The organism is Achromobacter pestifer (assembly GCF_013267355.1).
Taxonomy (GTDB): Bacteria; Pseudomonadota; Gammaproteobacteria; order Burkholderiales; family Burkholderiaceae_B; genus Achromobacter; species Achromobacter pestifer_A.
Genome location: NZ_CP053985.1, coordinates 6,024,675 through 6,474,716, shown reverse-complemented (window position 1 = coordinate 6,474,716; position 450,042 = coordinate 6,024,675). Strand labels below are relative to the sequence as shown.

Below are 450,042 nucleotides of genomic sequence, written 5' to 3'. Positions count from 1 at the left end.
GCCCGCGCCACGCCCATACGCCGGGTGCTGCAGCCGGCGGAGATCGCCGACGCGGTGCTGTTCCTGGCGTCGCCGCGGGCGGGCGCCATCACCGGCGAATCGCTGGGGGTGGACGGCGGCATCACGCGCGGCATCTTTCTTTGAACCGCTGAACCTTATTCGGGGAGTCTGGATATGCAAGGCACGATACTGGTCGGCACGGCCGGCCAAGGAATACTGCGCAGCGTGGACGACGGCGCCACCTGGCACCGCCTGGGGCTGAAGGAAGCCATCGAGTTCGATGGCACGGTGCGCTGCCTGGCCGTGGACCCGGCCGATCCGCGCCGCGTGTTCGCCGGCGCCGACGCCGGCATGTGCGTCAGCACCGACGGCGGCGCGCATTTCACGCGGGTCGACAGCCCCATGAACGGCATGACCGTCTGGGCCATGGCGATCGACCCCACGGATCCGCGGCGCATGTACGCAGGTACCGGCGCGCCCTCGCGCGCGGCCATGTTCCGTTCGGTGGACGGCGGCGCCAGCTGGCAGCGCCTGTCGCCCGAACTGCCGGAATTCTGCCGCGGCGTGAACCGCCCGCGCATCCTGTCGGTCTGCGTGGATCCGGACGACGGCCGCGAGGTTTGGTTCGGGGTCGAGGAAGGGGGGCTGTGGCACAGCCGCGACGGCGGCGATACCTGGTCGCGCGAGGACGAGGAGGGCAATGCCGATGCCATCGCCAACCCCGACATCCATTGCGTCGCGGTGCTGCCAGCCACGGCCGCCGCGCCCAAGACCGCCATGGTGCTGACCGTGAACTCCGTCTATCTCAGCGAGAACGGCGGCCGGCGCTGGGAGGGCGTGGCCTCCAAGTCGCGCTTTGACGGCATGTACTACACCCGTACGGTGCAGGCGCTGCCGGACGAACCCGACACGCTGCTGCTGGCCATCGGCGACGGCACCCCGGGCACGCGCAGCAGGATCTACCGTTCATCCGACCGTGGCCGCAACTGGCAGCCGGCGCTGCTGCACACGCCGCCCAATTCCACCTTCTGGGCCTTCGGCGTGCACGCCGCCGACCCGCGGCTGGCGTTCGCCGGCACCAAGTACGGCCATCTGTTCCGTTCCACCGACGGCGGCCGCAGCTGGTTCAAGGAATGGCGCGACTTCAGCGAAATCACCGCCGTGGCCTGGACGCCGTATGCCGCGCCCGTGACCGCGCATCCCCAGTCCGTCAACTGACACCCCGCCCGAGACCGCCATGTCCACCACCACCACCACGCTAGCGCCGGCAGACCGCCGGCCGCGCATCGCGCGCACCCATCTGGCCCTGTTCGTGCGCGACCCGTTCGCGTCGGCGCCCTGGTACGAATCCGTGCTCGGCATGCAGGAGACCGCGCGCGGCGAGCAATGGGTGTTCCTGTCCTTCGGGCGCAAGCACCATGACATCGCTCTGATCCGCGCGGCCGAAGGCGAGCCCGCCCGCGGCCCCGTCAACATGCAGCACTACGGCCTGGAGATCGAAGGCGACGTGGACGAACTGCGCCGCCTCTACGGCATGCTGCTGGCCAAGGGCGTGGAGGTGGTGAAGATCACCGACCACAAGGTCGGTTACGGCCTGTACTTCACCGACCCGGACGGCCACCGCTTCGAGTTCTTCTGCGAAACCGTGCACGGCGACGAAGAGGGCAAGCGGGTCCTGCACGACCACAACGCGCCCAGCGTCCCCATGACGCTGGACCCTCTTTGACCGCCCGCGCGGCGCATCCCTGACTGATCCCACACTTTCTGGAGCATCCATGAGCAACACCAACTTCGGTCCCTACCGCATCCGCAAATGGTATTTGCAGATCGACGACACCCTGGCCACCGAAACCGGCGAACCGGCCGACGGCGAGCCGCTGCGCAAGATCGTCATTGCGGCCGCGCTGCACAACCCCTATGCGGGGCGCTTCGAGCGCGACCTGTCGGGCTACGTCGAACCTTCGGGCATGCTGGGTGAGGAATTCGGCCGGCGCATCATCGCCGCGGCCGGCGGCCAGCCGCTGGAAAGCTACGGCAAGGCCTGCGTGGTGGGCACGGACGGCGAGTACGAGCACGGCAACGCACTCCTGACCACCATCTTCGCCGAACCCGTGCGCGCAGCACTCGGCGGCGGCAAAGCCTGGGTGCCGTCCACCGGCAAGCGCGGCGGCCCTGGCACCGTCATCGATATTCCGCTGGCGCACAAGGACGCGCTCTATGTCCGTTCGCACTACGACAGCGTGACCGCGCTGTTCGGCGACGCGCCCAACCGCGACGAAGTGCTGATCGCCTTCGCCTTCGCCACCCGCGGCCGCCTGCATGCGCGCCTGGGCGGCATCCCTGCCAGCGAAATCCAGGGCAAAGACGGACTCTGCTGAAAGGAAGCCCACATGCAACGCCGCGACACCGACATCGCCGTCAACGGCATGACCCTGCATCTGACCGAATGGGGGCCGCAAGAAGGCCGGCCGCTGTTCATGCTGCACGGCATCCGGGGCTACGCCGAGACCTTCGCCGGCATCGCGCAGGCCTTGCAGCCGGACTTCCGCGTGCTGGCCTATGACCAGCGCGGGCGCGGCGCCAGCAGCTGGGATCCGCAGCGCAACTACTACACCGACGCCTACGTCGACGACCTGGCGGGCGTGGCCGACGCCCTGGGCCTGGACCGCTTCGACCTGCTGGGCCATTCGATGGGCGGCATCGCTGCCATCGTCTTCGCCGCGCGTTACCCGCAGCGCGTGCGGCGCCTGATCGTCGAGGACGCCGGTCCCGCTGCCTTCGAAGGCAGCGCGGGCGCGGCGCGCATCCAGCGCGAACTGCGCGAGACGCCCGAGTCCTTTGCCGACATCGTCGCGGCTCGTGAGTACCTGCGCGCGCTGCGGCCCAGCGTGACCGAGGCCGCCCGCGAGGAACGGCTGCGCCACATGCTGAAGGAAGACGGGGCGGGCGGCTGGACCTGGCGCCACGACCATGCCGGTATCGCCGCCACCCGGCTGGACCCCGATCCAGCGCGCGTGGTGGACCTGTGGCCGCAGGTCCAGGCGCTGGGCTGTCCGACCCTGGTCGTGCGCGGCGGGCGTTCGGACTATTTGCAGGCCGAGACCGCCCGCGGCATGGCGGCGCGCAACCCGAACGTGGAATGGGTCGAGATCGAAGGCGCCGGCCATTACATCCATGACGACCGGCCGGCCGCCTTCGAGCAGGCCGTCGGCGGGTTCCTGCGGCGCGCCTGAGGCGCGCCCGAGGCGCAACCCGCCAGGCACAAGACAAGAATCCAAGGGAGAGCCGAGATGGCGCATATCGTAGAAGTGCCGGTGCTGGTGGTGGGCGCCGGGCCGGTCGGCGTGACGCTGGCCAATCTGCTGGGCAGCTATGGCGTGGAAACGCTGGTGCTGGAACGCAACCAGGACGTGCTGGACTATCCGCGCGCGGTGGGCCTGGATGACGAGGCCATGCGCACCTTCCAGAGCGCGGGCCTGGCCGATGAGATGCTGCGCGACATGATCCAGAACGTGCCCATGCGCATGTACACGCGGACCAAGCGCTGCTTTGCCGAGATCCTGCCGGCCACGCGCGAGTTCGGCTGGTATCGCCGCAACCTGTTTTCGCAGCCGCTGGGCGAGCGGACGCTGCGCGCCGGGCTGCGGCGCTTTCCCCATGTGACGCTGGAACTCGGCGCGGAGCTGCTGTCGCTGACGCAGGACGAGCGCGGCGTCACGGTGCGGGTGCGCGATGCCGAGGGCGCCGAGCGCGAGATCCGCGCGCAATACCTGCTGGCCGCCGACGGCGGGCGCAGCACGGTACGCGAGCGCATCCTGCAATTGCCCTTCGACGGCAACACGCATCCGCGCAAATGGGTGGTCATCGAATGCGACCAGGATCCCCTGGACGCGCCTTACACCGCGCTGCATTGCGAGCCGCGCCGCCCCTACGTCTGCCTGCGCCTGCCTTATGGCCTGCGGCGCTGGGAGTTCATGCTGTTTCCCGGAGAGGACGGCGAGCAGATGCTGCAGCCGGACAAGGTGCAGGAACTGCTGCGCCACCATGTGGCCGATCCGGCCAGGCTCAATGTCATCCGCGCCCGCGTCTATACCCACAATTCGCGGGTGGCGCGCAGCTTCGTCTCGGGCCGGCTCTGCCTGGCGGGCGATGCCGCGCACCTGACTCCGCCCTGGATCGGCCAGGGCCTGAACGCCGGCCTGCGCGATGCCTTCAACCTGGCCTGGAAGGTGGCCTGGATCGTGCAGGGCCGCCTGGACCCGGCTGCCTTGCAGAGTTACCACGATGAACGCCACAGCCATGCCCGCGCCATGATCTCGCTGGCCGACATGTTCGGCGCCATGCTGTCGCAGACCAATCCCGTGCTGGCGGCGCTGCGCGACACGTTCTTCCTGTCGATCCGGAACATTCCGAAAATTCGCGACTATGTGCTGCAGATGAAGTTCAAGCCCATGCCGCGCTATAGCCGCGGCGTGGTGGGCGACAGCGCCGACAAGACGCAGCGCGAGTGCATCGGCCGCATGTTCATCCAGCCGCTGGTGGAATGCGAGAACGGCGCCACGCAGCGCCTGGACGAGGCGCTGGGGGCGGGTTTCGCCCTGATAGGGTGGCGACGAGATCCGCGCGCCGGGCTGCCGCCGGCCCTGCGCGCGCAGCTCGACAAGCTGGGCTGCCGCTACGTGGCGGCGCAGCGCGCGCGTAGCGGCTGCGATCCCGACGAGCTGCAAGCCGGGGCCTTGCCCGTGCTGCAGGACACGGAAAACGCGCTGCACTTCTGGTTCCAGCGCACCCGCGCGGACTGGGTGCTGGTGCGTCCGGACCGTTACGTCGCGGCGCTGGGCCGGCGCGAGGACGCGGCCGACGCCCTCGGCCGCTACGCCGCCCGCTTCGTGCCGGGCGCCGCCCAGGCCGCCGGCCAGCCGGTGGCGCAGGCAAGCAGTCCGGCGCACGCGCCCGGGGCCATCCTGAACGGAGCGCAGCCATGAACGCGCCTGCCCAAACCGGGAACGGCCCGGTCCGCAACGTGCTGTTCATCATGTGCGACCAGCTGCGCGCGGACCACCTGTCCTGTTATGGCGGGGCGGGCGCCTTGCGCACGCCCCACATCGACCGGCTGGCGCGCATGGGCGTCCAGTACGACCGGGCCTACGTGACTTCCGCCGTCTGCGGTCCGTCGCGCGCGTCCTACTACACCGGCCGCTATCCGCTGTCGCACCGAGTCACCTGGAACCGCGTGCCGCATCCGGTGGACGAATGGTGCCTGGGTGAATACCTGGCCCAGGCCGGACTGCCGCTGCACCTGTTGGGCAAGACGCACTTCGTGCCCGACCGCGCCGGATTGCGGGGCAAAGGCTATGCGTCCGAGGACGAACAACGTTTCCTGCAGGGCGGCTTCGTGCCCATCGAGCGCTACGACGGCCATTTCGAACTGGCCAAGGACAGCCCGTACCGCCGCTACCTGCGCGAACGGGGCTACGACAGCGAACGGCCCTGGGAAGACTACGTGGTGGGCAGCCAGGCCGCCGACGGCAGCATCGCCAGCGGCTGGCTGATGCGCAACGCGCCGCTGCCCGCCCGGGTGGACGCGGCCGACTCCGAGACGGCCTATCTCACGGACCGCGCCCTGGATTTCATGCAGAAGCAGGGCGACAAGCCCTGGGCGCTGCATCTTTCCTACATCAAGCCGCACTGGCCGTACAAGGCGCCGGCGCCTTACCACGCCATGTATGGCGCGGAAGACTGCGCGCCGCCGGTGCGCTCGCAGGCGGAACGGGAACGCCCGCATCCGGTGCATGGCGCCTACCAGCGGCTGGAAGAGTCGGAGTCCTTCGCCCGCGACGAAGTCTGGCGCGGCATACGGCCGGTCTACATGGGGCTGGTCAAGCAGATCGACGACCAGATCGGCCGGCTGCTGGACTACCTGGAGCGCAGCGGCAGGCTGAAGGACACGCTGATCCTCTTCACCTCGGACCACGGCGACCACCTGGGCGACCACTGGCTGGGCGAAAAGGAGTACTTCTACGAGAGCGCGATGCGCGTGCCTTGCCTGGTCCATGACCCGGCGTCCGCCGCCGACGCGACCCGCGGCACGCGCAGCGACGCTTTCGTTGAATGTATCGACATCGTCCCCACGGTGCTGGAGGCGCTGGCGCTGCCGGGGCAAGAACACCGCATCGAGGGCCGCTCGCTGCTGCCAGGCATCCGCGGAGAGTCCGACTCGGCGCCGCCCGCGCGCGAATACGTGGTGGGCAGCCTGGACTACGCCTACCGCGAGGCGCGCCTGTTCCTGGGACGCGGCGAGCGCGAGTGCACCGGTCTCATGGTGCGCGACGAGCGCTACAAGTATCTGCATTGGCAGGGCTATCCGGCGCAATTGTTCGACCTGCGCGACGACCCGGGCGAGCTGCATGACCTGGGCGCCGATCCGGGCATGGCGCCGGTGGCGGCGCGGATGCGCTCCGCGTTGCTGGATTGGCACGAGGGCCTGAAGCGCCGCGCCACCGAAACCGACGAGGAAGTACGCGAGCGCACGCATGCGCACGAACGGATGATGGGCATTCTGATCGGCCGCTGGTGAAGCGGACCGGTCCTGATCTGGATTTCCAGCCGCCCGGGTCCGTCCTGGCCCGTAGCGGCAACTCAGTCGCCGGACGCTTCCGGAACGACATATACAAGGGGAAGTACCATGGGATCGCCGTACCGTTGTTGTTTGCAACCCGTATTGTGGGCCGCGCTGGCGCTGTTGCCGGCCGCCCAGGCCGTGGCCCAGGCCTGGCCGTCGGACACCGTGAAGATCGTGGTGCCGTATCCGCCCGGCACCGAACCTGACGTGCTGGCGCGCGACCTGGGCAACCGCCTGTTCAAGGAGAGCGGCAAGACCGTGGTGGTGGAGAACCGCCCCGGCGCCAACGCCATCATCGGCAGCGACTACGTCGCCAAGGCGGCGGGCGACGGCCATACCCTGCTGATGGTGGACCGGCTGGCGCTGGAGACCAATCCCTTTCTGTACGCCAAGGTGCCGTATCGTTGGCAGGAAGATTTCAAGCCGGTCACCGACCTGGGCCAGGTGCAGCTGTACGTGGCGGTCAGCAATGCCTTTCCGGCCAAGACCTACAAGGAATTCATCGATTACGCCCGGGCCAATCCGCAGCGCATCAACGTCGGCACCGGCGGCCAGGGCCACGTGAACCATCTGGGCATGGCCATGTTGGCCAGCGCCGAAGGCGTGCAGTTCACCTATGTGCCGTTCAAGGGCGTGGCGCCGGCCATGACCGCGGCCATGGCGGGCGATGTGGACAGCGTCATGGCGGGCGGCCTGGCGGTGTCGGAACAATACAAGGCCGGCAAGATCCGCGTGCTGGTCGCCGGCGCCTCGCAGCGGGCCGCCATGATGCCCGACGTGCCGACGCTGCAGGAGGCGGGCGGCAAGGCCGGCAGCATCCCGTCCACGGTCTTTACCCTGTTCGCTCCGGGCAAGACGCCGGATGCGCTGGTGGCGCGGATCAACCAGGCGGTGACGGCGGTCACGGCGGATCCGGCCTTCCGCCAGACCTACGAAGCGCGCGGCCTGCTGGTGCGCGGCTCCACGCCCCAGGCCACGCTGGCGGCCATGAAGGAGGAGGCCGGCCGCTATGAAACGCTGATCAAGTCCGCTGGCATCAAGCCGGATTGAGCAAGGAGGCCGGGCGCCGCCGCGGGCGGCGTCCGGCTGCGTGGCAATCAATGCCGGGGCCGGCGTTACAGCGCCGCCAACAGCCGCTCCAGGAATGCATCGCACTCGGCGAGTTGCGCGCGCGAGATGAACTCGTCGGGCTTGTGGGCCTGCGTGATGGATCCCGGGCCGCACACCACCACCGGGACGTCCAGGCGCCGGGTGAACAGCCCGCCCTCGGTGCCGAAGGCCACCTTGGTCTTACCGGTGTCGGCGGGCAGCAGGGATTCCACGAAACGCACGGCCTCGCTGGCCGGGTGCGTGTCCAGGCCCGGGTAGGCATTGATCTGCTCTATCCGGACATCCGCGGCGGGCGCGCGCAGGCGGGCCTGAGCGCGGATGTCCTGGGCCGCCTGGCGCAAGGGCGCAAGCAGCGCGTCGGGATCGTCCTGCGCCAGATGCCGGATCTCGAAGTCGACCACGCACTCGTTGGGCACGATGTTCAAGGCCCGCCCGCCGTGGATGCAGCCCGCGTGGACGGTCGCGTAGGGCACCTCGTAGTCCGGGTCGCGCGCGCCATGGGCCTGCAGCTCGTCTTGCAGGGCGCGCATGGCGCCAACCATGTCGCACGCCAGATGGATGGCGTTCAGCGCCCGCGGCGCCAGCGCGGAATGGCCCTCGAGTCCCTGGCAGACGGCGCGCAAGGCCATCTTGCCCTTATGGCCGGTGGCGATCTGCATGGAGGTCGGTTCGCCCACGATGCACAGCGCGGGCCGGGTGGGCGCCATTTCCATGACGTCCAGCAGCCGGCGCACACCGACGCAGCCGATCTCCTCGTCGTAGGAGAGCGCCAGCTGCAGCGGCCGCCGCAACGGGCGCTTGCTGGCCAGCAGCATCGCGTTGACGGCACAGGCCACGAAGCCCTTCATGTCCGCCGCGCCGCGCCCGTACAACAGTCCGTCGCGCTCGGTCAGCGCGAAGGGCGGCACGGTCCAGGCCTGTCCGGCGGCGGGCACCACGTCGGTGTGTCCCGACAGCAGCACGCCCGGGACATCGGCGGGGCCGACGGATGCGTGCAGGTTGGCGCGGCTGCCGTCATCGCTGCGCACCAGCGTGCAGGCAATCCCGTGCGCCGACAGCAGTTCGCGCACGACCTCGATCAGCGCCAGGTTGGGCGTGAGGGTCACCGTGTCGAAGGCGATCAGGCGCGCCAGCAGCGCCTCGGAGGCGGTAGCCATGACGTCGCCGCCTCAGCCCGGAATCACGGCGGTAACGTCGATCTCCACCAGCCACTCGGGCCGGGCCAGCGCCGAAACCACGATGCCGGTGGAAACCGGAAAAACGCCCTTGAGCCAGCGGCCGACCACGGTGTAGACCTCTTCGCGATAGCGCACGTCGACCAGATAGACCGTGAGCTTGCAGATGTGCGAGAGTTCGCTGCCGCATTCCTGCAGCAGCATGGCGACGTTGGCCATGGCTTTTTCTGCCTGGGCGGCGACGTCGCCGACGCCCACCGATTCCCGGGTGTCCAGGTCCTGGCCGATCTGGCCGCGCAGGAACACCGTGTTGCCGGCGACCACGGCCTGGCACAGGTCGTTGTCCAGGCGTTGTTCGGGATAGGTTTCGCGGGTATTGAATTTGCGGATGCGGGTGTGGGCCATAGGAGTCCTGATGCAGCGGATGGATCTGGCGGCTATCCGGCCGTCAGTGGGGAAGGATCTTGGAAAGAAAACGGCGCGCCTGGGGGCTGGCCGCGTCGCGGAAGAAGCTGTCCGTGGGGCTGTCCTCGATGATGGCGCCGTCTTCCATGAAGACCACGCGATTGGCCACGCGGCGCGCGAAGCCCATTTCGTGGGTCACGACCATCATGGTCATGCCTTCCTCGGCCAGCTCCACCATCACGTCCAGCACTTCATTGACCATCTCGGGGTCCAGCGCGGAGGTCGGCTCGTCGAACAGCATGGCCATCGGATCCATCGAGAGCGCGCGGGCGATGGCCACGCGCTGCTGCTGGCCGCCCGATAACTGTCCCGGGTGCTTGCCGGCATGGGCGGACAGGCCCACGCGTTCCAGCAGCGCGCCGGCCTTGGCGCGGGCGGAGCCGATGTCTCGCCCCAGCACGATCTGCTGCGCCAGGGTCAGGTTGCGCATGATGTCCAGGTGGGGAAACAGCTCGAAGTGCTGGAACACCATGCCGACCTTGGTGCGCAGCTTGGGCAGGTCGGTGGCGCCCGTCACGGAGGCGCCGTCGATCAGGATGTCGCCGGCCTGGATCGGTTCGAGCGCGTTGACGGTCTTGATGAGGGTGGATTTGCCCGAGCCGGACGGCCCGCAGACCACCACGATCTCGCCCCGGTTCACGCGCGTCGAGCATTGCTTGAGCACCTGATGGCTGCCGTAGAACTTGTCCACGCCGCGGATTTCGATGATGGGGGCGGGCGCGTTCATTTGTCGTAATGCCCCGCGCGGATGGACGCGCCGATGAGGTTGAGGATCAGCCTGCCCGCCGTGATGCAGGAAATCTGGTTGAGGTCTTTTTCGGGCTGGATTTCGACGATGTCCATGCCCACCACGCGGCCCTTGCGCACCAGGCCGTGGATCAGCTTGCGGGCCTGGACGAAGGTGACGCCGCCCGGCGCGGGGCCGGCGACGGCTGGCATGGTGGCGGGGTCCATGCCGTCGGCGTCGATGGTCAGGTAGTAGTTGCCTCCGTCCGGAATGCGCTCGAGCACCGCGTCCATGCCGATGTCATGCAGTTCGTAGGCGGTGACCAGTTCGGCGCCATAGGCGCGCGCCGCGTCCAGTTCCTCCGGGCGGCCGCTGCCCTGGGCGCGCAGGCCGATCTGGATGATGCGGTCCACGTGCGCCATCTCGGAGGCGCGCCGGATGGGGCTGGACAGCCCGTCGCGCACGCCGTTGACGTCGTCGCGCCAGTCCAGGTGGGCGTCGATGTGCACCAGCGTGATCGGACCCTGCTGGTCCAGGCCGCGCAGGACGGGCGTGGTGATGCCGTGGTCGCCGCCCAGCACGATGGGCACGGCTCCCGCGGCGGCGATGCGGCGCACCGCGGCCTCGGCGCGTTCATAGTGTTCGCCGCGGGGCTTGGACAGGTCGGGGATGATGTCGCCGCAATCCACGAAGCGGATGTCGTCGCGGCCTTGCAGCAGCGGCCCGTCGATATCGAAATCGTAGTGGCCCGGGCGGCGCACCACGCGGTCGGTCGCCTGGCGGATGGCCGTGGGCGCATTGGTCTGGTCGTTGCTGAAGTCCGCGGCCGAATAGGGCGAGCCGTAGGGCATGCCCAGCACGGCGACATCGGCCTGCAGGTTGTCCAGGTCCAGCGCCAGCGTGGAGTACAGCAGGGTGGGGTGGCCGATGCGGGGAGGGACCGTATAGGTGCTCATGTTCTCGTTTCCTTGATGGTGGGAGGATCAGGCCTGGCGCGTCTTGCGGCGGACCAGGGTTTCCAGGCGGCGGCCCGTGCCGGCCATCAGCACGCTGCACACCCAATAGATGAGGGCGGTGGTGCCCAGCACTTCCAGGTAGGCGAAGGTGTTGGCCGTGAGCAGGTTGCTCTGGTAAGTCATTTCCGGCAGGCTCATCACCGAGAAGATCGCCGAGTCCTTGAACATCATGATGACCAGGCTGGTGGTGGGCGGGATGAGAAAGCCGAACAGCTGTGGCACGACGATGTGGCGCTGCGTCTGCCAGTAGGTCATGCCCAGCGACAGGGCCGCGCTGGATTGGCCGCGCGGCACGCTCTTCAACCCGGCGCGCAGCACCTCGCAGAAGTACCCGCCGGTGTAGAAGGCGGTGCAGCCGATGGCGACCGACATGGCGGAGGCCGGAACCCCCAGTTTGGGCAGACCGAAGAACGACAGGTACACGAGGATCAGGTACGGAATGTTGCGCACCAGTTCCACGTAGGCCAGCGCCACGGGCCGCAGCAAGCCGCGGGACTGCGCGGCATAGGCCGCGATCGTGCCGATCAGGATGCCCAGCGGAATGCCGATAAGGCTGACCAGAGCGGTGATCCGCAGGCCCTTGAGCAGGACGGGGACGGACTGCCCGACGATAGAGAGATCAATGGGCATTGGGCAGCATCCTCGACACGCGGCGCTCGCACAGGCGCGAGGCGGCCGACAGGCAGAAAAGAATGATGAAGTACACCGCGGCCGTCACGGTGAACACCTGCAACGGCAGATCGCTTTGCAGCGTGGCGTTGCGCGCGACCGTGGCCAGCTCCGGAACGGCGATGATGGACATCAGCGACGAGGCCTTCAAAAGTATGGTGAGTTCGCTGGTCAAGGGCGGGATGGCGCGGTAGAACACCTGCGGCAGCAGCACGTGCCGCCAGATCTGCCGGCTGCGCATGCCGAGCGCGCGCGCGGCCGCCACCTGGCCGGGCGACAGCGTGCCCAACGCCCCGCGCAGGATCTCGACGATATAGGCGCTGGTGTTACAGGCCAGCGCGCCGATCCCGGCCGCCAGCGGCGACACGGAGATGCCCAGCAGGGGCGGCACCACGTAGTAGGCGATCAGCATATGGATGAGCGCGGGCGTGCCCCGTATGGCGCTGACCCAGAGCATGACCAGCCCGCGCACGGGCGCGTAGGGCGACAAGCGCGCCAGCAGCAGCGCGACCCCCAGGCAGATGCCGATGGCGAACGCCGCCACCGATGCCGCCAGGGTGATCGCCGTGCCCGAGACGACACCGTGCAGGAACGGCGCCAGGGCGCCGTTCTGATTCAACCAATCCAGCATGGGAGGTCCGCCTAGATCGCGCCGTCAGGCAGGTAGTTGGCGCGCGGCGTGTCCATGGGGGCGCCGAACCACTTCTTCTGCAGCTCCAGCAGTTGGTTGCTGGCGCGCAGTTCGTCGAAGGTGTCGTTGATGAACTGGCGGATCTCCAGGTCCTTGGGGTTGGCGACCCATGCCAGCAGCTTGGCCTGGCCGATCTCGCCGGCAATGCGGAATGCGCCCGGCTGCTTGCGCATCTGCACGGCGGCGATGTTCGAGGGCATCAGCGCCACGTCCACGGTCTTGTTGGCCAGCGCGTTGGAGACGTCCGGGTAGGCCTGGAACAGCTTGGTGTCGGCGTAGCCCTTGCCGTTCTTTTCCTTCAGGCGCTTTTCGAATTCCTCGGCCACCGGCTGGGAAGACGAGCCCATCTGGGTCCCGATGATCTTGCCGGCGATATCCATGTCCTGCTTGATGGAGGCGTCGTCCACCCGCACCATCAGCACCGAGCGCACCACGCCCACGGGTTGGGTGAAGGCGAAGCGGCGGGCGCGTTCGGGGGTGATGCCCACGCTGGTCGCGACGAAATCGAACTTGCGCGACATCAGGCCCGGCAACAGGCCCTGGAACGGCAGGTTCATCTGTTCCAGCTGCACGCCGAGCTTGGCCGCCATGAGCTGCAGCACGTCGTGGCCATAGCCCACGACCTTGCCGTTTTCGACGAATTCGAATGGTTCGTAGGCGGCTTCGGTGCCCACGGTCAGCTTGCCGCGCTTCTTGATGTCGGCCAGCGATCCGCCCTCGGCGTAGGACAGCGAGGGCAGGGCCAGCGTGGCCCCGGCTGCGAGCGTGGTCGCGACAAAACGCCTTCTGGACAGGTTCTGCATGATTTTTCCCTTGTATGTCGTCATGGTTCCGGCACTGGGCCGGCGAATATTCCTTGCGGAATGTGCCGGGGTCTGCGCCCCTGGACGCCAGTGCTGGACCCACTGTATCTGCCGGGTTGGGTCGTGAAAAATGATTTTTTTAGTGGTATGGTTTCGAAAATCGATACCTTTTCAGAGCCGCTGCCTTGTCCCGTCCCGAGTTCACCGAACGCGACCTGCGTTCCCTGCGGATCTTCTGCGCCGTGGCCCAGGCCAACGGCTTCGCGGCGGCGGAAAAGCAGCTGCACATGTCCAAGGCGTCCATCAGCCGGCACGTGCGGGAGGTCGAGGAAACCCTGGGAGTGCGGCTGTGCGACCGCGGCCCCTCGGGCTTCGAACTCACGCAAGCGGGCAAGGTCGCCCTGGAACTGGCGCGCGATGCCCTGAAATCGCTGGAAAGGATCCGTCCCGAAATCGATGCGGTGCGCGGCGTGCTGTCAGGCACCTTGTCCATCGGCATGGTCGAGCACGTCATTACCGACGCCGACTGCCATATCCCCGAAGCCCTGGCGGCCATGCGCCTGGAGGCGCCCGACGTCAAGGTCGAACTCACCGTCATGACCTTCAACGAGCTGGACCAGGCGCTGCGCGAGCGGCGGGTGCAGATCGCCATCCGCGGCATGTACCGGCGGGAAAGCGGCTTCAACTACCAGCGGCTGTTCATCGAGCGGCACCAGATCTTCGTGGCGCGCGGCAGCGTGCGCCTGGCCCGCGACCTGCCGCTGGTCTACCGCTCGCATCCGTTCGTGCACGACGCGCTGGGCGCCTATGGCTTTGCCCGCGGGCCGGAGGCTACCGGGCTGGAGGCCATCGCCATGCTGGTGTCGTCCGGCCATTGCGTGGGCTTGCTGCCCGCCCACTACGCCGATTCGGTCTCGCGCCGCCACGCCCTGACCCGCCTGCCGGGCGGACCCACCTACGAGAACACCCTCTGCGCGATTACCGAGGTGTCGCGCCCCGGCTCGCGCGCCGTGGAGCTGTTCCTGCGCCTGCTGGAGCGTTTCCACCCGGCGCAATAGCGGACGTCACCCCGGGCCTGCGCCCGTAGTCGGCGGGGAGGCTAAAATACCGGCTCGCGGCTTTTTGACTGGCCATTCCGGCATTCTTCATTCCTGCGCCCGGCGCATCCATAACGATGAAAAAACTGACAGCTGTACTCCTCGCTTCCGCAACCGCGCTGCTCACGGCTTGCGGCCCCAGCGACAATGCGCCCGCCGCCGCCGGTGCGCAGGCGCCCGCCGCCGTCAAGAAGGTCGTGGTCGGCCTGGATGACAACTTCCCGCCCATGGGTTTCCGCGATTCGAACAACCAGATCGTCGGTTTCGACATCGACATGGCCAAGGAAGCCAGCAAGCGCCTGGGCCTGGAAGTGGAGTTCAAGCCCATCGACTGGAGCGCCAAGGAAGCCGAACTCAACGGCAAGCGCGTCGACGTGCTGTGGAACGGCCTGACCATCACCGAAGAGCGCAAGAAGAATATCAGTTTCACCGCGCCCTACATGGCCAACCACCAGATCATCATCGTCGGCAACGCGTCCCCGGTGAAGCTCAAGGCTGACCTGGCCGGCAAGGTCGTCGGCGCCCAGGACGGCAGCAGCGCCACCGACGCCATCGCCAAGGATCCGGTCGCGGCCCAGATCAAGGAAGTCAAGAAGTTCGGCGACAACGTCACCGCGCTGATGGACCTGGCCGCCGGCCGCCTGGACGCCATTGTGGTGGACGAAGTGGTGGGCCGCTACCTGATCAGCAAGCGCGCCGGCGAGTACCGCGTGCTGGACGAGAACTTCGGCACCGAGGACTACGGCGTCGGCGTGCGCAAGGACGACACCGAGCTGCTGGGCAAGCTGGACAAGACCCTGGATTCGATGAAGCAGGACGGCACCGCCGGCCGCATCGCCACCCAGTGGTTCGGCGCCAACATCATCAAGTAAGGGGCGGGCGGCGCCCGCGGCCCTCCGGCCCGGGCGCGCCGGCAGTATTTCGCAGCCCGCCGCGGCGCCGATGCGCCTGGCGGGCTTACTCATGAAACGATCTTGCCCTGGCGTCCACGGACGCTGACGGCGCGAACCCACGGCATGGACTACGTACTCTCCCTATTGGGGCCATTGGCGCAAGGCGCGAAAGTCACCTTGACGCTGTTTTTCATCACGCTGGCGCTGGCCGTCCCGCTGGGCCTGGTGCTGGCGCTGGTGCGGATCTCGAAGTGGCGGCTGGCCAGCAGCCTGGTCAATGGCTATATCTGGCTCATGCGCGGCACGCCGCTGATGCTGCAGATGCTGTTCATCTACTTCGCGCTGCCGTTCGTGCCGGTGATCGGCATCCGCCTGCCGGACTTTCCGGCCGCCGTGGTGGCCTTCGCGCTGAACTATGCGGCTTATTTCGCCGAGATCTTCCGCGCCGGCATCCAGTCGGTGGACCGCGGCCAGTACGAGGGCAGCAAGGTGCTGGGCATGACCTATCTGCAGACGCTGCGCCGCATCGTGCTGCCGCAGATGGTGCAGCGGGTGCTGCCGCCCATGAGCAACGAGACCATCACCCTGGTCAAGGACACCTCGCTCATCTACGTGCTGGCGCTCAACGACATCCTGCGCACGGCGCGCGGCATCGTGCAGCGTGACTTCACGACCACGCCGTTCCTGGTCGCCGCCGCCTTCTATCTCATCATGACGCTGATCCTGACGTGGTTCTTCCAGCACATGGAAAAGCGCTATGCCAAATATGACCAGTAATTCTCCGTCCGCGCGTCCCGTCATGATCGAGGCCCGCGAGATCATCAAATCCTTCGGCTCCAACCGCGTGCTGGACCGGGTGTCGCTGACCCTGGGCCAGGGCGAAGTGGTGGCGGTGATCGGGCCGTCCGGTTCCGGCAAGAGCACCTTCCTGCGTTGCCTGAACCACCTGGAAACCATAGACGAGGGCAGCATCGAGGTCGAAGGCGAGGCCATGGCCCGCGCTGTGCCCGGCGGGCACAGCCAGTACGCCAGCGACGCCGACGTGCGCCGCATCTGCCGCAAGATGGGCATGGTGTTCCAGTCGTTCAACCTGTTCCCGCACATGACGGTGCTGCAGAACATCATCGAGGCGCCCATCACCGTCAAGGGCATGGCCCGCGCCCAGATCGTGCCCAAGGCGGAAGAGCTGCTGCGCAAGGTCGGCCTGCTGAACAAGCGCGACAACTATCCGACGCGCCTGTCCGGCGGCCAGAAGCAGCGCGTGGCGATCGCCCGCGCGCTGGCCATGGAGCCGGACATCATGCTGTTTGACGAGCCCACCTCGGCGCTGGATCCGGAACTGACCGGCGAAGTGCTGCGCACCATGAAGCAGCTGGCCGACGAACGCATGACCATGCTGGTCGTCACCCACGAAATGGGCTTTGCGCGCGAAGTCGCGCACCGGGTCATCTTCATGGACGAAGGCCGCATCATCGAGGAAGCGCCTTCGGCCGATTTCTTCCGCGCGCCGCGCGAGGCTCGCAGCCGCGAGTTCCTGGCGCATATGCTCTGAAGCGCCTGCGTTGCAGGAAAAAGCCCGCTTAGGCGGGCTTTTTCATTTCACAAGGCTGCTTGTCACTGCGCGGCGATGCCCAAGGAAGAGCGGACCGTCTCTGCAATGAGGGCAAAGGGCAGCTTCTGGGCGCTGCGCGGGAGCTTGACGGAACTGAAGCCGTCGGCCAGCCAGCCCTGCACGGCCTGGTCCGGACGCTCTTGCGGGGAGGCCGCCGCCACTGCCTTGGGTACGGAGATGGCAAGCAACAAGGACTCTTTCTTCGCGTAGTACCTGGCGGTGGAGGAAAAGCCCTCTGGTCCGTAGTCGGTGATGCTGCCGCCGATCCACATCTCTACGTCAATGGTCCGCAGGCCGGCGACCGCCAGGTCGGCCAGCGCGGACTTCAGCCTGGGCCGGAGCAGGACGATTCCGGCGAGCCAGGACACGCCTGCCTCTGGGCCGCCCATTCTTCCACTCAAGGAAACTTCCATTGACACTCCTGAAAAGCTAGCGTGCGCGCCGGGGCACGACCATGGGGCTGCCGGTCTCGGGATCGGGCATGACGCGGCAATCCAGATCGTAGACCTGGCGCATCATGTCCTCGGTCAGGACTGAATCGGAATCTCCGTGCACCGCGATCCGCCCATCGCGCATCATCACGATCCTTTCGGCGTAGCGCAAGGCCAGGTTGAGGTCATGCAGGACCACTACCAGCGTGCGCCCGGCGCGGTGCAGCCGGGCGCACAGCTCCAGCAGGTCCAGCTGGTGGCGGATGTCCAGGAACGTGGTGGGTTCGTCGAGCAGCATGATGCCGGCTTCCTGGGCCAGCACCAGCGCCAGCCAGGCGCGCTGGCGTTGGCCGCCGGAGAGCGTGTGCACGGGCTGCGCGGCAAGTGCGTCCAGATCCGTGGCCGCGAGAGCGGCATCGACGGCGCTGGCGTCCGCAGCCGACCATTGCCGCAACAGGGACTGATGGGGATAGCGGCCACGGGCAACAAGGTCGCGCACGGTGACCATCTCGGGCGCAATCGGATTCTGCGGCAGGTAGGCCAGGCGGCGCGCCACCGATTTTCGGCGCAGGGTGGCGAGGTCGGCGCCGTCGAGCAGGGCCTGGCCACGGCCGGGAGGCAGGGCGCCGCCCAACACGCGCAAGAGCGTGGATTTGCCGCAGCCGTTGGGCCCCAGGATCACGGTGAACGAGGCCGGCGCAATGTCCAGCGTCAAACCGTCCAGCACGCGGCGGGCGCCGTAGGACAGGCTTACGTCCCGGAGCTGGAGGGCGGGTGGGGGCATCGCGGTAGTCACGTCGAAACCTTGCGCCATTCGAGCAGCAGCAGAAATGCGAGATAGAGGCCGCCGATGCCGGCGGTAAGAACGCCTACCGGCAAGCCGTTGGCGCCAGCCGAACGCGACAGCAGATCCGCGCCTGCCAGCAGCACGGCGCCGGTCAATGCGGCCAGCAGGGGCTGCGGGCCGCTGGCCGGGACGCAGCGCCGCGCGATCTGCGGGGCCGCAAGCGCGATGAAGGCGATGGGACCGGCCACGCTGACGGCCGCGGCGGCGGCCAGCACGGCCAGCAGCGTCGCCGCGAGCCGGCTCGGTCCAGGGGCGACGCCCAAGGCGTGCGCCACGTCGTCGCCCATTTCCAGCAGCCGCAGGCGCGCGCCCAGGGCGAGCGCCAAGGGCAGCAGGACCACGCAGGCCGCGGCGATCAACGCAACATCGTTCCAGGTCTTGCCGGCCAGATTGCCATTGAGCCAGGTTGCGGCCAGGTGCGCCTGTTCGCGGCGCAGATTGGAGAGGCCGTATTGCACGAAGGCGAAGGCGATGGCGGCCACCGCGATGCCCGCGACCACCATGCGATGGGGCGCGGAAAACCCCGCGCCGGAGCCGAACCAGACGCCCGCCGTCGCCAGCAGCGCGCCGCCCGCGGCGCCCCACGCCAGCGGCATCGCGCCCGGCCAGACCATCGTCACCGCCACCGCGCCTGCCGAGGCGCCCGCGGTGAGGCCGATGATGTCGGGACTGCCCAGCGGGTTGCGGGTAATGCTTTGGAACAATGCGCCCGACAGGGCCAGCGCGGCGCCGGCGCCCAGCGCGGCCAGGGCGCGCGGCAGCCTGACGGTGTAGACCAGCCAGTGCTCGATCGCCGTGCCGCCGCCCGCCAGGATGCGTCCAATCCGGGACCACGCGGGTCCTTGCTCTCCCGTCAACAGGGCGCCCGCGATCGACGCAATGGCCAGCGCCGCCAGCAGCAAGGCGTAGGCCAGCGCGCGTGGCGAGCAGGGAAGCGACAGCCAGGCGCCGACGCGCAGCGTTCGCCGCCGGCCGCTCACGGGCGGCTCCCAGGCTGGCGGCGCAACGCAGCCAACAGGAACGGTGCGCCGAGGAACGCGGCCACCACGCCGGTCAGCAGCTCTGCCGGCGCCCGCAGCAGGCGCGCCAGGATGTCGGCCGCGAGCATCAGGATGGGACCCAGCAGCAGGCAGTAGACGAGTTGCCAGCGCAGGTCGGGACCGCCGATACGGCGGGCGATATGCGGAACCGCCAGGCCAACGAAGGCAATAGGGCCCGCAGCCGCGGTGGCGGCGGCGGCCAGGACAGCCACGCTGAGCAGGCCCAGGGCGCGGTAAAGCCCGGCGCGCACCCCGAGCGCCCGGGCAAGCGCTTGCCCCAGCGCCAGGACGTTCAAGGGCCGGGCCAGTGCCAGCGCCAGCAGCAGGCCGGCGCCGATGTAGGGTGCGGCCCGGGCCACTTCGGCCATGGAGCGTCCCGCCAGCGAGCCGACGGCCCAGAAGCGATAGGCGTCGAAAATGTCCTCGCGCAGCAAGGCCACGGCCTGCACATAGGCGAACAGCACCGCGTTGACCGCCGCGCCGGCCAGGATCAGGCGCACCGGTTGCAGGCCCCGGCCGCCCGCGCCGATCAGGTAGACGGCCACTGCCGCGGCCAGTGCGCCGGGCAGGGCCGCCCAGAACGGATGGGCCGGCAGGCCGCCGAGCGCGAGGGCGGCGGTCACGATGGAGGCGGCGGCGCCGGCGTTGACGCCCAACAGCCCGGGCTCCGCCAGCGGATTGCGGGTCAGGGCCTGGATCAGCGCGCCGGCCACGGCCAGCGCCGCGCCGGTCAGCATGGCCAGCAAGGTGCGCGGCACGCGCGAGGCGACCACCAGGGCGGCGTAACCGTCATCGGGCCGGAGCAGGGCTTGCCAGACCGAGCCGGGCGACAGGTTGCGTGAACCGAGCCAGAGGCTGCCCAGGGTGGCGGCGGCCAGCAACAGACAGGCCGCGCCGAGGCCGGCTGCATGGGCCGACTTACTCATTCTGGGTTCCGGTTCTGGCTTTGGCCCGCTCGGCTGCCGCGGCCAATGCCGGCGCCAGCCTGCCCAGCATCCACGTCACGGCCAGCGGCGTGCCCGAGGACGAGGCCATGATCAGCGCCGGGTCGCTCAGCGCCACGTAGGCGCCGCGCTTCACGGCGGGTATGGAGGCGAACAGCGGCAGCGCCGCGGTCCGGTCGCGTTCCTGGGGGGTGTAGAACCAGGACACGAGCACGTCGACGTCGCCCAGCGCGTCCGCATGCTCGAAACCCAGGTAGTGGGCGAAATGGCCGGCGCTGGCGTGCAGGCCCTGCATGGACGGCGCCAGTGTCAGGCCCATGGCGGCAATCGTGTCCACGCGCGGATCACCCGCCACATAGGCCGCGAAATTGCCCGAGCCCAGGTCGGCGCGCACATAGGCGAAGGTCTTGCCGGCCAGCACGGGGTGGTCGCGCGTGGCCTGCGCCAGTGCGCCGCGGATCTGCGCCTTGAGCGCCGCAGCCTGTTCGCGCCGGCCCAGCGCGGCGGCGATCAGGTCGATCTGCGTATCCACCGGAGTCAGGAATGGCTGTTCCGGATAGGCCACCACCGGCACCAGCCGCGACAGCTGCGCATAGGCCTCGGCGCCGACGCCGGAAAAAGGCGCCAGCACCACGTCCGGGCGCAACGCGACGATGGCTTCGACGTCCAGCTCCGGAAACATGGCGATGGCCTGTGGCAGCGGCGCGCCGCGGGCCTCGATCGCCGCACGCACCCAGGGCCAGTAGTGGTCGGCGTCGCCGCCCCAGTCGGCGCGGCCCACGCCCACCGGCACCACGCCCAGCGACAGCGCCAGATCGTCGGCGCCCAGGCCCAGCGTGACCACGCGTTGCGGTGGCGCCGCGATGACGGCGCGGCCCAGGGCGCTGTCTAGCGTGACCGGAAAACCATCGGTTTGGGCGGCCGGTGGTGTTGGAGCGGCCGGTGCATCGGCAGCGCGGTCGCAGGCCGCCAGGGCGAGCGCGGCCAGGCAGGCCGCGCCGGCCCGCAGGATCGTATGCTTGAAGCGTGAGAGGCTCAGACGCATCGTGCCGGCAATTCCCCCGATCAATACTGGGCCCTGAGCGTCAGCATCACGTTGCGGGGCGCGCCCCACCAGCCCTGGCTGAAGAAGCCGATCTGGTCGTAATACTTCTTGTCGAACAGGTTGTTGACGTTGAGGGTGGCCGAGACCTGCTTGCTGAATTCGTAGCGCGCCATCAGGTTCACCAGCATGTAGCTGCCTTGCTCCACGTCGACGTTGCCGCGCGGGCTGGCGGCGGACTGGTACATGCGGCTTTGCCAGTCCACGCCGCCGCCCACCGTCAGCCGGTTCAGGTCGCCGGGCAGGCGGTAGGTGCTGTAGAGCTTGAACAGGCTGCGCGGATGGCTGGTGTTGATGGGCTTGCCGTCGGCGGCCTTGGCGGTGAAGTGCGTGTAGCTGGCGGCGATGTTCCAGTTGGGCATGATCTGCCCGGTGGTTTCCAGTTCGAAGCCCTCGACCTTGGCCCCGGATATGGCGCGGTAGGCCTGCGTGCCGGGCATGCCTATGACCGACTCGCCGGGTATGGCCTGGGCCAGGTTGTTCTGGCGGGTCTGATACAGCGACACGGCCGCGTCCAGCAGGCCATCCAGATAAGAAGCCTTCAGGCCGATCTCGTAGCTCTTGCCGTCGATGGGCGGCAGGATGGAGCCGCTGGGCGAACGCGCATTCTGCGGCTGGAAGATCTCGGTGTAGCTGGCGTAGGCCGTGTAGGTCTTGTTGATGTCGTAGATCAGGCCCGCGTACGGCGTGAACTGGTCGTTGATCTTGTATTGGCGCTTGCTGCCGAAGTAGGTCTGGTTCGTCTCCCAATTGCTCCAGCGTCCGCCCACGATCAGGTGCAGCGGATCGGCCAGCGAGAAGCGGCCCACGGCGTAGGTCCCGGTCTGCTTGACGCGCATGTCGTCGGCGGGCGTCTTGCGGCTGGACCAGCTGGGTTCGGCGATATGGTCCTGGCGCCAGTCGAAGAAGCTGCCGATGGCGGGCTTGGCGCCGACCATGAGGTACTGGCCGATGTCGCTGTGGTCGTCCACGCTCATCCAGCCCAGGGCCAGTTCGTGCTTGCGGCCGAATAACTGGAACGGGCCCGACAGCGTCAGGTTGATGTCGTCGCGCGAGCGGTCGCCATCGTAGTTGTTGAAGCTGCTGCTCATGCCCGTGCCGCTGGTCCGGTCCGGATAACCGCCGCGGTAGAGCTGCTTCATGCGGTACTCGCCCTCATTGTGGCTATAGGCGGCGCGCGCCTTCCAATCGTTGGCGAAGCGGTGGCTCAGGTCCACGAAGGTGGTGGTCGATTCGGTATCGATGCGTGCCCAGCGCGTGTTGTTGGCCACGGACCGGTTGAAGTCGGTGCGTGAGCCATCCGAATAGAACAGCGGAAAACCGCTGCCGAACCCGTTGCTCTGGTTGCGCTGATACTCCAAGCCGATGGTGAGCAGCGTGTCGGGAGTGAGGTCGGCGCTGATGACGCCGTACAGCGTGCGCTTGCGCGAATCCAGGAACGTAACGTAACTGTCGCCCTGGCTGTAGGCGGCGACGAAGCGCGAACGGATGCGTCCGTTCTCCGTCAGCGGCACGGACAGGTCGGCGTCGCCGCGCACGTAGTCCCAACTGCCGGCGCTGGCGCTGCCGGATAGTGCGAACTCGCGCAGCGGCTTCTTGCGGATGAAGTTCACCGCGGCGGACGGATTGCCCGAACCGGTCATCAGGCCGGTGGCGCCGCGCACGATTTCCACGCGGTCGTAGATGGCGGCGTCCATGTCGGTGGAACCGTAGTTCCATTGGCTCAGGATCGGGGCGTTCAGGCCGTCGAACTGGAAATTGTCTATCGCGAAGCCGCGCGCGGAGAACGACAGGCGGTTGCTGTCGCTGCGCGTGACGGAGATGCCTGGCGCGCTGGCCAGGATGGAACCCGTGTCCTGCAAACCCTGATCCTCGATCTGCTGGCGCGTCACCACGCTGACCGATTGCGGGGTTTCCCGCGGCGACAGCGTCAGGCCGGTTGCGGTGCTCATGGCCTCGGTGTTGTAGGCATGGGTGCCTTCGGTGGTGCCGGGCATGCCGGCGCCCCTGACCGTGACGGCGGGAAGTTCGACGGTCTTGTCGGGGGCAGATGAGGCGCTGGATTGCGCGTTGGCGGCGTGGTGGGGCAAGGCTGAGCACAGCAAGGCCGTGTGGACGGCCAGGGTAAGCAGATTCGCCCGGCGCGTAAGCGTGCGCGAGGGGGACAGTGCGGGGGACATGAACACAAGCTCCAGCTGAAAAATTTGGTAATGAGAATTATTGTTTTTGCAGGAGACTTGAACGTATGCCGGAAGATGCGATGCGTATGCCGAACGCCGCCGCATCAACCGGATCGGGCGTCCGCCAAAGGCGCGGACTGCCGTTGCAGCCAGGCCCAGCCTGCGGCGCTCGCGGCGACGCAGGCCAGCATCGCAAGAGCGAGGCCCAGGGGCCGGCCGTAGATCAGCGGCACGCCCCAGCCGCTGGCTACCGAGAAGGCCAGCATCTGGACGAAGCCGAGCACCGAGGCGGCGGTGCCGGACAGCCCTGGCGCACGGGCCAGGATGTGCAGGGTCATGGCCGGGACGCACATGGCCAGGCCGCAGGTGTAGAGGGCGGGCAGGATGACCGCCCAGGGCAAGGCCGGCTGCCCGGCGCCTGCGGCGTATATGACGCTTGCGAGGCAACTGCCGCCCATCAGCAGGTACGCCAGCCCGGTGATGCGGTGGTCTGTCCAGCGCCCGGCCTTGCGCGCCGCGAACAGCGCGCCCGCCATGGCGCCGATCACGAGCGGCACGAACAGATACGCGAAATCCGTTTCGGGCAGGCCCAGGACGTTGGCGATGAAGTCCGGCGCGGCGCCGATGAGGAAACCCTGGGCCGCGAAGATCAGGCTGAAAGCGGCGGCGAGTGCGGTGAATCGCCGGTCCGCAAGGAGCGCGCCGTAGCCGCAAGCCAGTGCGCGCCACGACAACGGCCTGCGCCGGCTGGCGGGTAGGGTCTCGGGGAGTCTCCAGGCGCACAGCGCCCAGGCCGTCGCGGCCAGGGCGGCGAGCATCAGGAAGACGGCGCGCCAGCCCAGCTGCGCCGCCAACTGGCCGCCGGCGATGGGCGCCAGGGCCGGCGACAGATTGAACACCAGGATGAGATAGGACATGACGCGCTGCGCCGCCGGCCCTTCGTAGCAGTCGCGCACGATGGCCTGGCCCACCACGATGCCGGCGCCGGCGGACAGGCCTTGCAGCGCCCGCGCCGCCAACAGCCAAGCGAAGCTCGGCGCGGCGGCGGCCAGCGCGCTGCCGCCGATGTAGCAGAGCAGCGTCGCCAGGATGACGCGGCGCCGGCCCAGCGAATCCGACAGCGTGCCATGCAGCAGCAGCATCGCCGCGTAGCAGAACATGTAGACGCCCAGGGTCAGTTGCACGGTTTCCTGCGGCACGCCGAATTCCCGCTCGAGCGCGGCGAAGGCGGGCAGATAGGCGTCGATGGTGGCGGGCGCCACGCAGGCCAGCAGGCCCAGCATCAGCACCATCATGGGAAAGGAAGTCGGTTTGTCGGGGCGGGGCACGGCAGCGTCCGGGGCAGGAGCTTCCCGGGGCGGGAAGCGTGGTCCCATGGTCGCCCGCCAGCCGCGGTCGGATGAATGGACAACGCCGCAAGAACAATGGGTGCTGCCGAAAGCCGCGGGCCGGGACGCTCACGGCAGCCCCGCTCAGTTCAGTTCGCTGGGCGCAACGCCATAGCGCTCGCGGAACGCCGTGGCGAAATTGGTGGCATGCCGATAGCCCACGCAGTGGGCGGCCTGCTGCACGCTGCAGCCGCGAGCCAGTTGCTCGCGGGCGACCTCCAGCCGGCGCTCGCGCAGCCAGCTGAACACGGAGCATTGATAGGCGGCGCGGAACTTGGCGCGCAGGGTGCTGGGACTCATGCAGGCCAGCTTCGCCAGATCATCCAGCGTGTGCTCTTCGCCAGGCGCGCTGTGCAGCCGTTCACGCACGCGCTCCAGCAACTGGCGGTCGCGCTGCGACAGCGTGCCGGGTTCGGGCTCCTGTTGGTCCAGCGCAGCCAGCGCATGCGCCAGAAGCTGCGCGCCGACGCCTTCGCGCAGCATGGCGCGCAGCGGGTCGTCCCAACGGCATTCCAAGAGGTGTTCGATGGATTGCATCAGATGCGTCTGCACCTGCCAGCGCCGCAGCCGGAAGGCGGGCGTGCGCAGGGCTTTGCGGATCCGATCGCTGATCGGGTCATCGTCCGCGGCGTCCGGCTCGGACAGCGACAGGTTGACGCTGCGTAGCCGCTGGCCGGCATGGTGGATGCCGGTCATGGCGACCGTATCGCCGTAGACCGCGCTGATGCCGCTCTGGGCGACCAGCGGCAGGTCGTCGTGGTGGCCGACGCGCGCCTGAGCCTGGCCTTGCAGCATGACGATGGCCGAAAAGCGGGGCGTCATGACGGAGGTCGATTCGTAGTGGTGATGCACCAGCACATCGGACATGACCAGCGTCAGGCCGGGGCGGATGGCGTGTTCCTCGACGCGGCCTTCGGCGATGCAGACAGTGTCAGAATCGGCGCTCGCGGCCTGGAATCCGGGCAACTGATAGTGGAAACCGTTATGGCCGCCCAGGCGGTTGAAATCGGCGACGGTGAATCGGACGGCGGGGAAGGAGGGATTCAATGGCGTCACTCGCGCTGCGGGTTGAGCCCCCCGGACGTCGGCCAGGGGAGGCGGCGGGGTTTAAATGAGAATAGCATATATTCGCATTAATTTAAGGGTCCGGCAGTGGCGCTCAGGGCGCGGCGCAATCGCCCAATTGTTCGCCCATGGTGCTGCGGTACCACTCGTGGAAGTGCAGCATGCCGTCCTCCATGGGAGACTGGTACGGACCGCTCTCGCTCACGCCGCGCCGCAGCAGCGCACGTCTGCCGGCATCCATGCGCTCGCCGATTTCGTCGTCCTCGACCGCCGTTTCCATGTAGGCCGCGCGTTGCGCTTCGACGAACTCGCGTTCAAACAGGGCGATTTCCTCGGGATAGTAGAACTCGGCGATGTTGACCGTCTCCTGCGGACTTTTGGGGTAGAGCGTGGACAGCACCAGGACGTGCGGGTAAAGCTCGATCATGTGGGTGGGAAAGTAGGTCACCCAGATCGCGCCGAAATCCGGAGGCGAGCCGTCCCGGTAGCGCATCAGGGTGCCGTGCCAGTCGCGGTATACGTCGGATCCGGGCTTCTCCAGGGAGTCGTGCACGCCCACGCGCTGCAGGCTGCGGCGCTTGCCGAATTCCCAGCTCAGGTCCTCGCAGGTGACGAAGCGCCCCAGGCCGGGGTGGAACGGCCCGACGTGATAGTCCTCCAGATAGACCTCGATGAAGGTCTTCCAGTTGTAGTTGCATTGGTGCACCTCGACGTGGTCGAGCACGTAGTCCGAGAAGTCGAACTCGGGCCGGGCGAACAGGTCGCCCAGGTCCGCCAGCGGGTCGCCCGGTCCCTCGAACAGCAGGCCGTGGCAGCGCTTCAGGGGAAACCGCGGCAGGTTCAGGCAAGGCGTGCTGGGGAATTGCGGCGCGCCCAGGATCTGGCCGCGATTGTCATAGGTCCAGCGATGCAGCGGGCAGACGATGTTGCCGCCCGTGGCCGACAGATTGCCTGCCGGCTTGCCCGGCCCGGCGACGGCGCCTGTCTCGCCTCCCAGGATCAGCGATTGGCGGTGACGGCACACATTGGATATCAGTTCCACGCCGCCGGCGCCGCGCACGAGGACGCGTCCGCCGTCCTCGTGCGGCAGTCTGCGCCAGTCGCCAGGCTCAGGCACGGTCTTCTCGTGTCCGACATAGAGTGGCGAGCGCTTGAATATCACTTCCTGTTCGCGGGCAAACAGGCCATCGTCGAAGTATGCCCGCACGTGCAGCGGACTGAGCGCCTGCTCCACGTGTGCGAGGAGGCCTATGTCGGTCATGTCGGATTCCTTGCGCCTTTCGCCTCCCGGCCGTCTGTCAGACGGGCTCGACGCTTTCGGCGTCGATCCGGGCGATGCGTTCGGCAATATCCAGTTTGGGGCAGGTGCTGCAGTAGTCGCCGTCGCTTCGGCGGAAGTGGTGACAGCAGACCTGCCGGTCGACGGCGATGGCCGGCAGCGACCGTCGCTGATAGCTCAGATAGCCGCTGCTGCCCGCGATGCCCAGGCGCGCGAGCCAATCGGCCGCGGCTGCCGTGGCCCAGGCGTTGTCGGCGGCGCTCACGCCCGCGCGAGCCGCCAACAGGGCGGACAGGACGCAATCGGCCTGCATGCAGGCGGCCGCCCGGGGATTGAGACGCAGCGCCGCGCCCAGCTCGCGGTGGAACAAGGCGGCGATCTCGCGCAGTTGCGTGGCGGCCGCGTCCAGCCGGTCTTCCAGCCCCCCGTGCAGGGGTTCATGGCGTTCCATGGTGTAGCCGGCAATGAAGCCGTTGGCGACTGGCTGGCTGAGCCGCGTCAGATCCGGGACAATGCCGCTGCGGTGCGCGGCGATCACGCAGAGGTACACGGGCTGCCAGATCAACAGGCCCCAGCAGCGCAGCGCCAGGTAATGCGGGCCGGCTTCCGGATGGCGCTCGCGCCACCAGTCGCGCAAGCTTGCAATGGCATCGGCGTTGCTCCCGCCGGGACGGATGCCGGGCGCGGCCGGGGGACCCACGCGGCCATCCAGGCCGGGCGTCAGGCGGCCCGCCAGCGCGAGCAGATCGTCCAGTTCGCGGGTCACGCAAGGGCCTGCGCGGCATCGGCGTCGGCGGTCCGGTCCAGCCATTGCGGCCGGTAAGGCGCCACGGGGTTGGGCAGCCTGGGCGCCATCTGGAAACTGCCGATGGGATCGGCCAGATTGACCATCTGCAGGTTGTTGGCGAGCTGCAGGCGGTTCAGGCACGAGTGGATCATGTCCGGCGCGTACAGGTCGTAGCGGCGGTATTTTTCCAGCCGTTGCGGATGCGCCTGCTGGTAGGCGGCAATGCGGCCTGCGACCAGCTCCCAGAAATCGTCTTCCTGCATGAGGCCGGTGTCGGCCAGGATCTGGGAAAGATGGCGGAAGTAGCCCTCGAACACGTCGACGAAGATCGTCAGCAGCTTGTATTCCTCGGGCACGTCCGCCGCCAGCCGGCGCGCGTTCTCGGGCAGCTCGGCCTGCGGGTCGAGGATGGAGGATTCCTCGGCGATGTCCTTCATGAAGGCGCGCACCGGCACATGATCCCGGATCACCAGGATGACGTTCTCGCCATGTGGCATGAACACCAGGTCGTGGGCGTAGAAGCAATGCACCAGCGGTGTCAGGTAGGCGTCCACATAGCGTTCCAGCCACGCGGCGGCGCTCAGCCCGGAAGCGCGGATCAGCGCGGGCAGCAGGGCTTGGCCCTGCGGGTCCACGTGCAGCAGAGCGGCCATGGTCATCAGCCGTTCGTCGGGACTGATCAGCGCCTGCGGATTCTCGCGCCATAGCGCGGAGAACATCTTCTTGTAGGGCGTGTCGACGGAAATCGCCGCTTCATAGTAGTAGTTCCGGAATCCCAGGCTGGCGGCCTCGCGCAGGATGGTGAAGCCGTTGGCGCTCAGCCAGGGGTCGGCCGCGATCAGGCCGTGGAGGTATTCGTTGATGGCGGGCGTGCCCGACATGTAATAGGGCGACAGCCCGCGCATGAAACCCATGTTCAGGATCGACAGCGAGGTCTTCACATAGTGCTTGCCCGGCTGGCTGATGTTGAAGAAGGTGCGTATCGATTGCTGCGCCAGATAGTCGTCTTCACCGTAACCGAGGCATACGATCTTGCGTTGCGCCACGTAGGGCGCGAACGCCAGCGACAGCTTATTGAACCACTGCCAGGGGTGCGCCGGCATCAGGTAGTAGTCGGCGGGATCCAGACCCTGGCCTTGCAGCGTGGCGGCATGGCGCGCCACGGCGTCCTCGCCCAGCTCGCCGCGCAACAGGCTGGCGTAGTCCATGGTGGACAGGCATGCGAAATGCGCGTTGTCCTTGTGCACCGCCAGCCACATCACGCGTATCGGGGTAGCCGCCTCCGGCGCATAGGCGTGGTAGTCCTCGGCGTCGAAACCCAGGCGGCCGTTGTTGGCGACGAAGCTGGGGTGGCCCTCGATCATCGAGGTTTCGATGGCCTGGTAGTCGGCCAGCGCGAGTTCGGCGGCGGGCAGGCAAGGGCGGGTGTGCTTGTAGGCGGCGCCGTGCAGCGTGCTGGCGATTTCATCCAGATAGATGGGCAGCCGGTCTTCCGGAATGCGCAGCTTGTCGCGGATCTCGATCACGAACTGCAGGGCATCCAGCGGCGCGGGCGCGCCGGCCGTGGTCCTGGCGATCGATTCCGCGCGGATGCGCCAGTGGCGCATCGCCATCAGTTGCGCATCGTAGCGGTACTCGACGCGCCCGTCCGCGAGCGCGAGGCGATAGCGGTCGAAACCCGGCGTGTCCGCAGGGCCCAGATGTTCGGGCTGCAGCAGTCCTTCGTGGGTGTATTCGGAGATGGCCTTGCGCACGAGCAGGCGGTTGACCTTGGCCCAGACTTCCGGCTCCAGATGGTTGGCGACCTGCGCGGGATGGGGGGTGGCATGAGGGTTCATGGGGTCGACTCCTGGTATTGGGCCTGTTCGAACTGTGTACGTGTGCAGAACGCCAGACTGGCGGTCTTGTCTCGGAAACGGGCCTGGCCTGAGTAGGTAAAGCCCATGGCCAGATTGAGCGTGTGGATCTTGGTGTTGTCCGCGTCGGGCTCGACCACGATGCGCGCGGCGTTCAGGCGGTCGAACATGAAGCGCATCACGAACGCGAACACCTGCCGGCTGAAGCCGGGAATCCGCAAGCGAGGCGGGCCGATGAAAAGATGCATGCCGAGGTCGCCGGGCCGCACCGCGTAGTGTTCGCCGATTTCGTCCCGGGCCGGGTCGTAGCACTCCACCAGAAAGGCCGGCTGTCCCTCATGGCTGCCGAGCCAGGCGCTGGCGTGCCCGCTACCGCAAAGGGCTTCATAGAAGTCGCGCACCTGATCTTCGCTGTGCTGCTGCATGGACCAGAAGCGTGCGTAATCCATGGAAAACCATTGCCGCAACAGCGTCGCGTCCGTTTCCGGAAGGAGGGGGCGTAGCGCGAGCCCGCGGCCCTCGTCGTAATGGTCGCGCGACTGGCGCACGACCTCGCCCAGAAAGGTGGCTGTCATCGTGAGCATGCTGGGTCCCCGCAAGATCAGATGGTGGCGGCGCGATGGCCGTCCATCATGGGCATCGGCTCTGGCATGCCGAGGCGGTGCGCCAGCACGCCGTTCGCCGGCGGGCGGAAATCCTGCAGTGCGGTGCGCGGCTCGATGGCGTAGTGCTCCACGCCGGTCAGGTCGCGCAGTATCTGCGAATTGCGGTAGCAGCAGAATCCCAGGTCGGGATTCGTGACGCCATGGCTGAGCAGCCCGGTGTTCTGCACGAAGATCTCCGTGCCGGTGCGGTCGATGGCGTAGTTGTGGGCGATGCGGTAGCCGCCCCCTTCATCCCAGGCGATCCGGTCGCTGATGGGGTTGACGCAGGCGGGGATGCGCGGGGCGTAGCCGGTGGCCAGCACCAGGCCGTCCGTTACGTGCTTGAACGGCTGGCCGGTGTCGGCGTGCATGAAGTCCAGATGGTAGCGGCCAGTGGCGCGCTCATGCCGGCTGGCGCGCAGTTCCGCGCTGGTGAGCAGCGTGTAGCGGCGATCGCCCGCGCGGATCTTTTCGTCCAGGAGGTCATATATCTGATTGATCAGCGAGGCGTTGATGCCCTTGTACAGGCTGCTTTGCTGGCGCAGCATCTCGCGCCGCCGGGCTTCGGGCAGGTTGTGGAAATAGTCGGTGTAGTCGGGAGAGATCAGTTCCAGCGTGAGCTTGGTGTTCTCCATCTGGAAGAAACGGGGCGACCGGGTGATCCAGGTCAGGCTGTAGGCATGCTTGGCGCTGTCGCGCAGCAGATCGTGGAAGACCTCGGCCGCGCTCTGTCCGCTGCCGACGATGGTGATGCCCTGCCTGCGCTGCAACTGGGGCTTGTGGCGCAAGTAGTCCGCGCTGTGGATATAAGGCGCGGTGCGCGGCTCGCAACATTCCGGCAGCTGGGGTTGGGTACCGAGTCCCAGCACCAGCTTGCGGCAGCGGACCATGAAGCGCTCGCCGCTGACGGCATGCTGGCCGGTCACGAGGTAGGCGCGGCTGTCCGGATCGTGCAGCACGCTCTGCACGTCGTGATTGAAGCGCAGGTTCGGCAGGCGGGCCGCCACCCATTTGCAATAGCGGTTGTACTCGGCCCGGTTCAGGTAGTGGTTTTCGCGCATGTAATAGGAATAGATGCGCCCGGTCTGCTTGCAGTAATTCAGGTAGCTGTACTCGCTGCGCGGATCGGCCAGGCTCACGAGATCCGCCAGGAAGGGGTTCTGCAAGGTGGAGTCCTCGATCAGCATGCCGGGGTGCCAATCGAAGCCTGCCTTCTTGTCCAGGAAAACTGCGCGCACGCCGGACAAGGGCGCGGCCAGGCAGGCCAGACTGAGGTTGAACGGGCCAAGACCGATGGCGGCGAAGTCATGGATTTCACGGTTCATATGGGATCTGCCTTTTGCCGGAGCCGGCATTGCGTGAACATGATTCTCTTCCGGGGATGATTATCATTTTCAATATGGTCACTCTAGCAAATGCCGATTTATTGCGGAGTCTTGCCTGTGTGTTGCAGGCGGCGGCCATATGCAGCGTGGCGTATCGCATAGGGACGACCATCGGATTTGGATTTATCAAATAAGTACAGCTATTTTCATGATTGAGTGGCTGAAGATTGATCGCATGTCTTATGATTGCTAACTATCTGCGGATGGGCATGATGTTGAAGATAGTTTTTCTAAATCAAGGATGTTTATGGGCGCCGTGATGCCGCTGCTCGCGCTGCGAGCGTTCACCGAAACCGGCCGCCTCGGCAGCCTCAAGGCCGCCGCCGAAGCGCTGGGCGTGACCCCTGGGGCAGTCAGCCAGCAGATACGCGTGCTGGAAGACCGGCTGGGGCTGGCTCTGTTCGTGCGCGAGCGCCACGGCGTGCGGCTGACGGAGGCGGGCGCCCGCGCGTACCCGGGGCTGATGCGCGCCTTCGACCAGATCGAAAAATCGCTGTCGCTGCTTGAGGCCCAAGCCACGCAGCGGACCTTGACTGTCAGCACGGTGCCGTCGTTCGCGTCGTCCTGGCTGGTGCCGCGCATGGGCCGGTTTTCGGCCTTGCATCCGGACATCGAGGTCCGGGTGGAAGCCTCGTCGCAATTGGTCGACTTCAAGCGCGACCGCATCGACGTGGCGTTGCGGCATGGCCTGGGGCATTACCCGGGGCTGTCGGCTTTCCGGCTGATGTCTCCGGTGCTGCTGCCCGTGGCCAGCCCGGCCACGCTGGCGCAAGGTCCCGCCATCGAGCGGCCCGAGGACTGCCTGAAGTACCCGTTGCTGCAGGATTCCGACCGCGCGGACTGGGCCTTGTGGCTGCAGGCGCACGGCGTGGACGCAGGGCGTGAAGCGCAGCGCGGCCCCAGTTACGAGGACGATCTGCTGCTGCTGCGGGCGGCTGCCGCGGGGCAGGGCATCGCGCTGGTGCAAGACACGCATGCGCGCGAGGACATCGAATCGGGCCGGCTGGCCATTGCCTTGGACCAGCCCTGGCCCGCGCGCTTCGCGTATTACGTGGTCAGCCGGCCGGATGCGCTGCAGCGGCCGGAAGTGCAGGCGTTCATCGATTGGGTGAAGGCGGAAGCGGCGGCGATGGAGCAGGCGCCGCAGGCGCTTGCGACAGGCTGAGGGGAGCGCCGGGCAGCGGCGTGTCCCAGCCGCCGCCCAAGGCCCGGATCAGCCTTACGGTAGTCCGCGCCTGATCGCCATCCAGCCTGGCCGAGGCCAATTGCTGCTGCAACAGGTTGCGGTCCGCATCGATGACGTCGAGTTGGGTGTGCGTGCCGGTTTCGTATTGCAGGCGCGACAGGTCGGCTGAACGCCTTGCGGCCAGCCGCGCACGGTCTTGTGCGGTTTGCTGGGCCGCCATGATGCGCAGATGCATCAGATTGTCCTCGACCTCCCTGAACGCGTTGAGCAGCGTTTCCCGGTAGCGCGCCGCTTCTTCTTCATGCGCGGCCCGGGCGGCATCGAGGTCCGCCTGGCGGCCGCCGCCGTCCAGGATGGGCAGCGATAGCGCGGTGCCCAGGACCGGGCCCAGAAGAAAGGTCCGGCTGGACCATTGGAATAGCTGGCTCAGGCTGGATGATTCGAATCCGGCCGCCCCGGTCAGTTCGAGCCGCGGAAAGAATGCGGCGCGGGCCGCGCCGATGCGGGCGTTGGCGGCGGCCATGGCGCGTTCGGCGGCGGCAATGTCCGGACGGCGCTCGAGCAGCTCCGAAGGCAGGCCGGGTGGAATGGCCAGCGCCATGCGCCGTAGCGGGTCAGGCGGCAGCGAGAAATCGGCCGGGGCCTTGCCCAGCAGGATTGCCAGGGCGTGTTCCGCGCTGGCGCGCAGGCGTTGCGCGCCCAAGGCGTCGGTGCGCGCCACTTCAAGTTCTGCGCGGGCGCGCTCGACCTCAAGCTCGGCGCCGCCGCCAGCCTCCAGGCGCATCAGGCTCAGTGCAAGACCGCGTTCCCGCAGGTCCAGCGTTTGCCGATAGATGCGGTGCTGGGCGTCCAACTCCCGGATCAGAAAGTAGGTGTCGGCGACGTCGGCCTGCAAGGCCAGCAGCGTTAGCCGGTACAACGCTCCGCTGCGAGCCTGCTCCGCCGATGCCGCGTTGATCGTCGAGGAAACGCGGCCGAACAGATCGGCCTCATACGCAACGCCGGCTTCGGCGCGCCACAGCGTCCTGGTCGAGGCCGGCCCGTCGTCGCGTTCGCTGTACGAGGCTGGAGATTCCCGCAGGCGGGTCGGTCCGAAGCCCGCGTCCAGCCGGGGAAACAGCGCGGATTGCGCTTGCCTGTGCTGGGCGCGCGACAGCTGCAATCGTGCGTAAGCGGCTTGCAGCGTCGGATTGGCGTCTTGCGCGGCGGTTTGCAATGCGTTGAGCGCGGGATCCTGGAACAGGGTCCACCAGGCGCCGCGCAGCGCGTCGTCGGCTGGCTGGGCGGTTGTCCAGGCTCCCGCCGATTCCGCGGGCGCATGCTTGTAGGCGGACGGGATCGGGCCGGTGTCGGGGGCATGCGCCGGGCGCAGCGAACACCCGGCCAGCGCCAGCGCCAACAGAGTCAGTCCGAAGCGCATGGCGCAATGAGTCAAGGCATAGGTCATGTTATGGATTTCCCGGCAAGGCGGAGGTCTGGTCGGCGTCGCGTTCCGGCCCGGCGTGCGAGCCGGCAGCGACAAGATTGCGCCCGAACCGCGCATAGACGGCAGGCAGTACGAATAGCGTGAACAGCGTGCCCATGAGCAAGCCCGCGACGAGCACCGTGGCGATCGCGCGCTGACTGCCCGCGCCGGCGCCGCGGGCGAACAGCAGCGGCATCAGGCCGCCGACCATCGCGGCCGTCGTCATCAGAATGGGGCGGATGCGCGTGGCTGCAGCGGTCCGCACCGCCTGAATGCGGTCCAGGCCCCTGAGCCGCTGCTCAACGTTGGCGAATTCCACGATCAGGATGCCGTGCTTCGTGATCAGGCCGATCAGCGTGACCAGTCCGATCTGGGTATAGATGTTGAGCGTGGCGTAGCCGAAGAACATGGCGGCCAACGCGCCGCAGGCGGCAAGCGGAACCGTGGTCAGGATCAGCAGCGGATCGCGGGCGCTTTCGAACTGAGCGGCCAGCACCAGGAAAATGAAGGCCAGGGCAAAGGCGAACGTCAAGGCAAAACCGCCTTGCTCCTGAAGGTACTGCCGCGATTCGCCCAGGAAGCCGGTCTGGAACCCCGCCGGCAGGCTGGCGGACTCGGCCTGCAGGAAGGCGACGGCCTGGCCCAGTGGAACGCCCGGCGCAGGGATCGCGACCAAGGTGGCGCTATTCAGTTGATTGAATTGCGTGAGCGCATTGGCCTCGACGCTTTTCTCCAGCGAGACCACGGTGGACAACGGTACCTGTCCGCCCGTGGCGGTCCTGACGTGGAACAGGTCCAGCGACTCGGCGTTCAGGCGCAGGTTGCGCGGCGCCTGGGGGATCACGTCATAGGAGCGGCCCTGGGCGCCGAAGCGATTGACGTAGGATTCACCGACCAGGCGCGCCAGGGTGTCGCCAATCTCTTTCATGCTCAAGCCCAGGTCGTGCGCCTTGGAGCGGTCGATCCGCACCAGCGTGGTCGGGTTGCTGAAGGTCAGGTCGGAATCCACGAAGGCGAACTGGCCGCTGGCGCGCGCCGCCGCCTTCAGTTTTTCCATCTCGTCATGGACCGCCCCGTGACCTTCCGGCGAAGACAGCACGAACTGCACCGGAAAGCCGCCGACGGAGCCGGGCAGGGGCGGCGGCAGGAAGGCGGATCCCGCAATGCCCTCGATGCCGGGCAAGGCGGTCTGCAGGTCACCCATGATGGCTTCGGCGCTGCGGCTCCGCGTTTCCCACGGGCTCAGCATGACGCCCGCCCAGCCCTTGTTGAGCGCGCCACCGGCGCCGGACACCATGTAGACGGTGGCGGCTTCCGGCAGGGCAAGCAGCGCGGCTTCGACCCGTTTGGCCTCGCCTTCCAGGAACTCCAGGCTGCTGGCCTGGGGACCTTTCATGTCTACGATGATTTCTCCCTGGTCTTCGGCGGGGGCGAGTTCCGACTGCACGCCGTTGAACAGAATAGGCAGGCTGAGCAGCACGCCAGCGCCGGCCAGCAGCACCGGCCGCGTGTCGCGCAGCACCCGCTCCAGCACGCGTTCATAGGCGCCCACCAGCCTGGCGGTTGCATGTTCCACCGCGACGGCATAGCGGCTGGGCGCCTGCCGGCGCATCAGCCGGGAGGCGACCATGGGAGATACGGTCAGCGCCACCACGGCCGATACCATCACCGCCGCGGCCAGCGTGAAGGCGAATTCACTGAACAGCGCGCCCGTCAGGCCGCCGATCAGGCCCAGCGGGGCGTAGACCGCAACCAGCACGGCGGCCATCGTCAGCACGGGGCCGACGATTTCGCGTGCGCCGTTCATGGCGGCATCCAGCGGCGATTCGCCTTCTTCCATGCGGCGATGGACGTTTTCCACCACGACGATCGCGTCGTCCACCACCAGGCCGATGGCCAGCACCATGGCCAGCAAGGTCAGCAGGTTCAGGCTGAAGCCGAGCGCCAGCATGGCCGCCGCCGCGCCCAGCAGGGACAGCGGGATGCTCAGCACCGGCACGGCCACCGCGCGCAGCGAGCCGAGGAAGATGAAGATCACGAGCACCACTTCCAGGCTGGCAATGCCGAACTTGCCGACCACGTTGCCGATCGCGGCATCGATGAAGACGGTGACGTCGTACGGAATCGCCATCTTGGCGCCGTCGGGGAGGTCCAGCCCGGCAAGAATCCGGCGCACTTCGCGCGAGATCTCCAGGGGATTGCCGCCAGGCGTCGCCATCACTTCCAGGTACGCGGCGGGTTCGCCATTCATGCCCGCCACCTGGTTGCGGCTTTGCGCGCCGATCTCGATGGTGGCGATGTCTTCCATGCGCACCAGGCTGGGGCCGCGCTTGACGACCAGTTCGCGAAAGCCCTTGACGCTATCCAGGCTGGTGTCGGCGCGCACATTGGTCACGACGAGCGCGTCGCGCAATTGGCCGGGCGCGGCCTGATAGTTGTTGTCCCGGATCGCGGACTCGACGTCAGCCGCCGTAATGCCGTGCGCGCCCATGCGCAGAGGGTCGAGCCAGATGCGCATCGAAAGCGCCTGTCCACCCAGCACGTTCACGGCAGCCACGCCGTCGACGGTGCTCAGCATGGGCTTGGCCACGCGCATCAGATAGTCCGTGATGCCGGTCAGGGGCTGGCCTGCAGGCGCGGTGAATCCTGCATACACCACGCCGATGGCGCCGGGAGACTGGCGAACGACCACCGGGTCGTAGGCGTCTTCCGGCAGCAGATAGCGCACTTCGTTGACCTTGGCCAGGACCTCGGTCAGGGCGGTGTCGGAGTTCGCGTTCAGGCGCAGGTAGGCGTTGATGGTGCTGCGTCCTTGCTCGGACGAGGAGGTCAGGTATTCCACGCCTTGCGTGGTGGCGACGGCCTGCGCTAGCGTGGCGGTGACAAAGCCCTGCATCAGGTCCGCGGAAGCGCCGGGATACTCGGTGGTGACGGTGACCACGGCGCTTTCGATGCGGGGATACTGGCGCAGCGGCAGGTCCAACAGCGCGCGCAGGCCGACCAGGACGATCAGCAGGGCAAACGCCGTGGTGAGGACAGGGCGGCGGATGAAGAAATCGGTGAATGACATGGCGTCTTACTCTCCCGCCAGGCGCGGACGGACGGCGGCGCCGTCGTGCAGATTGATCTGGCCGGCGATGACCACCAGATCGCCGTCGCGCAGATCCGCGCCCGATAGCGCGACCTTGCCGTCCTGGCTCGCTCCGGTCTGCACGGAAACGAGGCGGACGCGGGCCGGGTCGTCATTGCGCATGGCGTATACCGTTGCGCCGGACAAGGTGCTCTGAACGGCCTCGGCTGGCACGGTGAGCGTGGCGGGGCCGGCGGGCAGCGACACGCTGATCTGGGCGTAGGCGCCGGGCCATAGACGGCCTGCCGCGTCCGGCGCAAGCGTGGCGCGCACCCTCAGCGCGCGGTTGCCGGCGTCGACCTGGGGATCGATGGCGGAGAGCTTGCCCGTCAGTTGCGCCTGTCCGCCGCCCGCGCTGACGACGGAAACGTCCAGTCCGAGCCGCAACACGGCGGCATGCCGGTCCGGCACGGTGAAATCCACATGCAGCAGGCGGGTGTCGGTCAGGGTGGCGATGGGCGTGCCTGCCTCGACGTACTGCCCAAGGTTGACCAGCCGCAGCCCCAGCGTGCCCGCGAACGGCGCGCGCACCAGGCGCTGGGCCAGATCTTCCTCGCCCTGAGCGACCAGCGCTTTGGTTTCGGCGTGCCGCGCCGCGTGCTGTTCGTACTCGGCACGCGACATGGTTTGCCCTAGCAGCCGTTTGGCGCGGTCCAGGTTTGCCTGGGCCAGCGCGGCCGACGCGCGGTGCCGATCGAGTTCGCGGCGCACCGGCCCATCATTGATCTGTACCAACGGCAGTCCGGCCGCAACCTGTTGGCCGCTGGTGAAATGAATGGCGGTGACGCGCCCCGCGACCTCGGGCGCCACCAGCACTTGCTGTTCCGCGACCACGGTGCCGATGGCTTGCAGCGTGGCGGGCAGCGCTTCAGCCCGCGCGGGCGCCACCACGACAGGGACGGGCGCAGCTTCGCCGGCCGGCGCGGCTTGGGCTGTGGCCTTGCGCTGCGTGTCGTAGTGGTAGAGGCCGCCGATGGCGGCAAGCACGAGCGTGGCGGTCAAGGCCAGCTTGCGGCGGGCTGCGCGCCGCGGCGCAGGATTCGGGTTCTGATACATGAGGCCCATTCGAATAGTCAATGTAGCTACGCTAAATGCGCAGATGGCGGGATTCGCAATGGTAGGGAGCCGCTCCCCCTTGGGGAAACGATAAGTTCTCTGTCGTGAATTTAGTTTTTCTTATCTCTACGGGGTTGCGCGGACGGTGAGGCACGCTGCGCTCGCGCATTTGCGGTCTAAGATCCGTACCCATGCCGACCACGACCATCGACGCGCACCCGCTGTTCAGGCTGCGCGGCCTCTACAGCGAACGTCTCTCTCCCGTCAGCCTGGATCTCGCCGCGGGCGAGTGCGCAGCCGTCATGGGGCCTTCGGGCTCAGGCAAGTCGCTGTTGCTGCGCCAGGCGGCCGACCTGGATCCCGGGCATGGCGAGGCCTTGCTGGATGGCCGGCCGCGCTCGGGCATGCGGGGCTACGAATGGCGCCGGCAGGTCATCTATTGCCAGGCCGAGGCCGGCTGGTGGGACGACTTGGTCGCGCCGCATTTCGCGGACCGTGCCCGCGCCGAGGCCATCATGCAGCGCCTGGGGCTGTCTACGGACAAGCTGGACGCGCTGGTGCACGAATTGTCCACGGGCGAACGCCAGCGCCTGGGCCTGGTCCGCGCGCTGGCGCTGGCGCCGCGCGTCTTGCTACTAGACGAGCCGACCGCGGCGCTGGACCAGGCGGCCACGGACAAGGTCGAAGAGGAACTGCGGCGCTACCTGAATGGCGGGGCCGCGATCCTGATGGTGACCCACAGCCCGGCCCAGGCCGAGCGCCTGGCGCGCCGTTCCTGGCGCATGGAGCAGGGCAGGCTGGAGCCGCTATGGACGTGATCAAGCTGCAGGCCACGGATCTGGCGATCGCTTCCTTGCTGGTGCTGCTGAGTGCCGGCATTTCCTTTGCCTTGCGCTTGAATTTGCAGCGGCAGGTGTTGTGGGCGGCGCTGCGCACGGTGGTGCAGTTGCTGCTGGTCGGGCACATCCTGCGCGTCGTGTTCGCGCACGCGGCTCCCTGGCTGACCGCGCTGGTGGTGGCGGTGATGATGGCGTTGGCGGCCAGGGAGGTCGCGGCGCGGCCCAGGGCCAGGCTCACGCAACGCGGCAACGGCTGGGTCGGCGCGATGGCGGTGGCGGGAACCACGGTCATCACGGTGCTGTTCATCCTGAATACGGCGCTGCGCCCGGATCCCTGGTATGACCCGCGCTACACCATTGCGCTGATCGGCATCGTGCTGGGCAGCGTGCTCAACGCCGCCAGCCTGGCGTTGGACGGCGTATTGTCCGGCGCCAGGCGGGAGAAGCTGGCGATCGAGGCCCGGCTGGCGCTGGGCGCGACCGTGCACGAGGCGTTTTCCTCCCTGCTGCGCGAGTCGGTGCGGCGCGGCATCGTGCCCAGCATCAATCAGATGTCGGCCGCCGGCATCATCACGCTGCCGGGCATCATGACCGGGCAGATCATTGCCGGCATGGATCCCATAGAGGCCGCCAAGTACCAGATCCTGCTGATGTTCCTGCTGTGCGGCGCCAGCGGGATGGCGGCGATCGCCGCGGCTTATGGCGCCATGCGCCGGTTGACGGACGAGCGCGGGCGGCTCAGGCTGGATCGGCTGCATCCGGCCTAGGAAGCTGCTTTTTTCCGGAAATTTCATGAAAGCTTGACGCGCGCTTGGCGATACTGCGCGCAATCTTGCATTTTCCTGAACCTTTTCCGGATCCTCATGCCACTTGCGTCCAGTTCCGTAGTCCCCCCGCGGCACCGTGCTTTCTGCGCGTGCCGCCTCCCGGCGCGCGCCTTGCGGGGGCGCCGGGCATGAGCGTTCCCATGTCGACTTCCATGAGGCTGCCAGCGAGCCGCACTGCCTGGCCCGGCTGGCTGGTGCTGGCGTGCCTGGCGCTATGGCTGGGCGCGCTGGCCTGGGCGCGCTGGCTGACCTTGCCCGACGAGGGCCGTTACGCCGGGGTGGCCTGGGAGATGCTGCGCAGCAACTCGCCCATGGTGCCGCTGCTGGACGGCATGCCGTACTTCCACAAGCCGCCGCTGTACTACTGGCTGGCCCAGATCAGCTACGCGCTGTTCGGCGTGCATGAATTCAGCGCGCGGCTGCCGTCGGTGCTGGGCGCCTGGAGCGCGGGCGCCGGGCTATATGCTTTCGTGTCGCGCTACCGCGATGTCGCGCAAGCGCGCTGGGCGGTGGCGGTCCTGGGCATGACGCCGCTGTTTTTCGGCGCCGCCCAGTTCGCCAATATGGACATGCTGGTGGCCAGCATGATCACCTTGTGCGTGCTGGCCGCGGCCGATACCGCCTTGCGGCGCGCCGCGGGACGGCCGTTTCGCGCCATGTCGGTGGCAACGGGCGTGCTGGCCGCCTTGGCGGTGCTGGCCAAGGGGCTGATCGGGCTGGCGCTGCCCGGCGCCATCGTGCTGGCCTGGCTGCTGCTGCGCCGAGACTGGCCGGGCGTGCGCGCCTTGCTGTGGGCGCCGGCCTTGCTGGCCTTCGCGGTGGTGGCGGTGCCGTGGTTCTGGCTGATGGAACTGCGGTATCCCGGTTTCTTCCAGTATTTCTTCGTCTACCAGCAGGTCGAGCGCTTCGCGCAGAGCGGCTTCAACAACGCGCAGCCGCTCTGGTTCTACCTGCCCATCGTGGCCGGGCTGGCGCTGCCTTGGTCCATTTGGGGAGCGTCGATTTTCAAACCCTCGTACTGGCGCGAGTCCGACCCGCAGGGCCTGCGTCGTCTGGCTGCGATCTGGATGGCGGTCGTGATCGTGTTCTTTTCGATTCCGCATTCCAAACTGATCGGCTATGTGCTGCCGGTGTTCCCGCCGCTGGCGTTCCTGATCAGCGAACGGGTCGCACCCGCCTGGGCAGCGGGCAAGCGGCGGGGCGCGTGGATCGCCGTCGGCGTGTCGGCCGTGATATGCCTGGCCGCGGTCATCGTCGCGGCGTCGAATCCGCGCGGCAGCGCCGGGCCGTTGGCAAAGGAACTGCGCCAGGAAATGCGGCCCCAGGACATCCATATGGCGTTGCATACCGTGCCCTTCGACCTGGGTTTCTATACTCAGGCCCGCGAACCCGCCTGGATCGTCGACAACTGGCAAAACCCCGAGATCCCCAAGCGGGACAACTGGCGCAAGGAGCTGTACGACGCAGCGCAATTCGACCCGGCCACGGGCAAGCGCGTGCTGATCGGCGAGGAGGACATGCGCGTGCGCATGTGCGAGGCCGCTGACGGAGCGCGCTTCTGGATATGGGGCGAGAAGGAGGATGGCTTGCGTTACCGGGTGCTCGATGGCGTGGCTGCGCGACTTTCAACCGAAAAGCGGGCGATCTGGCGCATCGACGCGGACGCGGCGTTCCGCCAGCGCATGTGCGCCGGCATGCCGTCCGCGAATCCGTCCGCGAGCCCGCCGGCGCCGTTGCAGGCCAAACCCTGAACGCATGAAGAATGTCTGTTGTCAGGTTCTTTTCCATGATGGTGCGATAGAGAAAACTTAAGCAACACAATGGTTTAGGTCAGACTTTAACGATTGCACGCTCTAGGCGCCTGAAGAGTTAAGGGGGCCACATAAGTGCAATGCGAAGGCAAGTCTTGGGGCAATCCAGCGGGCGCCAAGCCGTGTTTGGCTAGTGCCGCGAGAGCCGGTGATTGAGGCGGGGATACGCGCTCAATCCTGGAAACGCCCGTGCGCTTTGAACAGCACTCGTGACAACGCCAGAATGTTAGCCTCGGGCCCATCCTTGCGCCAGATTAGGCGGGTTATGGCACGGTTGAATTTGGAAGGCAGCGGGTGGACGCTCAGGCGCGAGCGCTCGGCGTACGTGCCTAACACGCTGCGCGGCATCAGTGCGATTCCCATGCCCACCGCCACGCAGCCCAGGATCACATGGTACGACCCTACCTCGACGATACGCTGGGGCTTCGTGCGAGCACGCGCGAACCAGTCCTCCAGGCGCTGGCGGTGGGGGCAACCTGAATGAAAGGCCAGTAGGGCTCGGGATGGAACGTCCCTGGGTGAGGCAATGGGCGGATGCTTGGCCTCGGCCACGATGACCAGTTCCTCTTCGTAGATCGCCATTGAGTTCAGGCGCTTGTCCGACATGGGGTCGGCGATCAACGCCGTATCCAGTTCGCCTTGCAGCACCCGCTGGATGAGTTCGCGCGGATCATCGCAATACAGCTCCAACGTCACATCTGGGTACATCTCATGATAAAGGCCTAGCGGCTGCGGTAGGCGCACGGCAGCCGTGCTCTCCATCGCCCCCAGTCGCAACATGCCCGTGGGCCTATCGTTGCGCGTCGCCTCAGAGGCCTCCTGTGCAAGATCGAGCAGCCTCTCCGCATAGTCCATCAGCACCTTGCCGGCAGGGGATACCTGTAGCGAGCGACCCTCGCGGATGAACAGAGGAACGCCTAGCTTGTCCTCCAGTTGCTGGATGCGCACTGTAATGCTGGATTGGGCGCGGTGCAGCGTCTGCGCAGCCTTGTTGATGCCGCCCGCCTGAACGACCGCCCGAAACGTGTGCAGATCCGATAGCTCGAACATATCGGCGTATCCGAATTATTTGTTCTGAATTATTCATTTTACTCGATCATTTTCGATGCCTAAACTGATTCTTACGAAAAATCTCAGGTGCCAAAAGTGATGGTGAAAGTCAGTGTGATCGGAGTCGGTGTCATGGGAGACCCCATCGCCCGCAATCTGCATAAGGCGGGTATGGCCGTAACCGTGTATTGCCGTACGCCCGCTACGCGACAAGCGTTTCGAGGTAGCGGCATCGCGGTGTCGGATTCCGCGGTGAACGCAATCCAGGCTAGCGACACGACGATCCTGCTGGTACCCAGCGGTCAGGATGTCGATCAGGTGTTGGGGCGGGGCACCCATGGTCGAATCCCGTTCAGCTTGGACGGAAAGACCATCATTCTGATGGCGACAGTCGCCCCCTCGTACTCCCGCGACCTTGCTAGCGCCGTGGTGGAGGCTGGCGGGCGCTACATAGAAGCGCCACTGTCGGGTTCGCGCGCGCCTGCGGAATCTGCTCAGTTGGTCGTGCTTGCCTCGGCCCCGGAAGATGCCTGGATCGGCGACGCCATGCCGGTGTTCGATGCCATTGGAAAGAGAGTCCTGCGTTGCGGAACGGTACCTACGGCGATGCGCATGAAACTTGCAAACCAGCTCCTGTTGATCGCCACCTTCGAGGCGATCTCGGAGGCGACGCACTTCGCGCGCGAGTCCGGGCTCGCCGTCAACCTGTTTCTGGAGATGGCGATGGCCGGCCCCCTGGCCAATGACGTGCTTCGCATGAAGGCGCCGAAGCTGCTAGTGGACGACTTCGAGCAGCAGGCGCCGATCCGCCATGTTTTCAAGGACATCGGGCTGGTCTGCGATGAGGCCGAGCAGCGTGGCTTGTGGTTGCCCATCGCGCGCGCCAACCGTGACTTGTTCGAATTGGCGATGCGGCGAGGTCAAGCCAACGACGATGCCATCGGCATCGTCAAGGTGTTACGCAACCATGAGGCCGCATGACCAGCCCCAATACAACCGCTATCGCGTTGAGCAGAGGCGCTGTCGGCGTGCTGTGCGGCTTGGCCGTGGCCCTGATCTGGTCAGGTTGGTCGGTCGCTACGCGCCTGGCGATGACGACCACCCTGGCGCCGGCGGACGTGACCATGCTCCGCTTCGGCGTATCCGCGCTGTTCCTGTGGCCCATTCTGCTGCGGCAAGGCGCAGGGCTGCGCGCGCTCGGTGTGGTCAGGATAGGCGTCATGCTGATCGGCGCTGGAGTGCCCTTCATGATGGCCGCATCGGTGGGCATGAGGTATGCGCCAGCCTCTCACGTCGCCACACTGATGATAGGCTCCATGCCCATCTGGGTGGCACTGCTATCCGCAGCCCTATATGGAGAGCGCTTCAGCCGCGTGCAGATGTACGGCCTGCTTATCGTAATCGCCGGTATCGCCTGCATGGGAGGCTATGGGCTCATCGCCAATCGAGCTCAAGGGGAATGGCGCGGTGATTTGCTGTTTCTCTGCGGAGGATTGCTCTTCGCCAGCTACACAGTGACACAGCGACGCTCAGGCATTGGCCCGTGGCAGGCAACCGCTTTGGTCAACGTAGGTTCGGCGCTGTTTTTTGCGCCCATCTACTTTCTTTTCCTGAGTCCCGGCATCTTCACCGCACCGGTACAGGACGTGCTGTTCCAGGTGATTGCCCAAGGCGTCTTCGTGGCGATCCTCGCCATGTTCTTCTATGCCGAAGCCGTGCGTCGGCTGGGAGCGTCACGGGCGGCGATTTTCGGTTCGCTGGCCCCGGCGCTGGCGGTGCTGTTGGGCATTCCAGTGCTTGGCGAAATTCCAGGAGCAGTGCCGCTGGCTGGAATCGCGTCGGTAATGGTGGGTGTGGTACTGATGGTCACGGGAGCAAGGAGGCCGAAATCAGCCTGACCACGCGGCATGTCCGTGAAAGGGTCTCTCCATGCAATTGGATCGCGGCCTTGCAGCGGGCCCGCGGTGGTGCCCAGGCAGTTGCTGCGGGCTATGACGGCCAGTCATGCATTGCGCTGTCCGATGGCATCACGCCAGCGCAATCGGCAGGGCTCGCGGCGGGAGCCATCGTGAAATGAAAAAAGGCCGGCTGCCTTGGGGCTGCCGGCCTTTGTCGTAGCCGCTGCGCGCGGCAGGCGCTTAGCCGATCGAGGCCAGGGCCTGGTTCAGCGTGGCGCTGGGGCGCATGGCTTGGCTGGCGCGGGCTTCGTTGGGCTGGTAGTAGCCGCCGATATCGACGGGCTTGCCCTGGGCGGCCTTCAGTTCGGCCAGGATCTTGTCCTCGCCGTCAGCCAGCGCGCGGGCCGGGGCGGCGAACAGGGCAGCCAGTTCGCGGTCGTCGGTCTGCGCGGCCACGGCCTGGGCCCAGTACATGGCCAGGTAGTAGTGGCTGCCGCGGTTGTCCAGGCCGCCGACCTTGCGCTCGGGCGACTTGTTCTCGTCCAGGAACTTGGCGGTGGCCAGGTCCAGCGTCTTGGCCAGCACTTGGGCGCGGGCGTTGCCGTAGCTGCGGCCCAGGTGTTCCAGCGATGCCGCCAGGGCCATGAACTCGCCCAGCGAGTCCCAGCGCAGGAAGCCTTCTTCCAGGAACTGCTGCACGTGCTTGGGCGCGGAACCGCCGGCGCCCGTTTCAAACAGGCCGCCGCCGGCCACCAGCGGCACGATCGACAGCATCTTGGCGCTGGTGCCCAGTTCCATGATGGGGAACAGGTCGGTCAGGTAGTCGCGCAGCACGTTGCCGGTCACCGAGATGGTGTCCAGGCCTTCGCGGATGCGCTTGAGCGAGAACTTGGTGGCTTCGACCGGGCTCAGGATGCGCAGATCCAGGCCGCTGGTGTCGTGGTCCTGCAGGTAGTGCTTGACCTTGGCGATGATCTGCGCGTCGTGGGCGCGGTTCTCGTCCAGCCAGAACACGGCGGGCGTCTTGGTGGCGCGGGCGCGGGCCACGGCCAGCTTGACCCAGTCCTGCACCGCGGCGTCCTTGGTCTGGCACATGCGCCAGAGGTCGCCGGCTTCGACGGCTTGCTCCAGCAGCACCTTGCCCGAGGCGTCCGTGACGCGCACGGTGCCGGCGGCGGGGATGACGAAGGTCTTGTTGTGCGAACCGTATTCCTCGGCGGCCTGGGCCATCAGGCCGACGTTGGGCACGCTGCCCATCGTGACCGGGTTGAAGGCGCCATTGCGCTTGCAGTCTTCGATGACGGCCTGGTAGACACCGGCGTAGCTGCGGTCGGGGATCACGGCCTTGGTGTCTTGCAGGGCGCCTTCGGCGTTCCACATCTTGCCCGAGTCGCGGATCATGGCGGGCATGGACGCGTCGACGATGACGTCGCTGGGCACGTGCAGGTTGGTGATGCCGCGGTCGGAATTGACCATGGCCAGCTGCGGCAGGGTCTTGTAGGCGGCGTCGATGTCGGCGGTGATCTCGGCCTGTTTGTCGGCGGGCAGGGACGGGATCTTGGCGTACAGGTCGCCGATGCCGTTGTTGGGGTCGAAGCCGGCTTGCTTGAGCGCGTCGGCGTGCTTGGCCAGCACGTCCTTGTAGAAAACGGACACGACGTGGCCGAAGATGACGGGGTCGGAGACCTTCATCATCGTGGCCTTCAGGTGCACCGAGAACAGCACGCCGCGAGCCTTGGCGTCGTCGATCTGCGCTTGCAGGAAGGACTTCAGCTTGGCAGCCGACAGCACGGCGGCGTCGATGATCTCGCCGGCCTTGACCGGGGTCTTTTCCTTCAGGACGGTCTTGGAGCCGTCGGCGGCGGTCAGTTCGATCTTGACGTCGCCGGCATCGGCGATCAGCGCCGACTTTTCGGTGCCGTAGAAGTCGCCTTCGCTCATGTGGGCCACGTGCGACTTGGAGTCAGCCGACCAGGCGCCCATTTTGTGCGGATGCTTGCGGGCGTAGTTCTTGACCGACAGCGGGGCGCGGCGGTCCGAGTTGCCTTCGCGCAGGACCGGGTTCACGGCGCTGCCCTTGACCTTGTCGTAGCGGGCCTTGACGTCGCGCTCGGCGTCGTTGGCGGGAGCGTCCGGGTAGTCGGGCAGCTTGTAGCCCTGGTCCTGGAGTTCCTTGATGGCGGCCTTCAGCTGCGGCATCGAGGCGCTGATGTTGGGCAGCTTGATGATGTTGGCTTCGGGCTGGATGGCGAGGGCGCCGAGTTCCGACAGGGCATCGCCCAGTTTCTGGCTGTCTTCTAGGTAGTCGGGGAAGACCGAGATGATGCGGCCGGCCAGCGAGATGTCGCGGGTCTCGACCGTGATGCCTGCGGGCTTGGCGAAAGCCTGGACGATGGGCAGCAGCGAACGGGTTGCAAGCGCCGGAGCTTCATCGGTGAGGGTATAGATAATCTTCGGAGTAAGAGACATGATCCTTGAATCTGTTCGGCAGGCGCTAGGCGCAAACCCGAACATGCTATGCGGCCAGAAGCCGGTAGATGTTGTCGGAGAGTGGGTTCGTATGGGCAGGCGTGCGACCGGGACTGGACGCGTTCGCTTTGCCGTCCTAGGTCTGAGCAAACGACAAGGCGGGCGGCTAAGCGGACGCGCCCGGAGGAAATGGTCGGTAAGCGTCTGCCCAACATGGCTGGCGCCTGCCCCTTTTTATATGGCTGGCCTGGGTGCCCCTGCCGGCGCTGCCGGCAAAGATCCTGGGCCGCCTGGGGAAGTGCGACTGCCACGAACTTTCCATTGTAATACCGCGATACGCCTGCTGGGCAGCAAAAACCCGCGGATTCGGCCGGGATATGGCCATAATGGCGCCAAATTAAAAAGGGACGTATTGAATCGGGCGAGCCGGAGCCGATTGCCCGTTTGACAAAGCGCCGCGCAAGGAGGAAGCTGCGTACCCATGAATTCCCGCGCCGTCCGCATTTCGCTGATTATTACCATCATTCCTGGAATGGTGGGTTAGCGCGCGACCGCAACAGTCACAGCCACCCGCCCCACGAGGCGGGTTTTTTGTGGCCGCCTCTGCCGGGCCAGCACACCGAAGCAGAGAGCCAGATGCACCACACCCCGCAAGCCAGCCAGCAAACCGCCACGCCGACCGCATTCCAGGACGGCCGGGCCTCGCCGATGGAATACCTGAGGCAGATCCTGACCGCCCGCATCTACGACATCGCCCGCGAAACCGAACTGGATCGCGCCCGTGGCCTGTCCGCCCGGCAGGGCAACCCGGTCTACTTCAAGCGCGAGGACAACCAGGCGGTCTTCTCCTTCAAGGTCCGCGGCGCCTACAACAAGATGCGCAACACGCCGCAGGCGGCGCTGGAGCGGGGCGTGATCACGGCGTCCGCCGGCAACCACGCGCAAGGCGTCGCGATCTCGGCCGCCAGGATGGGCGTGCGCGCCATTATCGTGGTGCCGCAGACCACGCCGCAGGTAAAGGTGGATGCCGTCAAGGCGCATGGCGGCCCCACCGTGACGGTGGTGCAGGCGGGCGACTCCTATAGCGACGCCTACGGCCATGCGCAGAAGCTGGCGAGCGCGCAGGATCTGACCTTCATCCCGGCCTTCGACGATCCCTATGTGATCGCCGGCCAGGGCACGGTGGGCATGGAGATCCTGCGCCAGCATGCGGGCCCCTTGCATGCCGTCTTCGTGCCGATCGGCGGCGGCGGGCTGGCCGCGGGGGTGGCGACCTACATCAAGGCGGTGGATCCGGGCGTCAAGGTCATCGGCGTGCAGACCGAGGATTCTTGTGCCATGTCCCTGTCCATGCAGGTGGGCGAGCGGGTCAACCTGCCCGAGGTGGGCCTGTTCTCGGACGGCACGGCCGTCAAGCTGGTGGGCGAGGAGACCTTCCGCCTGTGCAGTGCATACCTGGACGAGATCATCCTGGTGGACACGGACGCGGTCTGCGCGGCGATCAAGGACGTGTTCCTGGATACCCGCAGCGTGCTGGAACCGGCGGGCGCGCTGGCGGTGGCCGGGCTGAAGAAGTACGTGGAACGCGAAGGCGTGCAAGGCCTGCCCATGGTGGCGGTGACCTCGGGCGCCAACATGAACTTCGACCGCCTGCGCTTCGTCGCGGACCGCGCCGAGGTCGGCGAGGCGCGCGAAGCGGTCTTCGCCGTGACGGTGCCGGAGGAGCGCGGCAGCTTCCGCCGCTTCTGCGGCGTGATCGGCCAGCGCAGCGTGACGGAATTCAACTACCGCATCGCCGACGCGCGCACTGCCCATATCTTCGTCAGCATGCAGATCACGCGGCGCGGCGATGCGGCGGAAATCATGGCGGCGCTGCAGGAACAGGGTTTTTCCGTCGGCGACCTGAGCAACAACGAAGTGTCGAAACAGCACATCCGCTACATGGTGGGAGGCCGTTCGCCGCTGGCGGCCGGCGAACGCCTGTTCCGCTTCGAGTTTCCGGAGCGTCCCGGCGCGCTGATGAGGTTCCTGTCCGAGATGGCGCCCAACTGGAACATCAGCCTGTTCCACTACCGCAACCAGGGCACGGAATTCAGCTCGGCGCTGGTCGGCATCCAGGCGCCGCTGGCCGACAGCGCCGCGCTGGACGCATTCCTGCGGCAGTTGGGTTACGCCCACACCGAGGAAACCGGCAACGAGGCCTACCGCCAGTTTCTGATCTGAGCCGGCAGCCTGGGCTCAACCGGGAGCGCCCCTCACTGCGGGCCGAGCTTGCGGATCAGTCCGTCGAGCATGTCGAGCTCGGCGGGCAGCAGGTCCGTCAAGGGCGCGCGCACGGGACCCGCGTCGTGGCCGACCAGTTTGGCGCCGGCCTTGACGATGCTGACGGCATATCCGGGTACGCGGTTGCGGATATCGAGATAAGGCAGGAAGAAATCGTCCAGCAGGCGGTTGCTGGTTTCGTGGTCGCCCGCGGCGACGGCGCGGTAGAACGCCATGGCCGTACGCGGCACGAAATTGAACACCGCCGACGAATAGACCGGCACGCCCAGCGCGCGGTAGGCGGCGGCATAGACCTCGGCCGTGGGCAGGCCGCCCAGGTAGGAAAAGCGGTCGCCCAGCTTGCGGCGGATGCGCACCATGGCTTCGATGTCGCCCACGCCGTCCTTGAAGCCGACCAGGTTGGGGCAGCGCTCGGCCAACTGCGCCAGGCTGTCGGCCGACAGGCGCGACTGCGCGCGGTTGTAGACGATGACGCCGATATTCACGGACTTGCAGACCTGTTCGACGTGCGCGGCGATGCCCGGCTGCGAGGCTTCGGTCAGGTAGTGGGGCAGCAGCAGTATGCCCTTGGCGCCCAGGCGCTCGGCCTCTTGCGCGTAGGCGATGGCCGTGCGGGTCGGGCCGCCCGCGCCGGCCAGGATGGGGACCTTGCCGGCGCAGGTCTGCACCGCGGTGCGGATCACGTCCGAGTACTCCTCTGGCGCCAGTGAAAAGAACTCACCGGTGCCGCCCGCGGCGAACAGGGCGGTCGCGCCGTAGGGCGCCAGCCATTCGAGGCGCTGGGCGTAGGTCCTGGCGTTGAAGTCGCCGTTCTGGTCGAAGTCGGTGACGGGGAAAGACAGCAAGCCGTCCGACACGATGTGCTTGAGTTCCTGCGGGGTGGTCATGTTGCGTTGATCCGTATGGGGGCGCCATCGAACGGCGGGAGTCGGCTGGTTGCCGAATTTAGAAGTAAGTCATCGTACAACATGAAATGCGCCGACTCAAGGTTGTTTCCACCTTGAAAAGAGCCGTTATAGGTGCATACCCGATATCAGAACATTATGCTTTTCAAGATTATTTTCATAGTTGTACGATGACATAGGCAAAACCAGGCGCGGTCGGCGCGGGCCTGCGCAGCGGCCGGCCTCAACAGGCGGCCGCGACTGTCCACAAGACAATTCCAGAGGAGACTTCATGAACCCGAGCAAGAGACAGTTCCTGGGCGGCGCCGCGGCGCTTTGCCTGTCGCCGTGGCTGCCGGCGTGGGCGCAGCCGGGCGACTGGCCGACGCGCGCGGTCCGCATCATCGTGCCTTACCCGCCCGGCGGCTCGTCGGACATCATCGCGCGCATCGTCGCGCCGCGCCTGGCCGACGCCTTGAAACAGACCGTGGTGGTCGAGAACAAGCCTGGGGCCAACGGCAACCTGGGCGCCGGCCTGGTCGTGCAGGCCGCGCAGGAAGGCCATACCGTGCTGCTGTGCGACGTGGGGGCGCTGGCGATCAGCCCCTCGGTGTACACCAAGCTGTCCTTCGATCCCTCCACGGATCTGCGGGCGGTCGGCATGCTGGCCTATTCGCCGCACGTGCTGGCCGTGCATCCCGACGTGCCGGCCAAGACCGTGCCCGAGCTGGTGGCCTTGTCGAAGAAACAGCGCCTGAATTTCGCCGTGACCGCCATCGGCAGCGCGCCGCACCTGGCCGCGGTCGCCGTGCAGCAGGCCACGGGCGCGCAATGGGAATACGTGCCTTACAAGGGCGGTTCGCAGGCCGTGACGGACACCATCGGCGGTCAGACCCAGGTCATCATGAATGGGTTGCTGGCTACGCTGCCCCACATCAAGGCTGGCAAGCTGCGGCCGATCGCGATCTCCAAGCGCGAACGCATGCAGCTGGTGCCCGACATCCCGACCATTTCCGAACAGGGCGTGGCCGGCTTCGAGTCCGGCACCTGGCAGGGGGTGATGGCGCCGGTGACGACGACCGATCCCGTCGCCATCCGCTTGTCGGAACTGATGGCGCAGATCGTCAACCAGCCGGACGTGAAGGCGCAGTTGAACGAACAGGGCGCGGAAATCGTCACCCGCAATCCCGCCGAACTGGCGCAGTTCTTCAACAGCGAACGGGCGCGCTGGGCCTCGGTGGTGAAAAGCGCCGACATCCGGCTGGATTGAGGCCGGGCCTGCCTGGACAGGCCGCCAGGCGCGGGAGCACACTGGAGCCGTCCCGCGCCCGCTCAGGCCCCGGCGCGACGCGGGTGCAGCCGCGGCGCCATGCTGCGCGCAACGGCGGTTCAGGGGCAGGGCATGCTGTCATGAAACCACTTTGGGCAGCCGCGCTGCTGGCGGCCTGCTGGGGACCCGCCGCCGCGCAAGGCGGCGCAGCCGCCGTTCCCCAGCCCCCGCCTTCGGCCCGCGTCATCCCGGATGCCTGCGTCGGCGCTTCATGCCCCAGGCTCGTCAATCCGGGCGCGGCCCAGGAACCCTGCCTGGGCACCGGATGCGCCACCGCCGGCCGGCCGCCCGGCCCGCCCGCGCCGCCGTCCAGCGGGCCCAGCCGGCAGCCGGGCTGGATGAGCCCGGCGCCATCCCGCCTGCCGCCGATGCCGGCGCAGCGTGGCGTGCCGACGGGGCCGCTGACGCCAGCGCCGCCGTTGCCGGTGCCAAGATGATCGGGTGTTGGATGGGAGGCGGCCAGCAAATCGGAAAATGGATCCCCGATCCGCAAGCTCATGGCGGCCCAGACCGCGCATCCGCCATCCGCATGTACGACCGATAAGGTTCCGCCCGAACCCTATCCTGCAGCAACTCCCGCAGGATGTCCTGCACGATCTTCACCGCCTGCGTCAGCGGCCGGTTCGATGCGGTGGCCAGCATCAGGCGCGTGGACAAGGCGGGGTTGACGATCCTGCGGGCGACCAGCTGGCCGCTGTTCAACTCGCCCACCACCGCGGGCAGGGCCAGGACCGTGTGGGCCAGTCCGTTCAGCACGATTTCCTTCATCAGTTCCAGCGCGTCCATTTCGAACACGACGTTCAAGGGCGCATCCGCGTGCGCCGCCGCCTGTTCCAGCGTGCGGCGCAGGCCGTGGCTGCGCGTGGGCAGCGCCAGCGGCAGGCCGCTAATCTGCGCGAAGTCGATGCAGGACTGGGCGCGCGCGGCGGGCGACAGATTCTGCGCCGGCGAAACCAGCGCCAGGTCCAGCTCGGCCAGGGGATCGACGATGACATGCTGTGACCGCCGCGCGTCGTGCAGCACGGCGATGTCGACGCGGGCGCTGGCCAGCCATTCATGCACATAGCCGCTGTAGCCGGTGATGACGTTCAACTGGATGCGCGGATGGCGTTTCCATATTTCCGCCACCAGCGGCATGCCGACCATATGGGACAGCGTGGGCGTGAGGCCCAGGGTGACCTGGCCCGAGGGCGATTTCTGCTCGTCGTGGAATTCGGTCACGACCCGCGCCATTTGCGCCAGCAAGGGGCGCAGGCTATCCAGCAGTTTCTCGCCTTCCGGCGTCAGGGATACGCCGCGGCCGTTGCGGTAAAGCAGGGCGCAACCGCATTCGTCTTCCAGCTTCCTGACCTGGCGGCCCAGCGCGGATTGCGCGATGCCCAGCACCGAAGCGGCCTTGGAGAAGCTGCCCGAATCGGCCACGTGGATCAGGTTCTCGATCTTGCGTAGGTCCATCGCGATGTCTTGCCGCCAGCGCTTGCGGGCAGCCCCTCCTTGTGTGCGTTTTTTGTATATCTGATAGGCACAGTATGCCTACATGGCCTGCCGCCAGCCATCCTAGAATTCCTGCGTATCAGACCCGCGCCTGCGCGCTTGCCCTAGGTTTACGGCCATCCATGACACCTGCTTCCGAACTGAACACGTCTTCCCACGCCTTGCTCGGGGTCTTTGCCGGCAACGGTATCGACCGCGTCTTCCTGGTCCCCGGCGAAAGCTATCTGGGCGTGCTCGACGCCTTGCATGATTTTCCGGGCATCGATGTGGTGACCTGCAGGCACGAAGGCGGCGCTAGCTTCATGGCGTGCGCCGACGGCCGGTTGACGGGCCGGCCGGGCGTGGTCATGGTGTCGAGGGGACCGGGGGCGGCGAACGCGGCCATAGGCGTGCATGCCGCGCAGCAGGACGGCGTGCCGCTGATCCTGCTGATCGGACAGGTGCCCCGCAAGGACTTGCGCAAGGAGGCCTTCCAGGAAATCGACTATCAGAAGATGTTCGGCTCCATCGCCAAATGGGTGCACGAGGTCGCCGCGCCCGAGGATCTGGCCTGGGCCGCCTGGAAGGCTCTGCGCGTGGCCGTCTCCGGGACGCCCGGGCCCGTCGTACTGGTGGTGCCCGAGGACGTGCAGCAGGCGATGGCGCCGCAACCGGGCTGGGTCGCGGAGCCGTCCAGTCCGGCGCGGCCGGCGCCCGCCACGCTGGATCGGCTGCAAGCCCTGCTGGACGCCGCCCGCAAGCCGCTCATCATCGCCGGCGGCGCATTCAATGCGCCGGGCGGCCGCGACGCCTTGCGTCTGTTGGCTGAACGGCACGGCATACCGGTGGCGGTATCGTTCCGCCAGCACGACATCTTCCCGAACACGCACCCGCTGTACGCGGGCGACCTGGACCTGGCGACGCCGGCCGCCCAGGTCGCGGCCTTCGATGCCAGCGACTTGATCCTGGCCCTGGGCACGCGCCTGGGCGACATCACCACGCAGGGCTACACCTTTCCGCGCTATCCCAGGCCGTCGCAGACCCTGGTGCATTGCCATGTCGACGCGCACATTCTGAATCAGCATTTTTCGGCCGACGTCGGCATTATCGGCGATCCGGTCGCCACCGCGCAGGCATTGGCGGCCTTGCCCGCGACGGGCGGCGCGGCGCGCGGCGATTGGTCGGCGTCCTTGCGCGCCATCCGCGAACGCGCTGCCGCCTGGCCCAGCCCCAAGGCGGATGACGGCGTGCCGTTCGTGTCCGTGGTCCGCGCCCTGGCCGAGCAGGCGCCGCCCGACCTCATGGTCTGCCTGGATGCGGGCACCTTCGCCGCGCCGGTGTACCGCCATTTTCCTTTCGTCTACCCGCAGCGGCTGATGGCCTCGCAGTCCGGAGCGATGGGTTATGGCACGCCGGCGGCGATCGCCTCGCAGCTGCGCAACCCACAAAGCAAGGTCGTGTGCATGGCGGGCGACGGCGGCTTCATGATGACGGGCAACGAGATGATGGCCGCGGCCGAGCGCGGACTGCCGGTGTTCTTCATCGTCTCCAACAATCATTGTTATGGCTCCATCCGTCTGCATCAGGCGCGCAGCTATCCCGGACGTTATGCGGGCACCAATCTCGCCAGCCCCGATTTCACGATGATGGCGCGCGCCTTCGGCATGCAGGCCGAGTACGTCACGCGTACCGACCAGGTGGCCGCCGCCATCGCCCGGGGGCTGGCCTCGGCCGCCCCGTACTTCCTGGAGGTCAAGACCAGCCTCGCGGCCATCCTGCCGGACGGCGCGGACAGCGCGGCCGGCATCGACCTCCTGGGGCGCGGCTAGCCAAGGGCTCAGTCGCGGTAGCCCGGATCCTTCCTGTCCATCAGGCGCAGCATGGCCGGCCATTCCAGTTCGCCGAAGGGGCGGCGGGTGGTCGGCTGATACAGGTGCCAGGTCTTCTCGACGACCTCTGGCGGCGGCATGCAGAGTTCGCGATTGGCGGCCAGGGCGTCGACCTGCGCCTTGCAGGCCATCTCCAGCCAATACAGCGTGTTGAACGCCTGCGCGATGCTCGGGCCCACGGCGAGCAAGCCGTGGTTGCGCAGGATCATCGCCTCGGATTGGCCCAGGTCCGCTACCAGCCGCGCGCGCTCGTCCAGGTCGATGGCCACGCTCTCATAGTCGTGGTAGGGGATCTTGGCGAAGCGCATGGCGGTCTGGGTCAGCGGCAGCAAGCCGCATTGCAGCGCCGACACCGCCATGCCGGCCCGCGTATGCGTATGGATGACGCACTGCACGTCGTGGCGCGCGCCGTGCACGGCGCTATGGATGACATAGCCGGCCGCGTTGATGCCGTACTCGCCCTGATTGCCGAGCACGTTCCCGTCCAGGTCTATCTTGACCAGGCTGGACGCGGTGATTTCGTCGTACATCATGCCGTAGGGGTTGATCAGCAGATGCCCCTCCGGCCCGGGGATGCGCGCAGTGATGTGGTTGTAGATAAGATCGCTCATGCCGAAGTGGGACACCAGCCGGTAGCAGGCGGCCAGTTGAATACGGGTGTCGCGTTCCGCGGGGCTCATGGCGCTATGCATGGTTCGGCTCTCCTGTTCAGTCGCTGGCTTTGACGTTGAAGTCGCGGACCACCTTGCCCCACGACTCGTATTCGGATTTCATCAGCGCGCCGAACTCGGCCGGCGTGGCGGTGGTGCGGACCTGGGCGCCCAGGTCCGCCAGCTTGTCGCGCACGGCCGGATCCGCCAACACGGTGTTGACCTCGGCGGCCAGCTTCTGCTGGATCTCGGGCGGAATGCCGGCGGGCGCGATCAGGCCCAGCCAGGCGCCCATGTCGAAGCCGGGGTAGCCCTGTTCGGCGACGGTGGGCACGTCGGGCAGGCTCGCGACCCGCTGCGGCGTGCTGACGGCGATCGCTTTCAGGCGGCCGGCCTTCACCAGCGCCAGCGAGGACACCATGGTGTCGAAGGTGGCATAGGTCCGCCCGCCCACGATGTCGGTCTGCGCCTGGCTGCTGCCCTTGTAGGGCACATGGATCATGCTGGCGCCGGCCTTGGCCAGCAGCACCGAGGTCACCAGGTGGCTGGTGGTGCCCACGCCGGTGGTGGCGTAGGTGTACTGGTTGGGCTTGGCCTTCACGGCCGCGAGGAAGTCCTTCAGGTTGTTGGCCGGGTTGTCCGGGCTGACGACGAACAGGTAGGGCAACCAGGTCAGCAGACCGATGGGCGCGAAATCCTTGCGCGCGTCGTAGTTCAGGTTGGGATAGACGTGCGGGTTGATGGCCTGCGGCGCGGATGCGCCGATCATGAGCGTATAGCCGTCGGGCTTGGCCCGCGCACCCAGGCCGGCGGCGATGGAGCCGCCCGCGCCGGGCTTGTTCTCGACGATGAACTGCTGGCCCAGGCGTTGCGCCAGGCGGTCGCCGACCATGCGGGCGACGGTGTCGGTGGCCGTGCCGGGCGGGAATCCTACCAGGATGGTGACCGGCTTGGCGGGATAGGGGGCTTGCGCCCAAGCCGGCCCGGCCGCGGCCCAGGCCGAAGCGGCCAGCATGGCCGCCAGCGCGGCTCGCCGCCACGATGGTGGAACTGCCCCGGGGGCGGATTGCCTTCCGCCTCGCCTTATCGCATTGCGCATGGTTGTCTCCCGTCATGGTTCTGATGGCGGGAGAGCGCCTGCGCTTGCCCGCAACGGCGCCCTGGTGGGCAGGCCGTCGCCGTTCAAGGTCGCACAAGGGCCGGCCGCCTTCAATGGCGCGGGCGGCCAAGCAGATAACGCGAAATGGCATGGATGGCGGACGTCGTGCAGGCGTCCGCCCCGGGGATCAAACCGTCAGGCTGATCCAGGTCGTCTTCAGGTCGCTGTACTTGTCCAGCGCGTGCAACGACTTGTCGCGGCCGAAACCGGACTGTTTGACGCCGCCGAAAGGCACGGTGATGTCGCCGTCGGCGTAGCAGTTGACCCACACCAGGCCCGCGCGCAGGCGGCGCGAGAGGCGGTGGGCGCGCGACAGGTTGGCGGTCCAGAGCCCGGCGCCCAGGCCGTAGATGGAGTCGTTGGCCAGCCGCACTGCGTCGTCCTCGGTGGCGAAGCGCTGCGCGGCCAGCACCGGGCCGAAGATCTCCTCGCGCACCAGGCTGTTGTCCTGGCCGGCGCAATCGAAGATGGTCGGCTCGATGTAGTAGCCGCCGGTGGCGCCACGGGCCTGGCGGCCGCCCATGCGCAGCTGGGCGCCTTCGGCGGCGCCTGCTTCGATGCGGGCCAGCACGCCGCGCATCTGGCGTTCGTCGACCATGGCGCCCATGGCGGTGGCGGGATCCAGCGGATCGCCCGGCTGCAGCGCGGCGGCATGGTCCGCGACCTTGGCCATGAAGGCGTCGTAGATGCCGTCCTGCACGTACAAGCGCGAGCCCGCGATGCAGACTTCACCTTGGTTGGAAAAGATGGCGAGCGCCGCGGCCTGGGCGGCACGGTCCAGGTCCGGGCAGTCCTCGAACACGATGTGCGGCGACTTGCCGCCGCACTCCAGCCACACGCGCTTCAGGTTCGATTGTCCCGAATATTCCATGAACCGCTTGCCGGTGGCCGTCGACCCGGTGAAGGCGATGCAGTCCACGTCGGGATGCAGGCCCAGCGCTTGGCCGGCCTGCGCGCCTAGTCCGGGCAGCACGCTGAAGACGCCGGCGGGAATCCCGGCTTCCTCGGCCAGCGCCGCCAGCCGGATGGCCGACAGCGAAGCCTGTTCGGCCGGCTTGAGGATGACGCTGTTGCCGGCGGCCAGCGCCGGCGCGACCTTCCAGGCGGCCATCATCAAGGGGTAGTTCCAAGGCACCACCGCCGCGACCACGCCCAGGGCCTCGCGCGTGATGGTGGCCAGCGCGTCCGGGCCGGTGGGGGCGATCTCGTCGTAGATCTTGTCGATGGCTTCGGCGTACCAGGCGTAGCAGCGCGCCGTCTCCGGCACGTCGAAGGCCAGCGCGTCGCGGATGGGCTTGCCCATGTCCAGCGTTTCCAGCAGCGCGAGCTCCTCGCGGTGCTCCTCGATCAGCGCGGCCAGGCGCAGCAGATGCTGCTTGCGCTGGCGCGGCGCCAGGCCGCTCCAGACGCCGGCCTCGAAGGCGCGGCGGGCGGCCTGCACGGCGCGGTCCACGTCGGCGGAGCCGCAGGCGGCCACGTCGGCCAGCTTGCGTCCGTCTATCGGACTGATGGCGGGGAAGGTGGCGCCGTCGGCCGCGCCGCAATAGGCGCCGTCGATATAGGCCTGGCCGTTGAAAGCGAGCGCGGCGGCGCGGGCGCGCCAGTAGGCGGCGTCCTGGCTCATGAGCGGGCCTCCTGGGCGTTGGCGCGCGCCACCATGGCGTCGAGCAGCACGTTGCAGCCCGCCTCCAGGTCGGCGGGCTTGGCGTCCTCGATCTCGTTGTGGCTGACGCCGTCCTTGCAGGGCACGAAGATCATGGCGGTGGGCGTGACGGCGGCCATGTAGACCGCGTCGTGGCCGGCGCCGGTGACGATGTCCATGGCGGCCAGGCCGCGGCTCGCGGCGCCGTCGCGCACCTTGCCCACCAGGTCCAGGTCGAACGGCGTGGGCGGGAAATACTGCACGTGCTTCACGTCCACGGCCACGTTGTGGCGCTGCGCGATTTCCGTGCAGATTTCGTGCCAGCGCTGGTCCATGCGGGTGAGCGTGGCTTCGTCCTCGTGGCGCAGGTCCACCGTGAAGCGCACCTGGCCCGGGATGACGTTGCGCGAACCGGGGTGCGCGTGGATCTCGCCCACGGTGCCGCGGCCATGCGGCTGGTTGCCGTTGGCGATGTCCACCACCGCCTGCAGCAGGAAGCTGGCGGCGTACAGCGCATCGCGGCGGATCGGCATGGGGGTGGGGCCGGCATGCATTTCCATGCCGGTCACGGTCACGTCATACCAGCGCAGGCCGAGCGACCCGGTCACCACGCCGACCACTTTTTCCTCGTGCTCCAGGATCGGGCCCTGCTCGATGTGGGCCTCGAAGTAGGCCCCCACCGGGCGGCCGCCCACGGGGTCCGTGCCGGCATAGCCGATGGCGGCCAACTCGCCGGCCACCGACTTGCCATCGCGGTCGGTCGCGGTCAGCGCCACTTCCAGCGGGAACTTGCCGGCGAACACGCCCGAACCCATCATCACGGGCACGAAGCGCGAGCCTTCCTCGTTGGTCCAGATGGCCACTTCCAGCGGTGCCTCCGTGACCACGCCGTGGTCGTTCAGCGTGCGCATGACCTCCAGGCCCGCCAGCACGCCGTAGCAGCCGTCGAACTTGCCGCCGGTGGGCTGGGTGTCGATGTGGCTGCCGGTCATGACCGGCGGCAGATCATTGTTGCGGCCGGCGCGGCGGGCGAAGATGTTGCCCACCTGGTCCACGCGCAGCGTCAGGCCGGCGTCGCGCATCCAGCCGGTGACCAGGTCGCGGCCCTGGCCGTCCAGCGCGGTCAGCGCCAGCCGGCAGTTGCCGCCCTTGGGCGTGGCGCCGATCTGCGCCAGGGCCATCAGCGACTGCCACAGCCGCTGTCCGTTGATGGAGAGTGTCGTCGTCATGGTGGAGTTCCTCGGTGTCAGTGGCTGGCGGCCGCGTTGCGGGCCAGCGCCGCCTCGCGGATGCCCATCAGGGTTTCGCCCGGCGAAATGCCGTTGGCGTCGTAGCGTATTTCCAGCAGGGCCGGCATGTTTTCGCGTTCGGCAAAGGCCAGCGCGCGCTCGAATGCGGGGCCGAAGCTGGCGGTGTCTTCCACGGCCTCGCCGTAGCCGCCGTAACCACGGATGATCTGGGTGAAGTCCGGATTCTCGAAGGACAGCGCGATGGTGCGGGCCGGGAACTCGCGTTCCTGGTGCGCGCGGATGGTGCCCCAGATGCCGTTGTTGAATACCAGCACGACCACGCCCAGGCGGTATTGCAGGGCCACGCCCAGTTCCTGCATGTTCATCTGGAAGCAGCCGTCGCCGGCATAGCAGACCACCGTGCGCTTGCGGTCTTCCAGCTTGGCCGAAATGGCTGCCGGCAGACCGTAGCCCATGGAGCCCACGGTGGGCGTGAGGCTGGTGCCCGGCCCGGCATAGCGGCGATAGCGATGCGGATACAGCGCGTAATTGCCCGCGCCCACGGTGATGCAGGCGTCGGCGGGGACATGCGCGTCGACGTAGGCGGCGGCCTGGTCCAGGCTCATCGGGCCCGGCGAGGACAGCGGCTTGAGACTGTCGACCAGTTCCTGGTGCGCGGCGCGCACCGCCTCGCCGCGCGCTGCCTTGTGGCCGGGAGCCAGGCCGGCCACGCTTGCGGCGAAGCTGGCCACGTCGGCCACGATGGCCTGGGTCGGCGAGAACACGCGGCCCAGTTCGGCGGCGTCCGGATACACATGGATGAGCTGCTGGCGCGGCAGCGGGCTCTCGATGACGGTATAGCCTTCGGTCGTGGCCTCGCCCATGCGCGTGCCCACGGCCAGCACCAGGTCGGCGTCGCGCAGGCGCTGGCGCAGCTCCGGCGTCATGGCCCAGCCGACATGGCCGGCGGCGTTGGGGTGGCGCTGGTCGAAGCACTCCAGGCGGCGCCAGGCGGTGCCCACCGGCAGCTCGAAGCGTTCGGCGAAACCGGCGATCTGGTCGATGGCGGTCTGGTGCCAGCCGTTGCCGCCCAGCAGCAGGAAGGGGCGTTCGGCGGCGTCCAGCAATTGGGTCAGGCGGGCCAGGTCGGCGGCGCCGGGATGGCTGTGCACGCGCGGGTAGCGCGGCAGGTCGGCCACGCGGGCGCGGCCCCACAGCGTGTCCTCGGGCAGGGCCAGCACCACGGGGCCGGGACGGCCGCTGGTCGCCACCGCGAAGGCGCGCGAGATGTACTCGGGGATGCGGTCGGTGCGGTCGATCTGCGCCACCCACTTGGCCATCTGGCCGAACATGCGGCGGTAGTCGATCTCCTGGAAGGCTTCGCGCTCCATGAAGTCGTTGCCCACCTGGCCCACGAACAGGATCATCGGCGTGGAGTCCTGGAAGGCGGTGTGCACGCCGATGCTGGCGTTGGTGGCGCCCGGGCCGCGCGTGACGAAGCAGATGCCGGGCTCGCCGGTCAGCTTGCCGTAGGCTTCCGCCATGTAGGCCGCGCCGCTTTCCTGGCGGCAGACGATGGCTTCGATGGCATCGGTGTGGTCGTTGAGCGCGTCGATGCAGGGCAGATAGCTTTCGCCGGGGATCATGAACACGCGGCGCGCGCCATGGATGCGCAGCTGCTGCATCAGGATCTGACCGCCATTGCGTTCGGGAATTGCGGCTGACGTCATGCGGAGTCTCCTTGTTGCGGGACGGCCTGCGCGCGGCGCTCGGCGGCCCATCGTTCGAATTGGTGATGGCGCGCCAACAGGCGGCGCGCGGTGTTGTAGACAGGCGGATCGATGCGCTCGGCGTCGTGGCGGCCGGCGCGCTGGGCTTCATAGCGGGCGACGCAATCATGCGCGGCCGCGACCTCGTCCGGGGCGGGCGTGAACACGGCGTGGATCAGCTTGACCTGGTCGGCCACGGTGGCGCACTTGGACTTCAGGCCCAGGCGGCGCGCCCAGCGCACGTCGGCTTCCAGCGCCGGCATGTCGCGATAGTTGAACGGGCAGTCGATGGGCAGGCAGCCTGCCGCCGTGCAGTCCAGCAGGAAGCGGGCGCGCAGGTGGTGCAGTTCGATTCCATCCTTGCCGCGCTCGGCGCCCAGGCTGGCGGTGAGGTCCTCGGCGGCCAGCAGGCAGGCGGACACGCGCGGGCTGGCGGTCAGGATGTCGTAGGCGCGGTGCAGGCCCAGCGCCGATTCCAGGGTGGGCACGATTTCGGTGCTGCCGGCGGGCAGGCCCAGCTCGGCTTCCAGCGCGCCGATCGCCTGGTCCAGCGCGGCGATCTGGGCCGCGCTTTCGGCGTGCGGCAGGAACACGGCGTCCGGCGCGCCCGGCATGACGCCGCGCAGGTCGGCCATGCCGTCGTCCTCGAGCTTGTTGATGCGCACCGCGGCCACCACGCCCTGGGCGCGGCAGCGGGCGAACAGTGCCGCGATGACGGGGCGCGCGGCCGGACGGTCCGCCGGGGCGGTGAATTCTTCCAGGTCCGCGACCAGCGCATCGGCGCCGCTGGCCAGGCCGTCGGCTTGGGCGGTCTGGTCCAGGCCGGGCACGAACATCCAGCTGCGGCGCAGGAAGGGGGGGCGGCGGGAGGGGGCGATAGGGGTCATTGCACGTGCCTCGGCAGGAACAGCACCAGTTCGGGTACGAAAGTCAGCAGCAGCATGACCGCGGTCATGGCCAGCATCATCCAGGACAGCGGGCGCAGGGTCTGCATCATGTTGATGCCGCCGATCTTGCACGCGGCCATCAGGTCGACCCCGACCGGCGGCGTGTTGGCGCCGATGGCCATATTGATCGACAGCAGGATGCCGAAGTGCACCGGATCGATGTTGTAGTGCGCCAGCACCGGCATCACGACCGGGGCCACGATGATGATGACCGGGATCGCTTCCATGAAGGTTCCCAGAAGCAGCAGCACCACGGTCAGCACCAGCAGCACGGCGGTCTTGCTGTCGGTCCAGTCCACCAGCAGCGTGGACAGCGCCTGCGGCACCTGTTCGGCCACCAGCACCCAGGCGAACAGGCCCGACGCGCCGATGATGAGCAGGATGGAGGCGCTGCTTTCGCCGGTGGACTTCAGGTTGTCCCACAGCGACTTCAGGCTCAGCGTGCGGTACCAGAAGAAGCCGATCAGCAAGGCGTAGATGATGGCGCTGGAGGCGGCCTCGGTGGCGGTGAAGATGCCGAAGCGGATGCCGCCGATGATCAGCACCGGCACCATCAGGGCGGGCAGCGCGTCGATGGCGGCGGCGCGCAACTCGGACCAGCTGAACGGCTGACCACCGGCCCAGTTGTGCTTGCGCGATTGCCAGATGGCCACGCCGATCAGCGACAGCCCCAGCAGGATGCCCGGGATGATGCCGGCCACGAACAGCTTGCCCACCGAGGTGTCGGTGATGGTGCCGTAGACGATCAGCACGATGCTGGGCGGGATGATGGTGGAGGTGGCGCCGGCGCTGCCGACCAGGGCGCAAGAAAAGCCCTTGTCATAGCCGCTGCGGGCCATGGCCGGCAGCAGCAGGCTGCCGATGGCGACCACGTCAGCCACGCCCGAGCCCGACAGCGCGCCGAACATCAGGCAGGCCAGCACGGCCACCACCGCCAGGCCGCCCTTGATGTCGCCGACGATGGCGGCGCACAGGCGCACGATGCGCTGGGTCAGGCCGGCGCCGTTCATCAGCTGCGCGGCCAGGATGAAGAGCGGAATCGCCAGCAGTGTGAAGCTGTCCAGCCCCACCACGTACTGCTGCGCCGCCACCATCATGGGCGCGGAGTCGAAGACCGCCAGATAGGCCAGGCAGGACAGCACCAGTCCGAAAGCGATGGGCATGTCGATCAGCACCGTGATCGTGAACACGCCCATCAGGAAGAGAGCACCCGTAGACATCTTGTTAATCCTTTGCAGCGGCGGGAGCGGCGGAGAACAGTTGCGCCAGGTGCACCACGATGGTGATGGCGCAGGCGACGGGCAGCGCCAGATAGACGGCGCCGGCCGACACGTCCAGCGCGGGCAGGGTCTGGTCCATGGTCAGTTCGGCCAGCTGCCAGCCGGCGTAGCCCAGCGCCGCCAGGCCGACGATGATGAGCGCCTGGTTGATGCGTTCGAAGGCGTTCAGGATGCGGGGGTTGCGCACCACGAAGGGCAGCAGCCCGGCCATCAGGTGCGAACGCTCGAAGCTGCAGGTGACGCCGCCGATGAAGGCGGACCACACCAGCACCAGGCGCGGCAGTTCCTCGGCCCAGTGCGGCGTGGTGTGGGTGACGAAGCGGGCGAACACCACGTAGGAGATCAGGATCGCCAGCAAGGCCACCGCCAGGGCGGCGAAGGCCTTGCTGATGCCCGACAGGATCGCGGACAGTCGGTTGAGCATTACTTGGCCTCGCGGTACTTCTGTACCAGCGCCATCAACTCGGGGCCGTAGGTGACCGAGTAGGTCTTCCACACCGGCGCCACCGCGGCGGCGAAGGCGGGCTTGTCGACTTCATTGACCTGCATGCCCTTGTCCTTCAGCTGGGCGATGAACTGCTGGTCGCCGTCGGTGATCATCTGGCGCTGGGCATCGCGCCACTTGTCGGCGGCCGCCTGCACGATCTTCTTGTCATCGGCCGAAATGCGGTTCCACACCGGCTTGGAGATGATCAGGTTGGCCGGGCCCCAGACGTGGCCGGTCAGCGACAGGTATTTCTGCACCTCGAAGAAGGACGAGGTGTAGATGATGGACAGCGGGTTTTCTTGCGCGTCGAACACCTTCTGCTGCAAGGCCGAATACAGCTCGCCGAAGGCCAGCGGCGCGGGGTTGGCGCCCAGGGCGGTGAAGGTGTCCAGCCGCATCTTGTCGGGCGTGACGCGGGTCTTCAGGCCGGCCAGGTCGGCGGGCTTGTTGACGGCCCCGCGGTTGTTGGTGACGTGGCGAAAGCCGTTTTCCCACCACGAGATGATGGTCAGGTTTTTCTTGTCGGCCAGCTTGGCCAGCGCTACGCCCAGCTCGCCGTCGAATGCCTTGTAGGCCTGTTGCGAGGTGGACCAGGTGTAGGGCAGTTCCACCACGCCGAACTTGGGTTCGATGGGCTGCAGCGAACCGGAGCCGATGATGGCCGCGCCCTGGCTGCCGATCTGCAGGCCTTCGAGCATGGTCTTTTCATTGCCCAGCTGGCCGCTGGGGAACAGCACGAAATTGACGCGGCCGGCGGTCTTTTCCTTCACTTCGGCGGCGAACCCTTCCGCGGCCTTGTTCCAGCTGTGGCTGGGGGCCAGCACGTGGCCGAGCTTGATGTCCAGGGCGTGGGCCGACAGCGGCGCCAGGCCGGCGAGGGCGAGCAGGGCGGCGGCCAGCAGGGTCTGTTTCTTTTGAGGAGCGGTGGTCATGGCGGAACTCCGGGAGCAGGGGGGATGGGTAGGGTCAGTAGGATTGGGCGCGCATCGAGGCGGGCCGTCCGGGCAGGGCGATGCGGGTGCCCGTATCGCTCAGGCCGTGGTCGCCCACGGCGAGGATTTGCATTTCGGCATCCAGGAAGTTGCCGACGTACAGGTAACGGCTGTCGGGGCTGAAGGCCACGCCTTCGGGCAGCGCGCCGACATCCATGGCGCCGGCGCGGGTCACGGATTGGCCGTCGATACGCAGCAATACGATCTGTCCGCGCGGGTGGTGGAACCAGGCGCTGGACGGGTTGTTGGAACCTTGCACGATGGCGACCGCCGCATAACGGCCGTCGGGGCTGATGGCGATGCCTTCCGGGCCGTCCTCGACCATGACGCGGTCGATCACGCGCGGCGGGTCGGCGCGCAGGTCCACCACGCTGACCGAATCCGCGTGGCCGTCCGAGGCGGTCGGGCTGCCCATGTCCACCACCAGCGCCAGCGCGCCGTCGGGCGACACCACCAGGTTGAACGGCACGAGACCCGTGGTCAGGTCTTCGGCGGGATCGTGCGTCACCAGGGGCTGCGCGCCGCTTTCGTCGATATGCAGCACGCCCAGGCGGTGTGTGTCGGTCTTGACCACGAAGGCGCGGCGGCCGTCGGCGGAAAAGGACACGGCCACGACCGGGGTGCCCAGGTCCACCTCGCCGCAGACCTCGGCGCGCTTGCCGGCGATGCGCAGCACCGACACCGAGCGGCCAGCCTTGTTGGCCACCAGCGCCAGCGTGCCGGCGCGATTGATGGAAAGGCCGGAAGGCTGCAGCCCGGTCTCCAGCCGCTGAACGATGGCGGGCGGGCTGGCCTCCAGGTCGATCACGTACAGGCCGCGGCCCGGCTCGGGCTGCCAGCCGTTGCCGTCGGCGCGCGCGCGCCAGTCCATGGAATCGGCGATCAGGCCCAGGCGTTGGTCCGGCGTGACCGCCAGATTGACCGGCGGGCCGAACAGCGAATTGGGCAGGGACAAGGTCGCGACGAGTTCGGGCGCGGCGGGGTTGGCCGCCGCGTCGTAGACGCACAGGCTGTCGTTGCCGGGCGCCAGGAAACGGATCTGGCCGTCGTCCCAGGTGACTTTCTGATCGTTGCCGACCAGCAGCAGGTGGCGTGCGCCTTGTGGGTTCATGCCGCGAGCTCCTGCGCCTGCGGCACCGCCAGGGTGGCGCCGATGAGCTGCCGGGTATACGGGTGGACCGGCTCGAAATACACCTGGCTGGCGGGGCCGCGCTCGACCACGCGGCCGCCTTGCAGCACCACGATCTCGTCGGCAATGTGCTGCACCACGGCCAGGTTGTGGCTGATGAACAGATAGCCCAGGCCGCGTTCGCGTTGCAGCTCCATCAAGAGGTTCAGGATCTGCGCCTGCACCGATACGTCCAAGGCGGAAGTGGGTTCGTCGCAGATCAGCAGTTGCGGCTCCAGCATCAGCGCGCGGGCGATCGCCACGCGCTGGCGCTGGCCGCCCGACAGCTCGCGCGGATAGCGCGCGGCGAAGGCCGGCACCAGGCCCACGGCGTCCATCATCCGCCGCACCGAGGCAGCCTGCGATGCTGCATTGCCGATGCCATGCGTGCGCAGCGGCGCGGTCAGGATTTCGTTGATGGTGCGGCGCGGATTGAGCGAAGAGTACGGATCCTGGAACACCATCTGGATGCGGCGGGCGCGGGCGCGCGCCGGCATCGCCGCCAGCGGCTTGCCGTCCAGCAGCGCCTGGCCTTGCGTGGGCGCCAACAGGCCCAGCATCAGCTTGGCGATGGTGGACTTGCCGCTGCCGGATTCGCCCACCAGGCCGATGGTCTGGCCGGCCGGCACGTGCAGGTCGATGTCATGCAGGATGCGCGGCGCGGGCCGGCGCGAGAACAGGCCCGCGCGGCCGTACTGGAAGCACAGCGCGTTCAGGCTGATGCTGGCGGAGGGCGTCGGTTGCAGGCTCATGCCACGGCTCCATGGCGCAGCGCGCCGGGTTTGATGCACAGGCAGCGGTGTCCGCCCTGCACGCGCGCGGGGAAGGGCTGGGCGCAGCGGGCCTCGGCCGCCGGGCAGCGCTCGCGGAAGGCGCAGCCGCGGATGGCGCTGTCCAGCGACGGCACGGCGCCCGCGATGGTGGGCAGGTCGGCGCGCGGCGCGGTGCGGCCAGGCTGGGGAATACAGTTCAGCAGCATCGCCGTATAGGGATGGCTGGGTCGCTCCAGCACTTCGCGCACGCTGCCGCCTTCGACGATGTCGCCCGCGTACATGACGATGACGTGGTCGGCGATGCGCGCCACCAGGCCCATGTCGTGCGAGATGAACACCATGCCCAGCCCGAACTCGGCCTGGATGTCGCGCAGCAGGTCCAGCAGCTCGGCCTGCACGGTCACGTCCAGGGCGGTGGTGGGTTCGTCGGCGATCAGCAATTCGGGGCCGCACATCAGCGCCATGGCGATCATGACGCGCTGGCGCAGGCCGCCCGACAGTTCAAAGGGATACTGCCGCATGCGCTCGTCGGGATTGGCGATGCCGACGCGGCGCAGCAGGTATTCGGCGCGTTCCTCGGCCTCGCGGCGGCTGACGCGCTTGTGCCGGCGCAGCACGTCCACCAACTGGGTGCCGATGGGGAACACCGGATTCAGCGAGGTCATCGGATCCTGGAAGATCATGGCGATGCGCGCGCCGCGCAGCTGCGCCAGCGCCTTGGGAGTCAGCGACGCCAGGTCCTGGCCGGCGAACTCCAGCTTGGCGACGCGGCGGCGCGCGGCTGCCGGCAGCAGGTCCAGCAGCGCCAGCGCGGTCAGCGACTTGCCGCAGCCCGATTCGCCGACGATGCACAGCGTCTTGCCGCGCTCCAGGCTGAAGTCCACCGCGCGCACCACGTGCTTGACGTGGGTGGGCGTCTGGATGTCGATGTGCAGGTCCTGGACCCGCAGCAGGGGATGGCTGGTGTCGGTCATGGGATCAGCCTTTCTTCATTTGCACGGCGCGCAGCGATTCGCCGGCGCGGTTCACGCACAGCACCAGCACGAACAGCACCACGCTGGGGATCACCACCAACGAAGGCTGGAACAGCATGTTTTCCTTGCCTTCGGCGATCATCAGACCCAGCGACGGCATCGGCGCCGGCACGCCCAGGCCCAGGAACGACAGCGATGCCTCCAGGGTGATCGCCATGGCGGCGTCCACGGTGCCGATGATGAGCAGGTTGCCCACCAGGTTGGGCAGAATGTCGCGCCAGATGATCTGCAGGTGGGTGCAGCCTTGCAGGCGCGACGCCGTGACGAACTCGGCATTGCGCAGGCCGGCCGCCATGGTGCGGGCCACCAGCGCATAGCGTTCCCACAGCAGCAGGCCCAGCACCAGCACCACCACGGTGAGCGATGCGCCGACCACCGACACCACCGCCAGCGCCACCAGGATGATGGGCAGCGCCAGGCGCGCGGTGATCAGGAAGGACACGACGCGGTCGATTGCGCCGCCGAAGTAGCCCGCGGCCACGCCCAGCGTGGTGCCGATCAGCCCGCCCATCAGCGCGACCGACAGGCCGATCAGCGCCGACACGCGCACGCCGTACAGCGCGCGCGCCAGCACGTCGCGGCCCAGCTGGTCGGTGCCCAGGATGTGGTTCCAGCTGCCGTCTTCGGCCCAGACGGGTTCCTGCAGCCGCGCCAGCAGGTCCTGCGTGTACGGGTCATGCGGGATCAGATAAGGACCGAGCAGGCCGGCCAGCACCAGCAGCGCCAGCATGGCCAGGCCGAAGCCGCGGCCCACGCGCGCCGCGCGTTCGCCGCGGGAGCGGACGGGAAAGGAGGAGGCGATGACGCTGCTCATGATGAAACTCGCACGCGGGGGTCGAGCCAACCGTTGATCAGGTCGGCGGCCAGGGTCAGGACGATGTAGATCAGGGCGAAGATCAGGATCAGCGCCTGCATCGTGGGAAAGTCGCCGCGCAGGATCGAAGTCCAGGCCAAGAGGCCCGCGCCGTTGATGGCGAACACGGTCTCGATGACGACGGAGCCGGCCAGCAGCGTGCCCATCTGGGCCGCGGCCAGCGACACCAGCGGCCGCAGCGCGTTGCGCAACGCGTACTTGAGCACGACGCTGGGACCGCCCAGGCCCATGGCGCGGGCGGTGCGGATGTAGTCGGTGGCCAGCACGGTTTCCATTTCGGACTTCATCAGGCGCAGCATCGCCGGCATGGCGAACAGGCCCAGCGCGGTCACGGGCATCACATAGTGCTTCCAGCTGTCAAAGCCCGAGGCCGGCAGCCATTGGTTGCGCACGCTGAAGACGATGATGAGCAGGAAGGCCAGGCAGAACGGCGGCATGGCCTGGGCGCAGGCCGACAACAGCATGGTGGCGCGGTCGATCAGCGAGCCCCGGCGCAAACCGGCCAGCACGCCCAGCGGAATCGCCAGCAGCAGCGCGAACAGCATGGCGGCCAGGCCCAGCTTGGCGGTGGCCGGGAAATGCTGGGTCAGCAGTTCGGCCACCGGGCGGCTGAAGTACAGGCTGTCGCCGAAATCGCCGCGGGCGACGCCGCCCAGCCAGCGGCCGTACTGCACCAGGATGGGATCGTTGAAGCCGTGCAGCTGGGCCAGCCGGGCGGCGTCGGCGGCGCTGCCTTCGCCGGCCAGGCGCGCAGCCGGATTGCCGGAAGCGAACACCAGCGAGAAGCTGATCAGCGAGACGAACACCACCAGCAGCGCGGACACCACCAGGCGGCGAAACAGGAATGCAATCATGGGGCTACCTATGACGGTATGCGCCGGATTGGCCGCCGCTCGCGCCCCTCAGGGCGTGGGAACGGGGCCATGCCGGCGGGGCCGGTCAGTTCCAGCGGGCCTTGTAGAAACGCGGGAACTCGTCGCCGTCGACCGAGAAATTCAGGTCCTTGGACTGCACGGCGTTGAGCGAGTGGTTCCACAGCGGCACCCAGTAGGCCTGGTCGGCCACGATCTTCTGGGCGGCGGCGTAGTTCTTGGCGCGCAGTTCGCGGTCCACGGAGGTGTCGGCGGTTTCCAGGAACTTGATCACTTCCGGATTGCGCGCCTGGTCGTCCGGGCCGCCGCGGAAGAAGTTGCTGGTCGACAGCGCCGCGTCGGCGATGCCGTAGGACCCCCAGTTGGACGACAGCATGGCGATCTTGCCTTCGCGCCAGTTGGTCATGGCGGTGCCGTACTGCTGCTCGACCAGGTTCAGCTTGATGCCGGCCTGCGCCATCTGCGCGGCGGCGGCGTCCAGGATGGCGCGCGGCGGCGCCGAGATCACCAGGTCCAGGGTCACGCCGTTGGGATAGCCGGCTTGGGCCAGCAGCTGCTTGGCGCGGGCGGGGTCGAATTTGTAGGTCTGCACATCGGCGGCGCAGCCGAACTGCGCCGGGTTGCAGGCTGCGTTGATCACCTTGGACGCGCCGCCGACCAATGCCTTGCGGATGGCTTCGCGGTCGATGGCGTAGTTGATGGCCTGGCGCACTTCCTGTTTGGCCAGCGGCGACTTGCCGTCGTCCGCGCGCGGGTTCAGCGAGATATAGCTGATGCGCATGATGCTGCTGCTCTTGACCGTGACGGCCGGCTGCTTTTCCATGCGCTTGGCCACGTCCGGCGGCACGCGCCAGATCCAGTCCAGGCCGCCGGACAGCATCTCGGCGTACTGGGTGTTGGCGTCCGGCAGCACGCGCACCACCAGCTTCTGCACGGCGGGCTTGGCGCCGAAATAGTCCTCGAAGCGTTCGTAGACGTAGCGGCTGCCGGGCTGGCTTTCGACCAGGCGGTAGGGGCCGGTGCCGATGGGCTTGGCGCCCATGTCGGACTGGTTGGCCTCGTAGTACTTGCGCGGATAGATCGGCAGGTTCTCCGACAGCATCTCCAGCGCCAGCGGGTAGGGCGTCTTCATCTTGATGCGGACCGTGTCGTCGGACGCTTTCTCGGCCTTGGCAATCCAGGCGACCTGGTTCTGGAAGCGCGCCTTGTAGCCTTCGGATGACACCAGGTTCAACGTGTACAGCACGTCGTCGATGGTCAGCAGCGAGCCGTCATGGAACTTCACGTCCTTGCGGATCGGCAGTTCGATGGTGGTGTCGTCCACGAACTTGTAGCCGGTGGCGATGGCCGGGCCGAATTCGCCCGTGTCCTGGTTTTTCTGCAGCAGCCCCGAGAACACCATGCGCGCCAGCGCCAGGCCCGGACGGTCCGATTCCTTGTAGGCGTCCAGCGTGGCGGGCGCTGCGTCGAAGGCGATGTTGAGGGAGTTGTCAGCCTTGTTGGCCTGGGCGGCATGGGCGCCAAGCGCCAATAGCGCCGCGCTCAAAAGCTTCACGGTACGGGTCAGCTGCATGTTTTCACCTTGATGTGTTTTAGGTATTGGACTTACGGGTACTGCGGGTGCTGCGGAACTGCTGTTTGCGTATCGGCGGGCAAGCCGCTCCCCTTGCCGCAGGCGGCGCGTCTTGCGCCGGCGGTGCTTGCACGGTCGGTCAGGGAGGGGGCCTGGGCGTCAGGCCAGGATTCAGGCGTTCATCAAATCATCGGATCCCAACGCTGCCGAAGTCTTCCCGCAGGCGCGCCAGGATGCCAACCAGGTGGTCGTGCATGGCGTGGCGCGCGCGGATGGGATCGCGGTCGGAAATGGCCGCGAGGATGCGTTCGTGTTCCTGCTGGGCTTCGCTCCACACCTTGGTGGTCACGAAGTGTTCTTCAAGGCGGTTGAATACCGGGCTGAGCGTGCTCAGGTGCCAGATATGGGAAATTGCCGCGGCCAGCGCCGCGTTGCCGCAGGCCGCGCCGATCGCGCTGTGGAAGGCGCGGTCGTGGACGCTGGGCGATTCGGTCAGGGACATGCCGTCGTGGGCCGCGCGGATCGCCGCGATCTGGGCCGGCGATGCCTTCTGCGCCGCCAGGGCCGCGCACTCGGGCTCCAGCAGCAAGCGGGTTTCCAGCAGGTCGAAGGGGCCGATATCGGTGGCTTCGACGCCGTTGGCGGCAAGCGGCGCCTGCTGCGGCGACTGGTACTGGCCGTCTTCGCGCGCCGGGTTCACGAACACGCCCGTGCCCACTCGGACCTCCACATAGCCTTCGATTTCCAGCGCGATCAGCGCTTCGCGCACCGAGGCGCGGCTGACCTGCAACTGTTCGGCCAGCTCGCGCTCGGCCGGCAGCCGCCCGCCCGCGGGGAAGTCGCCCGCCTTGATGCGCGCGGCGATCTGGTCGGCAATCATGCGGTAGAGGCGGGTGGAGGCGACGGCCTGGAGAGAGGTCATTGTTGCGGTCGGGTGGGTGATCGGGAGGTAGAGGGTAATGGGTCTGTCCGGGCTTGTCTTGCATGGCGCCCCGGAGAGCGCCAGGAGTGTCTGGATATCTGGTGGCCCAGTGGTCAGGCCACTGGACGAAATGTACCGGAGGCGATCCGGCTTGTGAACCGGGCTTTTCCATTTTTAGGGAAAACCACTAGCGCCGCGTTTCCCTGCGGCGGTGGCTTGCAGCCGGCGTCCGCGGCGGGACGCCGGCAGCGCATGGGGTCAGGCCGAAGCCAGTCCGCCGAAGAAGCGCGAGGCGTTCGATTCCAGGCCTTCGATGTAATAGCCGCCTTCCTGCACGATCAGGGTCGGCAGTTTCAGGCCGCCGACTTCCCGGCCCAGGCGTTCGAAGCCGTTCTCGCTGACGGCGACCATGGCCTGCGGGTCTTTCTCGAAGATGTCGAAACCCAGCGACAGGACCAGGGCGTCGGGCTGGAACAGTTCGATGGCGCGGCGCGCCTGGTCCAGCTTGTCGAAGAACACCGATTCCGGCGAACCATGCGGCATGGGCAGGTTGATGTTGTAGCCGTAGCCGGCGCCCGCGCCGCGTTCGTCTTCATGGCCGGCGACCACGGGGTAGAAGTTTTCGGGGTCGCCGTGGATGGATACGTACAGCACGTCGCTGCGCTCGTAGAAGATCTCCTGGATGCCCTGGCCGTGATGCATGTCGGTGTCCAGGATCGCCACGCGCGGAAAGCGCGAGCTCAGGCGCTGGGCGGCGATGGCGGCATTGTTCAAATAGCAGAAGCCGCCGGCCGCGTCGCGCCGCGCATGGTGGCCGGGCGGGCGGCAGATGGCATAGGCGTGGCGCTCGCCCGCCAACAACGTGTCGGCGCCGGCGATGGCGCATTGCGCCGACCAGTAGGCCGAGTGCCAGGTGTGCTGGCCGACCGGGCAACTGCCGTCGGCCAGGTAGCGCGCGGCCTGGGCCAGCACGCCGCGCAGGGCGTTGGGTTCGCGCACGAAGACATTGGAGACGACTTCGTCGCCCCAATCGTCGGGCAGCTGTTTCCAGGCAGCGTGCGCCCCTTGCAGGAAACGCAGGTAGTCCAGCGTGTGGACCGCCGAAATCGCGCCGGCGCCCTGGTCGGGCGGCGCCTGCACGTCAAAGCCCAGCTTGCGCGCGGCCTCTGCCAACGCGTCCAGGCGCGACGGCACTTCCTGGGGCGTGCGCATCTTGCCGCGCGAGAAATAGGTCTGCGGATGGTGCAGTTTCTGGTCGTCGTGGAAGTATGCCTTCATGCTGGATGACACCTGGTTGGGGGTTGACGCAGGGCCTGCCAGGCGGGTGGTCCTGGGCAGGCGGCCAAGACGACGTTATACGTGGCCGCGCGCCGGAGGACAATCGGCAACACCCAGGATTCAGCGCAGGGCCGCGCGCGCGGCGGTCTCCAGGTCCGGCAGCCGCTCATCGAGCTTGGCGCGGTCTTGGGCCACGGCGTGCTGTCCCATCTGCATGCAGAGTTCGGCCACGGCGGTCTTTCCTATCATGGCGAACGCTCCCCGGATCGAATGGCACTGTTCGCGCACGCCTTGAAAGTCCCCCCGCTCCAGTGCGTCGCGGATCGCCGCCAGCGAGGCGCTCAGACTGGAGTCCAGTGCGGCCAGCACCGCCGGATCCGGCGGCAGCGTCGCCGGATCGGTAAAGGCAAGGGGTTCATCGCCAAGCGGAGCCTGTGGAATGTGCTCGCGTATCGTGCGTTGCAGCGCCCGTAGCGACAGAGGCTTGAGCAATATTGCGTCAAAGTCCGCCGCACTGCTGTGCAGTTCGTCGGGTTCCACGTGCGCCGTGACCGCAACGACAGGGAGCGCAGGGCCGCGCGCTCTCAGGAACTGCGCCAGGGCGTAGCCATTGATCTCCGGCATGGAGATATCCGTCAGCACCATGTCGTAGCGGCGCATTCTTACCCAGCGCATCGCGGCGGCCGCGCCTTCGGCGGCGTCGGCGGCTATGCCCAGGGCGGCGAGCTGATCCAGGATCAGCTCGCGGTTGGCGGGGTGGTCGTCGACCACCAGCACGCGGATGTCCTGCGCCAGTCCGCGAGACGCGGGGGCTGCGCGCGGGCCGACCGGGCCGGCGGGCAGTGGCGCCGCGGCAGCCGTTTGTTGGCAGGCTTGCAGCGGCAACGCCACGCTGAAGACGCTGCCTCTACCGGTGGAACAAGCGACGGACAGCGTCCCGTCCATCATTTCGACCAGCTTCTTGCTGATCGGCAATCCCAGTCCGGTGCCGCCGTAGCGGCGGCTTATCGACCCGTCGGTTTGCGCGTACAGGGTGAACACGCGCGCCGCCTGCTCGGGCGTCATGCCGATTCCGGTGTCGCGCACGCGCAGCTGCACGCCGGTTCCGCCGGCCAGACCCCGGCCGGGCGTCGCGGTAATTTCCACTTCGCCGGCTTCGGTGAACTTGACGGCATTGCCCACCAGGTTGATCAGGACCTGGCGTATGCGGGTCGGGTCGCCGGCATAAAACTGCGCGAGTCCGCTGTGGGGCTTGAACGACAGCCGCAATCCCTTGGCGCGGGCGGCGGGCTCGAACATGGCGACGACCTGGGTGGCGACCTGCGCCAGATCGAACGGTATGCGCTCGATCGTCATCTGGCCGGACTCCATCCGCGACACGTCCAGGATGTCATTGATCAGATCGACCAGCGCGCGCGAGGCCTCGCGGACGGTGCGCAGGCGTCCGCCTTGGCCCACGGCGTTCGGATCCCGGTCCAGCAGTTCCAGATGGCCCAGCACCAGATTCAAGGGTGTGCGGATTTCGTGGCTCATGGTCGCCAGGAATACGGACTTGGCCCGGGCAGCGTCGATGGCGGCGATCCTGGCGTCTTCGCGCCGCTTCTCGATGTCCTTGCGCGCCGTCGCATCAGAGAAGCTGCACAGCAGCACGTCGTCGCCGTGGTAGCGCGTCTTGACGATATTGACCAGCAGCTCGCACTCGCGGCCGTCGTCCAGCTTCAAGGTGACTTCGCGGTCGCGCTGGACCCAGGCGTCGCGGTCGCCGCGGTCATGGCAGTCGCGCAGCAAGCCGTGCAGCGACACGCCGGCGGCGGCTCGGGCGGAGTAGCGCTGCATCATCGCGTTCTGTAGCAGCGCCTTGCCGCTCGCGCACGACACCAGGCCCACGCCGAACTGCGCCGATGCGATGATGGAGCGATTCATGTGCTCGCTTTCGAACACGTGCTGGGAGCGGCGATACACGGGGACCAGCGCCTTGCGGTTGAACCACAGCAACAGCGCCCAGAGCGTGCTGAGCAGCAGGATGGTCACGGTCAGATACAGCGCCAGGCTGGGCAGGAGCGCGGCGGCGACGGTGCGCCAGGGATAGGCGTACACCAGGGTCCAGCCGGTGTCCAGCAGCGGGCCGCTGACACTGAAGATGCCATGCTGGTAGTGCGTCTGCGGTTTTGGTCCGGTTTGCTTCCATGAGTGGGAGGTCAGGGCCGTGCGCACTGGCCCATCCGGGTGAGTGATGGACCGCGCGCGGTCGGCTTCAAGCAGAATGCGGCCGTCGCCATCCACCAGCGCCACGGCCGTGCCGGCGGGGATGCCGTCCAGGCGCGCGGCCAAGGCGCCGACGGGATAGTCGCTCACGAAGATGAAAAAAGGCTGAAGTCCGTCGAATGCGGGTTCGACGAGCTTGATTACGTTCTGGCCCGTCAAAGGATTGAGCGCGGGAGGTTGCCACAAGATGCGGCGGGTCGAGGCCCATAGCGCGGCCAGGTCTGGATCCTCCAAGGCGCCCAGATCATAGGACAGGCGGCTGATGAGGTCAGCGGTATCCGAGGCGCCGACGCGCTCCAGCAGTTGCGGAAAGTCCATGCGCGGTGCGGGCATCAGGGCCAGGAAGCGCAGGTTGGGGCTGTATCCGTATGCCATCAGCGGCGATCTTCTTTCCTGTTGGCTGGCGGTCGCCGTATACGCCTGCAGTTCCAGCATGCCCAGGTAGCGGGCGTGCTTGTCGGCCGCCGCGGCATCGGCCGCCGCGGCATCGGCCGCCGCGGCATCGGCCGCCGCGGCATCGGCTACCGCCAGAATGGGAGTGAGGCCGACGCTGGCTTGCAGCTGGACCCGGCCATGGCCGGCGCGGAACGCGGCCTCGGTTTCGCGCGTCGGGACGGGCCGCGCCTTCCAGAGCAGCTCGGCATTGATGACGCCACGCCGCATGGCGGTCTGCTTGCCTTCGAGATCCAGGTTCACCAGAGACTGGTGCGCCATGAGTTCCGTGTGCAGCCTGGCGATGGCGGCATGCGCCGCGTTGTATAGAACCAGGCAGGCTGCAAGCACGATCAGGACGGACAGCACCATGCCGCCGCCGAACAGCATCACGGAGTGATAGCGGGCGAGGAGGCTGAGTTCCCTGGCATGTTGCACGCCCGCGCTGAGCAGGTCTTGCAAATCGCCAAGTCCGGCCGTGGCGGTGGAGTTAGGCATATCGGTCTATCGGTATGGGTCGCGCGCGTGGAGGTGTGGCGCGCTTGATGCAGAAGCGAAGAATCCCATGAAAATCCGGCTTGTAATCCGTTTTCAGGGCTATATTTGCATTTGTTTTGCAGTATTCGGACTGGTCCTATATCAAAGTCGCATGAACTAGGACGAGGCTTATGAATTCGCCACAAGACAGGACTCCGGGCAGGCTGCGGATCGTTACGCGGATCCAGCGCCTGCATGTGCGGCCCGGTCCGATCATGCGGCGGCCGGCCGCCAGGCTGACTCAAATCTGCCCCGCTTCTTTGCGTCGCGTCAGGACAGGCGGCCGAGCCGTGATCCCACGAAGCCTTGCCCCGCGGGTTTGTCGCGGCGCAAGCGCAGGGCCTGTCAGTGGTGCGCCCGGCAGCGGCCGCTCTCAATCGTGGCGGCTGGCAGCCGTTATCAAGACATCACGGAAGTATTTGCGGCGCCCCTGCCGCATTTGTTGAGGAGTTGACATGAGGCATCCTGCGAGGGTTTCTATTCGTATGGTCATGGCAGGCTTGTTGGCGGCGGGTGTGATCCCCATGACGGCTCATTCCGCCTCGGGAACCATTACGTTCACAGGGGGAGTTTCGGCGGCTTCGTTCACGCACGATCTGCGGCTGGCGCCGGCCGGGGCGACGCTGCAGTTCCTGGGTGCGCGGGTCGAGCGCAGTAGCGCGACCGTCAGCCTGCGGAGCCTGGATGATGCGTCGTACGGCTTGGCGTGCTCGGGCGTGCGCATGCAGCCAGATGCGGCCTGCCATCTGCCAGCGGGTGGCGGCGCGCTGGCTTTGACGGCGAGCCGGACGCATCCTCTGGCGGGACCGGCCAAAGCCATCGTTACGCTGGCCTACGACTAGCCCTAGCCGCCAGCGCCCGCGCAAGCGTGCGCGGACGCCGGCCGCGTAAAGTCATGCATCGGGCCGGCAGAGGACCGCCGGCCCCAGGGGCCCGTGCAAGGGCTCCAATTCAGATGAACAGTCCCTAGAGACTCGGACATGGACGAATTCAAGATCAAGGTAATGCTGGCGGATGACCATCCCGGCATGCTCGCGGGCGTACAGCATGCGCTGGCCGAGGTCGCCACGATTTCACTGGTGGGCGCGGCGGCCAACTCCACTGAACTGGTCGCGCTGCTGGATCGCGTGCCTTGCGATGTGGTGGTGTCCGACTATTCCATGCCCGCCGGCGACTTCGGCGATGGCGCCTCGCTGTTCGGCTTGCTGCAGCGGCGCTATCCGCAGCTGAAGCTGGTGGTGCTGACCATGCTGGACAATGCGGCGGTCATGCATACGCTGGTCACGCTGGGCATAGGCGGCATCGTCAGCAAGTCCGACGCGCTGGCGCACCTGATCCCGGCCATCCACGCCGCTCACACTGGCGGGAAGTACTACTCGCCCAGCGCCAACAAGGTCATCCAGTCCATAGACTGGAACCGGCGCGGGCGCAATGCCGAAAGCGTGTTGAGCCAGCGCGAGTCCGAGGTCGTGCGGCTATACGCCTCGGGCTTCACCATCAATGAAATCGCCGAGCGCCTGCATCGCAGCAAGAAGACCATCAGCACCCAGAAGGCGAAGGCCATGGAAAAACTCGGCATCGAGCGCGAGGTCGACCTGTTCCGGTACGCGATGGAGAACGGCTTGACGGCCACGCTGGCCGAGGAGTCCGCGCCGGCGGGGCAGGAGCAGGCTTCAGGCACGCCAGGCTAAGGTCCATGCGCGCATGGGTTTACGTCGACCTCGGTTCTTGCGCTGCGGCGGCAGGGCCTGCGGATGGACTGGCGCTGATCAATCCTGATTCGATGCCGTAGCGCAGCAGTTCGATGTCGCGCTCCAATCCAAGTTTGAGCATGGCGGTGCCTTTCTGCGTGCTGATGGTCTTCTTGCTGCGATGCAGGCGCTCGGCGATTTCATTGATCGTCAGGCCGGACACGAACAGACGCACCACCTCCAGCTCGCGCCGGGTCAGCATGTGGATGCCGTAGTCGCCGCGATCCAGTGCGTTGGCCAGCTCGGAGATTCGCGGCGAAAGATAGCGGCCGTTGGCATGGGCGCCATGTATCGCCGGCAATAGATGGTTCAGCGAATCCGACTTGCTGAGGACGGCGGGGATGCCGAGGTTCAATAGCGAGTGCACGATGCCAGGGCTTTCCAGCATGGTGAGCACGACGATTTTCAGGGCGGGATAGCGTTGCCGGATCAGGCCGAACAGCGTGACGCCGTCGCCGAACCTGCCGCCAGGCATGGAATAGTCGGAAATCAGGACTTCGCACGGATGCTGGCTCAGCATCTCCATCAGTTCGGTGGAGTCGCGGGCCGCGCCGATCACGGATACGGTGCTGCTGGTAGCCAGCGTGTGCTGTATGCCGGCGCGCACGGCGGGATGGTCGTCGGCGACCACGACGCGTAGATTGAGTGGCTTCATCATGGAACTAGGTAGGAGCAAGGCTGGCGAGGCCGCCAGGCGCGGCTAGGCGGCGCAGCACAGACTGTATGGGCGCGGGCCCTGGCGGATAAGCAGCCAGGTCCGATTGCGGGCCCCATTCGAATAGGACTAAGCCTATTTTTCGCTGTCGCGGGGTTCGCGCCTTGTCAGCGCCGCCTCTGCCATGGGCTCGAAGGCATCCAGGGCGTCAGCCAGGGCTTCGGTACGCTGGCTGCGAACCAGGTCTTCCATGTGCGCGCACAGGTCCGCCAGCGCCGTCTCGTGAATCATGGCGTAGGCTCCGCGCAGGGAATGCAGATGCGCCCCGGCCTCGGTCTTCTGGGGGGCATTGCCGGCCCGGATCGAGGCGAGCTCCTTGCGCATGGCCGCGAGCGACTGCCGCAGCGACAGGACCAGGGCCTCATGAACGCGCGCGGGCAGGGGGCCTTGTGCGATCTCGTCCCGGGCGCGCGCGCCAGGGGCAGGCGCCGCGCCTGGACGCAGCAGGCGTCGGATCGCGGCGTCCAGCTTGCCCAGCAGCAGCGGCTTGACCAATACCGCGTCTATGCCGGCGTCGCGGCATTGCTGCTGTTCCTGGGCGCCGACGTGGGCGGTGTAGGCGATGATGGGTACCTGCGCGCCCTGTGCGCGCAGGCAGCGAGCCACGGCATAGCCGTCCATGCCAGGCATGTTCACGTCCGTGATCATCAGGTCATAGGCCTGCTCCATGAAGCGCCCCAGGGCGGCGCTGCCGTCCGCGGCCAAGTCCGCCTGGTAGCCCAGGGTTTCCAGCTGCATCTTCAGCAATTCGCGGTTGGCGGGGTTGTCGTCAGTCACCAGGATGCGCGCAGCGATGGGACGGTCCGGCTCTTGCGGCGCCATGCCCGCGTCCGCCGAAGCATCCGGGATCTCGGCGGGCGCAGGGCATAGGGGCAGGGTGACGAGGAAGGTGCTGCCTTCTTGCGGCTTGCTGGTGACAGCGATGCTGCCGTGCATCAGCGAGGCCAGCCGCCCGCACAGCGCCAGACCCAGCCCCGTGCCGCCATAGCGCCGGGCGATGGAGGAATCGGCCTGCGTGAACGGCCGGAACAGCGTGGCCTGCTGCGCCGGGGTCATGCCTATGCCCGTGTCGCTGACGCCGATCACCACAGGCGTGTCCGGATCGTCGTCGTCCTGGCGGTAGACCTCCAGCAGCACGTCGCCGCGCGAGGTGAACTTGATGGCGTTGCCCACCAGGTTGAACATGATCTGGCGGATGCGGGTGGGGTCGCCGAGGTAGCGGGGGGCAAGGCCGTCGTCGATGATGCAATCCAGCTCCAGCCCCTTGGACTGCGCGGCCGGCGTAAAGACGGCGATGACTTGGCGGGCCGCGTCGGCCAGGTCGAACGGAATCGACTCCACGCTCATCTGTCCGGATTCGACCTTGGAGAAATCCAGGATGTCGTTGATGATGTCCAGCAAGGTGGCCGACGACGACGTGACGGCGCGCAGGCGCTCGCTCTGGGGCGCCGACAGGCCGGAGCGCTCCAGCAGTTCAAGATTGCCCAGGATGGCGTTGAGCGGCGTGCGGATCTCGTGGCTCATGGTGGCCAGGAAGGCAGACTTTGCCTGGTTCGCCGTATCCGCGGCCACACGGGCCTCTTCCAGCTTTTGTTCGAGCTGCTTGCGGGCGGTGATGTCGGTAAAGTTGCAGAGCAATACCTCCACGCCCTGGTACTTGGTCCGCACCGCGCTTACCAGCAGATCGCTGCGGCTGCCGTCGGCGCGCGGGTAGGAGAGTTCCAGGTCGGCGTGCCCGCCGGCGGCTTCCGGAGCGCCGCCATGGCGGGCGAGCAGGCGCGCATGCAGGGGCGGGCCACCGGGCGCGCCGCTGGCGGCATAGCCCTGCATGACCTCATTCTGCAGCAGCACTTCGCCCGTGTTCAGCGACAGCAGGGCGAGGCCCGAGGGCGCGGTGGCGACCATGGTGCGGTTCAGGTTCTCGCTTTCGAATATGCGTTGCGACCGGGCATAGCCGGGCTTGAAGACCTTGCGGTCGAGCAGCAGCAGCACGGCCCAGACGAAGGCCACCATGAGCAGCGTCGCGGCCGCATAGCTGGCCAGCCGCGGCCATAGGTCGGCAACGATGGTGCGCCAAGAAAATGCATAGACCAGGTTCCAGCCGGACTCCGAGACCTGTTCACCCAGGATGAAAAGACCATCGCGGTAACGCAGATCCGACCGCATGGACGGATCTTGCCGCGCTGCGTCCAGGATCCGGGCGGCGAGCCGCGGGTCCTGCGCGTCCCTGTCCGTGGGCAGGAGCTGGCGTCCGTCCTTGTCGACGATCAGGGCGGCTTCTTCGTAGCGCGTTGTCGTCAGATAGGCGTTCAGGGCATCGGCTGGGTAGATCGCGACAAAGATGGCGAATATGCGGCCCTGGCTGCTTGCGGCCTGGTACAGCCGCAAGGACAGCTTGCGCGTCAGCGGGTCGACGGCCGGCGGCAGCCAGCGGGGTCCGCCTGCCGCCATCAGGCGTTGCTGGACCTCGGGCGAGTCCAGGTCGCCCAGGTCGGGGGCAATGGCCCGTATCAGTTCCGGGACGTTTTTCGCACCCACCAGCGTCAGCGGGTCCACGGTCTCGGACATGGGACCCACGCCGAGGAAGCTGCGGTCGGGGCTGTAGAAGAAGCCGCTGACCGAAAGCGCTTTGGCATAGGCCGCGGCGGAATAGCTGATCTCGTCGGTCAGGTGCAGATAGGGCAGATAGGCCGCGGCAGGCCGGCCCGGTTCGATGTCGGCCAGCGCCACCACCGGCGGGAAGTTGGGATTGCGCTGGAACTCCATGCGCCCTTGCTGCCGCGCGAAGGCCTGCACCAGATCGGGCGCGGCCGCCGACGAGCGCCCGGGCCAGGCGTATTCCTCGTGCGACAGGCCGATGCGAAACGCCCCCTCGCGCACGCCCAGCGCCGTCTGCAGCAGCGCCTTGCGCACCACAAAGCCGGCGTAGCGTTCCGCGACGTAATCCTTGGCCTGCGCGAACACCATGACGCCGGCGACGGCCAGCAGCACCAGGGTGGTCACGGCGCCGCCCACGTACAGCAGGGCGCGTTGGTAGCGGTTCAGGATGCTGATGGCGCTGCGCGATGGCCGGCCGGGGGCCTCGGGCTCACGTACGTCTTGGGGTTGCGCGGCCATGCTGGATTCGGCTCCGCCGGGATGGGTGACGCCATGATAGAACCAAACCGGCCGGAATCGGCAAAATAGGACTCGGCTGATTTCCGTTCCCGGCGCCGGGTGGAACAATGAATTCGTCGGCAGTTCGCTGCCTGGCCTCCCGCCTGCAGGCGCCTTGCCGCAGCGCCGTGGGCCCTGCGTTCATCGGGAACATCATGCTCAAATCCGCCCTGGTTGTCGATCAAGACGAATTCCAACGTTTCGCGCTGGCGCGGATGCTGGGCAAGATCGGCGTGCCCGAAGTCGAAATGGCCCACGACGGCGCGTCGGCCGTGGCAGCGATCCGGCAACGGCAGTGGGATCTGGTCATCGTCGACCTCGACATGGCGGACCGCACCGGGCTGCAGATGATAGACGCGCTGGCCGATGCCGGCGGTTGCGGCGGCATCGCGATTGCCAGCAGCCATCCTTCGCGCATCCTGCAGGCAGCGGCGACCTACGCCCGCAACCGTGGCGTGCCCATCATCGCCGCGCTGGGCAAACCCCTGGAAGCCGCTTGCCTGGTTTCGATGATCGAATCGCTGGCCCGTTCGGCGCTGGCGGACGGGGTTGCCACGTTGCGCACCGCGGCGGCGAGCAGCGGGGCGGTGCTCGCCGGCCTGGACCGCGAACGCCTGCTGCGCGCCCTGGCGCTGCGGGAGATCACCGCGCATTTCCAGCCGCAGCATTGCGCCGCGACGGGCGAACTGCGGGGCGCCGAAACGCTGGCCCGCTGGGCTGGGGAGGATGGCGCGATGGTGCCTCCGGCGGCGTTCCTGCCGGCCTTCGAGGACGCCGGCCTGCTCGAGCCCCTGACCGACTACATGCTGGCGCGCGCCTTCGAGGCGCAACGCGAACTGGGCGGCCGCCCGGACTGCGTCATCGGCATCAATGTGCCAGCGGTGGTCGCCAGCTCCATCCGCTGGGCCCAGGACGTCGCCGACCGCGCCGAGCGCGCGGGCGTGGATCCGGGCCGCATCGTCATCGAGATCACCGAGGACGGCGGCGCGCGCTCCAATGGCGCACTGGCCGGCGCCATCACGCAGTTGCGACTGCGCGGCTTCAGCTGCGCGATCGATGACTTCGGCACCGGCGACTCATCGCTGGACCGTCTGCTGTGCGCGCCCTTCGACGAACTGAAGATCGACCGCGAGCTGGTCGCCCGCGCCGCGCGGCAGGGCCACGCCCAACGCATCCTGGCCTGCACCATCGAGATGGCAAGGTCGCTGGACATGACGGTGGTGGCCGAGGGCATCGAAACCCATGAAGAGCACGAGATGGTGCGTGCATTGGGCGTGCAGGTGACCCAGGGCTATTACCATGGCCGGCCGATGCCGCTGGGCGCGTTTCGTCAATACGCGCTGAGCCAGGGCGTGATCGGGCACGGCATCCTGAGGATGTACGCCAACGCCTGAGGCCTGCAACCCGCGGCTGGCTTCAAGCCGGCGCGGCTCAGGATCCCGCCAGCACCACCAGGGCCGCCAGGCACAGCAGCGCGCCGAACGCCGCCAGCGCATAGGGCAGCAGTTGCGCGTACACGCCGCGCTCTTCGCCGCGGCCATGAGCCAGTCCGGCCGCGATCGACATCCGCACCGGCGAAAATATTCCCATCGACGTGCCCGACACATGCAGCAGCGCCGCCGCGGCCGGGACGCTCAGGCCGGCATTCAGCGCAAGCGACAATTGCGCGGGCATGAACAGGCTGTTGGGCGCGTTGCCGCTATTGGCCAGAATGCCGAAGACTCCGGCCAGCACCGGCGTGATCAGGATGGTCCAGTCCTTCAGGCTTGCGAACAGGCCGTCGGCGTAGGCTTGCGAGATGCCGGCGCCCGCCAGGACTTCGGCCATCATGGCGAACAGGAACACGGAGTACACGGCGTGGCGTCCGGTGGTCCAGGCCGCCCGCGCCTGGGTTGTGAGCAGGCCGCTCTGACGGCACCGCGCCGCCATCAGCAGCGCGCCGATGATCAGCCAGCTGCCGGCATGTAAGAGCGGCATCCAGCCGGGCAGGTCCGCAAACGGCCTGAATGCGGCCAGCCCCGCCAGGCCGCTGTTCAGGCCCGGCAACAGGCGCGTGGCCACCAGCCAGGCGATCATCAGGATGTAGGGCAGGGCCTTGCGCGCGGCCGCCATCAAGCGTGGCCGGTCCGGCCGGCGGTCCAGCAGGAAGCGCAGCACGATGAGCGGGCCATAGGCCGAGAGCAGCGCGGTTTCCGGCCCCAGCAGCGCCGTCGCGGCGCTCAGGGCGGCCAGGCTCGCGATCATCCAGATGGCCTCGCGCACCTGTTCGGCCGGATCGGCTCGTAGGCCCGCGCGCCTTGCGGTGCGCCAGTACAGCAACATCCACAGCACCGTCAGCAAGGCCACCGGCACCATCCCGTAGAGCGCCAGCTGCGTTGCAGGGACACGTGCGTAGGCCGATGCCAGCAGCGTGCCGCTGCCCATCGCCCCCCATGGAATCAGGGTCTGGCTCAGCAGCGCGAACACCATGATCTCGCGTGGCTTCAGGTTCAGCGGCCGGATCAGCAGCACCGTTCCCAGCATGCCCACGCCAAAGCCGGTGGCCGACTCGGCGAAGGGACCGACCAGGAAACAGGCGAAGAACAGCAGCCGGCGGCGCGCCAGGGGGCTGGTCAATGCGGCTTTGTCGCCGTCCGTCGCCTGGCGGGGCGCACGGCCTTGCGCCGCCATGTTCCAGAACAGCAGCCCGCCCAGGATGTACGGCGTAATGATCCAGCCTATCCAGAGCCCTCGTTCCAGCGCCAGCCACAGCTGGCCAGAGCCAAAGGGCACGGGCGCGCCAAACAGCGCGATGGGCGTCGCGGCGAGCAAGCCCAGCACGGCGGCGGCCGTGGTGTTCAAGCGCCCGCTGGCGATGGCGCCGATGACGGCCAGGGCGGGTAACGACCACAGAAGGTACATCATGGGTTGAACGTCTGCATGGCGGGGTCCGGGACGTGGCGTAGCGCGTAGCAGTGTATGCCGGGAGCCGGTCCGCGACGGTTCATGCCTGCCCGATTGCAGGGTCTTTTGGAAGGCGCGGCAACCGTACGCTGCGTCCTGCGTCTGGAACGCAGGACGATGATAAAAATGCCGCAACCCGCGGGGGCGGGATCAGAAGTCCAGCGTGGCGTGGGGCCAGCGCTTCTTCGCCACCAGCTCGCGCGCCACCTGGCGCAGGATCTCGACCGTCGCCTTGGTGGCGCGCGAGGCCGGCCTATCCGACGGGTGGGCCAGGATGCGGCGCAGGCTGAGACCATCGATCGGCTGGGCGCACAGGCGGCCTTCTTCGATGTCTTCCAGCACGGTTGCGGCGAAGTGCACGGTCACTCCGACCTTTTCCTTTATGAGGCGCTTGGCGACTTCCATGGTTTCGACTTCCACCACCGGATTCAGATGCACGCCGGCGTGCGCCGCCTGGGCTTCGAGTTCGAGCCTCACACCGGACTTGGCCAAGCCGGTCATCACCAGCGGCAGCTCGGCCAGGTCGCGTACGCCGATCCGCGCGGGCCGGGCCTTGCGATGCGCGGGCGGCCCGATGAGGCACATGCCTTCGGTCAGGAAGGGATAGGTGAGCAGGTTGGCGACGGGTACCGGGCCGTTGAGCACGGCCAGGTCCACCTGGCCCCTGAGGAGCATCTCGTGCAGCGTGGGAGAGAAGGCTTGAACGAAGCGCAGCCGGACTTCAGGGAGCTGTTCTTGCACGGCGCGCGTCAGGGGCACGGCCAGCGTCATGGCGAGTCCGGGAGATATGCCGATGACGACGGGGCCGCTGGGATGGCGTTGCAGGGCCGACATGTCCTGCTTGAGTTGTTCTGCGTAGCGCAGCAGGAAGGAGGCGCGCTCCAGCAGGAAGGCGGCTTCTTCGGTGGGAGACGCGCCGCGCGAGTGGCGCACGAAGAGCTGGACGCCGAGTTCTTCTTCCAGCAGCCGGATCTGGCGCGTGAGCGCGGGCTGCGCCACATGCAGGACGCTTGCGGCGCGGCCGAAGTGCCCCTGGTTGGCCAGGACGACAAAGTAGCGGAGTTGCCGCAGGTCCATTTCCGTATCTTCCCTATGGGGTGGATTGAGTCATAACAAAATTATATGAGAGCGGTAAGAAAATGGTAGTGGACGCTGTGTAGTGCGGAGCTTTAACTTGCATCAGCCGCGAGAAATACGCAGCAATTCTCCGTTTAAGGCTCATCAAAAAAAGGAATGACATGGATATCAACCGCCAGGAAATGGAAGCCACCCGCATCGCGCGCTGGGGCAAGGTCGAGCCCTATCGCGAGACCTTCATCGAGAGCCGCCTGCCGGGCATGAAGAAGAACATCTACAAGATTATGAACCGCGGCGTGCTGGAGAACAAAGGCGTGGAGCCCGCCATCCCCGGCAACCATCGCTTTGGCGTGACCTTCATCGAAATTCCCGTGGGACAGGGCGCCAGCCTGCATGCCCACAAGACCGAGGAAGTCTTCTGCCCGCTGAACGGCCAGATGGAAGTGATCTGGGGCGAGAAGGGCGAACACTCGGTCATGCTGAACCAGTGGGACGTGATTTCCTGCCCCATCGGCGTGATGCGTGGATTCCGCAATCCCAACCCGCATGCCCTGGTCGTCTATTCCGTGGTCGGCGGCACCGACGAGGAATGCGGCCGCATCGCCTGGCATCCGGACGTGGTGCGTGCTGCCGAAAACACCGGCTTGGTCTACGGCACAGACGGCTTCCTGAAGGAAAAAGCGGACAGCTGATGCCGGACGATGGCCTGCGCCAGCCTGCGCGCGGCGCCATCGACAAAAAAAATTATCGAGGAGACATGGAATGAGCGATGACGATGGCATATCCCGGCTGGCGGCAAGAAGACGCGTGCTTCGGGCCGCCGCCTGTACGGCCGCGCTTTGCGCGGTCCCCGCGATGGGCCAAGCCAAGCAGCTCGTTCCCTTCTTTGGCAGGAGTTCGCGCAAGCCCGTGCGCCTGGTGGTGCCGTTTGCTGCTGGGGGCACCACGGACATCATCGCGCGCCTGCTTGCCGCGCAGCTGCCGGCGTATCTGGGCCAGAGCGTGATCGTGGAGAACCGTCCGGGCGCCAGCGGCAACATCGGCGTGGCGTCGGTGGCGAAGGCCGAGGCCGACGGCGGCACGCTGCTGCTGGTGTCGTCCTCGTTCGTCACGAATCCCGCGATTGCCCGGGAACGGCCCGCCTATGACCCGGTGCGCGATTTCGCGCCGGTGAGCCTGGCGGTCAGTTCTCCCGACGTCATCGTGGTCCGCGCCGAAAGCGGCTTGGCCACGCTCAAGGATCTGCAGGACGCCGCCGGGCGTGATCCGGGAACGCTCACGTACGCCACGCCGGGCAATGGCAACAGCGTGCATTTGGCGGCCGAACTGCTGTGGCGGCGCGCGGGCGTCCAGGCATTGCACGTGCCGTACTCGGGCGCCGCGCCCGCGGTGTTGGCCGCGCTGGGCGGCCAGGTCGATTGCGCCTTGGCCGCGCTGCCCGCAGCCCAGTCGTTTCTTGCCGAAGGCAGGCTCAGGGCCCTGGCCGTGGGCGGCGACGAACGCTGGCCGGCGCTTTCCGGCGTGCCGACGATCGCGCAATCCGGCTTTGCGGATTTCCGCTCCGAAACCATCCAGGCGCTGTTCGCTCCGGCAGGCACGCCAGCCGCCACGGTTGAACGCGTCAACAAGGCCGTGGCCGAAGTGCTGGGCAAGGAGCCGGTCCGCAAGCAGCTGGACGGTCTCGGATTCCGAGTGGTCGCCAGTTCCTCCGAGGAATTGAAAGCCAGGGTGGCGCAGGAAGTCCCCAAATGGGCTGCCGTCGCGTCCCAGGCGGGCATATCGGCCGACTGAAGCGCGGCCGGCAAATTTCACTAGTCAGACTACAGGGTTGAATGTTTATGAGTCATGCCAATTGCTCCACGCAGGCGGGCGCCGCCGGCGCACGGCGCGCCATTCCCGCCACGCCCCAGGCGCTGCTGGAAGCTGTCCTCGCGGCCAACCAGGCCAAGGATCCTCGCACCCGTGAAATCCTTGATTCCCTGATCCGCCATCTGCACGCCTTCGCGGTGGACGTGAAACTGAGCTACGAGGAACTGCACCAGGGCCTGGACTTCATGGTGCAGGTCGGCCAGGCCAGCAATCCGCTGCGCCACGAGGGCATTTTGTTGGCCGACATCCTGGGCGTGGCCACGCTGGTGTTGCTGATGGACGCCGAGGGCGTGCTGGAAGCCGGCGGCACGGAGCCTGCGCTGATCGGCCCGTTCTGGCGTGCCAACCAGCCCATACTCGAAAACGGCGCGGCGATCGCCACCGAGGACACGGCCGGCGAGCGGCTGTTGGTGAGCGGGCGCATCTGCACGCTGGACGGCCGGCCGCTGGCGGGCGCTCGCCTGGAAACCTGGCAAGCCGCGCCCAGCGGCCTTTACGAGAACCAGGATCCCGAGCAGGAAGACATGAACCTGCGGGCCGTCTTCATGACCGACGCGGACGGCCGCTTCTGGTTCGACAGCGTCAAGCCCGCCGGCTATGGCGTGCCTATCGATGGTCCTTGCGGCGACCTGCTGGCGCTGCAGCAGCGCAATCACATGCGGCCCGCGCACCTGCACTTCATCGCGTCGGCGCCCGGGCACAAGGTGCTGACCACCCAGATCTTCGACGCCAACGACGCCTACGCCTACAGCGACGCGGCATTCGGCGCGGTGGGATCGCTGCTCAGGAAGTTCGAGCCGGCGGGCGACGGCACCTACCGCCTGGACGTGGAGCTCAAGCTCGAGCCCGGCGAAACCCGCATGCCCAAGCCGCCGCTTTCCTGATTCCGCCTTTCCCCCGTTCCCCGTTTCCGTTACGCCGTCAACCCGACGCGGCTCGCGGCGCCTCGGGGGAGCTTTGCCCGCAACAACCAGAATCCAGAGACAAACATGAGCAAGAAAACCCAAGCCCTGCGCGTGATCGAACGCGTTTCCGCCGTCGCCGATCTGCAGCCGGCCCTGGTCGACATCTCCGTGCCGCAGCCGCCCGAAGGCCACGCCGTGGTCGAAGTCAGCGCGGCCGGGATCAATCCCAGCGACGTCAAAGCAGCCATGGGCATGATGCCTTACGCGATCTGGCCGCGTACCCCCGGACGCGACTACGCGGGCAAGGTGATCGCCGGTCCGGGCGAATGGATAGGGCAGGAGGTCTGGGGCACGGGCGGCGACCTGGGTATTACGCGCGACGGCACCCACGCGCGCTACCTGCTGCTGCCTGTCGCCGCGCTGGTGCGCAGGCCCGCGCACATCGCCGCCGCCAGCGCGGCCATGGCGGGCGTGCCTTTCGTCACAGCGTATGAAGGCTTGCGCCGCGCCGGCCTGACGGGCGTGGGGCAGACGGTGGTGGTGTTCGGCTCGAACGGCAAGGTCGGGCAGGCCGCCATCCAGCTGGCCAGCCGTGTTGGCGCCCGGGTGATCGGCGTGGAGCGCGGCGGCGAAGGCTATGTGGGCCATGCGGTTTCGGGCGTGTCGGTCATCGACGGCAGCCGCGACGGGATTGCCCAGCGGGTCATGGAGCTGACCAGCCAAGCGGGCGCCGACATTGCCTACAACACGGTGGGCTCGCCGTATTTCGCCGCGGCGCTGGAATCGCTCAAGGTGGGCGGGAGGCAGATCGTCATTTCCACGCCTGACCGCAACGTCCCCTTCGACATCCAGGCCTTCTACCGCCGCGATCTCCAACTGATCGGCGTGGATAGCCTGAAACTGGACTCGGTCCGATGCGCTGCGGTGTTCCGCGAGCTGCTGCCCGGTTTCGAGGACGGCAGCCTGCAGTCCTTCCCGGTAAGTCCCGGCGCCGTGGTGCCGCTGGCGCAGGCCCGCGAGGCCTACATCAAGGTGCTGGAAGGCGCGCAGGACAGGCCGGTTCTCGCGCCCTGATCCGCTACACGCTTTATCCGGCCGATCGCCTGTCCGTCATGGGCGATCGGCTTTTTTTCGCGCAGCAGAAGCATAAAAGGAGACAAACCATGACACTGCACCGCAGGCATTTCCTTCAGTACGCGACGGCCCTGGCCGGCGCCGTGGGGCTTTCGTCCACCTTGCAGGCCCAGCCGGACTATCCGGCGCGCCCCATCAGGATGGTGGTGCCGTTCACGGCGGGATCGACCACCGACGTCATCGGCCGGACGGTGGCCGAACAGCTGGAGAAGAAACTCGGCCAGCCGGTGGTGGTGGAGAACCGGCCGGGCGCCGGCGGCGTGCTGGGCGCCACCCTGGTGGCAGGCGCGGCGGCCGATGGCTACACCTTGCTGGTGCACTCCGCCGCCCACGTGGCCAACCAGTCGCTATACGCCAACCTCAAGTACGACACCCTCAAGGACTTCACGCCCGTGACCATGCTGGCGTCGATGCCGAACGTGATCGTGGCGTCGAACTCGCGCAACTTCAAATCGCTGAAGGACCTGGTGGAGCGCGCCAAGGCTGAACCTGACCAGTACACCTACGGCTCCTCCGGCAGCGGCAGTGGCGCCCACATCGCGGGCGAAAAGTTCAGGGCGGCGACCGGCATCCAGGTGATCCACGTGCCATACCGCGGCACGCCGGAGGCGGTCAACGACGTGATCGCCGGCCGGGTGGACTGGTTCTTCCTGCCGCTGCCCTTGGCCTTGCCGATGGTCAAGGCCGGCAAGCTGACTGCGCTGGCGATCAGCGCCGACCGCCGCTCGCCCGCGCTGCCGGACGTGCCCACCACGGAAGAGGCCGGCTACCGCGGCGTGGACCAGCAGTTCTGGGTGGCCATGTTCGTGCCTGCCGCGACGCCGCCCGCGGTCCTGGCCAAGCTCCATGCCGGCACCGAACAGGCGCTGCGCTCGGACACCACGCGCGCGCGTTTCGAGAACCTGGGGGCCGAGCCCGCGCCCATGCCGCAGCCGCAATTCGCCGAGCTGATCGGCCGGGAAATGGAAAGCACCGGCAGCCTGATCCGCGGCGCCGGCATACGTGTTGGCAATTGAGCCCGGGGGGCTGGGGGGACTATGTCAATAATCAGAGGAATTGGGCTGTTCGGCGCCTGTGCGCTGGCGGGTCCGGCGCTTGCGCAATCGTCGTCGCTGACGCTGTTCGGCCATATCGACCTGAACGTGACCAGCGCCACGGCGGGCGGCTCGTCCAGGATCGGGATGGACCAGGGCGGCTACATGCTGCCCAGCCGCTTCGGCATGCGCGGCACCGAGAGCCTGGGCAACGGCAACTCGGTCGGGTTTTGGCTGGAGGCGCCGATCCTGCCGAACACTGGCGGGCCGCAGGGCCTGAACTGGACGCGGCGCTCGACCATCAGCCTGAGCAACGAGCGCTATGGCGAGCTGCGGCTGGGCCGGGACTACACGGCGGCCTTCTGGAACGTGTCGTCATTCTCGCCCTTCGGCACCGTGGGCGTGGGCGGCAGCAGCAACATCATCAAGGGCTGGCCCTTGGGGATGGAAGGCGCCACCACGCTCTCGCGCGCCAGCAACATGGTGGCCTACTTCCTGCCCAAGAAACTGGGCGGCGTGTACGGACATCTGAACTATGCGCGCGAGGAAGACCTGCGCGGCGCCGACTACGCGGGTGGACGGCTGGGCTACCAGTCCGGTCCGCTCAACGTCGCGGCCGCTTATGGCAGAACCTCGATGGGCGGCGGCGCGCACTACGAAACGGCGACCCTGGGCGCGAGCTATGACTTCCGCGTGGTGAAGCTGTTTGCCAACTACCTGCAGCAGAAGATCGGGCCGGACAAGCAGCACGTGGCCCTGGTGGGCGCTTCGGTGCCCGTGGGCGGCGGCCACGTGAAGCTGTCGTACTCGCGTTCCACCCAGAGCGGGCAGTACGAAGGCGACGACGCCCAGCAGTTTGCGCTGGGCTATACCTACGCGCTCAGCAAGCGCACCGTGCTGTACACGGCGGCATCGTTGATCAAGAACGAGGGCAACGCCGCTTTCGTGACCGGGGACGTCGCGCCGGAAGGCGTGCCGGGCGCGAACTCCAAGGGCTTCCAGGTGGGGATCAGCCACTCGTTCTGACCGCGGCGCTGTACGGCCCGGGTTTATGGCCCCGCTCCGTGTGCGGGGCCGCATTCATTTACCGGACCGCCTTGGCAGGCGCCGCCGGCAGCATGCCCGTGTCATGGACCGGCTTGCCACCCAACAGCGTGAGCACGGCGTTGATGGCGTGGATCTGGTCGGCCGGCATCGTCAGGTAGGGCAGGTCCAGCACCGCCAGGTCGGCCAGTTTGCCGGCGTTCAACTGGCCGCGGTTGTCTTCGTCGAACGCCAGCCAGGCGGCCTGGCGCGTGTAGAGCGCCAGCGCTTCTTCCCGCGTGAGCAAGGCCTCGGGCTGGCGCTGCGCCGTGGCGCCGATGGCCCGCCCTTGGACGTGATACTCGACCGCCTGCCAGACGCCGGCCACGCCGATGCGGGTGGAGTCGGTGCCGCCCGCGACCGGCAGGCCCAGGTCCAGCGCCGTGCGCAGCGGCGGCGAATCCAGCTCCGCCCCCTTGGGATGGGCCTCGCGTATCGCCTCGCCCTCGAAGTACGGACCCATCTGCACCGTATAGGCCAGCCCCAGGCGTGCCATGCGCTCCAGCGTGCGGCGCGAGCCAGTGTTCAGGTGCGCGATCGACCAGCGCAGCGGACGCAGGTCGTGGTCGCGGCCGACTTCCTCGAACACCTCGAGGATGGCGCTGGCCGCGTCGTCGGTGTAGGCGTGGATCTCCAGGGGGATGCGGCGTTCGGCGGCGTACCTGGCGATACGCGTGAGTTCCTGGCGCGCCGCCTGCGGCGGGTTGAATCCCGGTCCCATGCGCACGCCGTCGTTCATGGCGGACACCAGGTTCTCGCCCAAGCCCAGGAAGGCGAGCTTGCCATCGTCATGGCGCGGCGGGCGGAACGCCATGACCTCGCGGAACCATTGGGCCTCGCCGCCCGCGCGCATGGCCGAGATCCGGTAGCCCGCGCGCACGGTGAGTTCGCCGCGGTCGCGCAGCGCGTAGAGCGGCTCGTAGGCTTCAGCGGCGCCGGCCGAGGGATCGATGAAGCCGGTCAGTCCGCGCGCATTCATGGCGCGCAGAAAGGCTTGCAGCCCGGCGGCGCGGTCGGCGGTATGGCTCAGGCGCGCGAACAGCGCGTTGAACGGGCCGATGCCGCCCAGCAGCCTGCCAGTGGCGCGGCCCTGCGCGTCGCGCTCGACCGTGATGCCGTGCAGCTCCGGCGGCTGCGCGTCGTTCAGGCCCAGCGCTTCGATGCCGCGGCTGTTGAGCAAGGCATAGTCGTACAGGTACTGCACATAGGCGGGATGCGCGGGCGCCGCCCGGTCCAGGTCGGCCCGCGTGGGCGCGCGGCGCTCGCGGAACTGGCGCGGATGCCACGATCCGACCACCGCGACCCAATGGTCGCGCGGACGTCGCGCGGCGTCCCGCGTCAGCCGGTCCAGGGCGTCCGCCAGGCTGGGCGCGTCGTACCAATAGGTTTCGAACGCATAGGTCTGGCCGCCGCGGATGGCGTGGATGTGCGTGTCGATGAGGCCGGGTATCACCGTGCGGCCCTGCAGGTCCAGCTGGCGCGTGGCCGGGCCGACGTGCGGCTCCATATCGCCGTCCCCGCCTACCGCGACGATACGTTCGCCCTGGATCGCCAGCGCCGTGGCGCGCGGCGCCGCGGGGTCCATGGTGATGATCTGGGCGTTGCGCAGCACCAGGTCGGCGTCGCGGCTGTGCGCGGCGCAGGGCAGCGCCGCGGCCAACGCGAGGACGAGCGCAGTGGTTCTTTTCATGTGTAGTCTCCGGTCATCGAGGGTGTTCAGTAGCGCCATAGCGCTTCCAGGCCAAAAAAATGGACGGTCTCGGCGCGGCCCGTATCACGGATGAAGCTGCCAGGCCGGAACACCGAGTAGGCGGCTTCGAAACTCAGGTGGCGCGATACTTCCCAGCCCAGCACCACGTCGGCCTGCGTGCCGATGTGGCGCGAACGGCTGGCGCCGGCCGGGCGCAGCAGATTGCCGGCCACGCCGTAGACGCCGTCCTGCAGGCTTTGACGCCAATAGAAGACCGCCGCGGTTCCCAGCGTCCAGCCGGAACCCAGGTCCAGCGTGAGCGAGGGATGCAGGTTGATCAGGTTGGAGGGGCCAATGAGGCCCGCTTCGCCGAAGTACTTGCCCTTGGGGAAGAAGACGGCGAAGGTCTGGAGCTTGGGATCGTCCGGATTGCGGTCGCCGCTGATGATGTTGGCCTTCAGGCCCAAGCGCGGCTGCAACGGCGCGCCGCGGAAGGTGTAGCTCGCATCGCTGGCGAGCGACCAGGCCCGCGCAGTGGCGCCGACGAAGCTGCCGTATTGAAAGACCGCTTCCAGGTCCCAGCGCCAGCCCGCGCGCTTGCCGAAGTAGCGCGTGCCCAGCGCGTTGCGGGTTTCGGAACCGCTGCCTTGGTTGTAGCTGGCCGAGTCGCTGGACAGGGACAGCAGGTAGCCATCCAGGCCGGTGTCGGCCACGCCACCCGGCGCCGACCAAGTGCCATAGAGGCCGCCGAGCCTGCGCTGCGGGTCGGCGCGGTCGCTGAAATCGTCCGGATCGTTCCGTACCGGGCGCACCAGAAAGCCGTCCACGCGCAGATCGTCGCCCAGCCAGCCCAGGGCGCCGCCATCGAACGAGCGCAGCACGTTGGGACCGTAGCGCGCCGAGATCAACCGTTCGCTACCGTATGCCATGACCTGGCGGCCTGCGCGCGCGGTCCAGGTGCCTGCATTGCCCGGAAAGGACACGTCGACGAAAGCCTGCAGCACATCGCGGCCGGTGTCGTCGGGCGGTCCGATGGAGCCGGCGTCGCGCACGGCGTGGGTCAGGTTCAGCTGGCCAAAGGCGCGCACCTGCCGGCCCAGCCGCAGGTCGGCATAGGGCAGGAAGCGGTAGAGCTGGTAGCCCTCGTCGGGTACCGCCGCGTCGCCGAATTCGTTGTTGCGGTAACGCTCATAGCGCGCGCGCAGCTCGGCGCCCAGGGTCAGCGTAGAGGACTCGCCCAGCCGGATCCATTTCCCGGCTTCGCCCCACGCGCCGGTGCGCCGGGCGGGATCGTCCAGGTAGCTGTAGTCCTCGGAATAGCGCCAGGGATCGATGGACGGCAGCGCGGGTTCGGCGGCCTGCGCCGCCGAGAGCGCCAGCGCGGCGAGCGGGGGGATTGCGAGACGGATGAGGTTCAAGTTGCCTGGGCTGCGCCGGGTGTGTCCGGACGCGGAGCGTAATGACGGGGCCAGGCGGGGAAGATAGGGTAAGCGCGGGGGTGGCGGTAGTCGCCGTCAACCGCCCGATGCGTCCTATAAAAAGAACGCTGATCCAGATGCCATGGGGGGGCTGCGCTGAAGAAAATACGATCAATCGACGCGAAAATCGCGCTCGCCGCAGCTGCGGCGGCCCGATAGAGTGGCCTGGTGGCGAGATCCTTCGCCGCGTGTTTTCAACCCTTGCATAAGGCCGCCATCGTGTCTCAAGCGCAGCAAAACACTTCTTCATCCACAGGCGCCGCGCCGCGCTCAGGGCCCTTGGCAGGCGTAAGGGTGCTGGATATCGCGACATTCATCGCCGCGCCGTTCTGCGGCACGATCCTGGCGGATTTCGGCGCCGAGGTCATCAAGATAGAGCAGCCAGGCGAAGGCGATTCGCTGCGTCAGTTCGGCACCGTGACGGAATGCGGCGACAGCCTTATCTGGCTGAGCGAAGCCCGCAACAAACAGACCGCGACGCTGGACTTGCGCCAGCCGGAAGGCGCGGAATTGTTCCGGCAGCTGGTCGCGGAATCCGACGTGGTGCTGGAGAACTTCCGTCCCGGAACTCTGGAGAAGTGGGGTATTGGTTATGAAGACCTGATCAAGATCAATCCGCGGCTGGTGATGCTGCGGATTTCCGCCTATGGACAGACAGGGCCCAAGAACCAGGAACCGGGGTTCGCGCGGATCGCGCATGCGTTTTCGGGCCTGGCCAATCTTGCGGGCGAAGCGGATGGCCCGCCGGTGGTGCCGGGTTCCACTTCGATGGCGGATTACACCTCGGGCATGTGGGGCGCCATAGGCGTGCTGCTGGCCCTGCGCGTGGTGGAGGCGGGTGGAGCAGGGCAGTTCATCGATATCGGGTTGTACGAATCCGTGTTCCGGCTGCTGGACGAAATGGCGCCGGCCTATGCGCGCTATGGCGTGGTGCGCGAGCGGCTGGGCGCCGATGTCGTGAACGTGGTTCCGCACAGCCACTACCGCTGCGCGGGCGGCGAATGGGTGGCGCTGGCGTGTTCCAACCATCGCATGTTCGAGCGGCTGGCGGGGGCGATGGGCCAGCCTGACCTGGCGCTAGCCTATCCGAACGGCACGGTGCGCGTGGCCAACCGCGAGGCGATCAACCGGCGCGTGGCCGACTGGATTGCGGGATTGTCGCTTGTGGAAGTGTTGCGCCAGACCCAGGAAGCAGGAGTGCCCTGCGCCCAGATCTACACCATCGAAGACATATTCAAGGATCCGCAATACGCCGCGCGCGCCAACATGCTGACCGTGCAGGATGCGCGCGCCGGCGAACTGGTGTTGCCCGCGGCCGTGCCGCGCCTGTCGGCCACGCCGGCCAGCTTCCGTCACAGCGGGCGCGGCCTGGCGGCGGATAACGACGCGGTCTACCAGGGCCTGCTGGGCCTGTCGGCCGAGCGCATGCAGGCGCTGCGGCAAGCGCGCGTCATCTAGAGCCTGCCCATACCAAAAGGAGACATGCATGAGTGCAACCCTGATTGCGCCGGCCACGGCGCGCCTGCAACGGTCGCAGCTGGCCGTGCCGGCATCCAACACCGCCCTGTTCGAGAAGGCGGCCCGTTCGCAAGCGGACGTGATCTTCCTGGACTGTGAGGACGCGGTCGCGCCCAGCGAAAAGGCGGCCGCACGCCGCAACGTCATTGCCGCCCTCAACGAGATCGACTGGGGCGACAAGACGATGCAGGTGCGCATCAATGGCCTGGATACCGAATACATGTACCGCGACGTGGTCGATATCGTGGAGGCCTGCCCGCGCCTGGACATGCTGCTGATTCCCAAGGCGGGCGTGGCCGCTGACGTGTATGCGCTGGACATGCTGGTCAGCCAGATCGAGCTGGCGCATCCGCGGGGCAGGCGCATCGCGTTCGATGTGCTGATAGAGACCGCGCTGGGGCTGGCCAACGTGGACCAGATCGCGCAGAGCTCGCGCCGCATCGAGGCCCTGTCGTTCGGCGTGGGCGACTACGCAGCCTCGGTGCGGGCCCGGTCCACGATCATCGGCGGCGGCCATCCGGATTATGGCGTCCTGTCGGAGGGCGAGGCGCAGACGCGCGCCTTTCATCCCGCGGACCTCTGGCATTACGCGCAATCCCGCGTGCTGGTGGCCTGCCGCGCCCATGGCCTGCGGCCGATAGACGGTCCTTTCGGCGATTACTCCGACGCCCAGGGCTATGCCGCGGCGGCGCGCCGGGCGGCGGCGCTGGGCTACGAAGGCAAGTGGGCCATCCATCCGTCGCAGATCGCGCTGGCCAACGAAGCGTTCACGCCAACCGAGGCCGAGCTGGCCCAGGCGCGCAGGATCCTGGCCGCCATGGAGCAGGCGCAGGCGGAAGGCCGCGGCGCCGCCAGCCTGGACGGCCGCCTCATAGACATCGCCAGCATCAAGATGGCCGAGAACATGCTGCGGTTGGCGCCCAAGCCCGGCGGCCCGCAGGCCGCGGAGGGCGGGGCGCCTGGGCTCGGAGGGAGGAAATGAGCGCGGCGCACGAGCGGGTCGAGCGTCCTTTCCGCTCGGTGCTGTACATGCCGGGCGCCAATCCGCGCGCGCTGGCGCGCGCCAGGGAATTGGACGTGGACGCGTTGATCCTGGACCTGGAGGATGCCGTTGCGGTTTCCGCCAAGGATGAGGCGCGCGGATTGGTGGCGCAGGCGCTGCGGCAGGGCGGCTTCGGCCGCCGTGGCGTGGTGGTGCGGATCAATGCGCTGGACTCGCCCTGGGGCCAGGCCGACGTGCAGGCGCTGGCGCCGCTGCGGCCCGACGCCTTGCTGGTACCCAAGGTGGAACGGGCGCAACAGTTGGCCGACGTGTCGAAGCTGGCTGGCCAGTGGGGCGCCTCGGACCTGCCGCTGTGGGCCATGGTGGAGACGCCGCCAGCGATCCTGAACCTGGCTGCCATCGCCGCGGCCGGGCCGCCCTTGCGTGCGCTGGTGGCGGGCACCTCGGACCTGGTCAAGGACTTGCACGCCCGGCATACGCCGGCGCGCACGGAAGTGTCGGTCGCTTTGTCTTTGACGGTGCTGGCGGCGCGGGCGCATGGGCTGCTGGCGCTGGACGGCGTGCATCTGGACCTGGACGATGCCGCAGGCCTGCAGGCGGCGTGCCGCCAGGGCCGCGATCTGGGATTCGACGGCAAGACGCTGATCCATCCGCGTCAGATCGAGGCGGCCAATGCCGCTTTCGGCATGTCGGATGGCGAGATCGAACGGGCACAGGCGGTAATCGCGGCTTGGGGCGAGGCCCAGGCGCGCGGCAGCGGCGTCGCCGTGGTCGATGGCAGGCTGATCGAGGCCCTGCATGTGGACGAAGCGCACCGCGTGCTGGCGCTGGCGCGGGCGATCGCGGCCTAGGGCGTCAGGCCGCCCCGGCGATCATGCGTTGGGCCAGATCGGCCAGCCGCGCGGCCGCTGGCGACAGTTCGCTGCCGCGCAGGGTGCAGATGGCCAGTTGGCGGGTCAGCGATGGACGCGCGATGCGCAGCGCCGTCAGGCCCGCGGCACGCGTATCCGGCAGCGCGATCTTCGGCAGGATGGCGCAGCCCAGGCCGGCGCGCGCCATTTCTATCAGGGTCTGGACCTGGGTGAACTGGTAGCGGCATTGCCACTGCAGCCCGGCCGTGCGCAGCGCGTCCTCGATGATGGCGCGCAGGCCGGTGGCATGGTCCAGCAGCAGCAAGGGCATGCGCGCCACCGCTTGCAGCGAGATGGTGGCTGCCGACGTGGGCAGACTGAACTGCTTAGGCGTGACCGCGTACAGCGGGTCGTCGCAAATGTGGCGGAAGTCGAAATCCGCGCTGTCGGTCACCGGGCCGACGGCGAAGTCGACCAATTCGCCGCGCACGCTGTCAAACATGGCTTGCGCCGATTGCTCGAATACCTGGACATGCACGCCGGGATGGTCGCGCTCGAAGACGGCAAGTATGCCGGCCAGCTGCGAACCCGCCACGGTAGGCGCGCAGGCCAGCGCGACGCGGCCGCGCCTGACCTCGACGGATTCGCGCAGGCCCCGCAGCCCCTCGTCGATCTCCTGGACGGCGCGGCGCGCGTGCGCCAGCAGCTGTTCGCCTTCCTGGGTCAGACGCACGTTGCGGGTGGTGCGGCGGAACAGTTCCACGCCAAGCTGGGTTTCCAGCTGGCGCACCTGGGCGCTGACGGCGGATTGGGAACGGTTGGCGCGGCGGGCCGCTTCGCGGAAGCTGCCCACTTCGCCGACCAGCGCGAAGATCTGCAGCAGCTTCAAATTGATGTTCGGCGTCTGGGGAACGGAGCGATCGGTGGGCATGGCGCTGACCGGGGCCGGCATCAGGAACGGAAGATCGAGGCAGGCATGCTCTCGACCATTTCACAGGCGCGCTTGAGGTGAGCCTTGACCTCGGCAGCCGCCTTGCGGCCGTCGCCGTCGATGATGGCTTGCGCGATCCGGCGATGCTCATTGATCGACGCCTGGATGGATTGGGGACTGATGGCGCCGCCCAGCTGGAACATGATCAGCGGCAATTGCAGCTTCTTTATCAGGTCAGCCAACTGGGTGTTGCCGGACAGATCGGCGATGGCCTGGTGAAAGCGCCGGTTTTCGTCGAAGTAGGGCGTGGCGGCCAGGGGATGGCTCTCCCAGATGGGGCCGATGGCCGCCAGAAAGCTGGCCTTGGCGGCGGGATCCTGCATGCATTGCGCCGCGCGCCTGGCCGCGAGCGCTTCAAGTTCGGCGCGTATCTCGAAGAGTTCCAGCATTTCCGCCTTGGAATAGCGGCGCACCATGGTGGTCTGGTTGGGGATGCTCTCGACCAGGCCTTCGGCCGACAGCCGGCGGAAGGACTCGCGCACCGGGCCGCGGCTGACGCCCAATTGGCGGGTGAGGTCGGCTTCGACCAGGCGTTGGCCTGGCACCAGCCGGCCGCTGAGTATGCCTTGGCGCAGCGTGTCGACGACATACTCGAGCGTGCTTCCAGCGGTGGCGGTGGGCTTGTTGGTGTCAGTCATGGGGTCCGATCTGCTACGCGATTACCCTGATTGTACGGCACATGGCCGTACATTATTGTCCTACAAAAACGTAGATCAATAATTACGAGCCGGTAGGCGATACCACCTAGGAGACACAGTTACATGAACGCCGTAGAACGCATCGACAAGTTGCTGAACCCCCGTAGCATTGCCATCGTTGGCGCCTCCCAGGCGCCCAACAAGTTGGCGGGTCAGTTGATTCCGGCCCTGCGCGAAGGGGGCTACCAAGGCGTCATCTACCCGGTCAATCCGCGCTACCAGGAGGTCGCGGGGCTGGCGTGCTACGCATCGGTGGCGCAGATACCGGGCGAGGTCGACCATTGCGTGATCGTGGTCGGCAAGGAGCGCGTGCCGCAGGTGTTGGAAGAATGCCGGGCCAAGCGCGTGCCTGGGGCCAGCATCTATACCTCCGGCTACGCCGAGGCCAGCGCGGGCGGCCATGAGGCCCAGCAAACACTGGAAGACCTGGCCCGGGGCATGACCTTCATCGGCCCCAATTGCATGGGGTTCTCGAACCTGGCGGCGCGGGTGATGGCGGCGCCCTCGGCGGTGCTCAAGCGCGCGCAGGGAGCGGGCGACGTGGCCCTGGTGTCGCAAAGCGGAGGCCTGGCCTACGCCACCATCGCCTATTTCGCGCAACGCGCCGGCATGGGGTTCAGCCACATCGTCAATACCGGGAACTCGGCCGGCGTCTCATACGGCGATCTGCTGGAATACATGTTCCAGGATCCAACCACGCACGTCGTGCTTGCGGTCACCGAAGCCGAACGGGCCGCCTGCGAGGTCATAGACGCGGTGCGCAGGCTGGGCCTGCGCAAACCGGTGGTTTTGCTGAAGCTGGGGCGTGGCCAGACAGGCACGCGCATGGCGCTGTCTCACACGGGATCGCTGGCGGGCGATTACCGGCTGGTGCGGGACGTGGCGGAGCAGCATGGCATCGTGTGCGCCAGCGACGCCGACGATGCCCTGGGCCTGTGCGAACTGCTGCGGCATGGCTTTGACGCCGGGCATGCGCAGGGCATCGCTTCGCTGTGCATCTCGGGCGGCAACATCACTTTGTTCGCGGATCAGGCCGACGCGCACGGCCTGCGTTTCGCCGAGTTGGCGCCGGCCACCGAAGCCCGGCTGGCCGAGGTGCTGCCCGACTACATTTCCGTGCACAACCCGATCGACATCACCGCCCTGGGCTACGAAAACCCGGGTTTGCACGCCGATGTGCTGAACGTCCTGCTGACGGATCCCGCGGTGCGCACGGTGGTGCCGATCCTGACGACGCTGGACGATTACACGGAAGTCTGCGGAATCCTGGCAGGCGTGCGCGAGAGAACTGGGTGCGGCATGGCGGTGCTGTGGAGCGGCGGCTCCTACGAAACGCAGTCGCGCGAAATATTGCGCGAGGCTGGCATTCCCGTATTCCATTCGGCCACGCTGCTGGCGGGCTGCCTGGACCGCCTGCGCCGCGCCGCCGGCCGCCGGCCTGCCGGCGACGCGCCCGCGGCGGGCAAGCCCGGCGACGCCACGCAAGCGATGAGCGAGGGTGCTGCGCTGCAATGGCTGGGCCAGCGCGGCGTGGCGGTGCCTGCCATGCGCGCCTGCTCGCGCGACGGCCTGGCCATTGCCGCGCGGGAACTGGGTTACCCGCTGGTGATCAAGGCGGATTCGACCGAGACCCATATCTCCGACCAGGACAACGTCATCCTCAACATCCGCAATGACGAAGAACTGGCCCAGGCGCTGGCGCGCGTGGCGCAGTGGCAGAGCGACCAGGTGCTGGCGCTGCGCTACCTGCCGGGCCACGAGCTGGTCGCGGGCACATTTGCGCATCCGCAGCTGGGCCTGGTGCTGATGGTGGGATCGGGCGGACAGTGGGTGGAACTGTTGAAGGACGTGCGCTTCGTGGCCTTGCCGGCCAGCGCCGACGAACTGACCGACGCGTTGGCATCTACGCTGGTGGGGCGCGCCTTGCGGGAAGGCTACCGTGGCGCAAGCGGCTTCGAGCAGGCCGTTCAACTGCTGGGCGCCTTGGCGGATGCCGCGCTGCAAGCCGCGCCGTCGGTAGCGCAGATCGAACTGAACCCGGTCACGGTCGGAAAACATGGCGCCGCCGCAGTGGATGCGGCGATCTATCTGCAGGCGTAGGCCAACAGGCACAAGGAGATTGCGATGAGCAAATTCGCTGCAATATTGACCGCACTGGCCCTGGCCGGTTCCACGGCGCCGGTCTGGGCGCAGGCGGCCGGGTATCCGGAGAAGCCCGTGAAAGTCGTGGTGCCGTATTCCGCCGGTGGGCCCGCCGATGCGCTGATGCGCGCGGTTGGCCAGAAGCTGAGCGAAAAGTGGGGCCAGCCGGTCATCGTGGAAAACCGGCCCGGCGCCAATGAAATCATCGGCGCCGATCTGGTGGCCAAGTCCGCGCCCGACGGCTACACCTTGCTGCTCGGTTCCGAAGCCGCGTTCTCCCTGAATCCACAGCTGTACGCGAAGCTGCCTTACAAGGCCGAAACCGATCTGGCGCCGGTCTGCCGCGTCGTCACCGCGCAGCTGATGCTGGTGACGCGGCCGGACTTTCCCGCCAACGACGTGGCCGGGACGATTGCCTATCTGAAGGCGAACCCAGGCAAGCATACCTTCGCCATTACTGGCATAGGGGGGGTGCTGCACCTGGCGGCGGCGTGGTTCAACAAGCTCTACGGCGTGCAGACCAGCGAGGTGCCTTACAAGGGGCTGCCGCTGGCGCTGCAGGACGTCATGGCGGGACGCGTCGACATGTTGTTCGCCATCAGCGGCGGCCCCATGCCCTATGTCGCCACGGGGAAACTCAAGGCCATAGCGCTGGCCGGCCCCCATCGCGTGGCGATCGCCCCCGATGTGCCGACCTTCGCCCAGGCCGGCTATCCCGAATTCGATGCGTCGGTGTACTTCGCGCTGGCCGCTCCGGCGGGCACGCCGCAGGCCATACGCAGCAAGATCGCCGCCGACGTGGCCGAGATCGTGGGGGCAGCTGATTTCATCGACAAGAACTTGAAGGCGATCGGCTTCGAGCCTGTCAGCGAAACGCCTGAAGCGTTTGCCGGTTTCTTGACCAAGGATCGCGCCGTTGCGGCGCAACGCGTGCAGACCGCCGGCGTCAAGCTGGATTAGGCCGGGCACAGACTACATAGACGACACGGAGCACAACCATGACTACCCTGACTTCCGACATGGGCTGGAGCAATGCCACGAAGATCGTGGTGCGAGGCCACGATCTCAACCGCGACATCATTGGTCATTTGAATCTTGGCGATTTCGCCTTCCTGGAGATTACCGGCCGTACCCCCGACCCGCAGGAGTCGACACTGTTCAATGCGCTGCTGGCGGTGCTGGTGGAGCACGGCATGACGCCGACGGCGATGGTGGCGCGCCTGACGTATCTCGGCGCCCCCGAATCGATGCAGGCGGCCATCGCCGCCGGTCTCTGCGGCATGGGGACCAAGTTCGTGGGCACGGCGGAGGGGGCGGCGCGGCTGCTGCAGCAGGCCTTGCCGCTGGGCAGCGCGGAACCGCTGGACATCGAGACGGCCGCGCGCGCCATCGTCGTCGAGCATCGCGCCTCCAAGCAATTGGTGCCGGGCCTGGGGCATCCGGTGCATAAGCCAGTGGACCCGCGCGCGACGGCGCTGTTCGCCGTCGCCGAGCGCACGGGATTCAAGGGTCGATACGTGGCGTTGATGCAGGCCTTGTCGGCGGAGGCGGAACGGGCGTTGAACAAGCCAGGCGTGCTGCCGGTGAACGCGACCGGGGCGCTGGCGGCCCTGGCGAGCGAACTGGGCATACCCTGGCAACTGTGTCGCGGCATCGCCGTGATCGGGCGCGCGGTGGGGTTGGTCGGCCATATTGCGGAGGAATTGCGCAACCCCATCGCCGAACGTCTGTGGGTGCGCACGGATGCGGAGGTGTCGGCGCATCTGCACGCGGCGGCGCGGGAGGCTGAAGCATGAAGCTGCTCGAGCATGTCCGCGTTCTGGATCTGGGACGTTTCATCACCGCGCCGCTGGCGGGCCAATTGCTGGGCGAATTGGGCGCCGACGTGGTGAAGGTGGAAGCCGCGGGCGCGATGGATCCGTTCCGCGCCTTCGAGGGCGGGCTGTACGGCCCGCACTTCCAATCGCATAACCGCAACAAGCGCAGCCTGGCGCTGGAGTTCGGCGACGCCGAAGGGCTGGCGGTACTGCGCAGGCTGATTGCCGACGCGGACGTCATCCTGTTGAACATGCGGCCAGGTGCCGAAAGCAAGCTGGGACTGGACTACGAAAGCCTGCGCCAGCTCAATCCCGGACTGGTCTATTGTTCGATCACAGGCTTCGGCTCCAGCGGTCCGTATGCGCACCGTCCGGCATTCGACAATGTCGGACAGGCATTGTCAGGCTGGCTGTCGATGTTCCATCAAGGCGCCGACCCGCGCGTGCCGGGACCGCCCATATCCGACTCCCTGACGGGGTTGTACGCGGCTCTGGGCGTACTGGCGGCGCTGCTGGAACGGGCCCGCAGCGGCGTGGGACGCAAGGTGGAAGTGTCCATGCTGGAGTCGCTGATTGCGTTTTCGACGGAACCGCTGGGCCAATTGTCGGCCAAGGGCGAGCGGCCAGGCTTTTACAGCAGGGCGTCCATGTCGCAGTCGTACATCCTTACCTGCGCCGACGGCCTGCGCATCGGCCTGCATCTGTCCAGCCCCGAGAAGTTCTGGCGCGCGCTGGTTGCCGCCATCGAGCGTCCGGATCTATTGAGCAGGTTTCCGGACCGTGCCAGCCGGATAGCGCAATACGACGTCATCGCCAGCGAACTGGCCGGCGTGTTCGCGCGGCGCGCGCGCGCGGACTGGATGGCGGTACTGGAAGCGCACGACGTTCCCGCCGCGCCCGAGCGCCTGCTCGATGAACTGGCCAATGACGCGCAGGTACGTCATCTGGGGGTGTTCCACGAGCTGTTGCATCCGCGCCAGGGACGAGTGGCGGCGGCCAACCGCGCCGTCCGGTTCGACGGCGACAATCGCAGCGGTTTTCTGCCGCCGCCGGAGTTTGGCGAGCATACGCTGGAGGTGCTGGCCCAGGCGGGTTTTGGTCAGGAAGAAATACAAGGCTTGCGCCAGCGCGGCGTGATCGCCGCCTAGGCTCTGACCACGGAGACGGATCATGATCAGACACACGATGCGCTGGGCGCTGCAAGCCGCAATGTACGGCGCCGCTGCCGTGGCGCAGGCGCAGGACTACCCGAGCAAGTCGATACACTTGGTGGTGCCGTATCCGCCGGGTGGCGGCACCGACGTGGTGGCGCGGGCGGTGGCGCAGCGCCTGCAGTCCGAGCTGGGCCAGCCGGTCGTGGTGGAAAACAAGCCGGGCGCAAGCGAAATCATCGGCACAGGCAGCGTCGCGCGCGCCGCGCCGGACGGCTACACGATAGGTCTGGTGACCAGCACCTATTCGATCAACTGGGTGCTGGATAGCGGCCTGCCTTACCGGCCTGCCCAGTTCTCGGCGGTCGCGCCGCTGGTGGGCGTGCCCATGCTGGCGCTGGTGCCGGCGGGCTCGCCCCATGCCGATCTGGCCGCGCTGATAGCCGCCAGCAAGCGCAGTCCGGGCCGCATGAACTATGCCTCGCTCGGCCCCAACAGCCTGCAGGCCATGTCCAGCGAATGGCTCAAGCACCTGTCGGGCGCCGATCTGACCGCGGTGGCCTACAAGGGCGCGGCCCCTGCGCTAGTGGCCTTGTCCACCGGAGAAGTCGACTTTTCCTTCGCTGGGCTGGGAGCCAGCCGCGCCTTGCTTGATGCCGGCAAGCTGCGGCCCCTGGCGGTGTCCACCCGCCAGCCCTTTCCCGCGATGCCGGGCCTGGGGCCGGTGGCCGCGGACGTGCCCGGCTTCGATATCCAGATCTGGTATGGCGTGGTGGCGCCGGCCGGCGTTCCGAAAGCCATCCTGCAAAAGCTCAACACGGCCCTGTCCAACATGGCTGGCGATGCGCGGATGCAGCGTCAGTTCGCGGACCTGGGCAATGTGCCGATGGCGATGAGTCTGGACGAGTTCAGCGCTTTCCTGGCGCAGGATGCGCAGCTATGGCGCGACATCATCGCGACGGCTGGCATCAAGCCGCAATAGGCGCGGCGTGCGCGGCCTCAGCCGGTGTATGGCCGCGTCGAACTGCGGATGGTGAGCGTGGCCGGAAATCGCGAGGGCAGGGGATGGCCGGGGTCTGCCGGGGCGGGTTCGGTCTCGCCGTGTATGCGCGCCAACAGCAGATTGATGGCGTAGGCGCCCATGGGGTAGACGGGCGGCGCCACCGTGGTCAGCCCGTCGCCGACCAGCTCGAACCAGTCGGGATCGCCGTAGCCCACGACCGACACGTCGGCCGGGCAAGCCAGGCCCAGACCGCGCAAGGCCTTGAGCGCGCCGACGGTCAGGCGCGAACTGCCCACGATCAGCGCGGTCGGGGGCTGGGCGCCGCCCATCATGCCGTGTACGGCGCGATGGGCGAACTCGACCCGGGGCGGTCCAACCGCGGTCATGCTGGCGTCCAGTCCGGCGTGACGCATCGCGCCGTAAAAGCCGGCCAGCCTGTCCTCGCCGCAACTCAGGTCGGTGGTGGTGCCGACATAGGCGATGCGCCGGTGGCCGTAGTGGATCAGGTGTTCGGCGGCAGCGCGGGTCGCGGCCTGTTCGTCGATCACCACCGCTTCGGCCGCCATCGCGGCATGCTGGCGGATCAGCTGGATGGCGTGCACGCCCTTGAGCAAGGCCACGGTCTCGGGTTTGGGCGTGACGGTGGGCGTGATGATCACGCCAGCCGCGCGCGACACCACGAAGGCGCGCAGGTCGTTCAGTTCGCGCTCCGGATTGTCCTCGGTGATGCTCAGGGCCAGCTGGAAGCCGCGGGCCACGGCGGCATCGGCCACGATCTTGGCGACGGAGGCGTAGAAGTCGTTCTGGATGTCGGGGACGATCAGGCCGATCACCGGGCTGCGCGCGGAGCGCATGTTCTGGGCGGTGCCGTTGGGCACGTAGCCCATCTTGTTGGCGGCCTCGCGCACGTTGGCCTTGGTGGCGACGCTGATCTTGGGGTGGTCGGCCAGCGCGCGCGACACGGTCGCGTGCGACAAGTCCAGCGCGGTCGCGATGTCCTTGATCGTGACGCTGGTGCGGGCGGCTATGTCAGCCATGGCTGGGTCCGTTGCTGGTGTTGCTGAAACGCGTCGATCTCGGCCGCGCGCTGCAGCGCGAGGTCGATGTCGTCCGTGCCGTCGAGCAGCAATTGGCGCCGTCCCGCATCGATATCGAAGGCATGGGCCTGGCCGTCCGGCCCGGTGACGCGCTGGCTTACGAGATCGACGGTACAGCCGCTACCGGGGCGCTCCAAGGCTTGCTCCATCAGCGTGTCGATGACATCGGCGGGCAGGGTGACGGGCAGCAGGCCGTTCTTGAGGCAGTTTTCGTGGAAGATCGGCCCGTAGCTGGCGGCCACGATGGCGCGGATGCCATATTCCTGATGCGCCCACACGGCATGTTCGCGCGACGAGCCGCAGCCGTAATTTTCGCGCGCCAGCACGATGGCGGCGCCTTGATAGCCAGCCTGGTTCAGGACGCAGTCCGGGCGCGGCTGGCCGTGCTCGTCATAGCGCAAGCCTCCCATGAAGCCATCGGCCAGGCCGTTGCGTTCGATAGTCACCAGCCAGCGCTGGGGCACGATCGCGTCGGTGTCCAAGTGGTCTAGATTCATGGGCAGGATGATGCCGTGGGCTTGGATAAAGGGCTTCATATTAGACCAGATCCCTATGATCGATGATGGCGCCGGCAATGGCCGCGGCGGCTGCGCTGGCGGGGCTGGCGAGATGGGTGCGGGCGCCAGGCCCCTGGCGTCCTTCGAAGTTGCGGTTCGAGGTCGACACGCAGCGTTCGCCTGGGGGCACCTTGTCCGCGTTCATGCCGACGCACATGGAACAGCCGGGTTCGCGCCATTCGAATCCGGCCGCCAGGAAGATGCGGTCCAGGCCCAGTTGTTCGGCCGCCCGCTTGACCCGCTGCGACCCTGGCACCACCAGCGCGCGCACCCCTGCGCCGACCCGGCGGCCTTGCGCGACGCGCGCCGCGGCCAGCAGGTCGGACAGCCGTCCGTTGGTGCAGGATCCGATGAATACCCATTGCACCGGCACGCCGGCCAAGACCCCGCCCGGCGTCAGGCCCATGTAGCGATAAGCCTGACGCAGCGCAGCGCGTTCGCTGGCCTCGGCCGCATCATCGGGGTCAGGCAGGATTTCGTGCACTCCCGCGACCTGCGACGGACTGGTGCCCCAGGTCAGTTGCGGGCCATCCAGCGCCAGCGTCAGGTCCAGCTCGGTGTCGTAGCGCGCCCCGGCATCGCTGCGCAAGGCGCGGAAGGCCTGTTGCGCTGCGTCGTCCAGGCACGCGGCGGGCGCATGGCGGCGCAGATAGTCGATGGTGACCGCGTCGGGCGCGATCACGGCGGCGCGCGCGCCGGCCTCGATCGCCATATTGCAAAGCGTGAGGCGCTCTTCCATCGACAGTGCGGCCACCGGTGCGCCGGCCAGTTCCAGGAAACCGGCGGCCGCGCCGCGCACGCCTATGCGGCGCAGCACGTGCAGGGTCAGGTCCTTGGCGCTCAAGCCGGCGGGCAGGGCGCCGGCCAGCGTCAGGCGCATCGCGCGCGGGCGCCGCAGCGCGAGTGTCTGGGTGGCCAGCACATGCTCGGCTTCCGAGGTGCCTATGCCCCAGGCCCAGGCGCCGAGCGCGCCCAGGGTGGAGGTATGGCTGTCGCCGCAGGCCACGGTCATGCCCGGCAGCACCAGGCCCAACTCGGGCGCGATGACATGCACGATGCCTTGGTCGGGATCATCGACGCCATAGTGGCGTATGCCGGTCCGGGCGGCGTTGTTTTCCAGCGCGGCGATCATGGCCTCGCTGCCGGGCACATGCTCGGCGCGCCGGCCCGGCGCGGTGGACACGATGTGGTCGGCGATCGCCACATTCCGCTGCGGGCTATGCACACGGCGCCCCTGGGCCTGCAGCGACGCGAAGGCCTGTGGGCTGGAGAGGTCATGCAGCAGGTGGCGGTCGATGTGGATCAGGCTGCGCCCGTCGGCCAGGTCGGCGACGTGATGGGCATCCCACAGTTTGTCGAACAGGGTTTGCGGCGCGCCGTCAGAGGGCTGCGGCGGTGCGGCGGCGGGGCTCTGCATGGTTACTCCCTAGTGCACACGTATGAATTTCATGGAATCAGGATGAAACACGGGTAAACGAGCATCTGAAAGAATATTGACGCGGAAAATTGGCCTCATTATATTGCGATCAGTGCAAACGTGTGCATTATCAGAAGTCACTCCCAAAATAATAAAGAGGAGACATCCATGAAGTGCGTAGAGCAGGTTCGCAGTAGGGCGGCCGCCATGCTGGCCGCGTTGGGCATGTGCGCGGCGCTGGCGCCTGCCGCCGCCACGGCGGCCTATCCGGAGAAGCCCATCAGGCTGATCGTGCCATTCGGCGCGGGCGGCACCACCGACATCCTGGGCAGGGTGCTCGGGCAAAAGCTGGGCGATGCGCTAGGACAGAGCGTGATCGTCGAAAACCGGCCGGGCGCCAACGGCAACATCGGCAGCGACGCGGTGGCCAAGGCAGCGGCCGATGGCTACACGCTGTTGTTCGCCGCCGACGCCACCCTGGTCATCAATCCCTCGCTGTATCGCCAGTTGCCGTTCCAGCCTGAACGCGATTTCGCACCGATCTCGCGCATCGCCGTGGTGCCGCTGGTGCTGGTGGCCAATCCCGCCGTCAAGGCTGACACGCTGCCCGAACTGGTCAAGCTGGGGCGCAACGGCGACTCGCGGCTGGACTTCGGCAGCGCCGGCGCCGGCAGCATGGGCCATCTGGTCGGCGAACGCCTGAACCGCGCGACCAGCATGAAGATGACCCACATTCCGTACAAGAGCGGCGCGCAGGCGATCGCGGACGTGGTGTCAGGCCAGATTCCGCTACTGATCACCGGACTGGCGGTGGCGGATCCGTTCCTCAAGAATGGCAAGCTCAAGGCGATTGCGGTCACTTCCGGCCAGCGCTTCCCTGGCGCGCCGACAGTGCCCACGATTGCCGAAGGCGGGGTGAAGGACTTCGACTCTCCCAGCTGGTACGGCCTGTTGGCGCCGGCCGGCACACCCGCCCCGGTACTGGAGAAAATCCATAGCGCCCTGGCGGCCGCTTTGCAAACCGAGGAGATGAAGGCGCGCATGGTCGAACTGGGCGCGTGGCCGGTGGTCGACAGCCGCGCGGCGTTCGCCGAACTCATCAAGCAAGACACCGTCCGCTGGTCGCAGATCATCCAGGCCGCCGGCATCACCGTCCAATAACCTCACATTGACGACCCATCCATGCGCATTACCGCCATACGAGAAATCGCCGTTCCCCTGCAAGGCAACATATCGAATTCGCTGGTCAACTTCGCCGAACATACGGTGTCGCTGGTGGCGCTGGTAAGCGATGCGGTGCGCCATGGCCGTCCGGTCATCGGCTACGCCTTCGATTCCATCGGTCGCTACGCCCAGCCTGGGCTGCTGCGCGAACGCTTCATTCCGCGCCTGCTGGCGGCGCGGCCCGAAGCGCTGCTCAATGAGGAAGGCACGGCGTTCGATCCCGCGCGCGCCAGCGCCGTCATGATGCGCAATGAGAAACCCGGCGGCCACGGCGACAGGGCCGCGGCGGTCGGCGCGTTGGAACTGGCGTTTTGGGACTTGAACGCCAAGCTGGCGGACGAGCCGGCCTATCGCGGCATCGCGCGGCACGCGGGGCGCGCGGCCGGCAGCGGCTCGGCGCAGGTGTACGCGGCTGGTGGCTACTACTACGACAGCGGCGACCCGGTGCGGCGCCTGAAGGAGGAGTTCCTGGCCTATCGCGAGCAGGGATTCGTCAAGTTCAAGATGAAGATCGGGGGGGCGTCGCTGCACGAAGATCTGGCCCGCATCGAGGCCGCGCTGGCGGTGGCGGGCGAGGGCGCCAATCTGGCGGTGGACGCCAATGGGCGTTTCGACCTGCCTACCGCCCTGGCCTATGCGCGTGCCATGGAGCCTTACGGCTTGCGCTGGTACGAGGAAATCGGCGATCCGCTGGACTATGAGCTCAATAGCCAGGTCGCGCAGGTTTATGCCGGCCCGATCGCCACCGGTGAGAACCTGTTCTCGCTGCCGGACGTCAACAATCTGCTGCGCTTTGGCGGCATGCGCCCGGCCAGCGATATCCTGCAGATGGATGCGGGCCTGGCCTACGGCCTGACCGAGTATCTGCGCATGGTCGCGGCCGTGGAGCGGGCCGGCTTTTCGCGCCGCTGCCTGCACCCGCACGGCGGCCACTTGATCAATCTGCACATCGCCGCCGGTCTGGAGCTGGGCGGGTGCGAAGCCTATCCGGGCGTGTTCCAGCCGTTCGGCGGCTATCCCGCGCAGTGCGCATTGGGGGCTGGACAAGTCCGGCCGACCGACGCTCCAGGATTCGGGCTGGAACAGAAACAGGAATTGGCGCCGTATATTGCGGCCCTGGCTACAGGCAGTGCTTGAGGAAGCTGACATCATGAAGATTGCGATTATGGGGTGTGGGGCCATGGGCTCCGTGTACGCCGGTCTGCTGGCCGCTGGCGGGCACGATGTGCTGGCCATCGACCATTGGGCCGAGCACGTGGAGGCCATGGCCACCCGTGGCCTACGGGTGGAAGGCGCCAGCGGCGACCGCGTGGCGCGAGTGCGCGCATTCCGCCAGGCGCCGGCGGAAACGGTCGATCTGATCATCATTGCGGTCAAGGCGGCGCAAGCCGGCAGCGCGGCGGAGCAGGCGCGAGCGATGCTCGGGCCGCGGACGCGGGTGCTGACGATACAGAACGGCCTGGGCAGCGCGGACAGCGTGGCCGAAGCCATAGGCGCGGACCGATTGGCGGTCGGCATCGCCGCCGCGTTTGGCGCGTCGTTGCCCGCGGCGGGGCACGTCCACCACAACGGCATGTCCGCAGTGCGCATGGGCGCCTATGCGGGGATGCCACAGGCGGAGCTTGAGGGCATCGCCGCTGTGTGGAGCAGTGCCGGCTTCAACGCCCAGGCGGTGGACAACCTGGCTGCGATGCAATGGGAAAAGCTGATTTGCAACGTTGCCTATAGCGCGCCTTGCGCGCTCACCGGCCTGACCATCGGCGCGGTCATGGACGATCCGCACATAGGCGCGGTCAGCCAGGCGGCGGCTACCGAGGCATGGGCAGTGGCCCGCGCCCTGGGCGTGCCGATCCAGGTCGCCGACCCGGTCGCGCACGTCCGCGCCTTCGGCGAGCGCATCCGCGATGCCAAGCCCTCGGTGCTGTTGGACCATGAACGCAAGCGCACGAGCGAGATCGACTACATCAATGGCGCGATTCCCGTTCAGGCAAGGAAGGCCGGCGTATCCGCGCCCGTGAATGAAACCCTGACCAGGCTGGTCAAGCAGCGCGAGGCTGGCTTCAGCAGCGGACGCGCCAAGCATTGAGTAGCGGGTACGGGGCGTCAAGATATGCCAAATCGCGCGCTTTCCCGAAGGAAAGCGCGCGATTTGGCGGTTTGCTGTCAGTTCGAGGATGTGAGGGTGGCGTGCAGCCAGCGTCCGATCGCGACCGCCTTCGCATCCGCATGTGCCTGTCCCAGCACCTGAATTCCCAGGGGCATGTCCTCCGAGCTCAGGGCCGGCACGTTCACGGCCGGGGCGCCCAGCAAGGACGACACGCAACTGAATGAGTAGTCGCCCGTTGGCTGCTGTGTGTCCTGCACCGCGGCGATGCGCGGCGCGGGGCCGCAGGACGACAGGCTGATCAGCGCATCGCATTGGGTCGCCAGCGCGGCAAGGCGTTGGCGGGCGTGTTCGCGTTCCAGCAGCGCCTGGCGGTACAGCTCGAGAGTCATGCCAGCGCCCATATCGAGCTGCCGCACGAGGCTGGGGCCCAGGGTGCCGGGATGCTGTTCGGCCAGGTTCTTCAGGCTCCAGTGATGCTCCCACGAGATGATGCGCATGGATAGCGCGCCGGCATTCGCGATGGCGCGCTCGAACTCCTCCAGCAGGGGCAGGTCTGTTCGCCGGATGATATGCACGCCCTCGGCCGCCAGGCGCCGCAGCGCATCCTCGAAGGTCTGGCGCGATGCGGCGTCCAGGCGTTGCCAACCCTCGCTCTCGAAGACGGCCAAGCGTTCCGGCTTGAGCGGCAGGCGGGGCTTGGGCATTTCATACAGGCCCGGATGGCCGGGATCGCCGCCAACGCGCTTTACGATTTCGATGGATGTGCGCCACATGTCCGTCGCGCAGCCGGCGTGCACGCCGATGTGGGACTGGCTGAAGCCTTGGCGTTCGCCGCGGTTGATCGCGCCGTAGGTTGGCTTGAGCGCCCAGTTCGCGCTGAAGCTTGCGGGCCTGATGACCGATCCCACCAGCTGGGAGCCGATGGCGACTGGCACCATGTTTGCGCCAACCACGGCGCCGGACCCGCTGGAGGATCCGCCTGGCGTGCGCTGTTCGTCGAAAGGGTTGGTCGTCGGACCTGGGTCGAGGAAGCCCAGGGCCGTGGTGACGGTCTTGCCCAGTATGACCGCGCCGGCGTCGCGCAAGGCCCGCACCACCGCGCTGTCGCGTTTCGGAAAATTGCCGTCGTAGGCCGGGCTGCCCATCTGCGTGGGCATGTCGCGCGTCTCGATCAGATCCTTGATGCCTATCGGCATGCCGTCTATCGACGACAGGGGCCGGCCTTCTCGATAGCGCTTGGCGGACGCGTCGGCGGCCTGCCTGGCCGCGGCTTCATTGATGACCACCCATCCCCGCACGGCGGGTTCGCGCGCGGCTATCGTGGCCAGGCAGCGCTCCAGGTATTCGCGCGGCGTATCGCCGCCTTCGGAGAACCCGCTTCTGCGGTCGTGGAAGGTCAATGGATCATGGGTGCTGGGGTCGTAGTGCAATGTCTGCTCCTGTGCTTGGGTGTCGAGGGGGATGCGCGGGTTTCAGTCGGCCTGCAGGCCGGCGTCCTCGATGAGCGCCGTCCAGCGTTGGTGTTCCGTCATGAAGAATGTGTCGAACTGCGCGGGCGTTCCCGCCTGCGTCTGCATGCCCAGGGCCGTCAGGCGGGCCTCGATGTCGGGCATCGCGAGCACTGCGCCCAGATCCTGGTTCAGCTTGGCCACGAGGTCCGGCGGCAATCCTGCGGGGGCGAAGAGTCCGTACCAGGCTTCGAGGCGCAGCTGCGGCAAGCCGACTTCGGCCGTGGTGGGCACGTCCGGCAGGGCCGCCATCCGCGATTCGGATGCCACCGCATAGGCTTTGGCCCTGCCGCTGGTGACGTACGAGATCACGTTGCCATTGCCCAGCTGCATCAGCATGTCGACTTCTCCGCCCAGCAGGGCGCGCGAAGCCTCCAGCGCCCCGCGATAGGGCACATGCATCATGTCCACCCGCGCCTGGCGCTTGAACATCTCGGCGTACAGTTGCAGGGCGGAACCCGTGCCGTTAGACGCATAGGTGTACTTGCCCGGCGCGTCCTTCAGCTTCTGCACCGCCTCGGCCATCGTATCGGCTGGCATGGACGGATGGGCCAGAAGCAGGACGGGCAGGCTGCCGATCTTGCCGATGCGGGAGTAGTCGCGGACCACGTCGATGCGCGCATTCTTGTTCAGCGCGGGCAGCGTGACCAGTTCGGAGTACGTGAGCATCAGCGTGTAGCCGTCAGGTTGGGCGCGGGCGGCGTATTCCGAGCCTATGAGGGTGCCGGCGCCGGAGCGGTTCTCCACCACCACCGCCTGGCCCCAGCGTTGCGCCAGCTTGGGCCCGAGCAGACGCGCCAGGATGTCGGCGGTTCCGCCCGCCGTGGTCGGAACCACGATGGTCACAGGCCGGTTCGGGTAGGGATCGGCGGCGGTGGCCGTGGCGCTCAATTGCGCCATGCAAACAAGCAACAATGCGCCGCAGGCGCGTCTCAATCCATGTGTCATGCGTGGTCCCCTGGTGGTTCATATCCCAGGGAATTCGCCCCCGGATTTTCGACCATGGTGGCTTGGGCCAGCGTTGCGTTCAAACGACTTTATCGCTAGCATGATTTACATTTTCTCAAGCGAAAAGAGACGTCGCGCATGGACGCTTTGCCACCGCTCAATGCCGTACGTACCTTCGAAGCTGCGGGGCGCCTGGCAAGCATCTCCGAAGCAGCGGCTGAACTCTGCGTCACGCCCTCCGCGGTGAGCAGGCAGATACGGCTGCTCGAAGAGCATCTGGGGCGCAAACTGTTCTATCGGCAGCACCGCGCCATCGTGCTGACACCTACCGGCAAGCAGTATCTGTCGGATGTGGCGAAGTCGCTGGTGGCATTGCGCCGCGCCACCTCCGTCGCCATGAAGCCGCAACGCCAGGCGACGTTCACGATACGTGCCCCCCACAGCGTCGCGATGCGCTGGCTGTTGCCGGAGCTGGCGAAGTTCCGCTCGGCCCATCCGGACATCGACGTCAAGCTGCACACCTCCCTGACGCCGCCGGACTTCGAGTGCGAAGATCTGGACGCAGGGGTGGTGCTGGGGCGTGGCGACTGGAAGGGCGTGCTCAGCTACATGTTGCTGCGCAATGAACTGATCCCCGTGTGTTCGCCGGAGAAGGGCAGGACCCTGCGCACCCCGAAGGACCTGGCGGGCGAAACGCTGCTGCATGTGTTCGGCCGTCCCGATGATTGGACGGCGTGGCTGCGCGCCGCCAAGGTCAAAGGCATCGATATCGAGCGCGGCATGAAGTATGAGTCATCGGCGCTGGCCTACGAAGCGGCGCTGGAGGGATACGGGGTTGCCATCGCGCAGAAGGGCCTGATAGACCGGGATCTGCGCGAGGGCCGGCTGGTTGCCCCGTTCGACGTGACGGTGGATCTGGGCAACTACACCTACTACTTCGTCCTGCCGCCGGATGGCTACAAGCGTCGTTCGGCTGCCCTGGCCACCTTCCGACGCTGGGTGCGATCTGTCTCGCTGCAGGCGTAGGCCGCGCAGGGGCGTGCCCCTTTCAGCAGGCTGCTCCGCTGCGCTTCCTGTGTTCTATTTTTGGGTTGCAGAGAGCTGTTTTTGGTTCTAGGCGGCTGGCACTGCCTTGTCTATCGTTACACGCAGTGCGCGGCCGCGCCATGCGCGCCGCATTCCGAACCAAGCATGAAGGCGGTTGGCCATGGATGACAGAAACCCGGATATTGAGCAAACAAGGGATGAAGACCTGCAGGACTGGATGGATGCCTTGGCCTCCGTCACCCGGCACGAGGGCAGCCGGCGGGCGCACTATCTGCTGGAGCGTCTGATTGACCAAGGGCGCCGTTCGGGTGTGGCGGTGCCTCGCGCCGAGGTGACGACGCCATACCTGAACACCATCCCCGCAAGCGCCGAGCCCGCCTATCCTGGAAACGCCGTCCTTGAAAAGCGCATCCGCGCACTGGTTCGATGGAACGCGATGGCGATGGTGGTCAGAGCCAATCTCGAAAGTCCGGCTGACGGCGGCGACCTCGGCGGCCACCTGGCCTCGTTCGCATCGCTAGCGACGATGGTGGAATGCGGCCAGAACCATTTCTGGCATGGCGAGGGTGAAAACCGCGGCGGCGACCTGGTCTACTTCCAAGGCCACACCTCGCCCGGCATGTACGGCCGCGCCTACCTCGAAGGCCGCCTGACCGAAGACCAGCTGAACCACTTCCGCCAGGAAGTGGACGGCAAGGGCCTGTCCTCGTACCCGCATCCGAAGCTGATGCCGGACTTCTGGCAGTTCCCGACGGTGTCGATGGGCCTGGGCCCGCTGATGGCCATCTACCAGGCCCGCTTCCTGAAATACCTGCACGCCCGCGGCATCGCCGACACCAGCAAGCGCAAAGTCTGGGTGTTCTGCGGCGACGGCGAAATGGACGAGCCCGAATCGCTGGGCGCCATCGCCCTGGCCGCTCGCGAAAAGCTGGACAACCTGATCTTTGTCATCAACTGCAACCTGCAGCGCCTGGACGGCCCGGTGCGCGGTAACGGCAAGATCATCCAGGAACTCGAAGGCGACTTCCGCGGCTCGGGCTGGAACGTGATCAAGCTGATCTGGGGCGGCTACTGGGATCCGCTGCTGGCCGCCGACAACGAAGGCATCCTGCGCCAGGTCATGGAAGACACCGTCGACGGCGAGTACCAGGCGTACAAGGCCAACGACGGCAAGTTCGTGCGCGAACACTTCTTCGGCAAGCATCCGAAGCTGCTGGAAGCCGTGTCGCACATGACTGATGATGAGATCTGGAACCTGAACCGTGGCGGCCATGATCCGCACAAGGTGTACGCCGCGTTCAGCGCCGCCGCCGCGCATACGGGCCAGCCCACCGTCATCCTGGCCAAGACCATCAAGGGCTACGGCATGGGCCACGTCGGCCAGGCCAAGAACCCGACCCACCAAAAGAAAAAGTTGGACGTGGACGTGATACGGGATCTGCGGGACCGCTATGGCATTCCGGTGCCTGACGACAAGTTGGAGGCAGTGCCATTCTTCCTGCCACGCGCGGATTCGCCGGAGATGAAGTATCTGCAGGACCGCCGCAACGCGTTGGGCGGACACGTTCCGAAGCGCCGCAGGCGGGCGGATGAAAGCCTGCCTGCGCCTGCCTTGCAGGCCTTCGCATCGCTGCTGGAGCCGACGATACCCGGGCGCGAGATTTCCACCACGCACGCCTTCGTGCGCTTTCTCAACCTGCTGTTGCGCGACAAGGCGTTGGGGCCGCGCGTGGTGCCCATCCTGGCCGACGAGTCGCGGACGTTCGGGATGGAAGGATTGTTCCGTCAGATCGGCATCTATGCGCCGGAGGGCCAGAAATACACGCCGGTCGACAAGGACCAGGTCATGCACTACCGCGAAGCGGAGGACGGGCAGCTGTTGCAGGAGGGGATCAATGAAGCGGGAGCGATGAGTTCCTGGATCGCGGCGGCGACGTCGTACTCGTCCAGCAACCGCATCATGATTCCGTTCTACATCTACTACGCAATGTTCGGTTTCCAGCGCGTGGGCGATCTGGCTTGGGCGGCCGGCGACATGCAGGCGCGCGGTTTCCTGCTGGGGGGAACGGCTGGGCGCACGACCATGAATGGCGAAGGATTGCAGCATGAGGACGGCCATAGCCATATCCTGGCGTCCACCATCCCCAATTGCGTGGCGTACGATCCGACCTACGCGCACGAGCTCGCCGTGATCATGCAGCACGGCGTCAAGCGCATGGTCGAAAACCAGGAGAACGTCTACTACTACGTGACCGTGATGAATGAGAACTACCCGCAGCCTGGCCTGACCTCGGGCGATGAGGCGGGCATCATCAGGGGCATGTACAAGCTGCAGTCACGGGGCGATGGCGGCAGGCGGGTCCAGTTGATGGGGTCCGGCACGATCCTGCGGGAAGTGCTGGCGGCGCAAGTTCTGCTGCATGAGGATTGGGGCATCGGATCCGACGTCTGGAGCGTGACCAGCTTCACCGAGCTGCGCCGCGACGGTCTCGATGTCGAACGCCATAACCTGCTGCGCGGCGAACAGGAGGATCCGCGGGTTCCCTACGTGACGGAAAAGTTGACCGGCACGCAGGGGCCCGTCGTGGCCTCGACCGATTACGTGAAACTCTTCGCCGACCAGATACGCCCGTTCATTCCAAAGAATCGGGCCTACAAGGTGCTGGGCACGGACGGCTTTGGCCTGTCTGACTTCCGCCACCGACTGCGTGGGCACTTCGAAATCGACCGCCACTTCGTGGTGCTGGCCTCCTTGCAGGCGTTGGCCGAAGATGGCGAAATCGACCGCGGCGTGCTGGCGCAGGCGATTGCGCAATACGGCATCCAACCGGACAAGGCCAATCCTCAGAACACCTGAGAACAACAGGCGATATCGAGTCGATCAGCAAGACTGGAATCGTTGATGAGCGTAGATGCGAATGCGGGTACGGGAACGCCGCCTGGGTGGCGAAGCTGCTGGACTGGCCGCTGCTTGCCGCAGCGACCGTTGCGGTGCAGTTGCTGGGTTCGACCTTGGTCATCCTGCGATGCTGGTCGTGGCTGGGCGCCGACGCATTGATTGTATTTGTGCTGATGGCGATTCCCGTGGCCCACCCGTTCTGGCAAGTGGAGGGGGCGCAGCGTCACGCCCAGGCGCGCTTCCAAGGCTTGCAGGCTGAAGGCCAGGCAGGCAGTTGGCGTCTCCAATATTCCGGCGGCGTGTTCGAGGTCGCCAGTTTCCGCCATCGTCATGAACATCGCCATGTCCCGCATCCGGTCATCCATGCGTGGCTTCCTGAAAACCGCCGCCCAGCGCGCGATGCAAGGCGACATCGATTGCAAAACGCCGGCTGTCCAGCGCGGCCACCACTCGCTTCTGGGTCGCCAGCCGGTCTTCGACGATCAGCACCGACTGGAAATCCGCCGCGCCGCTGGTGTAGCGGGCGCGCGCCAGTTCCCACGCGCGTTCGGTCATCCGCAGCGATTCCCGCGCATAGTGGATCTGCTCGTCCAGCGAGCGGTTGTTCAGCGCGATGCCGGCGATCTCGTTGAGGGCCTGTGCCAGCGCGGCGTCGTAGTTGGCGACAGCGGCATCGTAGTCGGCGCGAGCCACGCCGTAGGCCGCCTTGCGGCGTCCGGCATCGAATATTGGCAGGCTGAATGCCGCGCCCACGGAGCCGAAGTCCGAGCCCGAGCGGAACAGATTACCGACCCCCAACGATTGCAGGCCCAGCATCGCGCTCAGGTTGATGTTGGGATAAAAGTCCGCTTCGCGCGCGTCGATCTGGCTGGACAACGCCTCTACCCGCCAGCGCGCGGCAGTCAGGTCGGGGCGGCGTCCCAACAGGTCGGCGGGCAAGCTCGGGGGCAAGCCGATCGCTTGCAGCGCCGGGCGAGCGGGGCGTTCGATCTCCAATGCGGCGTCTGGGCCCGCGCCCAGCAGTGCGGTCAAGCGAAAGTGCGCCAGCCCGATCTGCTCCTCGGATGCGGCCAGTTCGGCCCGTACCGCGGGCGGACCGGCCTGCGCCTGCCGCAGGTCGGCTTCAGAATCGTAGCCGGCGTCGAAACGCATCCGCACCAGGCGCTCGCTTTCCTCGCGTATGCGCAGCACCTCCTGCAGCATGTCGCGGTCGTTGTACAGACGCAGCAGATCGGCGTACACCGTAGCAATCGCGGTCGACAGACTCAAGCCAGCGGCGGCGCCGTCTGCCTGGGCTGCGGAAAGCTCCGATACGGCGGACGCCAGCAGAGCGCGGTTCTTTCCCCAGAAATCGAATTCGTAGGAAAAATCCAGCGCGGTGCGTGCGCTGTCGTTCCAGCCGCGCAGCGCATCGGAGACGGGCGCGCCGGTCTGCGTGCTGGGTTTGGCTTCGGTCATGCCGCCTGTCAGCGACGCATGCGGGTAGAGCGCCGCGCCCGCGCCTTGCACGCCAGCCTGGGCGCGCCGGATGCGTGCCTGGGCGACGGCCATCGTCGGGGATTGGGAGAGCGCCTGCGAGATCAGACGGTCGAGCTGCGGGTCCTGGTACCGTTTCCACCATTCCTTCGCGGGCCACGCCGCGTGTGGCGCGGCCAAGCTGCGCTCGCTTGGCAGGTTCTGACTGGATGCCGGCGCGGGCCTGGGGCCGAGGTCGGGCGGCGTGACGCAGGCCGACAACAGCAAAGCCATCGCCAGGCTCAGCGCGGGTGCATAGTGGCGCGCATTCATGATTGCTCCTTGGTGGCGCAGGTGAAGCCGGGATAGAACAGGCGCAGCGGATTCCAGGATGCCTGCGCGCCCGGACCGGAATCGATGGCAATGGTTGGTACCGCGGACATGCCGGTGCCCAGCCGGTCCAGGCCAGGCTGGTCCGGGTCCAGCACGATGCGGACAGTGAAGCGGCGCACGATCTTGGTGAAGTTGCCCGTGGCGTTGTCGGGCGGGATGACGGCGAACTCCGAGCCGCTGGCGCCTGCCACGCTCTCGACGGTCGCGCAGTAGCGGGCGTGCGGTACGGCGTCGACGCGCACGCTGACCCGGTCGCCTGGCCGGATGCGCGCCAACTGCGTCTCCTTGAGATTTGCCTCCACCCACAAGTCCCGGGTGGGCGCCACTGCCATCAGGCGGGTACCCACGGCGACGTATTCGCCTGGACGCACATTGCGTCCCGCGATGCGGCCCTCGCGCGGCGCGATCACCCTGGTAGCAGCCAGGTCGTTGCGGGTCTTTTCCAGCCTGGCCAGAGCGCTGTCGCGGCTGGCCTGCGCCGCTTCGCGCTGGGCCCGCAGTACGGTCAACTGCTGTTGGGCGTACTCCGCCTGCGCTTCGTTCTGGTTCAAGGTGGACGCCGCGCGTACCTGTTCGGCACTGGCCTGGTCGTAGAGCGCGCGGCTGACGCCGCCTTGTTGGACCAGCGATTGTGCGCGTCGGAAATCCGCGAGGGTGCGCGCGGCCTGCGCACGGGCTGAGGTGACGGTCGCCTGGGCGATGCGTATCTGCGTGGCCTGCAATGTCTGCTGCGCGCCAATCTGTTCCAGCGTCGCGTCGGCCAATGCCACGGCGGATTCCGCGTCGGCGACGGCGGCTTCATAGTCCTTGGGGTCGATGCTCACCAGCTGCTGGCCGGCCTCCACCTTGCGGTTGTTTTCCGTATCGACCGTCTGGATGTAGCCGCTGACCTTGGTGGCGACGTAGGTCAGATCGCCCTTGACGTACGCGTTCTCGGTGCGTTCGTAGGGCGTCGCGCCATGCCAAAGTGTGTAGGCGCCAAGGACCAGGCCGCCCAGGGCCAGGACGATGGCCGACGCGACCAGGACGCGGTGGCTGGTGTGCAGAATGACTTGCAGGGCGCTGGGAGCTGGCGGGAGAGTGGTTTCGGTGCTCATGGAATGGCCTCTGGACTTAGGCGGTCTTGCTGGGAAGAGAGGGAACTGGGAGGACGGGCGGGGCGAGCGGGCTGGGCAGCCTGGGCAGCGCCCACACCAGCACGGCGCCCAGCGTCAGCAGGGCGGCGGCCAGCAGGAACGCGTCGCTGTAGCTCAGGGTGTAGGCCTGTCCCGCGACGCTGCGCGCCAGGCGGCCGAGCGCGGCGCCTTGGGTGGCGCCCGGGTCGGAGACCCAATTGGCCATGCCGCCCGCGCTCTGGCTCAGCCGCGCGGTGGTTTCAGCGGCCAGCGAACTCACGCTTTCGTTCAACATGGCCGAGTGGTACTTCTCGCGCTCGTTGACCACGTGGCTGAACACGGCGATGCCGCTGACCAGGCCCAGGACCCGCGAGTAGTTGAAGATGATTCCGCAGGTTGCGCCGTCGGTCTTGCCGATGCCATAGACCGCAAAGCGCAAGGTCGCGACAGAGAACAGCCCCTGTCCCAGCCCGGCCACCAGCAGCGCTGGCGCGAAGTTCTGCGCGGTCCAGTCGGGGCTGAGATTGCCGCTGAGCAGGCAGGCCAGCGCGAACAAGGCCAGGCTGGCGCTGAGCACCAGCCGCTGGTCGACGCGCGGCGCCAGCCAGAAGGCGATCGGCAGGGAGACCATAGTGCCCAGCGACAGTGGTAGCAGCATCGCGGAAATCTGTTCCAGCCGGAAGCCGTGGATGCGCATCAGGTACTGGGGCGCGATCCAGACGGCGAACAGCGTCCCAAAACGGAAAATGATCTGCAGCACGATGGCCCAGCTGAAGGTGGATTTGCGGAAGATGTTCAGATGCAGCAGCGGGCGGTTCGCTTTGAGCAGGCTGGCCGCGCCCAATCCCATTCCAACCAGGCCCATCAGCAGGCAGGCGCTGATCCACCAGGTTTCGAACCAGAAATGGCGCTCGCCTTCCGAGATGGCGATCACCATGGCGCTGAGACTGGCCGAAAGCAGGGCGTAGCTGGGCCAGTCCTTTACTTTGAGGTAGTGGATGTCGCCCCGGTCCTGGCGCAGCGCGCGCCGGGCCAGCAGGTAGTACGCCGCGCCCAGGACGGTCTGGGCCCAGAAGAGCATGCGCCAGCCGCCCACGGCCGCCAGTTCCGCCGCCAGCCATCCCGCCAGTCCAACCCCGATGGACGTGGACGCGGCGAAGGCCGCAAGGCCACGCACCTGGCCCCGGCCCGGCGGCAAAGTGGTCATGACCAACAGGAACATGAGCACGGGCAGCATGCCGCCGAAGAATCCTTGGGCGAATCGCATGGTCAGCGCCCAGGCCAGGTTCGGCGACATTGCCACGGCGGCGGACGCCAGCGCGAAGCCCAGGCCGGCCCAGCGCATGCTGCGGCCGCGGCCGAAGGCGGCGGCCGAAGTCATCACGATGGGCAGACAGAAGATCTGGCCCACGTTGTAGATCGTGGTCAGCCATGCGGTCGCGTCGGCGCTGGCCGACAGGCCGCCGCCTATGTCTCCCAAGGCCAGGATGGCGGCCAGGGGAAAGGTGGAGCCGATCATCGCGCCCAGCGACGCCACTGCCAGGGCGTAGAGGCGGCCGGGCAAGGGCGGGGGGGCTGGAGGTAGAGCTGTTGACATGGATTGCCTATAAATACCGATGGTATCGTTAGGCAAAATATATACTCTTGGTATCGTTATAACAACCGCAATTCAGCGAGAATTGGCGACACTGGTGGAACGCTGCGGACCGCGTAAGCGATGAACGCCCGCGGCGGCGTCCGGAGAACGCAGGGATCAAGGAGCAGAGGTGGTGGAAACTAAGACTCAGAAGCGCTCGCGCGTGTCGCACGGCGCCGTGCGCAGCGAGGAAACCCATCGCGCCATCATCGAAGCGGCGGCGGCGATTCTCGACGAATCCGGCTATGCGGGCTTCACGCTGGACGCGGTCGTCAAGCGTGCGGGATCCAGCAAGCCTTCCATTTACCGCTGGTGGAAGAACAAGGCGGCACTGATCATCGAGGTGTATGAGCGTTCGGGGGAATCGAGCCTGGCCACGTCCCGCAAGGGCAATTTGCGCGATGAACTAGCCGATTTCCTGGCGGCGCTGTGGAACTGGTGGAGCAGCACGCGAGCCGGCGAAGCGCTGCGCAGCATCGTTGCCGAGGCCCAATCCGATCCGAAGACGCTGGCCCTGCTGCGCGACGAGTTCGTGGACCGGCGCAAGAACAACCTGCGGTCGATCTTCCAGCGCGCCTGCGACCGGGGGGAATTGCGCTGGGGACCGGATGTGGAGGCCGCCATCTCCCTGGCGATGGGGGCAAGCTGGCTGCACATGCTGACGGGCACGCTGGCCGACACGCGCCTGTGCAAAACGTATGCGGACATGCTGGTCCGAGCCCTGGGCGCGGCTTCGTCCAGCTAGTCCGCATCGTTGCGGTTATGCCAGGAAGGTCCTGTTGATGTCCTTGATCGTCGCTGTGCCAGCAAGCTTCATGCTGAGTTCGAGTTCGTACTTCAATGTGTTCAGAACGGAGGTGACGCCCGGGGCTCCGCCCAGGGCGAGGCCGTAGAGCACGGGGCGGCCGACCGCCACCGCGCTGGCTCCCATGGCCAGCGCCTTGAACACGTGCACGCCGCGGCGCACGCCGCCATCGAGGTACACGGGCACTTTATGGCCCACCGCATCAACCACGCCGGGCAGGGTGGTGAATGCCCCAGGAACGGAATCCAGTTGGCGCCCCCCATGGTTGGACACCTGAATGGCGGCCGCCCCTGCATCGACCGCTTCTTTTGCGTTGCTGGGGGATTGAATGCCCTTTACCACGACGGGCAGGCCCGACTCGCGCGCGATGAACTCCAGGTCCTTGAAATCCAGGTCGCGCTTGAAGATGGTGAACAGTTCGGCCAGCGTCGCTCCCGCGGGCGCATTGGGAACATTGGGGAATGGCAGGGAAGCTGGAAACTTGAAACCCGTGCGCCGGTCCGACTCGCGGTTGCCCGACCATTCCAGATCCACCGTGAAAACGATGGCCGTCGCGCCCATGGCCTTGGCGCGCGCGATCAGTTCGCGGTTCACGCCCATGTCCTTGGTGAAATACAGCTGAAACCACTTCGGGCCGTGGCTGACCTTGGCCATTTCCGACAGGGGGACGTTGGCCAGCGTTTGGGCGGTGAACAACGCGCCGGCGTCGGCCGCGCCTTTCGCGGTGCCCAGTTCGGCCGACGCATGGGCCAGGCCATGCGCGGCCATGGGCGGCACAAAGATCGGGATATCGACCTTGGATCCGAGCAACTCGGTCCGCGTGTCGGGTTGCTTAACCCCGGCCAGATAGCGCGGCATGATGGCGTGATCGTCGAACGAGCGCACGTTTTCGCGCAGCGTCCATTCGTCGCCGGAACCGCTGCTGATGTAGCTGAACTGCGGAACGGGGATGAGTTTCCTGGCCTCTTCCTCGAGGTCATACAGGTTGATGATGTCCAGCTTTTTCTGGGCGCTGCCAGCCTTGTAGGCGCCGTCTGTCGCGGTGGCGGCAAGCGGCGCTGCGGACGAGGACGAGGCCGAAGCCGACAGGAGGCCGCCTGCCATCATGCTCAGGCTGCCGATCATCATTTCACGTCTGGAAGTTTGCATTTTCTCTACTCCGCTGAGGTGGGGGAATACCATTCGCCCATCTCAGATCCACTGTCTTGGTTTCAACGCGCGGCGTTGGCGACGGCTTCGACGGTGATGCGCAGCTGCACCTGATCGCTCACGCCAGGCGCGAACGCATCCACGCCGAAGTCGCTGCGCTTGAGCACCGTCGTGGCATCAAAGCCGATGGCGGGCCGCTGCAGCATCGGGTGGACGCCTTGCTGGTTCTTGCGAGCTTGCAGCACCACGGGCTTTTCGATGCCCTTGATGCGCAAGACGCCGCTCACGCTCAAGTTTCCGTTGCCCTGATCGGCCACCGAGGTGCTTCGGAACTGAATGTCGGGATACTTGGCCGCCTGGAAAAAATCGGCGCCTTGAAGCATCTCGTCCAGCTTGGGCACGTGCGACGTGAAGCGCGGGACGGGCACGCTCAGGTTCACCGCGGATTTCGACGGCTGGGAGGCGTCATAGCTGATCACACCGGTCACGCCACCCGCATGGGCCGAAGGCTTGGAGTAGCCCAGGTGATCCCAGGTAACCACGATTTCAGTGTGTTCCGGATCGATTTGGTAATCCACGGGCGCGGCATGCGCCGTAAAGCTGCTCAGGGCCAGGAGCGCGCTGGTCAGAAATGCTGCATGAGTTTGCTTCATAAGGTCTCTCTTTGCGTATGGCGCCGCGGAATCGAGGCGCGCAGTCCGTCATGTCTATCGGGGCTTTCAGCTTGCGCTGTAGCGGTGCGATAAGAATAAAGAATGAGACATTGATGCGGTAGTTACCGATATTCGTCCTGACTGTCCTATTATTGAATCTAATTTTCTGCAGGGCAGGTAATTACCCAGGGCCTGCCTTACGTGCTTCCTGGCATTCGGCGGCGAGAAATTCTATTAGCGTGCGAACAGATGGGAGCAATCCGCGCCTGGAAGGAAAGACGGCATGCACGAGGCCGGCGCGCGGTCGCCACTCTGGCAGGATCTGAATGAGCTGACCGGCTTCGACATATGGCCAAACCATCATCGTGGGTAGCGAAACCACGCCGACGCCAGCCATGGCGGCATTGCACAGGGCAGCCATATCGTCACTGATGAGGCGTGGCACGTGGCGGACGTTTGCGGTTCGCCCATCGGCATGGTGAAGCTGCCATTGGTGTTCGCGTCGCGCCGGACCGAGGGTCACACTGCGCGCGCCTTCAAGATCCGTGGGGGACCGAAGCGTCCGTCCAGCCAGAAAAGAAGGAGAGGCAACCAGGCATTGCGTGCTTTCATCGAGCCAGCGCATGACCAGCTCAGTCGACTCTAGCGGCGGGAAACGCACGCGGATGGCGACGTCGAAGCCTTCGGAGATCACGTCGACCCGCCGATTGGAGCTTTCCAGATGGAGTTCGATATCCGGGTAGGTCGTGAGAAAGCGCGCGAACAGCGCGCCGAACTGGAAGTTGATCAGCGCCACAGGACAACTGACGCGGATGATACCGCGCGGTTCGGCTCGTACCTGTGCGATGACCTGTTCAGCCGCCTCCGCTTCCACCAGCATGGCGACACATCGGTCGTAGTACTCCCGACCCACTTCGGTGATTGAAAACCGCCGTGTTGAACGATTGATGAGGCGCACGCCCAAACGGTCCTCCAATTGTTGCATGCGACGGCTGAGCATGGATTTTTGGATGCCGGTGACACGGGCTGCGGCGGCAAAGCCGCCATGGTCTGCCACCTGCACAAAGTAATAGAGGTCATTGAGATCTTTCATTGTCTTATTTTTAGGATATTGCATCCGATTTTGCAATCTTTTGGGATTTTTGTTGCGGGAGTAACTTCAATAGCGTGCCAGGCGCGGTCGTTTTGGCGCTTAGGTAGGTGAGCAGGAGCGGCGGCGGCGCCCGAGTCGCTCCCGTTCGGCAAGAAGCAGTTCCGCGCTCAAGCCGCGGCAGGCGCATACCCACGCAATAAAGGACAGAATCATGACTAGTGAAGCCATTCGCGATCCCAAGGCGGATCAATTGTTAACGCCGCAGAACTCGGCCTTCATCATCATTGACTACCAGCCGGTACAAGTGAACTCGATCGCGTCGATGGATCGGCAATTGATGCTGAATAACATTGTTGGCTGCGCCAAAGGTGCGGTCGCTTACGGGCTGCCGATAGTGCATTCCACGGTCAATGTGAAGACGGGGCTCAACAAGCCGCCGGTCCCTCACGTGCAGAAGGTGCTGGGTAGCTATCCGACATACGACCGCACCAGCATCAACAGCTGGGAGGACGTGGAGTTCCGCACGGCGGTGCGGGAAACCGGCCGCAAAAAGCTCATCATGACGGCTCTGTGGACAGAGGCGTGCCTGACTTTCCCGGCACTCGATGCGCTGGCGGAAGGCTACGAGGTCTACGTTCCGGTGGATGCCGTGGGCGGCACGTCGGTGGCGGCGCACGAGGCTGCGCTGCGTCGTATTGAACAGGCAGGTGGCAAGCTTATCTCTACGGTGCAACTGTTCTGCGAACTGCAGCGGGATTGGAAGCGCAGCGAGACCGTGCCGGCCTTCATGAACCTCTTTATCGAAACGGGCGGAACGCCTGCGATCCAATTCTCCTACGACCGCGACGAGTAACGCGGATAGACAAGCGGTGGCCGACGGTCTGTCGGCCGCCGCCGCCTTGCCGGGCAAATTTTCCGAAGGAGCAGGCTATGGACGATATTCACGTCTTGGCAATGGTCTATGCAAAGGAAGGTCGAGAGGATGCCTTGCGCGCCGACCTGGTGAGCGTTGCCGAAAAGTCGGCGGCGGAGGAAGGAAACCTGCGGTACGAGCTTTATGGCGATGCCAACGACAGTCGCAGGTTTGTGCTTGTAGAGCACTGGCGTGATGCCGCGGCGCAGGACAAGCATCACAACCAATCTCCCCACATCGCTCATTTCCATTCCCATGGTGAAGCGAATGTGGAGAGACGCGAAGCGGTGCACTTTCTCACGCGTCTGGTTTGACCCTTCCAACGTTCGGCGCCTGCAATGACGCAGGCCTTGAACGGGCAAGCCTACGCGCAAAGCTTGCCATCCATTCATCCCCGAAGCAGAACAGGCCTTCTGGCAACGCGCCTCAAGCGTGGGGCGGATGGCTGGCCGTCGAAATCTATAAAATTAAAAAAATGGTTTTTATAGAAAAAAATATATAAATAAGTAAAATGACGCCGAAGGTCGCAGAGACGACCTCGAGCGGCCGCCGGCCGCACTAATGGAGACCAATTGTGAAAAGCTTTTCCGCGATCATCCTGGCGGCCGGCCTGGCGTGTGCCACGCCCGTGCTAGGAGCCAGCCCGCCACCTCCCAATGTGCTCATCATCCTGGCCGACGACCTGGGCTACAACGACATCCAGCCGTTCGGACAGGACGTGATCAAGACTCCCGCGCTCCAGCAATTGGCGCAGGAAGGCATGCGTTTCACCAATTTCCATGTCAATCCAACTTGTTCGCCGACCCGCGCGCAGTTGCTCACCGGTGTGGACAATCATCTGGCCGGCATGGGCGCCATGGGCGAATACCGCATTCCCGAGATGGACAAGCACCCGGGCAATTACATAGGTTCGCTTAACGATCGGGTCAACACGTTGGCGGAAGTGCTCAAGGAGCGCGGCTACGCGACCTTCATGGCGGGCAAGTGGCATCTGGGTGGCAAGCCAGAGCAGTTGCCAGGGGCGCGAGGCTTCGAGCGTTCGTTCGCCCTGATCAATCCAGGGGGCAGCCACTGGGACAATAAGGGCTTGCTGGCGGTACAGCCGCGTACGCGCTTCGTCGAGGATGACAAGACGGTGGCGCGCGACACGGGCGAGTTCTCGTCAAATCTCTACACCGACCGTTTCGTTGACTACATGCAGGCCGCCCAGCAAGCAGGCAAGCCATTCTTCGGCTATCTGGCGTTCCAGGCAGTGCATGACCCGCTGCATGCGCCCGCGGCCGACATCGCCCCATACCAGGGCAAGTTCGCGGACGGCTACGACGTGCATCGCAGACGGATGTTCGAGAACATGCAGCGCCTTGGGGTCATCCCCGCCGGCACGCGCATGTCCGAGCCGGCGCCCCTGTTCACGCCATGGAAGGATCTGGTTCCGGACGAGCGTGCCCGCCAGGAGCGCGTCATGGAAATCTACGCCGGCATGGTGAGCAACCTGGACACCAATGTCGGGCGGGTCATCGACCAGCTCAAGCGCAGCGGCCAGTACGACAACACGGTGATCTTCTTCTTTTCGGACAACGGCCCGTCGGCTGCGTATATGGATTTCTATCCGGGAAACGCGGACGGCAGCTGGATCGCCAAGGAGTTCGATACATCCTTCAAGAACATGGGCGCGCCCGGGTCGTTCGCGGGCGTGGGGCCAGGCTGGGCTTATGCCAGTTCCGCGCCCTTTAAGCTCTTCAAACTGGTCATGACCGAAGGCGGCACGATTTCTCCGCTTATCGTCAAAGGTCCCATGGTGGCCAAGCCCGGCGCGATGAATGACGGTTACCTGGGGGTAGAAGACATCTTCCCGACCGTAACGGCCATGGCGGGAGCAAGCCGCGGCGAAACGCGCAAGGGCGTGCCGCTGGAACCTTTGAAGGGCGGGTCGTTCCTGAAGGTACTGGACGGCAGCGCGGCATCCGCGCGCGCGCCGGACTTCGAGCGGGGCGCCGAGCTTTTCGGCAACAAGGAGTACCGGATGGGCAAGTGGAAGTTGAGCTGGCTGCCCGAACCCTTCGGCACCGCCGGCTGGCAGCTCTACGATACCGACGCGGATCGGGGGGAGACCGAAGACCTCGCCGCCCGGCACCCGGAGATCGTCAAGGAGATGGCGGGCAAGTATAAAGCCTGGAGCGACGCCAATCGCGTTATCGCGTGGGATAGTCAATATCTGGCAGCCCAGCTCTTCAACTACTTCGATTGGCGCCGCGGCGTACCGCGCCAGATCGTCGATCAGCATTAGCCATCCATGCTCACGATGAAACATGCATGGACCGCGGCCGCGCTTCTGTGCGGGATTGCGGCGGCGGGGATGTATCTCCTGCCAGGCGCGGGGCCGCAGGCGGGGCAGCTGGGCGATGGCCGCGGCGGACCCGCAGGCATGATGTGGATTCCGGCTGGCGATTTCCTGATGGGCAGCGACAGTCCGCGCTCGCAGGCCAATGAACGGCCTGCGCATCCGGTGCGCCTGGCCGGGTTTTGGATAGATCGCGACCACGTGACGAATCGGGATTTCGCCAGATTCGTGGCCGCGACCGGCTATGTGACCACGGCGGAGCGCACGCCCGACTGGGACACCATCCGTGTGCATCTGCCCGCGGGCACGCCGCGTCCCGCCCGACTGGTGCCAGGCGCGCTGGTGTTCGTGGGCAGCAGCAAGCCCGTCGACTTGAACGACTATGCGCGCTGGTGGCGTTTTGCACCGGGCGCCAGTTGGAGGCAGCCGCAGGGGCCGGGCTCGGACATCGCTGGCAAGGATGAGCATCCGGTGGTCCAGGTTTCGTACGAGGACGCCCAGACGTATGCGGCCTGGGCGGGCAAGCGTCTGCCGACCGAGGCCGAATGGGAGTACGCTGCCCGCGGCGGCCTGGAGCAGGTGGACTTTGCCTGGGGGACAAACCCGCGGCCCGATGGCAAGCCGATGGCGCGCACCTGGGACGCGAGCCGAGCTTTTCCCATGCAGTCGCCCAAGATCATGCCGGGTACCGAACCGGTGGGCAGCTATCCGGCGAACGGCTACGGCGTGCGCGATATGGCGGGCAACGCGTGGCAGTGGGTAGCGGACTGGTATCGCCCCGATGCGTTTCGCCAGCAGTCGCAGGAAAGGACGGTACGCAATCCTGCTGGACCCGCGGCGCCCTACGACCCCGCCATGGTCAGGCCCGAGGCGCCCAAGCGCGTCATCCGTGGCGGTTCGTTCCTATGCAGCGAAGATTACTGCGAAGGCTATAGGGTAAGCGCGAGGCAGGGGCAAGACCCATATAGCAGTGCGTCCAACGTCGGATTCCGCCTGGCGTTGAGCGCGGCGGACTGGAACGCGCAAGAGCGTTAGGGTGCTAGCGCGCATTCCCCAGACGCTCGGCATGTTCGAGCACCAGCGCGGTGGTCAGGCGCAGATGCTCGGACAGGAGGGCGCATGCCAGGTCGGCATTCTTGGCGAGGGCGGCTTTGGCGATGGCTTCGTGCTCGGTTTGCACGTCGCGGGCGCCGGCCTCTGCCGGCCCCATGACCGAAAGATTGCGATACCGCGCAGTCTGCTGGCGCAGGATCAGGGAAAAACGCATGCTCCAACGCGAGGGGCAGGCCGATAGCAAGGCCTCGTGAAAGGCGTCGTGCGCGATTTCCCAAGCGGGATTCAGGCCTTCGGGCTCAGTGAGCATCATCGGTTGCCGGTTCAGCCGGTGCAGGGCAGCCAGCACCCGGCCTTCCCATTCGATATCGCCGTGCGCTATGGAGGCGCGCAACGCGTCGGACTCGATGCGTTGGCGGGTTTGGGTGATGTCCAGCAGTTCTTCGCGGGATGTGCGGCTGACGCTGAATCCGCGCTGATCCTCGGCATTGACGAAGCCAGTGGTGGCCAAACGCGAGAGAGCCTCGCGCAGCGGATTCACACCCGTGCCGTAGCGCAACGCCAGTTCCTTCAGCTTGAGCTTGGCGCCGGGCAGCAGCCGGCCGGCAATGATGTCTTCCTGGATGGCGGCTGTGAGCACCGACGCCTGCGTGAGTTGCTGCGTGGCATGGCCTGGGGCGTGGTCGGCGGCGATCGGTTGAGGCATGGAAGAAACAGATCCGGGTTGGGCATGGGAATTTTACGCGTGGGCGTCAAAATCGACAAATCCATAAATATATATTTTCATTGATTTGTAGATAAAAATGCCTATACTGATTTGCAGGATGGACCGGCACGCCGCAGCGCCCATCCGGCCCGGCGCCTGCCGCGCGGGCGCGGCGCTACATCGCTCATCAAGGACGTCTAGCTCATCATGAAATTCATACGCTTTTCCCATGGCAACGGGCAGTATCTCGGAATCCTGGAAGGCGACCAGGTGATCAGCCTCGGCCAGCATGAACTGCTGGACCTGCTGCGTCAAAAAACGGACCTGCCTGCGTTTGCACGCGAACGTGCGCCGGCCGGAAAGCGTTTCGCCCTGAAGGAAATCCAGTACCTGCCGCCATTGGCGAATCCTGGAAAGATCATCTGTATCGGCTTGAACTATTCCGATCACACCGCGGAAAGCAAATTCGAACAGCCTGCGTACCCCACGGTGTTCAACCGCTTCAGTAGCAGCCTGATCGCGCATGAACAGCCCATGATCCGTCCCAAGTCGTCCGACTCCCTGGATTACGAAGGCGAGATGGCCGTGGTGCTGTCAGGAGGCGGCCGCTACATCAGCAAGGAGGATGCGCTCAAGCACGTGGCGGGCTATTCGATCTTCAATGACGGTTCGGTGCGCGAATACCAGTTCAAGTCGCCCCAATGGACCGTCGGCAAGAACTTCGACGGCACGGGCGGTTTCGGCCCGGCGCTGGTCACCGCGGACGAACTGCCGCCGGGCGGCGCGGGCCTGGCGCTGGAAACCAGGCTGAACGGCAAGGTGGTGCAGTCGGCCAATACGCGCGACATGGTTTTCGACGTGGCCACCTTGATTTCGCTATTGAGCGAAGCGTTCACGCTGGAAGCGGGCGATGTCATCGTTGCCGGCACCCCTTCGGGCGTGGGTTGGGCGCGCGAGCCGCGCCTGCTGATGCAGGACGGCGATGTTTGCGAAGTGTCGATCGAAGGCGTGGGCACGCTGCGCAACCCCATTTCCCTGGAGCGTTAGTGCCTGCCGCCGGGTAAGAACATTATTGGATACCGCTAGAGGCCGGCCATACCGGTCCTGGTAGGAATTTGGAGAGAGACATGAAAGAAATCGAGATCCCCGTCCTCGTGGTCGGGGCCGGGCCTGCAGGCTTGGCGGCGACGGCCTTGCTGGCCAAGTACGGCATCCAGACCCTGGCTATCACGCGTTACCCGGGCACCGCCAATTCGCCGCGAGCGCACATTACCAATCAGCGCACCATCGAAGTGATGCGCGACCTGGGTATCGAGGACCGGGTGCGGGCCCAGGCCACGCCCAACGCGCTGATGCTGAACAACGTCTGGGCCACGAGCTTTGCGGGCAAGGAGCTGGCGCGTCTGCAAACCTGGGGCGGCGGGGACCAGCGGCGCGGAGACTACGACAAGGCCAGCCCTTGTGGCATGTGCAATATTCCGCAGCACCTGCTGGAGCCCATCATCCTGACAGCGGCGCGCGAGCACGGCGCGCAATTCCTTTTCAATACCGAACTCAAGACCATCAGCCAGGATGCGGGCGGGGTGGTCGCCGAGATGGTGGACACGATCAGTGGCGAGGAAATCCGCGTCCGAGCGCAGTACGCCGTGGGCGCCGATGGCGGCAACAGCTTGGTGGCGAAACAGCTGGGCTTCGAATTCGACGGGGAAATGGGGCTGGGGGCGGCCATCAGCTGCTGGCTGGAAGTGGAGCTGGCGCCCTATGTGCAGCATCGCCCCGGCGTACTCTACTGGATGGCCGAGCCGGGCAACAGCTATTGGTTTGGCAGCGGCACTTTTGTCTGCGTGCGGCCCTGGAACGAATGGATCATGCTCTCCATGTACGACAAGTCCAAGGGCGAGCCGGATCTGAGCGAGGACGCCATCGTGGCCCGCGCCCGCGCGGTGATCGGGGTGCCGGACATTCCCGTGAAAGTGAAGTCGGCCAACAAATGGCAGATCAACCACATCGCCGCGCGCGAAATGGGCAAGGGCAGGGTGTTCCTGGCGGGCGATGCCGCGCACCGCCATCCGCCGGCCAACGGCCTTGGCACCAACACCTCGATCCAGGATGGTTTCAACCTGGCGTGGAAGCTTGCCTTGGTCCTGAAGGGCCAGGCCGGCCCGGGCTTGCTCGACACGTACACCCAGGAACGCCAGCCCGTCGCGCGCGGTGTGGTGGACCGGGCCATGAAGTCCGTGAATGACATGAAGGCCATCGCTGATGCCATCGGTTTCACGCCGGGGCAGTCGGCGCAGGAAGGCTGGGCCAATCTCGATGAGCTTTTCAGCGACAGCGACCGCGGCCGCGAGCGCCGCGGGCAGCTGGACGCAGCCGTGGCGTTGCAGAATTACCAATTCAACTGCCATGGCGTCGAACTCGGCCAGATGTATGCCTCTTCGGCCATCGTGCCTGATGGCAGCGCGAGCCGGCCGTCCGAGCGCGATAGTGAGCTCTATCATCAGGCCACGACCTTCCCGGGCGCGTCCTTGCCGCATGCCTGGGTGGAGCAGGGGCAACGCCGGATTTCCACGCTGGATCTGGCCGGGCACGGGTGCTTCGCCCTGCTGGTTGGGCGTACGGACCAGGTTTGGCGCACGGCTGCAGCGCAAGCCGCCAGCGTATTGGGCATCGACCTTCCGGTGTACAGCATAGGGGCGGGTTGCGAGGTGCTGGACATCTACGGCGACTGGGCGCGGCTGCGGGAAGTGTCGGAGTCGGGCTGCCTGCTGGTGCGCCCGGACCGCCATGTGGCCTGGCGCAAGCATGCCGTGCCTGAGGAGCGTCAGGCGGCGGCGGAGTTGTTGGACGCCTTGCAAGGCGTACTGGGCCGGCAGGCCCGCGCCAGCCTTGGCGCGCGCGCCGTGACTGAAGCCGCCTTGTCTTGAGCGGACACTGTTCCAAGGGAGAACGAGCCATGTCCTTCAACAAAGCCAACGCCGCGCGCTACGGGGTGCATTCCATCGATCATTTCGCCCTGATCGTGCCCGATCTGGCGGAAGCCGCGAAATTCCTGACGGCGTTCGGCCTGGACGTCCGGCCGAACGCCGGCGGGCTGGAATTGCGCTGCGCGGGCGACGAGCATTGCTGGGCGCGCATCGTGGGCGAAGGCTCCAAGCGCCTGGCGTACCTGAGCCTGAACTGTCACGGCGACGAGTTCGAGGCAATCAAGGCGCAGGCCTATGCCCAGGGCGCACGGCCGGCGGGGGCCCAGAGCCCCGCGGCAGCAGGCGAGGGTTTCTGGTGCCTGGACCCCGACGGAAATCTGCTGCAGATCAAGGCGGGGCCCAAGACCACGCCCCATACCAAGAGTCGCAATGCCTGCGTGCAAATCGCGCCTGGCCAGCGGGGTGCGCTGGGCCGGTCCGCAAGGGCCGCGGTCAGTCCGACGCGGCTGTCCCACGTGCTGCTCTTCACCACGGATCTGGAGCGCAGCCTGGCGTTCTACGCCCAGGCTTTGGGCTTGTACCTGTCGGATCGCTCGCGCGATATTGTCGCCTTCATGCACGGGAGGCACGGCTCGGACCATCATCTGCTGGCCTTTGTGCAGGACCGCGCGCCGGGCTGGCACCATAGCGCCTGGGACGTGCCGGGCATCGAAGAGGTCGGCAGCGGCTCCGAGCAGATGCGGGCCGCCGGCTATCCGGAGGGCTGGGGCGTGGCGCGCCACACGCTGGGTTCGAACTACTTCTACTACGTGCGCGATCCCTGGGGATCGTTCTGGGAATACTCTGCCCACATCGACTACGTGCCGGCGGGATACGATTGGCCGGCAGGGGACTATCCGCCAGAGGATGCGCTCTACATGTGGGGACCGGAGATGCCTGAGTACTTCATCAGCAACACCGGCTAGTCTTCATGCGGCTTGCCGAAGCGCTCCGCCAGATAATCCACCAGTGCCCGTACCGACGACAGCAGGCCGCGCCGCGACGGGAATACGGCATGGATCAGTTCGCGGCGCGGCGCCCAGTCCGGCAGCAGGCGGACCAGTTGTCTCGCTTGCAGCTGTTCCCGCACCATCATGGTGGGCAGCTGCACCACGCCCACGCCGGCCACTGCCGCGTTGCGCAGCGCGATCATGTCGGTGGTGATCATCCTGGGGGCGAGAGATACCGTGGCCTGCTGGCCGTCCTGCTTGTACAGCTCCAGGCGATAGGCCTGGTTGGGCGCGCCGAGCGCCAGGCTTGGCCAGGCGCCGAGGTCGTCCGGGCTTGCTGGTAGCCCGCATTCGGCCGCCAGTGCGGGGCTGGACACCAGGCTCTGCCCCCGGTCCGACAGCACGCGCATGACCAGCTCGCTGTCTTCCAGCGGAGGCGGGCGCACGCGGATCGCCACGTCCACGGCTTCTCCCAGCACGTCGACCCGGCGGTTGGTGGCTTCGAGCTGGATGACGACGCGCGGGTACTTCAGCATGAAGTCCGCGAGCATGCCGCCCACATGGGTGTGCAGCAGGGCGATGGGGCAGGTCAGCTTGATCACGCCGCGCGGTTCGACCTGGGCCGCGTCGATCACTTCCTGGGCGGCCTCGGCTTCGGCCAGCATCGCCTTGCAGCGCTCGTAGTAGGTCTGGCCGATGTCGGTGACCATGAAGTGGCGGGTAGAGCGCTGGATGAGCCGCACGCCCAGCCGTTCCTCCAGCAGCGCCAGCCTGCGGCTGAGGCGGGATTTCGGCATCCCCAGCGCGCGCCCGGCGGGTGCGAAACCCTGGTGCTCCACGGTCTGCACAAAATAGAAAAGGTCGTTGAGATCCTGCATGTCGCGCCTTTAGTTCAAAAAATAGAACTCTGATAGCAAAAAATCGGTCTTCCGCCAATTTTGTTCTATTTTTAATATTTGTGCAGCCATCAGGCTTGTGATTCGGCAACAGTGCCGTCGACTTTTCAAATTAGGAGTACTCCATGTCCGCACCCGCCAACTTCAACGGCCAGCGCCCCGTCATCGATGCCGACGACGCCGTCATGCTGCTGATCGACCACCAGAGCGGCCTGTTCCAGACCGTGGGCGACATGCCCATGCCTGAATTGCGCGCCCGCGCCGGCGCGCTGGCGTCGATGGCCACGTTGGCCAAGATGCCTGTCATCACCACGGCTTCCGTGCCGCAAGGCCCGAACGGTCCGCTGATTCCCGAGATCCACGCCAACGCGCCGCATGCGCAATACATTGCGCGCAAGGGCGAGATCAACGCCTGGGACAATCCCGAGTTCGTCGCGGCGGTAAAGGCCACCGGCCGCAAGACGCTCATCATCGCCGGCACCATCACCAGCGTGTGCATGGCGTTTCCGGCCATCAGCGCGGTCGCCGCCGGCTACAAGGTATTCGCGGTGATCGACGCCTCGGGCACCTATACCAAGATGGCGCAGGAAATCACGCTGGCGCGCGTGGTGCAGGCCGGGGTGGTGCCGATGGACACCGCCGCCGTGGCCTCCGAGCTGCAGAAGACCTGGAACCGCGAAGACGCCATGCAGTGGGCCGAGGTCTATACCAAGGTGTTCCCGGCCTACCAGCTGCTGATCGAGAGCTACTCCAAGGCGCAGGAAGTGGTGAAGAAAAACGAAGTGCTGGATTCGCAGCGCTGATCCGCTTTGATAAAAGTGGCGGTCCGGGCCTCGCGGTCCGGCTCAGGCTGCCACCCCATGCCGCTCGGCGATGCGCAGCAGCAAGGCTTCCAGTTCCTGGAGGATGGGCCGGTGGTCGTCCACCCGCCTGACCAGCGCCGAGGGCATGGCGGGCAGGTCTATTTCCACGAACGCGATCTCGGGCGTGGCGTAATAGCTGGCAGCGCGCTTGGTCAGCATCAACAGGCCCTCGCGCGTGTTCACGGCCGCGATGCCCTCGCGGATCGTGCGCACCACCGGGCCGTCGCCGATGGGCTTGCCCTTAGGGGTGTGGCGGGGAAAGTGGTAGTCCTGCCACTCCTGGTTGACCGATCCCGGCACCATGCGCACCAGCCGTTCCTCGGCCAGCAGTTCGGGGTCCAGCAGCGTCGCCCCGGCAAACGGGTGATCCAGCGGAACGCACAGCATGCGCTGGTCCCGCAGCACGATGGGCCCATGGCACAGGCCGTCCGCGCCCAGCGGCAAACGGCAGAACGCGATATCGACCGAACCGTCGGCCACCGCCGCGTAGTGGGTGACGTAGGTCAGTTCCACGAACTCCAGCTCCACGTTGGGATGCGCCGCCTTGAATTCCGAGACCAGCGGGCGGTATAGCTCGTAGAAGCCGCCGCCGAGAAAGCCGATGCGCAGATGGCGCGCCTTGCCCGCAGCTTGGCGCTTGCAGTCGTCCAGCGCGGCTTTCAGCATGATGACGGCCGGTCCGGCGCCCAGCTTCAGGGTTACCCCCAGCGGCGTCAGCGCGACCCGGCGGCTGCTGCGCTCGAACAAGGGGGCGCCCAGCGTTTTTTCCAGCGCCTTGACCGCCTCCGAGACAGAGGACTGGCTCATGTGCAGCGTTTCCGCCGCGCGGCCGAAATGCAGCTTGTCCGCGACAGCCAGAAAGCAATCGAATTGGCGTAGATCCATGGCTCCGGGGCACCGGCGGGGTGCGTAATCGTTGTTCTTAAAACAATCGGAATTGCCGATTAATAGTGTGAATAATAGCGCTTGTTCGCGCCTGGCCCGAAGGGCAGAATTCGACCTGTTCACAAAAGCTTAGCTCATTGATGAGCGATAAGGAGACAGGCATGAGTCCATCTATGCCAGAACGATCAGGCCCTAAAGGATCGGCAGAGCCGATTGAATTCCTGGTTGAAGGGGATTTGGTGCGCGGGACCTTCTACCGGCCGGAACACGCCAGTGGCCCGGTCGGCGCGGTCGCGCTCGCGCACGGCTGGTCCATGGTCGCCGGCGGCGACCTGGAAGAGTACGCCGCCGCAGTGGTGGCCCGGGGCCTGGCGGCGCTGACCTTTGACTTCCGCAATCTCGGCCGCAGCGCAGGCATGCCGCGCCAGGAGATCGATCCACAGCGGCAGATCCAGGATTTCCGCTCGGCCATTTCCTATCTGCGCCAGCGTCCTGAAGTGGACCGCGAGCGCATTGGCATCTGGGGCAGCAGCTATAGCGGCGGTCATGCGCTGACGGTTGCCGCCATCGACCGGCGCGTCAAGTGCGTGGTCAGCCAGGTTCCCACCACCAGCGGTTACTCGGCGGCGCAACGGCGCGTGCGCTACGACAAGGCGCAGGCGCTGCAGGCCGCCTTCGAATCCGACCGCGAGGCGCGCGACGCGGGCCAGCCGCCGGTAACGCTGCGCATGGTCGACGCCGATCCCGATGCGGCGGTCGCGTATCCGGGCCCGGATTCCTACAACTACATGACCGGGGAAGCGCGCCGTTGCCCGAGCTGGGTCAACGAAGTCACGCTGCGTTCGCTGGAACTGGCGCGCGCCTATGAGCCGGGCATGTACGTGCGCCGCATCGCGCCCACGCCGCTCCTGATGATCGTCGCCACGGGCGACGGCCTGACGCCCGCTGACCTGCAGCAGGACGCGTTCAACGCGGCGCACCAGCCCAAGGAATTGCTGCTGCTGCCTGGCGGCCATTACTCGGTCTATACGGAACATTTCGAACGCACCAGCAGCGCGGCGGCCAATTGGTTCGCGCAGCACCTCGGCCAAGACCAGCACGGATAAGAACATGACGACGACAATAATGATGGAGACACAGGACCGCCAACGCCGCCAGGCTTCGCTGCGCGCGGCGGCCGTGGGCAACGCCCTGGAATGGTTCGACTGGACCTTGTACGGCACGTTCTCGGCCTACCTGGCCATGAACCTGTTCGACCCGTCCGACCGCGGTTCTGCGCTGCTGGCCACGCTGGCCGTGTTCGCCGGCGGATTCCTGGCGAGGCCGATCGGCGGCTGGCTGTTCGGCCGCATCGGCGACCGCTACGGCCGCAAGTTCACGCTGGTCCTGACCATGTGCCTGCTGGCCCTGACCAGCCTGGCGATCGCGCTGCTGCCGACCTATGAGCAGGCCGGGGTGCTGGCCTCGGTGCTGTTGTTCGTCTGCCGCCTGATGCAGGGGCTGGCGCACGGCGGCGAGTCTGGCGTGGCCTATACCTATGTTGCCGAAATCGCGCCGCCGGCCAAACGCGGGCTGTGGTCCAGTTCGGTGTTCGTCAGCGTCACCATCGGCGTCATGGCCGCGACCGCGCTGGCGGCCTTGCTGACTTCCTGGCTGGGCAAGCCGGCGATGGAGGCCTGGGGCTGGCGCGTGGGCTTCGGCGTGGGCGCGCTGCTGGGCGTCTACGCGCTGTTCCTGCGCCGCAGCGCCAGCGAGAGCGAGGTGTTCGAGCACAGGACGGAGCAGGGCGGCGCGCAGAAAGTGTCGGCCATTCAGGCTTTGAAAATCGCCCGCAACATCGTGATGATCGCCGCGGCGTCCAACGCCACCTACTACACCTGGGTCACCTTCGCGCCGGCCACGGCCATCGCGACCAAGGGCATGGATCCGGCGGGCGCCTACACGGCCAGCCTGATCGCGCAGCTGGTGTGCCTGTTGTGGCTGCCGGTCTGCGGCTGGCTGGCGGACCGCTACGGCCGCAAGCCCATGGTGATGGCCTTTGGCCTGGGCGTGGCGCTGGCGGTGTTTCCGGTATCGCACATCGTGACCGACCAGCCCTGGACGCTGTTCGTGGGGCAATTGATCGGCTTGCTGGTCTGGGCGCTGCTGGCGGCGATCTTCCCGGCCGTGGTGGCCGAGCAGGTGCCCACCGGCGCGCGCGCCATGGGCGTGGGCTTCATTTCCTCGCTGTCGGTCGCGATCTTCGGCGGCACCGCGCCCTACATCAATGCGTGGCTGGGCGCCCAGGGGTTGGACTGGGTCTACACGGCCTATGTGGGGGCGCTGGGGCTGATGGCCTTTGCCGGCGCCTTCCTCATCAAGGAAACGGCGGGCATGGATCTGAACGACATCCGCCTGCCGGGCGAGGAAGCCGGCGACGCCGTGGGCAACAAGACCGCCAAGCGCGCGGCATTCAACTGAACTTCAATCTTTCGATCATCACATGAGCAAAATGAACTATCCGGATCTGGCAGGGAAAATCGCAGTTGTCACCGGCGCCGGGGGCGGCATCGGGCGCGCCATGGCGGCGGCGTTCCGCCAGCAGGGGGCGACCGTGGTCGCCACCGACCTGGAGCTGGCAGCGCTGTCCGGCGTGGACGCCGATTGCCGCCAGCTGGACGTCACGCAAGCGCAGGCGGTGCGCGAGCTGGCCGACGCCGTGGCCGCCCAATACGGCGCGCTGGACGTGTGGGTCAACAACGCCGGCTTCATGGCCCGCATGCCCGCCATGGACCTGGACGAGGCCGCGTGGCAGCGCACCATGGACATCAACTTGAAGGGCACGTTCTTCGGCGCCCAGGCGGCCGCGCGCCACATGATCGCGCAAGGCAGAGGCGCCATCATCAACCTGTCCAGCTATGCCGGCGTCAAGCCGCGCCCGAACTGCGCCGACTACGCGGCCGCCAAGGCCGGCGTGGCCCATCTGACCCAGTGCCTGGCGCTGGAATGGAGCCCCAAGGGGCTGCGCGTCAACGCCATCGCGCCCGGATTCATCGAAACGCCGATGAGCAGCTGGATGCACGCCGACGCCGCCACTTATGCCGAATACGTCGAACGCCTGCCTGCGCGGCGCGTCGGCCAGCCCTCGGAGATTGCCGACGCGGCGCTATACCTGGCCTCGCAGGCGTCAGCCTATGTCACCGGCCACGTGCTGATGGTCGACGGCGGAGTCTCCAAGACATGAGGACGGACAAGGACATGGCATCCTGGTGGAACGGCAAGGCGGCCGTCGTGACAGGCGCGGCCAGGGGGCAGGGCGCGGCCGAGGCGTTGCGCCTGCTGCAGGCGGGCGCAACCGTCTATGCGCTGGACGTCCTGCCCGAAGGCGACGCCACCTGGGCGGAGCTGCGCAACGCGGCGGGCGCCCACGCCGAACGGTTGCGCATCCGGGTGGCGGACGTGGCCCGCGAATCCGATTGGCTGGCGCTGGCCGAAGAGATTGCGCAGGGCGGCGTGCCGCTCTACGGCTTGGTCAACAACGCGGGCGTGACCCTGCGCAAGACGGTGACCGAAACCACGCATGCGGAATGGCGGCGCCTGCTGGACATCAATCTGGACGGGCCGTTCCTCGCGATCCGCAACCTCGCCGCGCTGATGCCCGAGGGCGCGGCCATCGTCAATACGTCTTCGACCGCCGGCCTTACCGGATACTTCAGCGCGGCCTACACCGCCAGCAAGTGGGCCTTGCGCGGCCTGACGCGGGCAGCTTCGCTGGAACTGGCTGGTCGCGGCATACGCGTCAACACGGTATGCCCGGGCTTGGTGGAAACGCCCATGATCATGCAGCCCAATGCCGTGCATGACGCCGGACGGGCGCGCCTGTTCTACGAAGGCAACCGCGACGCGACGCCCTTGTCGCGCGGCGCGGACGCCGACGAGATCGCGGCGGCGGTGATGTTCCTGCTGGGGCCGGAGGCGTCGTTCATTACGGGCGCGGACCTGCCGGTCGACGGCGGCATGACGGGCGGGGGCGTTTACTGGCGGATCGGCAAGTCCACCGGCAATCTGTAGCCGCAGTCCCGGGCCTGGGCCCGGGACTGGTCACTGCGCACAGGCAGGGGTTTAGTGCTTGTCGCCGTAGATATTGCCGGCAATGCCGCCAGCGGCGGCGCCGATGGCGGCCCCGGTCCAGCCGCTGCCGCCTGCGATGGCGGCAATGCCCGCGCCGGCCGCGGCGCCGATGGCTGCGCCCGACAGCGTGCCTTGCTGCTTGGAACTCATGTTGGTGCAGGCAACCAGCGACCCCATCATGAGGCCTATGGCGATTGATCGGATGACTTTCATGGTGGACTCCTAGCGGGCGCGCTTGGCGGGAGCGGCCGGCGTGGCCGGCGCCGCGGGCGCGACGATTTCGAACCAGAGCGTTTCGACCACGGGCCGGTCCATCCGGGTCGGATTGGCCGCGTACCAGCTATCCAGCCGTTCGCGCACGGAATCGAGCGTATGGCTTTGCAAGCCCTTGGCGAAACGCGGGATCAGCGTCTGATTGTCAGCCGGCGCGCGGCGCTGCTGATAGGCTTGCTCCACCTGGATGAGGTTCGCCATGCCCAGGAGGTAGGCCTTCTTCAGATTCGCGTCGGACTCCGTCCATTGCTTCCCGGTGATGATGGGCGCCGGATCGGTAGGCGCCGCCACCGCCGGCGCGGCGACCAGCAAAGACAGCGCGAGCGCTGCCGGGCCTAACAGGTGTTTCACTTTCATCGCATCGCTCCTTGGAGGAACAAAAGACAAAAAAACAACCCAGTGACGCCATACGCGCCGCGCGCTTGCAAGGGCCTGGCGGCGGGCGACAACAATCAATGTAGGCTCGAAAGCAGGCCGGCGCAAGAGGCGCCGCGGGCGTATTCAGATCCCGAGATAGGCCTGGCGCACCTTGGGATCGGACAGCAGCGATTGCGCCGGACCGGAAAGCGCGATGCGGCCGGTTTCCATCACATAGCCGCGGTCGGCGCCCGTCAGCGCCAGGTGGATGTCCTGCTCCACCAGCAGTACCGTGACGCCTTCCTGGCGGATACCGGCCAGCACCTCCATCAACTGCTCGACCACCACCGGCGCCAGGCCCAGGCTCATCTCGTCGATCATCATGAGCGCAGGCGCCGCCATCAGCGCGCGCGCCATGGCGCACATCTGCTGTTCGCCGCCGGACATGCTGCCGGCGAGCTGGCGGCGCCGTTCCGACAGCCGCGGAAAGTAGGCGTAGACGCGGTCCAGGTCGCGCGCGATGGCCGCCTTGCCGCTGCGGCGGTAAGCGCCCATGAGCAGGTTGTCCTGCACGGTCATGCGATCGAACAGCTGGCGTCCCTCCGGCACCTGCACCATGCCGCAGGCGAAGGCCTCGTCCGGCCTGGCGCGCGACAACTGGCGGCCGTCCATCACGATGCTGCCGGTGCAGGGCAGCACCCGCGACAGGGCCCGCAGCAGAGTGGTCTTGCCTGCGCCATTGCTGCCTACCAGCGCCACGATCTCGGCGCGGCGGACCTCGAGCGCAATGTCGCGCAGCACCGGCAGTTCGCCATAGCCGGCGTTCAGTCCTTCCACCTTCAAGAGCGGGGCGTCGGCGTCGTTCATGCGCGTCTCTTGCCCAGATAGGCCTGCACCACCTTGGGATCGGCCAGCACCTCGTCGGGCGCGCCGTCCGCGATCTTTTCGCCGTGATGCAGCACCAGCAGCCGGTCCGACAGGCTCTTGATCGCCTTGATGACGTGCTCGATCACCAGCACGCTGATGCCGCTGGCGCGGACCTTGCGGATGATCTCGATGACCTCGTCGATCTCGACCAGATTGAGCCCGGCCATGACCTCGTCGCATAGCAATACCTTGGGCTGCATGGCCAGGGCCTTGGCCAGTTCCAGCCGCTTGCGGCCGGGACCGCCCAGCTCGTCGGCGCGCTGGTCCGCGGCGTGGCCCAGGCCGACGAAGTCCAGGCAGGCACGGGCTTGCTCGCGCGCCAGCGCCAGCTTGGGCTGGCCGCCGCCGTGGCCGAACAAGGCGCCCACCGCCACATTGTCCAGCACCGACAGGCCGGGGAAGGGCCGCATGATCTGGAAGGTGCGCCCTATGCCCAGGCGCGCGCGGCGGTAGGCCGGCAATCCGCCTATCGGCCTGTCCTGGAACAGGATTTGACCCTCCGTCGGCGCGAGCGTGCCGCTGATCAGGCTGACCAACGTGGTCTTGCCGGCGCCGTTGGGGCCGATCAGACCAAGGATTTCACCTTCGGCCAGCGTGAAACTGACCTGATTCACGGCTACCAGCCCGGCGAAGCGCCGAGTCACGTTGCGCACGTCCAGGATCGCGCTCATAGCCGGTGAGCCCGTATGTTGTCGACGAAATAACGCCAGCCCGACTTGCGCGCGTGCCGCAGCAAGTCGGCCAGCCCGCGCGGCATCAGCACCACCGCCGCGACGATCACCGCGCCGAAGAACAGGCCCGCCACGCTGGTGATTTCACTGGACAGCAGCTCCGAAATGGCCGACAGCGAGAACGCGCCCACCACCGGGCCGAGCACGGTGCCGGCGCCGCCGAACACGGCCATGATGATCATCTTTACATTCAGGCTGATGTCGAAGGCGCTCTCCGGATCGAGAAAGGTGATCCAGTAGGCATGTATGCCGCCGGCCAAGGCGCTGAACACGCCCGAGATCGTGAACGCCGCCACCTTGTACAGCGTGGTGTTCACGCCCATCACGGCCGCGCCTTCTTCGTTCTCGCGGATCGCGATCAGGCCGAAGCCGAAGCGGCTGCGTGTGAGCCAGGCGATGGTAAGCGTGGCCAGCGTCAGCAGGCCCAAGGCCAGCTCGTAGAACAGCGTATCGTTGTTCAGGGGCGGGAGCACCAGGCCGATGTTCTGCCCGGCCAGCCCGATGTTGGAGACGATGGCCGTCATGACCTGCGCCAGCGCCAGGGTGGCGATGGCGAAGTAGTGGCCGCGCAGCCTCAACACGGGCAGTCCCAGCACCACGGCGAAAACCACGGCCAGCGCGGCGCCCAGCGCCAGCCCGGCGGCAAAGGGCAGTTCCCATTGCGCCATGGCGATGGCCACGCCGTAGCTGCCCAGGCCGTAGAAGACCGAATTGCCGAAGGACGCGTAGCCGGCGTATCCGCCGATGATGTTCCAACCCTGGGCCAGCACCGCCAGCAACAGCGTGTTGATGCCGAACTGCACCAGCACGTCCGAGCCATACCAGGGCACGCCTGCCATCACGGCCAGCGCCAGCAATGCCAGCAGCGCGCGCGGCGCGTTCATGCCGCTCTGCCCAACAGGCCGCTGGGCCTGATCAGCAGCACCAGCACCAGGATGCCGAAGCTCGCCACGTCGGCGTAGGTCGGCCCGACGTACAGCGTGGTCAGCGATTCCACGATGCCCAGGAACAGGCCGCCCACCATCACGCCCAGCGGATTGTCCAGGCCGCCGATGATGGAGATGGCGAAGCATTTCGCGGTCAGCGTGGCGCCGATGTAGGGGTTGATCTGCGAGACCGTGCCGTACAGGCCGCCCGCGGCGCCCGCCAGCGCCAGCCCCAGGCCGAACGTCACCGCGTACAGGTGGCGCGGCTCCACGCCATAGAGCCTGGCCGCCACCAGGTTCTGCGCGGTGGCGCGGATGGCGCGGCCCAGGCGGCTGTGCAACAGGAACAGCCACATGCCCAGCGTAATGGCCAGGGCCACGCCAAAGGCGGCCAGCCGCGCCACGGGCAGGGTGACGGGGCCCAGCGTGTAGCTGTCGCCGGCGTAGGGCGGATTGATGGTGCGGAAGTCGGCCGAAAACGCCAGCTGCGCCAGATAGGTCAGCACGACCTCCAGGCCGAAAGTAATGAGCAGCGTATTGAACATGGGCGCCCGCACCACCAGGTTGAGCAGGCCGCGCTGCAGGGCGTAGCCCAGCAGGAACATGGCGGCGGCCGTCAAGGGCAAACCCAGGAAGGGATCGATGCCCGCATCGTTGTACAGGTACCAGGACGCGTACGAACCCAGCATGATGAACGCGCCGTGCGCCAGGTTGACGATGTTCAGCACTCCCCAGACCAGCGCCAGGCCTTGCGCCATCACGGCATACAGTCCGCCCAGCAGGATGCCGTTGACGAGGATTTGCGCGAGCAGATCCATCGTGTCCTCCCCAAGCCCCTAGCGGGCGTTCCAGGCCGGCATGGGGTACTTGGGCTGGGTGATGTAGCCCTTGGCGCCGTAGATCTCGGCCAGGCCGCCATCCTGCACCTGGATCACCACTTGAGGCAGGTCGATCTGCCCTTGGGCGTTGAAGGCGACGGGGCCGTACAGGCTGTCGAACTTGATCTTGGCCAGGGCATCGCGCACCTTCTGCGGGTTGGCGCTGCCGGCGCTTTCCATGGCGTAGACCAGCGCTTCGACGTCGGCCACGCCGGATGCGGCGTGGTAGTCCGGGTCATAGCCGAACTTGGCCTTGTAGGCGCGGGCGAACTGCTCCGCGTCGCCGAACCAGCGGTCCTTCAACGCGGCCGAAGGCAGCCAGGCGGTCATGCCGAAGGCGTAGTCCGCGTCGCGTCCCAGCGCCTTGCGGAAATCCTCCGACGGCACGCCGACGGTGAAGGAATACATCTTGGGCGCGACGGCCAGGCTCTTGGCCTGGCGCACGAAATTCAGGATCTCGGTTTCGTGGCCCGCCACCAGCACCGCATCCACGTTCTTGCTCTTGATCTGCGACAGCAGCGAGTTGAAGTCGGTGGCATTGGTGCTGTAGCGCTCGTCCATCGCGATGGGCAGTCCTGCGGATTTCAGCAGCGGGCGGGTGCCCTGGGCCACCGAGACATCGAAGGCGTCATCCGCGTAAAGCAAGGCCACGCTGGCCGGCGCGGGCTTGAGCGTCTTCAGCATTTCCACGGTGCTGCCGAAGTAGTTGCTGGCTGGCGCCAGCGTGCCGAAGATGTACTTGAATTTGCGCGAGAAGATCTGATCCGAGGCGCCGCCGCCCTGGACCATGGGAACCTTGTATTTTTCCGAGACCGCCGAGTCGGCCAGCGCGAAATTGCTGGCGAAGGGCCCCAGCAGCAGATTGGCCTTGTCCTGCGTCACGAGCTGCGTGTACTGCCGCACGCTCAGATTGACGTCCGACTGGTTGTCGTAGATCTTGAGCGCCAGCTTGCGCGTTTCGGCGCCGATCTTCACGCCGCCAGCGGCGTTGATCTGGTCCACCGCCATCTGGTAGGCATCGCGGTAATAGCGCCCGGTATTGGCGACGGGGCCGGTGAGCTGCACGGACGCGCCCAGCAGGATGTCGGGCGCCGGCGCCGCTGCCGCGGCGGCGCTGTACAAGGCCAGCGCCAGGACGGGCAGGGCAAGCAATAGTCTCCGAGACATGATGTTGTCTCCTGCAAGTTCTTATGCAGTCCATTCTCTGCCCATGCGTTTACGTCTACCTGAACCTCGGCATGTCCCGGCGCTGGTTACATATTCTGACTAAGCTGATCAAATGAAACAGCGTTCCACGGCGGGCCGATTTGGTTGTACATATGGCGAGGGCCTGGAGCGGCCCTGACTGTCGCATTGGGCGGCATGACCCTCGATGCCCGGCAGCCAATTAGAAGACAAATAAACCCGAGGAGGAGTCAATGCGTACGTTCAATCGCAGGGCCGCGGCATTCCTGGCGAGCGGGCTCATGGCAGTGCTGGCAGGCTGCGCGTCGCCCGGAGGCAAGAAAGAAACCGTCGATATGAAGGGGCTGTCCCAGCCCGTGGAGATCGTGCGTGACCGCCACGGGGTGTCCCACATCTACGCGCAGAACCAGGACGATCTGTTCTTCGCCCAAGGCTTCAACGCGGCGCGCGACCGCCTCTGGCAGCTCGACCTCTGGCGCCGCCAGGGCGAGGGCAAGATGGCCGAACAGTTCGGCCCGCGCTTCGTCGAACAGGACCGCGCGGCCCGCTTGTTCCTCTACCGCGGCGACATGCAGGCCGAGTTCGCCAGCTACCATCCGCAGGGCAAGGCGATCCTGACGTCCTTCGCGGCGGGCATCAACGCCTATATCGATTGGGTCAAGGCAAATCCCGAGCAGATGCCGCCCGAATTCAAGCTGACCGGCACGCAGCCCGGCTACTGGAGTCCCGAGACCTCGCTCATCCGCATCTACGGCCTGACCCGCAATCTCAGCGAAGAGGTCCGCATGGCGCAACGCGTCGCGGCGCTGGGCCTGAACACCGTGCAGGGACTCAGCACCTTCGAGCCGCCCCTGGCGCTGCAGGTGCCTGCCGGACTGGACGTGCGCGATGTCGACAGCAAAGTCCTGGGGGACTACAACCTGGCGCGCAACGGGCAGAAATTCGTCGCCGCCGACTTCCCGCGCAGCCCGCTCGCGGCCGCCGACCGCGACAAACTGGCGCGCGAATTGTCGGCCAACCTGCTGGCGTCGCTGGACCCGGCGTTCGACCCCATGGCGACCCGCTACGAAAGCAACAACTGGACCATAGCCGGCCAGCACACGGCCACCGGCAAGCCCATCCTCGCCGGCGATCCGCACCGGTCCATCACCATGCCGTCGCTGCGCTACATGGTGCATCTGAACGCGCCGGGCTGGAACGTGATCGGCGCGGGCGAACCGGCGCTGCCCGGCGTGTCCATGGGACACAACGACCGCATCGCCTTCGGGCTGACGATCTTCGCCTTTGGCGACGAGGAAGACCTGTACGTCTACGACACCAACCCGGCCAAGCCCGACGAGTACCGCTACAACGGCCGCTGGGAGAAGATGCGGCAGGTCGATGAATCGATTCCGGTGCGCGGGCAGGCCGCGGCGGTGCGGCAGTTGAAGTTCACCCGGCACGGTCCGGTGATATACGTGGATCCGGTGCGGCGCAAGGCCTACGCCTTGCGCGCGGCCTACCTGGAATTCCCGGGGACCGCGGCCTATCTGGCCAGCCTGCGGCTGAACCAGGCGCAGAACTGGAACGAGTTCGTCGCCGGCATGGAGAAGCACTACACGCCCAGCGAGAACATGGTGTATGCCGACGTGGACGGCAACATCGGCTGGTTCGGCGGCAGCATCGCGCCGATACGTCCGCGCGCCGACTGGTCCGGCATGCTGCCCGTGCCCGGCAACGGCGAGTTCGAATGGCGCGGCATTCTGCCGGGCAGCGCGCTGCCCCGCGCCTACAACCCGCCCGAAGGCTACTTCGCCACCGCCAACGAGTACAACCTGCCGGCCGACTATCGCTACAAGGACATGTCCGCCCGCACCTGGGCCGAACCCTATCGCGTGCAGCGCATACGCGAAGTGCTGGCCAACAGCAAAGGCCAGACGGTGCAGAACTCGCAGGCGCTGCAGTACGACAACCTGTCCATCCCGGCGCGCACGCTGGTAGGCTACGCCAAGTCGCTGAACTCGGCCGATCCCGCGACGGCGCAGGCCCTGAGCATGCTCAAGGATTGGGATGCCCGCGTGGAAACGGAGTCGCGCACCGCTACCGTCTACGAGTTCTGGCTGCCCGAGGTGGTCAAACGCGTGTCCGAGCTCTATGTTCCCGCCAACGGCCGCGCTGTATTCGGCAATCTGTCCACCGCCAAAACGCTGGAGAAGCTGGCCTCGCCGGACAGCGCTTTCGGTCCGCAACCGCAGCAGGGCCGCGATGCGTTGCTGCTGCAGGCGCTGAACGACGGCCTGCAGAAGCTGCGCGCCAAGCTGGGGCCGGACTCCTCGCAGTGGCAGTGGGGCAAGCTGCATCACATCCAGTTCGAGCACAGCCTGGCCAGCCTGCTGCCCGAGGCCACCGCCAATGCCTATGGCACGCCGCGCTACCCGGTCAGCGGCGACAACGATACGGTCCATCGCGCCACCTTCCGCGCCAGCGATTTCCGCCAGACCAGCGGCGCGTCGTACCGCCAGGTGATAGACGTGGCCAACTGGGATAACTCGCGCATGCAGAACGTGCCAGGACAGTCCGCCGACCCGCGCAGCCCGTACTACCAGAACCTGCTCAAGGACTGGGCAACGGGCGAGTATTTCCCCATGGCGTTCAGCCGCGCCAAGGTGGATAGCGAGAAGGCCGGCACCTTGAATCTGCGTCCGGCGCCGCGCTGATTCAGGCCAGGCCGCCCGTGGAGCGCCGTTCGATCAGCGAGTCCCGCTGATCGAGCGGCGCAATGACGCAGCGCAGAGAGCGTTATGCAACGTAAACTCTCTGCGTGTGGTCGGGTGCGGACACGGCGGGCATGCCTTTAGAGACCGAATTGACAAGGGTGCTTACCGACGGTTGCGGGCGCGCACGGCCTGACGCAGTTATGGTTTCGAGGTCGCAAGGCATTCCCGATCCAGGAGACTGAGGCCCCATGCATTCCACGCAATCCTACAAAACCGCCATTCCACGCCAGCCTGCGAACCGCTCACCCATGGGCTGGCTGCAGGAACGCGCCCAGTTCGTCAAGGCGCTGCTGTCCAACCCCGCGGCCATAGGCGCGGTGGCGCCGTCCGGCCCGGCGCTGGCGGCGGCCATTACCGCCGGCATCCCGCTAGGCGCGGGCAAAGTCCTGGAGCTGGGCTGCGGCACGGGTGTCTTTACCCGCGAAATGCTGCGCCGGGGCGTGGATCCGGCCAGCCTGGTGCTGGTCGAGCAGGATTCGGCCATGAGTTCCAGCCTGCGCATGCAGTTCCCGGAAGCGGCGGTGTTGCAGGTGCCGGCGCAGGAGCTCTGCCGCAAGAGCCATCCGGAACTCGATGGGATCAGTGCCGCCATTTGCGGCTTGCCGCTGCGCAACATGAGCCCGGCGCATCATCATCAGTTGCTGGCCGCCGTGTTCGACGCGCTGCCGGCGGAGGGATCGATGGCGCTTTTCACCTATGGGGTACGGTGTCCCATCTCCGCGGGCGTGCTCGAGGCCTGCGGCCTGCGGGCGCGCAAAGTCGGGTTCGTGCCGCTGAATCTCCCGCCCGCCTCGGTGTACAGCCTGGTCCGGCAGGTCTAGGCCGGTCCGGCGGGCGCGGCTAGGGTTCGCCCTAGCCAAATGGGCTAGGGCAGGGTATTGCAAATAACTAATTGACACGAAAAGATCACTCAACCAACATCGCAGTCATAACTATTGGCGGCCTGGGACACGTGCGTGCGGGGTAGACAGCCACGTCGTAGCAGGCCGGCAGGGTTCTGGAACAACAACGATTCCGGCCCCCAACGAGGAGACTGCAATGCGTTCATCCCTGATCGAGAGCGCGGCGCGACGGCGCCTGTTGGCTGGCGGCGCCAGCGCCTTGGCCGCAGCCGGCCTGGGACGCGCGGCCTTGGCCGCGGAGCAGAAAGCCGCGCCAGCCGCGGCTGCGCCACCCGCCCCGGCATCCGCCGCCAAGCCGCTGCCGGCCTATGCGGCCTGGAAGCAGCCCGACGCGATGATCGTGCACAGCGCCAACACCATAGAAACGCGGCGCGAGGCATTTGGCAGCGGGGTGGTCACGCCGCTGCGCCAACTCTATGTGCGTAACAACCTGCCGCCACCCGACGAGTCCATCGTGGCCGACCGGGACGCGTGGGTCATCGAAATCGCCGGGGTGGCCAAGCCCATGTCCCTGAGCGTGGGGCAGCTCAAGAGCATGGGTTTGCAGACGCTGGCGATGGTCTTGCAATGCTCGGGCAACGGCCGCGGCTATTTTCCGAACAAGCCCAGCGGCACGCCCTGGCAGGTCGGCGCGGCCGGCTGCGTGATCTGGAGCGGCTTGCCGGTCAGCGTCCTGGTCGAGCATTGCGGCGGTTTGAGCGCCGCGGCCGTGTACATGACCGGCACCGGCGGCGAGAAACTGCCCGACGGCCTGGATCCGAACATGGTCATGGTCGAGCGCTCGGTGCCCAAGGAAGCGATGCGGGATGCGCTCTTGGCGTGGGAGCTGAATGGCGAGCCGATCCCGCTGGCTCACGGTGGCCCCTTGCGCCTGATCGTGCCGGGTTACACGGGCGTGAACAGCGTCAAATACATCAAGCGGCTGGCCTTCACCGAAAAGGAAAGCCCGGCCGCGATCCAGCAGACCGGCTACCGCCTGGCGCCGCCTGGGCAGAAGGGAGATCCCACCCAGCCCTCGGTGTGGGCCATGGGCGTGAAGTCGTGGATCAATACGCCCAATCCGGCCGCCTCCACCTTGAAGGCCGGGCGCGTGGTGGTGCAGGGGGTGGCGTTTGGCGGCACCAACGGCATCAAGCAGGTCGAGGTTTCGACCGACGGCGGCAAGAACTGGCGGAAAGCGGAACTGGTCGGCCCGGACCTCGGGCGCTATGCCTGGCGCCAGTTCGCATTGCCGGTGGAGTTGGCGGCGGGCGAACACCTGCTGGTCAGCCGGGCCACCGACACCGAAGGCCGGGTGCAGGACGAAGAGCGCCCGCAGAACTCCGGCGGCTACATCAACAGCAGTTGGCGCGACCACGGCGTGGCGGTGGTGGTCCAGGCATGAGGGAAGTCGTATTGGTGTTGCCTGGGAAGCGCGCATTTTTCGCCGGATTGTTGGTCGCCAGCCTGCCCGCCGGCACGCTGGCGGCCGAGCCCGACATGGAGGCGGGCCGCGCCTTGTTCGTTGGCGCAACGCCAGCCTGCGCGATCTGCCATACCCTGAACGACGCGCAATCCAGCGGCGCCATCGGTCCCAAGCTCGACGAAATCAAGCCCGATGCGGCGCGTGTGGAGACGGCCATCCGCAATGGCATCGGCCAGATGCCGGCTTACACGACCTTGTCGGACAAGGAAATCGAGACGCTGGCGGCCTATGTGGCCAAGGCTACCGGCGCGCAGCCCTGAGCGGACATCGGGCGTCGCACACGTCATTACCTATGCGCGCTGGCGAGCGCTGCGCGCGCGTCTGGCGCGGGCCAGCGTGGCCGCCGGCAATTCGCCGAACGCCGCCTGGTACTGCGCACTGAATCGCCCCAGGTGCAAGAATCCAAATTGAAGCGCGACATCGGTGACCGTGCCGCTTGTGCGCAGCAGCTGGTCTCGCGCCTGTTCCAGCCGGATCCGGCGCAGCCGCTTCATCGGCGATTCGGCCCCCGCTTCGCGAAAGCCCGCTTGGAGGCTGCGAATGCTGACGCCGGTAGCCGAGGCGATGTCGGCGACTGATAGCGCTTGATCGCTGTGCGCCTTGATGTATTCCTCGGCTCGGGCGACCACGGCGCGAGGCAGCGGCTGCGGCGGGCGGCTCAGCGCCGCGCTGAAATTGTGGGGATGGCCATGCAGGAGCAGCGAATTCAAGAATTGGCTCAGCGATTGGCGGGCCATGGGCGGCAGCGGCATGCCCGTCGCTGAACCGAGCAGTTGCAGCGCGTGTTGCCAGGCCGCCGAGAAATCGGCCGAAAACGGGATCAGCTCGAATCGCAATGGGCATTCCAAGGGGCGTCCGAGCAAATTGCTGCAGAGCGCGCTGAGGGCCGCGGCGTCGGGGCGGAACGAAATCTGCTCGAAATTTTCTTCGAAATGAAACCGCGTCGAGACATTGGCGGATACGGGCAGGGTGAGTCCGCTGTGCCATGCGGCGCGGCTATCGGCCTGCGTGACCGACCCATTGCCGTTGATGCAGGTCATGATCAGGAACAGGTCCGGAAAGTCCGCGGCATCCACATCGACATCCGCGCCGTATGCCAGCTTGACCATGCCCGAGCCGCGTTCCAGCCCGCAGGATTCCAGCCGCATATCGATCCGTCTTGCGCGTCGGCCCAGGCTCAACCCATGCGCGGAGTAAACCGCACTGACATGGGAGATGGCTTCTTCCATGTCTCTGGTTTGAACACGAGTCCCTTGCATGGTCATTCCCCTGGATTGTGCGGTAAGGCAGCGCTGCGGCAAGTCATCGTATTGCGCGGCGCAGGGCGCTTGGATGAGGGATATCCCCAGGGCGTGGCGTCTGCGCAATCTGGATGACCGTGCCCAAACTGGATAGCCCTTCAGCGGTCTCGCGTCCAACATGCATGCAACGTGGCAGGTGAGCGCCACGACAAAAGCGACAGGAGACCATGATGACCGAGCCGAGCATGCTAAAGATCCGGGCCGCGGTGACGCGTGAGAAGGGGGCCCCTTTTTCCATTGAAGACGCCTACTTGCGCCCGCCGAAGCAGGACGAGGTCAGAGTGCGCATCGTCGCGGCCGGCATATGCCATACGGACATGATCATCCGCGATCAATACTATCCCGTGCCGCTTCCCGCAGTGCTGGGGCATGAAGGAGCAGGGGTGGTGGAGTCGGTCGGACCGCTGGTCCGCGACCTGAAGCCCGGCGATCGCGTCGTGCTGACCTACGGCAGCTGCGGTCGCTGCCTTTCCTGCGCGAAAGGCCTCAGCTCCTACTGCAAGGACTTTTTCTCCCTGAACTTTGGCGGCAGCGGCCGCGATGGAGAACACGCGCTCTCGGATGCCCAGAATGCTGATCTCCATGATCATTTCTTCTCCCAATCCTCGTTCGCGACCTACTGCATCGCGCGCGAAAACAACGCGATCAAGGTCCCCCCGGAAGCGCCGCTGGAGTTGCTGGGGCCCTTGGGATGCGGCTTCCAGACTGGCGCGGGCGCCGTCATCAATACGCTGCGCGTTGCGCCAGGGGCTAGCTTTGTCTCCTTTGGCGCGGGGGCCGTCGGGCTGAGCGCGATCATGGCCGCCAAGGCCACGGGCGCCACCACGATAGTGGCCGTAGACGTCGTTGCCTCCCGGCTCCAGCTGGCGCTCGAAGTCGGAGCCACGCATGCCCTCCATGCCAAACAGCTTGATGCGGTGGAGGCAATCCGGGAGTTGACCGCTGGAGGGGCGGACTACGCCTTGGAGACTACCGGCGTTCCGGCCGTCGCCACGCAGGCGATAGCGAGCCTGGGCGAGCTTGGCGCGGTGGGAATCGTAGGCGCTTCGCATTTGGGAACCCAGGTCGGATTTGACGTCAATGATCTCTTGATCAAGGGCAAGACCATACGCGGCATATGCGAGGGAGACAGCGTTCCCCGGAAATTCATCCCTGATCTCATCGCGCTGCACATGCAACAGCGCTTTCCGATCGACAAGCTGATCAGGTTCTACGACTTTTCGCAGATCAATGAAGCCGCCGCCGATAGCGAATCCGGGAAGACGCTGAAGCCGGTCCTGCTCATGCCAGCCTGATAACTGCTTTGAAGACATGGAGTATTGCGATGCATGAAGATACTGTCGAACGCTATCCCGCCTACATAGGGGACCACACCCTCGCCACGGAACAGACGCTCCCAGCCTTGGAAGCCTCTACCGGCCGGTTGCTGGCCCGGATCTCGCGCTGCGGAGCCCGCGAAGTGGACCAGGCCGTCCAGGCGGCTGCCACGGCGCAAACGGCTTGGGGCAGGACCAGCTATGAACACCGGGCGCTGCTCCTGAACAGGCTGGCCGACGCGCTGGAGCAAGCGGCCCCCAGGCTGGCGCGATTGGATGCGCAGGACGTTGGGCGGCGAGTCGCCGAAACCGCCGTGGACTACCAGATCGCCGTGGCGCAGTACCGCTACTTTGCCGCCGCCATCATCACGCATGAAGACTTCGGGCGGCCGATAGACGACGGCTATCTGCTGGCCAAGCGAACGCCATTGGGAGTCGTGGGCCAGATCATTCCGTGGAACGTGCCCGCAATCATGGTCGCGCTGAAGGTTGCGCCCGCAGTGGCGGCCGGCAATGCCATCGTGCTCAAGCCCGACGAAAACGCAAGCCTGTCGACGCTGGAATTCGCGAAAATCGCGACGGGCATATTCCCGCCCGGCGTGATCAATGTGGTCACCGGCCTGGGTGAAGAGGCCGGCGCGGCGCTATGCGCCCATCCGCGCGTCGCCAAACTGGCATTCACCGGCAGCCCCGAAGTGGGCCGGCTGATCGGGCAGGCGGGCGCAAGGCGGCTGGTTCCGGTGTCTCTGGAACTGGGCGGCAAGAGCCCGAACATCGTGTATCCAGACATAGACGATATCGACGCGGTCGTGGACAACGCGTTGTTTGCCGCCCTCTATTGCAATGGGCAGTCATGCCTGGCCGGGACGCGCTTGTTCCTGCATGCCGATATCTACGGCGCTTTCATGGAAAAACTGGTGCAGGCCGCCCAGCGCCTGCGCATCGGCGATCCGCTGGACGAAACCGTGCATTTGAGTTGTCTGATCAACAAACAGCAGGGCGAAAGGGTGCTTGATTACATACGGATCGGCAGAGACGAGGGCGCCAAGCAGCTGGCCGGCGGGTCGCGGGTCAAGGTCGGCGGGCATGAGCACGGCTACTTCATCGAACCCACCATCCTGGAAGCGAGCAATGCCATGCGGGTCGCGCAGGAAGAAATCTTCGGGCCGGTGCTTTCCGTGATCCGTTGGAGCGACGTCGATACGATGATCGCCGAAGCCAACGATGTCCCGTACGGCCTGGCTTCAGGCATCTACACCTCGAATCTCAAGCATGCGCTGGAAACGGCGGACCGGCTACAGGCCGGGAACGTGTGGATCAACCGGTACTTCAACCTCAGCGGCGGTTCGCCGTTTGGAGGCATGAAGGAAAGCGGGATCGGCCGCGAGCATTGCCGCGAGACTTTGCATATGTACTCGCAGCTCAAGGCGATCACACTGCAGAACGCGGTGCCGGCGGCGTGGTTCGCGAGGTGACTTTGGGGGGGCCGGGATTAGCGTTTGCCTGCGCCATGGACGAGCCCCGGCATCACGGGCGGGCTCACCAAGGCGGCGGCCGCGACGGAATCCTTGGTGCGAAAAGCCACCGCTGCCGACAAGGCCTCGATCAGGCCCAGCGCGGCGGTTTCGGAATTGGGGATCAACTGGCGCGTGGACACCGCGTACAGCACTACCGACGCCGTCGGCGCGAGCGGCGACGTGGGCTTGTCAGTCAGCGCCAGCACCGGCACGCCGGCTCGCTGGGCGGAGCCCGCCAGGGTCACGGTGTCGGCCAGGTAGCGCGGAAAGCCGATGGCGATCACCAAGTCCTTGCTGGTCATGCGCGACATCTGGCGGGCGGCGTGCGACACGCCGCCGGGGCCGGCCAGCGACTCGACCGAATGCAGGTGCATGCATAGGCCCCGCTGCAGCATGCCTGCCAGGAAGCCGCTGGCGCCGAAGCCGATGATGAAGACGCGGTCGGCCGCCAGGATCGCCTCGACCGCCCGCTCGCAGGCGGAGGCATCCAGGCTTTGCAGGTTGCGCTGGGCGTTGCGGATGTCTTCGTCGAGCGTGGCGGCGAAGATCTGCACGGCGGTGCTGGAATGCGTCAGCTCGGCGCGCAGCTTTTCGACCGGTTCCAGCGCTGCTTCGAAGCCGCGCGCCAGTTCGGCCCGAAACTGGGGATAGCCCGGCAGGTCCAGCGCTCGCGCAAACCGGTTGGCGGTTGCCACCGACACATTCACCGCCGCCGCAAATTCATCGATGGTCATGGTGGCGACGCGGAACTGGTGCGCCAGGACATACTCGGCCATCTTGTGCTGCTTGGGGCTCAGCGCGGGCTGGATCCGGGCGATCCGATCAGCGATCGTGAATATGGCCTTTGTCATCGAATTCGTCGATTTTCATGGTTCAAGAGGGTAGGCAGACCAGGGCACCTGTGAACCGCATCCGCCCGTGATCGCGAAATTTACGGGAGTACGGAGGAGGGGACAATTCGCGTTGTTGTTCGCGTTTGCCCGAAGCGAGGCCTATCGAACAGATGCATGCGTATTGGAACTTTCGGCACTTTTTCACGGCATGTGATTTTCTCAAGGCTCCGAGCTATTCATGTTTGGCGTCAAGAGCGGCAGTAGTCTAGCCATGAGAGTCTGGCTCGGAAACTGTCGAAAACGCTGCTGTCACGTGCTAAAGTGTCTCTTCTCGCGCGGGCGTTCAGCCCTACGCGCCGTAAGCGTTCACGTCATCCAACGCGCCTAGAACCGCCTTCGTTGCGGTCAGGCGTGGCTGCGTGTACGCATGGGCCAAGTCGGATCGTGGCGTAAGCGTTTCCCATCGGAACCGCTATTCATGGCTCAAGATTCCACTCAAACTATTCCTGCCCCCGCGCTTGTGGCCGGCTACACAGGCAGACGCCGCAATACGCTTACCGCCTTGCTGGTGGCCACAGCGTTCTTCATGGAGAACCTGGACGGCACAGTGATAACGACGGCCATGCCTGCAATGGCCAGCGACTTTGGTGTCATCCCCACCGACCTTGGCCTCGGAATAAGTGCCTACCTTTTGACCCTAGGCGTGTTCATTCCCATCAGCGGATGGATGGGTGAACGCTTTGGCAGCCGCAGGGTGTTTTGCTCCGCGCTAATCCTCTTCACCTTGGCGTCCCTGGCCTGCGGCCTGGTGAACAACCTATGGGCGTTCATCGCTTTGCGCGTGGCGCAAGGCATCGGCGGCGCGATGATGGTACCCGTTGGCCGACTGGTCCTGCTGCGAAGCACACCCAAGCACGATCTGATGCGAATCATGTCCATCCTGATCTGGCCGGGGCTGTTCGCACCGGTTCTGGGGCCTCCTCTGGGCGGATTCATTACCGAGTACACGTCGTGGCGATGGATCTTTTATCTCAATATTCCCGTCGGCATCGCCGCGCTGGCCGCAGCTTGGCTGTTGATCCCCACTGAGCTCGGCGACACCAGGCGTCCTTTCGATTGGAAGGGTTTTTTCTGGATCGGCGCTGGGCTGGCCGGTGTGCTGTGGGCAGTAGAACTTTGCGGGCGCCCGGTGCCGCCCTGGAAAGAAATGATCCTTTGCTTGGGCGTGGGCACTGCATTTCTCTTCATTGGGGTTAGGCATTTGAACCGTCATCCTCATCCCATGCTATCGCTTGCACCGATCAAGCGGCACAGCTATGCGGTAAACATCCGGGGTGGTTCGCTGTTTCGCATGTCGGTGGGCGCCGTGCCGTTTCTGCTGCCGCTGATGTTCCAAGTCGGTTACGGCATGGATGCTTTTCATGCCGGCCAACTGGTGCTGGCCGTATTCGCGGGCAATCTTGCGATGAAGATGTTCACGACGCCCGTGATGAAGCGATTCGGCTTTCGGCGGATTTTGTTGTGCAATGGGGTGTTCAACACGCTGGCCCTGGCAGCTTGCGCTCTGATCGGACCGGAAATGAGCTTCTTGACGACCGCCGTGATTTTGTTCATTGGCGGGTTGTCGCGTTCCATGCAGTTCACCGCGCTGAACACTTTGGCGTTTGCGGAAATGCCGCAGGAGGACCTTAGCGCGGCCAGCTCGCTTTTTTCCACGATGTCGCAGTTGGCCTTGGGGATGGGTATTGCGCTCGGTGCGATTGCCATTCGGATTGGCGAGTGGGCGGCGCCCGTGGTGGGGTTGGACCACGCGCCGGGCGCCGCGTACCGTCTGGCATTCCTGGTGGTTGCCGTGGTCTCCTGCGCTGGCATGTTGGATTTGCTCGGTTTGAAGCGTGAGGCCGGCAGCGCCGTTACCGGCGTGCGCGTTGAGGGAAGGGCGAAGTGACCATGGCTACCCGACGCGTGCCCCAGCTAACCAGCCGCAGACAGCCGCAACAGGCCCGATCCGCGGATTTGGTGGCGGCTATCCTGCAAGCTGCGAGCCAGGTGCTGGCCAGTGCCGATGCGCCACGATTCACTACGGCCCGCGTTGCCGAGCGGGCGGGAGTCAGCGTCGGCTCCGTCTACCAGTACTTTCCGAACAAGGCCGCAATCCTCTTTCGGCTGCAAAGCGATGAGTGGGCGCGGACGGCCGAAACGCTGAGCTCTATCCTCACCGATTCAGCGCAATCGTCCGACGCGCGCCTGCAGGCTTGGGTGCATGCCTTCATTGCTTCGGAGTGCGACGAAGCGGCGGTTCGGGCAGCGCTGAGCACTGTCGCGCCCCGTTATCGCGAGACACCGGGGTTCGGGCAGTCGCGGGAATCCATAGGTCACGCCCTGGAAACGTTCATGGCCGACGTTCTGCCGCAGGCCGCCGCCGATACGCGTACTCGTACCGGCGAGCTGTTACGGTCAACCCTCAATGCTGCCGGCAAGCAGTTTTCGATGACTCCGCGTACGCCCGCCCAGATTCGAGACTATGCCGACTCCCTGTCCGAGATGTTCTGCGCCTATCTGCACGCCATGAGGGCGCGGGACGCCGGGGCATGGATGCAAGGGACGCTTGGCTGGGGGGCGCAGTAGGACAGAACGGCGAGGGAGTCTAGCCCTTCCTCGTACTTCAATCTGCTCGACATCCGTGGTCTACTGCCGCGCCACCGTCAGGATTTGCCGTGGCGGAACGCCCTTTGCAGCCGGTTGGCGGCTGCCTCCAGCAGCGGCAGGACCTCGGCGACCAGCCTGTCTCTCGTGTAGTCCTTGGTGTTGACCGACACCGCCAGCCCATAGCGCTGGGCGCCTGCTTGCACCAGGGTGCCGATGGCGGAATAGCCCATGCCCAGGTCTTCCTCGACCAGCGACCAGCCGCGCTTCCTGGATTCCTTGATTTCCTTCGTCAGCTTGCCGCGGTGAACCAGGGTCTTGGGCGTCATCTGCGTGATGTCCATGGCGGCGACGTGCGCATCGATGTCTTCGGATTGTGCGATCAGCATGCGGCCCATCGCGGTGCAGTGCGCGGGCAAGCGGCTGCCGACGTGGATGTTCATCGTGACCAGCTTGCGGGTTTCGAGGGACGCGATGGAACGGGCCACGACCACGACTTCGTCGCCATCCAGCAGCCCCAGATGCACCGAGCCGCCGACTGCGTCGGCCAGCACTTCCATTTCGCTTTCCGCCATGAGGGGCAGGGACAGGCTGGACAGCGCCGCATAGCCCAGCTCCAGCACCAGCGGCCGCAATTGGTAGCGCTTGGATTCCTCATCGTGGCCCACATAGCCTTCGTCCTGCAGGGTGCGCAGAAAGCGCAGGCAGGTCGCCTTGGTCAGATTCACACGCGTCGCGATCTCCGTAAGGGACGGCGATGGGATTTCATTGAATACGCGAACTATGGCGAGGCCTCGCGAAAGCGAGCGGTTTGAAACGGTCACGGTATCTCCGATTTTGCGGACTTATTGTTGCCGCAAAGACTATCGCACAAGCGTCTTGGTGTTGATGCTTCCCGCGCGTGGGCACCTAGTGTAAATGGGAGGCGCGCGTGGTCCTGCTCGGTCGCCCTCGCTGCAGAAATGCGAATGATTTCAAGGACGTCCGCGGGCACGCTTCGCTGCGGTGCAGAACAACTAGTTCTTGCATGTTCATTATTTGCCCACTAGCATGGGTTTAAAGAGCGATACAACGGTTCATTAAGTGAACCATGATGATAACTAAAGGAGGCATGCATGCATACCCTGTTTGGTTCCATCCGGCGCGCGATGATGGCCGCGCTGTTTGCAGTATCACTTGCCGCACCTCTGGCCCATGCGCAGGACCCCGTGAAGCTGACGCTTTGGTTCACCGACTCGCGGGCGCAGTACAAGACCTGGCTGGAGAAGTCGGCGGCGGAGTTCCGCAAGACCCATCCCAACGTCAGTTTCGAGATCGTCCAGATGTCGCCGAACGACGCCTACATCAAATGGCCGGCCTCGATCGCCGCAGGCAACCAGCCGGACATCACCTGGATGTTCTTCGCGTTTTCCGCCTGGGTGAATGACATTCCGGGCGGCGCCCTGGCGCCCATGGACGACGTGGTCAATGCGCTGGGCAAGGAAAAGTTCCATCCAGACGGTTTGTCCGCGTGGCGCTACAAGGACAAGTACCTGGGGGTCCCATACACGCGCCAGCCGTTCTACCTGTTCTGGCGCAAGGACAAGTTCGCCGCAGCGGGCCTGCCCGCGCCGAAGACCTGGGACGACATCGTCAACGCCGCCAAGGTGCTGCACAAGCCGGAGAAGGGCGAGTACGGCATCGCCATCGCTGGCAAGAACGATTGGACGGTGCGCCAGAACTTCGAACTGGTGCTTTATTCCAATGGCGGCCATCTGCTGACCAAGGACGGCAAGGCCGCGTTCGACAACGACGTGGGCCGCAAGGCCATCGATATCTACACGGAACTCTTCAAGTACACGCCGCCGGGCTCCCTGAACGCAGCCTACGCGGAAGTGAACCGCAGCTTCGCCACGGGCACCGCGGCGATGGCGATCTCGCTGCCCGTGGCGCTGAGCCAGTTCCACGACGCGAATCCGGGCAAGGCCGGACAGGTCGGGGCGCTGATTCCTTCGGACGCGGGACTGGCCCTGACCATGCAGAACAACAAGGGTTGGTCGGTCTTCGAGAAGTCCAAGCACCAGGCCGAGGCCAAGAAGTTCGTGCAGTTCCTCTATGAAACGGAGCAGTACGCCCGCGGGCTGGAGGCCAGCGCGCTGGGCGGACTGGCGCTGTACGACGACAAACAAGCCATCGAAATGTACTTCGACCGCGTCGGCTCGGTGAAGGCCTACCCCGATGTCGTGCAGACCTTGCTTTCCAACCATTCGGGCTATTACTCGGGCATCGATTGGTATGGACAGAATCCCAAGGGCGGCCTGGTGGGCTCCAAGGGCATCGTGGAGCGCAATCTGAACATGCACCTGGCCAAGAAGCAGGACACGGCCCAGACCGCCCAGGCCATACAGCGCGAACTGCGGGAAATTTTCGACTGACGCCGCGAAGAGGGCTGCCTCTTTCGCTTTTCCATCCATCGGAGAAACAGCATGCAGGATGACACCATCCTTGGCACGGGGTTGCGCGCGCTCGCGCAACGCTGGGAGCGCAACGGATACCAGTTGATGAGCCGCCGCCTGGAAGGGGCGTTGGGACGAGAATTCCGTTTCGAATGCGCGGGCGAACCCGCCATGAGCGTGAAGCTGACGGCCAGCACGGCCGAGATCAGTCCGGCCGACCCTGCGCAGCCCGCGTACGCCACCATCGCCATGGGCGCCGCGGACTGGAAGCAGGTCTTTTCCGGCAAGTGGTCGGTGATGACGGTCGTGCTGGGCGGCCGCAGCAACTTTCCCAAGCATGAACGCCGCTACATCATGCAGTTGTCCATGCTGATGCAGGCACTTTTGCTTCTGGAGGCATGAATGGGCGCGTCAGAATTGCAGCAAACACCGGGACTGGTGCGCGAACCGGTCACCATGGAATACGCCAGGTTCGTGGCGGGACTGAACTACGAGGCGCTGCCCGAGGCGGTGGCCACGGTAGCCAAGGATCAGATCCTCGCCACGATAGGATCGTGCCTTGCCGGCTCGCGCATGCCGGGCGCGGAGTCCTTGCGCAGGGGCAGCCGGATCCTGGGCAGCGGCGAGGTCGCCACGCTGTTCGGCCTGCCTGAGAAGGTGCCGGCGCCGGCTGCGGCGCTCTATAACGCGGGCACGGGCCAGATCATCGAGTGGGATGACTGGGTCCTGATCAGCCACACCGGCGCCTGTGTCGTGCCCATCGCGTTCGCCAGCGGCGAAGCGTGCCGCAGCAGCGGGCGCGACGTGGTGACGGCGGTCGTCATCGGCAACGAGATCGCGGGCCGCACCTCGCGGGCCATCCAACGCGGCGCCTATCTCGGCAACGGCATGCCCAACCATCAGGCCGAGGCGTCGCTGGTCGCCGGCCATCTGATGAAACTCGATCCCATCGCCTTGGCGCGTTCCGTCAGCCATTCGGCCTACCTGGCGATGGAGAACTGCTTCCTGGGCTGGGCCAGCGATTCCAAGGTGCTGGTCAATGGCCTGCCGGCCATGTGGGGCATCGTGTCGGCGAATCTCGCCAAGGAAGGGTTGATCGGCAATCTCGACATGATCGAGCATCCCGCGGGCTACCTGGCCACGGTATCCGAGGAGGTGGACCATGCCGAACTGCTCAAGGGCCTGGGACAGGACTGGTACACGCTGACCCTGAACACCAAGCGCTATCCGTCCTGCGCCTACAACCTGGCTGCGATCGAATCGGCCATCACGCTCAGCGCCCGGCTTGGGGCGCAGGCGACACGCCGGATCCGCAAGATCGTCATTCAATGCCCCGGCGTGACGATCTATGTCAGCGGGCGCTACCACGGCTTCGAACCGGACATCCGCGAACTGATCCGCGACGACAGGCTGAGCCACATGGGCCTGTGCTTTGACGCGGGCTATGCGGTGGCCGCCGCGCTGGTCGACGGCAAGCTCACGTACCAGCAGTTCCTGAAAGAACGCATTTTCGACCCCGAGATCGCCCGGCTGCACGGCATCGTCGAATACCGCACCGATCCCGACATGCAGAAGGCTTATTACAAGGACTACCAGTACGGCTCGCGGGTGGAGCTGCACCTGGAGGATGGCGAGGTCCTGCACGAGGAGCGCAAGCAGTTGCTGGGCGCGCGCGACAGGACCTTCGATCACGTCGAGAAATTCATGGAAGGCGCAGAGGACGTGCTGTCCTATTCGCAGGCCTGCGAGGCCGCGCAAGCGCTGCGCACGCTGGAAAAGATCCAGGACATCAATGAAGTCGGCGCCTTGCTGCGTCCCAGGAACGGCTAACTCCACGAGGAAACGCCAAATGAAGAACTTCTCCACCGTATGGCCGCGCGACATGATGTTCGGGCGCGGGGCGCTGAACCAGCTGGGCGCCCGCGCCAAGGCCATGAACGTGCGGCGCATGCTGATCGTCACCGATGCCGGGCTGGTCAAGTGCGGGCTGGCGGAAAGCGTCGCGCAGACGCTGGCCAAGGACGGCATCGAGTCGCGTGTCTTCGGCGAAGTGCTGCCCAACCCCACGATGACCGAGGTGCGGCGGGGCGTCGAACTCTGGCGCGCGGAAACCTTCGACGGCTTGCTGGCCCTGGGCGGGGGCAGCTCCATGGATGCCGCCAAGGCCATCGCCACGACCTTGCTGTCGGGCAAGGAGATCGTGGACCAGGTGACGCACGGCGTGGACCATCTGCCAGGGGAGCCTGTGCCGTTCTTCGCCGTGCCGACGACATCCGGTACTGGCAGCGAGGCGACCTCGGCGGCGATGGTCAAGGACGACGACGGCCGCAAGTACCTGATCCGCAGCTTGCGCTGCCGGCCCGTCCTGTCGGTGCTGGACCCCGAGATCACGGCGAGCGTCCCGGCGCGCATGACGGCCGCGACCGGGATGGATGCGCTGATCCACGCCATGGGCGCCTATACCAACAGCAGCCAGCATCCGATTGCGGACGTCCTGGCGCTGGAGGCGATGCGCCTGGTAATGGAGCACCTGCCGCGCGCCGTGCAGCGGGGCGACGACCTGGAGGCGCGCGAGAACATGATGCTGGCCAGCCACCTGGCGGGCATCGCGATTTCCTGCAAGGGCAACGATGCCGTGCATGGACTGTCCACGCCGGTCGAGTCCTTGCTGGACGTGACGCATGGCGAGAGCCTGTCGGCCATACTGCCGCACGTGATGGCGTTCAACATGGAGGCGCGGCCCGACCTCTACGCCACGATAGGGCGGGCGATAGGCGCGGCGGGCAAGGACGCGAGCGACCAGGCCGCCGCCCGGGCGCTGCTGGAGCGCGTGACGGCCTTGCGCGACGAGATCGGCGTTTCGCGTTCCCTGGCGCCGCTGGGCGTAAAACCCGAGATGATAGAGCGTCTGTCGGAACTGGCGGAGAACAGCCGTTCCACGCTGATCAACTGCCGCAAGATGTCGCGCGGCGAGATCCAGTCCATGTACCAGCGGATGCTGTGATGAACGCGCCCGCCATATCCCTGTGGCGGCCGGGTCCGAGGTTGGCCCGGCACAGCCTGCCTTATCTGCTGATGGCACCCGCGCTCATCCTGCTGACGGCGCTGACGCTGGTGCCGCTGCTGTATTCCATTTTCCTGAGCTTCTACGAAGCCCAGCTGGGATTGGGATTGGGGCGCTTCGTCGGCCTGGACAACTACGTCGCGGTCCTCCAGGAGGCGCGGTTCTGGACCTCGGCGTGGAATACCCTGATCTGGGTGGCGGGCTCGGTTTCCTCGCAGATCATCGTAGGGGTGGGGCTGGCCGTGATCCTGGACCGGCTCGTCATCGGCCGCAATTTCTTCCGCGCCGCGCTGTTCCTGCCCTGGGTGATGCCAGTGGCCGTGATCGCCTATCTGTGGCGCTGGATCCTCAATCCCCAATCGGGCATCGTCAACGTCTCGCTGAGGAACCTGGGGTTCGACTGGGGCGCGACCTTGCCCTGGCTGTCGGAGCCGGACACCGCCATGGCCAGCGCGCTGCTGATCAATCTGTGGCGGGGCGTGCCTTTCGTGCTGATCATGGTGGTCGCCGCCCTGCAGGGCATACCCAAGGACGAGTACGAGGCGGCGCGCATCTCGGGGGCCGGGGCGTTGCGCGAGTTCTGGTACGTGACGCTGCCCAACCTGAAGCTGATCATCGCGACCCTGGTGCTTCTGCGCACCATGCAGATCGCGAACAACTTCTCGCTCATGTGGCTGTTGACCGGCGGCGGGCCCGCCGACTCCACGGAAATCCTGCCGATCCTGGTGTACTTGAAAGCGTTCGGCGCGCATCAGTTCGGGCAGGCGTCCGCGTTGGCCGTGCTGCTGCTGATCGTCCTGATGGCAGTCGCGGTCGTGTACGCCAGGGCGCTGAGGGAGAACCGCCATGCTTAGGAAGCCGACCCCGGGCGTGCTCTTCGCCTATGCCACCGTGATCGCGACCACGTTCGCGGTGCTGTTTCCCATCGTGTGGATGGTGCTGACGGCGATCAAGCCCACCGCGGAAATCTACTCGCCGCAGGCGTCATGGATACCCGCCACGATCGACTGGTCGCATCTGCGCGGAGCCTGGCTGGAAAAGAACTTCAGCGTCTACTTCCTGAACAGCCTGATTGTCTCGACCGCCACGGCGGTCTTCAGCACCGTGGTGGCCATACTGGGCGGCTACGCCTTGTCGCGCTTCGAGTTCAAGGGCAAACAGGTGTTGGGCGCCTTCGTTCTGGTGATTTACCTGGTGCCGGTCATCCTGCTGGCCTTGCCGTTCTATCTGCTGCTCAGCAAGCTCAGCCTGCTGGACACGAGGCTGGGGCTGATCCTGGCCGTGGCGACCTACGCCGTGCCGTTCTCGGTCTGGGTCCTCAAAGGGTATTTCGCGCAAGTGCCTCCGGAAATCGAAGAGGCCGCCATCGTGGACGGCGCCAGCCGCATTGGCGCCTTGTGGCGGGTGGTCCTGCCGGTGGCCCTGCCAGGCATCGTGGCGACATTCCTGTTCTGTTTCATCCTGGCCTGGGACGACTATCTGTTCGGCTTGATCATCATCAACTCGGACAGCATGCGCACGCTGCCGCTGGCCGTCGGCCTGCTGGCGGCCGACTACTCGGTCACGGACGGCCAGATGATGGCCATGGGAACCATCACCACGATTCCCATCATTTTCCTGTACCTGTTCTTTCAACGCTATTTCATCAGCGGCCTGACCTCCGGATCGGTCAAGGGCTAGCAATAGGAGACAAAAATGGATCAGGCATTGCCGAAAACCTTGCGCCAGACGCCGTACCCCCTGCTGATCGGGGGCCAGGAAGTGCCCGCGGCGTCCGGAGCGACCTTCGCCAGCATCAATCCGGACAACGGAGAAATCCTGGCGCAGGTGGCGCAGGCCGGGGCCGAGGATGTGGATCGCGCGGTGCAGGCGGCGCGCCTGACCTTCGAGGGGCCGTGGGGCCGGATGACGCCCAAGGAGCGCAGCAAGGCGCTGTTGCGGCTAGCGGTGGCGCTGAACGACAGGGCCGAGATGCTCGCGCAGATCGAAATGCTGGACGTGGGCAAGCCCATCAAGCAATCGCGCGCCTCGATGGCGGGGCTGGCACCCACGCTGGAGTACTACGCCGGCGTGCTGCTGGGCATGGGCGGGGAGACGATCAATGTTTCCGACCCCACCATCATGGACTTCACCTTGCGCGAACCGCTGGGCGTATGCGGGCTGATCGTGCCCTGGAATTATCCCGTCAGCCTGGCGGTCCTGAAACTGGCGCCAGCGCTGGCGGCGGGCAACACGGTGGTGATCAAGCCCTCGGAAGTGACGCCGCTGTCCACCACGGAGCTGGGCCTGGCCGTCCTGGAGGCGGGCATTCCGCCGGGCGTCGTCAACATCGTGCACGGCACCGGAGAAGAGGCGGGCGACGCGCTGGCGCGCCATCCGGGCGTGGCGAAGATTTCGTTTACCGGCGGCACCGTGACGGGCCGCAAGATCTTCCGCGCGGCGGCGGATTCCATCAAGCGGCTGACGCTGGAACTGGGCGGCAAGTCGCCCTTGATCGTCTTTGCCGACAGCGACATCGACGCTGCCGTGACCACTGCCTACAACGACATGACGCGCAATACCGGGCAGGTGTGCGCGGCGTGCACGCGGCTGGTGGTCGAGCGGCGGGTGCACGACGAGTTCGTCGAGAAGCTGGGCAAGCGGATGGCCCAGGTGCGGATCGGCCGGCCCGCCGACGAGGCCACGGAAATGGGACCCATCGTCAACGCCACGCAGATCAAGCGCATCCAGGCCTATCTGCAGGTGGCGGGCGAGGAGGGCGTGCGGACGGTACGCGGCGTGGACCTCGCCAGCCGGCCAGAGCTGAGCAAGGGCTACTACATCGACCCCGTCCTGTTCCTGGACGCGGACAACTCGATGCGCGTGGCGCGCGAGGAAATCTTCGGCCCGGTGCAGACCGTCATGACCTTCGACACCGAGGACGACGCGGTGCGGATCGCCAACGACTCGCCGTTCGGCCTGGCGGCCGCCGTCTTCACGCGCGACGCGGCGCGTTCCATGCGCATGGTGCGCAAGATCCAGGCCGGCACGGTGTGCGTCAACCATGGCGCCAAGGCGGCCGTCGATGCGCCCTTTGGCGGGTACAAGGAAAGCGGCATCGGGAAGGAACGCGGAATGTTGGCAATGTTGGACGACACGCAGGTGAAAAATGTCCGTTATGCACTTGTCTAAGCCCAGCTCGCGGATCGAGATCGACGGGATCGCGAAGCGCTTCGGCGACAACGCCGTGCTGCACGACCTGAACCTGTCGATCGATCCCGGCGAATTCGTGGTGCTGTTGGGGCCTTCGGGCTGCGGGAAAAGCACCTTGCTGCGCCTGATCGCGGGCCTGGAGGAGCCCAGCGCCGGGCGCATCCGCATCGGGACGCGCGACGTGACGGATTTCCCGCCGCGCCGCCGCGACATCGCGATGGTGTTCCAGAGCTACGCGCTCTATGCGCACCTGAGCGTCGCCGACAACATCAGCTTTCCGCTGCGCATGCGCGATATGCCCTGGTATTACGAGATCCCGCTGCTGGGAAGACTGATTCCTGCGGCGCGCGAACGCAAGCGCAAGCACCGCGAACAGGCCGCCCACGCCGCCGAAGCGGTGGGCATGCAGCACCTGTTGCACCGCAAGCCGCGTGAACTCTCCGGGGGCCAGCGCCAGCGCGTGGCGCTGGCGCGGGCCATGATCCACGATCCGTCCGTATTCCTGATGGACGAACCGCTGTCCAACCTGGACGCGCAATTGCGTTCCCACACGCGGGCCGAAATCATCCGCCTGCACCAGCGGCTCAAGCGCACCTTCATCTACGTGACGCACGACCAGGTCGAGGCGATGACCATGGGCACCCGCGTCATCGTCATGAACCAGGGCAAGATCCAGCAGGACGGCACGCCCGACGACCTCTACGACGCCCCGGCCAACGCGTTCGTCGCGGGTTTCGTGGGCAGTCCCGCCATCAACCTGGTCACGGCGCAGCCTGCGGCGGAAGGGTTCGCCATCAACGGCCAGGTGCTGCCCGGATCGGTCAGGTACCGCGCCGCTTCAGGATTCGGCCAATTGCCGAACAGCCTGACGCTAGGTATGCGGCCCGAGTATCTCCGGATAGGGGAGGAGGGGTTGCCGGCGGCGATCGAACTGGTGGAGCGGCTGGGCACGGAACAGGTGGTCACGCTCCAGGCCTGTGGCGTCTCGTTGCGCGTCAAGCTCGACAGCGAGGTGCGCTACCGCGCCGGCGACCGCGTGAACGTGAGCCTGGACTGGAGCCGCGTGCATCTGTTCGACGCGGACAGCGGAAACCGTATTGAACCCGTGCGCGCCCAGGCGCGTTCCCTGAGGGAGAAATTCGCATGAACGCAAAGACTGTCAGGGAACCGGCGCGCGAGACTCCAGTGCTGGGAGAGCCCGACGTGCTGGTGGCGGGAGGCGGCGTGGCCGGCATCGCCGCCGCGGCCGCCGCGGCCCGGGCGGGGGCCAAAGTGCTGCTGCTGGAGCGCTGGGGCTTTCTCGGCGGCACGGTGTCGGCGGTCACGCTGGGAGGCTTTTGCGGCGTCTGGGCGGTCACCCCCGATGACCTGATTCCGGTCGTCGACGGCCTGTTCGGCCAACTGGTGGACCGGCTGAAGAAGCGCGACGCCGTGACGGATCCACGGCGCTGGTCCCAGGTCGCGTCGCTGCCCTACGATCCCACCAGCGTGCGCCTGGTGGCCGACGAGATGATGGCGGCCTACGGCGTGGAAGTCATGTTCCACTCCTGGGTGGCCGACGTCGCGGCCGAAGACGGCCGGGTCGCCACCGTCTTTGTGGAAAACAAGGGCGGACGCCATGCCGTGCGGCCGCGCATGGTGATCGACTGCACCGGAGACGGCGACATCGCCGCGCGCGCGGGCGCGCCGTTCGAGCTGGGCTCGGGCGGGATCACGCAGTTTGGCTCCAGCATGTTCCGCATGGCGCCCGTGGACGTGGAAACGTTCGGCAAGCTGAGCCGGGATGACGTCAGCGCACGCATGGCCGCGATCGTCGAGGCCGGAACGCCGTTGCCCCGTACCATGGTCGCGCTCTACCCGAACCCGATCGAAGGCGTGGTGCACCTGAATGCGACCCGCGTCGCGCGCAGCGACGGCGAGCCATTCGACCTGACCGATCCGATGCAGCTGTCCGAGGCGGAAAGAGAAGGGCGCCGCCAGGCCTATCTGTACGAATCCGTGCTGCGCGAGCACATGCCTGGCTTTGCGCGGGCGCGCATCATCGATATCGGCGCGCAGATCGGCATCCGGGAAACCCGGCTGATCGAAGGAGACCACGTGCTGACGGCGGAAGAAGTCCTGGGCGCCGCGAAGCCCGAGGACGGCATCGCCTGCAACGCCTGGCCCGTCGAAGTCCATGCCCAGGGGCTGAAAACCGTGTGGAAATTCCTGGAACCCGGCGAGTATTGCCGGATCCCATATCGCTGCCTGACGCCGGCAGGCCTACGCAACGTGCTGGTGGCCGGGCGCTGCGTATCGTCCACGCATGAGGCGCAAGCATCGATCCGGGTATCGGCGCCGTCCATGGCCATGGGCGAAGCGGCGGGAATCGCCGCGGCCATGGCGCTGGCTGCAGGGTGCGACAGCCGGTCGGTGGCGGTCCGGGGGCTGCAGGCTGCGTTGCGGGCGGAAGGGGCGATACTCGACCCGCTAGGCTGAGAGGCGCGCGCACACGAGCAGGCCGCGCAGCAGTTGGCGGCAGGCCCTGCTCGTGGGCTGGCAGACGTCCTAGAAATCGATCGATGCCGACAGCAGCACGGATCGCGGCGAACCCAGGCGCAGATATCCTTCGGAGGCCGACGACCAGTAGTCCTTGCCGAACACGTTGTTGACCGTTGCGCGCAGCGTGACGGGGTGGTCGAATGCCCGGGTGGCGTAGCGTACACCCAGGTCCCAGCGTGTCCACCCCGGGATACGGCGGCTGTTTTCCAGGTTCTGGTACTGCCAACTGGTCGATAGTGCGCGCGCGCTCAAGGTAAGCCCAGGCGCAAACGACGGGTCCCACTCCATGCCGATATTGGCCATCCAGCGCGGCACGCCGACGGCGCTATTGCCATCTGTGTCAGGTTTGGCGGTGCGGATCATCGTGGGCTGGATGTAGGTGATGCCGCCCAGCAGGCGCACGCCGCGCGCCAATTCGCCGTAGGCATTGAACTCCACGCCGCGGTTGCGCTGTTCGCCACTCATGTCGTAGCGGGTCACGCCGTCATTGACGGTCGTCAAGCCGGAAGGCTGCTTGATCTGGAACAGGCCGAGGGTGGTCGTAACCGAGCCGAAATCGACCTTTACTCCAGCCTCGATCTGCTTGGTCTTGATGGGCGCGAAGATCTCGCCCGCGTTCGAGGTGCCTGCCGGAGCGATGGGGCCTGCGGTCAGGCCTTCTATATAGTTGGCGTACAGCGAAACATCGGTCCATGGCTTGACGATCAGGCCGAAGGCCGGCGTGACGGCCGATTTGTCGTAACTGGAGGTCTCCCGGCCGGTGGTGTAGCTGTAATTCGTCGCCTTCACCGTCTGGTAGCGCAACCCCGCAGTGAATTGGATGCGGTCATCGGCAAATGAGAGTGTGTCAGCCAGCGCGACGGTGGGCAGCTTCAGAAGGGACGTGCGTGGCGGCGAGCTGGATAGTCCGTCGATCGACGGTTTGGGGATGTCGGCGGGATCGTACAGATTGGATGGCGACAGGCCGAAGATGTAGTAGTCGTAATAGCCGGCGCGCTGCTCGAAGGTGGAATAGCTCAGGCTGACTTCGTGCTTTACCGGACCGGTACTGAAGTTGCCGCGCGCGCCCCAGACCGTGGAGACGTTCTGTTCGTAGCTGGGCCAATAGTACGGCCGCATCAGGAGTTCGCCGTTCTGCCCGACCACTATCGGATCCGCGTACAGGTAGCGGTTGTTGCTGCGGCGGTAGCCTACGCCGCCGAACAAGGTCAGGTGCGGGGTGAGGTCATATTCGGCGCGCAGCACGCCGTAGTTGTCGCGCGACCTGGCATAGCCCCAGTCCGGGGAATAGCCCTTGGCGGCATCGGGCGCGCGCGGCACGGGCAGGCTGTCGCCGAAAATCAACACACCCGAATCGCCCGGCGCGTCGATGTTGTTGGTCTGGTGGCCGGCGTCCAGTGACACGCGCAGCCGCTCGCCACGATAGTCCAGGCCGACCACCGCCACGCCCAGCTGGTTGGATTGATTCTGCACAGCGGTATCGCCGTCGCGGTACGAACCATTGAAGCGGATGCCGAATTCCTTGCTCTCACCGAAGCGGCGTCCGATGTCCACCATGCCGCCAAACCGGGAGTCGGACTGATAGGTTGCCGTCAGCCGGGTCAACGGATCGTCGCCGGCGCGCTTGGGGACCACATTGATGCCGCCGCCCACACTTCCCCGGGGGCTCATGCCGTTCAGGAGGGCGGTGGGGCCCTTGAGCACTTCGACGCGCTCGACGCCGTCCATCGAGATGCTGCGCAATGGCAGCATGCCGTACAAACCGTTGAAGGACACATCCTGGTTGCGCACGGGAAAGCCGCGGATCTGGAATTCGTCACCGGTTCCAGCGACCGAGCCCTGGCCGTCGTTGACCGTGCGCACCGAAGCGTCGTTCGCCAGTACGTCGGCGATGGAGTTGGCCTGCTGGTTCTGGATCAGTTCCGAGGTGTAGCTGGCAATATTGAACGGCGTGTCCATGACGTCGCGCTCGCCCAGGATGCCGACGCGTCCGCCCCGGGCAAGCTGGCCGCCGGCGTAGGGCTCGGGCAACTGCGAATTCCCCGTCACCAGCACCGGCGCCAGCGTGGTCACCGCCGGGGCCTGCGCCGCGCCCATTACCGCGTATCCGCCGCCAGGAGTGGCCGTGCTGGACAATCCGGAGCCCTGCAGCAGCCGTGACAACGCTTCCCGCACTGTCATGCGGCCAGATACGGCGGGCGCCTGGTGTGCGGCAATGTGCGCGCCGCCGGCCATGATGGGCGTGCTGGTCTGACGCGACAGCGTGGTGAGCGCCGTGTTCAGCGGCTGCGCAGGCAGGTCTATGGCATAGAGCTGTTCCGACTGTGCCTGAGCCTGGGCCAGTGCGGGCATGGCGGCCAGCGGCAGGCCCAGAACGCCCGATAGCGCCAGGCTTAGCGCGGAACGGCCCAGGAAGGGCCGGCAAATACCGGATTGGTGCATTTCAACTCCGTCTGTCGAAAAAAACGCCGCCCAGTGGCAGCCCTATCGATACAGAAGACGGATGGGGCGCAAAAACGGAGACACTTGGTAGAAAGAAATCAGCGCAGCCGCAGTACGACATCGCCGTTCGGCTGCGATTCGGCGCGCACCGGGAGTATCGCTTCAAGCAGATTTGCCGCATTGTCGGCGTCGGCGCCGCGAAATCGTCCGGTCAAGCGCAGGGCGTCGACCTTCGGGTCGGACGTCCTGAGCGGCCGCGCGCGGAAGGCGTTGATGGCAGGCAGGGCTTCATCCAGGCGCTGGTTGTCGAACCACAGCCAACCCTTGCGCCAGGCGGCGATGCTGTCCGGATCGATGCGCCGGACGGGATCGACTTCGCCATTGCGCCAACTGACGGCGGTATTGGCGTGCAGATCCAGGGCAGGGCCGCCGCGCGCCAAGGTGTACCAACGGGCGTCGCGCGGAGCAGGGCGGAAGCGCACATGGCCTTCTTCCACGGCGACGGAGACCGCGCCGCCACGGTCGCTGACACTGAACACCGTGCCCACGACCTCCACTTCGCCGCCGCGGGTGCGGACACGGAATGGGCGGCTGGCGTCGCGGACCACCGTGAACAGCGCTTCGCCATGGGTGAGTTCCACCAGGCGTTCGTGCCGGTAGAGACTGACTGCCAGGCGTGTACTCGGACCCAGGTCTATCCGGGTCGCCAGGGCGCCACCCTCGGGCTGATCGGGCACTTGCGCCTGCGACAATTGGCGGGATCCGGTTTCGTAGGATGCCTGGTACAAGGGCTGCCGCCAATACCAGCCCGCGCCGAGCAAGGCCGTACAGGCGCCTGCGGCAGTCCAGCCCAGCAGCGCACGCCGCGAGAGCCTGCGATCCGCCGCAACAACAATGTCTTCCTGGTCGAACTGCGCGCGCATGTCCGGCGCCACGATGGCGAGCAGTTGCCAGCGCCGGAAGGCTTCGACATAAGCGGCTTCGTGTTGGGGCGTACGGGTGCGCCAGGCGGTCAGCCGCGACGCAGCCTGGCGCGCGGCGCGCTCGGTGGCGACTTCCGCGGTAGCAATCAGGCTCAAGGCCTGGTCGATGAGCGCCTCGTCGGGTATCTGCTGCATGATGTCAGTCACTGCCGCCCGTGACCAGGCCGTCGGGGCCGGCCTTAGAGTCCAGGTACAGATTGCGCAAAGCGTGCGAACAATCCAGGGTTGCGCGCACCAGATGCTTGGCAACCGCCGCTTCCGTGATCCCCAATTTTTGTGCGATTTCGGCGCGGCTGTGGCCGTAGGCGCGGAACAGCAGAAAGACCTGCATCCGCCGCGCGGGCAGGGACGCCAGCACCGCCGCCACGCGCTCGACCATCTGGCGTTGCGACACCACTTGCTCGGCGGACGGGGCCATCGCCTCGGCTTCCAGCGGCCCGTGCAGGGTCAGCCAGTTCTGCGCGACCTTGCGGCGGCGCGCCTCATCGATGCAGAGATTGTGCGCGACGCGGAACAGCAGGCCGCGCAATGACTCGATCCCAGGGCCGTTCTTGCGGGCCTGGTCCAAGCCATTGGCGTAAACGCGCTCGAAGCTCGCCTGGGCAATGTCGGCGGCGTCGTCCGGATTGCGCAATTGATAGTTGAGATGCCGCTGCAGGTCGCGGTAGTGGCCAAGCAACTCGTCGACGAATTCGCGTACCGTCGTGGTGGCGCCGGCCCGTTTGACGGAACGAATTGGGGAGGATGCGGACATCGGAATGGGGAAAAAACGGCGTCCGTGGTAGAGGCTTACTCACGGGCATATTCAATAATGATTCCCATTATTGTTATTTGGATCCAGTGATGCAAGCAATCGTTTACCCTGCGGCAATATACGCATAATGTATATTATGTAAAGTAACGTATGGGCGTAAAAATCATCCCGCGACATAGCCGTCCAATTGAGCAAACTTCCGGCTCCCGCAGACTCGTGCGTCAATGGGATGTTCCCTCCGCTTTCCGCGCCAGCGGCAGACCCGCTTCCCTCCAGGCATCGATTCCCCCGATCAGGAACCGTGCGGCAATGCCCCTGGCCCTGAGGGCCAACGCCACGCTCTGGCTGACTTCATGACCTTTGACGCAGTAAACCATCACCGTCCGGGCGTTTTCCAGCTCATGCTGCCAAGTCAGGGCCATGGCGGGATCCCGCCATGCCGATCCCGGAATCTGTTCACGCGCAAGGTCGAAAGCCGGGCGGCGTCGCACATCCAGGATGACTGCCCTACTTTCATTGGCCGCCTCGCGCGCTTGGATGCCCAATTCCGCGCTGGCCGCGCCCATTGCGCGGACATACGTCGAAGCGACGGCATCCCATCGGATCTGCGCCATGAAGGCATCAATGTAGGCGGATGCCTTCGCACCGAAGTCCATGTGGTATGCGTGCTCATACATATCAAGCGCGAGCAGCGTGGACGTCCCTGCCAGCAATTGACTGTGATCTCCCGCCCAGTGATTGAGCAGTCTGGCTTCCCGCGCGGACCACGCCAGAATCGCCCAGCCCGAGCCGCCGCCCATGGCCCGCGCCAGCGAAGTGAACTCGGCAAGCCAGTTTTCGAATGAACCGAAATCGCGTTCCACCGCTACCGACAGTCCTCCGGCCGGGAGCGATCCATCGCCGCCCAGCGCGTCAAAATAGGCTTCGTGGAGGAACACCGAGTTCGCCGCGAGCAACTCCTCTCGTTTGGCGCCGACCAGCGCAAATCCTGGCGTGCTCGCGCGATCCCTGCTCTCCAGGGTCTGTCTAATGGTGTTCAGGCGCGACAAAGCGCCGAGATAGTTGTTTTCGTAGTGACTGCTGATCAGCTTGCTGCCGAGCCCGGCAACCTGCTCGGGATCCACGGGCAGCGGTTTGGGCGTCAAATCCATGATTATTCTCCCTGTCGATGCCTGAAGCGACCGCTAGGCGATCAGCCTGCCTGGCGAGGGATAGTTCCACGCGTGCGTTTCGCCGCGAACGTCGTGGCACCAGGCGTAGAGCGCGTCATAGACCACCAAGCCATGCTTGAGCATTTCCTGGTCGTCCGGAAAGTTCCGCGACAAGCCCAGCGACACGGCCAGGAGTCCAGCGCATTGCGGCGCAAGATCCAGTCTGTTGGTGTCGGCGCCGCGCACAATCACCGCCAAACTTCTCAGGCTGGGATCCTGCAGCGCATACTGGTCAAGGAAAGTGTCGAAGCTGCATTTCTCCCCGACATGTGTCAGCGTTACGCCCGGCACGTCGTAGGGGATGGCTCCCGTCGCGTCGGCCTCGCTCAGGACGCGGTCGGCCTCGACAAACAGGAACTCGGGGTCTTTATCGATGTGCCGGCTGATCAGCCACGGACATGCGATACGGTCGATCTTTGGGTGTTCCCTTGTGATCCACTTCATGGCGCTACCTCATAGGGTGAGTTTCACGACAAGGCCAATGACGGCGCAGGCCGCAATGACCTCGATGACACCGCGCTTGAATCCGAACAATGCGATGGCGGCTCCCAGCGCGATCAGCGCCGAGCCCAGGTCGAACCGCCCTGCCAGGCCTGCCGGCCACAGGACGTGATAGCCAAAAAATACCGCCAGGTTGAGGATGACGCCGACCACCGCCGCGGTGATGGCGGTGAGCGGCGCGGTGAATTTCAGGTCTTCCTTGGTGGCTTCGACCAACGGGCCGCCCGCCAGGATGAACAGGAACGACGGCAGGAAGGTGAACCAGGTGACGATCGTCGCGGCCAGCGCGCCGGCCAGGAACAGCGTTTCGGGGCCCAGCAGCGCTTTGGCGTATCCGCCCACAAAGCCGACGAAGGCGACCACCATGATGAGCGGTCCTGGCGTGGTTTCGCCCAGCGCCAGGCCATCTATCATCTGGGTCGGCGTCAGCCACGCGTAGGTATCCACGGCGCCTTGATAGATGTACGGAAGCACCGCGTAGGCGCCGCCGAAGGTCAGGAAGGCAGCCTTGGTGAAGAACCAGCCCATTTGCGTGTACGCACCGTGCCAACCATGCATTGCCGTCAGGATTGCCATCGGCGCTGCCCATAGGAGCAGCCCCATCCCTATGATTGCCCCCAGGCGCGGCCAGCGGAATCGAGCGTGGGCCGGCGTGGGCGTGTCGTCGTCGATCAGCGCCGGGCCGTAGCTCTGGGCGCCGGAACCATGCCGCGCGCCAGTGCGGAAGTACTGCGGCCATTGCTTGCCGCCGGCGAAGCCGATCAATGCGGCGGCGGCCACGATCAGCGGAAAAGGCACGTTCATGGCGAAGATCGCCACGAAGGCCGCGCCCGCGATGCTCCACAGCACGGGATTCTTGAGCGCGCGCGATCCGATGCGGTGCGCGGCGTGCAGCACGATTGCGGTCACTGCCGGCTTGATGCCGTAAAACAGGCCGGCGACCAGGGGGACGTCGCCGTAGGCGACATACACCCAAGACAAGCCGATCAGGATGAACAATGACGGCAGCACGAATAGCGCTCCCGCGACGATTCCGCCCCGTGTCCGGTGCAGCAGCCACCCGATGTAGGTGGCCAACTGCTGGGCCTCCGGGCCCGGCAGCAGCATGCAGTAGTTCAGCGCATGCAGGAAGCGGCGCTCGCTGATCCAGCGCCGGCGCTCCACCAGCTCGGCGTGCATGATGGCGATCTGGCCAGCGGGGCCACCGAAGCTGATGAATCCCAGTTTCAACCAGAACCAGAACGCCAGGCGCAGGCTGACCTGCTGCGGCAGCTCCATGGCGGCCGGAGTCGAGTCAATCGGCGGCGCGCCGCTGTCCGGCACGGTGGATTTCATTTGCCGCCCTCCTTCGCGAAGCTGGCCGCCAAACCGTCGAACACCCCGCTGGCCAGCGCGAGCAACTGGTCGTCGGTGGCGATCGTGTCGCGCAAGCCAGCCAGGATCTGCTCCACGCCGGCCGCTTCTGACGGCTGCACGCCGCCTACATCCAGGTAGTGAACGATGGCCCCCAGACGATCCAATGCGGGGTGCTGCAAGCCAAACGCTGCCAACAGCGTTTCAAAAGTCACTTTGGCGCCCACATGCGAAAACGCGGCGCCATCAAAGTCGAAACCCAAGGCTTCAGCGGGACGATCCGTTGTGGATTGCAGCCAGAGAATGCGAGCCTCTGGATCGATGTATCGGCGGATCAGCCAGGCGCTGGCCAAGCGATCCACCCAGGGGCGCGCCCGTGTGGCCCAGCTGCGGCCTTGATAGTCCGCGATCGACAGGCGGGGAATGGCGCCTTCCGCCGCCGCGTGCGGTTCATCAGGCGATAGCGCACGGTTTGCGCCCTCTTCCAGTTCCCTTAACGCCCCGTCCGTTTGGCGCTGCGCCTCTCCGGCGAAAAAATCGATGTCCGATATCTGGGCGTACTTCTTGCGCAGCTTGCGGGTCTGCTTGAGTGTGTCCATGGCGTTGTCGGATGTCAGCGAAGTGCGAAAGCGCGCAACCTCCTGCAAAAGCTCGGCGTAGTCCGCCGAACGGTCGAACAGCGCCTGGAACTCGCCTTCCTCATCTGCGCTGGCGGCTGCTTGCAGGAGATAGGCAGTGCCCCCGTTTTCGCGCACGTCCCGCGCAATGCCAGCCAGGGTGTCGTTGCCATTCCCTGCGGGCAGCAGATAGACCCCATCGCGCAACACGGCGGCTCCGCAGGACTTCAGGGCGCGCCACGCGCGCATGCGGGCGGTGGCGTTTTCAGTGGGGAGCGAAAGGACAAGCGTCAGCCAGTTCATGGGGTGAACTCACTATGTTTAAGTAGACAATAGAACAAATAAGTAGAGATATCTACTTATTATTGTTTAGCTAAACTACTTTTTCCGCGGCCCTTTGGTTCATTGGACGGCTACCCTCATGTCGATCCGCTCAGCATCCCCGGCGCTGGCCGCAGCGTTACTGTTTGGCGCCAGCACACCGCTCGCCAAGACCTTGGTCGAAGGCGTCACGCCGCTGCTGCTGGCTGGGCTGCTCTATCTGGGCAGCGGCCTGGGCCTGGGCATCTTGCTGACGCTACGGCGTATCGGCCGTCTCGAAAGTCCGGAAGCCGGGCGTTCGTGGCGCATTCCGCGGACAGACCTGCCCTGGCTGGCGGGCGCGATTGTGGCAGGCGGGGTACTCGGTCCAGCGCTGCTGATGCTTGGGCTGACCCAGACGAGCGGCGCCTCGGCCTCGCTCTTGCTGAATATCGAGGGCGTGTTCACTGCCATCATTGCCTGGTGCGTGTTCAAGGAAAACGCCGACCGCCAGATCGTGCTGGGTATGATTGCGATCGTTCTGGGCGGGATCTTGCTGTCCTGGGAGCCCGGCGGCGCGGCATTGTCATCCGGGGCGCTGCTCATCGCGGGCGCTTGCCTTTGCTGGGCCGTGGACAACAACCTGACCCGTCGGGTCGCCACCCATGACGCCATGTTGATCGCGGGGCTGAAAGGCTTGGCTGCGGGAGCGGTCACTACCAGCCTGGCGCTGCTCGGCGGGGCCGAGTTTCCGCCGTTCGCCATGGTGGGCGCCAGCCTGGTCGTGGGATTCCTTGGGTATGGCTTGAGCCTGACACTGTTCGTTCTGGCGCTTCGGACGTTGGGAACCGCCAGGACGGGGGCCTACTTTTCGGTGGCGCCGCTGTTCGGAGTGGCGCTTTCCTTCATCTTGTTGCCTGAAAACCCTGGCCCGCTATTCTGGCCCGCCGCCGCCCTGATGGCGCTGGGCGTCTGGTTGCATCTGCGCGAACGGCATGCGCATGAGCATACCCATGAACCCATGGAACATAGCCACCGGCACGTGCACGACGAACACCACCAGCACGCGCATTCCTTTGCCTGGGATGGCGTCGAGCCGCATGCGCATCCACACCGGCATGAAGCCCTGACGCACACGCATCTCCACTATCCGGATATTCATCACCGGCATCGTCACGGGCCAGGCCATGGAATCCGCGCGAGGAAGGCATAGGCTTTCGCCACCGCCCTCCTCGCCAGCGTGTCTCGATGTTCGATCAACTGATATTTTCAACCTGATGAGCACCGCCTTCGGCCCGCGGGACGATGACGGCGTCAAGCGCGATGCAGCCGCTGCCCTGCGGAAGGACTGCGAGCGGGTTCACGTCGATGGAGGACAAGCCTTCCCGATTCGCGCTGGCAAACTCCGATAGCGCGGCGATGGCGCGGCAAAGCGCCTGAATGTCGGACGGCGCTGCTCCGCGCGCACCGGCCAACAGGGCCGCGCCCCGTATTTCAGCCACCATGCTGCGCGCCTCGTCCTCGTCTATCGGCGCCAGCCGGAAGCTGACATCCTTCAGGACCTCCACGAATACGCCTCCCAGGCCGAACATCACTACCGGGCCGAATACCGGATCGATATGGGCGCCCAGAATGCATTCGACACCGCCCTGCACCATCGGCGCAACCAGGACGCCGTCCAATGTCGACGCAGGCGCATTGGCGGCCACGGCGGCCACTATCTCGCTGAATGCTGATTCGACGCTCGCGTCGTCGGCGATGGCGAGGCGTACGCCACCTACATCGCTCTTGTGCACGATGTCCGCCGACGCGATTTTCATGGCGACCGGATAGCCCGCCCGCCGCGCGGCCGCGACGGCTTCCCCGGGATTCGCGCATACCGTCGCGCAGACCGTCGGTATGCCGGCGGTCTCAAGCAGCGCGAACGATGCCGCTTCGCCCAGGCGCTGCGGAAATGCGACGGCCCCGATGGCTGTCTTGCCAGGCAGGCCGCGCGGCGGTCTGACGTCGCGGCGGGAACATAAGGCGCGAACCATATGGATGGCCGTGCTGGGGTCGGAAAACACGAGACACCCCAAGGACTCCAGGTCCCGCTTGTTGGCCGGGGCGATCGCGCAACTGAGCACAAGCGGCGTGTCGGGATAGGCGCTGCGGATATCGCGGACGAACTCGCGTATATGCGGCCAAAGCGCCGGAGATGCGGCGACAGCACCCACGAAGACCACCAGGGACCCGTACCTCCCTTCGTCCAGCATCAGTCGAGCCGTATACGACAGAAGGTCCATCTCGGACGTGGCTTGCCCTGTGATGTCCACCGGATTGTTCACGCCGGCGAATGGCACCCTGCGCAAGATCGACTGCCTGGCTGCTTCGGGCAACGGCGACATGGTCAGGCCTGCGATCTGTGCATCGTCCGCCATCAGCGCGCCCACGCCGCCCGACATAGTCAGCAATCCGACGTCCCGGTTCGAAGGCAATGCGTCCGCCACGGAAAAGGCGTAGCCCAGATTGAAGAATTCCTCGACGGTGTAAGCACGGATAACCCCATATTGCTTGAACAAGGCGGAATAGACGGCGTCATCGCCCGCCATGGCGGCGGTATGCGACGCGGCCGCCTGGGCCCCCGACGCTGTCCGTCCAACTTTGCAGGCCATGACTGGCTTGCCGGCGGCGTATGCCTTGGCCAGAGCATTCTTGAGCTTTTCGCCGTCCGTGCAACCTTCCATATAGACCATGATGACGCGCGTTTGCGGGTCGCCCGCCAGCCAGGCGATGCAGTCGGCGACGTCGATGCTGCACTGGTTGCCGGTGGTGATCCAATGCGACAGGCCCAGGCCGCGCTCGCGAGCCAAGGTGTATGCGTAGCCGGCGAACGCCCCGCTTTGCGAAACGATGGCTACGTTGCCCGGCAGCACCAATCCTCCGGCCGGCCCGGTGCAGAATGTGGCGTAAACGCGCTCCCGTATGTTCATGTAGCCCAGGCAGTTCGGCCCAAGTATGTTGGCCCCGTGATCAAGCGCCAAATCGGCCAGCTGTTGTTGCTGAAGTCGCCCTGCTTCTCCGGCTTCGGCGAAACCTGATGAGAACAGCACGAAGTTCTTTGTGCCCAGTTCCAGCGCTTCATGCAGTACCGGCAACACCCGCGCCGCCGGCACCGAAACGATCGCCAGGTCCACCGGCGCCTTCACGGCAGTCAGCGATTCGTATGCAGGCATGCCCTGCACCGTCGCGGCGGCCGGATTAATGGGATAGAGCTTGCCGCCGTAGCCGTGTTGCGCAAGCAGCGATACGGGCACCGCGCCGATCTTGGTCGGCGACGAGGACGCGCCCACGATGGCGATGCTTCTGGGATAGAACAGGCGGGAGAGCAGATGCATATCGCTCACGGTGTCACTCCCCTGCCCTGGCGCCAAGCGCAAAGGTTTCTATCATCGTATTTATCCATTCAGGCTTTTCGTGCGCGATCCAGTGCGAGGCATCGTCGCGCGTATGCAGTTGCAGATCCGGTATGAATTGCTCCAATCCATCTAGGCAGCCGGCAAGCAGATAGCGGTCTCCCGTCCCCCAGAGCACGAGCGTGGGCATGCGCAGAATGAACGCATCGGCGTTGGCGTCGGCGACTTCGGCCAGCTGAGCATCGTTGCCGGGGTACAGCGCCGTCGCCTTGTAATAGTTGAGACCCGAAGCCACCGTGCCTGGACGCGACCACGCCGCGCGGTATTCCTGCAGCGCCGTGTCGTTCAGCCAATCCGGCCTGTTTCCATTCTCGGAGAGCATCGCCTTCAAGTAGGCGCAATCATCCTGTTGGACAGTTTCCGCGAAATTCTCGCGGCGAAAATCCAGCATGTACTGGCTGGCAGCCTGCTGCGCGGGATTGCGCAGCAGTTGGCGCGCGAACAGGACTGGATGCACCGCATTGATGAGAACCAGCCGGAGCAGCCGGTGCGGAGCCTCCAGCGCCACGGCGCAGGCGATTGCGCCGCCCCAATCGTGTCCCACCAGGATGCAGCGGTCGTGGCCCAGCGCCTCGATCAGGGCGACGATGTCTTTGACCAGAGGCTTGATGCGGTAGTCTTCGACCTCTCCGGGCTTGTCGGACTCGTTGATGCCGCGGGTGTCGACTGCAACGACATGATATCTGTCGCCGAAATGGCGCATCTGCTCGCGCCACGCGAACCATGCCTCGGGAAAGCCATGGATGAACAGCATCAGCGGATTCGCCGGGTCGCCGCATTCCGCGTAATGCAGGGATACCTCATGGGCGAGCACGCGCCCATGACGGATTTCGCGGTGGTCAAGTATCTTTTCCATCACCTAGTTCCAGGAAAATTCGAACGCGGGGTCGTCCGCCCGGCGCGTTCCGATAGGCAGACCAAGCACGTCCTCAGCGCTGCTGAGCAGTATGTTGCGCGATACGATGGACGGCATTTGCGCAGCGCGTTCCACGCACAGTTCCGCCTTCAGTTCGCGGGCTTGCAGGGTTTGCGGATCGTCGTCCTGGCTTGACGCCACCAGGTTGACCACATGCAAAGCCAGCTGCGTTTCTCCCTGTCGCTGCAAGGTCCGCGCGTGGTTCAGCACCGACTCGACGTCGCCCAATGCGGCACGCAACGCGGCGGCAACCGCCTGCGGATGCGCCGGATGCAGCGTGGTTGGGTTGCGGTCCCACCAGCCGTTCTCAGAACGCCAGATCTCCCGCACGATGTACTCCGGACAGCCGTAAATCGGCCGCAGGAACGGGTGACCGAAGATCTCGGCCGGATAGGACATGTCCGCCAGGATATCCCGCTCGTCCATGCCCTGGTTCATGCGCGCCACCACCTCCGCGCGCAGGTAGCGCAATGCCCGGACGGTGACCGAAAACGCTGCCTGTATCTCTTCGGGGCGCGTCACAGGATCACCGAATTCCGGCATCAGAATGGTGGCGCCGAGCGCCTGAAGGCGCTCCAGGGATTCCGCCCAACGCATCGGATCCCGGAAGGTGCGCAGCGGCGTCCCGGCGTTCGGGATGCTACGGATGAATGCGGGTCCCGCATACAGGAATCGATCCTGGGGCAGCCATACCGCAATGCTGTCATCGGTTTCCGAGGGCGCATGTATCAGTTCGACGCGGCGGTCGCCGCAGTCCAGCGAAAGAAAATCTTCGAACTGAACGTCGGGCGACGGGAACGCGTCGGCCGCGTACGCTTTGAATTCCCTGCGGAATTGCCGGCCGTTCAACCATTGCTGCAAACCAGCCGTCTCCACGTATCGGCCATAGCGTCGCGCAACGCCGCGGTGTCCAATCAAGACCGGTGCGGCTTCGCCGCGCGATTCCGCATGCTCGCGCCAGGCGGAAACGCCCGAGTTGTAGCCGTTGTGCCCGTGGCTGTAGACGATGGCATGGACGGGCGCTTGAGTGATGGCGCGCAGATTCGCGATCATCGCCGCCGTGATCTTGCCTCCCGGTCCGGCGTCCACCACTACGACGCCGCGGCCTGTCTCGATGGCAAGCGAATTCCCCTGCCCTCCGATCGTGTGGATGCCCTTGACGATGTCCCTGCGGACGGGGTTGTCGAACAGCACGACCCCTGCCGTCCCCTTCTTGACTGCATCAGCACCTTGCATCTCGTTCCTCCTCAATCCAGCTTGATGTTGTTTTCTTTCATGACCTCGCCCCACTTGCGGACCTCCTCGTTCACGAATTGCTTGAATTGTTCAGGCGTCTGGGGCGCAATTTCCACGCCGGTGGACAGCAGTCGTTCCGTAAAGGCCGCATCGGAAGCCAACTCATTGATTCGATGATTGACCAGTTGCACCACATCGGCTGGAGTCTCCTTCGGCGCAAGCAGGCCGAACCAGCCGAACCCGACCACATCGGGATATCCGGCTTCCTTGAACGTGGGGGCGTCCGGATAGATCCTGGAACGTTCGGGCGAGGCGACGGCCAGCACACGCAGGCGCCCCTCGCGGATGAATGGCAAGGCGCCGGTCAGCGAGGTCAACGTCGCATCCACGCGCCCTGCCAGAAGTTCGATGTAGGAGGCGGCATCGCCCTTCATCTGGATCGGCAGCAGCTTGAATCCCGCCTTCATCGAGAACAATTCCGCGGTCAGGTGCGGCGAGGCCCCGTAGCCGGAGTTCGCGAACGTCACGCCGTCCGGGCGGCTGCGCGCAGCGCTGACAAAGTCTGCGACGTTACGGTAGGGGCTGTCCGCCTTGACCACCAGAAACAGCGGCGTGACAACAACCGGGCCGATGAACGCGAAGTCCTTCCGGAGGTCGTAGGACGTCTTGACATTGGCAGCCGCGAAATTCGCGATGGGCGCCGCCGCATAGAGCCAGGTGTGCCCGTCAGGCTTGGCACGGGCCACGTACTGATTGGCGATGCGCGTCGTTGCCCCGGGCTTGTTTTCGACCACGTAGTCCCCGCCGAACCTGGCGGCCATCCCCTGGAGGATGAGACGCAGCGAGGTGTCGTTCGGTCCGCCGGCGGCGAAGGGGGAAACCGCCACCACGGCGTGTGTCGGAAAGGTGGCCTGGGCCCAAGCCGGCAGGCAATACATTGCCATCAAGCCCAGCCTGGCCAAGTGCTTTGCAAATATGAACATGCTTGTCTCCGTGGATTTTTGCCTATGTCGCTGTCTGCCCGGCGGCCATGCCAGGGTGTCCATGCGTGGACAAAATTCTAGGGACTTCGGCGCATGTCGAACACATTGTTCCAAAGAATGAAACGTTGATCGCCGATGGCAATACGACACCTAGAATTTGCCCGGATATGTGACCAATGACGCCTATCCCAAAGGAGACAAAAACCATGACACCCGCCGACGTTCTGATGCGCAGCCACGGGCTTATCCAACATGCCCCCCATGTGTATACGCTGGGCGGCCAGGGAAATTCCCTGGTCGTCGACCTGGGCGCTAGCCTGTTGCTGGTGGATAGCGGACCGGGCGGCGACATCACCCGCCGCATGATTCAAGAAATTCGTCAGCGCCTGGGCAAGCCTGTCGCCTTCATCGTCTATAGCCACGGCCACATGGGCTACAACAACGGCGTCGACGCCTGGCGACAGGCGGCCCGGGAAGACGGCCATTTGCCGCCTCAGCTCATCGCCCATGAAAATGTCGCACGCCGGTTCCGCCGCTATCGGGAAACCGCCGGCCTGCAAAGCCATACCAATACCCGTCAGTTCCGCACGGCCTACCCGGAAGATCCGCCCTCGAACTGGTTCACGCCGGCCGATACGACGTACCGGCACACAATGTTCGTCCATGGCTCGGAGCGTTGCGTGCAATTGCTGCACGCGCCGGGCGAAACCGACGATGGAACCGCCATTTGGATTCCGGAATCCAAGGTGCTCTATGGCTCGAACGCATTCATCAAGACCTGCCCCAACAGCGGCTCCCCTTACCGCATCTTGCGCGACCCCTGCGTGTGGGCCGATACGCTGGAACGATTTCTCGAGCTGGATCCTGAGGTATTGATCCCCGAGTTCGGCAAGCCCTTGACGGCGAAGGAGGAAATCGCCGAGGCCCTTTCCGTTCCGGCGCGAGCCCTCCGATACCTGCGGCAGGAGGTGGTGCGCCATATGAATGCCGGCATGGCGGTCGAAGAAATCATCCATGCCGTGGAGCTGCCCGCCGAACTGTTCGGGAACGCGTATATGAAACCTTCCTATGGTTGCGCGGAATTCGTGATCCGCGATGTCTGGCGTTCCGAGAACGGCTGGTGGAACCGCAATCCCACGGACCTGCATCCCAGTCCGGTTCGGGCGGCGGCTGGTGCGGTGCTGGGCGCCGTGAAACGTCCAGAGCAAGTGCTGCAGCATGCCCTCTCCTTGCAGAAGGCAGGAGAAACCCAGCTTGCCCTGCATGTCGTCGACCTGCTGGCGTTGGCGGATTCAGATATGCCCGCCGTCATGCAGGCCCGCCGCCTGAAGGCGGAACTGTGTGAGCAACGCGCGCAGGAGCTGCCCTCTTTCGTTTCGCGCAGCTTGCTACTCAGTGCGGCAGACACCCTGCGCGGGCAAGCCATCGGGCAGACGCCAGGCCAGAAGGTCGGGTTTGACTGGGTATGACTGCAACAGGCGACACTGACAGGACGAAATTGATATGCCTCAATTGACTGACGACACCATCGCCGCATACGGCGTCGAGACCGGTTGGCGATTTGGACTGGAATTCGATGTGCGCTGGAGTGAACTGGATGCGTTTCGCCACGTAAACCACCGCGCACACCTGGGCTGGTTCGAAGAAGTCCGCAATGCGATGTTTCTTGAATTGGACTATCCGCCCTTCGCGCTGAACGGCGCAGGTCCGGTCATCCGGGAATTGGGCGTTGGCTATGACAAGCCCATCGGCATCGCGACCCGGGTCGTGGCCACTGGAAAATTCGCCTGGCTGAAGAACTCCAGCTTCCGCATGGAGTTCGCGGTGTGGCACCAGGGGCGGGTCGCGTCCAGCCACGCAATCTGCGTCTGGCTGTGCAATGCTTCCGGGGAAAAGGTTGTTTTGTCGGAAAGCCTGCGCGAGCGTATTCATCGCCTGTATGCGGCGGACGATTTACGCTGACGGCCTATCCCTTGCCCGCGAACGCGCGGGCTTCTTGAGTTCCTCATTGAGGGTTTCCGCCACCCCGGCCAACAGCCTCGGCACGGCGGTCCTCGCATCCTGCCCGGCCGGGGTGCGTGTGGAGATCGCACATGACAGAATCAGCAGGTCTTCGCCTGGCCGGCGGTACAGGGTCCTGGCGTAGACGGCGGTGTCCTGATGCACCAGGTTTTCCGTCATGACGTAGCCTTCCCGTCGATGAAAGGCTGCCGCGGTGCGATACAGGTTCAAATACTTGACGACGTCGTCTTCATCCGTGGCGTAGTGCAGCTCCCGTATCGCCCTGGCCCGCTCGTCTTCGGTTGCGCCGATCAGCCAGGCCAAACCCGCGGTGCTGCCGCAGAACGGCAGGGAAAGCCCTATTCCTGGCCGGCGGCGCAGCACATCGTTAGCGCTTTCCGATTGAAGCGACACAATGCGCAAGTGGTCCCGCATGCTGATCGTGGCTGTCCCGTCGATCAGCTGCGCCAGGCGCGTCAGGTGCTGCGACATGGAGGGACTGAGGAAGTTTCCCGACATCAACGGATAACCCAGGCACAACACGCCGATGCCGAGGATGAACTGCCCATTGTCCGGGCTCACCCGCAGGTATCCCAGTTGTACCAGCGTATGCGTCAGCCGCGATACCGTAGCCTTGGGAAGCCCCGTGCGTTTGGTTATTTCGCCGTTGCTGAGCACGGCATCGCGGCTGTCGAAGCATTGCAGCACGCGCAGCCCTCGTTCAAGCGTGGTGGTAAGGCGGCCCGTTTGTCCGGGCTTTTTTGGGGAGGATATGGGGTCCATGCGGCCAGCGAGGGAATGAAATCAGCTGGACATTGTCCTCTGTACTTTCGCGAGCGTAAACGGGTACCTGCGCTTAAGCTCCCCCCCCCATGCTTCGAGAACAAGTCGATCTGCCGTTTGGGCTAGGCCAAGCTTCAGCGCGGCCCCAACACCTCGGCCAATTGCGCTCCTTGAGGCATGCCTCTGAATTTCTTGACCAAGCCGTCATTCTCCCTGACCACGATGCCAGGCGTGCCTCGGAACCCGCTCGACAGCATCAACATGTGGTTGTCTTCGAGGATCTGGAGCACGGCGTCGGGGACGTTGTCGGCAGGCTTGATGCCACCCTGATCAAACTTGTGTTCGTTTTCCGTCAGCGCGGCCGTTGGGTCGGAAGCACCCAGGATAGCCGCCGCCTTTGCCGGGCTGTCTGCCCGGATCACGCCCACGAGCAGATGGCGAAGCTGCACCTTCCCGGCATCCACCCAGGGGCGTGCTGCTTCCCAGAACTGGTGGCAATAGGGACAGTTTGCATCGGAGAAGGTGTAGATAATGCGGGGCGCGTCGGGTTTCCCGTCCTGCACCCAGGTCGCGGATTCCAGTTGACTCCAAGTCTTCTCACCCATCGGCTTTTCAACCAGGTCCCGCAGTTTCATCCGGTCGATGGGCTTGCCATTGACGTCCAGGCGCGTGCCCACGATAGCGTTGCCATCGCTGGTGACATAGACCGCGATGGGGCGGTCCTCTGCCGTGCCCGCGAAAGCGCGCAGGCCGCCTTCGACATCGAACTCTCCCACGATGGTGAGGCCCTGCGCTTCCAGTGCCTGGATGGCCGGCGGTCGGCCGCCGGTCTGGGCCTGACTGTAGCCGGCCGCCAGCATGAGCGGGATGGCTGCGATGGACGAAATACGCATACGCAATGCAAACATGGTCATTCCTTACTTGGGTGAATCTTGAATGCCGCCTCGGGGCAGATCGAAACGCCGCGACATCTTGTCCTTGAGACTGGCCATGGTGATCTCGCCCAGATGCGTATCCACCAAACGTCCCTGCGCGTCAAAGAACAAGGTCGTGGGCAGGCCGCGCGAATTCACTGCCCGCATGGACGCGGACGCAGGGTCGAGCAGAACGTTGCTCAATGCCAGGCCTTCGTCCTGGATGAAGTCATGCGCCAGTTGCGCGCTCTCCCCCTGGTTGACCAAGACGATGCCTACGTCCGGGAACACGGACTGCGCTTGTTCCAGGACGGGCATCTCACGGCGGCAAGGCGGGCACCAACTGGCCCAGAGGTTGACGACTAGCGGTTTGCCCTCGTATGACCTCAGCGCGATGGGCTTCCCATCCAGCGTTGCCAACTGCAGGTCCGGTAGACGTGGCGGCTCGTGCAGCAGCGGCAACACGGCGCCGCCTGCGAACCAGGCCACGACCCCGGCCAATACGCCCACATAGATGGGACGGCGCGGCGCCGGCATGGTACGGGTCCGCCACCAGACGAAGGCAAGCGTGGCTGGCACCCCAACCCACCAGTAATACCCGCCATCGCCGATTGCGATCAGCGACATGGGCGCCGCGAAATAGTCTTCCCACCAGAAGGCTATGTATCCCAGGCGAGCCGCCACAACGCCCCAAAACACGGCGTCGAGCAGCACGGCGCCGGCAAGCCGATGAGAAGCGTCCGGCAAGCGTCTGGCCAGCGCGCGCGTCACCAGCCAGGAAAGCAGCACTGCCGCGACGACGCCTATGCTTTGAATGGAGAAGGGACCGATACCTATCATGGCGTGCCCGCCTTGTTCAGGCGTTCCAGGAAATCAGCGGCGCTGACCTCCCCCACCACACGGAGGTCTCTGCGCTCCGTGCCGTCAGGCCCCATCAGGATAAGCGTGGGCGGCCCCATGACGCCCCAGTGCTTGAGCAGGGCCTGGTCCGTTGCGTCGTTGCGCGTCACGTCCGGCCGCAGCACCTGCATGCGCGCCAGCCGCTGCGCCACGGCGGGGTCGCCGAACACATTGCGTTCGATCACGTGGCAACTGATGCACCAGTCGGCGTAGAAGTCGATCAAGGTCCATTGGCCTCGCGCGGCTGCTTCCGCCAGGCGCCTGCTCACGTCCTCGACCGACTTGGCCTCAACGTAGGCCGGTTTGTCGGCGGTGGCCGGCGCGGCGGCCGACGAGGCGGCGCGCAGATGCGCCAATGGCTGCGACGCTGAATCACCTCCCGACGCGGCGCCCACAAGCATGAAGATGGACCACAAGCCGGCAATGGCTCCCAGTGTGCGCAAGGCCCACATCAGACGCAGCCTTTGCGCCACCGCTTGCGCCCAGGCCAGCAGACCGATGGCGATGGACAGTATCCAAGCCCCCCAGAGCACCAGGCTCAGGGTGGATGGTAGGAAGCGGTCGAGCATCATCACCGCCATCCCGACCATGACGTAGCCGAATGCGATACGCACGCGATCCATCCAGGCGCCCGGCTTGGGCAGTACGCGGGCGCCGAATATGGCGATCACCAGCAGCGGCAGGCCCATGCCCAGGCCCAGGGCAAACAATGCCAAGCCGCCATACAGCGCGCTGCCTGTCTGGCTGATGTAGAGCAGCGCTCCCGCCAAGGGCGCGGTCATGCACGGCCCGACCAGCAATGCCGACAAGAACCCCAGCGCCGCAGCGCCGACCGCGCTGCCGCCCGCCCTCCCCGCGTTGGCGGACCCGACCCGGTTCAACAAGGCGGAAGGCAAGCGCAGTTCGAACATTCCGAACAAGGAACTGGCGAGAATCAAGAACAAGGCCGCGAACGCTCCCAGCAGCCAGGGGGATTGCAGGGTCGCCTGGAGATTGGCGCCTGCCAAGCCGGCTGCCACGCCCACGGCGGCATAGGTGGCGGCCATTGCCAGCACATAGGACAGGGACGTGACGAAAGCGCGCCGCGGCCTGGCCTGAGCGCCCACGACCATGCTGGAGATGATGGGAATCATCGGCAAGGTGCAAGGCGTGAAGGCCAGGAGCAGGCCGAAGCCGAAGAACAGCAATGTGCCTGCGATAGGCCCCAGCGTCGCCAGGCGTTGAGCCGCCGCCTGGTCCTCGGCGACGTTGGCTGCGCCGCTGGCGCCCGCCTCTGGCTGACTGGCACTGGCAGGAGGCACGGCAACGCTACCGGCTCTAGCCGCCGTCGCGGGCAAGTTCAAGGCCATGGTCTGCGGGGGGTAGCAGATGCCCCCTTCCGCACACCCTTGCCAATGCAGTGTCAACGGACCTGTGACGGAGGCAGGAAAACGCAGTCGCAGTGCATCTCCAAGATAGATTTCCGTATTGCCAAAGAACTCATCATTCTTGGGCGTGCCTGGTGGAAGATCCAGGCGGACTTCCTCGCCCTGTCCGGAAAGCAGCTTCAATGAGTGGCGATAGACATAGTAGTTCTCGGCAATGTGTCCTTGCGCCGCCAGTTCCGTCCCTTGCCGCTGCACCTGCGCCAGTTTGAATACATTGACCGGATCCAGGAATTCGGCTTCCTCCTTCCAGGAAAACAGACCAGTGCTCGCCCATGCACTGCCGATGGCGAGAAAACATAGAAAGACAACGGCCAGTACTCGTCGATATACAAACAACCTCATTCCTCCGGGGCAATAGTCGGCCTTCCCCGACCGCCCTCATGTTGAGGCGCAGGGGAGCTTATCCAGCCATGATGGAGGAGATCGATTAACTGAAACTAAAGAAGGGAAAGCTAGCGCGGAATGGTCGGGAATCAGGGCGCCGGCCATTCTTCGCTGAAGAGTTCTGGCCTAACATATAGGCCCTTGGTTGCAGCAGATTGGGATTCAAATGCGGGTATTGCTGGTAGAAGACGACGAACTGATCGGCAAAGGAATCGTGGCTGGCTTACGCGCGCATGGCATCACGGTGCACCACGTTTGCACGGCCGTTGAAGCTGAAACCGCCCAAACGGAAAACTCCTTCAATGCCTTGGTGCTCGACCTGGGACTTCCAGACCGTGACGGAATGGAATTGCTCTCTGCCGTGCGAACCATTGAACCGTGTTTACCCGTGCTGATACTGTCCGCCCGAGATGCCATAGACCACAGGATCGCGGGCCTGCACCAGGGCGCCGACGACTACATGACCAAACCGTTTGATCTGCGCGAACTGGCAGCGCGATTACATGCGCTGGTCAGACGCACACAGGGGCGCGCAGCCCAGATCATTACGGCGGGACCATTGCGCCTGGAACCCGAAAGCGGCCTTGCCTGGCTGGAAAACCAAGCCATTTCCCTATCGCGTCGCGAGGTGGATCTGCTGGCGCATCTGGCCGCGGCCAATGCGAGGTGGATTCCTCCTGATGTGCTCAACGAACGCCTGTACGGGCTGGGCGAGGAAGTGAGCAGCAACGCGCTCAACGTCCATATCCACAACCTGCGCCGCAAGCTCGGCGCTGAAGTGATTGAAACTTCGCGTGGTTTGGGATACCGGCTGGGTTGGAGGCTCAGCGCATGAGTTTGCGTCTTCGTGCCGTCCTGATCGCAGGCATTTCTCTTATGGTTTTATGGGCGGCGGCAGCCGCCTGGATGATGCTGGGCGTGCGCGCCGACGTTGCCCGTACACTCGACGGCCGGCTGGCCATGTCGGCTCGCATGGTCTCTGGCCTGCTTGCAGGCTCGGTGATGGACCCCAACGCCAAGCCGGCGGATTTCGCGCAAGCAGTCCGTGTCAATGGCAGCGAAGGAATCGCTTGCGAGATTCGCGCACTTCGCGGTGAAGTCCTGGCGCGCACCAACGGCAGCCCGGCCTCGGACTTCGAAAGCCTGCCTGGCGGTTACAGCACGCGCATGATAGAGGGTCACGAATGGCGGATTTATGTGCTTCGTGACGACGGCTACCAAATAACGACAGCGGATCGTGTTGATCAAAGGAACACGCTGATCAATGAGTTGCTGTTTGCGGCAGGCGTGCCATTCCTGATTGCACTTCTTGGCGGACTGGCTGCTCTTTGGATCGGTATTGGGCAAGGCCTTGCGCCGCTGCAAGCCTTGCGCATGCAATTGCGGGTCAAAGAGACGGACGACACCACGCCTATTGCGGTCGCGAAGCCGCCAACGGAGCTTCGTCCGGTCCTGGATGCGATGAACGGACTATTGGGACGCCTGGCCCAGGCACTCTCAAGCCAGCGGGCGTTTACGGATGCGGCAGCGCATGAGTTGCGAACCCCTCTGACCGTGATCGATACCCATCTGCAAGTGGCCAGGCTGACTGAAGGCGAAGAAGCGGAGTCTTCACTTTGCAGCGCCGAAGAAGGCGTAAGGCGCTTGCGGCGCACCCTCGACCAAATGATGGTTCTTGCTCGTGCCGAGGCATCAATCAACCTGGAAGACAGGTGCGCATCCATCCAGGAAGTCATCGCCAGCGTCATCAATGCAACAACTGTCGAAGCACAGGTACGCTTGGCGCTTTCCGTCCATGGCTCCGATAGTGGTAGCCCGATTCCCCGCGGGATGCTGGAGGCTGCCGTCCGAAACCTTGTGGACAATGCAATCCGCTACTCTCCCGAAGACATGCCTGTCGAAGTCGTGGCGCACTTCGAGTCCCCGACTCGACAATGCCGTGTCATCGTGGCCGACCGCGGGCCGGGGCTCAGTGAAGATCAAGTCTCCAAAATTGGTCGACGCTTCTGGCGCGCAGACCAAGGCCGAAGCCGCAACGACGGCGCTGGTCTTGGTATCTCGATCGTGCATGCCATCGCCGAGCGATTCGGGGGGACGCTGAATCTAAAGCCCCGAGAAGGTGGAGGCCTGACTGCGGAACTTGTGCTTCCATGTTTCCCGCTTGTTCAGTGAACTTCCATGGGTGCACTTCCACGTCAGCACGCTGCGCTTGTGGCCCTTCGCAGTTGTGATTCCACAATTAATTCAATAATCGTTGTATTATTGAATTTATGAATGAAGATCAAGCGGTCTCCGCCCTCAGTGCCTTGGCTCATGCCCAACGCCTACGCGTGTTTCGCGCCCTGGTCGTGGTTGGCCTTGGCGGCCTTACGCCCAGCGTTATGGCCGAACAGCTGGGCCTCGCGCGCAACACGCTGTCCTTCCATCTGAAGGAGCTTGCGCACGCCGGCCTGGTCTCCGTCGAGCAACAGGGTCGCAACCTGATCTACCGCGCCGACTTCTCTCACATGAACGGGCTGCTGGGTTATCTCACCGAACACTGCTGCCAGAACACCCCGTGCGAGGTGTCCGATCCGGGAGCCTGCACAGCCTGCTGAGCTGTCTGAGCCAGCGGCCGGTTGCTGCGTGCCGAACACCAACTCCCTTACCCGCTGCTACCAGGAACTCCCATGTCAGACTCTTCTTTCAATGTGCTCTTTCTCTGCACCGGCAACTCCGCGCGCTCGATTCTTGCCGAAGGGCTGCTTAATGGGCTGGGCGGCGATCGCTTCCGCGCGTACTCCGCCGGCAGCACTCCCAAGGGCGAGGTCCATGCGCTCGCTCTCGCCACCCTCAAATCCTATACGCTGCCCATAGCGGGCTACAGGAGCAAGAGCTGGGATGAGTTCGCTTCCCCCGGCGCTCCGAAAATGGATTTCATCATCACGGTTTGTGACAACGCGGCGGGTGAAGCCTGCCCCGTATGGCCAGGCCATCCGATGACGGCGCATTGGGGCGTGCCGGATCCTGCCGCGCATGAAGGCGGCGAGGACGAGCGCCTCAGGGCCTTCCAAGATGCCGCGCGGATGCTCAAGCGCCGCCTCGAACTGTTCCTGTCTTTGCCGCTGGACCGCCTCGACGCCATGTCACTCCAGGCCGAGCTGCGCGGCATCGGTCAGTCCCGCGAGTAAAAACCGATGACATGCAGCACACAGGCGGCGTCGCTTGCGCGCCAGCGCCCCGCGATGAGCATTTTCGAACGCTACCTCACGCTCTGGGTCTTCCTCTGCATTGCGCTGGGCGTGACGCTGGGCCAGCTCATGCCGACCTTGTTCCAGGCCATCGGGCGGCTGGAAGTTGCGCAGGTAAACCTTCCGGTCGGGCTTCTGATCTGGATCATGATCATTCCGATGCTGCTCAAGGTCGATTTCGGGGCGCTGGGCCAGGTCGGGCAGCATTGGCGCGGCATCGGCGTGACGCTGTTCATCAACTGGGCGGTGAAGCCGTTTTCAATGGCCTTCCTGGGCTGGTTGTTCATCCGCCAGGTCTTTTCACCGTGGTTGCCGGCCGACCAGCTCGACAGCTACATCGCGGGCCTGATCCTTCTGGCGGCTGCGCCCTGCACCGCCATGGTCTTCGTCTGGAGCCGGCTGACGGATGGCGATCCCGTGTTCACGCTGTCTCAGGTGGCGCTGAATGACACGATCATGGTGTTCGCCTTCGCACCTGTGGTCGGGCTGTTGCTGGGGCTGTCAGCCATCACGGTGCCATGGGATACGCTGCTCGTTTCCGTGGGCCTGTACATCGTGATTCCGGTGCTCCTGGCGCAGCTATTGCGCCGCGCGCTATTGCGCCGCGGCCAGGCGGTCTTCGAGGCGGCGCTGGAGCGTATCGGGCCATTCTCGATGGCGGCCTTGCTGCTGACGCTGGTACTGCTGTTCGCGTTCCAGGGCGAAGCCATTCTTGGCCAGCCATTGGTGATCGCGATGCTGGCCGTGCCGATACTCATCCAGGTGTTCTTCAACTCGGGGGTGGCGTACTGGCTCAATCGCCGCGTGGGCGAGAAGCACAGCATTGCGTGTCCGTCCGCGTTGATCGGGGCATCCAACTTCTTCGAACTCGCCGTCGCGGCCGCAATCAGCCTGTTCGGATTCCAGTCTGGCGCCGCGCTGGCGACCGTCGTGGGGGTGCTCATCGAAGTGCCGGTCATGTTGTTGGTGGTGCGGATCGTCAACCGGAGCAAAGGCTGGTACGACGCCGGCATCCAGCGGAACTGATTCTCGTGCAGCGCGCTCCCGTACACGTCGTCGGTTCGCTGGGCACGGCCCAGACGCTGGCCTGGGCGTCATCCTATTACCTGCCGGCGATGCTGGCGGATCCGATTGCCCGCGACCTGGGGGTGCCGGCGCCGGCAGTGTATGCGGCCTTTTCCGCTGCGATGGTGGCCTCGGCCGTGGTCGGTCCGTGGGCCGGGCAAGCGATCGACCGTCATGGCGGGCGCGTCGTCCTGGCTGGCACGAGCTTGCTGTTTGCGTTGGGGCTCGGCTTGCTGGGCGCCGCCCAGGGCCTCTGGACCATGGTTGCCGCCTGGCTCGTCATCGGCGTGGCGATGGGGGCCGGGCTGTACGAGGCTGCCTTCTCCAGCTTGGTGCGCCTGTACGGCCATCATGCCCGCGGCGCCATCACGGGGATCACGCTGATCGCCGGTTTCGCCAGCACGGTGGGATGGCCGCTTTCGGCCTGGATGGAAGCGCAATTCGGTTGGCGCGGTGCATGCCTGGGCTGGGCAGGCTTGCACCTGCTGGTCGGCCTGCCGTTGAACGCATGGTTTCCGAAGGCGCCGGCCGCGGCTCGAACGCAAGATCCTCCGGACTGTGCGCAGGAGGGCCCCTCCTCTCCTCCAGGGCCGTGGCAGCAGGGGTATGCCACGGCCCTCCTCGCCTTCGTGTTTGCGGCGACGTGGTTCATCAGCACGGCGATGGCCACGCATTTGCCGCGCATGCTGGAAGCCACGGGCGCCACGCTTGCCGCGGCCGTGGCGGTGGGCGCGCTCATCGGTCCCGCGCAGGTGGCAGGCCGCCTGCTGGAGTTCGGCTTCCTGCGGCGGGTCCATCCCTTGCTGTCGGCGAGGCTTGCCGCCCTGGCTCATCCGGCTGGCGTCGCCGTGCTGCTGGGCGGCGGTCCGGTAATGGCGCCGCTGTTCGCCATCCTGCATGGGGCGGGCAACGGCATCCTGACCATCGCCAAGGGCACCTTGCCGCTTGCGCTGTTCGGCCCTCAGGGCTATGGCGCGCGCCAAGGCTGGCTGATGATGCCGGCGCGCGTTGCGCAGGCGCTAGCACCGTTTCTTTTCGGGCTGGCGCTGGATAGCTGGGGGGCCAATGCGTTGTGGTTGTCCGGAGGGATAGGTTTGAGTGCCTTTGCAGCCCTATTGCTGCTGCGCGCCCGGCCTTCGATTCATTGAAGTTTCAGTGTTGTATGTACAGAGGTGTTGCATGAAGTTGATCCAGAAGACCGTTGTGGCCTGCATCGGCGCGGAGGTGGCCCATGTCTGAAGCCTTGGCCGATTTGCCCAATATCGATCCGTCGTTGTTCCATCCGCCCAGCGAGGCCGGGCTGTTTCCTGCCACGCGGGCCATGCACGCGCCGCGGTTCCTGCTGCTGTATGGGTCGTTGCGCGAGCGTTCCTATAGCCGCCTGGTGGCTGAGGAAGCGGCGCGCCTGCTTCGGGCGCTGGGGGGCGAGACCCGGCTGTTCAATCCCTCGGGGCTGCCGCTGGTCGATGACGCCAGCGAAGACCATCCCAAAGTGCGGGAGCTGCATGAGCTGGTCCAGTGGGCCGAAGGCATGGTCTGGAGTTCGCCTGAGCGCCACGGCGCGATGACGGGGTTGATGAAGACCCAGGTCGACTGGATTCCGCTGTCGGTGGGCGCGCTGCGCCCCACTCAGGGCAAGACGCTGGCGGTGATGCAGGTGTCGGGCGGATCGCAGTCCTTCAACGCCGTGAACCAGATGCGGGTGCTGGGGCGCTGGATGCGCATGTTGACCATTCCGAATCAGTCGTCAGTGGCCAAGGCTTACCAGGAATTCGATGACGTGGGGCGGATGAAACCCTCACCCTATTACGATCGCATCGTGGATGTTGTCGAGGAGCTGATGAAGTTCACTCTGCTTACGCGCGATGCGTCGCCCTATCTCGTGGACCGCTACAGCGAACGCAAGGAGACTGCCACGACGCTGTCGCGCAGGATGAAGCAAGCGTCTATCTAGGCCGATCTCGGGGATTCATGGCAAGGGCATCGGTGGTGAAAACATTTGCTTAATTGGGCGTTCGCCGTCCCATCAAGCCAACTGCCCAGCGGAAATTCAGTCGCCACTTGTGCTCTCCCAGGCGCGCATCCGTAGGCGGCAATGGCGCAGCGCACGCACGATATGCTTGCCAACCATATCGCGCGAGATGTCCAGTCGCGACGCGATCTCCTGGTGCGACAGCCCTTCCACCTGGCGCATCAGGAAGGCCTGGCGGCAATTGGCCGGCAGCTCGGCCAGCGCCCGGTCCAGGCGTGAAAGCTGCTGACGCCGGTAGGCCCGGTCTTCCAGCCCCGCTGCCGGGCACGGTTGGGATTCGGCCTGTGCGTCCAATGGCAAGGTGGCCTGCGCAAGCTGCTGGCGGCGCAGGTCCAGCGACAGATTGATGGCGGCTCGGAACAGGAAGGCGCGAGGCTGTTCGATGGCGGCGCCGCCATCGCGGCCCAGCACCCGCGCATAGGTCTCCTGCACGACGTCAGCGGCATCGTGCGAATTGCCCAGCTTGCGTGCCAGAAAGCGCAGCAATTCCTTGTAGTACTGCTCCATCGACCTATCCCCCTCGTGCCGCCATGGTGGTGATGCCACGCCGTAGGATCCTGCATAATGTGCAGCCATGCCGCCAGATATCTTTCTGGCGATCGCCACGCCGCAAGTGTAACAAATCTCATTCTCTTTAACTGCGATGTCAGCAAACCCTTCCCCAACGACCCGTGCGCAGGATGACATCCTGACCGAACAGGCGGTGGAATGGTGCGTGCGTGTGAATGACGGCGCTTGTACCGAGCAGGATTTGATTGCCCTGCAGCGCTGGTTGGACGCTGATCCGCGGCATGCGCGCGAGTTCGAGGCAGTGCAACAGCTATGGTCGATCTCGCGCGAGCTGCCTGCCTCGGGCGGATTGCCCGCCGCGCAACAGCCGGCCCGGCGAGCCCCTGCTGCTCGCCGCTTGTTGCGCCTGGCGGCCGTGGCCAGTGCGGCCAGTGCCGCTGTCTGGGCGCTGGGCTGGTCGTTCGCCTGGCTGCCTAGTTCATACCATCGCTACAGCAGCGCGCAGTTGGCGCAGACCGTCGAAATGAGTGATGGCACCGAAGTCGACCTGAACGTGAACAGCTCGCTGGTCTATCGGAATTATCGCGACGCCCGCCGCGTCCGCCTGGATGACGGCGAAGCGTTCTTCCGCGTCACCCATGACGCCGAGCACCCTTTCGTGGTGGAGGCCGGGCGCGGCACGATCACGGTCACAGGCACCGCATTCAATGTCTTCAAATCGGGCGAAACGGTCATCGTGACGCTGTTGGAAGGCAGCGTCGAGGTGCAGGCAGCCCCGGCAAGCGGGCTTGTCAAGGCGTTACGGCTGCGGCCGATGACCCAGGCCCGCTACAGCGAGCGCGGCGCCCCGTGGCTGCGGCCCGTCCAGGAAAGCGAGATAGCGGCCTGGCGCCACGGCAAGCTGGTGCTGAACGATACGACGCTGCGCGATGCGGTCATGCAGCTGAACCGCTACCTGCCTGCGGATGAACAGTACACCTCCGTCGACCCGTCGATCGGCGGGCTGCGGCTGGGCGGGACTTATGACACACGCAATGCCGCGGAACTGGCGCGTGCCCTCCCCGGCATTCTTCCCGTGCGTACGCAGCGCGGCAGTGACGGCGGTCTCATGCTGGTGCCTGCCTCCCGCGCCCCGTAAATTACATTTATTTACGTTTTTCTGTTCCTAAAAAGGCGAGCCCCAGCGTCTTAGGTATTGGTATTCATTTTCAGTCTCATTTAAATCCAATACTTGGTGCTCCATCATGCGCGTCCGTTTTCTGGCTGTACGCCTTCTTGCGGTTTTTTCGCGGCCCACTCACCCGCAACGGCTTTTCGCGGCGGGCTTGCTTGCTGGCGCAAGCGTGGTGGCACAGGCCGCCCCGGTAGACATCGACATCCCTGCCCAACCTCTTGCGCAGGCGCTGCACGCGCTGGGCCAGCAGGCCAACCTGCAAGTGCTCTACAGCCAGGATTTGGTGCAAGGCCAGCGCAGTTCCGGCATTTCCGGCCGCATGGAGCCCGCCCAAGCGCTGGACCAGCTGCTGCGCGGCCGGGATATCCGCTACTCGATCAGCAACAACACCATCACTTTGACGCGCGGCGCTTCGACTTCCACGCTCGCGCCCATCACGGTGTTGGCCCAACAGCCGGATTCCGATACTTTCGTGGCCACCTATAGTTCGGCGGGCACCAAGACGGACACGCCGCTGATCGAGGTGCCGCAGTCGATCTCGGTGGTGACCGCTGCACAAATACGCGAGCAGAATCCCCAGACGCTGGGCGACGCCGTCAGGTACACGCCCGGCATCGTGGTCCAGGAAGGGTTCAACCGGACGGACGACCCGTTCATCATCCGTGGCTTCGATGTGCGAACCAACCCGGGGGTGATGTTCCGGGACGGCTTGAAGCTGCCCCTGCCCCACTACAGTGCGGCGGCCGAGCCCTACGGCCTGGACCGGATCGAGATCGTCAAGGGACCGGCCTCGGTGTTGTACGGCCAGGCGGCGCCGGGCGGCATCGTCAATACCGTGTCCAAGCGGCCAACGGACACGCCACTGCATGAAATCCAGGTCAGCGGCGGCTCATACAACAACAAGCAATTGGCGGGCGACTTCGGCGGCCCGCTGGACGCGAACGGCAAGCTGTCCTATCGCTTGACGGGCTTGGTCCGCGATAGCGACACCATGATCGACCATATCCCGGATGATCGTCATTTCTTCGCGCCCGCGCTGACGTGGCGGATCAAGCCGGACACCACGCTGACCGTGCTGGCCAGCTACATGAAGAACAAGACGACCAACAACGCGGGCTATCCGCTGGAGGGCACGGTCAAGTACAACCCCAATGGCCGCATCCCTTCGGACCGGTACACCGGCGAACCGGACTGGAGCAAGTGGGACCAGGAAGTTGAAACGCTGGGCTATCAATTTGCGCACCGCTTAAATGAAACGTGGCAGTTCAAGCAGAACCTGACGTATGCGCAGTCGCGCAACCGCGTGAATCACGCGTACTGGTGGTCGTGGGTGCCCGGCAGCAACTTCAGTACCGCGGAGCGCGGCGCCTACCGGCGGGACGACGACGCCCACGGCACCAGCGTCGACAACCAGTTCAATGCGACCTGGACTTCTGGCCGCTTCAAGCACGATGTGCTGTTCGGCCTGGACTATACGCAGACCTCGCTGACTCGCGAGCAATACGCCGGATACAACAACCTGGCGCCGATCGATTTCTTCAACCCACGCTATGGCTCGCCGGTAAACATTCCCGCCACCCCGAATTTGCATACGGTCGAGACGCGGGCGCAGACCGGGATCTATGTCCAGGATCAGATCAAGTTCGACGAAAAATTCGTCATGGTGCTGAGTGGCCGCTACGACGATGCGACCGGCAAAACCCTGAACAAGCTCAATAACACCGTCACGCGCACGTCGGACAATGCGTTTACCTGGCGCGCTGGCCTGTTGTACCTGGCGGACAACGGCTTGTCGCCTTATGTCAGCTACTCGACCTCGTTTCAGCCGCAGACCGGCACCACTTCACCCGCCCGGGGCACGGCGCCGTTCGACCCCACGGAGGGCAAGCAATGGGAAGTCGGGCTGAAGTACCAGCCCGCAGGCTCCAACTCGTTCCTGACTGCGTCGCTGTTCGAACTGACGCGGACGAACGTTCCCACCAGCGACCTGGATAATCCGATCTACAACGTGCAGACTGGCGAAGTCCGCTCCCGCGGCGTGGAACTGTCCGCGACCGCGGAAGTCGTCAAGGGCTGGAACGTCGTCGCGGCCTACACCTATACAGACGCCGAGGTCACCAAGAGCAATACGTCCACCCAGGGCGCGACGCCGGAGGCCGTGCCGCGCAACATGGCGTCGCTGTGGTCGGACTACACGGTCCAGCAAGGTGCCCTGGGCGGGCTGAACGTGGGCGCCGGCGTGCGCTACCTGGGCTCCACCTTCAATACCGGCAATACCGCCAAGGTGGGCGATTACACGGTGGTCGACGCGGCATTGCGCTATGACCTGGGTGCGCGGAATCCCGCCTTCAAGGGCTTGAGCGTGGACTTGACGGTGCGCAATCTCTTCGACAAGGAATATGTGGCGTCTTGCACCTATGCCTGCTTCTATGGCGAACGCCGCACGGTGCTGGGCCGCGTGACGTACAAGTGGTAGCAAGCGCACGTCAGGCGGAGTCATCCAGGGACGTGGGCCTGGGCTTTTTTCGTCTGGGCTTTCAATGTGCGTCTGCGCCACCACAGCCAGAGGCCGCTGATGCCCAGCACGCCCAGGCCCAGACCGAGCAAGGCCACGATGGTTTCCCCGGCCACCCCGCCCAACTCTCCCGTGTGCAGCGGATAAAGCACCGAGTTGATGCGGGCGCCCGGATCCAGCTGGTTCCAGCGCTGCGCAGCCAGCACTTTGCCGTCGCGCGGGTCGAGCCAGACGGTGGAGCGGCCGTTGGGGTGCGGATCGTCGGGTACGCGCATGCGTATGGCCAGGGGCCGGTCAGTGCGCGGCGTGTAGAGCAGATAGCCTATCGCGCCGTCCGGAAATGCCTTCCGGGCGGCGGCGGCCAGTTCGTCCAGGGACCTGACCTGGATAGCGCCTGCGGGCTGCTCCGGCAGCTTGGGCGCCACGACCGGGACCTGGCCGCTGGCCAGCGTGATCCAGCCGCCCATGGGCCGCCATGCCAGATAGGCGCCGCTGGCCATGCATACCGCCAGCAGCAGCGCCAGGATGGCGCCGCCGTTGCGGTGCAGGTCGAACCAGGCCCGCAATGCGCCTTTGTCGAAGGCGATGCGCAAGGAAGGCGGCCATCTGCGCGGCCACCATACGATCAGGCCCGACACCGTCAGGACCAGATAGGCCAGCGCTGTCCAGGCGAGCACGGCTTTTCCGGTCCGTTCCAGCATCAAGGCGCTGTGCAGTTTGTAGACCAGGGCGACGATGCCTTCGTCGTCTCCCCTTCTGCCTTGTTCCCGGCCGCTGGCCGGATCGAGAAAGACCGTGCCGTCCCAGGCGCCCGGCGCCCTCACCCTGACCTGCATGGTTTCACCGGATTCGCGCGGCGGGCGGAAGGTGTAGGAGGCTTGCGGGCCGAAGTCGGCGGCCAGATCGCGGCGCATGGACTCGAACGAGGCCTGCTGGCTGCCGCCTGCGCTATCGGCCCGGAAAAACTCCGGATGCAGCAGCTTGTCCAGGGGCCGGGCGCCCACGAGGAAGGCGCCGGTCAGGCCGGACAGGATCAGGATCCCGCCCAGGCCCAGCGCGACCCAGCGATGGCAGAGCAGCCAGATGCGCCTGGGCATCAGTAAGCCAGGCGCGCCTGCAGGTAGACCATGCGCGGCGCGCCGACCATGCGGCCGCCGTTGGTGTCGACGTTGCGGGTGTAGTAGCGGCGGTCAAACAGGTTGTTCACGCCCAGGGCCAACTCGCTGCCCTTCCATTGCGGCAACTTGTAGCTGAGCTGCGTGTTCCAGACGCTGAAGCCGGGCACGCGGCCGTTGGTGGCGGCGGCGTTCTCCTCTTCGGTGTTGGCCGTGTCGGAGTACTGGCCGCTCTGCGCCGTGGTGTACAGGTTGAAGGTCCAGTTATTGCGGGTGTAGCGTCCGCCCAGCGTGCCGGTCTGGCGCGAATAGAACGGCACGTCCTTGCCTTCGAATTCACCGGATTTCTGGATGGCGCGCACGTAGGTGTAGTTGGCGTAGAGGTTCAGGCCGGCGAGCGGCCCGGATTTGTCGAAGTCGTAGTCGATGGCGAATTCGACGCCGTTGTGGGTGGTCGCGCCCAGATTGCGGAAGACCGCCGGGTTGGTGCCGGGAATCGACAGGATCTGGTTGTCGAACTTCAGGTTGAAGACGGTGAATTCGGTGTGGGTCTGCTCGCCCGAATAGCGCAGGCCGGCTTCGATGGTCTTGGCGACTTCGGGACTGAGCGGGTTGGACGCCGACATCGAGTTCAGCTGCGTGTACTGCACCGCGCCGAACGAGGTGTTGTAGTTGGTATAGAGCGTCAACGCGTCGTCGACCAGATAGGCGACGTTCAGCGACGGCAGGCCGCGGCTGTTGCGCAGGTCGAACGGCGTGTCGCGGGCGGTGCCGCTGGGCTGGCGGTTGGTGCGGATGTGTTCATAGCGCACGCCGGGCGTCACCCGCCAATTGCCGTAGGCGATGCGGTCGTCCAGATAGATGGAGTGCGCTTCGGTTTCGTTGTCGAAGACCTGGGCTGCGCCGATGCGCTGGCCTGTGGCCAGGGATTCCGTATAGCGCCGGTCCTGGCCGGTTTCGTGGATGTAGCGATACCCGATGGTCACGTCGTGTGTGGTCGGGCCCCATTCCAGGCGCTGCGTGTAGCGCGGCTCTATGCCCAGCACCTGGTTGTTGCGGGGTTGATAGTCGTTGCGGCCCGCCGTGGCGTTGATCAGCGAGCTCTGGCGCGAGCTGTCGTAGTGATAGACGCGCGCCTCGAACTCCTGGGTGTCAGAGATGGAGTTGAGGTAGCCAATGTCGACCTGGTCGCGCTGGCCCTTCCAGTAGTCGGTCGGATGGGTGTTCTGGAACGGATCGTCGCGGTATTGCGCCACGCTCAGGCCGCCCGGCGTCATGGACTTGACGTCGTAATGGGCGAACTTGCCGTAGATTTCCGAGGTCGGGGTCAGCTCGAAGCGCCACTTCAGCGCCACATCGTTGTAGCGGTCATGGCTGGCGTCGCGCCATTGCTCGCCGTCCATGCCGGAATACATCAGCGCCACGCCCAGTCCGTTTTCGAACTGCGTGCCCAGGAAGCCGGTGTACTGGGTGTTGGTGCCGCCCTGGCTGAAGATGTTGTAGCGGGCAGAGGCCTCGGCGGTGAGTCCGCTGGTGGTCGGAATCGAGCGGGTCTTGAAGTTGATCACGCCGCCCACGTTTTGCGGGCCGTAGCGCACTGCCCCGCCGCCGCGCACCACGTCGATGGCCTCGATGTTGCCCAGGCTGGTCGGCGACATCACCAGGTTCGGCTGGCCATAGGGCGCCATGGCCATGGGGATGCCGTCCAGCAGCATGGTGGTGCGGAACGAGTTGCGCGGGTTCAGGCCGCGGATGCCGACATGCAGGCCCACCGAACTGCCGCTGGCGCTGGTACTGCCGCTGATCTGCACGCCCGGCACGCGGCGCAGCACGTCGGCGACGCTGGTGGCGCCGCTGTTCTGGATTTCATCGCGTTTGACGAGCGTGCGCGCGCCGCCGAAGGTCTGCACGCTGTTCTCCAGGCCGGTCCCCAGCCAGTCGCCGCTGACCTGGATCGACTCCAGCGTGTTGGCGTTGCTGGCCGGCGCGGCCTTGGCCGCAGGGGCCGGCGCGCGCACCACATAACCCTGACCGCCCTGCTCCACTGCCACCAGGCCGGTGCCGGACAGTAGCTGGGCCAGACCGGAGTCCACGCCATAGCTGCCATCCAAGCCCTGAGTCCGCAGCCCACCCGTGTCCTCGGGACGGAACGAAACCGTGATGCCACCCGCCTTGGCGAAGGCGGAGAGCGCCTGGTCCAGCGGGCCTGCCGGGATGTGGTAGTCCTGCGCGGCGGTTTGTGTGGAGCTTGGGGCGGTATTTTGGGCCGCGTCTTGGGCGGCCGCGGGCGGCGCGGCGGCGAACGCGGCCGCCAGGCTCAGCGTCAATCCGGCCAATCGCAGGACACGAGGTTGGGTATAGTCTTCGGCTGCCACTTGGTCACATCCCTACAGGTCGTCAATTGGCGGTATGCCGAATGAGCGCTGGCAAAAGGGACAGGCGGAGGGCAGCAGGATTGTAAGCAAGTGAAACTTCATGGCCTGGCGCTGCCTCAGCGCGTCAGCGTGACCCAGTACGAAGTGCGCGCCACGACACGCAGATCCAGCGTCGTGGCCACGACGGCAAGCAGCGCGTCGGTGTCTTGCAGGCGGAACACGCCGGATACGCGCAGGCCGCCCAGCGCCGGATCGCAACGCACCACGCCGCGCCGGTAACGCGAGACCTCGGCCAGCAGCGAGTCCAGGCGCATGTTGTCGGCTTCGATCACGCCGCGCGTCCAACCGGGCGTGTCCGACTTCGCGGACAGGCCGGACAGGAAGGCGCGGGACGTGAAGCGCACGGACTCTCCGGCGTTGAAGATCCGCTCTGGCGCCCCGCTCCCCAGGCTGACCGCCACGCGGTGTTCCAGCACGGTGAGTTCGGTCAGGGCGTCGCCGTCATCCCATTGCCGGACCACGAAACGGGTGCCCAGGGCGCGCATGCGACCCTGGGGGGTCTCGACGATGAAGGGCCGCGTCCTGCCCGCCCGGTCGGCGGCCGTGCGCACATAGACTTCGCCGCCGCGCAGATGCAGCAGGCGCGTTTCGTCGGAGTAGCGCACATCCATGGCGGTATCGGTGTTCAGGTGGACCTGGCTGCCGTCGGCCAGGCGCAGGTCCTGGTTTTCGCCCACGGCCGTGCGATAGGCGCCTGCCGGCTCGGCATGCATGCGGTAGGCCAGCCAGGCGGCGGGCGCCGTAAGCCCCAATGCCGCCAGCGTGCGCAGCACCGTGCGCCGGCTGACCTGCGGCGGGCGCGTCAGGAGCGGCACGCCGAGCGAGGCCGGCACCGTGTCGAATTGCTGCATCAGGCGCTGGGCCCGCTGCCAGGCGAGCTCGCGCTCGGGATGGCCGTGGCGCCAGCGTTCGAAGGCGGCATGGTCCGCCGGTCCGGCCTCGCCGGAGTGCAGCCGCACCAGCCAGCGGGCGGCTTCCCGGATGATCGAGGCATCCAGCGGCTTGGGCTCGGCGGCGGACATGGCGTCAGGCCTCCAGCATGGTCAGGCAGATTTCGAAACCTTGGGCCATGTAGCGCTTCACCGTGCGGTCGCTCAAGCCGGTGCGGGCGGCGATCTCGACATAGGTGAGCCCTTCCAGTTGCGACAGGACGAACACCTCGCGCGCCTGCGGCGCCAGATTGCCGAGCATGCGGTCCAGCTGTTGCAGCGCCTGCTGCACGCCCAGCAGCATCTCGGGCGAGGCCTCCAATTCAGGCGGCAACGCGGCCATGGCCTCCAGCCAGGCGCGTTCCAGCGAGCGGCGGCGCCAGTGGTCGTTGAGCAGCCCTCGGGCGATGGTTGTCAGATAGGCCCTGGGCTGGCGCAGCGTGCGGACTTCCTCGGGATGGCGCAGCACGCGCAGAAAGGTGTCGTGCGCGAAGTCGGATGCTTCATCGCCATGGCCGAGGCGATGCCGCCACCATTGGCAGAGCCATTCGTAGTGGGTTTCGCAGAGTAGCTGGAGCGGCTGTAGGGGGTTGGACATGCTGGAACGCCCCGGTAGGCAGCGCGATGACACGGGATGGCGGCCTGCCCGGTATCAGCCCGGCGGCCAGCAGGGCTAAATGATACCAAGAACCGTTCGCAGTATCGAACTGACAAAAAGCGAGCGGCGCGGGACCTCTCTTGCCCTACTCGATGCGCAAGGAATCCGGTTGCTCCGGCCCCCTTTTGTCACAGGGGTGAACAAGAACTCGGATGATCAGAACGGCACCATCACCTTCAACGTGCCGCGGTGGCTTTGTATGTGGGACGAAAAGTCTCCGTCGTACTGCAGCCGGAAGTCCAGGCCGCCGGCGTTCGACACCTGCAGTCCCGCGCCGATGCGGCCGATGACGTCGTCCATGGGCACCGAGGTCTCGAAGGCGCCGGAGCCTGACGGCGCGCCCTGCAAGCGGGCCTTGACCGTGTATTCGTCCTTGGACAGGAACGACACGCCGCCATACATGTAGGGCCGCAGGGTCGCGCCGTTCTTCAGCGCCACCTTGCCGCCCAGCTCCAGCGTCGGCGACAGGGCCATGACGAACTGGTTGCTGCTTTCCACATCCAGATGCAGGGCGTTGCGGGACTCGCCATAGCTGGGCATGTGGGTATAGGACGCGTCCAGGTCCACATAGGGTTTCAGATAAACGCTTTCCTTGGCGTAGCTGCGCGCGATGCGCAGGCGCAAGGCCGCGCCATAGACGTCCAGGTCCGAGTCGGCGGTGCTCTGCATGCCGGGGATGCGGATGCTGCGGTTGATGTCGTACTGGCCGTAGCCGCCGCCCAGGGCCGCGGACAAGGTCCAGGGCCCGGTTTCGCGTTTGAGCACCACGCCGGCATAGCCGCTGTCGCCCTTGCCGCTGACCCGTCCGTCGTCGCCGCTCAGATGGCTGTTCTGATAGGCGACGGACCCGCCCAGGAACCAGCCCGGCTTTACCTGGCGCTGGCCGCCGAACTGGTAGGTGACGCCATCGAACGAAAAACCCGAGACCCCGCCGTCGCCATCCTGGTTGGTATTGATGCCGGACACCTGGCCCCAGAGGCAATCCTGCTCGCCGGTCAACGCGTCGCCGCCCTGGAACGCCGGGCACGACATCATGGCGCCGGTAAAGCGAGCCATGCTGGCTTGCATCTGCGCGGCGGGTGCCACGGTTACCCCCGCCGACAGGTCGGACAGCCGGTTCGAATAGGTAGCCGCGCTTTCCCTGGAAGCCATGTCCAGCGCCGCGAACAAGGATGCCATGGCGGTGTTGCCGCCCAGGTTCCAGGCGCCTTGCAGATGCCGCGCCACCGAGCGCTGGTTGGCGGCCAGCTGCATGGACGGCGCGGCGAAGTCGGCCTGCACTGCGCGCACGCGCACGTCCTGCCCGTCCAGCCTGGCGTCGTAATCGATCACCGGGCTGTCCTTGGCGGCCGGGTTGCCCGCGACATTGCCTTGCAGCGTCGCGACGGTGACTTCGTGGCCGGGCAGTAGCGTGATGGGCTGCACATTCACCTGGCCGTCCAGGCGGGTATCGCCCTGCACCACCATGCGCGGAGACTTGAGGTTGGCGAAGTCCACGTCCGCTTGCAGGATGCCGCCGGCCCGCAGATTGAAGTTGCCCGCCACCGTCAGGCTGTCGAACGCGCCGGACCGGCCTATGGCCACCAGGCCGGCGTTGTCGATATTGGCCTGATAGCGCGTGGCGTCGCTCAGGGTGCCGCTGGCGGCGTTCCAGACATGGCAGGCGATGCCGCCCGCGCCGCCGCCGCATTCGATGTTGCCCAGGACGGTCCCTGCATTGCTGATGGCTAGGCTGGCGCCAGGGACGCTGGCGAGGATGCTGGCGGTCTTCGCCTGCTGCAAGGAGGCGCCGTCGTAGCGCACCGCGCTGCCGCCGGAGCCGGCCGTGATCGTTCCCGCCGCGCCCACGGTCAGCGTGTTCTGCATGTCTCCCACGATCCAGACGCCGTAGGCGCCCGCGCCAGTGCCGCCGCTGACGGAACCGTTGACGGTAACCGCGACCTGTCCCGAACCTTGCGGCCCGGCGCTTTGCGCAAAGATGCCGGTGGCGCCGGCGCCGGTGGCGGCGATGCTGCCGCTTTGCGTCAGCGTGACGTTCCCGCCGGATCCCGTGCTGCCCGCGCCCGCCGTGCTGCCCGCGAAGCCGCCGGCGGCGCTGCCGCCCAGCCCGCCCCCACCGCCGATGGATTGGGCAATCACGCCGAAGGCGTAGTCGCCCTGGGTCGTGATGTTGCTGGCGACATTGAGGTTGACCGTGCCGCCGCTGCCGCTGCCGCCCGTCTGGCCGCTGCTTGGGCTCCAACCGCCCGAGCCCAACTGCAAGCCCTTGCTGGTATCGCCCGCGATGCCTCCGCCGCCACCGATGGACTGGGCGATCAGGCCATGCGCGCCCGCGCCGCTGGTGGCGATGTGACCGCCGGCATTCAAGGTCAAGGTCACGGCCCCGCCGTCGCCGGCCGCGCCGCCGCGCCCGCCCAGCGACACGCCGGTCAGGTTGCTGGAGTCGCCCGCGCCGCCCAGGCCGCCACCGCCGCCGATCGATTGCGCCAGCACGCCATAGGCGCGCGCGCCTTGCGTGGTGGCGGCGATGCCCGTGGTGACGTCGATGGCGCCGCCCGAGCCGGACAAACCGCCGCTGCCGCCTACTGAGACGCTCATGGAATGGCTGTTCTGCTGCAGCTTGGAGCTGCTGTTGCCCGCGCCGGCCGTGCCTCCGCCGCCGCCGATCGACTGCATCGCCAGCGCCGGCGCGTCGTCGCCCGCGGTCTGGACGTTCAGCCAGCTCCCGCCGCTGGGGGTGAGGATGTTGCCGCCGTTGCCGGCCACGCCGCCGGTCCCGCCAAACGATGCCCCCACGGTGATGGTGCCCTGGGCCTGGTCGGAGCCGTCGCCGCCCTGCCCGCCGCCCCCGCCTATGGATTGCAGCAGCACGCCATAGGCGTTGTAGCCGGTCGTGGCGATGCTGTTGCCATGGTCGTCGTCGAAGGAGAAGCTCAGGACGCCGCCGTTGCCGCCGGCGCCGCCGCTGCCGCCCACGCCGATGGTGGCGTTGGCCTTGATCTTGCTGCCCGAGGCGCTGGACGATCCGCCCACGCCGCCGCCCCCGCCTATCGACTGGGCGACCAGGCCGTCGGCCCAGTCTCCGGCGGTGGCGATCTTGCCCGCGTAGTTCACGGTGACGTTGCCGCCATGGCCGCCCGTGCCGCCGGTGCCGCCCACGTCCACGCCGAACTGGTAGGTGCTGTTTTCGTCGTCCAGCCGTTCCTTGTTGTCGCTATGGTTGCCGATGCGGTCCAGGATGGGATAGGACGAGGCGTCCGCGCCCAGCGATCCGCCCAGCCCGCCGCCGCCGCCGATGGATTGCAGCAACACGCCATCGGCGTCGCCGCCTTCGGTGCGGATGGCGCCTTGCAAGGTCGCATTGATGCTGCCGCCAGTGGCGCCGGAACCGCCGGTCGCGCCCAGGCCCACTTGCAGGCGGGCGGACGGCCGGTCTTCGGCGCTGCCGGCCACGTTCAGCGTTCCGCCCTGCGAGGCCCCGCCGCCGCCGCCGATGGACTGCGCCACAATGCCGCGCGAACCGGAGCCCAGCGTGCGGATGGCGAAGTTGGGGTTCAGCGTCACGTCCACATTGCCGCCGATGCCGCCCGTGCCGCCGGTGCCGCCCAGGGCCAGGGTCAGCTTGACGTTGGTGGGGCCGCCGTGGGTGTAGGCATTGCTGCTGCCAACCCCGCCGTTGCCGCCGCCTCCGCCTATGGATTGCGCCAGCACGCCGTTGGCGTAATCGCCGTAGGTCACGGTGGTGGACGCCGGGGGCACGCGCACGCCGGGCGGGGTCAAGAGCGATGGTGGCATGCCGACATAGGCGCCGTTGGCGTCGCCCAGGGTCACGCCTACCGCGCCGCCGTTGCCGCCGCCGGAGCCGGAACCGCCCAGGGTCATGCCGGCCGATAGCGAGATCGTGGTCGCATCGCCCAGCACGGTGGACAGCACGGATGAATCACCGCCGTTGCCGCCGCCGCCGCCGATGGACTGCGCCATCACGGCATGGGAACCGTCGCCCAAGGTGACGACCGTGGAACCGTTGCTGAGGTTGACCTGGGTGACGCAGGACGCATCACCCGGCGGGCAGGCATTGCCGCCCGCCCCGCCGCTGCCGCCGACCGCGGCTTCGAAATTGAATGCCAGGGACGCGCCCTCGCCGGTGGGCACGGCCAGCACCAGGTCGCTGGCGCTGGAGCTGCCGCCGTTGCCGCCGCCTCCGCCGATGGTCTGCGCCAGGATGCCGAAGGAATCGTTGGGCGCATAGGTGGCGGGATCGATGTTCGGGCTGGCGTAGTCCATGCCCGTGGCGACATGGGAGCCGCTCAGGTTCACGATCGAGGAATAGCCGGTGCCGCCCGAGCCGCCGCTGCCGCCCAGCACCACCGCCGCATTGAAGCCGACCGTGACGTCGTAGTAGCTGGCGTCGCCGCCGTTGCCGCCGCCTCCGCCTATGGACTGGGCCAGGATGCCGGCCGAGTGGGAGCCGCCGGTGCTGATGTTGAGGTTGCTGTATCCCGCCTTGACCTCGGCGGCATTGCCGCCCGCGCCGCCGCTGCCGCCCAATTGCAGCGCCGCGAAGGACGCCACGCTGGCGTTCTTGACGCTCCCGCCCGTGCCGCCCCCGCCGCCGATGCTCTGCGCGATGATGCCGGGCGCGTAGTTGCCGTGGGTGGTGATGTTCGATGTGGAGTACGTCAGCGTGCCGTCGCAGCCGCCCTGGTTGCTCATGCAGACCGAACCGCCGTTGCCGCCTCCGCTCGCGCTGCCGCCGATCGCCACCGACACGCCCACCGATGCGGTGAAGGTATCGCCGCCGTTGCCGCCGCCTCCGCCCACGGATTGGGCCAGCACGCCCGCGCTAAACTGGCCGGCCGTCTGGATCGAGCCCAGATCCTGGATGATGACGTTGCCGCCCGCCCCGCCGCCCGCGCCGCCGCCGCCCACGCCCAGCACGCCCATGCTGTCGCCGCCGCTGCCGCCGCCGCCGCCGATGGACTGGGCCACCATGCCGATTGCCGCGTTGCCGGCCGTCGTGATGGCGCCGGTATTGCCCATCACCACCGTGCTGCCCGACGAACCGGTGGCCCCGGCCGAGCTGCCGCCCACGCTGAGCAGGCCGGTGGCGCTGCCGGAAGCGCCGCCGCCGCCGCCGATGGACTGGCCTATCATGCCGTGCGAGTTGTAGCCCGAGGTGGCAATGGACCCTGTGTTGCTCAGGGTGACCTGGCTGGCCGCGCCGCCGCCCGCGCCGTCGCCGCCCAAGGAAACCAGTTCGGCCGTGTCCGCGCCGCCCGCGCCGCCGCTGCCGGCAATGGACTGGGCCAGCACGCCGTAGGCGTGGTCGCCGCCGGTGGTAACCGTGCCGGCGGTCACCACATTGACCACGCCGGCGTTGCCGCCATTGCCGCCGTTGCCGCCCTGGCCCCCCAGCACCGACACGAAGTCGCTGCCCGTGCCGCCGCCGCCGCCGACCGACTGCGCCACGATGCCGGTGGAAAAATTGCCCGTGGTGCCGATGGCGCTGCCGCTCGCGGTGGAGACGTTGACGGCGCTGGCGTTGCCGCCAAACCCGCCGCCGCCGCCCTGCCCGGCCAGCTTGGTGCTGTCGCTGCCGTCGCCGCCCTGTCCGCCCAGGCTTTGCGCCGCCAGGCCAGGCAGGTTGTCGCCGCGGGTCGCGACGCTGCCACCCTGATAAAGATTGATCGCCACGGCGCCGCCCGCGCCGCCATTGCCGCCCGCATGGTCCTTATCCGGGCCCTTGCCACCCTTGCCGCCGATGGCGCGGGCGGCAACGCCGGCACCTTGGACGGTGGCGCCGGCGGCCGAACCGGCCACGTCCAGCAGGACCGAGCCATTCACGTCCACCGTCACCTTCTGGGTCCAGGTGTCCGATGTGCCGCCGCCGTTGCCGCCGTTGTCGCTGTTGTCGGTCGACGCCGTGCCGTCGCCGCCTATGCTTTGCGCGTAGATGCCGAAGACCGTGGCGCTGTCGTAGACCTGCCAGTAGCTGTTGGCCTGGCCCTGGTGCGTGACCTGCACGGTGCCGCCCGTGCCGGCATTGCCATTGTTGTAGCCGCCCATGCCACCCGCGGAATTGGCGTAGATGGCTGCGCCGTTGGCATAGGTGCGCAGGCGCGTGACGCTGCTGCCCAGGTTGATCGCGCCGGTGTTGCTGACCGTGACCGTGCTGGCGTTGCCGCCATTGCCGCCCACTTGGTCGCCGTATTCCAGCGTCGGATCGTTCTGGTCGCCGCCGGCCCCGCCCAGGGCCCGCGCATTGATGCCGTACAGACCCTGGCGTGGGGCGGGCAAGGAGCCGGACATCGTCAGCTTGCCGGAGTTGCTCACGCTCACGGTCTGGCCCAGGCCGCCGTGTCCGCCATTCGAGTCGTTGTTGTCGTTGGCGGGATCGCCGATGCCCCCGGACGACACCGCCATGATCAGGCTGTTGAAATTGCTGAGCGCCGTGCCGTTGAGCGCGACGTCGCCGCTGCTGGACACGGTGATGTTGCCGCCATCGCCCGCCGTGCCTTCATCCACGCCATCGCCGCCGCGCGAGATCGCCGTGACCACGCCCAGCGGGTTCAGCCGGGTCTGGTTCGCGTCGGCGTTGTAGTTGCCGGAGGACGTGACGGATACGTCAGGCCCGTTCTGGCCATCCTTCTCGTTGTCGTGGTCCACCCCGCTATCGCCCTCGCAGATGGCCTGGGCGCTTGGGTAGTTGCCGGACGGCATGTTCAGGGACGGGCCGCCTGCGCACGCATAGCCGGCCTGCGCATTGCCCGCCGCGCCCCAGGCGCAGGCGCCCAACGCCGACACGATGGCCAGCCGCAAGGTGTTCTGCCGCAGCAGCGGAAAAGGCAGGCCGGGGCCGCGCGCGGGGAGAGAGGTAGGCTTCATGGATTTGCGGATTCTGGTGGCCCGAGCGCGAAGGCCGCCCGGTGGCCGGGCGCGCGCTCAGTAGTAACTGGCAAAGTTTCGCCACTAGAATCCGCAGGCTGCGCGGCGGGTGCAACTTTTTTTCGATGAATCAGTGGATTTTTTCGACGAAATCCGCAAAAAAAGCCACATGGTTACATCGAGCCTGGCCCAAGCGTAAGCAAAGGTTGGCGCACCCGGAGGCGGCCGATCCTTGGCATCAGGGGCGTGCAGGGCCGCCGGCCGACGCCAGCAGCGCGCGCCCCTTTTGCGTCAGGATGACGACCGGCTCGGCTTGCGCATCGTCCCGGTCGCGGGCCATGTCCACCAGCCCGTTGGCGGTCGCGTCCTCCCAGGCCGACAGGCGCGGGCATGAACTGCGCCAGGCGTCCATGGTCTGCGCATAGGTACGCGGGCGCTCGGCGATCCAGGCGAGGAATTGCAGCAGGTTGCCGAGCTGGGAGGTGCCGGCCTGCAGTACGGAACTGTCGTCATCTGTCTTCATCGCCATGCGCTCCCGACTTGAATGTAGAAGGCGTTCTGGTCCTTGCTGTGGGCGATGTCCATGCCCACGGCCAACCCCAGTTTGGCCGCGATGAGGTACCGGAAACCGGTGCCCACGCTGACGACGTTGGAAGCCTCGGAGAACGACTTCCAGTTGCCATACGCCTTGCCCACGCCGCTGAACCCCAGTATGGACCAGCGCGGCGTGGCGTCCCAGCGCAATTCCGCTTCGAACGCCAGCGCGTCGCGATCCTGGTAGCGGCCCCGCGCCACGCCGCGCAGATCGACGTAGGGCTGGGCGTAGAACGGCACCGTGCCGCGGGTGAACTGGCCGTCGCCGCGCAGGCCCAAGGTCCAGCGTGGGGCCAGCGGCCGCCAGGTGTAGCCGCGCGTGCGATAGCTTTCGAAGGACTGGTCGCTGCCCAGCCAGCTGCGCGAGAACTGGGCTTCCAGCTCGGCATAGCTGCCCCGGTTGGGATAGAACATATTGTCGCGTGTGTCGTAGTCCACGACCACGCCGGCCTTGCCAATACGGCCGGCCATTTCGGCCTTGGACAGCTCGCCGGCCGTCTCGCCGATGAAGCGCGTGTTCGAGCGGAAATAGGTGTAGCGCGGACCGACATACCAGGGCGTGTCCCCTACCCTGGCCAGGATCTGCTGCATCAGGAAGGTGCCCTTCACCTCGTAGCTGCGTCCGTGGCTGGAAGCGCCGTAGTACTCGAGGTTCGCCCGTCCCTGGGCCAGCGCGCCCAGGTAGCGATAGCGGTCCGCGTCCCAGCTGCGGAAATGGAACAGCGCACCGCCGCGGGTACCATTTTCAGTGGCCATGGCGCCCACGCCGGTGACATTGGGCGGCGCCTTGTGTGTGTTGTCAGTCTGGCCATCCTGGCCGGGCTGCGCCGCGGGCTCCGAAAAATACAGCAGCATCAACCCGCCCCCGTACCCCACGGCGGGTTCGGTGATGATAACGGGCACCGGAAGTGCGCCGTTCTGGCGCAGCAGGAAGTTGCCCATGTCCAAGCCGTCGCTGTCGCCGTTCGTCTCGGCCTGTGCCGCGTCCGCAAGGGCCTGGCCGGCACACAGCAGGATCAGGAGCCGCAGAGCCAGCGCGGCCAAAGCCTTTCGGGTAAATCTGCAATCCTGGCGCACAGAGTCTTTCCCACGCTGTCGGTGCTGCAGTCCGGCGATAACGGACGCGGCTCGCAGCCACGAGGCTGGAGCCGCGCGTTCAGTCGTGCACCGCCGATGATGACACGGCGCCGGATCTTGCGCACGACTTTGCGCCGTGCCGCGCAAGCACGCGTGGCGCTGGCGCCTAGGCCGCCAGCTTGCGCATCGTGAGCGCGATGATCGCCGTGGCGACGACCTGCATGCCGGCCACCACATACAAGCCGGCGGCGACGCCGCCCGTCCATTCCTTGAGCCAGCCCATCATGAAGGGCGTGGCGAAGCCAGCCAGGTTGCCGACCGAGTTGATGAAGGCGATGCCGCCCGCGGCTGCGGTGCCAGTCAGGAATGCCGCAGGAATCGCCCAGAAGACAGGGAAGGCGCCCAACACGCCGATGGCGGCAATGCTGAGGGCGGCCATCGCCAGCACGGGGCTGCCGATGAAGGCGCCGGTCAAGGACAGGCCGAGCGCGCCGATCAGGGTGGCGCCGGCGCAGTGCAGACGGCGTTCGCGGGTGGAATCGGAATGCGCGCCGTTGATCACCATCGCGGCCGTGCCCAGGATGAACGGGATGGCTGATAGCAGGCCTATGTTCAAGGTCCCCTGCACGCCCAGTTCACGCACGATGGAAGGCATCCAGAAAGCTAGCGTCGCGTTGCCTCCGACGATGCAGAAATACGCTGCGGTGCACAGCCACAAGGCAGGCAGGCGCAAGGCTTGGGCGAAGCTGGCGTGCTTGGCGGGGTCCTGCTGTTCGCTGTCCAGTTCAGCCGTCAGCGCGGCCTTCTCCGCCGCGCTGAGCCAGCGCGCCTGCTGGGGGCGGTCCGGCAGATACGCCAGCACCACCAGCCCTGCGATCACAGAAGGAATGCCTTCCAGCACGAACAGCCATTGCCAGTTGCGCAGCGGGGCCACGCCATCCATGCCGCTCATGATGAGCCCGGCTATCGGCCCGCCCACGATGCCGGCGATTCCGAACGACGTCATGAACCAGCCGTTGATGCGTCCTCGCCTGCCCGCGGGTATCCAGTACGTCAGATAGAGCATGACGCCGGGGAAGAACCCTGCTTCGAAGGCGCCGAGCAGAAAACGCAGGATATAGAAGGAAGCCGGCGTGGTGACGAACGCCATCGCCATCGAGGTCAGGCCCCACAGGATGGTGATGCGGGCCAGGGTCTTGCGCGCGCCGATGCGTTGCAGCAGCAGGTTGCTCGGCACTTCGAAGATGAAGTAGCCAATGAAGAAGATCCCCGCCCCCAGGCCGTACACGGCTTCGCTGAAGCGCAGGTCCTGCAGCATCTGCAGCTTGGCGAAGCCCACGTTGACGCGGTCGATCCATGCCAAGAGGAACAGGAAGATCAGGAAAGGAATGAGGCGCCAGGCGACCTTGCGGTGCATCAGGCCTGGATCGGCGGTGGGCACGGCGCCGTGTGTCGGCGCGGAGAGGGGTTGCGGTGAAACAGCATCCATAACGGGTTCCTCGGTGGAGCGGATCAGGGGGAGCGCCCTAGCCCGCTGGCACCGGGGCAAGGTCACACGAGCAGATGTTTTTGACTGCTATAAATATATTTTGCCATTTTAAAAAAATACAATAATAGGGAGTTACCCGCGGGAACCCCGCGGGCCGTGCGCCGACGGGCGCGCTTTCAGGCCAGCAGATTCTTGGGTAGCGCGGCGACAAACGAAGCGAAGCTGGTGGCCCCCTGCCCGGGGCTCATGTGCTGCGTCATGACCGCGGCGGCGCGCGCCGGGTCCTGCGCCTGGATGGCTTCGAGCAGTTGGCCGTGCTGTTCCCACGACGAGGCCAGGCGGCCGAAGGCCGAAAAAGCGTGCAGCCGGTAGGCGCCGGTGCGCGACCGCATCCGCAGGATCTCCTGGCGCAGATAGGGATTGCGGGCGCCCTGGTACAGGGCATCGTGAAAGCGCCGATTGTGTTCCTGCCAGGCGTCGGTGTCCTCGCGCCGCACCACGGCTGCCGCGCGTTCGTGGATGGCCGCCAGCTCGTCGCGCTCGGCCGGCGTCATGCGTTCGCAGGCCAGGCGCGCGCCTATGCCCTCCAACTCCGCCAGCAGCTCCCACATGGCCAGCAGCTGGGCCACGTCCATCTTGGCCACCACCATGCCGCCGCGCGGCAGGCTGGCCACCAGACCCTGCGCCTGCAGTTGCAGCAGCGCCTCGCGCACCGGCGTGCGCGAGACGTCGTAGGTCTGCATCAGCATCTGTTCATCGACGGGATCTCCCGGCAACAGGCTGCCATCGCGGATGGACTCTTCGACGGACAGGCGGATGCGCTCAGCGGCTTTCATGGCGGACTCCGGTCAAGGGGTGAAGAAAATTCACGCAAAGCATAGTATTTTCTTGACTTCTATAAATATATTTATGAGACTAGTCTTTTATTTTACCGAGCAAAACGCGGCAGGAGGTAGTGAGCATGGAAGACTCGCCCAAACAGGAATGGCAGGCCTGGGTCGCCCTGGTCTGCAAGACGCATGGCCTGGCCGTGTCCGCCGAGACGCAATCGGCGGTCGCGCGCACGCTGCTGCGCCTTGCCGCCGTGGAGGCCGAGATCGCAGCCCGCGGGGATGCCGATGTCTGAGCCCCTGTTGCATCTTGCTGTGGCCGACATGCGCCGCAACTACGCCCGGGCCACGCCGGGCGAACGCGCCGCGCTGGTCGCGGCCCAGACTGCGGCGTTCCAGCGCCGCGCGGCCGACCTGCACTGCGCCACTCGCACCTATTTGCCGTCTTCCGCATCCGCGCTTCACGGCGGCCTGCTTGAAGGCGTGGCGCTGGCGCACAAGGACGCCTTCCAGACTGGCAAGCACGCGCCCGGCCGCGGCCGGCCCTTGCGCGACGACGCTCCGGGTCCGATGGCCACGGCGCTGCGCCGCTTGCAGGACCATGGAGCGTTCAACCTGGGCGCCCTGGCAATGGCCGAACACGCTTGCGGCGCGACGGCCGAGAATCCCCATGGCCCGGCCCTGGCCAATCCGCTGGATGCCGCTGCTGCGGTGGGCGGATCGTCCAGCGGCTGCGCGGTCGCGGTGGCGGCGGGCCTGGTTCCCGCATCGCTGGGCACCGATACGGCCGGTTCGGTGCGCATGCCGGCCGCGACCTGCGGCCTGGTGGGACTCAAACCGACGCCAGGGCTGGTGCCGGCGGAAGGGGTCGCGGCCCTGGCGCCGACCTTGGACACGGTCGGCGTGATAGCCCGCAGCGCGCTGGATGGAGCCTGTGTCTACGCCGCGTTGCTGCCAGCACAGGCCGCCGCGTCCGCCCTGCCCGCGGACGTGGCGCGGATCGAACAGGAACTTTCCAGACCGCGGCGCTGGCGGCTGGCCTCGACGCTGGCAACCGCCGGGGCGCGCGCCGACGTGGCGGCGGTGATGTCGGAATTCGAACTGGGTTTGCCCGATCCGCGGCGCATCGATTCCCGCCCCGCGCCCGACCTGGACCGCCTGAACCGCCTGGCGCAGATCGTGTTGCATGCCGAAGCCGCCGCCGTGCTGGCGGGCAGCGTACGCCATGATCTGGCCTCGCTGGCGCCGGCCACCCTGTCCATCGCGCTGCCGGGCTGGGCCATGCCTGCGATCTGGTATCGCCACGCCTTGTCGCAGATCGCGCCTTTGCGCGCCTCCTTCCTCGCCACATATCTGGCCGATGCGGACCTGCTGCTTACGCCTTGCCTGCCGCAAGGCGTGCCGGACCGCGCCGCGGTCACCACCGGCAGCCCCGCTTTCGATCCGCGCGCGCTCGCGGCGCTGCACCGGCACCACGCCTACCTGAACTATCTGGGCCTGCCGGCGCTGGTCCTGCCCATCGGCATCGATTCGCAGGGCCGTCCCGTCAGCGTGCAAGCGGTCGGCGCGCCGGGCAGCGAAGCCCTGCTGCTGGCCTTTGCACATCAGTTCGCCCTGCCCTTTTCCGCCATTCTGCAACGCTAACCCCACGGACTCATCATGGCCAGAATCAACGCCTCCCCCACCCTCGCGCGCTTTCGCGTGCTGGACCTTTCGCGCGTGCGCGCCGGCCCGACCTGCGTACGCATCCTGGCGGACTTTGGCGCGGACGTGATCCGCATCGAGCCGCCGGCCGGGATCGATCCCAACGAAGCCATGTTCGCCGCCGACCGCACTGGCGGCGATTTCCAGAACCTGAACCGCAACAAGCGGTCGATGACGCTGAACCTGAAGAAGCCCAAAGGCCTGGCCGTGTTCAAGCAACTGGTCGCCACCGCCGACGTGGTGGTGGAAAACTGGCGCCCCGACGTCAAGGCGCGGCTGGGGGTGGACTATGAAGCCCTGCGCGCCATCAATCCCCGCATCATCCTGGCCAGCATCTCGGGCTTTGGCCAGGACGGTCCCTATGCGGATCGGCCTGGCTTTGACCAGATCATCCAGGGCATGGGCGGCCTCATGTCGGTGACAGGTTTTGCCGGCGGCGGCCCGCTGCGCGCGGGACTCGCGGTCGCCGATTGCGGCACGGGCATCTACGCCGCAGTTGGCGTCCTGCTGGCCTTGCTGGAGCGCGAACAATCCGGCGCGGGCCAATGGGTCCACAGCTCCCTGCTGCACACGCAGATCGCGCTGATGGACTTCCAGGCAGCGCGCTACCTGAACGACGGTGACACGCCGGTCCAGGTGGGCAACGATCATCCGACCAGCAGTCCGATGGGGCTGTTCGAGGCCAACGACGGCGCCTTCAACCTGGGTGCATCCGGCGAAGGCAACTGGCGCCGCCTGTGCGAGTGCCTGGACGCGCCGCAATGGCGGGAGGACCCGAGCTATGCGACCGAGAAGCTGCGCGTGGCGAACCGGGCCGCGCTAAACGATTCGCTGGCGCAGCGTTTCCGCCAGCAGAGCGTCGCGCATTGGGTCGGGCTGCTGAACCGCGCCGGCGTGCCGGCAGGCCCGGTCTACAGCATTCCCCAGGTGTTCGAGGACGAGCAGGTGCGTCACCTGGGCGTGGCGCAGCCGGTTGCGGACGAGACCGGGCACGAGTACCGCCTGATCTCGCAGCCCGTGGCCTTGACGCGCACGCCCGCCCATATCGCGCGGCCCGCCCCCGGCTGGGGCGAACACACCCGCGAGATGCTGGCGGAGATGGGCTATGCGGCAGGCGACATCGAGCGCCTGTATGACGAGGGGGTGGTATGAGCGGCGGCCAGATCCAGGTGGATTTCCAGGATGGCGTCGCGACATTGACCGTCTGCCATCCGGAAAAACGCAATGCGATGACACTGTCCATGTGGCAACAACTGGCCGCCGCGCTGCTTGAACTGGCAGGCGCCGGGGTCCGGGTGCTGACGTTGACCGGCGCCGGCGCCCGGGCCTTCGTGTCCGGGGCCGACATCAGCGAGTTCGACCAGGCCCGAGACGGCGCGGCAGCGGTCGCCCGGTACAACCAGGCGGTGGCGGATGCGCAGCGGCTGCTGGCGGAGTTCGAGGCGCCTACCGTCGCGCTGATACAAGGCGCGTGCATGGGCGGCGGCATCGGCCTGGCCTTGGCCTGCGACCTGCGCTATGCCAGCGCCAGCGCCCGTTTTCGCATGCCCGCCGCAAGGCTGGGGCTGGGCTATTCCCATGCCGACATGCGCAGGCTGGCGGGCGTGGTGGGCGCGGCGTCCGCCTTCGATCTGTTCTATACCGCCCGCACCCTGGACGCCGAGCAGGCCGAACGCCGCGGCCTGATCCACGAACGTTACGCCGAGGATGATTTCGCCCGCCAGACCCGGGCGCGGGTGCGCGCCATTGCCGCCAATGCCCCCCTCTCCCTGCGCGCGGCAAAGGCGGCCATACTGGCGACCATGAATCCGCCGACAGCCGCCGAACTTGACGCGATCGATACCCAGGTGGCTCAGTGCTACGCCAGCGAGGACTACGCCGAAGGCCGGCGGGCGTTCGCCGAGAAACGCGATCCGGTCTTCCTCGGCCGCTGAACCGTCTTTGAACCATGAGCAAGATGCCATGAACAATCCACGCATTCCTTTCATGCTTTCCAGCCAGCGCCCGCCTCTGGCGGCACTGGACGGCCGGCCCATCCTGGTGCACCTGGTCGTCAATGTGGAGCATTGGCCGTTCGACCAGCCCATGCCGCGCACCCTGCTGACCGCGCCGCACGGGCGCGAGACGGTCCCTGACGTTCCCAATTACAGCTGGGCCGAGTATGGCCTGCGCTGCGGGCTGCCCCGGATCATCGACGCCATCCGCGGCCGCGGCCTGCCGGCCTCGGCCAGCCTGAACGCCTCCGTCATCGATGCCTATCCCGATGCCGCGCAGGCGCTGCTGGAGGCTGGCTGGGAATTCATCGGCCATGGCATCCACCAGCGGGCGCTTTCGCAAGAGGACGGCGACGGCCAGGCCCGCACCATCGCGGCGGCGCTGGACCGGATCGAGCGCTTCAGCGGCCGCCGGCCGCGCGGCTGGCTGTCGCCTGGCCTGCGCGAAACGCAGGACACGCCGGATCTTCTGGCCCAAGCCGGCATTGACTACCTGTTCGACTGGTGCCTGGATGACCTGCCCAACTGGATGCGGACAACCGGGAATCCCTTGCTGGCGCTGCCGTATGCCCTGGAGCTGAACGATTCGGTGATCCATGCCGTGGAAAAGCATGCCACCGGAGAGTTCAGCCGGCGCCTGGAACGGACGCTGGACCTGTATGCCGAAGAGGCCCGGACCGCCGGCCGTCCCCGCATCGTCACGCTGGGCTTGCATCCCCATCTGATGGGGGTGCCGCATCGCTACGCCGACCTGCTGGCCATGTTGGACCTGCTGCAAGGGCATCCGATGACCACCTTCGTCACCGGCGCCGCGATGCATGACTGGTACGCCGGCCAGGTTCCCGCCAAGTTCGCCGGAGCCGCCGCATGAATGCAATCGATACCCTCGTCGCGCATGTGCTGCGCACCCGTTACGAGGATCTGCCGGCAGCAGCGGTGGATGCGGCCAAGACCTTCATTCTCGATGCGGTCGGCGTCGGGCTGTCCGGTTCGCGCCATCCGCGCATGGTGTCGCTGCGCCAGGCGGCTCCAGCGCTGGGAAGCGGGGCAGAAACTACCGTCTGGGGCAGCGGCGAGCGGCTGCCGCTGGCCAGCGCCGTCATGCTCAATGCCTACCAGGTCTTCAACCAGGAGTTCGACGCCATCCACGACCGGGCCGTGGTGCATGCGTTTGCCTGCATCGTGCCCGCGGCGCTGGGATACGCGGAACGTGAAGGCGGCGTGGACGGCCCCCGGCTCATCACCGCAATCGCGACCGGGCTGGACTTCGCCATCTACGTTGCGTTGGCCCAGCGCGCGCCCATGCGTTTTTTCCGGCCGGCCATGTGCGGCGGCCTGGGCGCCACGGCCACGCTGTGCAAGCTCGCGGGGCTGGATGAGACCGCCACGCGCGATGCGCTGGGACTGGCGTACAGCCATCTCTCCGGCACCATGCAGGCGCATATCGAAGGCTCGCCCGCGGTCGGCCTGCAGGTCGGCCTGAACGCCAGGGCCGCCGTCACGGCTTTTGAACTGGCGCGCGCGGGCTTCCCCGGCCCGCGCGACATCCTGGAAGGCCCTTACGGCTATTTCGCGCTCTATGACGCTGGCCAGGCCGACTGGGACGCGGTGCGCGCGGACGTGGGCCGGGTGTTCCAGATCACCCGCATGAGCCACAAGCCCTACCCGACCGGCCGTGCCACGCACAGCGGCATCGGCGCTGTGCTGGACCTGATGCGCCAACATGCGCTGCAGCCCCAGGACGTGGAGAGCGTCACGGTCCGCGCGTCCTCGTTGATCGTGCGCCTGGTTGGACGGCGGGCCCATCCAGGCATGGATTCCGCCACCGCCAGGCTCTGCATGGGCTACGCCATGGCCACGGCCATGCTGCGCGGCCGGGTCGGCATACCCGATTTCGACCCGGACGCGCTGGCGCAGGCAAGCACCTTTGAGCTGGCTGCCCGCATCCAGGTGGTGGATGACGGCAACCCCGATCCCAACGCCATGAGCCCTCAGCGCGTCGAATTGCGGCTGAAGGACGGCCGTGAATTCACGGTCGACATGCCGGCCTTTCCCGGCAGCCCCGAGCGCCCCCTCGGCGTGGCGGAACAGGACGCCAAGTTCGACGCCTGCTGCGCGTCCGCGCAGCCGCCCCTGCCTGCCACCCAGACAGAGGAGCTGGCGCGAAGGCTGCGCGGGCTGGAAGCCGAACAGGACGTGCGCGGAATCGTCCGCCTGTTGGCGGCTGCGCGCGCGTCCTGATCGCGTATCCCGGACTGGGCGCGTCAGTACTTGAAACTCAAGCGCGCCCAGACCGTGCGGCCCGGCTCGTTGACCGCGGTGTTGGCGGCATAGCCGAAGCCGGCGTTGCCCGCCAGGTTCAGATGCTCGCTGTAGGTCTTGTTGAACAGATTGTCCACGCCCAGCGACAGGCGGACCTGCTTGTTGACCGCATAGCCGCCATTGACGGAGAAAACGCCGAAGCCCGCGCTTGGGCCGAAGTCCTTGCCCACGACATTGCCTTCGTTCAAGGCATAGCGTTTCTGCGCGGCCACAATGCGCCACAGGGCTCCGGCCGACCAGGTACCGTCGTCATAGGCGGCGCTGAGCTTGGCTTCGAGTGGCGGCATCTGCGGCAGCGCCCTGCCATCGCTGCGGTTCTCGCCCCAGGCATATGCGAGCGTGGCGCCCAGCTTCCATGACGGCGCGGGCTTGTATGAGACGCCGAGTTCGCCGCCCGCGATGCGCGCGTTGACATTGGTGGCCTGCGAAGCCGGACCCATCATGCCGCCCGAGGTGTAGCTGAACAGGATGAAGTCGTCGACGTAACCGGCGTAGCCCGAGAACCACGCGTCCAGCGCTTCCGTCTTGTATTGCGCACCGACGTCCAGCTGGGTGGTCTTCTCGGGCTTCACGCCCTGGAAGGCGTTGGCGGACCCGGCGGGGCCACGGTCCGGGGAGAACAGTTCCCAGTAGTCCGGGAAGCGCTCCACGTGGCCCAGGCCGACATAGAGCGTGGCGGGCAGCGAGGCCAGATCCTTCTCGTAGCGCAGAAAGCCGCTGGGCAGCGTGTCCTTGCGGCGCTCGTCCGCGGTGGGATTGGGCATGGGCATCATCATCGAGCCATTGTCCTGGCGGAAGTCCTTGGCCGACGCCCAGTCGATCCGCGCGCCGCCGATGACGCGGCTGTCCTGCGCGGCGCGCCAGGTCAGCTCGCCGAACAGACCGGCGTTGGAAAAGTCCGCGTCCTTGACCCAGCTCTGGCTGCTGTACGGCACGGTGTCGGTACCGCTGCGGGAGCGATGGCGGCTCTGCTGGAAATCCAGGCCGGTGACCAGGCTGACATCCGGCGATAGTTCCCAGGTGCCGGCGTAACGGCCGCCCCAGGTCGCGCGGTCCACGTCGGCCGCCATGGCCATGGGCATGGCGCTCATGGGGTCCGGCGCGCGCAGCGTGTAGTTATCCATCACATGGTCGGCATAGTTGTAGTACAGCTGCGCCTCGACCTTGCTCAGCACGGGACCCAGGTTGCGCTTCTCGAAACGCAGCCCGAAGCTCTCGCGCTTGAACTGCGAGCCGTCCATGCCGCGGCCGGCGTAGCGCGCTTCGCCATCGCCCGTGCCCGCCGTCAGTTCGTACAGCGTGTCGGCGTCGGGCGTGAAGCCCAGGGTCAGGTCGGCGTTCCACTTGTCCCAGCGCGAAGGCACGGTGTTGCCGTCGCCGTCCTTGTAGTCCTGGGAGTGGGAATGGTTGGCGGTGATGCGCGTGTAGACCTTGTCGTTGCCCACGGTCAGATCGGCGGCCTGGTCGTTGCGGCCGAAAGAGCCGCCCGTCAGGCTGCCGTCGAATCGCACACCGGCTGCCGTGAAGCGGGGCGTGTCGCGGTCGAACTTGACCGTGCCGGCGGACGCGCCCGGTCCCCACAGCACGGTCTGCGGCCCCTTGATGACAGTGAGCTGGTCGAAGTTCTCGGGCGAAATATAGGAGCTGGGCGCGTCCATGCGCGCCGGGCAGGCGCCTGGCATGGACGTGCCGTTGGTCAGCAGATTCAGGCGCGAGCCGAACATGCCTCGCAGCACGGGATCGCCGTTGGTGCCGCCATTGCGGATGGCCGAGAAGCCGGGAATCGTCTTCAGGTAGTCGGTCCCGTCGCTGGCCGGCAGCGGCTGGCGCGGGATCTTGGGATCCGTGGTGAACGTCAATGGCGCGCTGGGTTCCACGCCCGTGATGATCACGGGTTCGGTGGTGTAGACGTTGTTCGTCTCGGCGGCTTGGGCCCAGGCGGGGAATGAGGCGGCCAAGGTGGCGGCCAGGCTACTCATCCGCAGGAGTTTTTGTCTTGTGGTCATGTCTGGTGTCTGTCGATCGGGAAAGTGCGATGGCAGGCGCCGACAGGCAGCGATCCTGGCCTCCCCTGTTGGGAGACACGGCGAGACCGCGCTGTCTGCGCGCATGGACGGGACGTGGACGTGCCCTCCCCGCGGCACGCAAGGCCCATGGCCCGCTACGCGCCGCTGACGCTGGCGCAAGCGCTCAGGCCCGCGGATTCGCGGGCTGCGTGGATGGCATGTCGTTGAGGTCTGGGGAGGGGGTCAGGCAGAAAGGGGCGGCGCGCGCGACCGCTGCGGCAGCCGGGCCAAAGCGCTCGCGAAATACGGTACGGCGGCCCGGGGATGGACGGCGGGCGCAGCCACCGGCAGGAACCAGGCAAGCAGGACGATCTCGGGCGGCAGTGCGTCGCTCAGCATGGCGCAGCCTGCGCTGCAGCAGTGCGGCAAGGCGCCGCTGTGTTGCAGCTGCGCGCCCTGCTCTTGCCCATCGGCATCCAGCGTGACCACGCGCGGGCCGCTGGCCGTGCAGACGATGGTGGTGAGGCCGGCCTTGCCCGTTCCCATGCCCGAGCCCGCCAGCGCGGAGGACGCGATCAGCGCCTGAAAGACGAACAGGGCCATCGCGACCAGCGCGACCCAACGTCTACGGGCATGGGCAGTTGCGTGCATTCGGGCGTTCCTTATCGGCGCAGATGCTATCACGCGGTGCGGAGCAGATGCCGCGGATGCATGGCGCCATGCGGACAATTCGACTTGCCGCCTGATATAGATCAGACATCGCCGCTGCTTCCAGAACGTCTCGGCCCAGCTTGGAATCGCCACGTGATCGGGCTACCCTGTAGCGCAGCCCTTTGTGGCGGCATGGCTTTTCAACCGTGGAAAGAAGAGGATGCAGATGTCCCGTTGGACTTTTTATTCCGCCCCTGGCACCTGTGCGCTGGCGACGCATATCGCGTTGCGCGAAGCAGGCGCCGATTTCGATCTGGTCAAACTCGACATGGGCGCCGCGCAGCAGCAGAGTCCCGAATACCTGCGCGTCAATCCCAAGGGCCGCGTGCCCGCGCTGGCGACCGAGCACGGCGTGTTGACCGAAACGCCCGCCCTGCTGGCCTTCGTGGCGCAGAGCTTTCCGGCCGCGCGGCTGGCGCCGCTGGACGATCCGTTTGCGTTCGCGCGCATGCAGGAGTTGGCGAGCTATCTGGCTTCCACCGCGCACGTGGCGCACGCGCATAAACGCCGCGGCGCGCGCTGGGCGGACGACCCCGCCGCGCATGCCGCCATGCAGGCCAAGGTGCCGCAGACCATGACGGCCTGCGCCGCGTATCTGGAATCGCAGATCGCCGGCCCTTGGGCGGCGGGCGAACGCTATAGCGTGGTCGACGGCTACCTCTACACCATCGGTACCTGGCTGGAAGGCGATGGCGTCGATCTGACGCAGTTTCCCAAGCTGACGGCGTTCCTGGCCAGGGTCGCGGCCCGGCCGGCCGTGCAGCGCGCGCTGGCCGAAGCGCAGCCCGCTTGAGGTACCTCTAGACTGTGAGGGGCCTGCTGGCGCGCGGACTTGCTTGTGCGCCAGCCCGATGCGCCTGGCCCTACGCGCCGGCCCCTAAAGAAACCCGATCCAACGCCCCGCCACCAGCACGCCCAGCCATAGAAGCAGTGACGCGCCGGCGCGCAAGCGCATGGAACCCGAGGCCCTGCCCTGGTCCAGTACCGTGACCCAGGCTTTGCTGCGACGCGCGAGCACCGCGTTGAGCGCGCCCGCGGCCAAGAGGCCCATCTTGATCCCGAAGGCGGGATTGGCCAGATACTCCAGCGGCTGCACGCTGAACAGCATGGCTCCGGTCAGGACCGCCAGCGCCAGGCCCGCGGCCGCGGTGCGCGCCAGTACCGGCGCCAGCAGAGCCAGCGGCGCCGGCTTCAAAAGTCCCAGCAGGCGCAGATCGAGCGGGACGATCGAGCCGATCAGCAGGCCGATCGCGCCGATATGGGCGGCGTTCACCAACAGATATAACGTGCCTGACCGCCGCAGCCAGATCGACGGCGGCAGGGATTCAAGCTGTTCCAGCGCAAGGCGCAGCAGCTCGGGCATGTGCCAGGCCCCGGTTCAGGGCTGCTTGATGCGGCTGGGATAGATATCGTAGGTTTTGCCGCCGACCTTGATCTGGACGGCCTTCATGCGTTTGGCGCCAGCGTCGCGATCACGGTTGCCGATGGCCACGATGGCATCGCCGGGCTTGGCCGAGCCTTCGATGAATCCGGCGTCCTTGGTCTGGCTGGGGTTGCCCAGTTCCACGCGCCACACGCCGTCGTCGGCGCGCACGTCCAGCCAAGGATGCGGGGGCGCGATCTGCACCTGCTGGACCGTGCCTTGCAGCGTCATCTGTTCGGATTCGGCCCACGACCAGCCATGATGCGCCATCGCGATGGGCGCCATGCCCATCAGTCCGGAAAGCGCCAGCGCTGCCGTGGCCACGCGTAGGGATAGCTTCATGTCGCTGCTCCTGAATTGTGGTTGGCTCCCTGCCCCTCGCGGCGGCGGCTCGTGTGGCGCGCGTCCGGCGCAATCAGCATAGCGCCAGCGGCTGTCCATATGGCGTTTGCTCCAATGCTAAGAAATCACTTTAAATAAAACACTTTAAAAATATACAAAAATAATTAATTATCAAATAGTTAAAGCAATAATATAAGAAATTGGATCATGCTGAATCATCGCTGAATTCGCGAAATCAACGCCTTTTCCGGGAAAACCCGGAGAAACTTTCCTGTTCGGAAACCGGTCGCAAATTGTTCAGGTGATTGTCAGGCACCGTCCCCGAATGGCGCCTTCTTCCCGCGCCCAACCGAGAGCCTCCGATGACACAGCCCACCCTGCGCTCGTCCACGAATCCGGCCCTGCTGCTCCAGCCGCGCGCGCCGGTTGGCCTGTCGGTGATGGACGCCACCATGGTGCTGGTGGGCGTGGTGATCGGGATCGGCATCTTCGGCTTCCCGCCGCTGGTCGCGCAGCACGCGGGTTCCGAGGCGGCCTATATCGGGCTCTGGTGCGCGGGCGGCCTGGTGATGCTGGTCGGCGCGCTGTGCTACGCGGAGCTGGGCTCGGCCTATCCTGGCGCCGGCGGCGAGTATCTATACCTGACACGCGCCTGGGGCCGGCAGGTGGGACTGATGTTCGCGTGGGCGCGCTGCTCCGTCATCCAGACCGGCGCCATCGCGGTCGTGGCCTACATCTATGGCGACTACGCGCAACGTCTCGCGCCGCTGGGTGCGTACGGCCCTGCCCTGCATGCGGCGATAGCGGTGGTGGCGCTGACAGCCTTGAACGTGGCCGGCACGCGCTACTCGAAACGCCTGCAATGGCTGTTCACCGCGCTGACGGTGGCGGCCTTGGCGGCGGTGCTGATCGCCAGCCTGGCCGCAGCGGGAGACAGCCCGCTGCGCTCCACTGCCGAGCCGGCGCCGCTGACGGGCAACACCGCGGGTCTGCTGGGCATGGGCATGGTGTTCGTGCTGCTGACCTATGGCGGCTGGAACGAGGCCGCCTACCTCAGCGGCGAACTGCGCGACCCGGGGCGCAACATGAGCCGGGTGCTGCTGATCGGCACGCTGCTGGTGACCAGCGCCTACGTGCTGACCAATCTGGCGCTGCTGGAGATCTTCGGCCTGCAGGGGCTGCGCGACACGCCGGCGCTGGGCGCGGACGTGATGCAACTGGCGGCCGGCCCTTACGCCGCGGCTCTGCTCAGCCTGACGATCTGCGCCACGGCGCTCAGCACCATCAACGGCACCATCATCACCGGCGCGCGCGTGTACTGCGCGCTGGGCCGCGACGTGCCGCGCTTGCGCGCGCTGGCGGCCTGGAACGCGCAGGGCGAGACGCCCGCGTCTGCGCTGCTGGCGCAGGGCGCGATCACGCTGGCGCTGATTGGGCTGGGCGCGTTCAGCCAGAACAGCGTGCAGACCCTGGTCGCCTATACCGCGCCGGTTTTCTGGATCTTCATGCTGCTGGTCGCGGCCTCGGTGTGGCGCCTGCGGCGCATCGATCCCGATCGTCCGCGCCCGTTCCGCGTGCCGCTCTATCCCCTGCCCCCGCTGCTGCTGGCGCTGACCTGCGCCGGGCTGGTGTATTCCAGCGCCATGTATGCCGGCGCCGGCGCGCTGATCGGGTTGGCGGTGCTGGCCGCGGGCCTGCCGCTGCTGCGCCTGCTGGGTCCGCCGCGGCAGCAGGCCTAGCCTGGTTTCCCCGGGGCGGCGGCCGAGCAAGGCCAGCCCGTCCGCATGCCTTACCTGCAAGGAGTCCACATCATGCCAATCGCGATCCCGTCCTTCAGGCCCGCCGCCCGGGCAAACCCGCCGCGGCTGCGCGGCGCCCTGCTCGCCTCGGCGGCGGCGCTGGCCCTGGCCTGCGCCCCGCTACCGGTGTTGAGCGCCACCGCGGCGCAGTCCTCGGAACAGAAGGAATACGTGCCCGACGTCGGCCAGGAGGGCAAGGACGTCATCTGGGTGCCCACCCCGCAGACCCTGGTCGACACCATGCTGGACATGGCCAAGGTCACCCCCAAGGACCGGCTGATGGACCTCGGTTCGGGCGACGGCCGCACCGTGATCACGGCGGCGCAGCGCGGCCTCACGGCCCAGGGCATCGAATACAACCCGGACCTGGTCGAGCTGTCGCGCCGCAACGCGGAGCGCGCCGGCGTGGCAGACCGCGCCACGTTCCTGACCGCCGACCTGTTCGCCACCGATCTGTCGCAAGCGGACGTCATCACCATGTTCCTGCTGTCGACCATCAACGAAAAGCTGCGGCCCAAGCTGCTGGAACTGGCGCCCGGCACCCGGATCGTGTCGAACTCCTTCCGCATGGGTGATTGGGAGCCGGACGCGGAAGAGACGATCAAGCAGGACTGCAGCACTTACTGCACGGCGCTCCTGTGGATCGTGCCCGCCAAGGTGGCGGGCAACTGGGAGGTGGACGGCCAGCCCCTGCAGTTGGAGCAGCGCTACCAGCGCCTATCCGGCAAACTGGGCAGCGCGCCGATCTCGGAAGCGCGCCTGAACGGCAGCGAGATCTCCTTTGTGGCCAACGGCGTGCGCTACACCGGAACGGTCAACGGCAAGCAGATGAGCGGCAGCGCCGCGGGCCGCGGGAGCTGGTCGGCCAAGCGGGTGTAGCGGCCCTAGCGCGGCGGCCGCTGCGGGAAGCTGCGCTCGAAGATGCCCTCGGCGATGCGGTTCTTCAGGATCTCGATCGAGCCGCCGGCGATCATCCAGCCGCGGCAGCGCCGCACGCAGTATTCGACCAGCGATTCGCGGCTGTAGCCCAGGCCGCCCAGCACCTGCAGGGCGTCGTTGGCGACGTCGAAACCGATCTGGTTGCAATAGGCCTTGGCGATGGCGGTCTCCGTGGCTGACGGAAAGCCGGTATCGGCCGCGCTGGCGGCGCGGTACAGCAGCAGCTGGGCCGCATCGAGCTTGATGCGCATGTCGGCGAACTTCCATTGCAGTCCCTGGAACTCGCACAGCAGGCGGCCGAACTGCTTGCGCTGCATGGCCCAATTGCGCGCTTCTTCATAGGCATAGCGGCCCAGGGCCAGCGAGCGCGCGGTGTTGCCGATGCGTTCCACGTTGAAGCCGGCGATCTGTTTCTTGAAGCCGCCCTCTCCCAGCACCACCATGTCGTCGGCGACGAAGACGTTGTCGAAGAAGATCTCCACCCATTCCTCGCCCGACATGAAGGCCGAGCGCTTGCCCAGCTTGACGCCGTCAGCCTTGGTGTCGATCAGCACCGAACCGATGCCGCCCGTGCCCGGCCCGAAACGCACGTAGGTCAGGATGACGCTGGCATGCGGGCCGTGCGTGGTGAAGATCTTGGTGCCGTTGATGCGCCAGCCGCCATCGGCCCGCGTGGCGCTGGTCTTGAGTTCGGTCACCGCCGAGCCGGCGTCCGGCTCCGTCATGCCCACCGAGATCAGCCCTTCTCCCGCCAGCAGCGCGCTCAGGTATTTCTGCTTTTGCAGCGCGCTGCCATATTCGGCCAGCACGCGGATGGCGCCGAAGTTGCCGGCCTGCACCACGTCGGCGCTGCGCGGACACACCGAGGCAACGGTTTCGATGGCGATGACGGCGTCCATCAGCGAGCCGCCCACGCCGCCGTCCGCCTCGGTAATGGTGATGCCCAGCAGGCCCTGGCGGGCCATCTTGCGGGCGACGTCCCAGGGGTAGTCGTCGGAATGCGCGCGCTCGACCGCGCCGTCGCGCAGTTCGGCTTGCGCAAAGCGGCGCACGGCGGCTTGAAAGTCCTGTTGTTCCGGAGTCAGGTTGAAATCCATCTTTGCTTCCTGGTAAGGGGTAATCGGATTGGGCGTCAGGCGAGGCGGGCCAGGCCATCGACGGCGACCACGCCATCGGCGCGGACGAACAAGGGGTTGATCTCGGCTTCCTCGACGCGCACGCCGGCCGCGCAGGCCAGGCGCGAGAACGCCGCGATGGCGCGGGCCAAGGCATCGCAATCGCCTGGTGGCAGGCCGCGAAAGCCGCGTATCAGCCGGGTCTGGCGGACTTCGAGAATCATCCGGCGGGCTTCTTCCTCGTCCACCGGGGCCAGGCGCACGGTGTAGTCGGGCGACAGTTCGGCGGCGATGCCGCCCGCGCCCAGCAGCACGGTCGGGCCGACCAGGGGATCATGGCGGTAGCCCAGGATCATTTCGATCAGGCGCGTCTCCATGGGCTGCACCAGGATGCCGTCGACCCGCGCGCCGGGCGCCCGGCGCCGGACGTTCTCCAGCATTTCGCTGGCCGCGTCGCGCAACGCGTCGCCGTCGGCGATGCCGACGCGCACGGCGCCCAGTTCCGTCTTGTGCGCCAGATCGCGCGAGCAGACCTTGGCGACGACGGGATACGGCACGGCATGCGCCAGCGTGGCCGGGTCGGCAAGCTGGCCCTGCGCCACGGGCACGCCCAGGCTGCGGAACAAGGCGCCGGCCTCGTGCTCGCTCAACATGCCCGAACGCGGCAGCGCGGCCGGCCAGATGTACGGCGCGCCGCTGGCCGGCGGCCTGCCGTCCGTGGCGAAGAACACCGCCAGCGCGTCCGCGCAAGCCTCCGGCGTGCGGAACGCGGCGATGCCGCCCGCGCGCAGCAGCGCCAGCGACTCGGGCGCCTCGGGCGCCAGAAACACCGCCAAGGGTTTGTCCGCCGGTTTGTCGGCTTCCAGCAGCGGCTTGACCGCCAGCCCGGGATGAAACTGCGCGGACGAACCGACCACGCTCAGCACCGCATCGCACCAGTTGGCGCGCAGCAAATGCTCCAGCAGCATCTTGTATTGGGCGCTGCTGGCCGCCAGGGTCAGGTCGATGACCGGGGTTTCGCGGATGCGCAGTCCCTGTTCGGCGATATCGCGCACGAAGTCGGCGGGCGGCGCCACGGCCACCATGCCATGCAGTCCCAAGTTGTCCACCACCGTCGCCGCGCCGCCGCCCGTCGTGGTGATCACCGCGACCCGCGCCGGCTGGTCCGGCGCGCGCAACGCACTGCCATCGCGGGCATGGCGGGACGCCAGTGGCGCTAGCTCGAACAGCGTCTCCAGGTTGCGCACGCGCATGACGCCATAGGCTCTGAGGAAGGCATCGACCGCGACGTCGTTGCCCGCCATCGCGCCGGTGTGGGACTGAGCCAGCGCGTCGCCCTGTTCCGAGCGCCCCAGCTTGTAGGCGATCACGGGCTTGCCCGCGGCCCGCGCCCGCGTCAGCGCCCGGCCCAGCGTGGCGGCGTCGCGCAGCGTTTCCAGGAACAGCAGGATGGCCTTGCTTTGCGGATCGTCGACCAGCGCATCGACCACTTCGCCCACCGTGATGTCGCTTTCGTTGCCGACGGAGACCGACTTGGCGAAGCCGAAGCCGCGCGCCGCCGCGCGCGACAGCAGCGATCCCATCATGGAGCCGCTTTGCGACACCAGGCTGATATCGCCCGCCAGCAGGGTGTCCGCCTCGAACGCCGCGTTGACCGAAAGAATGCCGCCGGTATGCAGGTTGGCGCAGCCGATGCTGTTGGGGCCCAGCAGGCGCAAACCCAGCTTGCGGGCTTGCGCCACCAGCGCCGCCTGGCGCGCCTGGCCTTCGGGGCCGGCCTCGCCGAAACCGTCGGAATAGATGGTCACCACCTTGGCGCCGGCCTGGGCGCATTGATCCAGCACGGCCGCGACCTCGCCGCCCGGGATCATGACGAACACATGGTCGACCGGACCAGGCAGGCCGGCCAGGGAGGGATAGGCTTGCTCGCCCAGGATTTCCGCGCGCCCCGCGTTGATGGGATAGACCGCGCCGGCATAGCCGTGCTTGCGCATGAAGCGGAGCGGCCGGGCGGTGTTCTTGCGCGCGTCGCCGGAAGCGCCCACCAGGGCGATGGATCGGGGCGACAGGAGCGCGTCTGCAAAAGAAATGTCTGACATGGATGAGGCAGGTGTCATGGATGGGCTGAGGGGAAATGCGTCAAGGCTGCGGCATGTCGGCGGCCAGCCGCAGGGCGCGCACGGGCATGGCGTCCAGGCGCCAGACCGCATCGCGCAGGGCCCGGGCGCGGGCGCCGCCGAGCACCGGCCCCGCCAGTTCCTCGAACTTGTCGTTCAGGTCGGCGTCGGACAGCGGCGACTCCGGGTCGCCCTTGCGGTAAGGGGAATGGTGTTCCAGGGTCTGGCCGCCGCAGGTGGTGATGGATACGCGCGCCGCCCGCATCTTCGGAAAACCGGCGCTCAGCGCGGCATCGGCCCGCAGCTCCAGTTTCTGCATCAGCTGGCGCACCCGCGGATCCCGCAGGCGCTGCGGCTCGAAGGCATCCAGGCGCACCGAGCCGTGGACCAGGGCGTGCGCCACTACATAGGGCAGGCTGAACTTGGCCTCGAAGGCGGTGGCCGGGGCGAAGTTGCCGGTCACGTCCAGGGCTGTCTGGTAGGCGTCCACGCGCAAGGATGCGATGTCGTCCGCGCGCACGCCGCGTTGCCGCAGCGCCAATGCGCCGTCGATCGCGGCAAACGTGTGGCCGCAGCAGCCGTGGTTCTTCTGGGTGATGCTGAGGATGTTGTAGCGCGCGCCCAGTCCATCGACCGCCAGGCTCCAGTCCGGATCCTGCGCCAGCGCGGCGCCGAAGCCGACTTCGCCTTCCAGGATGTCGCGCACGCCGGTAATGCCGTGGGCCGCGCCCTGCCCTGCGCGCACGCCGACCGCGGCCGCATGGCCCGCATGCAGCGCCTTGCTCATGGCGTCCGAGCGGAAGGCCTGCTGCAAGCCGCTGGCGAACGTGCCGGCCGTGGCCAGCGCGTGCAGCATGACCCCGGCGTCCCCCGGCGCGCACAGGGCCGCCGCGGCCGCCGCGCCGCCGAAGCAGCCTACCGTGCCGGTGGTATGGAAGTAGCGGTAATGGGCGGGTTGGACCGCTGCGCCGATGCGGGTCGAGATTTCATACCCCACCACGATGGCGTTCAGCAGTTCCCGGCCGCTGGCATCGGCGTCCTCGGCCAGCGCCAGCGCCGCCGAGATGGTCGGGCAGCCCGGATGGTAGATCGCGTCGCGGTAGATGTCGTCGAACTCGACGGCATGGGACACGCTGCCGTTGATCCAGGCCGCCGTGACCGGAAATGCCGTGGTGGCGCATCCCGGCAGGCTGGACCGCCCCGAACCCAGCTCCGCCCCATGGGCGCCTAGCAACTGCAGGCATGGCTGGGTGCGCGTGCCGGGATACAGCGCTGCCAGCCAGTCCAGGAAGGCGCGTTTGGCGTGGTGGATGACTTCGTCGGGCAATCTGGCCCGGGTGTCGTGCGCGCCATAGGCCGCAATCGTGTCCAGCAACATGCGTGTCTCCGTTGTTGTCGCGGCGCGGCGGCGCGTCGCTCGTGTCTGCCGATCACTCTAGGCGTGCGTGGGCGGCCTGCGTTGATAAAAAGGAAAACGAGCGTTCTTGTTCCTGGGGGGACGGAATTGGAGAACGTTGCGTTGCCAATTTTTCATACCGGCGGCCCGGCGCGCTCCGTAAGCTGCATGCAACAACTAAAAAACCCGCGACACAAAGGAGGAAGTAATGAGTGACAGCAAGACCCCGCTGGGCTTCATCGGCCTGGGCGTGATGGGCGAACCCATGTGCGCCAACCTGGTCCGAAAGTCCGGCCATCCCGTCTACGTGACCGATATCAGCGCCGAACCGGTAGCCCGGATCGGGGCGCTCGGCGGCCGCGCCTGCGCCTCCATCATCGAGGTGGCCCAAAGCGCGGAGATCGTGTTCCTGTCCTTGCCCAGCATCGTGCAGGTGGAACAGGTGTGCACCGGGCCGGGAGGCCTGGTGGAAGCGGCTGGACGCGTGCGCATCGTGGTGGACATGAGCACCAGCGACGTCACCCGCACGCGCCAGCTGGCCGAGACGCTGCGGGCTCACGGCATTCTGCTGATCGATGCGCCCGTCGCCCGCATGCGCGAGGCCGCCAGGCTGGGCACGCTGATGATCACCGTGGGCGCCACGCCCGAAGACTACGAGACCGTGCTGCCCTATCTGTCCTGCATGGGCACGGACGTGCTGCGCTGCGGCGGCGTGGGCAACGGCCAGGTGGTCAAGATCATGAACAACATGGTGGTTTTCATGACGGTGCATGCGCTGGCCGAGGCCATCACGATAGGCCGCAGCGCCGGCGTGGACGGCGCGCTACTGCTGGACGCGCTGAGCAAGGGGTCGGCGGACAGCTTCGTGCTGCGCAATCCCGGCCAGAAGGCGCTGGCGGCCGAAAACTATCCCGAAAAGACCTTCCCCACCGAGTACGCCATCAAGGACATCCTGCTGGCGCTGGAGCTGGCCAGGCAGGGAGAGGTGGACGCGCGTTCGGCCAAGCTGACGCATGACCTGCTGGAGCGCACCCGCGCGGCCGGCTACGTCAAGGAGTACTACCCGGTGATGGTCAAGCTGATCGAGCGCGGCTACGAATAAACCCGCCCGCTGCGCCGGGCGGCGCAACCCGCGCCGCTCCTCCCTACTCTGAGAAAACGATGAAATCACTATTTGCCAGGTGGGCGCTGCCTGCGCTCGCCGCCGCCATCAGCTTCAACTCGGCCGCGGCCGGCTATCCCGCCAAGCCCGTCACGCTGGTCATCGGCTTTACCGCGGGCGGCCCGACCGACGCGGTGGGCCGATACCTGGCGCGCAAGCTCGAGACGGAATTGGGCCAGACCGTGGTGGTCGAAAACCGCGCGGGCGCCAATGGCGTGGTCGCGGTGCAATCGGTCAAGCGTGCCGCGGCCGACGGCTACACGCTGATGCTGGGCAGCAGCGGCACCCTGTCCATCGAACCCGTCTACAAGCAGAAGGTCGACTATCAGGTGCTGAAGGACTTCCAGCCCGTGGCGCTGGTGGCCAGCTATCCCTACCTGCTGGTCGTGCCGTCCAGCTCTTCCTTCAATACCGTGCAGGAACTGATCGCCGGGGCGCGCCAGAAGCCCGGGACCCTGACCTTCGCGTCGGCGGGCAGCGGCGCGGTCAATCATCTGGCGGGCGAATGGTTCAAGAGCGCCTCCAAGGTCGACATCACGCATGTGCCGTACAAGGGCGATTCCGCCGCCATCGCCGACCTGGTCGCGGGCCGGGTCGACATGGCATTCCTGAGCGCGATCGCGGCCATGCCGCAGGTGCAGGCCGGCAAGTTGCGGGCGTTGGCGATCGCCAGCGCGGAACCCTCGCCCGTCGCGCCAGGCGTGCCCACCGTGGCGCAAGCCGCGGGGATCCCGGGTTTCACGGCCGAACCCTGGAACGGCGTGCTCGCGCCCGCGGGGCTGCCGCCCGACGTGACCCTAAGACTGAACGCAGCGGTCAACAAGATCATGGGCACGGCCGAGACGCGCGATGCGCTGCTGAAACTGGGCCAGTTCCCAATGACGGGCAGCGCCGATGATTTCGCGCAGCACATCCGTACCCAGACCGAGCGCTGGGCGCAAGTGATCCAGGACGGCAACATCGCCAAGGCGGAATGAATGGACAACTCTTTGCAGTATCCCGAACTGAACCTGTTGATCGGCGGCCAGGCCCAGGCGGCGGGAAACCGCCGTACGCTGGACGTGGTCGATCCCGCCACCCAGGCGGTGCTGGGCCGCCTGCCGGTCGCCACGGCGGAAGATATCGACGCGGCGCTGGACGCGGCGCACCGCAGCTTTCCGCGCTGGCGCGATACGCCCGCGCTGGAGCGCGCCGCGGTCCTGCGGCGCGCGGCCGCCCTGATGCGCGAACGCACGCCGCGCCTGGCATGGCTGATCACGCGTGAACTGGGCAAGCCGCTGGCCGAATCCGAAAAGGAAGTGGCCACGGCCGCCGAAATGTTCGAATGGGCGGCCGAGGAAGCCCGCCGCACCTATGGCCGCCTGATCCCGGGACGCGTCGCCGGAATCCGCCAGATGGCGATCCCGGAACCGGTGGGACCGGTGGCGGCCTTTGCCGGCTGGAACGCCCCGGCCATCACGCCTTCGCGCAAGATCGCGGGCGCTCTGGGCGCGGGCTGCTCCCTCGTCATCAAGCCTTCCGAGGAGACGCCCGCGATCGCGCTGGAGATCGGCCGCGCGCTGGCCGATGCCGGCCTGCCCGCGGGCACGCTCAACATGCTGTTCGGCGATCCGGGCGAGATCTCGCGGCGCTTGATCGAGTCGCCCCTGATCCGCATGGTGACCTTCACCGGATCCACCTCCATCGGCCGCGAGCTGGCCGTGATGGCGGCGGCCGGCCTGAAGCGCGCCACGCTGGAACTGGGCGGCCACGCGCCGGTGCTGGTGTTCGACGACGCCGACATCGAGGCCGCGGCCGATACCGTGCTGGCGGCCAAGCTGCGCAATTCCGGCCAGATCTGCACCTCGCCCACGCGCATGTATGTGCAGCAAGGCGTCTACGAACGCTTTGTGGCGCGCTTGGCGGAGCGCGCCCGCGGCTGGCGGGTCGGCAACGGCCTGGACGCCGGCGTGCAGATGGGGCCGCTGGCCAACCCCAGGCGCCTGGCGGCGGTGGAATCCATGGTGGCCGACGCGCTGGCGCGCGGCGCGCAACTGGCGGCCGGTGGCGTCCGGCCCGATCTGCCGGGGTGGTTCTGGGCGCCCACCGTGCTGCGCGACGTGGGAACCGACAGCCTGGCCGCCCATACCGAACCTTTCGGTCCCTTGGCGCTGGTCAGCCCGTTCCGCGACCTGGATGAAGGCCTGGCGCTGGCCAACCGCCTGCCCTTCGGCCTGGCCGCCTACGTCTACACGCGCGACGCCGCCCGCGCGCGGACCGCGACCGAGCGCATCGAAAGCGGCGTCGTCTGCGTGAACCATTGCCAGGCGTCCTTGCCGGAGACGCCCTTCGGCGGCTTCAAAGACAGCGGCCTGGGCAAGGAAGGCGGCATCGAGGGCCTGCAGGAATTCATGCAGATCAAATACGTAAGCCAGATGTAGGCCGCTCATAGGCCGACCACCAATAGGCCAATCCATAGGCCAAGCAAGGGAGACAAACCATGAACAAGCAGATCACCGTCCTGCTGGCGCTCGCCGCCGGCGCCGGACTGGCGCAGGCACAGACGCCATCGGCGGATGGCATCTCGGACGGCGTCGTGCGCATCGGGGTGTTGACGGACATGTCCGGCGCCTACTCGGGCAACGTCGGGCCGGGGTCGGTGCTCGCCACCAAGCTCGCGATCGAGGACTTCGGCGGCAAGGTCCTGGGCAAGCCGGTGGAGATGCTCTCCGCCGACCACCTGAACAAGACGGACGTGGCCGCGGGCCGCGCCCGCGAATGGATGGACCGCGAGAAGGTCGACGTGGTGACGGAGCTGGGCAACAGCGCCGTGGCCCTGGCCGTGATGAACATCGCCCGCGAAAAGGGGCGCATGACCATGGTGACGGGCGCGGGCGCAACCCGAATCACCGGCAAGGACTGCTCGCCGAACAACGTGCAATGGGTCTACGACACCTACGCGCTGGCCAAGGTGGGCACCCTGCCCCTGGTCGAGGCCGGTGCGAAGAAATGGTACTTCGTCACGGCGGACTACGCCTTCGGGCATTCGCTGGAAAGCGACGGCATGCGCTTCGTGAAGGACGGCGGCGGCACGGTCGCGGGGACGGTCCGCTACCCCTTCCCGGGCACGGACTTCGCGTCTTTCCTGCTGGCCGCCCAATCCAGCAAGGCGGATGCGGTGGCCTTCGCCAGCGCCGGCGCGGACCTGCAGAACGAGATCAAGCAGGCGCGCGAGTTCGGCCTGTCCGAACGGCAGAAACTGGTCGCCATGCTGATGAGCATCACCGACGTGCATGGCGTGGGCCTGGAGGCGGCCCAGGGGATGACCTTCGCGGAGACCTTCTACTGGAACATGGACGATGAGACCCGGGCGTTTTCGCAGCGCTTCTTCAAGGCCGCCGGCAAGATGCCCACGGCTCTGCAGGCCGGGCAATACTCGGCGGTGCTGAATTACCTGCGGGCGGTCGAGAAATCCGGCTCGGACAATGTGGACGTCGTCATGCAGACGCTGCGCGGCATGCCCATCCGCGACGCCTTTGCGCGCAATGCGCGCCTGCGCGAAGACGGCAAGCTGATCCACGATACCTACGTGGTCGAAGTGAAGTCGCCGCAGGAATCGACCGCCGCCTGGGACTATTACAAGATCGTCAAGACGGTGCCGGGCGACCAGGCCTTCATGCCCTTGGCCGAAAGCCAGTGCAAGCTGGTCAAGAAATGACCGCGGCCCCGCCCGTCCATGAGGTGTATGCGATCCGCTACGCCAGCGTGGAGCGCCGGGCCGTGGACAATTTCCTGTCGCGCGGCGACGTGCACGACGGGCCGATGCCGCTGGACTTCTATTGCTGGCTGGTGCGCGGCGCAGGCCGCGCGGTGCTGGTCGACACGGGCTTCAGCGCCTGCTCGGCGCGGGCCCGCGGCCGCGCCTTCAGCCTGCAGCCCGAAGCCGCGCTGGCGCGGCTGGGGCTGGCGCCGGAGGACATCGGCGACATCGTCCTGACCCACCTGCACTATGACCACGCGGGCAATGTGGAGGCCTACCCCCGGGCGCAAGTCCATCTGCAGGATGCCGAGATGCGCTACGCCACGGGGCGCTACATGTGCTTCGAGGCGATGCGGCATTTTTTCTCGGCCGACGACGTGCAGGCGGTGGTGCGCCGGCTCTACGCGGGACGGGTGCGCTTTCACGACGGCGATACGCCGTTGGCGCCGGGCGTGGAACTCTACCGGATCGGCGGGCATACGCCCGGCCTGCAAGTGGTGCGCGTGCATACCGCAAGGGGCTGGATCGTGCTGGCGTCCGACGCGCTGCACTACTACCGCAACTACACTGACCACAACCCTTTCCCTGCCATCTTCCATGTCGGCGACATGCTGGAGGGCTATGCGCGCATCCGGTCGCTGGCCGATTCCGATGCGCACATCGTGCCCGGCCATGATCCCCTGGTAGCCGCGCGCTATCCGCGCGCGGACGCGGAAGACGGGATCTACCGGCTGCATATGCCGCCGTCTGACTAGGAACCCGATATGCAAGACGACGATTTCATTCTTCACCGCCTGGCTGGCGCCGTGAACGCGCGCGAACGGCTGGTGTGGCGGGGCCGGCACCTGAACACGGTATTCCTGCTGGAAGCCGGCGATACCGCCTACCTGATCACGGTGGCGGGCGGGCGCATCGAACAGGTGCGGCGCGGCCCCTTCGTCATGCCGCGCTGGGATTTCGCGCTGCGCGCGCAAGCCGGGGACTGGGCCCGCTACTGGGCGCCCAGGCCGGCGCCGGGCTTTCATGACCTGATGGCCATGATCAAGTTCCGCCGCCTGCGCGCCGAGGGCGACCTCTATCCCTTCATGTCCAACCTGCTGTATTTCAAGGAGGTGCTGGCCTGCCCGCGCGCTCCGGGAGCCTCCTCGTGAACCCGCAACAAGCCTTGTTCGAACCGGTCGTCGGCCGCTACCTGCGCCTGCAGTTGGGCGGACGCGAGCACCGCGTGTACGTCGAGGAAGCCGGTAGCGGCGCCCCCCTGCTCTGCCTGCACACCGCCGGCGCGGATACCCGCCAGTACCGCGCGGTGATGAACGATCCGGACATCCTCCGGAACTTCCGGGTCATCGCCTTCGACCTGCCCTGGCATGGAAAATCCTCGCCGCCCGAAGGCTGGCACGAAGAGACCTACCGCCTGACCTCGAAGGACTATGCCGAGGCCGTGCTGGGCGTGGCCGACGCGCTGGCGCTGGAGCGCCCCATCGTCATGGGCTGCTCCATCGGCGGCCGCATGGTGCTGCATCTGGCGCTGGAGCATGCGCAACGCTTCGGCGGGGCCATCGGCCTGCAATCGGGGGCGCACGTGGAGCCCTACTATGACCTGGAATGGCTGAACCGTCCCGACGTGCATGGCGGGGAAGTCTGCGCCGGCATCGTGTCGGGCCTGGTGGGCCCGGACAGTCCCGACAAGCATCGCTGGGAAACGCTGTGGCATTACATGCAAAGCGGGCCCGGCGTCTTCAAGGGCGACCTGCACTTCTACACCGCCGACGGCGACATCCGGGAACGCGTGGCCCAGATCGACACGCAGCGCTGTCCGCTGTGGCTGCTCACCGGCGAATATGACTATTCATGCACGCCGCAGGACACTGAGTTCCTGGCCGGCCGCATCGCGGGCTCGAAGTGGCAGATCATGGAGGGCATGGGCCATTTCCCCATGAGCGAGGATCCGGAGCGGTTCTTGTCGTATCTGCGGCCGGTGTTGGCAGAAGCGGCCGCGGCTCGCGCGGGAAAGTAGCGGCTGGCGGGCGGCCGCGAGCCGCTCGCCGGCAACCTGCGCGGCGGCGCTAGGGCGCGTCCGCCACGGACGCCGTCAGGGCGCGCAGCAGTTCTTCCACGGGCCGCGCCAGCTGCGCCGCGTCGCGCACGCAGACGTAGAACTGGCGTTCGGCCCATGCGTCGCGCAGGCGCAGCAGCACCAGCCCCATCGAAGCCAGATAGTTGCGGGCGATGCCTTCGGGCACGATGCCTATGCCCAATCCTTCGCGGATCATGCGGCAGCGGGTTTCGAAGTTGGACACCTGCAATTTGACGTTGGGCGGACGCGTCAGCGTCTGGCCCACGTAGGCCAGGAACTGATCCAGCGAATGGCGCGGGAAATAGCCCAGCAGGTCGTAATCCAGCGCCTCTTCGAGGAACAGCTCGCCGCGTCCCGCCAACGGGTGCCCCACCGGCACCACCAGCCCGACGCGGTCGCGGCGAAAGGGAAACGAGGCCACGCCCGGCACCGGATGGTCGGCGTGATAGATGCCGATGTCGACCGAGGATTCCGCCACCATGCGCGGAATGTCGTAGCTATGGGCATCGAGCAGGTCCACGCTGACGTCGCGCCGGTCGGCCAGGAAGCGGCCCATCACGCTGGGCAGGAATTGCAGGATGGTGGACGGATTGGAGGCCAGGCGGATCTTCGCCTGGCCGTCGGCGGAATAGCCGTTGATGGCGCTTTCCGTCAATTGCACGCTGCGCAGGATGGCCTTGGCGCGCTGGTACAGCAATGCGCCGGCCGGCGTGGGCTCGACCCCCCGTCCGTGCCGGTGCAGCAAGGTGCGCTCCAGGTGCCGCTCCAGTTCCGCGACGCGCTTGCTGGCGGCGGAGGTCACCAGGTTCTCGCGTTCGGCCGCTTTCGACAGGCTTTTTTCTTCGACGGCCGCGACGAAGATCTCCAGTGCGGGGATATCCAGCTTTTTCATACCGGCAATATACCGTGGCGCCAGGCCGTCAACGACGCTTCCACGTGCCCGATTTCGTCCGCCGTCATCCCCGCCGCGTCGTAGTAGCGCCGGCGCTGTGCCGCCACTTCCAGCACCCGATCCAGGATGTCGCGCGCGATGGCTTCGGAACGCAGGCCGAAACGCCGGTATTCGCTCAGGCAGTTCTGGAAAGAGCTTTCGCGGCCGGCTGCGCCGATGTGCAGGTAGTGCCTGGCGGAGCCTTCCTGCGTGACCACGTCGAACAAGGGCGACAGGCGGTAGGTATGCGCGCCCTCGTCCTTGAGAAAACCGACGTTCTTCAGGTGGTCGTCGGTGTTGTGCACGGCTACGTTCAGGACCATGCGCGCGTACAGCTCCTTCAGGTCCTGCACCGGATTGGACGATATGCGGCGGACTACGTCGGCCAGCCGGGCGTACGAATACGTGGCCTTGCCGCGCGCTCCGTCCAGTTCGCGTTTGCCGATCTGCGCGGATGGGCTGATGAGCGAGGCGCCGCTGAGGAAGTGCCGGCGGGCGACGGCCGCCGCAATGCCTTGCCCGGCCGGCAGTTGTTCGCGGTCGAAGCGGTGCGTGAGCAGCACGGCCCCCAGGTGCGTTTCGACCAGGCGGATGTCGGGCACTGTCAGGCCTATGTCCCGCGCCATCTGCAGGTTGGCGTACTCGACCCGCTGGCGGTCGTAGGAATCCCCCTTGCGCGGAAACTTGGCGATCCACATTTCGCCCTGCTCGTCGCGCACGATGGTCTTGGGGCGCGCCCCGCCGATGTCCCAGGAGCTGCCCAGGATGTCGCGGTACAGGCCCTTGGGCTTGACGCCCTGGTCGATGTCGGTGAGAAGGTCGGCAAGCGATTCCAGCTGGCCGAGTTCCGGCAGGCGGTAGGTCTTGCGCATGTTCGGGGTGAGCTGGCGGGCGCTGAAGAACAGCGCGCCCACGCCCATGCCGCGGCCCTTGAGCAGCACTTCGTCCTCGGTCACGCGCGCGCCGGCGTTGTCCACCCGCATGACGTTGCGGCCCCAGGCGTCGGGCGCGGCGTCGAAGATTGCGCCCAGCGTTTCGTAGCGGCTTTCGGTGCGGAACGTGGTGCGCGCGTCCGCCAGCGGCAGGTTGAGCGGATCCAGCGCAAAGGCGCGCGGGTCGTTCACATAGGACTGCACATAGGTGAACTCGGCGTAGAAATGGTTTTCGTCCGAGTCGTCCAGCGTCAGCAGGCCGGCCAGCACCGCCTCGCCGCGTATGTCTACGTAGACATACAGCTCGCTTTCCACGGACTTGTGTTTTCTGGTTTGCACGATAGGCCGGCGTTAAAGCTGGGTGGGATCGGCGCGGTGCGTGGCCGGCGCCTTGCGGCTGCCCCGACTGGGCCGGCGCACCGCGTCCAGGCGCTTGCCCACGCCGTCCAGGTCGGGATCGCCCAGGGCGTAGACCTGGTCCGCATAGCCGTACTGCAGCAAGGCTTCGATGGCCAGCGCCAGGGACACGCCGCCGTCGCCGCGCTCCAGGCGCGTGACGGTGGCGCGCGACACGCCCATGCGGGCGGCGAGCGCCGATTCGGTTTCGGCGCGGCGCAGCCTGGCCGTACGGAGGTTGGCGCCGATACGGGCGAGCGCTGCGGCGGCATCGAAGCTGGGTTCGATCTTCTTTTTCATGACTTGATAATAGTGCTTTAGTTGCCAATTTGCACTATTAATGAGTCATTTTTACAATAGGTGCGAAGAATATTAATGGTGCATAAACAATAGTTATGCACCATTAATGAGGCAAATCTACACGACTACCGCTTGCTCCAGGCGCAGTCCGCCGCGAGCGGTGTCCAGCGTCACCTGCGCACCCAGAGGCAAGGTCAAGTTCGGATCGCCATGGCCGCTGGGCCATCCGGCCAGGACTGGAATGCCGCGCGAGCGGAACTGGTCGAGTATCAGCGGGTACAGCAGCCCTTGCGCCTGGGCATCGTCGCCCGGCATCCCCAGGATGCGGGTGAAGTTGCCGACCAGCACGCCCTTGAGGTCATCGAACTTGCCGGCCGCGGCCAGCTGGCTCAACAGCCGGTCGATGCGGGGCAAGGCTTCGTTGACGTCCTCGATGAAGAGAATGGCGCCGCTCGTGTCGATTTCGCTATCGGACCCGATCAGCGCGCCGATCAGCGCCAGATTGCCGCCGATCAGCCGACCGGTGGCGGTGCCAGGAATCAGTTCCGTGGCGCTGGCATACGGAGGCGGCATGATCCATGCCCCCTGCCCGACCTGCCCGCTGACCATGGACAGCAAATGCGATTCGGTGGGCTCGCGCTTGCCGGCCAGCAGGTCTTGCGCCAGCATCGGCCCGTGGAACGTGACGAAGCCGGTGCGGCGCTGCATGGCCAGGTGCAGCGCGGTGATGTCGCTGTAGCCGATGAAAGGCTTGGGGTGGCGCCGCAGCAGATCGAAGTCCAGCTGGTCCAGCAGGCGCCAGGAGCCGAAGCCGCCCTGCAGGCACCACACGGCGCCGATGTCGGGCGCGGCAAAAGCCGCGTGCAGGTCGGCCAGGCGGTCGGCGTCCGCTCCCGCCAGATAGTCATAGGGGGCGTCCAGCCGCGAGCGCGAAGCCGGCATGACTTGCGGCACATAGCCGCGCGCCAGCAGCCATTCGGCGGCCTCGTCCGCGGCATCCAGCGCGGCGGACGCAGGCGCCACGATGGCGATGTGCGCACCGGGCTTGAGCGCGGGCACGGGCACGGCTGCGCCGCTGGCAAGCGGAGGCGCGGCAGGTCCGGGCTTGGCCGATTGCGGCGTACGGCGCGGCGGCTTGGGCGCCGCGCAGCCTGCCAGCGCGGCGGACAGGCCCAGGCCTGCCGCATTGATCAGAAAGCGTCTGCGTGCGGAGCCGGGCTCCAGCCGCAGGCCTTGCGGCGCTTGTTCCATGGTCATCCCTGCTGCCGTCAGAAGCGTTCGTAATCCAGGCGGTAGCGCCACTGTCCGAGGTCTAGGCCCGCCATGGGCAGGCGCCCGATGCGAATGCGGCGCAGGGCCTGCAGGCGCAATCCAAACGCATCGCAGGCGTATTCGATGAATCCGGGCGCGGCCGTCTTCAGGGCGAAGCGCAGGTGGGTCTCGTTCTGCCAACTGACTTTCATGGGCGTGGCGGCGCGGCCGTCATAGGCCATGCCGCGCTGCAGGCGCGCCAGGTCGGCGGCGCTGAGCTGGCCGGACACCTGGGCCACGTATTCCTGCTCCACATAGCGCCCCTCTTCCACCAGCTTGCGCGCCACCGGGTATTCCTGCGTGTAGACGATCAGGCCGCTGGCCGCGCGCTCCAGCGGCGTGACGAGCTTCAGGCCGTTGAACATGCGATTCAGATAGCGCTGGCCCGAACGGTCGCCAGGCATCAGGTTCTCGGGCAGGATCAGATCGCGCGCGGACCCGGGCTCATCACTGGCGTAAAGGCCGGCGGGCTTGTGCAGCAGGATGGTCACGGGACGTGCCTCTTCCAGGCGCGCGCCGGGCAGCAGGCCCACCGACTGGCCGGGCGCGACCCGGAATCCGGGCTCTTCGACCCGCTTGCCGTCCACGGCGGCCCAGCCGCCTTCTATGTAGCGTTCCGCATCGCCACGCGAGCACGGCAGTTCGGCGGCCAAGCGCTTGGCCAGGCGTACGCTTTCGCTCATCGCGCCACCGCCTTGCGCGTGGAAGCTACGGGATCTGAGTGAACAGGAAAGCCGCTTTGGAGCGGTGCCAGAGGGTGCATCGTCATGAGGTATTGCCGGGGTGTTGCCAGGAAAAGCGGGCCAGGAGCCCGCAGCGTGAGGCAGATGTTACGCCCTTCCCTGGCAGGCTGCCCGGCACACGCCGGATCGGCCGTTCCAGGCGCCGGCTGTTCAGACCGGCGGGAATCCGGCACGTTCAGCGGGCGTCTCGCCGGGCTCTGCGTCGGCGCCCAGCGCGGCGGGCGGCGGCACTTCGTCGATCCAGGCCTTGACCAGCGTATGGGTCACCGCGAGGATCACCGGACCGATGAACAGGCCCACGATGCCGAAGGCGAACAATCCGCCCAGCACGCCCACCAGGATCAGCAGCAGGGACAGGTTGACCCCGCGCTTGATGAGCAGCGGCCGCAACAGGTTGTCCAGCATCGCCACCAGCACCGCCCAGACCAGCAGCACCGCAGCCGCCAGCTTCATGTCGTTCTGGAACAGCCAGACCACGCCGGCCAGCATGGGCAGGAAAGGCCCAAGCTGCGCCAGGCACAGCATCACCATCAGCGCGGTGAGGATGCCGGCCGCCGGCACGCCCGCGATCCACAGGCCGAGGCCGCCCAGGCCGGACTGCACCACGGCGGTGACGACGATGCCCAGCGCCACGGCGCGTATCGCCTGCCCGGCAAGCTTGACCGCCGCCAGGCCGCGTTGGCCCGCCAGCCGGTTGAAGAAGCGGCGCACGAAGTCGACCGCCACTTCACCCTTGGTATAGAGAATGCCGGCCACGATCACCGTGATCAGCATGTGCATCATGAAGGCGCCGACGATGGCGGCATGTCCCAGCAGCCAGGCCGCCGCGCTGGTCAGATAGGGTTCCAGCCTGGCCAGCAAGCCGCCGGCGCCCGCGTCGGACAGGGTCTGCCATTCCTGCGCGATCTTGGGGCCGACCAGCGGAATGCCGTGGACCCAGGCGGGTGGAGCCAGCAGCGCGTAGTCGGGCAGGCTCTTGACCGCGGCCATGATTGCGGTGCTGTGCAGCGCCAGGGTCGAGATCACCTCATAGAGCGGCAACACGATGACGAACAGCAGCATGACCAGCATCGTCAGGGTGCCCAGCCAGCGCCGCCCGCCGCAGTAGCGCTGGATGGCCAGCATGACCGGCCACGTCGCCACGACAATGGTGGTTGCCCAGACCAGGCCGGGCAGGAACGGGCGCAGGATGTAGAGGCTGCCTGCCATCAGGCCGGCCAGGATCACGATGACGAGAATGATGCGGGCGAGATCGACCGTCTGGCGTGGAAGAGGATTCAACCGCTGCTCCTGATAGGGCCGGCAGCCCTGATGTGTGGCGCATCGATGCCGGCGGGACGTCTGCCGGATGGGTGCATGCGGATGCGCCTGTGGCGAATTTATCCGAAAATCCCGCGGACATATACCGTGGCGGCCCGCAACCGGCGCCGCCTCCCGCTAGCGCGGGGCGCCCGCGCCGTCGCCTGCGCCCTGCGCGCGGATCAGCGTATAGGCGATGTAGTACTTGTAGATGTTGCTCACATACTGCACCGTTTCGCGCCCGATGCGCTCGGCCGCCACGCGCTCGACGTTGTCGAACCAGACATTCGGATCCAGCCCCTTGGCCGTGGCCTCCTTGCGCAGCTGATTGATCCGGCCCGGCCCCGCGTTGTAGGCCGCAAAGGCGAACAGCCCCCGGTTCAGGTCCGTCATGGGCTCCTTGGCGTAGTACTGGTCGATCATGAAGCGGATGTATTTGACGCCGGCATGGATGTTGTATTCCTCGCGCCGGATATCGCCCACCTGCAGTTCCTTGCCGGTGGCCGGCATGATCTGCATGACGCCGATCGCCCCGACCGAGCTCTTGGCGCCCTGGTCCAGCCGGGACTCCTGGTAGCCCTGGGCCATCATCAGCAGCCAGTCTATGTTGTATTGATCCCCGTACTTGCGGAAGAAGTCCGCCAGGCGGTGGAATTTCTCGATTTCCTCGGGGTCGGTGGCCGCCTTCACCCATTTCACTGACTTCAGGTACTTGGTCAGCTGCTGGTTGCCAAACGAGGTGCCGACGCGGTTCTTTTCCATGAAGGGGTTGAGCGCCGCCGCGAGCTTGGGCGAATCCTTGCGGAAGGCGAAAGCGATGTCGTTGCCGCTGTCGACCTCCAGGTTTTCATAGACCCGGATCTGCGGGAAGATCTGCTTCCAGAAGTTGGCCAGATAGCGGTCGGCGACGGTGTACTTGACCAGGTCGGCGCTGGCCATTTCCAGGATGTCGTCGGTCTCGAAGGTGCCGGGCGCGTCGCGGATGATGGCGGGTTTGAGGCCCCGGGCCTGCAGGTCCGCATTGAGTTTCTTGACGCTGCCGTAGTAGCTGCTGACCGGGTTGATGAAGATCTCCTGCCCGGCCAGGTCGTCCAGCGATTTCAGTTCCGGCGCGCCGGGCGAGGCCACGACGATCTCGCGCACCCCCGAAGCCAGCGGCGTGGAAAAGTCCACCAATTTCTTGCGCTCTTCGGTGACCGTCAGGTTGGCCGCGATGATGTCGCCCTTGCCTGCCAGCAGGTCCGGAATCAGGCGCTCGCGGGAGGTCGGCAGAAACACCACGTAGACGCGGATGTTCTTGTTCTTGAGCTGCCGGTTCAGGTCGTTCTCGAACTCGGTCATCATGTCCGTGATGATGCCGCGCTGGGTGCCGCCCTTGTCCAGGAAGTACAGCGTCTTGTTATAGGGCACCAGCACCCGGACCTGGCGGCGCTTGACCATGCCGTCGAAATCCCCGATCCAGGGCTTCATGTTGTAGGCCAGCGCCAGCGGGTCGGTTTTGCCCTTCGCCGGCTGGGCGTACCCAGGCGAGGGAGGCAACCACAGCAACAGCGCGCAAAGCATCGAGGCAATCACGCGAAATGACATAGTTCCTCCGGCAGGCCCGGTTACTGCGGCACCTGATATATGCCGCGCGGCGAGGCGCGCTGCGCGCTTTGCCGTGCCTATAACAATATCGGGCGGCCAGGGTTCATGCAACGCATTCTTGCAATGCGGGCTGCAAGGCTGGCGGTGATCCGAAAAGCCCCTAGGGCTGGGCGGGTTCGGGCGGCGCGAGCCCCGCGTCCTGCCGCTGGACTTGCGCCATCAGATGCCGGGTCAGTTCGCCCAATTGCTCGTCCTTCGCCTTCAGCTGCGCAAGGGAGTCGGACGAGCGCTGTTCGGCGGCTTCGAGCCGGGATGCCAGCGCCCCCTCGCGGTCACGCGCCGCCGCCCGGGCCGTGTCGGCCGCGGCCTGCTCGGCCTGCTGGCGTACTTGCAGGGCCTGGGCTTCGGCGCGCAGGGCCTGCGCCTCCCGTTCCGCCTGACGCCGCTGATCCTGTTCCTGCTCCAGCGCCTTGCGCGCCTGCGCCGCCTGCTGCTGGCTGGCGGCCTGCGCTTCATCCAGCCGCGCCTGCAAGCGTTTGATTGCGCCGCGTTCGCTGTCCAGCTCGTTCAGCCAGCGGCGCTCGTGGGCGGTGTGGCGGGTCTCCAGCGCGTCGAGCGCCTGGGCATGCTGGGCGCGGATCCTGTCGCCTTCCGCCAGGGCGGCCTGGGTGGCGTGGCGCGCGTCTTCCAGTTGCAGCTGGATGCGCTTGAGCTGTTCGTCGCGCTGCCGCAGCTGCTGTTCGGCCGCTTGCAGCCGGTCTTCGGCGGCGGCCAATTGGGAAGTGGCCACCCTGAGCGTTTCCTGCAGATCCTGTTCGCGATGGGCAAGCTGGGCTTCGCGCAGTTGCAGCTGTTCCGCATCTGACGCCAATTGCTCCCCTTCCCGCGCCAGCTCTTCCCAGCGGCCGCGGTAGGCCTGCTCCTGTTGGGCGCGGGCTTCGGACAAGGCGGCTTCCCAGAAATGGGCGGCCGCCAGCGCTACCGGGTCGGGCACGGCCGCGGGCGCTGCGAAGGCGCCGGGATCCTTGATGCGCGCGCCCAACGACCTGAACCAGGTTTCCAGATAGGGGCTGACGGTATTGGGCGAGCCCCGCCCGATCTTTTGCCGCACACGTTCGATGGTGGGCCGCGCGCCCTCCAGCAGCAAGGCGTCGGCGGCGGTCCAGACGTCAGTTTCGGTAATTCCGGTGGCCATGCGCTTGCTCCGTGCCGGATTCGGCATCTGTATGATAATTACCCACGATAATGGAACCTTATCGTGGGTAATTTGATATTTATGTTAGATATCATACAGCATACATAATAATATGTATGAAATAGGATTTTCCAACCTCCTCCGACCATGAATCAGCTGAAATTGCAGGCGCCGCTGCCCGCGCTGGACCCGCTCACCCTGGACGCCCAGGCCGATGCCGCGGCCAGCGCCCTGATGCGTGAAGGCAGCTCGGCCAACACGGTCGCCAGCTACCGCGCCGCCATCCGCTACTGGACCGCCTGGTACGAATTGCGCTATGCCCGCCCCTTTGCCCTGCCCTTGCAGGAGGCCGCGGTAATCCAGTTCGTGGTCGACCATGCGCAGCGTTCAACCGAACAGGGCCTGAAATGGGAATTGCCGCTGGCGCTGGACCAGGAACTGGTGCGGCTCAAGGCCAAAGGCAGGCTGGGCGCGCCCAGCCTCAACACGCTGTTGCAGCGCATCTCCGTGCTATCCAAAGCGCACGAGCTGCACGGCCATCCCAACCCCTGCCGCGCGGCCGCGGTCCGCGAATTGCTTGCCCGGACCCGCCGCGCCTACGCACGGCGCGGCGTGGCGCCCGCCAAGAAGGTGGCGCTGACGCGCGAACCGCTGGAGGCCATGCTGGCCACCTGCGACGAGTCCCTGCGCGGATTGCGCGACCGCGCCCTGCTGCTGTTCGCCTGGGCCAGCGGCGGGCGCAGGCGCTCCGAAGTCGTGCGCGCCACGATGGAAAACACGCGCCGCACGGCGGATGGTTTTCTGTTTGCACTGGCGCATTCCAAGACCAACCAGGCGGGCGCTGCCCGCGCCAACGACCAGAAGCCCATCGTCGGCGTGGCGGCGCGGGCGCTCGATGCCTGGCTGCGCGCCAGCGGCATCACCCAAGGCCCGCTGTTCCTGCGCGTGCGGCGCGGTGATGTGCTGGGCGAACCGCTGGCCGCCGCGGCGCTGCGGGACATCGTGATGGAACGCTGCCGGCTGGCCGGCCTGGAGGGCGAATTTTCGGCGCACAGCCTGCGTTCGGGCTTCGTGACCGAGGCCGGACGGCGCAACGTGCCGCTGGGCGACACCATGGCCATGACTGGGCATGCCAGCGTGGCCACCGTCATGGGCTACTTCCGCGCGGGAGCGGCCGCCGAATCGCCCGCGGCCCGCCTGCTGGATGAGCCGGACGCCCCGCGCGGGTAAAATCCCGCGCACTCGCCGCAACCCGAACCCTGGCCGACACGATCTTCATGCGAATCAACCTACGCGGGCTGGTGCTTGCGCTCACCGTATTCAGCGCGCTTGCCGCTACTGCCAACGCGCTGTATGCCAGCTATCGCGTGCAGCGCGAACAGCTCATCGCCAATACGCTGGAAGCCAACCGGGTCTACGCCGCCAAGCTGGCCGAAAGCGCCAATACTTTCCTGGATTCGGCGCTGCAGCAGCTGGAGTACAGCGCCCGCCACGTCGCCTGGCGCTTCGATGCCCCGGAACTCCTGAGCGCCGAGGTTGCGCGCCTGCGCGATCAGACGGACAGCTTCAACTCGGTCGCCATCATCCGCGCCGACGGCGTCATGGTGGCCGCCAGCCAGGCCATCCGCAGCTTCCAGGGAACGCGGGTCGACAACGCCGGCAGCCGCATGGCGCTGCAGACGCGCAAACCCCTGATCAGCAAGCCCTATGTGTCGGTCGCCGGCAACCTGCTGATCAACGTTTCGTACCCCATCCATACACAGGCTGGGGTCTACCTGGGCTACGTGTCGGGCACCATCTACCTGCGCAACGAGGGCGCCCTGCACAATCTGCTGGGCAAGCATCCCTACCAGGACGGTTCCTATCTGTATGTGGTGGATAGCGAGGGGCGGCTGATCTATCACGCCGAGAATGCGCGCGTCGGCGAGGACGTCACCAGCAATCCCGTGGTGGCCGCGGTGATGCGCGGGGAAGACGGCGCGCAGCGCCTGATCAATACGCGCGGGGTGGACATGCTGGCCGGCTATGCCCACGTCTCGCGCAGCGGCTGGGGCGTGATCGCCCAACGTCCCGCGCTGGCCACGCTGGAACCCTTGCACGATCTCATCTGGGCGTTGATCCGCTACGCGGCGCCCTTCGCTCTGCTATTCCTGCTGGCCATCTGGTGGTGCGCGCGCAAGATTTCGCAGCCGCTGTCGCAACTGGCGACCAACGTCGAACACCGCGACATGGCGGTGGCGATGCAGCGGGTGCGGTCGGTGAAAGCCTGGTACTTCGAGGCCCAGCGCCTCAAGCTTGCCGTGATCCGCAGCTATAGCAATCTGCAGGACAAGATCGGCAAGCTCAGCCAGGCCAGCATCACCGATCCCCTGACCGGGCTGCGCAACCGCCGCGGCACGCGGCAGGCAGTGGACGCGCTGCAGGCGGCCGAAACGCCTTTCGCCGTGATCGCGCTGGACATCGACCACTTCAAGCGGGTCAACGATACCTACGGCCACACGGCGGGCGACGCAGTGATCCAGGGCGTGGCGCAATTGATGCGGGACTGTTCGCGCCCGACCGACATACTCTGCCGCAACGGCGGCGAGGAGTTCCTGATTCTGCTGCCCGGCGTGGGCGTGAAAGAGGCGGCGGGCATGGCCGAACGCCTGCGGAAAAAGACGGAGGCGCACCGCCTGAGCGGCACGCTGGAGATCACGGTGTCAGCCGGCGTGGCGCAATGGCCGGCGGGCGGCGCGGACGTGGAGATGGTCTTCCAGGCCGCCGATGCCGCGCTGTACGCGGCCAAACAGCAGGGGCGCAACCAGGTCGTGACGCACGCGGCCTAGCGCCCCTGCCACGCAGGGCAACAGACTCAAGCCCTGCGTGGGACTGCCTCAGGCATCCTTGTCTTCGGTCGAATCGGCGTCCGCGGCAATGGCCTTGATGTCCGCTTCCTTATTGGTCTCGGGCGCCTTCCAGTCCAGGGGCGGAATCTCGAATTGCCACTTCTTGCCTGCGAGTTGATGGGACATGAACGTTCTCCTGTTCAGGGCGCATGGCTTTCCCCCGCCCAAAGCGCAATGCTGGAAATTCGTGCGTGCCATGGATGCTAGTCCAATGGATGCCATCGGGCGCGGGGGGCATGCGCGCAGGCAACGCAAACGAAAATGGCGGCCGCAGCCGCCAGCGACTTACAACACTTCGGCGTTTGGTTTTATTGTAGTTTTGCCGAAAGATGTCGTATTTTAGCACTTAATTGCCTGAAATAGCAAGCGACGCACTTCAACGGGCCGCAACCGCCCGTGCCGTGGGCACGTCACGCTGGCGCAAACGCCCCGGATTGTGACGCGATCGCCACTGCCGCTTCTGGATGGGCCTCCATACACTGGATGCTCATACTGCCAGGAGACACATCGTGATCCAGCGCTCCATCGAAGGCGGCTGCGATTGCGGCGCGGTCCGCTATCGCCTCGCCAGCCCGCCCATGTTCGTGCATTGCTGCCACTGCACCCTGTGCCAGCGGCACTCCGGCACCGCCTTCGCGATGAACGCGGTGATCGAATCCGACCGCGTGCACAGCCTGGGCGAGGTGCGCCGCCATCCCGCCGACAAGAACGCCAATGACGGCGAAACCGTCGTGGTCGTGCGGTGCGCGGCCTGCCTCGGCCTGCTGTGGAGCCATCATCCCGGCTATGGCGAAACGGTGGCGCTGATCTACGCAGGCACGCTGGACCGCGCCGCCGATTTCCCGCCCGGCGCGCATTGCTTCGTGCGCTCCAAGCACCCGTGGGTAGGCATACCGGACGACGTGCCGGCGGCCGAGGCGTTCTACGACATGGACGCCTGCTGGCCCTTGGCCGCGAAGCAGCGCCTGGACGCCGCACTGGCCGGCAGCCCGCGCAAGCCCTGGACGCCAAAAGGCTGAAAACGCTGCCGCGCAGCCGCTGTTTGCGTCGACGCAAAGCGCGTGCGCGCGCTGCACATAGACCCTGCCCGCCACGCCAGCGCGCCTAGGGATTTCCCCCGTTTTTGCCGAAAAAGCACCTGTTTGGCGCATTGCCCTTGCACCTGAAAGGTGAACGGAAGTTTGAATTTTTAGACTTCCGCGTTCAACCAAAAGTCAGCTTTTGTTCAGAACGTAGTCAGGCAAAAGCACAACAACGGGAGGACTACAGATGCAATCCAAACGCAGCGCCGCGCGGCGCGAGGCCTGGGCGGCCGGCACGATGATCGTGCTGGGCCTGGGCGCCATCGCGCAGGCATCCACCTACAACATCGGCAGCCTGGCGCGCATGGGGCCGGGGATGTTCCCCGCCATCCTGGGCGTGCTGCTGGTCCTGCTGGGCCTGATGATCGCGCGCATGGCCGCGGCGCCCGCGGCCGTGGAGGAAGACAGCGAAGACGAAGCGCCGCCCGACTGGCGCGGCTGGGGCTGCATCATCGGCGGACTCATGACCTTCATCCTGGTGGGCAAATACGGCGGCCTGGTGCCCGCGACCTTTGCGCTGGTCTTCATCTCTGCCATGGGCGACCGCCAGCACACGCCGCGCAGCGCGGCGCTGCTGGCGGCCGGCGTCACGGTGCTGGGCGTGGCGGTTTTCTCCTGGGCGCTGCAGCTGCAGTTCCCGCTGTTCCGCTGGGGTTGAACAATGGAAATCTTCAACAACCTGATGCATGGGTTCTCCGTCGCCTTCGCGCTGGACAACCTGATGTGGGCCATGTTCGGCGTGTTCATGGGCAACCTGATCGGCGTGCTGCCGGGCATGGGCGTGCTGGCCGCGATATCCATCCTGCTGCCGCTGACCTACACCATGACGCCCACGGCGGCGCTGGTGATGCTGTCGGGCATCTACTACGGTTCGCAGTATGGCGGGGGCATCACCTCCATCATGCTGAACTTGCCCGGCACGGCCTCGCATGCGGTGGCCTGCCTGGACGGCAATCCGCTGGCGCGCAACGGCCGCGCTGGCTCGGCGCTGTTCATGCTGATGTTCTCGTCGTTCTGCGGCGCGTCGGTCGGCATCCTGGCGATGATCCTGTTCTCGCCCATGCTGGTGGACGTGGCCTTCAAGTTCGGCCCCGCCGAGTACTTCTCCATGATGATGCTGGGCCTGCTGGCCGGCGCCACCTTGGCCAAGGGGTCGGCAATCAAGGGGGTAGCGATGGTGGTGGTGGGCCTGCTGCTGGGCGTGGTGGGCACCGACGTCAACACCGGCACGATGCGCTTTCACTTCGGCATCCTGGAGCTGTCCGACGGCTTGCAGATCGTGGCGCTGGCCATGGGCCTGTTCGGCGTGGCGGACTTCCTGAAGAACATCAACCGCATCGGCGGCGACGCCAAGGTGACCACCGCCAAGATCAGCATGAAGTCGATGCGGCCAGAAGCCGGCGACATCAAGCAGTCGCGCGGCGCGCTGGTGCGCGGCACGGCCATCGGCGCGGCTTTCGGCATCCTGCCGGGCACCGGCCCCACCATCGCCTCGTTCATTTCCTATGCGACGGAAAAGAAGGTGGCGCGCGACCCGCGCCGCTTCGGCCGCGGCGCCATCGAGGGCATCGCCGGACCGGAAGCGGCCACCAGCGCCTCGACGCAGACCAGCTTCATTCCCACCATGAGCCTGGGCATCCCGGGCGACCCGGTGATGGCGCTGATGCTGGGCGCGCTGATCATCCACGGCATCCAGCCGGGTCCGCAGATGATGGTGGAGCACGCCGACATGTTCTGGGGGCTGATCGCCAGCTTCTGGGTGGGCAATGTCTTGTTGCTGCTGTTGAACCTGCCGCTGATCGGCATGTGGGTGCGGCTGTTGACGGTGCCGTTCCGCTACCTGTTCCCGGCGGCGCTGTTCTTCGTCTGCGTGGGCGTCTACAGCACCAACAACAATCTGTTCGACGTGGCCATGGTGACCTTGTTCGGCGCGGCGGGCTATGCGCTGATCCGTCTGCGCTTCGAGCCCGCGCCGCTGTTGCTGGGCTTCGTGCTCGGCCCCATGGTGGAAGAGAACTTCCGCCGCGCCCTGCTGCTGTCGCGCGGCGACCTGGCGATCTTCGTCTCGCGGCCCATCAGCCTGGGCTTCGTGGTGGCGTGCGTGGGGCTGATTGCGCTACTGGTGGCGTCGGCCATGCGCCAGCGCAAGCAGCGCGCGGGCCTGGCGCAAGTGGAGTCTTCCGTCTGATCGAAGCGTCGGCCGCGTGGCAGCGGGCCGGCCCGGCGGGGCTGGCCCGTGTGCGCATCAGGCATCGGGCGCGGGCAGCGGACCGGCGCTGTGGCCGTCGATATGGCCCAGCGTGCGGCCGGGATCGAGGCGGTCGCGCACGCGCAGCTTCAATTCCTTGGCCGAGGGGAAGCCGCCATCGCTCTTGCGGTCCCAGATCAGGTCGCCGTTGTAGGTGACCTGGAAGATCCCGCCGGTACCGGGCTGCAGCACGACCTCGCCCAGATCGGTCGAGAACGTCGACAGCAGTTCCTGGGCCATCCAACCGGCGCGCAGCAGCCACTGGCACTGGGTGCAGTAATGGATGACGATGCGAGGACGCAGGGAGGGAGTGTTCATGGTTGGAAGATTCTACGCCGGTTCATGGATAATATCGGGTTTTCCCGGGTCCGCAATGGACCCCGAGTCCTGCCATGAAGTCTGCATTATCCCCTCGCGGCCAACGCTGGCTGATCGGTCTCCTGATGGGGCTGGTCACGCTTACGCCCATGGGCATCGATATCTACTTGCCGTCCCTGCCCGTCATGGCGCAGGACTACGGCCAGCCCGTCACCGCGCTGCAAGCCAGCATCACGCTCTTCATCTTCGCCGTGGGCGTGGGACAGGTGCTGATCGGTCCGCTGGCCGACCGCTACGGCCGCCGTCCCGTGGCGCTGGGCGGCGCGCTGGCCTATCTGCTGGGCTCGGCGCTAGGCGCCGCCGCCACGTCGCTGGACGTGTTCTACGCGGCGCGCGTGATCCAGGGGCTGGGCGCGTGCTCGGCCTCGCTGGTGGCCTTTGCCGCGGTGCGCGATTGCTTCAGCCCCGCGGTGGGCGCGCGCGTCTACAGCTATTTGAACGGCGCGCTGTGCACCGTGCCCGCGCTGGCGCCCATGGTGGGCGGCGCGCTGGCCGTGCATGCGGGCTGGCGCAGCACCTTCGTCTTCATGGTGCTGTTCGCCTTGACGCTGGCGGGCTTTCTGGCGCTGCGCTTCGAGGAAACGCGGGCCGCGCCCGCCAAGCCGCAAGGCGCGCTCTACAGCCTGCGCCGCTACGCGCCGATCGCGGCCAGCGGACGCTTTCTTTACTTCGCGGCGTTCGGCATGGCCGGCATGGCGATGATCCTGGTGTTCGTGTCCGCCGCGCCCGTGGTGCTGGTGCAGCAGCTGGGCTATTCCGAACTGGGCTTTTCCGCCTGGTTCGGCGGCAACGCCGCGATCAACATCGGCGCTTTCTTCCTGGCCCCGGCCTTCATCGCGCGCTATGGCCGCCACACCATGGTGCGCGTGGGCATGGCCGCCCTGCTCGCGGCTGCCGCCATGCATCTGGCCGCGTGGCTGTGGCTGCCCTTGTCGGCCTGGATCTTCATGCTGCCGGTGGCGGTGCTGACCGTGGGCTTTTCGCTGGCGCTGGGCTCCGGGCTGAGCCTGGCGCTGGAGCCGTTCGCCGAGCGCGCCGGCACCGCGGCCGCGGTGTATGGCCTGTTCCAGATGAGCGGATCGGCCGTCATCGCCACCGTGCTGCTGGACAGCGGCATGGCGCCGCAAGCGGCGATGGCGCTGATCGGCGCCGCCATCGTCGGGCCGCTGCTGTGCCTGTCGCCGGGCATGGCGCGGCGCCTGGCGGCGGGCTGACGCCGATCGGCGTATGCCTCTACTATCCAGGGATAGCCCACCCTGGAGACGTCATGACTATCGAAGAAGCGGCGCAAGAGCCGATCCTGGCGCGCCATGCCGAAGGCGGCGTGGTGACGCTGCGCCTGAACCGGCCCGGCCAGTTCAACGCGCTTTCCGAAGGATTGCTGGCCGCGCTCCAAACCGAGATCGACGCCCTGTCGCGCGATGCCGGCGTGCGTTGCGTGGTGCTGGAATCCAGCGGCCGGGCATTCTGCGCCGGCCACGACCTGCGTGAAATGCGCAGCCAACCCTCGTTGGACTATTACCGCGACCTGTTCAGGAAATGCGGCGCCGTGATGCAGGGCCTGCAGGCCCTGCCCGTGCCGGTGATCGCCAAGGTGCACGGCATCGCCACCGCGGCGGGCTGCCAGCTGGTGGCCAGCTGCGACCTGGCCGTGGCGGCGGACACGGCGAAGTTCGCGGTCTCCGGCATCAACGTCGGCCTGTTCTGCTCCACCCCCGCCGTCGCCCTGAGCCGCAACGTGTCCGCCAAGCGCGCCTTCGAAATGCTGGTGACCGCAAGCTTCATCGATGCCAATCAGGCCAGGGACTGGGGCCTGATCAACGACGCCGTGCCCGAGGCTAGGCTGGACCAGCGCGTGCGCGCATTGGTCGACGACATCCTGGCCAAGAGCCCCACGGCCATTCGCTATGGCAAGCGCATGTTCTACAAGCAGCGGCAGATGGCGCTGGCGGACGCCTACGACTACGCCGGCGACGTAATGGCGCGCAACATGATGGAGGCCGACGCCTGCGAAGGCATAGACGCCTTCCTGCAAAAGCGCCCGCCGCGCTGGCAGTCTTAAGAGCGTTGCCCGCGCGGGCGGCCCCGCTAGGCCAGCGCCCAGCCGCCGGCGGCGGCCAGCAGCACCACCCAGACGGGCGACCAGCGCGCATAGACCAGCAGGCCGAACAGCAGCAAGGCCAGGCCGAAGTCCGCGCGATCGCGGATGGCGCTGGTCCAGACCGGGTCGTACAGGGCCGACAACAATATGCCGACGACGCTGGCGTTCACGCCCGCGATCAGATTGCGCACCCCTGGACGCCGCCGCAGGCTTTCCCAGAACGGCAGCGCCGCCGCCACCAGCAAGGCGCCCGGCAGAAAGATGGCGACCAGCAGCACCAATCCGCCGGCCCAGCCCGACAAGGGGCCGGACGACATCGCACCCAGGAAGGCGGCAAAGGCGAACAGCGGCCCCGGCATGGCCTGGGCCGCGCCGTAGCCCGCGAGGAAATCCGCATTGGAAACCATGCCGCCCGCCACCGACGCGGATTCCAGCAGCGGCAACACCACGTGGCCGCCGCCGAACACCAGCGCGCCCGCGCGATAGAAGCCGGAGAGCTGTTGCGCCAGCGGCATGCCGCTGATGGCGGCCCAGGCCGGCAAGGCCGCCAGCAACAGCACGAAGAGCGCCAACGCGGTGTACCCCGCGCGGCGCGAGACCTTCAGCGGCTGCACCGCCAGCGCGGAGCGCGGCGGCACTTGCAGCGCCGCCATGCCGGCGATGGCCCCCAGCAAGATCGCGCTCAGTTGTCCCAGCGTCGTCGGCATCAGGATGGTGATGAGCGCCGCCGCCACCGCCAGCCCCGCCCGCTCGCGGTCGGGACAGAGCGAGCGGCCCATGCCCCATACCGCCTGCGCGATGATGGCAACCGCCGCGATCTTCAGCCCATGGACGGCGCCCGAGGCGGACAGCCAGCCGAACTGCGCCAGCCCCAGCGCAAACAGAATCAGCGCGACGGCGGTAGGCAGCGTGAACGCCACCCAGGCGGCCGCCATGCCGGCCCAGCCGGCGCGTTTCAGGCCTATCGCCATGCCGACCTGGCTGCTGGCCGGCCCCGGCAGGAACTGGCACAGCGCGACCAAGTCGGAGTACGCGTAGTCGTCCAGCCAGCGCCGGCGCTCCACGAATTCCGTACGGAAGTACGCCAGATGCGCCACCGGTCCGCCGAAGGACGTCAGCCCCAGGCGCAGGAATACCAGGAAAACCTCCAGACAGGAGCCCTGGCCGGGCTGCTCGCGCGTGGATGTGGCGGGCTTGCTGGCGACGTGTTCGTCTTGCGGGGGAGGCAGCGGCGGCATGGGATTCGGGCTTCTTCGGCAGGCGGGGCATGGGGGTCCGGCCCCCGCCCCATGCTTATAGCCGGGCGGCGTGGCGGATTCAACCGTCTGAACGGGCCGGGCCATATGGCCGGTTTACCTCGCCCGCGCGCACCGCTTCAAACAACTTTACAAATCCCGTACAAATATCGGCGGACTGCGTTGCCTCCGGCCCTATAGCATCCTAGGTCGCCATTTCAGGTCCAGATCCACCAATGCTCAAGTTCGCGATTCGCATCTTCGTGGTCGCCGCTATCGGTTACATAGCGGGATCGCAGCTGGTGCAGCGCAGCCTCGAGTATCTGCTGGACCCGCTGAGCGCCGACCTTTCGTACCAGTCCGTCCGCGGGCAGATGCATGCGTTTCGCAAGGAACTGGACGGCCTCGCGCCCAGTGCACGGCCGGATTACCTGCGCAACGAGATACAGCCGCACTACGGCCTGGGGCTGAAACTGCTCACAGACGCCGAAGCCAATCCCACGGCAGCGGAACAGAAGCAACTCGCCGCCGTGGGTTTCATCATGCGCGACGACTACAACGTCTACGTCGCTCCCCTGCCCGGCGAGCCCCGCCAGTGGCTGGAGGTGAGCCTCCCGCGCGCGCCGCTGGCCGTTGAAAGATGGATCACGGCAGCCGCCTGGGCCGCGCTCAGCCTGATCGTGGGCATTATCCTGCTGTTGCTCTGGGCCCTGCCCTTGTGGCGCGACCTGGACCGGCTGCGCAACGCCACGCTGCGCATGGGCCAGGGTGAACTCGGCATACGCGTGCGGCTATCGCGTCTGGCCGGCATGCGGCACGTGGGCGAAAGCTTCAACCAGATGGCTGAACGCATTTCGGCGCTGATCGAAAACCAGCGCAGCATGACCAATGCCGTCTCGCACGAATTGCGCACGCCGCTGGCGCGCCTGTCCTTCGAGGTCGCGCTGCTGGGCCACGACCAGCACCTGCCCAGGCGGCACCAGATATTGCGCGACATGCAGGCCGACATCTCCGAACTGGAAACGCTGGTGGCCGAACTGCTGGTTTACGCGCGGCTGGAGCGCCCCGCCGACGACACCGTCAGGCTGGAAACCGTGGACACTTGCGACTGGCTGGGCGAAGCCCTGGCCCAGGTGGCGCACCAGGCCGAGGCCCGCGCCATCCAGTGCCATGTGCACCGCGACTACCCGCCGCGCGTGCGGCTGCATCCGCGCTACATGAGCCGGGCCTTGCTGAACCTGGTGCAGAACGCGGTGCGCTACGCCAGCCGCCATGTGGAGATCAAGCTCAGCCAGTGCCCTTCGGGCGGCTTCGAGCTGATCGTGGACGACGACGGCGGCGGCATCGCCCCGGCCGACCGCGCGCGCGTGTTCGAACCCTTCATCCGGCTGGACGAAAGCCGCGACCGCGGCACCGGCGGCGCGGGCTTGGGCCTGGCCATCGTCTGGCGCGTGGCCGCGAACCACGGCGGCGGCATCGAGATCCACGACAGCCCCCTGGGCGGCGCCCGCTTCGTGCTGCGCTGGCCGGCCTGAGTCTTGCCGGGGCTGCGCCGCTCCTGCCATGGCCCAGGCCAAAACTCAATTTATGGCACTACTATCCTGGGCCAAGCTGCGTCATCCTGTCGGCACGAGATTCCACTCGGCAACACGTATCGATAAGGTAGCAACATGAGCCAGCGTTTGAATTATTTCCAGGTGTCCGAGGAGCAGTCCAGGAAGTACCTGGAATTCAGTATGTCGCTGAAGAAAACCCCCATCGTGCAGGAGGTCGGCGAACTGGTGGACGTCCGCGCCTCGCAGATCAACGGCTGCGGCTTCTGCCTGGACATGCACGTCAAGCAGGCCAGGATCGCCGGCGAGCGCGAACTGCGCCTGCATCACATCGCCATCTGGCGCGAGTCCACGCTGTTCTCGCCGCGCGAGCGCGCGGCGCTGGCCTGGACCGAGGCGGTCACCACCCTGTCGGCGCAGGGCGTATCGGACGCGGTCTATGAAGAGGCGCGTGAGCAGTTGTCCGAAAAGGAAATATCGGACCTGACCCTGCTGGTGGTCGGAATCAACGGCTGGAACCGGCTGAACGTGGCGTTCCGCACCGTGCCGGGCTCGGCCGACGCGGCTTATGGCCTGGACAAGGCCGGCTTGAACTAGGCCTGCATCAGCTGCAGTATCCGCAGGCCCAATTCACGGGCCTGCGCCTGCGTGGCGATATTGGTGAAGCTGAGCAGCAGCGCCGATTGCTGTTGCGGCATAGCGCACCAACGCGACAATGCGCCCGCATACATGCCCTGCTCTTCCATCCGCCCGGCCAAAGCCACATCGCCCTGCCTGTCGTCCAGGCGCGCCACCAGATGCATGCCGCCCGGCTGCGGCTCGATCCGCAGGCGCTGCCCCAACGCCGCGTTCAGGCCCGCCACGGTTGCGGCGCGCCGTTCCGCGTAAAGCTTGCGCATGCGCTGGATATGGCGGCCGAAATGGCCTTCGGCCATGAAGGCGCTCAATATCGCCTGGGTCAAGCCAGGCGCCCCGCCCGCCTGCAGCCGCGCGGATTGCGCGAAGCGTCCGGCCTGCGCCTCGGGCACCACCAGATAGGCCAGCCGCAAGCCGGGAAACAGCACCTTGCTGAAGGTGCCCGCGTACAGCACGCGGCCCTGCGTATCCAGGCTTTTCAAGGCCGGCAGCGGACGGCCGACGTAGCGGTATTCGCCGTCGTAGTCGTCTTCCACGATCCACGCCCCGCAGCGTTCGGCCCAGTCCAGCAGCGCCTGCCGGCGCGGCAAGGACAGCGACATGCTCAAGGGGCTTTGATGGGCCGGCGTCACCACCGCCCCTCGCGCCCGTCCCGCCCGCTCGATGCCGGCGCCGACCATGATGCCGTCCTGATCCACCGGCACGGGCACGGGTTCCAAGCGCGCCTGCTCAAGCAGCGCGCGCGTCGGCGGATATCCCGGATCTTCCATCCAGACCTGGTCGCCCGCCTCGAACAGCGTCTGCAGGATCAGCCCCATCGTGCTGTTGTAGCCAGAGGTGATGAACACCTGCGACGGCTGGCAGTGGATGCCGCGCGCCACTTGCAGATAGGCGGCCGTCGCGCTGCGCAGGGCCGGCAGGCCACCGCTGGGTGGATAGGCCAGGTCCGCGGATTGCAGGCTGCGCAGCTGCCTGGCGCCCAGGCGGGCCCATAGCTTGCGCGGAAATTCGTCCAGCGCCGGCAGGCCCATCTGGAATGGCCGCAGGCCCGAAGGCTCGCGCCAGCCCGGGCCGTCGCCAGGCGCCTCGGCAGAGACGGCCGCGGCGGGCGGCGGCGCGTGCGCAGGCTGCAGATCGGGCGCCACCACCGTGCCGGCTTGCCCGCGCGCCTGGATGTAGCCTTCCGATGCCAGCAGCGAATACGCCACTTCCACCGTGCCGCGCGCCACGCCCATCTCCTTGGCCAGCGCGCGCGCCGAGGGAATGCGGTCGCCCGGCTTGAGCGTGCCTTGGGCGATGGCGCCGCGAAAGCGCTCATAGACCTGGCGGTACAGCGGATCCGCACCGCTGGGGAGCGCGGGCAGGTCCTGCGGCTGAGGGCTGATCATGGCATAGTCCAGAATTCATTTTATGGCCCTTCTAATTATGGCATACGCCTCCTAACATGCCTGTACTCCCATCTTGATACCGCCAGTGCACCCATGACAGAAGCCACTTTGCACCACATCGAAAGCCCGCAGGACCTGCGCGCCTGCCTGCCGCTGATGCGCGAGCTGCGGCCGCACCTGAACCAAGAAGCCGACTTCATTGAGCGCGTGAGCCGCATGCGCGCCGATGGCTACCGGCTGCTGGCCGCCATGGACGCGGGCCGGGCCGTCGCGCTGGCCGGCTACCGCCTGCAGGAAAACCTGGTCTACGGCCGCTTTCTGTATGTCGACGACCTGGTGGTGGCGGACGGCCGCCGCGGCGAGCGCTGGGGCGCCCGCCTGCTGCACGCCCTGGACGCCGCCGCGCGCGACAGCGGCTGCGCCCGCCTGGTCCTCGACACCGGCCTGGGCAATGCCCTGGCCCAACGCTTCTATTTCCGCGCCGGTCTATTGACCAGCGCCATCCGATTCAGCAAATCCCTGGAAACTCCCGCCTCATGAACATCCTGCGCATCATCTGCAGCCCGCGCGGCCGCGCCTCCGAAAGCTATCGGCTATCGCAAGCCATCGTCGACCAGCTCACCGCAACCGCGCCGAACGCGGCCGTGGTCGACCTGGACGCAACTGCCCTCCCTTTGGTCGACACCGACTACGCCGCCACGCTGAGCGCGCGCCAGGATCCCACCGACGGCCGCCAGAACCGCGGCGCGCTGGGCCGTTCCTCCGGATTGATCCAGTCCTTGCAAGACGCCACCCATGTCGTCATCGCGACGCCGATGCACAACTTCACGGTGCCGGCCTCGCTCAAGACCTGGATCGATCATGTGGTGCGGGTGCGCAGCACGTTCCAGATCACGGAACGAGGCAAGGAAGGCAGCCTGGAGGACCGTCCGGTATATGTGGCCATCTCGTCCGGCGGCGACTTCGGCTGCGGCGAGCACAGCCAGCCTGACTTCCTCACGCCCTATCTCAGGCACGTGCTGGGCACGATAGGCCTGAAGAGCGTGACGTTCTTCTCGGTGCAAGGCACGGCGCGCGGGACGGAGGCGCTGCACGAGGCCCGCGCGCGGGCCCAGGGCGAGATCGCCGCCCATCCGTTCGCGGAGGGCCTGCGTGCCGAGTTCGCTGCCGCTTGATTCGTCCGGGCCTGGTGCCGCCGCATCATGGCGCACGCACCAATCCAGGTCATGCTTAGGGATAGCGCTTGAGCCCGGCAAAAGTCCGCAATAAGCACTAGGCAATCGGGCTGCGTTGACACCCCCAAATAGCGGGCACTACGCTCTTTGCGAAACCCTCTCGCCTGACCAGACTACGCCGTATCTCCTCATTCGGGCATGGGTGCTGGAGGCGTGCAATGACATACACCCGACCCGGCTTTTTCCTTGCCGCCGCGCTTGCGTTGTGGGTCCTTGCCGCGCCGCGCGTCGAGGCGGCCTGCAACGACAAGAAGATCCTGGCGATGGCCAACGACGGCCGCACGGTCAATGCGATCGCCAAAGCCTGCAACATGCCGGCGGCCAAGGTCCGGGGCGTCATCGAGCGCGCCGACGCGGACGACGAAGCGCCGCCGCCCACGCCCAAGGCCGAACGCGCCGCTGTGCCAGAGCTGGTCAAGAAGCTGCCGTCCGGCGCCGGCCTTGCATCGTGCGACTGCCAGGGCATGGTGCCCTATGGCGAACGGGCGCCGGATCTGCGATGCCAGAGCGGCATGTCGATGGCGACGCCCTGCGCGGGCTACTGCTCGCCGCACGGGGTCGCGCCCTGGCGCCGCATATGCAGCTGAGCCCTATTGCCTGGCGCTAGGCATGAACCAGCGGTAGTAGGCGTTATCGCCATCATCGCGGGCCAGCTTGTTCATTTCCCGGCCCCAGGTTTCGCGGTCGCCCACGTAGGCCGCCAGCGAGGCGCGGTAGAACGTGTCCAGGCGCGCCCGTTCCAGCTGCATGTCGGCGCGCAGCGCCTCGGACGCGCCTGCCAGCGGCGGCTCGCTGCGCAGGGCCAGCAGCGCCGGCAGCGTCCGCACCACCTCGCGCGGCCTCACCCAGGTCGCGTATTCGATGCCGGGGCGGTCGTCGGTGACCGGCGGCGTATCGCCGGCAAAACGCGCCAGTCCGTCGCGGTCGGTCACCCAGGTAGCGAGCAAGGCGGCGGCCGAAGGCACGCCCACGGCTTTCAGCGCGGCGGCGGTATCGGGCTGGCCGTAGCGCGCCTGGATGCGGGCCGCGTCCAACGTCAGCGGCTGCAGCGAGCCCAGCAGCAACATTTCATGCAGTTCGCTGGTCCAGAGTTGGGCATGCGGAAACACCTGGATGAAGCTGGCGATAAGGGCGCGGGTGTCGTCCTCGTTCTGCGTGGGCAGCGGCAGCCATTGCGCCACGATGCCTTGCGGCGCCAGCCGGTTCGCGGCCAGTTGGTAGAAATCGCGCGAATACAGGTTGACCACGCCCGCGGCCGAAGGCGGCGGCGGTTCCAGCGTGATCAGGTCCCAGCGTTCGGCGCTGGCCTGCAGCTCGCGGCGGCCGTCGCGCAGGCGCTTGTCCAGGCCCGGATCCGTGGCGGCCTGGAACGTGCCCTGGAAATGCGGCGCCGCGCGCAGCACGGCGGGCAGCAGCTCGGCCACCGCGCGCTTTTCCAGGCCGCGATATTGCGACAGCGCGCCCGCGGTGATGCCGGTACCGTAGCCCACCACCAGCGCGGATCTGGGTTCCCCCGCGTGCACGATCAAGGGCAGCAGCGCCTGCAGCCGCATATAGCGCAGCGAAGGCATGGCGTCGCCGGAATTCGACACGCCCTGGATGTAGAGCCGGTGGAAGCGGTTGCCGTTGCCGGCGCGCTCGACCACGGCCACCGTGCCGCCATGGCTTTCTTCATAAAAGACCAGGCCCGCGCCGCTCGCGCCCGGCAACAGCCGCGCAAACTGGTCCGCCGGCAGCATGGCAACCACGGCCAGCGTGGCCAGACCCGCGATGCCGGTGGCCCAGCCGGTGGCGGCGCGGCCATCGGACCGCCCGCGCCAGGCCGCCACCGCGCCGACCGCGGCGGCAATGGCCGCCAGCACGCCCAGGGTGCGCACCAGGCCCAGGGCCGGCAACAGCAGAAAGCCGGTCAGCAAGGTGCCCGCGATGCCGCCCAACGTGTTGCAGGCGAGCACGGCGCCGGCTTCCCGGCCCACGCGCTGCTCTCCCACCACGATGCGCAGCACCGCGGGAAACGCCGCGCCCAGCAGCAGCGTGGGCGCCAGCACCAGGCTGGCCGCCGCCACCGCGAAGCGCGCGCACATGCCGGCAAAGCCGCTGCCCGTCCATTGGTAGACCGCCGCTTCCGCCTGGGTCTGCGCCACGATCAGCCACTGGCCCAGCAAAGCCACCTCGAGCACCGCGATCAAGCCAGCGCCCGCGATCAGGAAGCCGAACACCGGCCAGGGGTTGCGCACGCGGTGGGCCCAGCGCGCGTACAGCGCCGCGCCGATGGCAAGACCCGCCAGATAGGTGGCCAGCACGATGGCGAAGGCGAAAGCCCGCGTGCTCATGAAAGGCACGATCATCTGCGACCAGATCACTTCGTAGCCCAGCGCCACGGCGCCGGCCACTGCATACAGCGCCACGGCCAGGCGGGCCTCGCCAGACAGGGGCTCCGCCGCGGTCTGCGGGCTGGCGGCGGGCGTCGCGCTGTCGCCCGCCCTGCGGTCCAGCATCCAGGCGCCGGCCGCCGCCAGAAGATTCAGAGAGGCGGCGGCCAGCGCCGCGCCCTGCACGCCGAAGCGCGGAATCAGAAAGAACGCGGGCAGCAACGCGCCCAGGATCGCGCCGCAGGTGTTGGCGGCGTACATCGTGCCGCCCGCGCGGCTCATGTCCGCGCCCTGCCGGCTCACGGCGCGCAGCAGCACCGGCAAGGTGCCGCCCATCAGGAATGCGGGCATGGCCAGCAGCAGGCCCACCGCCAGCCAGGCCGCCACGCTGCTATGCGCCTCGACCGCCACGAAGGCGGCGGCACTGCGCGCCAGCAGCCAGGTCACCGCGACGCAGGACAGCGCCACGGCCACTTCCAACGCGGCGTAGAAACGTACCGGGCGCCGCAAGCGGTCCGCCCGGCGGCCCAACAGCCAGCCGCCTAGCGCCAAGCCCAGAAAAAATGCGCTTACCGCGCCGGCGATGGCGCTGACCTCCACGCCCACCACCAGCGACAACTGCTTGATCCACAGCACCTGGAACACCAGCGCCGCCATTCCGGAAAGAAACAGCAGCGCGGCCGGCCGGGCCGCGGTCAGGGCCCGTTCTTGCACGGATTGTTTTTCCACATCGCGTCCCTGCATCGCCGCCTCGCTTGCCCCCATGCCCATCATGCTGCTCCTCCTGCGTTGCCGGGCGGCGCGACGGGCGCCGCCCGGTCCTGCGCCGGCGCGAGCCGGCGCAGGCTTTACTTCGGCTTCTGCTTGTCAAGCTGGTCGAAGTGTTCCTCCATGGCCTTGTTCACCCTTTCCTGCACCTGGTCCACGCTGAAGCTCGCGGGCCGTTGGCTGGGCGGATACTTGAGGAAAGTCTCCAGGAACGCGGAAGCTTTCATGGTCGCGATCGCCGTCAGATAGGCGTTCTTGGCCAGCCAGTCGTTGTACTGGTCCGACGTGATGTCGGCGCGTTCGTAGGGATCCATGCGCAGGTTATAGATCTTGGGCAGGCGCAGGCAGACGAAGGGGTCCTGCCAGATGTTGAGGTTCCCTGGCGCCCGCTGTTCGCAGAACACCGCTTTCCAGTCCCCCCAGCGCACACTGACCAGCACACCGTCGTCATTGAAGTAATAAAAATCGTCACGCGCGCTCTTGTCCTGCTTGCCGGTCAGGTAACCAAGCTGGTCGTAGCCGTCCAGGTGCACCTTGAACTTGGTGCCGCCCGCCTGCGGCGCCCAGCCGTCCAACAGCCGTTCCTTGACGTTTGGATCGCCCGTCGCGGCAAGCAAGGTCGGGAACCAGTCCAGGCCGGACACGATGCCGCGCTTGATTTCCCCCGCGGGTATCTTGCCCGGCCAGCGCACCATGGCCGGCACGCGGAACGCGCCTTCCCAGTTGGAGTCCTTCTCGCTGCGGAACGGCGTGGTGGCGGCGTCCGGCCAGGTGAAGGCATTGGGCCCATTGTCAGTGGTGTAGATGACGATGGTGTTGTCGGCGATGCCCATGTCGTCCAGCTTCTTCAACAGCTTGCCGACGTCCTGGTCGTGCTCCCACATGCCATCGGCATAGTCGTTGCCTGGCATGCCGCTCTTGCCCTTGTGCTCGGGCCGGATATGCGTGTAGATGTGCATGCGCGTGGTGTTCATCCACACGAAGAACGGCTTGTCCTCCTTGCCGTGCTTGTCGATGTAGTCGATCGCCGCGCCCACAGTTTCGTCGTCGATGGTCTCCATGCGCTTGGTGGTCAAGGCACCGGTGTCCTGCACCTTGCCGTCGGCCGTGGCCTTGATCACGCCGCGCGGCGAGAAGTTCTTGACGTAGGGATCGTTGGGATCCTTGGGCCAGTACGGGCGTTCTGGCTCCTCTTCGGCGTTCAGGTGGTAGAGGTTGCCGAAGAACTCGTCGAAGCCATGGCGCGTGGGCAGGTACTCGTCCCGGTCGCCCAGGTGGTTCTTGCCGAATTGCGCCGTGGTGTAGCCCTGCGCCTTCAAGGCCTCGGCGATGGTGATGTCGCCTTTCTGCAGCCCGACGGTCGCGCCCGGCATGCCGACCTTGGACAGGCCGGTGCGCAGCGGCGACTGCCCGGTGATGAAGGACGAGCGGCCCGCCGTGCAGCTGTTCTCGGCGTAGTAGTCCGTGAACAGCGCGCCTTCCTTGGCGATCCGGTCGATGTTGGGCGTGGTGTAGCCCACCACCCCGTGCGAGTAGGCGCTGATGTTGGCCTGCCCGATGTCGTCGCCGAAGATCACCAGGATGTTCGGCTTCTTGCCTGAAGCCGCCGCCTGGCCCTGATTGGCCGCCGGCGCCTGGGTCTGCGCCTGCGCGCTTGCCAGTGCCATAAGGCCTGTTGCGGCGAAGAGCGCCGCGCTCAACAGTTTTCTTGCGTTCATCGCTTTCTCCTGACCCTTGCGGGCGGTTCCCAGTCACGTAAACGAATCACTGTGTTTCAAATGCGTATACCCTTCTCCACTCCTTTGCCATGTCTACGATTACCCAACCCTTTTGCTGCGCTTCGTCCAGGGCCTTGTCCAGCCGGCCGATCTTGGAATCCCGGTCATAAGCCCACTCGCGCCTGGCGTCGGTGTGATGCACCAGGCCCGCGAAACGCTTGCCGCTGCCGGCCGCGGTCCACTGCAGCATCTGCAGGTCGCCGTCCGAATTACCGAAGGCGAAAATGGGCTGGCGGCCGATGAACTTATTGATGGCGACGGGCTTGCCCGGCCCGTCGTCGTTGAAGTCGAGCTTGGGCGTGCGCATCAGCACGGGCTTGCCGTCCTGCATCTGGAACTCGGTGACGAAGGTGGTGCCTATCACCTGTTCCGGCGGAATGCCGTAGACGTTCTGCGCCCAGGCGCGCATGAACTCCACTTCGCCGCCGGACACGATGTAGGTCTTGAACCCGTTGCCGCGCAGATAGTCCAGCAGCTCCAGCATGGGCGCATAGATCATGCTGGTGTACGGCTGCTTGAAGCGCGGATGGCGGGCGGTCTTGATCCATTGCCTGACCTCCGCGCCAAAGGCCTCGGTGGTCATGTTGGTGTGAGTGGCGCCCACGATCTTCAGCAGCCCCTCGGTGCCCGAGGCCGCCAGCGCCTGACGGTCGCCTTCGATCGCGGCCTTGTAGGGTTGCTCCCGCGCCCATTCGGGATGCTGAGGCGCCATGGCCTTGACCTGGTCCAGCGCGAAGATCAGCTGGAAGTACAGGGGCTGCTCGCTCCATAGGGTGCCGTCGTTGTCGAACACGGCGATCCGGTCGGCCGGCGCCACATAGTCCGGCCCGCCCTCCGTCGTGACGGCTTGCACGAAGCCGAGGATGGCATGGCGCGAGGGCCCCTCGTTCCAGGAAGGCAGCGGCGTCTGCGCGCGGGCCGCGGCGGCCAGGAGCAGCAGGAACAGCAGCGCAAACCAGCGCCGGGCGAGCAAAGGCATCGTCATGGGAGATCTCCTTGAAGTTCGGCGGACGCGGCGGCTGCGGGGCCGCGTGGCGGTTCGGCGGTGCCGGGATTCAGGGGAAGCAGGCCGTGCGCCTGCGCAGGCCGGGTCCGCGCGAGCAAGGCCCGGCGCCAACGGGGGAACATCTGGCGCAGGCCGCGCCAGCCCCGCGCCGCATCGGGGTCGCGGCCATAGCTCGCGCGCAATGCATCGGCGCCCGATTGCCGCAGCGCAGGCTCCAGGCCAGCCGTGGCCTGCGCGACCGTGGCCGCGCCGCAAGCGCGGCGCAGCCACCGGTAAAGCGCGTCCAGGCGCGGTTGGGGTTGGGCCAGCAGACGCCGCAGCGTCATCGCCGCATAGGGCTCGGACGCGCGCCACCGCAGGCGCCGGGCCCGCAGTGCCGTCTGGACCCGGGCAGTACTCCGCCGCAGCCAGGGCGCACCCAGCCATCCAAGCAATGCCGCCAACGCAATCCCGACCGCCAGCGCCAGCCATCCGCCTGGGACGCGCAACTGCACTTGCCGGCCCATGTCGCGCAGGTCCTGCTCGACCGAGAATGGCGCCTGGTAGGCGGCGCCCGCCTGCGCCTCGAAGCGTTGCGCGGGCAGCACCAGGCGCTCTTCCTTGTTGGCCGCGATGTTCCACCAGCGGATCTCCACGGCGGGCAGCTCATGAGCGCCGCCATGTTCGATCACGTAGTCCAGACGGTCCACGCGCTGTCCGCCCAGGAAGCCGCCGCGATCGTCGGAGATCTGCGTCAGTTCGGGTTCGGACGCGTACAGCTTGAGGCCCGGAACAGAGGCCGCGGCAGGCGGCGGGATCAGCATGGCCTGCGCGCCTTGGGCCTGCACGGTGATGACGCGGCTGACGTGGTCTCCCACGGCGGGAGGCTGGGCCGAATAGCGGATCTGCTGGCTGGCCTGGACCGCGCTGGCCGCCAGCGCGTGCCCTGCCACGCCGCCAGGCGGCCCCGCGGCACGCACTTCCAGCGGGCGCGTCTGCGCGGCGAGCGGCGCCGTCGCCTGCCCTACCTGCGCGCTGACGTGGATGGCGGGGACGCGCAAGGCGCCCGCTGCCTGCGGGCTGACCAGGTAGGAGTAACGCAGTCCGCTGTAGGCGATGCCGCCTATCGTGCTGCGGATGATGGTGGCTTGTCCCGACGGTCCCGACACCAGGGCGCCCGGAATATCCAGGGCCGGCAGCTGCGGCGGCTGGGTGAACCAGGTCGAGGTCAACACGTCCACCTGCAGGATGGCCGTGGCGCCCGCCATCAGCTCGCCCGACGCTGCCATGCGGGCCTCGGCGCGCAGTTGCGGCCCGGCATCCGCGGACTGGGCCCGCACCATCCCGGCGTACAGGCTCAGTGGCAGCAGGAGCAGCCACAGGCCCAGGCGGCGCAAGGCGGCATGGCGGCGGGTCATGGCTGTTTCCCCCGTCCCTGTGCCGGCGCGGAGGTGCGCGCATCCTCGATGGCGAACTTCTGCTTCAGAAAGCCCGCGGGCGACAGGCTCAGGTTGCGCAGCCAGACCTCGTCCGAGGCGGCCTGGGGCGCCGATACCCGCATCATCTTGCCCGCGCCCTTGTCGCTGTCCACGCGAGTCTCGTCGGGCTTCTCGGAGTCGTCATCCTGTTGCTCGCTTTCGGCGGCGGCGATCAATCTGGCGACCAGTTCGCGGTTGTCGCGCGCTTCGGGAAAATCCGGCCGCAGGCGCAGCGCCTGGTCATAGGCCGCCAGCGCCGCGTCGTAGCTGCGCAGCCGAACCTGGGTATTGCCCAGGTAGAAATAGCCTTCCGGCGTATCCAGCTTGGCGAAGGCGGCCAGCGCGGCCTGGTACTCGCCCGCGTCGTAGGCGGCCCGGCCCTTCCAGTAAGGATCCGCGTACAAGGCCGCGGCCTCTGCATAGCGCTTATGCTCGTAGGCCCAGCGGCCCTGCTGGTCGGGCGTGAAAAAGGCGTCGGCCAGCGGGCTGGCGTCCACCCGGGGCGTGTACAGCGCGGCGGTGGCGGCCAACAGCAGGCATGCCGCCCAGTTGATGTTCCAGCCGCGCCGCAGCGCCAGCAGCGCCAATAGCGCCAGCGGCCAGCACAGCCAATAGCCGGCGTCCTTCCAATGCAGCGGCTTGTCCGCGTCCTGGACCTCCTGGAAGTGGCGTTCGGCGTGCAGCGTCACCCAGTCCAGGTCGTCGTCGTTCAAGGTCAGGCTGCCCAGCGGCGCGCGCGTCGCCTGCGCCAGCTGTTTCAACGCATCCTCATTGAAGCCGCCCAGCACCGGCTTGCCCTGGGCATCGATGCGAGGCTGGCCACGGGCGTCGCGCACCACGCCGCCGTCGCGCGTCCCTGCCGCCCACACCAGTATCTGGAAGGAATTGGCGCGGGCCAGGCGCTCCACCTCGGCCAGCTGGCTGGTATCCGCGCCGTCGGTCACCAGCAGCAGCGTGCCGCCCGCCTCGCCGGATTGCAGCAGGCTGGCGGCCAGGGAAATGGCGGCCGCGGCGTTCTTGCCGGGCGCGGCGATGAGTTCAGTGGACAGGGCCTGCACGAACATGTCCGGCAGCGCCGGATCGTCGGTGGGCGGCAACACCAGGTGGGCCGAGCCCGCGTAGGCGATCAGCCCGGTCTTGGCGCCCGCGCGGCGTTTCAGCAAGTCGCGCAACTTGCGCTTGGCGGCCTCCAGCCGGCTGGGCGGCAGATCGGCCGCGTCCATCGACGGCGACAGATCCACCGCGGCAATCAGGGGTGCAAGATTGTCCAGGAAGGCCGGGCGGTCCTGTTGCCAGGTCGGCCCCGCCGCCGCGATGCCGCCCAGCGCCAGCACGGCGGCCAGCAGTTGCGCGGGGCGTGGCCCGCGGCTGCCCTGCGTGCGCACGGTCAGGTACGGCAGCAGCGCCGGCGCAATGTTGCTGCGCCATCCCGCCCGGCCGTCCTCGTCGCGCCGCCGCCACAACAGCAAGGCCGCGGCCGCGACGGTCAGCAGCCACCATGGGCGCAGGAAATGGAAGGCGCTCAGGTCGATTTCCATCCGCCCTCCTCCACGCGGCCATCGCGCGGCAGCCTGGCGCCGCGATGCCAGCCGCGCAGCGCGGCGGCCAGATGCCAGACCGCCAGCAGCAACAGCGCCAGGCCCAGCGGCACCCAGAAGAAATCCTGCTTGGGTTGGTGGCGCAGTTCGCGGACTTCGTGCGGCGTGATGCGGTCCAGCTCGGCATAGACCTGCCGCAGCGACGCCTGGTCCTGGGCCGGAAAGAAGCGGCCCCCGGTCTTGGCGGCTATCGCGCGCAGGGCGTCGAAATCGACCTTTTCTTCGCCCTGCGCCTGCGGATCGCCTATGCCCACGGTGTGCACCACGATATGGCGCGCTGCCGCCATGGCCGAGGCGCGGTCGGGCGGCACGGCGCTGCCAGTGTCGTTGCCGTCCGTCAGCAGGATCAGGACCTGATCCTTTTCGCCGGCATGCTCGAACTGCTTGATCGCCACGCCGATGGCGTCGCCGATGGCCGTGTTGGGGCCGGCCATGCGCGTGCTCACCTGGGCGAGCAGCAGCTTGAGCGTGGCATGGTCCTGCGTCAGCGGCGCCTGCGGATAGGCCGCGCTGCCGAACACGATCAGGCCGAGCCGGTCGTCCTTGCGGCGGTCGATGAAGTCGGCCACCACCGCCTTGACGCCGCTTAGCCGGTCCTCGCGGCGCCCGTCCGGTGCCACGAAGTCCTCGGTCTCCATGGATTGCGAAATGTCGATGGCCAGCAACAGGTCGCGCACCGGCTGGCGGTGTTCCATCGGCGGCTCGATCCGCTCGGGCCGCGCCAGCGCCAGGATCAGCAGCAGCCACACCAGCGCGTTCAGCGCCAGCTGCCAGCGGTCGCCGCGCACGCCGGGACGCTGCGGCGTCTGGCCAGTGCTGCGCGCCACCGATTCGAAGAACGGAATGCGCACGGCGCTGCGGCGCTGCACGTAGGGCGGCAGATAGCGGTACGCCAGCCATCCCAGCGGCAGCAGCGCCAACAGCCAGGGATATTCAAGCCGCCACATGGTGACGCTCCATCCATTGCCGGCTGGCGGCGAACAATGTCCGCACGCGGGCGGGATCGATGGCCCGCAAAGTCTCGGGCGGCGCATAGGCAAGCGCTCTCAGCAAGACGCCCGCGTCGGGCGGAAACACGGCCACGCCCTGGTCCATGAAGGCGACCCACTCCGCGCCCTGCAAGGCGCCCACCCTGGCGCGGTCGGCTTGCGCCACCGACGAAAGGCCGACGCGCTTGAGCAGATCCGGCAAGGCGCGCGCGGCCAGCGGGTCCGATTGCGTTTCCCGGCGCAGCGCCTCCAGCATGCGCAGGCCTGCGCGGCGGTAGCGATTTCGAGCGTGACGGCGCGCCATCCGCCACGCCGCCCATCCGGCCAAGGCCAGCGCCACGGCCAGCAGCGCCAGCCAGCCCCAGGTTTGCGGCCAGTAACTGACCGGCTCGGGCAGTGGCAGCTGCCGCAGCTGTTCGATGGACGGCGTGGCGTCGGCGTTCATGTCCTGCCTCGGCTGTGCTGACGGCTGGCCTGGCGGCCCAGTTCGCGCCGCAACTGCGCCACGGTGTCGTCCGCGGTGTCGATGGACAGCAGCGGCACGCGGCTGCGGCGCAGCAGTTCGGCCACGTCGTGCAGCCGTCCCGAAAAGAAGTCCGACAGCGGCTCGCGCACCTGCTTGCGGTCCGCCGCCACTTCGACCTGCAGCTCGCCCTGTGTCACCACCAGCCGGCCGCTCAAGGGAATGCGCAGCGCCAGCGGGTCGTACACCAGCGTTGCGATCACGTCGTTGTGCGCCGCCAGCGTGCGCAACAGGCGCAAGGTCATGGCGTCGGCGCCGGCGAAATCGCTGATCAGGCACACCAGGCAATCGTGCGGCGCGTGCGCCAGCGTCCCTTGCAGCGCCTGGTTCAGCCGTCCGGTCGCATCCACGTCCGCTTGATCGGCGCGCATGGATTGGCTGCGCCGCGCGACGGCGGCGAACAAGGCCTGGATGCGTTCGCGGCTGCGCAGCGGGCGCACGCTGTCGATGCCCGCGTCGCTGAACACCAGGCCCCCCACGCGGTCCCCCGCCAGATAGGCCATCCACGCGGACAGCGCGGCCACGCGCGCGGCCACCACCGATTTGAAACTGCGCACCGAACCGAAGTACATGCCCATGCGCTGGTCCACCACCACCAGCACCGGACGGTCGCGCTCCTCGCTGTAGGTGCGCACATAGGGCTTGCCCAGGCGCTGCGAGGCGCGCCAGTCCAGCTGGCGCAGGTCGTCGCCGGGCAGATAGCGGCGCAATTCCTCGAAGTCCAGCCCGCGGCCGCGCAGGCGCGAACCATGCTGGCCGGCAAGTATGCTGCGCACCGGCTGGCGGCTGAAGAAGCCCAGGCCGCGCGCGGCGGGTTCCAGCGCCATCAAGTCCGCGATGCGGACCTGGACTTCCGGGGAAGGAGCGGCTGACGGCATGGCGGACTCAGACCGGCACCGCGACCGTATCGAGCAGCTTGTCTATCACCTGGTCCGCCGTGACGCCGTCGGCGACCGCGTCATAGGACAGGTGCAGGCGATGCCGCAGCACTGGCCGGGCCACGCTGCGCACGTCATCGGGCGAGGCGTAGTCCTGCCCGGCCAGCCAGGCGTGGGCGCGCGCCACCTTGTCCAGCGCGATCGCGCCGCGCGGGCTGGCGCCGACCTGGAGCCAGCGCGCCAGATCGGGGTCCTGCGCCGCCGGCCGGCGGGTGGCGTTGACCAGGTCCACCAGGTACTGGTCCAGCGCCGTGGACACGTGCACCTGATCGACTTCGGCGCGGCAGGCGAACAGGGTCTCCTGCGTCAGCGGCGCGCTGTCGGCGGCGCCATCCTGGCGCGATTCGCCGCGCAGCATGGCCAGCATCTGCCTTTCGCTGTCGGGGTCAGGATAGTCCAGCACGATCTTCATGATGAAGCGGTCCATCTGCGCCTCGGGCAAGGGATAGGTGCCCTCCTGTTCTATCGGGTTCTGGGTGGCCAACACCATGAACAATTGCGGCATGCGGTGGGTGGTGCCGGCCACGGTGATCTGGCGCTCCTCCATGGCTTCCAGCAGCGCGGCCTGCACCTTGGCGGGCGCGCGGTTGATCTCGTCGGCCAGGATCAGGTTGCCGAACAGCGGCCCCTGCTGGAACTGGATGCGGCTGGCGCCCTGCGCGTCCTGTTGCAGCACCTCGGCGCCGGTGATGTCCGAGGGCAGCAGGTCGGGCGTGAACTGGATGCGGCTCATGGCGGCGGCCAGATGCTGGGCCAGGGTCTTGACCGTGCGCGTCTTGGCCAGGCCGGGCAGGCTTTCCAGCAGCAGGTGGCCGTCGGCCAACAGGCCCAACAGCACCTCGCGGATGACGGCGCCCTGGCCCAACACCGAGCGCGCGATGGCGCGCTCCAATTCCAGAATGCTGTCGCGGTTGCTCATTGGCATTCCCTCTCCTGCGTGACGGATGGCATGTTGGGTCAGCGGCTGGCGACGCCGTTCCTGGCCGTCTGGGCCAACTTCCATTGTTCTGGCGTCATGACGGTGCGAAAGCCCAGGTGCGACATGCCGTTCATCGGGTCCGTGCCGCGCCGGGCGCTGGTGCGGTAGCTGATGCAATAGGTGTCGCTGCACAGGAACGAGCCGCCGCGCGTCACGCGCTTGGGCGCGGCGGGCGGAACAATGCCGTCGTCGGGGTCGTAGCTGTCGGCCGGCCCCGCCGGGTCCGCGGGCGGCTGGCGGTATTGCGCCTGAATCTTGAAGGCGTCGGCGCGGTACCAGTCGGCGGTCCATTGCCATACGTTGCCGGCCATGTCGTACAGGCCATAGCCGTTGGGGGAGAAGCTGCCCACCGGCATGGTGCCAACCTGCACTTTTTCATCCTTCACGACCGGAAAGGGTTGCTGTTGCCGCGAGTCCCAGATATTGGCCATGGCCTTGCCCTGCGGCAGCAGTTCCTCGCCCCAGGCATAGGTGGCCTGCTCCAGTCCGCCGCGCGCGGCCATTTCCCATTCAGACTCCGTGGGCAGGCGCTTGCCGGCCCATTTGGCATAGGCTGTCGCATCCTGGTACGACACTTGCACCACGGGATGGTCGTCCTTGCCCGCGATGGAACTGCCCGGCCCTTGCGGATGGCGCCAGTTGGCGCCGGGCACATAGCGCCACCAACGCGAATAGTCGCGCAAGGACACTTCGCTCTCGGTGCCCACGAACACCATGGCGCCCGGCACCAGCAGGCTGTCGTCCGGGCGCGGCGTGCGGGGCGGCAGCTGGACCGCCAAGTCTTCCCAGCGCGGCTTCTGTTCGGCGGTCGTGACGTAGCCCGTGGCGTCGACGAAGCGGCGGAACTGCACGTTGGTCACGTCGTTCACGTCCATCCAGAAGCCGCTGACGGACACCTTGTGCGCCGGCATTTCGTTGGGCTGCGCCAGTTTGTGGCTGCTGCCCATCAGGAACTCGCGTCCCGGCACCCAGGCCATCCCGGCCGGACCGCTCTTGCCGTCGCCCAGCACCACCTTCACCGCCTCGGGCGGACCGTCCTTGCCCATCACCACGTAAGCGGTGCTTGCGCCCGCGCCCAGCACCACGCCGGCCAGCAGCAATGCGCCGGCGTAGCGTGTTTTCCCTTGCGTTTGCTTTGCCATTTCAATCACCCGAAAGCTGATGGTTCAGGGGCGGCCGTGCCGCGCCCGGGGCTGGCAGCCCCTGGAAATCATGCTGACGATCAGAACACCAGCGTCGCGGTCGCCATGACCGTATCGTTGCTGTCCAGACGCTTCGTGCTGCTGATCGTGGGTACCCAGCGCAGGCTCAGGGACAAGGAGCGCTTGTCCGCGAGTTTCCTGTCATAGGTCACGATCGGACCCAGCGCCCAGTCGCGTCCCTTGAAGCCGTTGAGCCGGTCGGCGGTCGGACCGGAATCGCTGCCCAGCTGCTGGATGGTGCCCAGGACCAGGCCCGCGCTCAGGCCGTTGCTGAAGATCTTGCGGCCCATCACATCCATGCTGAACAGCGGCGCGTTGCGATAGTCCGTGGCGTTGTTGCGGGTATAGAACTGGACCCCGGCCACGGTGTCCAGTTGAAAACCGGACTCCGGGAATATCTTGGTGTAGGCCACCTGCGGAATGAAGGTCCAGTTGTTCAGGCTGGGGTTGGCCATGTCGTCGGCGTTGTACTTGCCAGTGGGCGCCCAGATGTTCAGGCTGAGCGCCATGTGCGAGGTTTCGGAAAAGTGATAGCCCGCGATGATGGGCGAGAAGTAGATGTCGAACAGGTTCGAGGCCGTATCGCTCTGCTCGGTGCTGCGTCCGCCCGCTCCGGTCACGGTGGAATTCACCTTGTTCCAGACATAGGGCAAGGTGAAGCTGGAGGCGAAGTTCCAGCGCCCCGGTCCGGTGTCCCAGGTCTTGAGCACGGTGGCCAGCGTGAACGCCACTTTCGCATCCAGGCCCAGCGAGGTACGGCCCCCCACCGGCACTTCCCGGCTGCCGCCCACGGTACCGTCCAGGTAGATCTGCGACAGGTTGACGGCCCAGATCGGCTCGGGAGAAACGATGCCCGCGTTGGGCTGCACGTTGGTGCCCGTGATCTGGCGCCCCAATGCGCCTTCGGTCGCCCATGCCGCGGCCGGCAGGACCAGCCCAGCCAGAACGGCCAACAACCCCGCAACCGCCGCGATCGCGCTCTGCATCCCTACATACTCCGCAAGATCAGGAAAACGCTGACAGGATCACTTCCCGAAAGTGATGTTCAAACCGGCGAACAAGGTGAACTGGGGCAGCCCTTCCCCCTTGTGCGCAACGGTCCATTGCGGCTCCGCGAACACGTTGAAGATGTTCTTCCCCACGCGCCAGGCCTTGCCCGCGCCCAGCCCGATGGGAATGTAGTAATCGCTTTTCTGCAGATCGAAGGTCCAGGTCGCCGTGGATCTCAGATACCAGCCCTGCGGCAGATTGCGTATCAGGAAAGGCTGGAAGGTAGCGGTATGGACGGTGTCGCGCGTATTCTGGCCGGCAAAGGAATGCTGCCATTGCACCAGCGCGCCCAGCAGCCCCTCCTTGCTGGCCTGCACCGCCACGCCGGCAAGGCCGGCCGACCACTTGCCCGCGCCCAGTTCGCGGCTGGTGGCGGTGGGCGCGGTCAGCATCGGCCCCACGCCCAGGTCCAGCGCGCCCTGCTGCAACAGGAAAATGTCGAACACGTTGAGATCGCCCAGGCCCGAGTTGTAGCTGCCGTCGGCCTGCGGCCGGGTGCTGACCGGCGCGGTGATGCGGAATATCTGCGGCACGCCGATGAAATCGCCAGGCGCGACGGGTATGGTCGGCCGGACCAGGAAATCATTGGTGTGGGCGTTGCTGCCGAACAACTTCGGCGTGTAGTAATTCTGGAAATTCAGCGACGCCGCCAGATTGAGCGGGTTGTTGCTCTTGTTGGCGTCATCCGCCGATTGAGACTGGGCATGCGCAAGCGGCGCAAAGCATAGCGGCGCAGCCACCATCAGCCACGCCGCGATCCATTTCCCACTGATTTCCTCGAATGCAGACTGCGTACTGCCCATGCGATGTACCCCGAAAAGAGATAACAAAATGCAAAGACGCGCCGTACGGAAATGCAAATTCCGGCAAACCATGCCGTGATTGAAAATCGTGAAATCTGTCGCAATCTTCGCACAGAGTTTTACTTTCACCAATACTATCCATAGGCCCTATCCCCCTTGCATTCGGGTTGCAAAAAGATTAGTGCGCGGGATTCTGGCGCGAATCGCGGCCAGCGGATATGGCCAAAAAAACGGGGATGCCCCAAGGCATCCCCATCGCGTCACCGATTCAGGACTACATCAACCGGCCTGAGGCGACTCCTGCCTGATCGGACTGGCGTGCACCTGATCGATGCGCAGGCCATCGCGCCGGGTAACCTCGAAGCGCCAGTCGCGCCACGCGATCGCGTCGCCGGCTTCAGGAATCCGTCCGCTCGCGCGCAACAGGCACCCCGCCAGGGTGGCGTCCGGATACTCGTCGGCCAGGTCCGGCGCTGCCAGCAGGCGCGCCGCTTCCGCGACCGCCAGGCGCCCTTCCAGCAGCCAGGAGCCATCGGCCAACTGCAAGGCTTCGGGCTGGTCTTCCTGGTGCTCCGGCAAGTCGCCGGCAACGGCGGTCAGCACGTCCATGGGGGTGATCAGGCCCTCGCACACGCCGTGTTCGTCGACCACGATCAGCATGTGGTCGCGCGAGGCGCGCAGCTCGTCCAGCACCTTCAGCACCGGCATGGTTTCCATCACATAGCGCGGCTCGCGCGCCAGCTCCACCAGGTCGATCGGGCCCGGGTTCTGCAACAGCGGCAACAAGTCCTTGAAGTGCAGCACGCCCAGCACATTGGACGGATCGCCCGCGCACAGCGGCAGGCGCGAGTGGCCGCTGCCGAACTTGCGCACGATGCTCTCAGGCGTATCGGCCACGTCCAGCCAGATCATGTCGCCGCGCGGCACCATGATGGAGCGGACGTCCCGCCCGCCGATGGACAGCACGCGTTCAATCATGGTGCTTTCCTCGGGCGCAAAAGCCGGTTCGCCGTCCGCGCCGTCGACCAGCGCGGCCACCTCGTCGGCCTGGCCGGAGGCATGCCCCGCGCGGCCGGCGCGCAGCAGGCGCAGCACGGCCTGCGCCGTGCGCTGGCGGCGGCCCAGGGCGTGCGTGCCCTTGACGCGATTACGGCGCGCCAGCTGGTTGCACAGTTCGATCAAGATCGAGAAACCGATGGCGGCGTACAGATAACCCTTGGGCACATGGAAGCCCAGGCCTTCGGCCACCAGGCTGAAGCCGATCATCAGCAACAAGCCCAGGCACAGGATCACCACTGTCGGGTGGCGGCCCACAAAGGCCATCAGCGGGCGGCTGGCCAGCATCATCACGGCCATGGCCACGATCACCGCGATCATCATGATGCTGAGATCCTGCACCATGCCCACGGCGGTAATCACCGAATCCAGCGAGAACACCGCGTCCAGCACCACGATCTGCAGGATCACCTGCCAGAACACGGCATGCTGCGGCTTCTGGCCCTGGTCGTGGCTGGCACTGCCTTCCACCCGCTCATGCAGCTCCATGGTGCCCTTGAAGAGCAGGAACAGGCCGCCCAGGATCAGGATCAGGTCGCGTCCCGAAATCTCCGCGCCCAGCAGCGTGAACATGGGCTCGGTCAAGGTGACCACCCACGCGATACTCGCCAGGAGGCCCAGGCGCATGACCATCGCCAGCGTCAGGCCGATCAAGCGGGCGCGGTTACGCTGTTCCGGCGGCAGCTTGTCGGCCAGGATGGCGATGAACACCAGGTTGTCGATACCCAGCACAATTTCAAGCACGACCAGGGTCGCCAGGCCCAGCCAGGCGGTGGGGTCGGACATCCAATCGAAAATCATCGAGATTCCATGCAAATCGGGACCGGACGCCACGCGGCGCCGGACAGGATCAAGGGAGATGCGCCGCGGACGCGGGCATGAGGCTCAAAACGGGCGCGGACGGCCCCGCAGGCGGCCGGCGGAGCGCGGCCGCCCAAGCGCGGCGTGGCCGCGGCGGCGAATGTGGAATCGGCTTGCGGGCTGCGTGCCCTGGCCGTGGCAGGAAGATGGGGCATCGGGCGCCGGCTAGCTTGCGGCGCCCTGCTAGAGGGTGGGTCTTCAGTCATAAGTGGCGGACGGCTCGGGCTGCCGGGGCAGCAAACGGATAGAGCGCCCGCCTTGCTCTCTTTCTTACGGGAAACTGAATACTACCTGAATCCAGTTTCTGACGCATCCGGATGGGCGCGCGCAGGACATGGCTGCTGGCGCACATTTTTGCGGGATTTTTACTGGTGTTTACCCTAGGCCGACGATATACTGCCGGCACCCTCAACTTACCAGAGATCAATGTGGACAACGACGGATGTAGTCGAAACACGACTGCAAGCGCCGCTTGACGCAGGATCCGCGGCCCTAGTCCGCGCCGGTCCTGCATAAAGCCAGGACCCGGCTCTCCGGCCCCATCCATACGGGACCGTCAGCCCTCTCCCTTACTGCTTGCCGACGCGATGCGTTGCGACTTGTCGCGCGCCTGCGCCCGGCCTGGCGGCGCATGCATGTGGATCTTCCACCGTACTCCCCCGCTAAGGAGACGATCATGCGCATCAAGCAATTCCTGCCTTTCCTGGACCGCAGCGGCGCAGCGCGCGCCGCACAACCGGCCGTGGCTGCGCCTAAGCCGGCCGCACCTAAGGCGGCCCCGCCCACCTACCAATTCACCATCGTGAGCGTGGCCGACACGCTCAACGCGCTGCGCAAGCAGCTGTACTACGAACTGCGCGATCTGGACCTGCGCGTGCTGGCGGTGCGCATATCGCGCGCCGAATCGGATCAGCTGGCGTCCACCGTCGTCACGCTGCATTGCCCGCCCCACCTGCGCAATCTGCTGGGCGCGGTGGCGCTGCGGCTCGGCCAGAGCCCGGACGTGCGCCGGGTGCACTGGGAATGCGAGTCCGGCGCGGCCATCGCCGTGCTGCCCGCCTGACATGAGCGCGGCCAGGAGGCTGTCATGAAAGATCCGTACAAAACCCTGATGATTGCGCGCGTCGTCCTGCTGGCGCTGATCTGGCTGGCGGGACTGCTGCTGGTCCTGGCCTCGGTCTGGCGCCTGCCCTGAGCGGCCCGCGCGCCCTTCCATAACATGCTGAAAAATCGAGAAGAAGATGAAGAATTTCGAAAACATCCAACTCATCACGCTGGCCAATACCCTGGTCAGCCTGCTGACCGCGTTCGTGCTGGGCTCCGTGGTCGGCTTTGAACGCCAGTTCCGCCAGCGCACGGCCGGCCTGCGCACCAATGTGCTGGTGGCGGTGGGCGCCGCCATCTTCGTGGACCTGGCATTCCGCGTGGGCGGCGCCGATGGCGGCTCGCGCGTCATTTCCTACGTGGTCTCGGGCGTGGGGTTCCTGGGCGCCGGCGCCATCATGCGCGAAGGCGGCAGCATCCGCGGCCTGAACACCGCCGCCACGCTGTGGGGCTCCGCCGCCATCGGCGCCTGCGCGGGCGCCTCGTTGATCCTGGAAGCAGTGGCCGCCACGGCCTTCGTGCTGGCGGCGAACACCTTGTTGCGGCCTGTCGTCAGCTATGTCAACCGCCAGCCGGTGGACTCGCAAACGACCGAGGTCACGACCGTGATACACGTGATCGCAAACGTGGAGCAGCGGCAGGCCGCCATGACGGTGCTGGAAGACGTGCTCGAAACCGAACAGCTGCCGCTGTCCGAACTGAAGATAGACCAATTCGGCGAGAACGAAGTCGAGATCGAGGCCGCGCTCAGCGAAGCCTCGGTCGACGAACTGGACCTGGATCGGGTGACTGCCAGCATCGCGGCGTCACCCGCCGTGCGCACCGCGTTCTGGGCGGCCCGCACGGTATAACGCCACCCGGCTCAGGCCGCCTGACGCAAAGCCACCGAGGCCGGATCCCAGCGCCGCCCAGGCACCGCGGCAAGCAAGGCTTGCGTGTACGGGTGCGCCGGCTGGCCGAAGACCTGGGCGCAGGCGCCCGCTTCCACCACCCGTCCGTTCTGCATCACCGCGATGTCGTCGCAGACCTGCGCGGCAACGCGCAGGTCGTGCGTGATGAAGAGGACGGACAGGCCCAATTGCTCGCGCAGCCGCGCCAGCAGCGCCAGCACCTGCGCCTGCACCGACACGTCCAGCGCCGACACCGGCTCGTCCGCGATCAGCACGCGCGGCCGCATGGCCAGCGCCCGCGCCAAGCCCACGCGCTGGCGCTGGCCGCCCGAGAACTCGTGCGGATAGCGCCGCAAGGCGTCCGGCGACAAGCCCACCAGTTCAAACAGTTCCTGGGCGCGCGCCAGCGCTACACGCCGGGGCGTGCCATGCACGATCGGGCCGCGCGCCACGATTTCACCCACGCGCTGGCGTGGATTCAAGGAACCATAGGGATCCTGGAACACCATCTGCACCCGCCGTGCATGCTCGCGCCGCGCCGCCGCGCCCTTGAGCGCCAGCGGCTCGCCGGCCAGCGTGATGCCGCCCGCGTCCGGCGGCGCCAGTCCCAGCAAGGCGCGCGCCAGCGTGGATTTGCCAGACCCGCTTTCGCCCACGATGCCCAGCGTGCCGCCTTCCTTCAGGGTCAGCGTCACGTCGTCCAGCGCCCGCGTCTCGCGGCCCGGGCGGCCGAACCAGCCGCGCTTGCGGTAGGTCTTGGACACGCCTTGCGCACGCAGGATGACCGGCGCGTCGTCCTGCACGCCAGGCCGGGGCGCGGCCGGCGCCAGCGGCGGCACCGCCGCGATCAGGGCGCGCGTGTAGGGATGCCGCGGATGTTCCAGTACCTGCTGCGCCGCGCCGCTTTCCACCAATACGCCGCGTTGCATCACCGCGACGCGGTCGGCGATCTCGGCGACCACGCCAAAGTCGTGCGTGATGAACAGCACGGCCGTGCCCTTGCGCCGCTGCAGGTCGTGGATCAGGTGCAGGATCTGCGCCTGGGTCGTCACGTCCAGCGCGGTGGTCGGTTCGTCCGCGATCAGCAAGGCCGGCTCCAGGGCCAGGGCCATGGCGATCATGGCGCGTTGGCGCTGGCCGCCCGACAGCTCATGCGGATACGCGCCCAGCGCCCGCAAGGGGTCCGGCAGGCGCACGGATTCCAGTAGATCCAGCGTGCGGCGCCGGATCTCGGCCCGCCCCAGCCGGGTATGGGTGCGGAACACTTCCGCGATCTGGTCGCCGATGGTGCGCAGCGGATTGAGCGCCGTCATCGGTTCCTGGAAGATCATGCCGATGCGCTGGCCGCGCAGCCGGCGCAAGGCCTCGGGCGCCAGCCGCAGCAGGTCCTGCCCTTCCCACAGCACCTGGCCGCCGCTTGCGCGCACGTCTTGAGGCAACAGCCCCAGGATCGCGCCGGCCGTCAGCGACTTGCCCGAACCGCTTTCGCCCACCACGCATACGATTTCGCCCGCGCTGATGGCCAGTGACAGGTCCTTCAGCGCATGCGGCCGGTCGGCGCCGGGCGGCAGGTCCACGGTCAGGTTCTGGATGCGCAGCAATTCGGTCATGATTCTTTCAGCCTGGATGGAATCCGCGGATGTTAGGCCGGGACATTCCAGCGGGGAAATGCCGATTGCTCATTTGCTCATTCGCTGCCGGCGCCCGCGCGCCAGGCGAGCCAGGATGCGCCCGTCACGGCTTGGGACTGAGCAGGTCCGACAAGGCATTGCCCAACTCCTTGACCGCGCCCGTCACGCCTTCGGCCGCGCCTTCCGCGCCCACGCCGATGGCGTGGCCGAAGCCTTGCGCCACCTGCGCCGCGAAGCCGCGCGTCACCGAGAACTTCGGATTATCGAGGTCACCCGCCAGGGTGAATTGGAAGCGCAGCGCACCGCTGTGGTCCTTCATGGCAGCGAGCACGGCCTTGCGCGGCAGCGAGAACAGCGAACCATCGCCGCTGAATTTCAGTCCGCGCAACGCCACCGTGCCCGAGGCGCGCAGCTCACGGCGGGCGATGGCGGTCTTCATGTCCAGGTCCATGGCGCCGCCGGCCAGCGAACTCGCGCCGTTGTCCGCCAGATACGGCGCGGCGTGGCGGATATCCATATTGCGCACCGACACCGTCATGTCCGCGTCCGTGCCGCCCACGACCAGCCAGCCCTGCGCGCGTACCGTGGCCTCCCCGTTCCGGTTGCCCTCGACCTTGCCGCTGAATTCCATGTCGCTGCGCGCCTGGGAGTCTGGCATCGCCACCGGATGCAGGCGCGCCTGGACCTCCGAGAAGGGTATGCGATGCGGCGGCTTCGCCACCGCGGCGTCCTCGAATTCGAGCCGCCCGCCACGCAATATCAGATCGCCCACCCGCACGGGCATGCCGCGGCGTGCGCCGCCTTCGCCACCGTCGCCCGCGCGCAAGGCGGCCTGCAGCGCGGGCGCAATATGCAGCTCGCCATCCGCGTCGCGCACCACCGCGAAGTCGAAGCCTTCGACCGTGATCGTCTTGAACGCGGCTTCCTTGCGCAGGAACGCTCTCCATTCGGGTTCGAGCACCACGCGCCGAGCCCGCGCGTCCGCCTGGCCGGCGACCCCTGCAACCGCCACGTCGGTCAGCACGACCCGGGTGAACCCGGCGCGCACCTCGCCCACCTGGCCACGCGGGCCCAGCATGCCGGCGATGCGCAGCTCGACGATGCGAGTGGCGGCGAATACCAGCACGACAAGCACCGCAGCCACCAGCGTCGTGATGGCGAAAATGCTTCCCCAAACCGACCGGCGGCGCGGCGCGGTTGCGTTCAAGCTCATTGTGGGCTCCGGAATTCAGGGGTCGGACCCGCCCATCCTCGGGGATACGCAGCCCGACAGCAATGGGCAAAAAGGACTAGCATGCCTGCCCCGCCCGGATACGCAGCGTTGGATCCCTCAGCGTCGGCAGCAAAGCGGACAAAAACGAACGGCCCAGGCCGCTGATCAAAGCGGCCTGGGCCATTTCGCGACAGCCTGGCCAGGCCGGCGGCGCCAGCCGTAGCGGGGCCATCAGCCAAGATCAGCGCGGCATCTTGCTTTGCTGTCCCGGAGCCTGCCCCGGCTGTTGCCGGTCTTTATCGGCATGCTGGCCGGATTGGTCGGGCTGCTGCCCGGGTTGATTGCGGTCCCTGGGGTTTTCCTGGGTCTGTTGCTTCTGCTGCTGCTTTTGCTGGTCGGGCTGGTTCTGATTGGGCATTGCAAGTCTCCTGGAAGACGGAAAAAGCTCCGCCATACCCACTACAGCAACCCGCGTGCCCAAACCCGCGCAGCCGTCACCGCCCGCAGTCTCGCGCACAGGGGGACGCAAGGACTGCCGGTAAAGTCCGGCCTGGTCGGTAAAAAATACGCTGGGCGCCCCGGCCCTATTGCGTGGTCGCGTGCCGCTTGCCGCGCGCCGACTGCGGTTCCTGCGCGGAAGCGTCGTAGGTGTCGAGCCAGGACGACGCATAGGCGGCGGGCGCGGCCAACGGTTCGCCTTGGTCGCGCTGCGTGCGCAGCCGCACCATCAACTCGTCCAGCGGCATGGGACGGCCCAGCGCGAAGCCCTGGCCGTAGCGGCAGCCGGCCGCCCGCAGGGCAGGAATGTCCGCCACGTTCTCGACGCCCTCGGCGACCACCCGGCGGCCCAGCCGGTTCGCCAGTTCCGCGGCGGTGCGCAGCACTTCGAAGGCGACCGCGCTGCGGCGCATGCGCGTGACGAAATACTGGTCGATCTTGACCTCGGACAGCGGCAGCGCCGACAGCAGTTTCAACGACGCGTGGCCGGTGCCGAAGTCGTCCAGGCTGACCTCGCAGCCGGCATTCTCGAGTTTCAGCAGCGTGGCGCGCAGCACGTCGAGTTCGCGGATGGGCTGGTCTTCCGTCAGTTCGACCCGCACCAGCGACGCGGGCAGCTCCGCCGCGTAGATGCGGTCCAGCAGGAAGTCGACCGCGGCCTCGTCCGACAAGGTGGAGGCCGGCGCGTTGATGGCCACGGGTATCGCGATGCCGGCGCGCCGCATCGTCAGCAGCATGTCTATGACCCGCAGGCAGACGCGCTCGAAAAGCACCTTGTCCAACCCCAGGCGGTTGACGGCCGGAATGAAGTCGGAGGGCATGATGATGCCCAGGCGGCGATGCCGCCAGCGTGCCAGCGCTTCGGCCGACACGATCCGGCCTGTCAGCAGGTCCACCTGCGGCTGCAACAGCATGCGCAGGCCATCCTTGCCGGTGATCATGGCGGCGATCTCGTCGTCGCTCGCCACCGAGTCTGTGGAAGCCTCGTGATTCGACGTCATGTCGACACTCCTTGCGCGCCCCTGGGTGAAAACCTGCGCTGTCCGGGCGCAGAATGAGGCACATTGGACTGAGTATTCCCAGCTACAGCGCTTTTTGTATGCCATTTCCAGACTTTCTTCCAGGCAATTCTGCGCCGCTGCGGCGGCAAAGTCACATATATGTATCCATACGTATTAAGCTGCTCGGATTCATGAATGGCGCCGGCTCTTCCGGCCCCGCCGCCGCCCTTGCTGAAATGCCTTGTCGACATGGTAGGGTTTGCGTCTTTCGCCCTGCCGGGCCCACCGCCGCTGCCGTATTCCTAGCGTGAAAAACCTGCTCTCCCGTTGGCGCGCCTCCCTGCGCAACGTCCTGTGGCTGGACGCCCTCCAAGCCGCGGCCATCAGCGCCGCGCCCGTCATCCTGGCCGTGCTGGCGCATGAACCGCGCCTGGGCTGGAGTGCCATCGCGGCGTTCTGGGCCTGCTTCGGCGATCCCGGCGGTCCGCTGCGCCAGCGCGCGGGCGCGATGCTGGCGCTGGGGCTGATAGGCGCGCTGTTCTGCTTCCTGGCCAGCGTCAGCGCGGCCCACCTGTGGTTGCTGCTGCCGCTGACCTTCGTGTGCTGCACCTTCGGCGGCCTGCTGCGCGTGCTGGGGCCGGCCGCGGCCATCGTCGGCACCCTGCTGTCCGCGGGCTTCGTGGTGGCGGCCGAATTGCCCGCCCCGACCTGGTCCGAAAGCCTGTCGTACACGCTGTTCTTCCTGGCCGGCGCGGCCTGGGCCATTCTGATGACGGCGCTGGTGTGGCGCAGGCGGCCGTGGAAGGACGCCACCCATGCGGTCGCGCACTGCTACCGCGGGCTGGCGGATTTCGCCGACGCGCTGGCCCGCATGTATTCCGGGCTGGCGCCGGCGGCCAGCCCCCAGGCCTGGAGCGCCGTCACGCGCCCGCAGCGCAGCGCCCAGCGCGCCGCGCTGGAAGCGGCCCGCACGCGCATCCGCGAAGTGCAGGACGCGCGGCCCTCGCGCCGCGCCCGCGCGCACCAGTTGCTGTACCTGCTGGACAATGCCGAGGACAGCTTCATCGCGTTGGTGGCCGCGGCCGACCTGCTGGAATCGAATGCGCCGCGCTGGCTGGGCCGCGGCGCCGGCGCCCATCTGTCGCACGCGCTGCACCGCTATGCCAGCCTGTGCAATGCCATCGCCAGCACGTCGGACGTCAATGACGCCAAGCAGGCGCAGTGCCTGCGCGAACGCCTGGCCCATTACAGCGCCGGTCTGCACGAGCTGCGTGGCGGCGCCTTGGCTCACGCGCCGGAACTGGCCACCATGGTGCCGGTGCTGGACCGCCTGCTGCACACGGCGCAAGCCGTCACCCAGTCCCTGTTTGACCAAGGCGACGCGCCCGCGACGCCCGCGCGCGACCGCATCACGGCCAGCCGCACGCAGGACGCCTGGCGCGCGTTGCGGCAGAACCTGAGCTTCGAATCCGACGCGTTCCGCCACGCGCTGCGCGTGGGCGTGGGCGCCACCATCGCGGTGGCGCTGTCCAAGACTTTCGCCGTCAACCACGGCTACTGGATGTCGCTGACGCTGGTCTTCATCCTGCAGCCCTACTTCGCGACCACCTGGCAGCGCACGCTGGAACGCGTCGGCGGCAGCGTGGCAGGCGCCATTGGCGCATCGCTGCTGGGGCTGTTCCTGAGCACGCCCCTGTCCGTGGCCCTGGCGGTGCTGCCCATCGCGTTGGGCACATTCGCCGCGCGCACGATCCATTACGCGCTGTTCACGTTCTTCCTGACTTCGCAGTTCGTGCTGGTCACCCACATCCAGCAGCCCGAGATCCAGGAGCCGATGCTGGCGGCCCTGCGCGCCTTCAACAGCGTGCTGGGCGGCATCCTGGCGCTGCTGGTGGGCTTCCTGGTCTGGCCCGAGAAGGAGCCGCGGCAACTGGCCGGCGCCCTCAGCCTGGCGCTGGAACGCCACGCGGCCTATGCGCGCGCCTTGCTGCGCGCCAAAAGCGGCGACGCCGGACAGGACATCGTGGCGCTGCGCCGCATGGCCTGCCTGTCGGCCGACAACGCGCAAGCCTCCTTGCAGCGGCTGCAACAGAACCCTGTGCATCGCGACCGCAATGTGGGCACGGCGGAAACCCTGCTGAACGCCATGCGCCGCGTCACGGCGGCGGGCACCGTGCTGGAAATACAGCCGGCCCTGCCTGCCGGATCGCCCGCGGCCCAGGCGCTCTCCGAGTACGGTCCGGCGCTGGCGCACGCGCTGCATCCGCAACAGCCCGCGCCAGGTTCCAGCGACCGCCAATTGGCCGTGCCGGCAGCGGTGGCCGCGGGCTATCCGGAGCTGGCCGGACCGCTGGACCGCATCGCGCAACAAGCGCGCCAATTGCGCCAGTTGCGCGAGCGCGTGGAACGGGCGCCGGCCGCGCCATAGCCCCGCCGTTTGCGCCGGCCCCGGCGAACTGCCGCGGGCTTGACGCGCATCAAGGGCAAAAAGGCCGGAAAGCGTAACCATATGCCCATGGCACGCTCAAACAAGGAGGCCTCCATGTACCGCCGCATTTCTGTCCACCTGGACCACGGATTCGACTGCAAACGCCGCATTGAAGCTGCCCTGGCCCTGGCCAAGCGCCACAAGGCCGAGCTGGTCGGCATCTACGCCAACGCCGCCCCGCCGCAGTATTACTACGGCGAGTCCGTGCTCATGTCGCGTTCGCTGGGCATCATCAAGGAATTGCAGGCGCAGAGCCGCGAGTCGGTGGAAACGGCCTTTCTGGAGGCCGCGGCCGAAGCGGACGTGCCCGCCTTCATGCGCGCGGGCACATCCTCGCCCAGCGAGACCGTGGCGCTGCTGGGCCGCACCACCGACCTGATCGTGGTCAGCCAGGAAAACCGCGAAGACGTCGAAGCCGCGCACGAGATCGAGTTCGTCGAGCAGACCCTGCTGACGGCGGGCCGGCCGGTGCTGGCGATTCCGTCCAGCGGCGAATTCCCAGTGATCGGCGACCGCGTGCTGTGCTGCTGGGACGGCAGCCGCGAGGCCGCCCGCGCGCTGGCCGATGCCGCGCCAATATTGCGCCTGGCCTCGCACATGACCGTGCTGACCATGAACGAAGGCGCCGCCGGCCCCAAGCACGAAGCGCCGTTCGAAGACCTGGCCTCCTATTGCGTGGCGCAAGGCATGCCGGCGCCGGATCACGTGCGCCGTGAAATCAAGGGCGTCGGCGTGGGCAGCACCATCCTGAACGCCGCCGCCGACCATAGCGCGGACCTGATCGTCATGGGCGCCTATGGCCACAGCAAGCTGCGCCAGTGGGCGCTGGGCGGCGCCACCGCGTCCCTCCTGAAGAGCATGACCGTGCCGGTCATGTTCTCGCACTAAGCCCGGCGTACCGGAGTCAGTACCGGCTTGCCGGCGAAGTGGGCCGTGGCGTTGTCCAGGAACAGCGCCACGGTGGCATGCACGGCTTCCGGCGAACGCCCCGCGCTATGCGGGGTCAGCACCACATTGTCGAGTCCGATGAGCGCCTGCGGCACCTCGGGCTCGCCGTCCACCACGTCCAGGCCCGCGCCCGCAATGCGGCGCTCGGCCAAGGCCGCGATCAGCGCCTGTGTGTCAACCACGCTGCCGCGCGCGATGTTCACCAGATAGCCTTCGGGCCCCAACGCTTCCAGCACCTGCGCGTCCACCAGATGGCGCGTGTCCGCCCCGCCCGGCGTCGCCACCACCAGGAAATCCGAGGCCGCGGCCAGGGCGCGCGGGCTGTCGAAATAGGCATAGCCCGATTGCGGGCGGACGCTGCGGCTGTAATAACCGACGCTCATGCCGAAGCCGTTGGCGCCGCGCCGCGCGATTTCCAGTCCAATGGTGCCCAGGCCCAGGATGCCCAGGCGCTTGCCCGTGACCTGCGGGCCCATGAAGCCGCTCCAATGGCCTTGGCGCACCGAGGCATCGGCTTGCGGCAGGCGCCGCGCCGCGCCCAGCAGCAGCGCCATGGCATGGTCCGCCACCGACACCGCGTTCGCGCCCGGACCGTGGGTCACGACGATCCCGTGTTCGGCCGCTGCGGCCAGATCGATATTTTCATACCCCACGCCCAGGGAGCAGACGATCTCCAGGGTGGGCATCGCCGCCATTTCCTGCGCGTACAGGCCAGTGGCGCCGCGCGTCAGCACGACGCGGATCTCAGCGCCGTGGTCGCGGATCGCCTGCGCGCGCGACTCGGCGGTGGGCGCAAAAATCGCGCGAAAGCCGCGCGCTTCGATTTCGGGCAGGTAGTCCTGCACGCTTTCTATCAAGACAAGCAAGGGGATGGTCATGTCGGGAATGCCGTGGATCGCGGGGCTGCACAAAAACCCGGCGATCTTACGCCTGGCCGGAAGCGCGCGCCACCCGCCGGTCCGCCAGATGGCCGCCCTGCTCCGCTACCGGCGCGCGAGCCGCCCGACACGGCCCGCGCGTCCACGACCTGGCGGGTCCTGCTACAACCGCCCAGTCAACAGCATCACGATCAGGACGATCAGCAATATGCCCAGTATGCCGCTGGGGAAATAACCCCAGCCACGGCTGTGGGGCCAGGCCGGCACGGCGCCGACCAGAAGCAGGATAAGGATAATCAGCAGGATGGTCGACATGGCGACTCCTCGGTTCTTGTTAGGGTCAGTGGAATGGCGCAGCCCAAGTCACGGGCTGGGTGGCGTGATTTCCTTGCCGGGCGGTGACAAGGGAGGCAGGTCGACGTCCGGCTCGTCGGTATCCGGATCCACAGGCAGATCCCCGGGCGGCGAGCCCGGCGGTATCGGATCAGGCTTGGGCGGAACGTGCAGGTAGTACGGGTACGCGATGTGCATAGCGGTCTCCGGGGGATAGTCCATGCATCCGTCAGCAAGCCGCGTGCCCGGCCCCGCGCGCGGCTTCTTGAGGCGTCGAGGCGTATGGTTTATCCGGTCTGCGCGGAACATCGACGCGAGAACGCGGCGGCAGTATCTTAGCGGTGTCTTCCGGCCGGCAGGGTCATCGCCGCGCGGCATCAAATTGCAAGCGGATGTGGCCTGGCTCCAGGCACGCCGGTTGCGGTGCGTACCGGGCACACACAAGGAGATGCAATGCGAGACCCAAATTTCGAGCAATGTGTGCAAGCCTGCTACGAATGCGCGGTCGCCTGCGATATCTGCGCCTCTGCCTGCCTGCACGAAAATCCGGCGTACATGCGGCGCTGCATCGCGCTATGCACCGATTGCGCCGCCGTCTGCCGGCTGTGCGCGGCCATGCTGGCGCGCGACGGCGAGTTCGCCCGTGCGCTGTGCACCTTGTGCGCGCTGATGTGCGACGCGGGTGCGCGCGAATGCTCGCCACACAAGGCAGAGCATTGCCAGGTCTGCGCGGGCGCATGCCTGAGCTGCACGCTGGCCTGCCGCGACATGCTGGAGGCCTGAAACCTCCCGATCCGCCGCGCGGCCGCCCGGGCCGGCCCGCGCAGGCGCAATTCCCGCCCGACAGCCAGGAGCTACCGATGGCATCCACCAACACCCCCCTGCCCTCCGACTTTCCGGAGAACGGCCCGGACAACCGCGGCGCGCACAGGCGTACACGGCACCCGGAAGCCTGGATCGACGATCTGGAAGCCACGCTCAGAGACGCCTCGGCGACCGATCTGGAGGCGCTCAAGGCGCGCCTGTCCGAGCAGTTGCACGCCACGCGGCGCAGCCTGCGCGACGCTTCCGATCATGCCGGCGACCTGATGCGGGAGACCATAGACTGCACCGAGGAATACATCCACGCGCGGCCATGGCAGGCGATCGGCCTGGTGGCCGGCGCGGCTTTCCTGTTCGGCGTGGTGGTGGGACGGCAGTAGTCCGGGCCGTGGAGCGCCGCAAGGCAATTCCACGCCCAACCAGGGGCTTTGAGCGTCTGCCGTGCCTGCCCTCAGCGCGCCGGCGCTATCGACGCGGGCGCCTCGCGCGACGCGGGCGAGACGGCTGGAGCTTCACCCTTCACAGCGGGCTGGATTTTGTCGGGGTCGGCGGGCGACGTGCCTTGCAGCTTGCGGCCCATTGCCAGATGTTCGGCCAGCGTGGGCAGCGCGCGCACCGCGAAATCGCGCACCTGCGGATCCTTGGACTCCCTCGCCGCAGTCTCGAACAGGCGGTTGGCAGTTGTGTGCCCGTCCACGGCCGCCTTTTCGATGTAGAGGGCATCGAAGTCCGCGCCGGACCTGTCAGCCAATTGTTCGAGGGTGCCACGGTCGGGCTCCGACGGTTTCGCAGGTAGCGTCACCTGCTTGCGCTTGGCCAAGGCCTTCAATTCAGCGTTCATCGCGCGGTGCTGCCCTATCATCTTCTCGGCGTATGCCTTGACGCCGCCGTTGCCAGCGCGTTTCTTCGCCAGCTCCGCGGCCTCTACCTCGAACATGCCCGAACCCGCCGCGGCCTGGAGGAATCGCGTCTCCGGCGCCGCCAGTTCCTGCGCTTGCACGCCACCCAGCACGCCCGGCGCGATCAGCAGACAAACCGCCACGATGCCGCACACCCATGTCACCTTCTTCATGTCTGCCTCCCGCAGCCTGGTACGCCATACGGCGCGGCGCCGCCGTTCCGTATGAGCGAAGAACCGGATTGACCATGCCGCAACGCAGCTACTTCGCGCCCGGGCGCTTGCCCGGATACTGGCCGCCTTCCTCGTACTCGGCGCCCTTGTCATTGGGCTTCTGATCCGATTCGCGCTTGGGCGCGGTGGGCGGTTTGCCAAAGCCCGGCTTGTCCGTCCCAAACTGCCCGCTGCGATGCGCGGCCTCGGTTTCCGTGCGCGGCGCATTGGCCTTGCCCGATTCCATGCCCGCCTTTTCCTTGTCTGTGCGCTTGGATTCCATGTTGATATCCCCTGGACTCGTTCAATGGATGCTTCCGGCGTGCGCATCGGCGCCGCCGACTGCAAAGGCTTGCGAGCAAGCGGCATGCCCGGCCGGCCCGGGAATGCCGCTTGCTTGCGCATCAGGCCAGGCCCGCGCGATGCCGGGTCCCATCCTAGGAGTCAGCCATGAATCTGTCCCGAGTCGTACTCCCCGCAGTCGCCCTGAGCCTCTCCGCCCTGACGTTCCAGGCGCAGGCGCAAACCACGCAGACAGGCGCCACCCCCGTGCGCAGCAACGAACAGATCGATGACCAGTACAAGCTGGACAAGAAGCGTTGCGACGTCATGAAGGGCAACCAGAAGGACGTCTGCCTACAGCAGGCCGAGGCCACCCGCGACAAGGCCCGGGCGGACGCCAAGGCAGGCAAGGAAAAAGCCGAGGCCTCGCATGACGCGGCCAAGGTGCGCAACGACGCCGACTACAAAGTCGGGAAGGAGAAATGCGACGGTATGTCCGGCAACGCCAAGGACGCCTGCATGGCCGACCTGAAAACGCGGTACGGCAAATGAAGTCAGGACCGGTCCTGTTTCCGGGCAAGCGGCACGGCTGGCGCAGCCGCAGCCGCGTCCGCCGCGGCGTATTCCTCAAGCCGGTTGTACAGCGTCTTGGGGCTGATGCCGAGCACCGCCGCGGCCTGCTTTTTGACGCCGTTGCAACGCTCCAGCGTCGCCAGGATCAGGCGCCGGTCCGCTTCCGCCAGCGTTTCTCCCACCGGCACGCTCACATGGCCACCGGCGCCCTCTCCGGCCGGCGACACCCGCGGCGTCAGCATGTCTGCCTCCAGCCTGTCGCCGTCCGCCATGATGAAAGCGCGGCGCACGTAATTCTTGAGTTCCCGCACATTGCCCGGCCATTCGTACTGCTGCAGCGCGTCCACCGCGCGCGGCGAGAATTCCTTGTTCTTGCCGGACTCTTGGTTCAATCCTTGCAGGAAGCGATCCGCGAGGAAGAGGATGTCGTCGCCGCGTTCGCGCAGCGCCGGGAGCTTGATCGGGAAGACGCTCAACCGGTAATAAAGGTCTTCGCGCAGCTTGCCTTCCCTGACCGCCTGCTCGGGATCGCGGTTGGTGGCGGCGACGATGCGGATATCGCAGGCGATCTCCCGATTGGTCCCCACCCGCATGAACTGCCCGGTCTCCAGGACCCGCAAAAGCTTGACCTGCAGATCCAGCGGCATTTCGGTTACTTCGTCCAGGAACAGCGTGCCGCCGTCGGCGCGCTCGAAGTAACCCTTGTGCTGGCGGTCCGCGCCGGTGAAGCTGCCGCGCTCATGGCCGAACATCTCGCTTTCGATCAGGTTCGGCGAGATCGCGCCGCAGTTCACCGCGATCAACGGGCGCTGGCGGCGCGCGCTGAGTTCATGGATGGCGTGCGCGGCCAACTCCTTGCCCGTGCCGCTTTCGCCGATCAACAGCGTTGTCACGTTGGTCGTGGCCACGCGTCCGATCTGCCGGTACAGGGCCTGCATGCAGGCCGACGCGCCGTACATCTTTCCATAGCGTCCCGGCTCTTCAAACGGCGCGCCCTGCAGGTCGCCACCCGCACTCGCGTTCACGCGGGCAAAAATCCCGTTCAAGCGTTCCATGCAAATCGGCTTGACCAGGTAATCCGTGGCCCCGAGACGCAGGGCCTGCACCGCATTGTCGACGGTGCCATGCCCCGTCATCACCACGACCTCCGCGCTGGCGGCAGCCTCGCTCTTGAAGATGTCCATGCCGCTGCCTTCGGGCAAACGGATGTCGGTCAGCACCAAGTCGGGCGCGTGCCGTTCCAGCTGGATCAGCGCGTCCTTGATGCTGGCCGCCAGGGCCACCGAGAAGCCGCTCTCACGGCCGATCTCGGCCAGGGTTTCGCGTATCGCGGGATCGTCATCGACGATCAGCAGATGGGGCATGCTGGCTCCCTATCGCGGATGTTGTGGTGAGTCGTTCAGCATAGCGATTGCGCGCGGGCCAGGGGCAACTGTTCGACACTTTCCATCAAGATTTTCGAATGCTTGCAAATCGTCGCATGCCGCCCTGCGTCAGCCCGCTAGCATGGGACAGACGCTCATGGCCCGGGGCGGGCCCAGGAATAAGCATGGCCAATCGCAGCAGCAACCCCGCGCGCGGATCGGCGACGGCGTCCCAGGACGTACTCATCGACGCGTCCGACCTGTCCCCCGTCATGCAAAAGCTCGGGGCCCAATTGCAATTGGCCGCGGCCACCGACGCCAGCGTCTTTATCGTGGGCGAAAGCGGAACCGGCAAGGAAATCGTGGCGCGCGCCATCCACGATGCCAGCGCACGCCGCGAACAGCCCTTTGTTGCCGTCAATTGCGGCGCCATCAGCGGCAGCCTGGCGCACGCGGAACTGTTCGGCCATGAAAAAGGCAGCTTCACCGGCGCCGTCGCGCAGAACGCCGGCTACTTCGAGTACGCCAGCGGCGGCACCCTGTTCCTGGACGAAGTGACCGAAATGCCGCCAGACCTGCAGGTCAACTTCCTGCGCGTGCTCGAGGCCGGCACGTACCAGCGCGTGGGGGGCTCCGACCTGCTGCGCGCGAATGTCCGCATCATCTGCGCCAGTAACCGCGACCCCTTTGCTTCGGTCGCGCAAGGCCGCCTGCGCCAGGACTTCCTGCACCGGCTCCTAGTCATTCCACTGCGCGTCCCCCCATTGCGCGAGCGAGGCGACGATGCCCTGGTGCTGGCGCACTGGTTCCTGGATACCTTGAACTCGGACAACGGCACGCAAAAGACCTTCTCTGCGCATATGCTGGAATCGATCTCGCTGCATGATTGGCCAGGCAATGTCCGCGAACTGCGCAACGCGGTGCAGCGCGCTTTCATCCTGGCCGACGGGGAACTCGAAACCGAGCTGCTGCCACGTTCCCGTGCGGCACCGCAGCCCGTGCTGCGCGACGGTGCGCTGACGTTGCCCATCGGCATGTCGCTGGGCCAGGCGCAGCGTGCATTCATCCTGGCGACGCTGGCGCATCACGCGGGCGACAAGCGCAGCGCCGCCGACAGCCTGGGCCTAAGTTTGAAGACGCTCTACAACCGGCTCGAGGACTATGAGAAGGATGGGCAGGACGGCGCCGGCTGCTGATCTCCGGACCCTGCAGCGGAGGTCGGGGAGCATTTCTTACCGCTTCCTTGTAATACTGAAGCAGCGCGTTCCACGCGATGGCCCCGCCCCGGCCCGTCACGGGACTTGGCACGGTCTTTGCTTGAGTTTCAGGATGGGTTGCCCGTCCGGCAGCCAGTGTCCAGGAGACTCGATTGGTCTACCCCACGCAAGAATTGCGCCTGCGCCAGCAGATGACGCTGGCGCCCCGCCTGCAGCAATCCGTCAAACTGCTGCAGATGACGGCGATGGAATTCACCACCGCGGTTGAACAGGCCCTGGCCAGCAATCCGTTCCTTGAGGATCCGGACGAGCAAGAAAGCGACCTGCCGCCCGCCGCGGACGGCTTTGCTCCCGCGGACCTGCCCTCGCCCGCGCCGCTGGAGCCCGCGGCGCAAACCGAGCTGCCGCCGCCTGACGCGCCGGCCTACTCAGGCGATTACCCCACGCGCGCCCAGGGCGACGGCGCGGACGGAGACCAGGGGCTGTGGGTAGCTGCGCGCTTGTCGATGAGCCAGCGCTTGTCGCAGGAGCTGGGCAATTATCCGTTGCAGGCGCGCGACCGCTTGCTCGCCGAGTACATCATCGACGCCTTGGACGACGACGGATACCTGCGCGCGCCGCTGTCCAGTTTATGGGGCGACGCGCCGCGCGGCGCGCAGCCGGTTCCCGATGAAGGCGAATGGATGACCGCGTTGCGCCTGGTCCAGCAGCTGGACGCCCCGGGCTTGGCCGCCCGCGACCTGAGCGAATGCCTGTCCCTGCAATTGGCGGCCTCGGCCGGCATCAGCGCCGACCTGCGCGCGCTGGCCTTGCGCATCGTGCAGCAGCAGCTCGACCGGCTGGCCCGCAACGACTGCGCCGGCCTGCGCCAGCAGTTAGGCTGCTCCGAGGACGCCTTGCGCGAGGCCTGCGCGCTGATCCGCAGCCTGGACCCGAAACCGGGCGGCCGCTATAGCGCCGAAGCGCCCGTCTATGTCGTGCCCGACGTGTTCGTGGACAAATGGCAATCGCGCTGGCGCGTGCTGCCCAACCGCAACGCCATGCCCCAGGCGCGGCTGCACCAGACCTATGCCGAACTGTTCCGGCGCGCCCACCTCGACGACCGCAGCCCCATGGCCCAGGAGCTTCAGGAAGCCCGCTGGCTGGTACGCAACGTTGAACAGCGCTATGTCACCATCCAGCGCGTGGCCGAAGCCATCGTCAAGCGCCAGCAGACCTTCTTCGAGTATGGCGACGTCGCCTTGCGGCCGCTGATGCTGCGCGAGGTGGCCGACGACCTGGACTTGCATGAATCCACGGTCTCGCGCGCCACTGTCGGCAAATACATGGTGACCCCACGCGGCGTGTTCGAATTCCGCCACTTCTTTTCACGCGAACTGGCCACCGATACCGGCGGTTCCTGCTCGGCCACGGCGGTACGCGCGCTGATCAAGGAAATGGTCGAGGCCGAGGACCCGGCGATGCCGCTATCGGACGTGGCCTTGACCCAGCAACTGGCCGCCAACGGAATACTGCTGGCGCGGCGCACGGTGTCGAAGTATCGGGGGCAATTGCGCATGCCGCCCGCGGAATTGCGCCGCCGCCATTAGGCCTGGCACCGCGCCCGCTTTGAAGCGAACTAGCGCTGGATGTCCTGGTCCGGCCTGCCCGGCGCGCTGTCCAGCATGCCCTGCACGCGCTCGGACAGCTTGTCCAGCTGAAAGGGTTTGACGATCAGTTCCAGACCCTGTTCCAGAAAGCCCTGGCCGCGCGCCGCGCTTTCGGCGTATCCGGTCATCAGCAAGACGGGCAGGCCGGGACGCGCCACGCGGGCGGCGTCGGCCAGTTGCCGGCCGTTGAGTCCCGGCAATCCGACATCGGTGACCAGCAGATCGATCCCGTGCGCGGACTGCAACAGCTCCAGCCCGGCCTCGCCGTCCACCGCGGTCAACACGTCCAGGCCGAGTTCGGACAGGCATTCGCGCACCATCTCGCGCACGTTCGCATCGTCTTCCACCACCAGTACGACTTCCTGGCGCGCCGCCCCGGGCGTGGCCGCCAAGGCGCGCTCGCCGTTCTGCATGCTTTCTGGCGCGCCATCGTGGCGCGGCAGGAACAGTCTGACCGTGGTGCCCTCGCCCACCGTGCTCTCCAGGCTGGCCGCGCCGCCAGCCTGCTTGGCGAAACCATAGATCATGGACAGGCCCAGGCCGGTGCCCTGGCCCATGGGCTTGGTCGTGAAGAACGGATCGAAAGCATGGGCCAACACATCCGGCGGCATGCCACAGCCGACGTCCGTCACTGACACCTCGACGTACTGTCCGGAATGCGTGCCCGCGCATAGCGCCAGCAATCTGTCGTCCGGCGCCACGTTGCGCGCGCCCACCGTCAGCGCGCCACCGTTCGGCATGGCATCGCAGGCATTGATCACCAGGTTCAGCATGGCGTTCTCGAACTGGTTCTTGTCGCAACAGACCGTCCACAGCTCCGGCTGCAGGTCCAGCCGCAAGGCCACGCGTTCGCCAGTGTAGCGGTGGAACAGGGCCACCATGGATTGCAGCGCGGAAGCCGCGCAGAACGGCTTGGGATCGATGGGCTGGCGGCGCGAAAAGGTCAGGAGCCGCTGCGTCAGGTGCGCTGCCCGGTTGGCGGAATCCATGGCTACGTCGACGAAGCGCAGCGCCTGTTCCGGCGCGCCCGCCGTGACCTTGCGCTGCACCAGGTAGAGCGCGCCCGAGATCCCCTGCAGCATATTGTTGAAATCATGGGCGATGCCGCCTGTCAGGCGCCCCACCGCTTCCATTTTCTGCGACTGCCGCAACGCATTCTCGGTGTCACGCAGCGCCTCGGCCTGCTGTTTCAGGTCGGTGTCGTCCCGGCCCGTCATGTACAGGCTGTCCTGCGCCCAGGACATGCTCCAGGTGATCCAGCAGTAGCCGCCATCGCGCTTGAGCAGGCGGTTTTCAAGATGCCTTGCGCCGGGGCGTGGCCCCATGTCACCGGAGGCCCAGCTCCAGGCCGCCAGCGTCGCCGCCAGATCGTCCGGATGAATCAGCTCGCACAGGTCCATCGACATGAACTGCTCGGGAGTCCAGCCCAGAATGGGGCGTACCGCGGGGTTGACGCTGACGAAGCGCCCTTGCCGGTCAACCGCCGCCAGCAGTTCGGGGGACAGGCGCCAGATCCGGTCCCGCTCCGCGATCGCGTCCTCGACGCGCTGCTCCAGCGTGCGCGCATACTGCGAGCGCTCGACCGCCCCGCACATGCGTTCGGCAACTTCCTCCATGAAAGCGATGTCGCTGGCCTTGGGCTTGCCGCCGGACGATGGGCATGCCAGCAAGGCGCCACCGTGCCGGCCCCAGCGCCGCAGCGGCACGACGATGGCCCAGGGACGGATCTCGCCACCAGCTTCTCCAAGCAACGGCGCCAGGTAGGCCGTACGGCCCTGGCGCAGCGCCGCATGGTAATCGTGGCCCAAGGCATCGAGCGCGTGCGGCGGCTGGCCCAGGCTTTCTCTTCCAGCGGGCCAGCGCGAGGAGATGACGGGGGCCCGGCCTTCGCCTTTCGCATCCAGCACCGCCACCTGGCCCAAGGCCAAATGCTGGCAGAGGCCCTCGCAGGCGGCCCGCTCGATGTCCTCCTGGCGGTGCAGCTCACGCATGCGGTCGCCCAATGCGCCCAGGTAATTCTTGCGGTGCTGCCCTTCCCATAATTCGGCTTCGGCCGTCTTGCGCGCCGTCACGTCCAGGAACAGCGCCATCATCCTGTCGACGCCGTCCCTGCGCGCTCGAGCCTCGTACCAGGCCTCCTTGGGCGCGGGCACCATGAACTCGAACTGGGTCGGCTCGCCGGTCTCGATGACCTGGGCGAACGTATCCATGATCTGGCCGGGCACGCCGGGAATCATCTCGCGCAGCGTATGGCCCAAGGTATCGCCTTCCTTCATGCCGGTCTGGCGTTCGAAGGCCGGGTTCACCTCCAGGAAGCGGAAATCGACGATGCGGCCGGCATCGTCGCGCAAGGCCTCGCTGAGAAAAAACGCTTCCTGCATGCCGGCGAACATGGCGCGCCAGCGTTCGCCGCTCTGGCGCAGCGCCAGCTCCGTCAGATGGCGTTCTATCGCCAGCGCGGCGCTGCGCGTCACCAGCGCGATCGCGTCGATATCGTGGGCCGAGGGCGAGCGCGCCACGGCGTAGTAATTGGAGAACACACCCAGCAGGCGGCCGTCGGGCGCCTTGATTGGCGTGGACCAGCAAGCCCTCAGGCCGTGCGACAAGGCCAGGTCGCGCCAGCGCGCCCAACCCGGATTCAAGGCGATGTCTTCCACGTAGACCGGACTGCCGGTGTAAGCCGCCTCGCCCCAGGACGCGCTGCCGGGGCCGATGGCGGCCTTATGCACCGCGGCGTTGTAAGCCGCCGGCAGACTGGGCGCGGCGCCATGCAGCAGGAAACCGCCGGATTCGTCCACCAGCGCGATGGAAGTGCGCAGTTCCACGCTGGATTGCGCCTCGATGGCATGCAGCACGTGCTCCAGCACCTCGGCCAGCGGCATGCCGGCGGCTATGCGCTGCAACATGATGCGCTCGTCCTCCAGGCGGGCAAGCGTGTCCGTCCAGGGTAGCGCCACTCGATCCCGCTTGGTCAGCATGTCGGCCCCCTTGCCCCTCGACTGTATTGCGGCAACGGCCGCGCAGCCGAAACGCTAGGTAACCCGACGCTACGGTTCCCGCGCGGGAACCCGGCGGATCAACCGTCCGTCTTCAGCGGCTCGCGTTCCAGCCGCAGCGCCTGCAAGGCTTCGGGCTTGTCGACCAGCACGCATTGCTTGCCAGTGCGGGAGCAATGGTCCTTGACGCGCCAGTAGGCGCCGTGGCTGACGCAACCGGTCTGGCAGATCACCAGGTCCGCGGCCACCAGGCTGGCTTCCAGCGTGTCGCCATCGGCATCCGCGCCGCCGTCATGGCCGAGATAGCGTCCGCCGGCCAGTTCGACCATCTTGCGCGTCAACGCCAGGGCCACGGCGTCCTCGCCCACGCACAGCACCGCTTTCTGGCGCAGCATGACCGCGGACGGCGCGGGACGCCAGGCCGGCGGCTCCGCCAGCGTCTCCAGTTCGCGCGCCGCGGCGCCAGCCCGCCCTTGCCAGGCCAGGCGCTCCCGCATGAGCGTCTGCACGCGTTCCATCAGTTGGGCGACGCTGCGGGCCAGCGCCACGCGCCTGGGCAGGCCGGGAATGGATGTCTCCAGCGCCTTGCGGTCTTCGCGCGCCCAGGCCAGCGCGGTGTCGCGCAGGATGACGGCCGCGCGCAGGCGCATGGCCTCGCTCTCCAGATACAGGATGCGCGCCGACTGGGCGGCCAGCAGCCGGCTGCAATGCGCCTGCGCCTGCCCGTAGGCGGCGAGCAGCGCGGCATGCTCGCGCTGCAGGTTCTGGCTGTCGGGGGAGAGAGGATTCATCGCGGCCCTCGGATCTGGATGGGGATGGCGCTCACCGAGCGTGCCGCAGATTATAAATGAGAATTACTTTCTTTTAGAAAATAGCTCTACGAGGCGCTGCCTCCCATGGCCGCAGACGCCGGCGCGCGGCCAGTACGACGGTACAGGCTCGCGCTGATGGCCAGCGCCAAGGCCAGCAGCGCGCCCGCCATTGCAGCCACCCCGGGCCATAGGCCCGTGGTCCAGAAGTGTCCGCCCAAGGCGCCGAGCACGCTGGACCCCACGTAGTACACCAGCAGATAGAGCGATGCCGCCAGCGCCTTGTAGCCGCGCGCCATCTGTCCGACCCAGCCGCTGGCGACCGCGTGCGCCGCGAAAAAACCGAAGGTGAACACGACGATCCCGGCAATCAGCAGCGGCAGCCAGTTGGACAGGGTCAGCAGCAGGCCCGCCAGCGCCAGTCCGGTGGCGGCCGACAGCATCGCGCCGCGCCCGTGGCGGTCGGCCAGGCGGCCGAACCAGGTCGACGCGAAGATCCCGACCAGATAGACCACGAAGATGAAGCCGATGAAAGTCTGGCTCAGCGAGAACGGCGGCAGCAGCAGGCGAAAGCCCACGTAGTTGTAGACCGTGACGAAGGCGCCCATCAACAGGCCGCCCAGCGCGAACAGCCCGCACAGAGGTCCGTTCGTCAGGTGCGAGGCGGCGCCTGCGCGCACATCGCCCCAGACGCCGGCCCAGCCCCTGCCCCGCTGCGGCGCGTGGCGGCGCGACGCGGGCAACAGCCAGACGAACAGCGCCGCCGCCACGATCCCCAACAGCCCCAGCGTGCCCAAGGCGGCGCGCCAGCCGTAGTGATCCGAGACCAGCCCGGTAATGACCCGGCCCGACAAGCCGCCGAAAGCGCTGCCGCCGATGTACAGGCCCATGGCGAAGCCCAGGGTGCCAGGCTCGACCTCTTCGGCCAGGTAGGCCATGGCGAGCGCGGGCACCCCGCCCATGGCCAGGCCTTGCAGTGCGCGCAACGCCAGCAGGCTGTGCCAGTCCGGCGCCGCGGCGGCGACGGTGCCCAGCACGGCGGACGCGAACAGCGACAGCGCCATGGCGCGCTTGCGCGGCACGGCTTGCGAGAACAGGCCCACGAAGAAGATGGCCAGCGCCAGAAAGCCGGTGCATAGCGACAACACCAGGCTGCTTTGGGCGGGCGACACGCCGAATGCGCGGGTGAACAGCGGCATCAGCGGCTGCACGCAGTACAGCAGCGAAAACGTGGAAAAGCCGGCCGCGAACAGCGCCCATTGGGCGCGCCGCAATCCGGGGGTGCCGCGGGCAAGGTGATCGGTGGGCGTGGAGACAGGGTCCGCCGGCGCGGACGCGGCGGTTGAAGAGGCGGGACAGGCGGAGGGGACAGACATCGGATTCTCGAAAGCAGCGGGCATGCAGCCCACGCCCTCAAGGTAGACTTTTCCCCTTCATATGTCCAATATATGAAACTCAAACCCACCATATTTAAAAACGATGGAACTGCGTCACCTGCGTTATTTCACCGCCGTCGCGGAAGAACTGCACTTCACGCGCGCCGCCGCCAGGCTGGGCATCGGCCAGCCGCCGCTCAGCCAGCAGATCCAGCAGCTCGAACGCGAGATCGGCACCCCGCTGTTCCTGCGCCTGCCCCGGGGCATCGCGCTGACGGAGGCCGGCGCCCAGTTCCTGGAGGACGCGCGCGCCATCCTCGCCAGCGCCGACCGCGCCATCGACATGGCGCGCCGGCTGGGGCGCGGGGAACGCGGGGCGATCACCGTGGGATTCACGGCTTCCGCGGTGTTCCACCCTTACCTGCCGCGGGCCATCCGCGCGTACCGTGACCGTTATCCCGATGTGCGAGTCACGCTCACGGAAAGCAACACGGTCACCCTGCTGCGCGGCCTGCGCGCCGGCGAAGTCGACGTGGCCTTCGTGCGCCCGCCCTACGTACTGGACCCGGAGTTCGAGTCGGAGCGTGTGCTGGACGAACCCATGCTGGTGGCGCTGCCCCCCGACCATGGGCTAAGCCGCAAGCGCAGCGTGCCCATCGCCGCGCTGGCGGACGAGGACTTCGTGCTGTATCCGCGTCCCATCGGCGCAGGCCTGTACGACGCGATCATGTCGGCCTGCCAGCGCGCGGGCTTCGTGCCGCGCGTCATCCAGGAAGCGCCGCAGATGGCGTCCATCGTCAGCCTGGTGGCGGCCGGCGTGGGCATTTCCATCGTACCGGCCGCGATGCGGCACATGGGTGCGCAAGGCATCGAGTACCGGCCCATCAAGGGCGACGCGCCGCATGCGTTGCTGGACATGGCCTACCGGCGCCACGACCGCTCGACCGCGGCAGGCAACGCCGTGGACATGCTGCGCGCGCTGGCCCATCCCTAGGTCGTGCCGCGGTATCGCCCTGTCGCGTTTGTCATTTTCTGTAAAACCAACGCCCGGGCCGCAATGTAAATTTGGCGCGCGCGGCGGTCCGTCCCTGCCCATGGACACGGCGCCGCGCGATTCCAACCTGTCTAAAGGTGAAATAGTGCGACGTACCCTTCTGGCCTTGGCCATTGCGACGATCCCCGGCCTGGCCGCAGCCGCCGGGCTGGCTTCTTCCATCGGTTCCGTGACCGTCTATCAGGACCGCGCCGTCGTGACCCGCGCCGCCAGCAGCGAGCTGGCCGCCGGCGAGCACGAACTGGTGCTGGAGAAGCTGCCGGCCAGCCTGCAGGAAAACTCGCTGCAGGTATCGGCCAAGAGCACCGGCCAGGCCACGCTGCTGGACGTGAAGGTGCGTGACGCCTATCAGGCCGACACCGCCAACGAGCGCGTCAAGCAATTGGAAGAGCAAGTGCGCAAGCTGCAAGGCCAGCAGGCGCTGCTGGACGATGAGGCCGCGGTGCTGGACAACCAGCGCGAGCTGGTGCTGATGATGCAGCGCGGCGCCACCGAGCCCTCCAAGGATGGCGCGCGCCTGACGCTGGATGAACTCAAGGCAATCCAGTCGCTGAGCGCCGACTCGCTGGCCCGCGCGCTGGCCGGGCTGCGCCGGGTCGCCGAACAGAAAGAGGCGCTGGAGCGCGAACTGACCGCGTTGCAGAATCAGCTGGATCAGTTGCAGAGTTCGCTCAATCGCCGCACCAAGACTGTCACCCTGCGCGTGAACCTGGCGCGCGCGGGCAAGCTGGACTTGAACGTTTCCTACGCCGTGGCCGGCGCCCGCTGGACGCCCGCCTACGACGCGCGCCTGCGGCCGGCCGACCGCAGCGTGGACCTGGGCTACTTCGGCGTCATCCGCCAGAACACCGGCGAAGACTGGAACAACGTCAAACTCACCCTGTCCACGGCCCGGCCGTCGCTGGGCGGCGGCGCGCCGGCGCTGCAGCCCTGGATCGTCGACGTGGCCGCGCCGCCGGCTCCGCCCCAGGCGCGTCCGCGCCCGAGTCCGGCTCCGGCCGCCATGCAACGCGCCGACGCCGAAGCCAAGATGTCGCGGGAGCGCATCCAGTCCTTCGGCGGAGCCTCGGCGCCGGTCGCCGAAGTGATGCCCGAACCTCTGGAACAAGCCACCGCCGAGGTGCAGGCCGAAGCGACCAGCGCATCGTTCCAGATCAAGAATCCGGCCACCCTGCTGTCCGATAACTCCTCGCAACGCGTGGCCATCGCCACGGCCAAGCTGCCCGCCACGCTGCAGTACCAGTCCACGCCGGCGCTGCGCGAAGCCATGTTCCTGACCGCGCATGCCAGCAACAACACGGACTTCCCCTTCCTGGCCGGTTCCCTGAACACCTTCCTGGACGACGCCTTCGTCGCGGCCAGTTCCATGAAGGCGGTAATGCCCGGCGAAAAACTCGAACTGGCGCTGGGCGCCGATGAAGGCATCTCGATCAAGCGCCAGCTGGTGAACCGCTATACCGAAAGCACAGGCTTTTCCGGCAGCGGCAAGCGCGTGACCTACGAGTACAAGATCACGGTCAAGAACAACAAGGCGACCAAGGAGCAGGTGTCGTTCAAGGATCGCCTGCCCATCTCGCGCAACGAGAAGATCGTGGTCAAGCTGTTGTCGCCGGCAGACCGCGAGATCAAGCGCGAGGAAGACGGCAAGCTGGTCTGGGACTGGGAGATGGAGCCCGGCAAGTCGCGCGAGACAGTGCTGAAGTTCTCGGTCGACTATCCGGGGGATATCGAGGTTTCCGGAATCTGACGCGCTCAGCGCATCTGGAACGCCTCCTGGTGGAACAGTTCGCTCACCGGCATGCCGCGCCGGTGCAACCCGTCCTTCAAGGCATCGGCGAATCCCGCCGGGCCGCAGAACCACACGCTGGGCCATGCCGCGCCCGGCTTGTGGTTCGCGGCCAGCTCGGCGGCCGTCAGCGGCCGCTGGGTATCGCTGTAGCGCACATGCAGGGTCACGTTCGGCACGCGCGCGCATAACGCTTTCAGGTGGTCCGCGAACGGCGCGTCGTCGGCGTTGCGGGCGCAGTAGTACAGGGTCGCCACCGGCGCGGTATCCGGGTCCGTCTGCAGGGATTCCATCCATGAGATGAACGGCGTGACGCCGATGCCCGCGGCCACCCAGATCTGCGGCCGCCCATCGCCGTGCTGGAAGTCGAAGCAGCCATAAGGGCCTTCGATGACCACATCCTGTCCCACCTGCAGGCTGCGTTGCAGGCGCCGCGTGTAGTCTCCCAGCGCCTTGATGGAGAACTGTACCCTTCCGGTACCGTCGTCCGCGCCCGACACCGTGAACGGATGCGCGCCTTCGCGCCGGTCCGCGGTCAGGAAGGCGAACTGCCCGGCGCGGTGATGCCAGTTGCCCTCCACCCTACAGGTCAGCGCCAGGATGTCGTCGGAAAGATGGTCGATGGCCAGCACCTGCCCCCTGTAGCGGCGGCCGCGCCCGATATTGCCGGTCAGCGCCATCAAGGCGCAAACGGTCCCCACCGCCGTGCACAAGGCCACCAGCCAGCCAGCGGGCTGCCACCACCAAGCGGCAGGCGTCAGCACCACGCCATGGAAGGCCACCACCAGGAAGATCACCGCGGCGATGCGGTGGACCTGGCGCCAGATGTGGTACGGAAAGCGTCGCCACAGGGTGAGCAGCACCATCGCCGCCAGGATCCACACGGCCCATTCGCCTATGTCCTTGGCGGATCCGCGGAACATGTCGAGCAAATTCGCTGCGCGCGGCGTCTTGGGCACGGGATCGAACAGCGCCAGCAGCACCGGCTTGCCCAGCTTGATCAGGTAATGCGCCGCCGCCAGCACGGCGGCCAGGATGCCGCTCCATTTGTGCAGCCGGTACATTTTGTCCAGCCCATCCATGCGCGTTTCCAACCACATCGGGCGCACCGCCAGCAGCATGATCAGGGCCATGAGCGCGTAGGCGCCCAGACCCGTCAGCAGAATGAGCTGATCGCGCGCGGTCCAGACATTGAGTTCGGCCGGAGGTTGCGCCCAGTAGGCCCCGGCCCAGGCCAGCAGGGAAATCAGCAGAACAGCGGCCAGTATGCGTCGCATCGCGTCATCGCTCCATCTAGGGGCCTCGCCACCGTGCGCGGTCCGCATGAAGCCATGGTAAATCCGCCAGTGGGAGCGTTTTTCCATGCGCGGCCGCAGTCTTGATCGGGGTCAAGTCCGCCGAAAATCGGGATGGTCCGGACGGATCCGGCCAGCGCCAGGATACTCCATGGCGCCGACGCGATGGCTCAGCGGCCGCGGCAGAATTCGATGAAGGCGTCGGGCTCCAGCGGCACGCAAATGCCGTAGCCTTGGGCCACGTCGCAGCCCAGCTCGCGCAGCAGCTCGACGTCGCGCTCGTGCTCCACGCCTTCCGCGACCACGCGCCGGCCCAGCACGCGGCCCATCTCGATGGCGGCCGCGACCACGGCGCGCGATGCGGGCTCGCGGTGCATGTGCACGATGAAGTCGCGGTCTATCTTCAGTTCCGTGAAGGGCATGGCCGAGAACAGGCGCATCGAGGCGATGCCCGCGCCGAAATCGTCCATCGCCAATTCAAAACCGCGCACCCGCAGCAGATTCAGCGCCGAGGACAAGGCCAGCCAATCGGTCACCGGCTCGTCCTCGGTCAGTTCGACCTTGATCAGCCGGGCCGGCAGGCCTGCCTGCGCCACGCGCTGCTCCAGCAGGCCCGGCAGATCGCGTGAACACAGCGTGGAGGCCGAGGCGTTGACCGCGATGGGCACGGCGATGTCTTCGGCGTGCATGCGCTGCTGGATCTCCAGCACCCGGTCCGTGACCCGGCAGAACAAGGTCCGGTCCAAGCCCAGCCGATGCGCGGCGGGCACGAAGTCCGCCGCCGGGATCGCACCCAGTTCGGGATGCTCCCAGCGCGACAAGGCCTCGGCGGCCAGCACGCGGCCCGTGGAAAGGCTCATCTGCGGCTGCAGCACCACGCTCATGCCCTGTCCCGTAATCAGCGCATGGCCCAACGCCGCCTCGATCACGTCGCGCCGCGGCGAGCGCGGCCGGGCCGACGCAGCGTCGTCTTCGTCGAGGCTGCGCAGCGCCGTCTTGATCGCCTGCTGCATGGCCGTGCGCGACACCGGCTTGGACAGCGCCTGCGCGGACGGACAGCCCGCCTGCAACGCCAGCCGCACATGCGACTGCAACAGCTCGTCGCTGAGGCTGCTGATCCAGATGATGGGAGGCATGCTCTTGAGCCGCCCCGCGTCCACCAGGCGCCGCAATTCGTTGGGCAGGCGCGTGCCGTCGCCCTCGCCCGTGACGATGTCGCTGATGACCACGTCGTAGAACTGGCGCGACAGCGCGCTGACGGCTTCGATGCTGCTGCCCAGGCCGGCAACCCGGCGGAACCCCAGCGCCAGCAGCACGTTCTGCAGATAGGCGCGCTCGACCGGATGGTCTTCGACAAGGAGTATCCGTCGGGTCCCGCCGGGTTCCGTTTTAGGCATGCTCTACCGTCCTACTCATATAGGGCGGGCCCCCGCAGGCGGCCGCTGGAAAACTGTGTACACCATGCTAAGGCAAACGCGTCCGGCCTGTCGTTATCGCTAACGGGTTAATGCAGGGCCATCGCCGATAGTCGTAGTATCGGGGCCATCAGCCAAGCGGAGGCAGCCTTCCGTCGCCCCGCGGCGCGGCCGGTGCCATAATAGAAGTCTTTCCCGCATCTACGGCACGGAGCTACCCTTGACCCGCATTGACGACCCCCTGCACGACCGCGAGGTCGGCGCGGCCGACTCCACCCAGGACAACACGCGCACCGACGATACCCGCATCAGCGCGGTGCGCCCCTTGATTTCGCCCGCGCTGCTGCAGGACGAGCTGCCGGTGTCGGCCGAGATCCAGACGCTGGTCGAGCAAAGCCGCGTCCAGATTGCCGACGTGCTGCACGGCCGCGATGACCGCCTGGTGCTGGTGGTCGGCCCCTGTTCCATCCACGACCATGGCCAGGCCATGGAATACGCCCGCCTGCTGCGCACCGCCGCCGAGCAGCACCAGAAAGACCTGCTCATCGTCATGCGCGTGTACTTCGAGAAGCCGCGCACCACCGTGGGCTGGAAGGGCTATATCAACGATCCGCGCCTGGACGGCAGCTTCCGCATCAATGAAGGCCTGCGCCGCGCGCGCGAGCTGCTGCTGGACATCAGCGGCCTGGGCCTGCCGACCGCGACCGAATTCCTCGACCTGCTCAGCCCGCAGTACATCGCCGACCTGATCGCCTGGGGCGCCATCGGCGCGCGCACCACCGAAAGCCCCAGCCACCGCCAGCTGAGCTCGGGCCTGAGCTGCCCGCTGGGCTTCAAGAACGGCACCGACGGCGGCGTGCAGATCGCCGCCGACGCCATGGTCGCCGCCAGCGCCAAGCACGCCTTCATGGGCATGACCAAGATGGGCATGGCCGCCATCTTCGAAACCCGCGGCAACCAGGACACCCACGTCATCCTGCGCGGCGGCAAGCAAGGCCCGAACTACGACGCCGCCAGCGTCGACGCCTGCTGCGCCGCCCTGCGCGCCGCCGGCCAGCGCGAGCAAGTCATGATCGACTGCTCGCACGCCAACTCCAACAAGTCGCACCTGCGCCAGGCCGACGTGGCCCAGGATATCGCCGCCCAGATCGCCCAGGGCGACGGCCGCATCACTGGCGTGATGATCGAAAGCCATCTCGAAGAAGGCCGCCAGGACTTGAAGCCCGGCCAGCCGCTGCGCCGCGGCGTGTCCATCACGGATGCCTGCCTGGGCTGGTCGCAGACCGAGCCGGTGCTGGAAACGCTGGCCCTGGCCGTGCGCCAGCGCCGCGAAAAGACCGCAAAGCCGGCCTGAAAACCGCGCCTCTTCAGGCGCTTGCCGCGTCCGGCCTCAGCGGCCGACGCGGTAAGGCGCCGGATCCATGTCCGGCGCCTGGCCCGTGATCATGCAGGCCAGCAGCTTGCCCGTCACCGGCCCCAGCGTGAAGCCATGATGCGCATGGCCGAAAGCCAGCCACAGACCCGGATGGCGCGGCGCGGGTCCGATGACCGGCCGCATGTCCGGCATGCAAGGCCGGCAGCCCATCCAGGGTTCGCGCTCCACCGCCTCGCCCAGCGGCAGCAGCTGCCGCGCCAATGCCCGCGTGCGCTGGATCTGGATCGGTGAAGGCGGCGCATCGCGCGGCGCGAATTCCGCGCCGGTCGTCAGACGCACGCCCAAGGTCATCGGCGTCACCACGAAACCGCTTTCGATGTCCGCCACCGGATGCGACAAGGTCGCGCCGTCCTCCAGCGCGTAATGCTGGTGATAGCCGCGCTTGACCGCCATGGGGATGCGATAGCCCAACGGACGCAGGATGTCGGGCGACCAGGGGCCCAGCGCCACGACCACGTCGCGGGCCTCGATCAATCCCTGTTCTGCCTGCACCTGCCAACCTTGGCCCGATGGCTTGAGGCTGCGCGCATCGCCGCGCGCCAGCATGCCGCCGCGCCGCTCGAACAAGGCCGCGTAGCCGCGCGTCACGGCGCCCGGGTCCGAGACGTTGAGCGGATCCAGCCAGTGCACCGCGCCGGCCATGCGCGACAGCGACGGCTCCAATGCCGCCAGCGCCGGGCGGTCCAGCACGCGGTAGTTCAGGCCGTACGGCGCGAGCGCCTGCGCCTCGGCCACGGCCCGGGCCAGCCCGGCCTCGCTGCGCACGCCGTCGATCCAGCCGTTGCGCCGGAACAGATGGGAAATGCCGGCTTGGTCCTTGAGCGCGTCGTGCTCGGCCACGCTGCGTTCGATCAGCGGCAGCATGGCCTCGGCGGCCCGCGCCAGGCGCGTTGGCGCCGAATGCCACCAATAGCGCAGCAGCCACGGCGCGATGCGCGGCAGAAAGCGCGGGTGGTAACTCACGTCCGGCGTATCGTTCCTGGCGTAGCGCCACAGGCTGCGCCAATCGCGCGGAAAGGCATAGGGAATCACGCTGGCCCGCTCGATCAGGCCGGCGTTGCCATGACTGGTTTCCTCGCCGGGGCCGCGCCGGTCCAGCAGCACCACTGAACGGCCGCGCGCCGCCAGATGCAGGGCGGTGCTGACCCCGACGATGCCCGCACCCAGTACCAAGGCGTCTGTTTTCATGCGGCGCATTCTGCGCTTGCGTACGGTGTTCGGCAAGAGCGCGCGCGCGTAGAATCCTTCCCTGCGCCGAACGTCCCCGCCGCCCTCATTGCCGCCCAGGAACACGCCATGACCACGCTCCGCCTGCAACCCGTCACGCTCGCCGGCGAGACCGTGCGCCTTGAGCCCCTGGCCGCCAGCCATGCTGAAGCGCTTGCGCAAACGGGCCTGCATCCCGAGCTGTGGCGCCTGCAGCCCGAACCGGTGCAGACGCAGGACGACATGCAGCGCTATGTGGATCGCGCGCTGGCCGGCCAGCGCGACGGCAACTGCCTGCCGTTCGTCATCGTGCGCCAGGATGACGGCCAGATCATCGGCGCGACGCGCTACATGGACATCGCGCTGGCGCACAAGCGCCTGGAGATCGGCGGCACCTGGCTCACGCCTGCAAGCCAGCGTTCCGGCGCCAATACCGAGGCCAAATTCCTGTTGTTGCAGCACGCCTTTGAAACAATTGGTATCATGCGCGTCGTATTCAAGACCGAACTGAGCAATATGCAATCGCGCCAGGCCATCCTGCGCATCGGCGGCGTCGAGGAAGGCGTGTTCCGCAAGCACCTGATCGCACAATCGGGGCGCGCGCGCGACATGGTCTACTTCGCGATCCTCGACGAGGACTGGCCCGCGGTCAAAGCGCGTCTGCTGGCGCGCATGCGCCGTGCGGCCTAGGACGCACCCTGCCCGCTCCGTTCAACGCCAGTCCGGGCCGCAAGACCCACCCCGCACCATTGAAGCCAGGTATGCAACAGACTTTCGCCACGCCAGCGCGCCACACGATATATATCTACACCGAGGAACAGCGGGGCAACCAGCTGGTCGAGTCGCTGGTGATCGGCATGCTGTCCGACATATCGGGGTCCGACAAGCTCGTGGTCGCGCAGGATCCGCACAGCGGCTTGAAGTTCGTCTACCGCATCGATCACGACAGCAGCAATCTCGACGCCGCGGCCATCACCGAACAGGACGAGTCCGTCTTCAATGGCAAGACCTCGGTGCAGATCAACTCCATGACCTATCGCCTCGGCACGGCCGAGAACGCGATGAAATTGCTGCGCGGCAAAAACCAGTGGATACAGGACAAGGGCGCGGTGCTGTCCGTGCTGCTGCAGAACGCCGCCGCCCGCAAGACCCGCTTCGCCCCGCCGCGCATCGAGCGCGACCGCATGCGCAAGGTGCCGCCGGGCGTCAAGGTCGAACACTTGTCTACATAAAAAGCACAGTATCCACAGGGCCGGCCTTATCCACAATTTCTGTGGATAAAAAAGCCTCGAACCCATGGCTGATGGCCGTTCGGCGGATGCGCAACGGACTGCTCATTTTTTGATCAGCCCGAAATTGTCCGCCGCCCGGCTGCCATCCTTGATTCTTGACGCGGCGCCGCACGGACGATGATGATATTCTCCGCAAGCGCGCGATACGAAAAATATCGCGCTCGCGGACTCCCCCTATAGAAGAAGACCCACATACAAGGAGCGGATAGCGTGTTTGCACACGAAGCTCCTTGCGCGCAACCGTTGACGCCGGACTCGCCGTGACCATCATCATCGTCGACGACCACGGAGACTGGCGCGACACCATCGCCGAATACATCGAGGACCTGGGCCTGGACCGCAGCATCCTCACGGCCGGCTCCCTGGCGGAACTGGACCAGTTGCTGCTAACGGTGACGCCGGGCATCCTGGTGCTGGATGCCATGCTGCCCGACGGCGACGCGCTGACCCGCGTGTCGCACTTGCGGACCTCCTTCCCGTCCATGGGCATCATCATGCTCACCGGGCGCCTGTTGAGCGAAGACAAGATCTCGGGCCTGAGCCTGGGCGCCGACCACTACCTGACCAAACCCGTCAACCTGGCCGAACTCGGCGCCACGCTGGTGTCGCTGTCGCGCCGCCTGCGCGTGGTGCCGGCGGGCAACGCCGATGCGCCGGAATCCGGCGCCTGGCGTTTCGATCCTTCGCGGCGCACGCTGGTATCGCCGCAGCAGGTCTGCGTGGACATCACCGATACCGAAAGCCGGCTGATCGGCGCCCTGATCCAGGCCGCGCCCCTGCCTTTGTCGCGCAGCCGCCTGATCGAGGCGCTGGGCGCCAGCGTCGAGGCCTACGACACGCACCGGCTGGACGCCCACATGCACCGCCTGCGCCGCAAGCTGCGCGCGCAGGCCGATGGCGACATGGGCATACGCACGGTGTATGGCGTGGGCTACGTATGCACCACGCCCGTACAGGTCGTCGGCAACGCCAAGAACTGAAACCATGACCCCTGCCATCCGACCCCGCCGCTCCGTGCTCTACATGCCTGGCGCCAACGCGCGCGCGCTGGACAAGGCGCGCAGCCTGGACGCCGACGTCCTGATCCTCGACTTGGAGGACGCCGTCGCGCCCGACGCCAAGGCGCAGGCCCGCGAGCAAGTCGCCGCGGCCCTGCGCGCCGGCGGCTACGGCCGACGCGAATGCGTGGTGCGCGTCAATGCGCTGGACACGGCCTGGGGCCTGGACGATGTCCGCGCCATTGCCCAGGCGGGCGCCGACGCGGTGCTGCTGCCCAAGGTACAGTCCGCCGCCGAGCTCGAGGCGCTCGCCCGGGCGCTGGACGCGGCGGGCGCGCCCACCCGCCTGCCCTTGTGGGCCATGGCGGAAACGCCTTTGGGTTTTCTGCGGCTGGATGCCATCGCCAGCGGCCATCCCAGGCTGGCGGCCATCGTCGTCGGCACCTCGGATCTGGTGAAGGACTTGCACGCGCGCCACACGCCGTCGCGCGAGGAAACGCTGTTGGCGCGCTCGATGGCGGTGATGGCGGCGCGGGCCCACGGCCTGGCGGCGCTGGACGGCGTGCACCTGGACCTGCACGACGACACCGGCCTGGAGGCGGCCTGCAGGCAGGGGCGCGACCAGGGTTTCGATGGCAAGACGCTCATCCATCCAAAACAGATCGCGGCGGCCAACGCCGCCTTCGCGCCCACGCAAGAAGAGCTTGCCACCGCGCGCAAGCGCCTGGACGCCTGGCGGGCCGCGCAGGCCGCCGGCCTGGGCGTGGCCGTGGTCGACGGCACGCTGGTGGAAAACCTGCACGCGCGCGACGCGGAACGCGTGCTGGCGCTGGCCGAGGCCATCGCGCGCGCCTAGCGCGCCCATGGCCCAGGCAAAACCGCCGGCCTTGCCCGCGCCGGCATGCGGGCACGCACGGCAGCGACAACAGCGCCAACCGCAGTAATATCGGCTTTCAAATGCATATTGCCGGTAACGCGCCACCGTGCGCGGGGCCGGCGAATCCGGGAGCGCTCGTGACGCTGATCTTGCGGCAAATATCGATGTCATTCTGCGTGGCGGCGCTATGGGGCGCCACGGCGGCGGGCTTGCCGGCGCCGGCGCGGGCCCAGGCTGCCAATTTCCATCCCTGCAATTCCCAGCCCTCCCTGCCGATGTGCCTGCATGGCTACGGCAAGCGCATCGCGGTCCAGCGTTGGGGCGCGCCGCCTGACCCGCTGGACCCGGACGCGGCCGCCAACGCCACGCTGGTGACGCGCGACCCGGCCAAGGAAATCGGCAAACTCAAGTCCAGCACCATCCTGGTCCAGGACATGGACACCTCCGAAGTGCTGTTCGCGCGCAACGAAGACGCCGTGCGGCCCATCGCCTCCATCACCAAGCTCATGGCGGCGCTGACGCTGGTCAAGGCCGGCCTGCCCATGGACGACATCATCACCATCGACGCCAGCGACACCCGCTCCGCCAGTGAGTTGCCCTCGCGCCTGACCGCCGGCACCAAGCTGAGCCGCGCCGATTTGCTGCGCCTGGCGCTGATCCCCTCCGAAAACAGCGCCGCGCAGGCCCTGGGGCGCACCTATACCGGCGGCACGGCAGCCTTCGTCGCGGCGATGAACGCCGAGGCCCAGGCGCTGGGCATGACCGACTCCAGCTTCGCCGAACCGAGCGGCCTGTCCAACGAAAACCAGTCTTCGGCCAGGGATCTGGTCAAGTTGCTCGAGGCGATTGCCGCCCAGCCGCTGCTGCGGCAATACACCGGCGAGACCAGCTACCAGGCCGCCGGCCAGACCTTCCGCAACACCAACATCCTGGTGGGCCGTCCGCAATGGGACATCCTGGTGTCCAAGACCGGCACCACCCGCGAAGCCGGCGACTGCCTGGTCATGGCGGTCAAGGTCGGCAAGCGCAACCTGGCCATGGTGCTGCTCAATGCGCAGGGCACCAGCGGCTCGCGGTTCGGCGACGCGGTTCGCCTGCGCCGGGTGCTGGATAGCCGCTACGCGGCGCGATAACCAACGCCATCGCGCGCCTGGCGTGCCGAACCCGGTACAATACCGGCCTTGACGTGCAACGAACGCCCGTTCCGTCCGCCTGTCGCGCCGCCTGTGCGCCCCCCTTTCCCCAATTATTTTTCAGCGCGCCTGGCCGGCGGGTATCCTGCCGCGTCCCCTGTTGCACCATCCATGATCCGCTTCCAACAAGTTTCACTCATGCGCGGCGTCAAGCCCTTGCTCGACAAGGTCGACCTGCTGCTCAATCCCGGCGACAAGATCGGCCTGATCGGCGCCAACGGCGCCGGCAAGTCCAGCCTGTTCGGTCTCTTGCGCGGCACGCTGCACGCCGACCAGGGCGACCTGGACTATCCGTCCAGCTGGCGCATGGCCTATGTAGCGCAGGAAACGCCCGCGCTGGACCGGCCGGCCATCGAGTACGCCATCGACGGCGACGTCACGCTGCGCAAGCTGGAGGCGGAACTGGCGCAGCTGGAAGCCGAGCCCGAAAGCACCGAGAACGGCCTGCGCATGGCCGACATCTACGCCGCGCTGGCCGACGCCGACGCCTACACCGTGCATTCGCGCGCCGAACAGCTGCTGACCGGCCTGGGCTTCACGCAGGCGCAGATGCACCTGCCGCTGACGAGCTTTTCCGGCGGCTGGCGCATGCGCCTGAACCTGGCGCAGGCGCTGATGTGCCCGTCCGACCTGCTGCTGCTGGACGAGCCCACCAACCACCTGGATCTGGACGCGATCATCTGGCTGGAAGACTGGCTCAAGCGCTATCCCGGCACGCTCATCGTCATCTCGCATGACCGCGACTTCCTGGACGGCGTGGTCAACGTCATCGTCCACATCGACGAGCGCAAGCTCAAGCGCTATTCGGGCAACTATTCGTCCTTCGAGCGCCAGCGCGCCGCCCAGCTGGAACTGGCGCAAGGCATGATGGAAAAGCAGATGCGCCAGCGCTCGCACCTGCAATCCTTCATCGACCGCTTCAAGGCCCAGGCCAGCAAGGCGCGCCAGGCGCAGAGCCGCATCAAGGCGCTGGCCCGCATGGAGGAAGTGGCGCCGCTGCGCGCCGCGGCCGAGTTCTCGTTCGAATTCCGCGAGCCCTTGCGCGCGCCCAATCCGCTCTTGACCATGGACGTGGTCAGCGCCGGTTACCGCGTGGCCGACGAAGTGACGGAAGCCGTGTCCGACAAGATCATCGTCTCGGGCATCAACTTTTCACTGCAGGCCGGACAGCGTATCGGCCTGCTGGGCATCAACGGCGCGGGCAAGTCCACCTTCATCAAGACCATTGCGGGTGAACTGGCGACGCTGGCCGGCGAAGCGCAATTCAACAAAGGTCTGTCGATCGGCTACTTTGCCCAGCATCAGGTGGAAATGCTGCGGCATGACGAATCGCCGCTGTGGCACATGACCAAGATCGCGCCCACGGTGCGTGAGCAGGAACTGCGCAACTTCCTGGGCAGCTTCAACTTCAACGGCAATATGGCCACCAGTTCGATCGCGCCGTTCTCCGGCGGCGAAAAAGCGCGGCTGGCGCTGGCGCTGATCGTCTGGCAGCGCCCCAACCTGCTGCTGCTGGACGAGCCGACCAACCACCTGGACCTGGAAACGCGCGAAGCCCTGACGACCGCGCTGGCCCAGTTCGAAGGCACCTTGATGCTGGTGTCGCACGACCGCCACCTGCTGCGCGCCACCACCGATGAATTCATCATCGTGGCCGACGGCGCTGTCAGCTCCTTCGATGGCGACCTGGACGACTACAAGGACTGGCTCTACAAGACCAAGCTGGCCGCCAAGGCCGCTTGAAGACCGCGCGCGGCGGCCCGCCCGGGCCGGCCGCCGCGCATCACGCCAGCGCGCTGGGATAGGGGCTGGTGTCGATGTGCTCCAGCATGCCGTAGGCAAGCCGTTCCAGCATGCGCGCCCGGTCGCCGGCATGCGCGGGGTCGTCCCACAGGTTGCGCAGCTCGTGCGGGTCCTGTTTCAGGTCATACAGCTCGCCCCAACGCGCACCATCGTAGACCGTGACACGAAAATTGTCGGCCAGCAGCGTGCGGCAGCGGATGCGGCTTTTGAAGCCGAGTATCACGCGCTGTCCTTCTTCCTCGATCATCAGCGCGTCGCGCACTGCCTGCTCGCGTTGGGCGATAAGGCCGGCCATGTCGCGCCCCTGGATGCCGTTGTAGGGCTGCACGCCGGCGCGCGCCAGCACGGTGGGCGCGACGTCTATGGTGCTGAGCAAGGCATCGCTGGCCGTGCCCGCCGTCGGCTTGGCCGCGGGATCGCGCCAGATGAATGGCACGCGGGTCAGGCCGCGGTAATGGATGGGCCCCTTCAGCATCAGTTGGTGGTCGCCCAGGTAATCGCCGTGGTCGCTGGTGAAGATCACCACGGTGTTGTCGGCCATTCCCAGCGCATCAAGCTCGGCCAGCACCCGGCCGATCTGGTTGTCGATATTGGCGATCGAACCGTAATTCAGCGCCAGCGCTTCGCGGGCCTCGCGCTCGTTGCAGGAAAAGATCGCGGGCGTGTGCTTGATTGCCGTGCCGGCGTCGCGCTGGGCGCGCAGCCAGGCCACGTGCGGCGGCGGGGTTCCGGCGCCATGGAAGGACGCGGGCAGCTCCATGTCTTCGGGCTTGTGCAAGTCCCAGTAGCGCCCGGGCGGCGTGAAGGGATGGTGCGGATCCGGAAACGAGCATTGCAGGAAGAACGGCTGCCCGGATGCCGCATAGCCGCGCAGCGCCTCGATGCCGCGGTCGGCGATGTAGGCGGTGGGATAGAGTTCTTCGGGCACGCGCGTGCGCCAGGCCTGGCGGATGCGCGTCAGTTCGTATTCCGGCGCGGGCATGGCGTGCGCCGGGCCGATCAGCGCCTCGACCTCCGGATGCTCGCGCCGCAGCCAACGGCGGTAGTGGCCATGCACGTCGTCGCTGTGGTCGTCGACCAGGTCCACTTGCTCGAAGCCGTAATAGGGATAGCTCAGATCGTGGTCGGGGCGCTCCAGCCACAGCTTGCGCTGCTCCTGGTCGTAGCGGCCGGCGTCGGGTTCGACCGCCTCGCGCGGCAGCCTGTCCTCGGCGCGCACCGGCCAGGATGGCGCAATGTCCGTCATATTCTGCAGGTGCACCTTGCCGACCAGCGCGGTGCCGTAGCCGGCTTCGCGCATGGCCTCGACGAAGGTGCGGCTGCGCAACGACAGCGCGATGCCGTTGTGGCGCGCGCCGTGCGCCGACGGATAGCGTCCGGTCATCAGGCTGGCGCGGTTCGGCATGCAGATGGGCGTGGCCACGTGCATGTTGTCGGCGCGCCAGCCGGACGCGGCCAGGCGGTCGAGGTTGGGCGTGTGGACCACGCGGTTGCCATAGGCGCCCAGATGGTCGGCGCGGTGCTGGTCGGTGATGAACAGCAGGAAGTTGACGGGTTTCGCGGCGGACGTCATTGCTTCGCTCCGGACATCTCCACCGCGGAGCGCCAGGCCGGCATGTCGCGCTTGACCATGTCGCCGAAGGCTTCGGGCGTCATGTAGATCGGCACCATGCCCAGGGGTTGCAAGGCCTGTGCGAACGCGCTGTCGGTAAGCACGGCCTTCAGGTCCGCGTTCAGCTTCTGCACCACCGCGGGCGGCGTGCCGGCGGGCGCGAACAGGCCGATCCAGGAACGCACCGCGACGCCCGCGGCCACGTCCGAGAACAGCGGCACATCGGGCAGCGCGGCGTATTTTTCGGTATTGGCCACGCCCAGCACCTTGACCTTGCCCGACGCCAGGAACGGAATGGCCGGCGCGATGCCGCCTATCATCAGCGGCACGTGGCCGGCGACCAGATCGGCCATCGCGGGCGCGGCGCCCTTGTACGGCGCGTGCACCACGTCCAGGCCTGCCGCATGCTTCAACTGCTCCATCGCCAGCTGATGCACCGTGCCCAGGCCGGGCGAGCCATAGGTGTACTTGCCGGGATTGGCCTTGATCAGTTTGACGGCATCTGCCAGTGTCGATGCCGGAAACTCGGCATTGGCCAGCAGCACCACCACGTTGTCCGCCACCAGGCCGACCGGCGCGAAATCGCGCACCGGGTCGTACGGCAGGCTGGCGTACAGCGCGCTGTTGATGCCGTGCGTGTTGGTGGTGCCCATCAGCAGCGTGTAGCCGTCGGGCGCGGCGCGCGCCACCATGGATGCGGCGATGTTGCCGCCCGCGCCGGGCTTGTTCTCCACCACCAGGGTATAGCCGCGGGGCTCCAGGCGCTGCGCCAGCTGGCGCGCCAGCACGTCGACCGCGCCGCCCGGCGAGAACGGCACCACGATCTGCACCGGCCGCGCCGGGTACGCATCCGCCGCCGCCACCGCGCCCGCCATGCCACAAGCCCAGCTCGCGGCCAGGGCCATCCAGAACTTCTTCATGAATCGTCTCCATCCCGGCGTCCTTCCCGGCCCAGCCTGGGGAACGCCTGTCTCTCGTAGAGCGGCAAGTATGCCTAGCGCCCGGCATCGGCGTGAAATGAAATAAACTGAACGATTCATAACCATTTGAATATGAATCGTCATGCCCGAGCGCGCCGGCACCCACCTCAAGCGGCGTCATGCCGAACTGCTGGTCGCGCTCGACGACGAGCGCCACCTTGGGCGCGCGGCCGAGCGCCTGCACATGTCCCAGCCCGCCGCCTCCAAGGCGCTGGCGCAGCTGGAGGAACAGGTGGGCTACGCGCTGTTCGAGCGCGGGACCCACGGCACCCAGCCGACGAATGCCGGAATGGTTATGATCCGCCACGCCCGCCACGGCCTGGGCGCGGCCCAGCGCGTGGCGGCCGAACTGCGGGCCGCCGAAGAGCGCGGCGCCAGCCTGCTGCGCCTGGGCACCCTGCCCTCGGCCGCGCCCAGGCTCGCGCCGCAGCTGATTGCGCATCTGCTGGCGCTATCGCCCCGGCTGGAAGTGAAACTGGTGGAAGGCGCGCTCGGCGAACTCATGGACAAGCTGGCGCGCGACGAGCTGGACATCGTGCTGGGCCGCCTGGGCAGCCGCCTGCTGCCCGCGGACTGCGAAGTGATCCGCCTGCACGAAGAACCGATCCTGGTGGTGGCGCGGCCCGGCCATCCGCTGGCCGCAAGCGAAGCGCTCGAGGCCGCCGAACTGGCGCGCTGGCCCTGGGTGCTGCCGCTTGAGGCCACCATGATGCGCGAGCGTCTGGACGAGGCTTTCGTGCATGCCGGAGCGCGCGCGCCCGATTCCAGTATCCAGTCCAATTCCCTGCTGGCCACGCTGGCGCTGCTGGCCCAGGACGACCGCCTGGCAGCCTTGCCCCAAGCGATTGCGCGCTATTGCGAGCGGCAAGGCAGCGTGGCCGTGCTGCCGCTACGGCTGCACGCCAACTTCGGCGCCATCGGCGCCGTGATCAATCGCAACACGGCCGGCATGCCGGTGGTGCAGGCGGCCATGGAGTGGCTGTGCGGCTTGCCCGCCGGCGCGGACCAGGCCCCGCCTATTCTCCAGGATCGGGTTTGAAGCAGTATTCCTGGGTACTATCATCCCAGGGAAGTTTGATAACAGAGGGTGCCCCATGCGACCGTCCATTGTGTTCAACATGAAGCGAAACGCCGTGCGCGAGGCCGCAAGCCGTTATCGGGTGGCAAATCCGCGTGTGTTCGGTTCGGTGCTGCATGGTACGGACGAAGAGGACAGCGACCTGGATCTGCTGGTCGATGCCTTGCCTGGCGCTACCTTATTCGACCTGGGTGGCCTGCAGGATGAGTTGGAAGCCTTGCTTGGCGTTCCCGTCGAACTGTTGACGCCCGCAGACCTGCCTGCGAAATTCCGGGCCAAGGTTCTTGCAGAGGCCAAGTCCGTATGAACGGAAACAGGCTCCTCGATTACCTCGAGCATATGCAGCAAGCGGCGAGCGATGCATGCAGTTTTGTGGCGGAAACGACCAAGGCCGACTTCCTTCTGGACAAGCGCACCCAGCAAGCCGTCATCATGAGCCTCATCATTATCGGCGAGGCCGCCACCAAGATAATGGAGGGTCATGCCGCGTTCGCACAGGCACACCCCGAAGTGCCTTGGCGCGGTATGCGCGGTATGCGTAATCGTATCGCCCACGGCTACTTTGACATCAACCTGGACGTGGTGTGGGATACGGTTAAAACAGCGTTGCCTGATCTGCTCGGGCAGTTGCCCGCAGTCAGCCAGGACGCAGAAGCTCCGCCGCGCTAAGTCGCCTGATAACCCAGCAGCACACTGGCCGCCTCGGCCTCGCGCCGCACTGCCTGCGCGATCGGGCCGTCCACCGAGGCGTCGAACCCACCCGTTGCCCCCAGCGCGGTCAGCGCCGCGCAAGGCCGGCCGTTATGGTCCAGCAGCGGCGCGGACACCGCGCTGATGCCCTTCAGATTGGTGTCTCGAACCGTGGCGCAGCCCGCGGCCAGCACCTGCCGGCGCAGCTGTCCGATGGGATCGGCCGCGTCCAGCTGCGCGCGCAGCTCGGCCGGCGCGCGCGCCAATTCCGCTTCGGCAAGCGCCCGCACCCGCGCGTCGTCCTGCAAGGCCAGGAACACCCGTCCGGTGGCGGACCAGAGCATGGACAGCACCGAGCCCATGCGCACGTTGACCGTCACCGGCAGTCCCGGTTCTTCAAAGCGCACGATGGTCGGCCCCTTGTTGCCCATGACCGCGATGAAGCAGGTCACTTCCAGGCCTTCGCGCAGTCGCACCAGGCTGGGCTCGGCCAGGCGGATGGGATCGGCCTGGCGCAGCGCGGCCAGGCCCAGCAGCATCGCTTCCAGCGCCAGGTAGTACTGTTGAGTGGCGGCATCCTGCGCCACCAGGCCCTCTTCCATCAGGCTGACCAGGTAGCGGTGCACCTTGGCGGGGCTTTCGTCCACTTGCGCGGCCAGCAGCGTGAGGCTGGCGCGGCCGCCCAGCCGGCCCAGCCCCTTCAACACCGCCATGCCGGTTTCAGCGGCCTGCACGCGCTGACGCCGTTCGCGCGGCCGCGGCGCATCGGAAGTCTGGGCGGGGACGGAGGACGGATCGGGAGTCTGGGTCATGGGCGCGGGTTGGGAGCTGCCTGGCGGCTGCGGACGCAGCCCGGAGATTACCCCAATTGATTAATTACGCAATGCGTATATGATTTACGCAATTGTAATCCGGAGCGACACCATGGGCCACCCCACCCCCTCTGCCCCCACCGCGCCCGCCCAAACCGGCGGCTGTCCCATCGACCACGCAGCGCTGGCACGCGCCCAAGGCTGTCCGGTCAGTCCGCGGGCCGCCGAGTTCGATCCTTTCGGCGATGGCTACCAGCAGGACCCGCCCGAGTACGTGCGCTGGGCGCGCGAGCAGGAACCGGTGTTCTACAGCCCCAAGCTGGGCTATTGGGTGGTGACCCGCTACGACGATATCAAGGCCGTGTTCCGCGACAACCACACCTACAGCCCCTCGATCGCGCTGGAGAAGATCACGCCGACCGGCCCCGAGGCCAACGCCGTGCTGGCGACCTACGGCTATGCGATGAACCGCACCCTGGTCAACGAGGACGAGCCGGCTCACATGCCGCGCCGCCGGGTGCTAATGGATCCGTTCACACCGGACGAACTCAAGCACCACGAGCCCATGGTGCGGCGCCTGACGCGCGAGTACGTGGACCGATTCATCAATGACGGCCGCGCCGATCTGGTCGACCAGATGCTCTGGGAAGTGCCGCTCACGGTCGCCCTGCACTTCCTCGGCGTGCCCGAGGAAGACATGGACCTGCTGCGCCAATACTCCATCGCGCACACCGTCAACACCTGGGGCCGGCCCAAGCCCGAAGAACAGGTGGCCGTGGCGCACGCGGTGGGCAATTTCTGGCAGCTGGCCGGCAAGATCCTGGACAAGATGCGCCAGGATCCCGACGCGCCAGGCTGGATGCAGTACGGCATCCGCAAGCAGAAGGACCACCCCGAGGTCGTCACCGACTCCTACTTGCATTCGATGATGATGGCCGGCATCGTGGCGGCGCATGAGACCACCGCCAACGCCTCGGCCAACGCCATCAAGCTGCTGCTGCAGCACCCCGACGCCTGGCGCGAACTGTGCGAGGATCCCGGCCTGCTGCCCAACGCGGTAGAGGAATGCCTGCGCCACAACGGCTCGGTCGCGGCCTGGCGCCGCCTGGCCACGCGCGACACCGAGATCGCCGGCGTGGCCATTCCCGCGGGCGCCAAGCTGCTGATCGTGTCCTCGTCGGCCAACCACGACGAGCGCCATTTCGCCGACGCCGATTTCTTCGACATCCGCCGCGACAACGCCAGCGACCAGCTGACCTTCGGCTATGGCGCGCACCAGTGCATGGGCAAGAACCTGGCGCGCATGGAGATGCAGATCTTCCTGGAAGAACTGACGCGCCGCCTGCCGCACATGCGCCTGGCCGAACAGCAGTTCACCTACGTGCCGAACACCTCGTTCCGCGGCCCCGAGCATCTGTGGGTGGAATGGAATCCGGCCGACAACCCCGAGCGCCGCGACGCCGCCCTGCTGGCTCAGGTGCAGCCGGTGCGCATCGGCGAGCCCTCCACCCACGCCATCAGCCGCAAGCTGGTGGTGACCCAGGTCACGGCCGCGGCCGACGGCATCGCGCGCATCCGGCTCGAATCGCCCGACGGCAAGCCGCTGCCGCGCTGGACGCCGGGTTCACACATCGACCTCGAATGCGGCGACACCGGCCTGTCGCGCCAATACTCGCTCTGCGGCGATCCGGCGGCCGCGCATGCGCTGGAGATCGCCGTGCTCAAGGAAACGGCGGGCCGCGGCGGTTCCGCCTGGATCCACCAGCACCTGCGCGCGGGCAGCATCGTGCGAGCACGCGGTCCGCGCAATCATTTCCGCATGGACGAAAGCGCCAGGCGCCTGATCCTCATCGCCGGCGGCATCGGCATCACGCCCATCAGCGCGATGGCGCGCCGCGCGCGCGAGCTGGGCATGGATTACGAACTGCACTACAGCGGCCGTTCGCGCGCTTGCATGGCCATGCTGGACGAGCTGCAGCCACTGCACGGCGCGCGCCTGCATCTGCACGTCAGCGACGAAGGCCGCCGCAACGATTTCGGCGCCCTGCTGTCCAGCCCCGAGGCCGGCGCCCAGATCTACGCCTGCGGCCCCGAGCGCATGCTGGACGCCCTGCAGGCTGCCTGCGCCGCCTGGCCCGAGGACAGCCTGCGCGTGGAGCACTTCCATTCCACGCTCGCCACGCTGGACCCGTCCAAGGAACACGCCTTCGAGGCCGAGTTGAAGGACTCGGGCATCGTCGTGCAGGTGCCCGCCGGCCAGACCCTGCTGACTGCCTTGCGCGGCGCCAACATCGACGTGCAGAGCGATTGCGAGGAAGGGCTTTGCGGGTCTTGCGAGGTGCGCGTGCTGGGCGGCGCGGTCGACCATCGCGACGTGGTGCTGACCCGCGCCGAACGCGAGACCGGCAGCCGCATGATGGCCTGCTGCTCGCGCGCCCAAGGCGGGCGCATCGTGCTCGAGCTGTAGCGGCCGGCGCGCAAAAGCGCCGCGTGCCTGCGCGCCGGGCGGCGCTTACCCGCCTGAAGTGCGCCTGAAAGCGGTAGAATTCACCCTCTGCTCATCACCGCCTCGTCCCGCTGCAACGCGGGACGTCGTTTTTTGACGCGGCCAGTCCCGGGCCTGAAGGCGGGCCCCTTGCGGGCCGGCCCGCGCCGCAGCCAGCCGCAGGGTAATTTCTCAGCGCTCCTAGATGTCGATCAAAGACCAATTATTCCTCGCCAGCCAGTATCTCGCCCCTCACCATCTGGTGTCGCGGCTCTTCGGGTACGCATCCGACTGCCGCGAACCCGCGGTCAAGAACTGGATGATCTCGCGCTTCGTCCGCCGCTATGGCGTGGACATGCGCGAAGCGCTGCAGGAAGACCCCTTGGCCTACGACTGCTTCAACGACTTCTTCACGCGGGCATTGAAGGAAGATGCGCGTCCGCTGGATGAAGAACCGGGCTCCGTGGTGTGTCCCGCCGACGGCGCCATCAGCCAGATGGGCGCGATCGAACATGGCCGCATCTTCCAGGCCAAGGGCCACAGCTACGGCCTGGCCGACCTGCTGGGCGGCGACGCCGAGCGCGCGGCCCCGTTCCAGGGCGGCCAATTCGCCACCGTCTATCTGTCGCCCAAGGACTACCACCGCGTGCACATGCCGGTCGCCGGCACCCTGCGCGAAATGATCCACGTGCCCGGCCGCCTGTTCTCGGTCAACCCGCTCACCGCCCGCAGCGTGCCGCGCCTGTTCGCGCGCAACGAACGCGTCGTGTGCATCTTCGACACCGAACACGGCCCGATGGCCGTGGTGCTGGTGGGCGCGATGATCGTCGCCTCCATCGAGACCGTGTGGGCCGGCCTGGTCACGCCGCACAAGCGCCGCGTGAAAGCCACCCGCTACGACGACGCGGCGCGCGCCCCGATCCACCTGGCCAAGGGCGCGGAAATGGGCCGCTTCAAGCTGGGCTCCACCGCCATCGTGCTGTTCGGCCCCAACCAGATCCGCTGGGCCGATACGCCCTCCGTGCTGGGTCCGGTGCGCATGGGCGAACTGATGGCCCTGCCCGCCTGATATTTCGATTTAATCGAAACTGGATGTCTGGTTTTATTCGCTTTATGCGATGAATCGGCGTTGCTAGATTATGGGCTTTTGCCGGCCCGCCATGACATCCCTGCTCTCGACCACCGCCAGTCCCCGCGCCGCCTCGGCCGACCGCCCCTTGCCGCGCGCGCTGGCGCGCATGCTGTCGCTGGACGATTTCGAGGCTGCCGCGAAACGGCGCCTGCCGCGGCCGATATTCGGCTATGTCGCGGGCGCGGCGGAAGACAACCAATCCCTGCGCGGCAACCGCAGCGCTTTTGCGCAGTACGCGTTTTCCCCGCGCGTGCTGGTGGACGTGTCGCGCCGAACGCAGCACACCGAACTCTTCGGCCGCCGCTACGCCTCGCCCTTCGGCATCGCGCCCATGGGCATCAGCGCCCTGTCGGCCTACCGCGGCGACATCGTGCTGGCGCGCGCCGCGCGTGAGCAAGGCATACCCGCCATCCTCAGCGGCACCTCGCTGATTCCGCTGGAAGAGGTCATCCACGAAGCGCCCGGCACCTGGTTCCAGGCCTATCTGCCGGGCGATCCGCAGCGCATCGACGCGCTGGTCGAGCGCGCCCGCCGCGCCGGCTACGAGACCCTGGTGCTGACGGTGGACATCCCCGTGTCGGCCAACCGCGAAAACAATGTGCGCACCGGTTTCTCCACGCCGCTCAAGCCCAGCTTGCGCCTGGCCTGGGACGGCCTGACGCGGCCGCGCTGGCTGGCCGGCACGTTCATGCGCACACTGCTGGCCCATGGCATGCCGCATTTCGAAAACTCCTACGCCACGCGCGGCGCGCCGATAGTGTCGTCGTCGGTGCTGCGCGACTTCAGCGCGCGCGACCACCTCAGTTGGGAACATGTGGCGCGCATCCGCCGCCAATGGCCGGGCACGCTCATCATCAAGGGCATCCTGCATCCGCAGGACGCGGCGCTGGCGCGGCAGCACGGCGCCGACGGCATCATCGTGTCCAACCACGGCGGCCGTCAGCTGGACGGCGCGGTCTCGCCGCTGCGCGCCCTGCCCGCCGTGGCCGAGGCCGCCGGCAACATGACCGTGATGATGGACAGCGGCGTGCGCCGCGGCAGCGACGTGCTCAAGGCCCTGGCGCTGGGCGCAAGCTTCGTCTTCGTCGGCCGGCCCTTCAACTATGCGGCCGCCGTTGGCGGCGAGGCCGGCGTATCGCACGCCATCGGCCTGCTGCGCGCCGAGGTCGACCGCAACATGGCGATGCTGGGCATCAACCATGTGCGGGAGATGGCGCCGGACTTGCTCATGCGGGAAAATCCGTACGCGGCATGACCCGCCGCGGCCCGCGGCGGCGCGGCTTGACGCAGCGGAACCGGCCCGGACCCAGGTTGGCGCGGCACGGCGCGCGCCCGGCATAGAATGACGGTTCCCTTGCCACGCGCGCCGCTGCTCCCGGCCCGGCGCGCCCCAGAGCCGCCGTGTCCCTACGCCAATCCTCATTCTTCCTGCGCTTCCTGACCCTGGGCGCCCTGGCTCACGTTTACGTGGGCGCCCGTCTGATTCCCGACGCCTACCTGGGCGGAGCGGGTTCCGCCGCCGCCATCCTGGCCTTGCTGCTGTCGTGCATCCTGATTCCGCTGGGGATGCTGGGGCGTTCGTCCGTGCATCCGCCTTGGGGCGACCGCATCGCCTGGGTCGGGCTGTTCGCCATGGGCCTGTTTTCGTCGCTGTTCGTGCTGACGGTGCTGCGCGACGCATTGCTGCTGCTGACGTGGCTGGCGAATCTGCTCATCGGCGCCGATCTGCCTTGGACCACGCTGCGCCGGGCCAGCGCATGGACCGTGCCCATGCTGGCCCTCGCCGGCACATTGATCGGCCTGTACAACGCCCGCAAGCGGGCGCGCGTCGTCGATGTGGACGTGCCCATCGCCGGGCTCGCGCCCGACCTGGACGGCTTCACCATCGTGCAGATCAGCGACATTCACGTCGGTCCCACCATCAAGAAGCGCTACGTGCAGGCCATCGTCGACGCCGTCAATGAGCTGCTGCCGGACATGGTCGCGATCACCGGCGACGTGGTCGACGGCAGCGTCGAACAGCTGTCCGCGCAGGCCAGCCCGCTGGGCCAGCTGCGCGCGCTCCATGGCGTGTACCTGGTCACCGGCAACCATGAATACTATTCGGGCGCGACGCCCTGGATCGCGGAATTCCGCCGCATGGGCCTGCGCGTGCTGATGAACGAACACGTGATCATCCATCCCGCGGGCCTGCCGGTGGTGGTGGCGGGCATTACCGACTACAGCGCCGGTTCCTTCGATCCGCAGCAGCGCAGCAACCCCGCGGCCGCGCTTGCCGGCGCGCCCGCGGACGCCAATCCCAGGATCCTGCTGGCGCACCAGCCGCGCAGCGCGGTGGCCGCAGCGCCGCTGGGCTACACGCTGCAATTGTCCGGCCACACCCATGGCGGGCAGTTCTTCCCCTGGGGTTTCTTCGTGCGGTTCCAGCAGCCGTACACGGCGGGCCTGCACCGCCTGGGGAACATGTGGATCTACATCAGCCGCGGCACGGGCTACTGGGGACCGCCCAAGCGCCTGGGCGCGCCCTCCGAGATCACGCGCCTGCGGCTGCGCGCGGCCTGAACGGCGCGCTTCAACCGTTATCCGGCAAGGGGCCGCGCTCCAGGTAGCTGGTCAGCGCGATGTCGCTGGTGGTGTTGGTGATGCCGTCGATCTGATGGATGCGGGCCAGCAGCGCCTCCAGCGCCTGCGTGTCGCGCACGCGCACCTTCAGCAACATGGCGCTCTTGCCGGTGATGGTGTGGATTTCTTCTACTTCGGTCAGCTCGGCCAGCCCCAGCACCTGCTGCGTGATGCTCCAGTTATTGGTGTCCACGTGCACAAAGGCCAGCAGCGGCCGGCCGATGCGCGCGCCGTCCAGCTTGGCGGCGATGCCTTTGATCAGGCCGTCGCGCTTCAGGCGCTTGACCCTTTCATGCACGGCCGGGGCGGAAAGGTTCAGCATTTTGCCCAGTTCGGCGTAGCTGGGGGAAGCATCGTCGGCCAGCAGCGTTAACAGCTTTCGGTCGCGGTCATCAAGATCAGGCATTGGAATCAGGTTCTGCCGAACGGCATTCGAACTTTTACGGAATAAAGAAATATAAGCGTTAACCCTTATTTTATTCCAATAAAATTTGGCGATGCAGAACCGTAGCACCCGCAGCGCCCGCCCGGCCTCTTCCGTCCCCGCCCTGATGTTCGCCGTCAGCGTCGTAGGCTCCAACGGCCTGGCGCTCAGCCCCATCCTGAGCGACGTGGCGCGCTCCTTTGCCACCTCGCCGCTGACCATCAGCACCGCCATTTCCGCCTACGGCGCGGCCACCGCCGCCAGCGCCTTCTTCCTGGCCGCGCGCATCGACCGCATCGGCGTGCGCCGCTCGCTGCTGGGCGCGATGATCGTCCTGATCGCCGCGCTGATCCTGTCGGCCAGCGCGCCGCACTGGATCGTGCTGACGCTGGCTCAGGCGCTGGCAGGCGCCGCCGCGGGCGTGATCCTGCCCGCCGCTTACGGATCCGCCTCGCTGATCGCCCCGCCGGGCCAGGAGGCGCGCACGCTGGGCCGCGTCACCGCGGGCTGGTCCGTGTCGCTGGTGGCGGGCGTGCCGCTGTCCGCGCTGATTGCCGACGCCGTGGGCTGGCGCGCCACCTACGGCACGCTGGCGCTATGCGCCGCGATCGCGCTGCTGGGCCTGCGCCGGCTGCCGGAACGCCGCGCAGCGAACCCCGCGCCGCTGCGCCTGTCGCGCCTGCTGGCGCCGCTGTCCTACCGCGACGTGCCTGCCTTGCTGCTGGGCTGCCTGGCGTTCTCGTCGGCGTTCTATGGCGTCTATGCCTTCCTGGCCGACCATGTGCGCGGCCTGCTGGCGCTGTCCGCGGGACAGGTGGGCTTCATCGCCTTCGCCTATGGCGCCGGGTTCCTGCTGGCCGGGGTGGCCGGCGCGCCGCTGATCGAACGGCTGGGACCGCGCCGCGCCCTGCCCCTGGCGCTGGGCGTGATCGCGCTGGTGTACCTGGGACTGCTGCCGGCCGCGCATGCGCTGAGCGCGGTGCTGGCCATCGCCACGCTGTGGGGCGCGGCTTCGCAGCTGAGCCTGAACCTGCTGGTGCTGCTGCTGTCGCGCGCCCGGCCCGAAGAACGCGGCGCGGTGCTGGGGTTGAACACCTGCACCACCTATCTGGGCGCAAGCGTCGGTACCGCCATCGCCGGCACGATCTACACCCATGCCGGTTTCGAAGCGCTGGGGGTGGCCGCGGCCTGCGCCCTGGCCGCCGCGGCGCTGGGCCTGCATTGGCGCCTGAACGGCCGGCGCGCGGCGCGCGGCCAGGCCACTGCCTGAACGCCATCGGCGCCGCACGCACCAAGCGCGAAAGGCCGGCCGCAGCCTCGCTGCCCTTTACCCTTGCCGCACGCCCATCAACGACCGCGACAGCCTGCTGGCCGCGGCCAGCACGGGTTCCTTGAGTTCGAGCAGCACGCTTTCGCTCAGGCGTGAAATCGGCCCGGAAATGCAGATGGCCCCTTGCAGCGTCCAGTTGATGCCGTAGACCGGCGCTGAAATGCTGGATACCTCCGCATCGCGCTCGCCCAGCGACATCATGTAGCCCGCGCGGCGCACCGATTCATAGGGTTCGCCGGGCTCTCCTGAAAACGCGAGCAGCACTCGGCCTGGACTGCCCAGTTCCAGCGGCAGCGCGGCCCCCACGCGCACATGATGGCGGATCGACTTCGGTCCTTCGACACGCGCCATGCAGATGCGCTGCTTGCCCTCGCGCACGTAGAACGTGGCGCTTTCTCCGGTGGCCGCCGACAGCTCGCGCAGGATCGGCTGCACCACCTCCGCAATATTGAACGTGGCCTGGTAACAGGCGCCCAGCCAGCCCGCGGCGCGCGCCAGGCGCCAACTGCCGTCCGGCCTTTGCGCCAGGTAGTCGTCCAGCGCCAGGGTGCGCGCCAGGCGCAACACCGTGGAACGGTGGCAACCGGTGCGCCGGCTCAGTTCCGCCAGCGTCAGATGGGCGTCGTCCACGCCGAACGCCTCGAGGATGCGCATGGCGCGGCGCACGGCCACCACGCCTTCCTCGGCCGGGGATTCTTCGGATTCTTGGGATTGATTTTCGTTCATGGTACGCAACATGTTTCGTCTGACGAACTCGCATTGTATTGTGCGGAACAGCGCTCCACAATGCTTGCACCAAAAACCAAAACGGAGACTAACCATGAAGCAGATCGCGCGTGTGCTGGCCGGCCTGGCCCTGGTGTGCGTAAGCGGCCTGAGCGCGGCTCAGGACTACCCCAACAAACCCATCCGCCTGATCGTCCCGTTCCCGCCCGGCGGCGGCACCGACGTCCTGGCGCGCGAGGCCGCGATCAAGGTCGCCGGCAACACCGGCTGGAACATCGTGACCGAAAACCGGCCCGGTTCGGGCGGCAACATCGGCGTCGATGCCGTGGCCAAGTCCGCGCCCGACGGCTACTCCCTGGTGCTCGGCCAGACCAGCAATCTGGCAATCAACCCCACGCTTTACTCCAAGCTGCCCTACGACCCCGAAAAGGACCTCGCCGCGATCGGACTGGTCGCGGACGCGCCCCTGGTCATCGTGGTGCCGGCCAATTCGCCGCTGAAGTCCTTCGACGACATGATTGCCGCGGCCAAGGCCAAGCCGGGCTCCTTGAACTACGCCAGCTCGGGCAACGGCACCGTGGCGCACCTGGCCGCGGTGCAGCTGCAGAACGCCGCGGGCGTCAAGCTCACGCACATCCCCTACAAGGGCGCGGCGCAAGCCTCCAATGACCTGATCGGCGGACAGATCGACATGTACCTGTCCTCCGTCCCCACGCTCATCGGCCATGTACGCAACGGCAAGATGCGGGCGCTGGCAGTGACCTCGGCCCAGCGCGTGCCGGACATGCCCGACGTGCCCACCATCGCCGAACGCGGCTTTCCCGGTTTCGAAGCCGTGACGTGGTTCGGCCTGGCCGCTCCGGCAGGCACCCCCAAGGACATCGTCCAGCGTCTGAACGCCGAGTTCAACAAGGCCCTCAAGGCCCAGGACTTGAGCGTGAAGTACCAAGAGCAAGGCGCGCGCGTGCTGACCAGCACGCCCGATGAGTTCGCCCGGCTGATCCACGACGACCGCATCCGCTGGGGCAAGATCGTCCAAGAGTCGGGTGCCAAGGTCGAGTGACACGCCATGCCCGCCATTGATCATTCCAACGCCGGCGCGGCAGCGCCTGGCAGCGCGCCCCGATTCTCCATTCCCGCAGGAACACCCATGGCCACCCAGGACATCATCAAGGACTTTCCGCGCGTCGGCGCCGACATCGTGCGCCGCGCCGCGCAACTGCAACCCGCCATCCTGGCCGACGTGGCGGGCAGGCGCGGCGCGCTCAACGGCCGCATCCGCGCGCTGCACCCCGGCATGAAGCTGGCCGGCGCCGCGCTCACCGTCGAAGTGCGTCCGGGCGACAATCTCATGATCCACGCGGCGATTTCCCTGGCCAGGCCGGGCGATGTGCTGGTGATCGACGGCAAGGGCGACCTGAGTTCGGCGCTGATGGGCACCATCATGATGAACGCCTGCCGCAAGCTGGGCATCGCCGGCGTGGTGATGGACGGCGCGGCGCGGGATACGGCGGAGATCATCGACATGGACTACCCGGTGTTCGCCGCCGGCAGCAATCCCAACGGGCCGACCAAGAACGTGCCCGGGCGCATCGGCCATCCCGTGTCGGTGGGCGGCGTGACCGTCAACCCCGGCGACTTCATCATCGGCGACGCCGACGGCGTGGTGGTGGTCGAACGCGAGAAGATCGAGGGCCTGCTGCCCGCCGCCGAAAAGAAGGTGCGCGACGAAGCCGCGCGCATCGCCGCGATCCAGGCGGGCGACACCGAGGCCAAGTGGCTGGCCGCGGCCCTGCGCGCGGCAGGCGTCCTGAAGGAAGGAGAATCGCTGTGAACGCCGCCGCCAAGCCCGCCCTGTTGATAACCGCGGCCGATCTGGCGCCGCAAGCGCTCGCCCTGCTTCAGGATTTCGAGCTGATCTACGCCGGCAAGACACCCACCGAGGACGGCATCGTGGCGCTCTGCCGCGAGCACAATCCAGCCGCCATCATCGTGCGCTACAGCAAGGTCGGCGCCGCCGCGATGGACGCGGCCCCGGCCTTGCGCGTGATCTCCAAACACGGCAGCGGCACCGACACCATCGACCGGGCGGCGGCGGCCCAGCGCGGCATCCAGGTCGTGGCCGCGGTGGGCGTGAACGCCGCCGCCGTGGCCGAACAGGCGCTGGCGCTGCTGCTGGCCTGCGCCAAATCCGTGGTCGACCTGGACCAGCGCATGCGCGCCGGCCATTGGGACAAATCGACGCACAAGAGCCTGGAGCTGGGCGGCAAGACCATCGGCCTGATCGGCCTGGGCGCCATCGGCCAGCGCATGGCGGCCATGGCGCATGGCTTGAGCATGCGCGTGATCGGCTTCGATCCCTATGCCCAGAACCTGCCGGCCCATATCGCCCGCGTGCCGCTGGACCAGATCTGGCGCGAGGCCGACGTAGTGTCCCTGCACTGCCCGCTGACCGACGACAACCGCGGCATGGTCAATGCGGCAGCGCTGGCGCAATGCAGGCCCGGCGTCATCCTGCTGAATACGGCGCGCGGCGGCCTGGTGGATGAAGAAGCGCTGCTGCAAGCGGTACGCTCGGGCCAGGTGTGGGCCGCCGGCCTGGACAGCTTCGCCGTCGAACCCATGAGCGCCGGGCATCCCTTCCAACTGGAGCCGCGCATCGTGCTGAGCCCGCACATCGGCGGCGTCACCAGCGCGGCCTACGTCAACATGGGCGTGGCCGCGGCGCGCAACGTGATCGAGGTGCTGGCACGCGCCGCATAGCGTGAACCTGGCCTTGGCAGGCGCGGCGACATCTGCCGCTCAGCGCCGGTACTCCACCGCGCAATCCCGTCCGGACCGCTTGGCCTGATAGAGCGCGAAATCCGCACGGCGCAGCACGTCCGAGGCGGTGGCGTCGTCGGGTAGAAAGCCCGCGATGCCGCCGCTGACCGACAGCGTCACTACCGCGCCGTCGATGTCCGCCGGATGCTGCCGCAGGCTGGCGCGCAGGCGCTCGCAGATCGCTCGCGCCACGGCCGCGTCGGCATCCGCCAGCAGCACCAGGAATTCCTCGCCGCCCAGCCGGCCGATCGAATCGCCTTCGCGCAGACAGGTCCGCAACTGATCGCAGAAATGCCGCAACGCGACGTCGCCCCCCAGATGCCCGTAGCGGTCGTTGACCTGCTTGAAGTAGTCCAGGTCCAGCATCAGGGCCGTGGTCGGTCCGCCCACGCCGCGCCGGCCGTCGGCCAGGCTCTCTTCCATGCGCTTGAGGATCTCGGCCCGATTCCAGCAGCCGGTCAGACTGTCCACCCGGGCCATGCGCGCCAGCGCGGCTTCTGCGCGCCGGCTTTCGGTGACGTCCATGCCCAGGTTCACGACCTTGCCGTCGGGCAGCTTGACGTTGGACCACAGCACCGACAATTGCTCGCCATCGCGCGTGCGCGGCTGCCATTCGCGGAACGAGCGGTCCGGCCGCGCAACCACGCTATCCATCGCGCGGTCGCGGACCGCCGGATCGGGATAGAACAGCGCGAAAGGATCCAGGCTTTGCTTGATCTCGGCTTCCGACCAGCCGAAGCGTCGCGCGCAGGCGTCGTTCCACAAGGTGCAACGGCCATCCTCATCGAAGGCGTTGATCAGCACGGGGGCAGTCCGGAACAGCGCGCCAAACTGCGCGATGACTTCGTTCAGCCGCGCCAGCTCGCGTTCCCGCGCCGCGACGGCCAGCACCGCATGCTGCGCGAAACTGGCCAGTATGGCTTGCGCGCCGGCATGGGCGGACGCATCGGCCAACTCTCGCCTGAAGAGGAAAGCGAGGTGGCCGCAGGCGACCCCGTTCGCGTCGAACAGCGTGCGCGCCACGCAGGCCCGCACACCGGCCTCGGCCAGCCAGGGATCGCCTTGCGGCATACTTTGCAGACAGGAGTACGAGGTCTGGTCCGCCAGCCACGCATGCAAGGCCTCACCCGCCGGATCGGCCGCCAGGCCGGCGCGGCAGCTGGCGCTGGCGATCAGCTCCGCCCCGCCGTCGGCGCGCTGCAGCCGAACCCAGGCGTAATCCACGCCCATGTCCGCGACCGCGCGGCTGACCAGCGTCTCGAAAAAACAGTCTTGCGGCCCCGCCGCCAGGATCGCGCCGGCCGCCGCCAGGATGCGGCCGTCATCAATGGGCAGCACCGGGACATGAGCGGCATCATCGGGCGATGGAATACGCATGGCTTTGGGTTCGAGGGGAGCTGGCGCGCCCGGCGGACGGGCCGTGGCGGCGCCTGACCTCCGGGCGGGATGAAAATTGGGGTCAGTATACGAGTTATCCCTGAAACCAACTGCCAAGAATCGTCAATGCCCGCCCCCCTCGCCCAGCGCCCGCGCTACCAGGGAAAGTCGATCAGATCGCCATACAGGCTGCGCAGCTTGGCCTTCACTTCGGCCGAATTCTGGTAGATCGAGATGAACTTCAGCAGACGCGGATCCTGCGCGCCGGCCGGCGTGGCGACCCAGCGGATCGCATAGCGCCGCACATTCGCCGGATCGGTATTGTCGAAAGCCAGGCCGTCCTTCTCGTTCAAACCGGCCTGCTTGGCGAAGGTGGTGTAGGTGACTGACGCGGTCACGTCGTCGAAGGTGCGCGCGGACTGCGAGCCCTCGATCGGCACGAACTTCAGCTTCCTGGGGTTCGACACGACGTCTTCCAGCGCGGCCTGGTGCGCCACGCCGGGCTTGAGCTTGATCAGGCCGATGGATTCCAGCAGCAACAGCGCGCGGCCGGTGTTGACCGGGTCGTTGGGGACGGCGATGGTCGCGCCCTCGGGCATCGCGTCGCCCTTCTTCAGCTTCTTGGAAAACAGGCCGATGGTGGTGGAATAGCCGTAGGCGATGGGCTTCAGGTCCGCGCCCCGGCGCTGGTTGAAGAGCTCCAGGAAGGGCTGGTGCTGGAAAAAGTTCGCGTCCACCGAACCGTCGGCGACCGCGATGTTGGGCAGCACCCAGTCGTTGAATTCCACCAGCTTGACTTCCAGGCCCTCCTTCCTGGCCTGGGCGATCGCGATCTCGGTGGCGGCGTTGGCCACGCTGGGAATCACGCCGATGCGCAGCGGCTTGTCCTGCGCCACGGCGTTGGCGGCGCAAGCCAGCGCCAGCCCGGCCGCGGCCGCGCAACGGGTGAGTTTCAGTAGCAATGGGTGCAGCAACATGAGGACCATCCAGGAAGAAAAACAGGGCTAGGCCCCGCGCAGCCGCTATTGTGCAGCAGCCCGCCGCGTCCGCCGGCAATGGCCTTTGTCACGCAATGGCAATGCCGCGGATCGGCTTGGAGCGCTAAGATGGCTGCAATACCTCCTCGGGAGACGCTCATGAGCGCGGTATTGAACACCCAACCGGGCGCGCAGTCCGCCGCCAGCCACCGCGACCACGTGGAAGACCAGCTCGGCGCACACAACTACCATCCCCTCGATGTGGTCATCGCGCGCGGCAGCGGCGTCTGGCTCTACGACGTGGACGGCCGCAAGTACCTGGACTGCCTGTCGGCCTACTCGGCCGTCAACCAGGGGCATTGCCATCCCGCCATCCTGGCCGCCATGGCCGAGCAGGCGCAGAAGCTCACGCTCACCTCGCGCGCCTTCCGCCACGACCAGATGGCGCCGTTCTACGAAGACCTGGCGCGCCTGACCGGGGCGCACAAGATCCTGCCCATGAACAGCGGCGCGGAAGCCGTGGAAACCGCCATCAAGGCCGTGCGCAAATGGGGCTACGAAGTGCGCGGCGTGCCGGAAAACCAGGCCGAGATCATCGTCTGCGCCAACAACTTCCATGGCCGCACGCTGGGCATCGTTGGCTTTTCGACCGATCCCGACGCCTATGGCCACTATGGCCCGTTCGCGCCCGGCTTCAAGGTCGTGCCCTTCGGCGACTACGCGGCCTTCGACGCCGCCATCACGCCCAACACGGTGGCTTTCCTGGTGGAGCCGATACAAGGCGAGGCGGGCGTGGTGCTGCCGCCCCCGGGCTATTTCGCGCGGGTCCGCCAGCGCTGCACCGAGCGCGGCATCACGCTGATCCTGGACGAAATCCAGACCGGGCTGGGCCGTACCGGCAAGCTGCTGGCCGAAGAGCACGAAGGCATCGAAGCCGACGTCACTTTGATCGGCAAGGCGCTGTCGGGCGGCTTCTATCCGGTGTCGGCGGTGCTGTCCAACGCCGACGTGCTGGGCGTATTCCAGCCCGGCCAGCACGGCAGCACCTTCGGCGGCAACCCGCTGGCCTGCGCCATCGCGCGCGCCGCGCTGCGCGTGCTGACCGAGGAAGGCATGATAGAAAACGCGGCGGCCATGGGTTCCTATTTCCTGGACCGCCTGCGCACCCTGCCCGGTCCGGTGCGCGAAGTGCGCGGACGCGGCCTGATGCTGGCCGTGGAACTGGAGCCCGACGCCGGCGGTGCGCGCCTGTGGTGCGAACGCCTGCAGGCGCGCGGGATGCTGGTCAAGGACACGCACGGCCACACGCTGCGCCTGTCGCCGCCCCTGATCGTGACGCGCGAGCAGATCGACTGGGCCTGTGACCAACTGAGCGCGGTACTATCCGCCACTTGATGCCCCCTATCGGAGTCCGCGACTTGCAGAACACCGCCAACCTGCCCCACCACATCACCCTGATCGGCGCGCCCACCGACATCGGCGCCGGCGCGCGCGGCGCGTCCATGGGGCCCGAAGCCCTGCGCGTGGCGGACCTGGGCCCGGTCATCGAGGCCCAGGGCTTCCAGGTGACCGATCGCGGCAACCTCTACGGCCCCGCCAATCCCTGGCTGCCGCCGGTGGACGGCTACCGCCACCTGGACGAAGTCGCCGCCTGGAACCGCGCGGTGCACGACGCCGTCTACGAAGAATTGAGCCAGGGCCGCCTGCCCATCCTGCTGGGCGGCGACCACTGCCTGGGCATAGGCTCGATCAGCGCGGTGGCGCGCCACTGCCGCGCGGCGGGCAAGAAGCTGCGCGTGCTGTGGCTGGACGCCCATGCCGACTTCAATACCCATGCGCTCACTCCCACCGGCAACATCCACGGCATGCCGGTGGCTTGCCTGTGCGGCTACGGCCCGGCGCAAATCACGGGCCTGTCCGGCCAGACGCCCGACATCGAGCCGGGCTGGGTGCGGCAGATCGGCATCCGCAGCGTGGACCAGGGTGAAAAGCGTCTGGTGCATGAAGCCGGGCTGGAAGTCTTCGACATGCGCTACCTGGACGAAATGGGCATGCGCGCCACCATGGAAGCGGCCTTGGCCGGGCTGGACGCCGATACCCATCTGCACGTCAGTTTCGACGTGGACTTCCTGGACCCGGAAATTGCGCCGGGCGTGGGCACTACCGTCGCCGGCGGCCCCACCTACCGCGAAGCCCAGCTGTGCATGGAGATGATCGCCGACACCGGCCTGATGCGGTCGCTGGACGTGGTCGAACTGAACCCGGCCTTCGACGTGCGCAACAAGACCGCGGAGCTGGCGGTGGACCTGATCGAAAGCCTGTTCGGCAAGTCCACGCTGATGCGCCGGGGCTCCTGAACCGCACGCCGCGCGGCGCGACCGCGGTGCGCGGCTCCCAAGCCGGCTCCGGCGGGCGGAAGCCTTGCGCAAGCCCTAGCTTTCGCGGCCGAGGCGGATCGCTTCCGCCGCCTCGGTCAGCAATCGCAAGTTCTCTGCGCGCCTCTCGGCGACCCGTGACGTGGGCCCCGCCATGCACAGCGCGTACCATTCGCCGCCCAGGTCCAGCGCCACGGCCAGCCCCGTCAGGTCGGCCACGCTTTCGCCGGCATTCTCGGCCCAGCCCCTGGCTGCCGTCCGCTCCACCTCATCCAGCAGCGCCTGGCGCGTGACCAGCGTGCGCTCCGTATGGCGTTCGTATTCGGCATCCGCCAGGATGCTCTCGCGTTCGGCCGGCCCCAGCCGCGCCAGAATGGCCTTGGCCACCGCGCTGGTGTGCAAAGGCCGCCGCACGCCGGGCCGGGTCGCGTAGTGCACCGGATGCGTGGATTCCGCCATGTCCAGGAACAGCACCGCGCCGTCCTGGATCTTGCCCAGCATCACCGTTTCATTGGCCGCGTCGCGTAGCGCCGCGAGCTGCGGGCGCACCCGCTCCATCCACGGGTCGCCCGACTCGATCAGCCCGCTCAAGGCGTGCAGCTTGGGCGTGGGGTAATACCCCGCGCGGCGCCGGACCTCGTACAGATAGCCGCGCGCCACCAGCGTGCGCACCAGCGCCAGGCAGCTGGACATGGGTGCGCCCAGCCCCTGCGCAAGCTCGGTCAGCGGCATCGGCCGCCGTTCCTGGGCGAACAGTTCTATCAGTTCCAGCGTTCTTGCGACGAGCTTCACTTCCATGCGTCGACTCCTCGCGCGGCGTTCCTCCGGCCGGCGCGGCCGCGCTTCGGCTTGGGAAATCCACTATGTTGACTTTTCACATGTGCGAACCTAAATTCTTGCACAAGAACTTTCTTTCACCAATGTGAAATAATTTTCGGCCAGGTGGAGAACTGGCGCGCCGCAAGCAGATACACAGCATCCCAACGACAAACCGACAATTCGGCCCCACCGGGCCGGGAGGCAAGCAGATGCGTATCAAACCCCTGTTGGCGGCGCTGGCCGCCTCGCTGGCCGCGTGCGCGGCCCAAGCCCAATCCGACGTGGTGCGCCTGGGCGTGTCCAACGACCGTTCCGGGATCTATTCGGATCTGGGCGGGCTGGGCTCCGAGATGGCCGTCCGCATGGCGGTCGAGGACTTCGGCGGCAAGGTCGCCGGCAAGACCGTGGAGGTCATAGGCGCGGACAACCAGAACAAGGCGGACGTGGCCTCGGCCCTGGTCCGCCGCTGGTTCGACACGCAAGGCCTGGTGGCCGTGGTGGACGGCGGCGCCAGCTCCGCCGGCCTGGCCGCGCAGGGCGTGGCGCGCGAGAAAGGCGGAACCGCGCTCATCAGCGGCGGCTTCGCCGGCGACTTCAGCGGCAAGCAGTGCAGCAACCTCAGCACCCAATGGGCGCCCGACACCTATGCCCTGGCCAACGCGGTGGTCAAGAGCGTGGTCGAAAGCGGCGGCAAGTCCTGGTACTTCATCACCACCGACTACGTGTTCGGCAAATCGCTGGAAACCAACGCCTCGCGCTTCGTGGACAAGGCAGGCGGCAAGGTCCTGGGCAGCACGCGCCATCCGCTGGGCGCGCTGGATTTCGCCTCGTTCCTGGTGCAGGCGCAATCCTCCAAGGCCGACGTGGTGGGCCTGGCCAGCGCCGGCGGCGATCTGGTCAACCTGATCAAGCAGGCCCAGGAATTCGGGCTGACCGGCGGCAAGCAGCGCATGCTGACGTTCCTGACCTTCATCAACGACGTGCAGGCGATGGGCCTGCCCGTGGCGCAGGGGCTGACCTTCCCCACCGGTTTCTACTGGGACGCGGACGAGGACACCCGGGCCTGGACCCAGCGCTGGCAGAAGAAGATGGGCGTGACGCGCGCGCCGTCCATCGTGCAGGCGCTGAGCTACGTCGCCACCACGCACTATCTGCAAGCCGCCCAGGCCGCCGGCACCTTCGACGGCGCGACCGTCAATCAGAAGATGCGCGAGTTGCCGATCACCACCAAACTGATCAAGAATGCCCGGGTGCGCCCCGAAGACGGCCGCGTCATCATGGACCTGTATCTGGTCGAAGTGAAGAAACCCGCCGAATCCAAGTACCCCGGCGACTTCTACCGCATCCTGTCCACGGTGCCCGGCGAAAAGGTCTTCGTGTCGCTGGCGGACAGCGAATGCCCGACCGTGAAGAAATAGCCTTGCCCCGCCGCGCCCGCCTTGCGGGCCGGCCGTAAAAACACCCAGGAGGAGACATCCCATGAAGTGCTATTGCGTCGTGAACTTCCGCGAGCCCTTGCAGGAAATGAACCCGCCCACCCCCACGCCGCAGGGGTCGCAGGTGCTGCTGAAGGTCCGCGCGGCTGGTGTTTGCCACAGCGATATCCACTTGTGGGAAGGCGGCTACGACCTGGGCCAGGGCCGCACGCTGTCGCTGAAGGACCGCGGCGTGTCACTGCCGCTGACCATGGGCCACGAAACCGTGGGCGCGGTGGTCGCGGCCGGACCCGACGCGCAAGGGCTGGCCTCCGACCGCAACTACCTGGTCTACCCCTGGATCGGCTGCGGCAACTGCCCGCCCTGCCTGGCCGGCATGGAGAACCATTGCTCCGCGCCCGCCTGCCTGGGCGTGCACCGCGCCGGCGGCTACGCCGACCACATCCTGGTGCCGCACCCGCGCTACCTGATCGACGTCGGCGACCTGGACCCCGCGCAGATCGCGCCCTATGCCTGCTCCGGGCTCACCACCTATTCGGCGCTGAAGAAGATCGGCGCGGACGTGTACCGTTCGCACCCCGTGGTCATCTTCGGCGCGGGCGGCCTGGGCCTGATGAGCCTGACGCTGATCAAGGCCTTGGGCGGCGCGGGCGCCATCGTGGTCGATATCGACCCGGCCAAGCGCCAGGCCGCCCTGGAAGCCGGCGCGCTCGCCGCGATCGACGGCGCGGCGCCCGATGCCGCGCAGCAGATCATCAAGGCGGCCGGCGGCAAGCCGGTGCAGGCGGCCATCGACCTGGTCGGCGCGCCCGCCACCACCTCGCTGGCCTTCGACTTCCTGACCAAGGGCGGCAAGCTGATCATCGTGGGCCTGTTCGGCGGCGCCTCGTCCTGGCCGATCGCGATGATCCCCATGAAGGCGCTGTCCATCATCGGCAGCTACGTCGGCAATCTGGCCGAACTGCAGGAATTGATGGCGCTGGTGCGAGCAGGCAAGGTGCCGCCCATGCCCGTGCATCGTCACGCGCTGGCCGAAGCCGACAGCGTGCTGGCTTCGCTGCGCGCCGGCAAGGTCGTGGGTCGGGCGGTGCTGACGAACTGAAGTCAGACGGGTCGCAGGCGCGGATCGTAGATGAAGCGTTCGCGCCGCACCACCACGATATGCTCGGCGTCGGGGTGCGCCGGATTGATCAGGAAATTGCAGTCCGGCACGCCCCGGTAAGGCACGATGGCGCTGGGCAGTTCCAGCAACGCCGACACGCCGGATTGCACCCAGTTGTCGCCCACGGCCTGCGAAGCTTCCGCGAAAGGCACGGCATCCCAGAACGGGTAATCCTCGTGCAGCTGTCTCAGGCTCAACGACTGGCGGGCTTCATGCACGGCGCGCGGCACGGCCAGTTCGATCAGATAGCGGTTGGCCTGCTCTGACGCGCGGACCGCGAAGTGCACCACGGTTTCCAGCACCGCCAGCGCCACGCTGGCCGAGGCATAGACCACTGGCGTGCCCGGACTGTTGTAGCGCCCGCCCACGGCCGCGGCCCCCGCCCCGCTCAAGTCGTCGGCACGGTACGTGCCTGCGGTAGTGCCGATGCGCCAGATCGAGACGCTATCGTCCGTCATGCGTAGACGCCCGCCGCGGCGCGCGCCAGCGTGTCCTCGACGATGCGGCTGCTGGCGTCGGACGTCAGCAGCGACAGCGGCTTGACGTTGCCCAGCGCAGGCACCGGCGTGTTCAGCCAGGCCACCGCTTCCTCGTCGCTGCCCAGCACCTGGCGCGCCACCCGCGCCACCCGCGCGACGCGGGCCAGGCGGTCGGATTCGCCCAGGGGCAGCATCAGGCCCTCGCGGCTCCAGCGCGACAGCGAGGCCGCCTTGACCTCGGTGATGGCCATGATTTCAGACTTGGGGACCTGCAGATAGTCGGCGGCGTCGTCCACCATCTGCGCAGGCAGGCCGCGGCGCACGTCGCGCGCCATGTCGACCAGGGGGCTGTCGACCAGGCTGCGGAACAACTGCTTGGCGCGCGCCGCCGCATGGCGCGGCGGACGTTTGACGGGGGTTTTTTCAAGGGCGGCTACGCTCATGGTCTGGCTCCTGCAAGGCTGGGCGCCACGGTTGCGGGTGCACCAGGAATTCCAAATTGAATTCATGATATCCCATTTGGAAACCGCGTCACAAGATCCGTCCCCAACAATGCCATGGCCCCGGGCAGGCACCGGATTTGGGCATATCATAGGCGGCTGTAACACGATTAATCAGACACTTATAAGGACTGGCGATGACGGACCGGCAGCTGACGATACTCGCGGCGTTGAATCTCATGGTGGCGGTAGGCGCCGGAGCCTTTGGCGCCCATGGCCTCAAGCGCATGCTTACGCCGGAACTGCTGTCGGTCTGGCAGACCGGCGTGCTGTATCACCTGATCCATGCGCTGGGCCTGTTCGTCGTCGCGCTGCTGGGCGCGCGCTACGGTTCGTCCCTGCTGTCCGCGGCCGGCGTGGTGATGTTCGTCGGCATCGTGCTGTTCAGCGGCAGCCTGTACGTGCTGTCCCTGACGGGCACGCACTGGCTGGGCGCCGTCACGCCTTTCGGCGGCGTCGCCTTCCTGGCGTCATGGGGCATGGTCGCGCTGGCGGCCTACCGCGCCCAGGGTTGAGCCCCTTTCCTTCCTTTCCCTCTTCCTTTTCCTTTCAGGCGGCCGGAACCGCCCCCCTCCCAGGCTGTAGATGTCCACCTCTTCCGTACTCCCCGCCGCCCAGACCCAATCCGCCGCAGCAGGCATCGCCTGTGTGGTGGGCGGCATCTTCTTCCTGACCTTGAGCGACGCCAACGCCAAATGGCTGGGCGCCAACTACAACCCGCTGCAGATCCTGTTCCTGCGTGCGCTGATCGCGCTGCCTTTCGTCGCCGCGCTGGCGCTGTGGCTGGGCGGACGCCGGGTGTTGCGCACCGCCCATCCCGGGCTGCACCTGGCGCGCGGCGCCATCAACGTGGTGTCGGCCTATTGCTTCTACCTGGGCCTGCGCACGCTGCCGCTGGCCGAAGCCACCGCCATCGCGTTCGCCGCGCCCTTGTTCGTGACCGCGCTGTCCGTGCTGGTCCTGAAAGAGCGCGTGGACGGCAAGCGCTGGCTGGCCGTGCTGGCCGGTTTTGCCGGCGTGCTGATCGTGGTGCGGCCCGGCGCCGACACCTTCCAGGCGGCAACCCTGCTGCCGCTGGTCACCGCAATGCTCTACGGGGTGATGATGATCACGGCGCGCGGCATCAACCGCAACGAAGGCATGTTGACGACCACGCTCTACATCGTGCTGGGCCAATTGGTCTGCAGCGCGGTCGCCCTGCCCCTGGTCTGGGAGACGCCGGCGGCGGCTGACCTGCCGTACTTCGGCGCGGTGGCGCTGTTCAGCACGCTGGGCCTGGCGCTGATCACGCAGGGATTCCGCATCGGACCCGCCTCGGTGGTCGCGCCCTTCGACTATACCGGGCTGATCTGGGCCACCGTCCTGGGCTGGGTCTTCTGGCAGGAAGCTCCCGATGCCTACGCCTACCTGGGCTCCATCTTCATCGCCGGCAGCGGCGTCTACATCGCCGTGCGTGAAGCGCGGGCCAAGTCCAGGAAGCGCAAGCCGGGCAAAGCCTGAGATCCGGCTATTCCGTGGGCGGCGGGAAATGCCGCCGCAGCACCCGCTCCACGTTGGGTTCCAGCGCCGCCTCGCGCGCCACGGCCGTCAGGGCCGGACACACCGCGCCGAACCACGACGGCCCTGGACGCCAGCGCGTCATCACGGTCACGTACAGGTCCAGCGCCGAAAACCGCCGGCCCAGCATATGCGGCGCGCCGGCATGGCGCTCCAGTTCCTGCCATAGATCCGCGCGCCGCGTGTGCACACGCTGGCGCAGCAGATCGGCGGCCGGGCCTTCCGTGGTCCATTGCGGCGGATTGTCGCCATAGGTGAACGTGGGATAGACCGCCGCCACCAGGCGGATCAGCAGATTGAGAAAGCGCGCCCGCTCCGGCTTGTCCGCCGCAGGCGCCAACCCCGCCTGGGGCGCCACGTCGTTCAGGTGCAGGATCATGGCCGCGCTCTCGGTCATGACCTCGCCGTCCGGCAGGATCAGGGTCGGCACCTGCCCCAGCGGATTCAATTGCAGCAGCCGGTCGCGCTCGGCGCAGGGCTTCAGGTACGGCAGGTCCGTCAGCGTGTGCGGCACGTTGGCCAGCACCAGCGCCATCTCGACGATGGCGGATCCGCAACCCGCGGACCCGATCAGCTCATACGGTTTCATGGCGTTCATCCTCCGGAATCAGCCGGCGCCAGGCGCAGTAATTCGCCGGACGAGGCGTCGGTCAACACGTACACATAGCCGTCCGGCCCTTGCCGCACGTCGCGTATCCGCTGCTTGCGATCCGTCAGCAGCCACTCCTGGGCCGCCACGCGGTCGCCGTCCAAGGTCAGGCGGATGAGGTTCTGGTTAGCCAGCGCGCCGATGAACACGGAATTGCGCCAAGCCGGAAACCGGTCCGCGTCGTAGAAAGCCATGCCGCTGATGGCCGGCGACTTGGGCCACCAGTACAGCGGCGGCTCCATGCCGGCCAGGTCCGCGCCCTTGGCTTCGGGGATGGGTTGCCCCGAGTAGTTGATGCCGTGGGTGGCCAGCGGCCAGCCATAGTTCTTGCCGCGCTGGACCAGATTGATCTCGTCGCCGCCGCGCGGCCCGTGCTCGTTTTCCCATAGCTGGCCGGTCCACGGATTGAGCGCCATGCCCTGCGGATTGCGGTGTCCATAGGACCAGATCTCCGGCCGCGCCCCGACCTGGCCGACGAAGGGATTGTCGGGCGGCACCGAGCCGTCGGTCTTCAGCCGCACCACCTTGCCTTGCAGCTTGTCCAGATCCTGCGCGGTGGGCCGCTGGTTGTTCTCGCCCAGCGAGATATACAGATAGCCCTTGCCGTCGAACACCAGCCGCGATCCGTAGTGCAGGCCCGACGACAGCTTGGGTTGCTGGCGGAACAGCACGCGGAAGTTCTCCAGCGCCGTGCCGTCGGCGGACAGCCGGCCGCGGCCCACGGCGGTGCCGCTCTTCGAACCCTCGGCCTCGGCATAGGACAGGTAGACATACCGGTCCTTGGCAAAGTCCGGCGACAACGCCACGTCCAGCAGGCCGCCCTGGCCCTGCGCCGCGACCTTGGGCACGCCCGCCAGCGGCTTGGACAACCCGCCCGGAATGCGCAGCAGCCGTAGACTGCCGGGACGTTCCGTGATCAGCACGCCGCCTTCCGGCAGAAAGGCCATGGCCCAGGGATGGTTCAGCCCACCCACCACGGCCGTGACGCGCGCCGGGACGGATGCCGGCTCGGGCGCAGGCTGCGCAAATGCCGGCAGTGCGGCCGACAGGCAGAACGACATGAACAACGCGCGCGCGATCGCGGCGGGACGTGACGGCATGGGCATCTCCGGCAACGGGTGGCGTACCATATCGGCCAGCAACGGAGATCCCCGTCCTTGCTCTCAGGAGACCCCATCTGATGAAACTGTACTACATGCCCGGCGCGTGCTCGCTCGCTTCCCACATCGTGCTGGAATGGATCGGCAAACCCTACGAAACACACAAGCTGAGCCGCGACGAGCTCAAGGCCCCGGAGTTCCTGAAGGTCAACCCGCTGGGCGCCGTGCCCGCGCTGGCGCACGACGGCTGGACCGTGACGCAGAACGCCGCGATCCTCGAGTACCTGGCTGAACACGCCCCGGAACTGAAGCTGCTGGGCGACGGCACGCCCCGCTCGCGCGCCGAAGTGCGCCGCTGGCTCGGCTTCATCAACTCGGACATCCACAAGACCTTCTCGATGATCTTCGGCGCCCCGCGTTTCCTGGGCGACGAGGCCGCGCAGAAGGAATTGGCCGCGTCCGCCTCGGCCCTGCTGAGCAAACTGTTCGCGCAGCTGGACGGACAGCTCGCCGGCAAGTCCTACCTGACGGGCGACACGCCCTCCATCGCCGACGCCTATCTGTACGTGGTGCTGCGCTGGGCACACGGCAAGGAAGTGAACCTGTCGGGCCTGGACAACCTGGCCGCCTTCTTCAAGCGCATGGAAGCCGACAAGGGCGTCCAGGCCGCATTGAAGGCCGAGGGCCTGTAAGGTCTTCAAGGGCTTGCGCGCACTGGCGCAAGCCCTCGGCGGGCAGCCTCCGGCGCCGCCAGATCAGGCGGCGCGCCCTCTTCCAGCGTCTTCTTGACCGCCGCCAGAAAGCGCCGCGCCAGCAAGGGCGGCGCGCTCAGATTCGAATGCGTGGCCCAGATCTCGACGCTGGCTTGCGGCGATATCGGGCGCAAGGCCATGTGCGCGGCCTGGTCCGGCGTCACGCACCAAGCGTCGATCAGCGCTGGCCCCAGGCCCTGCTGCACGAACGAACACGCAGTCACGGGCGAATGCACCTCGACCGCCGCGGCGCAGGCCGGCCCCTCGCCGAAGAAAGGCGTGAGCGCGCGCGCCAACGGCGTATCGCGCGGATAACCGATCCAGGCTGCCGTGGAGAAATCCTCCGGCCGCACCACCTCGCGCGCCGCCAGCGGATGGCCGGCGGGCAGCGCGCAGATGATCGGTACCTGCGCCAGGCGCACCGACTGCAGATTGGGATGGTCAGGCGGCTGCATCGAAACGCCTATGTCCGCCTGGCCCGACAGGAAGTATGCCGCCAGTTCGTCGAAGGTCACGCTGCGGTAATCGACGCGCGCGTCCGCATTGCGGCCGCGGAAGCGGTCCAGCGCCATCGGAATGAGACGCTGCCCGAAACTGGCGCTGGCGACGATCTTGAGCATGCCCGCGCCCGACTGGCCCAGGCTGGCGGCCAGGTCATTCACGCGCTGGATACCGCCGTAGACCTGCTCCACCTCCGCGTACAGCCGCCGCGCCTCGGCGGTGGGCGATAACCGGCTCTTCACGCGCTCGAACAGCTTGTAGCCCAAGCGGCTCTCGGTCAGCGCCAGCACGCGGCTGACGGCGGGCTGCGACACATGCAACATGCGGCCCGCGCCGCTGATCGAACCGGCCATCATGATGGCGCGGAACACCTCGATCTGGCGCAGGTTCAAAGGCCGGCCGGCAGTGGGTCCGACCTCGTCCGCGTAGGCATGCTCATCCATTTTTTCCCCTGGCAAATCAGCGCCAAACCGATAACGCCCGATTATAGGTTTTCGACATTTTTCGATGAGGGCGAGGACCGGCCCGGGGTGTAACCTGCCGGCCTCAACACTAGAAAACCAGGGGAAATCCACCATGCACGGCAAACTCTTGCGCGGCCTTTCCGCGCTGGCGCTCGGCGCCGCCATGACGGCCACCGCCACCGCCGGCGCCTATCCCGACAAGCCCATCACCTTCGTGGTGCCGTCCGCCGCCGGCGGCTCGCCCGACGTGCTGTCGCGCCTGATCACGACCCAGCTGGCGCGCGACACCGGCGCCACGGTGGTGGTCGAAAACCGCCCCGGCGCCGCCGGCAATATCGGTATCGCCCTGGTCAAGCGCGCCGCGCCCGACGGCTATACCGTCGGCTACGGCAACATCAACACGCTGGCCGTGAACCGCTCGCTGTTCAAGCGCCTGCCCTACGACGTGGACGCCGACCTGACGCCCGTGGCCCATCTGTTCGACCTGTACAACGCGCTGATCGTGCCGGCCGACTCGCCCATCAAGAGCGTGCAGGACCTGATAGACCGCGCCCGCAAGGAACCCGGCCGCCTGTCCTACGGCGCCTCGGGCGTGGGCACCACCGGCCACATGGGCGGCGAACTCTTCAAGAGCATGGCGAAGGTCAACGTCATGTTCATTCCGTACAACGGCGGGCCCGCCGCGATCCAGGACCTGTTGGGCGGCCGGCTGGACTACCTGTTCGTCAACACCTCGGAAGCGACCCCGCTGGTCAAGAGCGGCAAGGTGCGCGCTATCGGCGTAAGCAGCCTGAAGCGCCTGGCGCTGATGCCCGACGTGCCCACGCTGGACGAAGCCGGCCTGAAGGGCTACGAAACCGTGGCCTGGGGCGGCGTAGTCGCGCCCAAGGGCACGCCGCCGGAAGTGGTGGCCACGCTGAACGCCGCCATCCAGAAGGCACTGCAGGCGCCCGAAGTCCGCACCGGCCTGGCCACGCTGGGCGCCGAACCGGCCAGCGGCTCGCCCGCCGAGTTCAAGCAGCTGATCGACCGTGAAACCGCCAAGTGGCAACGGATCATCGACGGCGCCGGCATCGAGAAACTCGACTGAATGAGCGCGCGCATGCTGCAAGCAGACTTCATCGTGGCGGGCGCCACGCTCGTCGACGGCACCGGCGGACCCGCCCGCCGGGGCGACCTGGCGGTGCATGACGGACGCATCGCGGCGGTGGGCGAATTCGCCCATCCCGCTGGCGTCCCTGTCATCGACGCCGGCGGCCTGGCGCTGGCGCCCGGATTCATCGATTCCCATACCCACGACGATGGCTACTTGCTGGCGCACCCGGACATGCTGCCCAAGGTCTCGCAGGGCATCACCACCGTGGTCACCGGCAATTGCGGCATCAGCCTGGCGCCGTTGGCCGGGACGGCGATCCCGCAGCCGCTGGACCTGCTGGGTCCGGCCGAGCTGTTCCGTTTCGCTACCTTCCGCGCCTGGATGGACGCGCTGCGCGCCGCGCCCGCCGCGGTCAACGTGGCGCCCCTGGTCGGCCACACCACGCTGCGCGTGGCCGTCATGGCCGACACCTCGCGCGCCGCCGACGCGGACGAACGCGCCGCCATGCGCGAGCTGCTGCGGGAAGCGCTGGACGCGGGCGCCTTCGGCGTCTCCACCGGCACCTTCTATCCCCCGGCCAGCGCCGCGCCCACCGACGAGATCATCGACGTCTGCGCGCCGCTGCGCGGCCGTCCCGGCGTCTACGCCACCCATCTGCGCGACGAAGCCGACCACATCGTCCCGGCCATGGAAGAAGCGCTGCTAATCGGCCGCGAACTCGATTGTCGCGTGGTGTTCTCGCACCACAAGCTGGCGGGCGAACGCAACCACGGCCGCAGCCGCGAAACCCTGGACCTGATCAGCCGCGCCGCCGCCACCCAGGCGGTGTGCCTGGATTGCCATCCCTATCCCGCCACCTCCACCATGCTGCGGCTGGACCGCGCGCGGCTGGCCAGCCGCACCATGATCACCTGGTCCAAGGGCTACCCCGAGGCCACCGGCCGCGACTTCAGCGAGGTCATGGCGGAACTGGGCCTGGACGACGAGGCCGCCATCGCCCGCCTGACGCCCGCCGGCGCCATCTATTTCCTGATGGATCCGGCCGACGTCGGCCGCATCTTCTCGCATCCGCTGACCATGGTGGGCTCGGACGGCCTGCCCTTCGACCCGCATCCGCACCCCCGCCAATGGGGCACCTTCACCAACGTGCTGCGCGCCATGGTGCGCGAACAGCGCCTGCTGACGCTGGAAACCGCCATCCACAAGATGACCGGCCTCGCCGCGGACCAATACGGCATCGCCGAGCGCGGCCTGCTGCGGGAGGGGTATCATGCTGACCTGGTGCTGTTCGATCCCGCCACGGTGACAGATGTGGCCACTTTTTCAGCTCCCATTCAGGCAAGCCAGGGTATCCAATCGGTTTGGGTCAATGGCAGGCAGGTCTGGGACGGGGAACGAACCGGCGCCGAACGCCCGGGCCAAGTCTTGGCGCCCGGGACCGCATTACCTCGGAGTGAATAACGTGAACAGCTATTCCCAGGGTTGTTACCTGGGTGTATTGGGCGGCATGGGCCCCATGGCGGGCGCCGCCTTTGCCCTGCGTCTGGCGGCGCTGACGCCCGCCGCGATCGACCAGCAGCACATCCCCACGCTGCTGCGCAACGACCCCCGCATTCCCGACCGATCCAGCGCCTACATGGCCGGCGGCGAGAATCCCCTGCCCTACATGCAGGACGGCGTGCGCTTCCTGCAGAACGCCGGCGCGCGGCTCATCGCCATTCCGTGCAACACGGCCCACCTCTGGTACGACCAGATCGCCGCGTCCACCGACCTGCCCGTGCTGCACATCATCCAGGCCGTCATCGACGACCTGCGCCGCCTCGGCCTGCCTACCGGCCGCATCGGCCTGATGGGCACCGCCGCCACGCTGAAGCTGGGCCTGTACCAGCGCCATCTGGAAGCGCAAGGCTACGAGTGCATCGTGCCGGACGACGACGAAGTCGAACGCTATTGCATGGGGTCGATCCGCGCGGTCAAGGCCAACCGCCTCGAAGACGCCTATGCCCCCGCTGCCGAGTGCATCGCCCGCCTCAAGGCCCGCGGCGCGGACGCCGTCGTGCTGGGCTGCACCGAACTGCCCCTGGCCGTGCCGCACGCGTTGCGCCCCAGCCTGGGCGTGACCTTGACGGATTCCATCGACGCGCTGGCGCGCGCGGCCATCGCCCATTACCAGGCCGAACAGCTGCTGGCGGCCTGAGCTGCCTGGCGCGCCCGGCACCCGCCCGTGACCAGCGAAAAAAAAGGCGCATCTTCCGATGCGCCCCAATTTCCCTTCGCGGGGAATAGCCATCAACCGCCCAGATACGCCTTGCGCACCTGATCGTTGACCAGCAGGTTGGCGCCGGTGTCCTGCAACACCACGCGCCCGTTTTCCAGCACATAGCCGCGGTCGGCCACGCCCAGCGCCTTGTTGGCGTTCTGTTCGACCAGGAACACCGTCACGCCCTGTTCGCGGATCTCGCGGATGATGTCGAAAATCTGGGCGATCACCAGCGGGGCCAGGCCCAGCGTCGGTTCGTCCAGCAGCAACAGGCGCGGACGCGTCATCAGCGCGCGGCCGATGGCCAGCATCTGCTGCTCGCCGCCCGACATCAGGCCGGCGCGCTGGCTGGCGCGCTCTTTCAAGCGCGGAAACAGCCCGTACACGTGGTCGATGCCCGCCTGGATCTCGTCGCGCTTGGCGAAGAAACCGCCCATCATCAGGTTCTCGGCCACGGTCAGGTCCTTGAAGACCCGCCGCCCCTCCGGCGAAATGGCGATGCCATTGCGCATGATGTGGTGCGTGTCCTTGTGGGTGATGTCCTCGCCCTCGAACGTGATCGTGCCTTCCTTGGCGCGAGGGTTGCCGCAGACGGTCATCAGCAGCGTCGTCTTGCCCGCGCCGTTGGCGCCGATCAGCGTGACGATCTCGCCCTTGTTGACTTCAACCGACACCCCGTTCAGCGCCTGGATGGCGCCGTAGTAGGTATGAATGTTATCCAGCTTCAGCATTATTCCTCCCCCAGGTACGCCTTGATGACGCGCTCGTCGTTGCGCACCTGCTCGGGGGTGCCGGTAGTGATGGGCTTGCCGTGCTCCATGACCAGGATGCGGTCGGAGATGCCCATGATCAGGCTCATGTCGTGCTCGATCAGCAGCACCGCGACGCCGAACTCGCGCCGCAGTTGATCGATCAGCGACTGCAGATCGCGTTTCTCGTGAGGATTCAGGCCAGCGGCCGGCTCGTCCAGCATCAGCAGACGCGGCTTGGTGATCATGCAGCGCGCGATCTCCAGGCGGCGCTGGTGGCCGTAGGCCAGATTGCCCGCTTCGCGGTTGGCGAACTCGCGCAGGCCCATGAAATCCAGCCATTGCGCCGCGCGCGCTAGCGCGTCGGTCTCGGACTGGCGATAGGACTTGAGCTTGAGCAGGCCCGGCAGGAGCCGCGATTCCACCTGGGTGTGCTGCGCGACCAGCAGGTTTTCCAGCACGGTGAGCTGCTTGAACAGGCGCACGTTCTGGAACGTGCGCACCAGCCCGTGGCGCGCCACCTTGTGGCTGGGCAAACCAGTGATGGACTTGCCGTCCATGGTGATGTCGCCCGCCGTCGGCGCATAAAAGCCGCCCACGCAGTTGAACACCGTGGTCTTGCCCGCCCCATTGGGGCCGATGATGGCGAACACCTCGTCGGATTTGACTTCGAACGCCACGCTGTCCACGGCCAACAGGCCGCCGAACCGCATGGTCAGTCCGGATACTTTCAGCAATGCCTCGCTCATTTAGCCAGCTCCACGTGGGGACGCTTCATGGGCAACAACCCCTGCGGACGCCACATCATCATCAATACCATCACCAAGCCGAACATCAGCATCCGGTACTCGGCGAATTCGCGCGCCACTTCCGGCAGCACCGTCAGCAGCACGGCCGCCAGGATCACGCCCACCTGCGAGCCCATGCCGCCCAGCACCACGATGGCCAGGATCAGCGCGGATTCGATGAAGGTGAAGGACTCCGGGTTCACCATGCCCTGGCGCGCCGCGAAGAAGGCGCCGCCGAAACCAGCGAACATGGCGCCCAGCGTGAACGCGGACAGCTTGATGCGCGTGGGATTCAATCCCAGCGAACGGCAGGCGATCTCGTCCTCGCGCAGCGCTTCCCATGCGCGTCCGACGGGCATGCGGATCAGCCGGGTGGACACGAACAGCGTGGCCAGCGCCAGCAGCAGCGCCATCAGGTACAGATAGACCACCATGTGCTGGTTCTGGAAGGTCCAGCCCATGAATTCATGGAACGTGGTGCCCCCTTCCGTGCTGGCGCGGCGCGTCATCTCCATGCCGAACACCGTCGGCTTGGGAATGCCCGAAATACCGTCCGGGCCGCCCGTCAGCGTGTTCAGGTTGATCAGCAGCAGGCGGATCATTTCACCGAAGCCCAAGGTCACGATCGCAAGATAGTCCCCGCGCAGCCGCAATACCGGAAAGCCCAGGATGAAGCCGAACAGTGCCGACATGGCGCCCGCGAACGGCAGCGCTTCCCAGAAGCTCCAGCCGCCCCAGTGGTAGAGCAAGGCGTAGGTATAGGCGCCCACCGCGTAGAAGCCCACGAAACCCAGATCCAGCAGGCCCGCGAAACCGACCACGATGTTCAGCCCCAGGCCCAGCATCACGTAGATCAGCACCAGCGTGGCGATGTCCACCGAGCTGCGCCCGGCGAAGAACGGCCAAATCACCGCGATCGCCAGCAACAGCAGCGCAAGCGGCTTGTGGGTCCTGGCCGGCGCGGCCGGCAGCGTGGGCATGCGGGTCTTCAGCTTCTGGAACGGCTTGACGATCCAGGGGCGCAGCAGCTGGAAGAAGAAGACCACCGCGGCGGCAATCGCCACCAGCGACCAGTTCGACTCCATCGTGGTGCGCGCGCCCTGGCGGATCAGCTGCAGGCCGAAGACGGGGGTGACGATGACGGCCGTCAGCACGGCCGCCATGGTGGCATTTTTCAGATTGTTGTTCGACATCAGACTTTTTCCACCTCAGGTTTGCCCAACAGCCCGGTGGGACGGAACAGCAGGATCAGGATCAGCAGCGAGAACGCCACGATGTCCTTGTACTGTGAGGAGATGTAGGCAGCCGCGAAGGTCTCGGCCAGCCCGAGCAGCACGCCGCCCAGCATGGCGCCGGGGATGCTGCCGATGCCGCCCAGCACCGCCGCGGTAAAGGCCTTGATGCCGGCCAGAAAGCCGATGAAGGGATTGAGCTTGCCGATGGTGATGGCGATCAGCACGCCGCCCACCGCCGCCAGGATCGCGCCCATCACGAAGGTGAAGGAGATCACGCGATTGGTGTCGATGCCCAGCAGGTTCGCCATGTGCATGTCCTGCGAGCAGGCGCGCGAGGCGCGGCCCATGCGGGAATACTTGATGAACAGCGTCAGCCCGATCATCAGCAGCACCGTGACCACGATGATCATGATGCGCGAATACGGCACCGTCACGTCGAAATCGGTGCCCATGTGGAACTGCACGGCGCCGGACACCAGCGATGGCACGGCCATGTCGCGCGCGCCCTGGCCCAGGGCCACCCAGTTCTGCAGGAAGATCGACATGCCGATGGCCGAGATCAGCGCCACCAGGCGTGGACTGCCGCGCACGGGCCGGTAGGCGACGCGCTCGACGCTGAAGCCGTAGATGCCGGTGACGACGATGGACACGACCAGCATGGCCGCGATGATGAACGGCAGCGGCAAGCCGCTATTGGTGCCGATGGCCGTCAAGGTGACCAGGCCGACATAGGCGCCGATCATGTAGATTTCGCCGTGAGCGAAGTTGATCATACCGATGATGCCGTAGACCATTGTGTAGCCGATGGCAATCAACGCATAGATCGCGCCCAGAGACAATCCATTGAAGAATTGCTGGGTAAGTTGGGGTATGAGGTCAGACATTATTTCTCTTGCTCCAAATGGTTCCGGCCCCGGTGGAGAGACCCGGAGCCGGAAACCTGGGCGTATTTTATAAGGGCCTGGCATCTGCGCCCGCCGGCCGCACAGCGCTTTTGGCGCTTCGCTACGCGGATTACGGCAGAACGAGGACGACAGGCCCTACACGCCGGCGATGCCGGCGGGATCGCGAGTTTACAGCTGGGTCTTCTTGCCGTCCTTGTCCCATTTGTAAACGGCAAACTCGAAGTTCTTCAGGTCGCCCTTGGCGTCGTACTCGACCTTGCCGATACCGGTGTTGAAGGTGGTCTTGTGCATGTAGTCGGCCACCTTGGCGGGATCTTCGCCCACGGCGTTGATGCTGTCGGCCAGGATCTGCACGGCGGCGTACGCCGGCATCTGGAAGGCGCCGTCCGGATCGCGCTTGGCGTCCTTGAAGGCCTTCACGATGCTCTCGTTGCCGGGCAGCTTGGTGAAGTCGGCGGGCAGCGTGACCAGCAGGCCTTCGATCGCCGGACCGGCGATGGCCACCAGATCCTGGTTGGCGGTGCCTTCCGGCCCCATGAACTGGACCTTCAGGCCCTGTTCACGCGACTGGCGCAGCAGCAGGCCGAGTTCCGGGTGGTAGCCGCCGAAGTAGACCAGGTCCACGCCGGCCGACTTGAGCTTGGTGATGATGGCCGAGTAATCGCTGTCGCCGACGTTGATGCCTTCGAACATGGCGACGTTCACGCCTTCCTTGCCCAGCGCATCCCGAACCTGGGTGGCCACGCCCGAACCGTAGGTCTGCTTGTCGTGCAGCACGGCAACCTTCTTGGGCTTGAGCGTCTTGGCGATGTAGCCGGCGGCGTACGGGCCTTGCTGGTCGTCGCGGCCGATGGTGCGGAAGAAGAAGTGCGGCTTGATCGTGTCGGTGACCAGGGGCGAGGTCGCGCCCGGAGTGATGCCGACGATGCCCTCTTCTTCGTAGACCTTCACGGCGGCCACGGTCACGCCCGAGCATGCATGGGCCACGGCGAACTTGGCGCCGGAGTTGACCACGCGGTTGGCGGCCGGCACGGCCTGCTTGGGTTCGCAGCCGTCGTCGATGAGGATGGGTTCGAGCTTCTTGCCCTTGACGCCGCCCTTGGCGTTGATGGTCTCGATCGCGGTCAATGCGCCGGCCTGGATCTGGTCGCCGTATTGCGTATTGGGGCCGGTCATGGGCTGGGGAATGCCAATCTTGATCGTGTCGGCGGCGTGCGCGGCGCCAGCCAAGGCAAGTGCCCCAAGCGCCATGGCTACCGGGGTAAGGCGATTCAGAAACTTCATGCGGAGTTCTCCAGCGAGGTTTTGAGCGGCTCTGTCCGACGCGGTTTATCGGTTGGGTAATCCGTTAATCCTCGTCGCCCGTCGCCGGCTTCTTGGGCAAAAACACGGTGTGGGCGGTATTCTGGAAGCAAGCCGCCATACTGTCACTGCGTGTAATCCCCAATATTTCGGCAAGCGCCTTTAATCGTGACGGATAGCGGCGGCAAGCCCATGAAATCGCTGGAGAATCCGCAAGCAGGCCTTATTTAATATCTGGCGCGGCGAACGGAATCGTGCTTGGCAATTAATATAAGCCGTCCATTAATACACTGTTTAAATACGCATTTAAATACAGTGCTTACGCCAGGCTTACGAATAATGGCGCGCGCCACGATTCCGGAGCCGATTATGCCTGGCCGGCGCCTTGGCTGTGGTCCATGGCGCGCCTGCGCAACAAGGCCGTGAAAGCCCTGCCCGCCCGGGTTTGCGGCCGTGCATTGTTGAACAGCAGGCCCGGCGTGCGCATGGGCGTCGGATTCTCCAAGGGAATCATGCGCAACCCGGGATCCCGGGCAATGGCGCTGGCTGCGGCAATGGCGCCCACGTGCATGCGCGCCACCATCCCCAGCATCGCCGCGATGGTGTTCATTTCCGCGACGACCTCAGGCGCGGCGCCGGCGGCCTGGAAGCACTCGTCCAGCATCCGACGCGTCGAGAATCCCGACGGCAGCAGCACCAGCGGTTCACGATGCAATTCAATCATGCGAATGCGCCGGCGCGCCGCCAGCGGATGGCTGGCGGACACTACCAGGACCAACTCTTCGTTGAACAAGGGTTCGAAACGCAGCTCGCTCGGCGCCTCGGGCCGGTACGCCACGCCTACGTCCAGTTCGCTGGCCTCCAGTTTCCGGGCTATGGCGTCAGCGGGCAGTTCCTCGATCACGATCTTCACGCCGGGACTGCGGCGCAACAGCTGCGCCACGCAGTCGGGAATGAAATTCAGGTTGAACGTGTGGGTGGTGCCGACGCGAACCTCGCCGGTCGTCTGCGCCAGGTCCTGCTTGATTTCCCCCAGCCCCTGATCGATCTCCTTCAATGCCCGCAGCGCATAGGCCAGGAAGGTTTCACCCGCTTCGGTCATGAACACGCGCTTGCCGATGCGCTCGAATAATGGCTGGCCAATCTCATCCTCCAGCTGGCGTATCTGGTGGGACAAGGTCGACTGCGTCACGTGCACCCGTTCCGCAGCGCGCGTGAAGTTCAGTGAACCGGCCAGGGCGATGAAATACCTGAGATGCCGCAGTTCCATGAGGCAAGCCCCCCAAACAATCGATGCCATCAATGACAATGGACGATATTAATCATTTTTGTCTTTTCATGGAGGCCGATAGCCTATCGATTCGCAGCAAACGCAAGAGGAAGAAACTCATGTCCAAGGTCTTGGATGGCATCACCGTCATCGAGCAGGGAACATTCATCACCGGCCCGGCGGCGGGGATGCTGCTCGCCGATCTGGGGGCCAACGTCATCAAGGTGGAGCAGCCCGGCACGGGAGATCCGTTCAGGGCCTTCAAGGATGGCCTTTACAGCCCCCATTACCAAACCTACAACCGCAACAAGCGCAGCATAGAAATCGACGTCCGAAAGCCGTCCGACGCGCAGGTATTCGACGATCTGATACGCGAGGCGGACGTCTATATCCAGAACTTCCGCCCTGGTGCCGCCGAGCGGCTGGGCGCGGGCGAAACGCGCCTGCGCGCCATCAACCCGCGCCTTGTCTATTGCGCGATCAGCGGCTTCGGCCAGACCGGCCCCGCCGCCGGGCGACCGGCCTATGACACGGTGGCACAGGCCGCCAGCGGCTTTCTCAATCTGCTCGTAAACCCAGCCAACCCACGCGTCGTGGGCCCGGCCATCGCAGATGCGCTGACGGGTTTCTACGCCGCCTACGGCATACTCGGCGCACTGGTCGAGCGCGCCCGCACGGGCGTCGGCCGCAGCGTGGAGGTGTCCATGCTGGAAGCCATGTGCCATTTCAACCTCGACGCGTTCACGCACTTCTTTGCCGAAGGCGAAGTCATGGGTCCGTTTAGCCGGCCCAGCGTGTCCCAGTCCTATGCCCTCGCCTGCGCCAACGGAAAGAAGCTGGCCCTGCACATGTCCTCGCCCGAAAAGTTTTGGCGCGGACTGGCCAATGCCATCGAGCGGCCCGACATCCTGCAAGACCCACGCTTCGCCACCCGCGCCGGCCGCATCACCCACCACGAGCAGTTGATCAGCGTGCTCGGCGAAGTCTTCGCCTTGCGGACCCGAGAGGAATGGTGCCAGCGCCTTGCAGCCGAAGACGTACCGCACGCGCCCATGTACGACACCGCCGAAGCGCTGCAAGACCCGCAGGCGCGGCACCTCCAGCTGGAGATAGAGGGTACACACCCCACGCTGGGACGATGGCGCACCGTGCGCTCGCCGGTCAGCTTCGACGGCCAGCGCGCCAGCTCAGTCATTCCGCCGCCCGTGCTGGGCGAACACAACGCAGAGATCCGCGGCGCGCTCGCGGCCCGCAAGCCCCAACCTGACTCCCGGGACCCGTCATGAAAATAGGCAAGGCAACCATACCCCGCAGCGCCATCTGCACCTCGGACGAACATGCGATCGTGGTGCGCGGCGAGGATCTGTGCAAGGACCTGATAGGCAAGATCTCCTTTACCGACTACTTCCATCTGTTGGTCACTGGCCGCCGGCCCGATGCCGCCGCCACGGCGGTGCTGGACGCAACACTGGTCGCCATCGCCGAACATGGCTTGGTGCCCAGCGTGCAGGCTGCGCGCATGACGCTGGCCGCCGCGCCGGACGCCATGCAGGGCGCGGTCGCAGCCGGCCTGCTCGGCTGCGGGTCAGTCATATTGGGCGCCTCGGAGACCGCTGGCCGCCTCTTCGCCGAAATCAAGGACTGCGCGGAACAGGGCCAACTGGACCTGGACGCGGCGGCGCTCGAGGTTCTGAAGCGCTATCGCGCCGACGGCAAGGCCATCCCGGGCTACGGCCACCCGCTGCACAAAACGCGGGATCCGCGCGTGGCGCGGCTGTTCGCAGTCGCGCGGGACCGCGGTTCGGACCAGACCTATATCGAGATCGCGGAAGCCGTGGAGCGACAAATCCCGGGCGTGCTCGGCAAGGCGCTCAAGCTGAATGTGTCCGCCGCCATTCCCGCAGTGCTGCTGGGCGCCGGCTTCCCGCTGCCTGCCCTGCGCGGCGTGCCCTTGCTGGCGCGCACCGCCGGCCTGATCGCACACCTGAACGAAGAGCTGCAACAACCCGCGGGCTTCGCGCTGTCGTACCAAGCCACCCGCGAACTGCAGTACGACGGCAAGGTTCCAGACGGATTCGGAAACACGGACCGCTGAACGCACGCCGCGGGCTGCCTGCTGCACGCGTGGCGGGCAGCGCCAAGCGGCGCATGATAAACATAGGAGACAAACACCATGACCGTTTCTCGCCCGAGGCCTGTACCCGGCTGCCCCGCCCGCCGCGCGTTCGCCGCACTGGCCCTGCTTGCCAGTGGGCTAGGCCTGGCGGCCCAGCCCGCGCGCGCCGCGGACTACCCCGAACGTCCGATCAAAATGATCGTGCCGTTCGGTCCCGGCACCACCACCGACACCGTCGCCCGCATGATGGGCGACGCCATGGCGAAATCGCTGGGCCAACCCGTCATCATCGAGAACAAGGCGGGCGCGGGTGGTTCCATCGGCACCGAATTCGTCGCCCGTTCGCCAGCGGACGGCTACACCGTCATCATGGGCACCGTCGGCACGCATGCCATCAACAAGGCGCTGTATCCGAAGCTGGGCTATGACCCCTTGCGCGACTTCACGTCCGTCGCCATGGTCGGCTCCACGCCCACCCTGCTGGTGGTCGGCGCCGGCTCGCCGATCCGCGATCTCAAGGACCTGGCCGCCGCAGCCGCGAAACCGGGCGGAGTCAGCTTTGCCTCGGCCGGCACCGGTACCTCGGGACACTTGGCGGGAGAGTTGTTGAAATCGCGCCTGGGCGGCACCATGGTGCACATCCCCTACAAGGAAGGCAGCCAGGCGCTGACCGACGTCATGTCGGGCCAAGCCCAGTTCATGTTCTACCACCCCATTGCCGTGCTGCCGCACATCAAGTCCGGCAAGCTGCGCGCGCTGGGCGTTTCCGGCATGCGGCGCAGCGCGTCCGCGCCGGACGTGCCGACCATCGCCGAACAGCTGGGCGGAAATTTCGACCTGCAAGCGTGGTTCATGATCTACGCGCCAGCCGCAACTCCCGCCCCGGCCCTGCAAAAGCTGCGTGACACCGCTGCAGCCGCTCTGGCGAATCCGGACATCATGACCAAGCTGGAGGCCCAAGGGGTGGAGAAGAACAACGTGCCGATGGCGGACATCGACAAGTTCGGACAGGACGAACTGGCGAAATGGTCGGACCTGATCAGGCAGTCCGGCGCCCAGGCCAACTAGCGGCCGGCCGCAGCTACGGAACCCGACGGCGCCCTGGCAAGGCGCCATCCCGTCAAGCGTTGGCCGGCTTCGCCAGATTCCACATCAGCGCCCGGAACGGCGCCAGCATGCTGATATTGACCGCGAGCTTGATCGCCAGGTCGCCCATCATCCAGGTCATCCACGGCGCGCCAGTCGCGGCGAAGGCGACGCTGAAGAACACCGCGGTGTCCAGGATCGCGCCCAGCACGCCCGACACCAGCGGCGCGCGCCACCAGCGCTGGTCGCGCAGGCGGTCGAACACCTGGATGTCGACCAGCTGCGCGCAGATGTAAGCCAGGCCCGAGGCCAGCGCGATGCGCGGCGAAGCCACCCATACCGACACCACCAGGGCCGCGCCAAAGCCGAACCAGACCACCCGGCGCGCGGCCGCCGGGCCGAAACGGCGGTTCAGCACATCGGTGACCAGGAACGCGATCGGGTAGGACAGCCCGCCCCAGGTCAGCCAGTCATTCAGCGGCACCTGGACCAGGATGTTCGAGCCCACCACCACCACCAGCATGCACAGCACGGCAATGGCGAACTGCGGCCGGCTCATCAGCGCAAAGCGCCGGGAGGCCGCGTTCCCGCCTGCGGCCGTCATTTCCCGAACTCCTCCGCCAGCTCGCGCGAGCGTTGGGCGGCGGCAGCCATGGCGTTCTCGACGATGCCGGCAAAGCCCGCGGCGCCGAAGGCGTTGAGCGCGGCGGCCGTGGTGCCGCCCTTGGAGGTCACGCGTTCGCGCAAGGTAGACAGCGGCTCCGAGGATTCCGCCGCCAGGCGCGTGGCGCCGGCCAGGGTGCCGAGCGCCAGCTGCTTGGCCTGTTCGGCCGTCAGGCCGACCTTCTGGCCGCCCGCCACCAGCGCTTCCAGGAACAGGAAGACATAGGCCGGACCGCTGCCGGACAAGGCCGTCACGCCGTCGAGCGCGGCATCGTCGGCCACCCACACCACTTCGCCCACGCTGGACAGCAAACGGCCGGCCAGTTCGCGGTCGGCGGCGTCCACCCCGTCCAGCGCCGCCAGGCCGGTGATGCCGGCGCCCACCAGGGCGGGCGTATTGGGCATGCAGCGCACCAGCCGCTTGAACGGCGCTTCGGGCGTGCCCAGCCAGGCGGCCAGCGTGTCGGCGCGTATGCCAGCCGCCACGCTTACCACCAAAGTGTCTTCGCGCAGCCATTGACGCGCGGAAGCCACAACGTCTTTCATGTTCTGTGGCTTGACAGCGAACACCCAGACGCGACACCGCGCCAGTGCCTCGCCCGGGGCCGCCGCGGTGGTCATTCCGCGAGCCTGCCAGGCGGCGTGCGAATCCTGGTTTATGTCAATGACATGAATGTGGTCAGCGGCGCATACTTTGCCGGCCAGTCCCGAGGCCAGGGCGGCTGCCATATTGCCGCCGCCAATGAACGCAATCGAAAGTTCGTTTTTCATAGGGGCCGATTGTAGACGGTAGTGCTCATTGGGGAAAAAAAGAAAAATGTTCGTTCGCGCCTGAAACGCGCAATTTGACAGGCGTTTAGAGTGATGTGAAAGTCACGCTTTTGTCACAAACAATTCATAAGGTGTCGTGTTTTCCGCGCCCGGACAACCCGGTCGCGTCACGCCCAACTGGAGGAACCTCTCTATGCGATCCCATCGTATTGCCCTAACCTTTGCCGCCATCATGACGGCTTTCGCAGGCGCCTCCGCGCATGCCGCCACCGAGATCCAATTCTGGCACTCGATGGAAGGCGCGCTGGGCGACCGCGTGAACGGCCTGGTCGACGAATTCAACAAAAAGAACCCCGACTACCAAATCAAGGCAGTCTACAAGGGCAACTACGGTGAATCCATGAATGCCGGCATCGCCGCGTTCCGCGCCGGCAATGCCCCCGACATCCTCCAGGTGTTCGAAGTCGGCACCGCCACCATGATGTACGCCAAGGGCGCCATCAAGCCGGTGCAGCAGATGTCCGAGGAAGTGGGCAACCCGATAGATCCCAAGGAATTCATCGGCGCCGTGGCCGGCTACTACTCGTCGGCCGACGGCAAGCTGGTGTCGATGCCCTTCAACAGCTCGACCGTGGTGTTCTACTACAACAAGGACGCCTTCAAGAAGGCAGGCCTGGACGCCGACAAGCCGCCCAAGACCTGGGAAGAGCTGGCCGCCGCCGGCCAGAAGCTGAAGGCCGCCGGCCAGGAATGCGGCTACACCACCTCGTGGCCGTCGTGGGTCCAGCTGGAAACGTTCTCGGCTTGGCATAACGTGCCTTACGCCACCAAGGACAACGGTTTCGGCGGCCTGGACGCCCGCATCGCCATCAACACCCCGCTGCACGTGCGCCACCTGGACAACCTGGCCAAGCTGGGCAAGGAAGGCATCTTCATGTACGGCGGCCGCGGCGACGAGCCGAACTCGCTGTTCATCAGCGGCAAGTGCGCCATGATCACCGGCTCGTCCGGCCTGCGCGCCAACATCGCCAAGAACGCCAAGTTCGAATTCGGCACCTCGACCCTGCCCTACTACGCCGACGTCCAAGGCGCGCCGCAGAACACCATCATCGGCGGCGCTTCGCTGTGGGTCTTCGCCAACAAGAAGCCGGAAACCTACAAGGGCGTGACCGCGTTCTTCAAGTTCCTGGCCAGCCCGGAAATCGCCGCCCGCTGGCACCAGCAGACCGGCTACGTGCCTGTCACCAAGGCCGCCTACGAGCTGACCAAGAAGGAAGGCTTCTACGACAAGAACCCGGGCACCGAAGTCGGCGTCAAGCAATTGAACGTTGAAACCACCGCCCAATCCCGCGGCCTGCGCCTGGGCTTCCTGCCGCAGATCCGCGAAATCGAAGATGCCGAAATCGAACGCATCGTGTCCGGCAAGGTCACTGCCAAGGACGGCGCCGAGAACATCGTCAAGCGCGGCAACGAACTGCTGGAAAAATTCGAGAAGAGTGTAAAGTAACGCCCTTCCGCGATGCCGCCCGGCCCTGTCAATCGGTATTTTCCATGCCGTAACAAGGACTTGGGCTGGTTTGCACTAGGCAGTACAAGGCTTAAGGCCCTGGGTTTTTAGGGCTTTAAGCCTGTCGCATTTTACGAAGGCGGTTTCAGGCGGCGGTTACTCCAACCGCCGCTTTTCTGTACCTTGGGTTCCCCCTATGGAAAAACGTGTTGTATTCGGGCACAAGACCTTGCCCTATCTGCTGCTCCTGCCGCAGATCATCATTACCGTGGTCTTCTTCTTCCTGCCTGCCGGCCAGGCCATGTGGCAATCGCTGCGGCTGGAAGATGCTTTCGGACTGTCCTCCGAGTTCGTCGGACTGGACAATTTCAAGGAACTGTTCTCGCAACAGGCCTACCTGGATTCCTTCCGCGTCACCGCCGTCTTCTCGATCCTCGTGGCGGTGGTCGGCCTGGGCGTGTCCTTGCTGCTGGCGGTCATGGCAGATCGCGTCATCCGCGGCGCCGGCCTCTACAAGACGCTGCTGATCTGGCCCTACGCCGTCGCCCCTGCCGTGGTCGGTGTGCTGTGGCTGTTCATGTTCTCGCCGTCGGTCGGCATCCTGGCGGTGGCGCTGAACCACTCCGGCGTCGACTGGAACCCGCGTTTGAACGGCAATCAGGCCATGACCCTGGTGCTGATCGCCGCCGTGTGGAAGCAGGTGTCGTACAACTTCCTGTTCTTCCTGGCCGGCCTGCAATCGATTCCGCGCTCGCTCATCGAAGCCGCCGCGATCGACGGCGCCAGCCCGTCGCGCCGCTTCTGGAGCATCGTGTTCCCGCTGCTCTCGCCCACCACCTTCTTCTTGCTGGTGGTCAACATCATCTACGCCTTCTTCGACACCTTCGCCGTGGTGGACACGACCACGCAGGGCGGTCCGGGCACGTCGACCTCGATCCTGGTCTACAAGGTGTACAGCGACGGCTTCCGCGGCCTGGACCTCGGCTCGTCCGCGGCGCAGTCGGTGGTGCTGATGTTCATTGTGATTGCCTTGACGGTCGTGCAGTTCCGCTACGTCGACCGCAAAGTGCAGTATTGATTTTGTCCGAGGCTATAAACAATGGTTGAACGCCGTCCCTGGCTGGATATTCTGGCCCACGTCATTCTGCTCTGCGGCGTGGCGATGGTGGCATTTCCGCTTTACGTCACTTTCGTCGCGTCCACCCAGACCGCGCAGGAAGTGGCGTCCGCGCCGATGTCCCTCATCCCCGGCAAGCATTTCGTCGACAACTACATGCAGGCGCTGTTCGGCGGCTCGTCCGGCGGTTCGTCGGGCGCGCCCGTGGGCCGCATGATGTACGTCAGCCTGATCATGGCGCTGGCGATTTCCATCGGCAAGATTGCCATCTCGCTGCTGTCGGCCTTCGCGGTGGTCTACTTCCGCTTCCCCGGCCGCATGTTCTTCTTCTGGATGATCTTCGTCACGCTGATGCTGCCCGTCGAAGTCCGCATCGCGCCCACCTACAAGGTCGTGGCCGATCTCGGCCTGCTCAACAGCTACGCCGGCCTGACCCTGCCGCTGATCGCCTCGGCGACGGCGACCTTCCTGTTCCGCCAGTTCTTCCTGACGGTGCCCGACGAGCTGATCGAGGCCGCGCGCATCGACGGCGCGGGCCCGGTGCGCTTCTTCCGCGACGTGCTGCTGCCCTTGTCCAAGACCAGCATCGCCGCGCTGTTCGTGATCCAGTTCATCTATGGCTGGAACCAGTACCTGTGGCCGCTGCTGGTCACCACGCAGGAAGACATGTACCCCGTCGTCATCGGCATCAAGCGGATGATCAGCGGCGGCGACAGCGTGACCGAATGGAACATCACCATGGCCACCGCCATGCTCGCGATGATCCCGCCGGCGCTGGTCGTCATCCTGATGCAGAAATGGTTCGTCAAGGGTCTGGTCGACACTGAAAAGTGACGCTTACCCACGCTCTCGCCCCCGAACACGACTCCGAACACGAATAACTCATGGCTACTCTAAGCTTCCGCAACGTCAAGAAAACCTATGCCGGCAACGTGCCGGTCATCCATGGCATCGACATGGACGTCAAGGATGGTGAATTCATCGTCATCGTCGGCCCCTCGGGCTGCGGCAAATCCACGCTGATGCGCATGGTCGCCGGCCTGGAAACCGTCACCGGCGGTGAAATCCTCATCGACGACAAGGTCGTCAACAATCTGGAACCCGCCGAGCGCGACATCGCGATGGTGTTCCAGAACTACGCGCTCTACCCTCACATGACCGTGTTCGAGAACATGGCCTACGGCTTGAAGATCCGCAAGTTCTCCAAGGACGAGATCAAGAAGCGCGTGGACGCGGCAGCACAAATCCTGGAACTGGGCCATCTGCTGGACCGCCGCCCGCGCGCGCTGTCCGGCGGCCAGCGCCAGCGCGTGGCCATGGGCCGCGCCATCGTGCGCGAACCCAAGGTGTTCCTGTTCGACGAACCGCTGTCGAACCTGGACGCCAAGCTGCGCGTGGCGATGCGCCTGGAAATCATGAAGCTGCACCGCCGCCTGGGCACCACCAGCCTGTACGTGACCCACGACCAGGTCGAGGCCATGACCCTGGCGCACCGCATGATCGTCATGTACCAGGGCGTGCCCGAGCAGATCGGCACGCCGATGGAAGTGTTCGAAAAACCCGCCTCGACCTTCGTGGCCGGCTTCATCGGCTCGCCGCCGATGAACCTGATGGAAGTCAACGTGGCGGGCGACGGCACGGTGCAGACGCTGGACGGCACCGCGCTGGAGATCTCGCCGCTGCAGGTGCCCTCGCAGGTGCGCGGCCGCAAGATCATCATGGGCATGCGCCCCGAGCACATGCTGCTGAACACCCAGGGCGTGCCGGCCGAAGTCGAGATGGTCGAAACGCTGGGCTCCGAGCAACTGGTCCACAGCCGCTGCGGCAAGAGCATGCTGGTCGTGCGCTGCACCACGCGCCAGTTGTCGGAGTCGTCGGCCAAGGTCGGCGACCGCGTCAACCTGGGCCCGGACGGCCGCCATCCGCTGCACTGGTTCGAGGCCGACAGCGGCCGCCGCGTGCAAGGCCTGTAAAGCCACATCCCTGGACGCAAGCGGCGGCGACGCCCGCCCGCTTGCGCCTTGCCCGCTCCCGGCCGGGAGCAGGCTTTCCCCCCCATCAATACGAGTACGTCATCATGGTGCCGATGGTGTACTGCGCGCGGTCCTTTACGATGGGGCTGTCCGCCGCGTCACCGTACAGGCGCCGTGCTTCCGCCGCCGTGGTCCACGACCAGGACTTGGAGAGCGGCACCGTCCAGGTGGCGCCCAGGCCGATGCTTTCGAGACCGCCCTTGGGCGTGTACTTGCGGTAGCCGGACTTCGCCGACTGGTTGCCGCTCACGCCATACCAGGTGCGCATGTAGTTGCCGTCGCCGAAGGTGCCGGACAGCGCCAGCGATATCGCCCCGGCGCTGCCCTCGTACACCGTGGTGCTGGCTCCCAGGTTGAACATGGTGTAGGCGCTGCCCACGTCGCGGTTGTCGCCCTTCTTGAAGGCATGCGCCACCGTCGCCGACAGGGTCACGGGGCCCAGCGTCGTTTCCGCGTCCATGCCGATCTGCGCGCGGCTTTCGATGTCGCCCATGCCACGCAGCTTGTCCGATCCCTGGAACCCCTTCTTGTGGTCCTTGCGCGAAGCGCTGGGCGCAAGATAGAAGCGGAACGTGCTGTCCAGCGCCTGGGTTTCCCAGCCCAGGCCGTGGTCGGTGCTGAGGAAGAAGCCGCCTGGGCTGCGCACGCCCAGGCCGATGATCGGCACGGCGGAATACTCGTCGCTGCCGCTGTAGCGCGGCGCGTAGCCCGCGCCCAGCGTGCCGTAGAACAGCCATTCGTCGGCCGCCCCCTCCCCGGTCGCCACCGTCAACCCGCGCGAGCTGGCTCCGCGCTGGCCGTAGACGGAACTGGTCGCCGCGTCATCGGCCAGGGACAATCCCGGGACTAAAGCCAGCAGGCACGCGGCGGCGCCACCGCGCGTAAACAGGGAAGAACGGATTTTTCGCTTCATAACAGCTTCCAAGAAACGAGGTTGAGGGGGGGGGTAAAACCGTTGAGCCGCGATTGGCCCGATCTATTGGGTGATTGCGCCCTGCTTGGCCTGGCGCATCAGCGCCATCGCCATCGTCGACACCGACATCACCAGCGGTTCGCTCGTGTCGGAGTTGCTCATGACCAGGACCGCGAGCTTGTCGCGCGGCGCCAGCACGAAGCGGGAGTGGAAGGCTTCGGTGGCGCCGCTGTGCTGACGCAAGGGCATGCCGGCGATGTCCTCGCCACAGGGCGCCGCCAGCCAGGACAAGGCCAGGCGGCACTCCAGCGCCAGCCCGCCCTGCACCGTTTCCATGTCCAGCACGGCGCGGGCCGATTCGGCGTTCAGCACGCGGCGGCCTTGGTAGAGGCCTTCGGCGAAAAGCATGCTGGAGAAACGCGCCATTTCCGAAGTGCTGAGCCACAAGCCGTCGGCCGCTTCGTTCGGCTGGGGCGCCTCGGCCCAGGGCGCGCCCTGGCGGTAGCCCGAGGCGCGCAGCTCGAGCATGCGGGGATCGGGATGGAAACCCGCGCGCGGCATGTTCAGCGGCTGCAGGATGGTGCGGCGCACGTAGGCGTCGAACGGTTCGCTCGCCACGTGCGCGACCATGTCGCCCAGCAAGGCGTAGGCCATGTCGGCGCGCGCGCGCCCCATGGTGTCTTCCAGCGATCCGGGGTGCACGGCCAGCAGATTGCGGGCGGTGAAGGGATGCGCGCCCAGCCATTGCATGGCGCCGCGGCGCGGCTGGATGTCCCAGTTGGGCAAGGCCTGCGAGGCCGGCTGGTCCAGCGCCAGGCGCCCGTCATCGGCGGCGCGCAGCACGCCCGCGGCCGTGACGATCTTGGTGATGGCGCCTACGCGGTACAGCGTGTCGCTGGAAGCGCTGCGATGGCGCAGCGGGTCCGCGTAGCCAAAGCCCGTGCTCCACACCACGCGCTGGTCGTCGACGATGGCGATCGACAGGCCCGGCACGCCGGACGCATCCATGTCATACGGGATGCGCTGCGCCAAATAACCGACGACAGCCTGGTAATCGCCCTGCGCAATGGGAGGCGGCGCCTCGGGCGGCACGCCCTGGCAACCGCCCGCGGCGACCAGCAACATACCTACGGCAACCAGGCGGCTGAGGGAAAACATGGCTAGCGGCAATGCCTCTGTGGAGAACTGCCGTCATGCTATCCAGGCGCCCGCCCGCGATCTTTCCCGCTTTGTATGGAGTTTGTGAAGATTGCGGCGGCGGATTGTGAAGTTTGTTTACGTTGTGCCTGAGCGCGCCGCGCCAGCGCTCAGGCGGTCTTCCAGGCGATTACGAAACGCGCGCCGCCCAGGGGGCTGTCGCTCGCCTGCACCGTGCCGTTGTGCCAACGGGCCACGCGGCTCACGATGGCCAAGCCCAGCCCCACGCCGCCCGTGCCGCGGTCGCGGCTTTCGTCCAGGCGGATAAAGGGCTCGAAAACTCGCTCGCGGTCCGCGGGCGGGATGCCGGGGCCGTCATCGTCCACGATCAGCACGTACTCGCGCGCGCCCGGGCTGATCAGGCTGACCTGGACCTGGCGGCCGGCATGCCGGATGGCGTTCTGCAGCAGGTTGAGCAAGGCGCGCGTCATGTAGCGCTGATGCAGATGCACCTCGGGCACCTGGCATAGCGCCACCTCGCAGCGTACACCCGACACGCCGGCCTCGAAACCCGCGTGCTGCACCACCGAATCCAGCCAGCCGCGCGCATCCTGCGGCTGCAGCGCCACGCCGTCGCCCTTGTGTTCCAGGCGCGCGTACATCAGCAACTCCGAGGCCATGGCATCCAGCTCGGCCACGTCGCTCTTCATTTCCTCGACCAGGCGCTTGCGTGCGGCGGGATCGTCCTCGCGGTCCATCATGTCCAGCTCGAACGACAGGCGCGCGATCGGCGTGCGCAGCTCGTGCGACACGGCGTTGGTCAGGTCGCGCTGGTTACCCACCAGCGCACTGATGCGGTCGGACATCTGGTTGAAGGTATCGCCCAGGTTGCGGATGCTGGAATGTCGCGACAGACGGGCCCGCGCCTGCAGATCGCCCTGTCCCATGCGCTGGGCGGCGGTCTTCAGGGCTTCCAGGTCGCGCCAGATGGGCAGCGCCCACACCAGCATGAACGCGCACAGCAGCAGGCCCAGGGCAGAGTACACCGCGGCCATCAGCCACGGTGCGATGGACGGCTCGGGCGGCAGCTTGACCTCCAGCCATTGCCCGCCCGGACCGGGAATCGCCGCCACAAAGGTCTGCTGCTTGTCGCGCACAAAGAAGCTGCCGACATCGACCATGGCGCGCTCGTCCTGAGTGGCGCCGTAGCTGTCGGCATCGACCACCTTGAGCGCCAGGCCGTAGTGCGGCGCCAGCGCGTCGCGCACGTGCGCCTCGCGCTCGGCGGGCGGCACGAGGGCCAGTTCCTGCACCAGACTGTGGATCTGGCCCCGCACCGCTTCGCGCGCGTAGGCGTCGCTGACGGGCTCGAAGAAGTAGTTGGCGGACCGGTCCACGACTTCGTTGGAAATGACGAAGCCCACCGCCAGCACCACGAACAGCCGCAGGACAAACTTAAGCATCACCGCCCTCGTGTGCCTTGGGCGAGAACAGATAGCCCTTGCCCCACACGGTCTTGATGCGCGCCGGATCGCGCGGGTCGTCGTCCAGCTTGCGCCGCAGTTTGCTGACGCAGACGTCGACGCTGCGGTCCAGCCCGTTGAACTCGATGCCGCGCACGGCGTTGAGCAGGTCGTCGCGGGTCAGCACCTGGCCAGCCTGGCTGGCCAGCGCCCAGAGCATTTCGAACTCCATCGTGGTCAGGTCCACCTCCGAACCCGCATGGACCACGGCGCGCGTGCGCCGGTCTATGACCAGGGGACCGAACTCCAGGCGCTCCGGCGGCTCGTCCAGCTGGCTGTGCCGCCGCAGCAGCGCCCGCACCCGCGCCAGCAGCACGCGCGGTTCCACGGGCTTGATGACGTAGTCGTCCGCGCCCGATTCCAGGCCCAGGATCTGGTCCAGGTCGTCTTCGCGGGCTGTCAGCATCAGGATAGGCGCCGATGAAAACGCGCGCAGGTCGCGGCAGACCTGCAGGCCGTCGCGGCCGGGCAGCATCAGGTCCAGGATGGTGATGGCCGGGTCATGCCTGCGGAAAGCCTCCACCGCGTGATCGCCGCGGTAGGCCTGGGCGACATTGAAACCGTGCTGCTCCAGGAACTGCGCGATCAGGCGCGAGAGTTTCGGATCGTCTTCGACTAACAGGGCCTTGGTCATGGTGTCCCGACAGAAAAAAGTGAGGTCGATGGCGCCGCATTCTACGCAATCGCAGCGGGTTCGCCTTCGACAGGGAGCGTCGCTATCGGGTTCCCGCCGCGCCTGGCATTGAAAAACCTGGCAGGAAAATCAGGGTTTCCGGCCAGGTTTTGTCCAAACCACACATGATTCCGTCGTTCAAGCGACGGCGCGCCTCAGAATTTATGCCTGACGCCGACGGACACGGACAGTTGCTGGCCGCTACTCGACGGCAAGTTGTTGTAGATCTGCGCGAACCTCGCGTCGCCAGCCGCCTTTTGAGCAATGCCGACCAGGAAAACGTCGGTCCGCTTCGAAAGGAACCAGTCGATGCCTGCGTCCAGCTGGTGCCACCTGGGCCGTTCGCCGGTCCGACGATAACGGCCATCGGTATAAATGTAACCCAGGCCGATCAGCACGCTGGGCGTGATGTAGTTGGTCACGGTGACTTCATAATTGCTCAGGCCCAGCCGCGAATGATCCAGGTAGTCGAACTGGGAGTGCGTGTACATCAGCGAGAGCTTGGTCGCTCCAAACGTGTATGACCCTCCCGCGCCATACATCTCTTGCTGGTCCACCGCGGCGCCTGCCTGGCTTTTCACGAACGGCGACGTGTAGCCGTAATCGCCCGAGACCGCGCCGTCGGCATTCGATTTGCTGTTGGGCTTGTTGACGACGTGGTAGGCAATGCCCGCGCTGAATGGTCCGTCCGCGTAGGTCAGCGCCGTATTGAAATCGTTGTTGTCGGAAGATCCGGCTGTCTTGTTGGCAAACGCGTAGCCCGCCAGCCATTGGAAACCCGCCAGCGTCGGACTCTTGTACTGGACCGCATTGTTCTCGCGGAATGTCGTAAAGACGTTGTCGTTGTCGCCGATAGGCACGCCGTAGGTTGCGAACTGCACCGCAGCCTCATACGCGGCCAGGCTTTGCGCCATCGTATCGGCCTGGCGACCGAATGTCAGTTGGCCCAGCCGGTCATTGGCCAGACCGACAAAGGCCGCGCGACCGAACAGGCGCCCGCCTTGGCTCATGCTGCCGCTGTTCAGGCTGAACCCGCCTTCCAGATTGAAGATTGCGCGATCGCCGTCACCGAGGTCTTCCGAGCCTTTCATGCCGAATCGCGGCCCCTGCTGAACGCCGCTTGCCGTTTGCAGCTTACTGCCCCCGGCCGCATTGTTCGTGTACATCACCCCTTGCGACAGCAGGCCGTACAAGGTGACGTTTCCGGCGCTGGCTGGCTGCGCCGCGGCGGCCAGCAGGCAAGACAGAAGCAGACGACTTTTCATTCCATTCCCCTGAATTTGATGATTTGGATTTCTCGCCGGGACGCCACTGTCACGGCGAGCACAAACGACAGCGCCACAGGCGCTGGACCAGCACTAGGAAACACTCGGGATCAACAGAGAAAGGCGCGAGACTTCAGGCTCGTCGGCGCCCGGGAAGTCCGGGATAACTGGGCGCCGGCGAGAAGTGAGGAGATCGTTGAAGCACCCATCGTCATAATTCGCAAATAATTTCTATATTTATAAATTTTTGCCGAATTAACAAATATAGGGACTTTCCACCGATAACGACTCACATGGGTATGATTACCAAATTGTGCAAATATCGCCGGAACGATAAGTCGCCATGCAGAAGCCCACGCTGTCCGAACAAGCCTATGCACGCTTGCAGCATGACCTGCTGACTGGCGTCTTCGAGTCGGGCGAGAAAATGCAGCCGCAAGCGCTGCAGGAGCGTTACGGCCTGGGAACCAGTCCTATCCGGGAGGCCTTGTTGCTGCTCAGCCGCGACGGCCTCGTGCGGAGTCAAGGCCAACGCGGTTTTCGGGTGGCCGAGCTGTCGCGCGTGGATCTGCTGGACATCACCCGGGCGCGTCAGCAGATCGAAGCGGCATTGCTGCGCGACGCCATCGAGCATGGCGACGAAGATTGGGGCGCCCAGATCGTTGCGGCCTTCTACAAACTCACGCACACGCCCGTGCCGTCCCAGGGAGACGCCGACTCGAAGCGTCGCTGGGAAACGGCCCATTCGCAGTTCCATTTCGCCCTGTTCGACGCGGCGCAGTCGGGATGGCTACGCAGGCTCGACGAGCAGCTGGTGCTCAATTCCGAGCGTTACCGCCATACGCCCATCAATGGCAAGCTGCCGCTAGCCATGACCGAAAGGGATATGGAGAAAGACCACCGCGAGTTGATGGATGCCGTGCTGGCCCGCGATGCGGACCGCGCCTGCGCATTGCTCATGATTCACATCGAGGAAACCGCGGCGGTGGTCGGGCCTCATCTGTGACGCAAAAAAAATCGGACCGGAAGACTATCGCTTCCGGCCCGATTTTCCATGCAACGGCAAGCCGTTGCGCCGCTGACGCAGGCCTGGGGCCCGCAGCAGGATTTACTTGTAGACGGTCTTGGAGCCGTCCTTGTGCCAGGTGAACACGTCGAACTGGAAGTTCGTCAGGTCGCCTTGCTTGTTCCAGGACACCTTGCCGATCGGCGTGTCGAAGGAATTGGCGTGCAGGTACTTGGCGACCTTGGTCGGGTCGTCGCTGCCCGCGCCCTTGATGCCGTCCGCAATGACCTGGGTGGCCGTGTAGGCGGTCATCTGGAAGGCGCCGCTGGCGTTGCGCTTCTTGGCTTCGAAGGCCTTGACGATATCGGCGTTGGCGGCGCTCTGGGTGAAGTCGGCCGGCAGCGTCAGCAGCATGCCTTCGACGGCGTCGCCGGCGATGGCATTGATGTCGGGGTTGCCCGTGCCTTCCGGACCCATCCACTTGGCTTTCACGCCCTGTTCGGCCGCCTGACGCAGCAGCAGGCCCATTTCGGGGTGGTAGCCGCCGTAGTAGACGAAGTCCACGCCCTGGCTCTTCAACTTGGTGATGACGGCCGAGTAGTCGCTGTCGCCAGCGTTGATGCCTTCGAACACGGCGACGGCCACGCCGCCCTTCTCGAGGTCGTTCTTGACCGCGGTGGCGATGCCCTGGCCGTAGGACTGCTTGTCATGCAGCACGGCGACCTTCTTGGGCTTGATCTTGTCCAGGATGAACTTGGCGGCGGCGGGGCCTTGCTGGTCGTCGCGGCCAATGGTGCGGAAGATGAACTCGTAGTTCTTGCCGTCGGTCAGGGCCGGCGACGTCGCCGACGGCGTGACCATGACGACGCCTTCGTTGTTGTAGATGTCGGCGGCGGCGATGGTGGCGCCCGAGCACACGTGGCCCACGACGAAACCGATCTTGCTGTTGACGACGCGGTTGGCGGCGACCGGGCCTTGCTTGGGTTCGCAGCCGTCGTCGATCACGACGGTTTCCAGCTTCTTGCCGTTGATGCCGCCGGCGGCGTTGATGCGTTCGACCGCGGTATCGACCCCTTCACGGACCATATCGCCATACTGGGTGACCGCGCCGGTGGTGGGGCCGACGACGCCGATCTTGATGGTTTGCGCTTGCGCTCCCGAGGCAAACGCCAGACCGGCCGCGACGCCCAGCGCTGCGATGACCGGGGTCAGACGAAATACTGGCTTCATGTGTGGACTCCTCTAATGATTTGTAATCGTTAGTTTTTTGCACCGTGGCGAACGCCGGATCATCTCCAGGCCAAGCATGCCTGCTGGACTGCCCTTTGCAGGGGTTTCGGCCTTGGTCACGCCCGGTTGCATTGCGATTGCACGGCAAGCATACACTGAAAAATAGCCCCTTCCGGGCCCGTTTCGGACCACTTTGATACGCGTCTGATTATTGCGCTGCGGCATTCCTGGACGCTCCCGGCTTATACCCGCAGGCGTATATGCAAAAGACGATTTATTCGTTTGCGTTACTAAGACCGCGCGGCATCATGGCCGCCATGAGACTCCAACCGATCATCGTTCCCGGATGGAAAAACTCCGGGCCTCAACACTGGCAATCGCGCTGGATGGCCCTGCTGCCGCATGCGCGCCGCGTCGAGCAAAACGACTGGGAGCACCCCGCTCCCGGCGACTGGATCGCCGCGCTCGCCACCGAGGTGAACGAGGCCCGCAGCCCCGTCCTTCTGATTGCGCACAGCCTGGGCTGCCTGATCAGCGCCGCCCTGCCCGTACCGCTGCGCGCCAAGGTCGCCGGCGCCCTGCTGGTGGCGCCGGCGGACGTGGAGCGCGCCAGCGCGCCCGCCTGCTTGAGGGACTTCGCGCCCATCCCGCGCCAGTCCCTGCCCTTCCAGAGCGTGGTCGTCGCCAGCGACAACGATCCCTACTGCCAGCTGGAACGCGCCCGCGCCTTCGCGCGCGATTGGGGCAGCAGGCTGGTGATCGTGCCCGGCGCCGGCCACCTCAATGCCGACAGCGGCCTGGACGACTGGCCGCAAGGCCTGAAGCTCCTGGGCGCGCTGCGCCGCCGCGCGGTGTGGCGGGTGTCGCCGCCGCCCGAACGCATCGCGCCCATACCGGCCCGTCCGCTGTCGCATCAGGTCTGAGCGCATCGCGGCCGCTGGACGAAAAAAAACCGGAGCCGCGAGGTTCCGGTTTTTTCATGCGGCGGCTGCCGCCGCGGTCACTGCAGCAGGCTGCGCAGCATCCAGGCGTTCTTTTCGTGCACGTCCAGGCGCTGCGTCAGCAGGTCGGCCGTGGGCTGGTCGTTGGCGGCATCGGCCTTCTCGAAAGCGGCGCGCGCGGTCTTGGCGACGGATTCGTTGGCGGTCACCAGCAGGCGCACCATTTCAAGCGCTTCCGGCACCGACTCCGGCTCGGCGATCGAGGACAGCTTGCTGAATTCGCGGTAGGTGCCCGGCGCGTAATGGCCCAGCGCGCGGATGCGCTCGGCGATGCTGTCCAGCGCGTTCCACTCTTCTGTGTACTGGGTCATGAACATCAGGTGCAGCGTGTTGAACATGGGCCCCGTGACGTTCCAGTGGAAGTTGTGCGTCATCAGGTACAGCGTGTACGAGTCGGCCAGCAGCTTGGACAGTTCGCCGGCGACGGCGGCGCGGTCCTTGTCCGAGATACCGATGTTGATGCGCGGAACGCTGGAGGTCTTCTTGGGGGACTTGGCCATTGCTAGCTCCTAGGAATGTATGTGCGAAACAAGGATAACACTGCAAATGCGGCGAAACGCCGCAATCTCCGCCGCTTTCATCAATCAGTCCTGCGACCTTTTGACGCGGCGCAAACCGTGCGTTCCGGGCCGCCGGGCAGCGGCCTGGAAATCAATCCTGCACTGCGGCGACCTCGTCGGTCAGCATCTTCACGCCGGGCAGCTCGCAGGCGTAGACGGCCTGCGCCAGCGCCTCGATGGCGGCCAAGCGCGGGAAGCTGCGCCGCCAGGCCAGCACCACGCGGCGCTCCGGCACATGGCCGTCAAAGGGCAGATAGCGCAGCAGGCTGTTGGACGGCGGCTGCTCCGGCACCGCCGTCACCGGCAGGACGGTCACGCCGATGCCCGCGGCAACCATGTGGCGTATCGTCTCCAGCGAGGAGCCTTCGAAGGTGCGCTGGATGCCGTCGCTGGCCGCAGAAAAGCGCGACAGCTCGGGGCACACTTCCAGCACCTGGTCGCGGAAGCAATGGCCGCTGCCCAGCAGCAGCATGGTCTGCTGCTTCAGGTCCTGCGCGTCGATGGACTTGCGCCGCGCCAGTTCATGGTCGTTGGGCACCGCCACGATGAAGGGCTCGTCGTACAGGGGCTGCATGACCAGGCCAGCCTCAGGCAGCGGCAAGGCCATGATGGCGCAGTCGATCTCGCCCTGGCGCAGCAGCTCGACCAGGCGCACGGTGAAGTTCTCTTGAAGCAACAGCGGCATCTGCGGCGTGCGGCTGATCTGCACCGGCACCAGCCGCGGCAGCAGGTACGGGCCGATGGTGTGGATGACGCCGACGCGCAAGGGGCCGGCCAGCGGGTCGTGCCCCTGACGTGCGATTTCCTTGATGCTGGCGCTTTCTTCCAGCACCTTCTGCGCCTGCGCCACGATGCGCTGGCCGATAGGGGTGACGCCGACTTCGGCACCGCCGCGCTCGAACAGCGTCACGCCCAATTCATCTTCCAGCTTGCGTATCGCCACCGAGAGCGTGGGCTGGCTGACGAAACAGGCCTCGGCTGCGCGGCCGAAATGCCGTTCGCGCGCCACGGCGACGATGTACTTGAGTTCGGTGAGAGTCATGGTGGACTACGCCCCCGGGGGTTATGCCCCAGCCTCGTGGCTGGCGCTTGCTTGATTAAGGTTCGTGGCTGGCTGCATGGTCAGGTGCGCAGGAAATCCTCGCGCCCTCGCATCCAGCGTGCCAGGTGCGCCTCGACCGCGGCCGGATGTTCGGCGCGCAGCCAGACCGCGGCATCGCGCGCGTCTTCGGCGATGGCCGCGTCCGTTTCCAGGTCGGCGAAGCGCAGCAGTGCCATGCCGGACTGGCGCGTGCCCAGGAACTCTCCCGGACCGCGCTGTTCCAGGTCGCGGCGGGCGATTTCAAAGCCGTCGGAGGTTTCGAACATGGCCCGCAGGCGTTCGCGCGCCACCTGCGACAGCGGCGTCTGATAGAGCAGCACGCATACCGATTCGGCGGTGCCGCGTCCTACCCGGCCGCGCAATTGATGCAACTGCGCCAGGCCGAAACGCTCGGCGTGCTCGATCACCATCAACGAGGCGTTCGGCACGTCCACGCCAACTTCGATGACGGTGGTGGCGACCAGCAGGTCGACCTCGCCATCCCGGAAGGCCTGCATCACCGCGGCCTTCTCGGCCTGCGGCAGCCGGCCGTGCACCAGTCCGATGCGCAAGTCCGGCAGGTCGACGCGCATGGCTTCGTAGGTGTCCACGGCGGTCTGGAGTTCCAGGGCCTCGCTTTCCTCGACCAGCGGACAGACCCAGTAGGCTTGCTGCCCGCCGCGCGCGGCCTGGGCGATATGGGCGATGACTTCCTCGCGCCGCGCGTCCGATACCAACTTGGTCAGGACCGGGCTGCGCCCAGGCGGCAATTCGTCGATGACGGAAACGTCCAGATCGGCGAAGAAGGTCATGGCCAACGTGCGCGGAATCGGTGTCGCGCTCATGTTGAGCTGGTGCGGCACGATGCGTCCGCGCACGGTTTCGCCCTTGCGCGTCAGCGCCAGGCGCTGCCCCACGCCGAAACGGTGCTGCTCGTCGACGATGGACAGGCCCAGGCGATGGAATTCGACGTTATCCTGGATCAGCGCCTGCGTGCCCACGATCAATTGCACGCTGCCGTCGGCGGCGGCCGCCACGGCTTCGCGGCGCGCCTTCGCGGCGAGGCTGCCACTCAGCCATGCCACGTTCACGCCCAGCGGCTGCAGCCAGGACACCAGCTTGCGGAAGTGCTGTTCCGCCAGGATTTCCGTGGGCGCCATCAGCGCGACCTGCGCGCCGCTGGCGATGGCCTGCGCCGCGGCGATGGCCGCCACGACCGTCTTGCCGCTGCCCACGTCGCCTTGCAACAAGCGGTGCATGGGATAAGGCTTGGCGAGGTCGGCGGAGATTTCCTGGACCACGCGCTCCTGCGCGCCGGTCAGCTTGAACGGCAGCGCCTCGTACAGCCTGGCCACCAGCCCTCCGGCCTCATTGCGCACCGGCAGCGATTCGGATTCCTTGACGCGGCGCGCGGCGCGCGCGGCCGCCAGCGACAACTGCTGCGCCAGCAGCTCGTCGAACTTGATGCGGCGCCAGGCGGGATGCACGCGGTCCAGCAAGGCCTGCTCGGACTCGCCCTGGGCCGGTGTGTGCAACGCGCGGATGGCCGGCTCGAACGGCGGCAGGTCATAGCGGGCGCGCGCCTCGTCGGGCAAGGTGTCGGACAGGTCGGCGCGGTCCAGCGCCTGCGCGATGGCGCGGCGCAAGGTCAGCTGCGGCAGCCCTTCGGTGCTGGGATACACGGGAGTCAGCGCCGTGGGCAGCGGCGCGTCCGCATTGGTCATGCGCGGATGCACCATCTGGCGCCCGAACAGGCCGCCTCGGACCTCTCCGCGGGCGCGCAGGCGCTTGCCCACGCTGACTTGTTTCTGCTGGCTGGGGTAGAAATTCAGCCAGCGCAATTGCAGCTCGCCGCTGTCGTCCGCCAGAGTGGCGGTCAGCTGGCGCCGGGGCCGGTAGGACACCTCGGATTTGGTGATCTCGCCTTCCACCTGGCCGGCGAAACCAGGCCGCAGGTCGCTGATCGGGATGATGCGGGTTTCGTCCTCGTAGCGCAGCGGCAGGTGCAGCACGAAGTCCTCGGGCAGCACCAAACCCAGGTTACGGAGCTTGCGCTCCGTATCCGTCATCGCACGGCCGGCGCCTTTGTTATCGGCGCCGGATCGCTTGGAAGCCGCGGCTGCGGCCGTCATGAAGAAACGAACCCCTGGATCGAAAAGTCCGGACGGGCCTTACAGGACCAGGATGGCTTCGACTTCGAACTGCGCGCCCTTGGGCAGGCTGGCCACGCCGATGGTCGAGCGCGCCGGGAACGGCTGGGGAATGATCTCGGCCATGATGGCGTTGGCGGCGGCGAACTTGCCCAGGTCGGTCAGGAACAGCGTCAGCTTGACCACGTTGTCCAGCGTGCCGCCGGCGGCCTTGATGACTTCCTGCATGTTGGCGAACGCCTGGCGCACCTGCGCATCAAAGTTCTCGGAAACCAGATCGCCAGTGCCCGGCTCCAGGCCGATCTGGCCCGAGAGATAGACAGTCTTGGTGCCGCTTACGGCAACCGCTTGCGAGTAAGGGCCTACCGCGGCGGGCGCGGTGTCGGTATGGATGATTTGCTTGCTCATGGGCGGAATCCTTCGAAAGACGGATAGAAACTACAACTATCGAAGTTTATCCAGCAATAGACATTTGCGAAAGTGGCTTAACGCCCTAGGGTGCGCTATCGATATCCCCCCGATGCTCCCGCAACAGGTCATACAGGGCCTGCGCCGCGACTGACAGGGTGCGGCCCTTGCGCCGCACCAGGTAGAGAGGACGGGTCAAGGCCTTGCCGGCCAGCGGCACGATGCGCAGGTCGGCCCCGCCGAAATGGAACAGCGTCATCGCCGGCACCACCGAAATCCCCAGGCCCGCGCGCACCAGCCCCGTCGCCGTCGCCAGATGTTCCACCTCGAACACCGGCGCCGGCGCATCGGCGCCCAGGGCGGCATCCAGATGCTTGCGCACGCTGCTGCCGCGCGCCAGCTGGATCATCGGATAGCGCAGGATGTCGCGCAGCCGGGCACGGCCCGCGCCCGCCAGCGGATGGTCGGCGCGGCAGACCAGGAAATAGCGGTCCGCATGCAGGAATTCGCTGTCCAGATCGTTCATGTCCGGCCGCCGCGACGCCACCGCGAAGTCTACCTGCCCGGCCTGCACCAGATCCAGGCAAGGATCCAGCAAGGCATCGCGCAGGTCCACCGTGATGCCGGGATAGGCCTCGCGAAAGCGCGCCAACAGCCCCGGCAGCCAGCCTGCGGCGAGCGAAGGCAAGGCTGCCAGCGCCACCCGCCCGCGGCGCCTGGCGGCATGGTCGCGCAGGTCCTCCATGACCAGGTCCATGTCGGCCAGCAACCTGCGCGCCGTCGCATCCAGCACCTGTCCCTCGACCGTCAACTCCACATGGCGCGTGTTGCGGTCGAACAGCCGCATGCCGGCGCTGTCCTCCAGCTGGCGGATCAGGGCGCTGAAGGCCGGCTGCGTCAGGTGGCAGCGCTGGGCTGCCCGGGTGAAGTGTTTTTCTTCGGCCAGGGCCACGAACGCGCGCAATTGCCGGGCAGACAGATTCATGGCTTTTCTCTATGAATTGATCCGATCTTTCTATTTTACTGATTAGCGAAGCATGCCTATAGTGGATTCGGATCCCCCAAGAACAGCACCGAATCCGTATGTCCAAACTCCCCCTTCACATAGGCTGCGCCTCCGGATTCTCCGGCGACCGCAGCGACGGCGCCGCCGCCGTGGTGCGCAGCCTGATCGCCCGAGGCGGCGGCGTGCTGATCTACGAAACGCTGGCTGAACGCACCTTGGCGCTGGCGCAGCTGGCGCGCAACGCGGACCCGGAGCGCGGCTACGAGCCCTTGCTGGACGAACTGGTCGGCCCCGTGCTGGGCGACTGCCTGCGCCACGGCATCAGCATCGTCGGCAACTTCGGCGCGGCGAACCCCGCCGCCGCCGCCCGCCGCATCGCCGCGCTCGCCCGGCAGCAAGGCCTGGCCGCGCCGCGCATCGCCGTGGTACACGGCGATGCGCTCTCCAGCGACGCGCAACGGGAATTGCTGCGCCAGCGCCTGGGCGGCGCGCTGGAAGGCCTGGACGTGGTCAGCGCCACGGCCTACCTCGGCGCCGCCGAGATTGCAGAGGCGCTGAGGGCCGGCGCGCAAATCGTGGTCGCGGGCCGCGTGTCGGATCCATCGCTCACACTGGGTCCGGCGCTGGCCCACTTCGGCTGGTCCATGGACGATTGGCCGCGCCTGGGCCGCGCCACCATGGCCGGCCACATGCTGGAGTGCGGCCTGCAGGTCACCGGCGGCTACTTCTGCGTGCCCGGTCTCAAGGACGTGCCGGAGGTGCATGCGGCGGGCTTTCCCATCGCCCAGATCCACGCCGACGGCGAGTTCGTGATCGGCAAGGCCGACGGCACCGGCGGCATGGTCGACGCGCGCACGGTCAAGGAACAACTGCTGTACGAGGTGCACGATCCGGCGCGTTACCTGACGCCGGACGTCGTCGCCGACCTCAGCCGCGCCGAAGTGGCCGAGCTGGGCGGCGACCGGGTGGCGGTGCGCGGCATCACCGGCCACGCGCGTCCCGGCGAACTCAAGGTCAACGTCTGCTATCGCGGCGGCTGGCTGGCCGAAGCCGAGATCTCCTATGCCGGCGTGCAGGCCGAGGCGCGCGCGCGCCTGGCGGCCGATATCGTGCGCAAGCGCCTGGACCCGGCCCTGCGCCTGCGCGCCGACCTGATCGGCGCGATCAGCATCCTGGGCGACGACGCCGGCAACATGCTGTCCGCCCTGCCCCACGGCCATGCGCGCGACGTGCGCCTGCGCGTCGCGGCCGAACACATGGACCGCAAGCTGGCAGAGAGCGTGCTGCGCGAAGTGACCGCGCTCTATACCTGCGGCCCGGCCGGCGGCGGCGGCGTGCGCACCGCGCTGCGCCCGCGCCTGAACATGCTGTCCTGCACCCTGCCGCGCGACGCCGTGCCCAGCGGCTGGACCTTCCTGGAGGACGCCTCGCAATGAATCCGCTGATCGCAGTTCCCTTGTACCGCCTGGCGCACAGCCGTTCCGGGGACAAGGGCGACATCTCCAACCTGAGCCTGATCGCCTGGGATCCGGAATGCTACGAGGCGCTGGCCGCCCAGGTCACCGAAGCCCGCGTCGCCGCCTGGTTTGCCTACCGCCATCCCAGGCGCGTCACCCGCTACACGCTGCCCACGCTGCACGCCATGAACTTCGTGCTGGAAGGAGTGCTCGACGGCGGCGTCAACGATGCCCTCAACCTGGATACGCACGGCAAGAGCCTGTCATTCAGATTGCTGGACATGACGGTCGAGGTCAGCCCGGCGCTGGCCGGCCGGCTGCCTGACATACCCGGCGACCGCCCCGCGGCCGCCTGATTTCGATTCCTATAAAAATCCCACAGGAGACACACATGCGCATTGCTTCCAAAGGCCGGCTGGCCTTGCTGCTGGCTGCCACCCTGCCCGTCGCGGCCATGGCCCAGGCCCAGTTCCCCGCCAAGCCCATCACCTTCATCGTGCCGTTCGCGGCCGGCAGCGCGACCGACCAGATCGGCCGCGCCATCGGCCAGGGCGTCACCGAGCAGACCGGCCAGGCCGTGGTGATCGAGAACAAGCCCGGCGCCAGCGCGATGATAGGCGCCGCGGCCGGCGCCCGCGCGGCCCCGGACGGCTACACGGTGCTGATCACCACCAACACCACGCACGCCGCCAACGAACATCTCTACAAGACGCTGACCTACGATCCAGTCAAGGATTACGCGCCGCTGACCCTGCTGGGCAAAGGCGGCCAGATCATGGTGGTCAATCCCAGCTCGCAAGCCAAGACGGTCGGCGAGTTCCTGGCGCAGGCCAAGCAAGCGCCCGGCAAGCTGAGCTTCGGCAGCGGCAGTTCCAGCAGCCGCATCGCCGGCGAACTGCTGCAGCAGATGGCGGGCGTGCAGCTGCTGCACGTGCCGTACAAGAGCAATCCGCTGGCGGTCACCGACCTCCTGGGTGGTCAGATCGACATGATGATCACCGACACGGCGACCGGCCTGCCCCAGGTCAAGTCGGGCAAGCTGCGCGCGCTCGGCGTCACCGGCCAGGCCCGCTCGCCGCTGGCCCCGGACGTGCCCACCATCGCCGAATCGGGCGTGCCGGGCTACGAGATGGGCTATTGGTTTGCCGCCTACGCGCCTGCCGGCACGCCGCCGGATGTCATCAAGCGTCTGAACGAACTGCTGGTCAAGGCCACGGCAAGCGCGCCCGCCAAGCAGTTCTATGCCCAGACGGGCACGGACGCGGCCAGCTCCACGCCGCAGGAACTGGCAACGTTCCAGCAAGCCGAGTCGAAGAAATGGGGCGGCATCATCAAGAAGGCCGGCATCCAGCCCGAATAGGCCGGAACGCCTGCGGGCGGCGGTGCGCAGGCCCGCCACGACGGTGTTGTACGGCGCCAGAAAACAAAAAACCCATCGCATCGCTGCGATGGGTTTCTGGCTTGGAGCCTGCGCCGGGACTTATTTGTCCACGAATGCGCGCTCGACCACGTAGTCGCCCGGCTGGCCCACGCCCGGCGATACCGTGAAGCCGCGCTTGTCCAGCATGGCGCTGATGTCGGCCAGCATATGGGGGCTGCCGCAGATCATGGCGCGGTCGGTTTCCGGGTTGATCTGGGGAATGCCGATGTCCGCGCACAGCTTGCCGTTTTCCATCAGCTCGGTAATGCGGCCTTGGTTGCGGAACGGTTCGCGCGTGACCGTCGGGTAATACACGAGCTTCTCGCGCACCACATCGCCGAAGAACTCGTTGTCCGGCAGTTCCTTTTCGATGAAGTCGGCATAGGCCAGCTCGCTGACCCAACGCACGCCATGCACCAGGATGACCTTGTCGAAGCGTTCGTAGACGTCCGGATCCTTGATGATGCTCATGAACGGCGCCAGGCCCGTGCCCGTGCCGAACAGGAACAGGTGCTTGCCCGGCTTCAGGTCGTCGACGACCAGCGTGCCCACGGGCTTGCGGCTGACCAGGATGGTGTCGCCTTCCTTCAGATGCTGCAGGCGCGACGTGAGCGGACCGTTCTGCACCTTGATGCTGAGGAACTCGAGGTTCTCTTCATAGTTGGCGCTGGCGATGCTGTAGGCCCGCAGCAGGGGCTTGCCTTCAACTTCCAATCCGATCATCACGAAGTGGCCATTGTGGAACCGCAAGGCCGAGTCACGCGTCGTGGTGAAGGAAAACAGGGTGTCGTTCCAGTGGTGCACGCTTAGTACGCGCTCAGTGTTGAAAGCAGCCATGTCGTATCAAATAAGGGCGACCGCCCCGGGCAATGCGCCCGGCTTGTGCCGCTGGGTCATTCCGTGCCGCAAAAAAGACGCGGCCGGCATTAGGGTTGACCCTATTCTACAGGGTCCCGATGATAACTGCTCTCATTATTCCGTAATACGCTTATGCCGTATTGATGGGGATCAAGCCCGATACCTGTCCGACTTACGAATAGTTGAATGCCGCTTTGCTTCCTGTTATCGTCGCGTTCTCATTTGATAATCATTTTCGTTAGCAGACTGTTTTGAGCAGCGGGAAGCCCGGGACACCCTGGATTCCTTCTGCAGCCCTAGCCGGAGCACCTCCTCATGAATAAGCGTCCCCAATTGAATTCGCTGCTGCGCGCCCTGGCGCTGGCCGGCGCCGCCGCCTTCACCGTGTCGGCCAACGCCGCCGAGGAAGTCAGCCTCTACACCACCCGGGAACCCAAGCTGATCCAGCCGCTGCTGGACGCCTTCACCAAGGAAAGCGGCATCAAGGTCAATACGGTCTTCGTCAAGGACGGCCTGCTGGAACGCGTCAAGGCCGAAGGCGCCAAGTCGCCCGCCGACGTGCTGATGACCGTGGACATCGGCAACCTGCTGGATCTGGTCGATGGCGGCGTGACGCAGTCGGTCAAGTCGCAAACCCTGGAATCCGTCATCCCCGCCAACCTGCGCGGCGCCGACGGCAAGTGGTACGCCCTGTCGCTGCGCGACCGCGTGCTGTACGTGGAAAAGGACCTGAAGCTGGAAGCCTTCCGCTACGAAGACCTGGCCGACCCCAAGTGGAAGGGCAAGGTCTGCATCCGCTCGGGCCAGCATCCCTACAACACCGCGCTGGTCGCCTCCATGATCGCGCATGACGGCGCGGAAGCCACTGAAAAATGGCTGCGCGGCGTCAAGGCCAACCTGGCCCGCAAGGCTGCCGGCGGCGACCGCGACGTGGCCCGCGACATCCTGGGCGGCATCTGCGACATCGGCCTGGCCAATGCCTATTATGTCGGCCACATGAAGAATGCGGAACCCGGCACGGACGCGCGCAAGTGGGGCGACGCCATCAAGGTCATCCGCCCGACCTTCGCCAACGCCAAGAGCGGCGGCACGCACGTGAACGTCAGCGGCGCCGCCGTTGCCGCCCACGCGCCGAACAAGGCCAACGCGGTCAAGCTGCTGGACTTCCTGGTGTCCGAACCCGCCCAGGCCCTGTACGCTCAGGCCAACTATGAATACCCCGTCCGCAAGGGCGTGAAGCTGGACCCCGTGATCGCCAGCTTCGGCGAGCTGAAGGTGGACCCGCTGCCCCTGACCGAGATCGCCAAGCATCGCAAGCAAGCCAGCGAACTGGTGGACAAGGTCGGTTTCGACAACTGATAAGCCCGTGGAGCGCCACGCCTTGCGGCGCGGCGCAACCATGCGGCAGTGACAAACGCGGGGGCTGCGTCCAGGCCCGCGCGTAGGGCCTGCTCCCTTTTTTGGAGGGAGCAGGCCTTGCCATTGATGCAATCGACTTTGAAGCATGCACACAGATTCTTTGCCCCGGCCGCTGCGTCTGCGCTGGACTGAACGCGGGGCCGGCTGGCTGGCCGGCGCCGCCCTGATCGCGCTGGCCGTATTGGCGCCCGTCCTGACGTTGGGGTGGTGGGCGCTGGGCGGCGAACTCTCGCATTGGCAGCATCTGGCCAGCTACGTGCTGCCCCAGGCGCTGGCCAATACCGCCATGCTGCTGGCCGGCGTGGGCGTGCTGGTCACCCTGCTGGGCACCGGCGCGGCCTGGCTGGTGACCGCCTACGACTTCCCTACCCGGCGCGTGCTGACCTGGGCGCTGTTGCTGCCGTTGGCGGTGCCGACCTACATCATCGCCTTCGCCTATCTGGACCTGCTGCATCCCATCGGCCCGATACAGACCGCGATCCGCGCGCTGCTGGGCTACGACAGCCCGCGCCAGTTCCGCCTGCCGGACCTGCGTTCGATCTACGGCGCAATCTTCGTGCTGGGCTTCGTGCTCTACCCCTATGTGTACCTGAGCACCCGCGTCATGTTCATGACGCAGGCCGCAAGCCTGCTGGAAGCGGCCCGCACGCTGGGCGCCGGCCGCATCGCGGTGTTCTTCCGGGTCGCCCTGCCGCTGGCCCGGCCCGCCATCGTGGTGGGCGTGAGCCTGGCGCTGCTGGAAACGCTGAACGATATCGGCGCGTCCGAATTCCTGGGCGTGCAGACGCTGACCGTGTCGGTCTACACCACCTGGGTCACGCGCTCGGACCTGGCGGGCGCCGCGCAGATCGCGCTGACCATGCTGGCGATCGTGATCGGGCTGATCCTCCTGGAACGCCATGGCCGCAAGCGCCAGCGCTACGCCAACACGCAGCGCATGCGCCCGATGCAGCCGCGCCGCCTGCACGGCCCGGGCGCGGCCGTGGCCGCGGTGCTGGGCTGGATACCGGTACTGATCGGTTTTGTCGCGCCCGCGCTCTATCTGATCGTGGAAACCTATAAGCGGCTGCATCTGGTGGGCGGGGTGTCGCACCAGTTGCTGAACGGTTTGAGCAATACCCTGATCGTCGCCTTCAGCGCCACCATCGTCACCTTGCTGTGCGGGCTGATCGTGGCCTGGGCCGGACGCACGCTGCGCGAAAGCTCCGGCTTCAATCCGGGCCGCGCCTGCGCGCGCATCGCCAGCCTGGGCTACGCGGTGCCCGGCACCGTGCTGGCCATCGGCCTGCTGACGCCGTTCGTCTGGATCGACACCGCGGTGGCCAAAATATTCGGTGGCACGGGCCTGTTCCTGATGGGCTCGATGGGTGCGCTGGTGTGCGCCTACGCCATCCGTTTCCTGGCGATTTCGACCGGCGCGCTGGAGGCCGGCCTGGCCCGCATCCCGCCGTCGCTGGAGCAGGCTTCGCGCCTCTTGGGCGAAAGCTCGGCCGGCACGCTGCGCCGCGTGCACCTGCCGCTGTTGCGCCCGGCGCTGGCGGCCAGCGCCCTGCTGGTGTTCGTGGACGCCATGAAGGAATTGCCCGCCACGCTGCTGTTGCGGCCCATGAATTTCGACACGCTCGCCACCTGGCTCTATGCGGAAGCGGCCCGCGGCACCTATGAAGAAGGCGCCGTCGCGGCGCTGGCCATCGTGCTGGCCGGCCTGTTCCCCGTCATCCTGCTGGCGCGCACCAATCTGAAAATGGGACATTGATCATCGTGCCCGATCTGTTAGAACTCGATCACCTTTCCCTCGCCTACGACACTCCCGCGGGCCTCAAGCCCGTGGTGCAGGACCTGACGCTGGGCCTGCCCGTGGGCCATATCGGCTGCCTGCTGGGCGAGTCCGGCTGCGGCAAGACCACGGTGCTGCGCGCCATTGCCGGCTTCGAGCCGGTGCGGGCCGGCCGCATCCTGCTGGACGGCACCGTCATTTCCTCGCCCACCGTGCAGGTGGCGCCCGAGCATCGCCGCGTGGGCATGATGTTCCAGGATTACGCGCTGTTCCCGCACCTGACGGTGGCGCTGAACGTGGCCTTCGGCCTGCGCAAGCTGGCGCGCCCGGAGCGCGCGCGCCGCGTGGAGGAAATGCTGGAACTGGTGGGCCTGGCGCATGCCGCCAACAGTTATCCGCACGAGATCTCCGGCGGCCAGCAGCAACGCGTGGCGCTGGCGCGCGCGCTGGCGCCCTCGCCCGACCTGCTGCTGCTGGATGAGCCGTTCTCGAACCTGGACGTGGACACGCGCGAACGCCTGGCCTTCGAGGTGCGCGACATCCTCAAGACCACCGGCCACACGGCCATCCTGGTGACGCACAACCAGGCCGAAGCCTTCGCCATCGCCGACCGCATCGGCGTCATGTCCAAGGGCAGCATCGCGCAGTGGGACACGCCCTATAACCTGCACCATCATCCGGCCAGCGACTTCGTGCGCGATTTCATCCGCCGCGAAGCGCTGGAAGAGCGGCGCGAGCAAGCCTACGCCCGCGGCCGCTGAGGTTAGCCTGGCCGCTCAGTCGGCCGACAGCTTCACTTTTTGCGACAGAGCCTTGAAGGCTTCGTGCTGGCTCTGGGTCAGGCGCTCCACTTCCTGCGGCGTGGAGCCATACGGCATGAAGCCGGCCTGCTCCAGCTTGGTCTTCACTTCCGGCAAGGCCAGCGCCCATTGGAAGGCTTCGCTCAGGGCCTTGGTCACCTCGGGCGACATCTTCGCCGGGCCATAAACCGCGAACCACGGATCCACCACGGCCGCCTCGTAGCCCAGCTCGGCCAGCGTCGGCACGTCCGGCAAGGCAGGCGCGCGCTTGCTGCCCGTCACCGCCAGCGCATGCACCTTGCCCGCCTTGATGTGCGGCAGCGACGCCGGCAGATTGTCGAACATCACTGGCAGATGCCCGCCCAGCAGGTCGTTCAGGCCCTGCGCGCTGCCCTTGTACGGAATGTGCTGCATGCCGGCGCCGGTCAGCTGGTCGAACATCACGCCGGCCAGATGCATGGAGGTGCCAGTGCCCGGCGTGCCGAACGAGGTGCCGGGATGCTGCTTGGCATAAGCGACCAGATCCTTGACGCTGTCGACCTTCAGCGCCGGGCCGACCTCCAGCACCACGGTGGACGCGCCCAGCATGCTGACGCCCGTGAAATCCTTGGTGGGATCGAAAGGCATGGACGGGTAGACGAAGGGATTCAGGGCATTCGTGGAAATCGCGCCGAAGCCGATGGTGTAGCCGTCGGGCGCGGCCTTGGCCACGGCGTCCATGCCGATATTGCCGCCCGCGCCAGGGCGGTTCTCGACGATGACGGGCTGGCCCAGCTTTTCAGCCACTTTCTGACCCGCCGTGCGCGCCACCAGGTCGGTGGTGCCGCCTGCGGTGTAGGGCACGATGAAGGTGATGGGCTTGGCCGGATAGCCGGCGGCGAGCGCCGCCGAGGCGCCCTGGATCAGCGCCAGCGCGGCCAGGCCGCGCAGCGTGTTGAATGTGTAGCGATGCATGATGTCTCCATCCCGTTTTGTTGTTGGGGTCGGAGGCGCATCATACCCCCGGCCGCGCGGCGATTGCGCGCGGCCGGCTTGCGTGCCGGCTCAGGCGCGCGGCTCGGGCAGCGGGATGTATTCGGTCTCGTCGCCCGGCACGACCTGGTCGAAGCGGTTGCGCTGCCAATCCTGCTTGGCTTGTTCGATGCGGTCCTTGCTGCTGGAGACGAAGTTCCACCAAATGAAGCGCGGCCCGTCCAGGGGCTCGCCGCCCAGCACGGCGAAGCGCGCCGCGGTCTTGGCGCGGATCTGCACGGGACGGCCCGGCGCGAACACAATCAGGCGGCCGCTTTCGAATTCCTGGCCGTCGATCTCGACCGTGCCTTGCGCCAGATAGGCGGCGCGCTCTTCATGCTCGGCCGGCAGCACCGTGGTCGCGCCGGCCTGCAACTGCATGTCGCCATAGAACAGCGGCGACAGCGTCTTCACGGAAGAAGTCTTGCCAAATAGTGAACCCGCCACCACCTGGGCGCGCACGCCCTCGCCTTCGACCACCGGCTGGGCATCCAGTCCGTAGTGCGTGAACCCCGGATCGGTTTCCTCGTGCTCCTTGGGCAAGCCCACCCAGATCTGCAGGCCACAGAGGCGTTGCGCGGCCTGGCGGCTTTCAGGCGAGGAACGCTCGGAATGCACGATGCCGCGGCCGGCAGTCATCCAGTTGACCTCGCCGGGCAGAATGGTCTGGGTATTGCCGGCGCCGTCTCGGTGCACCATGGATCCTTCGTACAGATAGGTCACGGTGGACAGGCCGATATGGGGATGCGGGCGCACGTCGATGCCCGAACCGGCAGCAAACTCGATCGGACCCATATGATCCAGGAAGACGAACGGCCCGACGGTGCGGCGCTGCGCGGACGGGATGGCGCGGCGCACGGAAAAGCCGCCCAGGTCGCTGGTGCGCGGCACCACGACGGATTCAATCTGGCTTTCGCCTGCTTCGGACAAGGTGGACATGATCGGACTCTCCGGGTTGGGGGCCAAGGCCCATCTTAAGGCCTGCCGCTTGCATGGGAAAAAACAGTGGCGGCGGGCGGACCGTTGCTGTCCGCCCGCCGCTGCGGGTCACGCCAGGTCGAACACCAGGACTTCAGCGGCCTTGCCGCCCGAGAGCTCGACGCGGGCCTCGTCCGTGATGGCAAGCGCGTCGCCGGCCGAGAGTTCGACGCCGTTGACCGTCAGGCTGCCGCGGGCCACGTGCACCCAGGCACGGCGGCCGGCGGCCAGATCAAGCGCGGCCGATTCGGCGCCGTCGAACAGCCCGCCATACAGGCGCGCATCCTGATGGATCTTCATCGAGCCGTCCGCGCCATCGGGCGACACCAGGGCTTGCAGGCGTCCGCGCTTTTGCTCGTCGCTGAAGCTGCGCTCTTCGTACTCGGGCGCAATGCCCGTCACGTCGGGCTCGATCCAGATCTGCAGCATGTGCGTTTCACGGTCCGACAGCGGATTGAACTCGGAGTGCATCACGCCGCGGCCGGCGCTCATGCGCTGCACGTTACCGGGCTGGATGGTCGAACCGCTGCCCATGCTGTCCTTGTGAGCGATCGCGCCATCCAGCACATAGGTGATGATCTCCATGTCGCGATGGCCGTGCGTGCCGAAGCCGCGGCCAGCCGCGATGCGGTCATCGTTGATCACGCGCAGGGCGCCAAAGCCCATATTGGCCGGGTCGTAGTAATTGGCGAAGGAAAAGGTGTGAAACGAGTCCAGCCAGCCATGGTTGGCGTGACCCCGTTCAGCAGCGCGGCGAGTGGTAAGCATTGTGGACTCCTGTTTCAATAATATGAATGGTTGCGCAGCCTTGCTTGGTCACCACCATCTGGAGGGAAGCCGCTGCACCACCGGCATGAGTGATATTGTGCGCGTGCACGGCCACCTGTTTGGCGCTATATTTTGACGGAACCATTCAAATTTTTTGAATGGCAATTCCAGGCGCACCCATGCAAGCCATCACCCCCGAACTGCTCATCCTGGTGGACGCCATCGCGCGCCACGGCAGCTTTGCCAAGGCGGCCCGCGAACTGGGCAAGGTGCCCTCGGCGGTGACCTACTCCATCCGCAAGCTGGAGGACGGCCTGGACGTGCTGCTGTTCGACCGCTCGGGGCACCGCGCCCTGCTGACGCCGGCGGGCGAAACGCTGCTGAAGGACGGGCGCCATGTGTTGCAGTCGCTGGATGACCTGGCCTGCCGCGTCAAGCGCATCGCCACGGGCTGGGAAGTCGAGCTGCGCATCGCGGTCAGCGCGGTCCTGCCATGGCGGCCGCTATACGATCTGATAGAAGAGTTCCAGGCGCTGGGCAGCGCCACCACGCTGCGTTTTTCCAGCGAGGTGCTGAGCGGCAACTGGGACGCCCTGACCTCGGGACGGGCCGATCTGGTCATCGGCGCGGGCGCGGCGGGCGAGCCCACCGGCCCGTACCGCTCGCAAGCCATGGGCCAATCGCAATTCGGCTTCTGCGTGGCCGCGCACCATCCGCTGGCGTCGCTGCCGCAGCCCTTGAGCCGGGCCGACATCACGCGCTACTGCGCGGTGGTGGTGGCGGATACGTCGCGCAACCTGGCGCCGCAGACGCGCGGCATCCTGGCCGAACAACCCATGCTGGTAATGCCGACCATGCAGGCCAAGATCGACGCCCAGGTGCGCGGCCTGGGCTGCGGCTACCTGCCGCTGACGCTGGCCGCGCCCTATCTGGCGCAAGGGGTACTGGTGGTGTGCGAGACCGACGAAGGCATGTCCCTGACCGAGCACCTGACCTACGCCTGGCGCTCGGAGCCGCCGGGCGAAGCCTTGAAGTGGTGGCTGCAGAAACTGAAATCGCCGCGCCTGTGCGAGAGCCTCTTGGGGATGGGATAAGGCGCGCGGCCGCGCGCCTTATTCGTCCTCGATGCCCAGCTCGCGCAGCTTGCGCGTGATGGTGTTGCGGCCGATGCCCAGGCGGCTAGCGGCTTCCACGCGGCGGCCGCGGCTGGCGTCCAGCGCGCTTTGCAGCAGGATCTTCTCGAACTGGCGCGTGAGCGTGGCCATGACCGCGGGTTCGCCGCGTTCCAGCCGGTACTGCGCATCGCGCAGCAGGGAATCCTGCCAGTTGCGCGGAGAGCCCTCTTCCACCGGCGCCGCGGACTGGACCACCGTACCCACGCCGGCCATGGACGCGGCAGGACGCGACAGCGCCGGACTCGGCTGCTGCTGATGCTCCATGGCGCGGATTTCCGGCGGCAGATCGGCGCGCTCCACCGTCTGGCCAGGCGCCATCACCGTCAGCCAGTGACAGAAGTTCTCCAACTGGCGCACGTTGCCCGGAAAGTCGAACTTGGACAACACGGCCAGCGCTTCCGGCGTCAGGCGCTTGACCGGCACCCCCAGCGCGCGGGCGCTGGCGGTCAGGAAGTGGCCAGCCAGCGCCGGGATATCTTCCACCCGTTCGCGCAAGGGCGGCAGGCGCAGCCGGATCACGTTCAGGCGGTGGAACAAGTCCTCGCGGAACAGGCCCTGCTCCACACGCTGCTCCAGCGGCTGGTGGGTGGCGGCGACGATGCGCACATCGACGCGCACCGGCTGCGCGCCGCCGACGCGGTAGAAGCTGCCTTCGGCCAGCACGCGCAACAGGCGCGTCTGCAATTCGATCGGCATGTCGCCGATTTCGTCCAGGAACAGCGTGCCGCCGTGCGCTTCCTCGAAGCGGCCGCGGCGCAGGTTGTTGGCGCCCGTGAACGCGCCGCGCTCGTGGCCGAACAGCTCGGCCTCCAGCAGGTCGCGCGGGATGGCCGCCGCGTTCAGCGCCACGAAGGGGCCGCCGGCGCGCACGCCGTGGCCGTGCAAGGCGCGCGCCACCAGTTCCTTGCCGGTGCCGGACTCGCCCGTGATCAGCACGGTGACCTTGGACTGGGCCAGCCGGCCGATCGCGCGGAACACTTCCTGCATGGCGGTGGACGCGGACTGCGTCATCATCCAGCGCTCGTTGTTCTGCGCCGACTCGCCCTGCCCTTCGGCATTTTCGGGCTCGGCGGATTCCTGCATGGCGCGCCGGATCAGCGCCACTGCCTCGTTCACGTCGAACGGCTTGGCCAGGTAGTCGAACGCGCCGCCCTGGAAGGCGGACACGGTGCTGTCCAGGTCCGCGAACGCGGTCATGACGATGACCGGCAGGCCGGGATTGCGTTCCTTCAGCTGACGCAGCAGTTCAAGGCCGTTGCCGCCAGGCATGCGAATATCCGACACCAGCGCGGCGGGCGCATCGTGCGACAGCGCTTCCAGCACATCGGCGGATTGGGAAAAGCTGCGGGTGGGGACCCCGGCGCGCGCCAGGGCCTTTTCCAGGACCCAGCGGATGGCCTGGTCATCATCGACGATCCATACGGGTTTCATCAGTATGCAGGCTCCATCGGAAGGACCAGGCGGAACTCGGTGCGCCCGGGCCGGGATTCAAATTCGATGATGCCGCCGTGCTGCTGCACGAAGTCCTGCGCCAGGCTCAGGCCCAGGCCGGTGCCTCCGGCGCGGGCCGTGACCAGCGGGTGGAAGATGCGGTCGCGGATCTGGTCCGGCACGCCGGGACCGTTGTCGATGATGGACAGCACCAGCGCCAGGCGGTGCTGCCGGTGAGCCAGCATCACCTGCCGCGCCACGCGCGTGCGCAGCGTGACCACGCCGGGCTCGGTCCGCGGCCCCGGCGGCCGGGCGACCAGTTCCTGCGCGGCGTTGCGCGCCACGTTCAGGACGGCCTGCATCAGGCGGGCGGCGTCGCCCTTCAGGTCCGGCACCGAGGCGTCGTAGTCGCGCAGCAGCGTGACGTCGTTGCGGAATTCGGCCTGGATCAGCGCGCAGACGCGTTCGCAGATCTCATGGATGTTGACCGGCCGCGCGTTCAGCGGCACACGTTGCGGGCCGCTCAGGCGGTCCACCAGCGCCTGCAGGCGGTCGGCTTCGGAAATGATGACCTGGGTGTACTCGGCCAGGGCCGCGCTGGGCAGCTCGGCTTCGAGCAATTGCGCGGCGCCGCGCAGGCCGCCCAGGGGATTCTTGACTTCATGCGCCAGGTTGCGCAGCAGTTCGCGGTGGGCTTCGATCTCGTCAACCAGCCGGTGGTTGCGGTCGGCCAGCACGCGCTGCTCGATCTCGCGGGTTTCTATCAGCACGGGCCAGCGCTGGCCCGTCAGTCCGACGGTCGTCACGGACACTTCCACGGATTCGGCGGCGCGGCGCAAGGAGGCCAGTTGCCTGACGTCGGCATAGCGTCCGGCGGCGGCGCGGTCGATGGAGGATTGGATGTTTTCCGGACTGTCGAACAGCGTGGCGGCGGAGTGGCCGCCCAGTTGCTTGCGCGAGCGGCCGAACAGATCTTCAGCGGCCGCATTGGCGTATTCGATATGACCGCGTTCGTTGACCAGGAAAACGGACGTGGCTAGCAAATCGAGAGCTTCTACATTCATTTTCTACATACCCGAATGTGAGGGGACGGCGGAACGCGACGGCCGCGCCGGAAGCCGGCGCCCTGCCCGCCAGGCGCGGAGCCTGGCGGGCAGCACGTCGAACCGCGATCTGGCGGTGCGCGTGCTGCGGGCCCTGGTTTCTGCCTGCATCATCGCGCCACCTCCAGCTACAGCCTCAGAACATCAGAGGCTGTAGTACATGTCGAACTCGACCGGGTGCGGCGTCATGCGCAGACGGTTCACATCGGCCATCTTCAGGTCGATGTAGGCGCTGAGCATGTCGTTGCTGAACACGCCGCCGCGGGTCAGGAACTCGCGGTCGTTGTCCAGGGCTTCCAGAGCCTGTTCCAGCGAGGCGCAGACGGTCGGGATCTTGGCGTCTTCTTCCGGCGGCAGGTCGTACAGGTTCTTGTCGGCGGGATCGCCGGGGTGAATCTTGTTCTGCACGCCGTCCAGGCCGGCCATCATCAGGGCCGAGAAAGCCAGGTACGGGTTGGCCAGGGGGTCCGGGAAGCGCGCTTCGACGCGGCGGCCCTTCGGGTTGCCGACGTACGGAATGCGGATCGAGGCCGAACGGTTGCGGGCCGAGTAGGCCAGCTTCACGGGCGCTTCGTAGTGCGGAACCAGGCGCTTGTACGAGTTCGTGCCCGGGTTGGTGATGGCGTTCAGCGCGCGAGCGTGCTTGATGATGCCGCCGATGTAGTACAGCGCGAATTCCGACAGGCCGGCGTAGCCGTTGCCCGCGAACAGGTTCTGGCCGTCCTTCCAGATGGACTGGTGGACGTGCATGCCGGAGCCGTTGTCGCCGACGATGGGCTTGGGCATGAACGTGGCGGTCTTGCCGTAGGCGTGGGCCACGTTGTGAATGACGTACTTGACGATCTGCGTCCAGTCGGCGCGCTGCACCAGCGTGCTGAACTTGGTACCGATTTCGAGCTGGCCGGCGCCGGCCACTTCATGGTGGTGCACTTCGACCGGCACGCCCATCTGCTCCATGAGCAGGCACATTTCCGAACGCATGTCCTGGAACGAATCGACCGGGGGCACGGGGAAGTAGCCGCCCTTGACGGTGGGACGGTGGCCGGTGTTGCCGCCTTCGAATTCCAGGCCCGAGGACCAGGGCGCTTCTTCCGACTTGATCTTGACGAAGGTGCCGGACATGTCGCTGTTCCAGGTCACGCCGTCGAAGACGAAGAATTCGGGTTCCGGACCGAAGTAGGCGGTGTCGCCCAGGCCGGAGGACTTCAGGTAGGCTTCGGCGCGCTTGGCCAGCGAGCGCGGGTCGCGGTCATAGCCCTTCAGGTCGGACGGTTCGACCACGTCGCACGACAGGATCATGGTCGGCTCTTCGCGGAACGGATCCAGGTTGGCCGTGGACAGGTCGGGGATGAGCAGCATGTCGGAGGCTTCAATGCCCTTCCAGCCCGGGATCGACGAACCGTCGAAGGCCTGCCCGCTTTCCAGCTTGTCTTCGTCGATGTGGCTGAGAGGCACGGTAATGTGGTGCTCACGGCCAATCGTATCGGTAAAGCGGAAATCCACGAATTTCACTTCGTTGTCGGCGATCTGTTTCAGGACATCTTTCGGGCTTGCCATGTCATCTCCATTAGATAAAAAGGTCGAGGGCTTTGCCCGTCGACTGGCATAAAAGAGGGAAGCAATAAGCGTGCCAGGTTTTACCCCCGGGATTCCCCGGGGAAGGCAGCTGGGTCACGGGAAAATGTAGCACCAGAATGGTGCAAACAGTGGGGCATGATAGCCCCACTATGGTGCATGAACGCTACAGGAACATTTCCTGCAGGTCGTTGAGGAAACTCCAGCCCAGGGGCGTCGCCCGCAGCCGGGTGGGATCGGCGTCCAACAGCCCCCGCTTGGAGGCTGCCTCCAATTGGTGCGCAATGGCGGCCAGCGACAGGCCGGTGCGCTCGTTGAAGGCGGTGGCGGCGACGCCATCCTTCAGCCGCAGGGCGTTCAACATGAATTCGAACGGCAGTTCGTCCGGGCCGACCTGGCGGCTTTCGGCGATGTGGCTGCCGTCGCGGGCCATGGCGGCCTGCATCCAGGAGTCGGGGCCGCGCAGCCGCGCTTCGCGCACGATGCGGTCATGGAAGGACAGCTTGCCGTGCGCGCCCGGGCCCAGCCCCAGGTAGTCGCCGAACTCCCAGTAATTCAGGTTGTGGCGGCAGCGCGCGCCCGGCTTGGCATAGGCCGAGACCTCGTAGCGCGCCAGGCCAGCGCCCGCCAGCTCGGCTTCCACCGCGTCCTGCATGGCGGCGCTGGTGTCGTCGTCGGGCAGATCCTCGGGCGGGAACTTGGCGAAGACGGTATTGGGCTCCATCGTCAGATGATAGAGCGACAGGTGCTCGGTGCCGAAAGCGACGGCCTGCCGCAGATCGGCCACACAGGCCTCCAAAGTCTGGCCGGGCAAGGCGAACATCATGTCCAGGTTGACGCGCGAGACGGCCCGTTGCGCCATCTCGATCGCCGCCCTCGCCTGCGCGCTGTCGTGGATGCGGCCCAGCTTCTTCAACTGCGCATCGTCGAAACTCTGGATCCCCAGCGAGAACCGCGTCACGCCGCTGGCCGCATAGTCGCGAAAACGCCCGGCCTCGGCCGTGCCGGGGTTGGCTTCCATGGTGATTTCGGCGTCGGGCCACAGGTTCAGACAGGCGCGCAGCATCGCCAGCAGCTCGTCCAGGCCTTCGGACGACAGCAGGCTCGGCGTCCCTCCGCCGATAAAGACCGAGACCACCTGCCGCCCCCAGATCGAAGGCAAGGCCTGCTCCAGGTCGCTGCGCAGGGCATCGAGATAGGCGCGCTCCGGGATCTCGCCCGGCGCCGCGTGTGAATTGAAATCGCAATAGGGACATTTGCGCACGCACCAGGGCACGTGCACATAGACGGACAGCGGCGGCAGGCTGGTCAGCTTGGCGCCGGCCGGCAGCTTCAGGCGCGACGGCTGCGCGCCCATGTCGTTGCGGATGGGAATGATGATGGACATGCGTAATTCCTGAACCTGGCGCCGCGCGGCGCCCTCGTCAAGCCTGGCTCAGCTTGCTCAACAGTTCGCGCAGCGCGCGGGCGCGATGGCTCAGCCGGTTCTTTTCCTCGGGCTCCAGGGCCGCGGCGGTCAGCGCCTGGTCGGGCAGGTAGAAATGCGGATCGTAGCCAAAGCCGTTGGCGCCCTCGGGCTGGTCGATGATCTCGCCATGCCACAGGCCTTCGCCGATGAGGGGCCGCGGATCGTTCTCGGACCGCACCAGCGCCAGCACCGCCACGTACCAGGCGCTGCGGTCGGCCGCGCCGGCCAGATTGCGCACCAGCAGTTCATTATTGGCCTGGTCGGATTTTTCGCCGCCGAGCATCTTGGCGTAGCGCGCCGAATACACGCCGGGCGCGCCGTCCAGCGCCGCCACGCACAGGCCGGAGTCGTCGGCCAAAGCCGGCAAACCGGTCAGGCGGCTGGCGTGGCGGGCCTTGGCCAGCGCGTTCTCGACGAAGGTGACGTGCGGCTCTTCGGCTTCGGGCACCCCCAGTTCGCCTTGGGGCACCAGTTCCATGCCCAGGGGCGCGAACAAGGCAGAGAACTCGCGCAGCTTGCCGGCATTGTTGGAGGCCAGCACGACGCGGCGCAGGGAATCAGGAATCTTGGGAGCAGTCATGGGGCAAATTGTATAGGGCGCGGGCCGGATGCGCCGCCGCCGGGGCGCGATGCCCCCGCGCCTTGAAAGGATATGCCTCCGATCGGGGGTTGACAGTGTTGCGGCCCCTAATTGAAGATGGCGCGCCTGTCTTCAGCGAAACAACGCGGACATATTTTGTTGTCAATATGATCAAACTTGTCACTGATAGTATCTGAACGCACCGGCGATGAACCCCATTCACGCTTTGCCCCGGCCGGTAGCGGCCCGCGCGCCCTCATCACCCCTGGACTGCGCGTCAGCGCACGTAAGCCTGGCCGGCATCCTGCGCGAACGCCTGCTGCGCCCGCGCTTCCAGCCGGTGGTCGACCTTTCGCACAGCCGCATCTACGGCCATGAAAGCCTGATCCGCGGCCCCGCCGACACGGCCCTGCACTTTCCCGACGCGCTGTTCGCCGAGGCCCGCCGCCAAGGTCTGCATCCGCAGCTGGAGCTGGCCAGTTTCCGCGCCGGCGCCCAGGGCTTTCACCAGCACGACGCGGCCGGCATGCTGTTTCTGAACCTCTCCGGTTCGGCGCTGCTGCACTACTGGACCCTGTGGGGCGAGGAAATGCCCCAGCGCCTGCTCAAGAATTGCTCGCTCGCGCCATCCAGCATCATCGTCGAACTCACCGAGCAGGATCCGCTGTCCGAGCACATGGCCGAACTTTCCAGCGCGTTCGCCTGCCTGCGCGCGCATGGCATGCGCGTCGCGCTCGACGACTACGGCGTGGGCAACTCCAATCTGCAGCTCTGGGCCGAAATGCAGCCGGACCTGGTCAAGATCGACCGCTATTTCTTCGCCGGCATCGGCCAGGACGAGCGCAAGCAGAACATGGTGCGCGCCATCCTGAAGGTGGCGCACCACCTGGGCACCACCATCGTCGCCGAAGGCATAGAAACCGCCGAGGACCTGGCCGTGGTGCGCGAGCTGGACATCCGCTACGCGCAAGGCTGGCTGCTGGGCCGGCCGGAAGAAATACTGCTGACCGAGCTGGCGCCGCCGCTGCGCGATTCGCTGCGGCAGCGCGCCGCCGCCGTCCCGCCCCAGCGCGGCCTGGGCGGCACCGCGGCCAGCCTGCGCGTCGAAGCGCCGGCGGCGCAGCTGAGCGGACACACCAATGACGACGTGCACCGGCTGTTCATCGAACACAAGGACATGCACGCGGTGGCGGTGGTCGACGACGACAACCGCCCGGTCGGCATCATCAACCGCCGCGACTTCTCGGAACATTACGCCCAGCGCTACACGCGCGAGCTGTTCGGACGCGACGCCTGCTCCACCTTCATGAATGCCGAGCCGGTGCTGGTGGACCTGAACGTGTCCATCGACCAATTGAGCCACGTGCTGATCTCCGAAGACCAGCGCTATCTGATGGACGGGCTGATCATCACGCGCGAAGGCCGCTACGACGGGCTGGCCACCGGTGAAACGCTGGTGCGCTCGGTCACCGAAATGCGCATCGAGGCGGCGCGCTACGCCAATCCGCTGACCTCGCTGCCCGGCAACATCCCCATCAGCCGGCACATCGCCACGCTGCTGGAAGACGCCGACGACTTCACCATCTGCTATGGCGACCTGAACAACTTCAAGCCTTTCAACGACGTCTACGGCTACTGGCGCGGCGATGACATGATCATGCTGACCGCCGAAGTCATCAAGCGCCATTGCGATCCGCAGCGCGACTTCGTCGGCCATGTGGGCGGCGACGACTTCGTGGTGCTGCTGCGCAGCCCCGACTGGATGGAGCGCACCCGCCGCATCATCGCGGAATTCAACGGCCGCGCCATGGACCTGTACGACGACGAGGGCCGCCGCAACGGCGGGATCGAAGCCGAGGACCGCTACGGCGTGCCCCGCTTCTTTCCCTTCGTGACGCTGGGGGTCGGCGCCCTCACCGTCACGCCGTCGCTATGCGAGCGCATCCGCCCGGAGGACATCGCCTCGGCCGCCGCTCACGTCAAGCACAAGGTCAAGCACGGGAACCTGTCGCTGGTGGCCGAGCGCTATACCGGCGGCGTCCTGCCGCAGCTCGACAGCTGAACCCTGCCCGGCCGCGCCATGCGCCGGCCGGGCAGCAATCTGGAACACCGCCACCGCGCGGCGCAAGCCCTGTGCCTGGGCCTCCAACGCGGCCGCCGCGGCAGCGGTCTGCTCCACCATGGCGGCGTTCTCCTGCGTCGAGCGCTCGATGTCCGCCACCGCGTGGTTCACCGACGCGATGCCGGCGGCCTGTTCGGCGGTGGCGCTGGAAATCTCGGCCACGATCTGCGTCACCCGGTCCACCGACTGCACCATGTCGCGCATGGTGTCGCCGGCCAGGCTGACCTGGCGCACGCCCGCTTCGACGCGGGCGGCGGAATCCTCGATCAGGCCCTTGATCTCCCGGGCAGCCTGCGCGCTGCGCTGGGCCAGCGAGCGCACCTCGCCCGCCACCACGGCAAAGCCCTTGCCCTGCTCCCCCGCGCGCGCCGCTTCCACGGCGGCGTTGAGCGCCAGGATGTTGGTCTGGAAGGCGATGCTGTCGACCACGCCAACGATCTCGCCGATGCGGCGGGCGCTCTCGGCGATGCCCTGCATGCTTTGCACCACCTCGTCGACCGCCGCGCCGCCGCGCTGCGCCAGCTGGGTCGCCCCCAGCGCCTGGCGGCTGGCCAGGTCGGCGTTGCCCGCGGTCAGCTGCACCGTGTGCGCCAGCTGCATCATGTTGGCCGAGGCTTCCTGCAGCGAGCCGGCCTGGCGCGCGGTGCGGTCCGACATGTCCGCGCCGCCCGCGGCGATCTCGCCCGAGCCGGCATGGATTTCCTCGACGCCCTGGCGCACCGAGGCCACGGCCGCCGACAGGCCTGTCTGCATGCGCCGCATGGCGCTGTACAGAACGCCGATCTCGTTGTCGCCGCGCATGGCGATCGCGCCCGTCAGGTCCCCATCGGCGATGCGGTCGAAATGCGCCCCCGCTTCATTCAGCGGCCGCAGGATGCCGCGGCGGAACGCCAGCCGGATCAATACGGCCAAAATCAGCACCAGCGCCAGCACGCCGGCCGCCACCGCGATCACCCGTTCCAGCGTGAAGCTGGCGCTGGCCACCGCCGCCTGGCCCTGATCGCGGGCGTAGGTCTGGTAGGCGTCGGCCTGCTTGACGTAGGCCGCGCCGCTGGACGCCAGCACCTTGTCCACCAGGCGGTTCACCTCGATGCCGTTCCAACCCTTGATCGCCGCGTGCATGGGCGCCAACGTCTGGTCCGCGAAGGCGGCGTACGCTGCCAGCACTCCGTCGAACAAGGGCGCGCCCTGGGCGCTGGCGTCGGGATTGGCGCGCAGGCGCCCCAGGCTGGCCGCGGCCTGCTTGAACAGCGCCTCGGCCTGCGCCAGCGACTCGTTGCGCGCCTCTTCCAGGCCACCTTCCATCGCCGTCTTGGCATCGGTCAGCGCGGCGCGCGCCTGGAACAGCCGGCTGGTCATATCCGCCAGGTCGCCGGCCCGTTCGATGCTGCCCCGGCCCAGCGCTTCGATGTCCGCGCGGTTTTCCCGCAGCACCGTGATTGCCCCCGCCGCCGCCAGCGCGAACAGCACCACGAACAACGCAAGAATGGCCGACAACGCCGTCGTGACCCTGATGTTTTTCCGCATATCAGTCCATACAAAACCTGCCGCCAGCGGCGGCGTTCGCATGGATTATGGACACCCAGTTTGGCAATTTCTTGACACAACCCCGGCGCCAGGATGACAAACTCCCGTCATGAAACCGAACCCCGTATTAAGCAATTGTGAATTGGCAGGGGCGGCGGCTTGCGGCACATTCAACGCTGCACCGAACCATTACCCATACAGAAAACCGCATCATGCCCAACGCCTCCCACGCTTATCAGGACATCCGCGAAGCCGTGCGCGACCTCTGCGCCCAGTTCCCCTCCGAATATTTCCGCAAGGTCGATGAAGAACGCGGCTACCCCGAAGCCTTCGTCCGCGCGCTGACCGAGGCAGGCTGGCTGGCCGCCCTGATCCCGCAGGAATACGGCGGCTCCGGCCTGGGCCTGACCGAAGCGTCGGTCATCATGGAAGAAATCAACCGCAGCGGCGGCAACTCGGGCGCCTGCCACGGCCAGATGTACAACATGGGCACCCTGCTGCGCCACGGCTCCAAAGCCCAGAAGCGCGAGTACCTGCCGCGCATCGCCGCCGGCGAACTGCGCCTGCAATCGATGGGTGTCACCGAACCCACCACCGGCACCGACACCACCAAGATCAAGACCACCGCCGTCAAGCGCGGCGACCGCTACGTCATCAACGGCCAGAAGGTCTGGATCTCGCGCGTGCAGCATTCCGATCTGATGATCCTGCTGGCGCGCACCACGCCGCTGGACCAGGTCACGCGCAAATCGGAAGGCATGTCCATCTTCCTGGTGGACCTGCATCATGCCGTCAAGCACGGCATGTCGATCCGCCCGATCCCCAACATGGTCAACCACGAGACCAACGAGCTGTTCTTCGACAATCTGGAAATCCCCGAAGAGAACCTGATCGGCGAAGAAGGCAAGGGTTTCAAGTACATCCTGGACGGCCTGAACGCCGAACGCACCCTGATCGCCGCCGAGTGCATCGGCGACGGCTACTGGTTCGTGGACAAGGTCACCGCCTACGCCAAGGAACGCATGGTGTTCGGCCGCCCCATCGGCCAGAACCAGGGCGTGCAGTTCCCCATCGCCCGCGCCCACATCAACGTCGAAGCCGCCAGCCTGATGCGCTACGAAGCCTGCCGCCTGTTCGACGCCCACGAGCCCTGCGGCGCCCAGGCCAACATGGCCAAGCTGCTGGCCGCCGACGCGTCCTGGGAAGCCGCCAACGCCTGCCTGCAGTTCCACGGCGGCTTTGGCTTCGCCACGGAATACGATGTCGAGCGCAAGTTCCGCGAAACCCGCCTGTATCAGGTCGCGCCGATCTCGACCAACCTGATCCTGTCCTACGTGGCCGAACACATCCTGGGCCTGCCCCGCTCCTTCTGACCGGACCCCGACATCAATGACCGCTGCCCAAGACACCCCGCACCTGAGCGCCGAACTCGCGGCCTTTGCCGCCAACCTGCGCTATGAGGACATCCCGGCCCCGGTGCTGCGCCGCGCCGAGGACCTGCTGCTGGACTGCCTGGCTTCCATCCTGGCCGGCGCCTCCGCCCGCGCCGTGCAGGCCATCGACCGCTATGCGGCCGCCATGGGCCCGGCCGACGGCCCCAGCGAAGTCCTGATCACCCGCCGCCGCACCACGCCCCTGTTCGCCGCCATGGTCAACGCCGCGACCGCCCACGTGGTGGAGCAGGACGACGTGCACAACGGCTCCGTGTTCCACCCCGCCGCCGTGGTCTTCCCGCCGGCGCTGGCGGTGGCCCAGGCCCTGGGCCGCTCGGGCCGCGACCTGCTGGTCGCCTCTGTTGCCGGCTACGAAGTGGGGATCCGCGTCGGCGAATTCCTGGGCCGTTCGCACTACAAGATCTTCCACACCACCGGCACCGCCGGCACGCTGGCCGCGGCCGTCACCACCGGCCGGCTGTTGAACCTGTCCCCCGAGGAAATGCTGAACGCGCTGGGCTCGGCCGGCACGCAGGCCGCCGGCCTCTGGGAGTTCCTGCGCGACGCCGCCGACTCCAAGCAGCTGCACACCGCCAAGGCCGCCGCCGACGGCATCACCGCCGCCTATCTCGCGCGTGAAGGTTTCACCGGCGCGCGCCACATTCTGGAAGGCCCGCAGGGCATGGCCGCCGGCATGTCGACGGACGCCGACCCGAGCCGCCTGTGCGACCGGCTGGGCGAACGCTGGGCGCTGGCCGAAACCTCGTTCAAATTCCACGCGTCCTGCCGCCACACCCATCCGGCGGCCGATGCATTGCAGCAGGCGCTGCGCGAAAACAACCTGACCGAAGCCGACATCGAGCGCGTCGTGGCTCACGTGCACCAGGGCGCCATCGACGTGCTGGGCCCCGTGGTCAACCCGCAGACCGTGCACCAGTCCAAGTTCTCGATGGGTACCGTGCTGGCCCTGATCGCCCGCCAGGGCCGCGCCGGCCTGGCGGAGTTCGACGCCGGCCTGGACGATCCGGGCGTGGCCACGTTCCGCGGCAAGGTCGAAATGGAGCTGGACCCGGAGGTCGACGGCGCCTACCCCCAGCGCTGGATCGGCAAGGTCACCGTCTACACCCGCGACGGCCGCAAGCTGCATGGGCGCGTGGACGAACCCAAGGGCGACCCGGGCAATACCCTGAGCCGCGCGGAAATCGAGGACAAGACGCTCAGCCTGGGCCGTTACGCTGACGCCGCTACGGAGCAAGAGCTGCGCGGACTGATCGATGCGATCTGGAATCTGGAAAAGGCGGAGAAGCTGGGGACGCTGCTGGCGCCGAAGTAATCCCAGCTGGCGGGGCTACGGGTTGGCCGCGGTGTGCGCGTCCAACCCGTTTCTTTTGATGCCGATCAGGCCAGCGCCGCGCGCTGCGCCCGCACCAGACCGGCAATGCCGCTTTCGGCCAGCACCAGCATCGTGTCCAGTTCCGCGCGGGTGAAGGTCGCACCCTCGCCCGTACCCTGCACTTCCACGAATGCGCCGCTGCCGGTCATGATCACGTTCACGTCGGCATCGCAGGCCGAGTCTTCCTCGTAGTCCAGATCCAGCACCGCGCGGCCCTGCACCAGGCCGACGGACACCGCCGCGACCGCGTCGCGGATCGGATTGGCAGCCAGAGCCCCGCGCTGCATCAGCAACGCGACGGCGTCGGCCGCGGCCACCCAGGCGCCGGTAATGCTGGCGCAGCGCGTGCCGCCATCGGCCTGCAGCACGTCGCAGTCCAGATGCAGCGTGCGCTCGCCCAGCGCCTTCATGTCGAACACTGCGCGCAGGCTGCGGCCGATCAGGCGCTGGATTTCCTGCGTGCGGCCGCTCTGCTTGCCGCGCGCGGCTTCGCGGTCGCCGCGCGTATGCGTGGCGCGCGGCAACATGCCGTATTCAGCCGTTACCCAGCCTTCTCCCTTGCCCTTCAGAAAAGGCGGTACTTTCTCCAATACGCTGGCCGTGCACAGCACATGGGTGTTGCCGGCCTTCACCAGCACCGAACCTTCGGCGTAGCGCGTAAAACCGCGCTCCAGGCTGAACGGCCGCAGTTCGTCGACGGCGCGGCCCGAAGGACGGGCGATGGCGGGGGTTGTGGTCACAGGCAAACTCCAGACGTGGCTTAGATCCGCCGCATTGTACGGGGTGGCGCCGCAGGAAAATGCCGCTTGGAGTATCCTGCCGCGATACAACCGGTACAAATGGAAAGGTCCGCGCCGAAAAACCGGCTGGCGCGGGCGACCGCCGGCTCCCAATAAAAAAGCATTACCAGGACACGCACATCATGATTCGCAGCATGACCGCTTTCGGCAACGCCCGCGCAGATCTCGAGCAAGGCACGCTTGCGCTCGAATTCCGCAGCGTCAACAGCCGCTTTCTCGATCTCTACTTCCGCCTGCCCGACGAATTGCGCCACGTGGAGACGCCGCTGCGCGAATTGCTGACGGCCAACCTGGCGCGCGGCAAGGTCGAGATCCGCGTCTCCTACACCCGCAACGCCAGCACCGACTTGTCCAAGCTGGAGCCGGCCTGGCTCGAAAGCCTGGCCGAACAGCTGCAGGCGGCGCGCCGCATCCTCCCCGACATCGCCGCGCCGCGCCTGGTGGAACTGTTCAATTGGCCCGGCCAGCGCGCCAACGACGCGCTCGATCCGCAAGTCTGGGGCGCCGCCTGCATGCAGGCCGCCCAGCAAGCGCTGACGCAGCTGCAGGAAGGCCGCGCGCGCGAAGGCGAACGCCTGGCCGGCATGATGCGCGAATGCGCCGACGGCGTGGCGCGCATCGTCGAACTGGTGCAGGCGCACCTGCCCCAGTTGCTGGCGGACCACCGCGACAAGCTGGCCTCCAAGCTGCGCGAAAGCGTGGAATCGGCCTTCCCCGGGGGCTTCACCCACATTTCCGGCTCGGAACTGTCGGAACGCCTGTCCCAGGAAGCCAACCTGTTCGCGCTGCGCATCGACGTGGCCGAAGAGCTGTCGCGCCTGCGTTCGCACCTCGAAGAACTGCGCCACCTGCTCGGCGACGGCGGCGGCAAGCCCGCCTCCGGCAAGAAAAACGCCGGCAGCGCAGGCAAGCGCCTGGATTTCCTGTTCCAGGAAATGAACCGCGAGGCCAACACCCTGGGCTCCAAGGCCGGCAGCATGGAAGTCACCCGCGCGGCCATGGACCTGAAACTGCTGATCGAGCAGATGCGGGAACAGGCGCAGAACATCGAGTAGGCAGATAAGCGGCGACGCTTGGCCTAAGCGCCGCACTTTGGTGCAAAAAAAGCAGCCCTTATGTCCTGGATCGATGATCCAGGACATAAGGGCTGCTTTTCGTCTGGCTTTTGGCTCGAACTGCACCCCGCATCAGTCTGTATCTGCTCATATACCGGTCAAGCTCCGCCCCGGCAAGCCGGGGCAAAGGCGATCTTGACCAGGCATGGTCCCATTGCGACTGCCAGAAATACCTCATAAAATCTGACTATTCTAGTCAGATTTGAGAGAACAGTATGCAGGCTTGGCAAATGCAAGAAGCCAAATCCCGCTTGTCCGAGGTCGTTAAAGCGGCCGGAAGCCAAGGTCCCCAGGAAATCACTGTACACGGGCGTTCTGTCGCGGTCGTGCTCTCGCGATCGGACTTCGACAAACTTTCAGGCACGGGGGAATCTCTCGTCGCCTTCATGCGTCGTTCCCCCCTGGCCGGCGACGAAGACCTCGACTTTCCCCGTGACGCCAGCCCGACGCGCAAGGATGGACTTTGAGCTATCTCGTCGATACCAATGTCCTGTCCGAACTGCGTCGAAAGCAACCAGATGGCAACGTGGTCAGATGGCTGCAGAAGCGCCCGCCCACCACGCTATTCCTATCCGCACTAACGCTAGGGGAGCTTCGCAAAGGCATAGAAATGATGCCGGAGGGCGAACGAAAGCGCAGTTATCTGGACTGGTTGGAGGTTGAATTACCCCGTTTTTTCAGTGGTCGCGTGCTGACCATTGATGAGCCTGTCGTGGATTGTTGGGGACGCTTGGTGGCTAAAGCCGGGCGCACGTTACCAGCTATCGACAGCTTGCTGGCCGCCACAGCAATGACGCACGGACTGACACTGGTCACCCGCAATGAACAGGATTTTCAACATTCAGGCCTGGACGTCATCAATCCCTGGGAAGGTACTTGACCGTGCTCTGCTTGAGCGGCCCTAACCATGCGCACCCTCCCCGACATCACTATTCCCGAAGGATTCAGCAGTTGGGATGCCGCTGACACTCTCAAGACCGATGAGGACGCCGCACTTTATTTCGAGGCTTGCCTGACAGAGGACCGAGGTGATGGCAGTCTGGTCCGTGCCGCCCTGCGTGATATCGCCCGCGCCCGCGGCTCAGCGCGCCTCGCCCGCCGCAGGCTCCCCCCGCAGCGCTGAATCCAGATACGCGCTGCGCGCCCGCGCATCGGGGAAACGCATGTCGCGATAGTTCACGAAGCGCGAGCCGCGCGCCAGCCTGTAGCCGGCCCAGATCAGCAGGAACAGCGGAATGCCGATATAGGTCGCGACCACCCCGCCCCAATCGATCTTGTCCTGCAGGAACGCCTGGTAGTTCTGGCCCAGGGTGATGATCAGGCACAGCACGAAAGCGAAGATCGGCCCGAACGGGAAGAACGGCGACACGTAGGGCAGATCGGCCAGGTTGTGGCCCTGCTTCACGTAGCCGCGGCGGAAACGGTAATGGCTGATGGCGATGCCCAGCCAGGCGATGAAGCCCGTCATGCCGGAGGTATTCAGCAGCCAGATGTAGACGGCATTGGGGCTGAAGATGAAGGTGAAGAAGCACAACGCCGCCACGACCGTGGTTGCCAGCAGCGCCCACAGCGGCACGCCGTTGCGCGAGATCCGGCCGAAAATGCGCGGTGCCTTGCCGTCGCGCGCCAGGCTGTAGAGCATGCGCGTGGCTGCGTACATGCCCGAGTTGCCTGCCGACAATACCGACGTCAGCACGACCGCGTTCATGACCGAAGCCGCTCCCAAGAGACCGGCCCGCTCGAAAATCAGGGCGAAGGGGCTGACGCTGATGTCCTCGACGTCGTTACGCAGCAGATGCGGATCGGTATACGGAATCAGCAGGCCGATGACCAGGATGGCCGCCACGTAGAACAGCAGGATGCGCCAGAACACCTGGCGCACCGCGCGCGGCAGGTTGCGCGCCGGGTCCTTGGATTCGCCGGCGGCGATGCCGATCAGCTCGGTGCCCTGGAACGAAAAGCCCACCACCATGGCCACGCCGATCAGCGCCGCAAAGCCGCCCGAGAACGGCGCGTCGCCCACCGTCCAGTTGGTCAGGCCGCCGGTTTCGCCGCCGCGGATGATGCCCAGCAGCATCATCACGCCCATGGCCACGAACGCCAGCACGGCGATGACCTTGATCAGCGCGAACCAGAATTCCGCCTCGCCGAAGCCGCGCGCCGACATGGCATTCAGACCGAACGTGATCGCCAGGAACAAGGCGCTCCAATAGAAGCCCGGCACATCAGGAAACCAATAGGCCATGACCAGCTGCGCCGCCACCAGGTCCACCGCCACGGTGACCGCCCAGTTGTACCAATAGTTCCAGCCCAGGGCGAAGCCGAAGCCGTCCTCGACATAGCGCGCGCCGTAGGTGGAGAAGGATCCGGAAACCGGCATGGCGGCGGCCAGTTCGCCCAGGCTGGTCATCAGGAAATAGACCATGATGCCAATCAGCACATAGCCCAGCAGCGCCCCGCCGGGGCCGGCCCGGGCGATCGTTGCGCCGGAGGCCACGAACAGGCCGGTGCCGATGGACCCGCCCACCGCAATCATGGTCAGGTGGCGCGCGGACAGCGTGCGGCGCAGTTCGGAAGGCGGGTTCGCCTTCGCGTCGCGCGTGCCGCCTGAGCGACGTTCATCGTGTTCCGATGGTGCCAAAGTGCATTTCCTTCAGGTCATGAAGGCACCCGCGCGCAGCGCCAGGTGCCTGGGAATTTCCAAGCAACCGGCGAGAATAGCGCAAGAGGCCCCATCCGGCGAAATCGGACGGCCTCGGGGACGGATCGACGGGCCTATTGGAACGCCGTTTCCATGAAGGTGCGCAGCTTGCGCGAATGCAGGCGTTCGGGCGGCATGTCGCGCAGCCGCTCCAGGGCGCGGATGCCGATTTCCAGATGCTGGTTCACCTGGCGGCGATAGAAGGCGCTGGCCATGCCGGGCAGCTTCAGTTCGCCATGCAAGGGCTTGTCCGACACGCACAGCAAGGTGCCGTACGGCACGCGGAAACGGAAGCCGTTGGCCGCGATGGTGGCCGACTCCATGTCCAGCGCAATCGCGCGGGACTGCGCAAAACGCTCCACCAGCTCCAGGTGGTCGCGCAGTTCCCAGTTGCGGTTGTCGATGGTGGCGACCGTGCCCGTGCGCATGATGCGTTTGAGGTCCCAGCCCGACAGCCCCGCCACTTCTTCGACCGCCTGCTCCAGCGCCACCTGCACCTCGGCCAGCGCCGGCACCGGCACCCAGGTCGGCAGGTCGGCATCAAGCACGTGGTCCTCGCGCACATAGCCGTGCGCCAGCACGTAGTCGCCCAGACGCTGCGAATCGCGCAGGCCGGCGCAGTGGCCCAGCATCAGCCAGGCATGCGGGCGCAGCACGGCGATGTGGTCGGTAATGGTCTTGGCATTGGACGGACCCACGCCAATGTTCACCAGCGTGATGCCGGAATGGTCGCCGCGCACCAGGTGGTAGGCCGGCATCTGCGGCAGGCGGATCGCCTGGTCCTCGTCGCCCGGGCCGCTTTCGCCACGGCGCGTGATGCGGTTGCCCGGTTCCACCAGCATTTCGTAGTCTTCGTTGCCGCTGGCCATCAGCGCGCGGGCGCGGGCGCAGAACTCGTCCACGTAGAACTGGTAGTTGGTGAACAGCACGAAGTTCTGGAAATGCGCCGGCGCGGTCGAGGTGTAGTGCTGCAAGCGGTGCAGCGAATAGTCCACGCGCTGGGCCGTGAAAGGCGCCAGCGGCTTGGGCTCGCCCTCCTTGCCGCGCCAGGAGCCGTTGACGATGGCGTCGTCCGTCACCGCCAGATCGGGCACATCGAACAAGTCGCGCAAGGGACGCTTGAGCGCCTCCAGATGCTCGCCCTCGACGTAGGCGCCCTCGGGGAAGGCGAAATGCAGCGGAATGGGCGAATCGGACTCGCCGACTTCCACCGCCACGCGGTGATTCTGCAGCAGCTGGCTGACCTGTTCTATCAGGTAGTCGCGAAACAGCGCGGGCTGGGTGATGGTGGTCTGGTAAATGCCCGGCTCGGCCACGTGGCCGTATGACAGCCGCGTATCGATCGGATCGTAGGTTTCCACCACGATGCGGATCGCCGGGTAATAGGCGCGGGCGCGCTCGCGGCCGTTGGTCGAGCCCTTCAGCACTTCACGGAAGGCGGCGCGCAGGAAGGCGGTGTTGCGCGCATAGATTTCAATCAGGCGCTCCACCGCCGCCACCGCATCCTGGAACGGCTCGAAGGGCAAGGCCTCTGGCCGGCTCATGGAAGATAAAGGGTGCACTGCGTTCATCATCGAGCTTTACTCCGCTTCTCATCTTATCTGTAACCGCGGCCGTTGCCGGCTTGCCGGGCCGCAGGGCCGATGGCGACGATTATGCCCGAGCCGGCGCAAGATGAAGTGTCATATTCGACTGTCCGCGAACTCGCGCGCGCCGTAACTTCCGCAGACAAGAATGCTGCATTGCACTACAAATGTAATGAAACATTATTCCATTACAATCATGTGGCATTCCGGGGTTTTGCGTCCCGGTGTTGCCCCCCTTTCCGCCGGCTTGCCTGTTCAGGCAAAGCCATGCCGCCCACTCCGATTCTTGAAGTGACGTAATGACGCCGCCCACGCGAAAAGCCCGAATTGCCCAGCTACGCATTCCCGTATTCCTGTCAGCGCCCATCATCGCCCTGACCCTTTCCTGGATTCCCGACGCCGCCCAGGCGTCCGTCCGCCTCGAGCCGGCCCGTCCCTCGCTCACCGGCCTGCGCCTGGCGCAGGAACCCACCGTCCCCACCCTGCGCGACCGCGTCGTGCAAGCCGGCCTGGAGGCCATCGGCACCCCCTATAGCTGGGGCGGCGACGACGCCGAAGGTTTCGATTGCAGCGGACTGGTCCTGCATGTCTTCCGCGAGATCGCCGGCCTGGAATTGCCGCGCACGGCCCGCGCCCAGCGCACCGCCGGCGAATCCGTCTCCAACAAGCAGGAACTGCGCCCCGGCGACCTGGTGTTCTTCGCCACGCGCGGCCGCGGCGTGACCTCGCACGTCGGCATCTACATCGGCCAGAACAAGTTTGTCCACGCCCCGCGCCGCGGCACCAAGGTGCGTGTGGATGAAATGAAGAATCCGTACTGGACCAAGCGCTACGTCGGCGCCCGGCGCTATCTGGATATGCAACCAGGCCAGATGCTGGCCCAGGCTTCCCCGCGCTGACGGAAAGATCGGGGCGGCGCCCCCGGCGCACCCCAAGGGGGCGGCACCACAGCCTGCGGCGGCCCGTCCGGAAAGGACGCGCCGCCGCAGGCCAGCTGCGTTTCAGCCCCGGCCCACGAAGGGCATGTTGGTCGCCATGATGGTCATGAACTGCACGTTGGCCTCCAGCGGCAGGCGCGCCATGGCGGCAACCGCCTGCGCCACGTGCGCCACATCCATGCGCGGCTCGACCTTGGTGCTGCCGTCGGCCTGCAGGATGCCCGCGGCCATGCGCTCGGTCATATCGGTGGCGGCATTGCCGATGTCGATCTGCCCGCAAGCGATGTTGTAGGGCCGGCAATCCAGCGAAATCGACTTCGTCAGCCCGGACACCGCATGCTTGGTCGCGGTGTAGGCGATGGAGAACGGGCGCGGCGCATGCGCCGAGATCGAACCGTTGTTGATGATGCGCCCGCCGCGCGGATTCTGCGCCTTCATCACGCGGATCGCAGCCTGCGCGCACAGGAACATGCCGGTCAGGTTGGTGTCGACCACGTCGCGCCACACCGATACGGGCAACTCCTCGATCGGCATGGCCGGCGCGCCGCGTCCGGCATTGTTGAACAACACGTCCAGCCGGCCATATTCACGCTGCGCCGCATCGAAGAGTTCGCGCACGGCCTGCTCGTCCGACACATCCGTGGGCACCACCAGCGCCCTCACGCCGTCCTCGCCCGCCGCGGTGCGGGTCGCTTCCAGCGGTTCGCGGCGGCGGCCGGCCAGCACGACCCGATAGCCTTGCGCCAGGAATTCCAGCGCCACCGCGCGGCCTATGCCGGTACCGGCGCCGGTGACCAGCGCCACGCGCGGATGTTCGATCTCGTTCGCTTGCATCGGATTCTCCTTGTTATAGATCGGCGAAATGCTACCCGAATCGTTCTGGCCATGCTGCAAGCGAAGGTTCCAGCGGTGACACATTCGAACCGGTCACACGCAAGCAAAAATTACCCGGCAAAGGCAGCCTGCCCGCGGCGGGAAAAGATGCGTCTTTCGGCGGCCGAACGCGCGCTGCCGATCCCCGGCGAGGCCGCTTTCCCGCGCATGCTCCACGCAGAAAAAACCGCCACGGCGCATGCCATCGGACCGACAATCCCGTGTTGATCCGTCACAAGTCTTTATATAATTCCTAGAAATTAGCTTATTACCAAAAATCCAATAACATCCACGGAGCAGGTTACATGACCCCACGGTCCCTACCCACCGCGCTGATGCTGGGCGCGCTGTACGCCGCCTCGGCCGGGGCGCAAGGCGCGCCCGACGGCAAGCAGATCAGCACCCAGGGCGCCAACGGCGCGCCCGCCTGTATCACCTGCCACGGCGCCCGTGGCGAAGGCAACCCGGCCGCCGGCTTTCCGCAGCTGGCCGGCATGGGCAGCGCCTATCTGGACGAACAGCTCGAAGCCATGGCCAACGGCTCGCGCGTCAGCCCGGTGATGGCCGCCACCGCCAAGGCGCTGGACCCGGCGCAACGCAAGGCCGTGGCGCAGTACTACGCGTCGCTGCCTTCCGCGCTGGATACCGACAAGCTCGCCGCCACCGCCATGCATCCGGCCCAGCCCGCCGACACCGGCGCCTGGCTGGCCACCCGTGGCGCCTGGGACAAGAACGTGCCCGCCTGCAACCAATGCCACGGCCCAGGCGGCATCGGCGTCGGCGCGAATTTCCCCGCCTTGGCCGGGCAGCCCGCCGCCTACATCGCAGGCCAGCTGCGCGCCTGGCAGCAAGGGCAGCGCCCGCCGGGCCCGCTGGGCCTGATGCCGGCCGTCGCCACCCGCCTCTCCAGCGCCGAGATCGACGCCGTGTCCGCCTATTACGCAGGCCTGCCCAAGGCCGCCGACCAGCTTGCCGCGCAAGCCAACACCGCCGCGGGAGCCCAGAAATGACCGCCATCAGCCTGCGCCTGCTGTCCGCCGCCTGTCTGCTCGCATCCGCCGCCACGTTCGCGGCCGAACCCCGCCCGTCCTTCACGCCGCCGTCCGCCGCATCCATCCCCGACAACGATTTCGGCAAAGCCGTACGCGAAGGCGAGCAGATCTTCCTGCACACCCCACAGAAGGCCGCCAAGTTCGTCGGCAACAACCTGAACTGCGTCAGCTGCCACCTGGACGCCGGCCGCCGGCCGGATTCCGCGCCGATGTGGGCGGCCTACGTGCTGTATCCCGCCTATCGCGCCAAGAACGGCCACGTCAACACCCTGGCCGAACGCCTGCAAGGGTGCTTCCGCTTCAGCATGAACGGCAAGGCGCCTGCCGCGGACGATCCCACCCTGACCGCGCTGCAAACCTATATGTTCTGGCTGGCCAGCAAGGCGCCGACCGGAGTCGTCCTGGACGGCCAGGGCTATCGCAAACTGCCACCCCCCGCCCAAAAAGCGGACTACGTGCGCGGCAGCGAGGTCTATGCGCAGTATTGCGCCGTCTGTCACGGGGCCGAAGGCCAGGGCCAGAAGAACGGCAAGCATTGGGTGTTCCCGGCCCTGTGGGGCGCGGACTCCTTCAACTGGGGCGCGGGCATGCACCAGATCGGCAATGCGGCCGGTTTCATCAAGGCCAACATGCCGCTCGGGCAGGGTGGCATGCTGAGCGACCAGGAAGCCTGGGACGTCGCCTACTTCATGAACGCGCATGAACGTCCGCAGGATCCGCGCTACACCGAATCGGTCGCCGCGACCCGGGCCAAGTACCACGACTCCGACGATTCGCTGTACGGCATCGAGGTCAACGGCCATCTGCTGGGCAGCGACTCCCCGCCGGCCGGCGGCAGGCTGACCCAGGCCGCGGCCAAGGCTGGCGGCTGAATCCGGCGGGCGCAGATCACGCGGCCGGCTTGCGGGTTGCCCCCTGCCCGGCCGCGTGATTTGTTATTCTTCGTGTCTCAGCATCACACGCCTGCCACATTCATGTCCGCCAATCCCGGAAACGTCTTCATGGTCGTCGCGCCCAGCGGCGCCGGCAAGTCCAGCCTGGTCAAGGCCTTGCTCCAGCAAGACCCCTCCATCCTGCTCTCCATTTCCTGCACCACCCGCGCGCCCCGCCCCGGCGAGGAAGACGGCCGCGAATACCGCTTCGTGTCCCCGGACGAGTTCAAGCTCCTGCGCGAAGGCAACAACCTGCTGGAATGGGCGGAAGTGCACGGCAATTTTTACGGCACGCCGCGAGACCGCATCGACGAAGCCACCCGCGCCGGCCGCGACGTGCTGCTGGAAATCGACTGGCAAGGCGCGCGCCAGGTGAAGCAGCGCTTCCCCGGCGCAATCGGCGTGTTCGTGCTGCCGCCTTCCATCGATGAACTCGAAAGCCGGCTCAAGGCGCGCGGCCAGGATGCGCCCCAGGTGATCGCGCGCCGCCTGATGGCCGCGGGCGGCGAAATCGCCCACGCGCCTGAATGCGAATATGTTATTATTAATCAAGAATTTAGCGTGGCCTTGTCGGAATTGACTCAAATAGTCAGCGCCGCGCGGCTGCGCTTTTCGTCTCAGGCCGCCCGCCACAGCCAGTTGTTCTCGCAACTCGGCATCCCGGCCGAGCACTGAGCCGAACGCATTCTCCCTATCCTCCATCAGCACCAGGTGTCCTAATGGCTCGCATTACCGTCGAAGACTGTCTGAACCAAATCCCCAATCGTTTCAAGCTCACGCTGGCCGCGACCTACCGCGCCCGCGAGTTGGCGCAAGGCCATGCCCCGCGCCTGGACAGCAAAGACAAGCCCACGGTCACCGCCCTGCGCGAAATCGCGGGCGGCCTCACCGGCGTGGAAATGCTGCGTAAAGTACCCACCTGATCGTTTCCGGGGGCGGCAAGCATGGCTTTTCCCGGGCTGAAGTACGCTTCATCAGGTCTGCTTGCCGCACTGCGTGCCGGCTCCCGTCTCGGGCGCCGCACGGGCAAGAAAGACAAGACCCTCCCCACGCCACCGTCCGTCGCCGCGCAAGAAGCGGCGGACGCGACCGCCTCGCCGGTCGCTTCGCTGGCGCCGCTGACCGAAATCATCGGCAGCTATCTCGACAAGAAAGACGTAGAACGCGTGCGCGAAGCCTATCGCTTCGCCGACCAGGCGCACCTGGGCCAGTTCCGCGCCAGCGGCTCGCCCTACATCTCTCACCCCATCGCCGTCACGGAAATCTGCGCAGGCTGGAAGCTGGACGTCAACGCGTTGTCCGCCGCCCTGCTGCACGACGTGATGGAAGACCAGGGCATCGCCAAGCACGAACTGGCCGAGAAATTCGGCCCTGAAGTCGCCGAGCTGGTCGACGGCCTGTCCAAGCTGGACCGCCTGGACTTCGCCACCAAGGCCGAACAGCAGGCCGAAAGTTTCCGCAAGATGCTGTTGGCGATGGCGCGCGACGTGCGCGTCATCCTCATCAAGCTGGCCGACCGCCTGCACAACATGCGCACGCTGGACGCGGTCAATCCCGAAAAGCGCCGCCGCATCGCGCGCGAAACGCTGGAGATCTACGCGCCCATCGCCCACCGCCTGGGCCTGAACCTGCTGTTCCGCGAACTGCAGGACCTGTGCTTCGCGGCGATGTACCCGAACCGCTACCAGGTGCTGTACAAGGCCGTGCTGGCCGCACGCGGCAACCGCCGCGAAGTCATCACCAAGATCGCCGATTCGGTGCGGGCCTCGCTGCCTGCCGCCGGCATCGAAGCCGAGGTCACCGGCCGCGAAAAGACGCTTTATGGCATCTACCGCAAGATGGTCGACCAGAAGAAGTCGTTCTCCGACGTCCTGGACATCTACGGCTTTCGCGTCATCGTGCACACCCTGCCCGAGTGCTACCTGGCGCTGGGCACGCTGCATCAGCTCTACCGGCCCGTGCCCGGCAAGTTCAAGGACTACATCGCCATCCCCAAGGTGAACGGCTACCAGTCCCTGCACACGACCCTGGTCGGCCCCTACGGCACGCCCGTGGAGTTCCAGTTCCGCACCCGCGACATGCATCACGTGGCGGAAGAAGGCGTGGCCTCGCACTGGCTCTACAAGGGCGCCGACCTGACCCTGAACGACCTGCAGAAACGCACCCACCAGTGGCTGCAATCGCTGCTGGACATCCAGAGCCAGACGGGCGATTCCGGCGAATTCCTGGAGCACGTCAAGGTCGACCTGTTCCCCGACGCGGTCTACGTGTTCACCCCGCGCGGCAAGATCATCTCGCTGCCCCGCGGCGCCACGCCGGTGGACTTCGCCTACGCCATCCATACCGACATCGGCAACCAGGCGGTGGCCGCCAAGGTCAACGGCGAATTCGTGCCCCTGCGCACCGAAATGAACAGCGGCGACACGGTGGAAATCGTGACCTCGCCCGCCTCCCGTCCGAACGCGCAGTGGCTCAACTACGTGCGCACCGGGCGCGCGCGCTCCGAAATCCGCCACTACCTGCGCACGGTCAAGTACGAAGAGTCGGTGGCCTTCGGCGAACGCCTGCTGGGCCAGGCGCTGCAGGAACTGCGCATGCCCCTGCCCGCCACCGACGACCCGGCCTGGCAGAAGCTGGCGCGCAGCACCGGCGCCAGCTCGCGCGAGGAAATCCTGGCCGACATCGGCCTGGGCAAGCGCCTGGCCGCCGTGGTGGCGCGCCGCTTTGCGCCCGAGCATCAACTGGTGGCGACCACGGCCGCGGCCGTGGACGAACTGACCTCGGCGCGTAGCGCCCCCATCCTGATCCAGGGCAATGAAGGCCAGGCCGTGCAGTTGGCGCCTTGCTGCGGCCCGCTGCCGGGCGACCCCATCATCGCCGGCATGCGCATGGGACACGGACTGGTGGTGCATACCGCCGATTGCCCGGTGGCCATGCGCCAGCGCCTGCGCGAACCCGAACGCTGGATCAACGTCGGCTGGGACGCCCACACCGCCAAGCACCTGGCCACGCGCCTGGACATCGTCACGCGCAACGAGCGCGGCGTGCTGGGGCGGCTGGCCGCGGAGGTCACCGCGGCCGACGCCAACATCGTGCACGTCACCATGCACGACGACGCGGTCGCCACGGTGTCGCTGCACCTGACCATACAGGTCGACAGCCGCAAGCACCTGGCGCAGGTCATCCGCGCCATCCGCCACGTGCCGCAGGTGCAGAAGATCGTGCGCGTGAAGGGTTAAGTGGTTCTTCAGTGCAGAGCTGAAACGCCAGCCCTGCACTGCCCTTCTCAAGTCACGTGCTGCAGAAAATCCTTGAGACGCTGGCTGGGCGGATTGCTCAGCAATTCGCCCGGCGGCCCGTCATGGGCGATCTTGCCGGCGTCGATGAAAATCAACCGGCTGCCCACCTTGCGCGCGAACTCCATCTCATGCGTGACCACCACCATGGTCATGCCCTCTTCGGCCAGGTCGCGCATGACCTTCAGCACCTCATGGCGCAGTTCCGGATCCAGCGCCGACGTGGGTTCGTCGAACAGCATCAGCTTGGGCTTGATGGCCAGCGCCCGTGCAATCGCCACGCGCTGCTGCTGGCCGCCCGACAGCTCCGAGGGATAGTGGTTCATGCGCTCGGCCAGGCCGACCTTGGCCAGCAGGCTTTCGGCCAGCTCGCGCGCCTCGGCGCGGCTCTGCCCGCGCGTATGCACCGGGCCGAACATGACGTTTTCCAGCGCGGTCATCTGCGGGAACAGGTTGAACTGCTGGAACACCATGCCCGCTTCGCGCCGGATCTCGCGTACTTGCGCCGCCCCGCCGTTCACGCTCAGGCCGTCCACCAGCAAATCGCCGCCATTGATGGTTTCCAGCACGTTGATGCAGCGCAGAAAGGTGGACTTGCCGGAGCCCGACGGCCCGACCACCACCACGACCTCGCCCGCATCGATGTTCAGCGAAATGCCGTTGAGCACCATGGACTCGCCGAAGTTCTTGGTGACGTTGTGGAATTCAACCATGCTCATAATATGCGCATCCTTCTTTCAATCAGATGCAGGCCCAGCGCCATGAGGCCGGTCAGGATCAGGTAAACGATCGCGACCGCCGACCAGATCTCGACGGCGCGGAAGTTGCTGGCCATGATCTCCTGGCCCTGCCGGGTCAGTTCGGCCACGCCGATCACGATGAAGAGCGAGGAATCCTTCAGGCTGATGATGCACTGATTGCCCAGCGGCGGAATCATGCGGCGGAACGCCACCGGCCCGATGATGTGCAAGAGGATCTTGTGGAACGGCAGCCCCATGGCCTGGCCCGCTTCCTTCAGGCCCTTGTGCACCGACAGCAGCGCGCCGCGCACGATCTCGGAAATATAGGCCCCGGAGTTGATGATGAGCGTGACGATCGCGGCCCATTCCGCATCCACCCGGATGTTCGCCAGCAAGGGCAAGGCGAAATAGATGAACATCACCTGCACCACGATGGGCGTGCCGCGGATGACCGCGACATAGACCTGCGCGATGGCCGACAGGACGGGGTGTCCGTAGGCCCGCGTCACGCCGGATAGCGCGCCCAACAAAAAACCACCCAACAAGCCCCAGAACGTGATCTTGATGGTCATCAGCGTACCCTCGAGCAGATTGGGTAGCGCGCCTTCGATTACAGTCCAGTCAAACTCCACGATATACCCCCTATGGCGCGGCGCCGTGCCGGAACACGGCGTGAGCGGCGCGGGACCGCCCGCCGGACTGCGGCGAGGCGGCCGGCCTCAGCCGGCGCAGGCCGATGCCGGGCGGTCCCGGTATGCAAAGCGAACCCGGATGCTCAGGGCTTCTTGCCGAACCACTTGGTGTAGATGGCGTCGTACTGGCCGTTGGCCTTCAGCGTCGCCAGGGCCTTGTTCACCTGCGGTGCCAGATCGCTGCCCTTGGGGAAGGCGATGCCGTAGAAGTCGCCGCTCTTGACCGAGCCCACCACCTTCACGCGGCCCTTGCCGGCGGTGTTGGCGTAGTACTGGACATTGGGCGTGTCATGCACCGCCGCGTCGACCCGGCCCGTGGCCAGTTCCAGATAGGCGTTGTCGATATTCGGGAACAGCTTGAGCTTGGCGTCCGGCACCTGGGCCTTCAGGAAGTCCACCGTGGCGGTGCCGGTCTTGACCGCGACGGTCTTGCCGGCCAGGGACTTGGCGTCCTTGATGTCCGTGTTCTTTTCACCGACCAGGATGGCCAGGCCGCTTTCGTAATAGGGATCGGAGAAGTCGATGACTTTCTTGCGGTCATCGCGGATCGTGATGCCGGCCAGCGCCGCGTCGATGTTCTTGGTCTGCAGGCCCGGGATGATGCCCGCGAAGTCCATGGGCTGCAGCTTGTACTTGAGGTTGAGTTCCTTGGCGATGGCCGCCCAGAGATCCACGTCGAAGCCCACATAGGTATTACCCTGCTTGAACTCGAACGGCACGAAAGCGGTATCGGTGGCCACCACCAATTCCTTGCCTTGGGCATGGGCGGCCGAGGCAGCGCCGAACATGGCCACGGACAGGCCGACCAGCGCGGCGGCGACTTTGCGTTTGATCATGAAACTCTCCTCTTGGGGACCAGTCGGCACCCCGGGGTTGTTGTAGGGGCATGATTCCTGGGCCGCGCCGGGGTCTCCGGCACAGCTTACCGACGATCTTAACGCATACGTCCCCACCCGGCAGCGGCCGGAAAATTTACAATCCGCATGACACCCGGAGGATTCCCATGGCCTACAAATATGTACGCATTGCCGGAAACCGGCGTCAGACGGGCCTCGCGCTGGGCAAGCTGGCGCGGCCCCTGATGGCCACCTATCTGAACCAGAGCCGCACCTGGGACGCGCTGCGGCCATGGCGCGGCCACGCCTTCCTGGACGAACTGGCGCAGCAGGCGCAAGCCGCGCTGCCGGCCATCTGGGAAGAACTGGAAGGCTTGGCCGAGGGGCTGCACATGCCCATCGAGGACGTGCTGCTGTGGAATTGCCGCGGCGACCTGCTGCACAGCACCACCGACGGCTGCACTTCGGTCGCGCTTAAATCGGCGGACGGCACGCGCTGGATCGCGCACAACGAGGACGGCGATCCCTATCTGCACGGGCGCTGCCACCTGGTCGACGTGGCGCTGGAAGACGCGCCCGGCTACCTCAGTTTCTACTATCCAGGCTCCCTGCCCGGCCATACCTTCGGCGCCAACCGCGCCGGGCTGGTGCAGACCATCAACAACCTGCGCATCCGGCAGCGGCATCCGGGCGTGCCGCGCATGCTGATGGCGCGCGCCGTGCTCGATTGCGCCACGCTGGACGAAGCCGTCGCAAAGCTGCGGGACCTGCCGCACTCCGGCGGCTTCCACCATACCCTGGGCGCCGCCGGCGACCCGCGCCTGCTCAGCGCGGAAGTCGCGCCGGGTGAGGTTTCCATCCAGGATATCGGCACGCGCTACGGCCATGCCAATCACATGGTGCATGCCGACATGGGCGGCGTGGCGCAGATCGTCACGGACTCGTCGCGCGCGCGCCAGAACCGCATCGAAGGCATCGTGGATGGCTGGTCCGCGGGCTCCGGCCGCGACGACCTGATTGCCGCCCTGCATGACACCACGGGCGAGTTGCCGATACTGCGCACCGCGGCGGACGATCCCGATGACGAGAACACGCTGGCGACCGCCGTCTTCGAAATAGGCGAAAGCGAAGTGACCTTGCGGGTTTATGACCGCAAGCCCAAGGCAGACATCGTGCTGGACGTGATGTCGGACACGGAATAACAAGCCTGCAATACCTGCAAAGACAACGGCCGCGTCATTGCTGACGCGGCCGTTGTTTCATTACCAGTCGGTCAGACCTGGCCGTAGCCCCCGCCTCCGGGGGTTTCGACGACGAAAATGTCGCCCGGTTGCAGCTGGGCGCTATCCTGCGGGCCCAGTTCCTGAACCGAACCGTCGGCGCGTTCGATCGAGTTGCGGCCCATGGCGCCGGGCTGACCGCCCGCCAGGCCGAACGGCGCGTACAGGCGGTTGTTCGACAGGATGGCCGCGGTCATGTCCTCCAGGAAGCGGATGCGGCGCACGCCGCCCTCGCCTCCCGGATAACGGCCGGCGCCGCCCGAACCCTTGCGGATTTCGTAGGATTCCAGCCGCACCGGGAAACGGAACTCCAGCACCTCAGGATCCGTCAGCCGCGAGTTGGTCATGTGCGCCTGCACCAGCGAAGTCCCCGCGAAACCTTCGTCATGGGGACCGGCCTTATCGATGCGCACCGGACCCGCGCCCGTGCCGCCCGAGATGGTCTCGTAGTACTGGTGACGCGCGTTGCCGAACGTGAAGTTGTTCATCGTGCCCTGGCTTGCGGCCAGCACGCCCAGCGCGCCGTACAACGCGTTGACGATGCACATGGACGTTTCCACGTTGCCCGCCACCACCGAGGCCGGCGGATTCGGGCGCAGCATCGAGCCTTCCGGCAGGACGATGGACAGCGGCACGAGGCAGCCGTCGTTCAGCGGGATGTCGTCATTGACCAGCGTGCGGAACACATACAACACCGCCGCCACGGCGATGGCGCCCGGCGCGTTGAAGTTGTTGTCCAGCTGGTTGGACGTGCCGGTGAAGTCCACCACGGCGCTGCGCGCCGCGGTATCCACCTTCACGGCCACGCGGATCACCGCACCGTTGTCCAGCGGATACTCGTAGCTGCCGTCCTTCAGCACCGAGATCACGCGGCGCACCGCTTCCTCGGCGTTGTCCTGTACATGCCCCATATAGGCACGGACCACGTCCAGGCCGAAGTGGTCGCACATGCGCAGCAGCTCCTGCACGCCCTTCTCGTTGGCGGCGATCTGCGCGTGCATGTCAGCGATGTTCTGGTCCGGGTTGCGCGCCGGCCAGAGGCCGGAGCCCAGGATGCCGCGGGCGGCGGCCTCGCGGAACTCGCCGTTCTTCACCAGCTGGAAGTTGGTAAAGAGCACGCCCTCGTCGTCCACGGTCTTGGAATCGGGCGGCATGGAACCCGGCGTGGTGCCGCCGATATCGGCATGGTGGCCGCGCGAACCCACATAGAACAGGATCTCGCTGCCGTCGCGGTCGAACACCGGGGTGATGACCGTGACGTCCGGCAAGTGCGTGCCGCCGTGGTACGGATCGTTCACCACGTAGGCGTCGCCAGGCCGCATGCTGCCAGCGTTGGCGTTCATGACCGTGCGCACGGACTCGCCCATGGAGCCCAGATGCACCGGCATGTGCGGCGCGTTGGCGATCAGGCGGGCCTGGGCATCGAAGATCGCGCAAGAGAAGTCCAGGCGCTCCTTGATGTTGACCGAATAGGCCGTGTTCTGCAGCCGGTAGCCCATCTGCTCGGCGATCGACATGAAGAGGTTGTTGAACACCTCCAGCATGACCGGATCGGCCTGGGTGCCGATGGCACGGCGTTCCGGGCGGGCTTCGACGCGGCGGATCACGAAGTGGTCCTGCGCCGTCAGTTCCGCCTGCCAGCCGGCCTCGACCACCGTGGTCTGGTTAGGCTCGGAAATGATGGCGGGCCCCGCCACCACGTCGCCGCCCGCCATGTCCTCGCGCACATACAGGGGCGTGTCGCGCCACGCGCCGCCGCTGTACATGCTGACGATGCGGCTGGCGGCCAGTGCGCCATCGCGCACACGCGACGCGGGCGTTTCGCTGACGCGCTCGCCACCGCCCGTGGCTTCGACCGAAATCGTTTCCACCACCAGCTCGCGGTTGGGCATCAGGAAGGAATAGCGCTGGCGGTAGGCCGTTTCGAAATCCTGGCGCGCCTGATCCAGGTCCCTGTAGGCCACTTCCAACGCGGTGTCCGTGCCGCGATACTTCAGGTGCAGGCGACGCTGCACGCTGATGTCGCTTTCGGCCACGTGCTGGCGGCGCAGTTCGCCAACGGCCTGGCCGGTCAACTCGTCCAGCTCGACCTTCAGCGCTTGCATCAGGTCGGCGTCGAGCACCTTTTCTACTGTCTTCTGGCGCATGTCGGTCTGGTCAGCCAGGCCCATGCCGTAGGCCGACAACACGCCGCCCAACGGATGCGCGAACACCGTCGTCATGCCCAGCGCGTCGGCCACCAGGCAAGCGTGCTGGCCGCCCGCGCCGCCGAACACGGTCAGCGCGTACTCGGTCACGTCATGGCCGCGCTGCACCGAGATGCGCTTGATGGCCTCGGCCATATTGCCCACGGCGATTTCCAGGAAGCCCTCGGCGAGCTGTTCCGGACTCATCTCGCGACCGGTGGCTGCGCGCACTTCGTCGGACATGGCCGTAAAGCGCGCCACGACCGCGTCGCGGTCCAGGGGTTCATTGGCCTCGGGGCCGAAGACCTTGGGGAAGAAATCGGGCTGAATCTTGCCCAGCAGGACGTTGCAGTCCGTCACCGCCAGCGGGCCGCCGCGGCGATAGCAGGCCGGACCCGGATTGGCGCCGGCGGAATCCGGCCCCACACGCAGGCGCGCGCCGTCGAAATGCAAGATCGAACCGCCGCCCGCCGCCACCGTGTGGATGCTCATCATGGGCGCGCGCATGCGCACGCCGGCCACCTGGGTCTCGAATTCGCGTTCGAACTCGCCGGCATAGTGCGACACGTCGGTGGACGTGCCGCCCATGTCGAAGCCGATGACCTTGGGAAAGCCCGCGATCTCGCTGGTGCGCACCATGCCGACGATGCCGCCGGCCGGGCCCGACAGGATGGCGTCCTTGCCGCGGAAGCGGTGCGCGTCCGTCAGGCCGCCACTGGATTGCATGAACATGAGACGGATGCCCGGCAGTTCTCCGGCCACCTGGTCCACGTAGCGCATCAGGATGGGCGACAGATAGGCGTCCACCACCGTGGTGTCGCCGCGCGACACGAACTTGATCAGCGGACTGACCTCGTGCGAGGCCGACACCTGCGGGAAGCCCACTTCACGCGCGATGCGGGCGGCGATGCGCTCGTGCTCCGGCGCGTGCCAGGCATGCATGAAGATGATGGCGGCCGCGCGGATGCCGCTGTCGTAGGCGGCCTGCATGGCCGCGCGCAGCGCTTCCTGGTCCAGCTCGCGGATTACCTCGCCGTCGGCAGCCACGCGCTCATCGGCTTCCACCACGGATTCGTAGAGCATCTCGGGCAGGACGACGTTGCGGTCGAACAGGCGCGGACGGTTCTGGTAGGCAATGCGCAGGCCGTCGCGAAAACCCTTCGTCGTGACCAGCAAGGTGCGCTCGCCCTTGCGTTCCAGCAAGGCGTTGGTGGCCACCGTGGTGCCCATCTTCACGCATTCGACCTGATCGGCGGGCACGGGCTGGCCGGGCGCGATGCCCAGCAGCTTGCGGATGCCGGCAACCGCCGCATCGCGATACTGCTCGGGGTTCTCCGACAGCATCTTGGCCGTGGTGGTGCTGCCATCGGGGCGCCGCGCCACGATGTCGGTAAAGGTACCCCCACGATCAATCCAGAATTGCCACTTCATAGCTGTCCTTGAAAACAAGAGTCCGCCGCGGCGCATTCGGCCGCGGACAGGTAAACGGAATTAGAGAGAGGTGGCTGCCCTGGCCGCCTGGTCGTACAGACCGGACAGCGCGCGCAGCGTGTGCGCCAGTTGGCGGCTGTAGTCCAGCCCGCCCCCGCCCGGCGCGTCCAGGCCCGCGGTCAGGCATTGCTCGCGGATCTCGGCGTAGCGCTTGAGGATGGCCGCGCCATCCGGGGTCACGCTGTAGAAGACTTCCTTGCTGCTGCGCTCGCCCTGGACCACGCCCAGGCGATCCAGCTTCTTGAGCGCATAGCTGACGATGTGCGTGTCCTCGACATTCAGCGTGAAACAGATGTCCGCCAGCTTCTTGGGCCGTTCGCGGTGATAGACGTGATGGAACACCATCACGTCCGTGGGCGTCAGGTCGGGCAGTCCGGCCGCCGCCATGCAGCGCACGGTCCAGCGGTCGAAGGCGTGGCTGGCGATCATCAGGCCGAATTCCACTTCGGAGAGGTCGGGCGCGCTGCCGCCGGCCAGGTGGGCCGACGATGCAATCAAAGTGGGGGTCATGGAAGACGCAAGCCGAGTTTATCTGAACGAAATACTAATAATTTATCTATATTTCATCAATAAAAAATACGAACGAAGCGACGAAAATTCCCTCTTTCGAGGGAATACCCCTAGAAAACTGCAAGCAAAAAAGCGGCTTAGGGCGCCGACCAGCCCATGGGCAGATTGGCCCGGATCAGCCAGCCCGCAATGGAAATCCGCGGCGCGATCTCAGGCATGGGATCGCCCGGACCGAACCAGCGCGCATCGGCGATCTCGTCTTCCTGGACGCGGATATCGCCGGACACGTAGTCGGCCGTGAACGCGACCATGAGCGAATGCGGGAACGGCCAGGACTGGCTGCCGAAATACTGCAGGTTGCCGACCTTCAGGCCGACTTCCTCATGGACCTCGCGATGAATGGTCTGCTCGATGCTTTCGCCGGGTTCGACGAAACCTGCCAGCGCCGTGTAGCGCGAAGTGGCCGTGGTGGTGTGGCGCGCCAGCAGGACGCTGTCGCCCTTGCGGATCAGCACCATCATGGCCGGCGAAATGCGCGGATAGGCCGAAAAGCCGCAGGACGGGCAGCGCAGGCAGAACTCGGTGGACACGCGCTCCGACGGCGTGCCGCAGACGCCACAGAACCGGTGCGTGCGCGCCCATTCAGCGATCTGGTAGGCGCGGCCGGCCAGCGCCATGCGTTCGTCGTCCAGCACACCGAAAAGCGAACGCAGCTTCCTGAAGGCATAGCCTTGCGGCGGCTCCATGCCGGGCTCCACGTGCACGGTGCGGCATGGCGAACCGGGCAGCGTCCAGATCGGCTGCAAGGCCGCGGCCGCCACGCCTATCCTTACGCACAAGGCAGTGTCCGGCAATACGGCGGACGTCTCTTCAACCAGCAACTCATCACGACGGAAAACGAAATTCACACACGCCTCGGCATCATGCATTCGATACGCAATGTTAGAAGAAAAACGGCTGCTGCATTGCGTTTGCGCAAAGATTGAACCTTCAATGATCGACCGTGCGCACGCCTGTTAGGAATAACCCGTAAAGACGCGATTTCGCGCGCTCGGCCGCCGCATAGCAACATAGAATGGCACGGCTTTTTCAGCTGCGCGTCATCGGCGCAGCGCTCTCTTTTTCGCAATGCCTATCGGGCACAACCCGGCTTCACCATTCGCAAAGAAGGACCACCCCATGCACAAGAAAATTTCCCTGTTGGCAGGCAGCATCGTCCTGGCGTTCAGCGCCAGCGCCCAGGCTCAAACGAAATGGGATCTGCCCACCGCCTATCCGGCCAGCAACTTCCACGTCGAGAACCTGACCACCTTCGTCAAGGACGTGGACACGCTGTCGGAAGGCAAGCTGAAGATCACGCTGCACAATAACGCCTCGCTGTACAAGGCGCCCGAGATCAAGCGCGCGGTGCAAGGCAACCAGGCGCAGATCGGCGAGATTCTGCTGACCAACTTTGCGAACGAAGATCCGATCTACGAACTGGACGGCCTGCCCTTCCTGGCCACCGGCTATGACGCGTCGTTCAAGCTCTACCAGGCGCAGAAGCCCTTCCTCGAGAAGAAGCTGAACGCGCACGGAATGACGCTGCTGTACGCGGTGGCCTGGCCGCCCCAGGGCATCTTCGCCAACAAGGACATCAAGCAGATCTCGGACATGAAGGGCCTGAAGTGGCGCGCCTACAGCCCGGTGACGGCCAAGATCGCCGAGCTGGTCGGCGCGCAGCCCGTCACGGTGCAGCAAGCCGAACTGGCCCAGGCCTTGGCCACGGGCGTGATCGACTCCTACATGTCGTCGGCATCCACCGGCTACGACACCAAGACCTACGAGTACATCAAGAAGTTCTACGACACGCAGGCCTGGCTGCCCAAGAACGCGATCATCGTGAACAAGAAGGCGTTCGATGCGCTGGACCCCGCTGCACAAGACGCCTTGAAGAAGGCCGGCGCGCAAGCCGAGGAACGCGGCTGGAAGCTGTCGCAGGAAAAGAACAAGTGGTACCAGGCAGAACTGGCCAAGAACGGCATGGAAACCGTCAAGCCCACGGTCGAGCTGAAGGAAGGCCTGTCCGTGATCGGCAAGCGCATGCTGGACGACTGGCTGAAGAAGGCCGGCGCGGACGGCCAGGCCATGATCGACGCCTACAAGAAGCAGTGATATCTCCATGCGCCGCTTTCTAGATGGTCTTTACGGCGCGGCCGGCCTGTTGGCCGGCTTGTGCACGATCGGCGTACTGGTGTCTGTGCTGGCCGCGATCATCGCGCGCCAGCTCAGCATGAACATCCCCGGCACGGACGCCTATGCCGGGTATTTCATGGCCGCCGCCGGCTTTCTTGCGTTGTCCAGCACGTTCAAGCACGGCGAACACATCCGCGTGACGCTGCTGCTCAATTCGCTCAAGCCTGCCGCGGGCCGCAGGCTGGATATCTTCGCCCTGGCGGTCGGCTGCCTGCTGGCCGCCTCGTTCGCGTTCTTCAGCGTCAAGCTGGCCTACGACTCCTGGCAGTTCAACGACATCTCCACGTCCAACGACGCCACGCCGCTCTGGATTCCCCAGATCAGCATGGCTGTCGGCACGGTGCTGTTCCTGGTCGCCCTGATCGACGAGCTGATCCGACGCTCACGCGGCCTGGCCGCCGCCTCTTCGCAGCAAACCCATGAATGAACTTCTCGTCATTACCCTATTGGTCGTCTCGATCTTCGCGCTGCTGGGCTGCGGCGTCTGGGTCGGCCTGACCCTGGCGGGGACCGCATGGATCGGCATGGAGATCTTCTCCAGCCGCCCGGCGGGCGATGCCATGGCCGTCACCATCTGGGGCGCGTCGTCCAGCTGGACCCTGACCGCCCTGCCGCTCTTTCTGTGGATGGGTGAAATCCTGTTCCGCACGCGGCTATCGGAAGACCTGTTCAAGGGGCTCGCCCCCTGGCTCAACCGCCTGCCCGGGCGGCTGCTGCACACCAACGTGATCGGCTGCGCCATCTTCGCCGCGGTCTCGGGCTCGTCCGCGGCGACCTGCGCCACGGTCGGCAAGATGACCATCCCCGAGCTGACGCGCCGCGGCTACCCCGAGGACAAGATCCTGGGCACGCTGTCGGGCGCCGGCACGCTGGGCCTGCTGATTCCGCCTTCCATCATCATGATCGTGTACGGCGTGGCGGCGGACGTGTCCATCGCCAAGCTGTTCATCGCGGGCATCGTGCCTGGCATCCTGCTGGCCTTGCTGTTCATGGGCTACATCGCCTGGTGGGCGATCCGCAACCCCGGCCAAGTGCCGGCAGCCGACCCCGGCCTGACGCTGATGGAGAAGCTGTCGCGCTCGCGCCATCTGATCCCGGTCATGCTGCTGATCGGCGCGGTGCTGGGCTCCATCTACACCGGCATCGCCACCGCCACGGAAGCGGCGGCGGTCGGCGTGGTGGGCGCCCTGTTCCTCTCGGCGCTGCAGGGTTCGCTGAACCGCTCCGCCTTCATGCAGTCGCTGCTGGGCGCGACCCGGCTGTACTGCATGATTGCGCTGATCCTGGCGGGTGCGCAGTTCCTGACGCTGGCGATGGGCTATATCGGCCTGCCGCGCGCGCTGGCCGAATGGATCGGCGGCCTGGGCCTGTCCCAGTTCTGGCTGATCATGGCGCTGATGGTGTTTTTCATCATCCTGGGCTGCTTCCTGGACGGCATCTCCATCGTCGTGCTGACCATGGGCGTGCTGCTGCCCACGGTGCAGGCCGCCGGCATCGACCTGATCTGGTTCGGCATCTTCATCGTGTTCGTTGTGGAAATGGCACAGATCACGCCGCCGGTGGGGTTCAATTTGTTCGTGCTGTCCGGCATGAGCGGCAGGGAGTTGCCCTACATCGCGCGCGCATCGCTGCCGATGTTCTTCCTGATGATCCTGGCGGTACTGCTGCTCTATGCCGTGCCTGGCATAGCGACCTGGCTGCCGCTGCACATGACGCTGTAGGCCGGCGTCACCCTGAAAACCCCGTTCCCGGAACGGGGTTTTTTTTCGCGATGGCAAGCCCCCCCTAACCGCTCCCCCTGTTTTGCCGTCCTGTAAACCAGGGAAAACTCCAAAAAACTACAGGTGTTGTTCACGCCCCAGTTTTTCTAGAATTCCCAGGCGCTGATACGTTGCAACATTACGGCGTATATGTGCATATGCGGCCATCGCCCGGACCCGCGCTTACCAGAAGCGTCGGCGCGGCGGCCCGGCGCCTGACGATCCGCCAGGCGCAACCAGCCGAGCCAAAAGCCCGGCGTCACTAAAAATAGCGCTACCCAGGAGGAGCCCCCGCATGAAACGCATCACCCTATCCCTCGCCCTTGCAGGCCTGGGCTTGGCCGCCGGCACGGCCCAAGCCGAAACCAGCGTCACCCTGTACGGCATCGCCGACGTCAGCATCCGCTACCTGAGCACCAGCGCCGGCAGCGTAGGCGCCGACGGCAGCCGCGTGTCGATGGAAAACGGCGCCATTTCCAACAGCCGCTGGGGCCTGCGCGGCTCCGAAGACCTCGGCAACGGCAACCGCGCCTTCTTCCGCCTGGAAAACGGCTTCAACATGCAGAACGGCCGCGGTTCGGATCCGGCCAAGACCTTCAGCCGCCTGGCCTATATCGGCCTGGACGGCGGCAACATCGGCGCGCTGACCCTGGGTCTGCAGAACACCCCGATGTTCGACCTGCTGGCCGACTACTTCGACCCGCTGACCGTCGGCAACTACGACCAGAACGCCTGGCTGCCCGCCGCCATGTCGCGTGTGCGCACCAACAACATGACCAAGTACTCCAACACCATCGGAGACCTGGCGTTCGCGCTGTCGTGGGCCAACGGCGACGACTACAACGACCACAAGGCCGGCCAGCAGTACGGCGCCAGCCTGCGCTACACCGTCGGCAAGCTGGGCCTGGGTGCGGCCTATCAGCAGACCTACGATGGCACGGATTCCGACCTGCGCCAGCGCGTCTGGAACCTGAACGCTTCGTATCAGTTCGACGGCGCCAAGGTCTTCGCCGGCTACTACAACGGCCGCGACGAAACCGGCTGGGTCAACGCGGTCATGGGTGGCGCCCAGGCCGCCGGCCTGGACCGCAAGGACAACGGCTACTTCGCCGGCGTGACCTGGCAGGCCACGCCGCGCTGGGCCATCACCGGCGCCGCCTACTACGACCAGAGCAAGAACGTGGTCGAAGACGGCGACAAGGGCAAGCGCTACGCGCTGGTCGCCGTGGCCGAGTACTCGCTGTCCAAGCGTTCGCAGGTGTACGGCACCGTGGACTGGAACAAGGTCAGCGATGCCGCCAGCGGCGAAATCACCGGCAAGAGCAACCAGCTCGGCGCCGCAGTGGGCTTCCGCCACATCTTCTGATGATCGTCCGCGCCGGACGCCTTACGCGTCCGGCGTGGCTGCGTCGCCCGTTCAGACTCACATCCCCAGATACGCCTTGCGCACCTCGTCCGAGGCTGCCAACTCCCCGGCTTCGCCCGACAGCGCCACCCTGCCGCTCTGCATCACATAGGCGCGCGCCGCGACTTCCAGCGCCTGTGCCATGTTCTGCTCCACCAGCAAGACCGACAGGCCGTCGTCGCGGTTCAAGGCCGCCAGCGCATCGAACACCTGTTCCACCAGCAAGGGCGACAGGCCCAGGCTGGGTTCGTCGATCAAGAGCAGGCGCGGCCCGCTCATCAGCGCCCGGCCGATGGCCAGCATCTGGCGCTCGCCCCCGGACATGGTGCCCGCCAGCTGTGCGCGGCGCTCCTTCAACCGCGGAAACAAGGCATAAACCCGCTCCAGGCGTTCGGCGTACACGCGCTCATCCCGCACCGTGTACGCGCCCAGCCTCAGATTCTGCTCCACAGGCTGGCGCGCGAACACCCGCGCGCCTTCGGGAATCATGGAGATGCCCTGGGCCACCAGCTTGTCCGGCGGCGTGCCGGTGATGTCCCGGCCTTCGAACGTTACCCGCCCGCCCTTGGGCTTGACCGCTCCGACGATGGCCAGCAAGGTGCTGGACTTGCCCGCGCCGTTGGCGCCCAGCAAGGCCGCAATCTCGCCCGGCCGGACTTCCAGCGACACGCCGCGCACCGCCTGCACGCCGCCGTAGGACACGCTCAGGTCTTCCACTTTCAGCATCGCATCAGGCACGGTGCTTTCTCCCCAGATAGGCTTCGATCACGGCCGGGTTACGCACGATTTCTTGCGGCGCGCCCTCGGCGATCATCTGGCCGAAGTTCAGCACCAGCACCCGGTGCGCCAGCCGCATGACCACCTCCAGCACGTGCTCGACGATGATGAGCGTGACGCCCGATGCATGGATGCCACGCAGGATCTCCGCCAACGCGATGGCTTCGGCCGGGTTCAGGCCGCCCGCCACCTCGTCCAGCAGCAGCATGCGCGGCTCGGTCGCCAGCGCCCGCGCCAGCTCGACCCGTTTCTGCCCGGCCACGTTGAGCTCGGCCGCCCTTACGTCGGCGCGCTCGGCAAGGCCCACCAGTTCCAGCACGCGGGCCGATTCGCGCCGCGCGTCCTGCAGACGCGGATGGCGCAGCAATGCGCCGACCATGGCGTTCTCCAATACCGTCATCTGCCCGAAGCTGCGCGGGATCTGGTAGGTACGCACCAGGCCCATGGCGGCCACCTGCTCGGGCTGGCGGCCTATCATGGACTGGCCATCGAAGGTCACCGAGCCGGAGGTCGGCTCGTGATGTCCCACCAGGCCATTGAACAAGGTGCTCTTGCCCGCGCCATTGGGGCCGATGATGGCGACGATCTCGCCCGCCTCGACCGATAGCGAGATGTCCTTGTTCGCCACCAGACCGCCGAATTGCTTGGTCAGGTTCTTAACGTCCAGCAGAGCCACGGCGCCTCCTCAATGTGACCAGCCCACCCGGCAGGAACATGGTGACCAACAAGATCGCCAGGCCGAAAACCAGCAGGTCCAGGCCCATGCCCGAACTGCCCCACAGCACGCGCGTGCCCTCGGACAGCGGCAGCAGCACCGCCGCGCCCAGCCACGGGCCGATCAGCGTGCCGACCCCGCCCAGGATGGTGACCAGCACGACCTGCACCGACATCGTCAGATTGAACATGGACTCCGGATCGATGAAACCCACGTACATGGCGAAGAAGCCGCCCCACACCCCGGTCATGCCCGCCGACATCACAAAGGCCAGCATCTTGTAGCGGTCCGCCGGCACGCCCAGGCTGCGCGAGGCCGCCTCGTCGCCGTTGATGGCCCGCCAGTAGAAGCCGGTCTTGGAATGCACCAGGAAGAAGGTGGCGCAGAAGGTCAGGAACGCCAGGCCGACCGCGATCAGGTAATACGGCACCTTGCTGCGGAACAGCAGCATCCAGGCGGCATCGCCGATGGGCGCCTCCAGGCCGACGGCGCCACCCGCCCACTCCCAGTTGATCATCAGCAGCAGCCCAATCTGCAGCAGCGCGATGGTGGCCATGGCGAAGTAGTGGCCGGACAAGCGCAAGGTGGGACCGCCCACCAGCCAGGCCAGCCCGGCGCTGATCAGCCCGCCCAGCGGAATGCCCAGGAGCGGCGTGAGCTTCAGGTGGTGCAGCAGCAGCAAGGTGGTGTAGCCCCCGACGCCCACGAACACGCTGTGGCCGAAGGAGATCCGCCCGAGGAAGCCGCCGACGAGGTTCCAGCACGCGCCCAGCGCGCCGAACATGATGGCCAGCAGCAGCACCTGCAGGGTGAAGGCGTCCTTCACCACCAGCGGCACCAGGGCCATCAGGATGGCGGCCACGGCTGCCGCCGCGATGGGCCATTTGGGCACGCCGGCCGATGCGGCGTCGAGTTTGTTTATGTTGTTCATCTCACCACCGCCCGAACAGGCCGCGCGGCCGATACCAAAGAACCAGGATGAACAGGATGAAGACGCTCACCGTCTTCAAGGCCGGCGCAACGAAGTAGCCTGTCATGGCCTCGATGATCCCGATCAGAATTCCCGCGATGAAGGCGCCCGGCAGCGACCCGAAGCCGCCCATGCACACCGCCACGAAGGCCAGCAGCCCGAATACCGTGCCCACCGAGGGGAACACGTAAAAGAAGGTGGTCAGCAAGGCGCCGGCCAGGCCCACCGCGGCGCTGCCCAGCATCCAGACCTGGGCGTTGACCCGGTCGGGCGAAATGCCCACCAGCGCCGCCACCTGGCGGTCTTCCGCCACCGCTTGCAGGGCATGGCCCCAGCGCGTGCGGTACACCAGGATGAACAGCGCGACCACCACCACCAGCGCGATCAGGCCCGTCACCACCTGGGGCCTGCCCAGCGAGATGCCGGCAACCGTGACGCTGCCTGACACCAGCGTGTCGGGCAGACTGCGGTAGTCCGGGCTGAAGGCGATGAAGGCGATCTGGCGCAGCACCAGCCCCAAGCCGAAGGTGGCCAGGATGACCGCCATCGCCGGCCCCTTCTGCAGCCGGCGGATGATGAGCGCATAGGTCAGGAAACCGACGAAGGCGAGCAGGACCGCCACCAGCGGCGCCGACAGCGTGGGATCGATGTGGCCCAGCGTATAGAGCCAATAGGCGGCATACATGCCCAGCATCAGGAACTCGCCGTGGGCGAAGTTGATGACGTCGGTAATGCCCCAGATCAGCGCCAGCCCCACCGCCACCGCGGCATAGATCAGGCCATTGAACAGGCCTGCCGAGAGAGCTTCAAACATGGAGTGCTCCTCGCGGCGGAGCCCCGCGGCCCGCCGCGTCAGACTATGGTTACTTCCAGGCGAACGGCAGCGTGGGCAGGCTCTTGTCCGTGCGGTATTTTTCCGGCCACACCGTCTGGTAGGACGACCCCTTCAGCTCCAGGATCAGGCCCGAACCCTTGGTGTTCTGGCCCTTGGCGTCGAACTGCACCCCGGCCCAGGGCATCGCGACCTGCGCTTCGCCCAGGTCGGTGGCCGCCAGCGCCTTGCGGATCGCCTCGGGATCGGTCGAGCCGGCCCGGTTGATCGCGTCGGCCAGCACCAGCACCCCTTGCATCGAGCGGGCGTTGTTGCCGTTCAGGTCCTTGCCGGTCTTGGCCTTGTACATATCGTTGATCTTCTTCAGGCCAGCCTTGGACGCCGCCACGTCATTGCCCCAGACGTCGCGCGTCAGCACGCCCTGGACCTGCGGTCCCACCTCCTGCACGAAGCGCGAATCGATGAAGCCTGCGTCGTTGGCCAGCAGCACCGGCGGCGCGTACTTGCTTTCGCGCATGGTGCGCACGAACAGCATGGCGTCCGAGGTATAGCTGGCGAAGATCGCCACATCGGGCTTGGCGGCCGCCAGCTTCTGCACCTCCGCCGTCACCGAGGCCGAACCCGCGCTGTAGGCGATGTTGGCGACCAGTTGGCGCTTGTACTGCTTGGCGAACTTTTCGACCGCCTTGTAGGTGTTCACGCCGAAGTCGGTGTTCTCGTACACCACCGCGATCTTGGCGGTCGGCACCGCCTTGATGCCATCCAGGAACTGCATCATGTTCTCGACGAAGGTATCGTCGTTGGGCGAGGTGCGGAAGAACCACTTGTAGCCGCGTTCGGTCAGGTCGGGGCTGCTGGATTCGCCGTTCACATAGGGGATGCCGCGCTGCTCGGCGATGCGGCTGGCGGTCTTGGTCACGGCCGACTGGTAGGCGCCGGTCAGGGCCACGACCTTTTCCTGGTCGATCAGGCGCTGGGCATCGGCCAGGCCCACTTCGGGCTTGCCCTGGGAATCGCCGAACACCACTTCGACCTTGGCGCCGCCCAACGCGGGCAGCCCGCTGCCCGCGGCCAGCGGTATGCCTTCGAGCTCGGGATGCGGATTGTTGATGATCTCGACCGCCAGCTCGACGGCCGCCTTGATCTCCGCCCCCGTGGACGCCAAGGCGCCCGACAAGGGGTAGATCGCGCCGATGCGCACGGCCTGTTGCGCCTGCGCGGGCACGGCGCACATCAGCGCCAGACTCGCGGCGACACCCGCGATGAGCTTCATCTTCATAACTGGACTCCTGGATTGAACTGGCTGGGTGTGAAAGCAATGCATGGACGCGTATCGGGCCACCCTCTTGCGGATGGCCGCGTTCGCGGCGGCACGAGGCCATCCGGCAAGCCGGAAGGCCCCAGATTCAAAGCGGTTGTCGCCATTTCCCCTTGTCCTTTGATGGATCGTTTTGGTGGCACAACTGGTACTGCAACGCGACTACGACTTCTAGCGCTTCCCGCTTGCGCGCTACCGGGAAAGCGGATCGATGGCGGTCAGAACACCGCCATCCGGCTGTTGATGAGGTCCGTGACCAGCATGTGGCCCGGCGCGTGGGTAATGCAGAATTCCGGCCGCACGGCTGCCACCACCGACTGCGGGGTGACGCCGCAAGCCCAGAACACCGGCATTTCGCCTTCGCGTATCTCCACCGGATCACCATAGTCCGGGCGGCTGATGTCGGCAATACCGATCAACGCGGGGTCGCCGATATGGACCGGCGCACCGTGGACCGAGGGAAAACGCGAAGTGACCTGGATGGCGCGGATGGCGTCCGCCGCCTTCAGGGGACGCATCGACACCACCAACGGGCCGCCGAACACGCCCGCGGTGTGGGTGGGGACGTTGGTGCGGTACATGGGCACGTTGCAGCCCTGCTCGATGTGGCGCACCGGCAAGCCATTGTCCAGCATCGCCTCTTCAAACGAGAACGAGCAGCCGATCAGGAACGACACCAGGTCGTCGCGCCAGATGTCGCGCACGTCGGTGGGCTCGGCCACCAGCTCGCCGTTCTTCCACACGCGGTAGCGCGGGATGTCGCTGCGTATATCGATGTCCTGCCCCAGTTCCGGCAAGGCGGGATCGCCCGGTTCGGACATGGCCAGCAAGGGACAGGGCTTGGGGTTGCGCTGGCAGAAATGCAGGAAGTCCGCAGCCAGCGCGCGCGGCAGGATCGCGAGGTTGGCCTGGACGTGGCCGGGAGCCAGGTTCGCGGTCGGGCCGGTCAATTTGCCGCTGCGTGCATCCAGCCGCGCCTGCCGGGCCAATTCGACGCTGGCGCGCGCCGCGGGTTTCGATTGCATGCCTATCCCCTTGATGACAATGTAGGTATGAGGACATTGCACAGGAAGCACGCACCAGCGTCCAATCACAAGTTGCGATAGACCCCGATCAAAATTACTTATCAGGGTTATGCCGGATGGCGCAACGCCTCTTCCCGCGCAATCTGCTGCGCCGCCTCGGCCACCGCGCGCGGGATCTGGCTGTCCGGCCCCTGCATCCAGCAGGCGGTGTAGTGCAGCGGCGGCAAGGCTGGCGCCTTCACGTCCAGGATGCGCAATTCGCCCTGCGCCAGCTCCTTGTGGAGAATGACGGGCGCGATGACCGCGGTGCCGATGCCGTCCTGCGCCATCCGCACGATGACGCTGAGCGCCGAACTGCCATACATGCGCGGCGCCTCCACGCCGGCCTGCTGCAACAGCTGGCGCACGGCGCGGTGCGGATCGGTGGTGGACGGATAGGTGATGACGGGCCATTCGGCCAGCCGCTTCAAGGGGATGGGCTGGCGTCCGACCTTGAGCTTGGGGCTCGCCACCCAGCTCAGCGGGTAGTTGCAGAGATACAGGTTTTCGATGCGGGGCTCTTCCATCGGTCCCAGCAGAAAGGCCAGGTCGATCTGGCGCGAGGCGAGCTGCGTCTTCAGCACCGTGGTCGTATCCACCTGGATCTCGACCATCAGCGCCGGATAGGCGTCGTGCAGGTACTCCATCAGGGTTGGCAGCCAGGTATGGACGATCGTCTCGGACACCCCCAACCGCAGCATGCCGCTCATGACGCTCTTGGCCCTCGCGGCCTCCTGCATGTCGCGCCGCATCTGCAGCATGCGCTCGGCGTGCGACAACAATTCGCGCCCCTTGCCCGTGAGCTTGATGCCGCGCGTGTCGCGGTCGAACAGCCGCACGCCCAGATCGGATTCCAGCGATGCGATGCGCTGGGAGATGGCAGGCTGGGTGGCGTTGAGCTTCTCGGCCGCGGCCCGGAACCCGCCCAGGGTGGCGACCCAGAAAAACGTTTCGATATTGCGCAGATCGATCATGGCGGCGGAGTCCGGCTATGCAGCCGCCATCTTAGCGTCCGGGACGGGCGGGCGGCTGCCGTCCGCCCCGGCTGCGCATCACTGGCCGGCGTAGAGCGCTTCCACCGCCAGGCCGATGCTCAGGACACGGCGGTCCGTGCCGTTGCTGCCCGCGATCATCAGCCCCACCGGCGCGGTGCCGGCGGCATGGCAAGGCAGCGACAGCGCGCAGCCATCCAGGAAATTGATCAGCGTCGGGTTGCGCAGGATCAGGCCATTGGCGGCGTAGTAGGCCTCGTCCGAACCCTGCAGGTCGGCCACCGCCGGCGCCACGATGGGCGTGGTCGGCATGATCAGGGCGTCGTAGCCGGCGATGCGGCGGTCCACCGCCGCGACCCAGGCTTCGCGCGCGTCCAGCAGGTCCAGGTAGTCGGCCGCGCTCATGTCCTTGCCGCGCATGATGCGCGACACCACGCGCGGGTCGTAGCGCTTGCCCGCGCGGGCGATCAGGTCGCGGTGCCAGGCCCAGGCCTCGGCGGCGGTGAAGCCACCCTTGGCGTTGATGGCGGCCAGTTCGGCGAATTCCGGAATCGCGATCTCTTCGACCAGCGCGCCGGCGGCCTTCAGGCGGCTGACGGCGGCCGCGAAGCTGTCAGCGACATGCTTTTCCATGGCGTCCAGCGCCAGCGTGGTCGGGATGGCCAGGCGCAGGCCGCGCAGCACGGCCGCTTCCGGCACCGGGCCGCCGTCGCCGGACAGGATGGCGTCCAGTTCGGCGCAGCAGCGCACGCTGGCGGCGATCGGGCCGATGGAATCCAGGTTGGCCGACAGCGGCAGCACGCCGTCCATGGAGACGCGCCAGGCGCTGGGCTTGAAGCCCGTCAGGCCGCAAAGCGCGGCCGGGATGCGCACGGAGCCGCCGGTGTCCGAACCGATGGCGGCGGCGGCCATGCCGTCGCTGACCGACACCGCCGCGCCCGAGGAGGAGCCGCCGGGAATGCGGCCGGTGGCGCGGTCGTAGGGGTTTAGCGGCGTGCCGTAATGGGGATTGATGCCCAGGCCCGAATAGGCGAATTCGACCATGTTGGTGCGGCCGATGATGACCGCGCCCGCCGCGATCAAGCGGCGCACGACTTCGGCGTCGGCGTCGGCCGCCGGTTCGCCTTCACGGGCCACCGAGCCGGCCATGGTGGTCTCGCCCTCGACGTCGAACAGGTCCTTGATGCTGATGGGCAGGCCCTCGATGGCCGAGCGCACGATGCCGGCCGCGCGCAAGGTGTCGCTGGCCTGCGCCTGCGCCAGCGCCGTTTCGGCGTACAGGCGCGTGTACGCGCGGGCGCCCTCGCCCGCCTCGTCCTGGGCGCGGGCCAGCGCGGCCTGCGTCAGTTCCACCGAGCTGCTGCGGCCCTCCTGCAGGGCCAGGGTCAGATCATTCAGGGTCGAAACCATAGTCATCCTAGTGCCGCCTTGCGGCATGAGTGCAAACGGGCGCGCCCCAAGGCGCGCCTGGCGATAGGCGCCGGGGGCCGGAATCAGGCCACCACGGGCAGCGTTTCGACATGATAGCGGTGACGCAGGCTGCGCTGGCGCCGCGGGTCGTGCAATTCCATGGTGAAGTCGGCCGAGGGGCGGATGCCGCCAATCGCGCCCACGGTGCCGCAGGTCATGCCGGCGCCCGCCGGCAGCACGGCGGAGCCGCCGGTGTAGCCGGCGATCAGGTCCTGCGGGGTGCGCAGCGACGCCAGCGGGCCTTCCTGGTACAGCACTTCCACGCCGTTCTCGACGATGTAGGAACGGATGATCAGTTCGTCCCAGTACTCTGCCACGTCGGCCAGGCGCCAGGCGCTACTGGCCACTGGCTTGACGCAGACTTGCTTGGACATCGCCACGCTGTAGGTCTCCAGCTTGCGGTCGGTGTGGTCGGAGGCGATGCTGACGTACATCTCGCCGTCCACCGCGAACACGAAGGTCTCGACTTCGCCCGACGAATCCCCGCCCAGCGCCTGCACGCTTTCCTTCTGGGTCAGCTGGTTGTCGGCGATGCGGTAATACAGCGGCACGCTGCTGGGGCGCGGCACGCCGATGGCGGCCAGCTCTTCGATGTGGTGCTCGATCGCGGCCATGTCGCGTCCGGCCCAGCCGGCGACGATCAGGGTGTCGAACTCGACTTCCACCTGGCGGGGTTGCGAGTCTTCGATCTGGAATACGGCTTTCATATCTGTCCTGCGGAATTAGGGGAGTGAAGGACGCGGCGGTACGCCGCGCCCCGGAATGTCTATGGAATGAAGCTCAGCCGAATACGCGCGGCAGCCACAGCGCCACGTCCGGCCAGAAGGCCAGCAGCGCCAGCATCACGAACATGGCCAGCACGAACGGCAGGCTGCCGACGATGACCGCGCTCATGGAGCCGCTCTTGCGCAGGCTCTGCACCACGAACAGGTTCAGGCCCACGGGCGGCGTGATCAGGGCGGCTTCGACCAGGATGATGATGACGATGCCCAGCCAGATGGGATCGAAACCCAGGCCGATCATGATGGGCGCGATGATCGGGATGGTCGTGATCATCATGGACAGCGTTTCCATGAAGCAGCCCAGCACCAGGTAGAAGATCACCACGATCAGCAGCATCCAGCCGGGCGACAGGCCCAGTCCCGTGATCGACTTGGTCAGCGCATCCGTCAGACCGGTAGCGGACATGACGAAGTTCAGGAAGCTGGCCGCCACCACGATTAACATGATCATGGCCGTGGACCGCATCGTGCCTTCCATGACTTCGCGCAGCATTGACCACGTCAGGCGGCGGAACCAGGCAGCCAGGATGAAGGCGCCCAGCACGCCCAGCGCGGCGGCTTCGGTCGGCGTGGCCAGTCCGGCATAGATGGAGCCGACCACCAGGAGAAAGATCCCCATGGGCGGTGCCAGGTGCACCAGGCTGGCGAAGCGCTGGCCCCAGGTCGCCTGGATCTTCTTGCCACCCCAGGACGGCTTGGCGACGCAGGCAATGACCACCGTCAACATGAACAGCGCGGCCATCGCGAAGCCCGGGATGATGCCCGCCAGATACAGCTTGGGCACCGACGAGTTCGTCAGCACGCCATAGATGACCAGATTGATCGAAGGCGGGATCAGGATCCCCAGCGTGCCGCCGGCGGCCAAGCTGCCCAGGAACAGCGGCTCGTTGTAGCCGTACTTGCGGATCTGCGGAATGGCCACCGTGCCCACGGTCGCGGCGGTCGCCACGCTGGAGCCGGAGGTGGCCGAGAACAGCGTCGAGGCGCCGATATTGGCGTGCATCAGCCCGCCTGGCAGCCACGACAGCCACAGGCTCATCGCCCCATACATGCGTTCGGCGAAACCGGCGCGCAGCAGCACCTCGCCCAGCATGATGAACAACGGAATCGCCACCAGCAGGAACTCGTTGTTGGTGCTCCACGAGACTTCGCCGATGGCGCGCGTCAGCGGCAGCATGGAGAACAGCGGGTCCAGGATCAGGCCCAGCACGCCCAGCGCCGCGCCCACCGGAATGGACAGGCCGATCAGCACGAGGAGCAGTATCAATGCGGTGGAAATCATGCGGCCTCTCCCTTCACCATGCGCTCGCCGGCGGCGGCTTCCTCGTCGGCCTCTTCCTGCGCCGAACGCACGCCGCAAATGCTCTTGACCAGTTCGATGTCGCCCGTGACCAGCGCGGCGGAGGCGCGCGCCAGCATCAGCGCGACCGTGATGCACATCCACGCCAGGCCCAGCACCCACAGGCCCTGCGGAATCCACAAGGGCGTGGCCAGCGGCGTATTGGCCGCGGATTTCTGCGCCCAGGAGGTCTGCACGACCTCGGACGCGTAGTAAGTCAGGTACACCATGAAGACGGCCAGGGCCACCATGGAGATCCAGTCCAGCACGGCGGCAACGCGCACCGGCATGTATTGGTAGACCACGTCGACGCGCACATTGGCGCGTTGCAACGTAGCAAACGCCAGCGCCCAGGAGGTGCTGATGGCGAAGGCGTAGCTGGACAGTTCGTCCGCGCCGCCCGTGGTGAAGCCCAGGAACTTGCGGGCCAGCACGTCGAACGAAATCAGCAGCACGCTGGCCACGGTTAGCGCGCCGCCGGCCCACACCGCCAGGCGCGAGAAGCTCTCGGCGCGCCGCAATAGCCCGCCCAGCAGGCGGAAGTGTTCAGATTGAGTCATGAGTTAAACCTTTGCGGGGCCAGGCATCGCCGCCCCGACTATCAAAGTAGCGAACAGCCCCATCGAGATGCTACGAATCCAGCTCCGCCGGCCCGTAGCACACCGCCCCATCGGGATGCCGCGGATCCGGCTCCGCCGGTCCGCAGGCATGCCCCCCTGGGGGGGAAGCGCGCAGCGCTTCGGGGGGGGGGCCTACTTCTTTGCGGTCAGGCCCAGCGTCTTGCCAACGGTGGCGTTGAAGTCCTTCACGCACTGGGCCGAGCAGCGCGCGGCCCACTTGGGCAGCACGGCTTCCTCGGTGACCTTCTTCAACAACGCGCGGTCCGCGTCCGAGGGCTGAACCAGGACCATCTTGCCCTTGACCGGGAACGGGCAAGCGGCAGCGCCGGTGTTGCAGTCATAGCCTTCCTGGGTCTGGCGCGCGGCGGCGTCCCAGATGTTGTCGACCAGGGTCTTCACATTGGTCTGCAGGAAGGTGCGCACATTGGGGTCCAGCTTGTCCCAGGCCTTCTGGTTGACGGCGTGGATCTGCTGGTTCCAGTTGATC

The 450,042-nt window shown here is 66.7% G+C and carries 400 protein-coding genes and 2 pseudogenes (2 of these 402 running past the window's edge); 187 read left to right on the top strand and 215 right to left on the bottom strand.

All coding sequences use genetic code 11. The features are described 5' to 3' along the window. The 8 genes from FOC84_RS30480 to FOC84_RS30445 form a co-directional block, all read left to right on the top strand. A protein-coding gene (locus FOC84_RS30480; RefSeq protein ID WP_173148920.1) for an SDR family NAD(P)-dependent oxidoreductase crosses the window boundary here: on the top strand, window positions 1–144 show its 3' portion. 651 nt of this gene lie to the left of the window's left edge; 144 of the gene's 795 nt are visible here — the last part of the coding sequence; its start codon lies off the left edge, out of view; the stop codon is at window positions 142–144. Window positions 145–174: 30 nt separating this feature from the next. Next, complete coding sequence (locus tag FOC84_RS30475; protein WP_173148918.1) at window positions 175–1,218, top strand: WD40/YVTN/BNR-like repeat-containing protein; 1,044 nt, start codon at window positions 175–177, stop codon at window positions 1,216–1,218. A gap of 19 nt (window positions 1,219–1,237) precedes the next feature. After that, window positions 1,238–1,726 carry a VOC family protein gene (locus FOC84_RS30470; RefSeq protein WP_173148917.1) on the top strand — a complete coding sequence of 163 codons (489 nt, stop codon included), beginning with the start codon at window positions 1,238–1,240 and terminating at the stop codon, window positions 1,724–1,726. A gap of 49 nt (window positions 1,727–1,775) precedes the next feature. After that, window positions 1,776–2,378, top strand: a complete 603-nt coding sequence (locus tag FOC84_RS30465; protein WP_173148915.1) for an amino acid synthesis family protein — start codon at window positions 1,776–1,778, stop codon at window positions 2,376–2,378. Window positions 2,379–2,390: 12 nt separating this feature from the next. Next, window positions 2,391–3,233 (top strand): alpha/beta fold hydrolase, encoded by an 843-nt coding sequence (locus FOC84_RS30460; RefSeq protein ID WP_173148913.1) that lies wholly within the window; start codon window positions 2,391–2,393, stop codon window positions 3,231–3,233. A 57-nt stretch (window positions 3,234–3,290) separates the two neighbouring features. Next, window positions 3,291–4,985, top strand: a complete 1,695-nt coding sequence (locus FOC84_RS30455) for a bifunctional 3-(3-hydroxy-phenyl)propionate/3-hydroxycinnamic acid hydroxylase (protein WP_173148911.1) — start codon at window positions 3,291–3,293, stop codon at window positions 4,983–4,985. Then, window positions 4,982–6,577 carry a sulfatase-like hydrolase/transferase gene (locus FOC84_RS30450; RefSeq protein WP_173148909.1) on the top strand — a complete coding sequence of 532 codons (1,596 nt, stop codon included), beginning with the start codon at window positions 4,982–4,984 and terminating at the stop codon, window positions 6,575–6,577. The genes FOC84_RS30455 and FOC84_RS30450 overlap by 4 nt, the downstream gene beginning before the upstream one ends. Before the next feature lie 132 nt (window positions 6,578–6,709). Next, on the top strand, window positions 6,710–7,672 hold the full coding sequence (locus FOC84_RS30445; protein ID WP_254241825.1) for a Bug family tripartite tricarboxylate transporter substrate binding protein: 963 nt from the start codon (window positions 6,710–6,712) through the stop codon (window positions 7,670–7,672). Window positions 7,673–7,737: 65 nt separating this feature from the next. On the opposite strand, the gene argE is transcribed toward FOC84_RS30445, so the two are convergent. From argE to FOC84_RS30410, 7 genes are read right to left on the bottom strand one after another with little or no spacing between them, the layout of a single operon-like run. Next, a complete protein-coding gene (gene argE, locus FOC84_RS30440) occupies window positions 7,738–8,889 on the bottom strand; it encodes an acetylornithine deacetylase (RefSeq protein WP_173148905.1) in 1,152 nt (383 codons plus the stop codon). 12 nt (window positions 8,890–8,901) lie between these two features. Next, window positions 8,902–9,312, bottom strand: a complete 411-nt coding sequence (locus FOC84_RS30435; protein WP_173148903.1) for a RidA family protein — start codon at window positions 9,310–9,312, stop codon at window positions 8,902–8,904. A gap of 43 nt (window positions 9,313–9,355) precedes the next feature. Then, window positions 9,356–10,099, bottom strand: a complete 744-nt coding sequence (locus FOC84_RS30430) for an amino acid ABC transporter ATP-binding protein (protein ID WP_088140319.1) — start codon at window positions 10,097–10,099, stop codon at window positions 9,356–9,358. After that, entirely contained in the window at window positions 10,096–11,055 is a 960-nt protein-coding gene (locus FOC84_RS30425; protein ID WP_173148901.1) for an agmatinase, read from the bottom strand. The genes FOC84_RS30430 and FOC84_RS30425 overlap by 4 nt, the downstream gene beginning before the upstream one ends. A gap of 27 nt (window positions 11,056–11,082) precedes the next feature. After that, on the bottom strand, window positions 11,083–11,745 hold the full coding sequence (locus tag FOC84_RS30420) for an amino acid ABC transporter permease (RefSeq protein ID WP_173148899.1): 663 nt from the start codon (window positions 11,743–11,745) through the stop codon (window positions 11,083–11,085). After that, window positions 11,735–12,415, bottom strand: coding sequence for an amino acid ABC transporter permease (locus FOC84_RS30415; protein WP_173148897.1), 681 nt, complete (start codon window positions 12,413–12,415; stop codon window positions 11,735–11,737). Before FOC84_RS30415 ends, FOC84_RS30420 begins: the two co-directional genes overlap by 11 nt. A gap of 11 nt (window positions 12,416–12,426) precedes the next feature. Continuing rightward, window positions 12,427–13,278, bottom strand: a complete 852-nt coding sequence (locus tag FOC84_RS30410; protein WP_173148895.1) for a transporter substrate-binding domain-containing protein — start codon at window positions 13,276–13,278, stop codon at window positions 12,427–12,429. A 185-nt stretch (window positions 13,279–13,463) separates the two neighbouring features. On the opposite strand from FOC84_RS30410, the gene FOC84_RS30405 reads away from it, so the two are divergent. From FOC84_RS30405 to FOC84_RS30390, 4 genes are all read left to right on the top strand, one after another. Continuing rightward, a complete protein-coding gene (locus FOC84_RS30405; RefSeq protein ID WP_173148893.1) occupies window positions 13,464–14,336 on the top strand; it encodes a LysR family transcriptional regulator in 873 nt (290 codons plus the stop codon). 116 nt (window positions 14,337–14,452) lie between these two features. Beyond that, window positions 14,453–15,247 carry an amino acid ABC transporter substrate-binding protein gene (locus FOC84_RS30400; RefSeq protein WP_173148891.1) on the top strand — a complete coding sequence of 265 codons (795 nt, stop codon included), beginning with the start codon at window positions 14,453–14,455 and terminating at the stop codon, window positions 15,245–15,247. A 144-nt stretch (window positions 15,248–15,391) separates the two neighbouring features. Next, window positions 15,392–16,045 carry an amino acid ABC transporter permease gene (locus FOC84_RS30395; RefSeq protein WP_054454544.1) on the top strand — a complete coding sequence of 218 codons (654 nt, stop codon included), beginning with the start codon at window positions 15,392–15,394 and terminating at the stop codon, window positions 16,043–16,045. A gap of 22 nt (window positions 16,046–16,067) precedes the next feature. Next, window positions 16,068–16,820, top strand: a complete 753-nt coding sequence (locus FOC84_RS30390; protein WP_173150518.1) for an amino acid ABC transporter ATP-binding protein — start codon at window positions 16,068–16,070, stop codon at window positions 16,818–16,820. Between the two features lie 62 nt (window positions 16,821–16,882). Here FOC84_RS30390 and FOC84_RS30385 read toward each other — a convergent pair whose 3' ends face one another. The 13 genes from FOC84_RS30385 to FOC84_RS30325 form a co-directional block, all read right to left on the bottom strand. Beyond that, window positions 16,883–17,293 carry a hypothetical protein gene (locus tag FOC84_RS30385; protein ID WP_173148889.1) on the bottom strand — a complete coding sequence of 137 codons (411 nt, stop codon included), beginning with the start codon at window positions 17,291–17,293 and terminating at the stop codon, window positions 16,883–16,885. A gap of 16 nt (window positions 17,294–17,309) precedes the next feature. Next, window positions 17,310–18,095 (bottom strand): ABC transporter ATP-binding protein, encoded by a 786-nt coding sequence (locus FOC84_RS30380; RefSeq protein ID WP_217278780.1) that lies wholly within the window; start codon window positions 18,093–18,095, stop codon window positions 17,310–17,312. An 8-nt stretch (window positions 18,096–18,103) separates the two neighbouring features. Further along, complete coding sequence (locus FOC84_RS30375; protein ID WP_173148885.1) at window positions 18,104–19,138, bottom strand: iron chelate uptake ABC transporter family permease subunit; 1,035 nt, start codon at window positions 19,136–19,138, stop codon at window positions 18,104–18,106. Beyond that, window positions 19,135–20,124, bottom strand: coding sequence for a FecCD family ABC transporter permease (locus FOC84_RS30370; RefSeq protein WP_173148883.1), 990 nt, complete (start codon window positions 20,122–20,124; stop codon window positions 19,135–19,137). The genes FOC84_RS30375 and FOC84_RS30370 overlap by 4 nt, the downstream gene beginning before the upstream one ends. Beyond that, window positions 20,117–21,187, bottom strand: a complete 1,071-nt coding sequence (locus tag FOC84_RS30365; protein WP_173148881.1) for an ABC transporter substrate-binding protein — start codon at window positions 21,185–21,187, stop codon at window positions 20,117–20,119. Before FOC84_RS30365 ends, FOC84_RS30370 begins: the two co-directional genes overlap by 8 nt. A gap of 20 nt (window positions 21,188–21,207) precedes the next feature. Further along, window positions 21,208–23,424, bottom strand: a complete 2,217-nt coding sequence (gene fauA, locus FOC84_RS30360; protein WP_173148878.1) for a TonB-dependent alcaligin siderophore receptor FauA — start codon at window positions 23,422–23,424, stop codon at window positions 21,208–21,210. Window positions 23,425–23,528: 104 nt separating this feature from the next. Continuing rightward, window positions 23,529–24,719, bottom strand: coding sequence for a multidrug effflux MFS transporter (locus tag FOC84_RS30355; RefSeq protein ID WP_173150516.1), 1,191 nt, complete (start codon window positions 24,717–24,719; stop codon window positions 23,529–23,531). A gap of 177 nt (window positions 24,720–24,896) precedes the next feature. Further along, window positions 24,897–25,868, bottom strand: a complete 972-nt coding sequence (locus FOC84_RS30350; RefSeq protein WP_173148876.1) for a helix-turn-helix transcriptional regulator — start codon at window positions 25,866–25,868, stop codon at window positions 24,897–24,899. A 103-nt stretch (window positions 25,869–25,971) separates the two neighbouring features. Beyond that, window positions 25,972–27,138: an aromatic ring-hydroxylating oxygenase subunit alpha gene (locus FOC84_RS30345; RefSeq protein ID WP_173148874.1), complete on the bottom strand. Its 1,167-nt coding sequence runs from the start codon at window positions 27,136–27,138 to the stop codon at window positions 25,972–25,974. A 37-nt stretch (window positions 27,139–27,175) separates the two neighbouring features. Beyond that, window positions 27,176–27,922 carry a siderophore ferric iron reductase gene (locus FOC84_RS30340; protein WP_173148872.1) on the bottom strand — a complete coding sequence of 249 codons (747 nt, stop codon included), beginning with the start codon at window positions 27,920–27,922 and terminating at the stop codon, window positions 27,176–27,178. After that, window positions 27,919–29,781 (bottom strand): IucA/IucC family protein, encoded by a 1,863-nt coding sequence (locus tag FOC84_RS30335; protein ID WP_173148870.1) that lies wholly within the window; start codon window positions 29,779–29,781, stop codon window positions 27,919–27,921. Before FOC84_RS30335 ends, FOC84_RS30340 begins: the two co-directional genes overlap by 4 nt. Beyond that, the gene (locus FOC84_RS30330; protein ID WP_173148868.1) at window positions 29,778–30,383 is read right to left on the bottom strand and encodes a GNAT family N-acetyltransferase; all 606 of its coding nucleotides are present in this window, start codon (window positions 30,381–30,383) and stop codon (window positions 29,778–29,780) included. Before FOC84_RS30330 ends, FOC84_RS30335 begins: the two co-directional genes overlap by 4 nt. Before the next feature lie 17 nt (window positions 30,384–30,400). Next, window positions 30,401–31,768, bottom strand: a complete 1,368-nt coding sequence (locus FOC84_RS30325) for a lysine N(6)-hydroxylase/L-ornithine N(5)-oxygenase family protein (RefSeq protein WP_173148866.1) — start codon at window positions 31,766–31,768, stop codon at window positions 30,401–30,403. Window positions 31,769–32,075: 307 nt separating this feature from the next. Between FOC84_RS30325 and gcvA (FOC84_RS30320) the strand changes: the two genes are divergently transcribed. Beyond that, the gene (gcvA, locus tag FOC84_RS30320) at window positions 32,076–32,993 is read left to right on the top strand and encodes a transcriptional regulator GcvA (RefSeq protein WP_173148864.1); all 918 of its coding nucleotides are present in this window, start codon (window positions 32,076–32,078) and stop codon (window positions 32,991–32,993) included. Here gcvA (FOC84_RS30320) and FOC84_RS30315 read toward each other — a convergent pair. The 3 genes from FOC84_RS30315 to FOC84_RS30305 are packed head-to-tail and all read right to left on the bottom strand — an operon-like array spanning window position 32,926 to window position 38,665. Continuing rightward, a complete protein-coding gene (locus FOC84_RS30315; RefSeq protein WP_173148862.1) occupies window positions 32,926–34,461 on the bottom strand; it encodes an efflux transporter outer membrane subunit in 1,536 nt (511 codons plus the stop codon). The genes gcvA (FOC84_RS30320) and FOC84_RS30315 overlap by 68 nt on opposite strands. Window position 34,462: 1 nt before the next feature. After that, window positions 34,463–37,549, bottom strand: coding sequence for an efflux RND transporter permease subunit (locus FOC84_RS30310; RefSeq protein ID WP_173148860.1), 3,087 nt, complete (start codon window positions 37,547–37,549; stop codon window positions 34,463–34,465). 6 nt (window positions 37,550–37,555) lie between these two features. After that, entirely contained in the window at window positions 37,556–38,665 is a 1,110-nt protein-coding gene (locus FOC84_RS30305) for an efflux RND transporter periplasmic adaptor subunit (RefSeq protein WP_173148858.1), read from the bottom strand. A 191-nt stretch (window positions 38,666–38,856) separates the two neighbouring features. Here FOC84_RS30305 and FOC84_RS30300 point away from each other — a divergent pair, with 191 nt between their 5' ends. The 3 genes from FOC84_RS30300 (at window position 38,857) to FOC84_RS30290 (ending at window position 42,082) form a co-directional block, all read left to right on the top strand. Then, window positions 38,857–39,483, top strand: coding sequence for an ABC transporter ATP-binding protein (locus FOC84_RS30300; protein ID WP_173148856.1), 627 nt, complete (start codon window positions 38,857–38,859; stop codon window positions 39,481–39,483). After that, window positions 39,474–40,271 carry an ABC transporter permease gene (locus FOC84_RS30295; RefSeq protein ID WP_173148854.1) on the top strand — a complete coding sequence of 266 codons (798 nt, stop codon included), beginning with the start codon at window positions 39,474–39,476 and terminating at the stop codon, window positions 40,269–40,271. The genes FOC84_RS30300 and FOC84_RS30295 overlap by 10 nt, the downstream gene beginning before the upstream one ends. Before the next feature lie 200 nt (window positions 40,272–40,471). Further along, window positions 40,472–42,082: an ArnT family glycosyltransferase gene (locus tag FOC84_RS30290; RefSeq protein ID WP_173148852.1), complete on the top strand. Its 1,611-nt coding sequence runs from the start codon at window positions 40,472–40,474 to the stop codon at window positions 42,080–42,082. A 231-nt stretch (window positions 42,083–42,313) separates the two neighbouring features. Here the strand turns inward: FOC84_RS30290 and FOC84_RS30285 are convergent, their stop codons facing one another. Beyond that, window positions 42,314–43,192: a LysR family transcriptional regulator gene (locus FOC84_RS30285; RefSeq protein WP_173148850.1), complete on the bottom strand. Its 879-nt coding sequence runs from the start codon at window positions 43,190–43,192 to the stop codon at window positions 42,314–42,316. Window positions 43,193–43,324: 132 nt separating this feature from the next. On the opposite strand from FOC84_RS30285, the gene FOC84_RS30280 reads away from it, so the two are divergent. Then, window positions 43,325–44,173 (top strand): NAD(P)-dependent oxidoreductase, encoded by an 849-nt coding sequence (locus FOC84_RS30280; RefSeq protein WP_173148848.1) that lies wholly within the window; start codon window positions 43,325–43,327, stop codon window positions 44,171–44,173. Continuing rightward, window positions 44,170–45,090, top strand: a complete 921-nt coding sequence (locus FOC84_RS30275) for a DMT family transporter (RefSeq protein ID WP_173148846.1) — start codon at window positions 44,170–44,172, stop codon at window positions 45,088–45,090. Before FOC84_RS30280 ends, FOC84_RS30275 begins: the two co-directional genes overlap by 4 nt. A gap of 240 nt (window positions 45,091–45,330) precedes the next feature. Here the strand turns inward: FOC84_RS30275 and FOC84_RS30270 are convergent, their stop codons facing one another. Further along, window positions 45,331–47,559 (bottom strand): NADP-dependent isocitrate dehydrogenase, encoded by a 2,229-nt coding sequence (locus FOC84_RS30270; RefSeq protein WP_173148844.1) that lies wholly within the window; start codon window positions 47,557–47,559, stop codon window positions 45,331–45,333. Window positions 47,560–48,195: 636 nt separating this feature from the next. Here FOC84_RS30270 and ilvA point away from each other — a divergent pair. Further along, the gene (gene ilvA, locus FOC84_RS30265; protein ID WP_173148842.1) at window positions 48,196–49,782 is read left to right on the top strand and encodes a threonine ammonia-lyase, biosynthetic; all 1,587 of its coding nucleotides are present in this window, start codon (window positions 48,196–48,198) and stop codon (window positions 49,780–49,782) included. Between the two features lie 32 nt (window positions 49,783–49,814). Here ilvA and kdgD read toward each other — a convergent pair whose 3' ends face one another. Next, window positions 49,815–50,729: a 5-dehydro-4-deoxyglucarate dehydratase gene (gene kdgD / locus FOC84_RS30260; protein ID WP_173148840.1), complete on the bottom strand. Its 915-nt coding sequence runs from the start codon at window positions 50,727–50,729 to the stop codon at window positions 49,815–49,817. Between the two features lie 289 nt (window positions 50,730–51,018). Between kdgD and FOC84_RS30255 the strand changes: the two genes are divergently transcribed. Beyond that, window positions 51,019–51,996 carry a Bug family tripartite tricarboxylate transporter substrate binding protein gene (locus FOC84_RS30255; protein ID WP_173148838.1) on the top strand — a complete coding sequence of 326 codons (978 nt, stop codon included), beginning with the start codon at window positions 51,019–51,021 and terminating at the stop codon, window positions 51,994–51,996. Window positions 51,997–52,136: 140 nt separating this feature from the next. Further along, window positions 52,137–52,493, top strand: a complete 357-nt coding sequence (locus FOC84_RS30250; protein ID WP_173148836.1) for a hypothetical protein — start codon at window positions 52,137–52,139, stop codon at window positions 52,491–52,493. A gap of 58 nt (window positions 52,494–52,551) precedes the next feature. On the opposite strand, the gene FOC84_RS30245 is transcribed toward FOC84_RS30250, so the two are convergent. Beyond that, window positions 52,552–53,511, bottom strand: a complete 960-nt coding sequence (locus FOC84_RS30245) for a LysR family transcriptional regulator (RefSeq protein WP_173148834.1) — start codon at window positions 53,509–53,511, stop codon at window positions 52,552–52,554. A 161-nt stretch (window positions 53,512–53,672) separates the two neighbouring features. Between FOC84_RS30245 and FOC84_RS30240 the strand changes: the two genes are divergently transcribed. After that, window positions 53,673–55,358, top strand: a complete 1,686-nt coding sequence (locus tag FOC84_RS30240; RefSeq protein WP_173148832.1) for a thiamine pyrophosphate-dependent enzyme — start codon at window positions 53,673–53,675, stop codon at window positions 55,356–55,358. Between the two features lie 8 nt (window positions 55,359–55,366). Here the strand turns inward: FOC84_RS30240 and FOC84_RS30235 are convergent, their stop codons facing one another. The 18 genes from FOC84_RS30235 to FOC84_RS30150 form a co-directional block, all read right to left on the bottom strand. Beyond that, window positions 55,367–56,110, bottom strand: coding sequence for a class II aldolase/adducin family protein (locus tag FOC84_RS30235; RefSeq protein ID WP_173148830.1), 744 nt, complete (start codon window positions 56,108–56,110; stop codon window positions 55,367–55,369). A gap of 16 nt (window positions 56,111–56,126) precedes the next feature. Beyond that, the gene (locus FOC84_RS30230) at window positions 56,127–57,083 is read right to left on the bottom strand and encodes a Bug family tripartite tricarboxylate transporter substrate binding protein (protein WP_173148828.1); all 957 of its coding nucleotides are present in this window, start codon (window positions 57,081–57,083) and stop codon (window positions 56,127–56,129) included. Between the two features lie 271 nt (window positions 57,084–57,354). After that, on the bottom strand, window positions 57,355–58,851 hold the full coding sequence (locus FOC84_RS30225) for an aldehyde dehydrogenase (RefSeq protein ID WP_173148826.1): 1,497 nt from the start codon (window positions 58,849–58,851) through the stop codon (window positions 57,355–57,357). Further along, on the bottom strand, window positions 58,848–60,098 hold the full coding sequence (locus FOC84_RS30220; protein WP_173148824.1) for a Zn-dependent hydrolase: 1,251 nt from the start codon (window positions 60,096–60,098) through the stop codon (window positions 58,848–58,850). Before FOC84_RS30220 ends, FOC84_RS30225 begins: the two co-directional genes overlap by 4 nt. 17 nt (window positions 60,099–60,115) lie before the next feature. After that, window positions 60,116–61,828, bottom strand: coding sequence for a thiamine pyrophosphate-binding protein (locus FOC84_RS30215; protein WP_173148822.1), 1,713 nt, complete (start codon window positions 61,826–61,828; stop codon window positions 60,116–60,118). Continuing rightward, window positions 61,825–62,754, bottom strand: a complete 930-nt coding sequence (locus tag FOC84_RS30210) for an HpcH/HpaI aldolase/citrate lyase family protein (RefSeq protein ID WP_173148820.1) — start codon at window positions 62,752–62,754, stop codon at window positions 61,825–61,827. The genes FOC84_RS30215 and FOC84_RS30210 overlap by 4 nt, the downstream gene beginning before the upstream one ends. Next, the gene (locus tag FOC84_RS30205) at window positions 62,751–64,034 is read right to left on the bottom strand and encodes a TRAP transporter large permease (protein WP_173148818.1); all 1,284 of its coding nucleotides are present in this window, start codon (window positions 64,032–64,034) and stop codon (window positions 62,751–62,753) included. Before FOC84_RS30205 ends, FOC84_RS30210 begins: the two co-directional genes overlap by 4 nt. 4 nt (window positions 64,035–64,038) lie before the next feature. Next, window positions 64,039–64,518, bottom strand: a complete 480-nt coding sequence (locus FOC84_RS30200; protein WP_173148816.1) for a TRAP transporter small permease — start codon at window positions 64,516–64,518, stop codon at window positions 64,039–64,041. Then, a complete protein-coding gene (locus FOC84_RS30195) occupies window positions 64,518–65,513 on the bottom strand; it encodes a TRAP transporter substrate-binding protein (RefSeq protein WP_173148814.1) in 996 nt (331 codons plus the stop codon). The genes FOC84_RS30200 and FOC84_RS30195 overlap by 1 nt, the downstream gene beginning before the upstream one ends. 34 nt (window positions 65,514–65,547) lie before the next feature. Continuing rightward, a complete protein-coding gene (locus FOC84_RS30190; protein WP_173148812.1) occupies window positions 65,548–66,684 on the bottom strand; it encodes a YncE family protein in 1,137 nt (378 codons plus the stop codon). Then, entirely contained in the window at window positions 66,681–67,493 is an 813-nt protein-coding gene (locus tag FOC84_RS30185; protein ID WP_173148810.1) for an ATP-binding cassette domain-containing protein, read from the bottom strand. Before FOC84_RS30185 ends, FOC84_RS30190 begins: the two co-directional genes overlap by 4 nt. Further along, window positions 67,490–68,488 (bottom strand): ABC transporter ATP-binding protein, encoded by a 999-nt coding sequence (locus FOC84_RS30180; protein WP_173148808.1) that lies wholly within the window; start codon window positions 68,486–68,488, stop codon window positions 67,490–67,492. Before FOC84_RS30180 ends, FOC84_RS30185 begins: the two co-directional genes overlap by 4 nt. Before the next feature lie 4 nt (window positions 68,489–68,492). Beyond that, complete coding sequence (locus FOC84_RS30175; protein WP_173148806.1) at window positions 68,493–69,362, bottom strand: ABC transporter permease; 870 nt, start codon at window positions 69,360–69,362, stop codon at window positions 68,493–68,495. Then, window positions 69,359–70,276, bottom strand: a complete 918-nt coding sequence (locus FOC84_RS30170; RefSeq protein WP_173148804.1) for an ABC transporter permease — start codon at window positions 70,274–70,276, stop codon at window positions 69,359–69,361. Before FOC84_RS30170 ends, FOC84_RS30175 begins: the two co-directional genes overlap by 4 nt. 85 nt (window positions 70,277–70,361) lie before the next feature. Beyond that, window positions 70,362–71,867, bottom strand: a complete 1,506-nt coding sequence (locus FOC84_RS30165) for an ABC transporter substrate-binding protein (protein ID WP_173148802.1) — start codon at window positions 71,865–71,867, stop codon at window positions 70,362–70,364. A 187-nt stretch (window positions 71,868–72,054) separates the two neighbouring features. Next, complete coding sequence (locus FOC84_RS30160; protein ID WP_173148800.1) at window positions 72,055–72,789, bottom strand: FadR/GntR family transcriptional regulator; 735 nt, start codon at window positions 72,787–72,789, stop codon at window positions 72,055–72,057. 258 nt (window positions 72,790–73,047) lie between these two features. Then, window positions 73,048–74,067: a histone deacetylase family protein gene (locus FOC84_RS30155; RefSeq protein ID WP_173148798.1), complete on the bottom strand. Its 1,020-nt coding sequence runs from the start codon at window positions 74,065–74,067 to the stop codon at window positions 73,048–73,050. A gap of 120 nt (window positions 74,068–74,187) precedes the next feature. After that, window positions 74,188–77,262 carry an ATP-binding protein gene (locus FOC84_RS30150; protein ID WP_173148796.1) on the bottom strand — a complete coding sequence of 1,025 codons (3,075 nt, stop codon included), beginning with the start codon at window positions 77,260–77,262 and terminating at the stop codon, window positions 74,188–74,190. 563 nt (window positions 77,263–77,825) lie between these two features. Between FOC84_RS30150 and FOC84_RS30145 the strand changes: the two genes are divergently transcribed. Next, a complete protein-coding gene (locus FOC84_RS30145; RefSeq protein WP_173148794.1) occupies window positions 77,826–78,143 on the top strand; it encodes a hypothetical protein in 318 nt (105 codons plus the stop codon). Between the two features lie 138 nt (window positions 78,144–78,281). Further along, the gene (locus FOC84_RS30140) at window positions 78,282–78,992 is read left to right on the top strand and encodes a response regulator transcription factor (RefSeq protein ID WP_173148792.1); all 711 of its coding nucleotides are present in this window, start codon (window positions 78,282–78,284) and stop codon (window positions 78,990–78,992) included. Between the two features lie 19 nt (window positions 78,993–79,011). Here the strand turns inward: FOC84_RS30140 and FOC84_RS30135 are convergent, their stop codons facing one another. Both FOC84_RS30135 and FOC84_RS30130 read right to left on the bottom strand, forming a co-directional pair. Continuing rightward, complete coding sequence (locus tag FOC84_RS30135; RefSeq protein WP_173148790.1) at window positions 79,012–79,710, bottom strand: response regulator; 699 nt, start codon at window positions 79,708–79,710, stop codon at window positions 79,012–79,014. A gap of 132 nt (window positions 79,711–79,842) precedes the next feature. After that, on the bottom strand, window positions 79,843–82,884 hold the full coding sequence (locus tag FOC84_RS30130) for a hybrid sensor histidine kinase/response regulator (protein ID WP_254241824.1): 3,042 nt from the start codon (window positions 82,882–82,884) through the stop codon (window positions 79,843–79,845). A gap of 194 nt (window positions 82,885–83,078) precedes the next feature. Between FOC84_RS30130 and FOC84_RS30125 the strand changes: the two genes are divergently transcribed. Next, window positions 83,079–84,317 carry an EAL domain-containing response regulator gene (locus tag FOC84_RS30125; RefSeq protein WP_173148788.1) on the top strand — a complete coding sequence of 413 codons (1,239 nt, stop codon included), beginning with the start codon at window positions 83,079–83,081 and terminating at the stop codon, window positions 84,315–84,317. A 37-nt stretch (window positions 84,318–84,354) separates the two neighbouring features. Here FOC84_RS30125 and FOC84_RS30120 read toward each other — a convergent pair whose 3' ends face one another. Both FOC84_RS30120 and FOC84_RS30115 read right to left on the bottom strand, forming a co-directional pair. Next, window positions 84,355–85,827: a hypothetical protein gene (locus FOC84_RS30120; RefSeq protein ID WP_173148786.1), complete on the bottom strand. Its 1,473-nt coding sequence runs from the start codon at window positions 85,825–85,827 to the stop codon at window positions 84,355–84,357. Window positions 85,828–86,016: 189 nt separating this feature from the next. Continuing rightward, complete coding sequence (locus tag FOC84_RS30115; protein WP_173148784.1) at window positions 86,017–86,943, bottom strand: LysR family transcriptional regulator; 927 nt, start codon at window positions 86,941–86,943, stop codon at window positions 86,017–86,019. Between the two features lie 161 nt (window positions 86,944–87,104). On the opposite strand from FOC84_RS30115, the gene FOC84_RS30110 reads away from it, so the two are divergent. The 6 genes from FOC84_RS30110 to FOC84_RS30085 all read left to right on the top strand — a co-directional run bounded on the left by FOC84_RS30110 (window position 87,105) and on the right by FOC84_RS30085 (window position 92,911). Then, window positions 87,105–87,635, top strand: a complete 531-nt coding sequence (locus FOC84_RS30110) for a cupin (protein WP_173148782.1) — start codon at window positions 87,105–87,107, stop codon at window positions 87,633–87,635. A gap of 70 nt (window positions 87,636–87,705) precedes the next feature. Beyond that, entirely contained in the window at window positions 87,706–88,734 is a 1,029-nt protein-coding gene (locus tag FOC84_RS30105) for a tripartite tricarboxylate transporter substrate binding protein (protein ID WP_173148780.1), read from the top strand. Window positions 88,735–88,781: 47 nt separating this feature from the next. Further along, on the top strand, window positions 88,782–89,696 hold the full coding sequence (locus FOC84_RS30100) for a dioxygenase (protein ID WP_173148778.1): 915 nt from the start codon (window positions 88,782–88,784) through the stop codon (window positions 89,694–89,696). Window positions 89,697–89,801: 105 nt separating this feature from the next. Then, the gene (locus FOC84_RS30095; protein WP_173148776.1) at window positions 89,802–90,791 is read left to right on the top strand and encodes a quinone oxidoreductase family protein; all 990 of its coding nucleotides are present in this window, start codon (window positions 89,802–89,804) and stop codon (window positions 90,789–90,791) included. Between the two features lie 89 nt (window positions 90,792–90,880). After that, window positions 90,881–91,867 carry a Bug family tripartite tricarboxylate transporter substrate binding protein gene (locus FOC84_RS30090; RefSeq protein ID WP_173148774.1) on the top strand — a complete coding sequence of 329 codons (987 nt, stop codon included), beginning with the start codon at window positions 90,881–90,883 and terminating at the stop codon, window positions 91,865–91,867. Between the two features lie 21 nt (window positions 91,868–91,888). Further along, window positions 91,889–92,911 carry a porin gene (locus FOC84_RS30085; protein ID WP_173148772.1) on the top strand — a complete coding sequence of 341 codons (1,023 nt, stop codon included), beginning with the start codon at window positions 91,889–91,891 and terminating at the stop codon, window positions 92,909–92,911. A gap of 58 nt (window positions 92,912–92,969) precedes the next feature. Here FOC84_RS30085 and FOC84_RS30080 read toward each other — a convergent pair whose 3' ends face one another. Both FOC84_RS30080 and FOC84_RS30075 read right to left on the bottom strand, forming a co-directional pair. Then, a complete protein-coding gene (locus tag FOC84_RS30080; RefSeq protein ID WP_173148770.1) occupies window positions 92,970–94,658 on the bottom strand; it encodes an amidohydrolase in 1,689 nt (562 codons plus the stop codon). 26 nt (window positions 94,659–94,684) lie between these two features. Further along, window positions 94,685–96,076, bottom strand: coding sequence for an alginate export family protein (locus FOC84_RS30075; protein WP_173148768.1), 1,392 nt, complete (start codon window positions 96,074–96,076; stop codon window positions 94,685–94,687). Between the two features lie 279 nt (window positions 96,077–96,355). Between FOC84_RS30075 and FOC84_RS30070 the strand changes: the two genes are divergently transcribed. The 3 genes from FOC84_RS30070 to FOC84_RS30060 are packed head-to-tail and all read left to right on the top strand — an operon-like array spanning window position 96,356 to window position 99,508. After that, entirely contained in the window at window positions 96,356–97,594 is a 1,239-nt protein-coding gene (locus tag FOC84_RS30070) for a CaiB/BaiF CoA transferase family protein (protein ID WP_173148766.1), read from the top strand. Window positions 97,595–97,622: 28 nt separating this feature from the next. Further along, window positions 97,623–98,636 carry an HpcH/HpaI aldolase/citrate lyase family protein gene (locus FOC84_RS30065; RefSeq protein ID WP_173148764.1) on the top strand — a complete coding sequence of 338 codons (1,014 nt, stop codon included), beginning with the start codon at window positions 97,623–97,625 and terminating at the stop codon, window positions 98,634–98,636. Further along, a complete protein-coding gene (locus FOC84_RS30060; RefSeq protein ID WP_173148762.1) occupies window positions 98,633–99,508 on the top strand; it encodes an HpcH/HpaI aldolase/citrate lyase family protein in 876 nt (291 codons plus the stop codon). The genes FOC84_RS30065 and FOC84_RS30060 overlap by 4 nt, the downstream gene beginning before the upstream one ends. 4 nt (window positions 99,509–99,512) lie before the next feature. On the opposite strand, the gene FOC84_RS30055 is transcribed toward FOC84_RS30060, so the two are convergent. Both FOC84_RS30055 and FOC84_RS30050 read right to left on the bottom strand, forming a co-directional pair. Next, window positions 99,513–100,439: a LysR family transcriptional regulator gene (locus FOC84_RS30055; protein WP_173148760.1), complete on the bottom strand. Its 927-nt coding sequence runs from the start codon at window positions 100,437–100,439 to the stop codon at window positions 99,513–99,515. 20 nt (window positions 100,440–100,459) lie between these two features. Next, a complete protein-coding gene (locus tag FOC84_RS30050; RefSeq protein ID WP_173148758.1) occupies window positions 100,460–101,137 on the bottom strand; it encodes a GntR family transcriptional regulator in 678 nt (225 codons plus the stop codon). 123 nt (window positions 101,138–101,260) lie between these two features. On the opposite strand from FOC84_RS30050, the gene FOC84_RS30045 reads away from it, so the two are divergent. The 5 genes from FOC84_RS30045 to FOC84_RS30025 are packed head-to-tail and all read left to right on the top strand — an operon-like array spanning window position 101,261 to window position 107,289. Further along, window positions 101,261–103,297 carry an acetate--CoA ligase family protein gene (locus FOC84_RS30045; protein WP_173148756.1) on the top strand — a complete coding sequence of 679 codons (2,037 nt, stop codon included), beginning with the start codon at window positions 101,261–101,263 and terminating at the stop codon, window positions 103,295–103,297. Window positions 103,298–103,321: 24 nt separating this feature from the next. Next, window positions 103,322–104,299 carry a Bug family tripartite tricarboxylate transporter substrate binding protein gene (locus FOC84_RS30040; protein ID WP_173148753.1) on the top strand — a complete coding sequence of 326 codons (978 nt, stop codon included), beginning with the start codon at window positions 103,322–103,324 and terminating at the stop codon, window positions 104,297–104,299. Between the two features lie 38 nt (window positions 104,300–104,337). Continuing rightward, window positions 104,338–105,135 (top strand): citryl-CoA lyase, encoded by a 798-nt coding sequence (locus tag FOC84_RS30035; protein ID WP_173148750.1) that lies wholly within the window; start codon window positions 104,338–104,340, stop codon window positions 105,133–105,135. Next, window positions 105,132–106,304 (top strand): CaiB/BaiF CoA transferase family protein, encoded by a 1,173-nt coding sequence (locus FOC84_RS30030; protein ID WP_173148748.1) that lies wholly within the window; start codon window positions 105,132–105,134, stop codon window positions 106,302–106,304. Before FOC84_RS30035 ends, FOC84_RS30030 begins: the two co-directional genes overlap by 4 nt. Before the next feature lie 22 nt (window positions 106,305–106,326). Further along, the gene (locus FOC84_RS30025) at window positions 106,327–107,289 is read left to right on the top strand and encodes a Bug family tripartite tricarboxylate transporter substrate binding protein (protein ID WP_173148745.1); all 963 of its coding nucleotides are present in this window, start codon (window positions 106,327–106,329) and stop codon (window positions 107,287–107,289) included. Between the two features lie 17 nt (window positions 107,290–107,306). On the opposite strand, the gene FOC84_RS30020 is transcribed toward FOC84_RS30025, so the two are convergent. Genes FOC84_RS30020 through leuC form a run of 3 tightly spaced genes read right to left on the bottom strand, consistent with a single transcriptional unit; the run spans window position 107,307 to window position 110,381 of the window. Then, complete coding sequence (locus FOC84_RS30020; protein ID WP_173148744.1) at window positions 107,307–108,347, bottom strand: LacI family DNA-binding transcriptional regulator; 1,041 nt, start codon at window positions 108,345–108,347, stop codon at window positions 107,307–107,309. Further along, the gene (leuD, locus tag FOC84_RS30015; RefSeq protein ID WP_173148741.1) at window positions 108,335–108,943 is read right to left on the bottom strand and encodes a 3-isopropylmalate dehydratase small subunit; all 609 of its coding nucleotides are present in this window, start codon (window positions 108,941–108,943) and stop codon (window positions 108,335–108,337) included. The genes FOC84_RS30020 and leuD overlap by 13 nt, the downstream gene beginning before the upstream one ends. Window position 108,944: 1 nt before the next feature. Then, the gene (gene leuC / locus FOC84_RS30010) at window positions 108,945–110,381 is read right to left on the bottom strand and encodes a 3-isopropylmalate dehydratase large subunit (RefSeq protein WP_173148738.1); all 1,437 of its coding nucleotides are present in this window, start codon (window positions 110,379–110,381) and stop codon (window positions 108,945–108,947) included. Between the two features lie 168 nt (window positions 110,382–110,549). On the opposite strand from leuC, the gene FOC84_RS30005 reads away from it, so the two are divergent. Genes FOC84_RS30005 through FOC84_RS29995 form a run of 3 tightly spaced genes read left to right on the top strand, consistent with a single transcriptional unit; the run spans window position 110,550 to window position 113,691 of the window. Further along, window positions 110,550–111,542 carry a Bug family tripartite tricarboxylate transporter substrate binding protein gene (locus FOC84_RS30005; protein ID WP_173148736.1) on the top strand — a complete coding sequence of 331 codons (993 nt, stop codon included), beginning with the start codon at window positions 110,550–110,552 and terminating at the stop codon, window positions 111,540–111,542. 21 nt (window positions 111,543–111,563) lie between these two features. Continuing rightward, window positions 111,564–112,742 (top strand): mandelate racemase/muconate lactonizing enzyme family protein, encoded by a 1,179-nt coding sequence (locus tag FOC84_RS30000; RefSeq protein ID WP_173148734.1) that lies wholly within the window; start codon window positions 111,564–111,566, stop codon window positions 112,740–112,742. A 13-nt stretch (window positions 112,743–112,755) separates the two neighbouring features. Beyond that, window positions 112,756–113,691, top strand: a complete 936-nt coding sequence (locus FOC84_RS29995; RefSeq protein WP_173148732.1) for a ketopantoate reductase family protein — start codon at window positions 112,756–112,758, stop codon at window positions 113,689–113,691. 77 nt (window positions 113,692–113,768) lie between these two features. Here FOC84_RS29995 and FOC84_RS29990 read toward each other — a convergent pair whose 3' ends face one another. Together FOC84_RS29990 and FOC84_RS29985 are read right to left on the bottom strand one after the other, a co-directional pair. Next, window positions 113,769–115,142, bottom strand: coding sequence for an amidase (locus tag FOC84_RS29990; protein ID WP_173148730.1), 1,374 nt, complete (start codon window positions 115,140–115,142; stop codon window positions 113,769–113,771). Window positions 115,143–115,184: 42 nt separating this feature from the next. Further along, the gene (locus FOC84_RS29985; RefSeq protein WP_254241823.1) at window positions 115,185–116,168 is read right to left on the bottom strand and encodes a tripartite tricarboxylate transporter substrate binding protein; all 984 of its coding nucleotides are present in this window, start codon (window positions 116,166–116,168) and stop codon (window positions 115,185–115,187) included. 138 nt (window positions 116,169–116,306) lie between these two features. Between FOC84_RS29985 and gcvA (FOC84_RS29980) the strand changes: the two genes are divergently transcribed. Then, window positions 116,307–117,194: a transcriptional regulator GcvA gene (gcvA, locus tag FOC84_RS29980; RefSeq protein ID WP_173148728.1), complete on the top strand. Its 888-nt coding sequence runs from the start codon at window positions 116,307–116,309 to the stop codon at window positions 117,192–117,194. A 181-nt stretch (window positions 117,195–117,375) separates the two neighbouring features. Beyond that, window positions 117,376–120,072: a pyruvate dehydrogenase (acetyl-transferring), homodimeric type gene (gene aceE / locus FOC84_RS29975; protein WP_173148726.1), complete on the top strand. Its 2,697-nt coding sequence runs from the start codon at window positions 117,376–117,378 to the stop codon at window positions 120,070–120,072. Here the strand turns inward: aceE and FOC84_RS29970 are convergent. From FOC84_RS29970 to FOC84_RS29955, 4 genes are read right to left on the bottom strand one after another with little or no spacing between them, the layout of a single operon-like run. Beyond that, window positions 120,060–120,479 (bottom strand): hypothetical protein, encoded by a 420-nt coding sequence (locus FOC84_RS29970; protein WP_173148724.1) that lies wholly within the window; start codon window positions 120,477–120,479, stop codon window positions 120,060–120,062. The two genes, aceE and FOC84_RS29970, sit on opposite strands and share 13 nt — an antisense overlap. After that, a complete protein-coding gene (locus tag FOC84_RS29965; RefSeq protein ID WP_173148722.1) occupies window positions 120,472–121,902 on the bottom strand; it encodes an efflux transporter outer membrane subunit in 1,431 nt (476 codons plus the stop codon). The genes FOC84_RS29970 and FOC84_RS29965 overlap by 8 nt, the downstream gene beginning before the upstream one ends. Next, complete coding sequence (locus FOC84_RS29960) at window positions 121,899–123,059, bottom strand: HlyD family secretion protein (protein WP_173148720.1); 1,161 nt, start codon at window positions 123,057–123,059, stop codon at window positions 121,899–121,901. The genes FOC84_RS29965 and FOC84_RS29960 overlap by 4 nt, the downstream gene beginning before the upstream one ends. Window positions 123,060–123,075: 16 nt before the next feature. Then, entirely contained in the window at window positions 123,076–124,674 is a 1,599-nt protein-coding gene (locus FOC84_RS29955) for an MFS transporter (RefSeq protein WP_173148718.1), read from the bottom strand. A gap of 172 nt (window positions 124,675–124,846) precedes the next feature. On the opposite strand from FOC84_RS29955, the gene FOC84_RS29950 reads away from it, so the two are divergent. Next, window positions 124,847–125,458 (top strand): TetR/AcrR family transcriptional regulator, encoded by a 612-nt coding sequence (locus tag FOC84_RS29950; RefSeq protein WP_173148716.1) that lies wholly within the window; start codon window positions 124,847–124,849, stop codon window positions 125,456–125,458. Window positions 125,459–125,473: 15 nt separating this feature from the next. Here FOC84_RS29950 and FOC84_RS29945 read toward each other — a convergent pair whose 3' ends face one another. The 3 genes from FOC84_RS29945 to FOC84_RS29935 all read right to left on the bottom strand — a co-directional run bounded on the left by FOC84_RS29945 (window position 125,474) and on the right by FOC84_RS29935 (window position 128,413). Then, window positions 125,474–126,667, bottom strand: a complete 1,194-nt coding sequence (locus FOC84_RS29945) for a lactate oxidase (RefSeq protein WP_173148714.1) — start codon at window positions 126,665–126,667, stop codon at window positions 125,474–125,476. Window positions 126,668–126,729: 62 nt separating this feature from the next. Then, the gene (locus tag FOC84_RS29940) at window positions 126,730–127,320 is read right to left on the bottom strand and encodes a YceI family protein (RefSeq protein ID WP_173148712.1); all 591 of its coding nucleotides are present in this window, start codon (window positions 127,318–127,320) and stop codon (window positions 126,730–126,732) included. A gap of 181 nt (window positions 127,321–127,501) precedes the next feature. Beyond that, on the bottom strand, window positions 127,502–128,413 hold the full coding sequence (locus tag FOC84_RS29935; protein ID WP_173148710.1) for a LysR substrate-binding domain-containing protein: 912 nt from the start codon (window positions 128,411–128,413) through the stop codon (window positions 127,502–127,504). Between the two features lie 211 nt (window positions 128,414–128,624). Here FOC84_RS29935 and FOC84_RS29930 point away from each other — a divergent pair, with 211 nt between their 5' ends. From FOC84_RS29930 to FOC84_RS29915, 4 genes are all read left to right on the top strand, one after another. Beyond that, window positions 128,625–129,266: a hydrolase gene (locus FOC84_RS29930; protein ID WP_173148708.1), complete on the top strand. Its 642-nt coding sequence runs from the start codon at window positions 128,625–128,627 to the stop codon at window positions 129,264–129,266. 77 nt (window positions 129,267–129,343) lie between these two features. Then, on the top strand, window positions 129,344–129,640 hold the full coding sequence (locus tag FOC84_RS29925) for a putative quinol monooxygenase (RefSeq protein WP_173148706.1): 297 nt from the start codon (window positions 129,344–129,346) through the stop codon (window positions 129,638–129,640). A gap of 260 nt (window positions 129,641–129,900) precedes the next feature. Continuing rightward, window positions 129,901–131,613, top strand: a complete 1,713-nt coding sequence (locus tag FOC84_RS29920; protein ID WP_173148704.1) for an arylsulfatase — start codon at window positions 129,901–129,903, stop codon at window positions 131,611–131,613. 6 nt (window positions 131,614–131,619) lie between these two features. Beyond that, complete coding sequence (locus tag FOC84_RS29915) at window positions 131,620–132,702, top strand: formylglycine-generating enzyme family protein (protein ID WP_173148702.1); 1,083 nt, start codon at window positions 131,620–131,622, stop codon at window positions 132,700–132,702. Window positions 132,703–132,706: 4 nt separating this feature from the next. On the opposite strand, the gene FOC84_RS29910 is transcribed toward FOC84_RS29915, so the two are convergent. Further along, window positions 132,707–133,426, bottom strand: coding sequence for a GntR family transcriptional regulator (locus tag FOC84_RS29910; protein ID WP_173148700.1), 720 nt, complete (start codon window positions 133,424–133,426; stop codon window positions 132,707–132,709). A 207-nt stretch (window positions 133,427–133,633) separates the two neighbouring features. On the opposite strand from FOC84_RS29910, the gene FOC84_RS29905 reads away from it, so the two are divergent. From FOC84_RS29905 to FOC84_RS29895, 3 genes are all read left to right on the top strand, one after another. Next, window positions 133,634–134,473 (top strand): fumarylacetoacetate hydrolase family protein, encoded by an 840-nt coding sequence (locus tag FOC84_RS29905; RefSeq protein WP_173148698.1) that lies wholly within the window; start codon window positions 133,634–133,636, stop codon window positions 134,471–134,473. A gap of 80 nt (window positions 134,474–134,553) precedes the next feature. After that, window positions 134,554–136,353, top strand: coding sequence for an FAD-dependent monooxygenase (locus tag FOC84_RS29900; RefSeq protein WP_173148696.1), 1,800 nt, complete (start codon window positions 134,554–134,556; stop codon window positions 136,351–136,353). Between the two features lie 29 nt (window positions 136,354–136,382). After that, window positions 136,383–137,318 (top strand): VOC family protein, encoded by a 936-nt coding sequence (locus tag FOC84_RS29895; protein WP_173148694.1) that lies wholly within the window; start codon window positions 136,383–136,385, stop codon window positions 137,316–137,318. Here the strand turns inward: FOC84_RS29895 and FOC84_RS29890 are convergent. After that, window positions 137,315–138,220: a LysR family transcriptional regulator gene (locus FOC84_RS29890; RefSeq protein WP_173148692.1), complete on the bottom strand. Its 906-nt coding sequence runs from the start codon at window positions 138,218–138,220 to the stop codon at window positions 137,315–137,317. The genes FOC84_RS29895 and FOC84_RS29890 overlap by 4 nt on opposite strands. A gap of 143 nt (window positions 138,221–138,363) precedes the next feature. Between FOC84_RS29890 and FOC84_RS29885 the strand changes: the two genes are divergently transcribed. Continuing rightward, entirely contained in the window at window positions 138,364–139,041 is a 678-nt protein-coding gene (locus FOC84_RS29885) for a hydrolase (protein ID WP_173148690.1), read from the top strand. Between the two features lie 42 nt (window positions 139,042–139,083). Here the strand turns inward: FOC84_RS29885 and FOC84_RS29880 are convergent, their stop codons facing one another. After that, window positions 139,084–139,986, bottom strand: coding sequence for a LysR family transcriptional regulator (locus FOC84_RS29880; protein WP_173148688.1), 903 nt, complete (start codon window positions 139,984–139,986; stop codon window positions 139,084–139,086). 173 nt (window positions 139,987–140,159) lie between these two features. On the opposite strand from FOC84_RS29880, the gene FOC84_RS29875 reads away from it, so the two are divergent. Genes FOC84_RS29875 through FOC84_RS29860 form a run of 4 tightly spaced genes read left to right on the top strand, consistent with a single transcriptional unit; the run spans window position 140,160 to window position 144,036 of the window. Further along, the gene (locus FOC84_RS29875) at window positions 140,160–141,092 is read left to right on the top strand and encodes an alpha/beta hydrolase (protein ID WP_438800852.1); all 933 of its coding nucleotides are present in this window, start codon (window positions 140,160–140,162) and stop codon (window positions 141,090–141,092) included. A 22-nt stretch (window positions 141,093–141,114) separates the two neighbouring features. Further along, the gene (locus FOC84_RS29870; protein WP_173150510.1) at window positions 141,115–142,446 is read left to right on the top strand and encodes an MFS transporter; all 1,332 of its coding nucleotides are present in this window, start codon (window positions 141,115–141,117) and stop codon (window positions 142,444–142,446) included. 22 nt (window positions 142,447–142,468) lie between these two features. Continuing rightward, window positions 142,469–143,209, top strand: coding sequence for an SDR family NAD(P)-dependent oxidoreductase (locus FOC84_RS29865; protein ID WP_254241819.1), 741 nt, complete (start codon window positions 142,469–142,471; stop codon window positions 143,207–143,209). A gap of 14 nt (window positions 143,210–143,223) precedes the next feature. Beyond that, window positions 143,224–144,036, top strand: a complete 813-nt coding sequence (locus tag FOC84_RS29860) for an SDR family NAD(P)-dependent oxidoreductase (protein ID WP_173150506.1) — start codon at window positions 143,224–143,226, stop codon at window positions 144,034–144,036. A 51-nt stretch (window positions 144,037–144,087) separates the two neighbouring features. Here FOC84_RS29860 and FOC84_RS29855 read toward each other — a convergent pair whose 3' ends face one another. The 7 genes from FOC84_RS29855 to FOC84_RS29825 all read right to left on the bottom strand — a co-directional run bounded on the left by FOC84_RS29855 (window position 144,088) and on the right by FOC84_RS29825 (window position 149,355). Then, the gene (locus tag FOC84_RS29855) at window positions 144,088–144,309 is read right to left on the bottom strand and encodes a YMGG-like glycine zipper-containing protein (protein ID WP_013393765.1); all 222 of its coding nucleotides are present in this window, start codon (window positions 144,307–144,309) and stop codon (window positions 144,088–144,090) included. Window positions 144,310–144,318: 9 nt separating this feature from the next. Then, complete coding sequence (locus tag FOC84_RS29850) at window positions 144,319–144,726, bottom strand: hypothetical protein (protein ID WP_173148684.1); 408 nt, start codon at window positions 144,724–144,726, stop codon at window positions 144,319–144,321. Between the two features lie 144 nt (window positions 144,727–144,870). Beyond that, window positions 144,871–145,593 carry an ABC transporter ATP-binding protein gene (locus tag FOC84_RS29845; protein ID WP_173148682.1) on the bottom strand — a complete coding sequence of 241 codons (723 nt, stop codon included), beginning with the start codon at window positions 145,591–145,593 and terminating at the stop codon, window positions 144,871–144,873. Beyond that, the gene (locus FOC84_RS29840) at window positions 145,590–146,324 is read right to left on the bottom strand and encodes an ABC transporter ATP-binding protein (protein ID WP_173148680.1); all 735 of its coding nucleotides are present in this window, start codon (window positions 146,322–146,324) and stop codon (window positions 145,590–145,592) included. The genes FOC84_RS29845 and FOC84_RS29840 overlap by 4 nt, the downstream gene beginning before the upstream one ends. Then, entirely contained in the window at window positions 146,321–147,268 is a 948-nt protein-coding gene (locus tag FOC84_RS29835) for a branched-chain amino acid ABC transporter permease (protein ID WP_173148678.1), read from the bottom strand. Before FOC84_RS29835 ends, FOC84_RS29840 begins: the two co-directional genes overlap by 4 nt. Beyond that, window positions 147,265–148,128, bottom strand: a complete 864-nt coding sequence (locus FOC84_RS29830) for a branched-chain amino acid ABC transporter permease (protein ID WP_173148676.1) — start codon at window positions 148,126–148,128, stop codon at window positions 147,265–147,267. The genes FOC84_RS29835 and FOC84_RS29830 overlap by 4 nt, the downstream gene beginning before the upstream one ends. An 18-nt stretch (window positions 148,129–148,146) precedes the next feature. Next, window positions 148,147–149,355, bottom strand: coding sequence for an amino acid ABC transporter substrate-binding protein (locus tag FOC84_RS29825; protein WP_173148674.1), 1,209 nt, complete (start codon window positions 149,353–149,355; stop codon window positions 148,147–148,149). Between the two features lie 299 nt (window positions 149,356–149,654). Here FOC84_RS29825 and FOC84_RS29820 point away from each other — a divergent pair, with 299 nt between their 5' ends. From FOC84_RS29820 to FOC84_RS29805, 4 genes are all read left to right on the top strand, one after another. After that, window positions 149,655–152,069 carry a penicillin acylase family protein gene (locus FOC84_RS29820; protein ID WP_254242054.1) on the top strand — a complete coding sequence of 805 codons (2,415 nt, stop codon included), beginning with the start codon at window positions 149,655–149,657 and terminating at the stop codon, window positions 152,067–152,069. A 248-nt stretch (window positions 152,070–152,317) separates the two neighbouring features. Continuing rightward, window positions 152,318–152,950 (top strand): class I SAM-dependent methyltransferase, encoded by a 633-nt coding sequence (locus FOC84_RS29815; protein ID WP_173148670.1) that lies wholly within the window; start codon window positions 152,318–152,320, stop codon window positions 152,948–152,950. A 217-nt stretch (window positions 152,951–153,167) separates the two neighbouring features. Beyond that, window positions 153,168–154,415 carry a sulfite oxidase gene (locus FOC84_RS29810; RefSeq protein WP_173148668.1) on the top strand — a complete coding sequence of 416 codons (1,248 nt, stop codon included), beginning with the start codon at window positions 153,168–153,170 and terminating at the stop codon, window positions 154,413–154,415. Continuing rightward, window positions 154,412–154,756: a c-type cytochrome gene (locus tag FOC84_RS29805; RefSeq protein WP_173148667.1), complete on the top strand. Its 345-nt coding sequence runs from the start codon at window positions 154,412–154,414 to the stop codon at window positions 154,754–154,756. The genes FOC84_RS29810 and FOC84_RS29805 overlap by 4 nt, the downstream gene beginning before the upstream one ends. A gap of 30 nt (window positions 154,757–154,786) precedes the next feature. Here the strand turns inward: FOC84_RS29805 and FOC84_RS29800 are convergent, their stop codons facing one another. Beyond that, a complete protein-coding gene (locus FOC84_RS29800) occupies window positions 154,787–155,725 on the bottom strand; it encodes a helix-turn-helix transcriptional regulator (protein WP_173148665.1) in 939 nt (312 codons plus the stop codon). A 239-nt stretch (window positions 155,726–155,964) separates the two neighbouring features. Between FOC84_RS29800 and FOC84_RS29795 the strand changes: the two genes are divergently transcribed. After that, window positions 155,965–157,092: an NAD(P)-dependent alcohol dehydrogenase gene (locus tag FOC84_RS29795; protein WP_173148663.1), complete on the top strand. Its 1,128-nt coding sequence runs from the start codon at window positions 155,965–155,967 to the stop codon at window positions 157,090–157,092. Between the two features lie 29 nt (window positions 157,093–157,121). Then, window positions 157,122–158,588 carry an aldehyde dehydrogenase family protein gene (locus FOC84_RS29790; RefSeq protein WP_173148661.1) on the top strand — a complete coding sequence of 489 codons (1,467 nt, stop codon included), beginning with the start codon at window positions 157,122–157,124 and terminating at the stop codon, window positions 158,586–158,588. Between the two features lie 17 nt (window positions 158,589–158,605). On the opposite strand, the gene FOC84_RS29785 is transcribed toward FOC84_RS29790, so the two are convergent. Beyond that, entirely contained in the window at window positions 158,606–159,481 is an 876-nt protein-coding gene (locus FOC84_RS29785; protein WP_173148659.1) for a MurR/RpiR family transcriptional regulator, read from the bottom strand. A gap of 460 nt (window positions 159,482–159,941) precedes the next feature. Here FOC84_RS29785 and FOC84_RS29780 point away from each other — a divergent pair, with 460 nt between their 5' ends. After that, a complete protein-coding gene (locus FOC84_RS29780; protein WP_173148657.1) occupies window positions 159,942–161,411 on the top strand; it encodes an MFS transporter in 1,470 nt (489 codons plus the stop codon). 2 nt (window positions 161,412–161,413) lie between these two features. Further along, a complete protein-coding gene (locus FOC84_RS29775) occupies window positions 161,414–162,091 on the top strand; it encodes a TetR family transcriptional regulator (protein ID WP_173148655.1) in 678 nt (225 codons plus the stop codon). A 77-nt stretch (window positions 162,092–162,168) separates the two neighbouring features. Here FOC84_RS29775 and FOC84_RS29770 read toward each other — a convergent pair whose 3' ends face one another. After that, entirely contained in the window at window positions 162,169–162,933 is a 765-nt protein-coding gene (locus tag FOC84_RS29770) for an IclR family transcriptional regulator (protein ID WP_173148653.1), read from the bottom strand. 291 nt (window positions 162,934–163,224) lie between these two features. On the opposite strand from FOC84_RS29770, the gene FOC84_RS29765 reads away from it, so the two are divergent. From FOC84_RS29765 to FOC84_RS29725, 10 genes and pseudogenes are all read left to right on the top strand, one after another. Continuing rightward, on the top strand, window positions 163,225–164,523 hold the full coding sequence (locus FOC84_RS29765; protein ID WP_173148651.1) for an ABC transporter substrate-binding protein: 1,299 nt from the start codon (window positions 163,225–163,227) through the stop codon (window positions 164,521–164,523). Window positions 164,524–164,574: 51 nt separating this feature from the next. Next, a complete protein-coding gene (locus FOC84_RS29760) occupies window positions 164,575–164,946 on the top strand; it encodes a hypothetical protein (protein WP_173148649.1) in 372 nt (123 codons plus the stop codon). Continuing rightward, entirely contained in the window at window positions 164,947–166,374 is a 1,428-nt protein-coding gene (locus tag FOC84_RS29755; RefSeq protein WP_173148647.1) for an MmgE/PrpD family protein, read from the top strand. Between the two features lie 19 nt (window positions 166,375–166,393). Continuing rightward, window positions 166,394–167,548 (top strand): iron-containing alcohol dehydrogenase, encoded by a 1,155-nt coding sequence (locus FOC84_RS29750; RefSeq protein ID WP_173148644.1) that lies wholly within the window; start codon window positions 166,394–166,396, stop codon window positions 167,546–167,548. Next, window positions 167,548–168,462 carry a carbohydrate ABC transporter permease gene (locus tag FOC84_RS29745; protein ID WP_173148642.1) on the top strand — a complete coding sequence of 305 codons (915 nt, stop codon included), beginning with the start codon at window positions 167,548–167,550 and terminating at the stop codon, window positions 168,460–168,462. Before FOC84_RS29750 ends, FOC84_RS29745 begins: the two co-directional genes overlap by 1 nt. Continuing rightward, window positions 168,455–169,288, top strand: a complete 834-nt coding sequence (locus FOC84_RS29740; protein WP_173148640.1) for a carbohydrate ABC transporter permease — start codon at window positions 168,455–168,457, stop codon at window positions 169,286–169,288. Before FOC84_RS29745 ends, FOC84_RS29740 begins: the two co-directional genes overlap by 8 nt. 15 nt (window positions 169,289–169,303) lie before the next feature. Further along, window positions 169,304–170,779 carry an aldehyde dehydrogenase family protein gene (locus FOC84_RS29735; protein ID WP_173148638.1) on the top strand — a complete coding sequence of 492 codons (1,476 nt, stop codon included), beginning with the start codon at window positions 169,304–169,306 and terminating at the stop codon, window positions 170,777–170,779. A gap of 103 nt (window positions 170,780–170,882) precedes the next feature. Continuing rightward, window positions 170,883–171,260, top strand: a pseudogene (locus FOC84_RS33620) (ATP-binding cassette domain-containing protein); the annotation flags it as partial. 18 nt (window positions 171,261–171,278) lie between these two features. After that, window positions 171,279–171,947: an ABC transporter ATP-binding protein gene (locus FOC84_RS33615; protein ID WP_438800900.1), complete on the top strand. Its 669-nt coding sequence runs from the start codon at window positions 171,279–171,281 to the stop codon at window positions 171,945–171,947. Next, window positions 171,944–173,278 carry an FAD-dependent oxidoreductase gene (locus FOC84_RS29725; RefSeq protein WP_173148634.1) on the top strand — a complete coding sequence of 445 codons (1,335 nt, stop codon included), beginning with the start codon at window positions 171,944–171,946 and terminating at the stop codon, window positions 173,276–173,278. Before FOC84_RS33615 ends, FOC84_RS29725 begins: the two co-directional genes overlap by 4 nt. Before the next feature lie 69 nt (window positions 173,279–173,347). Here FOC84_RS29725 and FOC84_RS29720 read toward each other — a convergent pair whose 3' ends face one another. From FOC84_RS29720 to FOC84_RS29690, 7 genes are all read right to left on the bottom strand, one after another. Then, complete coding sequence (locus FOC84_RS29720; protein WP_173148632.1) at window positions 173,348–175,783, bottom strand: TonB-dependent receptor; 2,436 nt, start codon at window positions 175,781–175,783, stop codon at window positions 173,348–173,350. A gap of 98 nt (window positions 175,784–175,881) precedes the next feature. After that, window positions 175,882–176,913 (bottom strand): FecR family protein, encoded by a 1,032-nt coding sequence (locus tag FOC84_RS29715; protein ID WP_173148630.1) that lies wholly within the window; start codon window positions 176,911–176,913, stop codon window positions 175,882–175,884. Continuing rightward, on the bottom strand, window positions 176,906–177,520 hold the full coding sequence (locus FOC84_RS29710) for an RNA polymerase sigma factor (RefSeq protein ID WP_173148628.1): 615 nt from the start codon (window positions 177,518–177,520) through the stop codon (window positions 176,906–176,908). Before FOC84_RS29710 ends, FOC84_RS29715 begins: the two co-directional genes overlap by 8 nt. Before the next feature lie 221 nt (window positions 177,521–177,741). After that, window positions 177,742–178,671 carry a Fe-Mn family superoxide dismutase gene (locus FOC84_RS29705; protein ID WP_173148627.1) on the bottom strand — a complete coding sequence of 310 codons (930 nt, stop codon included), beginning with the start codon at window positions 178,669–178,671 and terminating at the stop codon, window positions 177,742–177,744. 33 nt (window positions 178,672–178,704) lie between these two features. After that, window positions 178,705–179,175, bottom strand: coding sequence for a chromate resistance protein ChrB domain-containing protein (locus FOC84_RS29700; protein ID WP_173148626.1), 471 nt, complete (start codon window positions 179,173–179,175; stop codon window positions 178,705–178,707). A 9-nt stretch (window positions 179,176–179,184) separates the two neighbouring features. Further along, a complete protein-coding gene (chrA, locus tag FOC84_RS29695) occupies window positions 179,185–180,567 on the bottom strand; it encodes a chromate efflux transporter (RefSeq protein WP_173148625.1) in 1,383 nt (460 codons plus the stop codon). Beyond that, the gene (locus FOC84_RS29690; protein WP_173148624.1) at window positions 180,564–181,505 is read right to left on the bottom strand and encodes a chromate resistance protein ChrB domain-containing protein; all 942 of its coding nucleotides are present in this window, start codon (window positions 181,503–181,505) and stop codon (window positions 180,564–180,566) included. The genes chrA (FOC84_RS29695) and FOC84_RS29690 overlap by 4 nt, the downstream gene beginning before the upstream one ends. Window positions 181,506–181,623: 118 nt before the next feature. Here FOC84_RS29690 and FOC84_RS29685 point away from each other — a divergent pair, with 118 nt between their 5' ends. After that, window positions 181,624–182,715 carry a DMT family transporter gene (locus FOC84_RS29685; protein WP_173148623.1) on the top strand — a complete coding sequence of 364 codons (1,092 nt, stop codon included), beginning with the start codon at window positions 181,624–181,626 and terminating at the stop codon, window positions 182,713–182,715. Window positions 182,716–182,758: 43 nt separating this feature from the next. On the opposite strand, the gene FOC84_RS29680 is transcribed toward FOC84_RS29685, so the two are convergent. Genes FOC84_RS29680 through FOC84_RS29665 form a run of 4 tightly spaced genes read right to left on the bottom strand, consistent with a single transcriptional unit; the run spans window position 182,759 to window position 188,092 of the window. Then, window positions 182,759–184,879, bottom strand: a complete 2,121-nt coding sequence (locus tag FOC84_RS29680; protein WP_173150504.1) for an acetate--CoA ligase family protein — start codon at window positions 184,877–184,879, stop codon at window positions 182,759–182,761. Window positions 184,880–184,892: 13 nt separating this feature from the next. Further along, window positions 184,893–185,813 carry an alpha/beta fold hydrolase gene (locus tag FOC84_RS29675; RefSeq protein ID WP_173148621.1) on the bottom strand — a complete coding sequence of 307 codons (921 nt, stop codon included), beginning with the start codon at window positions 185,811–185,813 and terminating at the stop codon, window positions 184,893–184,895. A 3-nt stretch (window positions 185,814–185,816) separates the two neighbouring features. Further along, window positions 185,817–187,109 carry an alkyl sulfatase dimerization domain-containing protein gene (locus FOC84_RS29670; protein ID WP_173148619.1) on the bottom strand — a complete coding sequence of 431 codons (1,293 nt, stop codon included), beginning with the start codon at window positions 187,107–187,109 and terminating at the stop codon, window positions 185,817–185,819. An 11-nt stretch (window positions 187,110–187,120) separates the two neighbouring features. After that, window positions 187,121–188,092, bottom strand: a complete 972-nt coding sequence (locus tag FOC84_RS29665; protein ID WP_173148616.1) for a Bug family tripartite tricarboxylate transporter substrate binding protein — start codon at window positions 188,090–188,092, stop codon at window positions 187,121–187,123. A 206-nt stretch (window positions 188,093–188,298) separates the two neighbouring features. Here FOC84_RS29665 and FOC84_RS29660 point away from each other — a divergent pair, with 206 nt between their 5' ends. Further along, window positions 188,299–189,561, top strand: a complete 1,263-nt coding sequence (locus tag FOC84_RS29660; protein WP_173148614.1) for an alkyl sulfatase dimerization domain-containing protein — start codon at window positions 188,299–188,301, stop codon at window positions 189,559–189,561. Window positions 189,562–189,595: 34 nt separating this feature from the next. Beyond that, complete coding sequence (locus tag FOC84_RS29655) at window positions 189,596–190,054, top strand: acyl-CoA thioesterase (protein WP_173148612.1); 459 nt, start codon at window positions 189,596–189,598, stop codon at window positions 190,052–190,054. Here FOC84_RS29655 and FOC84_RS29650 read toward each other — a convergent pair. The 4 genes from FOC84_RS29650 to dsbD form a co-directional block, all read right to left on the bottom strand. After that, complete coding sequence (locus tag FOC84_RS29650) at window positions 190,046–190,876, bottom strand: IclR family transcriptional regulator (protein ID WP_173148611.1); 831 nt, start codon at window positions 190,874–190,876, stop codon at window positions 190,046–190,048. The two genes, FOC84_RS29655 and FOC84_RS29650, sit on opposite strands and share 9 nt — an antisense overlap. Before the next feature lie 134 nt (window positions 190,877–191,010). Then, the gene (gene dsbG / locus FOC84_RS29645; RefSeq protein WP_173148609.1) at window positions 191,011–191,784 is read right to left on the bottom strand and encodes a thiol:disulfide interchange protein DsbG; all 774 of its coding nucleotides are present in this window, start codon (window positions 191,782–191,784) and stop codon (window positions 191,011–191,013) included. Between the two features lie 9 nt (window positions 191,785–191,793). Then, entirely contained in the window at window positions 191,794–192,630 is an 837-nt protein-coding gene (locus FOC84_RS29640) for a TlpA disulfide reductase family protein (protein ID WP_173148607.1), read from the bottom strand. After that, window positions 192,627–194,459: a protein-disulfide reductase DsbD gene (dsbD, locus tag FOC84_RS29635; RefSeq protein WP_173148592.1), complete on the bottom strand. Its 1,833-nt coding sequence runs from the start codon at window positions 194,457–194,459 to the stop codon at window positions 192,627–192,629. Before dsbD ends, FOC84_RS29640 begins: the two co-directional genes overlap by 4 nt. Window positions 194,460–194,667: 208 nt before the next feature. Here dsbD and FOC84_RS29630 point away from each other — a divergent pair, with 208 nt between their 5' ends. The 7 genes from FOC84_RS29630 (at window position 194,668) to arsH (ending at window position 200,750) form a co-directional block, all read left to right on the top strand. Beyond that, entirely contained in the window at window positions 194,668–195,336 is a 669-nt protein-coding gene (locus FOC84_RS29630) for a response regulator (protein ID WP_173148590.1), read from the top strand. After that, entirely contained in the window at window positions 195,333–196,673 is a 1,341-nt protein-coding gene (locus FOC84_RS29625) for an ATP-binding protein (protein ID WP_173148588.1), read from the top strand. Before FOC84_RS29630 ends, FOC84_RS29625 begins: the two co-directional genes overlap by 4 nt. Before the next feature lie 98 nt (window positions 196,674–196,771). Continuing rightward, the gene (locus FOC84_RS29620) at window positions 196,772–197,098 is read left to right on the top strand and encodes an ArsR/SmtB family transcription factor (RefSeq protein ID WP_173148586.1); all 327 of its coding nucleotides are present in this window, start codon (window positions 196,772–196,774) and stop codon (window positions 197,096–197,098) included. A gap of 72 nt (window positions 197,099–197,170) precedes the next feature. Beyond that, window positions 197,171–197,671 (top strand): arsenate reductase ArsC, encoded by a 501-nt coding sequence (locus tag FOC84_RS29615; RefSeq protein WP_173148584.1) that lies wholly within the window; start codon window positions 197,171–197,173, stop codon window positions 197,669–197,671. Between the two features lie 6 nt (window positions 197,672–197,677). Further along, window positions 197,678–198,757 (top strand): ACR3 family arsenite efflux transporter, encoded by a 1,080-nt coding sequence (gene arsB / locus FOC84_RS29610; RefSeq protein ID WP_173148581.1) that lies wholly within the window; start codon window positions 197,678–197,680, stop codon window positions 198,755–198,757. Window positions 198,758–198,762: 5 nt separating this feature from the next. Continuing rightward, entirely contained in the window at window positions 198,763–199,944 is a 1,182-nt protein-coding gene (locus FOC84_RS29605) for an MFS transporter (RefSeq protein WP_173148579.1), read from the top strand. Window positions 199,945–200,027: 83 nt separating this feature from the next. Continuing rightward, the gene (gene arsH / locus FOC84_RS29600) at window positions 200,028–200,750 is read left to right on the top strand and encodes an arsenical resistance protein ArsH (RefSeq protein ID WP_173148577.1); all 723 of its coding nucleotides are present in this window, start codon (window positions 200,028–200,030) and stop codon (window positions 200,748–200,750) included. Window positions 200,751–200,846: 96 nt separating this feature from the next. Here arsH and FOC84_RS29595 read toward each other — a convergent pair whose 3' ends face one another. Next, window positions 200,847–201,335: a sigma-70 family RNA polymerase sigma factor gene (locus FOC84_RS29595; RefSeq protein ID WP_173148575.1), complete on the bottom strand. Its 489-nt coding sequence runs from the start codon at window positions 201,333–201,335 to the stop codon at window positions 200,847–200,849. Window positions 201,336–201,543: 208 nt separating this feature from the next. Here FOC84_RS29595 and FOC84_RS29590 point away from each other — a divergent pair, with 208 nt between their 5' ends. Together FOC84_RS29590 and FOC84_RS29585 are read left to right on the top strand one after the other, a co-directional pair. Then, window positions 201,544–202,476 carry a FecR family protein gene (locus FOC84_RS29590; protein WP_254241817.1) on the top strand — a complete coding sequence of 311 codons (933 nt, stop codon included), beginning with the start codon at window positions 201,544–201,546 and terminating at the stop codon, window positions 202,474–202,476. Between the two features lie 106 nt (window positions 202,477–202,582). Beyond that, window positions 202,583–204,988, top strand: coding sequence for a TonB-dependent siderophore receptor (locus FOC84_RS29585; RefSeq protein ID WP_173148571.1), 2,406 nt, complete (start codon window positions 202,583–202,585; stop codon window positions 204,986–204,988). A gap of 20 nt (window positions 204,989–205,008) precedes the next feature. Here FOC84_RS29585 and FOC84_RS29580 read toward each other — a convergent pair whose 3' ends face one another. The 9 genes from FOC84_RS29580 to FOC84_RS29540 all read right to left on the bottom strand — a co-directional run bounded on the left by FOC84_RS29580 (window position 205,009) and on the right by FOC84_RS29540 (window position 221,045). Next, entirely contained in the window at window positions 205,009–206,124 is a 1,116-nt protein-coding gene (locus FOC84_RS29580; RefSeq protein WP_173148569.1) for a PepSY-associated TM helix domain-containing protein, read from the bottom strand. Continuing rightward, entirely contained in the window at window positions 206,124–208,517 is a 2,394-nt protein-coding gene (locus FOC84_RS29575) for a TonB-dependent siderophore receptor (protein WP_173148567.1), read from the bottom strand. Before FOC84_RS29575 ends, FOC84_RS29580 begins: the two co-directional genes overlap by 1 nt. A 116-nt stretch (window positions 208,518–208,633) precedes the next feature. Next, entirely contained in the window at window positions 208,634–209,599 is a 966-nt protein-coding gene (locus tag FOC84_RS29570) for a FecR domain-containing protein (RefSeq protein WP_173148565.1), read from the bottom strand. Window positions 209,600–209,603: 4 nt separating this feature from the next. Continuing rightward, a complete protein-coding gene (locus tag FOC84_RS29565; RefSeq protein WP_173148564.1) occupies window positions 209,604–210,104 on the bottom strand; it encodes a sigma-70 family RNA polymerase sigma factor in 501 nt (166 codons plus the stop codon). Between the two features lie 216 nt (window positions 210,105–210,320). Then, a complete protein-coding gene (locus FOC84_RS29560; protein ID WP_173148563.1) occupies window positions 210,321–217,049 on the bottom strand; it encodes an autotransporter outer membrane beta-barrel domain-containing protein in 6,729 nt (2,242 codons plus the stop codon). A gap of 238 nt (window positions 217,050–217,287) precedes the next feature. Continuing rightward, a complete protein-coding gene (locus FOC84_RS29555; RefSeq protein WP_173148562.1) occupies window positions 217,288–217,572 on the bottom strand; it encodes a hypothetical protein in 285 nt (94 codons plus the stop codon). After that, window positions 217,569–218,687 carry a BamA/TamA family outer membrane protein gene (locus FOC84_RS29550; RefSeq protein WP_438800851.1) on the bottom strand — a complete coding sequence of 373 codons (1,119 nt, stop codon included), beginning with the start codon at window positions 218,685–218,687 and terminating at the stop codon, window positions 217,569–217,571. Before FOC84_RS29550 ends, FOC84_RS29555 begins: the two co-directional genes overlap by 4 nt. Window positions 218,688–218,886: 199 nt before the next feature. Beyond that, window positions 218,887–220,209 carry an MFS transporter gene (locus tag FOC84_RS29545; RefSeq protein ID WP_173148560.1) on the bottom strand — a complete coding sequence of 441 codons (1,323 nt, stop codon included), beginning with the start codon at window positions 220,207–220,209 and terminating at the stop codon, window positions 218,887–218,889. 176 nt (window positions 220,210–220,385) lie between these two features. Beyond that, on the bottom strand, window positions 220,386–221,045 hold the full coding sequence (locus FOC84_RS29540) for a GntR family transcriptional regulator (protein WP_173148559.1): 660 nt from the start codon (window positions 221,043–221,045) through the stop codon (window positions 220,386–220,388). A gap of 125 nt (window positions 221,046–221,170) precedes the next feature. On the opposite strand from FOC84_RS29540, the gene FOC84_RS29535 reads away from it, so the two are divergent. From FOC84_RS29535 to FOC84_RS29510, 6 genes are read left to right on the top strand one after another with little or no spacing between them, the layout of a single operon-like run. Then, window positions 221,171–221,335, top strand: coding sequence for a hypothetical protein (locus tag FOC84_RS29535; RefSeq protein ID WP_173148558.1), 165 nt, complete (start codon window positions 221,171–221,173; stop codon window positions 221,333–221,335). Beyond that, the gene (locus tag FOC84_RS29530) at window positions 221,328–222,683 is read left to right on the top strand and encodes an amidase (protein ID WP_173148557.1); all 1,356 of its coding nucleotides are present in this window, start codon (window positions 221,328–221,330) and stop codon (window positions 222,681–222,683) included. The genes FOC84_RS29535 and FOC84_RS29530 overlap by 8 nt, the downstream gene beginning before the upstream one ends. 15 nt (window positions 222,684–222,698) lie before the next feature. Beyond that, window positions 222,699–223,895 carry a CaiB/BaiF CoA transferase family protein gene (locus FOC84_RS29525; RefSeq protein ID WP_173148555.1) on the top strand — a complete coding sequence of 399 codons (1,197 nt, stop codon included), beginning with the start codon at window positions 222,699–222,701 and terminating at the stop codon, window positions 223,893–223,895. Then, the gene (locus tag FOC84_RS29520; protein ID WP_173148553.1) at window positions 223,892–224,677 is read left to right on the top strand and encodes an enoyl-CoA hydratase; all 786 of its coding nucleotides are present in this window, start codon (window positions 223,892–223,894) and stop codon (window positions 224,675–224,677) included. Before FOC84_RS29525 ends, FOC84_RS29520 begins: the two co-directional genes overlap by 4 nt. Before the next feature lie 28 nt (window positions 224,678–224,705). Beyond that, window positions 224,706–225,608 (top strand): polysaccharide deacetylase family protein, encoded by a 903-nt coding sequence (locus FOC84_RS29515; RefSeq protein ID WP_173148551.1) that lies wholly within the window; start codon window positions 224,706–224,708, stop codon window positions 225,606–225,608. Further along, window positions 225,605–226,978 (top strand): MmgE/PrpD family protein, encoded by a 1,374-nt coding sequence (locus tag FOC84_RS29510; protein WP_173148549.1) that lies wholly within the window; start codon window positions 225,605–225,607, stop codon window positions 226,976–226,978. Before FOC84_RS29515 ends, FOC84_RS29510 begins: the two co-directional genes overlap by 4 nt. 23 nt (window positions 226,979–227,001) lie before the next feature. Here the strand turns inward: FOC84_RS29510 and FOC84_RS29505 are convergent, their stop codons facing one another. Beyond that, the gene (locus tag FOC84_RS29505; protein ID WP_173148547.1) at window positions 227,002–229,065 is read right to left on the bottom strand and encodes a TonB-dependent copper receptor; all 2,064 of its coding nucleotides are present in this window, start codon (window positions 229,063–229,065) and stop codon (window positions 227,002–227,004) included. A gap of 243 nt (window positions 229,066–229,308) precedes the next feature. Next, window positions 229,309–229,716, bottom strand: a complete 408-nt coding sequence (locus tag FOC84_RS29500; RefSeq protein ID WP_173148545.1) for a DUF2946 family protein — start codon at window positions 229,714–229,716, stop codon at window positions 229,309–229,311. A 226-nt stretch (window positions 229,717–229,942) separates the two neighbouring features. Between FOC84_RS29500 and FOC84_RS29495 the strand changes: the two genes are divergently transcribed. Beyond that, on the top strand, window positions 229,943–230,569 hold the full coding sequence (locus tag FOC84_RS29495) for a glutathione S-transferase family protein (RefSeq protein WP_173150502.1): 627 nt from the start codon (window positions 229,943–229,945) through the stop codon (window positions 230,567–230,569). Window positions 230,570–230,653: 84 nt separating this feature from the next. Here the strand turns inward: FOC84_RS29495 and FOC84_RS29490 are convergent, their stop codons facing one another. Together FOC84_RS29490 and FOC84_RS29485 are read right to left on the bottom strand one after the other, a co-directional pair. After that, window positions 230,654–231,139: a DUF6644 family protein gene (locus FOC84_RS29490; protein ID WP_173148543.1), complete on the bottom strand. Its 486-nt coding sequence runs from the start codon at window positions 231,137–231,139 to the stop codon at window positions 230,654–230,656. 15 nt (window positions 231,140–231,154) lie between these two features. Beyond that, window positions 231,155–231,541: a DUF6152 family protein gene (locus FOC84_RS29485; protein WP_173148541.1), complete on the bottom strand. Its 387-nt coding sequence runs from the start codon at window positions 231,539–231,541 to the stop codon at window positions 231,155–231,157. 440 nt (window positions 231,542–231,981) lie between these two features. On the opposite strand from FOC84_RS29485, the gene FOC84_RS29480 reads away from it, so the two are divergent. Together FOC84_RS29480 and FOC84_RS29475 are read left to right on the top strand one after the other, a co-directional pair. Next, the gene (locus FOC84_RS29480) at window positions 231,982–233,280 is read left to right on the top strand and encodes an APC family permease (protein ID WP_173150500.1); all 1,299 of its coding nucleotides are present in this window, start codon (window positions 231,982–231,984) and stop codon (window positions 233,278–233,280) included. A 72-nt stretch (window positions 233,281–233,352) separates the two neighbouring features. Then, entirely contained in the window at window positions 233,353–234,219 is an 867-nt protein-coding gene (locus tag FOC84_RS29475) for an SAM-dependent methyltransferase (RefSeq protein WP_173148539.1), read from the top strand. A gap of 5 nt (window positions 234,220–234,224) precedes the next feature. On the opposite strand, the gene FOC84_RS29470 is transcribed toward FOC84_RS29475, so the two are convergent. From FOC84_RS29470 to FOC84_RS29460, 3 genes are read right to left on the bottom strand one after another with little or no spacing between them, the layout of a single operon-like run. Beyond that, the gene (locus FOC84_RS29470; protein ID WP_173148537.1) at window positions 234,225–235,376 is read right to left on the bottom strand and encodes an acyl-CoA dehydrogenase family protein; all 1,152 of its coding nucleotides are present in this window, start codon (window positions 235,374–235,376) and stop codon (window positions 234,225–234,227) included. Between the two features lie 35 nt (window positions 235,377–235,411). Beyond that, a complete protein-coding gene (locus tag FOC84_RS29465) occupies window positions 235,412–237,493 on the bottom strand; it encodes an acetate--CoA ligase family protein (protein WP_254241815.1) in 2,082 nt (693 codons plus the stop codon). Between the two features lie 40 nt (window positions 237,494–237,533). Next, complete coding sequence (locus tag FOC84_RS29460; protein WP_173148533.1) at window positions 237,534–238,889, bottom strand: MmgE/PrpD family protein; 1,356 nt, start codon at window positions 238,887–238,889, stop codon at window positions 237,534–237,536. 226 nt (window positions 238,890–239,115) lie between these two features. Here FOC84_RS29460 and FOC84_RS29455 point away from each other — a divergent pair, with 226 nt between their 5' ends. From FOC84_RS29455 to FOC84_RS29425, 7 genes are read left to right on the top strand one after another with little or no spacing between them, the layout of a single operon-like run. Further along, entirely contained in the window at window positions 239,116–240,009 is an 894-nt protein-coding gene (locus FOC84_RS29455; RefSeq protein ID WP_173148531.1) for an NAD(P)-dependent oxidoreductase, read from the top strand. A 59-nt stretch (window positions 240,010–240,068) separates the two neighbouring features. After that, the gene (locus FOC84_RS29450) at window positions 240,069–241,046 is read left to right on the top strand and encodes a Bug family tripartite tricarboxylate transporter substrate binding protein (protein WP_173148529.1); all 978 of its coding nucleotides are present in this window, start codon (window positions 240,069–240,071) and stop codon (window positions 241,044–241,046) included. Beyond that, complete coding sequence (locus FOC84_RS29445; RefSeq protein ID WP_173148527.1) at window positions 241,047–242,489, top strand: NAD-dependent succinate-semialdehyde dehydrogenase; 1,443 nt, start codon at window positions 241,047–241,049, stop codon at window positions 242,487–242,489. Between the two features lie 59 nt (window positions 242,490–242,548). Continuing rightward, window positions 242,549–243,766, top strand: coding sequence for an ABC transporter substrate-binding protein (locus FOC84_RS29440; RefSeq protein WP_173148525.1), 1,218 nt, complete (start codon window positions 242,549–242,551; stop codon window positions 243,764–243,766). Further along, window positions 243,763–244,563 (top strand): N-acyl homoserine lactonase family protein, encoded by an 801-nt coding sequence (locus FOC84_RS29435; RefSeq protein ID WP_173148523.1) that lies wholly within the window; start codon window positions 243,763–243,765, stop codon window positions 244,561–244,563. The genes FOC84_RS29440 and FOC84_RS29435 overlap by 4 nt, the downstream gene beginning before the upstream one ends. Before the next feature lie 9 nt (window positions 244,564–244,572). Beyond that, window positions 244,573–244,959, top strand: coding sequence for a hypothetical protein (locus FOC84_RS29430; RefSeq protein WP_173148521.1), 387 nt, complete (start codon window positions 244,573–244,575; stop codon window positions 244,957–244,959). Next, the gene (locus FOC84_RS29425; protein WP_173148520.1) at window positions 244,956–245,825 is read left to right on the top strand and encodes an alpha/beta fold hydrolase; all 870 of its coding nucleotides are present in this window, start codon (window positions 244,956–244,958) and stop codon (window positions 245,823–245,825) included. Before FOC84_RS29430 ends, FOC84_RS29425 begins: the two co-directional genes overlap by 4 nt. A 49-nt stretch (window positions 245,826–245,874) precedes the next feature. Here FOC84_RS29425 and FOC84_RS29420 read toward each other — a convergent pair whose 3' ends face one another. The 8 genes from FOC84_RS29420 to FOC84_RS29385 all read right to left on the bottom strand — a co-directional run bounded on the left by FOC84_RS29420 (window position 245,875) and on the right by FOC84_RS29385 (window position 254,579). Beyond that, window positions 245,875–246,777, bottom strand: coding sequence for a LysR family transcriptional regulator (locus FOC84_RS29420; protein WP_173148518.1), 903 nt, complete (start codon window positions 246,775–246,777; stop codon window positions 245,875–245,877). Next, the gene (locus tag FOC84_RS29415; RefSeq protein ID WP_254241814.1) at window positions 246,774–248,087 is read right to left on the bottom strand and encodes a type II toxin-antitoxin system HipA family toxin; all 1,314 of its coding nucleotides are present in this window, start codon (window positions 248,085–248,087) and stop codon (window positions 246,774–246,776) included. Before FOC84_RS29415 ends, FOC84_RS29420 begins: the two co-directional genes overlap by 4 nt. Before the next feature lie 12 nt (window positions 248,088–248,099). After that, on the bottom strand, window positions 248,100–248,444 hold the full coding sequence (locus FOC84_RS29410) for a helix-turn-helix transcriptional regulator (RefSeq protein ID WP_173148516.1): 345 nt from the start codon (window positions 248,442–248,444) through the stop codon (window positions 248,100–248,102). Between the two features lie 117 nt (window positions 248,445–248,561). Then, a complete protein-coding gene (locus FOC84_RS29405; protein WP_173150496.1) occupies window positions 248,562–249,503 on the bottom strand; it encodes a S66 peptidase family protein in 942 nt (313 codons plus the stop codon). A 209-nt stretch (window positions 249,504–249,712) separates the two neighbouring features. Continuing rightward, window positions 249,713–250,438, bottom strand: coding sequence for an RNA pseudouridine synthase (locus FOC84_RS29400; protein ID WP_173148514.1), 726 nt, complete (start codon window positions 250,436–250,438; stop codon window positions 249,713–249,715). A 210-nt stretch (window positions 250,439–250,648) separates the two neighbouring features. Beyond that, complete coding sequence (gene ydiK / locus FOC84_RS29395; RefSeq protein ID WP_173148512.1) at window positions 250,649–251,779, bottom strand: AI-2E family transporter YdiK; 1,131 nt, start codon at window positions 251,777–251,779, stop codon at window positions 250,649–250,651. Between the two features lie 156 nt (window positions 251,780–251,935). After that, window positions 251,936–253,384 carry a transglycosylase SLT domain-containing protein gene (locus FOC84_RS29390; protein WP_173148510.1) on the bottom strand — a complete coding sequence of 483 codons (1,449 nt, stop codon included), beginning with the start codon at window positions 253,382–253,384 and terminating at the stop codon, window positions 251,936–251,938. Between the two features lie 160 nt (window positions 253,385–253,544). Continuing rightward, window positions 253,545–254,579 carry a DNA-binding protein gene (locus tag FOC84_RS29385; protein ID WP_173148508.1) on the bottom strand — a complete coding sequence of 345 codons (1,035 nt, stop codon included), beginning with the start codon at window positions 254,577–254,579 and terminating at the stop codon, window positions 253,545–253,547. A gap of 147 nt (window positions 254,580–254,726) precedes the next feature. Here FOC84_RS29385 and FOC84_RS29380 point away from each other — a divergent pair, with 147 nt between their 5' ends. Beyond that, window positions 254,727–255,809, top strand: coding sequence for a site-specific integrase (locus tag FOC84_RS29380; protein ID WP_173148506.1), 1,083 nt, complete (start codon window positions 254,727–254,729; stop codon window positions 255,807–255,809). Window positions 255,810–255,856: 47 nt separating this feature from the next. Next, a complete protein-coding gene (locus tag FOC84_RS29375; protein ID WP_173148504.1) occupies window positions 255,857–257,407 on the top strand; it encodes a sensor domain-containing diguanylate cyclase in 1,551 nt (516 codons plus the stop codon). Between the two features lie 48 nt (window positions 257,408–257,455). On the opposite strand, the gene FOC84_RS29370 is transcribed toward FOC84_RS29375, so the two are convergent. Next, complete coding sequence (locus FOC84_RS29370; protein WP_173148502.1) at window positions 257,456–257,593, bottom strand: hypothetical protein; 138 nt, start codon at window positions 257,591–257,593, stop codon at window positions 257,456–257,458. Between the two features lie 383 nt (window positions 257,594–257,976). Between FOC84_RS29370 and FOC84_RS29365 the strand changes: the two genes are divergently transcribed. The 3 genes from FOC84_RS29365 to FOC84_RS29355 all read left to right on the top strand — a co-directional run bounded on the left by FOC84_RS29365 (window position 257,977) and on the right by FOC84_RS29355 (window position 260,737). Next, window positions 257,977–258,486: a GFA family protein gene (locus FOC84_RS29365; RefSeq protein ID WP_217278779.1), complete on the top strand. Its 510-nt coding sequence runs from the start codon at window positions 257,977–257,979 to the stop codon at window positions 258,484–258,486. Between the two features lie 250 nt (window positions 258,487–258,736). Continuing rightward, a complete protein-coding gene (locus FOC84_RS29360; RefSeq protein WP_173148498.1) occupies window positions 258,737–259,207 on the top strand; it encodes a tripartite tricarboxylate transporter TctB family protein in 471 nt (156 codons plus the stop codon). A 3-nt stretch (window positions 259,208–259,210) separates the two neighbouring features. Next, entirely contained in the window at window positions 259,211–260,737 is a 1,527-nt protein-coding gene (locus FOC84_RS29355) for a tripartite tricarboxylate transporter permease (RefSeq protein ID WP_173148496.1), read from the top strand. Window positions 260,738–260,794: 57 nt separating this feature from the next. Here FOC84_RS29355 and FOC84_RS29350 read toward each other — a convergent pair whose 3' ends face one another. After that, entirely contained in the window at window positions 260,795–261,115 is a 321-nt protein-coding gene (locus FOC84_RS29350; protein WP_173148494.1) for a SelT/SelW/SelH family protein, read from the bottom strand. A 74-nt stretch (window positions 261,116–261,189) separates the two neighbouring features. On the opposite strand from FOC84_RS29350, the gene FOC84_RS29345 reads away from it, so the two are divergent. Beyond that, window positions 261,190–262,389, top strand: a complete 1,200-nt coding sequence (locus FOC84_RS29345) for a multidrug effflux MFS transporter (protein WP_173148492.1) — start codon at window positions 261,190–261,192, stop codon at window positions 262,387–262,389. A 53-nt stretch (window positions 262,390–262,442) separates the two neighbouring features. Then, a complete protein-coding gene (locus FOC84_RS29340) occupies window positions 262,443–263,237 on the top strand; it encodes an enoyl-CoA hydratase (RefSeq protein WP_173148490.1) in 795 nt (264 codons plus the stop codon). 26 nt (window positions 263,238–263,263) lie between these two features. Here FOC84_RS29340 and chrA (FOC84_RS29335) read toward each other — a convergent pair whose 3' ends face one another. Then, window positions 263,264–264,514 (bottom strand): chromate efflux transporter, encoded by a 1,251-nt coding sequence (chrA, locus tag FOC84_RS29335; RefSeq protein WP_173148488.1) that lies wholly within the window; start codon window positions 264,512–264,514, stop codon window positions 263,264–263,266. Between the two features lie 233 nt (window positions 264,515–264,747). Here chrA (FOC84_RS29335) and FOC84_RS29330 point away from each other — a divergent pair, with 233 nt between their 5' ends. Together FOC84_RS29330 and FOC84_RS29325 are read left to right on the top strand one after the other, a co-directional pair. Next, window positions 264,748–266,046 carry an ATP-binding protein gene (locus FOC84_RS29330; protein WP_173148486.1) on the top strand — a complete coding sequence of 433 codons (1,299 nt, stop codon included), beginning with the start codon at window positions 264,748–264,750 and terminating at the stop codon, window positions 266,044–266,046. Window positions 266,047–266,181: 135 nt separating this feature from the next. After that, the gene (locus tag FOC84_RS29325; protein ID WP_173148484.1) at window positions 266,182–266,661 is read left to right on the top strand and encodes a carboxymuconolactone decarboxylase family protein; all 480 of its coding nucleotides are present in this window, start codon (window positions 266,182–266,184) and stop codon (window positions 266,659–266,661) included. Here the strand turns inward: FOC84_RS29325 and FOC84_RS29320 are convergent. Next, window positions 266,658–268,088 (bottom strand): PLP-dependent aminotransferase family protein, encoded by a 1,431-nt coding sequence (locus FOC84_RS29320; protein WP_173148482.1) that lies wholly within the window; start codon window positions 268,086–268,088, stop codon window positions 266,658–266,660. The two genes, FOC84_RS29325 and FOC84_RS29320, sit on opposite strands and share 4 nt — an antisense overlap. A 93-nt stretch (window positions 268,089–268,181) precedes the next feature. Between FOC84_RS29320 and FOC84_RS29315 the strand changes: the two genes are divergently transcribed. From FOC84_RS29315 to FOC84_RS29305, 3 genes are all read left to right on the top strand, one after another. Continuing rightward, window positions 268,182–268,628: a GNAT family N-acetyltransferase gene (locus FOC84_RS29315; protein WP_173148480.1), complete on the top strand. Its 447-nt coding sequence runs from the start codon at window positions 268,182–268,184 to the stop codon at window positions 268,626–268,628. After that, a complete protein-coding gene (locus FOC84_RS29310; RefSeq protein ID WP_173148478.1) occupies window positions 268,625–269,263 on the top strand; it encodes an FMN-dependent NADH-azoreductase in 639 nt (212 codons plus the stop codon). Before FOC84_RS29315 ends, FOC84_RS29310 begins: the two co-directional genes overlap by 4 nt. Window positions 269,264–269,481: 218 nt before the next feature. Beyond that, window positions 269,482–269,910 (top strand): hypothetical protein, encoded by a 429-nt coding sequence (locus tag FOC84_RS29305; protein ID WP_173148476.1) that lies wholly within the window; start codon window positions 269,482–269,484, stop codon window positions 269,908–269,910. Window positions 269,911–269,913: 3 nt separating this feature from the next. On the opposite strand, the gene FOC84_RS29300 is transcribed toward FOC84_RS29305, so the two are convergent. From FOC84_RS29300 to FOC84_RS29240, 13 genes are all read right to left on the bottom strand, one after another. Further along, window positions 269,914–272,466, bottom strand: a complete 2,553-nt coding sequence (locus FOC84_RS29300) for a fused MFS/spermidine synthase (RefSeq protein ID WP_217278825.1) — start codon at window positions 272,464–272,466, stop codon at window positions 269,914–269,916. Window positions 272,467–272,543: 77 nt separating this feature from the next. Next, a complete protein-coding gene (locus FOC84_RS29295) occupies window positions 272,544–274,181 on the bottom strand; it encodes an arylsulfatase (RefSeq protein ID WP_173148474.1) in 1,638 nt (545 codons plus the stop codon). Window positions 274,182–274,227: 46 nt separating this feature from the next. Next, window positions 274,228–275,226 carry an HAD family hydrolase gene (locus FOC84_RS29290; protein WP_173148472.1) on the bottom strand — a complete coding sequence of 333 codons (999 nt, stop codon included), beginning with the start codon at window positions 275,224–275,226 and terminating at the stop codon, window positions 274,228–274,230. After that, window positions 275,223–276,644, bottom strand: a complete 1,422-nt coding sequence (locus FOC84_RS29285; RefSeq protein ID WP_173148469.1) for a BatD family protein — start codon at window positions 276,642–276,644, stop codon at window positions 275,223–275,225. The genes FOC84_RS29290 and FOC84_RS29285 overlap by 4 nt, the downstream gene beginning before the upstream one ends. Next, window positions 276,641–278,242, bottom strand: coding sequence for a vWA domain-containing protein (locus FOC84_RS29280; protein ID WP_173148467.1), 1,602 nt, complete (start codon window positions 278,240–278,242; stop codon window positions 276,641–276,643). Before FOC84_RS29280 ends, FOC84_RS29285 begins: the two co-directional genes overlap by 4 nt. After that, the gene (locus FOC84_RS29275) at window positions 278,227–279,249 is read right to left on the bottom strand and encodes a vWA domain-containing protein (protein WP_173148465.1); all 1,023 of its coding nucleotides are present in this window, start codon (window positions 279,247–279,249) and stop codon (window positions 278,227–278,229) included. The genes FOC84_RS29280 and FOC84_RS29275 overlap by 16 nt, the downstream gene beginning before the upstream one ends. Further along, a complete protein-coding gene (locus tag FOC84_RS29270; protein ID WP_173148463.1) occupies window positions 279,236–279,736 on the bottom strand; it encodes a DUF4381 domain-containing protein in 501 nt (166 codons plus the stop codon). Before FOC84_RS29270 ends, FOC84_RS29275 begins: the two co-directional genes overlap by 14 nt. Beyond that, window positions 279,733–280,692, bottom strand: coding sequence for a DUF58 domain-containing protein (locus tag FOC84_RS29265; protein ID WP_173148461.1), 960 nt, complete (start codon window positions 280,690–280,692; stop codon window positions 279,733–279,735). Before FOC84_RS29265 ends, FOC84_RS29270 begins: the two co-directional genes overlap by 4 nt. A 7-nt stretch (window positions 280,693–280,699) precedes the next feature. Next, a complete protein-coding gene (locus FOC84_RS29260; RefSeq protein WP_173148459.1) occupies window positions 280,700–281,671 on the bottom strand; it encodes an AAA family ATPase in 972 nt (323 codons plus the stop codon). A gap of 38 nt (window positions 281,672–281,709) precedes the next feature. Beyond that, window positions 281,710–282,873 (bottom strand): formylglycine-generating enzyme family protein, encoded by a 1,164-nt coding sequence (locus tag FOC84_RS29255; RefSeq protein WP_173148457.1) that lies wholly within the window; start codon window positions 282,871–282,873, stop codon window positions 281,710–281,712. A gap of 80 nt (window positions 282,874–282,953) precedes the next feature. Further along, window positions 282,954–283,919, bottom strand: a complete 966-nt coding sequence (locus FOC84_RS29250) for a SphA family protein (RefSeq protein ID WP_173148455.1) — start codon at window positions 283,917–283,919, stop codon at window positions 282,954–282,956. A 39-nt stretch (window positions 283,920–283,958) separates the two neighbouring features. Further along, entirely contained in the window at window positions 283,959–284,786 is an 828-nt protein-coding gene (locus FOC84_RS29245) for a hypothetical protein (RefSeq protein WP_254241813.1), read from the bottom strand. A gap of 279 nt (window positions 284,787–285,065) precedes the next feature. Next, a complete protein-coding gene (locus FOC84_RS29240; RefSeq protein ID WP_173148453.1) occupies window positions 285,066–286,643 on the bottom strand; it encodes a TerC family protein in 1,578 nt (525 codons plus the stop codon). Window positions 286,644–287,379: 736 nt separating this feature from the next. Between FOC84_RS29240 and FOC84_RS29235 the strand changes: the two genes are divergently transcribed. After that, window positions 287,380–287,766, top strand: coding sequence for a hypothetical protein (locus FOC84_RS29235; protein WP_173148451.1), 387 nt, complete (start codon window positions 287,380–287,382; stop codon window positions 287,764–287,766). A gap of 178 nt (window positions 287,767–287,944) precedes the next feature. Continuing rightward, window positions 287,945–288,658, top strand: a complete 714-nt coding sequence (locus tag FOC84_RS29230; RefSeq protein WP_088140586.1) for an MgtC/SapB family protein — start codon at window positions 287,945–287,947, stop codon at window positions 288,656–288,658. A gap of 11 nt (window positions 288,659–288,669) precedes the next feature. Here FOC84_RS29230 and FOC84_RS29225 read toward each other — a convergent pair whose 3' ends face one another. The 4 genes from FOC84_RS29225 to FOC84_RS29210 form a co-directional block, all read right to left on the bottom strand. After that, a complete protein-coding gene (locus tag FOC84_RS29225) occupies window positions 288,670–290,307 on the bottom strand; it encodes an ABC transporter ATP-binding protein (RefSeq protein WP_173148449.1) in 1,638 nt (545 codons plus the stop codon). Window positions 290,308–290,431: 124 nt separating this feature from the next. Then, window positions 290,432–291,541 (bottom strand): DUF748 domain-containing protein, encoded by a 1,110-nt coding sequence (locus FOC84_RS29220; protein ID WP_173148447.1) that lies wholly within the window; start codon window positions 291,539–291,541, stop codon window positions 290,432–290,434. Window positions 291,542–291,782: 241 nt separating this feature from the next. Next, window positions 291,783–291,959, bottom strand: a complete 177-nt coding sequence (locus FOC84_RS29215) for a hypothetical protein (RefSeq protein ID WP_173148445.1) — start codon at window positions 291,957–291,959, stop codon at window positions 291,783–291,785. A 166-nt stretch (window positions 291,960–292,125) separates the two neighbouring features. Further along, window positions 292,126–293,040 (bottom strand): EAL domain-containing protein, encoded by a 915-nt coding sequence (locus FOC84_RS29210; protein WP_173148443.1) that lies wholly within the window; start codon window positions 293,038–293,040, stop codon window positions 292,126–292,128. A gap of 307 nt (window positions 293,041–293,347) precedes the next feature. Between FOC84_RS29210 and FOC84_RS29205 the strand changes: the two genes are divergently transcribed. Further along, window positions 293,348–295,468 carry an FUSC family protein gene (locus FOC84_RS29205; protein ID WP_173148441.1) on the top strand — a complete coding sequence of 707 codons (2,121 nt, stop codon included), beginning with the start codon at window positions 293,348–293,350 and terminating at the stop codon, window positions 295,466–295,468. A gap of 114 nt (window positions 295,469–295,582) precedes the next feature. Beyond that, the gene (locus tag FOC84_RS29200; RefSeq protein WP_173148439.1) at window positions 295,583–296,416 is read left to right on the top strand and encodes a universal stress protein; all 834 of its coding nucleotides are present in this window, start codon (window positions 295,583–295,585) and stop codon (window positions 296,414–296,416) included. Here the strand turns inward: FOC84_RS29200 and FOC84_RS29195 are convergent. The 3 genes from FOC84_RS29195 to FOC84_RS29185 form a co-directional block, all read right to left on the bottom strand. Beyond that, a complete protein-coding gene (locus tag FOC84_RS29195; RefSeq protein WP_173148437.1) occupies window positions 296,413–297,354 on the bottom strand; it encodes a 2-hydroxyacid dehydrogenase in 942 nt (313 codons plus the stop codon). The genes FOC84_RS29200 and FOC84_RS29195 overlap by 4 nt on opposite strands. Window positions 297,355–297,516: 162 nt before the next feature. Continuing rightward, window positions 297,517–297,669 (bottom strand): DUF3309 family protein, encoded by a 153-nt coding sequence (locus FOC84_RS29190; RefSeq protein WP_173148436.1) that lies wholly within the window; start codon window positions 297,667–297,669, stop codon window positions 297,517–297,519. Between the two features lie 48 nt (window positions 297,670–297,717). Further along, window positions 297,718–297,885, bottom strand: a complete 168-nt coding sequence (locus FOC84_RS29185; protein WP_173148434.1) for a hypothetical protein — start codon at window positions 297,883–297,885, stop codon at window positions 297,718–297,720. A gap of 255 nt (window positions 297,886–298,140) precedes the next feature. On the opposite strand from FOC84_RS29185, the gene FOC84_RS29180 reads away from it, so the two are divergent. Further along, window positions 298,141–298,470, top strand: a complete 330-nt coding sequence (locus FOC84_RS29180; protein WP_173148432.1) for a four-helix bundle copper-binding protein — start codon at window positions 298,141–298,143, stop codon at window positions 298,468–298,470. 77 nt (window positions 298,471–298,547) lie between these two features. Then, window positions 298,548–298,889 (top strand): DUF883 family protein, encoded by a 342-nt coding sequence (locus tag FOC84_RS29175; RefSeq protein WP_173148430.1) that lies wholly within the window; start codon window positions 298,548–298,550, stop codon window positions 298,887–298,889. Between the two features lie 71 nt (window positions 298,890–298,960). Here FOC84_RS29175 and FOC84_RS29170 read toward each other — a convergent pair whose 3' ends face one another. After that, window positions 298,961–299,581: a DUF4142 domain-containing protein gene (locus tag FOC84_RS29170; protein WP_173148428.1), complete on the bottom strand. Its 621-nt coding sequence runs from the start codon at window positions 299,579–299,581 to the stop codon at window positions 298,961–298,963. 88 nt (window positions 299,582–299,669) lie between these two features. Continuing rightward, on the bottom strand, window positions 299,670–299,903 hold the full coding sequence (locus tag FOC84_RS29165) for a hypothetical protein (protein WP_173148426.1): 234 nt from the start codon (window positions 299,901–299,903) through the stop codon (window positions 299,670–299,672). 167 nt (window positions 299,904–300,070) lie between these two features. Here FOC84_RS29165 and FOC84_RS29160 point away from each other — a divergent pair, with 167 nt between their 5' ends. Then, the gene (locus FOC84_RS29160) at window positions 300,071–300,454 is read left to right on the top strand and encodes a hypothetical protein (protein ID WP_173148424.1); all 384 of its coding nucleotides are present in this window, start codon (window positions 300,071–300,073) and stop codon (window positions 300,452–300,454) included. A gap of 2 nt (window positions 300,455–300,456) precedes the next feature. Here FOC84_RS29160 and FOC84_RS29155 read toward each other — a convergent pair whose 3' ends face one another. Continuing rightward, entirely contained in the window at window positions 300,457–301,839 is a 1,383-nt protein-coding gene (locus FOC84_RS29155; protein WP_173148422.1) for a sigma-54-dependent transcriptional regulator, read from the bottom strand. Between the two features lie 272 nt (window positions 301,840–302,111). Here FOC84_RS29155 and FOC84_RS29150 point away from each other — a divergent pair, with 272 nt between their 5' ends. Then, entirely contained in the window at window positions 302,112–303,035 is a 924-nt protein-coding gene (locus tag FOC84_RS29150) for a sigma-54 interaction domain-containing protein (RefSeq protein WP_254242046.1), read from the top strand. A 173-nt stretch (window positions 303,036–303,208) separates the two neighbouring features. Then, window positions 303,209–304,645, top strand: coding sequence for an RNA polymerase factor sigma-54 (locus FOC84_RS29145; protein WP_173148418.1), 1,437 nt, complete (start codon window positions 303,209–303,211; stop codon window positions 304,643–304,645). 29 nt (window positions 304,646–304,674) lie between these two features. On the opposite strand, the gene FOC84_RS29140 is transcribed toward FOC84_RS29145, so the two are convergent. The 3 genes from FOC84_RS29140 to FOC84_RS29130 all read right to left on the bottom strand — a co-directional run bounded on the left by FOC84_RS29140 (window position 304,675) and on the right by FOC84_RS29130 (window position 309,886). Then, window positions 304,675–307,683 (bottom strand): GAF domain-containing protein, encoded by a 3,009-nt coding sequence (locus tag FOC84_RS29140; protein ID WP_173148416.1) that lies wholly within the window; start codon window positions 307,681–307,683, stop codon window positions 304,675–304,677. 98 nt (window positions 307,684–307,781) lie between these two features. After that, window positions 307,782–308,492: a DUF2325 domain-containing protein gene (locus FOC84_RS29135; protein WP_173148414.1), complete on the bottom strand. Its 711-nt coding sequence runs from the start codon at window positions 308,490–308,492 to the stop codon at window positions 307,782–307,784. An 86-nt stretch (window positions 308,493–308,578) separates the two neighbouring features. Then, a complete protein-coding gene (locus FOC84_RS29130; RefSeq protein ID WP_173148412.1) occupies window positions 308,579–309,886 on the bottom strand; it encodes an MFS transporter in 1,308 nt (435 codons plus the stop codon). Between the two features lie 103 nt (window positions 309,887–309,989). Here FOC84_RS29130 and FOC84_RS29125 point away from each other — a divergent pair, with 103 nt between their 5' ends. Further along, the gene (locus FOC84_RS29125; protein ID WP_173148410.1) at window positions 309,990–310,880 is read left to right on the top strand and encodes a LysR family transcriptional regulator; all 891 of its coding nucleotides are present in this window, start codon (window positions 309,990–309,992) and stop codon (window positions 310,878–310,880) included. Between the two features lie 145 nt (window positions 310,881–311,025). Continuing rightward, window positions 311,026–312,687 (top strand): mucoidy inhibitor MuiA family protein, encoded by a 1,662-nt coding sequence (locus FOC84_RS29120; RefSeq protein WP_173148408.1) that lies wholly within the window; start codon window positions 311,026–311,028, stop codon window positions 312,685–312,687. A gap of 5 nt (window positions 312,688–312,692) precedes the next feature. On the opposite strand, the gene FOC84_RS29115 is transcribed toward FOC84_RS29120, so the two are convergent. Beyond that, a complete protein-coding gene (locus FOC84_RS29115) occupies window positions 312,693–314,003 on the bottom strand; it encodes a ferredoxin reductase family protein (RefSeq protein WP_173148406.1) in 1,311 nt (436 codons plus the stop codon). Window positions 314,004–314,191: 188 nt separating this feature from the next. Continuing rightward, window positions 314,192–315,418 carry an EAL domain-containing response regulator gene (locus FOC84_RS29110; RefSeq protein ID WP_173148404.1) on the bottom strand — a complete coding sequence of 409 codons (1,227 nt, stop codon included), beginning with the start codon at window positions 315,416–315,418 and terminating at the stop codon, window positions 314,192–314,194. Window positions 315,419–315,656: 238 nt separating this feature from the next. Between FOC84_RS29110 and FOC84_RS29105 the strand changes: the two genes are divergently transcribed. Continuing rightward, window positions 315,657–316,790, top strand: coding sequence for a 3-deoxy-7-phosphoheptulonate synthase (locus tag FOC84_RS29105; protein ID WP_302053178.1), 1,134 nt, complete (start codon window positions 315,657–315,659; stop codon window positions 316,788–316,790). A gap of 36 nt (window positions 316,791–316,826) precedes the next feature. On the opposite strand, the gene FOC84_RS29100 is transcribed toward FOC84_RS29105, so the two are convergent. After that, window positions 316,827–318,059: an NAD(P)/FAD-dependent oxidoreductase gene (locus FOC84_RS29100; protein WP_173148402.1), complete on the bottom strand. Its 1,233-nt coding sequence runs from the start codon at window positions 318,057–318,059 to the stop codon at window positions 316,827–316,829. Window positions 318,060–318,167: 108 nt separating this feature from the next. Here FOC84_RS29100 and FOC84_RS29095 point away from each other — a divergent pair, with 108 nt between their 5' ends. The 6 genes from FOC84_RS29095 to FOC84_RS29070 all read left to right on the top strand — a co-directional run bounded on the left by FOC84_RS29095 (window position 318,168) and on the right by FOC84_RS29070 (window position 324,180). After that, entirely contained in the window at window positions 318,168–318,767 is a 600-nt protein-coding gene (locus FOC84_RS29095) for a GNAT family N-acetyltransferase (RefSeq protein WP_173148400.1), read from the top strand. A gap of 71 nt (window positions 318,768–318,838) precedes the next feature. Beyond that, window positions 318,839–319,309, top strand: coding sequence for a hypothetical protein (locus FOC84_RS29090; protein WP_173148398.1), 471 nt, complete (start codon window positions 318,839–318,841; stop codon window positions 319,307–319,309). Window positions 319,310–319,629: 320 nt separating this feature from the next. Beyond that, window positions 319,630–320,349, top strand: a complete 720-nt coding sequence (locus FOC84_RS29085) for a response regulator transcription factor (protein WP_173150488.1) — start codon at window positions 319,630–319,632, stop codon at window positions 320,347–320,349. Window positions 320,350–320,353: 4 nt separating this feature from the next. After that, on the top strand, window positions 320,354–321,223 hold the full coding sequence (locus tag FOC84_RS29080; RefSeq protein ID WP_173148396.1) for an HpcH/HpaI aldolase/citrate lyase family protein: 870 nt from the start codon (window positions 320,354–320,356) through the stop codon (window positions 321,221–321,223). Window positions 321,224–321,381: 158 nt separating this feature from the next. Next, window positions 321,382–322,377, top strand: coding sequence for a serine hydrolase (locus FOC84_RS29075; protein WP_254241812.1), 996 nt, complete (start codon window positions 321,382–321,384; stop codon window positions 322,375–322,377). Window positions 322,378–322,548: 171 nt separating this feature from the next. Then, a complete protein-coding gene (locus tag FOC84_RS29070; protein WP_173148393.1) occupies window positions 322,549–324,180 on the top strand; it encodes an ATP-binding cassette domain-containing protein in 1,632 nt (543 codons plus the stop codon). Window positions 324,181–324,220: 40 nt separating this feature from the next. On the opposite strand, the gene FOC84_RS29065 is transcribed toward FOC84_RS29070, so the two are convergent. Both FOC84_RS29065 and FOC84_RS29060 read right to left on the bottom strand, forming a co-directional pair. Then, window positions 324,221–325,813: a sulfatase family protein gene (locus tag FOC84_RS29065; protein WP_173148391.1), complete on the bottom strand. Its 1,593-nt coding sequence runs from the start codon at window positions 325,811–325,813 to the stop codon at window positions 324,221–324,223. Further along, window positions 325,810–326,772 carry a Bug family tripartite tricarboxylate transporter substrate binding protein gene (locus FOC84_RS29060; protein ID WP_173148389.1) on the bottom strand — a complete coding sequence of 321 codons (963 nt, stop codon included), beginning with the start codon at window positions 326,770–326,772 and terminating at the stop codon, window positions 325,810–325,812. Before FOC84_RS29060 ends, FOC84_RS29065 begins: the two co-directional genes overlap by 4 nt. A gap of 142 nt (window positions 326,773–326,914) precedes the next feature. Here FOC84_RS29060 and FOC84_RS29055 point away from each other — a divergent pair, with 142 nt between their 5' ends. From FOC84_RS29055 to FOC84_RS29045, 3 genes are read left to right on the top strand one after another with little or no spacing between them, the layout of a single operon-like run. Then, window positions 326,915–327,871, top strand: a complete 957-nt coding sequence (locus tag FOC84_RS29055) for a LysR substrate-binding domain-containing protein (RefSeq protein ID WP_173148388.1) — start codon at window positions 326,915–326,917, stop codon at window positions 327,869–327,871. Between the two features lie 55 nt (window positions 327,872–327,926). Beyond that, on the top strand, window positions 327,927–328,217 hold the full coding sequence (locus tag FOC84_RS29050; protein ID WP_173148386.1) for a nucleotidyltransferase family protein: 291 nt from the start codon (window positions 327,927–327,929) through the stop codon (window positions 328,215–328,217). Further along, complete coding sequence (locus FOC84_RS29045) at window positions 328,214–328,579, top strand: HepT-like ribonuclease domain-containing protein (RefSeq protein ID WP_173148384.1); 366 nt, start codon at window positions 328,214–328,216, stop codon at window positions 328,577–328,579. Before FOC84_RS29050 ends, FOC84_RS29045 begins: the two co-directional genes overlap by 4 nt. Here the strand turns inward: FOC84_RS29045 and FOC84_RS29040 are convergent. Continuing rightward, window positions 328,576–329,412, bottom strand: a complete 837-nt coding sequence (locus tag FOC84_RS29040) for an IclR family transcriptional regulator (protein ID WP_173148381.1) — start codon at window positions 329,410–329,412, stop codon at window positions 328,576–328,578. The two genes, FOC84_RS29045 and FOC84_RS29040, sit on opposite strands and share 4 nt — an antisense overlap. Before the next feature lie 112 nt (window positions 329,413–329,524). Between FOC84_RS29040 and FOC84_RS29035 the strand changes: the two genes are divergently transcribed. The 4 genes from FOC84_RS29035 to FOC84_RS29020 all read left to right on the top strand — a co-directional run bounded on the left by FOC84_RS29035 (window position 329,525) and on the right by FOC84_RS29020 (window position 335,591). Then, on the top strand, window positions 329,525–331,879 hold the full coding sequence (locus tag FOC84_RS29035; protein ID WP_173148379.1) for a cytochrome P450/oxidoreductase: 2,355 nt from the start codon (window positions 329,525–329,527) through the stop codon (window positions 331,877–331,879). A 223-nt stretch (window positions 331,880–332,102) separates the two neighbouring features. Further along, entirely contained in the window at window positions 332,103–332,966 is an 864-nt protein-coding gene (gene asd, locus FOC84_RS29030) for an archaetidylserine decarboxylase (protein WP_173148377.1), read from the top strand. Window positions 332,967–333,057: 91 nt separating this feature from the next. Beyond that, complete coding sequence (locus FOC84_RS29025; protein ID WP_173148375.1) at window positions 333,058–334,284, top strand: alpha-hydroxy acid oxidase; 1,227 nt, start codon at window positions 333,058–333,060, stop codon at window positions 334,282–334,284. Between the two features lie 146 nt (window positions 334,285–334,430). Next, on the top strand, window positions 334,431–335,591 hold the full coding sequence (locus FOC84_RS29020) for a metallophosphoesterase (RefSeq protein WP_173148373.1): 1,161 nt from the start codon (window positions 334,431–334,433) through the stop codon (window positions 335,589–335,591). A 10-nt stretch (window positions 335,592–335,601) separates the two neighbouring features. Here the strand turns inward: FOC84_RS29020 and FOC84_RS29015 are convergent, their stop codons facing one another. After that, entirely contained in the window at window positions 335,602–336,057 is a 456-nt protein-coding gene (locus FOC84_RS29015; protein WP_088140637.1) for an Lrp/AsnC family transcriptional regulator, read from the bottom strand. A 91-nt stretch (window positions 336,058–336,148) separates the two neighbouring features. Here FOC84_RS29015 and FOC84_RS29010 point away from each other — a divergent pair, with 91 nt between their 5' ends. After that, window positions 336,149–337,345 (top strand): MFS transporter, encoded by a 1,197-nt coding sequence (locus tag FOC84_RS29010; RefSeq protein WP_173148371.1) that lies wholly within the window; start codon window positions 336,149–336,151, stop codon window positions 337,343–337,345. 57 nt (window positions 337,346–337,402) lie between these two features. Here the strand turns inward: FOC84_RS29010 and FOC84_RS29005 are convergent, their stop codons facing one another. Further along, a complete protein-coding gene (locus tag FOC84_RS29005; RefSeq protein WP_173148369.1) occupies window positions 337,403–338,131 on the bottom strand; it encodes an IclR family transcriptional regulator in 729 nt (242 codons plus the stop codon). Window positions 338,132–338,225: 94 nt separating this feature from the next. Here FOC84_RS29005 and FOC84_RS29000 point away from each other — a divergent pair, with 94 nt between their 5' ends. From FOC84_RS29000 to FOC84_RS28990, 3 genes are all read left to right on the top strand, one after another. Beyond that, window positions 338,226–339,194, top strand: a complete 969-nt coding sequence (locus tag FOC84_RS29000; RefSeq protein WP_173148367.1) for a Bug family tripartite tricarboxylate transporter substrate binding protein — start codon at window positions 338,226–338,228, stop codon at window positions 339,192–339,194. An 87-nt stretch (window positions 339,195–339,281) separates the two neighbouring features. Next, window positions 339,282–339,965 carry an RraA family protein gene (locus FOC84_RS28995; protein ID WP_173148365.1) on the top strand — a complete coding sequence of 228 codons (684 nt, stop codon included), beginning with the start codon at window positions 339,282–339,284 and terminating at the stop codon, window positions 339,963–339,965. Further along, the gene (locus tag FOC84_RS28990) at window positions 339,962–340,894 is read left to right on the top strand and encodes an NAD(P)-dependent oxidoreductase (RefSeq protein WP_254241811.1); all 933 of its coding nucleotides are present in this window, start codon (window positions 339,962–339,964) and stop codon (window positions 340,892–340,894) included. Before FOC84_RS28995 ends, FOC84_RS28990 begins: the two co-directional genes overlap by 4 nt. A 39-nt stretch (window positions 340,895–340,933) precedes the next feature. Here FOC84_RS28990 and FOC84_RS28985 read toward each other — a convergent pair whose 3' ends face one another. After that, window positions 340,934–342,331, bottom strand: coding sequence for a GGDEF domain-containing protein (locus FOC84_RS28985; RefSeq protein WP_254241810.1), 1,398 nt, complete (start codon window positions 342,329–342,331; stop codon window positions 340,934–340,936). 155 nt (window positions 342,332–342,486) lie between these two features. Next, on the bottom strand, window positions 342,487–343,308 hold the full coding sequence (locus tag FOC84_RS28980; RefSeq protein WP_173148363.1) for a MetQ/NlpA family ABC transporter substrate-binding protein: 822 nt from the start codon (window positions 343,306–343,308) through the stop codon (window positions 342,487–342,489). A 159-nt stretch (window positions 343,309–343,467) separates the two neighbouring features. Between FOC84_RS28980 and rocD the strand changes: the two genes are divergently transcribed. Both rocD and rocF read left to right on the top strand, forming a co-directional pair. Next, window positions 343,468–344,703: an ornithine--oxo-acid transaminase gene (gene rocD, locus FOC84_RS28975; protein WP_173148361.1), complete on the top strand. Its 1,236-nt coding sequence runs from the start codon at window positions 343,468–343,470 to the stop codon at window positions 344,701–344,703. Further along, window positions 344,703–345,665 carry an arginase gene (gene rocF, locus FOC84_RS28970; protein ID WP_173148359.1) on the top strand — a complete coding sequence of 321 codons (963 nt, stop codon included), beginning with the start codon at window positions 344,703–344,705 and terminating at the stop codon, window positions 345,663–345,665. The genes rocD and rocF overlap by 1 nt, the downstream gene beginning before the upstream one ends. 75 nt (window positions 345,666–345,740) lie before the next feature. On the opposite strand, the gene FOC84_RS28965 is transcribed toward rocF, so the two are convergent. Then, window positions 345,741–346,481: an IclR family transcriptional regulator gene (locus FOC84_RS28965; RefSeq protein ID WP_173148357.1), complete on the bottom strand. Its 741-nt coding sequence runs from the start codon at window positions 346,479–346,481 to the stop codon at window positions 345,741–345,743. Between the two features lie 230 nt (window positions 346,482–346,711). Here FOC84_RS28965 and FOC84_RS28960 point away from each other — a divergent pair, with 230 nt between their 5' ends. Together FOC84_RS28960 and FOC84_RS28955 are read left to right on the top strand one after the other, a co-directional pair. Further along, window positions 346,712–347,920, top strand: a complete 1,209-nt coding sequence (locus FOC84_RS28960) for an ABC transporter substrate-binding protein (protein ID WP_173148355.1) — start codon at window positions 346,712–346,714, stop codon at window positions 347,918–347,920. A gap of 61 nt (window positions 347,921–347,981) precedes the next feature. After that, window positions 347,982–349,040: an alcohol dehydrogenase gene (locus FOC84_RS28955; protein WP_173148353.1), complete on the top strand. Its 1,059-nt coding sequence runs from the start codon at window positions 347,982–347,984 to the stop codon at window positions 349,038–349,040. A gap of 2 nt (window positions 349,041–349,042) precedes the next feature. On the opposite strand, the gene FOC84_RS28950 is transcribed toward FOC84_RS28955, so the two are convergent. Both FOC84_RS28950 and parS read right to left on the bottom strand, forming a co-directional pair. Continuing rightward, window positions 349,043–349,558 carry an RES family NAD+ phosphorylase gene (locus tag FOC84_RS28950; RefSeq protein ID WP_173148351.1) on the bottom strand — a complete coding sequence of 172 codons (516 nt, stop codon included), beginning with the start codon at window positions 349,556–349,558 and terminating at the stop codon, window positions 349,043–349,045. Beyond that, window positions 349,555–350,022, bottom strand: a complete 468-nt coding sequence (parS, locus tag FOC84_RS28945) for a type II RES/Xre toxin-antitoxin system antitoxin (protein WP_173148349.1) — start codon at window positions 350,020–350,022, stop codon at window positions 349,555–349,557. Before parS ends, FOC84_RS28950 begins: the two co-directional genes overlap by 4 nt. 194 nt (window positions 350,023–350,216) lie before the next feature. On the opposite strand from parS, the gene FOC84_RS28940 reads away from it, so the two are divergent. Together FOC84_RS28940 and FOC84_RS28935 are read left to right on the top strand one after the other, a co-directional pair. Beyond that, window positions 350,217–350,594, top strand: coding sequence for a DUF423 domain-containing protein (locus FOC84_RS28940; RefSeq protein WP_054454180.1), 378 nt, complete (start codon window positions 350,217–350,219; stop codon window positions 350,592–350,594). A 70-nt stretch (window positions 350,595–350,664) separates the two neighbouring features. Then, on the top strand, window positions 350,665–351,579 hold the full coding sequence (locus tag FOC84_RS28935) for a DMT family transporter (RefSeq protein WP_173148347.1): 915 nt from the start codon (window positions 350,665–350,667) through the stop codon (window positions 351,577–351,579). 7 nt (window positions 351,580–351,586) lie between these two features. Here FOC84_RS28935 and FOC84_RS28930 read toward each other — a convergent pair whose 3' ends face one another. Together FOC84_RS28930 and FOC84_RS28925 are read right to left on the bottom strand one after the other, a co-directional pair. After that, the gene (locus tag FOC84_RS28930) at window positions 351,587–352,225 is read right to left on the bottom strand and encodes a glutathione S-transferase family protein (protein ID WP_173148345.1); all 639 of its coding nucleotides are present in this window, start codon (window positions 352,223–352,225) and stop codon (window positions 351,587–351,589) included. Window positions 352,226–352,230: 5 nt separating this feature from the next. Further along, window positions 352,231–353,385, bottom strand: coding sequence for a PQQ-dependent sugar dehydrogenase (locus tag FOC84_RS28925; RefSeq protein ID WP_173148343.1), 1,155 nt, complete (start codon window positions 353,383–353,385; stop codon window positions 352,231–352,233). 80 nt (window positions 353,386–353,465) lie between these two features. Here FOC84_RS28925 and FOC84_RS28920 point away from each other — a divergent pair, with 80 nt between their 5' ends. Continuing rightward, window positions 353,466–354,077 (top strand): glutathione S-transferase family protein, encoded by a 612-nt coding sequence (locus FOC84_RS28920; protein ID WP_173148341.1) that lies wholly within the window; start codon window positions 353,466–353,468, stop codon window positions 354,075–354,077. A gap of 5 nt (window positions 354,078–354,082) precedes the next feature. Here the strand turns inward: FOC84_RS28920 and FOC84_RS28915 are convergent, their stop codons facing one another. Further along, window positions 354,083–355,081 (bottom strand): LysR family transcriptional regulator, encoded by a 999-nt coding sequence (locus FOC84_RS28915; protein ID WP_173148339.1) that lies wholly within the window; start codon window positions 355,079–355,081, stop codon window positions 354,083–354,085. A 133-nt stretch (window positions 355,082–355,214) separates the two neighbouring features. Here FOC84_RS28915 and FOC84_RS28910 point away from each other — a divergent pair, with 133 nt between their 5' ends. From FOC84_RS28910 to FOC84_RS28900, 3 genes are read left to right on the top strand one after another with little or no spacing between them, the layout of a single operon-like run. Beyond that, window positions 355,215–356,192: a Bug family tripartite tricarboxylate transporter substrate binding protein gene (locus tag FOC84_RS28910; protein WP_173148336.1), complete on the top strand. Its 978-nt coding sequence runs from the start codon at window positions 355,215–355,217 to the stop codon at window positions 356,190–356,192. After that, window positions 356,193–357,659 (top strand): N-acyl-D-amino-acid deacylase family protein, encoded by a 1,467-nt coding sequence (locus FOC84_RS28905; RefSeq protein WP_173148334.1) that lies wholly within the window; start codon window positions 356,193–356,195, stop codon window positions 357,657–357,659. Between the two features lie 55 nt (window positions 357,660–357,714). After that, window positions 357,715–358,395, top strand: coding sequence for an aspartate/glutamate racemase family protein (locus FOC84_RS28900; protein WP_438800899.1), 681 nt, complete (start codon window positions 357,715–357,717; stop codon window positions 358,393–358,395). A 92-nt stretch (window positions 358,396–358,487) separates the two neighbouring features. Here the strand turns inward: FOC84_RS28900 and FOC84_RS28895 are convergent, their stop codons facing one another. From FOC84_RS28895 to FOC84_RS28870, 6 genes are all read right to left on the bottom strand, one after another. Then, window positions 358,488–359,189 (bottom strand): ABC transporter ATP-binding protein, encoded by a 702-nt coding sequence (locus FOC84_RS28895; protein WP_088140657.1) that lies wholly within the window; start codon window positions 359,187–359,189, stop codon window positions 358,488–358,490. Beyond that, a complete protein-coding gene (gene livG / locus FOC84_RS28890) occupies window positions 359,189–359,956 on the bottom strand; it encodes a high-affinity branched-chain amino acid ABC transporter ATP-binding protein LivG (protein WP_173148329.1) in 768 nt (255 codons plus the stop codon). The genes FOC84_RS28895 and livG overlap by 1 nt, the downstream gene beginning before the upstream one ends. Next, the gene (locus FOC84_RS28885; RefSeq protein WP_173148327.1) at window positions 359,953–361,188 is read right to left on the bottom strand and encodes a high-affinity branched-chain amino acid ABC transporter permease LivM; all 1,236 of its coding nucleotides are present in this window, start codon (window positions 361,186–361,188) and stop codon (window positions 359,953–359,955) included. Before FOC84_RS28885 ends, livG begins: the two co-directional genes overlap by 4 nt. Further along, window positions 361,188–362,114 carry a high-affinity branched-chain amino acid ABC transporter permease LivH gene (gene livH, locus FOC84_RS28880; protein WP_173148325.1) on the bottom strand — a complete coding sequence of 309 codons (927 nt, stop codon included), beginning with the start codon at window positions 362,112–362,114 and terminating at the stop codon, window positions 361,188–361,190. The genes FOC84_RS28885 and livH overlap by 1 nt, the downstream gene beginning before the upstream one ends. Window positions 362,115–362,303: 189 nt before the next feature. After that, window positions 362,304–363,419: a high-affinity branched-chain amino acid ABC transporter substrate-binding protein gene (locus tag FOC84_RS28875; RefSeq protein WP_088140661.1), complete on the bottom strand. Its 1,116-nt coding sequence runs from the start codon at window positions 363,417–363,419 to the stop codon at window positions 362,304–362,306. A 385-nt stretch (window positions 363,420–363,804) separates the two neighbouring features. Continuing rightward, window positions 363,805–364,707, bottom strand: a complete 903-nt coding sequence (locus FOC84_RS28870) for a LysR substrate-binding domain-containing protein (protein ID WP_173148323.1) — start codon at window positions 364,705–364,707, stop codon at window positions 363,805–363,807. A 119-nt stretch (window positions 364,708–364,826) separates the two neighbouring features. Between FOC84_RS28870 and FOC84_RS28865 the strand changes: the two genes are divergently transcribed. From FOC84_RS28865 to FOC84_RS28855, 3 genes are all read left to right on the top strand, one after another. Further along, entirely contained in the window at window positions 364,827–365,993 is a 1,167-nt protein-coding gene (locus tag FOC84_RS28865; RefSeq protein WP_173150479.1) for a CaiB/BaiF CoA transferase family protein, read from the top strand. Next, window positions 365,990–366,802 (top strand): citryl-CoA lyase, encoded by an 813-nt coding sequence (locus FOC84_RS28860; RefSeq protein WP_173148321.1) that lies wholly within the window; start codon window positions 365,990–365,992, stop codon window positions 366,800–366,802. The genes FOC84_RS28865 and FOC84_RS28860 overlap by 4 nt, the downstream gene beginning before the upstream one ends. 78 nt (window positions 366,803–366,880) lie before the next feature. Beyond that, on the top strand, window positions 366,881–367,891 hold the full coding sequence (locus FOC84_RS28855; RefSeq protein WP_173148319.1) for a Bug family tripartite tricarboxylate transporter substrate binding protein: 1,011 nt from the start codon (window positions 366,881–366,883) through the stop codon (window positions 367,889–367,891). 52 nt (window positions 367,892–367,943) lie between these two features. Here the strand turns inward: FOC84_RS28855 and FOC84_RS28850 are convergent, their stop codons facing one another. Together FOC84_RS28850 and proC are read right to left on the bottom strand one after the other, a co-directional pair. Beyond that, window positions 367,944–368,513, bottom strand: coding sequence for a queuosine precursor transporter (locus FOC84_RS28850; protein WP_254241809.1), 570 nt, complete (start codon window positions 368,511–368,513; stop codon window positions 367,944–367,946). Then, a complete protein-coding gene (proC, locus tag FOC84_RS28845; protein WP_173148317.1) occupies window positions 368,510–369,343 on the bottom strand; it encodes a pyrroline-5-carboxylate reductase in 834 nt (277 codons plus the stop codon). The genes FOC84_RS28850 and proC overlap by 4 nt, the downstream gene beginning before the upstream one ends. 193 nt (window positions 369,344–369,536) lie before the next feature. On the opposite strand from proC, the gene ugpB reads away from it, so the two are divergent. From ugpB to FOC84_RS28825, 4 genes are all read left to right on the top strand, one after another. Next, a complete protein-coding gene (gene ugpB / locus FOC84_RS28840; protein WP_173148315.1) occupies window positions 369,537–370,850 on the top strand; it encodes a sn-glycerol-3-phosphate ABC transporter substrate-binding protein UgpB in 1,314 nt (437 codons plus the stop codon). Window positions 370,851–371,046: 196 nt separating this feature from the next. Beyond that, window positions 371,047–371,928: a sn-glycerol-3-phosphate ABC transporter permease UgpA gene (gene ugpA, locus FOC84_RS28835; protein ID WP_173148313.1), complete on the top strand. Its 882-nt coding sequence runs from the start codon at window positions 371,047–371,049 to the stop codon at window positions 371,926–371,928. A gap of 21 nt (window positions 371,929–371,949) precedes the next feature. After that, window positions 371,950–372,801 (top strand): sn-glycerol-3-phosphate ABC transporter permease UgpE, encoded by an 852-nt coding sequence (gene ugpE / locus FOC84_RS28830; protein ID WP_013393954.1) that lies wholly within the window; start codon window positions 371,950–371,952, stop codon window positions 372,799–372,801. A gap of 50 nt (window positions 372,802–372,851) precedes the next feature. Continuing rightward, window positions 372,852–373,940 (top strand): sn-glycerol-3-phosphate import ATP-binding protein UgpC, encoded by a 1,089-nt coding sequence (locus tag FOC84_RS28825; protein ID WP_173148311.1) that lies wholly within the window; start codon window positions 372,852–372,854, stop codon window positions 373,938–373,940. Between the two features lie 85 nt (window positions 373,941–374,025). Here the strand turns inward: FOC84_RS28825 and FOC84_RS28820 are convergent, their stop codons facing one another. The 5 genes from FOC84_RS28820 to FOC84_RS28800 form a co-directional block, all read right to left on the bottom strand. Beyond that, window positions 374,026–374,913 carry a MipA/OmpV family protein gene (locus tag FOC84_RS28820; RefSeq protein ID WP_173148309.1) on the bottom strand — a complete coding sequence of 296 codons (888 nt, stop codon included), beginning with the start codon at window positions 374,911–374,913 and terminating at the stop codon, window positions 374,026–374,028. Between the two features lie 63 nt (window positions 374,914–374,976). Next, a complete protein-coding gene (locus FOC84_RS28815; RefSeq protein WP_173148307.1) occupies window positions 374,977–376,071 on the bottom strand; it encodes a serine hydrolase domain-containing protein in 1,095 nt (364 codons plus the stop codon). 149 nt (window positions 376,072–376,220) lie between these two features. After that, window positions 376,221–377,513 (bottom strand): ATP-binding protein, encoded by a 1,293-nt coding sequence (locus FOC84_RS28810; protein WP_173148305.1) that lies wholly within the window; start codon window positions 377,511–377,513, stop codon window positions 376,221–376,223. Further along, a complete protein-coding gene (locus FOC84_RS28805) occupies window positions 377,506–378,207 on the bottom strand; it encodes a response regulator (protein WP_088140668.1) in 702 nt (233 codons plus the stop codon). Before FOC84_RS28805 ends, FOC84_RS28810 begins: the two co-directional genes overlap by 8 nt. A gap of 194 nt (window positions 378,208–378,401) precedes the next feature. After that, window positions 378,402–379,439, bottom strand: a complete 1,038-nt coding sequence (locus tag FOC84_RS28800; protein ID WP_254241808.1) for a porin — start codon at window positions 379,437–379,439, stop codon at window positions 378,402–378,404. A gap of 415 nt (window positions 379,440–379,854) precedes the next feature. Between FOC84_RS28800 and FOC84_RS28795 the strand changes: the two genes are divergently transcribed. Continuing rightward, a complete protein-coding gene (locus tag FOC84_RS28795) occupies window positions 379,855–380,517 on the top strand; it encodes a GntR family transcriptional regulator (protein WP_173148301.1) in 663 nt (220 codons plus the stop codon). Window positions 380,518–380,619: 102 nt separating this feature from the next. Here the strand turns inward: FOC84_RS28795 and FOC84_RS28790 are convergent, their stop codons facing one another. Further along, window positions 380,620–381,747, bottom strand: coding sequence for a branched-chain amino acid ABC transporter substrate-binding protein (locus tag FOC84_RS28790; protein WP_173148299.1), 1,128 nt, complete (start codon window positions 381,745–381,747; stop codon window positions 380,620–380,622). A 317-nt stretch (window positions 381,748–382,064) separates the two neighbouring features. On the opposite strand from FOC84_RS28790, the gene FOC84_RS28785 reads away from it, so the two are divergent. Then, entirely contained in the window at window positions 382,065–382,670 is a 606-nt protein-coding gene (locus tag FOC84_RS28785; protein WP_173148297.1) for an RBBP9/YdeN family alpha/beta hydrolase, read from the top strand. A 77-nt stretch (window positions 382,671–382,747) separates the two neighbouring features. On the opposite strand, the gene FOC84_RS28780 is transcribed toward FOC84_RS28785, so the two are convergent. From FOC84_RS28780 to FOC84_RS28760, 5 genes are all read right to left on the bottom strand, one after another. Then, window positions 382,748–383,248 (bottom strand): Dps family protein, encoded by a 501-nt coding sequence (locus FOC84_RS28780; protein WP_173148294.1) that lies wholly within the window; start codon window positions 383,246–383,248, stop codon window positions 382,748–382,750. A gap of 151 nt (window positions 383,249–383,399) precedes the next feature. Further along, window positions 383,400–384,350, bottom strand: coding sequence for a LysR substrate-binding domain-containing protein (locus FOC84_RS28775; RefSeq protein WP_173148292.1), 951 nt, complete (start codon window positions 384,348–384,350; stop codon window positions 383,400–383,402). An 80-nt stretch (window positions 384,351–384,430) separates the two neighbouring features. Beyond that, on the bottom strand, window positions 384,431–386,521 hold the full coding sequence (gene recG, locus FOC84_RS28770) for an ATP-dependent DNA helicase RecG (RefSeq protein WP_173148289.1): 2,091 nt from the start codon (window positions 386,519–386,521) through the stop codon (window positions 384,431–384,433). Window positions 386,522–386,560: 39 nt separating this feature from the next. Next, the gene (locus tag FOC84_RS28765) at window positions 386,561–386,947 is read right to left on the bottom strand and encodes a Rid family detoxifying hydrolase (RefSeq protein WP_088158995.1); all 387 of its coding nucleotides are present in this window, start codon (window positions 386,945–386,947) and stop codon (window positions 386,561–386,563) included. 85 nt (window positions 386,948–387,032) lie between these two features. After that, window positions 387,033–387,932, bottom strand: a complete 900-nt coding sequence (locus FOC84_RS28760; protein WP_173148287.1) for a LysR family transcriptional regulator — start codon at window positions 387,930–387,932, stop codon at window positions 387,033–387,035. A 98-nt stretch (window positions 387,933–388,030) separates the two neighbouring features. Between FOC84_RS28760 and FOC84_RS28755 the strand changes: the two genes are divergently transcribed. From FOC84_RS28755 to FOC84_RS28745, 3 genes are read left to right on the top strand one after another with little or no spacing between them, the layout of a single operon-like run. Continuing rightward, a complete protein-coding gene (locus FOC84_RS28755; protein ID WP_173148285.1) occupies window positions 388,031–389,389 on the top strand; it encodes an acyclic terpene utilization AtuA family protein in 1,359 nt (452 codons plus the stop codon). Beyond that, a complete protein-coding gene (locus FOC84_RS28750; protein WP_173148283.1) occupies window positions 389,386–389,766 on the top strand; it encodes an AtuA-related protein in 381 nt (126 codons plus the stop codon). Before FOC84_RS28755 ends, FOC84_RS28750 begins: the two co-directional genes overlap by 4 nt. Before the next feature lie 35 nt (window positions 389,767–389,801). Beyond that, the gene (locus FOC84_RS28745) at window positions 389,802–390,770 is read left to right on the top strand and encodes a Bug family tripartite tricarboxylate transporter substrate binding protein (protein ID WP_173148281.1); all 969 of its coding nucleotides are present in this window, start codon (window positions 389,802–389,804) and stop codon (window positions 390,768–390,770) included. A gap of 120 nt (window positions 390,771–390,890) precedes the next feature. Here the strand turns inward: FOC84_RS28745 and FOC84_RS28740 are convergent, their stop codons facing one another. Then, the gene (locus FOC84_RS28740; RefSeq protein WP_173148279.1) at window positions 390,891–391,667 is read right to left on the bottom strand and encodes a ferredoxin--NADP reductase; all 777 of its coding nucleotides are present in this window, start codon (window positions 391,665–391,667) and stop codon (window positions 390,891–390,893) included. A gap of 336 nt (window positions 391,668–392,003) precedes the next feature. Here FOC84_RS28740 and FOC84_RS28735 point away from each other — a divergent pair, with 336 nt between their 5' ends. The 3 genes from FOC84_RS28735 (at window position 392,004) to FOC84_RS28725 (ending at window position 395,645) form a co-directional block, all read left to right on the top strand. Continuing rightward, window positions 392,004–393,047: a Fe(3+) ABC transporter substrate-binding protein gene (locus FOC84_RS28735; protein WP_173148277.1), complete on the top strand. Its 1,044-nt coding sequence runs from the start codon at window positions 392,004–392,006 to the stop codon at window positions 393,045–393,047. A 145-nt stretch (window positions 393,048–393,192) separates the two neighbouring features. Next, window positions 393,193–394,863, top strand: coding sequence for an ABC transporter permease (locus FOC84_RS28730; RefSeq protein WP_173148275.1), 1,671 nt, complete (start codon window positions 393,193–393,195; stop codon window positions 394,861–394,863). Between the two features lie 5 nt (window positions 394,864–394,868). Then, window positions 394,869–395,645, top strand: coding sequence for an ABC transporter ATP-binding protein (locus FOC84_RS28725; RefSeq protein WP_173148273.1), 777 nt, complete (start codon window positions 394,869–394,871; stop codon window positions 395,643–395,645). Between the two features lie 15 nt (window positions 395,646–395,660). Here the strand turns inward: FOC84_RS28725 and FOC84_RS28720 are convergent, their stop codons facing one another. From FOC84_RS28720 to FOC84_RS28710, 3 genes are all read right to left on the bottom strand, one after another. Further along, window positions 395,661–396,638, bottom strand: coding sequence for a Bug family tripartite tricarboxylate transporter substrate binding protein (locus FOC84_RS28720; protein ID WP_173148271.1), 978 nt, complete (start codon window positions 396,636–396,638; stop codon window positions 395,661–395,663). 90 nt (window positions 396,639–396,728) lie between these two features. Beyond that, window positions 396,729–397,634, bottom strand: a complete 906-nt coding sequence (locus tag FOC84_RS28715; RefSeq protein ID WP_173148269.1) for a pirin family protein — start codon at window positions 397,632–397,634, stop codon at window positions 396,729–396,731. A gap of 108 nt (window positions 397,635–397,742) precedes the next feature. Next, a complete protein-coding gene (locus FOC84_RS28710; RefSeq protein ID WP_173148267.1) occupies window positions 397,743–398,441 on the bottom strand; it encodes a pirin family protein in 699 nt (232 codons plus the stop codon). 179 nt (window positions 398,442–398,620) lie between these two features. Here FOC84_RS28710 and FOC84_RS28705 point away from each other — a divergent pair, with 179 nt between their 5' ends. Then, window positions 398,621–399,535: a LysR family transcriptional regulator gene (locus tag FOC84_RS28705; protein ID WP_173148265.1), complete on the top strand. Its 915-nt coding sequence runs from the start codon at window positions 398,621–398,623 to the stop codon at window positions 399,533–399,535. 18 nt (window positions 399,536–399,553) lie between these two features. On the opposite strand, the gene ntrC is transcribed toward FOC84_RS28705, so the two are convergent. The 5 genes from ntrC to rdgB form a co-directional block, all read right to left on the bottom strand. Next, window positions 399,554–401,047 carry a nitrogen regulation protein NR(I) gene (gene ntrC / locus FOC84_RS28700; protein ID WP_173148262.1) on the bottom strand — a complete coding sequence of 498 codons (1,494 nt, stop codon included), beginning with the start codon at window positions 401,045–401,047 and terminating at the stop codon, window positions 399,554–399,556. Further along, window positions 401,047–402,111, bottom strand: coding sequence for a nitrogen regulation protein NR(II) (gene glnL / locus FOC84_RS28695; protein WP_173148260.1), 1,065 nt, complete (start codon window positions 402,109–402,111; stop codon window positions 401,047–401,049). The genes ntrC and glnL overlap by 1 nt, the downstream gene beginning before the upstream one ends. A 183-nt stretch (window positions 402,112–402,294) precedes the next feature. Then, window positions 402,295–403,707, bottom strand: coding sequence for a type I glutamate--ammonia ligase (glnA, locus tag FOC84_RS28690; RefSeq protein ID WP_173148258.1), 1,413 nt, complete (start codon window positions 403,705–403,707; stop codon window positions 402,295–402,297). 184 nt (window positions 403,708–403,891) lie between these two features. After that, a complete protein-coding gene (gene hemW / locus FOC84_RS28685; RefSeq protein ID WP_173148256.1) occupies window positions 403,892–405,112 on the bottom strand; it encodes a radical SAM family heme chaperone HemW in 1,221 nt (406 codons plus the stop codon). 37 nt (window positions 405,113–405,149) lie between these two features. Next, window positions 405,150–405,773 (bottom strand): RdgB/HAM1 family non-canonical purine NTP pyrophosphatase, encoded by a 624-nt coding sequence (rdgB, locus tag FOC84_RS28680; RefSeq protein WP_173148254.1) that lies wholly within the window; start codon window positions 405,771–405,773, stop codon window positions 405,150–405,152. 208 nt (window positions 405,774–405,981) lie between these two features. On the opposite strand from rdgB, the gene FOC84_RS28675 reads away from it, so the two are divergent. Then, window positions 405,982–407,835, top strand: coding sequence for an EAL domain-containing protein (locus tag FOC84_RS28675; protein WP_254241807.1), 1,854 nt, complete (start codon window positions 405,982–405,984; stop codon window positions 407,833–407,835). Between the two features lie 201 nt (window positions 407,836–408,036). On the opposite strand, the pseudogene FOC84_RS28670 reads toward FOC84_RS28675, so the two are convergent. Beyond that, a pseudogene (locus tag FOC84_RS28670) lies at window positions 408,037–409,422 on the bottom strand (methyl-accepting chemotaxis protein); the annotation flags it as partial. A gap of 212 nt (window positions 409,423–409,634) precedes the next feature. Here FOC84_RS28670 and FOC84_RS28665 point away from each other — a divergent pair. Beyond that, a complete protein-coding gene (locus FOC84_RS28665; RefSeq protein ID WP_173148251.1) occupies window positions 409,635–410,795 on the top strand; it encodes an acyl-CoA dehydrogenase family protein in 1,161 nt (386 codons plus the stop codon). Window positions 410,796–410,811: 16 nt separating this feature from the next. Further along, on the top strand, window positions 410,812–412,188 hold the full coding sequence (locus FOC84_RS28660) for an MmgE/PrpD family protein (protein ID WP_173148249.1): 1,377 nt from the start codon (window positions 410,812–410,814) through the stop codon (window positions 412,186–412,188). Window positions 412,189–412,253: 65 nt separating this feature from the next. On the opposite strand, the gene rph is transcribed toward FOC84_RS28660, so the two are convergent. Then, window positions 412,254–412,988, bottom strand: a complete 735-nt coding sequence (gene rph / locus FOC84_RS28655) for a ribonuclease PH (protein WP_302053177.1) — start codon at window positions 412,986–412,988, stop codon at window positions 412,254–412,256. 182 nt (window positions 412,989–413,170) lie between these two features. Here rph and FOC84_RS28650 point away from each other — a divergent pair, with 182 nt between their 5' ends. From FOC84_RS28650 to FOC84_RS28640, 3 genes are all read left to right on the top strand, one after another. Continuing rightward, window positions 413,171–414,103: a YicC/YloC family endoribonuclease gene (locus tag FOC84_RS28650; protein WP_173148247.1), complete on the top strand. Its 933-nt coding sequence runs from the start codon at window positions 413,171–413,173 to the stop codon at window positions 414,101–414,103. Between the two features lie 275 nt (window positions 414,104–414,378). Continuing rightward, on the top strand, window positions 414,379–414,630 hold the full coding sequence (locus FOC84_RS28645) for a type II toxin-antitoxin system Phd/YefM family antitoxin (RefSeq protein ID WP_173148245.1): 252 nt from the start codon (window positions 414,379–414,381) through the stop codon (window positions 414,628–414,630). Beyond that, a complete protein-coding gene (locus FOC84_RS28640; RefSeq protein WP_173148243.1) occupies window positions 414,627–415,043 on the top strand; it encodes a type II toxin-antitoxin system VapC family toxin in 417 nt (138 codons plus the stop codon). The genes FOC84_RS28645 and FOC84_RS28640 overlap by 4 nt, the downstream gene beginning before the upstream one ends. Window positions 415,044–415,244: 201 nt before the next feature. Here the strand turns inward: FOC84_RS28640 and FOC84_RS28635 are convergent, their stop codons facing one another. Next, entirely contained in the window at window positions 415,245–416,732 is a 1,488-nt protein-coding gene (locus FOC84_RS28635; RefSeq protein WP_254242045.1) for an amino acid permease, read from the bottom strand. 206 nt (window positions 416,733–416,938) lie between these two features. Next, window positions 416,939–418,438 carry an AMP nucleosidase gene (locus FOC84_RS28630; RefSeq protein WP_438800850.1) on the bottom strand — a complete coding sequence of 500 codons (1,500 nt, stop codon included), beginning with the start codon at window positions 418,436–418,438 and terminating at the stop codon, window positions 416,939–416,941. Window positions 418,439–418,749: 311 nt separating this feature from the next. Between FOC84_RS28630 and FOC84_RS28625 the strand changes: the two genes are divergently transcribed. Further along, complete coding sequence (locus FOC84_RS28625; protein ID WP_173148239.1) at window positions 418,750–419,349, top strand: C40 family peptidase; 600 nt, start codon at window positions 418,750–418,752, stop codon at window positions 419,347–419,349. Between the two features lie 102 nt (window positions 419,350–419,451). Here the strand turns inward: FOC84_RS28625 and FOC84_RS28620 are convergent, their stop codons facing one another. After that, window positions 419,452–420,222, bottom strand: a complete 771-nt coding sequence (locus FOC84_RS28620) for an SDR family oxidoreductase (RefSeq protein WP_173148237.1) — start codon at window positions 420,220–420,222, stop codon at window positions 419,452–419,454. A 344-nt stretch (window positions 420,223–420,566) separates the two neighbouring features. On the opposite strand from FOC84_RS28620, the gene FOC84_RS28615 reads away from it, so the two are divergent. The 5 genes from FOC84_RS28615 to FOC84_RS28595 all read left to right on the top strand — a co-directional run bounded on the left by FOC84_RS28615 (window position 420,567) and on the right by FOC84_RS28595 (window position 425,484). After that, the gene (locus tag FOC84_RS28615) at window positions 420,567–421,271 is read left to right on the top strand and encodes a c-type cytochrome (RefSeq protein WP_173148235.1); all 705 of its coding nucleotides are present in this window, start codon (window positions 420,567–420,569) and stop codon (window positions 421,269–421,271) included. Further along, entirely contained in the window at window positions 421,268–422,185 is a 918-nt protein-coding gene (locus FOC84_RS28610) for a c-type cytochrome (protein ID WP_173148233.1), read from the top strand. The genes FOC84_RS28615 and FOC84_RS28610 overlap by 4 nt, the downstream gene beginning before the upstream one ends. 102 nt (window positions 422,186–422,287) lie before the next feature. Then, the gene (gene gmk, locus FOC84_RS28605; protein ID WP_173148231.1) at window positions 422,288–422,920 is read left to right on the top strand and encodes a guanylate kinase; all 633 of its coding nucleotides are present in this window, start codon (window positions 422,288–422,290) and stop codon (window positions 422,918–422,920) included. Window positions 422,921–422,964: 44 nt separating this feature from the next. After that, window positions 422,965–423,168, top strand: a complete 204-nt coding sequence (rpoZ, locus tag FOC84_RS28600) for a DNA-directed RNA polymerase subunit omega (protein ID WP_006219679.1) — start codon at window positions 422,965–422,967, stop codon at window positions 423,166–423,168. 21 nt (window positions 423,169–423,189) lie between these two features. Then, window positions 423,190–425,484 (top strand): RelA/SpoT family protein, encoded by a 2,295-nt coding sequence (locus FOC84_RS28595; protein ID WP_173148229.1) that lies wholly within the window; start codon window positions 423,190–423,192, stop codon window positions 425,482–425,484. A 47-nt stretch (window positions 425,485–425,531) separates the two neighbouring features. On the opposite strand, the gene glnQ is transcribed toward FOC84_RS28595, so the two are convergent. The 3 genes from glnQ to glnH all read right to left on the bottom strand — a co-directional run bounded on the left by glnQ (window position 425,532) and on the right by glnH (window position 427,809). Next, the gene (glnQ, locus tag FOC84_RS28590) at window positions 425,532–426,260 is read right to left on the bottom strand and encodes a glutamine ABC transporter ATP-binding protein GlnQ (protein ID WP_013394001.1); all 729 of its coding nucleotides are present in this window, start codon (window positions 426,258–426,260) and stop codon (window positions 425,532–425,534) included. After that, window positions 426,257–426,913, bottom strand: a complete 657-nt coding sequence (gene glnP, locus FOC84_RS28585) for a glutamine ABC transporter permease GlnP (protein ID WP_173148227.1) — start codon at window positions 426,911–426,913, stop codon at window positions 426,257–426,259. Before glnP ends, glnQ begins: the two co-directional genes overlap by 4 nt. A gap of 143 nt (window positions 426,914–427,056) precedes the next feature. Then, the gene (gene glnH, locus FOC84_RS28580; RefSeq protein ID WP_173148225.1) at window positions 427,057–427,809 is read right to left on the bottom strand and encodes a glutamine ABC transporter substrate-binding protein GlnH; all 753 of its coding nucleotides are present in this window, start codon (window positions 427,807–427,809) and stop codon (window positions 427,057–427,059) included. Between the two features lie 167 nt (window positions 427,810–427,976). On the opposite strand from glnH, the gene FOC84_RS28575 reads away from it, so the two are divergent. Further along, window positions 427,977–429,011: a C45 family autoproteolytic acyltransferase/hydolase gene (locus tag FOC84_RS28575; protein WP_173148223.1), complete on the top strand. Its 1,035-nt coding sequence runs from the start codon at window positions 427,977–427,979 to the stop codon at window positions 429,009–429,011. A 71-nt stretch (window positions 429,012–429,082) separates the two neighbouring features. Here the strand turns inward: FOC84_RS28575 and FOC84_RS28570 are convergent, their stop codons facing one another. The 3 genes from FOC84_RS28570 to nudC all read right to left on the bottom strand — a co-directional run bounded on the left by FOC84_RS28570 (window position 429,083) and on the right by nudC (window position 434,184). Beyond that, on the bottom strand, window positions 429,083–432,706 hold the full coding sequence (locus tag FOC84_RS28570) for a hydantoinase B/oxoprolinase family protein (protein WP_173148220.1): 3,624 nt from the start codon (window positions 432,704–432,706) through the stop codon (window positions 429,083–429,085). Between the two features lie 60 nt (window positions 432,707–432,766). Continuing rightward, window positions 432,767–433,276, bottom strand: coding sequence for a winged helix DNA-binding protein (locus tag FOC84_RS28565; protein ID WP_173148218.1), 510 nt, complete (start codon window positions 433,274–433,276; stop codon window positions 432,767–432,769). 137 nt (window positions 433,277–433,413) lie between these two features. Next, on the bottom strand, window positions 433,414–434,184 hold the full coding sequence (nudC, locus tag FOC84_RS28560) for an NAD(+) diphosphatase (protein WP_173148216.1): 771 nt from the start codon (window positions 434,182–434,184) through the stop codon (window positions 433,414–433,416). A gap of 271 nt (window positions 434,185–434,455) precedes the next feature. Here nudC and FOC84_RS28555 point away from each other — a divergent pair, with 271 nt between their 5' ends. The 4 genes from FOC84_RS28555 (at window position 434,456) to FOC84_RS28540 (ending at window position 438,637) form a co-directional block, all read left to right on the top strand. Next, window positions 434,456–435,430, top strand: a complete 975-nt coding sequence (locus tag FOC84_RS28555; protein ID WP_173148214.1) for a TRAP transporter substrate-binding protein — start codon at window positions 434,456–434,458, stop codon at window positions 435,428–435,430. 7 nt (window positions 435,431–435,437) lie between these two features. Beyond that, window positions 435,438–435,938, top strand: a complete 501-nt coding sequence (locus tag FOC84_RS28550) for a TRAP transporter small permease (protein ID WP_173148212.1) — start codon at window positions 435,438–435,440, stop codon at window positions 435,936–435,938. Further along, window positions 435,931–437,232, top strand: a complete 1,302-nt coding sequence (locus tag FOC84_RS28545; RefSeq protein WP_173148210.1) for a TRAP transporter large permease — start codon at window positions 435,931–435,933, stop codon at window positions 437,230–437,232. The genes FOC84_RS28550 and FOC84_RS28545 overlap by 8 nt, the downstream gene beginning before the upstream one ends. Window positions 437,233–437,566: 334 nt before the next feature. Beyond that, window positions 437,567–438,637 carry a porin gene (locus FOC84_RS28540; RefSeq protein ID WP_173148208.1) on the top strand — a complete coding sequence of 357 codons (1,071 nt, stop codon included), beginning with the start codon at window positions 437,567–437,569 and terminating at the stop codon, window positions 438,635–438,637. A 57-nt stretch (window positions 438,638–438,694) separates the two neighbouring features. Here the strand turns inward: FOC84_RS28540 and FOC84_RS28535 are convergent, their stop codons facing one another. The 12 genes from FOC84_RS28535 to FOC84_RS28480 all read right to left on the bottom strand — a co-directional run. After that, window positions 438,695–439,402 (bottom strand): ABC transporter ATP-binding protein, encoded by a 708-nt coding sequence (locus tag FOC84_RS28535; RefSeq protein WP_173150469.1) that lies wholly within the window; start codon window positions 439,400–439,402, stop codon window positions 438,695–438,697. A gap of 4 nt (window positions 439,403–439,406) precedes the next feature. After that, window positions 439,407–440,129 carry an ABC transporter ATP-binding protein gene (locus tag FOC84_RS28530; protein ID WP_173148206.1) on the bottom strand — a complete coding sequence of 241 codons (723 nt, stop codon included), beginning with the start codon at window positions 440,127–440,129 and terminating at the stop codon, window positions 439,407–439,409. Then, on the bottom strand, window positions 440,110–441,099 hold the full coding sequence (locus FOC84_RS28525; RefSeq protein ID WP_173148204.1) for a branched-chain amino acid ABC transporter permease: 990 nt from the start codon (window positions 441,097–441,099) through the stop codon (window positions 440,110–440,112). The genes FOC84_RS28530 and FOC84_RS28525 overlap by 20 nt, the downstream gene beginning before the upstream one ends. A 1-nt stretch (window position 441,100) precedes the next feature. After that, window positions 441,101–441,952 (bottom strand): branched-chain amino acid ABC transporter permease, encoded by an 852-nt coding sequence (locus FOC84_RS28520; RefSeq protein WP_054454041.1) that lies wholly within the window; start codon window positions 441,950–441,952, stop codon window positions 441,101–441,103. Window positions 441,953–442,001: 49 nt separating this feature from the next. Continuing rightward, on the bottom strand, window positions 442,002–443,249 hold the full coding sequence (locus tag FOC84_RS28515) for an ABC transporter substrate-binding protein (RefSeq protein ID WP_173148202.1): 1,248 nt from the start codon (window positions 443,247–443,249) through the stop codon (window positions 442,002–442,004). A gap of 257 nt (window positions 443,250–443,506) precedes the next feature. After that, window positions 443,507–444,313, bottom strand: a complete 807-nt coding sequence (locus FOC84_RS28510; RefSeq protein WP_173148200.1) for a putative hydro-lyase — start codon at window positions 444,311–444,313, stop codon at window positions 443,507–443,509. 107 nt (window positions 444,314–444,420) lie between these two features. Beyond that, on the bottom strand, window positions 444,421–445,326 hold the full coding sequence (locus FOC84_RS28505) for a LysR family transcriptional regulator (RefSeq protein WP_173148198.1): 906 nt from the start codon (window positions 445,324–445,326) through the stop codon (window positions 444,421–444,423). 78 nt (window positions 445,327–445,404) lie between these two features. Next, window positions 445,405–446,754: an amidase gene (locus FOC84_RS28500; RefSeq protein ID WP_173150468.1), complete on the bottom strand. Its 1,350-nt coding sequence runs from the start codon at window positions 446,752–446,754 to the stop codon at window positions 445,405–445,407. A gap of 83 nt (window positions 446,755–446,837) precedes the next feature. Continuing rightward, the gene (locus tag FOC84_RS28495; RefSeq protein ID WP_173148196.1) at window positions 446,838–447,521 is read right to left on the bottom strand and encodes a DUF2848 domain-containing protein; all 684 of its coding nucleotides are present in this window, start codon (window positions 447,519–447,521) and stop codon (window positions 446,838–446,840) included. Between the two features lie 73 nt (window positions 447,522–447,594). Next, window positions 447,595–448,878: a TRAP transporter large permease gene (locus FOC84_RS28490; RefSeq protein WP_173148194.1), complete on the bottom strand. Its 1,284-nt coding sequence runs from the start codon at window positions 448,876–448,878 to the stop codon at window positions 447,595–447,597. Then, complete coding sequence (locus tag FOC84_RS28485) at window positions 448,875–449,495, bottom strand: TRAP transporter small permease subunit (protein ID WP_173148192.1); 621 nt, start codon at window positions 449,493–449,495, stop codon at window positions 448,875–448,877. Before FOC84_RS28485 ends, FOC84_RS28490 begins: the two co-directional genes overlap by 4 nt. 192 nt (window positions 449,496–449,687) lie before the next feature. Then, window positions 449,688–450,042, bottom strand: the 3' portion of a protein-coding gene (locus tag FOC84_RS28480) for a TRAP transporter substrate-binding protein (RefSeq protein ID WP_173148190.1). Its footprint extends 692 nt past the window's final position; the window shows 355 of its 1,047 coding nt (coding positions 693–1,047); its start codon lies beyond the right edge, outside the window — the gene reads right to left on this strand; its stop codon occupies window positions 449,688–449,690.

What these genes read in the sequence shown, in the direction of transcription:
- FOC84_RS29630 (WP_173148590.1), top strand. Translation starts at nt 194,668, where the DNA reads ATGCGGGTATTGCTGGTAGAAGACGACGAACTGATCGGCAAAGGAATC.
- FOC84_RS30100 (WP_173148778.1), top strand. Translation starts at nt 88,782, where the DNA reads ATGAGTCATGCCAATTGCTCCACGCAGGCGGGCGCCGCCGGCGCACGG.
- FOC84_RS28710 (WP_173148267.1), bottom strand. Translation starts at nt 398,441, where the DNA reads ATGCTTACCACTCGCCGCGCTGCTGAACGGGGTCACGCCAACCATGGC.
- FOC84_RS28620 (WP_173148237.1), bottom strand. Translation starts at nt 420,222, where the DNA reads ATGCAAGCGAACGAGATCGAACATCCGCGCGTGGCGCTGGTCACCGGC.
- FOC84_RS30385 (WP_173148889.1), bottom strand. Translation starts at nt 17,293, where the DNA reads ATGGAAGTTTCCTTGAGTGGAAGAATGGGCGGCCCAGAGGCAGGCGTG.
- rdgB (WP_173148254.1), bottom strand. Translation starts at nt 405,773, where the DNA reads ATGACTGCTCCCAAGATTCCTGATTCCCTGCGCCGCGTCGTGCTGGCC.
- FOC84_RS30200 (WP_173148816.1), bottom strand. Translation starts at nt 64,518, where the DNA reads ATGCTCAACCGACTGTCCGCGATCCTGTCGGGCATCAGCAAGGCCTTC.
- FOC84_RS29005 (WP_173148369.1), bottom strand. Translation starts at nt 338,131, where the DNA reads ATGAACGAAAATCAATCCCAAGAATCCGAAGAATCCCCGGCCGAGGAA.
- FOC84_RS30465 (WP_173148915.1), top strand. Translation starts at nt 1,776, where the DNA reads ATGAGCAACACCAACTTCGGTCCCTACCGCATCCGCAAATGGTATTTG.
- FOC84_RS28820 (WP_173148309.1), bottom strand. Translation starts at nt 374,913, where the DNA reads ATGAAGCGAAAAATCCGTTCTTCCCTGTTTACGCGCGGTGGCGCCGCC.
- FOC84_RS29200 (WP_173148439.1), top strand. Translation starts at nt 295,583, where the DNA reads ATGTACCGCCGCATTTCTGTCCACCTGGACCACGGATTCGACTGCAAA.
- FOC84_RS29825 (WP_173148674.1), bottom strand. Translation starts at nt 149,355, where the DNA reads ATGTCTCGGAGACTATTGCTTGCCCTGCCCGTCCTGGCGCTGGCCTTG.
- FOC84_RS30370 (WP_173148883.1), bottom strand. Translation starts at nt 20,124, where the DNA reads ATGAGTAAGTCGGCCCATGCAGCCGGCCTCGGCGCGGCCTGTCTGTTG.
- FOC84_RS29815 (WP_173148670.1), top strand. Translation starts at nt 152,318, where the DNA reads ATGCATTCCACGCAATCCTACAAAACCGCCATTCCACGCCAGCCTGCG.
- FOC84_RS29350 (WP_173148494.1), bottom strand. Translation starts at nt 261,115, where the DNA reads ATGAACACTCCCTCCCTGCGTCCTCGCATCGTCATCCATTACTGCACC.
- FOC84_RS29915 (WP_173148702.1), top strand. Translation starts at nt 131,620, where the DNA reads ATGCTCACGATGAAACATGCATGGACCGCGGCCGCGCTTCTGTGCGGG.
- FOC84_RS30060 (WP_173148762.1), top strand. Translation starts at nt 98,633, where the DNA reads ATGAGCGCGGCGCACGAGCGGGTCGAGCGTCCTTTCCGCTCGGTGCTG.
- proC (WP_173148317.1), bottom strand. Translation starts at nt 369,343, where the DNA reads ATGAAAAACGAACTTTCGATTGCGTTCATTGGCGGCGGCAATATGGCA.
- FOC84_RS29785 (WP_173148659.1), bottom strand. Translation starts at nt 159,481, where the DNA reads ATGACAAAGGCCATATTCACGATCGCTGATCGGATCGCCCGGATCCAG.
- FOC84_RS28625 (WP_173148239.1), top strand. Translation starts at nt 418,750, where the DNA reads ATGACGCCGCCCACGCGAAAAGCCCGAATTGCCCAGCTACGCATTCCC.
- FOC84_RS29720 (WP_173148632.1), bottom strand. Translation starts at nt 175,783, where the DNA reads ATGCACCAATCCGGTATTTGCCGGCCCTTCCTGGGCCGTTCCGCGCTA.
- FOC84_RS29885 (WP_173148690.1), top strand. Translation starts at nt 138,364, where the DNA reads ATGTCCGCACCCGCCAACTTCAACGGCCAGCGCCCCGTCATCGATGCC.
- FOC84_RS30330 (WP_173148868.1), bottom strand. Translation starts at nt 30,383, where the DNA reads ATGCTCACGATGACAGCCACCTTTCTGGGCGAGGTCGTGCGCCAGTCG.
- FOC84_RS29745 (WP_173148642.1), top strand. Translation starts at nt 167,548, where the DNA reads ATGAACGCGCCCGCCATATCCCTGTGGCGGCCGGGTCCGAGGTTGGCC.
- FOC84_RS30430 (WP_088140319.1), bottom strand. Translation starts at nt 10,099, where the DNA reads ATGAACGCGCCCGCCCCCATCATCGAAATCCGCGGCGTGGACAAGTTC.
- FOC84_RS29620 (WP_173148586.1), top strand. Translation starts at nt 196,772, where the DNA reads ATGAATGAAGATCAAGCGGTCTCCGCCCTCAGTGCCTTGGCTCATGCC.
- FOC84_RS29840 (WP_173148680.1), bottom strand. Translation starts at nt 146,324, where the DNA reads ATGAGCGCGATCCTGGACGTGCGCAACGTGACTCGGCGCTTCGCCGGG.
- fauA (WP_173148878.1), bottom strand. Translation starts at nt 23,424, where the DNA reads ATGTCCCCCGCACTGTCCCCCTCGCGCACGCTTACGCGCCGGGCGAAT.
- FOC84_RS28730 (WP_173148275.1), top strand. Translation starts at nt 393,193, where the DNA reads ATGCACACAGATTCTTTGCCCCGGCCGCTGCGTCTGCGCTGGACTGAA.
- rocD (WP_173148361.1), top strand. Translation starts at nt 343,468, where the DNA reads ATGAGCGCGGTATTGAACACCCAACCGGGCGCGCAGTCCGCCGCCAGC.
- FOC84_RS29940 (WP_173148712.1), bottom strand. Translation starts at nt 127,320, where the DNA reads ATGAAGCAAACTCATGCAGCATTTCTGACCAGCGCGCTCCTGGCCCTG.
- FOC84_RS30400 (WP_173148891.1), top strand. Translation starts at nt 14,453, where the DNA reads ATGAAAAAACTGACAGCTGTACTCCTCGCTTCCGCAACCGCGCTGCTC.
- FOC84_RS29110 (WP_173148404.1), bottom strand. Translation starts at nt 315,418, where the DNA reads ATGCCTAAAACGGAACCCGGCGGGACCCGACGGATACTCCTTGTCGAA.
- FOC84_RS29095 (WP_173148400.1), top strand. Translation starts at nt 318,168, where the DNA reads ATGACCACGCTCCGCCTGCAACCCGTCACGCTCGCCGGCGAGACCGTG.
- FOC84_RS29305 (WP_173148476.1), top strand. Translation starts at nt 269,482, where the DNA reads ATGACATACACCCGACCCGGCTTTTTCCTTGCCGCCGCGCTTGCGTTG.
- FOC84_RS29740 (WP_173148640.1), top strand. Translation starts at nt 168,455, where the DNA reads ATGCTTAGGAAGCCGACCCCGGGCGTGCTCTTCGCCTATGCCACCGTG.
- FOC84_RS28515 (WP_173148202.1), bottom strand. Translation starts at nt 443,249, where the DNA reads ATGAAGATGAAGCTCATCGCGGGTGTCGCCGCGAGTCTGGCGCTGATG.
- FOC84_RS30095 (WP_173148776.1), top strand. Translation starts at nt 89,802, where the DNA reads ATGAGCAAGAAAACCCAAGCCCTGCGCGTGATCGAACGCGTTTCCGCC.
- FOC84_RS28505 (WP_173148198.1), bottom strand. Translation starts at nt 445,326, where the DNA reads ATGATCGATCTGCGCAATATCGAAACGTTTTTCTGGGTCGCCACCCTG.
- FOC84_RS29410 (WP_173148516.1), bottom strand. Translation starts at nt 248,444, where the DNA reads ATGAAAAAGAAGATCGAACCCAGCTTCGATGCCGCCGCAGCGCTCGCC.
- dsbG (WP_173148609.1), bottom strand. Translation starts at nt 191,784, where the DNA reads ATGTTTGCATTGCGTATGCGTATTTCGTCCATCGCAGCCATCCCGCTC.
- FOC84_RS28855 (WP_173148319.1), top strand. Translation starts at nt 366,881, where the DNA reads ATGACCGTTTCTCGCCCGAGGCCTGTACCCGGCTGCCCCGCCCGCCGC.
- FOC84_RS29805 (WP_173148667.1), top strand. Translation starts at nt 154,412, where the DNA reads ATGAGGGAAGTCGTATTGGTGTTGCCTGGGAAGCGCGCATTTTTCGCC.
- FOC84_RS28850 (WP_254241809.1), bottom strand. Translation starts at nt 368,513, where the DNA reads ATGACGGCCGCAGGCGGGAACGCGGCCTCCCGGCGCTTTGCGCTGATG.
- FOC84_RS29495 (WP_173150502.1), top strand. Translation starts at nt 229,943, where the DNA reads ATGTCCCGTTGGACTTTTTATTCCGCCCCTGGCACCTGTGCGCTGGCG.
- FOC84_RS30270 (WP_173148844.1), bottom strand. Translation starts at nt 47,559, where the DNA reads ATGTCTCTTACTCCGAAGATTATCTATACCCTCACCGATGAAGCTCCG.
- FOC84_RS29455 (WP_173148531.1), top strand. Translation starts at nt 239,116, where the DNA reads ATGAGTGACAGCAAGACCCCGCTGGGCTTCATCGGCCTGGGCGTGATG.
- FOC84_RS30160 (WP_173148800.1), bottom strand. Translation starts at nt 72,789, where the DNA reads ATGACCTCTCTCCAGGCCGTCGCCTCCACCCGCCTCTACCGCATGATT.
- FOC84_RS29325 (WP_173148484.1), top strand. Translation starts at nt 266,182, where the DNA reads ATGAGCCAGCGTTTGAATTATTTCCAGGTGTCCGAGGAGCAGTCCAGG.
- FOC84_RS29290 (WP_173148472.1), bottom strand. Translation starts at nt 275,226, where the DNA reads ATGACGATGCCTTTGCTCGCCCGGCGCTGGTTTGCGCTGCTGTTCCTG.
- FOC84_RS30450 (WP_173148909.1), top strand. Translation starts at nt 4,982, where the DNA reads ATGAACGCGCCTGCCCAAACCGGGAACGGCCCGGTCCGCAACGTGCTG.
- hemW (WP_173148256.1), bottom strand. Translation starts at nt 405,112, where the DNA reads ATGTCCATCATCATTCCCATCCGCAACGACATGGGCGCGCAGCCGTCG.
- FOC84_RS29125 (WP_173148410.1), top strand. Translation starts at nt 309,990, where the DNA reads ATGGAACTGCGTCACCTGCGTTATTTCACCGCCGTCGCGGAAGAACTG.
- FOC84_RS29725 (WP_173148634.1), top strand. Translation starts at nt 171,944, where the DNA reads ATGAACGCAAAGACTGTCAGGGAACCGGCGCGCGAGACTCCAGTGCTG.
- FOC84_RS29115 (WP_173148406.1), bottom strand. Translation starts at nt 314,003, where the DNA reads ATGCGACGCATACTGGCCGCTGTTCTGCTGATTTCCCTGCTGGCCTGG.
- FOC84_RS29150 (WP_254242046.1), top strand. Translation starts at nt 302,112, where the DNA reads ATGCAAAAGCTCGGGGCCCAATTGCAATTGGCCGCGGCCACCGACGCC.
- glnH (WP_173148225.1), bottom strand. Translation starts at nt 427,809, where the DNA reads ATGATCAAACGCAAAGTCGCCGCCGCGCTGGTCGGCCTGTCCGTGGCC.
- FOC84_RS29430 (WP_173148521.1), top strand. Translation starts at nt 244,573, where the DNA reads ATGCAAGACGACGATTTCATTCTTCACCGCCTGGCTGGCGCCGTGAAC.
- FOC84_RS28745 (WP_173148281.1), top strand. Translation starts at nt 389,802, where the DNA reads ATGCGCATTGCTTCCAAAGGCCGGCTGGCCTTGCTGCTGGCTGCCACC.
- FOC84_RS28755 (WP_173148285.1), top strand. Translation starts at nt 388,031, where the DNA reads ATGTCCAAACTCCCCCTTCACATAGGCTGCGCCTCCGGATTCTCCGGC.
- FOC84_RS28825 (WP_173148311.1), top strand. Translation starts at nt 372,852, where the DNA reads ATGGCTACTCTAAGCTTCCGCAACGTCAAGAAAACCTATGCCGGCAAC.
- FOC84_RS30225 (WP_173148826.1), bottom strand. Translation starts at nt 58,851, where the DNA reads ATGAGCCAGGACGCCGCCTACTGGCGCGCCCGCGCCGCCGCGCTCGCT.
- FOC84_RS28930 (WP_173148345.1), bottom strand. Translation starts at nt 352,225, where the DNA reads ATGAAACCGTATGAGCTGATCGGGTCCGCGGGTTGCGGATCCGCCATC.
- FOC84_RS28705 (WP_173148265.1), top strand. Translation starts at nt 398,621, where the DNA reads ATGCAAGCCATCACCCCCGAACTGCTCATCCTGGTGGACGCCATCGCG.
- FOC84_RS29615 (WP_173148584.1), top strand. Translation starts at nt 197,171, where the DNA reads ATGTCAGACTCTTCTTTCAATGTGCTCTTTCTCTGCACCGGCAACTCC.
- FOC84_RS29240 (WP_173148453.1), bottom strand. Translation starts at nt 286,643, where the DNA reads ATGATTTTCGATTGGATGTCCGACCCCACCGCCTGGCTGGGCCTGGCG.
- recG (WP_173148289.1), bottom strand. Translation starts at nt 386,521, where the DNA reads ATGACGGCCGCAGCCGCGGCTTCCAAGCGATCCGGCGCCGATAACAAA.
- FOC84_RS30215 (WP_173148822.1), bottom strand. Translation starts at nt 61,828, where the DNA reads ATGACGTCAGCCGCAATTCCCGAACGCAATGGCGGTCAGATCCTGATG.
- FOC84_RS28495 (WP_173148196.1), bottom strand. Translation starts at nt 447,521, where the DNA reads ATGAAAGCCGTATTCCAGATCGAAGACTCGCAACCCCGCCAGGTGGAA.
- FOC84_RS29510 (WP_173148549.1), top strand. Translation starts at nt 225,605, where the DNA reads ATGAATGCAATCGATACCCTCGTCGCGCATGTGCTGCGCACCCGTTAC.
- FOC84_RS30130 (WP_254241824.1), bottom strand. Translation starts at nt 82,884, where the DNA reads ATGGCCGCGCAACCCCAAGACGTACGTGAGCCCGAGGCCCCCGGCCGG.
- FOC84_RS29675 (WP_173148621.1), bottom strand. Translation starts at nt 185,813, where the DNA reads ATGGAAAAGATACTTGACCACCGCGAAATCCGTCATGGGCGCGTGCTC.
- FOC84_RS29970 (WP_173148724.1), bottom strand. Translation starts at nt 120,479, where the DNA reads ATGGATGACCGGATGCGGGACATGGCGATGTTCATGACGATGGCGGAA.
- FOC84_RS30115 (WP_173148784.1), bottom strand. Translation starts at nt 86,943, where the DNA reads ATGGACCTGCGGCAACTCCGCTACTTTGTCGTCCTGGCCAACCAGGGG.
- FOC84_RS29225 (WP_173148449.1), bottom strand. Translation starts at nt 290,307, where the DNA reads ATGACCGAATTGCTGCGCATCCAGAACCTGACCGTGGACCTGCCGCCC.
- FOC84_RS29900 (WP_173148696.1), top strand. Translation starts at nt 134,554, where the DNA reads ATGAAAGAAATCGAGATCCCCGTCCTCGTGGTCGGGGCCGGGCCTGCA.
- leuD (WP_173148741.1), bottom strand. Translation starts at nt 108,943, where the DNA reads ATGAAGCCCTTTATCCAAGCCCACGGCATCATCCTGCCCATGAATCTA.
- FOC84_RS29760 (WP_173148649.1), top strand. Translation starts at nt 164,575, where the DNA reads ATGCAGGATGACACCATCCTTGGCACGGGGTTGCGCGCGCTCGCGCAA.
- FOC84_RS30235 (WP_173148830.1), bottom strand. Translation starts at nt 56,110, where the DNA reads ATGCATAGCGCCATGAGCCCCGCGGAACGCGACACCCGTATTCAACTG.
- dsbD (WP_173148592.1), bottom strand. Translation starts at nt 194,459, where the DNA reads ATGAGGTTGTTTGTATATCGACGAGTACTGGCCGTTGTCTTTCTATGT.
- FOC84_RS30420 (WP_173148899.1), bottom strand. Translation starts at nt 11,745, where the DNA reads ATGCCCATTGATCTCTCTATCGTCGGGCAGTCCGTCCCCGTCCTGCTC.
- FOC84_RS28860 (WP_173148321.1), top strand. Translation starts at nt 365,990, where the DNA reads ATGAAAATAGGCAAGGCAACCATACCCCGCAGCGCCATCTGCACCTCG.
- FOC84_RS29545 (WP_173148560.1), bottom strand. Translation starts at nt 220,209, where the DNA reads ATGGATGCTGTTTCACCGCAACCCCTCTCCGCGCCGACACACGGCGCC.
- FOC84_RS29135 (WP_173148414.1), bottom strand. Translation starts at nt 308,492, where the DNA reads ATGAATCCTCTCTCCCCCGACAGCCAGAACCTGCAGCGCGAGCATGCC.
- FOC84_RS29560 (WP_173148563.1), bottom strand. Translation starts at nt 217,049, where the DNA reads ATGAAGCCTACCTCTCTCCCCGCGCGCGGCCCCGGCCTGCCTTTTCCG.
- FOC84_RS28875 (WP_088140661.1), bottom strand. Translation starts at nt 363,419, where the DNA reads ATGAAGTTTCTGAATCGCCTTACCCCGGTAGCCATGGCGCTTGGGGCA.
- FOC84_RS29450 (WP_173148529.1), top strand. Translation starts at nt 240,069, where the DNA reads ATGAAATCACTATTTGCCAGGTGGGCGCTGCCTGCGCTCGCCGCCGCC.
- FOC84_RS29555 (WP_173148562.1), bottom strand. Translation starts at nt 217,572, where the DNA reads ATGAAGACAGATGACGACAGTTCCGTACTGCAGGCCGGCACCTCCCAG.
- FOC84_RS30165 (WP_173148802.1), bottom strand. Translation starts at nt 71,867, where the DNA reads ATGCAGCTGACCCGTACCGTGAAGCTTTTGAGCGCGGCGCTATTGGCG.
- FOC84_RS29420 (WP_173148518.1), bottom strand. Translation starts at nt 246,777, where the DNA reads ATGAAAAAGCTGGATATCCCCGCACTGGAGATCTTCGTCGCGGCCGTC.
- FOC84_RS29480 (WP_173150500.1), top strand. Translation starts at nt 231,982, where the DNA reads ATGGACGCCACCATGGTGCTGGTGGGCGTGGTGATCGGGATCGGCATC.
- FOC84_RS29390 (WP_173148510.1), bottom strand. Translation starts at nt 253,384, where the DNA reads ATGTCATTTCGCGTGATTGCCTCGATGCTTTGCGCGCTGTTGCTGTGG.
- FOC84_RS29640 (WP_173148607.1), bottom strand. Translation starts at nt 192,630, where the DNA reads ATGATAGGTATCGGTCCCTTCTCCATTCAAAGCATAGGCGTCGTCGCG.
- FOC84_RS30240 (WP_173148832.1), top strand. Translation starts at nt 53,673, where the DNA reads ATGACACCTGCTTCCGAACTGAACACGTCTTCCCACGCCTTGCTCGGG.
- FOC84_RS30085 (WP_173148772.1), top strand. Translation starts at nt 91,889, where the DNA reads ATGTCAATAATCAGAGGAATTGGGCTGTTCGGCGCCTGTGCGCTGGCG.
- FOC84_RS30335 (WP_173148870.1), bottom strand. Translation starts at nt 29,781, where the DNA reads ATGAACCCTCATGCCACCCCCCATCCCGCGCAGGTCGCCAACCATCTG.
- FOC84_RS28935 (WP_173148347.1), top strand. Translation starts at nt 350,665, where the DNA reads ATGTCCACCTCTTCCGTACTCCCCGCCGCCCAGACCCAATCCGCCGCA.
- FOC84_RS28520 (WP_054454041.1), bottom strand. Translation starts at nt 441,952, where the DNA reads ATGTTTGAAGCTCTCTCGGCAGGCCTGTTCAATGGCCTGATCTATGCC.
- FOC84_RS30090 (WP_173148774.1), top strand. Translation starts at nt 90,881, where the DNA reads ATGACACTGCACCGCAGGCATTTCCTTCAGTACGCGACGGCCCTGGCC.
- FOC84_RS28895 (WP_088140657.1), bottom strand. Translation starts at nt 359,189, where the DNA reads ATGCTGAAGCTGGATAACATTCATACCTACTACGGCGCCATCCAGGCG.
- FOC84_RS29800 (WP_173148665.1), bottom strand. Translation starts at nt 155,725, where the DNA reads ATGGAAGAAGCCATCTCCCATGTCAGTGCGGTTTACTCCGCGCATGGG.
- FOC84_RS30120 (WP_173148786.1), bottom strand. Translation starts at nt 85,827, where the DNA reads ATGATGTACCTTCTGTGGTCGTTACCCGCCCTGGCCGTCATCGGCGCC.
- FOC84_RS30255 (WP_173148838.1), top strand. Translation starts at nt 51,019, where the DNA reads ATGAACCCGAGCAAGAGACAGTTCCTGGGCGGCGCCGCGGCGCTTTGC.
- ilvA (WP_173148842.1), top strand. Translation starts at nt 48,196, where the DNA reads ATGCACCACACCCCGCAAGCCAGCCAGCAAACCGCCACGCCGACCGCA.
- FOC84_RS29100 (WP_173148402.1), bottom strand. Translation starts at nt 318,059, where the DNA reads ATGAAAACAGACGCCTTGGTACTGGGTGCGGGCATCGTCGGGGTCAGC.
- FOC84_RS29065 (WP_173148391.1), bottom strand. Translation starts at nt 325,813, where the DNA reads ATGACGTCCGCCGCGAAACCCGTCAACTTCCTGCTGTTCATCACCGAC.
- FOC84_RS28915 (WP_173148339.1), bottom strand. Translation starts at nt 355,081, where the DNA reads ATGGATGAGCATGCCTACGCGGACGAGGTCGGACCCACTGCCGGCCGG.
- FOC84_RS29470 (WP_173148537.1), bottom strand. Translation starts at nt 235,376, where the DNA reads ATGGATTTCAACCTGACTCCGGAACAACAGGACTTTCAAGCCGCCGTG.
- FOC84_RS28905 (WP_173148334.1), top strand. Translation starts at nt 356,193, where the DNA reads ATGAGCGCGCGCATGCTGCAAGCAGACTTCATCGTGGCGGGCGCCACG.
- FOC84_RS29210 (WP_173148443.1), bottom strand. Translation starts at nt 293,040, where the DNA reads ATGACGTCGAATCACGAGGCTTCCACAGACTCGGTGGCGAGCGACGAC.
- FOC84_RS28500 (WP_173150468.1), bottom strand. Translation starts at nt 446,754, where the DNA reads ATGGTTTCGACCCTGAATGATCTGACCCTGGCCCTGCAGGAGGGCCGC.
- FOC84_RS29465 (WP_254241815.1), bottom strand. Translation starts at nt 237,493, where the DNA reads ATGTCAGACATTTCTTTTGCAGACGCGCTCCTGTCGCCCCGATCCATC.
- FOC84_RS28490 (WP_173148194.1), bottom strand. Translation starts at nt 448,878, where the DNA reads ATGATTTCCACCGCATTGATACTGCTCCTCGTGCTGATCGGCCTGTCC.
- FOC84_RS28750 (WP_173148283.1), top strand. Translation starts at nt 389,386, where the DNA reads ATGAATCCGCTGATCGCAGTTCCCTTGTACCGCCTGGCGCACAGCCGT.
- FOC84_RS30025 (WP_173148745.1), top strand. Translation starts at nt 106,327, where the DNA reads ATGATCAGACACACGATGCGCTGGGCGCTGCAAGCCGCAATGTACGGC.
- FOC84_RS29965 (WP_173148722.1), bottom strand. Translation starts at nt 121,902, where the DNA reads ATGAATGCGCGCCACTATGCACCCGCGCTGAGCCTGGCGATGGCTTTG.
- FOC84_RS30300 (WP_173148856.1), top strand. Translation starts at nt 38,857, where the DNA reads ATGCCGACCACGACCATCGACGCGCACCCGCTGTTCAGGCTGCGCGGC.
- FOC84_RS30295 (WP_173148854.1), top strand. Translation starts at nt 39,474, where the DNA reads ATGGACGTGATCAAGCTGCAGGCCACGGATCTGGCGATCGCTTCCTTG.
- FOC84_RS29670 (WP_173148619.1), bottom strand. Translation starts at nt 187,109, where the DNA reads ATGCAAGGTGCTGATGCAGTCAAGAAGGGGACGGCAGGGGTCGTGCTG.
- FOC84_RS28775 (WP_173148292.1), bottom strand. Translation starts at nt 384,350, where the DNA reads ATGACTCTCACCGAACTCAAGTACATCGTCGCCGTGGCGCGCGAACGG.
- FOC84_RS29890 (WP_173148692.1), bottom strand. Translation starts at nt 138,220, where the DNA reads ATGCAGGATCTCAACGACCTTTTCTATTTTGTGCAGACCGTGGAGCAC.
- FOC84_RS30315 (WP_173148862.1), bottom strand. Translation starts at nt 34,461, where the DNA reads ATGACCTATGCCTTGACTCATTGCGCCATGCGCTTCGGACTGACTCTG.
- FOC84_RS29230 (WP_088140586.1), top strand. Translation starts at nt 287,945, where the DNA reads ATGAAGAATTTCGAAAACATCCAACTCATCACGCTGGCCAATACCCTG.
- FOC84_RS29195 (WP_173148437.1), bottom strand. Translation starts at nt 297,354, where the DNA reads ATGACCATCCCCTTGCTTGTCTTGATAGAAAGCGTGCAGGACTACCTG.
- FOC84_RS29215 (WP_173148445.1), bottom strand. Translation starts at nt 291,959, where the DNA reads ATGCCCAATCAGAACCAGCCCGACCAGCAAAAGCAGCAGCAGAAGCAA.
- FOC84_RS29910 (WP_173148700.1), bottom strand. Translation starts at nt 133,426, where the DNA reads ATGCCTCAACCGATCGCCGCCGACCACGCCCCAGGCCATGCCACGCAG.
- FOC84_RS29400 (WP_173148514.1), bottom strand. Translation starts at nt 250,438, where the DNA reads ATGAGCGAAAGCGTACGCCTGGCCAAGCGCTTGGCCGCCGAACTGCCG.
- rocF (WP_173148359.1), top strand. Translation starts at nt 344,703, where the DNA reads ATGCCCCCTATCGGAGTCCGCGACTTGCAGAACACCGCCAACCTGCCC.
- FOC84_RS29380 (WP_173148506.1), top strand. Translation starts at nt 254,727, where the DNA reads ATGAATCAGCTGAAATTGCAGGCGCCGCTGCCCGCGCTGGACCCGCTC.
- FOC84_RS28555 (WP_173148214.1), top strand. Translation starts at nt 434,456, where the DNA reads ATGCACAAGAAAATTTCCCTGTTGGCAGGCAGCATCGTCCTGGCGTTC.
- FOC84_RS29570 (WP_173148565.1), bottom strand. Translation starts at nt 209,599, where the DNA reads ATGTCCGCCGCCGAGCCCAAGCCGCTGGATGCCTCGATCATCCGGGAA.
- FOC84_RS28565 (WP_173148218.1), bottom strand. Translation starts at nt 433,276, where the DNA reads ATGACCCCCACTTTGATTGCATCGTCGGCCCACCTGGCCGGCGGCAGC.
- FOC84_RS28715 (WP_173148269.1), bottom strand. Translation starts at nt 397,634, where the DNA reads ATGTCCACCTTGTCCGAAGCAGGCGAAAGCCAGATTGAATCCGTCGTG.
- FOC84_RS30170 (WP_173148804.1), bottom strand. Translation starts at nt 70,276, where the DNA reads ATGATTGCATTCCTGTTTCGCCGCCTGGTGGTGTCCGCGCTGCTGGTG.
- FOC84_RS30190 (WP_173148812.1), bottom strand. Translation starts at nt 66,684, where the DNA reads ATGAACCCACAAGGCGCACGCCACCTGCTGCTGGTCGGCAACGATCAG.
- FOC84_RS30050 (WP_173148758.1), bottom strand. Translation starts at nt 101,137, where the DNA reads ATGACTGACACCAACAAGCCCACCGCCACCGCTGGAAGCACGCTCGAG.
- FOC84_RS29665 (WP_173148616.1), bottom strand. Translation starts at nt 188,092, where the DNA reads ATGTTCATATTTGCAAAGCACTTGGCCAGGCTGGGCTTGATGGCAATG.
- arsH (WP_173148577.1), top strand. Translation starts at nt 200,028, where the DNA reads ATGTCTGAAGCCTTGGCCGATTTGCCCAATATCGATCCGTCGTTGTTC.
- FOC84_RS29050 (WP_173148386.1), top strand. Translation starts at nt 327,927, where the DNA reads ATGCGACCGTCCATTGTGTTCAACATGAAGCGAAACGCCGTGCGCGAG.
- FOC84_RS29015 (WP_088140637.1), bottom strand. Translation starts at nt 336,057, where the DNA reads ATGCCTGATCTTGATGACCGCGACCGAAAGCTGTTAACGCTGCTGGCC.
- FOC84_RS29255 (WP_173148457.1), bottom strand. Translation starts at nt 282,873, where the DNA reads ATGGCAAAGCAAACGCAAGGGAAAACACGCTACGCCGGCGCATTGCTG.
- FOC84_RS28735 (WP_173148277.1), top strand. Translation starts at nt 392,004, where the DNA reads ATGAATAAGCGTCCCCAATTGAATTCGCTGCTGCGCGCCCTGGCGCTG.
- FOC84_RS29320 (WP_173148482.1), bottom strand. Translation starts at nt 268,088, where the DNA reads ATGATCAGCCCTCAGCCGCAGGACCTGCCCGCGCTCCCCAGCGGTGCG.
- ntrC (WP_173148262.1), bottom strand. Translation starts at nt 401,047, where the DNA reads ATGAAACCCGTATGGATCGTCGATGATGACCAGGCCATCCGCTGGGTC.
- FOC84_RS28675 (WP_254241807.1), top strand. Translation starts at nt 405,982, where the DNA reads ATGAACCCCATTCACGCTTTGCCCCGGCCGGTAGCGGCCCGCGCGCCC.
- FOC84_RS29265 (WP_173148461.1), bottom strand. Translation starts at nt 280,692, where the DNA reads ATGCCGTCAGCCGCTCCTTCCCCGGAAGTCCAGGTCCGCATCGCGGAC.
- FOC84_RS29520 (WP_173148553.1), top strand. Translation starts at nt 223,892, where the DNA reads ATGAGCGGCGGCCAGATCCAGGTGGATTTCCAGGATGGCGTCGCGACA.
- FOC84_RS28630 (WP_438800850.1), bottom strand. Translation starts at nt 418,438, where the DNA reads ATGATGAACGCAGTGCACCCTTTATCTTCCATGAGCCGGCCAGAGGCC.
- gcvA (WP_173148728.1), top strand. Translation starts at nt 116,307, where the DNA reads ATGGACGCTTTGCCACCGCTCAATGCCGTACGTACCTTCGAAGCTGCG.
- FOC84_RS28570 (WP_173148220.1), bottom strand. Translation starts at nt 432,706, where the DNA reads ATGAAGTGGCAATTCTGGATTGATCGTGGGGGTACCTTTACCGACATC.
- FOC84_RS29280 (WP_173148467.1), bottom strand. Translation starts at nt 278,242, where the DNA reads ATGGAAATCGACCTGAGCGCCTTCCATTTCCTGCGCCCATGGTGGCTG.
- FOC84_RS29090 (WP_173148398.1), top strand. Translation starts at nt 318,839, where the DNA reads ATGCAACAGACTTTCGCCACGCCAGCGCGCCACACGATATATATCTAC.
- FOC84_RS30155 (WP_173148798.1), bottom strand. Translation starts at nt 74,067, where the DNA reads ATGAAGGCATACTTCCACGACGACCAGAAACTGCACCATCCGCAGACC.
- FOC84_RS29865 (WP_254241819.1), top strand. Translation starts at nt 142,469, where the DNA reads ATGAGCAAAATGAACTATCCGGATCTGGCAGGGAAAATCGCAGTTGTC.
- asd (WP_173148377.1), top strand. Translation starts at nt 332,103, where the DNA reads ATGTCGATCAAAGACCAATTATTCCTCGCCAGCCAGTATCTCGCCCCT.
- FOC84_RS30080 (WP_173148770.1), bottom strand. Translation starts at nt 94,658, where the DNA reads ATGAAAAGAACCACTGCGCTCGTCCTCGCGTTGGCCGCGGCGCTGCCC.
- FOC84_RS29505 (WP_173148547.1), bottom strand. Translation starts at nt 229,065, where the DNA reads ATGACCACAAGACAAAAACTCCTGCGGATGAGTAGCCTGGCCGCCACC.
- FOC84_RS30395 (WP_054454544.1), top strand. Translation starts at nt 15,392, where the DNA reads ATGGACTACGTACTCTCCCTATTGGGGCCATTGGCGCAAGGCGCGAAA.
- FOC84_RS28795 (WP_173148301.1), top strand. Translation starts at nt 379,855, where the DNA reads ATGCAGAAGCCCACGCTGTCCGAACAAGCCTATGCACGCTTGCAGCAT.
- FOC84_RS29220 (WP_173148447.1), bottom strand. Translation starts at nt 291,541, where the DNA reads ATGAGCTTGAACGCAACCGCGCCGCGCCGCCGGTCGGTTTGGGGAAGC.
- FOC84_RS28910 (WP_173148336.1), top strand. Translation starts at nt 355,215, where the DNA reads ATGCACGGCAAACTCTTGCGCGGCCTTTCCGCGCTGGCGCTCGGCGCC.
- FOC84_RS28485 (WP_173148192.1), bottom strand. Translation starts at nt 449,495, where the DNA reads ATGACTCAATCTGAACACTTCCGCCTGCTGGGCGGGCTATTGCGGCGC.
- glnA (WP_173148258.1), bottom strand. Translation starts at nt 403,707, where the DNA reads ATGGCAAGCCCGAAAGATGTCCTGAAACAGATCGCCGACAACGAAGTG.
- FOC84_RS28650 (WP_173148247.1), top strand. Translation starts at nt 413,171, where the DNA reads ATGATTCGCAGCATGACCGCTTTCGGCAACGCCCGCGCAGATCTCGAG.
- FOC84_RS28950 (WP_173148351.1), bottom strand. Translation starts at nt 349,558, where the DNA reads ATGACGGACGATAGCGTCTCGATCTGGCGCATCGGCACTACCGCAGGC.
- FOC84_RS29445 (WP_173148527.1), top strand. Translation starts at nt 241,047, where the DNA reads ATGGACAACTCTTTGCAGTATCCCGAACTGAACCTGTTGATCGGCGGC.
- FOC84_RS29185 (WP_173148434.1), bottom strand. Translation starts at nt 297,885, where the DNA reads ATGCACATCGCGTACCCGTACTACCTGCACGTTCCGCCCAAGCCTGAT.
- FOC84_RS30325 (WP_173148866.1), bottom strand. Translation starts at nt 31,768, where the DNA reads ATGAACCGTGAAATCCATGACTTCGCCGCCATCGGTCTTGGCCCGTTC.
- FOC84_RS29925 (WP_173148706.1), top strand. Translation starts at nt 129,344, where the DNA reads ATGGACGATATTCACGTCTTGGCAATGGTCTATGCAAAGGAAGGTCGA.
- FOC84_RS30475 (WP_173148918.1), top strand. Translation starts at nt 175, where the DNA reads ATGCAAGGCACGATACTGGTCGGCACGGCCGGCCAAGGAATACTGCGC.
- FOC84_RS30045 (WP_173148756.1), top strand. Translation starts at nt 101,261, where the DNA reads ATGAACGCCGTAGAACGCATCGACAAGTTGCTGAACCCCCGTAGCATT.
- argE (WP_173148905.1), bottom strand. Translation starts at nt 8,889, where the DNA reads ATGGCTACCGCCTCCGAGGCGCTGCTGGCGCGCCTGATCGCCTTCGAC.
- chrA (WP_173148488.1), bottom strand. Translation starts at nt 264,514, where the DNA reads ATGCCGCCGCTGCCTCCCCCGCAAGACGAACACGTCGCCAGCAAGCCC.
- FOC84_RS29775 (WP_173148655.1), top strand. Translation starts at nt 161,414, where the DNA reads ATGGCTACCCGACGCGTGCCCCAGCTAACCAGCCGCAGACAGCCGCAA.
- FOC84_RS28550 (WP_173148212.1), top strand. Translation starts at nt 435,438, where the DNA reads ATGCGCCGCTTTCTAGATGGTCTTTACGGCGCGGCCGGCCTGTTGGCC.
- FOC84_RS29260 (WP_173148459.1), bottom strand. Translation starts at nt 281,671, where the DNA reads ATGAGCAACCGCGACAGCATTCTGGAATTGGAGCGCGCCATCGCGCGC.
- FOC84_RS30135 (WP_173148790.1), bottom strand. Translation starts at nt 79,710, where the DNA reads ATGATGAAGCCACTCAATCTACGCGTCGTGGTCGCCGACGACCATCCC.
- FOC84_RS28720 (WP_173148271.1), bottom strand. Translation starts at nt 396,638, where the DNA reads ATGCATCGCTACACATTCAACACGCTGCGCGGCCTGGCCGCGCTGGCG.
- FOC84_RS30390 (WP_173150518.1), top strand. Translation starts at nt 16,068, where the DNA reads ATGATCGAGGCCCGCGAGATCATCAAATCCTTCGGCTCCAACCGCGTG.
- FOC84_RS29700 (WP_173148626.1), bottom strand. Translation starts at nt 179,175, where the DNA reads ATGAAGTGGATCACAAGGGAACACCCAAAGATCGACCGTATCGCATGT.
- FOC84_RS29045 (WP_173148384.1), top strand. Translation starts at nt 328,214, where the DNA reads ATGAACGGAAACAGGCTCCTCGATTACCTCGAGCATATGCAGCAAGCG.
- chrA (WP_173148625.1), bottom strand. Translation starts at nt 180,567, where the DNA reads ATGAAATCCACCGTGCCGGACAGCGGCGCGCCGCCGATTGACTCGACT.
- FOC84_RS29170 (WP_173148428.1), bottom strand. Translation starts at nt 299,581, where the DNA reads ATGAAGAAGGTGACATGGGTGTGCGGCATCGTGGCGGTTTGTCTGCTG.
- FOC84_RS28785 (WP_173148297.1), top strand. Translation starts at nt 382,065, where the DNA reads ATGAGACTCCAACCGATCATCGTTCCCGGATGGAAAAACTCCGGGCCT.
- FOC84_RS29705 (WP_173148627.1), bottom strand. Translation starts at nt 178,671, where the DNA reads ATGGATTTGACGCCCAAACCGCTGCCCGTGGATCCCGAGCAGGTTGCC.
- FOC84_RS29340 (WP_173148490.1), top strand. Translation starts at nt 262,443, where the DNA reads ATGACTATCGAAGAAGCGGCGCAAGAGCCGATCCTGGCGCGCCATGCC.
- FOC84_RS29830 (WP_173148676.1), bottom strand. Translation starts at nt 148,128, where the DNA reads ATGGATCTGCTCGCGCAAATCCTCGTCAACGGCATCCTGCTGGGCGGA.
- FOC84_RS29895 (WP_173148694.1), top strand. Translation starts at nt 136,383, where the DNA reads ATGTCCTTCAACAAAGCCAACGCCGCGCGCTACGGGGTGCATTCCATC.
- FOC84_RS30110 (WP_173148782.1), top strand. Translation starts at nt 87,105, where the DNA reads ATGGATATCAACCGCCAGGAAATGGAAGCCACCCGCATCGCGCGCTGG.
- FOC84_RS29490 (WP_173148543.1), bottom strand. Translation starts at nt 231,139, where the DNA reads ATGCCCGAGCTGCTGCGCCTTGCGCTGGAACAGCTTGAATCCCTGCCG.
- glnL (WP_173148260.1), bottom strand. Translation starts at nt 402,111, where the DNA reads ATGAATGTAGAAGCTCTCGATTTGCTAGCCACGTCCGTTTTCCTGGTC.
- FOC84_RS29995 (WP_173148732.1), top strand. Translation starts at nt 112,756, where the DNA reads ATGAAGATTGCGATTATGGGGTGTGGGGCCATGGGCTCCGTGTACGCC.
- FOC84_RS28535 (WP_173150469.1), bottom strand. Translation starts at nt 439,402, where the DNA reads ATGCTGAAAGTGGAAGACCTGAGCGTGTCCTACGGCGGCGTGCAGGCG.
- FOC84_RS30285 (WP_173148850.1), bottom strand. Translation starts at nt 43,192, where the DNA reads ATGTTCGAGCTATCGGATCTGCACACGTTTCGGGCGGTCGTTCAGGCG.
- FOC84_RS28615 (WP_173148235.1), top strand. Translation starts at nt 420,567, where the DNA reads ATGACCCCACGGTCCCTACCCACCGCGCTGATGCTGGGCGCGCTGTAC.
- FOC84_RS28665 (WP_173148251.1), top strand. Translation starts at nt 409,635, where the DNA reads ATGCCCAACGCCTCCCACGCTTATCAGGACATCCGCGAAGCCGTGCGC.
- ugpE (WP_013393954.1), top strand. Translation starts at nt 371,950, where the DNA reads ATGGTTGAACGCCGTCCCTGGCTGGATATTCTGGCCCACGTCATTCTG.
- FOC84_RS29070 (WP_173148393.1), top strand. Translation starts at nt 322,549, where the DNA reads ATGATCCGCTTCCAACAAGTTTCACTCATGCGCGGCGTCAAGCCCTTG.
- FOC84_RS29285 (WP_173148469.1), bottom strand. Translation starts at nt 276,644, where the DNA reads ATGACCCGCCGCCATGCCGCCTTGCGCCGCCTGGGCCTGTGGCTGCTC.
- FOC84_RS28780 (WP_173148294.1), bottom strand. Translation starts at nt 383,248, where the DNA reads ATGGCCAAGTCCCCCAAGAAGACCTCCAGCGTTCCGCGCATCAACATC.
- FOC84_RS33615 (WP_438800900.1), top strand. Translation starts at nt 171,279, where the DNA reads ATGATCCACGATCCGTCCGTATTCCTGATGGACGAACCGCTGTCCAAC.
- FOC84_RS29375 (WP_173148504.1), top strand. Translation starts at nt 255,857, where the DNA reads ATGCGAATCAACCTACGCGGGCTGGTGCTTGCGCTCACCGTATTCAGC.
- FOC84_RS30355 (WP_173150516.1), bottom strand. Translation starts at nt 24,719, where the DNA reads ATGATGGTGCTGATGCTGGGCCTGCTGGCCTGCGTGGCGCCCGCCACC.
- FOC84_RS29175 (WP_173148430.1), top strand. Translation starts at nt 298,548, where the DNA reads ATGGCATCCACCAACACCCCCCTGCCCTCCGACTTTCCGGAGAACGGC.
- FOC84_RS29330 (WP_173148486.1), top strand. Translation starts at nt 264,748, where the DNA reads ATGCTCAAGTTCGCGATTCGCATCTTCGTGGTCGCCGCTATCGGTTAC.
- FOC84_RS29955 (WP_173148718.1), bottom strand. Translation starts at nt 124,674, where the DNA reads ATGTCAACAGCTCTACCTCCAGCCCCCCCGCCCTTGCCCGGCCGCCTC.
- FOC84_RS28660 (WP_173148249.1), top strand. Translation starts at nt 410,812, where the DNA reads ATGACCGCTGCCCAAGACACCCCGCACCTGAGCGCCGAACTCGCGGCC.
- FOC84_RS29860 (WP_173150506.1), top strand. Translation starts at nt 143,224, where the DNA reads ATGGCATCCTGGTGGAACGGCAAGGCGGCCGTCGTGACAGGCGCGGCC.
- FOC84_RS28995 (WP_173148365.1), top strand. Translation starts at nt 339,282, where the DNA reads ATGGCCACCCAGGACATCATCAAGGACTTTCCGCGCGTCGGCGCCGAC.
- kdgD (WP_173148840.1), bottom strand. Translation starts at nt 50,729, where the DNA reads ATGACCACCCCGCAGGAACTCAAGCACATCGTGTCGGACGGCTTGCTG.
- FOC84_RS30040 (WP_173148753.1), top strand. Translation starts at nt 103,322, where the DNA reads ATGAGCAAATTCGCTGCAATATTGACCGCACTGGCCCTGGCCGGTTCC.
- FOC84_RS30425 (WP_173148901.1), bottom strand. Translation starts at nt 11,055, where the DNA reads ATGAGCACCTATACGGTCCCTCCCCGCATCGGCCACCCCACCCTGCTG.
- FOC84_RS30305 (WP_173148858.1), bottom strand. Translation starts at nt 38,665, where the DNA reads ATGTATCAGAACCCGAATCCTGCGCCGCGGCGCGCAGCCCGCCGCAAG.
- aceE (WP_173148726.1), top strand. Translation starts at nt 117,376, where the DNA reads ATGGATGACAGAAACCCGGATATTGAGCAAACAAGGGATGAAGACCTG.
- FOC84_RS29040 (WP_173148381.1), bottom strand. Translation starts at nt 329,412, where the DNA reads ATGACCCAGACTCCCGATCCGTCCTCCGTCCCCGCCCAGACTTCCGAT.
- FOC84_RS29845 (WP_173148682.1), bottom strand. Translation starts at nt 145,593, where the DNA reads ATGAACGACGCCGACGCCCCGCTCTTGAAGGTGGAAGGACTGAACGCC.
- FOC84_RS30195 (WP_173148814.1), bottom strand. Translation starts at nt 65,513, where the DNA reads ATGACCACCGCTCCTCAAAAGAAACAGACCCTGCTGGCCGCCGCCCTG.
- FOC84_RS29850 (WP_173148684.1), bottom strand. Translation starts at nt 144,726, where the DNA reads ATGAAAGTGAAACACCTGTTAGGCCCGGCAGCGCTCGCGCTGTCTTTG.
- FOC84_RS28925 (WP_173148343.1), bottom strand. Translation starts at nt 353,385, where the DNA reads ATGCCGTCACGTCCCGCCGCGATCGCGCGCGCGTTGTTCATGTCGTTC.
- FOC84_RS30125 (WP_173148788.1), top strand. Translation starts at nt 83,079, where the DNA reads ATGCTCAAATCCGCCCTGGTTGTCGATCAAGACGAATTCCAACGTTTC.
- ugpA (WP_173148313.1), top strand. Translation starts at nt 371,047, where the DNA reads ATGGAAAAACGTGTTGTATTCGGGCACAAGACCTTGCCCTATCTGCTG.
- FOC84_RS29735 (WP_173148638.1), top strand. Translation starts at nt 169,304, where the DNA reads ATGGATCAGGCATTGCCGAAAACCTTGCGCCAGACGCCGTACCCCCTG.
- FOC84_RS29835 (WP_173148678.1), bottom strand. Translation starts at nt 147,268, where the DNA reads ATGAACGCGCCGCGCGCGCTGCTGGCATTGCTGGCGCTGGCCGTGATG.
- FOC84_RS29515 (WP_173148551.1), top strand. Translation starts at nt 224,706, where the DNA reads ATGAACAATCCACGCATTCCTTTCATGCTTTCCAGCCAGCGCCCGCCT.
- FOC84_RS28955 (WP_173148353.1), top strand. Translation starts at nt 347,982, where the DNA reads ATGAAGTGCTATTGCGTCGTGAACTTCCGCGAGCCCTTGCAGGAAATG.
- FOC84_RS30410 (WP_173148895.1), bottom strand. Translation starts at nt 13,278, where the DNA reads ATGCAGAACCTGTCCAGAAGGCGTTTTGTCGCGACCACGCTCGCAGCC.
- FOC84_RS29360 (WP_173148498.1), top strand. Translation starts at nt 258,737, where the DNA reads ATGCAATCCAAACGCAGCGCCGCGCGGCGCGAGGCCTGGGCGGCCGGC.
- FOC84_RS30205 (WP_173148818.1), bottom strand. Translation starts at nt 64,034, where the DNA reads ATGTCTACGGGTGCTCTCTTCCTGATGGGCGTGTTCACGATCACGGTG.
- FOC84_RS28900 (WP_438800899.1), top strand. Translation starts at nt 357,715, where the DNA reads ATGGCGGGCGCCGCCTTTGCCCTGCGTCTGGCGGCGCTGACGCCCGCC.
- FOC84_RS29750 (WP_173148644.1), top strand. Translation starts at nt 166,394, where the DNA reads ATGAAGAACTTCTCCACCGTATGGCCGCGCGACATGATGTTCGGGCGC.
- FOC84_RS28815 (WP_173148307.1), bottom strand. Translation starts at nt 376,071, where the DNA reads ATGTTTTCCCTCAGCCGCCTGGTTGCCGTAGGTATGTTGCTGGTCGCC.
- FOC84_RS29810 (WP_173148668.1), top strand. Translation starts at nt 153,168, where the DNA reads ATGCGTTCATCCCTGATCGAGAGCGCGGCGCGACGGCGCCTGTTGGCT.
- FOC84_RS28545 (WP_173148210.1), top strand. Translation starts at nt 435,931, where the DNA reads ATGAATGAACTTCTCGTCATTACCCTATTGGTCGTCTCGATCTTCGCG.
- FOC84_RS30280 (WP_173148848.1), top strand. Translation starts at nt 43,325, where the DNA reads ATGGGAGACCCCATCGCCCGCAATCTGCATAAGGCGGGTATGGCCGTA.
- FOC84_RS30230 (WP_173148828.1), bottom strand. Translation starts at nt 57,083, where the DNA reads ATGCTGGCCGCTTCGGCCTGGGCCGCGGCCGGGCCGGCTTGGGCGCAA.
- FOC84_RS28965 (WP_173148357.1), bottom strand. Translation starts at nt 346,481, where the DNA reads ATGGAAGTGAAGCTCGTCGCAAGAACGCTGGAACTGATAGAACTGTTC.
- FOC84_RS29275 (WP_173148465.1), bottom strand. Translation starts at nt 279,249, where the DNA reads ATGTGGCGGCTTGAATATCCCTGGCTGTTGGCGCTGCTGCCGCTGGGA.
- FOC84_RS28960 (WP_173148355.1), top strand. Translation starts at nt 346,712, where the DNA reads ATGCGTATCAAACCCCTGTTGGCGGCGCTGGCCGCCTCGCTGGCCGCG.
- ugpB (WP_173148315.1), top strand. Translation starts at nt 369,537, where the DNA reads ATGCGATCCCATCGTATTGCCCTAACCTTTGCCGCCATCATGACGGCT.
- FOC84_RS29930 (WP_173148708.1), top strand. Translation starts at nt 128,625, where the DNA reads ATGACTAGTGAAGCCATTCGCGATCCCAAGGCGGATCAATTGTTAACG.
- FOC84_RS29985 (WP_254241823.1), bottom strand. Translation starts at nt 116,168, where the DNA reads ATGACACATGGATTGAGACGCGCCTGCGGCGCATTGTTGCTTGTTTGC.
- FOC84_RS28865 (WP_173150479.1), top strand. Translation starts at nt 364,827, where the DNA reads ATGTCCAAGGTCTTGGATGGCATCACCGTCATCGAGCAGGGAACATTC.
- parS (WP_173148349.1), bottom strand. Translation starts at nt 350,022, where the DNA reads ATGAGCGTAGCCGCCCTTGAAAAAACCCCCGTCAAACGTCCGCCGCGC.
- FOC84_RS29535 (WP_173148558.1), top strand. Translation starts at nt 221,171, where the DNA reads ATGGAAGACTCGCCCAAACAGGAATGGCAGGCCTGGGTCGCCCTGGTC.
- rpoZ (WP_006219679.1), top strand. Translation starts at nt 422,965, where the DNA reads ATGGCTCGCATTACCGTCGAAGACTGTCTGAACCAAATCCCCAATCGT.
- FOC84_RS30460 (WP_173148913.1), top strand. Translation starts at nt 2,391, where the DNA reads ATGCAACGCCGCGACACCGACATCGCCGTCAACGGCATGACCCTGCAT.
- FOC84_RS30380 (WP_217278780.1), bottom strand. Translation starts at nt 18,095, where the DNA reads ATGCCCCCACCCGCCCTCCAGCTCCGGGACGTAAGCCTGTCCTACGGC.
- FOC84_RS29660 (WP_173148614.1), top strand. Translation starts at nt 188,299, where the DNA reads ATGACACCCGCCGACGTTCTGATGCGCAGCCACGGGCTTATCCAACAT.
- FOC84_RS30175 (WP_173148806.1), bottom strand. Translation starts at nt 69,362, where the DNA reads ATGAGCAGCGTCATCGCCTCCTCCTTTCCCGTCCGCTCCCGCGGCGAA.
- glnQ (WP_013394001.1), bottom strand. Translation starts at nt 426,260, where the DNA reads ATGAGCATGGTTGAATTCCACAACGTCACCAAGAACTTCGGCGAGTCC.
- FOC84_RS30000 (WP_173148734.1), top strand. Translation starts at nt 111,564, where the DNA reads ATGCGCATTACCGCCATACGAGAAATCGCCGTTCCCCTGCAAGGCAAC.
- livH (WP_173148325.1), bottom strand. Translation starts at nt 362,114, where the DNA reads ATGTCTGACCTCATACCCCAACTTACCCAGCAATTCTTCAATGGATTG.
- FOC84_RS29820 (WP_254242054.1), top strand. Translation starts at nt 149,655, where the DNA reads ATGGCAGTGCTGGCAGGCTGCGCGTCGCCCGGAGGCAAGAAAGAAACC.
- FOC84_RS28940 (WP_054454180.1), top strand. Translation starts at nt 350,217, where the DNA reads ATGACGGACCGGCAGCTGACGATACTCGCGGCGTTGAATCTCATGGTG.
- FOC84_RS30180 (WP_173148808.1), bottom strand. Translation starts at nt 68,488, where the DNA reads ATGACCGACACCAGCCATCCCCTGCTGCGGGTCCAGGACCTGCACATC.
- FOC84_RS30020 (WP_173148744.1), bottom strand. Translation starts at nt 108,347, where the DNA reads ATGGCTGACATAGCCGCCCGCACCAGCGTCACGATCAAGGACATCGCG.
- FOC84_RS29755 (WP_173148647.1), top strand. Translation starts at nt 164,947, where the DNA reads ATGGGCGCGTCAGAATTGCAGCAAACACCGGGACTGGTGCGCGAACCG.
- FOC84_RS29370 (WP_173148502.1), bottom strand. Translation starts at nt 257,593, where the DNA reads ATGTCCCATCAACTCGCAGGCAAGAAGTGGCAATTCGAGATTCCGCCC.
- FOC84_RS30310 (WP_173148860.1), bottom strand. Translation starts at nt 37,549, where the DNA reads ATGTCATTCACCGATTTCTTCATCCGCCGCCCTGTCCTCACCACGGCG.
- FOC84_RS29475 (WP_173148539.1), top strand. Translation starts at nt 233,353, where the DNA reads ATGCCAATCGCGATCCCGTCCTTCAGGCCCGCCGCCCGGGCAAACCCG.
- FOC84_RS29460 (WP_173148533.1), bottom strand. Translation starts at nt 238,889, where the DNA reads ATGTTGCTGGACACGATTGCGGCCTATGGCGCGCACGACACCCGGGCC.
- FOC84_RS29655 (WP_173148612.1), top strand. Translation starts at nt 189,596, where the DNA reads ATGCCTCAATTGACTGACGACACCATCGCCGCATACGGCGTCGAGACC.
- FOC84_RS29165 (WP_173148426.1), bottom strand. Translation starts at nt 299,903, where the DNA reads ATGGAATCCAAGCGCACAGACAAGGAAAAGGCGGGCATGGAATCGGGC.
- FOC84_RS29295 (WP_173148474.1), bottom strand. Translation starts at nt 274,181, where the DNA reads ATGAACGCAAGAAAACTGTTGAGCGCGGCGCTCTTCGCCGCAACAGGC.
- FOC84_RS29685 (WP_173148623.1), top strand. Translation starts at nt 181,624, where the DNA reads ATGTCGATCCGCTCAGCATCCCCGGCGCTGGCCGCAGCGTTACTGTTT.
- FOC84_RS29345 (WP_173148492.1), top strand. Translation starts at nt 261,190, where the DNA reads ATGAAGTCTGCATTATCCCCTCGCGGCCAACGCTGGCTGATCGGTCTC.
- FOC84_RS29880 (WP_173148688.1), bottom strand. Translation starts at nt 139,986, where the DNA reads ATGGATCTACGCCAATTCGATTGCTTTCTGGCTGTCGCGGACAAGCTG.
- FOC84_RS29525 (WP_173148555.1), top strand. Translation starts at nt 222,699, where the DNA reads ATGGCCAGAATCAACGCCTCCCCCACCCTCGCGCGCTTTCGCGTGCTG.
- FOC84_RS29650 (WP_173148611.1), bottom strand. Translation starts at nt 190,876, where the DNA reads ATGGACCCCATATCCTCCCCAAAAAAGCCCGGACAAACGGGCCGCCTT.
- FOC84_RS28810 (WP_173148305.1), bottom strand. Translation starts at nt 377,513, where the DNA reads ATGCTTAAGTTTGTCCTGCGGCTGTTCGTGGTGCTGGCGGTGGGCTTC.
- FOC84_RS29300 (WP_217278825.1), bottom strand. Translation starts at nt 272,466, where the DNA reads ATGGGCATGGGGGCAAGCGAGGCGGCGATGCAGGGACGCGATGTGGAA.
- FOC84_RS29130 (WP_173148412.1), bottom strand. Translation starts at nt 309,886, where the DNA reads ATGTCTGTCCCCTCCGCCTGTCCCGCCTCTTCAACCGCCGCGTCCGCG.
- FOC84_RS29245 (WP_254241813.1), bottom strand. Translation starts at nt 284,786, where the DNA reads ATGGGCAGTACGCAGTCTGCATTCGAGGAAATCAGTGGGAAATGGATC.
- FOC84_RS29540 (WP_173148559.1), bottom strand. Translation starts at nt 221,045, where the DNA reads ATGAAAGCCGCTGAGCGCATCCGCCTGTCCGTCGAAGAGTCCATCCGC.
- FOC84_RS29435 (WP_173148523.1), top strand. Translation starts at nt 243,763, where the DNA reads ATGACCGCGGCCCCGCCCGTCCATGAGGTGTATGCGATCCGCTACGCC.
- FOC84_RS29765 (WP_173148651.1), top strand. Translation starts at nt 163,225, where the DNA reads ATGCATACCCTGTTTGGTTCCATCCGGCGCGCGATGATGGCCGCGCTG.
- FOC84_RS30365 (WP_173148881.1), bottom strand. Translation starts at nt 21,187, where the DNA reads ATGCGTCTGAGCCTCTCACGCTTCAAGCATACGATCCTGCGGGCCGGC.
- FOC84_RS29500 (WP_173148545.1), bottom strand. Translation starts at nt 229,716, where the DNA reads ATGCACGCAACTGCCCATGCCCGTAGACGTTGGGTCGCGCTGGTCGCG.
- FOC84_RS29875 (WP_438800852.1), top strand. Translation starts at nt 140,160, where the DNA reads ATGCCAGAACGATCAGGCCCTAAAGGATCGGCAGAGCCGATTGAATTC.
- FOC84_RS28510 (WP_173148200.1), bottom strand. Translation starts at nt 444,313, where the DNA reads ATGCAATCGAAACCCGCGGCGCGCGCCAGCGTCGAATTGGCCCGGCAG.
- FOC84_RS29960 (WP_173148720.1), bottom strand. Translation starts at nt 123,059, where the DNA reads ATGAGCACCGAAACCACTCTCCCGCCAGCTCCCAGCGCCCTGCAAGTC.
- FOC84_RS29485 (WP_173148541.1), bottom strand. Translation starts at nt 231,541, where the DNA reads ATGAAGCTATCCCTACGCGTGGCCACGGCAGCGCTGGCGCTTTCCGGA.
- FOC84_RS29250 (WP_173148455.1), bottom strand. Translation starts at nt 283,919, where the DNA reads ATGCAGAGCGCGATCGCGGCGGTTGCGGGGTTGTTGGCCGTTCTGGCT.
- FOC84_RS29690 (WP_173148624.1), bottom strand. Translation starts at nt 181,505, where the DNA reads ATGAACTGGCTGACGCTTGTCCTTTCGCTCCCCACTGAAAACGCCACC.
- FOC84_RS28595 (WP_173148229.1), top strand. Translation starts at nt 423,190, where the DNA reads ATGGCTTTTCCCGGGCTGAAGTACGCTTCATCAGGTCTGCTTGCCGCA.
- FOC84_RS28870 (WP_173148323.1), bottom strand. Translation starts at nt 364,707, where the DNA reads ATGGAACTGCGGCATCTCAGGTATTTCATCGCCCTGGCCGGTTCACTG.
- FOC84_RS29790 (WP_173148661.1), top strand. Translation starts at nt 157,122, where the DNA reads ATGCATGAAGATACTGTCGAACGCTATCCCGCCTACATAGGGGACCAC.
- FOC84_RS30455 (WP_173148911.1), top strand. Translation starts at nt 3,291, where the DNA reads ATGGCGCATATCGTAGAAGTGCCGGTGCTGGTGGTGGGCGCCGGGCCG.
- FOC84_RS28575 (WP_173148223.1), top strand. Translation starts at nt 427,977, where the DNA reads ATGGCCTACAAATATGTACGCATTGCCGGAAACCGGCGTCAGACGGGC.
- FOC84_RS29155 (WP_173148422.1), bottom strand. Translation starts at nt 301,839, where the DNA reads ATGCCCCATCTGCTGATCGTCGATGACGATCCCGCGATACGCGAAACC.
- FOC84_RS30245 (WP_173148834.1), bottom strand. Translation starts at nt 53,511, where the DNA reads ATGGACCTACGCAAGATCGAGAACCTGATCCACGTGGCCGATTCGGGC.
- FOC84_RS30105 (WP_173148780.1), top strand. Translation starts at nt 87,706, where the DNA reads ATGAGCGATGACGATGGCATATCCCGGCTGGCGGCAAGAAGACGCGTG.
- FOC84_RS29440 (WP_173148525.1), top strand. Translation starts at nt 242,549, where the DNA reads ATGAACAAGCAGATCACCGTCCTGCTGGCGCTCGCCGCCGGCGCCGGA.
- FOC84_RS29680 (WP_173150504.1), bottom strand. Translation starts at nt 184,879, where the DNA reads ATGCATCTGCTCTCCCGCCTGTTCTATCCCAGAAGCATCGCCATCGTG.
- FOC84_RS28525 (WP_173148204.1), bottom strand. Translation starts at nt 441,099, where the DNA reads ATGAACAACATAAACAAACTCGACGCCGCATCGGCCGGCGTGCCCAAA.
- FOC84_RS28540 (WP_173148208.1), top strand. Translation starts at nt 437,567, where the DNA reads ATGAAACGCATCACCCTATCCCTCGCCCTTGCAGGCCTGGGCTTGGCC.
- FOC84_RS29585 (WP_173148571.1), top strand. Translation starts at nt 202,583, where the DNA reads ATGCGCGTCCGTTTTCTGGCTGTACGCCTTCTTGCGGTTTTTTCGCGG.
- FOC84_RS29315 (WP_173148480.1), top strand. Translation starts at nt 268,182, where the DNA reads ATGACAGAAGCCACTTTGCACCACATCGAAAGCCCGCAGGACCTGCGC.
- FOC84_RS29060 (WP_173148389.1), bottom strand. Translation starts at nt 326,772, where the DNA reads ATGAAGAAGTTCTGGATGGCCCTGGCCGCGAGCTGGGCTTGTGGCATG.
- FOC84_RS29935 (WP_173148710.1), bottom strand. Translation starts at nt 128,413, where the DNA reads ATGAAAGATCTCAATGACCTCTATTACTTTGTGCAGGTGGCAGACCAT.
- FOC84_RS29625 (WP_173148588.1), top strand. Translation starts at nt 195,333, where the DNA reads ATGAGTTTGCGTCTTCGTGCCGTCCTGATCGCAGGCATTTCTCTTATG.
- FOC84_RS29035 (WP_173148379.1), top strand. Translation starts at nt 329,525, where the DNA reads ATGGGCCACCCCACCCCCTCTGCCCCCACCGCGCCCGCCCAAACCGGC.
- arsB (WP_173148581.1), top strand. Translation starts at nt 197,678, where the DNA reads ATGACATGCAGCACACAGGCGGCGTCGCTTGCGCGCCAGCGCCCCGCG.
- FOC84_RS30065 (WP_173148764.1), top strand. Translation starts at nt 97,623, where the DNA reads ATGAGTGCAACCCTGATTGCGCCGGCCACGGCGCGCCTGCAACGGTCG.
- FOC84_RS28790 (WP_173148299.1), bottom strand. Translation starts at nt 381,747, where the DNA reads ATGAAGCCAGTATTTCGTCTGACCCCGGTCATCGCAGCGCTGGGCGTC.
- FOC84_RS28740 (WP_173148279.1), bottom strand. Translation starts at nt 391,667, where the DNA reads ATGGCTGCTTTCAACACTGAGCGCGTACTAAGCGTGCACCACTGGAAC.
- FOC84_RS28760 (WP_173148287.1), bottom strand. Translation starts at nt 387,932, where the DNA reads ATGAATCTGTCTGCCCGGCAATTGCGCGCGTTCGTGGCCCTGGCCGAA.
- FOC84_RS29355 (WP_173148496.1), top strand. Translation starts at nt 259,211, where the DNA reads ATGGAAATCTTCAACAACCTGATGCATGGGTTCTCCGTCGCCTTCGCG.
- FOC84_RS28980 (WP_173148363.1), bottom strand. Translation starts at nt 343,308, where the DNA reads ATGTTGCTGCACCCATTGCTACTGAAACTCACCCGTTGCGCGGCCGCG.
- FOC84_RS29945 (WP_173148714.1), bottom strand. Translation starts at nt 126,667, where the DNA reads ATGCAAACTTCCAGACGTGAAATGATGATCGGCAGCCTGAGCATGATG.
- FOC84_RS29855 (WP_013393765.1), bottom strand. Translation starts at nt 144,309, where the DNA reads ATGAAAGTCATCCGATCAATCGCCATAGGCCTCATGATGGGGTCGCTG.
- gmk (WP_173148231.1), top strand. Translation starts at nt 422,288, where the DNA reads ATGTCCGCCAATCCCGGAAACGTCTTCATGGTCGTCGCGCCCAGCGGC.
- FOC84_RS30470 (WP_173148917.1), top strand. Translation starts at nt 1,238, where the DNA reads ATGTCCACCACCACCACCACGCTAGCGCCGGCAGACCGCCGGCCGCGC.
- FOC84_RS29710 (WP_173148628.1), bottom strand. Translation starts at nt 177,520, where the DNA reads ATGTCCGCATCCTCCCCAATTCGTTCCGTCAAACGGGCCGGCGCCACC.
- FOC84_RS29870 (WP_173150510.1), top strand. Translation starts at nt 141,115, where the DNA reads ATGGAGACACAGGACCGCCAACGCCGCCAGGCTTCGCTGCGCGCGGCG.
- FOC84_RS29000 (WP_173148367.1), top strand. Translation starts at nt 338,226, where the DNA reads ATGAAGCAGATCGCGCGTGTGCTGGCCGGCCTGGCCCTGGTGTGCGTA.
- FOC84_RS28610 (WP_173148233.1), top strand. Translation starts at nt 421,268, where the DNA reads ATGACCGCCATCAGCCTGCGCCTGCTGTCCGCCGCCTGTCTGCTCGCA.
- FOC84_RS29530 (WP_173148557.1), top strand. Translation starts at nt 221,328, where the DNA reads ATGTCTGAGCCCCTGTTGCATCTTGCTGTGGCCGACATGCGCCGCAAC.
- FOC84_RS30005 (WP_173148736.1), top strand. Translation starts at nt 110,550, where the DNA reads ATGAAGTGCGTAGAGCAGGTTCGCAGTAGGGCGGCCGCCATGCTGGCC.
- FOC84_RS30345 (WP_173148874.1), bottom strand. Translation starts at nt 27,138, where the DNA reads ATGACCGACATAGGCCTCCTCGCACACGTGGAGCAGGCGCTCAGTCCG.
- FOC84_RS28805 (WP_088140668.1), bottom strand. Translation starts at nt 378,207, where the DNA reads ATGACCAAGGCCCTGTTAGTCGAAGACGATCCGAAACTCTCGCGCCTG.
- gcvA (WP_173148864.1), top strand. Translation starts at nt 32,076, where the DNA reads ATGGGCGCCGTGATGCCGCTGCTCGCGCTGCGAGCGTTCACCGAAACC.
- FOC84_RS29140 (WP_173148416.1), bottom strand. Translation starts at nt 307,683, where the DNA reads ATGCTGACCAAGCGGGATCGAGTGGCGCTACCCTGGACGGACACGCTT.
- FOC84_RS30030 (WP_173148748.1), top strand. Translation starts at nt 105,132, where the DNA reads ATGAAGCTGCTCGAGCATGTCCGCGTTCTGGATCTGGGACGTTTCATC.
- FOC84_RS30035 (WP_173148750.1), top strand. Translation starts at nt 104,338, where the DNA reads ATGACTACCCTGACTTCCGACATGGGCTGGAGCAATGCCACGAAGATC.
- FOC84_RS29180 (WP_173148432.1), top strand. Translation starts at nt 298,141, where the DNA reads ATGCGAGACCCAAATTTCGAGCAATGTGTGCAAGCCTGCTACGAATGC.
- FOC84_RS29385 (WP_173148508.1), bottom strand. Translation starts at nt 254,579, where the DNA reads ATGGCCACCGGAATTACCGAAACTGACGTCTGGACCGCCGCCGACGCC.
- FOC84_RS30210 (WP_173148820.1), bottom strand. Translation starts at nt 62,754, where the DNA reads ATGACCCCTATCGCCCCCTCCCGCCGCCCCCCCTTCCTGCGCCGCAGC.
- FOC84_RS30220 (WP_173148824.1), bottom strand. Translation starts at nt 60,098, where the DNA reads ATGACGACGACACTCTCCATCAACGGACAGCGGCTGTGGCAGTCGCTG.
- FOC84_RS28765 (WP_088158995.1), bottom strand. Translation starts at nt 386,947, where the DNA reads ATGAGCAAGCAAATCATCCATACCGACACCGCGCCCGCCGCGGTAGGC.
- FOC84_RS29580 (WP_173148569.1), bottom strand. Translation starts at nt 206,124, where the DNA reads ATGCCCAGGCGCATCTGGCTGCTCTGCCATCGCTGGGTCGCGCTGGGC.
- leuC (WP_173148738.1), bottom strand. Translation starts at nt 110,381, where the DNA reads ATGCAGAGCCCCGCCGCCGCACCGCCGCAGCCCTCTGACGGCGCGCCG.
- FOC84_RS29270 (WP_173148463.1), bottom strand. Translation starts at nt 279,736, where the DNA reads ATGAACGCCGACGCCACGCCGTCCATCGAACAGCTGCGGCAGCTGCCA.
- FOC84_RS30290 (WP_173148852.1), top strand. Translation starts at nt 40,472, where the DNA reads ATGTCGACTTCCATGAGGCTGCCAGCGAGCCGCACTGCCTGGCCCGGC.
- FOC84_RS29080 (WP_173148396.1), top strand. Translation starts at nt 320,354, where the DNA reads ATGACCCCTGCCATCCGACCCCGCCGCTCCGTGCTCTACATGCCTGGC.
- FOC84_RS30435 (WP_173148903.1), bottom strand. Translation starts at nt 9,312, where the DNA reads ATGGCCCACACCCGCATCCGCAAATTCAATACCCGCGAAACCTATCCC.
- FOC84_RS29160 (WP_173148424.1), top strand. Translation starts at nt 300,071, where the DNA reads ATGAATCTGTCCCGAGTCGTACTCCCCGCAGTCGCCCTGAGCCTCTCC.
- FOC84_RS29055 (WP_173148388.1), top strand. Translation starts at nt 326,915, where the DNA reads ATGCCCGAGCGCGCCGGCACCCACCTCAAGCGGCGTCATGCCGAACTG.
- FOC84_RS30150 (WP_173148796.1), bottom strand. Translation starts at nt 77,262, where the DNA reads ATGCCTAACTCCACCGCCACGGCCGGACTTGGCGATTTGCAAGACCTG.
- FOC84_RS29905 (WP_173148698.1), top strand. Translation starts at nt 133,634, where the DNA reads ATGAAATTCATACGCTTTTCCCATGGCAACGGGCAGTATCTCGGAATC.
- FOC84_RS29010 (WP_173148371.1), top strand. Translation starts at nt 336,149, where the DNA reads ATGCAGAACCGTAGCACCCGCAGCGCCCGCCCGGCCTCTTCCGTCCCC.
- FOC84_RS28985 (WP_254241810.1), bottom strand. Translation starts at nt 342,331, where the DNA reads ATGCGTATTCCATCGCCCGATGATGCCGCTCATGTCCCGGTGCTGCCC.
- FOC84_RS30140 (WP_173148792.1), top strand. Translation starts at nt 78,282, where the DNA reads ATGGACGAATTCAAGATCAAGGTAATGCTGGCGGATGACCATCCCGGC.
- FOC84_RS30415 (WP_173148897.1), bottom strand. Translation starts at nt 12,415, where the DNA reads ATGCTGGATTGGTTGAATCAGAACGGCGCCCTGGCGCCGTTCCTGCAC.
- FOC84_RS29565 (WP_173148564.1), bottom strand. Translation starts at nt 210,104, where the DNA reads ATGTCCAACCCCCTACAGCCGCTCCAGCTACTCTGCGAAACCCACTAC.
- FOC84_RS30250 (WP_173148836.1), top strand. Translation starts at nt 52,137, where the DNA reads ATGAAACCACTTTGGGCAGCCGCGCTGCTGGCGGCCTGCTGGGGACCC.
- FOC84_RS30055 (WP_173148760.1), bottom strand. Translation starts at nt 100,439, where the DNA reads ATGCCCACCGATCGCTCCGTTCCCCAGACGCCGAACATCAATTTGAAG.
- FOC84_RS29795 (WP_173148663.1), top strand. Translation starts at nt 155,965, where the DNA reads ATGATGACCGAGCCGAGCATGCTAAAGATCCGGGCCGCGGTGACGCGT.
- livG (WP_173148329.1), bottom strand. Translation starts at nt 359,956, where the DNA reads ATGAGCGAGGCATTGCTGAAAGTATCCGGACTGACCATGCGGTTCGGC.
- FOC84_RS29780 (WP_173148657.1), top strand. Translation starts at nt 159,942, where the DNA reads ATGGCTCAAGATTCCACTCAAACTATTCCTGCCCCCGCGCTTGTGGCC.
- FOC84_RS29235 (WP_173148451.1), top strand. Translation starts at nt 287,380, where the DNA reads ATGCGCATCAAGCAATTCCTGCCTTTCCTGGACCGCAGCGGCGCAGCG.
- FOC84_RS28645 (WP_173148245.1), top strand. Translation starts at nt 414,379, where the DNA reads ATGCAGGCTTGGCAAATGCAAGAAGCCAAATCCCGCTTGTCCGAGGTC.
- FOC84_RS28920 (WP_173148341.1), top strand. Translation starts at nt 353,466, where the DNA reads ATGAAACTGTACTACATGCCCGGCGCGTGCTCGCTCGCTTCCCACATC.
- FOC84_RS29025 (WP_173148375.1), top strand. Translation starts at nt 333,058, where the DNA reads ATGACATCCCTGCTCTCGACCACCGCCAGTCCCCGCGCCGCCTCGGCC.
- FOC84_RS30275 (WP_173148846.1), top strand. Translation starts at nt 44,170, where the DNA reads ATGACCAGCCCCAATACAACCGCTATCGCGTTGAGCAGAGGCGCTGTC.
- FOC84_RS29595 (WP_173148575.1), bottom strand. Translation starts at nt 201,335, where the DNA reads ATGGAGCAGTACTACAAGGAATTGCTGCGCTTTCTGGCACGCAAGCTG.
- FOC84_RS28885 (WP_173148327.1), bottom strand. Translation starts at nt 361,188, where the DNA reads ATGTCGAACAACAATCTGAAAAATGCCACCATGGCGGCCGTGCTGACG.
- FOC84_RS30185 (WP_173148810.1), bottom strand. Translation starts at nt 67,493, where the DNA reads ATGAGCCTGCAACCGACGCCCTCCGCCAGCATCAGCCTGAACGCGCTG.
- FOC84_RS29310 (WP_173148478.1), top strand. Translation starts at nt 268,625, where the DNA reads ATGAACATCCTGCGCATCATCTGCAGCCCGCGCGGCCGCGCCTCCGAA.
- FOC84_RS30145 (WP_173148794.1), top strand. Translation starts at nt 77,826, where the DNA reads ATGACGGCTCATTCCGCCTCGGGAACCATTACGTTCACAGGGGGAGTT.
- FOC84_RS29190 (WP_173148436.1), bottom strand. Translation starts at nt 297,669, where the DNA reads ATGTCGACCATCCTGCTGATTATCCTTATCCTGCTTCTGGTCGGCGCC.